The sequence below is a fragment of the Streptomyces sp. MAI_2237 genome (assembly GCF_054189285.1).
Genome location: NZ_JAJPGQ010000003.1, coordinates 2342903 through 2804275, shown reverse-complemented (window position 1 = coordinate 2804275; position 461373 = coordinate 2342903). Strand labels below are relative to the sequence as shown.

At 70.9% G+C, this 461373-nt stretch carries 389 protein-coding genes, 6 tRNA genes, 3 rRNA genes and 11 pseudogenes (2 of these 409 only partly in view); 137 read left to right on the top strand and 272 right to left on the bottom strand.

Annotated elements, in window-relative coordinates; all coding sequences use genetic code 11:
* Both LN251_RS23325 and LN251_RS23320 read right to left on the bottom strand, forming a co-directional pair.
* On the bottom strand, positions 1-319 hold the start of the coding sequence (locus LN251_RS23325) for a M16 family metallopeptidase (protein WP_458246080.1). 1070 nt of this gene lie to the left of the window's left edge; 319 of the gene's 1389 nt are visible here — the first part of the coding sequence; it begins with the start codon at positions 317-319; the stop codon falls past the left edge of the window.
* Positions 316-1710, bottom strand: coding sequence for a M16 family metallopeptidase (locus LN251_RS23320; protein WP_458246079.1), 1395 nt, complete (start codon positions 1708-1710; stop codon positions 316-318). Before LN251_RS23320 ends, LN251_RS23325 begins: the two co-directional genes overlap by 4 nt.
* A gap of 320 nt (positions 1711-2030) precedes the next feature.
* Between LN251_RS23320 and LN251_RS23315 the strand changes: the two genes are divergently transcribed.
* Positions 2031-4484, top strand: a complete 2454-nt coding sequence (locus LN251_RS23315; RefSeq protein WP_458246078.1) for a DNA gyrase/topoisomerase IV subunit A — start codon at positions 2031-2033, stop codon at positions 4482-4484.
* Positions 4485-4494: 10 nt separating this feature from the next.
* Here LN251_RS23315 and LN251_RS23310 read toward each other — a convergent pair whose 3' ends face one another.
* Positions 4495-5571 (bottom strand): CobW family GTP-binding protein, encoded by a 1077-nt coding sequence (locus tag LN251_RS23310; protein WP_458246077.1) that lies wholly within the window; start codon positions 5569-5571, stop codon positions 4495-4497.
* 321 nt (positions 5572-5892) lie between these two features.
* On the opposite strand from LN251_RS23310, the gene LN251_RS23305 reads away from it, so the two are divergent.
* Positions 5893-6441: a DUF6082 family protein gene (locus tag LN251_RS23305; RefSeq protein WP_458246076.1), complete on the top strand. Its 549-nt coding sequence runs from the start codon at positions 5893-5895 to the stop codon at positions 6439-6441.
* 143 nt (positions 6442-6584) lie between these two features.
* Positions 6585-6821: a hypothetical protein gene (locus tag LN251_RS23300; protein ID WP_107416069.1), complete on the top strand. Its 237-nt coding sequence runs from the start codon at positions 6585-6587 to the stop codon at positions 6819-6821.
* Between the two features lie 149 nt (positions 6822-6970).
* Here LN251_RS23300 and LN251_RS23295 read toward each other — a convergent pair whose 3' ends face one another.
* On the bottom strand, positions 6971-8137 hold the full coding sequence (locus LN251_RS23295) for a citrate synthase/methylcitrate synthase (protein WP_458246075.1): 1167 nt from the start codon (positions 8135-8137) through the stop codon (positions 6971-6973).
* Positions 8138-8247: 110 nt separating this feature from the next.
* Here LN251_RS23295 and LN251_RS23290 point away from each other — a divergent pair, with 110 nt between their 5' ends.
* A complete protein-coding gene (locus LN251_RS23290; RefSeq protein ID WP_458246074.1) occupies positions 8248-9504 on the top strand; it encodes a citrate/2-methylcitrate synthase in 1257 nt (418 codons plus the stop codon).
* Positions 9505-9589: 85 nt separating this feature from the next.
* Here the strand turns inward: LN251_RS23290 and LN251_RS23285 are convergent, their stop codons facing one another.
* Positions 9590-10054: a MarR family winged helix-turn-helix transcriptional regulator gene (locus tag LN251_RS23285; protein ID WP_458246073.1), complete on the bottom strand. Its 465-nt coding sequence runs from the start codon at positions 10052-10054 to the stop codon at positions 9590-9592.
* A gap of 35 nt (positions 10055-10089) precedes the next feature.
* Between LN251_RS23285 and LN251_RS23280 the strand changes: the two genes are divergently transcribed.
* The 4 genes from LN251_RS23280 to LN251_RS23265 all read left to right on the top strand — a co-directional run bounded on the left by LN251_RS23280 (position 10090) and on the right by LN251_RS23265 (position 14802).
* Positions 10090-11337, top strand: coding sequence for a multidrug effflux MFS transporter (locus tag LN251_RS23280; RefSeq protein WP_458246072.1), 1248 nt, complete (start codon positions 10090-10092; stop codon positions 11335-11337).
* Positions 11338-11391: 54 nt separating this feature from the next.
* The gene (locus tag LN251_RS23275) at positions 11392-12333 is read left to right on the top strand and encodes a sucrase ferredoxin (RefSeq protein WP_458246071.1); all 942 of its coding nucleotides are present in this window, start codon (positions 11392-11394) and stop codon (positions 12331-12333) included.
* A 115-nt stretch (positions 12334-12448) separates the two neighbouring features.
* A complete protein-coding gene (locus LN251_RS23270; RefSeq protein ID WP_458246070.1) occupies positions 12449-14122 on the top strand; it encodes an ATP-binding protein in 1674 nt (557 codons plus the stop codon).
* On the top strand, positions 14122-14802 hold the full coding sequence (locus tag LN251_RS23265) for a response regulator (protein ID WP_383674955.1): 681 nt from the start codon (positions 14122-14124) through the stop codon (positions 14800-14802). Before LN251_RS23270 ends, LN251_RS23265 begins: the two co-directional genes overlap by 1 nt.
* A 55-nt stretch (positions 14803-14857) precedes the next feature.
* Here the strand turns inward: LN251_RS23265 and LN251_RS23260 are convergent, their stop codons facing one another.
* The 3 genes from LN251_RS23260 to LN251_RS23250 all read right to left on the bottom strand — a co-directional run bounded on the left by LN251_RS23260 (position 14858) and on the right by LN251_RS23250 (position 17678).
* Positions 14858-15919: an ABC transporter substrate-binding protein gene (locus LN251_RS23260; protein WP_458246069.1), complete on the bottom strand. Its 1062-nt coding sequence runs from the start codon at positions 15917-15919 to the stop codon at positions 14858-14860.
* 96 nt (positions 15920-16015) lie between these two features.
* On the bottom strand, positions 16016-16873 hold the full coding sequence (locus LN251_RS23255; protein ID WP_458246068.1) for an ABC transporter permease: 858 nt from the start codon (positions 16871-16873) through the stop codon (positions 16016-16018).
* Positions 16863-17678 carry an ABC transporter ATP-binding protein gene (locus LN251_RS23250; protein ID WP_458246067.1) on the bottom strand — a complete coding sequence of 272 codons (816 nt, stop codon included), beginning with the start codon at positions 17676-17678 and terminating at the stop codon, positions 16863-16865. Before LN251_RS23250 ends, LN251_RS23255 begins: the two co-directional genes overlap by 11 nt.
* Positions 17679-17838: 160 nt before the next feature.
* Here LN251_RS23250 and LN251_RS23245 point away from each other — a divergent pair, with 160 nt between their 5' ends.
* A complete protein-coding gene (locus tag LN251_RS23245; protein WP_458246066.1) occupies positions 17839-18531 on the top strand; it encodes a response regulator in 693 nt (230 codons plus the stop codon).
* Positions 18532-18649: 118 nt separating this feature from the next.
* Here LN251_RS23245 and LN251_RS23240 read toward each other — a convergent pair whose 3' ends face one another.
* From LN251_RS23240 to LN251_RS23215, 6 genes are all read right to left on the bottom strand, one after another.
* Positions 18650-20242 carry a solute symporter family protein gene (locus LN251_RS23240; RefSeq protein WP_458246065.1) on the bottom strand — a complete coding sequence of 531 codons (1593 nt, stop codon included), beginning with the start codon at positions 20240-20242 and terminating at the stop codon, positions 18650-18652.
* Positions 20239-20793, bottom strand: a complete 555-nt coding sequence (locus tag LN251_RS23235) for a DUF485 domain-containing protein (RefSeq protein ID WP_458246064.1) — start codon at positions 20791-20793, stop codon at positions 20239-20241. The genes LN251_RS23240 and LN251_RS23235 overlap by 4 nt, the downstream gene beginning before the upstream one ends.
* A 69-nt stretch (positions 20794-20862) precedes the next feature.
* Positions 20863-21552 (bottom strand): response regulator transcription factor, encoded by a 690-nt coding sequence (locus LN251_RS23230; RefSeq protein ID WP_458246063.1) that lies wholly within the window; start codon positions 21550-21552, stop codon positions 20863-20865.
* Entirely contained in the window at positions 21549-22700 is a 1152-nt protein-coding gene (locus LN251_RS23225; protein WP_458246062.1) for a sensor histidine kinase, read from the bottom strand. Before LN251_RS23225 ends, LN251_RS23230 begins: the two co-directional genes overlap by 4 nt.
* On the bottom strand, positions 22697-23221 hold the full coding sequence (locus tag LN251_RS23220) for a DUF1453 domain-containing protein (RefSeq protein WP_458246061.1): 525 nt from the start codon (positions 23219-23221) through the stop codon (positions 22697-22699). Before LN251_RS23220 ends, LN251_RS23225 begins: the two co-directional genes overlap by 4 nt.
* A 221-nt stretch (positions 23222-23442) precedes the next feature.
* Positions 23443-25566, bottom strand: coding sequence for a DNA gyrase/topoisomerase IV subunit B (locus LN251_RS23215; RefSeq protein WP_458246060.1), 2124 nt, complete (start codon positions 25564-25566; stop codon positions 23443-23445).
* A 444-nt stretch (positions 25567-26010) separates the two neighbouring features.
* Between LN251_RS23215 and LN251_RS23210 the strand changes: the two genes are divergently transcribed.
* A complete protein-coding gene (locus LN251_RS23210) occupies positions 26011-26241 on the top strand; it encodes a DUF7455 domain-containing protein (protein ID WP_458246059.1) in 231 nt (76 codons plus the stop codon).
* Between the two features lie 116 nt (positions 26242-26357).
* Here LN251_RS23210 and LN251_RS23205 read toward each other — a convergent pair whose 3' ends face one another.
* The 7 genes and pseudogenes from LN251_RS23205 to LN251_RS23175 all read right to left on the bottom strand — a co-directional run bounded on the left by LN251_RS23205 (position 26358) and on the right by LN251_RS23175 (position 37892).
* Positions 26358-27221 (bottom strand): serine protease, encoded by an 864-nt coding sequence (locus tag LN251_RS23205; protein WP_458246058.1) that lies wholly within the window; start codon positions 27219-27221, stop codon positions 26358-26360.
* A gap of 132 nt (positions 27222-27353) precedes the next feature.
* Entirely contained in the window at positions 27354-28889 is a 1536-nt protein-coding gene (locus LN251_RS23200; RefSeq protein WP_458246057.1) for an RNA polymerase sigma factor, read from the bottom strand.
* A gap of 430 nt (positions 28890-29319) precedes the next feature.
* Positions 29320-30207 carry a FadR/GntR family transcriptional regulator gene (locus tag LN251_RS23195; protein ID WP_458246056.1) on the bottom strand — a complete coding sequence of 296 codons (888 nt, stop codon included), beginning with the start codon at positions 30205-30207 and terminating at the stop codon, positions 29320-29322.
* Between the two features lie 162 nt (positions 30208-30369).
* The gene (locus tag LN251_RS23190; RefSeq protein ID WP_458246055.1) at positions 30370-32325 is read right to left on the bottom strand and encodes an ATP-binding cassette domain-containing protein; all 1956 of its coding nucleotides are present in this window, start codon (positions 32323-32325) and stop codon (positions 30370-30372) included.
* A 160-nt stretch (positions 32326-32485) separates the two neighbouring features.
* On the bottom strand, positions 32486-33244 hold the full coding sequence (locus tag LN251_RS23185) for an NUDIX hydrolase (protein ID WP_030939512.1): 759 nt from the start codon (positions 33242-33244) through the stop codon (positions 32486-32488).
* Between the two features lie 139 nt (positions 33245-33383).
* Positions 33384-35253: pseudogene (locus LN251_RS23180) on the bottom strand (glycogen debranching N-terminal domain-containing protein).
* Between the two features lie 941 nt (positions 35254-36194).
* A complete protein-coding gene (locus LN251_RS23175) occupies positions 36195-37892 on the bottom strand; it encodes a DUF4192 family protein (RefSeq protein ID WP_458246054.1) in 1698 nt (565 codons plus the stop codon).
* A gap of 206 nt (positions 37893-38098) precedes the next feature.
* Here LN251_RS23175 and LN251_RS23170 point away from each other — a divergent pair, with 206 nt between their 5' ends.
* Both LN251_RS23170 and LN251_RS23165 read left to right on the top strand, forming a co-directional pair.
* A complete protein-coding gene (locus LN251_RS23170) occupies positions 38099-40264 on the top strand; it encodes a RecQ family ATP-dependent DNA helicase (RefSeq protein ID WP_458246053.1) in 2166 nt (721 codons plus the stop codon).
* 310 nt (positions 40265-40574) lie between these two features.
* Positions 40575-41210, top strand: coding sequence for a hypothetical protein (locus LN251_RS23165; protein ID WP_458246052.1), 636 nt, complete (start codon positions 40575-40577; stop codon positions 41208-41210).
* Between the two features lie 697 nt (positions 41211-41907).
* Here LN251_RS23165 and LN251_RS23160 read toward each other — a convergent pair.
* The 3 genes from LN251_RS23160 to LN251_RS23150 form a co-directional block, all read right to left on the bottom strand.
* Positions 41908-42540 carry a hypothetical protein gene (locus tag LN251_RS23160; protein WP_383675668.1) on the bottom strand — a complete coding sequence of 211 codons (633 nt, stop codon included), beginning with the start codon at positions 42538-42540 and terminating at the stop codon, positions 41908-41910.
* 68 nt (positions 42541-42608) lie between these two features.
* A complete protein-coding gene (locus tag LN251_RS23155; protein WP_458246051.1) occupies positions 42609-43310 on the bottom strand; it encodes a ribonuclease HII in 702 nt (233 codons plus the stop codon).
* 80 nt (positions 43311-43390) lie between these two features.
* Positions 43391-44014: a TetR/AcrR family transcriptional regulator gene (locus tag LN251_RS23150; RefSeq protein ID WP_458246781.1), complete on the bottom strand. Its 624-nt coding sequence runs from the start codon at positions 44012-44014 to the stop codon at positions 43391-43393.
* Between the two features lie 188 nt (positions 44015-44202).
* Between LN251_RS23150 and LN251_RS23145 the strand changes: the two genes are divergently transcribed.
* Complete coding sequence (locus LN251_RS23145) at positions 44203-45750, top strand: MFS transporter (protein WP_458246050.1); 1548 nt, start codon at positions 44203-44205, stop codon at positions 45748-45750.
* A gap of 319 nt (positions 45751-46069) precedes the next feature.
* On the opposite strand, the gene LN251_RS23140 is transcribed toward LN251_RS23145, so the two are convergent.
* The 3 genes from LN251_RS23140 to LN251_RS23130 form a co-directional block, all read right to left on the bottom strand.
* On the bottom strand, positions 46070-46987 hold the full coding sequence (locus tag LN251_RS23140; RefSeq protein WP_458246049.1) for an ADP-ribosylglycohydrolase family protein: 918 nt from the start codon (positions 46985-46987) through the stop codon (positions 46070-46072).
* 12 nt (positions 46988-46999) lie between these two features.
* A complete protein-coding gene (locus LN251_RS23135) occupies positions 47000-47659 on the bottom strand; it encodes a histidine phosphatase family protein (RefSeq protein WP_458246048.1) in 660 nt (219 codons plus the stop codon).
* A gap of 108 nt (positions 47660-47767) precedes the next feature.
* Positions 47768-48373, bottom strand: a complete 606-nt coding sequence (locus LN251_RS23130; RefSeq protein WP_249838064.1) for a YdbC family protein — start codon at positions 48371-48373, stop codon at positions 47768-47770.
* A 158-nt stretch (positions 48374-48531) separates the two neighbouring features.
* On the opposite strand from LN251_RS23130, the gene LN251_RS23125 reads away from it, so the two are divergent.
* Entirely contained in the window at positions 48532-49065 is a 534-nt protein-coding gene (locus LN251_RS23125; RefSeq protein ID WP_458246047.1) for a TerD family protein, read from the top strand.
* A 6-nt stretch (positions 49066-49071) separates the two neighbouring features.
* Here the strand turns inward: LN251_RS23125 and LN251_RS23120 are convergent, their stop codons facing one another.
* The 3 genes from LN251_RS23120 to nrdR all read right to left on the bottom strand — a co-directional run bounded on the left by LN251_RS23120 (position 49072) and on the right by nrdR (position 53591).
* The gene (locus LN251_RS23120) at positions 49072-49782 is read right to left on the bottom strand and encodes a DUF6215 domain-containing protein (RefSeq protein WP_458246780.1); all 711 of its coding nucleotides are present in this window, start codon (positions 49780-49782) and stop codon (positions 49072-49074) included.
* A gap of 175 nt (positions 49783-49957) precedes the next feature.
* Positions 49958-52864 (bottom strand): vitamin B12-dependent ribonucleotide reductase, encoded by a 2907-nt coding sequence (locus LN251_RS23115; RefSeq protein ID WP_458246046.1) that lies wholly within the window; start codon positions 52862-52864, stop codon positions 49958-49960.
* 163 nt (positions 52865-53027) lie between these two features.
* Positions 53028-53591, bottom strand: a complete 564-nt coding sequence (gene nrdR / locus LN251_RS23110; protein WP_458246045.1) for a transcriptional regulator NrdR — start codon at positions 53589-53591, stop codon at positions 53028-53030.
* A gap of 600 nt (positions 53592-54191) precedes the next feature.
* Between nrdR and lexA the strand changes: the two genes are divergently transcribed.
* Positions 54192-54971: a transcriptional repressor LexA gene (gene lexA / locus LN251_RS23105; RefSeq protein ID WP_058922549.1), complete on the top strand. Its 780-nt coding sequence runs from the start codon at positions 54192-54194 to the stop codon at positions 54969-54971.
* A gap of 130 nt (positions 54972-55101) precedes the next feature.
* Here lexA and LN251_RS23100 read toward each other — a convergent pair whose 3' ends face one another.
* The 4 genes from LN251_RS23100 to LN251_RS23085 all read right to left on the bottom strand — a co-directional run bounded on the left by LN251_RS23100 (position 55102) and on the right by LN251_RS23085 (position 61700).
* Positions 55102-57078, bottom strand: coding sequence for an ATP-dependent DNA helicase (locus LN251_RS23100; RefSeq protein ID WP_458246044.1), 1977 nt, complete (start codon positions 57076-57078; stop codon positions 55102-55104).
* Between the two features lie 214 nt (positions 57079-57292).
* Positions 57293-58255, bottom strand: coding sequence for a GNAT family N-acetyltransferase (locus LN251_RS23095; protein WP_458246043.1), 963 nt, complete (start codon positions 58253-58255; stop codon positions 57293-57295).
* Between the two features lie 13 nt (positions 58256-58268).
* Positions 58269-60290, bottom strand: coding sequence for an IucA/IucC family protein (locus LN251_RS23090; RefSeq protein WP_458246042.1), 2022 nt, complete (start codon positions 60288-60290; stop codon positions 58269-58271).
* Positions 60291-60353: 63 nt separating this feature from the next.
* Positions 60354-61700: an aminotransferase class III-fold pyridoxal phosphate-dependent enzyme gene (locus tag LN251_RS23085; RefSeq protein WP_458246779.1), complete on the bottom strand. Its 1347-nt coding sequence runs from the start codon at positions 61698-61700 to the stop codon at positions 60354-60356.
* A gap of 442 nt (positions 61701-62142) precedes the next feature.
* Here LN251_RS23085 and LN251_RS23080 point away from each other — a divergent pair, with 442 nt between their 5' ends.
* The gene (locus tag LN251_RS23080) at positions 62143-63375 is read left to right on the top strand and encodes a trypsin-like serine peptidase (protein ID WP_458246041.1); all 1233 of its coding nucleotides are present in this window, start codon (positions 62143-62145) and stop codon (positions 63373-63375) included.
* 80 nt (positions 63376-63455) lie between these two features.
* Here LN251_RS23080 and hflX read toward each other — a convergent pair whose 3' ends face one another.
* The 6 genes from hflX to miaA all read right to left on the bottom strand — a co-directional run bounded on the left by hflX (position 63456) and on the right by miaA (position 71648).
* On the bottom strand, positions 63456-64949 hold the full coding sequence (gene hflX / locus LN251_RS23075; RefSeq protein WP_249838070.1) for a GTPase HflX: 1494 nt from the start codon (positions 64947-64949) through the stop codon (positions 63456-63458).
* 142 nt (positions 64950-65091) lie between these two features.
* A complete protein-coding gene (locus tag LN251_RS23070) occupies positions 65092-66567 on the bottom strand; it encodes a M1 family metallopeptidase (RefSeq protein WP_458246040.1) in 1476 nt (491 codons plus the stop codon).
* A gap of 87 nt (positions 66568-66654) precedes the next feature.
* Positions 66655-68760, bottom strand: a complete 2106-nt coding sequence (locus LN251_RS23065) for a RelA/SpoT family protein (protein WP_458246039.1) — start codon at positions 68758-68760, stop codon at positions 66655-66657.
* Between the two features lie 296 nt (positions 68761-69056).
* Complete coding sequence (gene dapF, locus LN251_RS23060) at positions 69057-69932, bottom strand: diaminopimelate epimerase (protein WP_458246038.1); 876 nt, start codon at positions 69930-69932, stop codon at positions 69057-69059.
* A gap of 165 nt (positions 69933-70097) precedes the next feature.
* Entirely contained in the window at positions 70098-70601 is a 504-nt protein-coding gene (locus LN251_RS23055; protein ID WP_458246037.1) for a hypothetical protein, read from the bottom strand.
* Between the two features lie 108 nt (positions 70602-70709).
* The gene (gene miaA, locus LN251_RS23050; protein WP_458246036.1) at positions 70710-71648 is read right to left on the bottom strand and encodes a tRNA (adenosine(37)-N6)-dimethylallyltransferase MiaA; all 939 of its coding nucleotides are present in this window, start codon (positions 71646-71648) and stop codon (positions 70710-70712) included.
* 183 nt (positions 71649-71831) lie between these two features.
* Here miaA and LN251_RS23045 point away from each other — a divergent pair, with 183 nt between their 5' ends.
* Together LN251_RS23045 and LN251_RS23040 are read left to right on the top strand one after the other, a co-directional pair.
* Positions 71832-72119 (top strand): hypothetical protein, encoded by a 288-nt coding sequence (locus LN251_RS23045; protein WP_458246035.1) that lies wholly within the window; start codon positions 71832-71834, stop codon positions 72117-72119.
* Between the two features lie 62 nt (positions 72120-72181).
* A complete protein-coding gene (locus LN251_RS23040) occupies positions 72182-72451 on the top strand; it encodes an antitoxin (protein ID WP_458246034.1) in 270 nt (89 codons plus the stop codon).
* 99 nt (positions 72452-72550) lie between these two features.
* On the opposite strand, the gene LN251_RS23035 is transcribed toward LN251_RS23040, so the two are convergent.
* The 3 genes from LN251_RS23035 to LN251_RS23025 form a co-directional block, all read right to left on the bottom strand.
* Positions 72551-73264 carry a class III extradiol dioxygenase subunit B-like domain-containing protein gene (locus tag LN251_RS23035; RefSeq protein WP_458246033.1) on the bottom strand — a complete coding sequence of 238 codons (714 nt, stop codon included), beginning with the start codon at positions 73262-73264 and terminating at the stop codon, positions 72551-72553.
* Between the two features lie 90 nt (positions 73265-73354).
* The gene (gene miaB, locus LN251_RS23030; RefSeq protein ID WP_458246032.1) at positions 73355-74884 is read right to left on the bottom strand and encodes a tRNA (N6-isopentenyl adenosine(37)-C2)-methylthiotransferase MiaB; all 1530 of its coding nucleotides are present in this window, start codon (positions 74882-74884) and stop codon (positions 73355-73357) included.
* A gap of 68 nt (positions 74885-74952) precedes the next feature.
* Positions 74953-75378 carry a plastocyanin/azurin family copper-binding protein gene (locus LN251_RS23025; protein WP_458246031.1) on the bottom strand — a complete coding sequence of 142 codons (426 nt, stop codon included), beginning with the start codon at positions 75376-75378 and terminating at the stop codon, positions 74953-74955.
* A 211-nt stretch (positions 75379-75589) separates the two neighbouring features.
* On the opposite strand from LN251_RS23025, the gene LN251_RS23020 reads away from it, so the two are divergent.
* Complete coding sequence (locus tag LN251_RS23020) at positions 75590-78499, top strand: SpoIIE family protein phosphatase (protein ID WP_458246030.1); 2910 nt, start codon at positions 75590-75592, stop codon at positions 78497-78499.
* A 10-nt stretch (positions 78500-78509) separates the two neighbouring features.
* Here LN251_RS23020 and LN251_RS23015 read toward each other — a convergent pair whose 3' ends face one another.
* On the bottom strand, positions 78510-78914 hold the full coding sequence (locus tag LN251_RS23015; RefSeq protein ID WP_458246029.1) for a pyrophosphohydrolase domain-containing protein: 405 nt from the start codon (positions 78912-78914) through the stop codon (positions 78510-78512).
* A gap of 97 nt (positions 78915-79011) precedes the next feature.
* Between LN251_RS23015 and LN251_RS23010 the strand changes: the two genes are divergently transcribed.
* Entirely contained in the window at positions 79012-80010 is a 999-nt protein-coding gene (locus LN251_RS23010; RefSeq protein ID WP_458246028.1) for a TAXI family TRAP transporter solute-binding subunit, read from the top strand.
* Here the strand turns inward: LN251_RS23010 and LN251_RS23005 are convergent.
* Together LN251_RS23005 and LN251_RS23000 are read right to left on the bottom strand one after the other, a co-directional pair.
* On the bottom strand, positions 80000-81403 hold the full coding sequence (locus tag LN251_RS23005) for a sensor histidine kinase (RefSeq protein ID WP_458246027.1): 1404 nt from the start codon (positions 81401-81403) through the stop codon (positions 80000-80002). The genes LN251_RS23010 and LN251_RS23005 overlap by 11 nt on opposite strands.
* 9 nt (positions 81404-81412) lie before the next feature.
* Positions 81413-82099, bottom strand: coding sequence for a response regulator transcription factor (locus LN251_RS23000; protein WP_458246026.1), 687 nt, complete (start codon positions 82097-82099; stop codon positions 81413-81415).
* Positions 82100-82385: 286 nt separating this feature from the next.
* On the opposite strand from LN251_RS23000, the gene LN251_RS22995 reads away from it, so the two are divergent.
* From LN251_RS22995 to LN251_RS22960, 8 genes are all read left to right on the top strand, one after another.
* Positions 82386-83162 (top strand): amino acid ABC transporter ATP-binding protein, encoded by a 777-nt coding sequence (locus LN251_RS22995; RefSeq protein ID WP_249838086.1) that lies wholly within the window; start codon positions 82386-82388, stop codon positions 83160-83162.
* A 74-nt stretch (positions 83163-83236) separates the two neighbouring features.
* Positions 83237-84076, top strand: coding sequence for a glutamate ABC transporter substrate-binding protein (locus LN251_RS22990; protein WP_458246025.1), 840 nt, complete (start codon positions 83237-83239; stop codon positions 84074-84076).
* 131 nt (positions 84077-84207) lie between these two features.
* Complete coding sequence (locus tag LN251_RS22985; RefSeq protein WP_458246024.1) at positions 84208-84873, top strand: amino acid ABC transporter permease; 666 nt, start codon at positions 84208-84210, stop codon at positions 84871-84873.
* Positions 84870-85772, top strand: a complete 903-nt coding sequence (locus tag LN251_RS22980; protein WP_458246023.1) for an amino acid ABC transporter permease — start codon at positions 84870-84872, stop codon at positions 85770-85772. The genes LN251_RS22985 and LN251_RS22980 overlap by 4 nt, the downstream gene beginning before the upstream one ends.
* Before the next feature lie 180 nt (positions 85773-85952).
* Entirely contained in the window at positions 85953-87584 is a 1632-nt protein-coding gene (locus LN251_RS22975) for an FAD-dependent monooxygenase (protein WP_458246022.1), read from the top strand.
* Between the two features lie 141 nt (positions 87585-87725).
* Entirely contained in the window at positions 87726-87812 is an 87-nt protein-coding gene (locus LN251_RS22970) for a putative leader peptide (protein WP_313960178.1), read from the top strand.
* A gap of 92 nt (positions 87813-87904) precedes the next feature.
* Complete coding sequence (locus tag LN251_RS22965) at positions 87905-88453, top strand: cysteine dioxygenase (protein ID WP_458246021.1); 549 nt, start codon at positions 87905-87907, stop codon at positions 88451-88453.
* Positions 88444-88851 carry a rhodanese-like domain-containing protein gene (locus LN251_RS22960; RefSeq protein ID WP_458246778.1) on the top strand — a complete coding sequence of 136 codons (408 nt, stop codon included), beginning with the start codon at positions 88444-88446 and terminating at the stop codon, positions 88849-88851. The genes LN251_RS22965 and LN251_RS22960 overlap by 10 nt, the downstream gene beginning before the upstream one ends.
* Before the next feature lie 67 nt (positions 88852-88918).
* Here the strand turns inward: LN251_RS22960 and recX are convergent, their stop codons facing one another.
* From recX to LN251_RS22940, 4 genes are all read right to left on the bottom strand, one after another.
* Positions 88919-89920, bottom strand: a complete 1002-nt coding sequence (recX, locus tag LN251_RS22955) for a recombination regulator RecX (protein ID WP_458246020.1) — start codon at positions 89918-89920, stop codon at positions 88919-88921.
* 4 nt (positions 89921-89924) lie between these two features.
* On the bottom strand, positions 89925-91049 hold the full coding sequence (recA, locus tag LN251_RS22950; RefSeq protein WP_458246019.1) for a recombinase RecA: 1125 nt from the start codon (positions 91047-91049) through the stop codon (positions 89925-89927).
* 375 nt (positions 91050-91424) lie between these two features.
* Entirely contained in the window at positions 91425-92687 is a 1263-nt protein-coding gene (locus tag LN251_RS22945; protein WP_458246018.1) for an AI-2E family transporter, read from the bottom strand.
* 60 nt (positions 92688-92747) lie between these two features.
* Complete coding sequence (locus LN251_RS22940; protein ID WP_383676906.1) at positions 92748-92942, bottom strand: DUF3046 domain-containing protein; 195 nt, start codon at positions 92940-92942, stop codon at positions 92748-92750.
* 79 nt (positions 92943-93021) lie between these two features.
* On the opposite strand from LN251_RS22940, the gene LN251_RS22935 reads away from it, so the two are divergent.
* A complete protein-coding gene (locus LN251_RS22935) occupies positions 93022-93966 on the top strand; it encodes a hypothetical protein (RefSeq protein ID WP_458246017.1) in 945 nt (314 codons plus the stop codon).
* Positions 93967-93979: 13 nt separating this feature from the next.
* Here the strand turns inward: LN251_RS22935 and LN251_RS22930 are convergent, their stop codons facing one another.
* The 3 genes and pseudogenes from LN251_RS22930 to LN251_RS22920 all read right to left on the bottom strand — a co-directional run.
* A complete protein-coding gene (locus LN251_RS22930; RefSeq protein ID WP_058922581.1) occupies positions 93980-94288 on the bottom strand; it encodes an AzlD domain-containing protein in 309 nt (102 codons plus the stop codon).
* Positions 94285-95031, bottom strand: coding sequence for an AzlC family ABC transporter permease (locus LN251_RS22925; RefSeq protein WP_458246016.1), 747 nt, complete (start codon positions 95029-95031; stop codon positions 94285-94287). Before LN251_RS22925 ends, LN251_RS22930 begins: the two co-directional genes overlap by 4 nt.
* 28 nt (positions 95032-95059) lie before the next feature.
* Positions 95060-95896: pseudogene (locus tag LN251_RS22920) on the bottom strand (AraC family transcriptional regulator); the annotation flags it as partial.
* Positions 95897-96086: 190 nt separating this feature from the next.
* On the opposite strand from LN251_RS22920, the pseudogene LN251_RS22915 reads away from it, so the two are divergent.
* From LN251_RS22915 to LN251_RS22905, 3 genes and pseudogenes are all read left to right on the top strand, one after another.
* A pseudogene (locus LN251_RS22915) lies at positions 96087-100963 on the top strand (ATP-dependent helicase).
* A gap of 53 nt (positions 100964-101016) precedes the next feature.
* Positions 101017-101853, top strand: a complete 837-nt coding sequence (locus LN251_RS22910; protein WP_458246015.1) for an Fpg/Nei family DNA glycosylase — start codon at positions 101017-101019, stop codon at positions 101851-101853.
* Positions 101854-101885: 32 nt separating this feature from the next.
* The gene (locus tag LN251_RS22905) at positions 101886-102650 is read left to right on the top strand and encodes an SDR family NAD(P)-dependent oxidoreductase (RefSeq protein WP_458246014.1); all 765 of its coding nucleotides are present in this window, start codon (positions 101886-101888) and stop codon (positions 102648-102650) included.
* Here LN251_RS22905 and LN251_RS22900 read toward each other — a convergent pair.
* The 10 genes from LN251_RS22900 to LN251_RS22855 all read right to left on the bottom strand — a co-directional run bounded on the left by LN251_RS22900 (position 102598) and on the right by LN251_RS22855 (position 117223).
* On the bottom strand, positions 102598-102876 hold the full coding sequence (locus LN251_RS22900; protein ID WP_458246013.1) for a hypothetical protein: 279 nt from the start codon (positions 102874-102876) through the stop codon (positions 102598-102600). The two genes, LN251_RS22905 and LN251_RS22900, sit on opposite strands and share 53 nt — an antisense overlap.
* Before the next feature lie 91 nt (positions 102877-102967).
* Positions 102968-103438 (bottom strand): Dps family protein, encoded by a 471-nt coding sequence (locus LN251_RS22895; protein WP_458246012.1) that lies wholly within the window; start codon positions 103436-103438, stop codon positions 102968-102970.
* Positions 103439-103613: 175 nt separating this feature from the next.
* Positions 103614-103982, bottom strand: coding sequence for a helix-turn-helix domain-containing protein (locus LN251_RS22890; protein ID WP_058922588.1), 369 nt, complete (start codon positions 103980-103982; stop codon positions 103614-103616).
* 109 nt (positions 103983-104091) lie between these two features.
* Positions 104092-104637, bottom strand: a complete 546-nt coding sequence (locus LN251_RS22885) for a CinA family protein (protein ID WP_458246011.1) — start codon at positions 104635-104637, stop codon at positions 104092-104094.
* Positions 104634-105356 (bottom strand): CDP-diacylglycerol--glycerol-3-phosphate 3-phosphatidyltransferase, encoded by a 723-nt coding sequence (gene pgsA, locus LN251_RS22880; RefSeq protein ID WP_458246010.1) that lies wholly within the window; start codon positions 105354-105356, stop codon positions 104634-104636. Before pgsA ends, LN251_RS22885 begins: the two co-directional genes overlap by 4 nt.
* On the bottom strand, positions 105353-106822 hold the full coding sequence (gene rimO / locus LN251_RS22875; RefSeq protein ID WP_362996820.1) for a 30S ribosomal protein S12 methylthiotransferase RimO: 1470 nt from the start codon (positions 106820-106822) through the stop codon (positions 105353-105355). Before rimO ends, pgsA begins: the two co-directional genes overlap by 4 nt.
* 85 nt (positions 106823-106907) lie before the next feature.
* Positions 106908-107747 carry a helix-turn-helix domain-containing protein gene (locus tag LN251_RS22870; protein WP_458246009.1) on the bottom strand — a complete coding sequence of 280 codons (840 nt, stop codon included), beginning with the start codon at positions 107745-107747 and terminating at the stop codon, positions 106908-106910.
* Between the two features lie 244 nt (positions 107748-107991).
* Positions 107992-110703 (bottom strand): DNA translocase FtsK, encoded by a 2712-nt coding sequence (locus LN251_RS22865; protein ID WP_458246008.1) that lies wholly within the window; start codon positions 110701-110703, stop codon positions 107992-107994.
* Between the two features lie 123 nt (positions 110704-110826).
* Entirely contained in the window at positions 110827-111510 is a 684-nt protein-coding gene (locus tag LN251_RS22860) for a response regulator (RefSeq protein ID WP_058922594.1), read from the bottom strand.
* A gap of 244 nt (positions 111511-111754) precedes the next feature.
* Positions 111755-117223, bottom strand: coding sequence for a HAMP domain-containing protein (locus LN251_RS22855; protein ID WP_458246007.1), 5469 nt, complete (start codon positions 117221-117223; stop codon positions 111755-111757).
* A gap of 377 nt (positions 117224-117600) precedes the next feature.
* On the opposite strand from LN251_RS22855, the gene LN251_RS22850 reads away from it, so the two are divergent.
* The gene (locus tag LN251_RS22850; protein ID WP_458246006.1) at positions 117601-120354 is read left to right on the top strand and encodes a SpoIIE family protein phosphatase; all 2754 of its coding nucleotides are present in this window, start codon (positions 117601-117603) and stop codon (positions 120352-120354) included.
* A 50-nt stretch (positions 120355-120404) separates the two neighbouring features.
* Here the strand turns inward: LN251_RS22850 and LN251_RS22845 are convergent.
* The 7 genes from LN251_RS22845 to dapA all read right to left on the bottom strand — a co-directional run bounded on the left by LN251_RS22845 (position 120405) and on the right by dapA (position 129691).
* Positions 120405-120477, bottom strand: a tRNA-Thr gene (locus LN251_RS22845).
* Between the two features lie 76 nt (positions 120478-120553).
* Positions 120554-121216, bottom strand: a complete 663-nt coding sequence (locus LN251_RS22840) for a DegT/DnrJ/EryC1/StrS family aminotransferase (protein ID WP_458246777.1) — start codon at positions 121214-121216, stop codon at positions 120554-120556.
* 112 nt (positions 121217-121328) lie between these two features.
* Positions 121329-121445: ribosomal RNA gene (gene rrf / locus LN251_RS22835) — 5S ribosomal RNA — on the bottom strand.
* Positions 121446-121514: 69 nt separating this feature from the next.
* Positions 121515-124636: ribosomal RNA gene (locus tag LN251_RS22830) — 23S ribosomal RNA — on the bottom strand.
* Between the two features lie 302 nt (positions 124637-124938).
* Positions 124939-126464 (bottom strand): 16S ribosomal RNA (locus LN251_RS22825).
* The 16S, 23S and 5S rRNA genes sit together here, the layout of an rRNA operon.
* Before the next feature lie 496 nt (positions 126465-126960).
* Positions 126961-128646 (bottom strand): ribonuclease J, encoded by a 1686-nt coding sequence (locus LN251_RS22820; RefSeq protein WP_458246005.1) that lies wholly within the window; start codon positions 128644-128646, stop codon positions 126961-126963.
* Positions 128647-128791: 145 nt separating this feature from the next.
* Entirely contained in the window at positions 128792-129691 is a 900-nt protein-coding gene (dapA, locus tag LN251_RS22815; protein ID WP_362995240.1) for a 4-hydroxy-tetrahydrodipicolinate synthase, read from the bottom strand.
* A 333-nt stretch (positions 129692-130024) separates the two neighbouring features.
* On the opposite strand from dapA, the gene thyX reads away from it, so the two are divergent.
* From thyX to LN251_RS22800, 3 genes are all read left to right on the top strand, one after another.
* Positions 130025-130810, top strand: a complete 786-nt coding sequence (gene thyX / locus LN251_RS22810) for an FAD-dependent thymidylate synthase (protein WP_458246004.1) — start codon at positions 130025-130027, stop codon at positions 130808-130810.
* A 211-nt stretch (positions 130811-131021) separates the two neighbouring features.
* Positions 131022-131282, top strand: coding sequence for a hypothetical protein (locus tag LN251_RS22805; protein WP_458246003.1), 261 nt, complete (start codon positions 131022-131024; stop codon positions 131280-131282).
* A 91-nt stretch (positions 131283-131373) separates the two neighbouring features.
* Positions 131374-131928 carry a PH domain-containing protein gene (locus tag LN251_RS22800; RefSeq protein ID WP_458246002.1) on the top strand — a complete coding sequence of 185 codons (555 nt, stop codon included), beginning with the start codon at positions 131374-131376 and terminating at the stop codon, positions 131926-131928.
* Positions 131929-131995: 67 nt separating this feature from the next.
* On the opposite strand, the gene LN251_RS22795 is transcribed toward LN251_RS22800, so the two are convergent.
* The 7 genes from LN251_RS22795 to eccD all read right to left on the bottom strand — a co-directional run bounded on the left by LN251_RS22795 (position 131996) and on the right by eccD (position 141014).
* A complete protein-coding gene (locus LN251_RS22795) occupies positions 131996-132448 on the bottom strand; it encodes a tetratricopeptide repeat protein (protein ID WP_249839496.1) in 453 nt (150 codons plus the stop codon).
* 11 nt (positions 132449-132459) lie between these two features.
* Positions 132460-133212 carry a 4-hydroxy-tetrahydrodipicolinate reductase gene (dapB, locus tag LN251_RS22790; protein ID WP_458246001.1) on the bottom strand — a complete coding sequence of 251 codons (753 nt, stop codon included), beginning with the start codon at positions 133210-133212 and terminating at the stop codon, positions 132460-132462.
* A gap of 37 nt (positions 133213-133249) precedes the next feature.
* Entirely contained in the window at positions 133250-134629 is a 1380-nt protein-coding gene (locus LN251_RS22785) for a M16 family metallopeptidase (protein WP_458246000.1), read from the bottom strand.
* A complete protein-coding gene (locus tag LN251_RS22780) occupies positions 134626-136842 on the bottom strand; it encodes a polyribonucleotide nucleotidyltransferase (protein ID WP_458245999.1) in 2217 nt (738 codons plus the stop codon). Before LN251_RS22780 ends, LN251_RS22785 begins: the two co-directional genes overlap by 4 nt.
* Positions 136843-137168: 326 nt before the next feature.
* Positions 137169-137456, bottom strand: coding sequence for a 30S ribosomal protein S15 (rpsO, locus tag LN251_RS22775; protein WP_028802543.1), 288 nt, complete (start codon positions 137454-137456; stop codon positions 137169-137171).
* A 176-nt stretch (positions 137457-137632) separates the two neighbouring features.
* A complete protein-coding gene (locus LN251_RS22770) occupies positions 137633-139129 on the bottom strand; it encodes an outer membrane protein assembly factor BamB family protein (protein WP_458245998.1) in 1497 nt (498 codons plus the stop codon).
* Between the two features lie 427 nt (positions 139130-139556).
* Positions 139557-141014 carry a type VII secretion integral membrane protein EccD gene (gene eccD, locus LN251_RS22765; protein ID WP_362995225.1) on the bottom strand — a complete coding sequence of 486 codons (1458 nt, stop codon included), beginning with the start codon at positions 141012-141014 and terminating at the stop codon, positions 139557-139559.
* Between the two features lie 311 nt (positions 141015-141325).
* Between eccD and eccCa the strand changes: the two genes are divergently transcribed.
* The 6 genes from eccCa (at position 141326) to LN251_RS22735 (ending at position 149663) form a co-directional block, all read left to right on the top strand.
* Positions 141326-145270, top strand: a complete 3945-nt coding sequence (eccCa, locus tag LN251_RS22760; protein WP_458245997.1) for a type VII secretion protein EccCa — start codon at positions 141326-141328, stop codon at positions 145268-145270.
* Positions 145271-145408: 138 nt separating this feature from the next.
* Complete coding sequence (locus LN251_RS22755) at positions 145409-145795, top strand: hypothetical protein (RefSeq protein ID WP_142142951.1); 387 nt, start codon at positions 145409-145411, stop codon at positions 145793-145795.
* A gap of 79 nt (positions 145796-145874) precedes the next feature.
* The gene (locus LN251_RS22750; protein ID WP_458245996.1) at positions 145875-146168 is read left to right on the top strand and encodes a DUF397 domain-containing protein; all 294 of its coding nucleotides are present in this window, start codon (positions 145875-145877) and stop codon (positions 146166-146168) included.
* 276 nt (positions 146169-146444) lie between these two features.
* Positions 146445-148199 (top strand): ATP-binding protein, encoded by a 1755-nt coding sequence (locus LN251_RS22745; RefSeq protein WP_458245995.1) that lies wholly within the window; start codon positions 146445-146447, stop codon positions 148197-148199.
* 48 nt (positions 148200-148247) lie between these two features.
* The gene (locus LN251_RS22740; protein ID WP_458245994.1) at positions 148248-149312 is read left to right on the top strand and encodes an SUKH-4 family immunity protein; all 1065 of its coding nucleotides are present in this window, start codon (positions 148248-148250) and stop codon (positions 149310-149312) included.
* A 48-nt stretch (positions 149313-149360) separates the two neighbouring features.
* Entirely contained in the window at positions 149361-149663 is a 303-nt protein-coding gene (locus LN251_RS22735; RefSeq protein WP_458245993.1) for a hypothetical protein, read from the top strand.
* Positions 149664-149684: 21 nt separating this feature from the next.
* Here LN251_RS22735 and LN251_RS22730 read toward each other — a convergent pair whose 3' ends face one another.
* Positions 149685-150119 (bottom strand): hypothetical protein, encoded by a 435-nt coding sequence (locus LN251_RS22730; protein WP_458245992.1) that lies wholly within the window; start codon positions 150117-150119, stop codon positions 149685-149687.
* A 114-nt stretch (positions 150120-150233) separates the two neighbouring features.
* Here LN251_RS22730 and LN251_RS22725 point away from each other — a divergent pair, with 114 nt between their 5' ends.
* The 6 genes from LN251_RS22725 (at position 150234) to LN251_RS22700 (ending at position 161047) form a co-directional block, all read left to right on the top strand.
* On the top strand, positions 150234-150872 hold the full coding sequence (locus tag LN251_RS22725) for a hypothetical protein (RefSeq protein ID WP_458245991.1): 639 nt from the start codon (positions 150234-150236) through the stop codon (positions 150870-150872).
* Positions 150873-151298: 426 nt separating this feature from the next.
* Positions 151299-151499 carry an LppU/SCO3897 family protein gene (locus LN251_RS22720; RefSeq protein WP_458246776.1) on the top strand — a complete coding sequence of 67 codons (201 nt, stop codon included), beginning with the start codon at positions 151299-151301 and terminating at the stop codon, positions 151497-151499.
* A gap of 204 nt (positions 151500-151703) precedes the next feature.
* On the top strand, positions 151704-157136 hold the full coding sequence (locus LN251_RS22715; RefSeq protein ID WP_458246775.1) for a toxin glutamine deamidase domain-containing protein: 5433 nt from the start codon (positions 151704-151706) through the stop codon (positions 157134-157136).
* Positions 157137-157508: 372 nt separating this feature from the next.
* Entirely contained in the window at positions 157509-159503 is a 1995-nt protein-coding gene (locus tag LN251_RS22710; RefSeq protein WP_458245990.1) for an SUKH-4 family immunity protein, read from the top strand.
* Positions 159504-160024: 521 nt separating this feature from the next.
* A complete protein-coding gene (locus tag LN251_RS22705; protein WP_458245989.1) occupies positions 160025-160183 on the top strand; it encodes a hypothetical protein in 159 nt (52 codons plus the stop codon).
* Between the two features lie 120 nt (positions 160184-160303).
* Positions 160304-161047: a hypothetical protein gene (locus tag LN251_RS22700; protein ID WP_458245988.1), complete on the top strand. Its 744-nt coding sequence runs from the start codon at positions 160304-160306 to the stop codon at positions 161045-161047.
* 256 nt (positions 161048-161303) lie between these two features.
* On the opposite strand, the gene LN251_RS22695 is transcribed toward LN251_RS22700, so the two are convergent.
* The 3 genes from LN251_RS22695 to LN251_RS22685 form a co-directional block, all read right to left on the bottom strand.
* Positions 161304-161717, bottom strand: a complete 414-nt coding sequence (locus LN251_RS22695; protein WP_458245987.1) for a hypothetical protein — start codon at positions 161715-161717, stop codon at positions 161304-161306.
* Positions 161718-161787: 70 nt separating this feature from the next.
* On the bottom strand, positions 161788-162930 hold the full coding sequence (locus tag LN251_RS22690; RefSeq protein WP_458245986.1) for a WXG100-like domain-containing protein: 1143 nt from the start codon (positions 162928-162930) through the stop codon (positions 161788-161790).
* A 29-nt stretch (positions 162931-162959) separates the two neighbouring features.
* The gene (locus LN251_RS22685) at positions 162960-163295 is read right to left on the bottom strand and encodes a hypothetical protein (protein ID WP_458245985.1); all 336 of its coding nucleotides are present in this window, start codon (positions 163293-163295) and stop codon (positions 162960-162962) included.
* A 130-nt stretch (positions 163296-163425) separates the two neighbouring features.
* On the opposite strand from LN251_RS22685, the gene LN251_RS22680 reads away from it, so the two are divergent.
* Both LN251_RS22680 and LN251_RS22675 read left to right on the top strand, forming a co-directional pair.
* Positions 163426-164004: a hypothetical protein gene (locus LN251_RS22680; RefSeq protein ID WP_458245984.1), complete on the top strand. Its 579-nt coding sequence runs from the start codon at positions 163426-163428 to the stop codon at positions 164002-164004.
* A 94-nt stretch (positions 164005-164098) separates the two neighbouring features.
* Positions 164099-164680, top strand: coding sequence for a hypothetical protein (locus LN251_RS22675; RefSeq protein WP_458245983.1), 582 nt, complete (start codon positions 164099-164101; stop codon positions 164678-164680).
* An 18-nt stretch (positions 164681-164698) separates the two neighbouring features.
* Here the strand turns inward: LN251_RS22675 and LN251_RS22670 are convergent, their stop codons facing one another.
* From LN251_RS22670 to LN251_RS22655, 4 genes are all read right to left on the bottom strand, one after another.
* Positions 164699-164956 carry a hypothetical protein gene (locus LN251_RS22670; protein ID WP_458245982.1) on the bottom strand — a complete coding sequence of 86 codons (258 nt, stop codon included), beginning with the start codon at positions 164954-164956 and terminating at the stop codon, positions 164699-164701.
* A 2-nt stretch (positions 164957-164958) separates the two neighbouring features.
* Entirely contained in the window at positions 164959-166095 is a 1137-nt protein-coding gene (locus tag LN251_RS22665) for a WXG100-like domain-containing protein (protein ID WP_458245981.1), read from the bottom strand.
* Positions 166092-166427 carry a WXG100 family type VII secretion target gene (locus LN251_RS22660; RefSeq protein WP_458245980.1) on the bottom strand — a complete coding sequence of 112 codons (336 nt, stop codon included), beginning with the start codon at positions 166425-166427 and terminating at the stop codon, positions 166092-166094. Before LN251_RS22660 ends, LN251_RS22665 begins: the two co-directional genes overlap by 4 nt.
* Before the next feature lie 190 nt (positions 166428-166617).
* Positions 166618-167010 (bottom strand): hypothetical protein, encoded by a 393-nt coding sequence (locus LN251_RS22655; protein WP_458245979.1) that lies wholly within the window; start codon positions 167008-167010, stop codon positions 166618-166620.
* An 84-nt stretch (positions 167011-167094) separates the two neighbouring features.
* On the opposite strand from LN251_RS22655, the gene LN251_RS22650 reads away from it, so the two are divergent.
* On the top strand, positions 167095-167412 hold the full coding sequence (locus tag LN251_RS22650; RefSeq protein ID WP_458245978.1) for a hypothetical protein: 318 nt from the start codon (positions 167095-167097) through the stop codon (positions 167410-167412).
* Positions 167413-167435: 23 nt separating this feature from the next.
* The gene (locus tag LN251_RS22645) at positions 167436-168176 is read left to right on the top strand and encodes a hypothetical protein (protein WP_458245977.1); all 741 of its coding nucleotides are present in this window, start codon (positions 167436-167438) and stop codon (positions 168174-168176) included.
* 142 nt (positions 168177-168318) lie between these two features.
* Here the strand turns inward: LN251_RS22645 and LN251_RS22640 are convergent, their stop codons facing one another.
* Positions 168319-169509, bottom strand: coding sequence for a S8 family peptidase (locus LN251_RS22640; protein WP_458245976.1), 1191 nt, complete (start codon positions 169507-169509; stop codon positions 168319-168321).
* Complete coding sequence (locus tag LN251_RS22635; RefSeq protein ID WP_458245975.1) at positions 169509-170231, bottom strand: hypothetical protein; 723 nt, start codon at positions 170229-170231, stop codon at positions 169509-169511. The genes LN251_RS22640 and LN251_RS22635 overlap by 1 nt, the downstream gene beginning before the upstream one ends.
* 526 nt (positions 170232-170757) lie before the next feature.
* Between LN251_RS22635 and LN251_RS22630 the strand changes: the two genes are divergently transcribed.
* On the top strand, positions 170758-171198 hold the full coding sequence (locus tag LN251_RS22630; protein ID WP_458245974.1) for a hypothetical protein: 441 nt from the start codon (positions 170758-170760) through the stop codon (positions 171196-171198).
* Between the two features lie 211 nt (positions 171199-171409).
* The gene (locus LN251_RS22625; RefSeq protein ID WP_458245973.1) at positions 171410-171808 is read left to right on the top strand and encodes a hypothetical protein; all 399 of its coding nucleotides are present in this window, start codon (positions 171410-171412) and stop codon (positions 171806-171808) included.
* A 75-nt stretch (positions 171809-171883) separates the two neighbouring features.
* On the opposite strand, the gene LN251_RS22620 is transcribed toward LN251_RS22625, so the two are convergent.
* The 12 genes from LN251_RS22620 to eccB form a co-directional block, all read right to left on the bottom strand.
* The gene (locus LN251_RS22620) at positions 171884-173137 is read right to left on the bottom strand and encodes a YrhB domain-containing protein (protein WP_458245972.1); all 1254 of its coding nucleotides are present in this window, start codon (positions 173135-173137) and stop codon (positions 171884-171886) included.
* Positions 173138-173195: 58 nt separating this feature from the next.
* A complete protein-coding gene (locus LN251_RS22615) occupies positions 173196-173492 on the bottom strand; it encodes a YrhB domain-containing protein (RefSeq protein ID WP_458245971.1) in 297 nt (98 codons plus the stop codon).
* A gap of 47 nt (positions 173493-173539) precedes the next feature.
* Entirely contained in the window at positions 173540-175300 is a 1761-nt protein-coding gene (locus LN251_RS22610; protein ID WP_458245970.1) for a putative T7SS-secreted protein, read from the bottom strand.
* Between the two features lie 12 nt (positions 175301-175312).
* Positions 175313-175921, bottom strand: a complete 609-nt coding sequence (locus tag LN251_RS22605) for a hypothetical protein (protein ID WP_458245969.1) — start codon at positions 175919-175921, stop codon at positions 175313-175315.
* Complete coding sequence (locus LN251_RS22600; protein ID WP_458245968.1) at positions 175918-176307, bottom strand: SseB family protein; 390 nt, start codon at positions 176305-176307, stop codon at positions 175918-175920. Before LN251_RS22600 ends, LN251_RS22605 begins: the two co-directional genes overlap by 4 nt.
* A gap of 536 nt (positions 176308-176843) precedes the next feature.
* A complete protein-coding gene (gene mycP / locus LN251_RS22595; RefSeq protein WP_458245967.1) occupies positions 176844-178139 on the bottom strand; it encodes a type VII secretion-associated serine protease mycosin in 1296 nt (431 codons plus the stop codon).
* 126 nt (positions 178140-178265) lie between these two features.
* On the bottom strand, positions 178266-179699 hold the full coding sequence (locus tag LN251_RS22590; protein WP_458245966.1) for a WXG100 family type VII secretion target: 1434 nt from the start codon (positions 179697-179699) through the stop codon (positions 178266-178268).
* Positions 179700-179738: 39 nt separating this feature from the next.
* Positions 179739-180089 (bottom strand): hypothetical protein, encoded by a 351-nt coding sequence (locus LN251_RS22585; protein WP_458245965.1) that lies wholly within the window; start codon positions 180087-180089, stop codon positions 179739-179741.
* A gap of 63 nt (positions 180090-180152) precedes the next feature.
* Positions 180153-181475, bottom strand: a complete 1323-nt coding sequence (gene mycP, locus LN251_RS22580) for a type VII secretion-associated serine protease mycosin (RefSeq protein WP_458245964.1) — start codon at positions 181473-181475, stop codon at positions 180153-180155.
* Between the two features lie 237 nt (positions 181476-181712).
* Positions 181713-181997, bottom strand: a complete 285-nt coding sequence (locus LN251_RS22575) for a WXG100 family type VII secretion target (protein ID WP_058922645.1) — start codon at positions 181995-181997, stop codon at positions 181713-181715.
* A 101-nt stretch (positions 181998-182098) separates the two neighbouring features.
* The gene (locus LN251_RS22570; protein ID WP_058922646.1) at positions 182099-182410 is read right to left on the bottom strand and encodes a WXG100 family type VII secretion target; all 312 of its coding nucleotides are present in this window, start codon (positions 182408-182410) and stop codon (positions 182099-182101) included.
* A gap of 245 nt (positions 182411-182655) precedes the next feature.
* On the bottom strand, positions 182656-184233 hold the full coding sequence (gene eccB / locus LN251_RS22565) for a type VII secretion protein EccB (protein ID WP_458245963.1): 1578 nt from the start codon (positions 184231-184233) through the stop codon (positions 182656-182658).
* A 362-nt stretch (positions 184234-184595) separates the two neighbouring features.
* On the opposite strand from eccB, the gene eccE reads away from it, so the two are divergent.
* From eccE to LN251_RS22550, 3 genes are all read left to right on the top strand, one after another.
* Entirely contained in the window at positions 184596-185918 is a 1323-nt protein-coding gene (eccE, locus tag LN251_RS22560; RefSeq protein ID WP_458245962.1) for a type VII secretion protein EccE, read from the top strand.
* Positions 185918-186760: a hypothetical protein gene (locus tag LN251_RS22555; RefSeq protein ID WP_458245961.1), complete on the top strand. Its 843-nt coding sequence runs from the start codon at positions 185918-185920 to the stop codon at positions 186758-186760. Before eccE ends, LN251_RS22555 begins: the two co-directional genes overlap by 1 nt.
* Positions 186761-187111: 351 nt before the next feature.
* Positions 187112-190183: an SCO5717 family growth-regulating ATPase gene (locus LN251_RS22550; RefSeq protein WP_458245960.1), complete on the top strand. Its 3072-nt coding sequence runs from the start codon at positions 187112-187114 to the stop codon at positions 190181-190183.
* Positions 190184-190259: 76 nt separating this feature from the next.
* On the opposite strand, the gene LN251_RS22545 is transcribed toward LN251_RS22550, so the two are convergent.
* The 9 genes from LN251_RS22545 to rimP form a co-directional block, all read right to left on the bottom strand.
* Positions 190260-191207 (bottom strand): bifunctional riboflavin kinase/FAD synthetase, encoded by a 948-nt coding sequence (locus tag LN251_RS22545; protein ID WP_458245959.1) that lies wholly within the window; start codon positions 191205-191207, stop codon positions 190260-190262.
* 127 nt (positions 191208-191334) lie between these two features.
* Entirely contained in the window at positions 191335-194850 is a 3516-nt protein-coding gene (locus LN251_RS22540; RefSeq protein ID WP_458245958.1) for a trypsin-like peptidase domain-containing protein, read from the bottom strand.
* A gap of 252 nt (positions 194851-195102) precedes the next feature.
* Positions 195103-196008 (bottom strand): tRNA pseudouridine(55) synthase TruB, encoded by a 906-nt coding sequence (truB, locus tag LN251_RS22535; RefSeq protein WP_458245957.1) that lies wholly within the window; start codon positions 196006-196008, stop codon positions 195103-195105.
* Positions 196005-196451, bottom strand: a complete 447-nt coding sequence (gene rbfA, locus LN251_RS22530; RefSeq protein ID WP_058922653.1) for a 30S ribosome-binding factor RbfA — start codon at positions 196449-196451, stop codon at positions 196005-196007. Before rbfA ends, truB begins: the two co-directional genes overlap by 4 nt.
* A gap of 37 nt (positions 196452-196488) precedes the next feature.
* Positions 196489-196782, bottom strand: coding sequence for a DUF503 domain-containing protein (locus tag LN251_RS22525; RefSeq protein ID WP_058922654.1), 294 nt, complete (start codon positions 196780-196782; stop codon positions 196489-196491).
* 144 nt (positions 196783-196926) lie between these two features.
* On the bottom strand, positions 196927-200034 hold the full coding sequence (gene infB / locus LN251_RS22520) for a translation initiation factor IF-2 (RefSeq protein WP_458245956.1): 3108 nt from the start codon (positions 200032-200034) through the stop codon (positions 196927-196929).
* 162 nt (positions 200035-200196) lie between these two features.
* The gene (locus LN251_RS22515; protein ID WP_458245955.1) at positions 200197-200478 is read right to left on the bottom strand and encodes a YlxR family protein; all 282 of its coding nucleotides are present in this window, start codon (positions 200476-200478) and stop codon (positions 200197-200199) included.
* A 90-nt stretch (positions 200479-200568) separates the two neighbouring features.
* On the bottom strand, positions 200569-201555 hold the full coding sequence (gene nusA / locus LN251_RS22510; RefSeq protein ID WP_058922657.1) for a transcription termination factor NusA: 987 nt from the start codon (positions 201553-201555) through the stop codon (positions 200569-200571).
* Between the two features lie 2 nt (positions 201556-201557).
* On the bottom strand, positions 201558-202058 hold the full coding sequence (gene rimP / locus LN251_RS22505; protein ID WP_058922658.1) for a ribosome maturation factor RimP: 501 nt from the start codon (positions 202056-202058) through the stop codon (positions 201558-201560).
* 201 nt (positions 202059-202259) lie between these two features.
* Between rimP and LN251_RS22500 the strand changes: the two genes are divergently transcribed.
* The 3 genes from LN251_RS22500 to LN251_RS22490 are packed head-to-tail and all read left to right on the top strand — an operon-like array spanning position 202260 to position 204165.
* Positions 202260-202790 (top strand): hypothetical protein, encoded by a 531-nt coding sequence (locus tag LN251_RS22500; protein WP_458245954.1) that lies wholly within the window; start codon positions 202260-202262, stop codon positions 202788-202790.
* Entirely contained in the window at positions 202787-203245 is a 459-nt protein-coding gene (locus LN251_RS22495) for a ferritin-like domain-containing protein (protein ID WP_458245953.1), read from the top strand. The genes LN251_RS22500 and LN251_RS22495 overlap by 4 nt, the downstream gene beginning before the upstream one ends.
* A gap of 26 nt (positions 203246-203271) precedes the next feature.
* Positions 203272-204165 carry an aminoglycoside phosphotransferase family protein gene (locus LN251_RS22490; protein ID WP_458245952.1) on the top strand — a complete coding sequence of 298 codons (894 nt, stop codon included), beginning with the start codon at positions 203272-203274 and terminating at the stop codon, positions 204163-204165.
* A 6-nt stretch (positions 204166-204171) separates the two neighbouring features.
* Here LN251_RS22490 and LN251_RS22485 read toward each other — a convergent pair whose 3' ends face one another.
* The 12 genes from LN251_RS22485 to LN251_RS22430 all read right to left on the bottom strand — a co-directional run bounded on the left by LN251_RS22485 (position 204172) and on the right by LN251_RS22430 (position 217248).
* A complete protein-coding gene (locus LN251_RS22485) occupies positions 204172-204396 on the bottom strand; it encodes a ferredoxin (RefSeq protein WP_458245951.1) in 225 nt (74 codons plus the stop codon).
* Positions 204397-204489: 93 nt separating this feature from the next.
* A complete protein-coding gene (locus LN251_RS22480; protein WP_458245950.1) occupies positions 204490-205611 on the bottom strand; it encodes an NADH-ubiquinone oxidoreductase-F iron-sulfur binding region domain-containing protein in 1122 nt (373 codons plus the stop codon).
* A complete protein-coding gene (locus tag LN251_RS22475) occupies positions 205608-206189 on the bottom strand; it encodes a ferric reductase-like transmembrane domain-containing protein (RefSeq protein ID WP_458245949.1) in 582 nt (193 codons plus the stop codon). The genes LN251_RS22480 and LN251_RS22475 overlap by 4 nt, the downstream gene beginning before the upstream one ends.
* Positions 206186-207166, bottom strand: coding sequence for an FAD:protein FMN transferase (locus tag LN251_RS22470; protein ID WP_458245948.1), 981 nt, complete (start codon positions 207164-207166; stop codon positions 206186-206188). Before LN251_RS22470 ends, LN251_RS22475 begins: the two co-directional genes overlap by 4 nt.
* Positions 207166-207441, bottom strand: a complete 276-nt coding sequence (locus LN251_RS22465; RefSeq protein ID WP_458245947.1) for a hypothetical protein — start codon at positions 207439-207441, stop codon at positions 207166-207168. The genes LN251_RS22470 and LN251_RS22465 overlap by 1 nt, the downstream gene beginning before the upstream one ends.
* Positions 207442-207565: 124 nt before the next feature.
* Positions 207566-209269, bottom strand: a complete 1704-nt coding sequence (locus LN251_RS22460) for a proline--tRNA ligase (RefSeq protein WP_458245946.1) — start codon at positions 209267-209269, stop codon at positions 207566-207568.
* Between the two features lie 250 nt (positions 209270-209519).
* A complete protein-coding gene (locus LN251_RS22455) occupies positions 209520-210092 on the bottom strand; it encodes a GNAT family N-acetyltransferase (RefSeq protein ID WP_458245945.1) in 573 nt (190 codons plus the stop codon).
* Positions 210093-210146: 54 nt separating this feature from the next.
* A complete protein-coding gene (locus LN251_RS22450) occupies positions 210147-210995 on the bottom strand; it encodes a GNAT family N-acetyltransferase (protein ID WP_458245944.1) in 849 nt (282 codons plus the stop codon).
* A 239-nt stretch (positions 210996-211234) separates the two neighbouring features.
* Positions 211235-212392, bottom strand: coding sequence for a flavodoxin-dependent (E)-4-hydroxy-3-methylbut-2-enyl-diphosphate synthase (ispG, locus tag LN251_RS22445; protein ID WP_058922670.1), 1158 nt, complete (start codon positions 212390-212392; stop codon positions 211235-211237).
* Positions 212393-212594: 202 nt separating this feature from the next.
* Positions 212595-213887: a M50 family metallopeptidase gene (locus LN251_RS22440; protein ID WP_458246774.1), complete on the bottom strand. Its 1293-nt coding sequence runs from the start codon at positions 213885-213887 to the stop codon at positions 212595-212597.
* Between the two features lie 8 nt (positions 213888-213895).
* Complete coding sequence (dxr, locus tag LN251_RS22435; RefSeq protein ID WP_458245943.1) at positions 213896-215209, bottom strand: 1-deoxy-D-xylulose-5-phosphate reductoisomerase; 1314 nt, start codon at positions 215207-215209, stop codon at positions 213896-213898.
* A 95-nt stretch (positions 215210-215304) separates the two neighbouring features.
* On the bottom strand, positions 215305-217248 hold the full coding sequence (locus tag LN251_RS22430) for an acyl-CoA dehydrogenase family protein (RefSeq protein ID WP_458245942.1): 1944 nt from the start codon (positions 217246-217248) through the stop codon (positions 215305-215307).
* Positions 217249-217595: 347 nt separating this feature from the next.
* On the opposite strand from LN251_RS22430, the gene LN251_RS22425 reads away from it, so the two are divergent.
* Both LN251_RS22425 and LN251_RS22420 read left to right on the top strand, forming a co-directional pair.
* Entirely contained in the window at positions 217596-218612 is a 1017-nt protein-coding gene (locus LN251_RS22425) for a LacI family DNA-binding transcriptional regulator (protein ID WP_458245941.1), read from the top strand.
* A gap of 72 nt (positions 218613-218684) precedes the next feature.
* Positions 218685-220724 (top strand): glycoside hydrolase family 31 protein, encoded by a 2040-nt coding sequence (locus LN251_RS22420; protein WP_458245940.1) that lies wholly within the window; start codon positions 218685-218687, stop codon positions 220722-220724.
* Positions 220725-220771: 47 nt separating this feature from the next.
* Here LN251_RS22420 and LN251_RS22415 read toward each other — a convergent pair whose 3' ends face one another.
* From LN251_RS22415 to LN251_RS22385, 7 genes are all read right to left on the bottom strand, one after another.
* The gene (locus tag LN251_RS22415; RefSeq protein WP_458245939.1) at positions 220772-221374 is read right to left on the bottom strand and encodes a chorismate mutase; all 603 of its coding nucleotides are present in this window, start codon (positions 221372-221374) and stop codon (positions 220772-220774) included.
* Positions 221375-221409: 35 nt separating this feature from the next.
* Positions 221410-222126, bottom strand: coding sequence for a glycoside hydrolase family 12 protein (locus tag LN251_RS22410; RefSeq protein WP_458245938.1), 717 nt, complete (start codon positions 222124-222126; stop codon positions 221410-221412).
* A gap of 38 nt (positions 222127-222164) precedes the next feature.
* The gene (locus LN251_RS22405) at positions 222165-224360 is read right to left on the bottom strand and encodes a glycosyl hydrolase family 95 catalytic domain-containing protein (RefSeq protein WP_458245937.1); all 2196 of its coding nucleotides are present in this window, start codon (positions 224358-224360) and stop codon (positions 222165-222167) included.
* A complete protein-coding gene (locus LN251_RS22400) occupies positions 224357-226351 on the bottom strand; it encodes a beta-galactosidase (RefSeq protein ID WP_458245936.1) in 1995 nt (664 codons plus the stop codon). Before LN251_RS22400 ends, LN251_RS22405 begins: the two co-directional genes overlap by 4 nt.
* A gap of 81 nt (positions 226352-226432) precedes the next feature.
* The gene (locus LN251_RS22395) at positions 226433-227368 is read right to left on the bottom strand and encodes a carbohydrate ABC transporter permease (RefSeq protein ID WP_458245935.1); all 936 of its coding nucleotides are present in this window, start codon (positions 227366-227368) and stop codon (positions 226433-226435) included.
* Positions 227365-228396: an ABC transporter permease gene (locus LN251_RS22390; protein ID WP_458245934.1), complete on the bottom strand. Its 1032-nt coding sequence runs from the start codon at positions 228394-228396 to the stop codon at positions 227365-227367. Before LN251_RS22390 ends, LN251_RS22395 begins: the two co-directional genes overlap by 4 nt.
* A gap of 27 nt (positions 228397-228423) precedes the next feature.
* Positions 228424-230127, bottom strand: a complete 1704-nt coding sequence (locus LN251_RS22385) for an extracellular solute-binding protein (RefSeq protein WP_458245933.1) — start codon at positions 230125-230127, stop codon at positions 228424-228426.
* Positions 230128-230455: 328 nt separating this feature from the next.
* On the opposite strand from LN251_RS22385, the gene LN251_RS22380 reads away from it, so the two are divergent.
* Positions 230456-233314 carry a glycoside hydrolase family 3 C-terminal domain-containing protein gene (locus LN251_RS22380; RefSeq protein WP_458245932.1) on the top strand — a complete coding sequence of 953 codons (2859 nt, stop codon included), beginning with the start codon at positions 230456-230458 and terminating at the stop codon, positions 233312-233314.
* 82 nt (positions 233315-233396) lie between these two features.
* On the opposite strand, the gene LN251_RS22375 is transcribed toward LN251_RS22380, so the two are convergent.
* From LN251_RS22375 to LN251_RS22365, 3 genes are all read right to left on the bottom strand, one after another.
* A complete protein-coding gene (locus LN251_RS22375; RefSeq protein WP_458245931.1) occupies positions 233397-234857 on the bottom strand; it encodes an aldehyde dehydrogenase family protein in 1461 nt (486 codons plus the stop codon).
* A gap of 130 nt (positions 234858-234987) precedes the next feature.
* Complete coding sequence (locus tag LN251_RS22370) at positions 234988-236649, bottom strand: PucR family transcriptional regulator (RefSeq protein ID WP_458245930.1); 1662 nt, start codon at positions 236647-236649, stop codon at positions 234988-234990.
* A 143-nt stretch (positions 236650-236792) separates the two neighbouring features.
* Positions 236793-238910 (bottom strand): ATP-binding protein, encoded by a 2118-nt coding sequence (locus tag LN251_RS22365; RefSeq protein ID WP_458245929.1) that lies wholly within the window; start codon positions 238908-238910, stop codon positions 236793-236795.
* A gap of 296 nt (positions 238911-239206) precedes the next feature.
* On the opposite strand from LN251_RS22365, the gene gabT reads away from it, so the two are divergent.
* Positions 239207-240541 (top strand): 4-aminobutyrate--2-oxoglutarate transaminase, encoded by a 1335-nt coding sequence (gene gabT / locus LN251_RS22360; protein ID WP_458245928.1) that lies wholly within the window; start codon positions 239207-239209, stop codon positions 240539-240541.
* A 176-nt stretch (positions 240542-240717) separates the two neighbouring features.
* A pseudogene (locus tag LN251_RS22355) lies at positions 240718-241492 on the top strand (phosphatase PAP2 family protein); the annotation flags it as partial.
* Between the two features lie 23 nt (positions 241493-241515).
* Here the strand turns inward: LN251_RS22355 and LN251_RS22350 are convergent.
* The 8 genes from LN251_RS22350 to LN251_RS22315 all read right to left on the bottom strand — a co-directional run bounded on the left by LN251_RS22350 (position 241516) and on the right by LN251_RS22315 (position 251175).
* Positions 241516-243321, bottom strand: coding sequence for a chitinase (locus LN251_RS22350; RefSeq protein ID WP_458245927.1), 1806 nt, complete (start codon positions 243319-243321; stop codon positions 241516-241518).
* 82 nt (positions 243322-243403) lie between these two features.
* Positions 243404-243850 (bottom strand): hypothetical protein, encoded by a 447-nt coding sequence (locus LN251_RS22345; RefSeq protein ID WP_458245926.1) that lies wholly within the window; start codon positions 243848-243850, stop codon positions 243404-243406.
* Positions 243851-243973: 123 nt separating this feature from the next.
* Positions 243974-245392, bottom strand: a complete 1419-nt coding sequence (locus tag LN251_RS22340) for an NAD(P)/FAD-dependent oxidoreductase (protein WP_458245925.1) — start codon at positions 245390-245392, stop codon at positions 243974-243976.
* 51 nt (positions 245393-245443) lie between these two features.
* Positions 245444-246244, bottom strand: coding sequence for an ABC transporter permease (locus LN251_RS22335; RefSeq protein ID WP_249836139.1), 801 nt, complete (start codon positions 246242-246244; stop codon positions 245444-245446).
* Positions 246245-247174 (bottom strand): ABC transporter permease, encoded by a 930-nt coding sequence (locus tag LN251_RS22330; RefSeq protein WP_362987581.1) that lies wholly within the window; start codon positions 247172-247174, stop codon positions 246245-246247.
* Positions 247174-248331, bottom strand: coding sequence for an ABC transporter ATP-binding protein (locus tag LN251_RS22325; RefSeq protein WP_383664983.1), 1158 nt, complete (start codon positions 248329-248331; stop codon positions 247174-247176). Before LN251_RS22325 ends, LN251_RS22330 begins: the two co-directional genes overlap by 1 nt.
* Before the next feature lie 5 nt (positions 248332-248336).
* The gene (locus LN251_RS22320; protein WP_458245924.1) at positions 248337-249584 is read right to left on the bottom strand and encodes an ABC transporter substrate-binding protein; all 1248 of its coding nucleotides are present in this window, start codon (positions 249582-249584) and stop codon (positions 248337-248339) included.
* A 55-nt stretch (positions 249585-249639) separates the two neighbouring features.
* On the bottom strand, positions 249640-251175 hold the full coding sequence (locus LN251_RS22315) for a gamma-aminobutyraldehyde dehydrogenase (protein ID WP_458245923.1): 1536 nt from the start codon (positions 251173-251175) through the stop codon (positions 249640-249642).
* 211 nt (positions 251176-251386) lie between these two features.
* On the opposite strand from LN251_RS22315, the gene LN251_RS22310 reads away from it, so the two are divergent.
* Positions 251387-251956, top strand: a complete 570-nt coding sequence (locus LN251_RS22310; RefSeq protein WP_458245922.1) for an NADAR family protein — start codon at positions 251387-251389, stop codon at positions 251954-251956.
* A 51-nt stretch (positions 251957-252007) separates the two neighbouring features.
* On the opposite strand, the gene LN251_RS22305 is transcribed toward LN251_RS22310, so the two are convergent.
* The gene (locus tag LN251_RS22305) at positions 252008-252868 is read right to left on the bottom strand and encodes a DUF4190 domain-containing protein (RefSeq protein WP_458245921.1); all 861 of its coding nucleotides are present in this window, start codon (positions 252866-252868) and stop codon (positions 252008-252010) included.
* A 170-nt stretch (positions 252869-253038) separates the two neighbouring features.
* Between LN251_RS22305 and LN251_RS22300 the strand changes: the two genes are divergently transcribed.
* The 3 genes from LN251_RS22300 (at position 253039) to LN251_RS22290 (ending at position 256181) form a co-directional block, all read left to right on the top strand.
* Positions 253039-254133 (top strand): adenosine deaminase, encoded by a 1095-nt coding sequence (locus LN251_RS22300; RefSeq protein ID WP_458246773.1) that lies wholly within the window; start codon positions 253039-253041, stop codon positions 254131-254133.
* Positions 254134-254168: 35 nt separating this feature from the next.
* Positions 254169-254870: a glycerophosphodiester phosphodiesterase gene (locus LN251_RS22295; RefSeq protein ID WP_458245920.1), complete on the top strand. Its 702-nt coding sequence runs from the start codon at positions 254169-254171 to the stop codon at positions 254868-254870.
* Between the two features lie 180 nt (positions 254871-255050).
* Positions 255051-256181: a serine hydrolase domain-containing protein gene (locus tag LN251_RS22290; RefSeq protein WP_458245919.1), complete on the top strand. Its 1131-nt coding sequence runs from the start codon at positions 255051-255053 to the stop codon at positions 256179-256181.
* Positions 256182-256187: 6 nt separating this feature from the next.
* Here LN251_RS22290 and LN251_RS22285 read toward each other — a convergent pair.
* The 5 genes and pseudogenes from LN251_RS22285 to LN251_RS22265 form a co-directional block, all read right to left on the bottom strand.
* A pseudogene (locus tag LN251_RS22285) lies at positions 256188-256682 on the bottom strand (hypothetical protein); the annotation flags it as partial.
* 71 nt (positions 256683-256753) lie between these two features.
* Positions 256754-257257 carry a hypothetical protein gene (locus LN251_RS22280; protein WP_458245918.1) on the bottom strand — a complete coding sequence of 168 codons (504 nt, stop codon included), beginning with the start codon at positions 257255-257257 and terminating at the stop codon, positions 256754-256756.
* On the bottom strand, positions 257241-257732 hold the full coding sequence (locus LN251_RS22275; protein WP_458245917.1) for an RNA polymerase sigma factor: 492 nt from the start codon (positions 257730-257732) through the stop codon (positions 257241-257243). The genes LN251_RS22280 and LN251_RS22275 overlap by 17 nt, the downstream gene beginning before the upstream one ends.
* 94 nt (positions 257733-257826) lie before the next feature.
* Complete coding sequence (locus LN251_RS22270) at positions 257827-258453, bottom strand: class F sortase (RefSeq protein ID WP_458245916.1); 627 nt, start codon at positions 258451-258453, stop codon at positions 257827-257829.
* Entirely contained in the window at positions 258450-258827 is a 378-nt protein-coding gene (locus LN251_RS22265; RefSeq protein WP_458245915.1) for a sortase-dependent protein, read from the bottom strand. Before LN251_RS22265 ends, LN251_RS22270 begins: the two co-directional genes overlap by 4 nt.
* A 282-nt stretch (positions 258828-259109) precedes the next feature.
* On the opposite strand from LN251_RS22265, the gene LN251_RS22260 reads away from it, so the two are divergent.
* Complete coding sequence (locus tag LN251_RS22260; protein ID WP_458245914.1) at positions 259110-259790, top strand: YceI family protein; 681 nt, start codon at positions 259110-259112, stop codon at positions 259788-259790.
* 21 nt (positions 259791-259811) lie between these two features.
* Here the strand turns inward: LN251_RS22260 and LN251_RS22255 are convergent, their stop codons facing one another.
* On the bottom strand, positions 259812-261008 hold the full coding sequence (locus LN251_RS22255) for a polyamine ABC transporter substrate-binding protein (RefSeq protein WP_458245913.1): 1197 nt from the start codon (positions 261006-261008) through the stop codon (positions 259812-259814).
* A gap of 112 nt (positions 261009-261120) precedes the next feature.
* Entirely contained in the window at positions 261121-262560 is a 1440-nt protein-coding gene (locus LN251_RS22250; RefSeq protein WP_058922706.1) for a gamma-aminobutyraldehyde dehydrogenase, read from the bottom strand.
* 176 nt (positions 262561-262736) lie between these two features.
* Here LN251_RS22250 and LN251_RS22245 point away from each other — a divergent pair, with 176 nt between their 5' ends.
* The 5 genes and pseudogenes from LN251_RS22245 to LN251_RS22225 all read left to right on the top strand — a co-directional run bounded on the left by LN251_RS22245 (position 262737) and on the right by LN251_RS22225 (position 267644).
* Positions 262737-263255, top strand: coding sequence for an Lrp/AsnC family transcriptional regulator (locus tag LN251_RS22245; protein WP_058922707.1), 519 nt, complete (start codon positions 262737-262739; stop codon positions 263253-263255).
* On the top strand, positions 263240-264622 hold the full coding sequence (locus LN251_RS22240) for an aspartate aminotransferase family protein (RefSeq protein ID WP_458245912.1): 1383 nt from the start codon (positions 263240-263242) through the stop codon (positions 264620-264622). The genes LN251_RS22245 and LN251_RS22240 overlap by 16 nt, the downstream gene beginning before the upstream one ends.
* 190 nt (positions 264623-264812) lie before the next feature.
* Positions 264813-265532, top strand: a pseudogene (locus LN251_RS22235) (ABC transporter ATP-binding protein); the annotation flags it as partial.
* 215 nt (positions 265533-265747) lie between these two features.
* Positions 265748-267124 carry a hypothetical protein gene (locus tag LN251_RS22230; RefSeq protein ID WP_458245911.1) on the top strand — a complete coding sequence of 459 codons (1377 nt, stop codon included), beginning with the start codon at positions 265748-265750 and terminating at the stop codon, positions 267122-267124.
* 112 nt (positions 267125-267236) lie between these two features.
* On the top strand, positions 267237-267644 hold the full coding sequence (locus tag LN251_RS22225) for a VOC family protein (RefSeq protein ID WP_458246772.1): 408 nt from the start codon (positions 267237-267239) through the stop codon (positions 267642-267644).
* Positions 267645-267656: 12 nt separating this feature from the next.
* On the opposite strand, the gene LN251_RS22220 is transcribed toward LN251_RS22225, so the two are convergent.
* Positions 267657-267908 (bottom strand): hypothetical protein, encoded by a 252-nt coding sequence (locus tag LN251_RS22220; RefSeq protein ID WP_458245910.1) that lies wholly within the window; start codon positions 267906-267908, stop codon positions 267657-267659.
* Between the two features lie 65 nt (positions 267909-267973).
* On the opposite strand from LN251_RS22220, the gene LN251_RS22215 reads away from it, so the two are divergent.
* Together LN251_RS22215 and LN251_RS22210 are read left to right on the top strand one after the other, a co-directional pair.
* Positions 267974-269095, top strand: coding sequence for an LOG family protein (locus tag LN251_RS22215; RefSeq protein ID WP_458245909.1), 1122 nt, complete (start codon positions 267974-267976; stop codon positions 269093-269095).
* A 160-nt stretch (positions 269096-269255) separates the two neighbouring features.
* Entirely contained in the window at positions 269256-269948 is a 693-nt protein-coding gene (locus tag LN251_RS22210; RefSeq protein ID WP_458245908.1) for an LAETG motif-containing sortase-dependent surface protein, read from the top strand.
* A gap of 64 nt (positions 269949-270012) precedes the next feature.
* Here LN251_RS22210 and LN251_RS22205 read toward each other — a convergent pair whose 3' ends face one another.
* The 7 genes from LN251_RS22205 to LN251_RS22175 all read right to left on the bottom strand — a co-directional run bounded on the left by LN251_RS22205 (position 270013) and on the right by LN251_RS22175 (position 279197).
* Positions 270013-270801: a maleylpyruvate isomerase family mycothiol-dependent enzyme gene (locus LN251_RS22205; RefSeq protein ID WP_458245907.1), complete on the bottom strand. Its 789-nt coding sequence runs from the start codon at positions 270799-270801 to the stop codon at positions 270013-270015.
* 24 nt (positions 270802-270825) lie between these two features.
* Positions 270826-271845, bottom strand: a complete 1020-nt coding sequence (locus tag LN251_RS22200) for an ABC transporter ATP-binding protein (RefSeq protein WP_458245906.1) — start codon at positions 271843-271845, stop codon at positions 270826-270828.
* Positions 271846-273444: an ABC transporter permease gene (locus LN251_RS22195; protein ID WP_458245905.1), complete on the bottom strand. Its 1599-nt coding sequence runs from the start codon at positions 273442-273444 to the stop codon at positions 271846-271848. It lies immediately after the preceding gene.
* 44 nt (positions 273445-273488) lie between these two features.
* Positions 273489-274565, bottom strand: coding sequence for a thiamine ABC transporter substrate-binding protein (locus LN251_RS22190; RefSeq protein ID WP_458245904.1), 1077 nt, complete (start codon positions 274563-274565; stop codon positions 273489-273491).
* 199 nt (positions 274566-274764) lie between these two features.
* Positions 274765-275871: a 23S rRNA (adenine(2503)-C(2))-methyltransferase RlmN gene (gene rlmN / locus LN251_RS22185; RefSeq protein WP_458245903.1), complete on the bottom strand. Its 1107-nt coding sequence runs from the start codon at positions 275869-275871 to the stop codon at positions 274765-274767.
* Positions 275872-276040: 169 nt separating this feature from the next.
* Positions 276041-276667, bottom strand: coding sequence for a hypothetical protein (locus tag LN251_RS22180; protein WP_458245902.1), 627 nt, complete (start codon positions 276665-276667; stop codon positions 276041-276043).
* A gap of 406 nt (positions 276668-277073) precedes the next feature.
* Positions 277074-279197, bottom strand: coding sequence for a KAP family P-loop NTPase fold protein (locus LN251_RS22175; RefSeq protein ID WP_458245901.1), 2124 nt, complete (start codon positions 279195-279197; stop codon positions 277074-277076).
* 497 nt (positions 279198-279694) lie between these two features.
* Here LN251_RS22175 and LN251_RS22170 point away from each other — a divergent pair, with 497 nt between their 5' ends.
* Positions 279695-280255 (top strand): HD domain-containing protein, encoded by a 561-nt coding sequence (locus tag LN251_RS22170; protein ID WP_458245900.1) that lies wholly within the window; start codon positions 279695-279697, stop codon positions 280253-280255.
* Here LN251_RS22170 and LN251_RS22165 read toward each other — a convergent pair.
* Entirely contained in the window at positions 280243-280713 is a 471-nt protein-coding gene (locus tag LN251_RS22165; RefSeq protein ID WP_458245899.1) for an NUDIX hydrolase, read from the bottom strand. The genes LN251_RS22170 and LN251_RS22165 overlap by 13 nt on opposite strands.
* Before the next feature lie 28 nt (positions 280714-280741).
* Positions 280742-281473, bottom strand: a complete 732-nt coding sequence (locus LN251_RS22160; RefSeq protein ID WP_458245898.1) for an XRE family transcriptional regulator — start codon at positions 281471-281473, stop codon at positions 280742-280744.
* A gap of 156 nt (positions 281474-281629) precedes the next feature.
* On the opposite strand from LN251_RS22160, the gene LN251_RS22155 reads away from it, so the two are divergent.
* The 11 genes from LN251_RS22155 (at position 281630) to LN251_RS22105 (ending at position 288024) form a co-directional block, all read left to right on the top strand.
* Positions 281630-281986: an SCO3933 family regulatory protein gene (locus LN251_RS22155; RefSeq protein ID WP_458245897.1), complete on the top strand. Its 357-nt coding sequence runs from the start codon at positions 281630-281632 to the stop codon at positions 281984-281986.
* Between the two features lie 2 nt (positions 281987-281988).
* Positions 281989-283344: an FtsK/SpoIIIE domain-containing protein gene (locus LN251_RS22150; RefSeq protein WP_458245896.1), complete on the top strand. Its 1356-nt coding sequence runs from the start codon at positions 281989-281991 to the stop codon at positions 283342-283344.
* 63 nt (positions 283345-283407) lie between these two features.
* A complete protein-coding gene (locus tag LN251_RS22145; RefSeq protein WP_458245895.1) occupies positions 283408-283587 on the top strand; it encodes a hypothetical protein in 180 nt (59 codons plus the stop codon).
* Positions 283587-284237: a DUF2637 domain-containing protein gene (locus LN251_RS22140; RefSeq protein WP_458245894.1), complete on the top strand. Its 651-nt coding sequence runs from the start codon at positions 283587-283589 to the stop codon at positions 284235-284237. The genes LN251_RS22145 and LN251_RS22140 overlap by 1 nt, the downstream gene beginning before the upstream one ends.
* A gap of 19 nt (positions 284238-284256) precedes the next feature.
* Positions 284257-284448 (top strand): mobile element transfer protein, encoded by a 192-nt coding sequence (locus LN251_RS22135; RefSeq protein WP_458245893.1) that lies wholly within the window; start codon positions 284257-284259, stop codon positions 284446-284448.
* Positions 284449-284459: 11 nt separating this feature from the next.
* Positions 284460-284618 (top strand): hypothetical protein, encoded by a 159-nt coding sequence (locus tag LN251_RS22130; RefSeq protein ID WP_458245892.1) that lies wholly within the window; start codon positions 284460-284462, stop codon positions 284616-284618.
* 19 nt (positions 284619-284637) lie between these two features.
* A complete protein-coding gene (locus LN251_RS22125; protein ID WP_458245891.1) occupies positions 284638-284949 on the top strand; it encodes a SpdD-like protein in 312 nt (103 codons plus the stop codon).
* An 85-nt stretch (positions 284950-285034) separates the two neighbouring features.
* Positions 285035-285220: a hypothetical protein gene (locus LN251_RS22120; RefSeq protein ID WP_458245890.1), complete on the top strand. Its 186-nt coding sequence runs from the start codon at positions 285035-285037 to the stop codon at positions 285218-285220.
* A complete protein-coding gene (gene repSA, locus LN251_RS22115) occupies positions 285213-286592 on the top strand; it encodes a replication initiator protein RepSA (RefSeq protein ID WP_458245889.1) in 1380 nt (459 codons plus the stop codon). The genes LN251_RS22120 and repSA overlap by 8 nt, the downstream gene beginning before the upstream one ends.
* Positions 286589-286786, top strand: a complete 198-nt coding sequence (locus LN251_RS22110) for a helix-turn-helix domain-containing protein (RefSeq protein ID WP_458245888.1) — start codon at positions 286589-286591, stop codon at positions 286784-286786. The genes repSA and LN251_RS22110 overlap by 4 nt, the downstream gene beginning before the upstream one ends.
* Positions 286786-288024 (top strand): tyrosine-type recombinase/integrase, encoded by a 1239-nt coding sequence (locus LN251_RS22105; RefSeq protein ID WP_458245887.1) that lies wholly within the window; start codon positions 286786-286788, stop codon positions 288022-288024. The genes LN251_RS22110 and LN251_RS22105 overlap by 1 nt, the downstream gene beginning before the upstream one ends.
* A gap of 191 nt (positions 288025-288215) precedes the next feature.
* On the opposite strand, the gene LN251_RS22100 is transcribed toward LN251_RS22105, so the two are convergent.
* The 6 genes from LN251_RS22100 to rpsB form a co-directional block, all read right to left on the bottom strand.
* Positions 288216-288665: an SRPBCC family protein gene (locus LN251_RS22100; protein WP_458245886.1), complete on the bottom strand. Its 450-nt coding sequence runs from the start codon at positions 288663-288665 to the stop codon at positions 288216-288218.
* A 101-nt stretch (positions 288666-288766) separates the two neighbouring features.
* Entirely contained in the window at positions 288767-289933 is a 1167-nt protein-coding gene (locus tag LN251_RS22095) for a phosphatidate cytidylyltransferase (RefSeq protein ID WP_458245885.1), read from the bottom strand.
* On the bottom strand, positions 289933-290490 hold the full coding sequence (frr, locus tag LN251_RS22090) for a ribosome recycling factor (protein ID WP_030943211.1): 558 nt from the start codon (positions 290488-290490) through the stop codon (positions 289933-289935). Before frr ends, LN251_RS22095 begins: the two co-directional genes overlap by 1 nt.
* A gap of 144 nt (positions 290491-290634) precedes the next feature.
* On the bottom strand, positions 290635-291393 hold the full coding sequence (pyrH, locus tag LN251_RS22085; RefSeq protein WP_058922723.1) for a UMP kinase: 759 nt from the start codon (positions 291391-291393) through the stop codon (positions 290635-290637).
* A 171-nt stretch (positions 291394-291564) separates the two neighbouring features.
* Entirely contained in the window at positions 291565-292401 is an 837-nt protein-coding gene (tsf, locus tag LN251_RS22080; protein ID WP_458245884.1) for a translation elongation factor Ts, read from the bottom strand.
* Positions 292402-292583: 182 nt separating this feature from the next.
* The gene (gene rpsB, locus LN251_RS22075) at positions 292584-293501 is read right to left on the bottom strand and encodes a 30S ribosomal protein S2 (protein ID WP_458245883.1); all 918 of its coding nucleotides are present in this window, start codon (positions 293499-293501) and stop codon (positions 292584-292586) included.
* 271 nt (positions 293502-293772) lie between these two features.
* Between rpsB and LN251_RS22070 the strand changes: the two genes are divergently transcribed.
* A complete protein-coding gene (locus tag LN251_RS22070) occupies positions 293773-294369 on the top strand; it encodes a peptidoglycan DD-metalloendopeptidase family protein (protein ID WP_458245882.1) in 597 nt (198 codons plus the stop codon).
* On the opposite strand, the gene LN251_RS22065 is transcribed toward LN251_RS22070, so the two are convergent.
* From LN251_RS22065 to LN251_RS21985, 17 genes are all read right to left on the bottom strand, one after another.
* Positions 294349-294903 (bottom strand): TetR/AcrR family transcriptional regulator, encoded by a 555-nt coding sequence (locus LN251_RS22065; RefSeq protein ID WP_458246771.1) that lies wholly within the window; start codon positions 294901-294903, stop codon positions 294349-294351. The two genes, LN251_RS22070 and LN251_RS22065, sit on opposite strands and share 21 nt — an antisense overlap.
* Positions 294904-294988: 85 nt before the next feature.
* Positions 294989-295831, bottom strand: coding sequence for an RNA polymerase sigma factor WhiG (gene whiG, locus LN251_RS22060; protein WP_458245881.1), 843 nt, complete (start codon positions 295829-295831; stop codon positions 294989-294991).
* Positions 295832-296040: 209 nt separating this feature from the next.
* Complete coding sequence (dprA, locus tag LN251_RS22055) at positions 296041-297234, bottom strand: DNA-processing protein DprA (RefSeq protein WP_458245880.1); 1194 nt, start codon at positions 297232-297234, stop codon at positions 296041-296043.
* On the bottom strand, positions 297231-298850 hold the full coding sequence (locus LN251_RS22050; RefSeq protein WP_458245879.1) for a YifB family Mg chelatase-like AAA ATPase: 1620 nt from the start codon (positions 298848-298850) through the stop codon (positions 297231-297233). The genes dprA and LN251_RS22050 overlap by 4 nt, the downstream gene beginning before the upstream one ends.
* A gap of 1 nt (position 298851) precedes the next feature.
* Complete coding sequence (locus tag LN251_RS22045; protein ID WP_458245878.1) at positions 298852-299214, bottom strand: YraN family protein; 363 nt, start codon at positions 299212-299214, stop codon at positions 298852-298854.
* Between the two features lie 173 nt (positions 299215-299387).
* Positions 299388-299696 carry a DUF2469 domain-containing protein gene (locus LN251_RS22040; protein WP_055510545.1) on the bottom strand — a complete coding sequence of 103 codons (309 nt, stop codon included), beginning with the start codon at positions 299694-299696 and terminating at the stop codon, positions 299388-299390.
* Positions 299697-299768: 72 nt separating this feature from the next.
* Positions 299769-300287: an NUDIX hydrolase gene (locus LN251_RS22035; RefSeq protein ID WP_458245877.1), complete on the bottom strand. Its 519-nt coding sequence runs from the start codon at positions 300285-300287 to the stop codon at positions 299769-299771.
* Positions 300277-301053, bottom strand: a complete 777-nt coding sequence (gene lepB, locus LN251_RS22030; protein WP_458245876.1) for a signal peptidase I — start codon at positions 301051-301053, stop codon at positions 300277-300279. Before lepB (LN251_RS22030) ends, LN251_RS22035 begins: the two co-directional genes overlap by 11 nt.
* 114 nt (positions 301054-301167) lie before the next feature.
* Positions 301168-302148: a signal peptidase I gene (lepB, locus tag LN251_RS22025; RefSeq protein WP_458245875.1), complete on the bottom strand. Its 981-nt coding sequence runs from the start codon at positions 302146-302148 to the stop codon at positions 301168-301170.
* The gene (gene lepB / locus LN251_RS22020) at positions 302039-303169 is read right to left on the bottom strand and encodes a signal peptidase I (protein WP_458245874.1); all 1131 of its coding nucleotides are present in this window, start codon (positions 303167-303169) and stop codon (positions 302039-302041) included. The genes lepB (LN251_RS22025) and lepB (LN251_RS22020) overlap by 110 nt, the downstream gene beginning before the upstream one ends.
* Positions 303162-303869, bottom strand: a complete 708-nt coding sequence (lepB, locus tag LN251_RS22015; protein WP_458245873.1) for a signal peptidase I — start codon at positions 303867-303869, stop codon at positions 303162-303164. The genes lepB (LN251_RS22020) and lepB (LN251_RS22015) overlap by 8 nt, the downstream gene beginning before the upstream one ends.
* 45 nt (positions 303870-303914) lie before the next feature.
* Positions 303915-304265: a 50S ribosomal protein L19 gene (gene rplS, locus LN251_RS22010; RefSeq protein WP_458245872.1), complete on the bottom strand. Its 351-nt coding sequence runs from the start codon at positions 304263-304265 to the stop codon at positions 303915-303917.
* A 134-nt stretch (positions 304266-304399) separates the two neighbouring features.
* Positions 304400-305233 carry a tRNA (guanosine(37)-N1)-methyltransferase TrmD gene (gene trmD, locus LN251_RS22005; protein ID WP_458245871.1) on the bottom strand — a complete coding sequence of 278 codons (834 nt, stop codon included), beginning with the start codon at positions 305231-305233 and terminating at the stop codon, positions 304400-304402.
* Positions 305234-305236: 3 nt separating this feature from the next.
* Entirely contained in the window at positions 305237-305779 is a 543-nt protein-coding gene (rimM, locus tag LN251_RS22000; RefSeq protein WP_458245870.1) for a ribosome maturation factor RimM, read from the bottom strand.
* Between the two features lie 83 nt (positions 305780-305862).
* The gene (locus LN251_RS21995; protein WP_003973401.1) at positions 305863-306102 is read right to left on the bottom strand and encodes an RNA-binding protein; all 240 of its coding nucleotides are present in this window, start codon (positions 306100-306102) and stop codon (positions 305863-305865) included.
* Positions 306103-306104: 2 nt separating this feature from the next.
* The gene (rpsP, locus tag LN251_RS21990; protein ID WP_362987666.1) at positions 306105-306524 is read right to left on the bottom strand and encodes a 30S ribosomal protein S16; all 420 of its coding nucleotides are present in this window, start codon (positions 306522-306524) and stop codon (positions 306105-306107) included.
* Positions 306525-306899: 375 nt separating this feature from the next.
* Complete coding sequence (locus tag LN251_RS21985; RefSeq protein ID WP_058922931.1) at positions 306900-307496, bottom strand: hypothetical protein; 597 nt, start codon at positions 307494-307496, stop codon at positions 306900-306902.
* A gap of 533 nt (positions 307497-308029) precedes the next feature.
* Between LN251_RS21985 and LN251_RS21980 the strand changes: the two genes are divergently transcribed.
* Positions 308030-308893 carry a class I SAM-dependent methyltransferase gene (locus tag LN251_RS21980; protein ID WP_458245869.1) on the top strand — a complete coding sequence of 288 codons (864 nt, stop codon included), beginning with the start codon at positions 308030-308032 and terminating at the stop codon, positions 308891-308893.
* A gap of 105 nt (positions 308894-308998) precedes the next feature.
* On the opposite strand, the gene ffh is transcribed toward LN251_RS21980, so the two are convergent.
* The 5 genes from ffh to nsdA all read right to left on the bottom strand — a co-directional run bounded on the left by ffh (position 308999) and on the right by nsdA (position 316598).
* On the bottom strand, positions 308999-310549 hold the full coding sequence (gene ffh / locus LN251_RS21975; protein ID WP_458245868.1) for a signal recognition particle protein: 1551 nt from the start codon (positions 310547-310549) through the stop codon (positions 308999-309001).
* Between the two features lie 93 nt (positions 310550-310642).
* A complete protein-coding gene (locus LN251_RS21970) occupies positions 310643-313090 on the bottom strand; it encodes a [protein-PII] uridylyltransferase (protein WP_458245867.1) in 2448 nt (815 codons plus the stop codon).
* A 24-nt stretch (positions 313091-313114) separates the two neighbouring features.
* Positions 313115-313453: a P-II family nitrogen regulator gene (locus LN251_RS21965; protein ID WP_054235369.1), complete on the bottom strand. Its 339-nt coding sequence runs from the start codon at positions 313451-313453 to the stop codon at positions 313115-313117.
* Entirely contained in the window at positions 313450-314790 is a 1341-nt protein-coding gene (locus tag LN251_RS21960) for an ammonium transporter (protein ID WP_458245866.1), read from the bottom strand. Before LN251_RS21960 ends, LN251_RS21965 begins: the two co-directional genes overlap by 4 nt.
* A gap of 323 nt (positions 314791-315113) precedes the next feature.
* Complete coding sequence (gene nsdA, locus LN251_RS21955; protein ID WP_458245865.1) at positions 315114-316598, bottom strand: transcriptional repressor NsdA; 1485 nt, start codon at positions 316596-316598, stop codon at positions 315114-315116.
* 446 nt (positions 316599-317044) lie between these two features.
* Between nsdA and LN251_RS21950 the strand changes: the two genes are divergently transcribed.
* On the top strand, positions 317045-317704 hold the full coding sequence (locus LN251_RS21950) for a bifunctional DNA primase/polymerase (protein ID WP_458245864.1): 660 nt from the start codon (positions 317045-317047) through the stop codon (positions 317702-317704).
* Between the two features lie 104 nt (positions 317705-317808).
* On the opposite strand, the gene ftsY is transcribed toward LN251_RS21950, so the two are convergent.
* Positions 317809-319011, bottom strand: a complete 1203-nt coding sequence (gene ftsY, locus LN251_RS21945; protein WP_458245863.1) for a signal recognition particle-docking protein FtsY — start codon at positions 319009-319011, stop codon at positions 317809-317811.
* A gap of 174 nt (positions 319012-319185) precedes the next feature.
* Here ftsY and LN251_RS21940 point away from each other — a divergent pair, with 174 nt between their 5' ends.
* A complete protein-coding gene (locus LN251_RS21940) occupies positions 319186-320157 on the top strand; it encodes an LLM class flavin-dependent oxidoreductase (protein WP_458245862.1) in 972 nt (323 codons plus the stop codon).
* A 153-nt stretch (positions 320158-320310) separates the two neighbouring features.
* On the opposite strand, the gene LN251_RS21935 is transcribed toward LN251_RS21940, so the two are convergent.
* The 4 genes and pseudogenes from LN251_RS21935 to LN251_RS21920 all read right to left on the bottom strand — a co-directional run bounded on the left by LN251_RS21935 (position 320311) and on the right by LN251_RS21920 (position 326578).
* The gene (locus tag LN251_RS21935) at positions 320311-321636 is read right to left on the bottom strand and encodes a sugar porter family MFS transporter (protein ID WP_458246770.1); all 1326 of its coding nucleotides are present in this window, start codon (positions 321634-321636) and stop codon (positions 320311-320313) included.
* Positions 321637-321922: 286 nt separating this feature from the next.
* Positions 321923-325508 (bottom strand): annotated as a pseudogene (gene smc / locus LN251_RS21930) (chromosome segregation protein SMC).
* A 201-nt stretch (positions 325509-325709) separates the two neighbouring features.
* The gene (locus tag LN251_RS21925; RefSeq protein WP_058922942.1) at positions 325710-325913 is read right to left on the bottom strand and encodes a hypothetical protein; all 204 of its coding nucleotides are present in this window, start codon (positions 325911-325913) and stop codon (positions 325710-325712) included.
* A 383-nt stretch (positions 325914-326296) separates the two neighbouring features.
* Positions 326297-326578 (bottom strand): acylphosphatase, encoded by a 282-nt coding sequence (locus tag LN251_RS21920; RefSeq protein WP_458245861.1) that lies wholly within the window; start codon positions 326576-326578, stop codon positions 326297-326299.
* A gap of 168 nt (positions 326579-326746) precedes the next feature.
* Between LN251_RS21920 and LN251_RS21915 the strand changes: the two genes are divergently transcribed.
* Positions 326747-327934 (top strand): CAP domain-containing protein, encoded by a 1188-nt coding sequence (locus LN251_RS21915; RefSeq protein WP_458245860.1) that lies wholly within the window; start codon positions 326747-326749, stop codon positions 327932-327934.
* A 551-nt stretch (positions 327935-328485) separates the two neighbouring features.
* Here the strand turns inward: LN251_RS21915 and LN251_RS21910 are convergent.
* Positions 328486-328602: pseudogene (locus LN251_RS21910) on the bottom strand (ATP-binding protein); the annotation flags it as partial.
* A 464-nt stretch (positions 328603-329066) separates the two neighbouring features.
* Between LN251_RS21910 and LN251_RS21905 the strand changes: the two are divergent.
* Positions 329067-329267 carry a hypothetical protein gene (locus LN251_RS21905; protein WP_458245859.1) on the top strand — a complete coding sequence of 67 codons (201 nt, stop codon included), beginning with the start codon at positions 329067-329069 and terminating at the stop codon, positions 329265-329267.
* 60 nt (positions 329268-329327) lie between these two features.
* On the opposite strand, the gene LN251_RS21900 is transcribed toward LN251_RS21905, so the two are convergent.
* Together LN251_RS21900 and LN251_RS21895 are read right to left on the bottom strand one after the other, a co-directional pair.
* Positions 329328-329816, bottom strand: a complete 489-nt coding sequence (locus LN251_RS21900; protein WP_458245858.1) for a hypothetical protein — start codon at positions 329814-329816, stop codon at positions 329328-329330.
* A 50-nt stretch (positions 329817-329866) separates the two neighbouring features.
* Entirely contained in the window at positions 329867-330448 is a 582-nt protein-coding gene (locus LN251_RS21895; protein ID WP_383670582.1) for a flavodoxin family protein, read from the bottom strand.
* Positions 330449-330555: 107 nt separating this feature from the next.
* On the opposite strand from LN251_RS21895, the gene LN251_RS21890 reads away from it, so the two are divergent.
* The gene (locus tag LN251_RS21890; protein WP_458245857.1) at positions 330556-330957 is read left to right on the top strand and encodes a winged helix-turn-helix transcriptional regulator; all 402 of its coding nucleotides are present in this window, start codon (positions 330556-330558) and stop codon (positions 330955-330957) included.
* Here LN251_RS21890 and mutM read toward each other — a convergent pair.
* The 8 genes from mutM to LN251_RS21850 all read right to left on the bottom strand — a co-directional run bounded on the left by mutM (position 330930) and on the right by LN251_RS21850 (position 339247).
* The gene (gene mutM, locus LN251_RS21885) at positions 330930-331790 is read right to left on the bottom strand and encodes a bifunctional DNA-formamidopyrimidine glycosylase/DNA-(apurinic or apyrimidinic site) lyase (RefSeq protein WP_458245856.1); all 861 of its coding nucleotides are present in this window, start codon (positions 331788-331790) and stop codon (positions 330930-330932) included. The genes LN251_RS21890 and mutM overlap by 28 nt on opposite strands.
* 96 nt (positions 331791-331886) lie before the next feature.
* Positions 331887-332723: a ribonuclease III gene (gene rnc / locus LN251_RS21880; protein ID WP_058922949.1), complete on the bottom strand. Its 837-nt coding sequence runs from the start codon at positions 332721-332723 to the stop codon at positions 331887-331889.
* A gap of 7 nt (positions 332724-332730) precedes the next feature.
* Positions 332731-332904 (bottom strand): 50S ribosomal protein L32, encoded by a 174-nt coding sequence (rpmF, locus tag LN251_RS21875; protein WP_003951102.1) that lies wholly within the window; start codon positions 332902-332904, stop codon positions 332731-332733.
* A gap of 2 nt (positions 332905-332906) precedes the next feature.
* Positions 332907-333551, bottom strand: coding sequence for a YceD family protein (locus LN251_RS21870; RefSeq protein ID WP_458245855.1), 645 nt, complete (start codon positions 333549-333551; stop codon positions 332907-332909).
* Positions 333552-333684: 133 nt separating this feature from the next.
* Positions 333685-334770, bottom strand: a complete 1086-nt coding sequence (locus tag LN251_RS21865; protein ID WP_458245854.1) for an ATP synthase F0 subunit B — start codon at positions 334768-334770, stop codon at positions 333685-333687.
* A 58-nt stretch (positions 334771-334828) separates the two neighbouring features.
* On the bottom strand, positions 334829-335308 hold the full coding sequence (gene coaD, locus LN251_RS21860; protein WP_058922952.1) for a pantetheine-phosphate adenylyltransferase: 480 nt from the start codon (positions 335306-335308) through the stop codon (positions 334829-334831).
* 26 nt (positions 335309-335334) lie between these two features.
* Entirely contained in the window at positions 335335-335955 is a 621-nt protein-coding gene (rsmD, locus tag LN251_RS21855) for a 16S rRNA (guanine(966)-N(2))-methyltransferase RsmD (protein WP_458245853.1), read from the bottom strand.
* 70 nt (positions 335956-336025) lie between these two features.
* Complete coding sequence (locus tag LN251_RS21850) at positions 336026-339247, bottom strand: helicase-related protein (RefSeq protein WP_458245852.1); 3222 nt, start codon at positions 339245-339247, stop codon at positions 336026-336028.
* A gap of 165 nt (positions 339248-339412) precedes the next feature.
* On the opposite strand from LN251_RS21850, the gene LN251_RS21845 reads away from it, so the two are divergent.
* A complete protein-coding gene (locus LN251_RS21845; protein ID WP_458245851.1) occupies positions 339413-341293 on the top strand; it encodes an HSP90 family protein in 1881 nt (626 codons plus the stop codon).
* On the top strand, positions 341293-344259 hold the full coding sequence (locus LN251_RS21840) for a tetratricopeptide repeat protein (protein ID WP_458245850.1): 2967 nt from the start codon (positions 341293-341295) through the stop codon (positions 344257-344259). Before LN251_RS21845 ends, LN251_RS21840 begins: the two co-directional genes overlap by 1 nt.
* Positions 344260-344269: 10 nt before the next feature.
* Here the strand turns inward: LN251_RS21840 and LN251_RS21835 are convergent, their stop codons facing one another.
* On the bottom strand, positions 344270-345997 hold the full coding sequence (locus LN251_RS21835; protein WP_458245849.1) for a DAK2 domain-containing protein: 1728 nt from the start codon (positions 345995-345997) through the stop codon (positions 344270-344272).
* Between the two features lie 259 nt (positions 345998-346256).
* Here LN251_RS21835 and rpmB point away from each other — a divergent pair, with 259 nt between their 5' ends.
* From rpmB to LN251_RS21820, 3 genes are all read left to right on the top strand, one after another.
* Positions 346257-346442 (top strand): 50S ribosomal protein L28, encoded by a 186-nt coding sequence (rpmB, locus tag LN251_RS21830; RefSeq protein WP_003993230.1) that lies wholly within the window; start codon positions 346257-346259, stop codon positions 346440-346442.
* Between the two features lie 110 nt (positions 346443-346552).
* Positions 346553-349609, top strand: coding sequence for a BTAD domain-containing putative transcriptional regulator (locus LN251_RS21825; protein WP_458245848.1), 3057 nt, complete (start codon positions 346553-346555; stop codon positions 349607-349609).
* Positions 349606-350802: an FAD-dependent monooxygenase gene (locus tag LN251_RS21820; RefSeq protein WP_458245847.1), complete on the top strand. Its 1197-nt coding sequence runs from the start codon at positions 349606-349608 to the stop codon at positions 350800-350802. Before LN251_RS21825 ends, LN251_RS21820 begins: the two co-directional genes overlap by 4 nt.
* Here LN251_RS21820 and thiD read toward each other — a convergent pair.
* Together thiD and LN251_RS21810 are read right to left on the bottom strand one after the other, a co-directional pair.
* Entirely contained in the window at positions 350777-351577 is an 801-nt protein-coding gene (thiD, locus tag LN251_RS21815; RefSeq protein ID WP_458245846.1) for a bifunctional hydroxymethylpyrimidine kinase/phosphomethylpyrimidine kinase, read from the bottom strand. The genes LN251_RS21820 and thiD overlap by 26 nt on opposite strands.
* The gene (locus tag LN251_RS21810) at positions 351574-352539 is read right to left on the bottom strand and encodes a thiamine-phosphate kinase (protein WP_058922959.1); all 966 of its coding nucleotides are present in this window, start codon (positions 352537-352539) and stop codon (positions 351574-351576) included. The genes thiD and LN251_RS21810 overlap by 4 nt, the downstream gene beginning before the upstream one ends.
* Positions 352540-352745: 206 nt before the next feature.
* Between LN251_RS21810 and LN251_RS21805 the strand changes: the two genes are divergently transcribed.
* Together LN251_RS21805 and LN251_RS21800 are read left to right on the top strand one after the other, a co-directional pair.
* On the top strand, positions 352746-352979 hold the full coding sequence (locus tag LN251_RS21805) for an Lrp/AsnC family transcriptional regulator (protein WP_029384521.1): 234 nt from the start codon (positions 352746-352748) through the stop codon (positions 352977-352979).
* A 20-nt stretch (positions 352980-352999) separates the two neighbouring features.
* Positions 353000-353488, top strand: coding sequence for a DUF3515 domain-containing protein (locus tag LN251_RS21800; RefSeq protein ID WP_458245845.1), 489 nt, complete (start codon positions 353000-353002; stop codon positions 353486-353488).
* Positions 353489-353493: 5 nt separating this feature from the next.
* Here the strand turns inward: LN251_RS21800 and LN251_RS21795 are convergent, their stop codons facing one another.
* Genes LN251_RS21795 through LN251_RS21785 form a run of 3 tightly spaced genes read right to left on the bottom strand, consistent with a single transcriptional unit; the run spans position 353494 to position 356491 of the window.
* Positions 353494-354648 (bottom strand): D-alanine--D-alanine ligase family protein, encoded by a 1155-nt coding sequence (locus tag LN251_RS21795; protein ID WP_058922961.1) that lies wholly within the window; start codon positions 354646-354648, stop codon positions 353494-353496.
* A 59-nt stretch (positions 354649-354707) separates the two neighbouring features.
* Entirely contained in the window at positions 354708-355718 is a 1011-nt protein-coding gene (locus LN251_RS21790) for an NAD(P)H-dependent glycerol-3-phosphate dehydrogenase (protein WP_458245844.1), read from the bottom strand.
* Positions 355715-356491 carry a lysophospholipid acyltransferase family protein gene (locus LN251_RS21785; protein WP_458245843.1) on the bottom strand — a complete coding sequence of 259 codons (777 nt, stop codon included), beginning with the start codon at positions 356489-356491 and terminating at the stop codon, positions 355715-355717. Before LN251_RS21785 ends, LN251_RS21790 begins: the two co-directional genes overlap by 4 nt.
* Positions 356492-356673: 182 nt before the next feature.
* Between LN251_RS21785 and cofC the strand changes: the two genes are divergently transcribed.
* Both cofC and LN251_RS21775 read left to right on the top strand, forming a co-directional pair.
* Entirely contained in the window at positions 356674-357312 is a 639-nt protein-coding gene (gene cofC / locus LN251_RS21780) for a 2-phospho-L-lactate guanylyltransferase (protein ID WP_458245842.1), read from the top strand.
* 10 nt (positions 357313-357322) lie between these two features.
* On the top strand, positions 357323-357514 hold the full coding sequence (locus LN251_RS21775) for a hypothetical protein (protein WP_058922965.1): 192 nt from the start codon (positions 357323-357325) through the stop codon (positions 357512-357514).
* A gap of 62 nt (positions 357515-357576) precedes the next feature.
* Here LN251_RS21775 and LN251_RS21770 read toward each other — a convergent pair whose 3' ends face one another.
* From LN251_RS21770 to leuC, 4 genes are all read right to left on the bottom strand, one after another.
* The gene (locus tag LN251_RS21770) at positions 357577-358218 is read right to left on the bottom strand and encodes an HU family DNA-binding protein (RefSeq protein ID WP_458245841.1); all 642 of its coding nucleotides are present in this window, start codon (positions 358216-358218) and stop codon (positions 357577-357579) included.
* Between the two features lie 137 nt (positions 358219-358355).
* Positions 358356-358586, bottom strand: a complete 231-nt coding sequence (locus LN251_RS21765) for an SCO5555 family protein (RefSeq protein ID WP_058922967.1) — start codon at positions 358584-358586, stop codon at positions 358356-358358.
* 254 nt (positions 358587-358840) lie between these two features.
* A complete protein-coding gene (leuD, locus tag LN251_RS21760) occupies positions 358841-359434 on the bottom strand; it encodes a 3-isopropylmalate dehydratase small subunit (RefSeq protein ID WP_351574238.1) in 594 nt (197 codons plus the stop codon).
* Between the two features lie 6 nt (positions 359435-359440).
* Entirely contained in the window at positions 359441-360865 is a 1425-nt protein-coding gene (gene leuC, locus LN251_RS21755) for a 3-isopropylmalate dehydratase large subunit (protein ID WP_383678964.1), read from the bottom strand.
* Positions 360866-361055: 190 nt separating this feature from the next.
* On the opposite strand from leuC, the gene ndgR reads away from it, so the two are divergent.
* Complete coding sequence (gene ndgR, locus LN251_RS21750; RefSeq protein ID WP_026278050.1) at positions 361056-361772, top strand: IclR family transcriptional regulator NdgR; 717 nt, start codon at positions 361056-361058, stop codon at positions 361770-361772.
* Positions 361773-361859: 87 nt separating this feature from the next.
* On the opposite strand, the gene LN251_RS21745 is transcribed toward ndgR, so the two are convergent.
* Positions 361860-362381, bottom strand: coding sequence for a DUF4188 domain-containing protein (locus LN251_RS21745; protein ID WP_458245840.1), 522 nt, complete (start codon positions 362379-362381; stop codon positions 361860-361862).
* An 87-nt stretch (positions 362382-362468) separates the two neighbouring features.
* Here LN251_RS21745 and LN251_RS21740 point away from each other — a divergent pair, with 87 nt between their 5' ends.
* Complete coding sequence (locus LN251_RS21740) at positions 362469-363113, top strand: MerR family transcriptional regulator (protein WP_458245839.1); 645 nt, start codon at positions 362469-362471, stop codon at positions 363111-363113.
* Between the two features lie 51 nt (positions 363114-363164).
* Here LN251_RS21740 and LN251_RS21735 read toward each other — a convergent pair.
* The 10 genes from LN251_RS21735 to LN251_RS21690 form a co-directional block, all read right to left on the bottom strand.
* A tRNA-Glu gene (locus LN251_RS21735) sits at positions 363165-363237 on the bottom strand.
* A gap of 28 nt (positions 363238-363265) precedes the next feature.
* A tRNA-Gln gene (locus LN251_RS21730) sits at positions 363266-363337 on the bottom strand.
* 21 nt (positions 363338-363358) lie between these two features.
* Positions 363359-363431 (bottom strand) — tRNA-Glu (locus LN251_RS21725).
* A 29-nt stretch (positions 363432-363460) separates the two neighbouring features.
* Positions 363461-363533: transfer RNA gene (locus LN251_RS21720), tRNA-Glu, on the bottom strand.
* 21 nt (positions 363534-363554) lie between these two features.
* Positions 363555-363626: transfer RNA gene (locus LN251_RS21715), tRNA-Gln, on the bottom strand.
* A gap of 91 nt (positions 363627-363717) precedes the next feature.
* The gene (locus tag LN251_RS21710) at positions 363718-364449 is read right to left on the bottom strand and encodes an HAD family hydrolase (RefSeq protein ID WP_458245838.1); all 732 of its coding nucleotides are present in this window, start codon (positions 364447-364449) and stop codon (positions 363718-363720) included.
* A 54-nt stretch (positions 364450-364503) separates the two neighbouring features.
* Entirely contained in the window at positions 364504-365007 is a 504-nt protein-coding gene (locus LN251_RS21705) for a hypothetical protein (protein WP_458245837.1), read from the bottom strand.
* Between the two features lie 137 nt (positions 365008-365144).
* The gene (gene gltX, locus LN251_RS21700) at positions 365145-366629 is read right to left on the bottom strand and encodes a glutamate--tRNA ligase (RefSeq protein ID WP_458245836.1); all 1485 of its coding nucleotides are present in this window, start codon (positions 366627-366629) and stop codon (positions 365145-365147) included.
* Positions 366622-367407: a fumarylacetoacetate hydrolase family protein gene (locus tag LN251_RS21695; RefSeq protein ID WP_458245835.1), complete on the bottom strand. Its 786-nt coding sequence runs from the start codon at positions 367405-367407 to the stop codon at positions 366622-366624. Before LN251_RS21695 ends, gltX begins: the two co-directional genes overlap by 8 nt.
* Positions 367408-367590: 183 nt before the next feature.
* Positions 367591-367779, bottom strand: a complete 189-nt coding sequence (locus tag LN251_RS21690; protein ID WP_351574262.1) for a hypothetical protein — start codon at positions 367777-367779, stop codon at positions 367591-367593.
* Between the two features lie 568 nt (positions 367780-368347).
* On the opposite strand from LN251_RS21690, the gene LN251_RS21685 reads away from it, so the two are divergent.
* From LN251_RS21685 to LN251_RS21650, 8 genes are all read left to right on the top strand, one after another.
* Complete coding sequence (locus tag LN251_RS21685) at positions 368348-372226, top strand: nitrate- and nitrite sensing domain-containing protein (protein ID WP_458245834.1); 3879 nt, start codon at positions 368348-368350, stop codon at positions 372224-372226.
* Between the two features lie 9 nt (positions 372227-372235).
* Positions 372236-372649, top strand: coding sequence for a roadblock/LC7 domain-containing protein (locus LN251_RS21680; RefSeq protein ID WP_058928156.1), 414 nt, complete (start codon positions 372236-372238; stop codon positions 372647-372649).
* A gap of 111 nt (positions 372650-372760) precedes the next feature.
* Entirely contained in the window at positions 372761-373156 is a 396-nt protein-coding gene (locus tag LN251_RS21675; protein ID WP_016432454.1) for a DUF742 domain-containing protein, read from the top strand.
* Positions 373137-373712 carry a GTP-binding protein gene (locus tag LN251_RS21670; protein WP_058922977.1) on the top strand — a complete coding sequence of 192 codons (576 nt, stop codon included), beginning with the start codon at positions 373137-373139 and terminating at the stop codon, positions 373710-373712. The genes LN251_RS21675 and LN251_RS21670 overlap by 20 nt, the downstream gene beginning before the upstream one ends.
* A 387-nt stretch (positions 373713-374099) precedes the next feature.
* Complete coding sequence (locus LN251_RS21665) at positions 374100-377390, top strand: nitrate- and nitrite sensing domain-containing protein (RefSeq protein WP_458245833.1); 3291 nt, start codon at positions 374100-374102, stop codon at positions 377388-377390.
* A 10-nt stretch (positions 377391-377400) separates the two neighbouring features.
* On the top strand, positions 377401-377814 hold the full coding sequence (locus tag LN251_RS21660) for a roadblock/LC7 domain-containing protein (RefSeq protein ID WP_030948713.1): 414 nt from the start codon (positions 377401-377403) through the stop codon (positions 377812-377814).
* 97 nt (positions 377815-377911) lie between these two features.
* The gene (locus LN251_RS21655) at positions 377912-378505 is read left to right on the top strand and encodes a DUF742 domain-containing protein (RefSeq protein ID WP_362987745.1); all 594 of its coding nucleotides are present in this window, start codon (positions 377912-377914) and stop codon (positions 378503-378505) included.
* Complete coding sequence (locus tag LN251_RS21650; protein ID WP_026248371.1) at positions 378486-379067, top strand: GTP-binding protein; 582 nt, start codon at positions 378486-378488, stop codon at positions 379065-379067. The genes LN251_RS21655 and LN251_RS21650 overlap by 20 nt, the downstream gene beginning before the upstream one ends.
* A gap of 153 nt (positions 379068-379220) precedes the next feature.
* Here the strand turns inward: LN251_RS21650 and LN251_RS21645 are convergent, their stop codons facing one another.
* The 3 genes from LN251_RS21645 to LN251_RS21635 all read right to left on the bottom strand — a co-directional run bounded on the left by LN251_RS21645 (position 379221) and on the right by LN251_RS21635 (position 383526).
* Positions 379221-379412 (bottom strand): acyl-CoA carboxylase subunit epsilon, encoded by a 192-nt coding sequence (locus tag LN251_RS21645; protein WP_058922980.1) that lies wholly within the window; start codon positions 379410-379412, stop codon positions 379221-379223.
* A gap of 57 nt (positions 379413-379469) precedes the next feature.
* Positions 379470-381065, bottom strand: a complete 1596-nt coding sequence (locus tag LN251_RS21640) for an acyl-CoA carboxylase subunit beta (protein ID WP_458245832.1) — start codon at positions 381063-381065, stop codon at positions 379470-379472.
* 154 nt (positions 381066-381219) lie between these two features.
* Positions 381220-383526, bottom strand: coding sequence for a polysaccharide lyase 8 family protein (locus LN251_RS21635; RefSeq protein ID WP_458245831.1), 2307 nt, complete (start codon positions 383524-383526; stop codon positions 381220-381222).
* Between the two features lie 156 nt (positions 383527-383682).
* On the opposite strand from LN251_RS21635, the gene LN251_RS21630 reads away from it, so the two are divergent.
* Complete coding sequence (locus tag LN251_RS21630; RefSeq protein ID WP_458245830.1) at positions 383683-384234, top strand: YceI family protein; 552 nt, start codon at positions 383683-383685, stop codon at positions 384232-384234.
* Positions 384235-384327: 93 nt separating this feature from the next.
* Here the strand turns inward: LN251_RS21630 and LN251_RS21625 are convergent, their stop codons facing one another.
* Positions 384328-384912 (bottom strand): YdeI/OmpD-associated family protein, encoded by a 585-nt coding sequence (locus LN251_RS21625; protein ID WP_458245829.1) that lies wholly within the window; start codon positions 384910-384912, stop codon positions 384328-384330.
* An 87-nt stretch (positions 384913-384999) separates the two neighbouring features.
* On the bottom strand, positions 385000-386019 hold the full coding sequence (locus LN251_RS21620) for an FUSC family protein (RefSeq protein WP_458246769.1): 1020 nt from the start codon (positions 386017-386019) through the stop codon (positions 385000-385002).
* Between the two features lie 105 nt (positions 386020-386124).
* On the opposite strand from LN251_RS21620, the gene LN251_RS21615 reads away from it, so the two are divergent.
* Positions 386125-386604 carry a MarR family winged helix-turn-helix transcriptional regulator gene (locus LN251_RS21615; RefSeq protein WP_458245828.1) on the top strand — a complete coding sequence of 160 codons (480 nt, stop codon included), beginning with the start codon at positions 386125-386127 and terminating at the stop codon, positions 386602-386604.
* A gap of 10 nt (positions 386605-386614) precedes the next feature.
* On the opposite strand, the gene LN251_RS21610 is transcribed toward LN251_RS21615, so the two are convergent.
* Both LN251_RS21610 and LN251_RS21605 read right to left on the bottom strand, forming a co-directional pair.
* On the bottom strand, positions 386615-387961 hold the full coding sequence (locus LN251_RS21610; protein ID WP_458245827.1) for a hypothetical protein: 1347 nt from the start codon (positions 387959-387961) through the stop codon (positions 386615-386617).
* Between the two features lie 46 nt (positions 387962-388007).
* Positions 388008-391022: a glycoside hydrolase family 3 protein gene (locus LN251_RS21605; protein ID WP_458245826.1), complete on the bottom strand. Its 3015-nt coding sequence runs from the start codon at positions 391020-391022 to the stop codon at positions 388008-388010.
* A gap of 115 nt (positions 391023-391137) precedes the next feature.
* On the opposite strand from LN251_RS21605, the gene LN251_RS21600 reads away from it, so the two are divergent.
* Positions 391138-393003 (top strand): lectin, encoded by a 1866-nt coding sequence (locus LN251_RS21600; RefSeq protein WP_458245825.1) that lies wholly within the window; start codon positions 391138-391140, stop codon positions 393001-393003.
* Between the two features lie 67 nt (positions 393004-393070).
* The gene (locus LN251_RS21595; protein WP_458245824.1) at positions 393071-394438 is read left to right on the top strand and encodes an oxidoreductase; all 1368 of its coding nucleotides are present in this window, start codon (positions 393071-393073) and stop codon (positions 394436-394438) included.
* 31 nt (positions 394439-394469) lie between these two features.
* Here the strand turns inward: LN251_RS21595 and cimA are convergent, their stop codons facing one another.
* The 6 genes from cimA to ureA form a co-directional block, all read right to left on the bottom strand.
* A complete protein-coding gene (cimA, locus tag LN251_RS21590) occupies positions 394470-396074 on the bottom strand; it encodes a citramalate synthase (protein WP_458245823.1) in 1605 nt (534 codons plus the stop codon).
* Positions 396075-396552: 478 nt separating this feature from the next.
* Complete coding sequence (locus tag LN251_RS21585; RefSeq protein ID WP_458245822.1) at positions 396553-397638, bottom strand: protein TolB; 1086 nt, start codon at positions 397636-397638, stop codon at positions 396553-396555.
* Between the two features lie 123 nt (positions 397639-397761).
* Positions 397762-398370: a TetR/AcrR family transcriptional regulator gene (locus LN251_RS21580; RefSeq protein ID WP_458245821.1), complete on the bottom strand. Its 609-nt coding sequence runs from the start codon at positions 398368-398370 to the stop codon at positions 397762-397764.
* Positions 398371-398379: 9 nt separating this feature from the next.
* A complete protein-coding gene (locus LN251_RS21575) occupies positions 398380-399414 on the bottom strand; it encodes an agmatine deiminase family protein (protein ID WP_458245820.1) in 1035 nt (344 codons plus the stop codon).
* A gap of 12 nt (positions 399415-399426) precedes the next feature.
* Positions 399427-401136 (bottom strand): urease subunit alpha, encoded by a 1710-nt coding sequence (locus tag LN251_RS21570; RefSeq protein WP_458245819.1) that lies wholly within the window; start codon positions 401134-401136, stop codon positions 399427-399429.
* Entirely contained in the window at positions 401133-401828 is a 696-nt protein-coding gene (gene ureA / locus LN251_RS21565) for an urease subunit gamma (protein ID WP_458245818.1), read from the bottom strand. The genes LN251_RS21570 and ureA overlap by 4 nt, the downstream gene beginning before the upstream one ends.
* 116 nt (positions 401829-401944) lie before the next feature.
* Between ureA and LN251_RS21560 the strand changes: the two genes are divergently transcribed.
* Complete coding sequence (locus tag LN251_RS21560; RefSeq protein ID WP_458245817.1) at positions 401945-403387, top strand: cytosine permease; 1443 nt, start codon at positions 401945-401947, stop codon at positions 403385-403387.
* Positions 403388-403613: 226 nt separating this feature from the next.
* Here LN251_RS21560 and LN251_RS21555 read toward each other — a convergent pair whose 3' ends face one another.
* Both LN251_RS21555 and LN251_RS21550 read right to left on the bottom strand, forming a co-directional pair.
* Complete coding sequence (locus LN251_RS21555; protein ID WP_458245816.1) at positions 403614-404702, bottom strand: branched-chain amino acid aminotransferase; 1089 nt, start codon at positions 404700-404702, stop codon at positions 403614-403616.
* 254 nt (positions 404703-404956) lie between these two features.
* Positions 404957-406000: a 3-isopropylmalate dehydrogenase gene (locus LN251_RS21550; protein WP_362987782.1), complete on the bottom strand. Its 1044-nt coding sequence runs from the start codon at positions 405998-406000 to the stop codon at positions 404957-404959.
* Between the two features lie 140 nt (positions 406001-406140).
* Between LN251_RS21550 and LN251_RS21545 the strand changes: the two are divergent.
* A pseudogene (locus LN251_RS21545) lies at positions 406141-406947 on the top strand (fibronectin type III domain-containing protein).
* 52 nt (positions 406948-406999) lie between these two features.
* Here LN251_RS21545 and LN251_RS21540 read toward each other — a convergent pair.
* A complete protein-coding gene (locus LN251_RS21540; RefSeq protein ID WP_267955930.1) occupies positions 407000-407131 on the bottom strand; it encodes a hypothetical protein in 132 nt (43 codons plus the stop codon).
* Positions 407132-407491: 360 nt separating this feature from the next.
* Between LN251_RS21540 and LN251_RS21535 the strand changes: the two genes are divergently transcribed.
* Both LN251_RS21535 and LN251_RS21530 read left to right on the top strand, forming a co-directional pair.
* Positions 407492-408439: an NADP-dependent oxidoreductase gene (locus LN251_RS21535; RefSeq protein ID WP_458245815.1), complete on the top strand. Its 948-nt coding sequence runs from the start codon at positions 407492-407494 to the stop codon at positions 408437-408439.
* 48 nt (positions 408440-408487) lie between these two features.
* Entirely contained in the window at positions 408488-408694 is a 207-nt protein-coding gene (locus LN251_RS21530; protein WP_458245814.1) for a DUF5988 family protein, read from the top strand.
* A 54-nt stretch (positions 408695-408748) separates the two neighbouring features.
* Here the strand turns inward: LN251_RS21530 and pruA are convergent, their stop codons facing one another.
* Entirely contained in the window at positions 408749-410380 is a 1632-nt protein-coding gene (gene pruA / locus LN251_RS21525) for an L-glutamate gamma-semialdehyde dehydrogenase (protein WP_458245813.1), read from the bottom strand.
* Positions 410381-410439: 59 nt separating this feature from the next.
* Positions 410440-411420 (bottom strand): proline dehydrogenase family protein, encoded by a 981-nt coding sequence (locus tag LN251_RS21520; protein WP_458245812.1) that lies wholly within the window; start codon positions 411418-411420, stop codon positions 410440-410442.
* A gap of 128 nt (positions 411421-411548) precedes the next feature.
* Here LN251_RS21520 and LN251_RS21515 point away from each other — a divergent pair, with 128 nt between their 5' ends.
* Positions 411549-412748 (top strand): PucR family transcriptional regulator, encoded by a 1200-nt coding sequence (locus LN251_RS21515; protein ID WP_458245811.1) that lies wholly within the window; start codon positions 411549-411551, stop codon positions 412746-412748.
* A 10-nt stretch (positions 412749-412758) separates the two neighbouring features.
* Here the strand turns inward: LN251_RS21515 and pdxR are convergent, their stop codons facing one another.
* A complete protein-coding gene (pdxR, locus tag LN251_RS21510) occupies positions 412759-414165 on the bottom strand; it encodes a MocR-like pyridoxine biosynthesis transcription factor PdxR (protein ID WP_458245810.1) in 1407 nt (468 codons plus the stop codon).
* 47 nt (positions 414166-414212) lie between these two features.
* Here pdxR and LN251_RS21505 point away from each other — a divergent pair, with 47 nt between their 5' ends.
* Positions 414213-415412, top strand: a complete 1200-nt coding sequence (locus LN251_RS21505) for an MFS transporter (RefSeq protein WP_458245809.1) — start codon at positions 414213-414215, stop codon at positions 415410-415412.
* On the opposite strand, the gene LN251_RS21500 is transcribed toward LN251_RS21505, so the two are convergent.
* Entirely contained in the window at positions 415399-415983 is a 585-nt protein-coding gene (locus LN251_RS21500) for a TetR/AcrR family transcriptional regulator (RefSeq protein WP_458245808.1), read from the bottom strand. The two genes, LN251_RS21505 and LN251_RS21500, sit on opposite strands and share 14 nt — an antisense overlap.
* A gap of 98 nt (positions 415984-416081) precedes the next feature.
* On the opposite strand from LN251_RS21500, the pseudogene LN251_RS21495 reads away from it, so the two are divergent.
* Positions 416082-417615, top strand: a pseudogene (locus LN251_RS21495) (MFS transporter).
* 115 nt (positions 417616-417730) lie between these two features.
* Here LN251_RS21495 and serA read toward each other — a convergent pair.
* The 6 genes from serA to LN251_RS21465 all read right to left on the bottom strand — a co-directional run bounded on the left by serA (position 417731) and on the right by LN251_RS21465 (position 427698).
* Positions 417731-419320 carry a phosphoglycerate dehydrogenase gene (gene serA / locus LN251_RS21490; protein WP_458245807.1) on the bottom strand — a complete coding sequence of 530 codons (1590 nt, stop codon included), beginning with the start codon at positions 419318-419320 and terminating at the stop codon, positions 417731-417733.
* Between the two features lie 232 nt (positions 419321-419552).
* Entirely contained in the window at positions 419553-420551 is a 999-nt protein-coding gene (gene ilvC, locus LN251_RS21485; protein WP_058923009.1) for a ketol-acid reductoisomerase, read from the bottom strand.
* 107 nt (positions 420552-420658) lie between these two features.
* On the bottom strand, positions 420659-421183 hold the full coding sequence (ilvN, locus tag LN251_RS21480) for an acetolactate synthase small subunit (RefSeq protein WP_058923010.1): 525 nt from the start codon (positions 421181-421183) through the stop codon (positions 420659-420661).
* A 21-nt stretch (positions 421184-421204) separates the two neighbouring features.
* Positions 421205-423049 carry an acetolactate synthase large subunit gene (locus tag LN251_RS21475; RefSeq protein ID WP_458245806.1) on the bottom strand — a complete coding sequence of 615 codons (1845 nt, stop codon included), beginning with the start codon at positions 423047-423049 and terminating at the stop codon, positions 421205-421207.
* Between the two features lie 233 nt (positions 423050-423282).
* The gene (locus LN251_RS21470; RefSeq protein ID WP_458245805.1) at positions 423283-426306 is read right to left on the bottom strand and encodes a putative bifunctional diguanylate cyclase/phosphodiesterase; all 3024 of its coding nucleotides are present in this window, start codon (positions 426304-426306) and stop codon (positions 423283-423285) included.
* A 441-nt stretch (positions 426307-426747) separates the two neighbouring features.
* On the bottom strand, positions 426748-427698 hold the full coding sequence (locus tag LN251_RS21465; protein WP_458245804.1) for a 2-hydroxyacid dehydrogenase: 951 nt from the start codon (positions 427696-427698) through the stop codon (positions 426748-426750).
* A 248-nt stretch (positions 427699-427946) separates the two neighbouring features.
* On the opposite strand from LN251_RS21465, the gene LN251_RS21460 reads away from it, so the two are divergent.
* On the top strand, positions 427947-428945 hold the full coding sequence (locus tag LN251_RS21460; RefSeq protein WP_458245803.1) for an aldo/keto reductase: 999 nt from the start codon (positions 427947-427949) through the stop codon (positions 428943-428945).
* 158 nt (positions 428946-429103) lie between these two features.
* Positions 429104-430234, top strand: coding sequence for a PQQ-dependent sugar dehydrogenase (locus LN251_RS21455; RefSeq protein ID WP_458245802.1), 1131 nt, complete (start codon positions 429104-429106; stop codon positions 430232-430234).
* A gap of 10 nt (positions 430235-430244) precedes the next feature.
* Here the strand turns inward: LN251_RS21455 and LN251_RS21450 are convergent, their stop codons facing one another.
* From LN251_RS21450 to LN251_RS21420, 7 genes are all read right to left on the bottom strand, one after another.
* Positions 430245-430433 carry a DUF6191 domain-containing protein gene (locus tag LN251_RS21450; RefSeq protein ID WP_458245801.1) on the bottom strand — a complete coding sequence of 63 codons (189 nt, stop codon included), beginning with the start codon at positions 430431-430433 and terminating at the stop codon, positions 430245-430247.
* A 25-nt stretch (positions 430434-430458) separates the two neighbouring features.
* Positions 430459-433491, bottom strand: coding sequence for a helix-turn-helix transcriptional regulator (locus LN251_RS21445; protein ID WP_458245800.1), 3033 nt, complete (start codon positions 433489-433491; stop codon positions 430459-430461).
* A 197-nt stretch (positions 433492-433688) separates the two neighbouring features.
* The gene (locus LN251_RS21440; protein ID WP_458245799.1) at positions 433689-433865 is read right to left on the bottom strand and encodes a hypothetical protein; all 177 of its coding nucleotides are present in this window, start codon (positions 433863-433865) and stop codon (positions 433689-433691) included.
* Between the two features lie 197 nt (positions 433866-434062).
* Entirely contained in the window at positions 434063-434635 is a 573-nt protein-coding gene (locus tag LN251_RS21435) for a hypothetical protein (protein WP_458245798.1), read from the bottom strand.
* A 35-nt stretch (positions 434636-434670) separates the two neighbouring features.
* Entirely contained in the window at positions 434671-435243 is a 573-nt protein-coding gene (locus tag LN251_RS21430) for a GNAT family N-acetyltransferase (protein ID WP_458245797.1), read from the bottom strand.
* The gene (locus LN251_RS21425) at positions 435221-437464 is read right to left on the bottom strand and encodes an MMPL family transporter (RefSeq protein WP_458245796.1); all 2244 of its coding nucleotides are present in this window, start codon (positions 437462-437464) and stop codon (positions 435221-435223) included. The genes LN251_RS21430 and LN251_RS21425 overlap by 23 nt, the downstream gene beginning before the upstream one ends.
* A 201-nt stretch (positions 437465-437665) precedes the next feature.
* Complete coding sequence (locus tag LN251_RS21420; RefSeq protein ID WP_458245795.1) at positions 437666-437968, bottom strand: hypothetical protein; 303 nt, start codon at positions 437966-437968, stop codon at positions 437666-437668.
* A 186-nt stretch (positions 437969-438154) separates the two neighbouring features.
* On the opposite strand from LN251_RS21420, the gene LN251_RS21415 reads away from it, so the two are divergent.
* Entirely contained in the window at positions 438155-438964 is an 810-nt protein-coding gene (locus tag LN251_RS21415; protein ID WP_458245794.1) for an SAM-dependent methyltransferase, read from the top strand.
* Between the two features lie 59 nt (positions 438965-439023).
* Here the strand turns inward: LN251_RS21415 and gatB are convergent, their stop codons facing one another.
* The 6 genes from gatB to LN251_RS21385 form a co-directional block, all read right to left on the bottom strand.
* Entirely contained in the window at positions 439024-440538 is a 1515-nt protein-coding gene (gene gatB, locus LN251_RS21410) for an Asp-tRNA(Asn)/Glu-tRNA(Gln) amidotransferase subunit GatB (RefSeq protein ID WP_458245793.1), read from the bottom strand.
* Positions 440539-440553: 15 nt separating this feature from the next.
* Complete coding sequence (locus LN251_RS21405) at positions 440554-440793, bottom strand: hypothetical protein (protein WP_058923023.1); 240 nt, start codon at positions 440791-440793, stop codon at positions 440554-440556.
* The gene (gene gatA / locus LN251_RS21400) at positions 440790-442283 is read right to left on the bottom strand and encodes an Asp-tRNA(Asn)/Glu-tRNA(Gln) amidotransferase subunit GatA (RefSeq protein ID WP_458245792.1); all 1494 of its coding nucleotides are present in this window, start codon (positions 442281-442283) and stop codon (positions 440790-440792) included. Before gatA ends, LN251_RS21405 begins: the two co-directional genes overlap by 4 nt.
* A gap of 5 nt (positions 442284-442288) precedes the next feature.
* Positions 442289-442585 (bottom strand): Asp-tRNA(Asn)/Glu-tRNA(Gln) amidotransferase subunit GatC, encoded by a 297-nt coding sequence (gatC, locus tag LN251_RS21395; protein ID WP_030231941.1) that lies wholly within the window; start codon positions 442583-442585, stop codon positions 442289-442291.
* Between the two features lie 84 nt (positions 442586-442669).
* A complete protein-coding gene (locus tag LN251_RS21390) occupies positions 442670-443161 on the bottom strand; it encodes a cupin domain-containing protein (RefSeq protein ID WP_458245791.1) in 492 nt (163 codons plus the stop codon).
* Between the two features lie 37 nt (positions 443162-443198).
* A complete protein-coding gene (locus tag LN251_RS21385; RefSeq protein WP_058923026.1) occupies positions 443199-443570 on the bottom strand; it encodes a DUF4267 domain-containing protein in 372 nt (123 codons plus the stop codon).
* 89 nt (positions 443571-443659) lie between these two features.
* Between LN251_RS21385 and LN251_RS21380 the strand changes: the two genes are divergently transcribed.
* On the top strand, positions 443660-444241 hold the full coding sequence (locus LN251_RS21380) for a TetR/AcrR family transcriptional regulator (RefSeq protein ID WP_458245790.1): 582 nt from the start codon (positions 443660-443662) through the stop codon (positions 444239-444241).
* A 21-nt stretch (positions 444242-444262) separates the two neighbouring features.
* On the opposite strand, the gene LN251_RS21375 is transcribed toward LN251_RS21380, so the two are convergent.
* The 5 genes from LN251_RS21375 to LN251_RS21355 form a co-directional block, all read right to left on the bottom strand.
* Positions 444263-446503 carry a putative bifunctional diguanylate cyclase/phosphodiesterase gene (locus LN251_RS21375; RefSeq protein ID WP_458245789.1) on the bottom strand — a complete coding sequence of 747 codons (2241 nt, stop codon included), beginning with the start codon at positions 446501-446503 and terminating at the stop codon, positions 444263-444265.
* A gap of 258 nt (positions 446504-446761) precedes the next feature.
* Entirely contained in the window at positions 446762-448954 is a 2193-nt protein-coding gene (ligA, locus tag LN251_RS21370; protein ID WP_458245788.1) for an NAD-dependent DNA ligase LigA, read from the bottom strand.
* 15 nt (positions 448955-448969) lie between these two features.
* Positions 448970-449968 carry a methionine synthase gene (locus tag LN251_RS21365; protein ID WP_458245787.1) on the bottom strand — a complete coding sequence of 333 codons (999 nt, stop codon included), beginning with the start codon at positions 449966-449968 and terminating at the stop codon, positions 448970-448972.
* A complete protein-coding gene (locus LN251_RS21360) occupies positions 449965-450663 on the bottom strand; it encodes an SDR family oxidoreductase (RefSeq protein ID WP_404159335.1) in 699 nt (232 codons plus the stop codon). Before LN251_RS21360 ends, LN251_RS21365 begins: the two co-directional genes overlap by 4 nt.
* Positions 450664-450681: 18 nt before the next feature.
* Complete coding sequence (locus LN251_RS21355) at positions 450682-451221, bottom strand: LOG family protein (RefSeq protein ID WP_058923032.1); 540 nt, start codon at positions 451219-451221, stop codon at positions 450682-450684.
* A 51-nt stretch (positions 451222-451272) separates the two neighbouring features.
* Between LN251_RS21355 and LN251_RS21350 the strand changes: the two genes are divergently transcribed.
* Positions 451273-451596 carry a DUF427 domain-containing protein gene (locus tag LN251_RS21350; protein ID WP_458245786.1) on the top strand — a complete coding sequence of 108 codons (324 nt, stop codon included), beginning with the start codon at positions 451273-451275 and terminating at the stop codon, positions 451594-451596.
* A 47-nt stretch (positions 451597-451643) separates the two neighbouring features.
* A complete protein-coding gene (locus tag LN251_RS21345; RefSeq protein WP_458245785.1) occupies positions 451644-452417 on the top strand; it encodes an alpha/beta fold hydrolase in 774 nt (257 codons plus the stop codon).
* A gap of 4 nt (positions 452418-452421) precedes the next feature.
* On the opposite strand, the gene mnmA is transcribed toward LN251_RS21345, so the two are convergent.
* The gene (mnmA, locus tag LN251_RS21340) at positions 452422-453558 is read right to left on the bottom strand and encodes a tRNA 2-thiouridine(34) synthase MnmA (protein ID WP_458245784.1); all 1137 of its coding nucleotides are present in this window, start codon (positions 453556-453558) and stop codon (positions 452422-452424) included.
* 60 nt (positions 453559-453618) lie between these two features.
* Here mnmA and LN251_RS21335 point away from each other — a divergent pair, with 60 nt between their 5' ends.
* The 3 genes and pseudogenes from LN251_RS21335 (at position 453619) to LN251_RS21325 (ending at position 456052) form a co-directional block, all read left to right on the top strand.
* Positions 453619-454287 carry an N-acetylmuramoyl-L-alanine amidase gene (locus tag LN251_RS21335; protein WP_458245783.1) on the top strand — a complete coding sequence of 223 codons (669 nt, stop codon included), beginning with the start codon at positions 453619-453621 and terminating at the stop codon, positions 454285-454287.
* A gap of 204 nt (positions 454288-454491) precedes the next feature.
* Positions 454492-455079 (top strand): annotated as a pseudogene (locus LN251_RS21330) (multicopper oxidase domain-containing protein); the annotation flags it as partial.
* 472 nt (positions 455080-455551) lie between these two features.
* A complete protein-coding gene (locus LN251_RS21325) occupies positions 455552-456052 on the top strand; it encodes a multicopper oxidase domain-containing protein (RefSeq protein ID WP_458246768.1) in 501 nt (166 codons plus the stop codon).
* Between the two features lie 7 nt (positions 456053-456059).
* On the opposite strand, the gene LN251_RS21320 is transcribed toward LN251_RS21325, so the two are convergent.
* The 3 genes from LN251_RS21320 to LN251_RS21310 form a co-directional block, all read right to left on the bottom strand.
* Positions 456060-457223, bottom strand: a complete 1164-nt coding sequence (locus tag LN251_RS21320) for a cysteine desulfurase family protein (protein ID WP_458245782.1) — start codon at positions 457221-457223, stop codon at positions 456060-456062.
* Positions 457224-457295: 72 nt separating this feature from the next.
* Entirely contained in the window at positions 457296-457571 is a 276-nt protein-coding gene (locus tag LN251_RS21315) for a DUF4190 domain-containing protein (protein WP_362987850.1), read from the bottom strand.
* A 37-nt stretch (positions 457572-457608) separates the two neighbouring features.
* Entirely contained in the window at positions 457609-457764 is a 156-nt protein-coding gene (locus LN251_RS21310; RefSeq protein ID WP_174267089.1) for a hypothetical protein, read from the bottom strand.
* Between the two features lie 144 nt (positions 457765-457908).
* Between LN251_RS21310 and LN251_RS21305 the strand changes: the two genes are divergently transcribed.
* Positions 457909-458535, top strand: coding sequence for a TetR family transcriptional regulator (locus tag LN251_RS21305; protein WP_458245781.1), 627 nt, complete (start codon positions 457909-457911; stop codon positions 458533-458535).
* 80 nt (positions 458536-458615) lie between these two features.
* On the opposite strand, the gene LN251_RS21300 is transcribed toward LN251_RS21305, so the two are convergent.
* Both LN251_RS21300 and LN251_RS21295 read right to left on the bottom strand, forming a co-directional pair.
* A complete protein-coding gene (locus LN251_RS21300) occupies positions 458616-459008 on the bottom strand; it encodes a hypothetical protein (RefSeq protein ID WP_458245780.1) in 393 nt (130 codons plus the stop codon).
* Positions 459009-459148: 140 nt separating this feature from the next.
* Positions 459149-460126, bottom strand: a complete 978-nt coding sequence (locus LN251_RS21295; protein WP_458245779.1) for a helix-turn-helix transcriptional regulator — start codon at positions 460124-460126, stop codon at positions 459149-459151.
* 124 nt (positions 460127-460250) lie between these two features.
* Here LN251_RS21295 and LN251_RS21290 point away from each other — a divergent pair, with 124 nt between their 5' ends.
* Positions 460251-460838, top strand: a complete 588-nt coding sequence (locus LN251_RS21290; protein WP_458245778.1) for a TIGR03086 family metal-binding protein — start codon at positions 460251-460253, stop codon at positions 460836-460838.
* Here LN251_RS21290 and LN251_RS21285 read toward each other — a convergent pair.
* On the bottom strand, positions 460825-461373 hold the 3' portion of the coding sequence (locus LN251_RS21285; RefSeq protein ID WP_458245777.1) for a thioesterase family protein. Its footprint extends 315 nt past the window's final position; the window shows 549 of its 864 coding nt (coding positions 316-864); its start codon lies off the right edge, out of view; its stop codon occupies positions 460825-460827. The two genes, LN251_RS21290 and LN251_RS21285, sit on opposite strands and share 14 nt — an antisense overlap.

The window sequence follows — 461373 nt, the reverse complement described above, 5'->3', positions numbered from 1 at the left end:
CGGGGTGGTCGGCGTGCGCGTCGAGGGTGGCGCCGCAGCGCTCCAGCTCGGCGGCGAACTCCTCGGCGGAGTGCTTGTCGGTGCCCTCGGAGAAGGCGCGCGCCATGATCGTGGCGACACCTTCGAAGCCGGCCGGCTCGGCCTCCAGGGGCGCGTCCAGGAGGACCTCGACGGCGACGAGCTGCTGGCCGGGGCGGTGGCAGCGCAGCACGGTCAGGCCGTTGCCGAGCGCCCCGCGCGTGGGCGCCGGGAACGCCCACGGCCTGGCCTCGCCGGCCTGGGGCTGCGGGTGGAACTCCATCGTGGCGAGCTCGCTCACTTGGCCGCCTCCTGGTTCTTGTCGCCGGCTTCGACCGTGGCCTCGGCCTCGGGGTCTTCGGGGGGATCCGCGTCCTCGGCGACCCCTCCGGAGACGGGCTCGTAGACGAGCACCGCGCGGTTGTCGGGCCGCAGGCGGGCCTTGGCGATCTCCTGCACCTCCTGGGGAGTGATCTCCAGAACGCGCCGGACGGCGGTCAGGGCGAGCTGCGGGTCGCCGAACAGGACGGCGAAGCGGCACAGTTCGTCGGCGCGGCCCGCGACCGTGCCGAGCCGGTCCAGCCACTCGCGCTCCAACTGCGCCTGCGCGCGCTCCATCTCCTCGCTCGTGGGGCCCTCGGCGGCGAACCGGGCGAGCTCCTCGTCGATGGCGGCCTCGATGACCGGCACCTCGACGTCACCGGACGTCTTCACGTCCAGCCAGCCCAGCGAGGGCGCCCCGGCCAGGCGCAGCAGGCCGAAGCCGGCCGCGACGGCCGTACGGTCGCGCCGTACGAGCCGGTTGTAGAGGCGGGAGGACTCACCGCTGCCGAGGACCGTCAGCGCCAGGTCGGCGGCGTCGCACGCGCGCGTGCCGTCCTGCGGCAGCCGGTAGGCGGCCATCAGGGCGCGCGCCGGGACCTCCTCCTCGACAACCTCGCGCAGCTGCTCGCCGATGATGTCGGGGAGCGTGCCGTCGCGGGGCGCGGGCTTGCCGTCGTGCCCGGGGATGGAGCCGAAGTACTTCTCGACCCAGGCGAGCGTCTGCTCGGGGTCGATGTCGCCGACGACCGACAGGACGGCGTTGTTGGGCGCGTAGTACGTGCGGAAGAACGCGCGCGCGTCCTCCAGGGTCGCCGCGTCCAGGTCGGCCATCGAGCCGATCGGGGTGTGGTGGTAGGGGTGGCCCTCGGGGTAGGTGAGCGCGGTGAGCTTCTCGAACGCCGTGCCGTACGGCACGTTGTCGTAGCGCTGCCGGCGTTCGTTCTTGACGACGTCCCGCTGGTTGTCCATGGACTCCTCGTCCAGGGCGGCGAGCAGGGAGCCCATGCGGTCGGCCTCCAGCCAGAGGGCGAGCTCCAGCTGGTGGGTCGGCATGGTCTCGAAGTAGTTGGTCCGCTCGAAGCTCGTCGTGCCGTTGAGCGAGCCGCCGGCACCCTGCACCAGCTCGAAGTGGCCGTTGCCCTTGACCTGGCCCGAGCCCTGGAACATCAGATGCTCGAAAAGGTGAGCCAGGCCGGTACGGCCCTTGACTTCGTGGCGCGAGCCGACGTCGTACCAGAGGCACACCGCCGCGACCGGGGTCAGGTGGTCCTCGGAGAGCACCACGCGCAGGCCGTTGGCCAGGCGGTGCTCGGTCGCTGTCAGGCCCCCGGTGCCTGCCTGGTCTGTGGCCGTGTGACCCATGGGCATGTACGTCCCTTCGATCGCGGATGCGGTGCTGGAAACCGCTGTTTTCCTGCCGGTCCTGCCACTGTATGCAAGCGGGCGGACCGGCGGCGAAGTTCCCGGACGACGTACGCCCACAGCGGATCGCGTAGCCTGCGGGCAGCCGCGGCGAGGGCGACCCCGCCCGCGCCGGGCCGGACCGCCGACACCGGGTCCTGGCCCGGGTTGTCAGTGCCGCGGTCCACAATGGTCGCGTCAGATCCCGTTCATGCTTCAGCAAGCGTGAGCCGAAGGGGCCGTGAGCGACCCGTAGGCGAGCGACCAGAAAAGAGGAGCCGGCAGCGATGGCCCGCCGCAGCACGAAGACCCCGCCGCCCGACGACTCGTTCGAGGAGCGCATCCTCGACATCGACGTCGTCGACGAGATGCAGGGCTCCTTCCTCGAGTACGCGTACTCGGTCATCTACTCCCGCGCCCTGCCCGACGCCCGTGACGGCCTGAAGCCGGTGCACCGCCGCATCGTCTACCAGATGAACGAGATGGGCCTGCGCCCCGACCGCGGCTATGTGAAGTGCGCGCGCGTGGTCGGCGAGGTCATGGGCAAGCTGCACCCGCACGGCGACGCGTCGATCTACGACGCCCTGGTGCGCATGGCACAGCCCTTCTCCATGCGTGTGCCCCTGGTCGACGGCCACGGCAACTTCGGCTCGCTCGGCAACGACGACCCGCCGGCCGCCATGCGGTACACCGAGTGCCGCCAGGCGCAGGCGACGAGCCTGATGACGGAGTCGATCGACGAGGACACGGTCGACTTCGCGCCCAACTACGACGGCCAGGAGCAGGAGCCGGTCGCCCTCCCTGCCGCCTTCCCGAACCTGCTGGTCAACGGCGCGTCGGGCATCGCGGTCGGCATGGCGACCAACATGCCGCCGCACAACCTCGGCGAGGTGATCTCGGCCGCCCGCCATCTGATCCGCTACCCGAACGCGGATCTCGAGACCCTGATGAAGCACGTCCCCGGTCCCGACCTGCCCACCGGCGGCCGCATCGTCGGCCTCTCCGGCATCCGGGACGCGTACGAGACCGGCCGCGGCACCTTCAAGATCCGCGCCACGGTCGAGGTCGACACCGTCACCGCCCGCCGCAAGGGCCTGGTCGTCACCGAACTGCCCTTCACGGTCGGCCCCGAGAAGGTCATCGCCAAGATCAAGGATCTCGTCGGCTCGAAGAAGATCCAGGGCATCGCCGACGTCAAGGACCTCACCGACCGCCAGCACGGCCTGCGCCTGGTCATCGAGATCAAGAACGGCTTCGTGCCGGAGGCCGTACTGGAGCAGCTCTACAAGCTGACGCCGATGGAGGAGTCCTTCGGCATCAACAACGTCGCCCTGGTGGACGGCCAGCCCCTCACGCTCGGCCTCAAGGAGCTGCTCGAGGTCTACCTCGACCACCGCTTCGACGTGGTGCGCCGCCGCAGCGAGTTCCGCCGCACCAAGCGCCGCGACCGCCTGCACCTGGTGGAGGGCCTGCTCACCGCCCTGGTCGACATCGACGAGGTCATCCGCCTGATCCGCTCCAGCGAGAACAGCGCGCAGGCGAAGGAACGCCTGATGGAGCGGTTCTCGCTGTCGGAGACCCAGACCCAGTACATCCTCGACACCCCGCTGCGCCGCCTGACCAAGTACGACCGCATCGAGCTGGAGGCGGAGAAGGAGCGGCTCAACGCGGAGATCGCGGAGCTGACCCGGATCCTGGAGTCCGACAGCGAACTGCGCAAGCTGGTCTCCTCCGAACTGGCCGTGGTGGCCAAGAAGTTCGGCACCGACCGGCGCACGGTCCTGCTGGAGTCCTCGGGCGCCCCGGCGGCCGTGCCGTTGCAGGTCGCGGACGACCCCTGCCGGGTGCTGCTCTCCTCGACGGGCCTGCTGGCCCGTACGGCGAACGGCGAGCCGTTCCCGGCGGACGCCGAGGGCCGGCGGGTCAAGCACGACGTGATCGTCTCGGCGGTGCCCGCCACGGCCCGCGGCGAGATCGGCGCCGTCACCTCGGCCGGCCGGCTGCTGCGGATCAACGTCGTCGACCTGCCGCAGCTGCCGGAGACGGCATCGGCGCCGAACCTCTCCGGCGGGGCGCCGGTCACCGAGTTCGTGTCCCTGGAGGGCCACGAGACGGTGGTCTGCCTGACCACGCTCGACGAGTCCTCCCCCGGTCTCGCGCTCGGCACCGAGCAGGGCGTCGTCAAGCGTGTGGTGCCCGACTACCCGTCCAACAAGGAGGAGTTGGAGGTCATCACGCTCAAGGACGGCGACCGGATCGTCGGCGCGGTGGAGCTGCGCACCGGCGAGGAGGACCTGGTCTTCATCACGGACGACGCCCAGCTGCTGCGCTACCAGGCCTCCCAGGTCCGCCCGCAGGGCCGTCCGGCGGGCGGCATGACGGGCATCAAGCTGGCCGACGGCGCGAAGGTCATCTCCTTCACGGCCGTGGACCCGGCGGTGGACGCGATGGTCTTCACGGTCGCGGGCTCGCGCGGCACGCTCGACGACTCGGTCCAGACGACGGCCAAGCTCACGCCGTTCGACCAGTACCCGCGCAAGGGCCGCGCCACCGGCGGTGTGCGCTGCCAGCGGTTCCTGAAGGGCGAGGACTGCCTGTCCCTGGCCTGGGCGGGCGCCGTCCCGGCCAAGGCGGCGCAGAAGAACGGCACCCCGGCCGACCTCCCGGACGTCGACCCGCGCCGCGACGGCTCGGGCGTGTCCCTGCCGAAGACGGTGGCGGTGGTGGCGGGGCCGGCCTAGGACACACGCCCTAGACCGGCGGGTCCGCGAACTCGCCCTCCGGATCCTGTACGTAGCGCAGGACGCCCCACATGCCGTGCTCGTCGGCGGTGTGCGGGGCGTCGCTCTCGCACGCCTTCAGCTCCTTGCCGAGGGCGGGCGCGTCGATGCCCGAGCCGATGAGGACGAGCTGGGTGAGGCGGGGATTCCCGGGCTGCCACGGCTCGGGGTAGAAGCGCAGGAAACGCCCCACGGCGTGCACGGCGTACCGGTTGCGGACGTCGTGCGCGCCGAAGTCGACGTAGCCCTTGATGCGGTAGAGCCCTTCGGGTCTGCTGTCGAGGAACTGCATCAACAGCCGCGGGTCCATGGGCACTTCGGAGCTGAAGGCGAGGCTGTCGTAGGCGGCGTGCAGGTGCGTGCCGTGGTCGTCCCGTCGGTGGTCGTGCTGGTGGTCGTGCAGGTCGTCGAAGGAGAGCTGTCCGATGCGTTCCTCGGCGGGCCTGCAGTCGAAGAGGAACTCGGGGTCGATACGGCCGTAGGAGGCGGGCACGACGGCGGCGCGGTCGACGAGGGACCGCACCAGTCCGAGGACCCGGTCGCCGTCCGCGGCGCGGTCGAGCTTGTTGACGACGACGAGGTCGGCGAGGGCGAGATGCCGGTCGATCTCGGGGTGCCTGGCCCGGGTGTCGTCGAACTCTGTGGCGTCGACGACCTCGACGAGACCGCCGTAGACGATGTCCGGGTGCTCGCTGGCGAGCACCATCCGCACCAGCTCCTGCGGCTCGGCCAGCCCGCTGGCCTCGATGACGATGACGTCGATGCCGGTGGAGGGGGCGGCGAGCTTCGCCAGGTAACCGTCCAGCTCGCCGACGTCGACGGCGCAGCAGAGGCACCCGTTGCCGAGGGAGACGGTGGAGTCGCCGAGCGCACCGGCGACGGCCATCGCGTCGATCTCGATGGCGCCGAAGTCGTTGACGAGAGCGCCGATACGGCTGCCGCCGCTGCGGTGCAGGAGGTGGTTGAGGAGGGTGGTCTTGCCGGCTCCCAGGAATCCGGCGAGACCGACGACCGGGATCTGCCGGATGCCAGAGCTCGGCTGACTCAACGTGCGACCTCTTTCGCGCTGCTGTGCGCCGGAGCGTGATCTCGGCACACGTACGAGCTGTGACTGCCGGACCAGGATACGAGCCGGAATAATCACCGCGAAGTGAACGATTGTTAGCAGCGTCGGCGGGGCAGACGTCTGGCAAGGCGCCGGAGTGTGCGACCCTCGCTTCCTTCCTTGCGCCTCCTCTCCGCCTCCCTGCCGATCAGAGCCCGCTCGGCACCCTGGGAGACGGCAAGCGCCGCCCACCGCTCGCCGGTCCCCACCAGTCGACCCGCACCCCGACGACCGGCGGAACGGCCGCCTGAATCGGGGGTTGAGATGTCCGCACGGAAAACTGCAACAGGGAGGCTCGGCTTCGCCACGGTCGGCCTGCTCGCCACCGCCGGGTTGACCCTGGCCGCAGGCCGACGGCGACTCGAAACAGAGCAACTTCAGTTGAAACGACTGGAACTCGAGGAACTGGCCGCCCGCCGCAGGGCCTTGGCACACCAGCAGCGCATGCATTGGGAGCTCCTGTCCAGGGCGATCGACGATCCCTCCCTTGCCGCCGTCATCGACACTTACGACGCGAACATCCCCGAAGCCAAGCGGCGCCAGTACTTCTATGCCAATGCCTGGTACATCAACCTCTACCACCTCTATCGGGCGGGAATCCTTGACCAGAAGGAGTTCTACGGGCACGCGCGCGAGCTCTTCCAGAACCCCCTGATGCGCGAGTACTGGGAGGCCTCCAAGGGGCAGCGCGCGACTTTGAAGTCGTCGTCCGACGAAGCCAGGCTCGGACGGATGGTCGACGCTCTCGTCAAGGAGATCGAGGAGTCGGACGTCGACGCGTGGTGGGTGGTGGGCAACCCGCCCACCGACTGACCGTCTGAAGGGGGCACCGGTCAACGCAGGGTCTTCCACCAGGGCGGTTCGAGTGACTTTTGTGGATGCAGACGCACGTGCATCAGCAACCCCAGTAGCCTGCTCCACAGCACTCTGCCCACATCCTGTAAGGACCGGTACCGTTGAAAATCGTGCGCCGCATTGGTGTGCCTCCAAGTGCCCGTGGCAGTGCCTCAGGAGCGAACTGCCCGGACGTTTTCGAGTTGAGCGACGGCAACTTCGCCGTCATCGGCACTGAGGCCACCGAGGCGCTGGAGCGGGAACTGCCCGCGGATGCCTCCCGAGCCGACTACGAACGCATTGTCGTCGTGAGTCGGGAGACACTGATCCGGGCCAAGGCGGACATCCCCGACGCCTGAGCACCCCCAGCCCCGTCCCGTCCCGCACCCCGGCCCCGCACAACTACGGTCCAGCCGGGCATCTTTCGATGAGCAACCGGCACCCCGTTCCTGCTCGATCACCACCGATGAGGCCTGGCGTCAGAACGGCACCAGGCCGCACGCGTTCCTCACGCCGCCTTCGGCACCGCCACCGGCGCCCCCGGCCCCACATACCGCGCCACCGGCCTGATGATCTTCCGGTCCTCCGCCTGTTCCAGGATGTTGGCGCTCCAGCCGACCACCCGCGCTGCCGCGAAGGTCGGGGTGAACATCTCGCGGGGCAGGCCGCACAGTTCCATGACCACGCCCGCATAGAACTCGACGTTCGTGTGGAGTTCGCGACCGGGTTTCAGTTCCGCCAGGATCGCCTCCACCTGCCGCTCGACCTCCACGGCGAACTCGACCCGCGGGCCGCCGAAGCTCTGGGCGACCTCCCGGAGCATGCGGGAACGGGGGTCCTCCGTGCGGTAGATCGCGTGGCCGAAGCCCATGACGCGGTCGCCGGCCAGGACGCGTGCGCGGATCCAGGGGTCGATGCGGTCAGGGCTGCCGATGGCGTCCAGGGTGTCCAGGGCCCGGCTGGGCGCACCGCCGTGCAGAGGCCCGGACAGCGCCCCCACCGCCCCGACCAGACATGCGGCCACATCGGCTCCGGTCGATGCGATGACGCGCGCCGTGAAGGTTGACGCATTGAATCCGTGATCAATGGTTGAGATCAAGTATTGCTCGATCGCCCGGGCCCGGCGCGGTTCCGGTTCCGAACCCGTGACCATGTAGAGGTAGTTGGCCGCGTACGGAAGGTCTTCGCGCGGTTCCACCGGTTCGAGGCCCCGCCCCAGCCGGTGCAGTGCGGCGAGGAGAGTCGGTACGGCGGCGGCCGCGACGAGGGTGTCCCGGCGTCGTTCGTCCGCGCCGACGTCGTACACCGGCCGGAAGCCCTTGGCCGCGCCGAGCAACGAGAGCGCGGTGCGCATGCCGGCCACCGGCCCCGAGGCACCGCTCGCCGCCGCGATCGCGGGCAGCACCGCCCGTACCTCGTCGGGCAGCCGTCGCAGGGCCGCCGTCTCGCCGACGAAGTCCGCCCGCCGCGCCGCGTCCGGTAGTTCCCCGTGGACCATGAGGTGCCAGACGTCCTCGAAGCCGCGAGTCCGGGCGAGTTCCACGGCCGAGTACTGCCGGTAGTGATAGAAGCCCTCGAGCCCTCGTACGTCTCCGATCGAGGTGTCGGTGACGACGACACCGGCGAGTCCCCGCGGTACCTCGATGGGTGCGGCTACTGGCCTGTTGACGGACATGATTACCTCCATGGACTTGATTCAACTGTCCATGCTTGATTATATTGCTGTCAATATTGATTGAATCAACTCCACTCATCCATGTGTCGCTAGGCGGATACGGTGACCCCATGCGCGATCAAGACCCCTCCCCCGCCTCCACGGAACGGCGCCTGACCACCAAGGAAGCCGCCGAAGTTCTCGGCGTGAAGCCCGAGACCGTGTACGCGTACGTGAGCCGCGGCCAGCTCAGCAGCCGACGCGCGCCGGGCGGCCGGGGCAGCACCTTCGACGCCCGGGAAGTGGAGGCACTCGCCCGGCGCAACAGGCGGGAGAGCAGCGGGAATCCGGGCTCCGGCGGCGAGCTGTCCGTCCGGACCCGCATCACGCTCATCGAGGAGGACCGCTACTACTTCAGAGGCGTGAACGCTACCGAACTCGCCACGCGTCACTCCTACGAAGAGGTCGCGGAGTGGCTGTGGACCGGCAGCATGCGAACGGGAACGACCTTCACCGCGCCCGAGGCCGCCGTCGTCGTGGCTCGCCGCGCCGTCGACGGCCTGCCCGAACACACCAGCCCCACGGACCGGTTGAGGGTCGCCGCGATCGCCGCCGGCACGGCGGACCCGTTGCGTTTCGACCTGTCCGAGGAAGCCGTGCTCGGCACCGCGCGCACCCTGATCCCCACCCTGGTCGCCGCCCTGCCGCAGCGTGGGACCTACCGCCGCGACGAGGGCCCGCTGGCCCAGCGCCTGTGGTCACGGCTCAGCGGCCGGGACGCGGACGAAGCCTCGCTGCGCGCTCTCGACACCGCGCTCGCCCTCCTCGTCGACCACGACCTCGCCGCCTCGACCCTCGCCGTCCGTGTCGCCGCCTCGGCCCGCGCGCACGCCTACGCGGCCGTCTCCGCGGGGCTGGGCGTGCTGGAGGGCCCTCTGCACGGAGCGTCCAGCGGGCTGGCGCACCGGCTGCTGATGGACGTGCTCGACGAGGGCGACGCGGGTCCGGTGATCGCCGAGCAACTGCGGGCCGGCCGCCGCATCCCCGGCCTCGGCCACCGCCTCTACACCGGCGAGGACCCCCGCGCGCGTGTCCTGTTCGGCCTCCTGGAGGAGATCCCGAACGCCGCCCCCGCGCTCGCCGCAGCCAACGACATCGTCGCCACCACCGCCCGTCACACCCCGCTGCACGCCAACGTCGACCTGGCCCTCGCCGTACTGACGGCCTCCTGCGGCATGCCCGCCACCGCCGGCGAGACCATCTTCGCCGTGGCCCGTACGGCGGGCTGGATCGCCCACGCCCTGGAGGAGTACGGGGAGCGCCCGTTGCGCATGCGCCCGAGCGGGCACTACGTCGGCCCGAAGCCGCCCCAGCCCCTCCCGGAGTAATGATCACCTCGGCATGAGGTTCGCAGTCGTCGGAGACGGATGACGCACCGTGCCCCGGCTCCGCTCGGCGCCGGGGGCTCGATGGTCAGGTCTGGTCGTCGGCGGTCAGCCGTTGTTCCAGGCGGCTGAGCAGTTGGGTGCACTGCCTGACCGTGTCGAGGTCGTCGCCCAGGATGGCGGCGAGTTCCTGTGCCCAGGCGGCGTGCAGCACCCGGAGGTTGGCAGCCGCGCGCTCGGTCGCGCGCACGGCGACGCCGCGGCCCTCGGTGGCGGCGCGGGACACCATCCCCTTGCCCTCGAGGCTGCGCAGCGCCGTACTGACGTTGGTGCGCTGCAGCCGGGTGCGGCGGGCGATCTCGCTGGGCGCGGCCCCGGGGTACAGGTCGACGACGCGCATCACCTGCCGCTCGGTCTCGGTCAGCGGCACCACGTTCGGCCCTTCCGGAGTCCGGGCGCGCACCAGCCGGCCGACGTTGAGGATCAGGTCGGCGAGGTCGGCGAGCGGACCGCCGACGTCCGCGCCGTTGGCGTTTTCTGTGTCGCGGGGCATGGTGCCATCCTACTGAGTTATGCCATCATAATTATATGTCCATAATCAATGAAGGGGACCGGTTGACGGTCACCGCGGCGGAGGACTCCGGCGTTTTCGAGCCGGTGGCGGATCCGCCACGGCGCGCGCGACTGGCGCTGATCCTCGGCTCGTTGAGCGCCTTCGGTGCTCTCACGATCGACATGTACCTGCCCGCCATGCCCCGCATGGCCGACCAACTGCACACCAGCGCACCGCTGGTCCAGATGACCCTCACGGCGTTCGTCGTCGGCCTGGCCCTCTTCCAGGTGATCGTCGGTCCGCTGTCGGACGCGTGGGGGAGGCGCCGCCCACTGCTGGCCGGTATGGCGCTGTACCTGGCGGGATCGCTGTGGTGCGCGCTGGCGCCCTCCGTCGGCTGGCTGATCGCCGGCCGGATCCTGCAGTCGATCGGCGCTGCGGCGGGTACGGTCCTGGCCCGGGCCATCGTGCGGGACCTGTTCTCCGGCACCGCCATGACCCGGTTCTTCTCCACCCTCATGGTCGTCAACGGCGTCGCCCCGGTCGTGGCACCCGTCATCGGCGGCCAGCTCCTGACGCTCGCCACCTGGCGCGCGGTGTTCCTGGTGCTCGCCGCCGTCGGCGCCGTCCTCCTGCTCGCGGTCGTCTTCGCGCTTCCCGAGTCGCTGCCGGACGCGCACCGGGCGCCGGCCCATCTGTGCGCCACGCTGCGGACCTTCCGGACGCTGGCCACCGACCTTCAGTACATGCGGTACGTGCTCGCCGCGGCGCTGATGTTCGCCGCCGTGTTCGCCTACATCTCCGGATCGTCGTTCGTCCTGCAGGACGCCTACGGGCTGACGGCCCAGCAGTTCGGTCTCGTCTTCGGCCTCAACGGTCTGGGCATCGTGCTGCTCGGTCAGGTCGGGAGCATGCTCGTCGGCCGCGTCACCGAGGAGCACACCCTGCTGCGCGTCAGCCTGACCGTGGCGACCCTCGGCTCCGCGGGCGTGCTGGCCTGCGCCGCGCTGCGCCTCCCACTGCCGCTGCTGCTTGCGTGCCTCTTCCTGGTGGTGTCCGTGCTCGGCATCGTGCTGGCCAACGCCACATCCCTGGCCCTGGGCGGCCACGGTTCCGCCGCCGGAGCCGCCTCCTCCCTGCAGGGGCTGCTCCAGTTCCTCGTCGGCGGCCTCGCCGCTTCCGCCATGAGCCTGCCGGGCCAGGTCACGGCCGTGTCCATGGGCGCCACCATGCTCGTCTGCGCCACGGCCGCGCTGGCCGTCCTCGGCGCCCGCCCTGCGTGAGACACCGGCCCCTCGGGAAGCCACCCCGAGCCAAGTCAGGTTAGGCTCACCTCTGTGCGTACGTGCTCAACCGCTTCCCAGGAGCTCGACGAGCCCCTCGCGGGAACCGCGGCCACCGCCCGGACCTGGCTGCTGCTGGAGCAGCCGGGCCCTTGGGGCGCCAAGGCGCTCACGTCGAGCCACCTCGACCCGGCGCTCGGCCGCGCCCTGGAGGCGGCCGTCAAGGGCACGGGCGTACGTATCGCGCTGATCCGCCGCCCCGGGCGTCATGCGGACAGCGGGACGCCCGCGGCACGGCAGGTCTACGCGGCGCACACCCTGCCCGGCCGGGGCTGGGTGCACTCCGCCACGATCCGCGAGCCGAACGACCTGCTCGACCTCGACTTCGCGGCGCTCGGCAGGGGCGAGCACCGCACCTTCGACGCGGTTCTCGGCGCGCGACCGTACACCGGCGACCCGCTCGCTCTCGTCTGCACCAACGGCAAGCGCGACCGCTGCTGCGCGCTGCTCGGCCGTCCCCTCGCCGCCGAACTGGCCGCCTCGGGCGTCGAGGGCGTCTGGGAGGTCACTCATCTGGGTGGTCATCGCTTCTCGCCGACGCTGCTCGTCCTGCCCTACGGGTACGCGTACGGCCGCGCCGAGGCCCAAGCCGTCCGGCACGTCCTGCACAGCGTCCGGCAAGGGCGCGTCGTCGTCGAGGGCTGCCGCGGGAGCTCCGCCTGGGAGCGGCCCGGTCAGGCGGCTGAGCTGGCCGTGCGCACCGCGGTGGGCGAGTACGCGGCGGACGCCCTGGCCGTCGTGGCGACGCGCGGTGCGGCCCCGCGCTGGGAGGTGACCGTCGCTCACGGCGACGGACGCCGCTGGCGCGTCGTCGTGGCCCAGGGCGCCGCGGCGCCGCCCCGCCCGGAGAGCTGCGGAACGTCGATCCTGGGGTCGCCCGCACGCATGGACGTCGTCGAGGTGCGCGAGCTGATGGCGACGGCTCTCGCGAGTTGATCAGATGGTCGAGGCATCGACCTGCCCGGCTCAACGTTGATCATCCCGTGTTGATCACGAGACGCACACCACACCCCCTACGGCGGCTCCCGCCCTCCCACGTACCGTCATGGGTATGAGACCCACTCCCCCCGCTCGCCGCCTGCGCCTCGGCATGCCGAAGCGGATGTTCTCGCAGGTCCTGCTGATGCAGGTGGCGATCGCCGCGGGGGTCGCGGTGCTCGCGACCGGCCTGTTCCTCGCGCCGCTCAGCAAGCAGCTGGACCAGGAGGCGATGCGCAGGGCCCTGGCCATCGCCGAGACGACGGCGCAGGACCCGCAGATCGCCGAGGGTGTGCTCACCACCGCGCCGAGCAGGAACGGTCCGGTGCAGAGGGAGGCCGAGCGGATCCGGCTGGCCACGAACGCCGAGTACATCGTCGTGCTCAACACCGACTGGGTGCGCTGGTCGCATCCGACGGCTTCGGAGATCGGCCACGAGGTCTCGACGAGCCCCAAGGAGGCTCTGGCGGGCAAGGAGGTCATGGAAATAGACCGGGGCACGCTGGGGCGCTCGGCGCGTGGCAAGGTGCCGCTCTACGACGCCGACCACCGCATCATCGGCGCCGTCTCGGTCGGTATCGCGTACGACAGCGTGCGGGCCCGGCTGCTCAGCGCGATCCCGGGGCTGCTCGCCTACGCGGGCGGCGCGCTGGCCGTCGGAGCGCTGGCCGCCTGGCTCGTCTCCCGACGGGTCCAGCGGCAGACCCGCGACCTGGCCTTCTCCGACATCTCGGCGCTGCTGGCGGAGCGTGAGGCGATGCTGCACGGCATCCGGGAGGGTGTGGTCGCCCTGGACCGCAGCGGCCGCATACGCCTCCTCAACGACGAGGCGCACCGTTTGCTGAGCATCGACGAGGAGGCCGTCGGCCGTTCCCCGGACGAGGCTCTCGGCGAAGGACGGACGGCCGACATCCTGGCCGGGCGGGTGACCGGCACCGACCTGCTCACCGTCCGCGGCCAGCGTGTCCTGGTCGCCAACCGCATGCCCACCGACGACGACGGCGCCGTGGCCACCCTGCGCGACCGCACCGAACTGGAGCAACTCGGCCGGGAGCTCGACTCGACCCGCGGCCTGATCGACGCGCTGCGCGCCCAGGACCACGAGCACGCCAACCGCATGCACACACTCCTGGGCCTGCTCGAACTGGAGATGTACGACGACGCCGTGGACTTCGTCGGCGAGGTGGTCGGCGACCACCGGGCCACCGCGGAGCAGGTGACGGAGAAGATCCAGGATCCGCTGCTCGCGGCGCTGCTCGTCGGCAAGGCGACCGTGGCGGCCGAGCGGGGCGTCGCGCTGTGGATCTCGGACCGGACATGGCTGCCGGACCGGTTGGTCGATCCGAGGGGGCTCGTCACGGTCGTCGGCAACCTGGTCGACAACGCGCTCGACGCCGTCGCGGGGACGCTCCACGCGCGCGTGGAGGTCGAGTTGCGCACGGAGGGCCGTACCGTCGTCCTGACTGTGCGCGACACGGGACCCGGAATCCCGGCGGAACAACGCGAGCTGGTCTTCACCGACGGCTGGTCCACGAAGGAGGCGCCCGCGCACCGCGAACGCGGCATCGGGCTCTCCATGGTGCGCCGGCTCGCCGAGAGGCAGGGCGGCAGCGCCACGGTGGGCGAAGCACATGGCGGCGGCGCGGAGTTCACCGTCGTCCTCCCGGAGGCCCTCGGCGAGCCCGAGCCGGAGCCGGTGACGACCGTCGCCGCCCACCACACGGTCACCGTCGAGGAGGAGTCGTGATGATCGAGGTTCTGGTCGTGGACGACGACACCCGGGTGGCCCAGGTCAACGCCGCCTACGTCGAGAAGGTGCCCGGCTTCCACGTCGCCGGTGAGGCGCACAACGCGGCCGAGGCTCTGCGGCAGTTGGAGGCGCTGCCCCGGCTGGACCTGGTCCTCATGGACCACTATCTGCCCGACGAGACCGGCCTCGCGGTCGTCCAGGAGATGCGCCGACGCGGCCACCAGACCGACGTGATCATGGTGACGGCGGCCCGGGACGTGGCGACGGTGCAGGCCGCGATGCGGCACGGCGCGCTGCAGTACCTGGTCAAGCCGTTCGCCTTCGCGGGGCTGCGCGCCAAGCTGGAGGCGTACGCGGAGCTGCGGCGCAGGCTCGACGGCGGCGGCGAGGCCGAACAGGCGGAGGTCGACCGCATCTTCGGCGTCCTGTCGGCGCCCTCGGACCCAGGGCTGCCCAAGGGGCACTCCCCCACCACCGCCGAGCTGGTGCGCCAGGCCCTGATGAACGCCGAAGGGCCGCTGTCGGCCCAGGAGCTGGCCGACCGGACGGGACTCAGCCGCCAGACCGCCCAGCGCTACCTGAAGCTCCTGGAGCGCACCGGGCGCGCCCGGCTGACCCTGAAGTACGGCGACGCGGGCCGCCCTGAACACCGTTACGTGTGGGCGACCCGCGCCTGAGGCACGGCCCGGTTGGAGGCGGGGGAAGGGACCGTGCCCCTCCCCCCATACGGATTCAGCCCTTGGCCTTCTCCACGAACTCGGTGGTGAAGGTCTTGCTCAGATCGACCTTGGCGTTCTTGATGTTCGGGTTGAACGCCTTGAGCACCTTCTCGACGGTCTCGGGGCCGTTCTCCGGCATCACGCCGTCCTTGGTGAACATGGGCAGGGTGCTCTTGACGGCCTGCGCGTAGAGCGCCTTGTTCCCCTGGGAGTAGTCGGCGGGCATCTTGGCGGCGATCTCGGACGCACTGTGCGTGGACATCCAGTTGAGCGTCTTGACGAATGCGTTGACCAACTTCTGGACGGTGTCCTTGTGGCTGTTGACCCAGTCCGTCTGCATGTACAGGCTTGACGACGGGTACGGACCGCCGAGCGCCTCCTGGGACCCCTCCGGGGTCCGCATGTCCAGCAGGACCTTGCCGGCCTTCTTGTCCAGGATGTTGGCGACGGTCGGGTCGGTCGTCATACCGCCGTCGATGGCACCCTTCTGCAGCGCCGCGATGAAGGTCGGCCCGGCGCCGACGGCGACCGGCGTGAAGTCGCTGACCTTCACTCCGTTCTTGACCGCGAGGTACTTCGTGAGGAAGTCGGTCGAGGAGCCGAGTCCGGTGACGCCGAGCTTCTTGCCCTTGAAGTCCTTGGGCGAGGTGATGTCGCCCGCGGCCTTGTTCGAGACGATCTCCACCTCGCCGGGCGCCTGCGAGAACTGCACGACGGATTCGACGTACTTCTGCTTCGTCTGCAGGTCGAGCGTGTGGTCGTAGAAGCCGACGGCTCCCTGGACCTGCCCCGAGACGAGCGCGGTCTCGGCCTGCACACCGGCCGGCTCGCTCAGCAGTTCCACGTCGAGTCCCTCGGCGTCGAAGTAGCCGAGCCGCTGGGTGAGCATCGCGGGCAGGTAGATGACCTTGTCCAGGCCACCGACCATGATCTTGACCTTCGTCCCCTTGCCGTCGCCCTTGCTGCCGGCGTCGGCGGATGTGCTGCTCGCCGCGTCGTTGGCGCAGGCGGTGAGGGAGGACAGGGCGAGGACGCCGACGGCGGCGAGGGCGGTGAGTCTGGCGGACTTGCGCATGGTGGTTCACGTCCTTGTGGATGGCGGTGCGGGAGCGAAGCGGTCAGGGGCCTGCGGGGGGCGAAGGGGCCGGGGCGCCCAAGAGGGCGGTCGCGGCTAGGAGTTCGTCGGCTTCCAGCGGAAGACGCGGCGCTCGACGAAGGTGAGCAGTCCCTCGGCCGCCAGTGCGACGACGGCGAGGATCACCATGGCCGCGTACACACCGGCCGCGTTGAAGGTGTTCTGGGACTGCGAGACGAGCAGGCCGATGCCCTTGGTGGCACCGATGTACTCGCCGACGATGGCGCCGATGAGCGCGAAGCCGAAGCTGACGTGGAGGCTGGTGAAGATCCAGGAGGTGGCCGACGGGATGACGACCTGAAGAGTCACCCGACGGTCGCCGGCGCCCAGGATGCGGGCGTTGGCGACCAGGTTCCGGTCGACCTCGCGGGCGCCCTGGAAGGCGTTGAAGAACACCGGGAAGAAGACCAGGACGACCGCCGAGGCGACCTTGGACGCGGGGCCGAGGCCGAACCAGATGAGGAAGATCGGGGCCAGGATGATCCTCGGCATCGAGTTGAGCACCTTGATGTACGGACCAAGGACATCGGCGAGGAAACGGATCCGCCCGAGGGCGATACCGAGGACGACACCGGCGACCACGCCGAGCACCCAGCCGAGCAGCGCCTCGTAGAGCGTGTACCAGATCTGCTCGCCCAGGGAACCGAGCGCGGTCCCGTGCGTGAGCCAGGTCCAGATCTGGTCCCAGATCTTCGACGGCATCGAGAAGTTGAACGGATCGATGACCTTCGCGCGGGAGAACACCTCCCACAGACCGAGGACGGCGACCAGGAGCAGGATGCGGGTGGCCTGGACGACGATCCGACGTCTGCGGGCGGCACGCGCGCGTGAGTGCGCGCGATCCGGGGCCTTGACGGTGTCGACGACAGGCGTGCTGAGAACCTCAGGCGACATCGGCGGCACCCCTCTCGCGGGTGATGCGGACCTCTTCGCCGAGGGACTCCCAGATCTCGCGGTAGATCTCGATGAACCGCGGCTCCAGGCGCACCGACTCGACCTTGCGCGGCCGCGGCAGGTCGATGTCGAAGACGTGCTTCACGGTGGCGGGGCCGGCCGTCATGACGACGACCTTGTCGGCCAGCGCGATGGACTCCTCCAGGTCGTGGGTGACGAAGACGACGGAGGCGCCCGTGCCCTCCCACAGCTCCAGCAGTTCGTCCGACATCAGGGCCCTGGTCTGCACGTCGAGCGCCGAGAAGGGCTCGTCCATCAGCAGGATCTCGGGGTCGTTGACGAAGGTCGCGGCGAGCGCGACGCGCTTGCGCTGACCACCGGAGAGCTGGTGCGGGTAACGGTCCTCGAACGCGGCGAGTCCGACCCTGGCCAGCCACTCGCGCGCCCTCTGCTTGGCCTCCGCCTTGGGCACACCGCGGAAACGGGGGCCGGCCATGACGTTCGACAGGACGGTACGCCAGGGGAAGGTGGCGTCCTGCTGGAAGACGAAACCGACCTTGTCGCCGACGCCGCGCACCGGTTCCCCGGCGACCAGGACCTCGCCCTCGGTGGGCTCCTCCAACCCGCTGACCAGGGTCAGCGTGGTCGACTTGCCGCATCCGGTCGGTCCCACGACGGCCACGAACTCGCCGCGTCCGACCGTGAGATCGAGTTCCCTCACCGCCGTGTGCAGACCCCCCGACGGGGTCCTGAAGATCTTGCTCGCGCCCCGCAGCCGGATGGCGGGGCTGGTGTCTGCGCTCATGGCCGGGGACGGTAGATGTGGTCCGGGACACAGCAGCAGCCTTGTGAGCACATGCCGTTCTTTTGCTTGCAACAGCCTGTTGTGCTCATTTTGCTCGCGCTACAACAACGGAGCCGAACGTGGGCTCGATGCCCTCGAGGCCTTGACAGAAAGAGGCCCGATGATTGACGTCCTGGTCGTGGACGACGACTTCCGCGTCGCCGAGATCAACGCCAAGTACGTGGGAAAGGTTCCCGGTTTCCGGGTGGCCGCCCGCGCGCACAGCGCTGCGCAGGCGCTGGCCACCGTGCAGCGCGGCGGTGTCGACCTGGTGCTGCTCGACCACTATCTGCCCGACCAGACCGGCCTCGAACTCGTCCACCGCATGCGGGAACAGGGCCACGGCACCGACGTCATCATGATCACCGCGGCCGGCGACGTGACGACGGTCCAGACCGCGATGCGCCTGGGCGCCCTGCACTACCTGGTGAAACCGTTCACCTTCGCCGCCCTGCGGACCCGCCTCGACTCCTACGCCGCCCTGCGCCGCACGGTCGACCGCGTCGGCGGCCACGGCATCGCCGGCCAGGAGCAGGTCGACCGCATCTTCGGCGCCCTGCGCACCGCACCGGCGCCGTCCTCACCGGGGCTGCCCAGTGGCCAGTCGGAGCCGACGACCGACCTGATCTGCCACGTCCTGCACGACGCCGACCACCCGCTCTCCGCCCACGAGGTCGCCGCCGAGACCGGCCTGAGCCGCTCCACCGCCCAGCGCTACCTCCGCCACCTCGAACAGGCCGGCCGCCTGCGCCTCTCCCTCAAGTACGGCGACACGGGCCGCCCGGAACACCTGTACGCATGGGTGGCGCCCTAGCGGCCCGATCGTGGGCGGAACGACGTCGGTAGCGCCGTGAGCGGTACGACGTCAGGAGCTCCGTGGGCGGTATGAGGCCGGGAGCGCCGTGGGTGGTACGAGGCCGGGAGCGCCGTCGCTAGGCGGCCCCCGCCCCCGTCAGTGAGCGCACCTCGGTCTCCGCGTGCTTGGCCTCGTCGGGGAGTTCGGCCGAGGTGACCGTGCCGAGCCAGCCGGCGAGGAAGCCCAGCGGGATCGACACGATGCCGGGGTTCTGGAGGGGGAAGTACTGGAAGTCGGCGCCCGGGAAGAGTGAGTCCGGGCTGCCCGAGACCACCGGTGACAGCACGACGAGGGCCAGCGCGGGAATCAGGCCGCCGTACACGGCCCACACCGCGCCCCGGGTGGTGAAGCCGCGCCAGAGCAGCGAGTACAGCAGCACCGGCAGATTCGCGGACGCGGCGACCGCGAAGGCGAGGCCGACCAGGAAGGCGACGTTCATGTCACGCGCGAGGAGGCCGAGAGCGATCGCGAGCACGCCGATGCCGACCGAGGCGACGCGTGCCACCGCCACCTCGCTGCGCGGCTCGCCCCGGCCGCGCCGCAGAGACGTGTAGAGGTCGTGGGCCACGGACGCGGAGGACGCGAGGGTGATACCGGCGACCACCGCGAGGATCGTGGCGAAGGCGATGGCGCCGACGACCGCGAACAAGACCGTTCCGCCGGTCGAGTCCGCACCGCCGCCGAGATCGAGGGCGAGCAGCGGGACCGCCGTGTTGCCGGCCGCGTTCGACCCACGGATCGACCCCGGCCCCACGATCGCCGCCGCGCCGAAACCCAGGACGATCGTCATCAGGTAGAAACCGCCGATGAGCCCGATCGACCAGAGCACCGAACGCCTGGCCGCCCGCGCCGTGGGCACGGTGTAGAAGCGGGAGAGGATGTGCGGCAGCCCCGCCGTACCGAGGACCAAGGCGAGCCCGAGACTGATGAAGTCGAGGCGGTCGGTCCAGTCCGCCCCGTACTTCAGACCCGGAGCCAGGAACGCGTCACCGTGGCCGCTGCGCTCGGCCGCTGTCAGCAGCAGCCTGTCCACATCTCCGTGGAACCGCAGCAGGACGAGGACGGTCAGCGCGACCGTGCCGCCGAGCAGCATCACCGCCTTCACGATCTGGATCCAGGTGGTGGCCCGCATCCCGCCCATCGACACATAGATGACCATGAGCGCCCCGACGCCGACGATGGTCCACACCCGTGCCGCCTGGCTCGTCCCCCCGAGCAGCAGCGCCACCAGGCTCCCCGCGCCCACCATCTGGGCCACCAGGTAGAGAACGGACACGGTGACCGAGGACGTTCCCGCCGCGACCCGCACCGGCCGCTCGCTCATCCGTGCCACGATCACGTCCGCGAGGGTGAACCGCCCGCAGTTGCGGACCAGTTCGGCGACGAGGAACAGCACCAGCAGCCAGGCCACGAGGAAGCCGACCGCATACAGCAGCCCGTCGTAGCCGAACAGCGCGATGAGCCCGGTGACGCCGAGGAAGGACGCCGCCGACATGTAGTCCCCGGCGATGGCAAAACCATTCTCCATCGGGGAGAACAGCCGCCCACCGACGTAGAACTCCTCCGCCGAGCCACGGCGGTTGCGGCTCACCCACGTCGTGATGCCCAGCGTGACGGCGACGAACCCGCTGAACAGCAGTATTGCCAAAGTCTGGTGATGGCCCGTCACAGGGCACCGCCCTCGGCCGAGCGGGTCAGCTCCTGGGTGTCCCAGCGCAGATCGAGCGCGGCCCGGTCCCTGCGCAGCCGCGCATGCCGTGCATAGGCCCAGGCGAGCAGGAAAGTGGTGAGGAACTGTCCGAGTCCCGCGAGCATCGCGACGTTCACGGCGCCCACCACCGGCCGCGCCATCAGCCCCGGCGCGGACGTGGCGGTCACGACGTAGGTCACGTACCAGGCGAGGAAGACGAGGACTCCCGGCACCACGAACCTGCGGTAGCGGCGGCGCACTTCCTGGAACGCGGCACTGCGCTGCACCTCGAGGTAGACGTCGGCCGCCGCTGCCGCCCGCACCTCCCCCGCCCGGCGTGCGGGCTCGGCCGCGGGTACACCGGCTCCGGCCGGCTCGCCCCAGCCGGAGGCGAGCACATCGTACCACGGATCGTCGTAACTCATCCCCCCGGGCACCGCGGCGTGCGCCTGATCATGGTCGGCGCGGTGTTCGGCGGAACGTTCGGCGCCGGCCCCACTGCCGCGGGGGCGGCCGTTGCTTGACTGCATGCCCAAGGATGGACAGAACGGGAAGATCCCTGACTTCTCTTCCCTGTCCTCTTCACCCCATCAGGTGACTCAATCCGCTGGTGGGCGAGCGATTCCCTTCGCGTAGGCGTAACGCACCGCCTGCGCCCGGTCCTTGAGGCCCGTCTTGGTGAAGATGTTGTTGATGTGGGTCTTCACAGTCGCCGTGGACACATGCAACCTGCGCCCGATCTGGGTGTTGTTCAGCCCTTCCGAGATCAGCACCAGCACCTCGATCTCCCGTGCGGTCAGCCCGTCCGGCGGCTCGGCGGGGGCCGCCCGAGGCGGCTCGGGCTCCGACAGCCGCTCCAGCAGACGCCGTTGAATGCTCGGGGACAGCCCCGCGTCCCCGGAGAGGACACTGTGCACGGCCCGTACGATCTCGTCGCCTCCCGCGTCCTTGGTGAGATACCCCCGCGCTCCCGCGCGCAGGGCCGGGAACAGTGACTCGTCGTCGGCGAACGTCGTGAGCACCACGACCTGCGTACCGGGGTGCTCCTCGCGGATGCGGCGCGTAGCCTCCACGCCGTCGCACCGCGGCATGCGCAGATCCATCAGCACCACGTCGGGGGCGAGTTCGGCGACGAGCTTCACCGCTTCCTCCCCGTCCCCCGCCGAACCGACGACCTCGATGCCGGGCAGCAGGCCCAGCAACATCACGATGCCCTCACGGACCACGGTCTGGTCGTCCGCGACCACCACCCGCGCGGTCCTGGTCCGCGCCTCCTCCCCTTCCGTCATACGGGCACCTTCAGCGTCACCACGAACCCCTCCTCGTCCGGCCCGGCCTCCAGCGAGCCGCCCAGCAGCTCGGCCCGCTCGCGCATGCCCAGCAGACCGTACCCGGCGCCCGCCCCGGTCAGGTCGCCCGGCGGGCCGCCCGAATCCCGCACGTCCAGCGTCACTTGGTGGGCGTCGTACTCCAGCCGTATGCGCACCTTGGCCCCCGCCGCGTGTTTGCGCACATTCGTCAGGGCTTCCTGGGCGACCCTGCGCACGGCCTGCGACGCCTCCGCGGGCAGCGGCCTGTGCTCACCCGTAATGGTGATCTCGGCACCGGCCGACGAACCGACGAGCTGCGTCAGGAAGTCCTCCAGCGGGGTGAGCTCACCGCGCAGCGCGGACAGCGCCTGCCGGGTCTCGTCGAGCCCGTCGCGGGCCATGCCGCGCGCCGCCACCACCCGCTCCAGGATCTTCTCCCGGTCGGCTCCCCGTTCGATGAGCAGCCTGGCCGCCTCCAGGTGCACGAGCTGCGCCGAGAGGCTGTGGGCGAGCACGTCGTGGATCTCGCGTGCGATCCTCGCCCGTTCCGCGAGCGCCGCCGATTCCGCCTCGGCGGCCCGCGCGGCGCGCTCCTGGGCGAGCAGCCGCTGAGCGTTGCCCCGGGCCTCGGAGTCGAGGCGCAGGGTGTATCCGGCCAGTGCCAGCCCGGCCGTCGTCACCGCGGTGGTCAACCACACGTCGTTGTTCACGGCGGCGTAGGCCGCGAGGGAGACCGACATCACGGGCACGGCGGCGGCCAGGGGCAGCCGCTCCAGGGCGCTGACGGCACAGCCGCACCACAGGACGAGAGCCGCGGTCCTGAAGCCGGCTGCCTCTCCCGCGACGGCGAGCCCCATGAGGGCGGCCATGAGCGTGAGGGAGGGCAGCAGCCGGTGGGCGAGGGTGGTGCGCCAGAACCCCCAGGCGACGGCACCGGCCAGGAGGACGCCCGATACGGCTCCGACCGCGCCCCAGCCGTGGACGTGGGTGCTGTCGTAGGCGCCCCACAGCAGCATGCCGAGCACCAGCAGCCGTACGAGCCAGGCGAGCAGCCGCCGGGGCCGCGAGATTCCCTCGCGGCCCAGCGCCTCCCGGGAGGGCCAGTGTGTCCAGGCGTTCTCCGTCACACACGCTCCTTCGGGGCCGACCGGACCGTGTGGTCACCGTACGCCGGAGCCACGGCGGGCGCCGGGGAGGCGGACTGGGACCGCCACAGAAGGATTCCGGAACGGACCAGGAGCGTGGCGGCGAGGGCGAGGAGCAGGGCGGAGCTGTCCTGGTGCACACCGACTGCCGTGCCGAGCGCGAACAGTCCGACGCGCAAGGCTATGCCGACGATCCACACGGTCAAGCTCGCCTTGGTGCTCTTGCTCCACACCGTGCCGTCCGGCTCCGCCCATATACGGGTGGTCCAGGCCCAGCCGGCTCCGGTGGCGAGGCCGATCAGCAGCTCCGCGCCGAGCAGGACGACGGACGCGATGCGGTGGTGGGCGTCGACGATGCCGGGCTCGCGCAGGGCGACGAAGGCGAGGACCACAGGAACGAGCCACCAGCGCCGTCCGGTGCCTATCGGCTGGGCGCGGAACTGGCGGACGATCACCAGAACCGCCACAGCCGCGATCGCCAGCGCGTTGATCAGCCCGGACATTCTTGCCTCCGTGAGCGAAGAAGGGAGAGGCGACAGCGAGTGCTGTCGACGCCTTCGACGCTACGGAAATCCGCAGGCCGGCAGATCGGAGCAGGGGTGGATCGTGGGTGGATCGGCACCGTGCCGCGGACTCCACCCACGGGTGGAGAGCCCTGCCCACCACCCGAAACCGGGCGTAGGCAGGGACAGGGGGAAGGGCCAGGGGCCAGGGGCAGGTGTGCCTACGCGTCGATGCGCGAGCGGTCCAGCGTCGCCGCGGAGCTGGAGATGAACTCCTTGCGCGGCGCCACGTCGTTGCCCATCAGCAGGTCGAAGACCGTCTCGGCCGCGTCCAGGTCGGAGAGGTTGATCCGGCGCAGGGTGCGGTGGCGGGGGTCCATGGTCGTCTCGGCCAGCTGGTCGGCGTCCATCTCACCGAGGCCCTTGTAGCGCTGGATGGAGTCCTTGTACCGGACGCCCTTGCTCTCGAATTCGAGCAGCTTGTCGCGAAGCTCCCGGTCCGAGTAGGTGTAGACGTACTTGTCCTGGCCCTTCTTCGGCTGGACCAGCTCGATGCGGTGCAGCGGCGGCACCGCGGCGAACACCCGGCCCGCCTCGACCATGGGCCGCATGTAGCGGTGGAAGAGGGTCAGGAGCAGCGTGCGGATGTGCGAGCCGTCGACGTCGGCGTCGGTCATCATGATGATCTTGCCGTAACGGGCCGCGTCGATGTCGAAGGTACGACCGGAGCCGGCCCCTATGACCTGGATGATCGCGCCGCACTCGGCGTTCTTGAGCATGTCGGTCACGGACGACTTCTGGACGTTCAGGATCTTGCCGCGGATCGGCAGCAGCGCCTGGAACTCGGAGTTGCGGGCGAGCTTGGCGGTGCCGAGCGCGGAGTCGCCCTCGACGATGAAGAGCTCGCTGCGGTCCACGTCGTCGCTGCGGCAGTCGGCGAGCTTCGCCGGCAGCGAGGAGGACTCCAGGGCCGTCTTGCGGCGCTGGGCGTCCTTGTGCTGGCGGGCGGCGATGCGCGTACGGGCGGCGGCGACGGCCTTCTCCATGACGACACGGGCCTGGGCCGCGGCGTCACGCTTCGTGGAGGTCAGGAACGCCTTGAGTTCCTTGTTGATCACGTTGTTCACGATCCGGCGGGCCGCCGAGGTGCCGAGGACCTCCTTGGTCTGGCCCTCGAACTGCGGTTCGGCGAGCCGCACCGTGACGACGGCGGTCAGCCCTTCCAGGGCGTCGTCCTTGACGATGTCGTCCTCGGCCACGCGCAGCAGCTTCTTGGCGCGCAGGACCTCGTTGAGGGTGCTGGTGACGGCCGTCTCGAAGCCCGCGACATGGGTGCCGCCCTTGGGGGTGGCGATGATGTTCACGAACGACTTCAGGGTCGTGTCGTAGCCCGTGCCCCAGCGCATGGCGACGTCGACGTCGAGCTCGCGGGTGACCTGGGTGGGGGTCATCTGGCCGTGCTCGTCCAGGACCGGGACCGTCTCCCTGAAGGTGCCCTGGCCGGAGAGGCGGAGGACGTCGCAGACCGGCTTGTCGCTCGCCAGGTACTCGCAGAACTCGCTGATGCCGCCGTCGAAACGGAAGGACTCCTCGCCCTTGCTGCCGCCCTCGCCGAGACCCAACTCGTCACGGACGACGATGGTCAGGCCGGGCACCAGGAACGCCGTCTGGCGGGCCCGCTGGTGGAGGTTGTCCAGGGAGAGCTTGGCGTCCTTGAGGAAGATCTGACGGTCGGCCCAATACCGCACGCGCGTGCCGCTGCGGGTCTTGGGGATCTTTTTGGCCTTGCGCAGGCCGCTGGCGGCCTCGAACTTGGCGTCCGGACCGTTGCCCGCGAAGGCGCCGGGCACACCGCGGCGGAAGCTGATCGCGTGCGTGTGGCCGCCGCGGTCGACCTCGACGTCCAGGCGGGCCGACAGCGCGTTGACCACGGAGGCGCCCACGCCGTGCAGACCGCCGGAGGCGGCGTACGAGCCGCCGCCGAACTTGCCGCCGGCGTGCAGCTTGGTCATGACGACCTCGACGCCGGACAGGCCCGTCTTGGGCTCGACGTCGACCGGGATGCCCCGGCCGTTGTCCCGGACCTCCACCGAGCCGTCGTCGTGGAGGATCACCTCGATGTGGTCGCAGTAGCCCCCGAGGGCCTCGTCGACGGAGTTGTCGATGATCTCCCACAGGCAGTGCATCAGACCGCGGCTGTCGGTGGATCCGATGTACATACCGGGACGCTTGCGCACGGCCTCGAGCCCCTCGAGGACGAGCAGGTGCCGCGCGGTGTAGTTGGAACCGTCCCGCTCTGCTCCTGCCAGCAGCGCTGTGGACGACACGGACGTTTCGGCGGTCACGCGGTTCGCTCCTCGCTGAATTTCAGATGGGGCCCTTTTGGGTAAGGGCGCGGCCTTGGTTGCCGTCAAGAGGGTACCGATGCCTGGTAGAGCCGTTGTAACGCCACCCTCGTGGGGAATCACAGCCTAGTCCAGGGTCGCATGCATGTTCGATCCCTCGATGGGGTGAAGTACACATCACGTTCCCTTGGAGGCATGAACCATTTAGGCTCCGGGCACGTCCTCATGAACAAACCGGCAAGCCAGCCGGGAGGACTGACGTTGACAGCCAGAGCGAACCCGTAAGACACACAGACACGTAATACGGCACATTCGCCGCCAACCGGCAACAGACGGCCGGCCTCGAAAGATTTTTTTCGAGGAAAAGCCCCGGGCGGGAACAGTTCGGGGCTGGTTGGATGTTGACCCTGGTACGACAGCTCGTCGAGCTAGAGAAGAGGCGACGTGACTACTGTTCTGACCCCCGCGAGCCCGCTGACGGCCGCCGATCGCTGCGACCGTTGCGGCGCGCAGGCCTACGTACGCGTTGTCCTGCTCAGCGGCGGAGAGCTGCTCTTCTGCGCCCACCACGGTCGCAAGTTCGAGCCGGAACTCAAGAAGATCGCCGCCGAGATACAGGACGAGACGGAGCGGCTGACCTCCGTTCAGGCGTCCGCAGTCGACGAAGAGCGCTGACACTTCGCGTTGACGACGAGCCGACATCCGGCACAGGCCGGCAGACGGGCGGCGCGGCCCCTGATTTCAGGGGCCGCGCCGCCCGCGCTTGTGCGGGAGCCCCCGCAAGCGCTCCGTCAGCGGCTCTCCACGGCTCTTGGGGCGCCGCTCGCTCCCGGGGTCGCCCCCAGGGCCCGTACGACCTCGGACACGCGCGTGTAGACGCCCGGGCTGCCCGCCCGGCCGCAGCCGCTGCCCCAGGACACGAGCCCGATCAGCTTCCCCTGGGCCACCAGAGGGCCGCCGCTGTCTCCCTGGCAGGCGTCCCGGCCGCCCTGGGGCTCTCCGGCGCACAGCATGCTCCCGGCGACGTAGGTGCCCTCGGGGCGGCCCGGGTAGGCCTTCTCGCACTGTGCGTCGGGCAGTACGCGTACGCGTGCGGCGTGCAGAGTGCGCGCGTAGTCACCGCCTCCCGTGACGTCGCCCCAGCCGTAGACCACGGCGTCCGTGTCGGGCCGGTACGCCGGATCGCCGGCCGCCGCCATGGCGATGACCGTGCTTCCGGGCAGCGGCTCGGCGAGGGTGAGCAGGGCGAAGTCCCCCGCGTTCGTGGAGCTGTCGTAGCCCGGATTGACCTGTATGTCGCGAACCGCGATCTCCCGCCCCCGCTCCGCGAGCAGGTCCGTACGGCCCGTGATGACCTTCAGGTCCCGTGCGCGGTTCGGTGGCGTCCCCAGGACCTCTTCGCCCATGCAGTGCGCCGCGGTGAGCACGGTCGTGGGTGCGATCGCCACGCCCCCGCAGAACTGTCCCGCGCGCGTACCGCCGAACCGGTCACGGCTGGACAGTGCCACCGTCCACGGGCTCTGGGAGATGTCGACCGGGAAGCCGCCCACGACGACGTCGGCGGGCGCGGGAGCGGCGGACAGCAGCGGTATTGCGGTCGCGGCAGCCGCCAGGACCAGCGGCCGGGTCAGCGCCCGGACAGACGGACGACGCATACACGTACCTCACTCTCGGTTGCCTTGGGAGACCCAGAGTGATCGAGCGCGTGGCGCGCCGCACCCGCGCGCCGACGCGACAAGGCCCGGTTCCGGGTGAGGAACCGGGCCTGGGTGTCGTACGGCCGCGACCTAGTCGAGGTAGTCGCGCAGCACCTGGGAGCGCGACGGGTGACGCAGCTTCGACATGGTCTTGGACTCGATCTGGCGGATGCGCTCGCGCGTGACGCCGTAGACCTTGCCGATCTCGTCGAGGGTCTTCGGCTGACCGTCGGTGAGACCGAACCGCATGGAGACGACGCCCGCCTCGCGCTCGGAGAGGGTGTCGAGGACAGAGTGCAGCTGCTCCTGCAGGAGCGTGAAGCTGACCGCGTCGGCCGGGACGACGGCCTCGGAGTCCTCGATGAGGTCACCGAACTCGCTGTCGCCGTCCTCGCCCAGCGGGGTGTGCAGAGAGATGGGCTCGCGGCCGTACTTCTGGACCTCGATGACCTTCTCCGGGGTCATGTCGAGTTCCTTGGCCAGCTCCTCCGGGGTGGGCTCGCGGCCCAGGTCCTGGAGCATCTGGCGCTGCACACGCGCGAGCTTGTTGATGACCTCGACCATGTGCACCGGGATACGGATGGTGCGGGCCTGGTCGGCCATGGCGCGGGTGATCGCCTGACGGATCCACCAGGTGGCGTACGTGGAGAACTTGTAGCCCTTGGTGTAGTCGAACTTCTCGACCGCGCGGATCAGACCGAGGTTGCCCTCCTGGATGAGGTCCAGGAAGAGCATGCCGCGGCCGGTGTAGCGCTTGGCCAGGGAGACCACCAGACGGAGGTTGGCCTCCAGGAGGTGGTTCTTGGCGCGGCGGCCGTCCTCGGCGATGATCTCCAGCTCGCGCTTGAGCTTGGGCGCCAGCTTGTCGGCGTTGGACAGCTTGTCCTCGGCGAACAGACCCGCCTCGATGCGCTTGGCGAGCTCGACCTCCTGCTCGGCGTTGAGCAGGGGGACCTTGCCGATCTGCTTGAGGTAGTCCTTGACCGGGTCGGCGGTGGCACCGGCGGCGGCGACCTGCTGGGCAGGCGCGTCGTCCTCGTCCTCATCGGACAGCACGAAGCCCGCGCTCTCGGTGCCCTCGGGCTCGTCGCCGGCCTTCGGGGTCTCCTCGAGAACCTCTTCCTCGAGGACCTCGGCGTCGTCCTTCTTGGCGCTGGTCTTCTTGGCCGCCGTCTTCTTGGCGACCGTCTTCTTCGCGGCCGCCGTGGCCTTCTTGGCGGGCGCCTTCTTGGCCGCGGCGGCGGTCGGGGCGTCCTCCTCGACCGGCGTGTCGGCGGCGGGCGCCGTCGCGGGGGCGGTGGCGGTGGCCTTCTTGGTGGTCACCGTCTTCGCCGCGACCGTCTTGGTGGCGGTGCGCTTGGCCGGACTCTTCGCTGCGACGCTCTTTCGGGTGCGCTTGGGCTCTGCGGCACTGACCATCAGCGTCACACCCTCTTCCTCGAGGATCTGGTTGAGGCTGCGCAGTACGTTCTTCCACTGAGTGGCCGGAATCTGGTCAGCTTCGAAGGCCCGACGCACATCGTCGCCGGCGATCTGCCCCTCGGCCTTTCCCCGCTCGATGAGAGCCATGACAGAGACGGACTCGGCGATCTCCGGCGGGAGCGTACGGGATGTGCTGGCCGACACGAACAACCTCTCGGAACGTTGGAAAACGGCTTCCGGCCCCGTCCAGGACGGACAGGAGCCGACCGCCGGCTTGGGGGATTGGGCCGACGGCGCGGGCGGGGGCCGGGGAGCTGCACAGCGCCGTGAACGGCGTCCGTATTCCCTCCTCGGCTGTCACCTCTTAGGTCATCGCGCTGTTCCCACGAGCGTTACGCCCAATCTGCGTGGCCCGAGTCACACCCCGTAACTGCTCAAAAACGGTCAGACAAGGGCAGAGACGGCCACCCATGCCTACTACCCGGGGTCGTGCCCTGAAACACACGCCCCGTCGCACCGTCGGACCCCGCGGGATACCGCAGATCCCGCGGGGTCCGACGGGAGACGGTTCGCCGACCGGGCGACGCCCCGGGAGGGAGAGGCTTTCCGGGCCGTGCCGTCCGCGGGTCGGCGCTCAGTGTTCACGCGGTGCGGGAACCACTCGCTCCACCTCGGGGTGGACGGTGAGCAGTTGACGCATGGCCGTCTCGGCCGCCGTGCCGTCGCCGGCGGCAAGCGCGTCGGCGATCCTGCCGTGGTGCGCCAAGGACACGTCGTTCGGCCGGTCACAGCCCGTGACGGGGGCGCCGGAGACCTGGAGGGCGGCCGACACGATCCCGGAGAGGTGCTCCAGCATGCGGTTGCCCGCGAGCTGGATGAGCAGCGAGTGGAACTCGGCGTCGGCACGGGAGAACGTCAGGGCGTCGCCCTGCCCCATGGCGTGCCCCATGATCTCGACCATGTCCGAGAGCCGCTGCTGGACGTCCTCGCGTCCGTGCCCGGCGGCCAGGCGCGCGGCCAGCGGCTCGATGGTCCAGCGCAGCTCGCTCAGCTCGCGCCGCTGGTCGTCGCGCTGCGGCCCGAAGGCCCGCCACTCGATGATGTCCGGGTCGAGGAGATTCCAGTCACTGACCGGGCGCACCCGGGTGCCGACGTTCGGGCGGGCACTGACCAGTCCCTTGGCCTCCAGGACGCGGAGCGACTCGCGGACGACGGTGCGCGAGACCTCGAAACGCTGGCCGATCTCCTCGGGCACGAGCGGGCGGTCGGCACCCAGGTCGCCGGAGACGATCATTTGGCCGAGCTGCTGGACGAGTTGGCCGTGCAGCCCGCGCCCGCGGCTGCCCGCGGCACGCCGGCCCACGCGGCCGAGCTCCTGGTCCGCGCTCTCCCATACGGAAGCTCCGACGCGGTCGGCCAGCGAGGCCTCCGCGTAGGGGTAGCGGTCGAGTTCGCCCGGGCCGGCGAGACCGGAGTCTGCGGAGCGGGCGGCGGTCATCATGGTGTGCGCAAGGGTACTCACGGATCCTTTGTCGGCCTCGCCCTCAACTGCCTTGAGGTCTTTGGTGAAAAGCACACGAAAGGGTGATCGCTCACCCCGTCGCAATTGACGCCTTATCGGAAAGAAATGGGCTTTCCCTGGGGAGTTGTGCGCAGGGTGGGGCGAAAGCGTGCGAGACGGTCGTCATCGGACCTTGCTGCGCAGGGTCGTGAGCAGATAGGCGCAGAGCAGCGCGGTCAGCGACAACGTCAGCGCACCACCCACGGGTTGGACGAGTACCCGCGCCAGCACGGTCAGATAGCGCTCTCCGCCGAAGGGCCACTGCAGCCAGAGCGTCTCGCGCAGCCGCAGCGGAAACCCGGCCGCGGTCCGCACGGACGATCCCGCCCAGGCTTTTTGTACGAGAGGTACGACGACGACCGGTACGGCGACAACGGCCGCGAGCCCCGCCGTGGTGGACCGGAAGATGCCCGCCGCCAGTACCCCGGCCCAGGCGCAGCCCACGAGAAGGCCGATCCAACTCGTGCTCAGCGACGGCCAGTCCGCGGGAACCCGTGTGAGCTCCCGTCCGTATACGAGGTAGAGCACTTCGGCATCGCAGCCGACCGTGAGGAAGGCCAGAGTCAGCGCGGTGACGGCGGCGACCAGGAGTTTCGCGGTGAGCAGCCCCAGCCGGCGGGGCACGGTGCCGCGGTCCGCCGCCAGTGCGGGGTGGCGGAACTCGTCGCCGAAAGCCAGCGCGCCCAGCAGGCCGGCGCCGAGCGCGGCGGGCGGCAGCGGCAGCTCCCGGGGCCAGGCGGCCAGCAGGCGCGCCTGCGGCGTGTGCCCGATCCGGGCGAGCAGTACGGCGGTGACGGCGGACACGACGAGCACGGCGGCCGCGGTGAGCAACCCGGTGCCGATGCCGGTGGCGCGACGGAGCTCGTAGCGCAGGGGGCGGAGGGGGCTGGGGGCGGATCGGACGGAGATGGGGGGCGGGAGGGGGGTGAGGGCAAGGCTCCGGGGGTCGGCGGTACGCGGCCTCGGCGCGGGGTCGGCGTCGGCAGCCGAGTCGGTCCGCGCCGAGAGGTCCACTGCGGCTGCCGTTTCCTGAACTCGGTCGGGCGCGGCCGGGTCGTGCGGTGCGGTTGCGAGCTGACCGGTGACGGGGCGCGGAGCGGCCTTGTCGGTCCCGTTCCCGGGCCTGTCGTCGCCGCGTTGCGCGCGCGACCGCCCCGGCGCGTCCGCGGCATCCGGCTCCTTGGAGGTGGACGCCCCCGCTCCGGGGCCCATGTCACCGACCTCGTCGGCGAGTTGGTGGACGAGGATGCCGTGGCGGAACGCCGTCTCGCCGATGTCGGCGCAGGTACTGCCGTACACGGAAAGGCGGTTGCCGCTCTCGCGGACGACCTCGACGGAGCGCCGGGCGGAGCGGGCCTCCTTGGCCAGGAGGGCGGCGAGGCGCGGAGCGTGCGGGCTGCGGACGGCGACCCGGGGGCGCAGCCGCGTGCGGGCGAACTCGGTGACGTCCTGGTCGGCGACGATTCTGCCGCGCTCCAGGGTGACGACCCGGTCTGCGTTGCGGGCGGCTTCCTTGGGGTCGGACAGGGTGAGCAGGACAGTGCCGCCCTGGGCCGCGTGGGCGCGGAGCGTGCCGTGCAGCCAGCGGGCCTCGCGGGCGGAGAGGTCGGCGGTCGGGTCGTCGAGCACGAGCGTGTGCGGGTCGGCGAGGAGGGCGCAGGCCAGGCCGAGGCGGCGGTCCATGCCCCGGGAGAGGGTGCCGAGGCGCTCGTCGCGCAGGCTGACGAGGCCGACCGTCTCGAGGACTTCGTCGGCACGGCGGACCGGAACGCCCGCGGCCGCGCACAGCATGCGCAGATGACCGCGGACGGTGCGGGCCGGGTGGCCCGGTACGTCGCCGAGCAGCACACCGACCTCACGCGACGGGTGGGCGATGCGGTGCAGTGGGCGGCCCCTGAAGTAGGTGAAGCCACGGCCCTGTTGGAGTTCGAGCATCAGTCTGAGCACCGTCGTCCGGCCCGATCCCGGCGCGCCGAGAAGTGCGGTGACGTGGCCCGCGCACGCCTCGAAGGAGACGTCGTCGACGGCGGGCGGAAGGTCCTTGCGGGGGTTGCTGGTCAGTCCGAAGGCCTGGATCACCCGCAGCAAGATAGCGCGCTATGTCCGTTTTTCCGGGCAGCGCGCGCGGCGACCCCACCAGCCGCGATCGGTCCGCTCGGAACCGTGTTCGCCGCTCGCTCCTCAGCCCGGTACCACGACGGCCGCCCTGCAGGATGAACCTGCCGTCGGCGGGCCGGTCTCACACTTCGGGGCGCAGCATCGGCGGGTTGAGCAAGGTGGCACCGCCTGCCCGGAACAGCTGCGCCGGGCGGCCGCCCTGCCGCGTGGTGGTGCCGCCGGTGGGGACGAGGAAGCCCGGGGTTCCCGTCACCTTGCGGTGGAAGTTGCGCGGGTCGAGGGCCACGCCCCACACCGCCTCGTAGACCCTGCGCAGCTCGCCGACGGTGAACTCGGTGGGGCAGAACGCCGTGGCGAGGGACGAGTACTCGATCTTGGAGCGGGCGCGTTCCACCCCGTCGGAGAGAATCTGGGCGTGGTCGAAGGCGAGGGGTGCCACCGGTTCGCCGTCGCGGCCGTACCCGCCCTGCTGCAGCAGCTCCTCGACCGGCGCCCAGCGGGCGTTGCTGGCGTCGCCGCCGGCGCGGGGTGCCGGCAGGTCGGGGGCCAGGGCGAGATGAGCGACGCTGACCACCCGCATCCGGGGATCGCGCTTGGGGTCGCCGTAGGTCGCGAGCTGCTCGAGGTGGGCGCCGTTGTCCTGGGCGGGGACCGCGGGATCGTGGGCGCGCAGCCCGGTCTCCTCGGCCAACTCGCGTGCTGCCGCCTGCGCCAGGTCCTCGTCCGCCCTCACAAACCCTCCGGGCAGTGCCCAGCGCCCCTGAAAGGGTGGTTCGCCCCTGCGCACCGCCAGCGCGCACAAGGCGTGGCGGCGCACGGTGAGCACGACCAGGTCCACGGTGACGGCGAAGGGCGGAAAGGCTGACGGGTCGTAGGGCATGCGGCGATCATAGTCGTCTGCCTGACGATAAACACTCCCTTCGTCGGCCGCTTCGGTGACTGATCCACTTCGTTCCGGTATGCGTCTCACCGTCCGCTGCGGGCCGTGGCGCGGTGGCGCGATGACGTGTTCTTCGAGGTCATACCCCCAGTTGCAGTCCGTCGGCGGCTTCCTCGACCATCGCGAGGCCGAGCCGGCTGACCCTCACGGAGAAGGGGGCGCCGGTGATCCGCAGTCCTGTCAGGACGATCTCGCCGAGGGGCGCGCTGCGCACGGGCCGCAGCGTGACGGTGCCGGCGGGCGCGTCGGGGCGGATGCCCGCCAGCGTGGACAGCAGGAACACCCCGGCCGCGGCCGCGGTGGCCGCCGGGCGGCAGGCCGCAGGGTGCGGCACGGGGGCACTGTCCTCGGTGCGCCCCACCCCCGCGTACATCTCGGGCAGGCGGTGGCCGAAGGTCTCGGCCGCCGCGAGGACGCCCCGCAGCAGGGCGTTCGCCTCCTTCTCGTAGCCGGCGGCGGCGAGGCCGGCGACCGCCACCGCCGTGTCGTGGATCCGTACGGCGCCGCTCCGGTGGCCGAACGGGTTGTACCCGGCCTCCTTCGCGCCCAGTGCGCGCAGCCCCCAGCCCGAGTCCATGGCCGGGCCGCCCAGCAACCGGGCGAGCTGTTCAGTCTGCACCCGGTCCAGGAGACCGACGGCCAACTCGCCTCCGCCAAGCAGGCCCGGTGTCGAGGAGATGGGCGGCGCCCGACCCCAGGTAGGCCATCGGGGCTCCGTCGGAGGCACGGGCCGCCACCGGCCGGCCTCCACCCAGGTCGTCGAACCAGAACTCCTCCCGGAACGCCGTCCGTAGCTCCCGCGCCCACTGCCGCAGTCCGGCGCCGCCCGGTCTTGCGCAGGCGTCGAGCAGATCGGCACCGAGCAGGGCCGCACGATGGGCGTGGGCCTGCGTCTCGCAGCGGACGGGACCGCCGGGGTGGGGATCGCGCAGGTAGGTGCCGTCGCCGACGGTGTTCAGCAGCCAGGCCAGACAGCGCTCGGCCGCCGGCAGCAGTTCCGTGGTGTCCCGCTCGGGGAGACCCCAGCGGCGGGCCTCGGCCAGCAGTGCGGGGAAGAACAGCGTGGCTTCGGTACCCGTGCAGCCCGGGGGCAGATGCGGCCCGGCGTCTCTGCGCGGCCCGGGAATCATGCCCGACTGCGCTCCGGGACCGGGGAGTTGGGTGCGGGCAAGGGTACGCAGGGTGCCCGCTGCGAGCCGGGTGCCGAGGGACAGTGTCATCCTGGCCGAGGCCAGTGCCTCGGCGGGGGCGAGACCGCAGCGCCACGGGGCTCCGGCCGCGAGATACGTGTCGGAGGGATGCGCCGGATCGCGCAACAGCAGGGCCCGCAGATCCTCGATGCTCGTCCGCATGAACCGGCCGACCCTGGGGTCGTCGCCCGACGCGCTCGCCACAGCGAGCGGGCTTGTCGCCGCATATCCCGCGGCCCGGAGAGGTCCCGCCCCGTCGGGCCGCACCCGCAGCTCCACGCTTGTGCTGCCGCCCGGCGGCAGCTCGAACTCCCAGCACAGCAGCCCCGCGGAGGCCAGCGCGTCCGCGGGCGGCGGATCCGCGGTGACCGACGAGGTACCGGTGGGGCAGGACCAGCGCAGGCCCGAGTCGTGGACGGTGGCAGGCAGCTCGGGGCCTCCGATGCCGGACGCGATGGCGCCCAGGTCGGCCAGGTCCGTACCGAGGGCGACCTCCAGCGGGACGCGCAGGGGACGCGGAGCCGCGCTGTGCAGGGTGATCCGCTCCGTCCCGTCAGCTTGCCGGACGCGCTCGACGACGACGTCCGGGTCGGGACCGGAGTGCGGGGAGACCCGCAGCGTGCCCACGAAGAGGGCCCGGTCGGCCGCGGTCATCCGGGCCTGGACGGCGAGTGGTTCACGACCGGCCACACGGACCTGGCAACGGGAGAGCAGCCGCCGACCCGCACGGTAGAACCCGTCCAGACCCTCGCCGTTCAGCTGCCCCTGCGCCGTGGAGATGGCGAGGCCCGGCAGAGCGACGCAGACGAGCGCGGCATGGGTGGACGGCAGCTCGCCCGAGCGGCGGGGTGGTGGAGTCGCCGGTGCGGGGGCGCCTCGGTGCGCGGGGAGAGTCGCCGGTGGTGCTGAGGCAAGCGTGCGTCGGGGACGGCCGGTCGGGGGTGGCGGGTTCCGTTCCAGTCTTGAGGGTGCTCGTGCGGGGTGGCCTTGGCCCGGCGGGAGGGCGCTGGTGAGGCCGGAGGGCGGGAGCCGGTCGTGTCCTGTCGGCGCTCCCCCGGGGCGGTCCTGACCTGGCGGGAGGTCACTGGTGAGGCCGGAGGGCAGGGGCCGGTCCTGCCCTGACGGCGGCGGGGAGTGCAGGGTCTGTCCGGCGGAGGGTGAGGAGCGGCGGTCCTGTCCAGTGGATGGCGGGGCGGGCAGATTCTGTCCGGCCGAGGGTGACGAGCGCCGGTCCTGTCGAGCGGACGGCGCGGTGGGCTGGTCGTGTCGGGCATAGGGCGAGGCGTGCAGGTCCTCGCTCGTGAGCCGGGGCTCGTGCGGCCTGGGATGGTTCGAGGGCCTCGGCTGGTCGGCTGCGGTCCGGAGGACGGGCTCGGGCCCGCCGATGCGGGGACGATCGTCGGCAGTGGATGGGGGCGGCTGGTGCATACGGTGGCTTCTTCTGCGCTCTGTGCCCCTCGGCCTTGTGCGGCGCCGGGTCGGGGCTCCGGACGGACGTGGGGCATGCGGCGGCGCGCCCCTTCCGGGCGCTCCGCCACTCAGGTGAACGGGGCGGGACTCCTCCGGGTCACGGCCGCGTCGGGGCGACCCGGCCGAATGGCGGTGGCCGCGCGAGGCTCCGGCGCCTCCCCGGTGCCGGTTGTATTTTCGTGCGCAGCTGCCCTCGCATCGGCAACTCGCGCTGCGCGCCCGGCTGTTGCTCATGCCTCTGCCCCGCTGTCCCCATCCGCGGGGTGCGCGCTCCCCGGGCGGTCGTCGCACCCGCGTGCGGTCCCCCTTCCGGATGCACGCGGACGGGTGCCGCCGGTCCGTGCCGTGCCGGGGTGAGCACTGTCGGACGGCGCTGTGCGGGGGTGAGTGACGCCGGTCGGCGCTGTGCGGGGACGGGTGACGCCGGACGGCGCTGTGCGGGGGCGGGTGACGCCGGTCGGGGCCTTGCCGGTCCGGGTGTCGTCCGTGGCAGGCGTCCTGGGGCGTGGAACGGTCGTCCCGCTGCCCCGAGCGGCCGCCCTCGCCGAGCGCGGCCGGTTCACCGCCGTACGGCTGGACCGGGAGCGGCGCCGCGGAGAGGAGGCGTCCTCCTGGCCCCGAGCCGGTCCGGTGGTCTCGGACACCGGCTCTTCCGGGTCGTCGCCGTGCCCGTGCGGAGCGGTTTCACGGTCCCGGCGTTCCGCTCGCAGGCAGCGGCGGACCGACTCCGGGTCGAGTCCCTCGTTGCACGCCTGGTGCAGAAGGCGGGCGAAGAGATAGCCGGGGTCCGCGCCCAGGGCCATGGCGAGGGCTTCGCGGGCTTCCAGGTCGTCGCCGGTGGACCATGCGACCCAGCCGGCGAGGGTCAGCGGCGCGGCGGCGTGTTCGCCGTAGGGGCCGACGCAGCGGCGGGCCAGAGCTCGCCAGAGCCGTAGGGCGGGGGCGGCCTCCTCCCCCTCCATCCATTCGGCGGCACGGTCGCGGGTGGCGCGATCCTGCAGGCCGAGGATCAGCGCCGCGGCCTCGTCGTGGTCGAGCAGCCCGTCGTCGCGGAGGTCAGAGGTGAGCGCGCCGGTGACCGGTGGTGCCGCGGCCAGGCGGTGCATGATCCGCTCGGCCAGCCCGAGCGTCTCCTCGGCCACCGCGGCGCGGTCGGCGACGTCCAGGATCCTGGGCACCAGGCTCGTGCTCGCCGTGTCGAGTGCGATCTCCTGCGTCAGGGCGGCCCCTGTCTCCCAGGGCTGGAGCCTCGCGCGCAGTTCGCGCAGCGTGCCCCGGACCTGCAGGCCCGCGTAGGTGGCCGCGGCGGCGAGCACAGAGGTGCCGGGCAGGCCCATCGGCCGGCCCTCGCGCGGACAGCAGCCCTCGTCGACACAGCAGTAGGACCAGAAGCGACCGTCGGAGATGCACAGGGCCTCGATCACCGGCACGTCGAGCTGCCCGCATTCGACCCGCAGCTTCTGGGCCAGCGGGCGCAGCCGCTCCATGACCTGGCGGCCCGACTCGCCCTTCGCCGGTTCTTGGCACAGGTAGGCGACCATCTGTTCGGGGCGGGCTCCTCGGCGCTCGCTTCCCGTCACCAGTCCGTGCGCCAACTGCCGTGCGGCGGACGCCCAGTCGTCGACGCTGGTGGGAATGCCGAGCCGGGCGCGACCGCCGAACCGGCCCCGGCCCTCCCTGTCGTGCAGGGCGACCAGGACGATGCTGTCCTCGGGGCGGTAGCCGAGGAGGTACGGCAACGCGTCGGCCAGTTCCGCCGGGGTGCGCAGAGTGACCTGGTGCTCGGCGCCGTGGCTGTCGTAGGCGGTCGGTCCGATGTGCGTTTCTGGCGGCAGGGGCACACTTTGGGTGTCGTGCGGGGGGTGGTCCTCGTGTCCGGTCGCCTTGTCATTCTCGGATGATCCGGTGGTTTCGCCGTGGTTCGTCATGCGCAGACGATCTCGCGGATCACGAGGCTCCGCTTGGACCTGTGGATAAGTCCGACCAGGGACACGTCAACCCCGCTCCAGAAACCATCAACTCCACTGTCTGAACAACGAGTTGGCATCCCGCAGACAGTCATACCGGCCCTTCTCCACACAGCCCCGCACCCGCTCGCCCCCGCTTGTCAGTCCCGTCCTGTTTGATGGGACGCATGGAGCACACGAGCAACGCGGAACTCCGGGCCGCCGCCGACGCGGTCCTCGCCCGCCTGGTGGGGGACGCCGGTGGTACGGCCAGGCTGCGCGAGGATCAGTGGCGGGCGATCGAGGCGCTGGTCGCCGAGAAGCGCCGGGCGCTCGTCGTGCAGCGCACGGGGTGGGGCAAGTCGGCCGTCTATTTCGTGGCCACGTCGCTGCTGCGGGCCCAGGGCAGCGGTCCGACGGTGATCGTCTCCCCGCTGCTCGCGCTGATGCGCAACCAGGTCGAGGCCGCGGCCCGGGCGGGCATCCACGCCCGGACGATCAACTCCGCCAACACGGAGGAGTGGGGCACCGTCGAGGAGGAGATCGCCGCGGGCGAGGTCGACGTCCTGCTCGTGAGCCCGGAGCGGCTGAACAACCCGGACTTCCGGGACCAGGTGCTGCCCAAGCTGGCCGCCGCCACCGGACTGCTCGTGGTGGACGAGGCGCACTGCATCTCCGACTGGGGGCACGACTTCCGCCCCGACTACCGCCGACTGCGCACCATGCTCAGCGATCTCCCACCCGGCGTCCCCGTACTGGCGACGACCGCCACGGCCAACGCCCGGGTGACCGCCGACGTGGCGGAACAGCTCGGTACGGGCGGCACGTCGGACGCCCTGGTGCTGCGCGGTCCACTCGACCGGGAGAGCCTGAGCCTGAGCGTGCTGCGGCTGCCGGACGCAGCGCACCGGATGGCCTGGCTGGCCGACCACCTCGACGACCTGCCGGGCTCCGGGATCATCTACACGCTCACCGTGGCCGCCGCCGAGGAGGTCACCGCGTTCCTGCGGCACCGCGGGCACCCGGTGGCCTCGTACACTGGCAAGACGGAGAACGCGGACCGGCAGCAGGCCGAGGAGGACCTGCTGGCCAACAGGGTGAAGGCCCTCGTGGCCACGTCCGCGCTCGGCATGGGCTTCGACAAACCGGACCTCGGCTTCGTGGTCCATCTCGGTTCGCCCTCCTCCCCGATCGCCTACTACCAGCAGGTGGGGCGCGCCGGACGCGGGGTCGAGCACGCCGAGGTGCTTCTGCTTCCCGGGCAGGAGGACGAGGCGATCTGGGAGTACTTCGCCTCGCTCGCCTTCCCGCCGGAAGATCTCGTACGCCGCACCCTGGACGTCCTCGCGCAGGCGGACCGCCCGCTGTCCCTGCCGGCTCTGGAGCCCTTGGTGGAGCTGCGCCGTTCGCGGCTGGAGAGCATGCTCAAGGTGCTCGACGTCGACGGGGCGGTCAGGCGGGTCAAGGGCGGCTGGACCGCCACCGGACAGCCCTGGACGTACGAGGCGGAGCGGTACGCCTGGGTCGCGCGGCAGCGCAAGGCCGAGCAGCAGGCGATGCGCGAGTACGCGTCGACGACGGACTGCCGGATGGAGTTCCTGCAGCGTCAGCTGGACGACGAGGGCGCCAAGCCCTGCGGACGCTGTGACAACTGCGCGGGCGCGCGATTCACCGCGGACACGTCCACGACGGCGGTGGACGCGGCGCGCGCCGACCTCGGTAGGGCGGGCGTCGAGGTGGAGCCGCGCCGGATGTGGCCGACGGGGCTGCCCGCGATCGGCGTCGATCTCAAGGGACGCATCCCGGCCGGCGAACAGGCTGCCACCGGGCGGGCGTTGGGCCGTCTGTCGGACATCGGCTGGGGCAACCGCCTGCGCCCCATGTTCACGCCCCAGGCTGTGGACGAACCGGTGGCGGACGACGTGGCGAAGGCCGTCGTGGGAGTGCTGGCCGACTGGGCCAAGGGACCCGGCGGCTGGGCGCCGGGCGTGGCGGACGCACAGCCCCGCCCGGTCGGTGTGGTCAGCGTCGCCTCACGCACCAGGCCCCGGCTGATCGGCTCCGTGGCCGCGCGTATCGCGGAGGTGGGCCGGCTGCCGCTGCTGGGCTCGGTGGAGTACACGGACGACGCGCCCCGGCTCTCCCGCAGCAACAGTGCTCAGCGCCTCAAGGCCCTGGCCGGCGCGTTGACCGTGCCGCCCGCCCTGGCCGCCGCCCTCGCGGAGGCCGGCGGTCCGGTCCTCCTCGTCGACGACTACACCGAGACGGGCTGGACGCTCGCGGTCGCGGCGCGCGCGCTTCGCCGGGCCGGTGCGCAGGGGGTGCTGCCCCTGGTGCTGGCGGTGCAGGGGTGACCCGACAGGCACCGCGCATCGTGACGTACACCCTTCGCCCTCACTGCCTGTGCCCGAACGACGCACGAACGCGAGGTGAACGGTCGCCCCATGCGTCGCGGCCGTCAGCACGGGGTAGGGATATAAACCACGTACCGTCATCTTCCGGTCAGTGGCCCCAATTGCTCGTTGCCGCATCCAAGTTCGACAGGAAGAATTGAACTCCGCTCCCCGCACGGCTCGTCCGTGGTCCGGTAGGGCTCTGCTGCGGTGCGCGCTCCCCCGAATCCGACCTCGCCCGCAGTGTGGGCGCGTAGCCGAAGGGAGGACCGTGACCTTCGGATTCGCTCCGTCCTCCGCGGCGTCCACGTCGACGTCTGCCGACCTGTCCGCCGCATCCGCCAACCCTCTCGTCCGCATGCTCGAACCGGCCGAGTGGGCCGCCGCGGGCATCCCACTGCTGCGCAATCCCCGAGAGGTCGTCAGCGGACTGCACTCCCGGCATCGCCCCGGGCCGGCGACGGCGATCGTGGCCGTCCTCGACCAGGACGAACGGCTGTGCGCCAGCGCCTCGTTCACCCGTCGCCCGGCCCCGGCCGACGGCTGGGTGTTCCGCAACGCGCTGCTCGCCCAACTCCGCAGGGTCATCCCGCACGACCTGCGCCGCCGCACACCGGTGCGCACCGCCGTGCTGCTGTACTGCCGTGACGGCGACGCGCGTTGGACCGAGGAGGACGGCGCGTGGATGTGGGGCCTGCGTGACGCGTGCACACTGCACGGGCTGCGTTGCGGGGCGTACATCACGCTGACCCGGGACGGCTGGCAGGTGCTCGGGGAGGGCCGTGGCGGACGCCGCCCGAACGCCGATTCGACACCGGAGCCCTTCGGGTTGTCCGAGGCGCCACCTCCGCTGCCGCGCACCGGCGGCGTCGCCTCGGAGGTCCTGCGCCGCGCGGCGGCTCGCTGAAGCACGGGCCGGCCGGCCGCACCATCGGCCGGCCGGCTGTCAGCCGGCCCGCTCGGCGCGCTCGGCCACAGCACCGGCCAGCATGCTCGGCCCGCCGACACGCCGCCCTCTCCCTACGCTCCGACGGCGTCCGGACCCTCCGGGCGCCCCGGCGACAAGGACCCGTCCAGCCGTCCTACGAGCCCTGCCAACGCCGGGTCTCGGAGCACGACTTGACGGCGCGCCGTCTGTTCGGACGCCCTGACCGCGCCCGACGCAAGAACGCCCATCCGGCCGCAGCACCGAGGCACGCCAGGGCAGAAGCAGGCGCGGAACAGCCCACGCAGGCAACCACGGAAAGCGGCCGGCGCGACAACGGACGACGGCCCGCGCACCCGCGCACCCGCGCACCCGCGCACCCGCGCACCCGCGCACCCGCGCACCCGCGCACCCGCGCACCCGCGCACCCGCAAGCAATACCGCGGAGCACACGCTCACGCACCCACGCGCCCCCGAGCCCCGCGGCAGCAGCCCTCAAGCACGCACAGCAACAGCCCTCAAGCACCAACTGGACAAGCCCACAGGCATCCCGACCCCGCACCCGCCCACGCGCGCGCCGAAGCGCCCACCGTGCCGGTGCCGCCGTGGCGGCACAACCGTCGCTCGGGACGGCGTTGCCGACGCCCTCGGGACGGACCCGTGCGGGGCCCGAGCGGACTCAGACGCCCGCGCCGAGCACCGAGTTGATCTGCTGCGGGTCCCCGCAGACGATCAGCAGGGCACCTGCCCGGCCATGGGCCAGCGGCAGCGCCGTCGCGGCGGTCGAGGCGTCTCCGCCGTTGACGGCGACCACGACGACCGGGCGGGCGGCGGCACGGGAAGCGACGGCGGCGTCCGCATAGAAGACGTCGTCGCCAGCGTCGTGCTGGGCCCAGTAGGAGGCTTCACCGAAGGACAGTTCGTGGGCGGCCCACGGGTGCTGTTCGCCGGTGGTGATGACAAGGACGTCGCCGGGCGTCCGCCCCGAGTCCAGCAGCAGGTCCACGGCCTCTTCGGCGGCGTCGAGGGCGCCTTCGGGCGAGGCCGGGATCAGCTGGATCTGCGGGGACGCCGGAGCCGCGGCGGGGGCAGCCGGGGCCGAGGGCCCGGGCTTGGCCGCGGTCACGTCACGCGACGTACGCTGCGCCGGCGCGGTGGGCCGGAGCGGACCGGGGCGACCGGGCCGTGGCGGAGCCACGGGACGGGGACCGGGTACGGGACGAGGGGTCGGCGCGGTACGGCCACTGGCCGAAGTGGCGCGGGGACCCTGGGCACTCTCGTGAATCTGAGGCTCCTCGGGAATGAGAGGCATGAGCTGATGTTTATCAAACGTTGGTACGGCTCGCGTCGGCGGGTGGCACATGAGTGCGAGCGGAATCGTCAGAAGTCGAAGCCGAGCTGACCCTCGATCTCCGGAACGCTTCCGTCCGCCCAACTGCGGACCTTCTTGAGATGCCGCCACTGGGGCAGCGCATCAAGATACGCCCACGACAACCGGTGATACGGGGTGGGGCCCCGCACCTCCAGTGCGGCCTTGTGCACGGGCGACGGATACCCGGCGTTGTCCGCAAAACCGAAGTCTGCATGGTCGATACCCAGTTCGGCCATCATTTTGTCGCGCTGAACCTTGGCGATCACCGAGGCCGCCGCCACGGCGACGCACGACCGGTCGCCCTTGATCACCGTGCGGACCTTCCAGGGCACGCCCAGGTAGTCGTGCTTGCCGTCGAGGATCACCGCGTCCGGGCGGACCGGCAGAGCCTCCAGGGCACGCACCGCCGCCAGCCGCAGGGCTGCCGTCATCCCCCTGGCGTCGATCTCCTCGTGCGAGGCGTGACCGAGCGCGTAGGACGTCACCCACGTCCGCAGCTCCTCGGCGAGCGCGGTGCGCCGCTTCACGGTGAGGAGCTTGGAGTCGGTGAGGCCTTCGGGGGGTCGGCGCAGTCCGGTGACCGCCGCGCAGACGGTGACGGGGCCGGCCCACGCGCCGCGCCCCACCTCGTCGACACCGGCAATGATCTTCGCTCCGGTCGTTGCGCGAAGGGAGCGCTCGACGGTGTGAGTGGGTGGTTCGTACGGCATGGCGCCCTTAGCGTACGCCTCGCGGATCACCGGCGACACCCCGGCTCCCCGAGCCGCCTCCCGATCACCGCCCGCCCCGCTCAGCCGCTGTTGGGCCGGAGCAGCGGAAGCATCAACTGGTCGACCATCTCCTCGAGATCGTGGTCGCTCCATTCACTTCCGCGCATCTTGGAGCGGTACATCATCATGGCCGGGATGGCGTCGAAGACGTAACCGTTGGCCGCGTCGGAGCGCACCTCGTTCCGCGCTATGCCACGCGTGACGACCTCGCGGAGCAGCTTCAGCGTGGGCTCCACGATGCCGTCGAAGATCACGGTGTGGAACCGCTCCGCCTGAACTGGGTTGCACTCGTGAACCACGGAGCGGACGGCGTACCCGGGGCGCGAGAACATCGCGTCGCGCGCCTGGCGGCACAACTGGAGCAGATCCTCGCGCACGCTGCCCAGATCGGGCACCTCTTCGATACGCGGCAGGGCCGCCTGCAGGGCGTCCGCGACGAGGTCCTCCTTGGAGGGCCAACGGCGGTAGACCGCGGCCTTGCCGGTCTGGGCGCCGGCGGCGACGCCCTCCATGGTCAGGCCGTTCCAGCCGACCGTGCCGAGCTGATCCAGCGCGGCATCGAGGATGGCGCGTTCCAGCACGGCGCCGCGCCGACGGGGGGAGGCCGCCTGAGCGGGGGCGGCCGTCCAGCGCGAGGTAACCATCTGATCTGTCTCCAGCGAGCGGGTGAGCGGGGACGTACGGGACGGGGGATGCGTCATGCGACGACAGCGGGGGACGTGCCGCGCGACACACGATTTAAGTGAACGCTTGCGTTCACTATCGGGGACTCACTACCTTTGACGCGACAGTGAACGCGGGCGTTCACTAACGCTTCCGTGGGGGACCCATAGTGACAACCTCTCAGTTGATCAAAGATCAGAAGCCAGGTGCGGCTCGCCGGGGCGGCCGTCCCGGCGTCGCGCTCGCGGTCATCGCGGCCTGCCAACTCATGGTGGTACTCGACGCGACGATTGTGAACATCGCGCTCCCGCACATTCAAGACGCGCTCCAGTTCAGCACGACCGACCTCACCTGGGTCGTCAGCGCCTACACGCTCACCTTCGGCGGTCTGCTGCTCCTGGGCGGCCGGGCCGGCGACATCCTCGGCCGCCGCCGGGTCTTCATGACCGGCATCCTGCTGTTCACCCTCGCCTCGCTGCTCGGCGGCCTCGCCCAGGAGCCCTGGCAGCTGCTCGCCGCACGGGTCCTGCAAGGCATGGGAGGCGCGATCGCCTCGCCCACCGCGCTGGCGCTCATCACCACCACGTTTCCCGAGGGGCCCGAGCGCAACCGGGCGTTCGGCGTCTTCGCGGCGGTCTCCGCGGGCGGCGGCGCCATCGGCCTGCTCGCGGGCGGCATGCTCACCGAGTGGCTCGACTGGCGCTGGGTGTTCTTCGTCAACGTGCCGATCGGTCTGGTGATCATCCTTCTCGCACCGGTCTACATCAACGAGTCCGAACGCCACTCCGGCCGCTTCGACATCGCCGGTGCCGTGACCTCGACGGCGGGCATGGCCTCGCTCGTCTACGGCTTCATCCGCGCGGCGGACGACGGCTGGCGGGACAGCCTCACCATCGGGTCGTTCGCGGCCGCCGTGGTCCTGCTGGCGGCCTTCGCGCTGATCGAGTCCCGGGCGAGGGAGCCGATCACCCCGCTGCGGATGTTCGCCGACCGCAACCGCTCGGGCACGTACGTGATCATGCTGAGCCTGGCCGCGGCGATGTTCGGCATGTTCTTCTACATCGTGCTCTTCGTGCAGAACGTGCTGGGGTACAGCCCGATCCAGGCCGGCCTCGCCTTCCTGCCGGTGACGGTCGTGATCGCGCTCGGCGCGGGTCTGTCCCAGCGCTTCCTGCCCAGGTTCGGCCCCAAGCCGTTCATGCTCACCGGCTCCGCGCTCGCGGTGATCGGCCTGACCTGGCAGACCATGATCAGCTCCGACAGCTCCTACGCCGGCGGGGTGCTCGGTCCGATGCTGGTCTTCGGCTTCGGCATGGGCCTGAACTTCGTGACGCTGACGGTGACAGCCGTCTCCGGTGTCGCCCAGCACGAGGCGGGCGCGGCCTCCGGTCTGCTCAACGCCATGCAGCAGGTGGGCGGTTCGCTCGGGCTGTCCATCCTGACGACGGTGTTCGGCTCGGCCAGCAGGGACGAGGCGACGAAGCAGCTGCCGAAGTTCCTCGCGGACGGATCGCCGGAGCAGAAGGCAGAGTTCGCCAAGACGCACCAGCTGCCCGGTACGTGGGGGCACGAGGTGCTCGCCCAGGGCATCTCGGTGGGCTTCATCGCCGCGGCCGCCATGGCCGTGCTGGCGCTCGCGACCGCCTGGCTGGTGATCCGGGTGCGGAAAAGCGACCTGGAGGCCCTCGCCGGAACGGCGGGCCCGGGCATCGGCTGAGCCGAACCCGCCCGCACAGGGACGGCCGGACCGGGTCCAGGGGACCGACGGCGAGGACGCCGGTCCGGCCGTCCGCACACGTGCGGCGCCGCACGACACAGACACACGCACAGACACTGCCACTGCCACTGCCACTGCCACTGCCACTGCCACTGCCACTGCCACCACGAGAAGCATGGCCACTCACCCCCGGGACCCGCGTGTGCCACCCACCTGATCTCGCCCCGTCACCAGCGGGGCCGACACCGGCACAACGGACAGCCCGTCACGCAGAGTTCCCGACCAACACGGAGAGTTTTCAGCCTGCCGTGTCGGCCGCTCAGGCCGAGGCCGCTCGTGCCGCCGGTGTCCAGGCCGGCAGGGCCTCGGTCCGCGCCGTCCACTCCGCCGGAGGCAGCCCGGCCCTGGCCGAGGCGACCACGCCGCCCACGATCGCGCAGGTGGTGTCCACGTCGCCGCCGACCTGGGCGGTCGTCCAGAAGGCGCGCTCGTAGTCGCCGAGGGTCCGCGCGGCCGACCACAGCGCGAAGGGCACGGTGTCATGGGCCGTAGTACGCCGTCCGCAGCCCAGGACGGCCGCGACGGTGCCCGGATCGCCGTAGTCGAGCATGTCCCGGGCGCGCCGCAGGCCCGCGCCGACGGCGCTCTTGGGGACGAGGGCGACGACGCCGTCGAGGAGCGCCTCGGGGCTCGGCGGCCCGGCGGGCGCGGCGGCCAGCGCGGCGGCGGCCGCCACGGCCATGGCGCCGACGACGGCTTCGCGGTGCTGGTGCGTGGGGTAGGCGGAGATCTCCGCCTGGTGCGTCGCCTGCTCCGGGTCGTCCGCGTACCAGGCACCCAGTGGCGCGATGCGCATGGCCGCGCCGTTGCCCCAGGAGCCCTGGCCGTTGAAGAGCGCGGCGGCCAGTTCACGCCAGTCGCCGCCTTCGCGGACCAGGCGCAGCAGACGGTTCACGGCGGGGCCGTAACCCCGGTCGAAGTCGTGGTGGTGGGCGAAGGAGTGGGCGAGGGCGTCCTGGTCGATGCGGTCGTGGGCGGCGAGGACGGCGACCACGGAGCAGGCCATCTCCGTGTCGTCGGTCCACTGCCAGACGCCGGGCGGCAGCTCGCGGCGCTTGAGCAGCGGGTAGTTCGCCGGCACGAAGAACTGCGAGCCCAGGGCGTCTCCTACGGCCAGTCCGCGGAGGCTGGTCAGGGCGCGCTCCAGGCGCCCGGCGGAGGAGGAATCAGGGGTCATATGTGCGCCACTCTATCCGGTGATCCCGTACGGCTCCGGATCCCGCCAGCGTTCGAAGGGCCGGTCGAGCTGGTACCTGCCGTCGTCGCCGAGAACGAGCATCCGCATCTCCGCGTTCCCGGGGTTCGACAGCGACTCGAACTCCGCGACCGTCCAGTGGAACCAGCGCATGCAGAACAGCCGCATGGCGAGGCCGTGGGTCACCAGCAGCACGTTCGGCGGGTGGTCCGGGTCCTCGAAGCTGCGGAAGAGACTCTCCAGGAAGCCCCCGACGCGGTCGTAGACGTCGGCGCCGGACTCGCCCTGGGCGAAGCGGTAGAAGAAGTGGCCGTACGCGTCCCGGTAGGCCTTCTGGAGGCGTACGTCGTCGCAGTCCTGCCAGTTCCCCCAGTCCTGCTCGCGCAGCCGGGGCTCCTCGCGCACCCGGATGAGGTCGGGGTCGAGGTGGAAGGAGCGCAGGGTCTCGTGGGTGCGGCGGTACGGGGAGACGTACACGCTGACGCGCTCGCGGCCGAAGACCTCCCGCAGCCGTTTGCCGGTCTCCTCCGCCTGCTCCCGACCGCGCTCGGTGAGTGCGAGCGCGTGATCGGGTTCGCGCTCGTACACGGTGTCATCAACATTGCCCGTTGACTCGCCGTGCCGGACAAGGACGATGCGCCGTGGTCGTGCCATGCGGAAACCCTAGATCGAGTGACGGCCGATCGTTCACTCGTACGGGCTCCATACGGCGTAGGTCACACAGTTCCCGCGCCGCGAGCCGCGTCCGGACGTGCCCGCTTCTCACACCGTCCAGGTCGGTTCGAGCGCCACGATGTCCCCGCTGAGGGCCGCCACGTCCGCCTCGATCTGGGCCCGCAGGGCGAGCCGCTCGACGCGCTCGGCGCGGTACTTGCCGTGTTCCGCGGCCTGCCGCCACATCGAGAGCACCAGGAACTCGTGCCCGGGGGCCTCCCCGAACAGCCCGCGGATCATGCCCGGCGAACCGGCCATGGCGGGGTTCCAGACCTTCTCCTGCATCAGGGTGAAGTGCTCGGCACGCTCCTCGTGGACGCGGCACAGCGCCACGCGCACCAGGTCCGCGTCCGTGAAGCGCGGCTCGAAGCCGGTCTTCACGTCGAAGCGGTAGTCGAAAAGCTTGACCTGGGTGTCCTTGAACGTGCCGGACTGCGACGCGGCGAGCCGGTCGTGGGAACGCGCCATGAAGGAGTCGTAGAAGGAACGGCTCTCCCAGAAGGAGAAGATGTGCGCCACGCCCGGCCGCCCCCGGCTCCAGCCACCGCCCTGTCCCCGAAACCCCGGCTCCCCCAGAAGCCCCGCCCACTTTCGCTGCCCCCGCTCGAACCCGCGGCGGTCCACCACGGTGCAGCGAATCCACTTGACCAGCACCGCGCCATCGTAAGGCCAGGAGCGTGGCCTGGGTCACGCTCCGGCGGACTGCTCCGGGGCACGCCCGCCCGCTCGCGTGGCAGGATGGACAATCGGCCTTGTGCGCAAGGCAGTTCGGCCGGACTGGGTACACGCGGGAACGGGGAAGGGGAAACCTGGTGAACGCCCTCAACAAGGGGATCCGCAAGGTCGAGATCGCGATCAAGTGGGACCCGAGCCCGGCGGGGCAGCCGCCGACCGATCTGGACGTCGTCGCCGCCACCTACCCGTCGGGCGACCCGCACGGCGATCCCGCCTATGTGGTCCACTTCGACAGCCGTTCGCCCGACGGCACCATCTACCTCAACCGGGACAGCAGGGACGGCAAGGGTTTCGGCTGGGACGAGATCATGACGCTGGAGCTCGACCGGCTCAGCGAGCGGTACGCGCGCGTGGTGGTCGGCGTCGTCATCCAGCCGCAACCGGAGCAGCGGACCTTCGTCAGCGTGATCAACCCGGGCCTGCGTATCCGCGAGGGGTACACCGTCCTGGCCGAGGACGACTTCGGTGACGTACTGGGCGCGACGGCGGCGAGCGTGGCCGAGTTCGTCCGCGACGAGTCCGGCGCGTGGGACTTCCGTCCCGGAATCCACGGCCACGAGGACGACCCGGAGACCTTCACCCGGACCATGGGCCGCGCACACCAGCCCTGATCCGCCTCAGCCCTCCCGCCAGCCCGGAACCGTCGGCAGGACCTTCTCGGCGACGCGGAACAGCGCCGCGTCGTCGGGCGTCGCGAAGTCCTGGCGCCAGAGGGAGACTTCGTAGAAGCCGCCACCGTCCTTCGCGTCCCTGGCGACCAGCAGGCTCCTGGCGACGCCGCCGGGGCCGCTGCTGGCCTTGCCGCCGCCCAGGTTGAAGCTCAGGGCGATGGTCCGGTCCGAGTAGAGGACCGCGGGGTGTCCGAGGACGGTCCGCCGCTGCGCGGTGGTGCCGAGGAAGGCGGCCATGTCGGCCACGGGCACGTCGTCGTCGGACAGGGAGAGCCTCAGGGAGTACGTCTTCAGGTCGACGTCCGCCTCGGGGGTGCTGGTCTTGCCGCCGTCGGCGGAGGTCATGGTGCTCACGTTGCCGTTCGCGCTCTCCGCGTACTCGTCCGGGGTGCCGAGCAGCGCGGGCAGGTCCGGGCGGTTCAGGGCCGTGCACAGCCGGGCCCCGGTCACGCTCTTCGGCGTCTTGGCGTCGTGCGCGGCCTCGCAGGTGGCCGGCTCGCTCTTGCCGGGTCCCTGGTCCAAGGTCGCCCCGAGCGCCCACAGGGCCAGTGCCAGCCCTCCGACGACCACCACGGCGGCGACCGCCTGGGCCCCCGCGCTCATGCCCTTCTCGGGCTCGCTCACTGCTCTTTCGGAGTCGGCGAAACCGTCGACCATGTCCCCCACGTTCCCCACCCTGCCGTTCGCGCCGGTCGTGCGCCGGGGGAGCCTAACCTGTGCACGCTCCCCGGGGGAACAAGTTTTCGCCTGCCGACGAAAGAGGGCGGTGGAACCGGAAACCCGGCTCCACCGCCCTCTCACTCACGGCCGGATCAGCCGCGCTCGCTCTGCATCAGCTGCAACCGCTGGTCGAGCCGCAGCCCTCGCAGATGTAGCAGGAACCGGCGCGCTGCATCTTCGTACCGCAGGAGAAGCAGAGCGGGGCGTCGGCCTGGATGCCCAGCTGCATCTCCACCAGTTCGGCGCTGGTGTGGGCCTGCTTCGGGGCCGGCTTGGCCGCCTCGACCTCGGCACGCGGCGCGGCGACTGCCTTCAGCTCCTGGGCGCGCGGCGCCGACTGCGCCAGGCCCTCGACGTCGACCTCGTCCTCGTCGAGGGACTGCTCGTACGAGCCCGTCTCCAGGTGACGCTGGCGCTCCTCGGCGGAGTGGATACCGAGGGCGGAGCGCGTCTCGAAGGGCAGGAAGTCCAGCGCCAGACGGCGGAAGATGTAGTCGACGATCGACTGCGCCATCCGCACGTCCGGGTCGTCCGTCATGCCGGCCGGCTCGAAGCGCATGTTCGTGAACTTCGAGACGTACGTCTCCAGGGGCACGCCGTACTGGAGGCCGACGGAGACGGCGATGGAGAAGGCGTCCATCATGCCCGCGAGGGTGGAACCCTGCTTGGACATCTTCAGGAAGACCTCACCGAGACCGTCGTCCGGGTAGGAGTTGGCGGTCATGTAGCCCTCGGCACCGCCGACCGTGAACGACGTCGTGATGCCGGGACGACCCTTCGGGAGGCGCTTGCGGACCGGGCGGTACTCGATGACCTTCTCGACCGTCTCGCGGATGGCCGCCTCGGCCTTCTCCGTGACCTCGGCCTTCTCCTTCTCCTTGGTCTTGGCGGAGAGTGGCTGGCCGACCTTGCAGTTGTCGCGGTAGATGGCGAGAGCCTTGACGCCCATCTTCCAGGCCTCGAAGTAGACCTCCTCGACGTCCTCGACGGTCGCCGACTCCGGCAGGTTGACCGTCTTGGACAGGGCGCCGGAGATCCACGGCTGGATCGCGGCCATCATGCGGACGTGACCCATCGCGGAGATGGAACGCTCGCCCATGGCGCAGTCGAACACCTCGTAGTGCTCGTGCTTGAGGCCGGGGGCGTCGATCACATTGCCGTGCTCGGCGATGTGGGCGACGATCGCCTCGATCTGCTCCTCCTGGTAGCCCAGGCGGCGCAGGGCCTGCGGGACCGTGCCGTTGACGATCTGCATCGAGCCGCCGCCGACCAGCTTCTTGAACTTGACCAGCGCGAGGTCGGGCTCCAGGCCGGTGGTGTCGCAGGACATCGCCAGACCGATGGTGCCGGTCGGGGCGATGACGGACGCCTGGGAGTTACGGAAACCGTTCTTCTCGCCGAGGCGCAGCACGTCCTGCCAGGCCTCCGTGGCGGCGGCCCAGATCGGCGTGTCGAGGTCGTCCATGCGGACGGCCTCGGTGTTGGCGTCGGCGTGCTGCTTCATGACGCGGTTGTGGGCCGTCGCGTTGCGGGCGTAGCCGTCGTACGCGCCGACGACGGCGGCGAGTTCGGCGGAGCGCTTGTACGACGTGCCGGTCATCAGGGAGGTGATGGCGCCGGCGAGGGCGCGGCCGCCGTCGGAGTCGTAGGCGTGGCCGGTCGCCATCAGCAGGGCGCCCAGGTTGGCGTAGCCGATGCCGAGCTGGCGGAACGCGCGCGTGTTCTCGCCGATCTTCTGCGTAGGGAAGTCCGCGAAGCAGATGGAGATGTCCATCGCGGTGATGACGAGCTCGACGACCTTGGCGAAGCGCTCGACCTCGAAGGACTGGTGGCCCTTGCCGTCGTCCTTGAGGAACTTCATCAGGTTCAGCGAGGCGAGGTTGCAGGACGTGTTGTCCAGGTGCATGTACTCGCTGCAGGGGTTCGAGCCGTTGATCCGGCCGGACTCCGGGCAGGTGTGCCAGCGGTTGATCGTGTCGTCGTACTGGATGCCCGGGTCGGCGCAGGCCCAGGCGGCCTCGGCCATCTTGCGGAACAGGGCCTTGGCCTCGACCTCTTCGATGACCTCGCCGGTCATCCGGGCACGCAGGCCGAACTTGCCGCCCTGCTCGACGGCCTTCATGAACTCGTCGTTGACACGGACCGAGTTGTTGGCGTTCTGGTACTGGACGGACGTGATGTCGTCGCCGCCCAGGTCCATGTCGAAGCCCGCGTCGCGCAGCGCGCGGATCTTCTCCTCCTCCTTCACCTTGGTCTCGATGAAGTCCTCGATGTCGGGGTGGTCGACGTCGAGGATGACCATCTTGGCGGCGCGGCGGGTGGCACCACCGGACTTGATGGTGCCGGCGGAGGCGTCGGCGCCGCGCATGAAGGAGACCGGGCCGGAGGCGTTGCCGCCCGAGGACAGCAGCTCCTTGGAGGAGCGGATGCGGGAGAGGTTCAGGCCGGCGCCGGAGCCGCCCTTGAAGATCATGCCCTCTTCCTTGTACCAGTCGAGGATCGACTCCATGGAGTCGTCGACGGACAGGATGAAGCAGGCGGAGACCTGCTGCGGCTGGGGCGTGCCCACGTTGAACCAGACGGGGCTGTTGAAGCTGAAGACCTGGTGCAGGAGGGCGTACGCCAGCTCGTGCTCGAAGATCTCGGCGTCCGCGGGAGAGGCGAAGTACTTGTAGTCCTCGCCGGCCTTCCGGTACGTCTTCACGATGCGGTCGATCAGCTGCTTGAGGCCGGTCTCGCGCTGCGGGGTGCCGACCGCGCCGCGGAAGTACTTGCTGGTGACGATGTTGACCGCGTTCACCGACCAGAAGTCGGGGAACTCGACGCCGCGCTGCTCGAAGTTGACCGAGCCGTCGCGCCAGTTGGTCATGACGACGTCACGGCGCTCCCAGTTCACCTCGTCGTACGGGTGCACGCCGGGGGTGGTGTGGATGCGCTCGATACGCAGGCCCTTGTTCGCTGCCGCCTTGGTGCCCTTGGCGCGGGAACTCCGTGCCGGACCGCTCGCCGTCTCTGTCATGCCGCCTCCCTGTACGGGCGAAAACGCCCTGAAGTGCCACGATGTTCCCGAGGCACGGTGTTCTGTCTGGTGTTGCGGGCACCCACTCGCTACCGCCCGCAACAGGTCTTCATCGCCGCCGAACCGCCGGATCCGGGCTCCCTGACCCTCTCCGGCACGCCGTTCAGTCGGCGGCGTGGGCGGGCTCGGGGACCTGCGCGGTCCCTCCTCCTGGCCCGCCGTCGTCTTCCTGGCTCCCCGCGACAGCGTCCTGGCGGTCCTCGTCGTCCGCGGTCGCGCTGCGCGCCCCGTCCCTCAGTTCCGCGATGGCCGCCTCGAAGTCCTCGAGCGAGTCGAACGCCCGGTAGACGGAGGCGAACCGCAGATAAGCGACGAGATCGAGTTCCTGCAACGGGCCGAGTATGGCCAGCCCCACGTCGTGGGTGGTCAGCTCGGCGCTCCCGGTGGCCCGCACCGCCTCCTCGACCCGTTGGCCGAGCTGGGCGAGCGCGTCCTCGGTGACAGGCCGTCCCTGGCATGCCTTGCGCACGCCGTTGATGACCTTCGTACGGCTGAACGGCTCGGTGACTCCGGACCGCTTGACCACCATGAGCGAGCACGTCTCCACGGTCGTGAAACGACGGGAGCAGTCAGGGCACTGGCGGCGCCTGCGGATCGACGTGCCGTCGTCGGTCGTACGACTGTCGACGACACGGCTGTCGGGGTGCCTGCAGAAGGGGCAGTGCATGAACTCCAACCCTCCTCACGGCACAGCAGACTCAATAGCCTCGCCGGGCCTCACGGGCCCCTCGAAGCAGCCCCAAGCATAGGCGATCTCGGAGGTGCCGAAGTCACCGGGGATCGCAAAAAACACAACTTGTGGGCTGCTGTAGCTATCCAACCACTAGATGTAGGGCCCGATTCATAAACCCAGGCCATCCCGCGTGTCGCGTGCGAAGAGGCTGACACCGGGTACCCGGAAGCGTTCGGGACAACCCCGGAGGGTGGCGACACACAACCCGGCAGCACACAGGCGTACCGTTCCGGCACATGCGGAGATACCGTGGGCGCCGCAAGGAGAGGGCGTGGGACTCCCGCACAGATGGGGGGCCGTTCCCGGTCGACGGAATACCGGATGGCAGACTGGTCGACGACCCGCGAGGCCATCACCCCGGCGGTGAAGAGTACAACAATGCGCCTGTTTGTCCGCCAGGTGACGCGTTAGCCATACACCCAGACACATGATCAAGTCAGGCGATCCATACTTTTTCACTCGAACGTGTGTTTGGCGCAACCTTTCGAAAGCAACTACCGTTGTCTGGCAGGGAGACCATCGAGAGGGGCCGACGTGACCACCACCGCAGACAGTGCCACCATCACTGCCCAGGACCGCTCCCAGGGCCGACTCGAGCCGGTGCATGCGATGAACGAAGCCGCGAACCCAGAGGCGCACAAGCGGTCCCTGCCGGGCCGACCTCCAGGGATCCGGGCCGACAGCTCCGGGCTGACCGACCGGCAGCGCCGGGTGATCGAGGTCATCCGGGATTCGGTGCAGCGTCGCGGCTACCCGCCGTCGATGCGGGAGATCGGCCAGGCGGTCGGCCTGTCCAGCACCTCCTCCGTCGCACACCAGCTCATGGCACTGGAGCGCAAGGGCTTCCTGCGCCGTGACCCGCACCGCCCGCGCGCCTACGAGGTCCGCGGCTCCGACCAGGGCGCCACCGTGCAGCCCACCGACACCGCCGGCAAGCCGGCCGCGTCGTACGTCCCGCTGGTCGGCCGTATCGCCGCCGGTGGCCCCATCCTCGCCGAGGAGTCGGTCGAGGACGTCTTCCCTCTCCCCCGCCAGCTGGTCGGCGACGGCGAGTTGTTCGTCCTGAAGGTCGTCGGTGACTCGATGATCGAGGCGGCGATCTGCGACGGCGACTGGGTCACCGTCCGCCGTCAGCCCGTCGCGGAGAACGGCGACATCGTCGCCGCGATGCTCGACGGAGAGGCCACCGTGAAGCGCTTCAAGCGCGAGGACGGCCACGTGTGGCTGCTGCCGCACAACGCCGCCTACGAGCCGATCCCCGGCGACGACGCGACCATCCTCGGCAAGGTGGTGGCCGTGCTGCGGCGCGTCTGATCGCCGCGGCGGGCGGTTCCTCGTGGGTACCGCCCCCCTCAGACCGGGCCCCGGAACCCCTGCGCCGGTTCCGGGGCCCTGCACTGTCCGGAGCCGGTCCGTCAGGGCGTGACGACGGACCGGCCTTCGCTCATTCGGCTTCCGCCTGCTTCGCTACCGCGTCGATCGCCGCCAGTGACCTGCGGACCTGGTTGCGGTCCGTGGTGTACCAGAAGTCCGGCAGCGAGGCCTTCAGGTAGCTGCCGTATCGCGCGGTGGCCAGCCGCTGGTCCAGTACGGCGACCACGCCACGGTCACCCGACGCCCTTACGAGGCGGCCGGCGCCCTGGGCCATGAGCAGTGCGGCGTGGGTGGCGGCGACCGCCATGAAGCCGTTGCCTCCCGCGTCCTCCACCGCCTTCTGCCGGGCGCTCATCAGCGGGTCGTCGGGACGCGGGAACGGGATCTTGTCCATGACGACCAGCTGACAGCTGGCGCCGGGGACGTCGACGCCCTGCCAGAGGGACAGCGTGCCGAAGAGGCAGGTCTGCGGGTCGGCCGCGAAGTTCTTGATCAGCTCGCCCAGGGTCTCCTCCCCCTGGAGGAGGATCGGGAACTCCGGGATCCGGGAGCGCAGTTCCTCGGCCGCGAGCTGCGCGGCCCGCATCGACGAGAACAGCCCCAGCGTGCGGCCGCCGGCCGCCTGGATCAGCTCCGTCAGCTCGTCCAGCATGTCCGCGCGGTCACCGTCGCGCGCGGGGCGCGAGAGGTGCTTGGCGACATAGAGGATGCCCTGCTTCGGGTAGTCGAAGGGGGAACCGACGTCGACTCCCTTCCACTTCGGAAGGTCCTCACCCTCGGTGCCCTCCGGGGCGAGCCCCAGTGAGGCACCCACCCCGTTGAAGTCGCCGCCCAGCTTCAGCGTCGCGGAGGTCAGCACGACCGAGCGGTCCGCGAAGAGCTTCTCGCGCAGCAGACCCGAGACGGACATGGGGGCCACGCGCAGGGAGGCGCCGAAGCGGTCGTGGCGTTCGTACCAGACGACGTCCCACTCGGAGCCGTTCGTGATCCGCTCCGCCACGTCGTGCACCGACTCCACCGACGCCAGTGCCTGCTTGCGCACCGCGTCCTCGTCCTGCACCGACTTGTCGCGCGTCGCACCGATCGCGGAGATCACCGTACGGCAGGCGTCGCGCAGCGCCATGAGGGCGTAACCGAGGTCCTCCGGGATCTCCTCCAGGCGGCCCGGCAGGGCCAGCTCCATCAGCCGCTCGAAGCCCTCCGAGGCGGTCTGGAGCTGATCGGCGGCCTTCTCGTTGACCAGCTTGGCGGCGCGGCGCACCGCGCGGTTGACCTGCCCTGGGGTGAGCTCGCCGGTGGCGACACCCGTGACCCGGGAGACCAGTTCGTGCGCCTCGTCGACGATCAGCACCTCGTGCTGCGGCAGCACCGGGGCGCCCTCGATCGCGTCGATCGCGAGCAGCGCGTGGTTGGTGACGACGACCTCGGCGAGCTTGGCGCGCTCACGGGCCATCTCGGCGAAGCACTCGGCGCCGTACGCGCACTTCGTGGCGCCCAGGCACTCGCGGGAGGAGACGGACACCTGGGCCCAGGCCCGGTCCGAGACGCCCGGGGTGAGGTCGTCGCGGTCACCGGACTCGGTCTCGTCGGCCCAGTCGCGCATCCGCAGCAGGTCCTGGCCCAGCTTGCTGGTGGGCGCGGCGGCCTCGAACTGGTCGAAGAGCCCTTCCTCCTCGTCCTGCGGGACGCCCTCGTGCAGGCGGTGCAGGCACAGGTAGTTCGACCGGCCCTTGAGCATCGCGAACTCGGGGCGGCGACGCAGCAGGGGGTGCAACGCGTCCACCGTGCGCGGCAGGTCCCGCTCCACCAGCTGGCGCTGCAGGGCGAGCGTGGCCGTCGCCACGACGACGCGTTCCCCGTGCGCGAGCGCGGGCACCAGGTAGCCCAGCGACTTACCCGTGCCGGTGCCGGCCTGGACCAGCAGATGGGAACCGTCGTCGATCGCCTCCGCGACGGCTTCGGCCATGGTCACCTGGCCGGGGCGCTCCGTACCGCCGACGGCAGTGACGGCAGCATGCAGGAGTTCGGGGAGTGAGGGCTTCGTCATAGCGCGACCACCCTACGACCCGGCACTGACAAACGGGTGATCACGGCGGGGACGAGGGGCGGGATCAAGACCGGATACCTCCCGTCGCGGTTTCGCATCGGATCAGGCTGGATCGATGCGGCTCGGTCCCGACCGCTCCGGACCGCTCCGAATCGGTCGGGGCCTGTCGATCGAGGCGGCGGTGCGCCAAAAGCGATCAGGTCCCGGCACCGCGTCACAGCAGCTCGCGCAGGGCCCGGTCCCGGACCATCAGGGCGGCCCGCTTGTCGGGGAGGTCGATCTCGGCGGAGAACCGGAACCCGGCGGTCAGGAAGGCGGCGAAGGACGGGATGTTGCGCAGCGCGGGTTCCGCGACCACCCGCGCGCACGCGGGCCGCCTGTCCAGGGCGAGGTCGGCCACGGCTCGAAGCAGCGCGCTGCCCAGCCCTCGCCCTCGGTCGGCGACCTCGCCGACGAGCAGATGGATCCCGGTGTCGTGGGGCCGCGCGGGGTAGTGCCGGGCCAGTGGATCGAGGTCCGCCCGGTAGATCTCCCAGTAGCTCATCGGCGTGCCGTCCAGGACGCCGACGAACGGCACGCTGCGTCCGTCGCCGTCGAGCTGGGCCCGCAGGTGCGCGCCGGTCACGCTCTGGGCACCGGCCAGCTCCCAGAATGCGGCGACGGCGGGGTCGTTCATCCAGCGGCTGATCAGCGGCAGGTCCCGTTCGACGACCACCGGGACCAGATGGAAGGTACCGACCGGGGTGCCGACGGGTCCCCACTCGGCGACCCCGTCGAGAAGGCCGTGATCGATCGTGGCGGTGGAGAGGCGCGACGCCGCGGCACCGTTCGACCTCGGCCCCGACCCCGGCCCCGGCCTCGGCTCCTCGTCCGGGCCGGCCTGCTCCGCGAGGAGGGCGAGCAGTTCGTCGGGCAGGCGCAGGTCCAGCGTGTCCTCGCAGTCCGTGGCCGCCGCGTCCGCGGCCTCGCGGTCCGGGGCCACCGGCTGGGGAGTCGCGGGCTCCGGAGTCACGGGCTCCGGAGTCACGGGCTTCGGATTCGCGGGCTTCGGATTCGCGGGCTTCGAATTAGCGGGCTTAGGGGGCGCGTCGATACCGCTCTCGGCCGGGCACGTATCGGCGACCTCGCCTCTGTCGGTGGCGGGGGCTGCGTGGGCGCTGGCGTCGGTGGGAGGCACCGCGACGCTCCTCTCAGAAGGCGGGGTGGGGCAGGTTCCTCGGTGACGACGGGTGGAGGGGGTTGGCGAAGGTGACGTACACGGACTGTGTGTCGACCGGGCCGACGAGTTCGTCCAGGCCGTGCAGCCGGGTCAGCAGGTTGGCCTTGCAGCGCAGGACGGGCGAGTCCAGCAGGCGGGCCGGCAGCGGGGTGCGCAACCGGTCGGGACCGGAGGCGATCTCACCGAGGAAGCGGCGGAAGGCCGCGAGCAGCAACCGCTCGTCGGCCAGGCGCTGGGAGCCGAGGGCGCCGATGAGGCCGAAGACGTTGTTGATCGCGAGGTAGTAGGCGAAGCGCTCGTCGGTGACCTCGTCGGGGACGAAGGTGTCGCTGCGCGTCCCGATGCCGGGCAGCCGGGCGTCGAGTTCGGCGTGGCGGGATGCGCGGAAGTAGTAGCCCTGGTTGTCGCGGTAGCGGCCGCCCGCGGGCCAGCCGTCCGCGTCCAGCAGGAGCAGCGTGTTCTGCTGGTGCGCCTCCAGGGCGATCCCGGCCTCCGCGTCCAGCCACAGCACGGGACGGACGACCTGTTCCAGGTAGCGCAGGAACCACTCGGCGGCGACGGCACCGCGCGGGCGGCCCGTCCTGCCCGCGAGACGGGTGATCAGCAGGTCCAGCCGGGACCGCAGGGACGGATGGTCCGCCGGGGCACCCGGCCGCCCGTGCGGGCGGGGGGACACGAGCCCGGCGACGCAGGAGACGTCGTCCGAGGGGGCGAACGGGTTGTGCCGGATCACCACGTCGAGACCCGTCACAGGGTCGCCGTCCGGCAAGTCGACGGCGAGCCAGGCCGGGTCGCGGACGATGTCGAAGCCCGGGTGCGCGGCCCGCCACTGCCGGGCGAGGCCGGTGCGCAGCAGGCGGTGGACCTCGACGCCGCGGTGCAGTTCCTTGCGGAGGTTCTCGCGGCGGGAGTTGGTGATCTGCAGGCCCAGGGACAGCTTGAGCATGGCGGGCGCGCCGCTCCGGTGGACCGTGCGCACGGAGGAGGTGGGGCACCATGCGGCTCCGTGGGCGCCGAGGTCTCGGAGCAGCCCGGCGTCGAACAGGGCCGCGGTCTCCGGCCGTTGCCGGACCGCACGGGCCTGCCAGGGGTGCAGCGGAAGAGCGGCGAAGCCGTCCGGCAGCGGCAACTCGGCTTCGGCGAGGCGGGCGGTGAGCACCGGTGCGGGGACGGGACGGCCGCGCTCGGTCCAGGCCGAGTCCGTGGCGAGCAGGTCGGGGGCGACCGCCAGCCAGTGCAGGGGGAAGCGACCGCGCGACTCCGGTGAGTACCGGCCGGCCTCGGCCTCGGAGAGACCTTCACGGCTCTTGGGGGTGGGGTGGAACGGGTGCCCGAGGAGCAGTGCCTGCTCTGCCGCGAGGAAGAGGTCGGGGCCGTCGGCGGGGTCGTCCCTGCGCTCGCGGACGAAGGCGGTGGTACGGCGGACGGAGTCGGCGACTCGGGCCACCAGATCGCACCCGGCGGCTCCCTGCGCGCTCGCCGGCACGGCCCCGGCGGCGTCGGGGGCTGCCTCCCTGGCGAGGAGCGCGGCGACCGTGACGGCGTCGGCGGGCGGGACCCGGTCGGGGGCTCCGTCGAAGCGCGGGAGGCCGAAGCGATGCCATCCCGTCGGGGACCAGTGCCGGACCGGTACGCGCAACTCCGTGCCGCTGGCGGGCAGCGGCAGGCGCAGGACGCCGCCGTACGGAACCACCACGCCGGTCTCGCGCACCCAGCAGCGCAGCAGATTCTCGACGGCCGCGACGTCGGCCACGACCGAGGGGTCGCCGTGCTCCAGCGGGTCGTGATCGACTCCGGTCCGCTTCAGCGCGTCCACGGAATCGGCGTCGCCCCGGCCGCCCGCCTCCGGCGGCCTGCCGTCGGTGGGCGAGGCCCGCTGTTCGGGGACTCGTTCCGTCGTCGGGTCGTCGGAGGGGGCCGGGCCGGGGGTGTGCATGTCCGTGCCGGATGCGGGGGTGTGCATGTCCGTGCCGGATGCGGGGGTGGTGTTCACGTGGTCCTCTTCGGTGGTTCTGGCCCGCGCGGTGACGAGCCGGGTGCTGCCGCCCTGCCTGCCCTATCGGCTTGGTGGTACGAACGCGCGTCCGTGGGCGCGGGTCACTGCCTGCACCGCGTCGCCGAGCCGGTCGAGGACGGCGGCCGCCTGTTCGTCGCTGATCGTCAGCGGCGGCAGCAGGCGTACGACGTTCCGGTGCCGGCCGCCCAGGCCGACGATCAGGCCGCGCCGCAGGCACGCGCGCCGTACGGAGTCCGCCAGTTCGGAGTCCGCCAGTTCGGAGGCGGGCGGCGGTGTGCCCGGCGTGCGGGAGTCCGCGTCCGCCGACGGGCTCGACCCCGCCGATTCCGGGTCCGCGAACTCCACGCCGATCATCAGGCCCCGCCCCCGCACGTCCCGGACGCACGCGACCTCCCGTGCGAGATCGCGAAGCCGGTCGAGCATGCGGGCACCGAGGGTGGCCGCGCGGGGGGCGAGGGCGTTCTCGCGGACGTGGGCAAGGGTGGCCGTCCCCGCGGCCAGGGCGAGTTGGTTGCCGTGGAAGGTGCCCGGCGCGGTGCCGGGACCCCCGGCGCCGAGGTCGTCGCGGTGGACCACCACGGACAGCGGGAGGCTGCCGCCGACGGCCTTGGAGAGGACCATCACGTCCGGAGTGATGCCGCTGTGCTCCACCGCCCAGAAGGTCCCTGTGCGGCCCACGCCCGTCTGGGTCTCGTCCGCGATCAGGGGCACGGAACGGTCGGCGGTGATCCGGCGCATGCGTCGCGTCCAGGCGTCGCAGATCGGGACGACTCCGTCGGCGCCCCCGACGGGATCGAGGATCACTCCGGCCGGCCGTGGCGTACCCGGCTCGGGGCCGTCGAGGGCGGACCCGGCTCCGGGGACGGCGAGTTCGGCGTCACGCCAGACTCCTTCGGCTCCTGCCGGGGCCTCGGCGGACGTGCCGTCGTGGAAACCGGTCAGGTGCAACACCGCGGTACGGCCGGTCGCGGCACGCACGAGCCGCAGTGCGGCCTCCATCGCGTCCGTCTCGCCCGGCCCGCAGAAGCGCACGCGCGCGTGGCCGGCGAATTCCGGCGGCAGGGTGCCGAAGAGTTCGGCGACGAAGGCGTCCCGCACCGGTGTCGCGAGGTCGGGTGCGTGCAGGGGCGCGCCGGAGTCCAGGACTTTGCGGATCGCCTCCAGCACCACGGGATGGTTGTGCCCCAGGGCGAGTGCTCCCGCCCCGGAGAGGCAGTCCAGGTAGCGGCGGCCGTCGGCGCCCTCGATGGTCAGCCCCCGGGCGCGGACGGGCACGATCGGCAGGGCCCGCGCATAGGTGCGCGCGGCCGGCTCGCGCGCTGGCTGCCGCCTCAAAAGGCCCGGGCGCTCCTGGCGCTCGGGGTGCTCCGAGCGCTCCCGGCGCACTGGAAACGTCGGCTGCGCCGGATACGCCGGATACGCCGGATACGCGGAGTGCGCCGTCCGGACCGGCACCGGCACCGGCGGCCTCCCGGCGGCCGCCCGGCCACCGGCCGCGCCGCCCTCCGACGCACTCCCCTCGCACGCAGACTCGGCCACGACTCGCTGTCCTTCCGCCGCACAGGCACAGGGGACCGCCCATGAACAGCAGGACCCCCACCGCTACAACCCCCGCTCGCGCAACGGGTTACGGGTCGGTCCAAGATCCTTACCGTGACGGAACCGTTGCCGTACCGTCGGAAGTCCCCCACAGCGAGCGCATAGTGTGTGGTGCCGTTCCAAGGCACACGCCGAACCAGCCCACGGGCACACGCCGGACCAGTCCAAGGCGCCTGTCCGGCGGGGCGGTTCGGCACCCGTTCGTTCTTCTCAGGGGGAGTCTCCGACCATGCGATCCATACGGCCGTCGTTCCGCATCCGGCGAGACGGGGGTGCGCGTCGCGGAACCTCCCGCGTTCTCACCGCTGTCGCTCTCACCTCGGCGCTTGCGCTCACCGCGACCGCCTGCGACTCCGATGGCGACAAGGCCGACGGCCAGGCCTCGGCCTCCGCGACCTACACCGGCAGTGGCGGCGACGGCAAGATCAAGATCCCGGACGACATCAGGAACAGGCTCAAAGAGCACGGGATCGACATCGACAAGTGGAAGCACGGCGCCTGGAAGAACTGGAACAAGGACGAGTGGCTGCGCCAGGCCGACGAGTTCATCAACCCGATCATCAAGGGCCTGTGGGACGCGGACCGGATGCGCCGCGCCGACGACCCCGGCAAGAGCGTCGACAGCAACGACCTCTCGGGTGACCAGGGCGTGACCGACCCGACGCCCGCGCCGGTGACCGCGAGGGCCGTGGCGCCCAGGTACCACGCGAACGCGGCGACGGCCGGCAAGGTGTTCTTCGACTCCCCCGAGGGCACGATGGTCTGCTCGGCGACGGTGGTCGAGGACCCCGCCCACCCGGGCAAGTCCAACATGATCTGGACGGCCGGTCACTGCGTACACGCGGGCAAGAAGGGCGGCTGGTACCGCAACATCGCCTTCGTGCCGTCGTACAACGACTCGGGCCGGACGGCCGCCCAGCTGCGGGGCGCCACCCGGGACGAGGTCGCCCCCTACGGCGTGTGGTGGGCGGACTGGGTCAAGACCTCCCAGCAGTGGATCGAGCAGGGCGGCGAGACGGGCGGTGACGGCGCCTCGTACGACTACTCCGTGCTCCATGTGACCCCGGAGAAGGGCGGCAACGGCAAGTCGCTGGAGGAGACGGTCGGTTCGGCGCTGCCCGTCGACTTCAACGCCCCGGCCGTGCCGAAGGTCTCCGGCATCACCGCGACCGGCTACCCGGCCGCCGCGCCCTACGACGGCCAACTGCTGTACCAGTGCACGGACAAGCCGGGCCGGCTGTCGCTCAACTCCACGGACCCGACGATGTACCGCATCGGCTGCACCATGACCGGCGGCTCCTCCGGCGGCGGCTGGGTGGAGACGGGCTCGGACGGCAAGCCGGCGCTGGTCTCCAACACCTCGATCGGCCCGGTCAGTTCGGGCTGGCTGGCCGGTCCGCGGCTGGGCGACGTCGCCAAGGGCGTCTACGACTCGGTGAGCAAGAAGTTCGCCGGTCAGTAAGCCAAGGTCGGCACCGACACCGGAATGCCGAAGGCCCGCCCCCTGTGCAGGGGGCGGGCCTTCGGGCTTCGGGCCAGGCGTCAGACCGTGGGGACCGGGACGTACGGCTGCAGGTCCGCGGCCAGTTCCTCGTGCACCCGCGCCTTGAGCAGGGTGCCCTCCGGGGTGTGCTCCGCGGAGATCACCTCGCCTTCGTCATGGGCCCGGGCGACCAGCTTGCCGTGGGTGTAGGGCACCAGGGCCTCGATCTCCACGGACGGCCGGGGCAGCTCGTTGTCGATGAGCGCGAGCAGCTCCTGGATGCCCTGGCCGGTGCGGGCCGAGACGGCGATCGACCGCTTCTCGATCCGCATGAGCCGCTGCAGGGTCAGTGGGTCGGCCGCGTCCGCCTTGTTGATCACGACGATCTCGGGTACGTCGATGGCGCCGACGTCCCTGATCACCTCGCGCACGGCTGCCAGCTGCTCCTCCGGGTTCGGGTGCGAGCCGTCCACCACGTGCAGGATCAGGTCGGACTCGCCGACCTCCTCCATGGTGGAGCGGAACGCCTCGACCAGGTGGTGCGGCAGGTGCCGTACGAACCCGACGGTGTCGGCCAGCGTGTACAGGCGGCCGCTCGGTGTCTCCGCCCGGCGGACGGTCGGGTCCAGGGTCGCGAACAGGGCGTTCTCGACCAGGACACCGGCGCCGGTCAGGCGGTTGAGCAGCGAGGACTTGCCCGCGTTCGTGTAGCCGGCGATGGCGACCGAGGGCACCTTGTTGCGCTTGCGCTCCTGGCGCTTGATCTCGCGGCCGGTCTTCATGTCCGCGATCTCCCGGCGCATCTTCGCCATCTTCTCGCGGATCCGACGCCGGTCGGTCTCGATCTTGGTCTCACCGGGGCCACGGGTGGCGAGGCCGCCGCCCTTGCCGCCGCCCATCTGACGGGACAGGGACTGACCCCAGCCGCGCAGCCTGGGCAGCATGTACTGCATCTGCGCGAGCGCGACCTGCGCCTTGCCCTCGCGGGACTTGGCGTGCTGGGCGAAGATGTCGAGGATCAGGGCCGTACGGTCGATGACCTTGACCTTGACGACGTCTTCCAGGTGGATGAGCTGGCCCGGGCTGAGCTCACCGTCGCAGATGACGGTGTCGGCGCCGGTCTCCAGGACGATGTCCCTGAGTTCGACGGCCTTGCCGGAACCGATGTAGGTCGCCGCGTCGGGCTCGCTGCGGCGCTGGATCACGCCGTCGAGCACGAGCGCGCCGGCGGTCTCCGCGAGTGCGGCGAGCTCCGCGAGGGAGTTGTCCGCGTCCTGTGCGGTCCCCGAGGTCCAGACGCCGACGAGCACGACCCGCTCCAGGCGGAGCTGGCGGTACTCGACCTCGGTGACGTCCTCGAGCTCGGTGGAGAGGCCGGCCACGCGGCGCAGGGCCGCGCGCTCGGAGCGGTCGAACTGCTCGCCGTCCCGGTCTCCGTCGATCTCGTGGCTCCAGGCGACGTCCTCTTCCATCAGGGCATCGGCCCGAAGACCTTCGGCGTATGAGTGCGCGAATCGCTGCGTGTCCTGGGAAGGGGATGAAGAGGAGGTCATTGGATCCTTACGTCGATGGGGATGCCGATAGCGGCGGTCACAGTGGACAACGTTCTGGTACCCCGGGAGATTCCCGCGACCCGTGCCGCCGTCCCGGCCGTCCCGAAGATGGTCGCACGGTACGCCACGTCTCGTCACCGCCTTATTTCCCAGGCGTGGCCTTGACGGGCGGGGTGGCCCTCCAGTCCGGGTGACCCGGCATCGGCGGGGTCTTCGCGCCATACAGCCAGGCCTGGAAGAAGCCGCCGAGGTCGCGGCCGGAGATCCGGGAGGCGAGGTGCTCGAAGTCCGCGGTGCCGGCCGTGCCGTCGCGGTGCAGGCGCACCCAGTCGCGCTCCAGGCGCTCGAAGGCGGGCCGGCCGATCTCCTGGCGCAGCGCGTACAGGACGAGCGCGGCGCCGTCGTAGACGTTGGGGCGGAAGATGCTGATCTTCTGGCCGGGCGCGGGGGCCTTGGGGGCGCCCGGGGGCCCCCCGGCGGCGCGCCAGCGGTCGGAGGCGCCGTACGCGGCCTTCATGCGCGTGTCCATGGGCCGGTGCGCGGTCTCCTCGGCGTACAGCTCCTCGTACCAGGTCGCGTGTCCCTCGTTCAGCCACAGGTCGGACCAGGTGCGCGGGCTGACGCTGTCGCCGAACCACTGGTGGGACAGCTCGTGCACCATGATCGACTCGATGTACCACTTGGGGTAGGCGGGCTCGGTGAAGAGCTCCTTCTCGAAGAGGGAGAGCGTCTGCGTCTCGAGTTCGAAGCCGGTGGAGGCCTCGGCCATGAGCAGCCCGTAGGTCTCGAAGGGGTACGGCCCGACCTTCTTCTCCATCCAGGCGATCTGGTCGGGGGTTTTCGCGAGCCAGGGTTCGAGCGCCTTGACGTCCTTGGTGGGCACGACGTCGCGCACCGGCAGGCCGTGCGGGCCCCTGCGGCGCAGCACGGTGGAGCGCCCGATGGAGACCTGGGCGAGCTCGGTGGCCATGGGGTGCTGCGTGCGGTACGTCCAGGTGGTCTTCCTGCCGACGCGGTCGACGCCAGTCGGCACTCCGTTGGCGACGGCGGTGTAGCCGTCGGGGGCGGTGATCCGGATGGTGAACATCGCCTTGTCGGAGGGGTGGTCGTTGCACGGGAAGACCAGGTGGGCGGCGTCGGCCTGGTTGGCCATGGCCAGGCCGTCCGCGGTGCGCACCCAGCCGCCGTCCTCGCCGCCGGGTGCCGTGGGGTCGCTGCTGTGCCGCACGGTGATGCGGGTCCAGCTGCCCTGCTGCAGCGAGTCCTCGGGGGTGACGACGAGGTCCTCGCCGGCGGTGGCGAAGCCGGCGGGTTCGCCGTCGACCTCGACCGACTCGACCTTGCCGTGCGCGAAGTCGAGGTTGATCCGGTCCAGGTCCTCGGTCGTCCAGGCGTCGATCGTCGTGACGGCCTGCAGCGGCTTGTCGTGGGAGCCGGAATAGGTGAAGGACAGGTCGTACGACGCCACGTCGTAGCCGGGGTTGCCGAGGTACGGGAAGAGGCGGTCGCCGACGCCCAGGGGGGCCGGCGGGGCGCTCGCGGCGAGGAGGCAGACCGACACGGCCGAGGCGAGGAGCGCGGTCGCCTTCAGGCGACGCCTGCGGGGGGTGAGGAGCATGCATCACCGCTACCAGCGCACGCGCGCGTGGCGGCGACGGCGCGCGACCGGCCCACCCGAAGGGGTGGTCGGGGCGTCCTGCGGGTTTCAGGCGCCGGGCGTCTGCGGCTGCGCCCGGCTCACGTCGTACACGCCGGGTACGTTGCGCATGGCCCGCATGAGGCCCGGCAGGAGCGCCGCGTCCGGGAGGGTCACGGTGTACGAGTGCTTCACGCGCTGCCGGTCCGGCGGCTCGATGGTGGCCGACACGATCTCGGCGCCCTCCGAGGCCATGGCCTCGGTGAGGTCGGCGAGGAGATGGGGGCGGCCGAACGATTCGGCGAGCAGCGTGACCCGGCATTCGCTGGTCTCCCCCCAGCGCACGCCGACCTCGGCGCGCCCCCCGCTCTTCATGCGCGCCACCGCGGCGCACTCCACGCGGTGGACGGTGACCACGCCGCCGCGCACGGCGAAGCCGGTCACCTCGTCGGGCGGTACGGGGGTGCAGCAGCCGGCGAGACGCGCGGTGGCCCCGGGCTGGTCGACGACGACGTCGGGGGTGGGCGGGGCGACGGCCCCTTCGGGAGCCGGCCGGGGGGCCGCCGAGCGCCGGTCTCTCTCCTGGGGCGCGTCCGCCTCGGGGTGGGTCGCCAGCCAGCGCTGGATGGCGATCCGGGCGGCGGGCGTGTGGGCGTGCTCCAGCCATTCCCTGGAGGGCTCGGAGGCCGGGTCCTGACCCATGAGGAGCTGGACGGTGTCGCCGTCCTTCAGGACCGTGCTGAGGGTCGCCAGGCGGCCGTTGACGCGGGCGCCGATGCAGGCGTGGGCGTCCTCGCCGTACTGCGCGTAGGCGGCGTCGACGCAGGTGGCGCCCTCGGGCAGGCCCAGGGTGCCGCCGTCGGGGCGGAAGACGGTGATCTCGCGGTCCTGGGCGAGGTCCTCGCGGAGCGTGGACCAGAAGGTGTCGGGGTCGGGCGCGGCCTCCTGCCAGTCCAGGAGGCGGGAGAGCCAGCCGGGCTTGGTGGGGTCGACGCGCTCGCCGTCGGCCGGGTCGTCGGCGGCGGGCGCGTACGGGTTGCCGAGCGCGATGACGCCGGCCTCGGCGACCTTGTGCATCTGGTGGGTGCGGATGAGGACTTCGGCGACCTGCCCGTCCGCGCGGGTGACCGCCGTGTGCAGCGACTGGTAGAGGTTGAACTTCGGTACGGCGATGAAGTCCTTGAACTCCGAGACGACGGGGGTCATGCAGGTGTGCAGCTCGCCGAGGACGCCGTAGCAGTCCGCGTCCTCGTTGACCAGCACCAGCAGCCGGCCGAAGTCGGTGCCGCGCAGCTCGCCGCGCTTGCGGGCGACGCGGTGGACGGAGACGAAGTGCCGTGGCCGGATGAGGACTTCGGCCGGGATGTCGGCCTCGCGCAGATGGCCGCGGACCTCGTCGGCGATCTCGGCGAGCGGGTCGTCGGCGCGGGAGGCGTTGTCGACGATCAACTCGCGTGTGTGCTCGTACTCCTCGGGGTGGAGGATGGCGAAGACCAGGTCCTCCAGCTCGGTCTTGAGTGCCTGCACCCCGAGCCGTTCGGCGAGCGGGATCAGGACGTCCCGGGTGACCTTGGCGATGCGGGCCTGTTTCTCGGGGCGCATGACGCCGAGGGTGCGCATGTTGTGCAGACGGTCGGCGAGTTTGATCGACATCACGCGGACGTCGCTGCCGGTGGCGACCAGCATCTTGCGGAAGGTCTCGGGCTCGGCGGCGGCGCCGTAGTCGACCTTCTCCAGCTTCGTGACGCCGTCGACGAGGTAGCGCACCTCCTCGCCGAACTGCTCGCCCACCTGATCCAGCGTCACATCGGTGTCCTCGACGGTGTCGTGCAGCAGGGACGCCGTCAACGTGGTGGTCTCCGCGCCGAGTTCGGCGAGGATCAACGTCACCGCGAGGGGATGCGTGATGTACGGCTCGCCGCTCTTGCGCATCTGGCCGCGGTGCGAGGACTCGGCGAGGACGTAGGCGCGGCGCAGGGGGTCGAGGTCGGCGTTCGGGTGGTGGGCGCGGTGCGCGTCGACGACGTGGCCGATGGCGTCGGGCAGGCGGTCGCGGGCGGCGGGGCCGTACAGCGCGGCGCGGCCGAGGCGGCGCAGATCGATCCGCGCGCGCCAGCGGGCCGCCGGGCCTGCTACCGAACCTGGCGTCGCAGGGTTCGTGGCCTCCGCACTCATGGGCACCTCCGGCTGCGTGGACCGGCGGACGGGGTGCCCCAGGGCGGACACGGCTCAGGGGGCGGCAACGGTCCCCCGTCCGGGCCGGTGCTTGATGCTACCGAGCCCATCACGTGCGTCCGACCGCCTCTCGCCGAGCGTGAAACGGATCACCCATTCGAGCGACGGTTTCGAGGTTTACGGTTTCGCGCCACGGGACGGGCGGGCGTCCGTGCAAGTGAACGCCGGACAGCCGCCCCGGTAGTTGACTCCTGCACCACCAGGCGCGTCGGCCTACGATCCCAAGCCTCACCCGTTCAGGAGGCGAACGTTTCCAGCCAGTCGGAATCGATCTCCCCTTCGGCGACGATCACCGCCGGACCCGTCATCTCGATCTCGCCGTCGGGCCGTTCGGTGATCACGAGCGTCCCGCCGGGCACGTCGACGGTGTACGTGGCCGGCGTCCCGGTGACCGTCGGGTCGGCGCCGTCCCGGCGGGCGGCCGCCACGGCCACCGCGCACGCGCCGGTGCCGCAGGAGCGGGTCTCGCCGGAACCGCGCTCGTGCACGCGCAGGGCGACGTGGCCGGGGCCGCGATCGACCACGAACTCGACGTTCACCCCGTCCGGGTAGGCGGAGGCGGGACTGAACGGCGGCGGGGAGAACAGGGTGCCCGCGTGCGCGAGGTCCTCGACGAACGCGACCGCGTGCGGATTGCCCATGTTCACGTTCCGCGCGGGCCAACTGCGCTCGCCCACGCTGACCGTGACGTCTCCCTCGGGGAGCCGCGCCCTGCCCATGCCGACCGTGACGGCACCGTCCTTGGCGATGTGCACGCGCTTCACGCCCCCGCGCGTGGCCACCGTGAGGTCACCCTCGGCCACGTGGCCGGCGCGCTGCAGGTAGCGCGCGAACACGCGCACGCCGTTGCCGCACATCTCCGCGATCGAGCCGTCGCCGTTGCGGTAGTCCATGAACCACTCCGCCTCGGCCGCCATGTCCCGCGCCTCGGGGTGCGCGGCGGAGCGCACCACGTGCAGCAGGCCGTCACCGCCGATGCCCGCGCGGCGGTCGCACAGGGCGGCGACGGCGGCCGGGGGCAGGTCGAGGGCGTTCTCGGGGTCCGGGACGATCACGAAGTCGTTCTCCGTGCCGTGACCCTTGAGGAAGGCGATGGGCGTGCGCGTGCTCATGTCCCGATCGTACGGGAGGGCCGCGTGCAGACCGGGGCCGGTGACACGTGGGGGGGGCTGTGGTCCCGCGGATGTCCGCGGGCCGGGGAGGCGTGTTCGGACGCAGTCCCGCGGGCCCCGTGGGGGGCTGGTCGCGCAGTTCCCCCGCACCCCTGAAGGGGAGCTCTAGCGCAGCCGGGCCACGCGCCAGACCGCCAGGACGACCACCGCGGCGACCAGGACCACGTAGGCCAGGACGACCCGCCAGTCCGGTCTGCGGCCGGAGCCGCGCTGCGGGAACCCGGGCCACGTGTAACCCACGCGGCGCGCGGCCATCATGCCCCAGCCCGCCGCGCAGGAGCAGATCAGGAGCCCCAGCATGGCGATCACGGCCCCGCTGTCGCCGAAGTCGAAGGCGAGCGGGAAGGCGAACATCAGGGAGCCGACCGCGGCCAGGGCCACGATGGGCGCGAGCTGCCAGATGCGCAGCCGTCGCTGCGGACGCAGCTCGACCTCGACCTCCGGGCCGCCCGCGAACATCTCCTCGGGCTCGGGACCGTCTGCGGTCACACCGCCCTGGGTGTCGTCGGGCCCGTCGGGGCTCAGACGGTCCGCGTCCTGCTCCGGTGCACCGCTGACCGCAGTGCGGGGCTCGGTGCCTTGTGCGGTGTCGCGAGGGCCGGCCTCCATCGCCACGCGCCCTCCCAACTAGGACTCCACTTGGTCGATCGAAGCTCGATGATGGCACGGCGCCGGAGGCCCGGACGGCAGCCGGAGCGTCCCGATGCCATGACGTGATCAGGCTGTGACCGGTCGTTCGACCAACGCCAGTGCAAGGTCAGGAAGTTCTGTGAGATCCGCCGCACCCCCACTCAACCAGTGCACCCGCGGATCGCGCCTGAACCACGAATCCTGGCGGCGCGCGAAGCGTTTGGTGGCACGTACGGTCTCGGCCCGCGCCTCCTCCAGCGTGCACTCCCCCGCGAGCGCCGCGAGGACCTGCTGGTAGCCCAGCGCGCGGGAGGCCGTGCGCCCCTCGCGCAGACCCCGCGCCTCCAGCGCGCGCACCTCGTCCACGAGCCCCTCGTCCCACATGCGGTCCACCCGGCGGGCGATGCGCTCGTCGAGTTCGGGGCGGGCGACGTCCACGCCGATCTGGACGGTGTCGTAGACCGAGTCGTGACCGGGCAGGTTGGCGGTGAAGGGCTTGCCGGTGATCTCGATCACCTCCAGGGCCCGGACGATACGACGGCCGTTGCTCGGCAGGATCGCCTGCGCGGCCCCGGGGTCGGCGGCGGCCAGGCGGGCGTGCAGCGCGCCGGAGCCGCGCAGCGTCAACTCGTCCTCCAGCCGGGCCCTGACCTCGGGGTCGGTGCCGGGGAACTCCAGGTTGTCGACGGCGCCGCGGACGTAGAGGCCGGAGCCACCGACGAGGACCGGCCAGCGGCCCGCGGCGAGCAGGGCGTCGATGCGCTCGCGGGCGAGCCGCTGGTACTCGGCGACGGACGCCGTGACCGTCACGTCCCAGATGTCCAGGAGGTGGTGCGGAACGCCGCCGCGCTCCTCGGGCGTCAGCTTGGCGGTGCCGATGTCCATCCCTCGATACAACTGCATGGAGTCGGCGTTGACGACCTCGCCTCCCAGGCGCTGGGCGAGGAAGACGCCCAGATCGGACTTTCCGGCCGCGGTCGGTCCGACGACGGCGATGACCCGGGGGGCGGGGGGTGCGGTGCTCACCGGACCAGTCTCGCAAACCCTGAAGGGTCTCCTCGAACGAGTTGCGTGACGCTACGGGGCCGGGGTCGTTGCCCGTTGCGTGGTTCTCGCCGCCGGTCTCCGGGAGGCGGCGCTCCCGGTGGCGCAATCGGACGCACCGGGCACCGCGGGATTTCCCCCGCACGAGTAGCGTATGGAGTGGATATGGGCGTTTTCGCACGGCTACTTCGGAGGTCGAAGGTCACGGAGGAGGCGTCGTCCGTCGAGGTGTCGGCCGATGCACGGACGACCGGGCCCGAGGCGGAGGAGGCGGCAGAGGCGAAGGGGCCTGCCGGCACCGACGAGCGGACCGCGACGGAGTCCACGGAGCCCACGGCTGCCGAGGACGGCGAGGACGGCGAGGCCGGCTCGGACGTGGGTGTCGAGATCCCCCAGCAGCAGTCCGCCGAGGCGACGGCCGACAGCGAGGCCGGCGAGGGCGCCCGCACGTGACCGGGCCGCGCGCGAGTGTGCCGAGGGGCGCACCTGGCCCGGGCTGACGAGAAGGGCGGACCATGGGTCTCCTGCACCACCTGAAGGTCAGACTGTCCCCGGCGAAGGACAAGGTCTCGGGGCTCGCGCAGCAGCACGGGGGCACGATCGCGCACGGTCTCGACAAGGCCGCCAAGGCGGTCGACGAGAAGACCAAGGGCAAGTACAGCGACCGGATCCGGACCGGGACCGGCAAGGCCAAGGACGCCGTGGACCGACTCGCGCGCCAGGGCGACGCGGGCACGGGCGCCGGCACCACGCCGCCGGAGTCCCCCACCGAGCCGCCCTCCTGAACGACACGGCACACCGACGGACGGCCGCGGGCCCGAGGGGTCTTCGGCCGTCCGCCGTTTCCCGTCCGTGGCGCCGCCCTCACGACCAGGTGACCGCCCTCACGACCAGGTCGCCACCATGTACCCCACCCCGTACGGCGCGTCCTCGTACAGCAGCGCTCCGGCGAGGTCCGCGCCCTCGGCCGCGCCGGCGAGGACCTGCCAGGGGGCGCGGCCCGAAGCCTGCAACTCGTGGGCCAGGTCGGCGTCGAGCGCCTCGAGCGCCGCCACGTCGGCCGCGCCCAGCGCACGCGCCACGTCCGCGTCGAAGGGTGCCGCGCGCTCGTCGAGGTAGCCGGGCGCCTTCAGGGTGCGGCAGGCGCTGCCGTCGCCCATCACCAGTAGGGCGACCCGCCCGGCCCGGGCGGCGATCTCCCGTCCGGCCTCGACGCACCGGTCGGCCGCGAGCGGTTCTCCCACGCCGAGTCCCTCGATCGGGGCGTCGGACCACCCGGTCCGCTCCAGCAGCCAGGCGGCGACGGCGAGGGAGGGCGGAAGCTCACGCCCCGGCTCCCCGTCCCCGGCTCCGCCCAGCCGTACGTCGACCTCGACGCCGAAGCCGCGGAAGGACCCCGGCGTGCCCTCGGGGTGCGGGCCGCGCCCGCTGCGCCCCGCGGGCCCGATCACCACCAGCAGGTCGGGACGGGCGGCGGCGAGCACGCCGAGCGCGTCAGCGCACGCGGCACGCGCGCGGTCCAGTTCCGGAGCGGCGCCCGCGGCCACCTCCGGCACGAGGAGGGGCGGGCAGGGGCAGATGGCGGCGGCGACAAGCATGATCGGCAGGGTAACGCCGCGGCGGCGACGTCGGTCGCTCCCCGGCGCACCGCGTCACCCCGAGGCAGCGGCGTTCATCGGCGACCCCCGTCAGTCGCAGCCGCAGCCGCTGCCCGACGCCACCGGCAGCGGCTCGGGCGCGCCGATCCTCGGCAGGCCCAGCATCACGCCGGCGGGCTTGGCGGCCTCGGCGGCGTTGCGCTTCTCCCACGCGTCACCCGCGCGCGTGCGGCGCACGTCGAGGACGGCGCCCTCGGCGAGGAGGTGGTGCGGGGCGGCGTAGGTGATCTCGACGGTGACGACGTCGCCGGGGCGGACGTCCTGGTCGGGCTTGGTGAAGTGGACCAGGCGGTTGTCGGGGGCGCGGCCGGAGAGGCGGTGGGTGGCGCCGTCCTTGCGGCCCTCGCCCTCGGCGACCATCAGCTCCAGGGTGCGACCGACCTGCTTCTTGTTCTCCTCCCAGGAGATCTCCTCCTGGAGGGCGACGAGACGCTCGTAGCGCGCCTGGACGACCTCCTTGGGGATCTGGTTCTCCATGGTGGCGGCCGGGGTACCGGGACGCTTGGAGTACTGGAAGGTGAACGCCTGGGCGAAGCGGGCCTCGCGGACCGCGTGCAGGGTCTGCTCGAAGTCCTCCTCGGTCTCGCCGGGGAAGCCCACGATGATGTCGGTGGTGATCGCCGCGTGCGGGATCGCGGCCCGCACCTTCTCGATGATGCCGAGGTAGCGCTCCTGCCGGTACGAGCGGCGCATCGCCTTCAGGACCGTGTCCGAGCCGGACTGCAGGGGCATGTGCAGCTGCGGCATCACGTTCGGCGTCTCGGCCATGGCGGCGATGACGTCGTCCGTGAAGTCGCGCGGGTGCGGGGAGGTGAAGCGGACGCGCTCCAGGCCCTCGATCGTCCCGCAGGCCCGCAGCAGCTTGCTGAACGCCTCGCGGTCGCCGATGTCGGAGCCGTAGGCGTTGACGTTCTGCCCGAGCAGGGTGATCTCGGAGACGCCCTCGCCGACCAGGGCCTCGATCTCGGCCAGGATGTCGCCGGTGCGGCGGTCCTTCTCCTTGCCGCGCAGGGCCGGGACGATGCAGAAGGTGCAGGTGTTGTTGCAGCCGACGGAGATCGACACCCAGGCGGCGTACGCGCTCTCGCGCCGCGTCGGCAGGGTGGAGGGGAACGCCTCCAGCGACTCGGCGATCTCGACCTGCGCCTCTTCCTGCACGCGCGCGCGTTCCAGCAGCACCGGGAGCTTGCCGATGTTGTGCGTGCCGAAGACGACGTCCACCCAGGGCGCCTTCTTCACGATGGTGTCCCGGTCCTTCTGCGCCAGACAGCCGCCGACCGCGATCTGCATGCCGGGACGGGACGCCTTCCTGGGCGCTAGGCGGCCGAGGTTGCCGTACAGACGGTTGTCGGCGTTCTCCCGGACCGCGCAGGTGTTGAAGACGACGACGTCGGCGTCGCCGTCGGAGCCCTCGGGGGCGCGCACGTAGCCGGCGTCCTCCAGCAGCCCGGACAACCGCTCGGAGTCGTGGACGTTCATCTGGCACCCGTAGGTGCGCACTTCGTAGGTCTTGGGTGACTGAACGTCCACTGCCGGGCTCCGGTCGCTGCTGCTGGTCATGCGTCAAGGGTAGGCGGTCCCCGGAGGCGCCCGTCCGCCCCTTGCGCAGCTCGCCGGGCGGGGCGCGCTCAGCCGACCTTGAGGTCCGTCTTCATGCCCAGCTGCCGGTGTCCGTCCACGGGGCAGTAGAGCTCGTACGTTCCCTTCTTCAGAGTGACCGTCACGGACGTGTTCTGGCCGCTGGAGATGTTCTTGGTCCGCACGTCGGAGACACCGGGGCCGTCCACCTCCAGGGCGTGCGTGGTCGTGCCCGCGTTGTCGGCGGTGAAGGTGTAGGTGCCCGGGGTGAAGGAGTTGCGGGAGAGTTTGAGGGCGAACTCGGTCTCCGTCACCGTGACCTTCGTCCCCGAGCCGGCCTTGGCCGCGCCGGTGCTGTCCGAGGCCTTCCCGCCACCGCCACCGCCGCTGGAACAGGCGGCGACGAGGAGGGCGGCGGAGAACGCCAGCGCCGTCGTGCGGAATGCCGTTCGTGCGGTCTTCTTCGCGATCACCATGTGGCTCATCCCCTTCGGAGGCACCCGCCACCCGCCGGGCTTGTCCCGATCTGGAGCGAGAGGACCCCTATGAGGGATACGCACCGATGGGTCGTGATGTTCAGGCGGCGGCCGTTCCGGTGAGACCCGTCGGCGGCCCGGCGACGGGAACCTGGCGTCAGGAATCACCGAAAGAGGTTTCGGACGAAAACGGGAACGATAAGTTCCCCTCATGAACGCGCGGCTCGCTCTTCTCGGCACGGTGGCTCCCGGAGTCACGGAGAGCGAGGTGTTCCGGCTGGCGCTCCAGCACGCGGTGGGTGAGCTGGGCGCGCTCGGCGGGGTCGTCCATCTGCGCGGCCCGATGTCCGCGCTGCGCCTGGTGTCCTCCGTCGGCCTGCCGGCCGCCCTGATCCGCTCGTGGGAGATCGTCGACCAGGAGGGCCCCCTGGCCCCGGCTCGCGCACTGCGGCAGGGCGGCGGTGTCTGGGTACCGCTGGAGTCGGCGGCCTCCGGGCCGCCGCAGGAGTGGCCCGGTACCGGTCACGCCGCCCTCCCCTTGTTCAGCGGGAGCCGCGGCATCGGCGCCCTGACGGTCCTGATGGGTGAGCGGGGTGCTCCCAGACCGGAGCAGTGGGAGTTCCTGCGGGCCCTGGTCGCCTGGGCCGAGGACCGCATGGCCAAGGCTCCGCCGCCGAGCGGGCCCGAACGGTCGGAGCCGACCGGCGAGCGTCTGCGGGACGCCCTGAAGGAGGTGCGGGTCGGCTCCTGGGACTGGGACATCCGCACCGGTGCCCTGATCTGGGACGAGGCGGCGCTGGAGCTGTACGGCACCCGGCCGGCCGAGTTCACGGGCAGGATCGAGAACTGGATGCGGATCGTCCACCCCGACGACCTGGCCCCGACCCTGGCGGCCGCCCAGCGGGCCATCGCCGACGGCACGGTCTACGAGGCCGAGTACCGGGTACGCCGCCTGGACGGCACGTACGGCTGGACCCAGGCCCGCGGCCGGGCCACGTACGACGAACGCGGCGAGCCGCTGCGGATGGTCGGCGTGGGCTGGGAGAGCAACGAGTCGCGGCGGACCCGGGACGCGCTCAGCAGGGCCCTGCGGCACATGAGCGACGGCTTCCTCGCGGTGGACGACCAGTGGCGGATCACCTTCGCGAACCTGGAGGCCGAGCGGCTGCTGGGCTTCTCCGAGGAGCAGATGTTCGGCCGTCTGCTGTGGGCCCTGCCCTCCGTCCGCCGGATACCCGGCCTCAAGGCCCGCTGTCTGCGGGCCGCCGCCGAGGAGAGGCCGGCCGGCTTCGATGTGCACCTGCCGGAGACCGGGCAGCGGTTCCACCTGCGGGTGGTGCCCGGGCCGGACGGGCGCACGCTGTACTTCCAGGACGTCACCGAGAAGCGGCGGCTGGCGGAGGAGCGCCAGTCGGCCGAGCGGTCCGCAGCCGAACGCGCCCTGCGCATCGCCGAGTTGACGGCCGAGCTCGCCAAGGCGACGACCTCCCAGGACGTGGTGGACGCGGTGGCCACACGCGTGCTGCCGCCGTTCGCCGCGACCGGGCTCATGGTGCAGGTCATCGAGGGCGACCGGCTCCACCACGTCGGCGCCGTCGGCTACCCGGACGACTTCCTCGATTCCGTCGACGGCCGTCTCCGCTCGCCCATGGACCCCGGCTGGGACCCGGCCGAGTCCGACACCCCGCTGTTCCTGTCCTCCGTCGAGGAGTTCGCCGCGCGCTACCCGGATATGGCCGACCTGCCGGGGCGGGCCGGCAAGCAGTCCTGGGCGTTCCTGCCGCTGACGGCGTCCGGGAACACCTTCGGCGTGTGCATCCTGTCCTTCGACCGGCCGCGGCGGCTCACCGACGAGGAGCGCGCGCTGCTGACCACGATCAGCGCGCTGGTGGCGCAGTCCCTGGAGCGGGCCCGGCTCTACGACGCCGAGCACACCCGGTCCCGCGAACTCCAGCGCAGCCTGCTCCCCCAGGAGCTGCCCGACCTGCCCGCATGCACGGCCGCCGCCCGCTACCTCCCCGCCGGGCAGGGCGCCGACGTGGGCGGCGACTGGTACGACATCATCCCGCTGTCCGGCGGGCAGGTGGCGCTGGTCGTCGGCGACGTCATGGGCCACGGCCTGCCGGAGGCGGCCACCATGGGCCGGCTGCGCACCGCCGTGCACACCCTGGCCGACCTCGAACTGCCGCCGGGCGAGATCCTGGGCCACCTCAACGACATCGTCGCCGGGATGGGCGAGGCGTCGTACGCCACCTGCCTGTACGCGCTCTACGACTCCACCACCGGGCGCTGCTCGCTGGCCCGCGCCGGGCATCCGCCGCCCGCCCTGGTGCGTCCCGACGGCACCGTGCACTTCCCCGAGCCGGACGCCGATCCGCCGCTCGGGGCCGCGGAACCGCCCTTCGAGACGGTCGAGCTGGAGGTGCCCGAGGGCAGCCTTCTGGTGCTGTACACCGACGGCCTGGTCGAGTCGGCGAAGCGGGAGATCGACGAGGGCATGGCGGAACTGGCCCGGCTGCTGGGCACCGCCCACCGGGACGGCACGGCCACGGACCTGGAGCGGCTGTGCGACACGCTGACGGCCGGTCTGCTGCCGCCCTCGCAGCAGGCGGCCGACGACGCGGCGTTCCTCGTGGCCCGGCTGCACGCCCTGCCGGCGGACCGGATGGCCTCCTGGCCGCTGCCCCAGGACCCGCGGGCGGCCGGTCTGGCCCGCCGACACGTCCGCGAGCAGCTCGCCGCCTGGGAGCTGGACGACCTGGTCCCCACCACGGAACTCCTGGTCAGCGAGCTCGTCGGCAACGTCGTCCGGCACGCCAGGGGCCCGGTCCGGCTGCGGCTGCTGCACGGCGCCGAGCTGATCTGCGAGGTCTACGACGGCAGCCAGACGATGCCGCGCATCCGCCGGGCGTCGGAGACCGACGAAGGAGGCCGGGGACTGCAGCTGATCGCGGCGCTGACCGGCCGGTGGGGTGCGCGCTACACCCCGACCGGGAAGTGCATCTGGGCCGAGCAGCCGCTGTCCGCCCCCGCGGGACAGGGCGAGCAGTCACTCGACGCGACGGAGCTGCTCTTCCTGGACGCGGCCGGCCTCGACGGCGACTGGGACGCCTGGACCTGAACCCCGCGGCTCACTGCCCGCCCGGTATCCAGCCCTGCCGCCGCAGCACCCCGGACACGTCCGGCGCCCGGTAGTGCTCCCCTTTGAGGACCTTGCCGTCGGCGCGGCGGGCGATGCTGCCGTCGGGGCCCAGCTTGGTCATGTTGGAGCGGTGGATCTCGGCGATGACCGCGTCGAGGTCGATGCCGTGCACCAGGGCCGTGCCGTACGCCACGTAGACCACGTCGGCCAGTTCGTGGGCGAGCCGGTCGAGCGGTCCGGTCACCGCGACCTCGGCGACCTCCGCGGCCTCCTCGGCCAGCAGTTCGCCGCGGTGGGCGGCCAGCGCGGGCGACACCTCGGTGGGCGTGGTGCGGGCGTCCAGACCGAAGGCGAGGTGGAACCGGCGGACCAGGTCGGCGGGCGATGAGCTCATACGGCGACTGTAGCGATCGCCACTGACCGTCACGTCCGCTCCCTTCTGCCGGCTCCGCCCTGGTCAGCAGCGCGTCCCGGCTGGCAGGATCGCCCGCATGTCCCACGTCTTCCACCGCATCGGCAGGCACCGGGCCCTGCAGGGCGCGGCCGCCGGCCTCGTCGTCCTCGGGCTGCTGCTGTGGTGGCTGCTGCCGCTGGGCGAGGACCCGCCGAGCGGGACGATCAAGTTCAGCACCGGGGCGGAGGCCGGGGTCTACCAGCAGTACGGCGGGCTGCTGAGCAACGCGTTCGACCGGGACATGCCGCAGCTCAAGGTGCGGCTGCAGACCAGTGACGGCTCGCAGCAGAACGTCCGGCGGGTGGCGACCGGCACATCGGACTTCACGATCGCCCAGGCCGACGCGGTGGAGACCTACGAACTCGGCCACGGGCCGGGGGCGGCCCGGCTGCGCGGTGTCGCGAGGCTGTACGACGACTACGTCCAGCTCGTCGTGCCCCGCGACTCCCCCGTCAGGTCGGTCGCGGACCTGCGAGGCAGGAAGGTGGCGATAGGGCCGCCCCGCTCGGGCGTACGGCTGATCGCCGAACGCGTACTGAAGGCGGCGGGCATCGACGCGCGCAAGGACATCACCCCCTTCGCCGACGGCATCGACGAGGGACCCGAGAAGCTGAAGAAGAGGGACATCGACGCCTTCTTCTGGTCGGGCGGAGTGCCCACGAGGGGCCTGGCGAAGCTGGCCGACGGCCTCACCTTCCGGTTCGTGCCCATCAAGGCCGATCTCGTCGCCAAGCTGCACGCCCAGGGCGGCGCCGCCCACTACTACCGCGCCACCAACATGCCGGAGTCGGCCTATCCCAGCATCCAGAACGGGATCGCCGTGCCGACCATCGCGGTCGCCAACCTCCTCGTGACACGCGACGACGTGGACACCCGGCTCACCGAGTGGGTGACCCGCACCGTGATCAAGAGCCGGGACGTCATCGGCAAGGAGGTCCACTCCGCGCAGCTCGTGGACCTGCGCACCGCGATCTACACCGACCCGCTGCCGCTGCAGGAGGGCGCCCGGCGCTACTACCGCTCGGTCAAGCCGTAGGACCGTTCCTCGGCACCGACACCGTCACCGTCAGCCCGTGCGGCTCGTGGTGGTCGTAGGAGATCGAGCCGCCGCCCGCCTCGAGCAGGGCGCGCGAGATGGACAGGCCGAGGCCGGAGCCCTTGATGTTCTGGTGGCGGCCGCTGCGCCAGAAGCGGTCGCCGACGCGGGCGAGTTCCTCGTCGGTCAGGCCAGGGCCGTGGTCGCTGACGACGACGGTCGAAATGCTGCCGTTCGAGGCGACCTTCACCTCCACGCTCTGGTCCTCCGGCGTGAACTTCAGCGCGTTGTCGATCACCGCGTCCAGGGCGCTGGAGAGGGTGACGGGGTCGGCCCAGGCGGTGGTCGGCGGGCAGTCGCCCACCAGATGTACGCCCTTGGCGTCGGCGGTCGGGGTCCAGGCGGCGACGCGCTCGGCGGTCAGCGCGCCGATGTCGGTGACCCTCAGGTCGGCCTCGGTGTGCTCGGCCAGGGCCAGGTCGAGCAGGTCGTCGAGGACCTCGGCGAGGCGCTTGCCCTCGGTGCGGACCGACGCGATCTCCTCGTTGTCCTCCGGCAGTTCCAGCGCGAGCAGTTCGATGCGCAGCAGCAGCGCCGAGAGCGGGTTGCGCAACTGGTGCGAGGCGTCGGCGACGAAGGCGCGCTGCTGCTCCAGCACGTCCTCGACGTTGTCCGCCATCTCGTTGAACGCCCGGGCCAGCCGCCTGAGTTCCGGTGGCCCGCCGGCGGCCGCGACCCGGGACTTCAGCCGCCCGCTGGCGATCTCGTGCGCCGTGGCGTCGAGCACCCGCACGGGTTTGAGCACCCAGCCGGTCAGCCGCAGGGCGGCGCCGACGGCCAGCAGCATCGCGGCGATCTCGCCCGCACCGATGATCAGCCAGCCTTGCAGGATCCGCGAACGCAGCGGTCCCGTGGGCGAGTCGGTGACGACGACCGCGACGACGTCGCCGTCCCGGATGACCGGCGAGGCGACGACGAGGCGGTGGCGCTGCCAGGGCCACACCTGTTTCGGGTCATGGCTGCGGCGGCTGAGCTTCGCCTCGTCGAACGCGTCGCGCACCTCGCCGGAGCCGGGCAGGAAGAAGTCCGACGGCGCCTTTGCCATGGGGATGTCGGTGCGGCAGAACACCCCGGCTCGGATGCCGTAGACGCCGTAGTAGTTGGTGAGTTCGCTGCCGAGGGTCTGCAGGCGTTCGTCCGTGGAGGTCCGCGTCGAGCTGCAGGCGTCGGTGACGAACTGGGCGAGGGCCGCGAAACGCGCGGTGTCGTCGATCCGGTCGACGACCACCTTCTGCTGCTGGGCCGCGGCGACGCTCACGGCGAGCGGGATGCCGAGCGCGAGCAGCACGGCCGCCATCAGGACGATGAGCAGCGGGAGGAGTCGGGTACGCACCCGTGCACGCTACGGGGAGGGGGCGACGAGCCGGTAGCCGACGCCGCGTACGGTCTCGATCAGGGCCGGCATGCGCAGCTTGGCGCGCAGGGAGGCGACGTGCACCTCCAGGGTGCGTCCGGTCCCCTCCCAGCTGGTGCGCCACACCTCGCTGATGATCTGCTCACGGCGGAAGACCACCCCGGGGCGCTGCGCGAGCAGGGCGAGCAGGTCGAACTCCTTGCGGGTCAGCTGCACGACCGAACCGTCGACGGTGACCTGGCGCGTGGGCAGCTCGATGAGCACGGCACCGAGGCGCAGCGTGCTGTCCTCGCCGGAGCCGGCGTCCTCGTGGACGGTGCGCCGGCTGACGGCGTGGATCCGGGCGAGCAGCTCCCCGGTGTCGTACGGCTTGACCACGTAGTCGTCGGCGCCGAGGTTGAGGCCGTGGATGCGGGAACGGACGTCGGAGCGGGCGGTGACCATGATCACCGGGGTGCTGGTGCGCTTACGGATCTTGCCGCACACCTCGTAGCCGTCCTGGTCGGGCAGGCCGAGGTCGAGCAGGACGACACCGAAACCGTCACCCTCCGGGACCAGCGCCTGAAGGGCCTCCTCGCCGCTGCGCGCGTGCGTGACGTCGAAGCCATGCCGTGCCAGAACCGCCGAGAGTGCGGCGGCGACATGGTTGTCGTCCTCGACGAGGAGCAGTCTCATCCGGGCCCCCTTCGGTTCATCGGCCGTACGAACAGGATGGATAGGAACGCGCGCCCACACGCGTATGCGTCAAGGCAGTCACGCTGATGGACGAGGACGCAGTCAAGTGGGTTCCGGTTGCGCCAGGCTTTAGTTACCCGGCCGATATGCGCCCTGCTCCAAGTGCTACGACACGTGTCCGATTGCTATCGGATCGTGATGCTCAGATTCCCCTCAGATGTAATGACGCTGGTGGAACGGGGTCACTACTGTCCTCCGAAACCGAGGAGGACGGAGCCCGATAGCGATGACCGAAGTATCGGTGGCCAAGCAGGACGTGGCCGCGACCGGCGAACTGGTCGTCCTGAAGAGCGTCAACAAGCACTTCGGCGCGTTGCACGTACTCCAGGACATCGACCTGACGATCGCACGCGGCGAGGTCGTCGTGGTCATCGGGCCCTCGGGGTCCGGTAAGTCCACGCTGTGCCGCACCATCAACCGTCTGGAGACCATCGACTCGGGCACGATCGCCATCGACGGCAGGCCGCTGCCCCAGGAGGGCAAGGAGCTCGCCCGGCTGCGGGCGGACGTCGGCATGGTCTTCCAGTCCTTCAACCTCTTCGCGCACAAGACCGTGCTCGAGAACGTGATGCTCGGCCAGATCAAGGTCCGCAAGGCCGACAGGAAGAAGGCCGAGGAACGGGCCCGCACCCTGCTCGACCGGGTCGGCGTGGCAGCGCAGGCCGACAAGTACCCCGCGCAGCTCTCCGGCGGTCAGCAGCAGCGCGTCGCCATCGCACGCGCCCTGGCCATGGACCCGAAGGTGATGCTCTTCGACGAGCCGACCTCGGCCCTCGACCCCGAGATGATCAACGAGGTCCTCGAGGTCATGCAGCAGCTCGCCCGCGACGGCATGACCATGATCGTCGTCACGCACGAGATGGGCTTCGCACGATCGGCCGCGAACCGCGTGGTGTTCATGGCGGACGGCCGGATCGTCGAGGAGGCTGCGCCCGACCAGTTCTTCAGCAACCCGCGCAGCGACCGTGCCAAGGACTTCCTGTCGAAGATCCTGCACCACTGACGGCCCGCCCCTCCGCCCACGACGGCCCTTCTCTCCGACGGCCTTCTCTTTTCACCAGCCAAAGGATGTTCATCATGAAGCTCCGCAAGGTCACCGCCGCCTCGGCCGCCGTCCTCGCCCTCGCCGTGGCCGCCACGGCTTGTGGGTCCAGCGACAACAACGACGGCGGTTCCTCCGGGGGCGGCAAGAAGATCAAGATCGGCATCAAGTTCGACCAGCCCGGTCTCGGTCTGAAGGAGCCCAACGGCACCTACTCCGGCTTCGACGTGGACGTGGCGACGTACGTGGCGGGCAAGCTCGGCTACAAGCCCAGCCAGATCGAGTGGGTCGAGACCAAGAGCGCCGACCGTGAGAACGCGCTGCAGCGCGGCGACGTCAAGTTCATCGCGGCCACGTACTCGATCACCGACGAGCGCAAGCAGAAGGTCGACTTCGCCGGCCCGTACTTCCTGGCCCACCAGGACCTGCTGGTCAAGAAGGACTCCACGATCACCAAGGGCACGGACCTCAACGGCAAGAAGCTGTGCTCCGTGGTCGGCTCCACCTCGGCCCAGAACATCCAGAAGACGATCGCCCCCAAGGCGAACCTGAAGACGAACAGCGGCTACTCGGAGTGCGTCGCCAGCCTCCAGAGCGGGGCCGTGGACGCGCTGACCACCGACGACTCGATCCTCGCGGGCTACGCGGCGCAGGACAAGTACAAGGGCCAGTTCAAGCTCGCCGGGCTCAAGCTCAGCAACGAGAACTACGGCATCGGCGTGAAGAAGGGTGACACCGCCACCCTCAACAAGATCAACGACGCCCTCAAGAGCATGGTCAGCGACGGCACCTGGGAGAAGGACGTCAAGAAGAACTTCGGCCCGGCCCAGTACCAGTACGAGCCGGCGCCGAAGATCGGCCAGATCGTCAAGTAAGGCACGGGCCCGGACCCCCGGCCCCGCAGGGACCCTGGGCGCGCCGCCGCCCGCCGCGATCACGGCGGCGGCGCGCCCGGCACAGGGCCTCGCCCTCCTCGTACGCCACACACCCGGAAGCGCGGGAGATCGTGTTCGACTTTCTTCATGGTTATGACGTCCTGGGGGCGTTCTGGATGACGGTGAAACTGACCGTCGTCTCCGCCCTGGGCTCCCTGGTCTGGGGCACTCTCCTGGCGGCGATGCGGGTCAGTCCGGTCCCCCTGATGCGCGGATTCGGCACCGCCTACGTCAACATCGTCCGGAACATCCCCCTGACGGTCATCATCGTCTTCAACTCGCTGGGTCTCGCCGACATCTTCGGCGTGACCATGGGCGCGACCGACTTCAAGATCCAGGGCTTCCGGCTGGCGGTGCTCGGTTTCGTCGCCTACACCGCGGCGTTCGTCTGCGAGGCGGTGCGCTCGGGCATCAACACCGTGCCCCTCGGACAGGCGGAGGCGGCCCGTGCCATCGGGCTGAGCTTCAGCCAGACCCTGCGCCTCATCGTGCTGCCGCAGGCGTTCCGTTCGGTCATCGGCCCGCTGGCCAACGTCCTGATCGCGCTGACCAAGAACACCACGGTGGCGGCCGCGATCGGTGTCGCCGAGGCCGCGGCCCTGATGAAGACGATGATCGAGAACGAGGCCCAGACGCTGCTCATCGGCGCGGTCTTCGCCCTCGGCTTCGTCGTACTGACCCTTCCCACCGGCCTGATCCTCGGCTGGCTGGGCAAGCGACTGGCGGTGAAGCGATGAGCTCCGTTCTCTACGACACCCCCGGCCCCCGGGCCAAGCGGCGCAACGTCGTCCTCTCGGTGGTCTTCGTCCTCCTGCTCGGCCTGGTGCTGTGGTGGGTCTGGCAGAAGATGGACGACAAGGGCCAGCTGAAGTGGAGCCTGTGGGAGCCGTTCACCACGTCGGAGGCGTGGACGACGTATCTGCTGCCGGGCCTCGGCAACACCCTGAAGGCCGCCGCGCTGTCGATGGTCATCGCCCTTCCACTGGGCGCTTTCTTCGGCATCTCACGCCTGTCCGACCACCGGTGGGTGCGCGGACCGGCCGGCGTCGTGGTCGAGTTCTTCCGCTCGATCCCGGTTCTGCTGCTGATGCTGTTCGCGAACGAGTTCTTCGCCCGCTCCACGAACGTCACCACCGAGGATCGGCCGCTGTACGCGGTCGTCACCGGTCTGGTGCTCTACAACGCCTCCGTCCTCGCCGAGGTCGTCCGCGCGGGCATCCTCGCCCTGCCCAAGGGCCAGACCGAGGCCGCGTACGCCATCGGCCTGCGCAAGGGCCAGACGATGACCAGCATCCTGCTCCCGCAGGCGGTCACGGCCATGCTGCCCGCCATCGTCAGCCAGCTCGTCGTCATCGTGAAGGACACCGCGCTGGGCGGCGTGATGATCGGCTACACCGAACTGCTGAACGCCCGCAGCACGTTCGCGGCCAACTACGCCAACGTCATCCCCAGCTTCATCGGCGTGGCGATCATCTTCATCGTGGTGAACTTCATCCTCACCAGCTTCGCGAGCTGGCTTGAGGGCAGGCTGCGCCGCAGCAAGCGGAGCACGGGGGCGGTCCTGTCGGAGGACCAGGTGGAGATGAACCCCGCCGCGGTCGGCGGCGGTTTTGGGACCGGCGCGTCCTCCGTATGAGCTGATGATCACTCAATTGGCTTGACCCACATGGAGGCAGTGGCGTGATCGCCACTGCCTCCGTCACTTGACGCAAACAACGACAATGGGTTGCATACGTTCTGTGATCGTGCACCCTGCTCCGACTTCCTGTTCACATACGTCCCTCAGGACACCATCGCGGGCAGGGGGCGCCGCGCCGTGGACCCGGTGATCATCGTCGGAGCGGGGCCCGTCGGGCTCACGCTCGCCCTGGCGCTGGCGCGTCAGGAGGTGCCCTCCGTCGTATTGGACGAGGGCCCCGGCAAGGACGAACCGCGTCCGGCGCGCACGGTCGTGCTGCGCGAGGACACCGCCGCCCTGATGCAGCGGCTGACCGGTCTGCCGGTCGACGAGGCCGGCGCGCGCTGGACCGGATGGCGGTCGCTGCGGCGCAAGCAGGTGATGCGCGAGATCACCTTCGACGACGACACCGACCCCGCTCCCCTGCACATCGCCCAGCACGTCCTGACCGGCGCCCTGCGCGAGTCCCTGGCGGGCGAACCGCTGGTCGAGATCGCCACCGACAGCCGCGTCGACACCGTCGAGCAGGAACCCACGGGCGTCACGGCCCACACCCGCGGCCCGAAAGGCACATGGTGGCGCGGCAGTTACCTGGTCGGCTGCGACGGTGTCCGCTCCACCGTGCGCAAGCTCCAGGACATCCGCTTCCCCGGCCGTACCGCGGTGGAGCGACACGCCGTGGCGGCGTTGCGCGCGGACCTTCCCTTCGAGGGGGCGTTGCTCCATCGGATGCCGCCGTGGCGGACGTCCGGGCCGTCGGGCGGGGAGATCACCGGGCGCCCGTTGCCGGACGGGGTGTGGCGCCTGGACTGGCTGCTGCCACCGGGCAAGGACCTGGTCACGCCCGAGCTGCTGCTGGCCCGCATCCGGGAGACGCTGGCCGGCTGGACCGGGGGCTCCACACCGCCGTACGAACTCCTCGACACCGGCGTCCACACCGTCCACCACCGGCTCGCCCGCCGATGGCGGGCCGGCCGGGTCTTCCTCGCCGGGGACGCCGCGCACCTGCTGGGCGCGCTCGGCACCCAGGGGCTCGACGAAGGGCTCAGGGACGCCGACAACCTCGCCTGGAAGCTGGCCCTGGCCTGGCACCACGGTCCGCACGAGGCGCTGCTCGACAGCTACCAGGCGGAACGGCGCGGCGCTGTCGCCGCCCGGCTGCGCGCCGCCGACCAGGTGCTGCCGCTGCTGCGCGGCGCCGGAGCACTGCGCGCCTACGTCCCCGGCTCCGCCCGGGGCGCCGACGCACTGCTCACGGACGGTCACCTCGGGCGCGGGGCACTCGGCGCGCCGGGGGCATACGCCCTCTCGCCGCTGGCGCCCCGGCATCTGGAGGGCGAGGTGCCGGTCGACACGGAGCCCGGCGCGCCGGTCGCCGACGTGCGGGTGACCGCGGAGGACGGCACCTTCGTCCAGCTGCGCGACCGGCTCGGACGCGGAGCCCTGCTGGTCGTCCTCGTCGCGCCGGGCACGGGCGTGTGGGACCGCAAGCACTGGGTGACCGCCGGCGTCATGCCCCGCCTGGCGGCCGCCGTGGCCGCACTGCCGCACCCGGCCGAACTGCTGGTCGCCGAGAGCTACCCGGGTGCCGCCGCGCACTCCGTCCTCCTCGTACGCCCCGACGGCCACCTGGTCACCGCCTTCGGCGGGGTACGCCCGGCCGACCTGTACGCGGCGGCGGAGGCGACACTGGGCGACCCGGCGAAGACGGAGGCCGATGCGGGGTCCGAGGCGGGAGCGGGGGCGGGGGCGAGCGCGGGGGCGCGGTGAGGGACGCGGGCATGCGCTGAAGTGGGCGCGGGCGTGCACCGACGTCGAGCCGGTGGCGCGCCGCGGGGCTCGCCGTCACTGTGCGGTCCACATAGTGACGGTGAGTTGACCGGCCCGCACCGCCATGGTCTACTCCCGACCATGACCGACACCTGTGTGCGCCTGTGGCGGAGGGTCCATATGGACCTCGTCCGCTACGCGGGCTGCGTGTGTCGTCCGTCCTGCTGAATTCGCGTCCCTCTTCTTCTCGCGCGCGCCGCTTTCGAGCTGTTCCGGAGCCGCCGCGCGCTCTCCGCGAACACTTCTCAGGACGGTGCCCCGTGTCTGTCTCCCCTTCTGTCCCCGTGCCTACGACGGCTTCGGCGGCCTCGGTCTCCGCGCCGACGCAGGCCGACCTCCTCGACTTCGTGCGGCGCACGGCCGCCGACGCCGAGCTGATCGCCTCACTTCCGCTCGATCCCGAGGGCCGCACCTGGGTGCGCCTGGTGGGGCCCGGCGGCAGCGAGGCCTGGCTGATCGGCTGGCCGCCCGGGACGGGCACCGGCTGGCACGATCACGCCGAGTCCGTCGGCGCCTTCGTCACCGCGGCCGGTGAGCTCAAGGAGAACGCACTCGCCGCCCGACTGCCCGCCGACGGCTGGCGGACCCTTGAACTCGCCGACGACGTGGACCGGGAACGCCGGCTGCCGGCGGGCAAGGGACGCTCCTTCGGCCGCCACCATGTGCACGAGGTCCTCAACGAGTCCACCGACCGGCACGCGATCTCCGTCCACGCCTACTACCCGCCGCTCCCGCAGATCCGCCGCTACAGCCGCGTGGGCCAGGTCCTACGGCTGGAGCAGGTCGAGCGTCCGGAGGACTGGCAGTGAGCGGCGCGAACGAACGGCCCGTGGGCATCGACGAGTTGCTGGAGCGGGTCCGCGAGGGGTACGAGCGGATCGGGCCCGAGGAGGCGTACGCCGCCGCGCGGGCGGGCGAGGCCGTACTCGTGGACATCCGGTACGCGGCCCTGCGGGAGCGGGACGGCCTGATCCCCGGCGCGCTCGTCGTCGAGCGCAACGAGCTGGAGTGGCGGCTCGACCCCCAGGGCAGCCACCGCCTCCCCGAGGCCACCGGCCACGATCTGCGCGTCGTGGTGATCTGCAACGAGGGCTACGCGTCGAGCCTCGCCGCCGCATCGCTGCACACCCTGGGGCTGTCTCGCGCCACCGATCTGATCGGGGGCTTCCAGGCGTGGAGGGCGGCGGGGTTGCCGGTGACATCGTAGGGGCAGGGCCGGCCCGGAGCTCCGGGGGACGATCGGACGGCACCCGGGGCGAGGAGTCGCGCCCCTGTCAGTACCCCTCGTCTCCCAGGAACTCCGTGTCCTCCCCCTCCTCCTCCAGCGCCTGCCGGACGACGCGCAGGGCCATGCCCTGGGAGTAGCCCTTGCGGGCGAGCATGCCCGCAAGGCGGCGGAGGCGCTTGTCGCGGTCGAGCCCGCGAGTGGAGCGCAGCTTGCGGGCGACGAGTTCGCGCGCGGTCTCCTCCTCCTGCTCGGAGTCGAGCCGGGCGACGGCCACGTCGATCAGCTCGGAGTTCACGCCCTTGGTGCGCAGCTCCTGAGCGAGGGCCCGCCGGGCAAGCCCGCGGCCATGGTGCCGGGACTCCACCCAGGCGTCCGCGAACGCGCTGTCGTTGATCAGCCCGACCTCCTCGAATCGCGACAGCACTTCCTCGGCCGCCTCGTCCGGGATCTCCCGCTTGCGCAGGGCGTCCGCGAGCTGTTTGCGCGTGCGCGGAGTCCCGGTGAGCAGGCGCAGGCAGATCGCCCGTGCCCGCTCCACCGGGTCCGCGGGCGGCTCCTCCCGCTCGGCCCTCGACAAGGAGGAGGAACCCCCGTCCTCACCGAACGGCTCTCCGCCGCGTCGCCCGCGACGCCCTCGGGAGCCGCCCGCGCCACTGGTCCGGCCGCCTCGGCGGCGCGGACCTCCGTCGGCCGAGGCCACCTCGTGCCCAGCGTGCCCGGACCCCGCCGGGCCTTCACCCGGCCACTCCCCGCCGTACGAACCCTCGCCGTACCGACCGTCCCCGTACGAACCATCCGCGTACGGACCGTCCCCGTACGGGCTATCTCCGTCCGACGACTTCCCGCTGCCGTACGACGACTTCCCGCTGCCGTACGACGACCCCGTTCCGTACGCGCCGGCGCGGCCGTGTCCCCCGTCCGCGTCCTGCCACGTCCCTTCCCCGTCCGCCTCGCCGCCCGGACCGGCAAAACCCCCGTCGTCTCTCCCACCCCGACCGCGTGGTGCGTCGGGGTGGGTGTACTCCGCCCAGTCGGTTCGCCGTGTCACGGGATCAGCTCTTGACGGCCGGGGCCTTGGCCTTGGTCGCCTTGGCCGCCGGTGCGGGCACCGTCTTCGCGGCGTCGTCCGCGGCAGCGCCGGCCGCGGCGTCCACGCCCGGCTCCGCCGTCGGCTCCTCCGGCCGCACGCCCACGCCGAGCTTCTCCTTGATCTTCTTCTCGATCTCGTTGGCCAGGTCGGGGTTGTCCTTCAGGAAGTTGCGCGCGTTCTCCTTGCCCTGGCCGAGCTGGTCGCCCTCGTACGTGTACCAGGCGCCGGCCTTGCGGACGAAGCCGTGCTCCACGCCCATGTCGATCAGACCACCCTCGCGGCTGATGCCCTGGCCGTAGAGGATGTCGAACTCGGCCTGCTTGAAGGGCGGCGCGACCTTGTTCTTGACGACCTTGCAGCGGGTGCGGTTGCCGACCGCCTCCGTGCCGTCCTTCAGGGTCTCGATGCGACGGATGTCGATGCGCACCGAGGCGTAGAACTTCAGCGCCCGGCCACCGGTCGTGGTCTCCGGCGAGCCGAACATCACGCCGATCTTCTCGCGGAGCTGGTTGATGAAGATGGCGGTGGTCTTGGACTGGTTGAGCGCGCTGGTGATCTTCCGCAGTGCCTGGCTCATCAGACGGGCCTGCAGACCGACGTGGCTGTCGCCCATCTCGCCCTCGATCTCCGCGCGCGGGACGAGCGCGGCGACGGAGTCGATGACGATGAGGTCGAGGGCACCGGAGCGGACCAGCATGTCCACGATCTCCAGGGCCTGCTCGCCGTTGTCCGGCTGCGAGAGGATGAGGTTGTCGATGTCGACGCCGAGCTTCTTCGCGTACTCCGGGTCGAGGGCGTGCTCCGCATCGACGAAGGCCACCTGGCCGCCGGCCTTCTGCGCGTTGGCCACCGCGTGCAGGGTCAGCGTGGTCTTACCGGAGGACTCCGGTCCGTAGACCTCCACCACACGGCCACGCGGCAGGCCGCCGACGCCGAGGGCGACGTCGAGCGCGGTCGACCCGGTGGGGATGACCTCGATGGGCTCGTTCGGCCGCTCGCCGAGGCGCATCACGGCGCCCTTGCCGAACTGCCGTTCAATCTGTGCGAGCGCGGCATCCAGGGCCTTCTCGCGGTCGGTTCCTGCCATGGGTTCCACCCGATTTGCTTGAGTCGATCGCTTCACGTCAAAGACGCTAACGCCTGCCACTGACAATGGGCCCCGACGCCCGTCCGGCCTGTGGATAACTCGGGTTCTTATCCGTTGAAAACGGTTCGAATCACCCGTCGAGAGGCTTGCCGGAGCCTCCATAAGAATAGATGTTCGATTTTTGTGTCAAGCGCATCACGCGGCACCTCCGAGACTACGTCCACGGTCGCGTGGCGGGCCGGAGGTGAGCCGGGAACGAGGCAGACGTCCGCCCCAGCGCGGCGGGAAACGTGGACCCCGGCAGGGACGAACCGTCCTCGGGATCGTCAGAAAGGGCCGGTCTCGGCCCCTGGGCAAGAGCCGGCGTCGGACTCTTCAGGAAGAGCTGCCCTCGGGCTCTTCCTCCAGCGGCGTGTCCTCCGGCCGTCGCACCCGGAGCTGTCTGGCGCGCGTGAGGAGTCCGGGCCCCGGGCCTCCGCGCCGGTGCCCGTGCACCCGGGGGTCGTCCGTGACCGCGTACCGCTTCACGTACGCCCCCAGGAACGCCTGCAGCGTGGCGACCGCCGGAATGGCGATCAGCGCGCCGACCGCGCCGAGGAGCGCGGTGCCGGCGATGACCGAGCCGAAGGCGACGGCGGGATGGATGTCGACGGTCTTCGCGGTCAGCTTGGGCTGGAGCACGTAGTTCTCGAACTGCTGGTAGACCACGACGAAGACCAGCACCCACAGCGCGTACCAGGGATCGACGGTGAACGCGACCAGCATCGGCAGGGCGCCCGCGAGGTAGGTGCCGATGGTCGGGATGAACTGCGAGACCAGGCCCACCCAGACCCCGAGCACCGGCGCGTACGGCACGCCCAGGATCTGCAGCAAGATGTAGTGCGCGATGCCGGAGATGAGCGCCATCAGTCCGCGCGAGTACAGGTATCCGCCGGTCTTGTCGACGGCTATCTCCCAGGCGCGCAGCACCTCGGCCTGCCGGGCGGGCGGCAGTACCGAGCAGATCGTGCGGCGCAGGCGGGGCCCGTCGGCGGCGAAGTAGAACGAGAACAGCGTGATCGTCAGCAGCTGGAAGAGTCCGCCGAGGACCTGGGCGGACACGTCGAGGACGCCCGTGGCGCTGTGCTGCACGTAGTTGCGCAGCCAGTCGGAGCGGAGCAGCCCCTTCTGGACGTCCACCCGCTTCAGATGGGTGTGGAAGTGCGCGTTGACCCAGTTGATGACCGAGTCGAGGTAGTTGGGGAAGTCCTCGACGATCTTGATGATCTGGCCCGCCAGCATCGAGCCGAGCAGGGTGACGAAGCCCGCGGCCGCGATCATCACGGCCAGGAAGACGAGTGCGGTGGCCAGCCCTCTGCGCATCCCGCGCGCCGCCATCCAGCTCACCGCGGGCTCGATGGCGAGGGCCAGGAAGAACGCGATGAGGATGTTGATCAGCAGGCCGGTGAGCTGGTGGAACGCCCAAGTGCCCAGCTGGAAGGCGGCGTACAGGGAGAGCACCAGCACCACGGCCCGCGGCAGCCAGCGCGGCATGCGCGCGCCGGGGACGGCGCCGTCGGCCGGGGGACGGTCGGGCGGCGTCGTGCCGAACGGGGAGGCATGCCGGGCGGGCGGCTCGGTCTCGTCAGTGGGTGCCACGGCTCAAGTCTCGCCCACGGGTACGACAATCATCTCCCGCCCTGCGATCTTCGTGACCGATCAGTGCCTCTCGCGCGGAACGTTCATGACCGTGCAGACCACACGCCACACGTCCTTGGCGTCCCAGCCGGCGTCCAGCGCCTCGTGCACCGTGCGCCCGCCCAGCTCCGTCATCACGTGGTCGCGCGCGAAGGTGTCGGCGTACCCCGAGCCGAAGTGATCCGCCATCCGCTGCCAGAAGACCGTCAACCGCATGCCTCCAGTATCCCGCCCCTGGGGGTGGCCTGAGACGTGACCGCTTGTCGAGACCGCTTTCCGCCCTACGGTCTGTCGCATGTCCGAAACCGGAGCTTCCCCACTCCCCGTCACACCCCCGGCGCGCTCCCCGCTCTTCCGCGCCGAGCACTTCGTCTGGCTCACCGCGCGCGTGCTGGAACAGCGCCTCTTCGCCCACCACTTCCTGAACGGCGGCGCCGACCCGGTGGAGACCGCCCTGGACGCCTACCGCAACGAGGACGGCGGATACGGCCACGCCCTGGAGCCCGACCTGCGCGGCCCGGTCAGCCAGCCGCTGCACACCGGGCACGCACTGCGCGTCCTGGACTCCATCGGGCGCTGCGGCGGCCAGCGCGTGGAGCGGGTGTGCCGCTACCTGACCTCCGTCTCGACGGCGGACGGCGCACTGCCGGCGATCCACCCCAGCCAGCGGGGCTACCCCGCCGCCCCCTTCATGCCGATCGTGGACGACCCGCCGAGCGAACTGCTCGCCACCGGGCCGGTCGTCGGACTGCTGCACCGCAACGAGGTGTGGCACGCCTGGCTGTTCCGGGCCACCGACTTCTGCTGGCAGGCGATCGATTCGCTGGAGAAGTCCCACCCCTACGAGATCGAGGCCGCCGTGGCCTTCCTGGACTCCGCTCCCGACCGCCCGCGCGCGGAGGCGGCCGCCGACCGGCTCGGCCGTCTGGTGCGCGAGCACCGGCTGGCCGCACTGGACCCGGACAATCTCGCCGCCTACCCGGTGGCGCCCGGCTACGCCCCCGGTGAGCACCACTTCCCGCACGACTACGCGAGGACGCCGAGTTCGCTCGCGCGCGCGTGGTTCACCGACGACGAGATGGAGCGCTCCCTGGACTTTCTCGCGGCCGCTCAGCAGGAGGACGGCGGCTGGCCGATCAAGTGGCGTCAGTGGGCGCCGGGCATCGCCCTGGAGGCGCGCCCCCAGGTGACGATCGAGGCACTGCGCGCCCTCCGGGCGTACGGCCGCTCCATCGGCTGACGGCCCGCACCCCTCACCCGCCCATGGCCCGCACCCCGGCGGTCACCACCACTCCCGCGGCCACCACGAGCAGGAAGGGGGCGCGCAGAACCAGCACGACAGCGGCCGCGAGGACACCGGCCACGCGCGCGTCCAGTACCAGAGCGCGCCCGTCGGCGAAGGTCTGCTGGGCGGTGAGCGCGGCCAGCAGAGCCACCGGCAGCAAGGCCGCCAGCCGCCTGACGAACGGCCGCCGCAGGGCGCCTTCGGGGACGAACAGACCGGCGACCTTGACGGCGTAGCAGCCGAGAGCCGTCAGGCCTATGGCGATCCAGGTGCTCAACGGTCCTCCCCCGTGACGTCACCGGGCGCCCGGCCGTCGCGGCGTCCCTTCAGGAGCAGGACGGCGGGAGCGGCCAGCGCGGCCACCAGGACGGGCACACCGGCGGGCAGCACGGGCAGCAACCCGAGCCCCAGGACGACGGCGAGCCCGGCGACGGCGCGCTCGGTGGCGGACCTCAGCATCGGCGCGAGCAGGGCCAGGAAGACGGCGGGCCCGGCGGCGTCCAGGCCCCACGCGTCCGTGTCCCCGATGGCCTTGGCGCCCAGGGCGCCGAGCAGGGTGGTGAGGTTCCACAGCAGGTACAGGCTGAGCCCGGTCACGGTGAACCCGATCCGGGCACCACGCCGCGTGGGCTGCGCGAGCGCGACCGCCGTCGTCTCGTCGATGACCCACTGCGCGGCGAACGGCCGCAGAAGGCGCGGAAAGGCCAGCACCTGCGACAGGCGCAGCCCGTAAAAGGCGTTGCGCACACCCAGGAAGAACGCGCCGGCAGCCGCCGTGAAGGGGCTGCCTCCGGCCGCCAGCGCTCCGACGAGCGCGAACTGGGACGCGCCGGTGAACACCAGGAGGCTGAGCACGCAGGTCTGCCCCAGGGTGAGCCCGCCGCCGGCCGAGGTCACCCCGAAGGCGAACCCGGACAGTCCGACGGCGACGCCGACTCCGAGCGCGTCCCGGACCACGGCGGCGTCGGTCCTGCCTCCGTCATCGGCTCCTGTGTCTGCGAGAGCTGTCTGTTCTGCCACGTCCCGGACGCTACGGGGACGGCGGCCGGGCGTCTTGTACGTTCTTGCGCTCGCGCTGGTAGGCCCCCGGAGGGACGCCGACGATCCGTGCGAAGTGCCGGTTCAGATGCGGTTGGTCGGTGAAGCCCACGGCGACGGCCGCCTGGGCGGGCGCCGTCCCGGCGTCGAGCAGCCGCCGCGCCCGCCGCACCCGGGCGTCCGTCAGCCAGGCGTGGGGCGGCATCCCGTAGGCGTCCCGGAAGGCCCGCAGCAGCGCGAACGGACTGGTCCCGAGGTCACCCGCCAGCGTCTCCAGCGTCGGCGGCCCGGCCATCCGCTCCTCCAGCACGGCACGCGCGCGTGCGGCGACCCGAGCCCCCGCCGTCCGCACGGCCCGCTGCGGCAGCGGGCCGCCGTTGAGCCGCAGCAGCCGGGTGACGGCGATCCGCAGCAAGGTGTCGGCGGCCAGCGCGTTGCCCTCGTCGGCAGCACGCAGGACCTGGTGGACGAGCCGGACCGCGTACGGGTCGTCGAGTACGGGGCTGACGAACCCCGGCGCCCCGCGGAGGGAGGTCGTCTCGGCCGCGATCTCGGCAACGACGTCCGGCGACGGGTACACGGCCCCGTACCGCCACCCCTCGGGCACCCCGGCCCGGCCCGTGTGCGAGGTGTCGGGATTGACCAGCGCGAGAGCCCCCGCCCCCGCGTACTGGTCGGCGCCGCGGTGGTGGAAGACCTCGACCCCGTCGGCGATGGCCGCGATGACGAAGTGCTCGTGGGTGTGACGCACGAACGTCTTGCGGACGTACCGGGCCCGCAGCAGATCGACGCCGGGCAGGTCGGCGTACCGCCAGTGCCGAGCCGCCTCCTCACCGAAATCCGCCATACAGCCGATTCTCCGCCACGCACGCCGCCCACGCCGAGCCGCACCCCGGCTCACAGCTCAGCGCCCGGCTCCCAGCCCACCGCACCCGACCACGCCCCCGGTCCCGGTCCCGCCGCACCCGACCTCCCGCTCCCGCGCCGCGAACCCGCAGGCCAACCGTATTGTCAGTGGCCGGGTGCAGGATGGACGCATGGTCAGCGACGCACAACGAGCCCTCGACGGCTTCTCCCCCGCGACCCGCGGCTGGTTCACGGGGGCCTTCTCCGCGCCCACCGCGGCCCAGGCGGGCGCGTGGAACGCCATCAGGGAGGGCTCGGACGTGCTGGTGGTGGCCCCCACCGGCTCGGGCAAGACCCTGGCCGCCTTCCTCGCCGCCCTGGACCAGCTCGCCTCCACACCCCCGCCCGCCGACCCGAGGAAGCGCTGCCGGGTCTTGTACGTGTCGCCGCTGAAGGCCCTCGCGGTGGACGTGGAGCGCAACCTCCGCAGCCCCCTCACCGGCATCCGCCACGAGTCCGTCCGGCTCGGCCTGCCCGAGCCCGAGGTGAAGGTGGGCATCCGCTCCGGCGACACCCCCGCCGCCGAGCGCCGCGCCCTGGCCACCCGCCCCCCGGACATCCTGATCACCACGCCCGAGTCCCTCTTCCTGATGCTGACGTCGTCCACCCGTGACGCGCTGACCGGCGTGGAGACGGTGATCCTGGACGAGGTGCACGCGGTGGCCGGCACCAAGCGCGGCGCCCACCTCGCGCTCTCCCTGGAGCGCCTGGACGAGCTCCTGCCCAGGCCCGCCCGCCGCATCGGCCTGTCGGCGACCGTCCGCCCGGTGGACGAGGTGGCCCGCTACCTCTCACCGCGCCGCAAGGTCGAGATCGTCCAGCCGAAGTCGGGCAAGGAGTTCGACCTCTCGGTCGTCGTCCCGGTGGAGGACCTGGGCGAGCTGGGCGGCTCACCGGTGGCCGACGGCTCGGAGGGGGCGGAGCGCCCCTCGATCTGGCCGCATGTCGAGGAGCGGATCACCGACCTCGTCCAGGCCCACCGCTCCACGATCGTGTTCGCCAACTCCCGCCGCCTCGCGGAGCGCCTGTGCAACAGGCTCAACGAGATCGCGTACGAGCGCGCCACCGGCGAACCCCTGGACGAGCACCACGCCCCGGCCGAGCTCATGGGTGGCTCGGGAGCGGCCCAGGGCGCCCCGCCGGTCATCGCGCGCGCTCACCACGGCTCGGTCTCCAAGGAGCAGCGAGCACTGGTCGAGGAGGACCTCAAAGCGGGCCGCCTGCCCGCGGTGGTGGCGACGTCCAGCCTGGAACTGGGCATCGACATGGGCGCCGTCGACCTGGTCGTCCAGGTCGAGTCGCCCCCTTCGGTCGCCTCGGGCCTGCAGCGCGTGGGCCGCGCGGGCCACCAGGTCGGCGCGGTCAGCACCGGGGTGGTCTTCCCCAAGTACCGGGGTGACCTGGTCCAGGCGGCGGTGGTCACCGAGCGCATGCGCACCGGTTCCATCGAGTCCCTGCGGGTCCCCGCCAACCCGCTGGACGTCCTCGCCCAGCAGCTGGTCGCCATGACGGCCCTGGACACCTGGCAGGTCGACGACCTGCTGGCCACGGTCCGCCGCGCGGCTCCTTTCGCGTCCCTGCCCGAGTCGGCGTTCACGGCCGTCCTGGACATGCTCGCGGGCCGCTACCCGTCCGACGCGTTCGCCGAGCTGCGCCCACGCGTGGTGTGGGACCGCGTCGCGGGGACCATCACCGGCCGTCCGGGCGCCCAGCGCCTCGCCGTGACCTCGGGCGGCACCATCCCCGACCGCGGCCTCTTCGGGGTCTTCCTCGCCGGATCCGATCCCAAGAAGGGCGGCGGCCGGGTCGGCGAGCTCGACGAGGAGATGGTCTACGAGTCCCGGGTCGGCGACGTGTTCACGCTCGGCACCAGCTCCTGGCGGATCGAGGACATCACCCGCGACCGCGTCCTGGTCTCCCCCGCGCCGGGCGTCCCGGGCCGCCTGCCCTTCTGGAAGGGCGACCAGCTCGGCCGCCCGCTCGAACTGGGCCGCGCGCTGGGTCAGTTCCTGCGCGAGGTCGGCTCCCTGCCCAAGGACGACGCCCGGCTGCGCCTCCTCACGGCGGGGCTGGACGCCTGGGCGGCGGACAACGTCCTGTCCTACCTGGACGAGCAGCGCGAGGCCTGCGGTCACATCCCTGACGACCGCACGATCGTGGTCGAGCGCTTCCGGGACGAGCTGGGCGACTGGCGCGTGGTCGTCCACTCCCCGTTCGGCGCCCAGGTGCACGCCCCGTGGGCGCTCGCCCTCGGCACCAAGCTCTCCGAGCGCTACGGCATGGACGCGCAGGTCATGCACGCCGACGACGGCATCGTCCTGCGTCTGCCCGACGCCGACCTCATGGGCCTGGACCTGCTCGACCGGGAACCGACGAAGGCGGGCACCGAGTACGACGCCGACCAGGCCCCCGTGGGCGCGGCGGACGTCGTGTTCGACAAGGGCGAGGTCGACCAGATCGTCACCGACCAGGTCGGTGGCTCGGCCCTGTTCGCGTCCCGGTTCCGCGAGTGCGCCGCCCGCGCGCTGCTGCTCCCGCGCCGCAACCCCGGCAAGCGCACCCCGCTCTGGCAGCAGCGCCAGCGCGCCGCGCAACTGCTGGAGGTGGCCAGCGAGTTCGGCTCGTTCCCGATCGTCCTCGAAGCCGTCCGCGAGTGCCTCCAGGACGTCTTCGACGTGCCCGGACTCGTCGAGCTGATGGGCGACCTCGAGGCCCGCAAGGTGCGTCTGGTGGAGGTCACCACCCCGGAGCCGTCCCCCTTCGCCCGTTCCCTGCTCTTCGGGTACGTCGCCCAGTTCCTGTACGAGGGCGACTCACCGCTCGCCGAGCGCCGGGCCGCCGCCCTCTCCCTGGACTCGCGTCTGCTGGCCGAACTGCTGGGCCAGGCGGAGCTGCGCGAACTCCTCGACGCCGAGGTGCTGACCGAGCTGGAGCGTGAACTCCAGTGGCTCACCGAGGACCGGCGCGTCAAGGACGCCGAGGGCATCGCCGACATCCTGCGCCTGCTCGGCCCGCTGACCGACGCGGAGCTGGCCGAGCGGGGCGCCGAGCCGCACTGGGTCCAGGAGCTGGCCTCCGCCCGGCGCGCGATCCGGGTCCGGGTCGGCGGCAGCGAGCACTGGGCGGCCATCGAGGACGCCGGGCGCCTGCGCGACGCACTCGGCACCGCGCTGCCCGTCGGCGTCCCCGAGGCGTTCATGGAGCCGGTCAAGGACCCTCTCGGCGACCTGCTGGCCCGCTACGCCCGCACCCACGGCCCGTTCACGTCGGCCACGGCGGCGGCCCGTTTCGGCCTGGGCGTGGCGGTCACGGAGGGCGCGCTGCAGCGGCTCGCCGCGAACGGCCGTGTCGTACAGGGGGAGTTCCATCCCGCGGGCATCGGCCAGGAGTGGTGCGACGCGTCCGTGCTGCGCCGTCTGCGCCGCCGTTCCCTGGCCGCGCTGCGGCACGAACTGGAGCCGGTGCCACCGGCCGCGCTCGCCCAGTTCCTCCCGCAGTGGCAGCACATCGGCAAGGGTCACGCCCTGCGCGGCATCGACGGACTGGTCCGGGCGATCGAGCAGTTGCAGGGCGCGTCCGTCCCCGCCTCCGCCCTGGAGAAGCTGGTGCTGCCCTCCCGCGTCGCCGGCTACACCCCGGCGATGCTCGACGAGCTCACCGCCGCCGGAGAAATCGTCTGGGCCGGCGCGGGCGCGCTGCCCGGCAAGGACGGCTGGGTCTCCCTCTACACGACGGACGCGGCCCCGCTCCTCCTGCCCCCACCGCACCCCCTGGAGCTGACGGCTCTGCACCAATCCGTGCTGGACGCCCTCTCCGGGGGCTACGGCCTGTTCTTCCGGCAGATCGCCGACCAGGTCCGCGCCACCACCCACCCCGAGGCCACCGATCCCCAACTGGCCGACGCCGTCTGGGACCTGGCCTGGTCCGGGCGCCTGACGAACGACACGCTGACCCCGATGCGCTCCCTGCTCGGTTCGGGCCGTACCGCGGGCTCCACGGCCCATCGGGCCAAGCGCACGGTCCCGCGCGGCCGCTACGGCTCCCTGACCGCCGCCGCCCGCACCGCCTCCCGGACGGGCCCGCCCACGGTCGCCGGCCGCTGGTCGCTGCTCCCCTCCATGGAGCCCGACCCCACGGTCCGCGCCCACGCCCTCGCCCGCACTCTCCTCGACCGGCACGGCGTCGTCACCCGGGGCGCCGTCGCCGCGGAAGGCGTCGAGGGCGGCTTCTCGGCGACGTACCGCATCCTGTCGGTGTTCGAGGAGAGCGGCCAGGCCCGGCGTGGCTATGTGGTGGAGGGACTCGGCGCGGCACAGTTCGCGATGGACGGCGCGGTGGACCGCCTCCGCGCGGTGTCCAACGCGCGCGATCGGGGGAGGCCCTCCCCCACCCGCCCATGGACGACATGACCTGGCCCCCCGCCTCCTCCGAGATCACGGGCTTCACCGAGGACCCGGACGGCTTCCCGCCCGCTCCGCCTTCGCGCGACGAGTACGTCTCGCCCCGCGACTTCGCCGATCCCGGCGCGGGCGGCCCACGCGGCGGCGGCTCCGGCTACGTCCCGTACGCCTCGTACGGCTCCCCCGCCCCCAACCGCCGCCCGCGTCCGGCCCCCGACTCCCGAGCCGTGGTCCTGGCCGCCGCCGACCCGGCGAACGCCTACGGCGCGGCCCTGCCCTGGCCGGAACCCCCGACGGGCGCGGGCCACAAACCGGGCCGCAAGGCAGGCTCCCTGGTGGTCCTCGTCGACGGCGAGCTGACGCTGTACATGGAGCGCGGCGGCAAGTCCCTCCTCGCCTGGCCGGCCGACCCCGACGCCAAGGCCACGGACGACCCCCGCCTCCAGCCGGCCGCCGAAGCCCTGGCCGGCGCGGCCCGAGCAGGCTCCCTGGGGACCGTCACGGTGGAACGCATCAACAACGCCCAGGCCCTCACCTCCCCCATCGGCACCCTCCTGGAAGGAGCGGGCTTCATCGCGACCCCCAGAGGCCTACGCCTGCGGGCCTAGGGCGCGCTTCGGCCCGACCCCTCCGACGCCACCAGCCGTGCAACCCTGGATCCATGCCCGAAGGAGACACCGTCTGGCAGGCCGCGAAACGCCTGCACACCGCCCTCGCGGGCAAGCCGCTGACCCGCAGCGACCTCCGCGTGCCCAAGTACGCCACGGCCGACCTGACGGGCCGGACCGTCCTGGACGTGACCGCGCGCGGCAAGCACCTCCTGACCCGCATCGAGGGTGGCCTCACCCTCCACTCGCACCTGCGGATGGACGGCGCCTGGAAGGTGTACGCGAACGGCCGGCGCTGGACCGGCGGCCCTTCACACCAGATCCGGGTGATCCTGGGCACCGCGGACCAGACGGCCGTCGGCTACCGCCTCCCCGTGCTCGAGCTGCTGCGCACCGCCGACGAGGACCGCGCCGTGGGTCACCTCGGCCCCGACCTTCTGGGCCCGGACTGGGACCCCGAGCAGGCGCTCGCGAACGTCCTCGCCGATCCCGACCGCGCCCTGGGCGAGGCCCTGCTGGACCAGCGCAACCTCGCCGGCATCGGCAACGTGTACAAGTGCGAGCTGTGCTTCCTGCTCGGCGTCACCCCCTGGCTCCCGGTGGGCGCACTGCCCGCCGAGCGCGCCGCGAAGCTGCCGGAGCTGGCCAAGCGGCTCCTGGAGGCCAACCGGGACCGCCCGATCCGCATGACCACGGGGCGCGGCGGCCAGGCCCTGTTCGTGTACGGCCGCGCTCCCCGCCCCTGTCTGCGCTGCGGGACGTCCATCCGCCTGGCCGACCAGGGCGACGGCTCGCGCGAGCGCCCCACCTACTGGTGCCCCCACTGCCAGCCGGGCCCCGCCCCGAAACCCCGTACCCACCGCGGAAGCCGACCCCTGACGACTGATTGACGGACCGTCAGAAACGCTCGTACCGTCCTTGCATGCCCGTCAAGGCGTACGACCTCACCGGACGGACCGCGTTCGTCACCGGGGCGGCGGCCGGCATCGGCCGCGCCTCGGCCCTGCTGCTGGCCGAGGCGGGTGCCACGGTCCACTGCGCGGACCGGGACGCGCAGGGCCTGCACGAGACGGCGACCCTGATCAAGGACGCCGGCGGTACGGCCCGTACGCACCACGTCGACGTCACCGACCGCGAACAGCTCCACCAGGCCGTCGCGTCCTGCGAGCAGCTGCACGTGATGGCGGCCATCGCCGGCATCATGCACAGCAGCCCGGTGCTGGAGACTCGGGACGAGGACCTCGACCGTGTCCTGAACGTGAACTTCAAGGGCGTTCTCCACGCCTGCCAGGAGGCCGCCCGCGCGATGCTGGCCCGCCGGACCCCCGGCAGCATCGTCACCATGGCCTCCGGCGCCATCGACTCCGGCCGCCCCGGTCTGCTCTGCTACGGCGCCGCCAAGGCGGCCGTCGTCCAGCTGACGAAGACGCTGGCGAGCGAGGTCGGACAGCACGGCATCCGCGTCAACGCGGTCGCACCGGGCTGGACGCGTACGCCCATGACCGAGCGCCACGAGGCCGCGGAGCAGGCGCGGACCGAGGCGCTGATGGCGCGGCTGTCGCCGCTGGGCCGGGTGGGCGAGCCCCAGGACGTCGCCCACGCCGTGCTCTACCTCGCCTCGGACGCCTCGGCGTTCATGACGGGCCAGATCCTGCGTCCGAACGGCGGAGTGGCGATGCCGTGGTGACAGCGGCGGTCCGCCAGGCCGCCCGCCAGCGGCCCGCGCGCACGGCTCCGGCGGCCAGTCCCTTGGGCACACAGTGCACCGGCAGCAGGCTCACCCCCCACCCGCCGGCCACGACCGCCCCCTCCAGCACCCCGGCGCCGGGCGCCAGCGCCAGCCGCACCGCGGCACACCACCACAGCACTCCGAATCCGAGCGCCATCCCCCGGCGCACCGTCGGCCGTGCCATGGATCAACCTCCAGCCCGACGCCAGTACGACCCGCTCACCACCGGACAGGGCGCGCCGACCGCCCGTCCTCGGCGCCCCGCCCCCGTCTCTTCAGCCGTTCTCCGCCTGGAACATCCAGTGATGCTTCTCCAGATCCGCCGTGATCCCGATCAGGATGTCCTGGCTGACGGGATCGGCGTCCCCGGTGGCCGCCACCCGCTCCCGCATCCGCACGATCACCGCGCCCAGGGCGTCCACGAGGGTCCCCACCGCGTCCGTGTCCTTCATCCAGCCGTCGGACACCGCCGCGATCCCACTGCCGGCGGCCACCGTCGCGGCACGTCCGTCGGGCGGCACGCCCAGGGCCGAGGCCCGCTCCGCCACCGTGTCGGAGTGCGTCCGGGCGGAGTCCACGACCTCGTCGAGCTGGAGATGCACCGAGCGGAAGCGCGGCCCGACCACGTTCCAGTGGACCTGTTTCGCGACGAGGGAGAGGTCCAGGAGGTCGACGAGCGCCCCCTGGAGCGCCTCGGAGACGGTCTTCAGGTCCGGGTCGGACAACGGGCTCTTCACGACGTACATCCGCGTGCTCCGATTCTGTGTGCGGCCCCGAGTCCCGTCCCCCGCCTCCCCACCATGCACGAAAGCCCCGAACCGCGCCTCTCCGGATCACCCGGTGAGGCCCCGGCCGGGGCACTCGCACACTTCGTGGTGCGTCGTCAGGTCAAGCGCACATCCGCGTGAACGTCAGTGAACGTCACGCGGCGACCACGTCCACCGCCTCGGCGGGCGCCTTGATGGTCACCCTTTCCGGAGGCACACCGGTCACCGACACGGAACCCAGCATCGGGCGAACCGGTGCCGGCGAGGCGGCCGCAGCGGACTGGGCCAGCTCGGCGAGGGCGAGTTCGTCGCTCACTTCCCGCATGAGTTCGGACATCCGTACGTCCAGCGCGTCGCAGATGGCGGCGAGCAGCTCGGAGGAAGCCTCCTTCTGCCCCCGCTCCACCTCGGAGAGATAGCCGAGTGAGACTCGGGCGGACGAGGAGACTTCGCGCAGAGTACGGCCCTGGCGTTGGCGCTGCCGACGCAGCACGTCACCCAGCAGGCGACGGAGCAGAATCATCGGTGGCTCCCTCCTCGGACCGCGTAGCCGCATCCTTCACGCCCCACCGTACCGCCTTGCGCCGCGGCCGTGCGGGGAGCGATGTCGTGTTCACTCAGGGCTGCAAACATCAAAACCCCCCGTTCTGTTCCGTATCCTGTGCCCGCTCATTCCCACTGTGTTCGCCCGCAAGCTCCGTCAGGAGCAGTGCGAGTACGCTCCGTACACTCTCTCTACGAATTTCCGCACGGTCGCCGTTCAACCGCAGGGCCTCCACTTTTCCGCCAGAGGCAGAACCAGGGCCAGGGCCGAAGGGCCCGTCGACGGCCACGAAAACCGTGCCCACGGGCCGGCCGTCCTGCGGCTCCGGGCCCGCGACACCGGTCGTCGCGATGCCCCAGTCGGCGCCGAGCGCCTTGCGCACACCGGCCGCCATCTGGGCTGCGACCTGCGGGTCCACCGCTCCTCGCACGGCCAGCAGGTCGGCGTCGACCCCCAGCAGCTCGTGCTTGAGTTCGGTGGCGTACGCCGTCACCGAACCCCGGAACGCCTTGGACGCGCCGGGGACGCCTGTGACGTCCGCCGCAACCAACCCACCGGTGAGCGACTCCGCGACAGCGAGGGTCTCGCCCCTCACTGTCAGTAGTCTCACCACGTCGGCGGCCTGGGAACTCACGCTTCCGTCTCCTCCAACGCGGCCTTGCGCTCGGCGATTCCCTGCCTGCGCAGCACAATGGCCTGTCTCACATAGTCGAGTCCGGTCACCACCGTCAGGACGACCGCCGCACCCATGACCCAGAACCTCAGGGTGGCCAGCCATCCCGTCAGCGCCAGGATGTACATCCCGACGGCCACGCCCTGGATGAGCGTCTTGAGCTTGCCGCCGCGGCTCGCCGGGATCACGCCGTACCGGATGACCACGAAACGCAGCAGGGTGATCCCGAGTTCCCGGCCGAGGATGACGATCGTCACCCACCACGGCAGGTCGCCCAGGCCGGACAGGCAGATCAGTGCCGCGCCCATGATCGCCTTGTCGGCGATGGGGTCGGCGATCTTCCCGAAGTCGGTGACGAGGTTGTAGGTGCGCGCGAGGTGGCCGTCGAACAGGTCGGTGATCATGGCGACGGCGAACGCGGCCCAGGCGACCGAGCGCCAGGCCGGGTCGTAGCCGCCGTCGGCGAGCATCAGGACGACGAAGCCGGGGACGAGCAGCAGCCGGAGCATGGTGAGCAGGTTGGCGATGTTCCAGACGCTCGCCTGGTTGACGGCCGCGGCCGCGATCTTCGCTCCCCGCGGATGCTTCGTGCCGCCTTCCGCTTCGGAAGGAATGGCGTCGGTCTGCGAGGGACCCGTCTTGGAGGAACCGTTCGCCGCCGATGCCGGGACTCCGGTCATCTGCCCGCCTCCTCACTGGACCCGAGCGAGCCCGTGAGCGGCTCGGCCACCAGGTCGACACCCTCCGTACCGACCACCTTGGCCTCGACGATACGGCCGACGCTCAGACCCGCGCCGCTCGTGAGCAGCACCTGGCCGTCCGTCTCCGGTGCCTGGTGGGCGCCGCGGCCGTACACGCCCTCCTCGTCCACGGACTCCACGAGGACGTGCGCGGTCTCGCCCACGCGCTCCTCGGCCCGCTGCGAGACCAGTTCCTCGGCCAGCCGGGAGATGTGCGCGAGCCGCTCGGCGACGACGTCCTCGTCCAGCTTGTTCTCGTACGTCGCCGCTTCCGTGCCCTCCTCGTCGGAGTACCCGAAGACGCCGATGGCGTCCAGGCGCGCGCCGGTGAGGAACCGCTCCAGCTCCGCCAGGTCGGCCTCGCTCTCGCCGGGGAAGCCGACGATGAAGTTGGAGCGCACGCCCGCCTGGGGCGCCTTGCTCCGGATGGTGTCGAGCAGTTCGAGGAAGCGGTCGGTGTCGCCGAAGCGGCGCATGGCGCGCAGCACGCCGGGCGCGGAGTGCTGGAAGGACAGGTCGAAGTACGGGGCGACCTTGGGGGTGGAGGTCAGGACGTCGATCAGCCCGGGGCGCATCTCGGCCGGCTGGAGGTAGCTGACGCGCACGCGCTCGAGGCCGTCGACCTCGGCCAGCTCGGGCAGCAGGGACTCCAGCAGGCGGATGTCGCCCAGGTCCTTGCCGTAGGAGGTGTTGTTCTCGGAGACCAGCATGATCTCCTTGACGCCCTGCTCGGCCAGCCAGCGGGTCTCGTTCAGCACGTCGCTCGGGCGGCGGGAGATGAAGGAGCCGCGGAAGGACGGGATGGCGCAGAAGGTGCAGCGCCGGTCGCAGCCGGAGGCGAGCTTCACGGAGGCGACCGGGGAGCCGTCCAGCCGGCGGCGCAGGGGTGCCCGGGGGCCGGAGGCGGGCGCGAGGCCCTCGGGGAGGTCCGCGGGCGCGTGCCCGGGCAGGGCGACCTCGGCCGCGGAGTCCTGGCGCTCGGCGGGGCTGATCGGCAGCAGCTTGCGCCGGTCGCGCGGGGTGTGGGCGGCGTGGATGCCGCCGCTGAGGATGGTCTGCAGGCGGTCGGAGATGTCCGCGTAGTCGTCGAAGCCCAGCACGCCGTCGGCCTCGGGCAGGGCCTCGGCGAGGTCCTTGCCGTACCGCTCGGCCATGCAGCCCACCGCCACGACGGCCTGGGTTCTGCCGTGCCCCTTGAGGTCGTTGGCCTCCAGGAGGGCGTCGACGGAGTCCTTCTTGGCGGCTTCGACGAAGCCACAGGTGTTCACGACCGCGACGTCCGCGTCCGCGGCGTCCTCGACGAGGTCCCAGCCGTCCGCCTCCAAGCGGCCTGCGAGCTCCTCCGAGTCCACCTCGTTACGGGCGCAGCCAAGGGTGACGAGTGCGACGGTACGGCGTTCAGGCATGGGCTCAAGACTACTTTGTCCCGCTGACGGTCCACGTCGAAGGGCCCGGCCGATCCCGGCCGGGCCCTTCGGTGCGCGTGTGCGGTCAGCCGACCTGGGGGTCGCCCTTGGTGTACGTCAGGCGCTCCACCGCGCCCGGCTGGAACTGGTCCTCGATCTTCTTGCCGTTGACGTAGAGCTGGATGACTCCGGCGTCGCCGAGGACGAGGTTGATCTTCTGGCTGTCCTGGAAGGTCTTGGAGTCGCCCTGCGCGAGGAGCCCGTCGAAGAGCAGCCGGCCGTTGTGGTCCTTGGCGGAGATCCAGCTCTTACCGTCGGGGGCCGTGACGCGGACGGTGACCTTGTCCTGGGGGGCGGCGGCGATGGCGCTGTCCGAGGGGTCGGACTTCGGGGTGGCGGACTTCTTGCCGTGCGGTGTCGGCGAGGCGGACTTGCTCTGCGTGGGCGTCGACCCCTCGGCGACCTGGGCCTTGCCGCCGCCGTCGTCGCCGCCCTTGAACGCGGTGAACCCGACGAAGCCGACCACGGCGACGATCGCGGCGACCATCGCCGCGGTCCAGTTCGGGCCGCGGCGCTCGGGGCGGATGCGTTCCGCCTCGAACAGCGGGGCCGCCGGGGTCGGGGCCGGGCGGCCGCCATGATCGGCGTCGTACTGCGCGAGCAGCGGGGCCGGATCGAGGTGGACGGCCTTGGCCAGGGTCCGGATGTGCCCGCGCGCGTAGACGGCCCCACCACAGGGGTCGAAGTCGTCCGCCTCGATGGCGTGCACGATGGCGATGCGGACCCGGGTGGCGTTGCTGACGTCGTCGACGGTCAGCCCGGCGTCGATGCGCGCCTGTTTGAGGGCGCGGCCGACGGAGAGGCGGGCTTGCTCGCGATCGTCTTCGAACGGACGCTCGTCTTCAGGGGAGTTGCCGATGGACACGGGGGCGCCTTTCGAGCGTTTTAGCCACCTGTGCTGGGGGTTCAGTCTATGGGGGGTAAGAAAGGGTGGGGCAACCGGACGGTCGAGCTTGTTAGCCCATCGGTATGGCCGGACACGCCGATGGTCGGGCACGTGTTTGCCGCTTCCCTCAACTTGACGTACGCGAAAGGGAAACGGTTGCTCAATGATCGCTTACGGATGAGTCACGATCGGACATCGGTGGCGCACCCGATCGGGGCCTGTCTCAAGCCTCCCCGCGGATCACCGCGAGCACTCCGTCCAGTTCGTCAGCCTTCACAAGAACGTCACGAGCCTTGGACCCCTCGCTCGGCCCGACGATGCCCCTGGACTCCATGAGGTCCATGAGCCGGCCGGCCTTGGCGAAGCCGACGCGCAGCTTGCGCTGGAGCATGGACGTCGACCCGAACTGGGTGGACACCACCAGCTCGGCCGCCTGGCACAGCAGGTCGAGGTCGTCGCCGATCTCCTCGTCGATCTCCTTCTTCTGCTTGGTCCCGACGGTGACGTCGTCCCGGAAGACGGGCGCCATCTGGTCCTTGCAGTGCTGGACGATGGCCGCGACCTCCTCCTCGGTCACGAAGGCGCCCTGCATACGGGTCGGCTTGCTCGCGCCCATCGGCAGGAACAGGCCGTCGCCCTTGCCGATCAGCTTCTCGGCGCCGGGCTGGTCGAGGATGACGCGGGAGTCGGCGAGCGAGGAGGTGGCGAAGGCGAGCCGCGAGGGCACGTTCGCCTTGATCAGACCGGTGACGACGTCGACCGACGGCCGCTGCGTGGCGAGGACCAGGTGGATGCCGGCCGCGCGCGCGAGCTGCGTGATGCGCACGATCGCGTCCTCGACGTCGCGCGGGGCGACCATCATCAGGTCGGCGAGCTCGTCGACGATCACCAGCAGGTACGGGTAGGGCTGGAGCTCGCGCTCGCTGCCCTCCGGGGGCTTCACCTTGCCGTTGCGGACGGCCTCGTTGAAGTCGTCGATGTGCCGGTAGCCGTACGCCGCGAGGTCGTCGTAGCGCAGGTCCATCTCGCGTACGACCCACTGGAGCGCCTCGGCGGCCCGCTTGGGGTTGGTGATGATCGGCGTGATCAGGTGCGGGATGCCCTCGTAGGCGGTCAGCTCCACGCGCTTGGGGTCGACGAGGACCATGCGCACGTCCTCGGGGGTCGCGCGGACCATGACCGAGGTGATGAGGCAGTTGATGCACGACGACTTTCCGGAGCCGGTGGCTCCGGCGACCAGGACGTGCGGCATCTTCGCGAGGTTGGCCATCACGTAGCCGCCCTCGACGTCCTTGCCGAGCGCGACCAGCATCGGGTGGTCGTCCTCCGCTGCGGCCGCGAGGCGCAGCACGTCGCCGAGGTTGACCATCTCGCGGTCGGTGTTGGGGATCTCGATGCCGACGGCGGACTTGCCGGGGATCGGGCTGATGATCCGCACGTCCGGGCTGGCCACGGCGTACGCGATGTTCTTCGTCAGCGCGGTGATCCGCTCGACCTTCACGGCCGGGCCGAGCTCGACCTCGTAGCGGGTCACCGTCGGACCGCGCGTGAAGCCGGTGACGGCGGCGTCGACCTTGAACTCCGTGAAGACGTTCGTCAGGGAGGCGACGACCGCGTCGTTGGCGGCGCTGCGCGCCTTGCCGGGGCCGCCGCGGGTGAGGAGGTCGAGCGAGGGCAGCGCGTAGGTGATGTCGCCGGACAGCTGGAGCTGCTCCGCGCGCGCGGGCAGTTCGGCGGGCGCCTCCGGCGCGGGCTTGGTGAGGTCGGCGACCTCGACCTTGAGCTTCTCCTGCCTGAGCTTCTCCTGCTTGGGGCGCGCGGCCGGGACCGGCGTCGGCGTGGGCAGCGTCTCCTCGCGGTCGCCCACGCTCACCCCCTGGGTGAGGTCGGCGACGACCGGCGAGGGCGGCATCCCGTGCATGACGGCGCCGTCGAGCGCGGCCGCTGCGGCCGCCGCGACGTCCACAGCGTCCATCTGACGGCCCATGTCGGGCTGGGGCACCGCGGAGCGCCTGGGGCGGCTCCGGCGCTTGGAGAGGGCCTCCTGCTCCGCGCCGTCGGGGTCGTACGGCTCGGGGGCGGAGCCGCGGCGGCGGGTGCGGGCGGGGATCGCCTCGCGCCACTGCTCGTCGTAGCGCTCATCGTCCTCGGTGGGTTCGCCCACGTAGGGGTCGTGGACGATCCCGAGCCGCACCCCGAGCATCCGCAGCCGCTGCGGGATGGCGTTGACCGGGGTGGCGGTGACGACGAGCAGGCCGAAGACCGTGAGCAGCACGAGCAGCGGTACGGCGAGCACGTCGCCCATGGTGTACGTCAGCGGGGTGGCCGCCGCCCAGCCGATGAGGCCGCCCGCGTCCCTTATGGCCTGCATGCCGTCGCTGCGGGCGGGCGAGCCGCAGGCGATGTGGACCTGGCCGAGCACGCCGATGGCGAGCGCGGACAGGCCGATGACGATGCGGCCGTTGGCCTCGGGCTTCTCCGGGTGCCGGATGAAGCGCGCGGCGATGACCGCGAGCAGTATCGGCACGAGCAGGTCCAGTCGGCCGAAGGAGCCGGTCACCAGGATCTCGACGAGGTCGCCGACGGGACCGTGCAGGTCGGCCCAGGTGCCGGCGGCGACGATCAGGGCGATGCCGAGGAGAAGGAGAGCCACGCCGTCCTTGCGATGTGCGGGATCGAGGTTCTTGGCTCCCGTCCCTATACCCCGGAAAACGGCGCCCACGGCGTGCGCGACGCCGAGCCACAGCGCGCGCACCAGCCGGTAGATGCCGCCGGTCGGGCTCGGCGCCGGCCTCGGCGGCGGCGCGGCCTTCTTCGCGGCGGCCTTCCTGGCGGGCGCCTTCTTCGCCGGGGCCCTTTTCGCGGCGGCCTTCTTCGCCGGAGCCGCCGCCTTCTTCGCGGGCTGCTTCTTGGCAGCGGAGGGACGTGAGGCCATGAGTGTGAGGTTACCTGTGGAGACGTCGACCGACACGTGTGCCGCTGCTTCACCCGTTCGTGTCGCCCTTGACGGCTTGCGGAACTGACGCGTCCTCATGCGCAACTGCGCCTCGCGGGGGCGTCAGTTCTGCGAGGGCACCGAGGAGGTGTTTCCGGCGCCCGGCTCCAGCGCGTCCAGCGCCCGCCGCAAACCGGTGAGTTTGCGTTCGAGATGAGCCGCGGTGGCCACCGCGGCCGCGTCCGCCGAGTCGTCGTCCAGCTGCTTGGACAGCGCCTCGGCCTGCTCCTCGACGGCCGCGAGGCGCGCCGACAGCTCGGCGAGCAGGCCGGCCGGCTCCTTGGAGTCGCCGACCGCGGACTTGCCTCCGCCGCCCTCCAACTGCAGGCGCAGCAGTGCCGCCTGCTCCCGCAGTTGGCAGTTCTTCATGTACAGCTCGACGAACACCGAGACCTTCGCGCGCAGCACCCACGGGTCGAACGGCTTGGAGATGTAGTCCACCGCACCCGCCGCGTAGCCGCGGAACGTGTGGTGCGGGCCGTGGTTGATCGCGGTGAGGAAGATGATCGGGATGTCCCGGGTCCGCTCGCGCCGCTTGATGTGGGCGGCGGTCTCGAAACCGTCCATGCCCGGCATCTGGACGTCCAGCAGAATGACCGCGAAGTCGTCCGTGAGCAGTGCCTTGAGTGCTTCCTCCCCGGACGATGCCCGCACCAGTGTCTGATCGAGCGCGGAGAGGATGGCCTCCAGCGCCAGCAGATTCTCCGGCCGGTCATCGACCAGGAGGATCTTGGCCTTCTGCACCATGGCCCGCCCTCCTCGCCCCGGATGTGCACCGGGCGCCGCCCCTGGGGACGACTCCGTTTCGCCGCCCGTCCTTGTGCCGGTCATCGTAGCCGCACCCCGCCTGTCGCCACACCCTGTCACCGCGATGTCACTGTGCACGTAGCAGAAACGGACCGGGAGACCAGAAGGTTCCCCGAATCCCGTACTTCTACACGGCGCCGGCCACACTGAGTCAGCAACTCCGTGTGAACATCGATGATTCCCGTCACTCCCCCCGCATCCACTGCTCCATCACCGTCAGCAGGTGATCGGGGTCGACCGGCTTGGTCACGTAGTCGGAGGCGCCCGACTCGATCGCCTTCTCCCGGTCGCCCTTCATCGCCTTCGCCGTCAGCGCGATGATCGGCAGGCCCGCGAACTGGGGCATCCGGCGGATCGCGGTGGTCGTCGCGTATCCGTCCATCTCGGGCATCATGATGTCCATCAGGACGACCGCGACGTCGTCGTGCTGCTCCAGGACCTCGATGCCCTCACGGCCGTTCTCGGCGTAGAGCACCGACAGACCGTGCTGCTCCAGGACGCTGGTCAGCGCGAACACATTGCGGATGTCGTCGTCGACGATCAGGACCTTCTGCCCGCCGAAGCGGATGCCCCGGTGCACCTGCGGCTGCGCCGCCTGCTGCTCGGCCGGCCACTGCTCCGGCGACGCCGAACCCTGGCCGGCGTCCAGCGCGTGCCTGCGGCGGCGCCTGAAGAGGGCCGCGGCGCCGTTCTGGGCCTGCTGGTACGACTTCACCTCCGCCGGCGTCTCGATCTCCACGTCGGAGAGCTGGGAGAGGTCCGACGCGGCCACCAGATCGCTCGCCCCGAGGGCCGCCACGGGCTGCTGATAGCCCTGCGGCGGCAGTTCGCTGGGATGCAGGGGCAAATACAGCGTGAAGGTCGAACCGCGCCCCGGTTCGCTCTGCGCGTGGATCTCCCCGCCGAGCAGCTGGGCGATCTCCCGCGAGATCGACAGCCCCAGGCCCGTACCGCCGTACTTGCGGCTGGTGGTGCCGTCGGCCTGCTTGAACGCCTCGAAGATCACCCGCATCTTGCTGGCCGCGATGCCGATGCCGGTGTCGGTCACCGAGAAGGCGATCAGGCCGGCGTCCGGATCGCTGAGCGAGCCGGTCTCCAGCAGCTGCTCCCGGATGGCCACGGGCACGTCCGCTCCGGCCGGCCGGATCACGAGTTCCACGGAGCCGGAGTCGGTGAACTTCACGGCGTTCGACAGCAGGTTGCGCAGCACCTGCAGGAGACGCTGCTCGTCCGTGTGCAGGGTGGCGGGCAGCTCCGGCGAGACCCGAACCGACAGGTCCAGGCCCTTCTCCGCGGTCAGCGGCCGGAAGGTGGCCTCCACGTAGTCGACGAGCTGGACGAGCGCGATGCGCGTCGGGGAGACGTCCATCTTGCCCGCCTCGACCTTCGACAGGTCCAGGATGTCGTTGATCAGCTGCAGCAGGTCGGAGCCGGCCCCGTGGATGGTCTCGGCGAACTCGACCTGCTTCGGCGTGAGGTTGGCGTCGGCGTTGTCGGCGAGCAGCTTGGCGAGGATCAGCAGCGAGTTCAGCGGCGTGCGCAGCTCGTGCGACATGTTGGCCAGGAACTCGCTCTTGTAGCGCATCGAGACGGCGAGCTGCTCGGCGCGCTCCTCCAGGACCTGCCGCGCCTCCTCGATCTCGGTGTTCTTCACCTCGATGTCACGGTTCTGCTGGGCCAGCAGCTCGGCCTTCTCCTCCAGTTCGGCGTTGGACGCCTGAAGGGCCTTCTGCCGGTTCTCCAACTCCGCCGACCGCTCCCGCAGTTGCTCGGTCAGCTCCTGCGACTGCTTCAGCAGCTGCTCGGTCTTGGTGTTCACCGAGATGGTGTTGACGCTGGTCGCGATCATCTCGGCGATCTGGTTGAGGAAATCCTTCTGGATCTGCGTGAAGGGCGTGAAGGAGGCCAGCTCGATCACTCCGAGCACCTTCCCTTCGAACAGCACCGGCAGGACGATCACCTGCGCGGGCGGCGCCTCGCCGAGGCCGGAGGAGATCTTCAGGTAGCCACTGGGGGCGTTCTCCACCAGGATCGTGCGCTTCTCCTGGGCGGCCGTCCCGATCAGTGCCTCGCCCGGCCGGAACGACGTCGGCATGGAGCCCATCGAGTAGCCGTACGAGCCCAGCATCCGCAGCTCGTACTGCTCCTCGGCGTCGGCGCCGGGGTCCTGGTCCATGAGCGGCATCGTCAGGAAGAACGCGCCGTGCTGGGCGGAGACCACCGGCGTCAGCTCGCTCATGATCAGCGAGGCGACGTCCTGCAGGTCGCGTCGGCCCTGCATCAGGGCGGAGATACGGGCCAGGTTGCCCTTGAGCCAGTCCTGCTCCTTGTTGGCGATCGTGGTGTCGCGCAGGTTGGCGATCATCTTGTTGATGTAGTCCTGCAGTTCCTGGATCTCGCCGGACGCGTCGACGTCGATCTTCAGGTTCAGGTCGCCCCGGGTCACCGCGGTGGCCACGCGCGCGATGGCGCGCACCTGCCGGGTGAGGTTTCCGGCCATCTCGTTCACCGACTCGGTGAGGTCGCGCCAGGTGCCGTCGACGTCACGCACGCGTGCCTGACCGCCCAGCTGGCCCTCGGTGCCCACCTCGCGGGCGACTCGGGTGACCTCCTCCGCGAAGGACGACAGCTGGTCGACCATCGTGTTGATCGTCGTCTTCAGCTCCAGGATCTCGCCCCGGGCGTCGATGTCGATCTTCTTGGTCAGGTCGCCCTTGGCGATGGCCGTGGTGACCATGGCGATGTTGCGCACCTGACCGGTCAGGTTGGACGCCATCTGGTTCACGGACTCGGTCAGGTCCTTCCAGGTGCCGGCCACGCCCGGTACGTGCGCCTGGCCGCCGAGGATGCCGTCCGTGCCCACCTCGCGGGCCACCTTGGTGACCTGGTCGGCGAACGAGCTCAGCGTCTTCACCATGGTGTTGATGGTGTCGGCGAGCTGTGCGACCTCTCCGCGCGCCTCGATGGTCACCTGACGCGTCAGGTCGCCGTTGGCGACCGCGGCGGACACCTGGGAGATGTTGCGCACCTGGATGGTCAGGTTCTTGGCCATCAGGTTCACGTTGTCGCTGAGGTCCTTCCAGATGCCCGTGACCCCGGGCACGTGCGCCTGGCCGCCGAGGATGCCCTCCGTGCCCACCTCGCGGGCCACCCGGGTCACCTGCTCGGCGAACGACGACAGCTGGTCGACCATGGTGTTGACCGTCGTGACGAGTTCGAGGATCTCGCCCTTGGCGTCGACGGTGATCTTCTTCGACAGGTCGCCCTTGGCGACGGCGGTGGTGACGTCGGCGATGGAGCGCACCTGAAGGGTCAGGTTGTTCGCCATGCCGTTCACCGACTGCGTGAGGTCCTTCCAGGTGCCGGAGACGCCCTGCACCTCGGCCTGACCGCCGAGCTGGCCCTCCGTGCCCACCTCGCGGGCGACCCTGGTGACCTCCTCCGCGAACGACGACAGCTGGTCGACCATCGTGTTCAGGGTGTTCTTCAGCTCCAGGATCTCCCCGCGCGCGTCCACGGTGATCTTCTGGGACAGGTCACCGCGGGCCACCGCGGTGGCGACCTGCGCGATGTTGCGCACCTGGGCGGTGAGGTTGCCCGCCATGCCGTTCACGGAGTCGGTCAGGTCCCGCCACACGCCGGCCACGCCGGGCACCTGCGCCTGACCGCCGAGGCGGCCCTCGGTGCCCACCTCGCGGGCCACCCGGGTCACCTGGTCGGCGAACCCGGAGAGCTGGTCGACCATCGTGTTGATGGTGTTCTTCAGCTCCAGGATCTCCCCGCGCGCGTCCACGTCGATCTTCTGCGACAGGTCGCCCTGGGCCACCGCGGTGGTGACCTGGGCGATGTTGCGCACCTGGGCGGTGAGGTTGCCCGCCATCCCGTTGACGGAGTCGGTGAGCTCCTTCCACGTACCGGCCACGCCCGGCACGTCCGCCTGACCGCCCAGGCGGCCCTCGGTGCCCACGTCCCGGGCCATCCGGGTCACCTGGTCGGCGAAGGCCGACAACTGGTCCACCATCGTGTTCACGGTGTTCTTCAGCTGAAGCATCTCGCCGGAGACGTCCACGGTGACCTTCTGGGAGAGGTCGCCGTTGGCCACGGCAGTCGTCACCTGGGCGATGTTGCGCACCTGGCCGGTGAGGTTGCGGAACGCGGTGTTGACCGAGTCCGTCAGGTCCTTCCAGGTGCCGGCCGCGCCCGGCACCTGCGCCTGGCCGCCCAGCTCACCCTCGACACCGACCTCGCGGGCCACCCGCGTGACCTCGGAACCGAAGGACTGCAGCTGGTCCACCATGCCGTTGACGGTGTTCTTCAACTCCAGCATCTCGCCGGCCACATTGACGGTGACCTTCTGCGACAGGTCGCCGTTGGCCACCGCCGTCGTCACCGCGGCGATGTCCCGCACCTGAATGGTCAGGTTGCGGAAGACCGTGTTGACGGAGTCGGTGAGGTCCTTCCAGGTGCCGGCCGCGCCGGGAACGTTCGCCTGACCGCCCAGCTGCCCCGCCGCACCGACCTCGTTGGCCACACGCGTGACCTCGTCCGCGAAGATCCGCAGCGTCTCGGTCATCTGGTTGATCGTGTCCGCGAGCTGCGCGACCTCGCCGCGCGCCGAGACGGTCACCTTCTGCGACAGATCACCGTTGGCGACCGCGGTGGTGACCTGTGAGATACCGCGCACCTGGGCCGTGAGGTTGCCGGCCATGAGGTTCACCGAATCGGTGAGGTCCTTCCACACGCCGGCCACACCGGGCACCTGCGCCTGGCCGCCGAGCTCGCCCTCCGTGCCCACCTCGCGGGCGACGCGGGTCACCTCCGAGGAGAACGACGACAGCTGGTCCACCATCGTGTTGACGGTGTTCTTCAGCTCCAGCATCTCGCCGGCCACGTGAACGGTCACCTTGCGCGACAGATCGCCCTTGGCCACCGCGGTCGTCACCAGGGCGATGTCGCGCACCTGGGCCGTCAGCCGGTACGCCATCGTGTTGACGGAGTCCGTGAGGTCCTTCCACGAACCCGACATGCCCCGCACGCGTGCCTGGCCGCCCAACTTGCCCTCGGTGCCCACCTCGCTGGCCACGCGCGTGACCTCGTCGGTGAAGGTCGACAGCTGGTCGACGAGGTTGTTCACCGTCCGGCCGACCTTCAGGAACTCACCGCGCAGCGGATGCCCGGTCCCGTCCGGCGCCTGCGTCCGCAGCTCCATCCGGGGCGACAGATCGCCCTCGGCGACCGCGGAGAGCACCCGGCCGACCTCGGAGACGGGCCGTACGAGATCGTCCACGAGGGCGTTGGACGCCTCGATGGCGGCGGCCCAGGACCCTTCGTACGCACCCGTCTCCAGGCGCTCGGTCAGCTTGCCCTCGCGGCCCACCATGCGCCGTACCCGGGACAGCTCGCCCGTCAGATGCAGATTGCGGTCGGCCACCTCGTTGAAGACGGCGGCGATCTCCGACATCACGCCGTCGCCGGAGACGGTCAACCGTTTCCGGAAGTTGCCGTCCCGCATCGCCACAAGGGCCGCCAGCAGTCGGTTCATGGCCGCCGTGTCCACCGCGGTGGTGCCACCACGTGGTGGGCGCTGGTTGTCCAGGGACTGTCCGCCTTTCGCGCGCGTCTTAGTGCCCCGCGTCGCTGCGCCAGACTCCACTGTGTCCCTCCCGCAGGGGTCGACCGTTACTGCTGTACTCCGCCGCTACTGCTCGCGGTACCCGTTACTGCTGCGTATTCCTGCCGGATATACCAGGCCGCACCTCGGGCTGCTGCCCGCTGCATCCAGAAGTCACTCGGCCTGACCGGACCTTCACAAGAAGCTTGCCCAGTGTTTCACCCCGACTGAACCCGGCCATAACAGTTCGGCAGCTTCGCACATCGTCCGCACACCCTCTGGGCGGAAACACTGCAGACCGGCATCCGCACGGCCGTCGAAGGTAAGTAACCTTGCATGCGGCTGTCCAGCCGCGCCGGTCCGTTCCGGCCTGGGCGGTGGTACGAGATCGAGCGGGCATCGGAGGGACGGCCGGACACATGACCACCGGACTGATCCCCGGGGGACAGCCCCCGGACCGGCCGACGGGCACGCCCATGCCGCATCAGCGGGGCGAGCCGGTCGGCCACGGAGCCCTGCACGTCGACAACAGGCCGAGGAGTTCTGTGATCACCGCGCGCGCGGCCGCCAGCTTCGAGCCCGTCGGACGATCCGTAGCGACCGCCCGCTCGTTCGTCCGCGACACCCTGCAGGGCTGGGGCTTCGCCGACATCGTCGACGACGCCGTGGTCCTGACCAGCGAGCTGGTGACCAACGCGGTGGTGCACGCGGGCACCTCGGCCGACGTCCTGTGCCTGCGCACGGACGACGGCGTACGGGTCGAGGTGGCCGACCACTACCCGGAACGCGAGATCCCCCTCCAGGGCTCCCCGGTCAACATGGGCAGCCCCGACCGCGAGGGCGGCCGCGGACTCCAGCTGTGCGCGGCGCTCGCCGGCCGCTGGGGCGTGGAGTACACGCCCACCCACAAGCAGGTCTGGTTCCAGCTCGACCTCCCCCAGCGCGCCGTCGGCACCCGCGCCGCGGGCCCCTCGCTCCCCGCCGATCTCCTCCCGCTCGCCGACGGCAGAGTCCGGGTCGCGGTCGTCCAGATCGACCGCACCGGCTCCATCACGTCCTGGAACGAGGACGCGGAGGAGCTCTTCGGCTACCCCGCCGAACAGGTGATCGGAAAGCCTCTCACCGATCTCGCCGCCTGGCCGCACACCCCCGGCACCAGCACCGGCATCGCGGAGGCGCTCCAGCTCTCCCGCTGGGAGGGCAGCTACGGCATAAGGGGCGCCAACGGCCGCGTCACCCCGGTGTACGCCTCCCACCTCCGCGTCCGCGACACGGGCGGCGAGCCCTCCACGGTCTGCCTCCTCGTGCGCGACCACGAGCGGGCCGTCCTGCAGACGCCGCTGCGCGGTCCCGCCTCCGACTCCGGGTCAACCGCCGAGGGCCAGAACACCGACCCCTTCGAGGTGTTCATCGGCTCCCCCGCCCCGGACGACCTCGACGGCCTCCTGCAGCGCACGGTCGAGCGCGCCCGGGACATGCTCGACGCCGACTCGGCGTTCCTGCTCCTCGCGACCGACGACGAGACGGAGCTGGAGGTCCGCGCCTCGACCGGCCTGCCCTCCGCCCGGCAGCGCTTCGCGCGCGTGCCCGTCGAGGCGGGCCCCGGCCGCTACGGCTCGGCCCGCATGCCGGCCGTCCACGACGACCTGGCGGCCGTCCCGGGCGCCGTACCGCTGCTGAGCGGCACGGGCATGCGCTCGGTCGTCACGGTCCCCCTGAAGGTCGAGGGCCGCCTGACCGGCTCTCTGGGCATCGCCGCCGAGTCCCCGGGCAGATACTCCAACGAGGAGGCCCTGCGCCTGCAGTTCGCGGCCGACCGCATCGCGCTGGCCGTCGAGTCCGCACGCCTGGGCGAGCTGGAGCGGCTGCGCAGGGGCTCCCTCAGCTTCCTGGTCGAGGCCTCCGACCTGCTGGCCGGCACCCTGGACCGCGACCAGACCCTGGCCCTGATGGCCCAGATGACCGTCCCCACCCTCGCCACCTGGTGTGCGGTCTACACGATCGCCGACCAGGCCTCCGAGCCGTACCTCTCCTACGTCCTGCACGAGGACGAGGAACTCATCGACGGCATCAAGTCGTTGCTCTCCAAGGTCCCCCCGCCGGACCCGGTGCCGACCCCCGGCGCACGCGTCTGGTCCGCCCCCGGCGAGGTCGCCCACCAGGCGGCGCTGCGCAGCTCCATGCGCAGCCTCGGCCTGTCCGGCGGCCCGACCCGCCAGGTCGCCTCCGGAATCGGCCCCACGCTCGCCACGGCGTCCGCCGTGGGCGGCGAGACGGTCGTCCTGCCGCTGGTGGCCCGCAACCGCGTCATCGGCATGCTGACGCTCGGCAAGCCCACCGACGAACACTTCCGCCAGGAAATCCTGGAACTGGCCGAGGACTTGAGCCGACGGGCCGCTCTGGCGCTGGACAACGCCCGCCTGTACTCGGAGCGCACCGCGATCAGCCAGGCCCTCCAGCGCAGCCTCCTGCCGCCCGAACTCCCCGAGATCGACGGCGTCGAGGTCGAGGTCATCTACCGCGCGGCCGGCGAGGGCAACGAGGTCGGCGGCGACTTCTACGACCTCTTCCCGATCAGCGACGGCGCCTACGGCTTCGCCATCGGCGACGTCTGCGGTACGGGCCCTAACGCGGCGGCCGTGACGGGCCTGGCCCGGCACGCCCTGCGGCTGCTCGCCCGAGAGGGCCTGAGCGGCCCGGCGGTTCTGGAGCGCCTCAACTCCGCGATCCTCGACGAGGGAGCCCGCAGCCGCTTCCTGACCCTCCTCTACGGCGAGTTGCGCCCCCAGGAGGACGGCAGCGCGGAACTGAAGGTGGTCTGCGCCGGCCATCCCCTGCCGCTCCGCCTGCGCCAGGACGGCACGGTCGAACCGGCCGCCGAGCCCCAGCCGCTCCTGGGCGTCATGGAGGACCTCGACCTGTACGAGGAGACGGTCACCCTCGACCCCGGTGACGTCCTGCTGTGCGTCACGGACGGCGTCACGGAGCGCCGCGAGGGCACGCGCATGCTGGGCGACGACGGCCTCACCGACGTCCTGACGACCTGCACGGGTCTGACGGCGGGCGCGGTCGCCGCACGCATCATGCGCGCCGTGGAGCGATTCGCTTCGGACGCCCCGTCCGACGACATGGCGATCCTGGCGATGCGGGTCCCAGGCCTCCAGAAGGACTGAATACGAAAAGAACCCCCCGCCCGAAAGGGCGGAGGGTTCTTTTCTGTCGGAGCCCCCTAACGGAATCGAACCGTTGACCTTCTCCTTACCATGGAGACGCTCTGCCGACTGAGCTAAGGGGGCCTGTCGCCTTCTCGGGGTTTCCCCCGCGGCAACGGAATAGATCATACCCCGAACACTCGCGTGCTCCCAACCCCGCTCAGAAAGCCGGCTGAAGCAGCCCGCCCAGCGCATTGCACGCGCCCACGATGCGCTGCATGTCCCGCTTCGTCAGCGCGGCTTCCACGGGGAGCGCGAGTGTCTCGTCGGCGGCGCGTTCGGTCTCCGGCAAGGACAGACAGCGCCGGAATTCCGGCAGCCGGTGCACGGGCGTCTTCACCGGCACCCGGCACTCGACTCCGCGCGCCCGCAAAGCCCGCGCGAAGGCGTCCCGGTCCGGTCGCCCGTTTCCGGGCACCCGCACCACGTACTGCTGGTAGGTGTGCCCGTCACCGCCGTCGGGCGTGCGCACACCCCTCAACTTGGCGTCGAGATAGGCGGCCCGCTCCCGGCGCTGCGCGATCTCGTCGTACGGCGCCTCGGACTCCCCCTGTTCCAGCACCAGGAGTCCGTGCCGCTGCCCGACGTCGTGCAGCCGGGGAATGTCGGCCGGCCGCCCGAAGCGGTGTACGACAACGACGGCCGCGGTCCGCGGAGTTGTCGCCGCCTCGACGGCGGACGCGTCGAGGCAGTAGGTGACCGGATCTATGTCGGCGAACACCGGCAGCGCTCCGGCCATGGCAACGGCCTCGGCGACCTCGACGTTCCCGAAGGCCGGCACGACCACCTCGTCACCGAGTCCGACACCGGCGGCCCTGAGCATCGCAGCAGTACCCATGCTGTGGATGCTCGTTGCGCAACGTGAACTCCAAGTGACGTGAAACAAAAAAGGGTTGGTCCCGGAACCTAAGTTCCGGGACCAACCCTGAATAATTGTTCGGCGGCGTCCTACTCTCCCACAGGGTCCCCCCTGCAGTACCATCGGCGCTGTAAGGCTTAGCTTCCGGGTTCGGAATGTAACCGGGCGTTTCCCTCACGCTATAACCACCGAAACACTATGAAGTTAGACCGGAAAAAACACGGTCGTTGCCTCAGAACTAACACAGTGGACGCGAGCAACTGAGGACAAGCCCTCGGCCTATTAGTACCGGTCACCTCCACACGTTACCGTGCTTCCAGATCCGGCCTATCAACCCAGTCGTCTACTGGGAGCCTTACCCCATCAAGTGGGTGGGAATACTCATCTCGAAGCAGGCTTCCCGCTTAGATGCTTTCAGCGGTTATCCCTCCCGAACGTAGCCAACCAGCCATGCCCTTGGCAGAACAACTGGCACACCAGAGGTTCGTCCGTCCCGGTCCTCTCGTACTAGGGACAGCCCTTCTCAATATTCCTGCGCGCGCAGCGGATAGGGACCGAACTGTCTCACGACGTTCTAAACCCAGCTCGCGTACCGCTTTAATGGGCGAACAGCCCAACCCTTGGGACCGACTCCAGCCCCAGGATGCGACGAGCCGACATCGAGGTGCCAAACCATCCCGTCGATATGGACTCTTGGGGAAGATCAGCCTGTTATCCCCGGGGTACCTTTTATCCGTTGAGCGACGGCGCTTCCACAAGCCACCGCCGGATCACTAGTCCCGACTTTCGTCCCTGCTCGACCCGTCGGTCTCACAGTCAAGCTCCCTTGTGCACTTACACTCAACACCTGATTGCCAACCAGGCTGAGGGAACCTTTGGGCGCCTCCGTTACTCTTTAGGAGGCAACCGCCCCAGTTAAACTACCCATCAGACACTGTCCCTGATCCGGATCACGGACCCAGGTTAGACATCCAGCACGACCAGACTGGTATTTCAACGACGACTCCACCCATACTGGCGTATGGACTTCAAAGTCTCCCAGCTATCCTACACAAGCCGAACCGAACACCAATATCAAACTGTAGTAAAGGTCCCGGGGTCTTTCCGTCCTGCTGCGCGAAACGAGCATCTTTACTCGTAGTGCAATTTCACCGGGCCTATGGTTGAGACAGTCGAGAAGTCGTTACGCCATTCGTGCAGGTCGGAACTTACCCGACAAGGAATTTCGCTACCTTAGGATGGTTATAGTTACCACCGCCGTTTACTGGCGCTTAAGTTCTCAGCTTCGCCACACCGAAATGTGACTAACCGGTCCCCTTAACGTTCCAGCACCGGGCAGGCGTCAGTCCGTATACATCGCCTTACGGCTTCGCACGGACCTGTGTTTTTAGTAAACAGTCGCTTCTCGCTGGTCTCTGCGGCCACCCCCAGCTCACCGTGTAAAACGGATCACCGAGTGTGGCCCCCCTTCTCCCGAAGTTACGGGGGCATTTTGCCGAGTTCCTTAACCATAGTTCACCCGAACGCCTCGGTATTCTCTACCTGACCACCTGAGTCGGTTTAGGGTACGGGCCGCCATGAAACTCGCTAGAGGCTTTTCTCGACAGCATAGGATCATCCACTTCACCACAATCGGCTCGGCATCAGGTCTCAGCCTTAAGTGATCCGGATTTGCCTAGATCACGGCCTACACCCTTACCCCGGGACAACCACCGCCCGGGATGGACTACCTTCCTGCGTCACCCCATCACTCACCTACTACCAGCTCGGGTCACCGGCTCCACCACTCCGACCTCGTCCGAAGACTCAGCCGGCGGCTTCACGGGCTTAGCATCACTGGATTCAATGTTTGACGCTTCACAGCGGGTACCGGAATATCAACCGGTTATCCATCGACTACGCCTGTCGGCCTCGCCTTAGGTCCCGACTTACCCTGGGCAGATCAGCTTGACCCAGGAACCCTTAGTCAATCGGCGCACACGTTTCCCACGTGTGAATCGCTACTCATGCCTGCATTCTCACTCGTCAACCGTCCACAACTACCTTCCGGTGCTGCTTCACCCGGCAGACGACGCTCCCCTACCCATCACAGCGGGCGTTGGCCCTCATGCTGCAATGACACGACTTCGGCGGTACGCTTGAGCCCCGCTACATTGTCGGCGCGGAATCACTAGACCAGTGAGCTATTACGCACTCTTTCAAGGGTGGCTGCTTCTAAGCCAACCTCCTGGTTGTCTGTGCGACTCCACATCCTTTCCCACTTAGCGTACGCTTAGGGGCCTTAGTCGATGCTCTGGGCTGTTTCCCTCTCGACCATGGAGCTTATCCCCCACAGTCTCACTGCCGCGCTCTCACTTACCGGCATTCGGAGTTTGGCTAAGGTCAGTAACCCGGTAGGGCCCATCGCCTATCCAGTGCTCTACCTCCGGCAAGAAACACACGACGCTGCACCTAAATGCATTTCGGGGAGAACCAGCTATCACGGAGTTTGATTGGCCTTTCACCCCTAACCACAGGTCATCCCCCAGGTTTTCAACCCTGGTGGGTTCGGTCCTCCACGAAGTCTTACCTCCGCTTCAACCTGCCCATGGCTAGATCACTCCGCTTCGGGTCTTGAGCGTGCTACTGAATCGCCCTATTCGGACTCGCTTTCGCTACGGCTTCCCCACCCGGGTTAACCTCGCAACACACCGCAAACTCGCAGGCTCATTCTTCAAAAGGCACGCAGTCACGAGAACAAGGCAAGCCTTGTTCCGACGCTCCCACGGCTTGTAGGCACACGGTTTCAGGTACTATTTCACTCCGCTCCCGCGGTACTTTTCACCATTCCCTCACGGTACTATCCGCTATCGGTCACCAGGGAATATTTAGGCTTAGCGGGTGGTCCCGCCAGATTCACACGGGATTTCTCGGGCCCCGTGCTACTTGGGTGTCTCTCAAACGAGCCGCTGACGTTTCGACTACGGGGGTCTTACCCTCTACGCCGGACCTCTCGCATGTCCTTCGCCTACATCAACGGTTTCTGACTCGTCCTGTCGCCGGCAGACGACAGAAGAGAGATCCCACAACCCCGCATGCGCAACCCCTGCCGGGTCTCACACGCATACGGTTTGGCCTCATCCGGTTTCGCTCGCCACTACTCCCGGAATCACGGTTGTTTTCTCTTCCTGCGGGTACTGAGATGTTTCACTTCCCCGCGTTCCCTCCACTTGCCCTATGTGTTCAGGCAAGGGTGACAGCCCATGACGACTGCCGGGTTTCCCCATTCGGACACCCCCGGATCAAAGCCTGGTTGACGACTCCCCGGGGCCTATCGTGGCCTCCCACGTCCTTCATCGGTTCCTGGTGCCAAGGCATCCACCGTGCGCCCTTAAAAACTTGGCCACAGATGCTCGCGTCCACTGTGCAGTTCTCAAACAACGACCAGCCACCCATCACCCCACCGACAAGCGGTGAGTTCACTGGGGCCGGCGACTGAGGAAAACCATTCCCTCAGACACCCAACAGCGTGCCCGGCCAGCTCCCGCCCGGAGATCATGCGTTCCACGCTCTTACGAGCAGTACTAGCAGCCTCCGACCCAGAACCCGGCCGAATAGTCAACGTTCCACCCATGAGCAACCAGCATCAGACATTCGCTGACGTTCTGGCCTCTGACCGAGCGAACTCGGTAAGAAGTGCTCCTTAGAAAGGAGGTGATCCAGCCGCACCTTCCGGTACGGCTACCTTGTTACGACTTCGTCCCAATCGCCAGTCCCACCTTCGACAGCTCCCTCCCACAAGGGGTTGGGCCACCGGCTTCGGGTGTTACCGACTTTCGTGACGTGACGGGCGGTGTGTACAAGGCCCGGGAACGTATTCACCGCAGCAATGCTGATCTGCGATTACTAGCGACTCCGACTTCATGGGGTCGAGTTGCAGACCCCAATCCGAACTGAGACCGGCTTTTTGAGATTCGCTCCACCTCACGGTATCGCAGCTCATTGTACCGGCCATTGTAGCACGTGTGCAGCCCAAGACATAAGGGGCATGATGACTTGACGTCGTCCCCACCTTCCTCCGAGTTGACCCCGGCGGTCTCCTGTGAGTCCCCATCACCCCGAAGGGCATGCTGGCAACACAGAACAAGGGTTGCGCTCGTTGCGGGACTTAACCCAACATCTCACGACACGAGCTGACGACAGCCATGCACCACCTGTACACCGACCACAAGGGGGCGCCTGTCTCCAGACGTTTCCGGTGTATGTCAAGCCTTGGTAAGGTTCTTCGCGTTGCGTCGAATTAAGCCACATGCTCCGCCGCTTGTGCGGGCCCCCGTCAATTCCTTTGAGTTTTAGCCTTGCGGCCGTACTCCCCAGGCGGGGAACTTAATGCGTTAGCTGCGGCACCGACGACGTGGAATGTCGCCAACACCTAGTTCCCACCGTTTACGGCGTGGACTACCAGGGTATCTAATCCTGTTCGCTCCCCACGCTTTCGCTCCTCAGCGTCAGTAATGGCCCAGAGATCCGCCTTCGCCACCGGTGTTCCTCCTGATATCTGCGCATTTCACCGCTACACCAGGAATTCCGATCTCCCCTACCACACTCTAGCTAGCCCGTATCGACTGCAGACCCGAGGTTAAGCCTCGGGCTTTCACAATCGACGTGACAAGCCGCCTACGAGCTCTTTACGCCCAATAATTCCGGACAACGCTTGCGCCCTACGTATTACCGCGGCTGCTGGCACGTAGTTAGCCGGCGCTTCTTCTGCAGGTACCGTCACTTTCGCTTCTTCCCTGCTGAAAGAGGTTTACAACCCGAAGGCCGTCATCCCTCACGCGGCGTCGCTGCATCAGGCTTTCGCCCATTGTGCAATATTCCCCACTGCTGCCTCCCGTAGGAGTCTGGGCCGTGTCTCAGTCCCAGTGTGGCCGGTCGCCCTCTCAGGCCGGCTACCCGTCGTCGCCTTGGTGAGCCATTACCTCACCAACAAGCTGATAGGCCGCGGGCTCATCCTTCACCGCCGGAGCTTTCAACCCTCACAGATGCCTGCGAGAGTGTTATCCGGTATTAGACCCCGTTTCCAGGGCTTGTCCCAGAGTGAAGGGCAGATTGCCCACGTGTTACTCACCCGTTCGCCACTAATCCCCACCGAAGTGGTTCATCGTTCGACTTGCATGTGTTAAGCACGCCGCCAGCGTTCGTCCTGAGCCAGGATCAAACTCTCCGTGAATGTTTACCGGTAATCCGGTCGACACCACGAGAGCGGAACAGTCAGGCGGAATAGGCCCGACCGTTCACAGCGTCCTCGCTGTGTTTTCTTCAAAGGAACCTCGCCACCAGGAAATCCCGGTGTCGGGGTATCAACATATCTGGCGTTGACTTTTGGCACGCTGTTGAGTTCTCAAGGAACGGTCGCTTCCTTTGTACTCACCCTCTCGGGCTTTCCTCCGGGCTTCCCTTCGGTCTTGCGTTTCCGACTCTATCAGACCGTTTTCCGATCCGATTTCCTCGGTGCTTTCCAGGTTCCCGCTTTTGTTTCGCGGTTTCCTTTCCGGCGGATCCGACTTTATCAGAAGTTCTGAGTCGGTTTCCCCGCCCCTCCGGGTCTGCTCCCGACGCGTGAAGCGTCCGGGCCTTCCCTTGCTGGCGGAGCCGTAAACGTACTGGAGCGGGGCGCCCGGATGCAAATCGAGGCGCCCCGCTCCCAGTTCGGACCCGACGAGGTGTCAGACCTCCACCACGACCGGCAGGATCATCGGCCTGCGTCGATACGTGTCGGAGACCCACTTGCCGAGGGTCCGGCGGATGAGTTGCTGCAGCTGGTGCGGCTCCACGACGCCGTCCTGGGCCGAGCGTTCGAGGACCTCTGCGATCTTCGGGATCACGTCACCGAAGGCGGAGTCCTCGATGCCCGAGCCCCGGGCCTGGATGTGCGGGCCGCCCGTGATCTTGCCGGTGGAGGAGTCCACGACGACGAAGACCGAGATGATGCCCTCGTCGCCCAGGATCTTCCGGTCCTTCAGGGCCGGCTCGCCCACGTCACCGACCGACAGGCCGTCGACGTAGACGTACCCCGCCTGGACCTTGCCCGAGATCTTGGCCTTGCCTTCGACGAGGTCGACGACGACGCCGTCCTCGGCGATGACGATCCGGTCGTGCGGGACTCCGGTCAGCGCGCCCAGCTCGGCGTTGGCCCGCAGATGGCGCCATTCGCCGTGCACCGGCATCAGGTTCTTCGGGCGGCAGATGTTGTAGAAGTACAGGAGCTCGCCGGCGGACGCGTGGCCCGAGACGTGCACCTTGGCGTTGCCCTTGTGGATGACGTTGGCGCCCCAGCGGGTCAGTCCGTTGATCACGCGGTAGACCGCGTTCTCGTTGCCCGGGATCAGCGAGGAGGCGAGGATCACCGTGTCGCCGTCGACGATCCGGATCTGGTGGTCGCGGTTGGCCATCCTGGACAGCGCCGCCATCGGTTCGCCCTGCGAGCCCGTGCAGACCAGGACCACCTCGTGGTCCGGGAGGTCATCGAGCGTCTTGACGTCGACCACCAGGCCCGGCGGGACCTTCAGATAGCCGAGGTCGCGGGCGATGCCCATGTTGCGGACCATCGAGCGGCCGACGAAGGCGACCCGGCGGCCGTACTCGTGGGCCGCGTCCAGAATCTGCTGGATGCGGTGGACATGGCTGGCGAAGCTCGCCACGATGATCCGCTTGCGGGCGCTCGCGAAGACCTGGCGCAGGACGTTGGAGATGTCCCGCTCGTGCGGGGTGAAGCCCGGGACCTCGGCGTTCGTGGAGTCCGACAGGAGGAGGTCGATGCCCTCCTCGCTCAGGCGGGCGAACGCGTGCAGATCCGTGAGGCGGTTGTCCAGCGGGAGCTGGTCCATCTTGAAGTCGCCGGTGTGGACGACCATGCCGGCCGGGGTGCGGATGGCGACCGCGAGCGCGTCCGGGATGGAGTGGTTGACCGCGATGAACTCGCAGTCGAAGGGGCCGACGCGTTCGCGGTTCCCCTCCGCCACCTCGAGGGTGTACGGGCGGATGCGGTGCTCCTGGAGCTTGGCCTCGATCAGGGCGAGGGTCAGCTTGGAGCCGATCAGCGGGATGTCCGGCTTCTCCCGCAGGAGGAAGGGGACGCCGCCGATGTGGTCCTCGTGGCCGTGCGTCAGGACGATGCCCTCGATGTCGTCGAGGCGGTCCCTGACGGACGTGAAGTCCGGCAGGATCAGGTCGATTCCGGGCTGCTCCTCCTCGGGGAAGAGCACTCCGCAGTCGACGATCAGCAGGCGGCCGCCGTACTCGAAGACCGTCATGTTTCGGCCGATCTCACCGAGACCGCCGAGTGCGGTGACCCGGAGTCCGCCCTCGGGAAGCGCCGGGGGCCGGCCGAGTTCAGGATGCGGATGACTCAAAAGACTCTCCTCACCACGCACGCCACGTACCGATAGGCACGTGGCGCGCATGACGTTCGTGCGTGTAGCAGTTGTCGTTGTGGGGTGCAGGCGCGCGATGGCCCTGCCTGTTCAGTTGTGAAGCCCGGTGGTGCCAAGTCTGGTGTTAGAGCTGTACCCCGCCCGCGGCAAGATCGATCTTGAGCTGCTCGATCTCTTCCGGCGTGCACTCCACCATGGGGGCGCGCAGGGGGCCGGCCGGGAGACCCTGGAGGGCGAGGGCGGCCTTCGTCGTCATGACGCCCTGGGTGCGGAACATGCCCGTGTAGACCGGGAGCAGCTTCTGGTGGATCTCGGTGGCCTTGTGTACGTCGCCCGAGACGAAGGCGTCCACGAGGGCGCGCAGGTCGGGGGTGACGACATGGCCGACGACCGAGACGAAGCCGACCGCGCCGACGGACAGCAGCGGGAGGTTCAGCATGTCGTCGCCGGAGTACCAGGCGAGACCGGAGCGCGCGATGGCCCAGCTGGCGCGGCCCAGATCGCCCTTGGCGTCCTTGTTGGCGACGATGCGCGGGTGCTCGGCGAGCCGGACCAGCGTCTCGGTGTTGATCGGGACTCCGCTGCGGCCCGGGATGTCGTAGAGCATGACCGGCAGTTCGGCGGCGTCGGCGACGGCCGTGAAGTGCCGGTACAGGCCCTCCTGCGGGGGCTTGTTGTAGTAAGGGGTGACGACCAGGAGGCCGTGGGCTCCGACGCGCTGGGCCTCGCGGGCGAGTTCGATGCTGTGGTGGGTGTCGTTCGTGCCGACGCCGGCGACCACGTGGGCCCGGTCGCCGACGGCCTCGAGGACCGCCCGTACGAGGTCCGATTTCTCCGCGTCGCTGGTGGTGGGGGACTCGCCGGTGGTGCCGTTGATGATCAGGCCGTCGTTGCCTGCGTCCACCAGATGAGCGGCGAGCCGCTGCGCGCCGTCGAGGTCGAGTGCGCCGTCCGCCGTGAAGGGCGTGACCATGGCGGTGAGGACCCGCCCGAAGGGGGTCTGCGGAGTCGAGGTCGGAGCCATGGGGAACACGCTACTCGGTGCTCAATGCGAGGTCTGCCCTTGGGGTACGGGATAAGTCAGGACAAATGCGGAGCCCGGTACTGCCTGCTCGGGGGTTCAAGCAGTACCGGGTCCGTTTGATCAGGCTAGATGAACTTCTCCAAAAGCCGCAATACGGACACCTCTGAGCGTGATCCGTACAGATGTCCCGCTCGGAGGGGCGGCCTGTCCGTGTGCCTACGATGAGACCCCATCCCTGAGCGGCCCGGCCGCTGCCCGGCCCGCCGCCAGAAGCGGGGGTGCCAGCATGGGAGGATTACCCCCCTCTGCCCCGTTGTGAACTGGAGTGATCACATGCACGCGGTCGAACCACAGGTGCATCTCATTGGTCGCCCCGCCCTCGACTACGACGAGATCGCGGCGTACCTCAAGGATGTCGGTGGGGAGAAGTGGCTGGAGCGCATCGACCGCGGTGAGCTGGACGACGCACAGAACCTCGCGGAGTTCGCCGGCCGCATCTGCTACCGCTCCTGGGAGCCCGGACTCAACCCCAACGTGACGCGCATCCGCGCGGACCAGGAGAAGTACCTGCAGAACATCCTGGCCAGCGCCCACGGGTCGGTCCTGGAGCACGTCACCTTCAACTTCATCCTGCACAACGTCAGCCGCGTGGCCACCCACGAACTGGTGCGCCACCGCGCGGGCGTGGCCGTCTCCCAGGAGTCCCTGCGCTTCGTGCGGCTGGACGACCTGCCGTTCTGGTTCCCCGAGTGGGCGCAGCAGGACGTGGAGCTGATGTCCCGCGCCAACGGGCTGCTGAAGGAGATGGAGGCCTTCCAGCGCTGGATGGCCGACCACTTCGGACTGGACGAGGAGGGGGTGCCCTTCTCCGAGAAGAAGGCGAAGACCTCCTTCATGCGGCGGTTCGCGCCCGAGGGGCTGGGCACCGGGCTGGTCTGGAGCGCGAACGTGCGCACCCTGCGCCATGTGATCGAGAACCGTACGGCGGCGGGGGCGGAGGAGGAGATCCGCCTCATCTTCGGCAAGGTGGGCGAGCTGATGATGAAGGAGGCTCCGGCGCTCTTCGGCGACTACACCGTCGAGGACGGGGCCTGGGTCCCGGGCTGGCGGAAGGTCTGACCCTTCCCGCCCTCCTCCTTGAGCGGACCCGAGGTGGCCGGGTCGCTCCCCGCACGGTCGTGGGGAGCGACCCGGCCACCTTTTTCGCGACATCGTCGGCGAATTTCTGTGAATTCGGCGGAAGCGGGCACCTTTTGGGGCACTCGGCCGTCTGTGTAGACGACAGTCACCCGTTCGACACCGCAGCCGTGTCCAGAAGGAGGCGCACCCCATGTTCCTCCCCCAGCTACCACTGGGAGGTGCCCCCAGCGAACCCGTCCCGTTCGCCTTCGTCGCCGAGGCCGACAGGTTCCGCAGCAACGTCACTCCCCCGCCCCGTCAACGGGCGTCCGCAGGCCAGATGGCCGGGCGCTGGCTGCTGGGGCTGACCATCGTCGCCGGGCTGGTGGGCTCCCTGGTCCTCGGGATGCCGGCCCTGTCCACGCCCCCCTCCACTCCGGCTCAGCAGTCACAGGCGTCCCAGGGGCACTGACTCCATCCAGACCCCCGAAGGTGGTGAGCGGGGACACAGGCGGATAGCCTCACCGGGCACAGCCCACGCATGGAGCGAGTGAGGACCAGCCGTGCCCCTGCCCTTCCTGACGGCCGACCGTGCTTTCGAGACCGCCGAGGACATCGCACTGCCCTACGAGGACCGCGACCGTTGGCGGCGCCCGTACCGCCCCGGGCCGTGGCGCGTCGGCGCGGCGGCCCTGTGGCTGCTGCTCGCCTCGTTCGTGCTGTTCGCGGCGGTCCTCATCGGCCTCACGGGATCGGTGTCCGAGGCCGCGGTGATCCTCGGCGTCGCGCTGGTCGTCATCCTCGGCGCGCTGCGGCTGCTGCGTGTGGGCGTGTGGGTGAGCCCGCACGGTCTGCGCCACGTCCGCTACTTCGGTACGCGTACGACGCCCTGGGCGCAGATCGCCGACGTGCGGACGGTGCAGCAGCCGGTGCGCTGGCTGGGGCTGCCGCGCACGGTGCAGGGGCAGGCGCTGATCCTCGTCCGCTCGGACCGGGAGGCCCAGGACCTTCCGGTGCTGCTGACCACCCACAACGCCGACTTCCTGGCGCGGCCGGGGTCGTTCGACCGGGCGGCGGACACCGTCGAGGCCTGGGCGGCGGAGAACCGGCGGGACTGACCCGGCAGACGTACGCCGAAGGGGCCGGTCCGCTTGCTGCGGACCGGCCCCTTCGGCATGGACGGAGCTAGGGCTCGATGGTCCTGCCGTCGTGCAGCGCGATCGCGCGTTGCATCGCCTTGCGTGCCCGTGGGGTGTCGCGGGCGTCGTGGTAGGCGACGGCGAGGCGGAACCAGCTGCGCCAGTCGTCGGGGGCCGCCTCCGTCTCGGCCTTGCGCTTGGCGAAGACCTCGTCCGCCGAGTCACGGTCGATCCGCCCGCCGGGCGTCCGCCTCAACTCGTCGACGGGCAGGCCGCCTTCGGCGTCGAGTTCGGCGGCGAGGGCGTTGGCCCTGCGGACGAACCGGGTGTTCTTCCACAGGAACCACAGGCCGATCACCGGAAGGATCAGCACCGCGACGCCGAAGGTGACGGTCACGGCCGTGCCGGCCTGGATGAGCATGACGCCGCGGCTGCCGACCAGGACGAAGTAGAAGACCAGGACGGCGGCCGTTATGACGTAGGAGATCTTCGCGCGCATGACGTCGGGGCTCAGTTCAGATCGAGGAAGTGTTCCAGGCCGAAGGTGAGGCCGGGAGTGGTCACCACGCGGCGCACGCCGAGCAGGATGCCGGGCATGAAGCTGCTGTGGTGCAGGGAGTCGTGACGGATCGTCAGCGTCTCGCCCTCGCCGCCGAGCAGGACCTCCTGGTGGGCGAGCAGTCCGCGCAGGCGGATCGAGTGGACGGGGATGCCGTCGACGTCGGCGCCGCGCGCGCCCTCCAGGGCGGTCTGCGTGGCGTCCGGCGCCGGGGCCGTGCCGGCCTGCGCGCGGGCCTCGGCGATGAGCTGGGCGGTGCGGGTGGCGGTGCCCGACGGCGCGTCGACCTTCCTCGGGTGGTGCAGCTCGACGACCTCGACCGACTCGAAGTACGGCGCGGCGATCTGCGCGAACTTCATGTTGAGCACGGCACCGATGGAGAAGTTGGGCGCGATGAGGACGCCCGTCTCCGGGGAGGCGGCCAGCCAGGTCTTCAGCTGCGCGAGGCGCTCGTCGGTCCAGCCCGTCGTACCGACCACCGCGTGGATGCCGTGGCCCAGGCAGTACTCGAGGTTGGCCATGACCGAGTCCGGGGTGGTCAGTTCGACGGCGACCTGGGCGCCGGTCCCGGCGAGGGTCTCCAGCGTGTCGCCCCGGCCGAGGGCGGCGACCAGCTCCAGGTCCTCGGCGGCCTCGACGGCCCGAACCGCCTCCGAGCCGATGCGGCCCTTGGCACCGAGGACCGCCACGCGCAGCTTGCTCATCTCTTTCGCTTCCTCACGCAGTTACCGAAGACGGATGTCAGGCCACGGCTTCGTGCAGCCGGGACGCCTGCTTGTCCTTGAGCGGGCCGATGACCGACAGGGACGGCCGCTGTCCCAGGATGTCGCGGGCGACCGAGCGGACGTCGTCCGGGGTCACCGACGCTATCCGGGCGAGCATGTCGTCGACCGACATCTGCTCTCCCCAGCACAGCTCGCTCTTGCCGATGCGGTTCATCAGCGCGCCCGTGTCCTCCAGGCCCAGGACGGTCGAACCGCGCAGCTGGCCGATGGCCCGGCCGATCTCGTCGTCGGACAGACCGTGCTCGGCGACCTGGTCGAGCTCGTCGCGGCAGATCTTCAGCACGTCGTGGACCTGCGAGGGCCGGCAGCCGGCGTAGACGCCGAACAGGCCGCAGTCGGCGAAGCCCGAGGTGTACGAGTACACGCTGTAGGCCAGGCCGCGCTTCTCGCGGACCTCCTGGAACAGGCGGGAGGACATGCCGCCGCCCAGCGCCGTGTTCAGCACGCCGAGCGCCCAGCGGCGGTCGTCGGTGCGCGGCAGACCCGGCATGCCCAGGACCACGTGGGCCTGCTCCGTCTTGCGGCCGAGCAGTTCGACGCGGCCCGCGGTGCGCAGGGCACGCCGGCCCTCGCGCGGGGCGATGGGCGTGGCCTCCGCGTTCCTGAAGGCGCCGGCCTTCTCGAAGGCGACCCGGACCTGTCGTACGACCTTGTTGTGGTCGATGTTGCCGGCGGCCGCGACCACGAGGTGGGTCGGGTCGTAGTGCTTCTTGTAGAAGCGGCGGATGCGGTCGGCGGTGAGGGCGTTGACCGTGTCGACCGTGCCGAGGACCGGGCGGCCGAGGGGGTTGTCGCCGAACATCGTGTGCGCGAACAGGTCGTGCACGCAGTCGCCCGGGTCGTCCTCGGTCATGGCGATCTCTTCGAGGATCGCGCCGCGCTCGACGTTGACGTCCTCCTCGCGGATCAGGGAGCCGGTCAGCATGTCGCAGACGACGTCTATGGCGAGCGGCAGGTCGGCGTCGAGCACGCGCGCGTAGTAGCACGTGTACTCCTTCGCCGTGAACGCGTTCATCTCGCCGCCGACCGCGTCGAGGGCGGCGGAGATGTCCAGGGCCGACCGGCGCTGCGTCCCCTTGAAGAGGAGGTGCTCCAGGTAGTGCGTGGCGCCGTTCAGGGCCGGCGTCTCGTCGCGGGAGCCCACGTGCGCCCAGATGCCGAAGGTCGCGGAACGGACCGAGGGCAGGGTCTCGGTGACGATGCGCAGGCCACCGGGCAGGGTCGTCTTGCGGACGGTGCCGATGCCGTTCTCGCCCTTGATCAGGGTTTGGGTACGGGCGACGGCCCGCGCCTCCGAAGAGGTGCGGGCCGTCGCCGTGGCGCTGCTCGACGTCACTGGTCGGTGTCGTCCTTCTTCTCTTCGTCGCCTTCGCCCTCGATCACGGGGACGAGGGAGAGCTTGCCGCGGGAGTCGATCTCGGCGATCTCGACCTGGACCTTGGAGCCCACGCCGAGCACGTCCTCGACGTTCTCCACGCGCTTGCCGCCGGCGAGCTTGCGGATCTGCGAGATGTGCAGCAGACCGTCCTTGCCCGGGAGCAGCGACACGAACGCACCGAAGGTCGTCGTCTTCACGACGGTGCCCAGGTAGCGCTCGCCGACCTCCGGCATGGTCGGGTTGGCGATCGAGTTGATCGTCGCGCGGGCCGCCTCGGCCTGCGAGCCGACCTGGGCACCGATGTAGATGGTGCCGTCGTCCTCGATGGTGATCTCGGCGCCGGTGTCCTCCTGGATCTGGTTGATCATCTTGCCCTTGGGGCCGATGACCTCACCGATCTTGTCCACGGGGATCTTCACGGTGATGATCCGCGGGGCGTTGGGGGACATCTCGTCCGGCGTGTCGATCGCTTCCATCATCACGTCGAGGATGTGGAGGCGGGCGTCACGGGCCTGCTTCAGGGCCGCGGCCAGGACGGAGGCCGGGATGCCGTCCAGCTTGGTGTCGAGCTGGAGGGCGGTCACGAACTCCTTGGTGCCGGCGACCTTGAAGTCCATGTCGCCGAAGGCGTCCTCCGCACCGAGGATGTCGGTGAGGGTGACGTAGTGCGTCTCGCCCTCGATCTCCTGGGAGATCAGGCCCATGGCGATACCGGCGACGGGGGCCTTCAGCGGCACACCGGCGTTCAGCAGCGACATGGTGGAGGCGCAGACCGAGCCCATGGACGTCGAGCCGTTGGAGCTCAGCGCCTCGGAGACCTGGCGGATCGCGTAGGGGAACTCCTCGCGCGTCGGCAGGACCGGGACGAGGGCGCGCTCGGCGAGGGCGCCGTGGCCGATCTCGCGGCGCTTCGGGGAGCCGACGCGGCCGGTCTCGCCGGTGGAGTACGGCGGGAAGTTGTAGTTGTGCATGTAGCGCTTGCGGGTCACCGGCGAAAGGGTGTCCAGCTGCTGCTCCATACGGAGCATGTTCAGGGTGGTGACGCCCAGGATCTGGGTCTCGCCACGCTCGAACACCGCGGAGCCGTGCACGCGCGGGATGGCCTCGACCTCGGCGGCCAGGGTGCGGATGTCGGTGACACCGCGGCCGTCGATGCGCTTCTTCTCCTTGATGACGCGCTCACGGACCAGGGTCTTGGTCAGCGAGCGGTACGCGGCGGAGATCTCCTTCTCGCGACCTTCGAACTCCGGCAGGAGCTTCTCGGCGGCGAGCGCCTTGACGCGGTCCAGCTCGGCCTCGCGCTCCTGCTTGCCGGCGATGGTCAGCGCGGAGGCGAGCTCCGGCTTGACGGCGGCGGTGAGGGCCTCGAGGACGTCGTCCTGGTAGTCCAGGAAGATCGGGAACTCGCCGACCGGCTTGGCGGCCTTGGCGGCGAGGTCGGACTGCGCCTTGCACAGCACCTTGATGAAGGGCTTCGCGGCCTCGAGACCGGCGGCGACGACCTCCTCGGTCGGGGCCTCGGCGCCGCCCTTGACCAGCTGGATGGTCTTCTCGGTGGCCTCGGCCTCGACCATCATGATCGCGACGTCGCCGTCCTCCAGGGTGCGGCCCGCGACGACCATGTCGAAGACGGCGTCCTCGAGCTCGGTGTGCGTCGGGAAGGCCACCCACTGGCCGTTGATCAGCGCGACGCGGACGCCGCCGATCGGGCCGGAGAAGGGCAGACCGGCCAGCTGCGTGGACGCGGAGGCGGCGTTGATCGCCACGACGTCGTACAGGTGGTCGGGGTTGAGGGCCATGATCGTGCAGACGACCTGGATCTCGTTGCGCAGGCCCTTCTTGAAGGACGGGCGCAGCGGGCGGTCGATCAGACGGCAGGTGAGGATGGCGTCCTCGGAGGGACGGCCCTCACGGCGGAAGAAGCTGCCGGGGATCTTGCCGGCGGCGTACATCCGCTCCTCGACGTCCACCGTGAGGGGGAAGAAGTCGAGCTGGTCCTTGGGGTTCTTGGAGGCGGTGGTGGCCGACAGCACCATGGTGTCGTCGTCCAGGTAGGCCACGGCGGAGCCGGCGGCCTGCTTGGCCAGGCGGCCCGTCTCGAAGCGGATGGTGCGGGTGCCGAAGGAGCCGTTGTCGATGACGGCTTCGGCGTAGTGGGTCTCGTTCTCCACTAGCGTTTTCTCCGTTACTTTTCGTCTTTTGTCCCGTCCGCCCGTGTGGCGGGGGGACGTGAGCGGAGAAGCGCTCCTTCTGGTGCGGGCCGGTCTTCGATCGAAGCACCCGGGGTTCGCATCGCCCGGGGGCCACTACCGAGGACCGGCGGCGGCGAGGTGCACTTCTCCTCGTGCATACCGCGTGTGCGGCATTGCGCTGTGCTACCACACTACAAAGCGGGTGTGACACTGCGCACGTTTCCGTACGTACGGCAAAGGTTTCCGTACGTACGGCAAAGGGAGCGATCCCCGATCGTTTCGGGAACCGCTCCCTTCATGGCGTACTACTTGGCGCCCGCCGCACCGCGGCGGATGCCGAGGCGGTCGACCAGCGTACGGAAACGCTGGATGTCCTTCTTGGCCAGGTACTGCAGCAGGCGACGACGCTGACCGACCAGGATGAGCAGACCACGACGGGAGTGGTGGTCGTGCTTGTGGGTCTTGAGGTGCTCGGTCAGGTCGGAGATGCGGCGCGAGAGCATGGCGACCTGGACCTCGGGGGAGCCGGTGTCGCCCTCCTTCTGGCCGAACTCGCTGATGATCTGCTTCTTCGTAGCGGCGTCGAGCGACACTCGTACTCCTCGTGATCTGTGGTTGCCGCCGAGTGCCCCTGGTCTGCTTCTCAGGGGGGCTTCCGTGACTCGGGAGGCGGGATCCGTTGAGCGCAGTCTCCGGACGAACCGGGGACGCGTACACAAACGGCCGTCACACAGCGTACCAGGCGGCCGGGGCCGGTCCGGCCGGGGCCCTAGCGCACCGCCAGGCTCTCGACTCCGAGGACGAGGTAGACCCATCGTGGCTGCCCCTTGGCGGGTCCGTCGACCTTCTTGACGCCGAAGAAGATGCGGCCGTCCTGGACGACGATGTCGTTGTACTCCGTGGTCGTCATGAAGTCGGCCTCCTGGGGGAGGTCGAAGTAGAGGTAGGGGGTCTCCCCACCGGTCCTCGGGTTCAGGGCGACCAGTCCCGTGGGCATGACGTGCTGGTCGGTCACGCGGACGGCGAGGAGCCGGTCGCCGCTCATCCGTGCGGGGTACAGCAGCGAGCCGGGGCCGGAGTCGAACTTCCTGGTGGTCTTCCCGGTCGCCAGGTCGAAGCCGATGATCCAGTTGGAGTTGATCAGCTCGCCCGAGTCCTTGCTGCGCAGGAAGACCTGACCGGCGCCGACGGCGATGGTCGGGCAGTCCTCGGTGGACAGGTAGTCGTCGTACGAGCACTCGCCCACGTACGTGCCGTTCTGCAGGCGGATCACCGCCCGCGTCCTGCCGCGGCCGTCGAGGGAGAGGATCTCGGAGATGCCGATCTCGCCGGCCTGGACGGCGAGGACGGGCGGTTCGGCGGAGGGGATGTTCAGGTCGCGGACGCCCTTGGCGGCGGAGTACGTCCACAGGGTCTCGCCGGTCTTCGGATCGACCTTGCGCGCCTTGTAGGTGGTGGCGTCCGTGGAGTCGGCGGGCGCCTTGTCGTTCCAGCACTGCTCGCGCACCAGCAGCGCGCCTCCGCCGGCGGCGCCCATGTCCTGGCAGGCGCCGTTCACCGTCGTCCCCCACGCGCGCGTGCCGTCCTTCATGCGGTACGCGTCCGTGCCGCCGCCCCACGTCACGACGACCGTGCCGTGCACGAGGGTCACGCTCGGGGTGTCCTGCTCGTCGCCGCCGGTCGCCACGCCGTGGCCGTCACCGAGCTGGGAGACGGGGAAGTCGGCGTCCCAGATCTCCCGGCCGTCGTCGAGGTCGAAGAAGGCCACGTGGTTGCAGTAGGCGTTGCCGCGGTCGTTGGCCCGGAAGAGGACGGCCGTGCGGTGGTCGCCGGTGACGCGGCGGGTGTAGCCGCAGATCGGGCCGTCGAGGGGGAGCTTCCACTTCTCGTCGCCGGGAGAGGCGTCGTCGCCGATGCGCAGGCCGAGGACGGTCTTGTGGATGCCCTTGGCGAGGATCTTGTCGGTGGCCCACATGCCGGGCAGCTCGTAGTGCTCACCGGGGCTCATGTCGTCCACGGAGAAGCGGAAGGCCATCTTTCCGGTGGGGTTCGCGGGCTTCTTCTCGACGGTCTCCCGGAGGTCGAGGGGGCCCTGCGCGGCGGCCGGGGTGCCCGTGGACTTCGTAGCGCCCGTGCCTGAACCCCACAGGAACCAGCCGCCCGTGCCGAGGGCCGCGACCAGGACGAGCGCGAGCAGGGCCAGGGGCCACCTGACGCGGCGCTTGGGAGCGGGGGGCTGCGCGGGCGGCGCGGGGGACGTGGACATCGATGGCGGCGGGCCGAAGCTCACGCGGGGGTCCCTTCCTATGGCGGCCTTGTGGTGGCGGAGCGCTTCTGCGACGAGGGGCGGACTTGGGTGGAGGTGCGGTTCCGACGAGGGTGCGGATGCCGGTGGAAGCGCGGCTCCGACAGGGGTGCGGACTCCCACGGGGGCGCGGGCTCTGGCGGAGGCGCGGGAGCGCGGATTGCGGTGGAGGCACGGCTTCCGGCGGGGGGCACGGGCTCTGCTGGAGGTGTGGCTTACGACGAAGGTGCGGACTCCCGTAGAGGCGCGGCTTCCGACGCGGTGCGGCTTCCGGTGGCGGCGCGGCTCCAGTGGCGGCGTGCAGCTGGCGGAAGTGCGGATTCCGGTCCGGTGGGCATGGCAACGCCCCACCCTCCGGGTGCGGAGTGTGGGGCGGTACGGCTGTCGGCTAGACGCCGCCGCGGACCTTGCCGTAGACGTCGAGGACGGCCAGGCAGACCGGCACCAGCGACAGCAGGACCAACGAGTCCGCGAGGTCGAGCATGCGGCCCCAGAAGGGGGACAGGCCCTTCTGGGGGACGATCAGGGCGATCGCGATGAGCAGCAGCACACCGACCGCGACCGAGGCGCCGAGCCACAGGGTCCGCACGTTGACCGGGCCGGAGTTGCCCTGGAGCAGGTCCATGATGACGCCGGCCGGCGGCGAGATCGCGAGGCCGAGGACCAGCAGGGCGAGCGTGACGACACCGGCCACGAACAGGCAGGTGACCTGGGCGGTGTAGCGGAACAGACGGGCCCGCAGCATCGCGGCGAGGCCGGTGCACAGGGCGAGCAACTGGGCCCAGCCGCTGTCGCTGAAGCCGAGCACCGCGCCGCCCGCGCCGACGACGACCGCGGCGCAGCCGCCCACCAGGCCGAGCAGCAGCTCGTGGCCGCGGCTGGTCTGGGCGACGATGCGCTGGACGTCCACGGCCTCCAGGTCGCCCTCGCGGCCCTCGCGGCGGGCGCGGGCCAGGTCCTCGGGGTTGCGGAAGCCGATCGGCAGCTTGGCGAACCGGGCCGACCAGCCGGGCAGGAAGCCGACGACCGCCAGGGCGACGACGGCGGTGCCGGCGGCGATCTCGCGCGGCGCGGCGTCGGTGAGCACCCCGGCGAAGACGGCGAGCGTGCCGATCGCGGAGGCCAGCGCGGCGGCCACGAACGGGGCGTCGCCCTGCGGCAGCAGCATGATCAGCACGACGGAGAACAGCAGGACGGCGACGCAGCCGACGAGGAACTGGATCCGGCCCGGCCCCTCGTGCGCGTCCTGCGCGATGACACCGGAGCCCGCGATCAGCGCGTGCGGCAGCGCCGAGATGCCGAGCGCGACGGCCGAGCCCCGGTCGTCGTAGACCCGCGCGCGGACGCCGGCCATGGCGGTCAGGGCGAGCGCGGTGACGCCGGCGAGGATGCCCTGCAGGCCGTGCATGTCGTGCCGGACCGGGTCGGCGAACCAGAAGACGAAGCCGAGCATGACCAGCAGCAGCGATCCGGCGACCAGACCGGCGATCCGCATCAGGTTGTCGTTCCAGCTGCGGGTGTCCTGCTTGACCGCGGCGGCGATGGCGTCGACCACGTCGTCGTGCACGGCCGGCGGCAGCGAGTCGGCGAACGTGCGCAGCAGCAGCACCTCGCCGTCGCGGACGCGGTGCTCCAGCAACGAACGGCTCGCGTCGAGCACTTGGCCCTCGCGCGTCACCAGGTGGTAGCCGGCGAGACTCGTGTCCGACTGGACCAGACCGGAGAGCCGGATGATCTCAGGGAAGAGGTCCTGGATCGGAAGGTCCTCGGGCAGCGCCACATCGACCCGACTGTCCGGCGCTGCGATGGTGATTCGGCAGAAACCTGTCGAAGTCCCCGTGCTCACCTGGTGATCCCCCTGCTAGACAACTTCTCGACGACTGCCAGACGCGACGGCTGGACGACTGCCGAGGTCGCGTCCTCGCGTCGCTCGTACGACGCGGAGCGCCACCCTATCCGTTGTCGCACCCACGACAGGCCGGCCTCCCCCATTCCTCCCAGGACCTGCGCCGCATCTCCATGCGCCTGGCTCCCTCGCCCACCTCGGCCATCAGTAGGATCGTCGCCTACGCGAACGACGCCTACGCGAACAAGAACGTCGCGGTACACGGGGGCGTCGGTGCCAGGACGTATCAATCGCGAAGGATGAGTGCATCGGTGAGCGTCGTCATCATCAAACGACCACCGCGGACAGTGCCCCCGGCCGTACCCGAGGGCGAGGTGCGGCTCGAGACGCCGCCCGAGCTGCCCCGCGAGGGCGACGAGAGCATGCTGATGAACCTGCTGCCCATGATGGGCATGCTGGGTTCCGTCGGCTTCTTCTTCATGCCCAACCTGCCCTCGTACATGAGGGTGGTCGGCGGCCTGATGCTGGCCTCCACGCTGGCCATGGCCATCGCCCAGTACGCCAAGTCCCGCCAGGGCGGCGGCGCGGGGATGGCGCAGGACCGGCGTGACTACTTCCGCTATCTGGAGCAGGTCCGCAAGGACGTGCACAAGACCGCTGAACTCCAGCGGCGCAGCCAGTTGTTCCAGCACCCCGAGCCGGACCAGCTGTGGGCGGTGGCCGCCGACGGCAAGCGGCTGTGGGAACGGCGGCCGACCGACGCGGACTTCGCCTCCGTGCGGATCGGCCGCGGCGTGCAGCAGCTCAACACCCCGCTCGTCGCGCCGGACACGGCCCCCAAGGAGGAGCTGGAGCCGCTGACGGCGGCGGCCATGAAGGCGTTCCTCGACGCGCACGGCTCGCTCAACGACCTGCCCGTCTCCGTGTCGCTGCGCGCCTTCTACCACGTGACGGTCTGCGGCGAGACGGACACGGTGTACGCCAACGCCCGTGCCACGGTCGCTCAGTTGACGACGCTGCACTCCCCCGAGGACCTGATGGTCGCGGTCGTGGCGCACCCCTCCTCGGCGGCCGACTGGGACTGGATCAAGTGGCTGCCGCACACCCAGCACCCGAAGGCCAAGGACGGCGCGGGCTCGGCCCGGCTGCTCTTCGACGACCTCGGCGAGCTGGAGGAGGCGCTGGCCGACCAGCTCGACGACCGTCCGCGCTGGAACCGGGACGCCAACCCGGTCTACGACCAGCCGCACCTGATCGTGATCCTCGACGGCGGCACCGTGCCCCCGGACTCCGAACTCGCCAGCGTCGAGGGGCTGCAGGGCGTCACCTTCCTGGAGATCGCCCCGGGCGAGCTGGAGGAGGAGCTGCGGGCCGGCCTCACCATCTTCGTGAAGCCGGAGCGGATGCGCCTGTTCGTCGGCCACGAGTCGGCGTACACGGGCAGGCCGGACGTGCTCAGTCCCGAGCAGGCCGAGTCCCTGGCCCGCCAGCTCGCGCCCTTCCGGGTCGGTTCGGCCGAGGAGGGCGAACCGCTGCTGTCCAACCTGGACTTCACCGACCTGATGGGCATCGGCGACGCCGGTTCCGTCGACGTCTCGCGCACCTGGCGGCCGCGTACGCTGCACGAGCGGCTGCGCGTGCCGATCGGTGTCGGCGAGAACGGCGAGCCGGTCATGCTGGACCTGAAGGAGGCCTCCCAGGAGGGCATGGGCCCGCACGGCCTGTGCGTCGGCGCCACCGGTTCCGGCAAGTCGGAGCTGCTGCGCACGCTGGTGCTCGGCCTCGCCGTGACGCACTCCTCGGAGACGCTGAACTTCATCCTCGCGGACTTCAAGGGCGGTGCGACCTTCGCCGGTATGGCGGACATGCCGCACACCGCGGCGGTCATCACCAACCTGGCCGACGACCTCACCCTCGTCGACCGCATGCGGGACGCGATCACCGGTGAGATGCAGCGCCGTCAGGAACTGCTGCGCACCGCGGGCAACTACGCCAATCTGCACGACTACGAGAAGGCCCGGGCCGCCGGCGCCGCCCTCGAACCGATGGCGTCGCTGGTGATCGTGCTCGACGAGTTCTCCGAACTCCTCACCGCCAAGCCCGACTTCATCGACATGTTCATCCAGATCGGCCGGATCGGCCGTTCGCTGGGCGTGCACCTGCTGCTGGCCTCGCAGCGCCTGGAGGAGGGCAAGCTGCGCGGCCTGGACACCTATCTGTCGTACCGGATCGGTCTGCGCACCTTCTCCGCCGCCGAGTCCCGTACGGCGATCGGCGTCCCGGACGCCTACCACCTGCCGTCGATCCCCGGTTCCGGCTACCTGCGCTACGACACCGACACCATGGTCCGCTTCAAGGCGGCGTACGTGTCGGGCGCGTACCACGGCGAAGGACCCTCCCGGGTGCACCGCTCGACGCAGCTGCGGCCCGCGCTGTTCACGGCGGAGCACGTGGCGCTGCCGCCGCAGCCGGTGGTCGAGGAGCCGGAGGCCGACAACCGCGTCGACGACGCGCTCGCCGACACCGTCCTGGACGTCATCGTCGGCAAGATGGTCAACCAGGGTCCGCCCGCCCACCAGGTGTGGCTGCCGCCGCTGGACGAGGCGCCCTCGCTGGAGCAGCTGCTGCCGCAGCTCGCCGTCACCCAGGACCGCGGCCTGACCGCGCCCGACTACACGGCGCTGGGCCGGCTCAACGTACCGGTCGGCCTGGTGGACAAGCCGTTCGAGCAGCGGCGCGACGTGCTGTACCGGGACTTCTCCGGCGGCGCCGGCCACGGTCTGTTCGTCGGCGGCCCGCAGTCCGGCAAGTCGACGCTGCTGCGCTCGCTCATCGCGTCGTTCTCCCTCACCCACACACCGGCCGAAGTGCAGTTCTACTGCCTGGACTTCGGCGGTGGCGGTCTGATCGCGATGGAGGAGCTGGCCCACGTCGGCGGCGTCGCGAACCGGCTGGACGCCGAGAAGGTGCGCCGTACGGTCAGCGAGGTCGAGGGCATCCTCAACGCCCGCGAGGAGTACTTCCGCACCAACAACATCGACTCGGTGCAGACCTACCGTCAGCGGCGGGCCGCCGGACATCTGCCGGACCAGCCCTGGGGTGACGTCTTCCTCGTCATCGACGGCTGGGCGACCTTCAAGACGGACTACGAGCTGCTGGAGTCCACGGTCACCGAGATCGCCACGCGCGGCCTCGGCTTCGGTGTGCACGTCGTCCTGACCGCGTCCCGCTACACCGAGGTGCGGCCCGCGCTCAAGGACATGCTGCAGAACCGCATCGAGCTGCGGCTCGGCGACCCGACCGAGTCGGAGATCGACCGCAAGGTCGCGCAGAACGTGCCCGCCGGCATCCCGGGCCGCGGTCTGACCCAGGACAAGCTGCACTTCATGACGGCGCTCCCCCGCGTCGACGGCTCCTCCTCGACCGAGGACCTGTCCGAGGCGACGCAGATCCTCATCCGCGGCGTCAACGACAACTGGCAGGGCAACCAGGCCCCGGCCGTCCGGCTGCTGCCGACCATGCTGGCGGCGGACCGGCTGCCCAAGGGCTTCGAGCACCCGGACCGCGGTGTCGCCATCGGCATCGACGAGTCCTCGCTGTCGCCGGTGTTCGTGGACTTCGAGACCGACCCGCTGTTCATCGTCTTCGGTGAGAGCGAGTCCGGTAAGTCGGCGCTGCTGCGGATGCTGGTCAAGCAGATCACCGAGCGCTACACGCCGGACCGGGCGAAGATCGTCATGGGTGACTACCGGCGCGCCCACCTGGAGGGCGTGCCCGACTCGCACCTGTCGCGGTACTGCGCCTCGGCGCCCGCGCTGACGGAGACGCTGGAGGGTCTCGCCGGCTCGATGCACCGCCGTATGCCCGGCCCGGACGTCACGCCCGAGCAGCTGCGCAACCGCAGCTGGTACAGCAGCCCGGACGCGTTCGTCATCGTCGACGACTACGACCTGGTCGCGACCGGCGTGAACCCGCTGGCGCCGCTGCTGGAGTACCTGCCGTTCGCCCGTGACATCGGTCTGCGCATCATCATCGCGCGGTCCTCGGGCGGTGCGAGCCGGTCGCTGTACGAGCCGGTGATGCAGCGGATGCGCGAGCTCGGCGCCCAGGGCGTGGTGCTCTCCGGCGACCGCTCGGAGGGTCAGCTGCTCGGCAGCATCACGGCCTCGCAACTGCCGCCCGGGCGTGGGTACTTCCACACCCGGCGGCGCGGCGGGCAGCTCATCCAGACGGGCTGGCTGCCGGCCCGCTTCTGAGCCCCGGACCGGGTATGGGGGGCGGCGCCCGCACGGGTGGTGCCGCCCCCCTTGTGTCGGTGGGGGCCGCTATGGTGACGTTGCACGAGAAAAGACGAGCCGGACGAGCCACGGGGGGCAGTTGTGTCGTCGGACTCCATGGATTCCGATCCCCAGGTCCTCAAGACCGAGGGCTTCAACATGTTCACGGTCGGCCAGAACTTCTCGAAGGCCGTGACCGCCCTGCAGAACGGGCTGAGCGCGCAGGAGCAGGGCCAGAAGCCGCCGTGGGGCGACGACGACATCGGTGAGAAGTTCGGCGTCGTCTACGAGGGCCTGCGCGACGGCATGTACCAGTCGATGGGCAGCCTCGCGGAGCGTCTCGCGGGCATGGGCCTCGCCTTCACGAAGATGGGCGTCGCCCACGAACAGAACGAGGCCGATCAGGTCGACATCTGGCAGAAGACGACATCCGAGTACGACGGCCAGGTGAAGCTTCCGCCCGGTGCCGCGCAGGGCACGTTCACGAAGGTGGAAAACGCCTGATCCGCAGGCGGATGCGCGGCGCCCGCCACTAGGGTGAACCGCGTACGTCGTTCGCGCGTGAGGAAGAGGGCCCCGCAGCATGGCCGAGACGGAAGAGCAGATCAAGGCGCGCAAGGAGCGGGAGCGGGACGAGCTGTACGCACTCGACATCTCGGACGCCGAGTGGCACAGCGCGCCCGGCACCGAGGAGCACGAGGAGCGGGTCGAGATCGCCTACCTGCCCGGCGGCGCGGTGGCGATGCGGTCGTCCCTCGACCACGACACGGTCCTGCGGTACACCGAGGCGGAGTGGCGCGCGTTCGTGCTGGGCGCGCGGGACGGGGAGTTCGATCTGGAGTCGGCGCCGGGTGGCGGGGGCGCGGCGGCCGAGTAGGCCGCGCCCGTCCCCGCGCTCGGTGCCTAAGATCGACTCGCATGCCGTACGGACACGGCATGTCTGGTGAAGAGGCATCCGTGATGGCGGAGGACGGGGAAGCATGACCGGGGTGACCGAGGACTACGCACCGCACCCTCACATAGGCGGTCGGGTCGCCGCGCTGCGTGCGCTCGCCGCGTGGCGTGCGGCCGCGACCGGCGCTCCCCGGGTCGTCGTGCTGACCGGCCACTCCGGCAGCGGGCGTTCGCGGCTGATCACCGGGTTCCTGATGCTGTGCGACCCGGACTACCGCAAGCGGCTCCCGCTGGAGGACATGGACCCCTCGACGGTGCCGCCGGAACTACCGGCCCCGCGGTACCGGCCCCCGACGGGCTCACCGCGGCCCAGGTCCTCTGGCTGCTCGCCGAGCACTACGAACTGGCCGCCACCAGCACCGAGGGCGTCTACGCCGAGCTGGCCGCGCGCGCCGAGCCGGTGACCGTCGTCGTCCCGGACGTCGACCGGGCGGGCCCGGTGGGGGCCGCCGACGAGCACGCACGGCTCGTACGGGAGGTACTCGCGCCGCTGGCCGCCACCGAGACGGTCCGGCTGCTGGCCGAGGTACCGAGGCGGCTCGTCGCCGACCTCGCCGGGGGCCTGCCCCCCGACGCCGTGCAGGTCATCGATCTCGACGAGCCGGAGTGGGCCGACCCCGAAGGTCTCGTGCTGCACGCCCAGGCCGCGCTCGACCCGGAGTTCGGGGCGCCCGAGCTGCCCTTCACCGTCGATCCCGCCGTCCGGCTCGCCCTGGGAGCGGCCATCGGCAGTCGGGCCGGAACCAGCCACCTGGTCGTCCAACTCGCCGTCAACTGCGCCCTGATGGCACCCGAGGGTTACGACCCGGCCGACGAGCGTCACCTGCCGACCTCCGTGGGCGAGGCCCTCGACCTCCACGCCCGTCGGCTCGGCGCCGACCCGCAGACCTTGCGGCTGCTGCTGGCGCCGCTCGCGCTGGCCGAGGCGGACGGCATCCCGGTCCAGCTGTGGCCGCGGCTGGCGAGCGCGATCGCCGGGCAGGACATGAGCCAGGCCTTCGCCGACGGGATGCTGCTCGTCGGGCCGTTCGTGCAGCCGGAGGAAGCGGCGGAGGACGGCGGGCGCACCCTGCTGCGGCTGTTCCACCCCGCCGTCGGCGACGAGGTCCGCGCCGGTCTGCCCAGCGTCCGAGCCGCCCAGACCCAGGTCGCCATGGCGCTGCTGGAGGCCGTGCCGGAACAGGACTGGAGCAAGGCCGACCCGTACGTCCGCGACCACATCGCGGGGCACACTCTGGAGGCGGGCCTGCTGCCCCAACTCCTCACCGACCCAGGGCTGTTCGTCCATGCCGACCCGGTGTCGCTGCGCGCCGCCGTCGAGGCGGTCCCGACCGAGGAACTCGGCCCGCCGGCGCGCACCTACCTGCGCACGGCGCCCCTGCTCACCCGTACGCAGGCGGAGGTGGTGCTGCGCGCCGCCCTGCTGGAGACGGCGTTCATGGAGGACGGCCTGCCCGACTACGCCGACGCCGTCCACGGCCGGCTGGGCCTCGACCTGCCCTGGCGGACGCTGTGGAGCCTGCCGGTCGGCGGCGTCGACGCCGTCACGGTCGGCAGCGCGCCCCGGCCCGAGGGACCGCCCGTCCCGGTGGCCGTCCTGGTCGTGCCCGCAGGGACGGCGGGAGCACGACCGGTCGGCGAGGACGCGGGCGGGGCCGGTTCGGCGGTGCTGGTGCGGGATCTCGTGAGCGGCGAGGATCTCGGTGACGTCGATCCCGCGCATGTCCTGCGTCCCTCCGAGGAGGAGCGGGCCGCCGCACCGCTGGGCCTGAGCCGCGGCGCCGACTACCTGCGTGTCTGGGACCGGGCGAGCCAGGAGGTGGTGGCCGCGCTGATCTCCGACGCTCCCTTCACCGCCGCCGACCTCTCCCCCGACGGCATCCTGCTCGTCGCGACCGAGCGCGGGGCGAAGGCCCTGCGGATTCGCCCGGCAGGTCCGGCGATAGCCTCGTAGCGGCACACCGTTCCCGACATTCGACCAGTCACCCGAAGGAGCCTCCCCTTGAACAGCCAGGAGCAGGCGACGGCACAGGGCACGGCCGCGGCCCAGGGAGCCCGTCCGGTCACCGGCCCCGGCAACACCGCCGTCTTCACCTACGTCGACCCGGCGAACGGCGAGGAGACCACCCTCTTCCGCAACTCCGGCCCCGGCCTCCCCCCGGCCGAGTACCAGGCGTACGCGGAGCTGCGCCGGATGAACGTGCCCGCGGACAATGTCGTGGCCGTTCACACCGATCTGCGCCCCAGCCTGCTCCCCGGCGGTTACACCTCCGAGCTGCTGAACACCTTCCCGAACGCCCAGCTCTCCTGCTCGCAGACCTACGGGTCCCGCCCCGAGGAGCGCGCCGAGGGTGTCCAGGCGCTGATCCAGCAGGTCGAGATGCTGCACCAGGTGGCGGGCCAGACGCCGCCGCCCCGCCCGCACCGCCTCCCCGTCCCCACCCAGGTGACGCCCGCGGAACCGATGCGCGACGTGGCTCTCGGCCGGCACCTCGTCGACGTCTTCGGCGAGACCGGCGTACGGCGCTACGCCGCCGACGACATCGCCGACAGCCCGCTGCCGGAGACCACCAAGTCCACTCTCACCTGGGCCGGGCTCCCGGCGGACGTCCCGCTCTTCTTCACCGCGGACCGGGCCGACAACCCGCCGCTCGGCGGCCTGTTCACCGACGTCGCCACGAACCTGCGGGAACGGCAGAGCCCGGCCGGCGAGGAGAAGATCGGCGCCCTGGCGCACCTGTCCCGGATCGGCTTCGACGGGGTCGCGGTCATCGCCGTACAGTGCCTGCCCGGGACGACGGAGCCGGACGGCCTCGGCGCGCTGTGGGCCGTGGACCCGGTCACCGCGGAGTGCCGCTACGTCAATGTCTCGGCCGCCGCCTTCGCCCGCTCGCTCGCGCTGCTGGCGACGGTACGGCAGCGGATGCGGGGGCTGGATCCGGTCGCGGCGGGCGCGGAAGTGGCGGGGCTGCAGGAGCAGTTGGCGGCCCTGGACGGGTCCGCGCCGGCGAACGCCGAGACCTGGTGGTCGCTGATCGTCGAGCAGATGTGGCACGGGCTGTTCTGACCTGCCGCCAAATCCGCACCCAACGAGTCAGACTCAGGGAGATCTTCTGTGACCTCGGACCACCCGGCCCCGCCGACCACCCCCGAACAGGCCCTCGACATCGTCCGCAGCCGCTTCGCCGAGCCCAGGATGCCCGACGGCTCCCGCGCCGAACTGCGCGTCGAGGAGTTCGACATCGGCTACCTGGTGTACGCGGTCTTCCCGCCGGTCACGGACGCCGCCGGACGGCCTCAGCCGGCTCCGCCCGGCGGCAGCAAGATCGTGGTCTCCAAGGAGACCGGCGAGACCGTCACCGTGCCCAACTACCCGACGCAGGCGGCCATCGACCTGTACCGCAGGCAGCACGGCTGATCCGATCCGTTCGGCGGGTGCTCAGTACAGCGAGAATCCGCCGCTGTGCCGACCCTGGTTCTTCTTCGCGAAGCGCGAGGGACGCCCCTCGGTCTCCGGCTTCCCGGGCTCGGACGGATCGGCGGAGGGGTTGGCGCCGTCCAGCGGCTCGCCGTGCCTGACCTGGTCGCGCTCCTCCTCGGACAGCGACTCCCACTGACCGCGCAGGGACGCCATGCCGCTGCCCAGGGCGCGGGCGATACCGGGGTCGTCCATCGCGTCGCGCAGCGCGAGACGGCCGGAGAGCAGCTTCTTCGCCGCTTCCTGCAGGTCCTTGTCGACGCCGTCGTTCTTGGACAGTTGACGCAGGGCGGAGTTCAGCGAACGGATCTGCTCCGGTTCGAGCGCCTCGTCCAGCACACCCCGCTCCGGCGAAGTGCCCTCCGGACCGGGTGAGTTCTCGGGTCGCCTGGTCATGCCGCTTCTCCTCGCTGGCCCTCGTCTCTCGGACTCCAGCAGTATCTCCCGTCACGGCCGGGTGTCATGCTGGGCCCTGACTCGCGAGGGGGAGGGCGAAGGGACGTCGTCGTCATGGCTCAGGCGCAGGGTACGGGGAAGGGCGACGCGGGAGACGGTTCCGCGAGCGGCCTCCACGGTCTCGTGGGCCAGGCGCTGGGCCGTCTCGGGCGGTGGGGCGGGCTGGTGTTCCTGCTCGCCGGATTGGCGCTGAGCGGGTGGGGCGCGTACGAGGGGTCGTACCTGGCGGGCTGGGCGGGAACCCACGGCACCCTGACCGTGCAGCGGTGCGAGGTGAGTTACCCGAACAACGCGTCCCGCAGCAGCCGTAGGAACCGTCGGCCGGTGCGGTGCGAGGGTGTCTTCGTGGCCGACGGCGGCAAGGGCCGGGACGCGGGTGCCGCGGTGCGGGTCAGGCGGCGGTACGGGGCCGGCACCGAGTTGTCGGTGCGGCGAACGGGCGATGAGTACGTTCAGAGCGGCCTGGACCGGGCCTGGCGCTCCTTCGCGGCGTTCTTCGGGGGTTGGGTGCTGACGGGGCTCGGGCTGTTCTGCCTCGCGACCGGGTACGCGCCGTTCGGGCGGAGCCGGGTGTCGTACGACGCTGCCTGGGAGGCGGCGGGGCGCGGCCGGACGCGTGTGGTTGTTGTGGGGATGATCGGGGTGGGTTCGGTGGGTGGCGTCGTGTCCTTCCTGACCAGTTACCTGGTGTGAGCGGGTTCGATTGGGACCGGGCTGAACTGGGCGTATAGCCTGCGCAGGTCACCCTTCTTCTTCACCACTCTTGTCAACCACGGGGTTTTTCAGGCATGTCGACGCCTCCGCCGCAGTACCAGAACCAACCGCCTTACGGGCACCCGCAGCAGCCCTATGGGCAGCCGCAACAGCCGTACGGGTACCCGCAGCAACCGCAGGCGCCGTACGGTTACCCTCAGCAGCCGCAGATGCCGCAAGGGCCTCAGCGTCCGCGCTCGGGTGGGCCGTTGCGGGTCGTGAAGTCGGCGGCCATCGTGATCGCGGTCTTCGGCGCGCTGGCCTGGTACGTCTACGACTACAACACCGACCCCCACGGCGGAAAGGCGAAGGCCGAGGCCGCGGCGTCCGCGCAGGGCCTCCGAGGACGCGACGCACGACCCGAACATCGGCGACTGCGTCAAGGTCAAGGACCCGCAGGGCGAACCGCTGCCGACGATCGTCGACTGCGGCTCCCCCGAGGCCGAGTACAAGACGGCCGACAAGTTGCTCGGCCCCGACCAGAAGTGCGACTCCGAGTACGCCTACGGCATCCAGGTCCACCAGAGTCACCAGCTGGACTACACCCTGTGCTTCACGAAGGTCTGACCTGTCCACCGTGCGGGCACCGAGGGCGGTGTCTGCACCAGACCTGCACAGGACCTGCAACGGATTTGTGACGGCAACCCTCTGAAGTTGCTCGCGGGTGATTCCGTAAGCTTTGCGAACGGCTGTACTTCTGTGTGATTCCCCTTGACCGATGAGGGAGTTGTACGGCCGTATCGGCTGACGGGGGTGCTTTCTGCTGTGGCGATGATGCTGCCGAGCGAGCTCGAATGGGTTCTCGAGATGCTCGGCTACGACTGGCCGACGGCGAACGAGGACAAGCTCAAGGAGTGCGCCAACATCTGGCGGAAGTTCGGTGACGACGTCACGGAACTGCACACCGCGGCGAACACCAGCGCCCGCCAGGTCGTGGCCCACAACGCCGGTGAGTCGATCGACGCGTTCACCAAGACGTACGCGAAGTTCGACAGCGGGGGCGACGGTTACCTCGCGAACGCCGCGCAGGCCGCGTACATCATCGCGACCGTGCTGGAGGCCTGCGCCTACATCGTCGAGTTCGCGAAGTGGGCGGTCATCGCCCAGCTCATCGCCCTCGCCATCGAGATCGCCGCCGCACAGGCCGCCGCGCCGTTCACCTTCGGCCTGTCCGAGGTCGGCGCACTGGGTGCGACCCAGGCGGCCCGGCTGATCGTGCGCCGGCTCCTCAAGGAGCTGAAGGAGGCGTTGATCGAGGCGATCGTCGAGGCGATGAAGGAGCCGGCGATCTCGGCGATCGAGGCGATCATCACCGACCTGATCCGCCAGACGGTGAACGTCGGCTTCGGCGCCCAGGAGGGCTACGACCTCGCCACGACCGCCAAGCAGGGCGCCAACGCCGGCTGGGACGCCATCAAGCAGACCCCACAGACCCTCGCCGAGGGCGTCCGCGACAGCCTCGGCGAGAAGGCCGGGCATCGGGCGCACCACGCGATCGACAGCCGTATCGACGGGCACGGGAGTTCCGGGGACGGGGAGGGTGGTTCGCACTCGTCGGAGGGTTCCGAGGGGTCCAGCGGGTCCGAGGGGTCCAGCGGGTCTGAAGGGTCCAGCGGTTCCGAGGGGTCCAACGGCTCTGAAGGATCCAACGGCTCTGACGGTTCCGAGGGTTCGGGCAGCGACGGCGGCTCGGACTCCTCGTCCGGTTCCGGGTCGCATTCGGACGGCTCGGATTCCTCGGCGTCGACGCGTGGGGGCCACGACTCCGGTGCGAACATCGGCGGCGGGATATCCGCCGACACCGGCGGCAACACCATAGGCACGCCGGACGTCGGTTCGGGTCCGGGCTCCGACTCGGGATCGGGGTCGGACTCCGGGTCCGGTGCGGATGCGGGGTCCGGGGCGGCGGACTCCGGGGCCGGACGGCCGACGGTCTCCCACGCGGGGCCGACGCTGTCCGACTTCGACGATCCCTCGCCGAGCAGTTCCTCGTCCGGCGGTTCGGACTCCGGGGGCTCGTCCGACGGCCCGAGCGTCTCCGGCTCCTCCCACGCCGGCGGCGGCTCGTCCGTGTCCGGCCTGTCGTCGCCGACGCCGCACACCGTGGCCGCCTCCGCGTCGTCCGGGGGTACGTCCGCGACGCCGTCGACCGGTGGACACGGTGGCGGCATCAGCACCAACGTCGACAGCCTGGCCGCCAGCGCGCCCACGCACACGAACGCGGCGCCCACATCCACTCCGCCGTCGAGCGATCCGTCGGCCGGCGGCGGGCGACCCGACGGCGGCTCGTCGATGCCCACCTCTCCCGTGGCGCCGTCGACGGGCGGTGGAGTCGGTGGCGGCGGCTCGCCGCACAGCGGGAGTTCGTCCGGCGGCACGGCGTCGTCGGGTTCGAGCCCGAGCAGCCCGACGTCCAACTCTGGTGCGGCGAGGACCACTTCGGCGAGCGCGTCGGGTACGGCCACCGCGAGTGGGTCGGGGCCGGCTTCCACACCGAGTCCTACGTCGTCGACGGCACCGCGGAGCACGCCGACGCCGACGGCGTCCGCATCGGCATCCGCATCCGCATCCGCATCCGCATCCGCATCCGCATCCGCGACAGCTGACGGTCGGGCTTCCGGCGGAGGGGCCGGAGTGCGGGTTTCCGGTGCGGGGGACGGACGTACGCAGGGCAGCACGCCGGACGGACGTACGCAGGGCAGCACGCCGGACGGGCGAATACCGAGCCAGCGCACGCCGGGGACCACGACGCCGGGCGACGGCACGACACCGCGGAGCACCACGCCGGGGACCAGGCCAGGCGACGGAACGACGCCCCGTACGTCGACGCCGGGCGAGGGGACGACGTCCCGTACGTCGACGCCGGGCGACGGGACGACGACCCGTAACACCCCCGGCGACGGCACGACTTCTCGTACCAACCCGGCGAACTCGACAACGGGAGACCGCACCACCCCTCGCACCGGCACAGATCCGGCGGGCAGCACGCGTACCACGACGCCGAGCTCCAACTCCACGAACACGAACGCGAACACGAACACGTCGAACGCGGGCCCGTCGTCTTCTCCGCGGGGCACGTCGCCGTCCACCGGCAACTCCACGTCGACGCCGTCGCCCTCGACCGGATCCGGGTCGGACCGGACGTCACCGTCGAGCAACGGCACTCCGAACTCCTCGACGTCGCAAAGTTCGCCGAACTCCTCGACCCCGGGCGGCCGTGCCGACAGCCCCACGGCGCAGGGCGGCCCGGCCTCCACACCGGGCCGTCAGAACCAACCGGCTTCCGACACCGGTACGGGCACCACCCCCAACCGCCCCCAGCAGCCCGCGGGCAGCACCCCCAATACCCCCGCCTCCCCGCAGCAACCGGCGTCCCAGCCGAACAACCCCCAGCATCAACAGCACCAGAACCAGGTGACGCCGGTCCCGGTGCACACGCCGATCCGCACCCCGGGCACGTCGGCGACGCCGAACCACGCAGCCGGGCCGGCCACCCCGCACGCACCGGGTTCGCCGCAAGCCACGCCGGGCGACACCACGTCACCGAACCACCCCAGCCAGGACAGCCTGCAGGACATCCGCTCCGACCTGGACCATTACCCGGGCGGCCTGACCGACCCAGACCCGTCCGACCAGCAGGCCCTGGCGGACGCCGTACCGCGCAACGAGGACGGCACCCCGCAGCGCTACCCGGACCCCTTCGACGGCAACTGGTCGCAGCTCCAGAACGACGGCGGCGTCAACGTCCCCGGCCGAAGCAACAACTGCGCCGACTGCTCCCGTTCGTTCCTGGAGACCTGGTACGGCAACCCGCAGGTCTCGGCGCCGCGCACGCTCGACACCGACGCGAACGGCAAGCCGGACCTCTGGTCCCCCGAGGACAACGCCAACGACAACCAGATCCGCTGGACCGGCGCGGCGCACACCTACGCGGGCCCCGGCGGCGACCCCAACACGGCGAACAACATCGCCAACACGCTCCAGCAGGCGGGCCCCGGCTCGGCGGCCATCGTCCAGGTCGACTGGCCGGGCGGCGGCGGCCACGCCTTCAACGTCGTCAACCACGACGGCAAGATCGTCTGGATCGACACCCAGAGCGGCCAGGTCAGCACCCAACCCCTCCACATCGACCAGGCCACCCACGTCTGGCACATCCCCCTGGACCCCAACCGCAACCCGATCGACACCAGCCAGCCGCACGCGAATGCGTCAGAGGGCCACGACGCCTCGCAGAACCAGAACAACTCGGCCAGCCAGAACGACTCACAGAGTGCGAACGACTCGCAGAACCCGACTGACGAAACGTCTCAGCCGGAAAGCGCCGAAAACAACGGCGAGCCACAGAGCAGTCAGAACCCGCAGGAAGGTACTTCGACCGAGACGAAGCAGGCCGAGAGCACGGACACGGGATCGCACTCCCCCAATCCGCCGACTCCGGACACCGCAACGCCACCGCACGCTGCGGATTCCACCCACCAGTCGACGACTGACCCGAGCACGCAACCGGACGCCCCCCACTCCGGGGCTCACGCCGACGACGGTCGGCCGGGCAGCGACTCCGGGACACCACCCGGACCGGACTCCGATCACGACAGCCACGCGCTTTCTCAGGACACGCCGCAGAGCCAGCAGTCACACGAAGGTCGTCCGGAGGGGGACCACCCCTCACCGCAGGCAAGGCCGAACGCCTCGGACCCCCGGTTGCACCCTCAAGGGACGGCACGTGCTGACCAGCAGGGACAAACCCACCGTTCGGATTCCTCACCATCGAATGCGGTGACGGAGAGTCCGATGCGCTCCGATTCGCCTACCGAGCATCAGCCGCCTAAGCTCACCACGTCGGACAACGCGGACAACCCGAACTCCTTTGTCCCGCACCAGCAGAGTCCCACGCCAGAGGGCACCGACCGACATGTGTCGGCCCCCCATGGAGACGTCTCGCCCGGCCATGGCACACCGCTCGCCTCCAATCCCTCCACTCCTCAATCTCCCCACACACCAGCGGGTCCCGCCGATCACCACGGTGCCACGCCAGAGCGACCTCAGGGCAGCACCGCCTACGACGCGGTGCAGGATGCGGAGCACACGCACTACAACATGCTCCCGGAGCCGTCCCAAGCCACCCTCCGGGAGACGAACGACGTCGCCCAGACGGATCTGGCGCCTGTGTACGACCGCATCCGCCAATGGAGCAACGACGGTGAGCTCAGCTCTCTGCTGAACAACCAACTCGCCAATGAGCAGGGCGGTATCCGGAGGAGCACGCTCGAGGACGCACTGACAGGGTTCTCGGACCTTACGGAAGGACAGCAAGGCGCCGTAGTGGCCGCCTTGGCCCGCATGGACCTGCGTTTCCACGCCGCGAGCGCGGTCGGGGTTGCCCTTGACCCGCACGCGGACAACCCGAACTCACCTTCCAACTTCACTCCCCATTCGACAGATCCGGAAAAAATCGAGCGGTCCAACGCAGCTCGCGAAGTGATTGGCAAGCTGATGGACAAGGCGGGCATCAAATCTGCCGGCGTCCATTACCACGCAGGAAAAGCGATCCCAGGCAGGACCGGACTGGCCGAAGCGATCCACCAGCGCATCTCGGAGGGCGAGGGGCTTTCGGACAGCGAGATAGCTGAGGCAGTCGAGAATGAGCTCAAGTCGCTCGGCGAACACAGGGGAGACTGGTCACGTAAGAATTTCGCGGTGATCGAGGTTCGAGATCCCCAGAACAACAACGAGATTCGATACGTCGTGGACAGCTCGCTCCCGATGAGTGCCCCGTGGGGAGCAGGCGTTCACTCCGAACCCCATGCGATGGAGTGGATCAAGGCTGTCAACGCGAAACGGGAGGCCGCTGGCGAGGCTCCTTTCGAGCCGGTCAGCCTCTACACGGAACGGGAGCCGTGCGGCCACGCCTCTGGCAACGATTGTTCGGGCTACCTCTCCGAAGAAGTGGAAGACCCGAAGAGCGAAAGCGACCTGGGTGACGGAGAGAAGAAGAACAGTCTGCGAATTCATTACGGAGTAGGATTCCGCAGAGGGCAGATCGATCCCGACGCCGACCTTTCACGAGACGACGGTACCGTCGCCACTCCGGAGGAGGCGAAGGAAGAAGCCAGGAAGAAGTTCACGGGCGACTTCAACAACTACGTGAATCGCCTGAAAGGCATCTGGGAAGGCAACGCCAAGGATGGGCACATCAGTGGGTAGTGGCCGCATGCTGAGCGCGACTGTGCGTTGGCCGAGCCGACAGTCGACTTGATACGTTGCGTGCATCTGGTGTCCGCACCAACGGCAATACCCGCCACCGTCCACTGAAAGGTCCTCCTCTTGCCTGAGACTCTCGATCAGAATTGGGAGCGCATCGAGGCGTGGCGAACTCTTCCTGCTCGCACACGGCCGGTCTTCTCCGTCACCGGTCCCTCGGCGGCCGGCAAGACGGACTTCCTGCACCAAGTAGGACAGCGGATCCCCGAATCCATCTTGATCGACTGTCGGGGAATGACGGCGGACGCTGTCGCAGTGCGTATGCGTGAGGAGTGCGGGGCCCGCCCCACACCCAGCGAGGTAGTGATCCTTCTCGTGAATGTGCAGTACGCCGGGGAACTGTTGACCTCTGCCCAGCCGGCACGTATCGCCGGAGTGCTGGCTCCAGGCTTCAGACGGTTCGGCGGCCGAGACGTGTGGGTGATGGCCGAGCGGGACCCGGAGCTGATTCCGGTGCCCGTGAATCACGAGTACGACATCACGCTGTCCGACCGATCGCCGATCCGCCCAGACCGTGACCAGTCTCAGGTCGACGCCCGGGTAAAGGCTCTTGCCGCCACGGAACTTCGCAGAACCCCGCTTGCTGTATGGCAGTTGCTCTGCGCTTCCACCGACACACCGGCCGACGCCGAGGAATTGCTCGTCCTGGCTCGCCGCACGCCGGACGTTCTCGCGGTGACCGAAGACGATTCCGGCGCCAAGCAGGTGAAGTTCGTTTCAGACGCACTCGCGCATGCCTGGCGTCGTGTGTGGCCCGGCACGGCAGCTACTCAGGCAAGAGTGGTCGCGGCGTTGTCCGCCGCCGTCAGCGCCTCACACCAGAACAGGCCGGCGGCCCCAGACCCGGTGGCTAGGTACGCCAGCCGTGCGTTGCCCATGCATGCCGCTCTGGCAGGCTCCTTGCCCGATCTGCTGGACGACGGCCGGCTGCTCGCCCACTTCGCGCCGACAGGCCTGTACGAGGCACTCGCCGTCGCCTACCCGTACGGCGTCCCGTATGCGAGCACCGCCGCGCTCCTGCACTACCTGGAAGCCCAGGGCATCGTCCCCTCGGGGCAGGGCGAATGGGTCGCCTGGCTGCATCATGCGGCTCTGTGTGCCGGACGTACGGAGTTGGCCCGTCAACTGCTGAGCGCTGAGGCAGGACTCCCCTGGCGAACGGTCTGGACCCGATGGCGGCCTCCGGGCCACTTCGGGCTGCGTCCACAGGACGGGGGAAGGGTCGACGAGTTCGGGGTCACGAGCCTCGAACCCGATGCGCTGCTGGTCACCGCGCGAGACACTACGACGGGCAAGAACGCGTCTCCTCGCTACGCATATCTTCGGCAGGAGTGGAACCCCGCGACCGGCGACCGTGCCTCCGCGCCGGTTACGGTGCGCGGTGCTCTCGTCGAGGCTGACTGGGATTGGATCGATGCCCGCAGCCGCGCGGAGGATTCACCCATCGTCTTCTCACGTCACGGCGAACGCGGTTGGGAGCACAACCCACCAGCGGGTTCCCCTGCGCCGCCTCGGTGCCCGGCATCCGTCACCCAGGCCGTCCGTATGGCTGACACCTGGTGCCTGGCGGGCACGGAGGGACTCTTCGCCGTGACTACGTCGGTGGTGGACGATCACGTACAACCGCCCTACCCGGGCAAGCCTCTGGTCGCACCTCACTGCCGACCCTCCCCTTGGCCTCTGCCCGACCGTGCGGCAGCCGCCCTACGCGGAGACGCATTGCGGGAATGGCTGGAAGAGACGTTCGGTGCCTCTTCCAGCCACCAACTCGACCCTGGCCAAGTGCCCGCAGGCATCGCCGACATTGCAGCCCGCCGTTTCCTTACCGACATCGGCCTGCCCGAGATCCGAGACTTCCTGCACCTTGCCATCACTCCGCGGGGCGACAGCCCCCTGCCCGAGGTTGCATGGCCCGGCCGCGGAAGGGACGTCCCTCGTCATCTCCGGGCGCAGAGCGAGCCGCCCGGCAACGGCCCTTTCTACGAGCTCGGTTCATGGATGTACTCGAAGCTCTTGCTGGACGGCACGACCGGCCGAGTACTCCGAGACACGACCGGCGGCCTGCCGGAACCGCTGGCCGGCAGCAGCCTCGTCCAGTTCTTCGCCATGGTCAGGCTCTTCGACGAGTTCCGCAGGGCCCACCGTCCGGGTGCTTGCGACCACAAGGATGCGCGAAACAGTCTTGCCACATGGTGTCGGCACATCGACCCCGAGGCGGCCCAGGGCGAAGTCTGGACGCACATTCTTCAGGGCTATGACTTCGAGGACAGCACATGGGACCTTGCGACATACGGTGACGACTACGTCTGAGGCATGAACCGATGCCCCCAGCCCCTCCCCGTGGTGCGGCCGATCACGGAGTGGGAGCCCTGTGGAACTGGCGTCTGAGCAGGCTGCGGAGCAGATCGAAGCCTGCTGGCCGCGCCGCGCGGCCCGTACGAGACGCTGGCGATACGAGGATTGCCCGGGAGCGGTAAGACACGGCTCCTGCGTGTGCTGGCGGCTCGGAACCCTCGGGCCGTCTTCGTGGACTGCCAAGGCATGACCGCGGAGGAAGTCGCACACCGACTGCTGGCGGCCTGGGGTGTCACCGAAGACTACGGCTCGCTCGTGTCGGATGCCTGTCGCGTCGATCGAGGCGAACAAGATCACGCGCGCCCCACCTTGAATTTGTTGTCGAACGATCGGCAGACAGGCCACGGGTGCTGGCTCCGGCAAGAAACGATCTGTTCCTCACCTTCGCAGCCGGGGGGTGAGGACAGGGACGACAGTCGAGTGCCGGAACTGGCGAGAGGCTCGCGGACGAGGACGAGGACGAGGACGAAGTCGAGATGTACGCCGAGGGCGTGCCCGACGCCGACACGGCAGCCGACCAGCTCTCGGTGCAGCCCGGCCCCCAGTCGACGCGGCACACCCACGGCCACGGCTGGCTCGCCACCACCCATCCCGACGTATCCAACCCCCGCTTCAAGGGCGCCCTCCCCCTTTGAAGCCCACTCGGTCGGGTCCCACCCTTCACGCACCCCGCTCCGCGCCCGACACCCCCCTCCCGATCTCGCTGGTAATTTGCTGCTCCTACCAGCCAACTCGATCTGACACCACGGGGAACCATGAGCCAGCCGCCGTTCCAGCCGCCGCAACAACCCCCGCAGCCGCCGGAGGCTCCGCAGGTTCCGCCCTACCCCGGGAACCCGTACGCCCAGCCCGCCCCGGGCTTCGGACCGCCTGGCGCCCCGCAGCAACCCCCGATGCAGGCCGCGCCCCCGCCCGCCCCGGGCCAGCCCCCGATGTACAGCCCGGCGCAGCCCTTCCCGGCACAGCAGCCGTACCCCATGCAGGCCGGACAGCCGTTCCAGGCAGTGCCGTTCGGGCAGCAGCGGCCGGCGACGAGTGGGAATCCGGTGGGCGCGGTCCTGCTCGGGCTGCTGGTCTCCCTCATCGTCTCGCTGCTCTACAGCGGCCTGATCATGGCCACGTACAAGGACCAGTCGGACAGCACGGTGCGCGTTCTGTACGTCGCCCACGCCCTCGTCAACGGAGCCGTCGTCGGGGCTCTGGTCGGCAAGGTGGGGCACCGCAGCAACGGCGCCAAGGTCGGCGGTGCCGTCGTCGCCGCGCTGGGGGCCCTCTTCGGCTACGCCAACGCCATTCCGTACATCGTCGCCAGCAGCAGTTCGGTCCAGGCACTCCGGGACCTGCTGGAGTCCGATCCCTTCTTCCCGGCCAAGGCATGGTGGCACGGCAGCAGCCGGAACGGCGGGGCGGACTGGCTGCACCTCCTCGGCCTCCTGCTCGCCGCAGCCGCGGCCTGGGGCATCGCCCACCTCATGGGCGGCAGGCGCGGTACGGCATAGCGTCCCGTCGGGCGCCGGACGCGGCCGGCCTCAGCCGAAGTCGTTCGTGGCGGGCGCGGGACCGGTGGTGACGGTCTCGTCGTACGTCGGCATGTGGGTGCCGTAGGAGGCGCGGGGGTCCGGCGGCGTGGCGCCGCGTGGCTGACGGGATGGCTCTCACCCGCGCCGGGGCGCAGTACGGCGGGCATGACCCCGGGTGTGGCCTGGGCGCCGGTGTCCACTCCGGTCTTCTCCATCCGGCCTGCGGCCTCCTACCTCAGTGTCGAGCCGTCCGCCCGCTGCGGCTGTCGCTGCCGCCGCGGTCGTCGCCCGAGCCGTGCACGGGCGCGTCCCGCTCGGCGCGCTCGCGGTCCAGTTCAGCCTGCTGCCGCGCGTCCCACCCCCCGAACTGCGCCTTGGACTGCTGCTGTTCGGCGTACGTCTGGTTCTCGGCCGCGCGACGCATCTCGTGCAGGCGCTGGTACACGGCTTCGGTGTAACGAGGGTCCTGGAAGGCGTCCTTGACGTCGACGTTCCCGCTCAGCACCGACTGCGCCATGTCGCGCAGTGCCGGGTCGAGCGAGGTCGCGCCGGCGATGGTGCGCAGGGAACGGCGCAGCCGCAGAGCCTGTTCGGGGTCCTGAGCGACGCCCCTCAGTTCCTCGTCCTGGATCTCCCGGTCCGCGGTCATGAGCGGGCCACGTCCTCTCTGCTGCGTGCTGTTGGTGGTGACGGTGGGGGAAGGCGCTCGGCGCGGGAGGTCATCCGAACTCGTTGCGGGCCCAGTCCTGGGCACCGCCACCGTGGTGCGAGGAGCCGGAGCGCGTGGCGGAGGACGCCGCGGCGACCGGCCGTTCAGCGTCGGACGCCTGCGCGTCCGCGGTACCGGAGGAGGAGGCGGCCGACTCGGCCCCGTCGCTCGTCCCGCCGCCCTGGCCGCCGTGCCCGTTCAGCGCGTCGACGCCGTGCTGCACCCGGTTGCCGGCCGCACCGGTGACCTTCTCGGTGGCCGCGTCGACGGCCCCGTCCACATGGCCCTGTACGTCCGTGTAACCGGCGAGGGTCGAGCCCTCACCGCCCCTGACCTCGTTCTTGAGACCGTCGACGTACTCGCCGGCCGCGTCCTTGGCGACGCCCGCCGTCTCACCGAAGTCGACACCGGAACGCTCGTCGAAGTAGGTCTCGATGCCCTGCTGGCCGGTGTTCTGCGCCATGCCGATGGCGGCGTCCTTGGCCTTCTCCTTGGCGGCGTCGACGACCTTCTCCTGGACGAACTTCTTGGCCTCTTCCTTGATCTTGTCCTTGGCGAACTGCTTGACCTTCTCCTTGGTGACCTTCTCCAACTGCTCCTTGGCGATCTTCTTCAGGGCGTCCATGGTGGCGTGCTCCATGGCCTTCGTGATCGCCTGCATGACCTCCTGCTTGAGCTTGTTCAGCAGCTCGCGGACGATCACGCGGGTGGCCTGGGTGGCGCCGAGCGCGCCGACCTCGGAGAGACCGAAGGTGAAGGGGGCGGATGCCTGCGCCGCGATGATCTCCACGGCCAGCGCGATGAGTTGGGCGATCACGGCGAGTTTCGCGGTGAGCACCGCGATCGCCGCCGCGTCGAAGGCGAGGGCGATCACTTCGCACGCGAGCTGCGCGTCGGGGAGATACCTGTCGTCGCCGCCGGAGCCGGTGTAGGCGCCCCAGGCCTTGCTGAAGCCGTCGACGGCCGTTCCGGAGTTGCCGGCGACGACGGTGCGGGCGTACCCCTCGCCGGCCGCCTGGATCTCCTCGAGTGTCTTGCCGAAATCCCGCCAGGTCTCGGCGACCTGGTGCAGTGCGTCTTCGTCGGCCTCGGGCCATGAGTAGCCGAGGAGGTCGAGCACCCAGACGAGCTCGCTGGGGAGTGTGAGCGCCATACAAAAGCCCCGTTATTTACTTGGAATTCTTAGAGATTGCCGACTTCGCCGATGATCCCGTTCAGGTGACCACTGTTCGACGCGTCCGAGGCGTCGTAATTGACGGCCATGTCTTCCAGGTTGTGGCCGATCTGCGCGAGCCGCTTCGCGAGGGAATCCATCGACGTGAAGAGTCCGTCGCGGATCGGCGTGTAGACCTGGCCGAAGAGCTCTCCGAAGTCGGCGTCGTCCCACGGCTCGCCCAGGCCGTCGAGATCGTCCTGAAGCTTCTTGGAAGCCTTGGTGAAATCACTCCCGAGCTCTGCGAAATTGTGCCCTTGTTTCTTGAGCACCGTCGTGTCGACGTCAAAGGTGTCGAATCCCACGCTCTCCCCCGGACTCCCTTTGCTGCAGTTCATATTGGACGACAGACCGATACCTTAGACTCCTCGCGCATGACCCAGCGAGCCCGCTGGTCAAGAGATCGTCAAGTTTCCCCGGGGGACGTCAACAGTGGTGACCACACAGCAGAGTTACGGCAGTACAGGCGCCCTGTGGGCGGGAAGACTGCTCGGCCTGGGACTGGTCCTGTTGGCCGGGGTCATCGCGGCGGTGACCGTCCCGGAACTCCGCGGCGAACTCGCCGGGAAGGGCACGGACGGGACCCTCACCGTTTCTTCATGCGAAGTGCACACGAAACCCCACTACGGTACGCGTCGGCGGACGACGGAACTCAAGTTCGGTTGCACGGGGACCTGGAAGGCCAACAATGGCGGCGCCGCGTACGAAGGCGTGACGGTGGAAACCTCGTCCCGCCTGGAAAGCGGAACGAAAATCGACGTCGTACAGGCGGACGACACGTTTGAACTTCCCGAGGACCGGGCGCCCGCCAAGGACATCGCGATTCTCGCGTTCTGTCTCTCCTTGCTGGCCTTCGGCATCTTCTGCCTCCTCACCGGATTCGGCACCCGCAACGGCCCCGGCCTGACGGCTTCCTGGCAGCGACTCCCCGGCGGCAATACGACGGGCTACGCGCTGGGTGGCGTCTTCGCCGTCGGAGCGGTGACGGCACTCGCGTGCGCGCTGACAGTCTGATGCTCTGCATCCCTGAAAAAGAACCAAATTCCTGAGTTCTGATTTCCCAGTCCTGTTTTCTGAGCCCTGTTTTCTGAGTCCTGAGGACCTCTCGATGACCCAAGTACAAGGGAACACCGCGCCGGACACCGCTGCCCGGGGAGACCGAACCGGCCTCGCCCGCCTCATCGGCGCGGGCCTGATCCTCGTGGGCGTCGTCCTCCTGGGCCTGGGCGCCTACCTCGGCCCAGTCCGCTACGCGACGTCCACGCCGGGCAAGCTCACGGTCGAGACGTGCACCGTGGACTACAAGTACCGCAGTTCGTCGAGCAGTTCGCGGAAGAGGACCAAGACCAGGTGGTGCTACGGCACGTTCACCGCCGACGACGGCTCGACGAGGGACCTCAACGCCGAATTGAAGAGCGACGCGCTCTACCAGAAGGGCCACGTCCTCGACGCCCGCCGCAGCAGCGACACCGCCTACCAGCTGGACCGCGGCTGGGCCTACGCCATCGCACTGGGATGCGCATGGGGCTTCGGCGCCCTGATCGCCCTCGCGACTGGCGTCTTCGTCGCCGTCACGGGCTTCCCCTACGGGGAGGGCGAAAGCCAGAGGCTGTTCCGGGCCTGCGTGGTGCTGGTGGGGGTGGGCGTGGTCGGACTTGCCGTCAGCCTGCTGGTGACCTTCTTCGCGTAACAGCGGGTTCGCGGACGCCTAGAACAGCCACACCCCGAAGGCCACCAAGGCCGCACCGACGGCGACGAAGACACCGGCCGTCACGGTGAGCGGTCTCAACTGCTTGCGCCGGCGGGACGGATCGAGCCCCCGCCAGGTGCTGCGCGCCGCGTACACCCCGACGACCGCGATCACACAGCCGATCACCACGGCCAGCAGCCCGAAGAACTTGGCCCAGGTGTACGGCTGGTCGGGGTTCGGCGTCCACACGGCGGCGAGGTCGACGACACTCGGCACTCTCACTCGTCCTTCTCATCCTTCATCAGGTCCTGGAGATCGGACTCGATACCGGAACCGGCAGCGTAGACACCGGTGTTGAGGGCGGTGCCCACGGTGTTCTTGAACGAGCCGTCCGCGAGTTTCCCGCGGTCGCTCAGGTTCTCTCCGCCCAGGCTGCCGTGCTGTTCCAGGGCGTGGTTGACGCCGTGGTTCTGTGCGTTGCCGACGGCCCCCGTGGCAGCGTTGGTGAGCGCGTCCTCGCCGATCGTCGCCGGGTCCTGTCCGGCGACGACGTCGGCGGTGAGACCGCCCGCCACATTGCCGGCGGCGCCGTTGACCGTCGTACCGAGGAGGCCGTCGCCCCGCAGGATGTCGCCGGCCGTCCCGGTCAGGCGCGCCCCGGCGGTTCCGGCGACCGCGGTGAACGCCGCCGTGCCGGCCGCGGCACGGCTTCCGGCGGTGAGGTCGTCGCCGACGGTCACCGGCTGGCCGTGGGCGGCCTGGTTCAGCATGAGGCTGCCGGAGTCAGCGGCGAAGTTGGTGACGAAGCTTTCCATACCCGTCTTGGTGAAGTCCGCGGTGATCCGGGCGACGGTCGTGAGGACCCGTTCCAGGGTGGCGACGGTCTCCGCGCTCAGCCCGGTGAACCGTTCCAGCAGGGCGGCGACCTTCTCCGCAGCCGAGGTGAACACCTTGACCAGATCCACGATCTTCGCCACCCGTTCGGCCACGGCGGTGTTGGCGACCAGGTCGGAGAGGAAGCCTGTGAAGAAGGACAGTGCGGCGCCGGCGATCTCCATCTCGGCGATCTCGACGCAGATGTCGATGATCTCCTCGTTGATGCCGTCGATCTCCGTGGCGTATGCCCGCAACCCGTCGGCCACGTGATGGAAGTCGTCCGCAGTCCGCAGGATGATCCGCCGCTGCTCCTGCCAGTGCTTCTCGAAGGCGTCGCGTGCCTCGCCGTGCCACCCCTGCCTGTCGACGCCGGCGATCGCCGCGTCGACGGCCCGCACGAGGTCGCCCAGCTCGGTCCCCATGGTGTCCCACTGGTGGGCGACGGAGCGCAGAGTGGGGCCGTCACCGCCCGGCAGTTCCACACCGAACGCCTCCAGGATCTCCAGGACCTTGCCGTCGATCCAGCTGTTGACGCTCACGCCGGGCCCCCGGAGCGCCGCACGGCGGCGCTGAGATAGCCGACCGCGGTCTGGTCGGAGTCGGCGTAGTTGCCCGCGTTGAGCCTGAGCCGGTCTCCGTCGCTGTTGAGTACGTGGGGCAGGCAGCCCAGTGCCTTGACCGTGTGGCTCAGCAGCTGTCCGTACTTCTCCGCGGCGCCGTCGCAGACACCGAGCAGGCCGAATGCCTCACCGATCTCGGCCGCGCTCGCCGCGAACCCCTCGATCGGCTCGGCGAGTCCCGTCGCCTCCCGGTCGAACTTGCCCGCCAGCTCCCTCAGTGTGGCGGGGTCGACCCCGAACTGCCCGCTCATGCCGCTCCTCGGTCGATCGTCCGGACGACGCCAGCATGTCCGGGGGGCGTGCAGAAGGAGCGGATCTTTGAGTACTCGGAGTCAGGCGATGACTCACAATTTGCGGGCCTCTGGCCAAAACGATGCCTTGGTCTCATCGCCGGCGGCCCTTGGGGCCTCACTCATTTGGGCGACGCGCTTGCGCCCGCAGTCACCGGCCTCGCGACCGATCGGGTGCCGTCCGGCCCCTATGGCCCGTCGCGCGCTCGCCCTGCCGCTCGGCCCGCTCCCGGTCGATCTCCGCCTGGCACTGGTCCCGTTGGCGCCGCCCCTCGGCTTCGGCGGCCTTCCGTTCCGCAATGCTCATCTGCTCGTACCCGCGCATGCCCGCCCTGGCTCCTTCGCTCAGGGCTTCCCGGTACGCGCCGTTCCGCGCCGCCTGGCGCAGCCCGATCCGCCCGGCGAGCACGTCGCGGGCCATTTCCCGAAGAGTTTCGTCCCGGCTCTCCGCGAGCCGCTGCATCGCCTTGCGCAACGCCCTTGCCCGGGCGGGGTCCTTGGCGATGTCGAGGAAGTCCTCGTCTCCGACCTCGGGCCGTTCCATGCGTATTGCTCCTCGTCGCGGGGTTTCGGGGCGCGCTACAGTAGCCGATCGATTACGGACCGTACACACGACGTGGGGTGGAACATGGCGTTCCAAGTCAGGCCCGACGACCTCGACGGGTACAGCCGCCAGGTGGGCCGCGCAGCTGACGATGCGCATCAAGCGCAGGAGTACCTCAAGAGGCACGGCGGCATGGGTGCGCTCGACGGGCAGGGGTTGTTCCTGTACGCCATCGGCTTGCACGCTCAGGCGATGGAGGGGGCCAGGGAGGTCCTCACCCGCCTGCACACGCTTATGTCGGCCAGCGCGGAAGAGTTGGCGAAGTCCGCGGCGTACTACAGGACGACCGACCGGGCCCAGGCGTCTGGGCTGGACGCCACCTACCCGCCGAGCAAGCGCTAGCCCGCACGGAGAAACAGACCCCCATGAGTTTCACGGACCCCGTCGAACCCGTCGGTCACCTCAAAGCACCCAGCAGTCCCGAGGAGTTCTCCCAGGGGGTCATCGGCGACAGCGTCGAAACGGTGAGCGACTTTCTCAGTCCCAGTGAATGGGTGCTGGGCGTCATCGAGTTCGCCTTGGGGGTGAACCCGTTGGAGCAGGCGATCTCCTGGTTCACCGGTGAGTGGGAGTCGTACGTGAGATGCGCCGAGATGTGGCGCAACACGGGCCGCTTCACCCGGGATCTGGCGACGAACCTGCGGTCCGGCAACAGAGAGCTGGACGCCGGCTGGCACGGCAACGCCGCGGACTCCGCCTACGTGTACTTCGACGAGTTGGCGAAGAAGATCGACTCCCTTGACGGGCACTTTCAGGATCTTCAAACCTCGTACATGGATGTCGGCCGTGCGATCGCCAGAGGTGCGGAACTGATCAAGGGCGTACTGGAGCAACTGGCGGATCAGGCGCTCATCCTGGAGATCGAGTTGACGGCCGGCACAGCGCTGGCGGAGACGGGCGTGGGGCTCATCGCCGGCTATGGTGCCGCGGTTCTCGAGATCGCCGAGATGGTGAGGACGTGGGGGCGCGCGACCGAGGCGTACAGCGCCGTACAGGATGCGATCGATGAGGCGACCGTCGCCGGCGGACTGGCGGTCGGTGGGCTCGGCGTCGTACTGAAGGACTTTCCGGAACCGGGAAGGAGCTACGACAACCCTGCCGTGTAGCGGTCGTCAGCTCATGAGCCCTGAGCGGCGTGCCGCCCGTCGAGGGGGCGAAGCTCCCCACCGCAACCGTTGAGATGCATCCTCTCCGTGCGTGGGGAGCTTCATGTCGCCGATGAGGTCGACGAGCAGCCGCCCGCCTCCGTCAGACTCCGAAGGGCCCTGATGGTGGCGCCATGGCCGCCATGCCGCTCTTACCCTTGCGACGGCCGCCGAGTACCAGCAGCAGCCCGCCGACCGACAGCAGGAGCCCGACGCCCGCTGCTCCCAGACCAGTGAGCCACAGACTCTGCTCCATATTGGGATGGGTCGTCTTCGATGTGCCCACAGGCGTCGCGAAATGCTCCTTGCCCTGGTACTTCACAGGGACGGTTTTGTCGGCGGGCGGCGAGGCGGCACCCTTCACCGCGGCGGACGCATTGATCTGCCCGTACCCGACGAGAGCGTTCCACCCTCCCTGCGGATGGCCGGCCGTGCCGGTGAGGATCGCGCGTGTCTGGGCGGGTGTGAGCTTGGGATTGTGGGAGAGCATCAACGCCACCACACCCGACGCGAGGGCCGTCGCGGGAGACGTGCCGTCGACCTTTTCGTAGCCACCCGTGTTCTTCGCGCTGAGGATGTCCACGCCTGGCGCGGCCACCTCGTTGTAGGTGTGCACGGTGGAGAACGCAGCGCGTCCCCCACTCCGATTTGTCGCGGCTACGGCGATGACTCCGGCGTAACCGGACGGGAACGAGGTCTCGTTCAGCTTGCCGCCGCTGTTGCCTGCACTCGCGAGCACCGGCACCCCGTGGCTCAGCGCATAACCGACGGCTGCCACATCGTCCTCGTTGGCGTAGTTCCCGACCTCACCGGAGCCGAGAGACATCGAGATCACATCGGCACCGTGATCCACCGCGTAGAAGATGCCGTGGGCGACCGAACCGGCCCCACCCTTGATGACGTGTCCTTCGTTGATCTTTTCCTTGTCCTGGTCATTGAGCACCCGCACAGAAAGGATCTCGGCCTGGGGTGCGACCTTGAGAACGTCGGACGCCATCTCGGTGCCATGGATGCCCCACTTGGGGCTCTGCGGGTCGAGACCGTCCTTGCGGTAGTCGGGGCCTGTGGTCACTCTTCCCCTGAGTGCGGGGTGGTCAGCCACGACTCCGGTGTCCAGGACGGCCACGGTGATCCCTTCGCCCTGGCTGAGGCGGTGCGCCGAGGAGAGACCGAGAGCGCCGGCCTCCCATCCAGCGGGCGTGGTGGCAGCGTACGCGGGAGTCACCGGCAGCGTGCAGACGAGGCCGGTCAGCACAGCGCCGACGACGGACGCCCTCGTGCGTCGTCGGGTCATCACTTCGCACCCCCGAGCTGAAGGTCTTCGATGTGCAGCTCAAGCATCCTGGCGAAAATCTTCGCTTCCGCGTACCAGGACTCCTTGTCGGCCATCATGTCGCTGAAGTCCTTCCCCCAGTCGCCCGGCAGAGGACCCGCAAGCCGCCCGTCGACGGCACCCATGGTGGCAGCCACGGCGTACGGGAGGTGCTCGTCGGGTGCCGCTGTCAGCGCAGACCCGCAGCGACCGATCTTCTTCCACCCTGAAGCCGGAGTGCCCGGCACGGACAAGGGGGCAACGGCCCCCTCGTTCTCCATGGCCTCGAAGGCATCGGCCAGTTCCTGCTTCTTCGATGCGTCGCCGGGCATCACGATGAGGGCAACCGTTCCGACCATGTCCCCGGTGGGATCGACGTACGTTGCACGCAGCACGGCCCTGCAACCCAGTTCCTTCGCCTTCGCGAGCGTCCTCGCCGTCAGTCCCTCGCTGCAGGAGGTCTCCGGGGAGATGCCGAGTCGGTGCCAGTACGAGAACTTGGGGTTGGTGAGACCTCCCAGACGGCCGTCACGCCCACCGAGGGTGTCGGGAAAAATGCTGTCGACCGGCTCGTCACTCCAAACGGCCTCGCCGTACTCGGGATTCGCGATGGTCTGCCGGCTGTTGCTGTAGGCCTGCGCAGCGAGGGCTCCCCCTCCGACGAGAACGAGTACACCGAAGAGGCCGAGAAGGGAACCGATCACGGTACGAGCGGTGCGCCCTCCGCCGCCTGGAGTTCCGGTAGGTGAAGGTGGCGCGACTGTCGGCATCGCCGGAGGTGGGGGCGGTCCCTGGAACGATCCCTGCCACTGCGGTTGCTGCCAGTCGCCTTGCCGGGGCGGCTGCCCGTACGGGTTGGCGCTGCCCGGGCCTCCGGGCGGCGTCGGATAAGACATCGGTTTCCTCACATACGTTTCCTGCAAGTGAGGGGCATGATGTGCCGTTCGGAGCCGCGCGTCGAAGTCTCGGCAGCGGCATCACGTGTACATCGTCCCCCGTCAGTAACGGATCACCTTACGAGGTTCACCGACGCGGCCTCGCACACTCCTTGTGGGGCTTCGGTGCACACTTCGTGTCCACTGCCAGGCAGGATCCCCGGAGAACTTTTGCACAAGGGAAGCCCCCCGACCGATCACGGTTCACCCATGCGTATAACGTGTGACAAGCAGTGTTGACTGCAGCTTGACCGAACATTGACTGCTGCTTGCACGGCAGGGGGACACCGGCACCATGGGAGCGGGCTTCAAGGTCGAGATACCGGAGCTCGACCGCCTCGTCAGGGAGCTGCACCGCAGTCAGGAGGAGATGCGCTCGGCGCTGAACGCCCTGCGCGACACGGGGCCGAAGACGACTGGCAGCAAGGAACTCGACAACGCCTGCGACGAGTTCCACGACAGCTGGGACGACCTCGACCGAGAGTTCGCCCGCTTGGCCCTGGAGGCCGATCGAGGCAGGTTCAACCTGCACACGAAGATCGCTCACCGCGTCGGGCATGAGGTGCATCCCGACGGATACCGCCTCGGCGTACTACTGCATCCGCGCGAATACCGCGGCGTACCGCTCAGCGCGCTGCAACGCCTCGCATCGGCGCACTCCCTCGCTCTGGAGGCTTCAACGGACCTTCGTGACGGTGTAGTTCTCCGTCCCGTACACGCAAAGGACTCGTGGTGACGCGACCCATAGCCGACGAACTCGTGATGGGTACGGCATCGACGCCTTCCGCCGAAGCGATGCTGCACCTGGACATCCCCGGAGGGTTCCACTCCCTGGGGTCGATCTCAGCGGCGAGGAACGCCTGCGACAATTCTGGGCCGTCGCGGAGTAGATCTGGCCCACCGGAACCGACTTCCAGCGCGAAGTCGCCTTCCACGCCTACCGCGAGGTGGCGGACCATGCCCTCGCCGAGAACTCCTTCTATGCGGGGTTCTGCCTGGACGAGGCCCCCGACGGCCGTCTGACCACCGCCTCACTGCTCGCCCGCCTCGACCCGCTGGACGAACGGGACGCCGAACTCTCGGCGCGTGCTCTGTTCGAGGCGCTCTCCGCGAACGACAACAACACGGTCGAGGAGATACGGGTCGCGGCAGGACCGGGCGTTCTCGTGCTGTGCGGACTGCAGTTGCAGTCGGACCCGGCGGACGACACGGCCCGCTCCCTGCCACTGCCCCGAGCGGACGTCTACCTGCCCCTCCGCCGTATCCGGCGACTCCTGGTCAGTCCCGGCAACGGCGCCGCAGGCGGGAACACGATCGCCGACCAGGTCGCAGTCGACTTAGGTTAGAGGAACGTCCCCCATGCGCGATCGACACGGACAGTCGTACGGCGATGATCTCCAGGGCGATGTCGCCTGAGCCCTTCAGCGGTAGCGAAGGACGTGAAGCGAGCGCACTCCCGCGCTGTCCGGCTGGGCAGGGGCGTCACGAGCAGCGTCGATCAGCACGAGGCCTTGGGGGGTGTGGGCGGCGACGACGAGCAAGCCGACGGACTCACGGCCCCGGCGGTCCTCCCGGCGGATCCAGACCACTGCGCGCGTTCCCTCGGGTGACGTGGCAAGTTCGGCCAGGACGGTTGCCCATTCCGTGTGATCCGTGACGGAGACTACGGACCCAAGTCGGCCGAACGTCTGCGGCATCCACTTGGCCGGCCCCGGCTTCGGTGGCAGATCGAGGCCGTCGGTACCCGGTTCCGTTCCGCCGTCCCAGCGTGCCAGCCACTCCCACGGCTCGGAGTTGGGCAGCCCGAACGGCTCGCACTCGTCCTTGGGCACGACCAGGGCGGCGTCCAGCATGGCGTCGGCCGGACGTCCGTTGGCGAGGAACGCCTTGCTGTTGCAGGCGAACAGCCAGCCACGAGCGAGTTCGTCAGCGGGCGAGGGCTCCACCAGGACGACGTCACCCTTGTACGTGTCCAGCAGCCACTCCTCCGCCTTCCCGATCGCCGACGTGAGGTCGGGGGCATGACGCTGCCAGGCGGGAGCCACCGGGCCGGCTTCGTCGCCGCCGCCCCCCGCGAAACGAGCGAGTGTCAGGCCACGGATCCCGGTGGGCTCAAGACGTGCCAGCCGACCCGCCTGCGGATCGAGAAGTACCACCTGGCCGTTGTTGTTGTGTGCGTAGACCAGGTGTCCTGTCCCCTCGACACCGTAGGCCTCACGACGGATCCAGATCGCGCCACGGGTCCCCGGGCCCGGCTCCCGCACTGCGGCGATCACGTCGTCCCAGCTCGCGCACGCCGATACCTCTGCGGCGGGGAAGTGCCAGTGGATCATACGATCCCACCAGCCCGGCGCCTCGTGGAACGGCTGCCACGGCAACGGTGTCGCCTTGCCACCGTTCAAGGCCGCGTTCGCGGCCAGGAGACAGCCGCGGGCATGGGTGCGAAGGGCCTGCTCGGCAGGCTCACGCGGCCCGGGGGAACGGTCGAATGCCTCCAGATCCGCCCAGGGGTCGTCGGTGGCCGGGTGGAACGGACGGCTTCCGGACTTGGGGACGGCGAGCAGCGAGGTCAGCATGGGAGTCGTCGGGTAGCCGGGTACCGGCCGCGCGCGGCAACCGAAGATCCATGCCTGAGGTCTCTCGGCAACCGGGCCGGGGCCGGTCAGCTCCACCATGCCGCGGTACGTCAGCCGCAGCCAGTCCAGAGCCTGCGATACCGGATCACTCATGGGATCAGAACGGCTTCCTGGGCCGCTGCCCCGTCGCCAACCACGTCTTCGACTGCTCAGTGGTGTAGGCGGACGGCGGAAAGCCCACGAACGACCCGTCTTTGAATACGGCGATCACACGCACCATCGGCGCCTGGGTGATGTCCCCGGTGTCGATGTGCTCCTGGCTGTCGAAACGCACGGCCCACGCCGCATCGTGCTCGACCGAGAGTTCCGGCAGCATGACAATGGTCGGCGGACCGTCTCCGTAGACTTCCCGCAGATGGGCACGGGCCGCCTCGACGGCTTCGTCTCTCGTCATTCTCAGGACCCGATCCTCTTTTCACAGGACTCGACGCTTCGAGGAAACTACTTGTAGGGCAGATAACGAACTTCTGTGACGTCCTTCTCCAGGTTGCCCAGCATCCCTGTCTGCCCGTCCAGGAAAACGACTCCGTTGGCGTCGTGGATCACATTGAAGACGTGCGCGGTCCCGTCCGCTCTGGATATGTAGACGACGCCGCGGGAACCGACTCCCCGTTCGTCCATGTCCTCGATGATGGAATCGTAGCTGGTGCCGTTCTGCCATTCGGCGTCCGGGTTGCCGAGCTTCTCCTTGCTCGGCCAAGCCGGCTGGTGCAGCGGTTCCGCGACGGAGTCATGGCCGTCCAGACGCCCGTCGATCGCCTCCACGTTCTTCGAGCAGTTCTGGTTGTATCCGGGCACGTTGTCCCAATAGCCATTGCCGTTGACGTCCTTGAGCCACGGGTACTGATCGTCCAGGAACTTGCGCTGTGTCTCCAGGTCGGTGACGTCGTGATGGATGGCCTTCGCGGAGACATGGTCCGTCGACTGGGCCAGATGATCCCAGTTGTGAGCCGCCTCCTCGGGCTCGATGGTCCAGCCCTCGGGCAGCGCGCCACCGCTGTTCGCCGCCCCGTGTTCCGCCATGTTCTCGGCTTCACTCTTGGCCGCGTTCTCGGCCACCCCGACGGCCTCCCGCTCGGCCACCGACGCTTCGGCGCTGGCCCCGTCCGTGAGCACACCGGCGCCGACGTTGGCTATGAACTTGCCGAAGGCCTCGGCCGGGTCAGAGCCCCACCCAGAGCCGACCAGCGCCGATACCAACTCGGTCGGATGGTTGGAGGCGTGCAGGATTCCGGCTGCCGTGGTGCTGACTTGGTCCAGCCACGTCGCCGGATGCGTGATGTTGTACGGGTCCATGGGGTTCAGGCCACGAGCGAACCTCGCCAGATCCGCGACGCCTTTGACGAGACCGCCGGCAACGTGCGTCACGCCGAGGACATACCCGGCGGCCACGTCCTCGCCGTCCGCGAGCAGGCGGGAGGCGAAACTCGGTTCCTTCGGTGCGGAGCTCGTGGCCGCTTCCACCGCTTGGGAAGCTGTCCGTGCCGCGGAGTCACGCTGCTCGCGCGCTCGGCGCAGGTCCATCCGCGCCAGGTCCATCTCGGCCGCGTACTGGTCACCGTCGAACTTCCCCGGCTTGGTGGGTACGACACCCGGATCGCCCCCCGCTGCCACCACGACGTTGTACCAGTCGGCCTGGGCGTTGTAGGCGGCGACCTGCTGGTTGTACGCCGCCTCCGCGCGCTCGTAGGCCTCCCGGGCCTTCGTGTACGTGTCGAGGCACTGCTCGGCCTGGCCTTGCGCCCACTCCACCGCGTGCGCGTACGCCTCCAAGGCGTCGGCGGCCTTCTGGCAGGCGTCGGCGGCCGTCAACCACTGCTTGGCATGCGGGGTGAACTTCGCTCGGAACGCATCCGCCGCGTCGCCCTGCCAGTGGTCGTGATCCAGCCGCAGCAGCCCCGACCCGGTGGACTCGAACGCACCGTAGAAATGCCGCAGATGACCGGCGGACCGCCGGATTCCAGCCGGGTCACCATGGACCAGTTCCTTGGGATCGTCGGTTTCCCCCAACTGCTTCTCCGGAATGTCGACGCCGAGGCTGTCGGCCGCGCTGTCACCCCAGTCGTCGACGGACTTCGCCGCGTCGTGCAGTCCCACGAAGTCCAGCCCGGCTCCGGTCACATGGGCCGCGCCGTCGACCGTCTCGCCGACCACCTTCTTGCCCGTGTCCCAGGCCCCGTCAAGCCAGTCTCCGACACCCATTCCAGTCCCCGACTACTGGCTCTTCTGCTCAGGGCCGAACATCTCGTCCTGCGCCTGGCCGTACTGCGCGCCGTATCCTGCCGCGTCCGCGAGGTCCTTGCGCAAGCCCATCGGACCGTCCATCATGTCCCGGCCCTCGGCCTTCCACGTCTGAGCCGAGTGGTGGAGCGCATCCTGCAACGACGTCCCCGACAGGTCCGCGTGCCGGAAGTCGTTGAACGAGTTGTCCGACAGCGTCTTGCTCCAGGACTGGGCCTCCACCTGCTCCTGCGTGAGATGCGGGTTGCCCATGGACGCGTTGACCACGTCCTTGAGCGTGTTCTCCACGTACTGCTCCTGGTCGTGGTAGAGCCCGGCCGACAGCCCCAGCCGGGAGGCGATCTCGTTGCCGTCGTGGACGAGCGCGCGCACCCCCCACGACCATCGCTCGCAGAACCCGTCGAAGGCACCGCGGAGTCCGGCGTTGCCCAGTTGCATGCCCGTCAGCTCGACGTTCGAGAAGCCCCGGCCGACTTCACCGCTCTCGTCGATTCCCAGGGACTTCAGTTCGCCGATCGCCGCGTTGATGCCCTTCGCAACCGTTTGCAGAGCGTCCGGATCGACCTGGTAGCCGTTGCTCACCTCGCCACCGCCGCCACCGGCGGTACGATCCCGGCCGCAGGTGGCAGGAGCCCGGGCCACGGCCCGGCCACGTCCACCGCGATCCCGGCGGGGACGCCGGCCGCGGGCACCGCAACGCCCAGCAGCCGCGAGCCATACACCTTCATGTACGGCACTTCCGTGTCTGGCCCGCTACCTCGTGCGGCCAGGAACCGGCCCATCGAATCCTCACCGGTGAAGGCATACAGCCACCTCACGCCCCCGAAATCGGTCGACCACACCGCCTCACCGTCGAGCGGGACGAGCACCAATGCCCGCCGGAACGCACCGACCAGTGCAGCCCCGTCCAACCGCCCCTCATGCGATGCGGCCAGCCGGTCCACCAGCTCCCGCGTCGTCCCGTGCACCTCACCAGTATCAGTCAGCCACGCACCGCAAATGGGCCTGGGACTGGGGACTTTGCTGGCCCCTTGCTACACCTTTGCGGTTTGCGAACCTGAGCGGCATGCCCCTTCGCCTGCCTGAGGTGACGTCAGACGGTTGTCCGAAAGTTAACTCCGGAAGCACGGCCTTCGCCGACTACAGAGGCGAAGGAGAACCGACATGCCTCACTGCCCGTACGGGGGCTGCTGCGTGTAGGGATTCGGCTGGGTCGGAGGCTGCGCAGGCGGGGCGGGATACCCGTACCCCTGGTTTGGGGGCGGGCTTTGATACGGGGGCTGAGCAGGAGGCATCGCCTGCTGCGGCGCATAACCCACGCTCGGCGGATAAGCCCCGTTGACCGGACCACGGTTCCCCGCGTTACGGCGACTGCGGGTCACGGCGAAGACGACCACTGCCACCACTGCAGCGAGTCCGATCACGCCGATGAGAAGAACGATTGCACCCATCGAGAGAACCCCATCCCTTTCTCAGGCCGATTGCTGCACCGACGCAGCAGTGACTACTGCCCCTGGTAAGGGGGCTGTTGTCCATACGGATGGGGTTGCTGCGGGTGCTGCCCCTGGGGATGGGGATACCCCTGATCGGGAGTCGAGGCGTACGGCTGCTGGGCAGGCGGGTACGTGGGGTACTGGCCGGCCCCGCCGCCGGAGCTCCCGTTGCCGCCATTGCCGCCGTTACCGCGGCGCCGCATGACGACCACTACGACAGCGCCGATGATCAGGACGGCTGCGATTCCACCGACCAGCAGGAGGACGTTGCGGGAAGAGGACGTCTTCTTGTCAGCCTGATCAGCAGGCTTCGTCCCCGCGGACGATTCGGTGGAAGTAGAGGACGCGAGCTGCCCGAGCGGATTCGTCTTGGGGCCGGCGGGGATGTTCATCGTGAGGGCCGAGTACGGCCGAATGATCCCGTAACCGTACTGCCGATCAGGCGCCTTCAAACCTCCATGGTGGGCGAAGGTAGCCGATTTGATCAGCCGGTTGATGACTTGACCCGCACTGAGGTCGGGATACTTTGACCGAACCAGAGCCGCTGCGGCAGAAACGTAGGCCGTTGCCTCTGAGGTACCACTGGCCATGCCGTATCCGTTCGACTTTGTCGGATTTGCTCCGACAATGTCGACGCCTGGAGCCGTGAGCGCTAGCTGCTTACCAGTATTCGATTCGTCCCAGACATTGGCATCTTTGTCGACCGCCCCGACGGCCACGACGCCAGACAGAGCTGCAGGCTCATCTACAGCAGAAGATCCCTCGTTACCTGCCGCCGCTACAACGACAACATCATGAGCTTCAGCATAGGAAATAGCGTCCCGGCCCGCACTCGTAGTATTCGACCACTCATCGCTAAAGGAAAGATTAATTACCTTTGCTCCGTGATCTACGGCGTATCGAACCGCAGCACCCCAAGTCTCATCGAGGTTTTTGTCGGACCTCGTTTGTAGCGTACGCAGGGGCAACACTTTAGCCTTCGGCGCCAGTCCAATAACACCCGAAGAGTTCCCCGCACCGTGACCATGGCCAGCGATAATGCTAGCCATTTTCGTTCCGTGACCAATCTTGTCCTGCTCGGCGTTCCCACCGCCTGTGAAGTCTTTCCCCTGTAGGACTTGACCGGTCAGGTCTGGGTGAGCGCCGTCCACTCCCGAATCAACGACGGCGACAGTCACACCCTGGCCCTGAGATTCAGCCCAGACGTCCTTCGCTGAGAAGACATCCAGAGCCCATTGTCGATCTCTAACATAATCTGCTGACGCAGTCGGGGCCGTAGTGAGGAGCAAAGCTCCTGTCAGCGTCACGATTCCCGCCGTAGACAAGACTCGCTTAAAATCCACTATCTTGCTCCTCACTCAACTGCGACTGGTTGTGCCAGCCCTCATACATTGGCGAGCCGCGCGGTGCTCCCGCGCGGCTCGCCAATGCGCCTACTCGATCGTCCGCGGTACGTTCCGGTTACGATCTTCTTCCGAAATCCAGGTCTCTTCGTCTTCGACCAAGTAGTCGGGACGGTCGCCCTGACTGTTCTCTTTCTTGGACTTCCGGCCCTTGCCACCGGCTGCGCCGGCACCAGCCTGCGTTCCGCCCCTGCTTCCGTGCAAGCCGGCACCGCCGCTAGCGCCCTTGCCGACGCCCTTGGCCGCACCAACTACGCCGCCACGGGCCCTCGCGAGCGCTCCTCGACCTGTAGCGCCGGCACCACCTCGGCCGCCCGCGCCGAGGCCGCCCCCCATACCGCCCATACCGGCACGACCGCCAGCGCCACGTCCGGCGGCCGCACCACCACCAGCGAGCCCACCCCTGCTACCCACGGCTCCCAAGCCCCCGACGGAACCACCCGCAAGGCCAGCTGCCCCGCCGGACGCTCCAAGACCTGTGCCTGAAGCCCCACCAACACCGAGACCACCGCCGGCTCCGGCACTAGATCCGCCGATGCCAGCGCCGGACCCAGTGCCGGGGACGGCAGGCATGCTGTCTACATTTGTCTTCGTCGTCGGCACCTCAACCGTCGGCGTCGGCAGTTGTGAGCCTCCAGTAATGCCGGGAGTGCGGGGCACCGCAGGAGCTGGCTTGATAGTCGCGGTCGAGCCTGCGCTCCACGGCTTACTGCCGGGTCCCGAACCGCTAGGTCGAGATGCCGATACACCTCCCGGAGTGACCGGCGGCGGGTATTCCACGTTCCGATTTGGCTCGCCGACGTTTCCGTCGCCGCTGTCCTTGACCTGGTTGTTCTTCAAGTTGCGCGTAATTCTCGCGTACTGGGCGCCCAGGTTTTCCATGACGGCAACGCCGTTCAGCTGCGCTTCTCGGCTTGCGCCGATCTTTCCCTCATCTTTTTGCGCAATTTGAGCGGTGGTGAGCTTTCCGTCTCGGAGATCGCCAGCTACCGCTTGACCGTCATCCCACTGCCAGTCACTGAAAGCGTCACCGAGCTTGTCAAGTGTACTGGGCTCTTTGATGTCATCCAGTTGCGCTTTGTACGACCGCAGTTGCTGACCGGCGTCAGTCATCTGTGAGCGGTTGAGGTCTGCGTGCCACGCCGTGTTTCGAATGCTCTGCGCAATCTCGCGAGCCTTCTTCTCGAAGCTCCTGGCTGCGTCACCTTCCCAGTGTTCGAGCACATTGTCGACCGCTTTGTCCAGGACCGCGGCGATCCCTCCGTCTTCACCGCCGGCAAGTATTTCATTGACCTTGCCCCAGTGGCGCCCCACCTCCTCGATCGTCCCCGGGTTGGCGCTCTCGAGCATCTGCTTCAGCTCTTTGAGCGAGTAATCGATGAACTGGGTCTTGGTCTTAGGACGTCCCGCAGCGCACGTCTCTTGTTCAAGGACTGGCTTGGGCAGCTCTTTGTCACCGGCCATTTTGAACGCTTCCCCTCTGTAGGTGAACCTTCGAACGGTCTACTTGGCCCAATTGCCGTTCGACCCCCCGGAGTTACCACCCATTTGATGCTTGTTTGCGTACTCCTGCTCGGTGTACTTGTCCTTCACCTTCGACGTGCTCGTACTGAACTTGTCGATCAAACCGTGGAGCCCCTGGATGGCGCTCTCCAGCTGAGTCTTCGCGTCCTTGTGTGCAGAGTGGAGATCCCCTGCCTCCAGGAAGGTGCAAGTGTTCCCGAATGCGTCCATGGGGATCTCTGTGTTGTAACGAGACGTCTGCCCCGCTTTATCCATGTCGTCCAGCAACGTCCAGAGCTTCCGGATGACCTCATCCAGTGCGCTCAGATCGACCCGCATTCCGTTGCTCATACCCCGTTGTCCTCTCCCCTGTTATTCAAGATCTCAGCACCGGTCGGTGCTCGAGTCGGCCGGTCATCGTGCTGAGCGACCGGTCGACTGCCTGGCTCTGACGACGGCATCCCGCCGGCTCCGCCAATCCCGCACAGCCACCCCGCTCCCCGCCACCACCAGTACCAGGGCCAACCCGGTTCCCAGTACGTAAATAGCCGTTCGGCGTTCCTTTTCGGCCTCGCTCTCGCCCATGGTCACCGCCATGGGGACGACCCCGCCGGTGCCGGCCCTCACGGGCGGATCGGGGGTCGGGGACGTGGCCGGGGTGGAGGTGTCGGACAGGGCGGCCACCGGGTCGACGACGCCCCAGCCGGTGAACCGGTTGGGGCCCCGGCCCGGTCGCTGGGCCGTCTGCTCGATCCGGGTGGCGATCTGGGCCGCCTTCCAGGTCGGGTGCTTCTCCTTCAGCAGGGCCGCCACGCCCGCCACGTACGGCGCCGCGAAGCTCGTGCCGTCGGCCGTGCACTGGCCGCCCTTCGGGACCGTCGAGACCATGTCGACACCTGGGGCCGCCACGTCCACGAAGTCGCCGGACTGGGAGAAGTAGGCGCGTTCGTCGTTGCGGTCGGAGGCCGCGACGGCCAGGACGCCGTCGTACGAGGCCGGGTACGTGTCGGCGGACTTGCCGTCGGCCCCGTCGTTGCCGGCGGCCGCGATGATGAGGGCGCCCGCGTTCACGGCGGCCGTCACGGCGCTGCGCAGCGTCACGTCGTCCTTCTTGTTCGCCGTGTCCGACGAGATGTTGATGACGTCCGCGCCCTTGGCGACCGCGTACCGGATCGCCGCGGCCATCGTCCCCGAGTTGCCCTGCTTGTTCTCTCCGCCGGTGTAGCGGAGGGACAGGATCTTGGCGTCGGGCGCGATCCCCTCGAACCCGGTGCCCTGCAGCGGGCGGGCCGCGATGATGCCCGCGACGCGCGTGCCGTGGCCCTCCAGGTCCTGGGTGCCCGGGCCGCCGACCCAGGACTTGCTGCCGGAGGCCATCGCGTCGGTGAGCTGGCGGTTGTGGCTGTCGACGCCCGTGTCGATCACCGCGACCGTCACGTCCTTGCCCGTCGCCTGGGCCCACAGCTGGTCCAGCAGGACCCGCTGCAGGGACCACGGCGTGGACTTGATGACACCGCCCCCGAAGACGCACTCCCCGCTCGCCGCCAGACCGAAGTCCGTGTGACCGGGAGCCGGGCGGCCCTCGGAGGAGCCGTCGGCGGCCAGCGCCGGCGGCGCCGACGCCAGGCAGACGCCCACGGTCGCGAGCACGCCGAAGATCCGCCGCGCCGCGCGGCTCGCGGTGCTGCGGCCGTTGCGGCCGTTGCGGCTACGCGAACGGGCTTTGCGGCCCCTCACGTTCAAGCCCCTCATGTCCAGGCCCCCAGGGCTTCCTCGACGTCCGAGACGTACTGCCGAGACGTACTGCGAGACGTACTGCTGACGAGTGTGAAGATGTGCGGGATTTACTGTGTTTCGCCCCGCACAGGTTGTGCACGGACCCGGAGCAGAGCTCGGCCCAGCGGACGCTGTGGCGTCGGCTGGGCCGATTCTCTTCATCTCAGGTCCCTCAGGTCCCTCGGGTCGCCGACGGGCTCAGCCCCAGGTCGCGGCGTTGCTCTTCTCGGTGGCCTGGTAGTTGTCGGCCGCGTTCTGCAGGGCGGTGGCGATCTTCAGCAGGGTGGAGTGCAGGTCCTGCGCGGTCTGGTCCCACTCGCGCTGCTTGCGCTGGTAGCCCTCCTGCGCCTCGCCCTCCCAGGTGGCGGCGACGCGCTTGACCGAGGCCTCGAGGTCCTCGAGCTGCTGCTTGATCCGGCCGGCGGTGGTGCGGACGTCGGTGGACGCGTTGGTGATCGTCGCGTAATTGACGAGGATCGACATCGTCAGTTCCCTTTCAGGAAGAGTCAGGAATGTGGTGGAAGACAGTGAGGTCTGATCCGGCAGAGGAGATCGGAGGCGTGAGCCCCTGATGACCCGCTCGATCAGCCGAAGTCCGACATGATCTTGCTGATCTCGGAGTTCTGCTGCTCCTCCGACGCGGAGTAGTTGCTCCGCGTGGAGTCCACGGCTTCCTTGATGTCGTTGAGAATGTCGCTCATCTTCTTCGCGTCCGCGTTCCAGCGCTCCTGCAGCTGGTGGTAGGACGTGGCCGCCTGGCCCTTCCAGCCGCCGGCGATCTGCTCGATGACGCCGTTCAGGCGGCGGATCTCGCCCTGCAGCTGGCCATTGGCGGTGTTGATGTCGCCGGAGAGCTTGGTGAGTTCGTCCTCTGTTACCCGGAACTGGCCGGCCATGATGAACCTTCCCCCATGTCGTCGTTCATGTTGTCGGCTCCGGGAAACCTGCCAGGTGCCCGGAGAAGCTTCGCACCGTTGAGCGCTGCAAACACTCTATCGTCAGCCTGTCACTCGGCCACTGACAGGACCAATCAGTTACACGGCTCACACAGTTGAGCGACGCACTCGTGACCCATGTGCCGTCTTACCCTCAAGTGCGCTTTCTGATACGTCCGTTGGCCGCCGATGACTCGGCCCCCAGGTCACTGGCTCTGTTCCTGCTTCGCGCCGCCCGTGTCCAGCGTGGGCCCCTTGGGGATGAACGTCGCCCATGTCTGCGGCACGATCGCCGGCCTGGAGACGTCCTCGTAGCCGAGACGGGTCCGCGCCTTGTCGGTCTCGCTCGGCTCCCCGGCGGAGGTGGACGCCGAAGAGGCCGAAGTCCCCTTCGCGGTGGTGTCGTTGTTCGACGGCAGCGAATAGCGCAGACCCGTGTCGGTGAGCAGGTACCACGCGCCGCCTCCGCCCGCCGAGCCCGTGACCTCCTGGAACAGCAGGCCCGAGCCCGAGGAGACGTAGGCGCTCAGCGAGTCGGCGATGACCTTCTTCGGGTACGCCGTCCCGGCCCAGGCCGCCAGCCGCGGCTTCTTGTCCGCGCCGATCGTGCCGTCGTAGACGCTGCACGAGGTGGTGCGGGCCTCTCCCGTCGCCGTCGTCGCGGGGTTGGCCTGCCGCGGGACGGACTGGGGCCAGCCCTGGTCGCCGTAGAACGTGTCCGCCGGGCCGCCGTTGGCCTGGGTGATCACGTTGGAGGAGACCTTGGTGGCGTTGGTGTTCTGGGCCCGGGGCGACTGCATCAGCAGCTGCGCCACGAAGGGCGTGACGAGGGCGACCTTGTCCTTGAGGACGACGTAGTCCTGCATGCCCTGCGCGTCCGGCGCCTGGAGGACCTGGCCCACCGTGCTCGCGGTGCTCGGCAGTCCCTTGACCGAGGTCGTGTCGCCAGCGCCGGGGACCTTCGGGAAGGCGATGACCCCGCGCGGGTTGAGGGTGCGCAGCCACTCCTGGCTCACCGGCTGCGCCTCGGCCGTGCTGCCGATGACGGCGGCGCGCAGCTGCTGCATGGTGGCGGCGTCGCCGACCGTGGGGCCGCCGAGCCAGAAGAGGTTGCCCTTGCCGTCGACCAGGTACTCCCGGTCCGTCTTCGGGTCCTTGACGTACAGGGCCTGCCCGGGGCCGACCTTGCCCGTGCCGTTCAGGGTCTTGGCGTCGTCGGCGTCCATGACGAACACCGCGCGGTCGATGTTGCCGTCCTCCGTGCTGCCCGAGCCCTGGGCGGGGCGCTCGCACACCGCCCATGTCTTGGTCTTCTCCGCGTCGCTCGCGGAGGGCAGCCGGTCGGGGGCGTACGGGATGCCGAGGGTGGCGCCGTGCGCGATGTCGCTCTTGTCGATCTCCTTGCCGGAGACCTCCAGGACGCTGCCCTTGCCCTTGTCCAACAGGAGTTTGGCGGAGGCGTAGTTGAGGACGGGGTGCAGCGTGGGGACCTTCTTGCCGCTCGACGTCTCGTCGGGGAGCACCACGTAACGCGTCGTGGAGTCGCTGTCGACGATGATGTACTCGCCGGGCTTGTCCCAGCCCGCGGGCGCCGTCGGCTTGATCACGCCCCAGGCGATGAAGCCGACCACCAGGACGACGCCGAGCGCCAGGCTGGGCGTCACCGTGCGGACCGGGCGCGGGGCGCCTTCCTCCGAGCCGCCCGGCGACGGCGCGAGGAAGGCCGCGACGGTGCGCTTGCGCGCGAAGTTGTAGGCGGCGAGCTCGTCCTGACGCTTGGCCATGGTCCCCGTTTCTCCCGTTTCGTCCTGCTCGATCGTGTCCGAAGTGCCCGTACTCGCTGGATGGCGTCTGTGATGTCCGATCGCCAACGCGAAGCAGCGGGGGCACCTTCGGTCGCGCAGGCACCTACTATGCCCTGCGCCGCGCGAGGACGGCTCACCAGGTGTTCGGAGGCCCCCGCATCTTCACAGAGCTTCACCACAGCGCTCCACCGCACGACGCGCGTTCGTGACAGGGTGGCCACCTGGGGTTTCGGTGTCCCGTGTGTCGCCCGCCGTCGCGCAACGGGTACCGTGAGCCGCCCGCACGGTTGTCGTGGGCCCAGTGAGCGGCCACTGAATTCGCGAAAGGGATGTCCCGGGGGATGAGCAGCGCTACGAGCACTCGGCGCGGACGCCGCGCACAGCAGTCACAAGGGGGCCCGGGCGACAGACGTACGACGGCCGCTCCGCCCGCCGCCGTCGCCGCCTCTCCGCGCACGCTGCCCCGGCCGGGCGGCCTCGGTCCGGTACGGCTGCAGCAGCTCATCCTGGTGGAGCTCGCGGCGGCGCTCCTGCTCGCCGCATGGGCCGCCGACGTGTCCTGGCTGCTGGTCCCGGCCGGTGTCGTGGCCGTCCTGCTGCTGCTCCTGGCGGTCCTGCGCCGGGCCCGGCGCCCCCTGCCCGAGTGGTACGAGACCACGCGCGCCCTCCGGCAGCGCCGCCGCGACGCCAAGCTGCCCGTGCCACCCGGCACGGAGGCCATGCTGGCCCCGGTCGTGGAGTGCGACCCCGCCCTGCGGACGTACGCCTTCGTCTCCCGTGACAACCGCCAGATCGGCATGATCGGTGACGGCACCTTCCTGACGGCCGTCCTCTTCGTGCAGCCGGCCGACGAGCCGCTGCGCCCCGCGGCCGCCCACCGCCAACTGCCGCTGAAGCTCGTCCAGGACGCCCTGGAGGTCGACGGGATCCGGCTCGCCTCCGCGCAGGTCGTGCAGCACACCCAGCCGGCGCCCGCCCCGCACCTGCCCCAGCAGTCGCTCGCGGCGCGGTCGTACGGCCCCCTGCAGGCCCAGGTCGGTTCGCCCGCGCTGCGCCTGACCTGGGTGGCCCTCAAGCTCGATCCGGAACTGTGCCCGGAGGCGGTGCAGGCCCGCGGGGACGGTGTCCCCGGGGCGCAGAAGGCGCTGCTGCGGGTCGCCGACCAGCTCTCCAGCCGACTGGCCGGCGCCGGCTTCAAGGCGACCATCCTCGACGAGACCGAGCTGATGCAGGCGCTGGCGACGTCCAGCTGCCTCAACCCGCGCTCCAGCCAGCAGCACGCCGCCCAGGACGGCCGGAGCCAGCGCCGCACGGTCGAGGCGGTGAAGACCTGGCGGGTCGACGACCGCTGGCACACCACCTACTGGGTGTCCCGCTGGCCGCAGTTGGGCAACGGCGGGGTGTCGGTGCCGGAGCTGGTCACGCGCCTCACCTCGCTGCCGGTGCTCGCGACGACGTTCAGCATGACCCTGAGCAAGGCCGGCAACCGCGGTGTCTCGCTCGCCGGACACATTCGGGTGACGGCCCGCGGCGACGACGAACTCGGTCAGGTGGGACGGGAGTTGGAGCGGGCCGCGAGCGCCGCGAAGGTCGGTCTGGTCCGTCTCGACCGGGAGCAGGTGCCCGGGGCCCTCGCGACTCTGCCGCTCGGAGGTACCTACTGATGTCCCAGCCCAATCCGGCCATGACCCAGGGACAGCAGGGCCGCAACCCCGCCCGCACGCCCGCCCACGTCGCCTCGCCCACCGACACCGGCATGATCCCGATCATCCGGCAGCCGGAGCCGCAGACGCAGCAACGGCGCATCGCCAGCCCGGGGTTCGGGCTGCGCGGGCCGCGCCGCAACTGTCATGTCGTCACCGTCGAGGAACTCGCGGCGATCAGCATGCCGATCGGTGACGACGGTGTGCTCATCGGCAGCGACGCGGAAGGGCAGCCTGCCGTGCTCGGCCTGTCCCGGCCGACCCCCTTCGACGTCGTCCTCGTCGGCGGCCTCTGGCTCGCCCAGGTGCTGGCGCTCCGGGCCGCGGCGACGGGCGCGCGCGTGGGCGTCGAGACCGGACGCCCGCAGGCCTGGCAGCAGTTGGCGCAGGCGGCGGGCGGCGGCCAGCAGTGCGTGACGGTGTATCCGGTGGGCCGGGTGCCCGCGCAGGGTCCGTCGGTGTCCAGTCCGGTGGTGTTGATCCGGGACTGCGGCATTCGCCCGCCGCGCGGGCGGGTGACCTCCGTGCCGTGGCAGGCCGTCGTCACGGTGCTGCCCTTCGTCAGCGAGCACGCACCGCGCTGGCTGGCCCAGGCCCATCTCGTCGGCGTCCAGCGCATCTCGCCGTTCGAGACGGAGGTGGTGCGCGACACCCTGGGCATTCCCGAGGAGCAACTCCAGCACCTGCCGACCCTTCACGACGGCGTCGCCATGTGGTGCACTCGCAAGCATCAGAAGTTCGTCATGACCGAACCCACCGACGCGGAGACGGGGCTGCTCGGCGTGGCCCGCCGTATGGACTGACGTGTCGTCGTCCGTGGGCGCGGGGGCGGAGCCCGAACGAGCCGCGCCCACGGGGCATTTCGTACGGCCCCCGGGAACGGTTCGCCAGGATCTTCCGTTCGCGCCCCGCGCGGCTCGTCCGCCCCTGCGCGCGGAACGTCGCCGTCCGGGGTCGTCCGAGCCCGCGGGGCGCGGCCGTCCGGGCCCGAGAGGCTCGGCCGTCCGGGCCCATGGGGCTTTTCCGTCCCGCCAAGCGAGTGATTAGGCTTCTGGTGGTGCGGTGACGATCGCAGTCGCGTGGGACTCGCCACTCGGTCCGCCCGGCCGCGACGACGACCAGCTCAGCAGCAGTGGCTGACCAGGAGGCAAGCAGTGAACAGGGATCGGTCCGAGTACAACGGCGGGAGCCCTTCCTCGGACGGGGACGATCACGAGGTGGATCTGACCGGCGAGTTCGAAATCGTCTACACGCCTCCCGCCTGGTACGCACAGAGCACGGGTGGCACGGACGGTGGACAGCAGGACTCCGGCCAGAACTCACCACCACCGCCGACCGGTCCACCCATCGGATCGCCCACGGGACCTCCGGGCACCGTGCCCGAGGCCCCCGCCGCTCCGCAGGCTCCCGCCCCGACGCCGCCCGCACCGGCGCAGGGCGCGGCCCCGGACGGCTACGGCTACCCGCAGCAGGCCACTCCGGGCACCGCACCGGCGGCGCCCGGCGGTTACGGCTACCCGCAGCAGCCGGCGGCCGCCACACCCCAGCCCGGCCAGAACACCTCCGGCGGCTTCGGCGTACCCCAGGCGCAGCCTCCCGCACAGCCCGCCGCACCTGCAGCCGTACCCGCACCCGCGCCCGCACCCGCGCCCGCAACCGCGCCGCCCCAGCAGGCCCCGGTCCAGCAGCCCGCCGCGCCCCAGCAACAGGCCCCCGCCGCGCCGCCCGCGGTCCCGGCGCAGCAGGTGCCCGCCCAGCCGGCAGCCGCCCCCGGCTTCCCGGTGCTGCGCCCGGTCGACGAGGACACCCAGTCGGGCGAGCCCGCCACGGCGGCCCCGGCGTCCGGCGCTCCCGCGGCCGCCCCCGAGCAGCCGCAGGAACCCGCGCACCCGCAGGAGCCCGAGCGGCCCGAGGAGGAGCCGGAGTTCAACCACGCCGCCGCCGACGCCGAGGCGGCCCGTCTCTTCGGCGGAGACGACGACTCCGAGGAGCCGGAGGAGACCTCCGTCGACGAGAGCGAGACGGGTTCCCCCGCCACCGCCGAGGTCGAGGAGCCCGCACAGGACGTGTCCGGCACCGGCTCCCCCGCGCGGCCGGACGCCGAGCCCGAGCCCGAGCCGGCGCCCGCGCCGACGCCGGAACCCCCCGCGCCCTCCGCCCAGGCGCAGCCCGAGCCGCCGCTGGCCACCCCGGCCGGACAGCCCCCCGTACCGCCGCAGAGCGCCCCCGGACTGCCGCCGCTGCCCCAGGGCTTCGTCCCCGCGGACCCGGCACAGGCGCAGGCGGCCGCGGCCGCGGCCCAGCAGCCCGGCCACCCGGACCCGCAGGCGGGCCCGTACGGCTATCCGCAGCAGGCGCCCCAACCGGGACAGCCGTATCCGGGACAGCCGCAGGTCCAGCCCCAGCCGGGCCAGCCCCAGCCCCCGGCCGGATACGGCTACCCCCAGGCACCCGGTCAGTTCGGCCAGCCCGGTCAGTTCGGCCAGCCCGGCCAACAGCCGCCCGCGCAGGGCGGTTTCGGCCCGGCGGCCGTACACCCCGGCCAGCCCGCACCGGTCGACCCCCGGCAGGCACCCCAGCCCCAGCCCCCGCACCCGCAGCAGGCCGGCTACGGCTACCCCCAGGCGCCCCAGGCGCCCCAGGCCCCGCAGGCCCCCCAGCCTCACCCGGGCCAGCCCCAGCCCCAGCCCCAACCGCACCCGGGTCCGCCCCCGGCAGCCGGCTACGGCTACCCGCAGGCCCCCGGCCACCCCACACAGCCCCAGCCCCAGCCCCAGCAGCCCGGCTACGGCTACCCGCCCCACCAGCAGCCCCAGCCCCCGGTCGGCTACGGCTACCCCCAGCCCGACCAGGCCCAGCAGCCGCAGCCGCAGGCACAGCCGCAGCCGCAGCCGCAGGCACAGCCGCAGCAGCCCGCCCCGCAGCCCCCGGCCCAGCAGCAGCCCCCCGGCCCCTACGGCCAGGGCGCACCGGCCGGCCAGGGCGGCTGGAGCGCGCCTCCCGGTCCGCAGGCCGGTCCCGGTGCCGCTCCGCAGCAGCAGGCCGCCCCGGGCACGCCGCTCGGCTACAACGCCGCCGTCGAGCTCTCCTCGGACCGGCTGCTGCGCAACCAGCCGAAGGCTCGCAAGAACAACCAGGGCCCTTCGCGCTTCAAGCTCGGCGCCAAGAAGGAGCAGGCCGAGCGGGAGCGGAAGCTGGGGCTGATCCGTACGCCGGTGATGTCCTGCTACCGGATCGCGGTCATCAGCCTCAAGGGCGGTGTCGGCAAGACCACGACGACCATGTCGCTGGGCGCGACGCTGGCCACCGAGCGGCAGGACAAGATCCTGGCGATCGACGCCAACCCGGACGCCGGCACCCTCGGCCGCAGGGTGCGGCGCGAGACGGGTGCCACCATCCGTGACCTGGTGCAGGCGATCCCGCAGCTCAACAGCTACATGGACATCCGCCGCTTCACCTCGCAGGCGCCCTCCGGTCTGGAGATCATCGCCAACGACGTGGACCCCGCGGTCTCCACGACGTTCAACGACCAGGACTACCGCTCCGCGCTGGACGTGCTGGGCAAGCAGTACCCGATCATCCTCACCGACTCGGGTACCGGTCTGCTCTACAGCGCGATGCGCGGGGTCCTGGACCTGGCCGACCAGCTGATCATCATCTCCACCCCGTCGGTGGACGGCGCGAGCAGCGCCTCGACCACGCTCGACTGGCTGTCGGCGAACGGCTTCGCCGACCTCGTCCAGCGGTCGGTCACCGTGATCTCCGGTGTCCGCGAGACCGGCAAGATGATCAAGGTGGAGGACATCGTCGCCCACTTCGAGACCCGCTGCCGCGGTGTCGTCGTGATCCCCTTCGACGAGCATCTCGCGGCGGGCGCCGAGGTGGACCTGGACATGATGCGGCCCAAGACCCGCGAGGCCTACTTCGACCTCGCGGCGCTGATCGCCGAGGACATCGCCCGTACCCAGCAGGGCTTCGGCAACCCCAACATGCAGTACCAGCAGCCGCAGCAGGGCTACCCGGCCCCGCCGCAGCAGCCGCAGCACCCCCAGCAGGAGCTCTACGGCCAGCCCGGGCAGCCCCAGCCCGGCCAGGGCTGGGGTCAGCCTCAGCCCCCGCAGCAGCCCGCGCCGGGCCAGGGCTGGCAGCAGCAACAGCCGGCGCCGCCGCAGGACCCGCGGCAGGGTCAGCCCGGTGCCGTACCGCCGGGCTGGACGCAGCAGTAGCCCTCACGGCCGAAGGGCGGCCGGTGCCTTCAGGCACCGGCCGCCCTTCGGCGTCACGTCGTCCGAGGCGCCGCGGCTACTCGGCGGCGGCCACCAGTTCCCGGCAGCGCTTGACGTCCTCGGCCATCTGCTCCAGCAGGCCCTCCAAGGACTCGAACTTCGCCTGCCCGCGCACGAAGGCGAGGAAGTCCACCGCCACGTGCAGCCCGTACAGGTCGAGTCCGACGCGGTCGATCGCGTACGCCTCCACCGTGCGCTCCGTGCCGTCGAACTGCGGGTTCGTGCCGACGGAGATCGCGGCGGGCATCGCCTCGCCGTTCACGTGCAGCCAGCCGGCGTAGACGCCGTCGGCGGGGACGGCGGTGTGCGGCAGCGTCTCGACGTTGGCGGTCGGGAAGCCGAGCTCCCGGCCCCGCTGCGCGCCGCGGACGACGACGCCCTCCACGCGGTGCGGGCGGCCGAGGATCTCGGCGGCGCCCTGGACGTCGCCCTCGGCGATCAGGCGCCGGGTGAGGGTGGAGGAGAACGGCTCGCCGCCGCCCGCCTCGCCGGTGACGTACAGGTCGACGACCTCGACCTCGAAGTCGTACACCTTGCCCTGCTCGGCGAGGAACTCGACGTTCCCGGCGGCCTTGTGGCCGAAGCGGAAGTTGGGGCCCTCGACGACCGCCTTGGCGTGCAGCTTGTCGACCAGGACCTTGACGACGAAGTCGGCCGGCGACAGCTTCGAGAACTCCTTGGTGAAGGGGAGGATCAGGACCGCGTCCACACCCAGGTCCGCGCACAGCTCCGCGCGGCGGTGGTGCGGGGCGAGCAGGGGCGGGTGGCTGCCGGGGCGGACGACCTCGCTGGGATGCGGGTCGAAGGTGACGACGACGGAGGGGACGCCCAGCTCGCGGGCGCGGTCCACGGCATGCCGGACGATCAGCTGGTGCCCGCGGTGCACCCCGTCGTAGGAACCGATGGTGACGACGCTGCGCCCCCAGTCCTCGGGGATGTCCTCCAAGCCACGCCAGCGCTGCACTGTGACCGCTCCTCGAACCCGTGTCCGTGTGTACCGACCTGTTACGCAGGTCTAAGGGTGCCATGCCGGGCCCCTCTCGCCCGCATCGGCATGGGGGCTGTGACCCGACGCACGTGGGGGAAGCGGTTCAGGCGGGGACGCGGACGCCCGCGAGCTTCTCGATCATCCGGCGGGTGCCGGGGCCCACCACCGCCGACCAGGCCTGCGGGCTGTCGGTGAGCCAGCGGGCCATCCGGGCCGCGAAGCCGGGCACGTGGCGGCCCAGGTCCACCAGTCCGCGGTCGAAGCGGGCCGCGCCGTCGGGGGTGCGGACGAGCAGCAGGCCGGTGCGGTGGACGAGGTCGCGGACCTCCTCGCCGTCGGCGAGGGCGGTGGCGTGCAGCAGGGCGTCCAGGACGGCCGGGGCGTGTTCGTGGGCGAGGAGGAAGTCGAGGAGTTCGCGGCGCAGCGGCCGGGAGGCGGCGGCGCCCGGGACGGCGAGTACGGCGGCGAGGGCGGCGCGCACCTCCTCCGGGCCGCCGTCGAGGAGGCCGGTGACCAGCGGCACTAGGACGGCGCGCGCCTCGGGCCCCTGGTCCAGGCGCCGGTCGACGTACGCGGCCACGTCGCCTGCGGTCTCCGGGCGCCGCTCCACGGCCTCGCGCACCAGGACGGCGACCCGGCGGGCCAGCGGGGGCGTGGTGACGTCGGCGAGGGTGCGCAGCGCGTCCCCGGCGTCCGGCCCGAGCAGCCGCCCGCGGAATGCGTCCAGGACCTGTTCGGGGTGGGTGGTCAGGGCGGCGACCAGGGCGCTCGCCGGGAACCGCGGGTCCCCGGCCGCGAAGTGCCGCAGCGCCTGCGGGAGATGGCGGGCACGCGTGCGGGGGTCGCGTACGAGGAGGGCGAGCGCGGCGCCGTGCAGGGTGGCGTCGGTGGGGCGGGCGAGCAGGGCGAGGGCCGCGTAGCGCAGCAGTTCGCGGTCGCCCTCGGTACGGACGTGGGACGCGGCCCGCAGTCCGCACGCGGCGGCCGCCACCCACCGGGCCGGCCGCTCGTCGTGCGCCCACCGGTCGACGGCCCGGCAGACGGCCGAGGGTTCGTCCTCGGCGAGCACGGCGAGCAGTTCGTCGGCCCGCCGGTGCGCGCAGTCGACGAGGACCTCGGTCAGATCGTCCAGGGCGAGGTGCCGGTGGGTGTGCAGCAGCGCCTGCGCGGCCTCGGCCACGGTCGCGTGCGGGGTCGCCGGGAGCGGCCGGTCGTCGTCGAACCAGCGGGTGAGCAGGGGTTGTACGACGGTGGGGTCGGCGGCGAGGAGGCGGGAGGCGGCGTCGAGGAAGCGGGGGGAGGCGGCCGCCGCCGGGTCCTGAGGGGGGCCGTCGGCGGGCAGGAGGCGGCGCAGGAGGTCGAGGCGCTCGGGTTCCGGGAGGGGCAGGGCGGTCCAGAAGGCGGGGCCGAGCGGACCTCGCTCGGTGCGCGCCGATGCCGCGAGGTCGTCGGCCAGTCGCCGCAGTACGCCGAGGTACGGCGTCGCGTCCGGGACGCGCAGCAGGGTCTCGGTGAGCAGGCGGGCGGCCCACCACGAGTCGGGATCGCCGTGCAGGGCGCGGGCCAGCTCCTCCAGGCGGAGGGCGAGTCGGCCGGTGCCGTGGTCGCGGGCCAGCAGGAGCAGGGCCTGGACGACGGGGCCGATGCGGTGGTGCGGCACGGGGACGGGGTGTGCGGGAGCGGCCGGGCGGTGGACCAGGGCGCGCAGGGCCTCGTCCAGGTCGAGGTGCATGCCCTGGATCCAGTCGGCGAACTCCTCGTGGGCGAAGCGGTAGCCGGTGCCGGCGGGCACGAGGAGGCCCTCGGTGAGGACGGCGGAGGCCCAGCCGGTGCCGCCGCCGAGCCGTGCCGGGGCCTGCCCCCAGGGGAAGGTCGCCTCGAACGCCGCCCGGTCCAGCTCGCCCTGGCCGGGGCCCAGGCTGCGCCGGGCGGCCTCGTGGACCTGGCCGCAGACCCTGGCCGCGAGACGGCGTACGGCGGTGCCGCGCAGGCCGCTGTCGGCGGCCAGGCGCACGGCGATGCGCAGGCACAGGAGGTCGAGGTGGGCGGACAAGACGTCGTAGCGGTCCACCCGGGCATCGGGCGCGCCGGGGACGGCGGTGAGGACCTCGGAGAGAAGGCGCAGAGTGAGGGGATGGCGGGCATCCGGCCCGTCCAGGATGTCTTCGGGAACGCGGTAGCGTGCGCGGGCCGTGCGGGCCTCGTCCTCGCTGAGGTCACCGAGGCGCACACAGGGAGGCTCCCCCGCCGGGGAGGGCTTCGCGCCGGTGACGGCCGGCTCCCCGGGGTCGTACAGCAGCTCTCGCGGGAACTCCGCGCCGGCCCTCTCCCAGTGCTCCTCCCTGCACGCCACCACCAGGCGCGCCCCGGTCGTGCGCAGCCAGGCCGCCGTTCCCTCCGTCCACTCGGGCAGGCGGTGGGCCAGGACCGGCGGCATCTCCTCGGGGCCGTCCAGGAGGAGCAGCAGGGGGCGGCCGGCGGCGTCGGCGATCCGGGCCAGACGGTCCGGGCCGAGGTCGCCGAGGTCCGGCGCCGGGGCGGACCCGGACGCCGCGACGATGCGTGCGGCGCGGGTCAGCGCGCGGCGTGCCGCGTCCGCGACCGACGTGTCGTCGTCCCGCAGGTCGGCGCCGCGCAGCCACAGGGTGGGGGCCGGTGCGGCGCCGTGGTTGCGGCGGGCGGCGAGGGCGGCGAGTTCCGTCGTACGGCCGCTGCCCGGTGCGCCGACCAGGCCCAGGACGGCCGTCGGAGCGCCGGCTCGGGTGAAGGCTGTGAACTGCCCCGCGGTCTCGGTGCGTTCGACCGGCGGCACCGCTGCCGTCGGCTCGCCCTCGGTGCGGCCGACGTGCCCCGCCAGGGTGCCCGGCGGGCCGTCCTGCCCTACCGACGTGGCCGTCAGTTCCAGTACCCCGGCGAGGTTGAGGTCGGCTCCGTAGGCGGGGACCGTGGCCGCGTTCACGGCGAGGAGGTCGGCCAGGGGGCCGGCGGGTGCCGGGCGCAGGGGGACGGCGAAGCCGGTGTCGCGGTGGCCGTTGTGCAGGGCCGTGCCGAGGACGCCGACGACCGCGCCGGTGGCGGCGTCGAGCACCGGGCCGCCGGCCGCGCCGCCGCCGAGCCGCAGCGCGTCCTGCCCGGCGGTGCCGATGGCCAGTTCCAGGGCGTCGTCGAGGGCGTGGAAGCGGTCCGTCGCCGCGTAGGTCACGGCGGTGGCGGCCAGGACGCGCGCCTCGCGCCAGCGGCCGGCCGCCAGCCGCACGTAGGTGCCGGTCTCGACGCGCTCGCGGACGGTGACCGGCAGGGGCGGCACGCCGAGGCCCTCGGTGCGTACGAGGGCCAGGTCCAGCTCCGGCACTGCCGTCACCGCCTCCGCGGTCACCAGGCAGCTGCGGTCGCCGTCGGCGCGCAGCACCAGCCGGGGCAGTCCGTCGACCGCCTCGTGGCTGGTGATCACCGTGCCGTGGTGGTCGGCCACGAACCCGATGCCGCGGGGGCGCCCGGCGAGGTCGTGGATGCGGACCAGAGCGTCGTCGCCGGGCTCGTGCCGCGGTGTTCCGGGAGCCTCCGGCCCGGTCGCCGTCGCCCGGTGGCCGCCTCCGCCTCGCGGGTCCCGTGCCGCCATGGCGAACCTCCCGCCGTACACCCGTGCCGTACATCCGTGCCTTGTTTCTCGACGGTAGGCGTGCGGTGAGCGGTGGGACAGATCGCGTGGTGAACGCGCCCCCTTCCGCTCCCCCGGTTCACTCCGAGCGCCTGCCCGCACGGGTGAACAGTGGGGGGTCGGTGGATACACCCTAGGGGTGGGGGAACCGAGGGGGGTCCGTGGAGCGGCGGCGCAACCCCGTGATCGCCGCTCCACGGGCAGGCTCCCCGGTCAGCCGAAGACGGCCAGGCTCTTGGCCTTGCCCTTGTGCGCCTCCACGAGCGCGAGGAAGCGGCCTTCGGGGTCGAAGACGGCGACCGTTCCCGCCGAGGCGTACTCGTCGGGCATGTCGAGGCGTACGCCGTTCGTCAGCAGCCGGGCCCGCTTGGCGTCCACGTCCCAGCGGGGGAAGGCGGCCGCGGCCGCCTCGGCGACGGGCATGACGGTGAGCTCCTGCTGGAGCTGGTCCAGCGTGCGCGCCGCGTCCAGCTTGTACGGGCCGACGCGGGTGCGGCGCAGGGCCGTCAGGTGGCCGCCGACGCCGAGGTCGGCGCCCAGGTCGCGGGCGAGCGCCCGGATGTAGGTGCCGGAGGAGCAGACGACCGACACGACGAGGTCGAGGACGGGGGTGCCGTCCTCGGCGACCGCGTCCCGGACGTCGTACACCGCGAACGAGGAGACGGTGACCGGGCGGGCCGGGATCTCGAACTCCTCGCCCTCCCGGGCCCGCTTGTACGACCGCACGCCGTTGATCTTGATGGCGCTGACCTTGGACGGCACCTGCATGATGTCGCCGGTGAGCTTGCCGATCCCGGCGTCGATCGCGTCCCGGGTGACCTTCGAGGCGTCGTGCGACCCCGTGATCTCGCCCTCCGCGTCGTCCGTGACCGTCGTCTGCCCGAGGCGGATGGTGCCCAGGTACTCCTTCTCGGTGAGCGCCAGATGGCCCAGGAGCTTGGTCGCCTTCTCCACGCCCAGCACGAGCACGCCCGTGGCCATGGGGTCGAGGGTGCCCGCGTGTCCGACGCGGCGCGTCTTCGCGATGCCGCGCATCTTGGCGACGACGTCGTGCGAAGTGAAGCCCGACGGCTTGTCGACGATGACAAGCCCGTCGGGCGTGGTGGTCTTCTGCGTCATTCGGCGGTGTCGTCCTCGTCCTCACCGGGCTTCTTGTACGGGTCCGCCTCACCGGCGTAGGCCGCACCCGCCGAGACCTCGCGCACCTTCGCGTCGGACTCGCGCGCCTTGTCGAGGAGGTCCTCGATGGTGCGGGCGGTGTCCGGAAGGGCGTCGGCCACGAACGTCAGCGTCGGCGTGAACTTCACGCCGGCCGCCGCGCCGACCGCGGAGCGGAGCACGCCCTTGGCGCTCTCCAGACCGGCGGCCGCGGCGGCCCGCTCCTCGTCGTCGCCGTAGACGGTGTAGAAGACGGTCGCCTCCCGCAGGTCCCCGGTGACCCGGGTGTCCGTGATGGTGACGTGTGAGCCGAGCCGCGGGTCCTTGATCCCGCGCTGCAGCTTCTGGGCCACCACCTCTCGGATGAGGTCCGCCAGCCTCTTGGCGCGCGCGTTGTCGGCCACTGGTCCGTCTCCTTAGTAACTTCTCTTGCTGCTTGCTTCAGTCTTCGTCGCTGTGGAGCCTGCGTCGAACCGAGAGCAGTTCCACCTCGGGCCGGGCCGCGACCAGCCGCTCACAGCGGTCCAGTACGTCGGTGAGGTGTCCCGTGTCCCCGGATACCATCGCCAGCCCGATCTCGGCCCTGCGGTGGAGGTCCTGATTGCCCGTCTCCGCCGCGCTCACCGCGTACTTGCGCTGGAGCTCGGCCACGATCGGACGGACGAGAGAGCGTTTCTCCTTCAGCGAGCGGACGTCACCGAGGAGCAGGTCGAAGGACAGAGTCCCCACATACATGTGTGTCCGGATGTCCCGCCGGTTCGGGGTACGGGCGCCGCGCTTGGACGCCGATACGGGAACCGTACACGCAACGGCCGGGGCCGATCGACGGAAATTCCGTGAGGGAACTTCCCCGCCGACCGGCCCCGATCGCGTGCTGGATCAGACGCGCGGCTTCTCGCGCATCTCGTACGTCGCGATGACGTCGTCGACCTTGATGTCGTTGAAGTTGCCGAGGTTGATACCGCCCTCGAACCCTTCGCGGATCTCGGTGACGTCGTCCTTGAAGCGACGCAGACCCTCGATGTTGAGGTTCTCCGCGATGACCTTGCCGTCGCGGATGAGGCGCGCCTTGGTGTTGCGGCGGACCTCGCCGGAGCGGATGAGCACACCCGCGATGTTGCCCAGCTTGGACGAACGGAAGACCTCGCGGATCTCCGCCGTGCCGAGCTCGACCTCCTCGTACTCCGGCTTGAGCATGCCCTTCAGGGCCGCCTCGATCTCCTCGATCGCCTGGTAGATGACCGAGTAGTACCGGACGTCCACGCCCTCGCGCTCGGCCATCTGCGCCGCGCGGCCGGCCGCACGGACGTTGAAGCCGATCACGATGGCGTCGGAACCCATCGCCAGGTCGATGTCCGACTCCGTGACCGCACCGACGCCGCGGTGCAGGACGCGGATGTCGACCTCTTCGCCGACGTCCAGCTGGAGCAGGGACGACTCGAGCGCCTCGACGGAACCGGAAGCGTCACCCTTGATGATGAGGTTGAGCTGCTGGACCTCACCGGCCTTGAGCACCTTGTCCAGGTCCTCGAGGGAGACACGGCGCGTGCGCTTGGCGAACGCGGCGTTGCGCTCACGGGCGGCGCGCTTCTCGGCGATCTGACGGGCCGTACGGTCCTCGTCCACCACCAGGAAGTTGTCGCCCGCACCCGGGACGTTGGTCAGGCCCAGGACCTGGACCGGCGTCGCGGGTCCGGCCTCGGCGACGTTGTTGCCGTTGTCGTCGAGCATGGCGCGCACGCGGCCGTAGGCGTCGCCCACCACCATCGTGTCGCCGACCCGCAGCGTGCCTCGCTGGACGAGGACCGTCGCCACGGCACCGCGGCCGCGGTCGAGGCGGGACTCGATGCTGATGCCCTGCGCGTCCTGGTGCGGGTTGGCCCGCAGGTCGAGCGAGGCGTCGGCCGTCAGGATCACGGCCTCCAGCAGGGAGTCGATGTGCAGACCCTGCTTGGCGGAGATGTCGACGAACATCGTGTCGCCGCCGTACTCCTCGGCCACCAGCCCGTACTCGGTGAGCTGACCGCGCACCTTGGTCGGGTCGGCGCCCTCGACGTCGATCTTGTTGACCGCGACGACGATCGGGACGTCGGCCGCCTTGGCGTGGTTGAGCGCCTCGACCGTCTGCGGCATGACGCCGTCGTTGGCCGCGACGACCAGGATCGCGATGTCGGTCGACTTCGCACCGCGGGCACGCATGGCGGTGAACGCCTCGTGACCCGGGGTGTCGATGAAGGTGATCTTGCGCTCTTCGTCGTTGACCTGGGTCGCGACCTGGTAGGCACCGATGTGCTGGGTGATGCCGCCGGCCTCGCCCGCGATGACGTTCGTCTTGCGGATGGCGTCGAGGAGCCGGGTCTTACCGTGGTCGACGTGACCCATGACGGTGACGACCGGCGGGCGGACCACCAGGTCCTCCTCGTCGCCCTCGTCCTCGCCGAACTCGATGTCGAAGGACTCGAGCAGCTCGCGGTCCTCCTCCTCGGGGCTGACGATCTGAACCGTGTAGTTCATCTCGTCGGCGAGGAGCTGCAGGGTCTCGTCGGAGACGGACTGCGTGGCCGTGACCATCTCGCCGAGGTTCATCATGACCGCGACGAGCGACGCCGGGTTGGCGTTGATCTTCTCCGCGAAGTCGGTGAGCGAGGCACCGCGCGACAGGCGAATGGACTCGCCGTTGCCGCGAGGCAGCATCACGCCGCCGACCGACGGGGCCTGCATGGCCTCGTACTCCTGGCGCCTCTGCCGCTTCGACTTGCGGCCACGGCGCGCGGGACCGCCGGGACGGCCGAAGGCGCCCTGCGTGCCACCACGACCGCCCGGACCACCGGGACGACCGCCGAAGCCGGGACGGCCACCGCCACCCGCACCGGGACCACCGGGACGGCCGGCGAAACCGCCGCCACCCGCACCGGGACCGCCGGGACGACCGGCGAAGCCGCCGCCACCGCCACCCGGACGACCGGCGAAGCCGCCGCCACCCGGACGACCGCCGCCGCCACCACCGGGACGACCGCCGCCGCCGGGACCACGACCACCGGGACCGCCGCCACCGGGGCGGGGGCCGGCAGCGGGACGCTGCGGCATCATGCCGGGGTTGGGACGCGGGCCGCCGGGGCCGCCGCCGGGACGCGGACCGCCCTGCGGACGGGGCATGCCGCCCGGAGTGGGACGGGCGCCGCCCGGAGCCTGCGGACGGGGACCGCCCGCCGCGCCCTGGGGACGGGGACCGCCCTGGCCCTGCGGACGCGGAGCGCCGCCGGGAGCACCGGCGCCACCGGGGCCGCCGGGACGCGGGGCGCCGCCCGGACGGGGCGTCTGCGGACGCGCCATGCCGGTGGAGCCGCCGGAGGTGAAGGGGTTGTTGCCCGGACGGGGACCGGCCGGACGGGCGCCGGGACGCGGCGCCTGGCCACCCGGACGCGGGGCACCGGGACGGTCGCCGCGGTCACCGCGGCCCTGGCCGGGGCCACCCGGACGCGGGGCGCCCGGACGTGCGGCCTGACCGGCCGGACGGGGAGCACCCGGACGGGGGCCGGAACCGGAACCGGAACCCTGGGCCGGAGCGGCGGGAGCCGACGGCGGGGCCGTGAACTCGGGCGTCGTCGGAGCCGGGGACGCCGGGGCGGGCCGCGGCGCGGGCTTCGGGCCCGGGGTGGGACGGGGGCCGGGAGCGGCCGGCGCGGCGGGAGCCGTGGGCTTCTCGGCGGCGGCCGGCTTGGGGGCCGGCGGGCGCGGGGCGGCCGGACGGGCGGCCTGCGCGGGAGAGGGGGCCGCCGGACGAGCCGGGGCGGCCTTGCGTGCGGGGGCGGACTTGCCGCCTCCGTTGCCCTGCTGGAGGGCGTCCGTCAGTTTGCGGACTACGGGCGCTTCGATGGTCGAAGACGCCGAACGGACGAATTCACCGAGTTCCTGGAGCTTGGCCATGACGACCTTGCTCTCAACCCCGAACTCCTTGGCGAGTTCGTATACCCGGACCTTAGCCACTTCGCTCCTTTTAGGTCCGGGTGCGTCCGGACCGTCGCTACTTCATGGGCGTACTCATCGCGTGCTCATCGAGTGCTCATCGCAATCTCGACCTACTTCCAACTCGCGGGGTACCAGGGCCGCACGGGGGTTCCGTACGACTCTCCTTACGGTGTTGCCTGCTCAGCAACTCTCTGACTGTTCGACGTAGTGGCGCAACGCCTTTGTGTCGAGCGCTCCCGGGGCGCGCAACGCCCGCGTGAACGCCCGGCGGCGTACCGCCTGGTCGAGACAGACCAGCGCGGGGTGTACATACGCACCCCGGCCGGGCAGCGTACCGCGTGGATCAGGGACACACTCGTCCTTGATCGCCACGATCCGCAACAGGTCCGGCTTGACCGCTCGTTCCCTGCAGCCCACGCAGGTGCGTTCAGGGCATGCTCGGGCGGGCGTCCGGCCAGACACTGTTAAGTCTACCTCCCCGTACCGACCTCACCCCTCTGGGTGAGGAATCGAACGGTTGTTGTCGTGATCCAAGCGCCGTGCGGCTTGGATCTATTCCCCGGTCTGCTCCGTGTCGGGGCGGATGTCGATCCGCCAGCCGGTCAGGCGGGCGGCGAGGCGGGCGTTCTGGCCCTCCTTGCCGATCGCCAGCGACAGCTGGTAGTCCGGCACCGTCACGCGCGCGGAGCGGGCGGCGAGGTCGACGACCTCCACCTTGGAGACCCGGGCCGGCGAGAGCGCGTTCGCGACCATCTCGGCCGGGTCGTCCGACCAGTCGACGATATCGATCTTCTCGCCGTTCAGCTCGCCCATGACGTTGCGCACACGTCCGCCCATGGGGCCGATGCAGGCGCCCTTGGCGTTCAGGCCCGAACGGGTGGACCGTACGGCGATCTTGGTGCGGTGACCGGCCTCACGGGCGATCGCGGCGATCTCGACCGACCCGTCGGCGATCTCCGGCACTTCCAGAGCGAAGAGCTTCTTCACCAGGTTGGGGTGGGTGCGGGACAGGGTCACGGACGGGCCGCGGACGCCCTTCGCCACCCGGACGACGTACGAGCGCAGGCGCATGCCGTGCGGGTACGTCTCGCCCGGCACCTGCTCCTGCACCGGCAGGATGGCCTCCAGCTTGCCGATGTCCACGAGCACGTTCTTCGGGTCGCGGCCCTGCTGGACCACACCGGTGACGATGTCGCCCTCGCGGCCGGCGTACTCGCCGAGCGTCGCGTCGTCCTCGGCGTCGCGCAGCCGCTGCAGGATGACCTGCTTGGCGGTGGTGGCGGCGATACGGCCGAAGTCGGACGGGGTGTCGTCGAACTCGCGGGGCTCCTGCCCCTCCTCGAGGTCCTCGGGGTCTTCCTTCGCCCACACGACCACGTGACCGGTCTCACGGTCGAGCTTCACGCGCGCGTGGCGGTGGCTCCCCTCGGTGCGGTGGTAGGCGATGAGGAGGGCCGACTCGATCGCCTCGACCAACAGGTCGAAGGAGATCTCCTTCTCCCGAACCAAGCCCCGCAGGGCACTCATGTCGATGTCCACGGCTACGCCTCCTCTTCCTTCTTGTCGTCCTTGCGGCTGAACTCGACCTGCACGCGCGCCTTCTCGACGTCCTGGAAGGCGAGTCTGCGGGCGGTGGCCTTGCGGCCCTTGACCCCGGGCACCTCGACGTCGAGGCCCTCGTCGTCCACCGTCAGGATCCGGGCCACCACGTCGCCGCCCTCGGCGAGCTGGAACTTCACCAGGCGGCCGACGGCGCGCAGGTAGTGGCGGTGTTCCTTCAGCAGGCGCTCCGCGCCCGGGGTGCCGACCTCGAGGGTGTACTCCCCCTCGCCCATCGCGTCCGTCTCGTCGAGCTTCGCCGAGAGCGCGCGGCTCACATCGGCGATCTGGTCCAGGTCCGCCCCGGTGTCGGAGTCGACGACGACGCGCAGCACCCGCTTGCGTCCGACGGAGTCCACCGCGATCTCTTCGAGATCCAGGCCCTGGGAGGTGACGAGCGGTTCCAGGAGCTCTCGCAGCCTCTCGCTCTGGGTGGTGCTCATCCGGGTGACTCCTCGGCCGCGTGTGCTGTTGTGGGATGGGTCGCGTGTCTGGTCAAAGGGTATCCGGTCGCAAGGGGTGTTGCCGTCCAGTGCGTACGGGCGGTGCCGATGAGCGGCACCGGGCGGGGACGCGGGTACCGTGATCACGGCGGGCCGGTCTCCCGCCCGTGTGTTCGTACGAGCCCCCCGAGGACGTCAGCCGTGCCGTACCCCCCACCGTCGCGCATCCCCTCGGGGACGCGCAGAAGATCCCTGCTCGCCTCGGCCGCCGGCGCCGCCCTGCTGGCGGGCTGCTCGGGCGGCTCCCAGGACTCCGGAAGCACCGGCGGCAGCCCGTCGGTCGTCGAGAAGGCACGCGCGCGTGCGGCGCGGGACAGCGCGGGGCTGGTGGAGCGCTACGACGCCGCGCTCGCCGCGTTCCCGGGGCTGGCGGAGCACCTGGCGCCGTTGCGGGCGGAGGTGGTACGGCACACGGAGGCTTTCGGCGGAGTGCGCAAGGCCACGCGGAGTGCTTCCCCCACGGCGCCGCACTCCCCCTCCCCCTCCGCCTCGACTCCCGCGCCGGCCGACGAGAAGGACGCCCTCACCGGCCTCGCCGACGCCGAGCGGGCCCTCTCCGACCGGCGGACGGCCGCCCTGCTGGAGGTGCCCGGCGAACTGGCGCGGCTGATGGCCTCGGTCGCGGCGGCCGGCGCGGTGCACGCCTATCTGCTGACGGAGGGGGCCCGGTGAGCCAGCAGCAGACCCTGAAGGCCCTGCAGGCGGCGCTGGCCGCCGAGCACGCCGCCGTGTACGGCTACGGCGTCGTCGGCGGCCGGATCGGCGAGAGCCGTCGTACGGAGGCCAGGGCGGCGTACGACGCCCACCGCGCCCGGCGCGACGCGCTGGTGCGTGACATCCGGGACCTCGGCGGCACGCCGGTGGCCGCGGCGGCCGGGTACGCGCTGCCGTTCCCGGTGGCGGACCCGGCCGCGGCCGTGCGGCTGGCCGCCGAACTGGAGGACCGGGTGGCCGACGTGTACTCCGACGTCGTGCGGGCCACCGGCGGCTCGCGGCGCGACGCGGCGGCGCGGGCCCTGCGGGAGGCGGCGGTGCGGGCCGTGCGCTGGAGCGGGGAGAGCGTAGCCTTCCCTGGGCTCGCGGAGCGGGCGGCCACGCCGTCCGCCTCGCCGACGCCCTCGGCTTGACCGGCAGCGAAGGGAACGACTCGCGCATGGCATTCGAACCGCCGCAGCGCCTGGTGAGGGCGCTCGGCGAGACGGCACCGGACGGTGACGACTGGCTGGAGACGCTGCCCGCGGCGGCGCAACGGGCCGTCGCACTACGCGAGTTGACCGTGGAGCGGGTGCAGGTGCCCGGCGGCCGCAGCAGCCTGGTGGTGCTGGTGCGGCGCACCGACGGCAGTCCCGCCGTGCTCAAGCTGGCGCCGCCGCGGTTCCGGCCGGAGGCGGAGCGGGCGGCGTTGGCGCGCTGGGGCGGCTCGGGTGCCGTGCAGCTCGTCGAGGAGACCTCGCACGAGGGCGTGCTGCTGCTGGAACGGCTGCATCCCGATGTGTCGGTGCGGTCCCTGCCCGAGGCGAAGGCGCTGCTGGAGGCGGCGGGGACCTTGCGGCGGCTGTGGGTGGAGCCGCCGGCCGACCACGCCTTCGAGAGCGTCGCCGAGCGGACGGAGCGGCAGGCGGCGGCCATGCGGGCGAGTGCGGGCGCGGAGGTCGTGCCGCTGGTGGACGCGGCGCTGACGGCGCGCGCGGAGCTGCTGGCGGCGCCGCCCGAGCGGCGGCTGCTGCACGGGACGTTCCGGCAGAGCAAGGTGCTCGCGGGTGAGCGGATGCCGTGGCTGGCCGTCGGGCCCGATCCGGTGGTGGGCGAGTGCGCGTTCGACCTGGCGCGGCTCGTGCGGGACCGGGTCGAGGACCTGATCGCCTCGCCGTCGGGGGCGGCGACGACCCGGCGGCGGGTGAAGCGGCTCGCGGAGTCGCTGGAGGTGGACCAGGAGCGGTTGCGGGGGTGGACGCTGTTCCGGGCCGTGGAGTCGGGGGTGCGGGCCCTTCGGGTGGGGCGGCCGAAGGACGCGGAGCTGCTGCTCGAATTCGCCGGGTGGCTTTAGGCCGGATCAGCTCCGGGGGTGCGGTTTCCGTTTCGCGATCGTCACTTTCAACGCCAGGACCGGACAGTCCGCCGCTGCTCTGCGGGCCCGTTTCACGGTGCGGGCCGGGAGCGGGGTACCGGCGACGAGCGGGTAGCCCCACTCGTCCGGGGTGATGTGCTCGGGCAGGAGTTCCGCGCACAGGCCGTGGCCCCGGCAGGACGTCCAGTCGATGTCGATGCTCCGGTCCATCTCAGGCCTCCTGGGGGACGGGGAGGACGGGTGTGCGGTCGGTCGCGGTGCACAAGCCCCGTGCGTGAGCGTCGAGTTCGGCCGCGAACGTCGTCATCGCGCTGCGCACCAGGCGGATCGTGCCGTCCGGGTGGTGGCAGGCGCGCGGCCCTCGACCAGGCCGGCCCAGCGGGCGACGTCGGTGCGGGCGGTGCCGTGGCGGCCGGGCGCGGCCAGGGTCCGGAAGGCGCCGGCGATACGCGGCAGCCCGTTGAGGCAGGGGCCGCACTGACCGGCCGACTGCAGGGCCAGATAGCGCAGGACCCGGGCCGTTTCCACGAGGCCGCAGCGCTCGGCGGGCAGGGCCGCCAGGACGCCGGCGCCCATCGTCGAGGCGTCCAGCGGGAGTCCGGCCGCCTCGGCCGCCGGGACCCAGGTGCCGTGGTAGCCGCCGAGGAGGACGGCGGACATCCCGTCCACGGGTAGGAGGCGGTGCAGGGGCGTGCCGAACGGGGCCTCGACGACGTGCGGCCGGTGACCCGGCACGTGCACCGTGCACAGCGCGCTGCCCGGCTGGGCGGCGGTGCCGGCCGTGCGGAACCACCGCGCGCCGTAGCGGGCGACGAGGGCGAGGTGGGCCAGCGTCTCCACGTTCTGCACCAGGGTGGGGGCCCGGTGCACGCCCTCCACCCGGACCGGCGGGTTCTGGTACCCGGGCAGCGCCGGGCCCCCACCGACGAACCGGGCGAGCGCCGAGGTCTGCCCGGACAGGAACCGCCCGGGCAGCCGTACGACCGTGACGGGGACCGGGTCCGCGCGGTGGGCGACGGCCGCCTCCAGGAAGGACGCGCCCTCCTCGACCGCGAGGTACGCCTTCCCGGCGCCGACCGCCTGCGCCGCCACCTGGACGCCGTCCAGGACGAGGTGCGGCGACAGGGCGAGCAGCGTCCGGTCCTTGCGGCTGGCCGGCTCGCCCTCGGCGCCGTTGGCGACGATCACCGCGGCCCGTCCGGTGCGGCGCGCGGCCTCGGCGACCGCGGCGAGCTTGCGGTGCACGGGGAAGGCGGCTCCGCCGCGGCCGGTCAGCCCGGAAGCGGTGACGGTGGTCAGCAGCGCGGCCGGATCGCCGTACGGCAGGGGGCCGTACCGCTGCTCGTGCGCGGGCAGGTCGGCCGGGGTGCCGCCGGGGGCGAGCAGGCGCGGCGGCATGTACAGGTCGGCGTGGGTGGCGGTCACGGGCGGGCTCCTTCGGCCGTGCGGAGGACGGCTGCGGGGGTGCGGCGGGCGGCGCGGGCCCAGTGGGCCAGGCGGACGCCTCCGGCGGCGGCGACGGCGGCCACACAGGAGACCGTCAGCCAGGTCATCCAGTCGGTGCCGGTGTCCGTGCCGATGCCGATGCCGTGGACCAGGGCGACGGGCCAGGCGGCGTAGGCGAGCCAGTGCAGCGCCCGCCAGGTGCGGTGGCCGATGCGTTCCCGCAGCAGGCTGGTGAACAGGACGGCGAGCATCAGGTCGAGGGCCACCGTGCCGAGGCCGAGCCAGAGGGGCTGATAGGCGGAGACGAAGGGGACGAGGACGTCGGTGGGGGTGATGTCGACGTAGGTGTCCAGCACCGCGAGCGCGATGTGCAGGGCCAGGAAGGCCGTCGCGGACAGGGAGAGGGTGCGGTGGAGGGTGACGGTGCCGAAGCGGGGCAGGCCGGGGAGTCTGCCGCGCAGGCGGACGGCGATGCCGAGGAGTACGACGACCGTGAAGAGGATCAGGCAGACGGCGCCGGTGGCCCGGTTGGCGTACCAGAGCGTTGCGGAGGTCATGCCGCTTTCCCCTGCGGCCTCGCGCCCGTGGGGGTGATGGGCCAGCCCGGAGTGGTGACGACCAGCCCTTCCCGGCTCACCAGACGTGCCGGCAGGCCCCTCCCCGTCAGCCAGCGCTCCGCTCCCGCGCCCTTCACCAGGGCCGCCGTCGTCGCCGCGTTGGCCTCGGCGCAGGTGGGAGCGGCCACCGAGACCGTGCGCCACGGTGTGCGGGCCGGCAGGCCGGTGCCGGGGTCGACGATGTGGTGGAGGGTCCGACCGCCGCGGCGCCAGGTGCGGGCGGCCGTGCCCGACGTGGCGAGGCCGCCGCTGTGCAGGCCGACCGTGGCGTACGGGCCGTCGCCGGGGCTGTCGTCGACCGGGCCGGTGACGTCCTGGACGCGGATCTGCCAGCCGTCCGCCGGTGGCTTGCCGGCGACGGCCGTGTCGCCGCCGAGGCTCACGAGGACTCCGCAGCCGCCCGTCGCCGCGAGGATCGCCGCCGCCTTGTCGGCGGCCCAGGCCTTCGCCGTGGCTCCGAGGTCGAGGCGGACGCCCGTCGGGACGGTGACGGTGCCCGTCGCGCGGTCGAGGCGGACCGTGCGCCAGCCGGGGACGCGCCGCACGGTGAGCCGCACCGGGCGGTCGTCCTCCTGGACGAGGGTGAAGTCGCGGTCGTAGCCGATCGCGTCCATCGCGGAGCCGACCGTCGGGTCGACGGCGCTGTCGGTCGTCCGGGCCGCGCGCAGGGCGACCTCGACGGCTTCGGCGAGCAGCGGGCTCACCCGGACCGGGCGGCCCTCGCTCGTGTCGAGGGCGGCGAGTTCGGAGTCGGCGCGGAAGCGGCTGCAGGCGGCGTCGACGTCGGCGAGATGCCGGGCGAGGAGCAGGTTGCAGGAGTCCAGCAGGGCCGGGTCGGTGACGACCAGGCGGACCGTGGTGCCGAGGGCGCGCCATTCGGTGGCGGCCGTGGTGCGGGGGTGGCGGGCGCCGCTCATCACGACGCCCCCGAGGTGGAGTCGGCGGAGCCGCTGCCGTTGGGCGCGGTGAGGCCGCCTGAGGAGGAGGACGAGCCCGTGCCGCTGTTCCCGGACGCGCTCGATCCGGTGCTGCTGCTCGTCGTCGAGGACACGGCACTGCTGTCCGTGTGCAGGGTGCCGATCAGCGCGAACGTTCCGGCGACGGCCGCCAGTGTGACGGCCGTCGCTGTCGCCGCCGTGCGCCGGGCCCCTCTGCGGACCGCGGCGACGGCACCTCGTTCCCTGTTCGTCATGGCCGTTCCCTCCCTGGTGACGTGCTGTCACGCACCAAGGTCGGGCACGGACCTCAGAGAACCCTGTGAGGTGCCTTTAGGCGCCCCGAGACGTTTCTGAGGAGTTCCTTTACAAGGAGTTCCTTTACGCGCTGAGGCGGGCGATCGCCTCGTCCACCGTCAGCTCCTCGCGCTCGCCGGTCCTGCGGTCCTTCAGCTCCAGCACACCGTCGGCGGCCCGGCGTCCGGCGACCAGGATCTTCGGTACGCCGATCAGCTCCGAGTCGGTGAACTTCACGCCCGGCGAGACGCCGGCCCGGTCGTCGACCAGGACGCGCAGGCCCGCGGCCCGCAGCTTCTCCGAGACCTCCAGCGCCAGCTCGGTCTGCAGGGCCTTGCCGGCCGCGACGACGTGCACGTCGGCCGGGGCGACCTCGGCCGGCCAGCACAGGCCCTGCTCGTCGGCGGTCTGCTCGGCGAGGGCTGCGACGGCACGGGAGACGCCGATGCCGTAGGAGCCCATGGTGACGCGGACCGGCTTGCCGTTCTGGCCGAGGACGTCGAGCTTGAGGGCGTCGGCGTACTTGCGGCCGAGCTGGAAGATGTGGCCGATCTCGATGGCGCGGTCCAGCTTGAGGCCGGTGCCGCACTTGGGGCACGGGTCGCCGTCCTGCACGACCACGACGTCGACGTACTCGTCGACCTCGAAGTCACGGCCCGCGACGACGTTCTTCGCGTGCGTGTGCTCCTTGTTGGCGCCGGTGATCCAGGCGGTGCCGGGGGCCACGCGCGGGTCGGCGATGTACTTGACCTTCTCGCCCCGGCCCTGCGGGCCGACGTAGCCGCGCACCAGGTCCGGGCGGCCGGCGAAGTCGGCCTCGGTGACCATCTCGACGACGGCAGGGGCGAAGTGCGCCTCGACCTTGCCCAGGTCGACCTCGCGGTCGCCCGGCACGCCCACGGCGACGATCTCGCCGTCGACCTTCACCAGGAGGTTCTTGAGCGTGGCGGAGGCCTCGACGCCGAGGTGGGCGGCGAGGGTCTCGATGGTCGGGGTGTCCGGGGTCGGGATCTCCTCGAGCGCGGGCACGCCCGCGGCGTCCACCGGCTTGAGCTCGTACGTGATCGCCTCGGTGTTGGCCGCGAAGTCGCAGTGGGGGCAGTCGGCGAAGGTGTCCTCGCCGGCGCCGGCCGGGGCGAGGAACTCCTCGGACTTCGAGCCGCCCATCGCGCCGGCGGTGGCGGCGCAGATGCGGTAGTCGAGGCCGAGGCGGTCGAAGATCCGCTGGTAGGCCTCGCGGTGCAGGGCGTAGGACCGGCCGAGGCCCTCGTCGTCGAGGTCGAAGGAGTAGGAGTCCTTCATCAGGAACTCGCGGCCGCGCAGGATGCCGGCCCGCGGACGGGCCTCGTCACGGTACTTGTGCTGGATCTGGTAGAGGATGACCGGCAGGTCCTTGTAGGAGGACGCCTGGTCCTTCACCAGCAGGGTGAAGATCTCCTCGTGGGTCGGGCCGAGCAGGTAGTCGCCGCCCTTGCGGTCCTTCAGCCGGAACAGCTCCTGGCCGTACTCGTCCCAGCGGCCCGTGGCGTCGTACGGCTCCCGCGGCAGGAGGGCGGGCAGCAGCACCTCCTGGGCACCGATCGCGTCCATCTCCTCACGGACGATGCGCTCGACGTTGGCGAGGACCTTCTTGCCGAGGGGCAGCCACGACCAGATGCCGGCCGCCGTCCGTCGGACGTAGCCGGCGCGGACGAGAAGCTTGTGGCTGAGGACCTCGGCGTCCGCCGGGTCGTCGCGCAGCGTCTTCGCCATCAACTGGGACATGCGCTGGACCGGTGCGTTGGCCATGGTTCTCGTACTCCTGCCGGGAAAGGGTGATGGCTGGGGGTGCCTGACACATTCCCGTCGTCCGCCCGGAGGGCGGGCCGCGCAGCGTCTGGTGCGTGCGATCGCAAGGCGCCGGAGCGCCCGCGTGGCGGAGCCACGTGGACGATTCGGCAACGCCGCGAGCGTGCGTGCCAGACGCCGCGCGGCAGGCGGGAATGTGTCAGGCACCCCCTAGGAGGTTAGCCGGGCTTGCCGGGCGGGCGGAAATCGGTTAACGGCGGCGGAGGGGCAGGGGGGCGCCCATTACGGCGTACGGCTTGGGGGCGCTCGGGAAGAGGACCTGGCGGGCCAGGTCCTGGTAGCCGAGGGAGTGGTAGAGGCCGCGGGCCGGGCTGTCGGTGTCGATCGCGGAGAGGATCGAGCGGGGTTCGGCGGCGCCGTCGGTGATGGTCGTGATGAGCGAGCGGCCGACGCCACGGTTCTGGTGACCTGGGTGGACGTGCAGCTCGGTGATCACGAAGGAGTCGTCGAGCCACTCCTCGCGGCCGTGCGCGCGCAGGTACGGCTCCACGATCGTCGACCACCAGTGGGTGCGGTCGTTGGGCATGCCGTAGACGAAGCCGACCAGGCGGTCGTCGGGGAGGGTGGCGCCGAGCGCGCGGGCCCCCGGGTAGGTCATGTGCCGCAGCACGATCTGCCGGCGCACGGCGACCTCGTCGGCGCCCAGTCCGAAGGCCACGGCCTGCACGGCGAGCGCCTCGTCGACCCGCGCGGACAGATCGAGGGGGCCGATCACGACGTCCTCGGGCTGGTGGCGATGACCGTGACCGGGAAAGTGCAGCATGCCGGGGAGACTACAGGTCTCGTACGGGGGTCAGCGCGGCCCTGTGAACGGCGGCTAGAACAGGATGCTCATGAAAGCGCCGACCTCCTGGAAGCCCACCCTCCGGTAGGTTCTCCTGGCCGGTGTGTTGAAGTCGTTCACGTACAGGCTGACCACCGGGGCCACGTCCGCCAGCGCGTAGCGCAGGACCGCCGCCATGCCCGGTGCCGCTATGCCCCTCCCCCGGTACTCGGGGGCGACCCACACACCCTGGATCTGGCAGGCGTGGGGCGTCGCCGCGCCGATCTCCGCCTTGAAGACGACCTTGCCGTTCTCGTCGAGGCGGGCGAAGGAGCGGCCGGAGCCGACGAGTTCGGCGACCCGGGCCTGGTAGAGCAGGCCGCCGTCACCGGCCAGCGGGGAGACGCCGACCTCCTCGGTGAACATCGCCACGCAGGCCGGCATGATCGTCTCCATCTCGTCCTTGCGGATGCGACGGACGTACGGGTCCGGCGCGATGTCGTCGGGCATGCGGTCGGTGACCATGAGCGGCTGGTGGGAGCGGACCTCGCGGGCCGGGCCCCAGCTGGGTTCGAGCAGGCGCCAGAGCTGGGTGGTGGCCTCGGCGGGGCCGACGATGGAGGAGCAGCGGCGGCCCGCACGCCGGGCGCGGTCGGCGAAGGCGCGGACGGCCCGCGGGGTCGCGCAGATCGGGACCAGATTGGCTCCGGCGTAGCACAGGGACGTCAGCATGCCGTCCTCGTAGTAGCCCCACATCTCGCCGCCGAGCCGCCAGGGGTCGAGGCCCGCGACCTGGACCCGGGAGGTCACGAAGGCGTTCGCGACCGGCTCGCGGTCGAGGACGGCGAGCGCGGCGTCCAGGTCGCTCGGTTCGAGCACCCGTGAGGTGGTCTGCGTCAACACGTGCGGGCCCTCACCCTGAGGTTCTGCTGATCTACCGCACTGTACCTGCGGAAGCTGGGCGGTGCTGCCCTGCGGTGGTGGCCGTTGGCCTTGAGGCGTGCGGTGTTGAGGGTGCCGTGTCCGGGGGGCTGCCGCCCCCCGGGCCCCCGCTTCGGGCTGAACGGCCTCGTCCTCAAACGCCGGACGGGCTGAGACGGGCGGACCGGCGCTCGAAGAAGTCCCCTGGCCTACAGAATTCCTCAGCCCGCCACCGACACCGACGGCTCGCCCGAGGCGACGCCCTCGTCCTGCATCTGCTCGGCGATCTTCATCGCTTCCTCGATCAGCGTCTCCACGATCTTGGACTCGGGGACGGTCTTGATGACCTCGCCCTTGACGAAGATCTGGCCCTTGCCGTTGCCGGAGGCGACGCCGAGGTCGGCCTCGCGGGCCTCGCCGGGGCCGTTGACGACGCAGCCCATGACGGCGACGCGGAGGGGGACCTCCATGCCGGTGAGGCCGGCGGTGACCTCTTCGGCGAGCTTGTAGACGTCGACCTGGGCGCGGCCGCAGGACGGGCAGGAGACGATCTCCAGGCCGCGCTGCTTGAGGTTCAGCGACTCCAGGATCTGGTTGCCGACCTTGACCTCCTCCACCGGCGGGGCGGACAGCGAGACGCGGATCGTGTCGCCGATGCCCTGCGAGAGGAGCGCGCCGAAGGCGACGGCCGACTTGATCGTGCCCTGGAAGGCGGGACCGGCCTCGGTCACGCCCAGGTGCAGGGGGTAGTCGCACTGGGCGGCGAGCTGGCGGTAGGCCTCGATCATCACGACCGGGTCGTTGTGCTTGACCGAGATCTTGATGTCCCGGAAGTCGTGCTCCTCGAAGAGGGAGGCCTCCCACAGGGCGGACTCGACGAGGGCCTCGGGGGTGGCCTTGCCGTACTTCTGCAGCAGTCGCCGGTCGAGGGAGCCGGCGTTGACGCCGATGCGGATCGGGGTGCCGTGGTCCTTGGCGGCCTTGGCGATCTCCTTGACCTTGTCGTCGAACTGCTTGATGTTGCCCGGGTTGACCCGGACCGCGGCGCAGCCGGCCTCGATGGCCGCGAAGACGTACTTCGGCTGGAAGTGGATGTCGGCGATGACGGGGATCTGCGACTTGCGCGCGATGGTGGCCAGCGCGTCCGCGTCGTCCTGCGTGGGGCACGCCACGCGCACGATCTGGCAGCCGGACGCGGTCAGTTCGGCGATCTGCTGGAGGGTCGCGCCGATGTCGGACGTACGGGTCGTGGTCATCGACTGCACCGACACGGGGGCGTCTCCGCCCACCGCCACGGACCCGACCTGGATCTGCCGGCTCTTGCGCCGTTCGGCGATCTTGGTCGGAACGGACGGCATGCCGAGAGAAATCGCAGTCATCTGCTGTGCAACCCCAAGTCGTGGATCAGGATCCGGTCCCGGAACAACGGGCTCCAGGCTTCGAGATTACGGCACCGGAGCGGGGCCCGAGCACTCCCCCACCGCGAACACGCTCGGCGCGGTCACCTCCGTCCCCGCTCGCCCCGCCCCACGGCAGGCGGCCCGGAACCGAGGGTGCCGGGCCGCCGTGAACTGCGGGTGACTAGGTGATTTTCACCGGGTTGACGACGTCCGCCACCAGCACCAGGAGGGTGAAGCAGACGAAGATTCCCGCGACCACGTAGGCGACCGGCATCAGCTTCGCCACGTCGAAGGGGCCCGGGTCCGGGCGCCGCAGCACGCGGGCCAGGTTCCGCCGCAGCGACTCCCACAGGGCGCCCGCGATGTGCCCGCCGTCGAGGGGCAGCAGCGGGAGCATGTTGAACAGGAACAGGGAGAGGTTGAAGCCCGCGACCAGCATGACGAACATCGCCAGCTGCTGGGTGGCCGGGATGTCCAGGGTGAAGATCTCGCCGCCGACGCGGGCCGCGCCGACCACGCCCATCGGGGAGTCGGGGGCGCGCTTGCCGTCGCCGAAGGCGGCGTCCCACAGGCCGGGGATCTTGGCGGGCAGGGCCGCGATGGAGTCGACGGCCTCGCCGACGCGGTCGCCCATCCAGGTCACCGACTGGCCGAAGTCCTGCCTGACGATGCCGGTGGCGGCGCTGAAGCCGAGGAAGCCGGCGCTGACGTACTTGCCCTGGACGATCTGGCCGCTGGAGTCCTTCCTGGCGACCTGGTTGGTGGCGATGGTGGCGTGGAGGGTGACCTCCTGGCCCTTGCGGTCGACGACGATGGGCACGTTCTTGCCGGGGCTCCGCCGGATGAGGTCGGAGAGCTTGTTCCAGTCCGTGGTGCGCACCCCGCCGAAGGAGACGATCTTGTCGCCGGGCTTGAGGCCCGCGGCGGCGGCCGGGGAGGCCGGGTCGCCCTTCTTGCAGGTGTCGCGGTTCTCGCTCTGGGCGATCACGCACTGGGACACCGAGCTGACCGTGGTGGTCTGCTGGGAGATGCCGAAGCCCATCAGGACGGTCAGGAACAGCGCGACCGCGAGGATGAGGTTCATGAACGGGCCCGCGAACATCACGATGACCCGTTTCCAAGGGGCACGGGTGTAGAAGAGGCGGGTCTCGTCGCCGGGCTTGAGCTCCTCGAAGGCCGCGGAGCGGGCGTCCTCGATCATGCCGCGCCAGGGCGAGGTGGAGCGGGCCGTGAGCTGTCCGTCCGGGCCGGGCGGGAACATGCCGATCATGCGGATGTAGCCGCCGAACGGGACGGCCTTGATCCCGTACTCGGTCTCGCCCTTCTTGCGCGACCAGATGGTCGGGCCGAAGCCGACCATGTACTGGGGCACGCGGATACCGAAGAGCTTCGCGGTGGACAGGTGCCCCAGCTCGTGCCACGCGATCGAGACCAGCAGGCCGAACGCGAAGACGACTATGCCGAGGATCATCATCAAGCTCGTCATGCACGCGCCTCCGCGGTCGCCGTCTGCGCTGTCAGTTCCCGGGCCCGGGCCCGTGCCCAGGTCTCCGCTTCGAGGACGTCCGACACCGTGAGCGAGGTTCCCGTGACCGGCGTGCCGTGCTCCTCCACGACCCGGGTCACCGTCTCCATGATCCCGTTGAAGGGCAGCTCGCCGGTGCGGAACGCCTCCACGCACTCCTCGTTCGCCGCATTGAACACCGCCGGGGCGGTGCCCGCGAGCTCACCCACGTGCCGGGCGAGGTTCACCGAGGGGAACGCGTCGTTGTCGAGCGGGAAGAACTCCCACGTCGAGGCCTTGCTCCAGTCGAAGGCCGGCGCCGCGTCCGGGACGCGCTCGGGCCAGCCGAGCCCGATGGCGATGGGCCCGCGCATGTCGGGGGGCGTCGCCTGGGCGATCGTCGATCCGTCCGTGAACTCAATCATCGAGTGGACATACGACTGAGGGTGCACGACCACCTCAATGCGACTGAAGGGAATGTCGTAGAGGAGGTGTGCCTCGATGACCTCCAGCCCCTTGTTGACGAGGGTCGCGGAGTTGATCGTGATCACCGGGCCCATGGCCCAGGTGGGGTGCGCGAGGGCGTCCTCGACCGTCACGTCCGCCAGCTGGGTCTTCGTCCGGCCGCGGAAGGGGCCGCCGGAGGCGGTCACCACGAGCTTGCGCACATCGGCCCGGGTGCCCGCCGCGAGCGCCTGGAAGAGGGCCGCGTGCTCGGAGTCGACCGGGATGATCTGCCCGGGCTCGGCGAGCGCCTTGACCAACGGGCCGCCGACGATGAGCGACTCCTTGTTGGCGAGCGCGAGGGTGCGGCCCGCCTTCAGGGCGGCGAGGGTGGGCGCGAGGCCGATGGAGCCGGTGATGCCGTTCAGCACGGTGTGGCAGGCGGAGCCGGCGAGCTGGGTGGCCGCGTCCGGGCCGGCCAGGATCTCGGGGAGCGGCTCCCCTGCGCCGTAGCGGCTCGTCAGCGCCTCGCGCAGCTGCGGTACGACGTCCTCGCGGGCGACCGCCACGGTCCGGGCCCGCAGCCGGTGTGCCTGTTCGGCGAGGAGGGTGACGCGACCGCCGTTCGCGGAGAGGCCGGTGACCCGGAAGCGGTCGGGGTTGCGCAGCACGAGGTCGATGGCCTGGGTGCCGATCGATCCGGTGGAGCCGAGGATCACCACGTCCTTGGGACCGCTGCCGGTCACGGGGTCGTAGACGAGGTGCGGGTCGGCGAGGGCGCGTGCCGGGCGTCGCGGGGCGGACGGGTTCTCCGGGCCGCGCCCTCGGAGTGCTGGACTGTCGCTCATCCCTCCATTGTGGCCGTAAGGACGGTGTGTGAGGACAGCGCGTCCCCTTCGTCCCCCGCACGGGGGGTCCTGGGGGACGCGCTGTTCCCTGCCGGTCAGCGAATCGGCCGGTGGACGTTGTCCTTCTTCGACGGTCCGGGGGCCGCCTCGGCGATCCACGGGCCGTCGCCGGAGGGGTCGACGACGCCTTCCTCCAGCCATGCGTAGGTGCCGGACATGACGCCCTTGACCACGGTGCGGTCGACGTCGTCGGTGTTGGTCCACAGACGGTCGAAGAGTTCCTCGACGCGGATGCGGGCCTGACGGCAGAAGGCGTCGGCGAGCTGGTAGGCCTCGCGGCCGTGGTCGCCCTGGCTGCGCAGGAGTTCGGCGCGGACGCAGGCGGCGCTCATCGCGAACAGTTCGGCGCCGATGTCGACGATCCGGCCGAGGAAGCCCTGCTTGGTCTCCATCTTCCCCTGCCAGCGGGACATGGCGTAGAAGGTGGAGCGGGCGAGCTTGCGGGCGTGCCGCTCGACGTAGCGCAGATGCGGCGAGAGGTCGACCTCGTGCTTGAACTCGCCGTAGGAGACGGGGAGTTGTCCGGGTCCGGCGACGAGCTTGGGCAGCCACTTGGCGTAGAAGACGCCGGCGTTGGCGCCCGCCTTGGCCTTGTCCTGGAGGGACTTGTCGGGGTCGATCAGGTCGCCGGCGACGGAGAGGTGGGCGTCGACGGCCTCGCGGGCGATGAGGAGGTGCATGATCTCCGTCGAGCCCTCGAAGATGCGGTTGATGCGCAGGTCGCGCAGGACCTGTTCGGCGGGGACGGCGCGTTCGCCGCGCGCCGCGAGGGACTCGGCGGTCTCGAAACCGCGGCCGCCGCGGATCTGGACCAGCTCGTCCGCGATCCGCCAGCCCATCTCGGAGGCGAACAGCTTGGCGAGCGCGCCCTCGATGCGGATGTCGTTGCGGTTCTCGTCGGCCATCTGCGAGGAGAGGTCGAGCACGGCCTCCAGCGCGAAGGTGGTCGCCGCGATGAAGGAGATCTTCGCGCCGACGGCCTCGTGCTGGGCGATCGGCTTGCCCCACTGCTCGCGGGCCGCCGACCACTCGCGCGCGATCTTCAGGCACCACTTGCCTGCGCCGACGCAGGACGCGGGCAGGGAGAGGCGGCCGGTGTTGAGGGTGGTCAGCGCGATCTTGAGGCCTGCGCCCTCGGGGCCGATGCGGTTGGCGGCGGGGACGCGGACCTGGTGGAAGCGGGTGACGCCGTTCTCGATGCCGCGCAGGCCCATGAAGGCGTTGCGGTTCTCGACGGTGACGCCGGGCGAGTTGGTCTCGACGACGAAGGCGGTGATGCCGCCCTTGTGTCCCTCGCTCTTCGGCACGCGGGCCATGACGACCAGCAGGTCGGCGACGACGCCGTTGGTGGTCCACAGCTTCACCCCGTCGAGGACGTAGTCGTCCCCCTCGGGTACGGCGGACGTGGCGAGCCGGGCCGGGTCGGAGCCGACATCGGGCTCGGTGAGGAGGAAGGCGCTGATGTCGGTGCGGGCGCACCGCGGCAGGTACCGCTCCCGCTGCTCGTCGGTGCCGAACAGCTTGAGCGGCTGGGGTACGCCGATCGACTGATGGGCGGAGAGCAGGACGCCGATGGCCGGGCTGGCGGAACCGACCAGTGCCAGGGCCTTGTTGTAGTAGACCTGGGTCAGGCCGAGGCCGCCGTACTTGGTGTCGATCTTCATGCCGAGGGCGCCGAGCTCCTTGAGGCCGTTGATGACCTCGTCGGGGATGCGGCCCTCGCGCTCGATCAGCGCGCCGTCGACCTTCGTCTCGCAGAAGTCGCGGAGTTTGGCGAGGAACTCCTCGCCGCGCTGGGCTGCCTCGGTGGAGGGGGTGGGGTGGGGGTGGACCAGGTCGAGCCGGAAGCGGCCGAGGAACAGTTCCTTGGCGAAGCTGGGCTTGCGCCATTCCTGTTCCCTGGCGGCCTCCGCCACCTGACGGGCCTCACGTTCGGAGACGGTGGGGCGTCCAGCGGACTCGGAGGGACTGGCGGACATGAGGCTCACCTCGCCGCGAATCGGGATCTTGGGCCGTTATGGTTACCGACGGGTGCTACCCGATCGTATGTACCCGATCCCGGGCGCCCCCACCACCCCGCGTGCAGCCGTTCGGCCGAAGAGATGCCCGGCGGTGCGCTCCGCGGTGTTGCGCCGGAAGCCCTTACCGGGAGACGGTTCGTGCAGACCCCCACGGCACCGGCGTCCTCCGCGGAAGAAAAGCTGTCGAAGCGCTTCGACGGACTCTGGACACCTGCCCCTGCCAGAGCTAGTGTCGAACCACCCTCACACCCACCCCTGTACGTCATGCGCAGTGTCGAAGCGCTTCACACCGCTGGGAGAGCTGGATGGTCACCCTCGCCGAGGTCGCCCAGCACGCCGGAGTCTCGGCGAGCACGGTGAGCTATGTCCTCAGTGGCAAGCGGTCCATCTCCACGACCACCCGGCAGCGGGTCGAGCAGAGCATCCGCGAACTGGGCTACCACCCGAACGCGGGCGCGCGGGCGCTGGCCAGCAGCAGGTCGAACATCATCGCGCTGATGGTCCCGCTGCGCACCGACATGTACGTGCCGGTGATGATGGAGATCGCCATCGCGGTGGCCACGACGGCCCGCACGCACGGGTACGACGTCCTGCTGCTGACCGGCGAGGAGGGTCCGAACGCCGTGCGCCGGGTGACCGGCAGCGGGCTCGCCGACGCGATGATCCTGATGGACGTCGAACTCGACGACGAGCGGCTGCCGTTGCTGCGCGGCACCGACCAGCCGTCGGTCCTGATCGGGCTGCCCGCCGACACGTCCGGTCTCACCTGTGTGGACCTGGACTTCCGGGCGACGGGCGCCCTGTGCGTGGAACATCTCGCGATGCTCGGGCACCGCGACATCGCTGTCATCGGCGAGGCGCCCGCGGTCTACGAGCGGCACACCGGCTTCGCCGAGCGCACCCTCGACGGACTGCGGTCGCGCGCCCAGGAGCTGGGCGTACGGCTGCTGCACCGGCCGTGCGAGGGCGGGTACGACGCGACGGCCGTCACCCTCGCCCGCATCCTCGACGAACGCCCGGGCACGACGGGCTTCGTCGTGCAGAACGAGTCGGCGGTCGAGCCGATGCTCGCCCTGCTGCGCCAGCAGGGCCGGGCCGTCCCCGAGGACGTGTCCGTGGTGGCGGTCTGCCCGGAGCAGGTGGCCGTGCAGGCCTCGGTGCGGCTGACGTCCGTGGCCATCCCCGCGCAGGAGATGGGCCGGTACGCCGTGGAGTACCTGGTCGCCAAGCTCGACGGCCGCGGCACGGACGACGTCGTGCTGATCGCACCGGAGCTGACGGTACGGGCGAGCACGGGTCCGGCACCCTCCGGCTCCTCCTGAGACCCGCCTTCCATCGCCCTGCGGGGCACCACCGTGTCCCGGCCGGGACATGTCCTTTCGGGAGCACCCTTCGTGAATCAGCCTGCCGAAAACCAGACCCAGGTCTCGCTCGCGCAGTCGTCCCCCACCGTCGGCACCTTCCGCGAACGGGACGGCGCGCTGGAGTGGAGCGGCCGCCAGGAGACCCTCCGTATCGAGCCGTGGGGCCCGGACGCGGTCCGGGTCCGGGCGCGGCTCGGCGGCCCGATCCTGCACGGCCTGCCGGGCGCCCTCCTCGACGAGGCGCCGGCCACCGAGAGCAGCGTCAAGATCGCCGACGGCGAGGGGCGGTTGACGGTCGGCACGCTGACCGTGCAGGTCACCGCCGAGGGCCTGGTCCGGTTCCTGCGCACCGACGACCTCGGGGAGCTGCTGGCCGAGGAGCGCGCCCACTTCTGGTGGCCGGGCTCGCGGCTGTACACGGCCGTCGGCAACGGCCACCACCGGCTGGAGCAGCGGTTCGCCGCCTACGACGACGAGAAGCTGTTCGGCCTGGGCCAGCACCAGCACGGCCGCCTGGACCAGAAGGGCCTGGTCCTGGACCTGGTCCAGCGCAACGCCGAGGTCGGCATCCCGGTGCTGACCTCCAGCCGCGGCTACACCCTGCTGTGGAACAACCCGGCGATCGGCCGGGTGGAGCTGGCGGGCAACGGCACCCGGTGGGTGGCCGACTCCGCCCGGCAGATCGACTACTGGATCACGGCCGGCTCCCCGGCCGACGGCCAGCGCCGCTACAGCGCGGTGACCGGGCGTACGCCCATGCTGCCGGAGTGGGCCGCAGGCTTCTGGCAGTGCAAGCTGCGCTACCGCACCCAGGACGAACTCCTCACCGTGGCCCGGGAGTACAAGCGCCGGGGGCTGCCGATCTCGGCGATCGTCTGCGACTTCTTCCACTGGACGCACCTGGGCGAGTGGAAGTTCGACCCGGCCGAGTGGCCGGACCCTGCGGCGATGGTCCGCGAACTGGACGAGCTGGGAATCAAGTTGGTGGTGAGCGTGTGGCCGTCGGTGTCACCGCTGTCGGAGAACCACCCCGTGATGGAGCAGCGCGGCTACTTCGTCGGCACCCAGTACAGCCCGATGGCGCACGCCGACTGGCCGGACAAGGGCGTCGCCTCGACGGTGCAGGTCGCCTTCTACGACGCGACGAACCCGGACGCGCGCGCCTTCGTGTGGTCGAAGGTGCGGGACAACTACCTCGTGCCGTACGGCATCACGGCGTTCTGGCTGGACGCGTGCGAGCCGGAGCTGAAGCCGGGCTTCCAGGAGAACCTGCGGTACTGGGCGGGGCCGGGGCTGGAGGTCGGCAACCTCTACCCGGCCCAGAACTCCCGGACGTTCCACGAGGGCCTGCTTGCCGAGGGCGAGGAGGTCGTCACCCTGAACCGTTCGGCGTGGGCGGGCAGTCAGCGCTACGGCGCGGCCCTGTGGTCCGGTGACATCGGCACCGACTTCCCGACGCTGCGCCGGCAGATCGCGGCCGGGCTCAACACCGCGCTGTCCGGCATTCCTTGGTGGAACACGGACATCGGCGGCTTCCACGGCGGCGACCCGGACGACCCGGCGTACCGCGAGGTCATGGTCCGCTGGTTCCAGTTCGGGGCGTTGTCCCCGCTGATGCGGCTGCACGGCTTCCGCGACCCGGGCATGCCGCTCGGCCCGGAGATGACCGGCGGCCCGAACGAGGTGTGGTCCTACGGCGAGGAGGCGGGCGCCGTCCTGGAGCGCTACCTGCGCCTGCGCGAGCGCCTGAAGCCGTACGTGCTCCAGGTCATGCGGGAGGCGCACGAGGAGGGGCTGCCGGTGATGCGGCCGCTGTTCCTGGAGTTCCCGGGGGACTCGGCGGCCTGGTCGGTCGACGACGCGTATCTGTTCGGGCGGGACCTGCTGGTGGCGCCGGTGCTGACGGCGGGCGCCACAGCCCGTACGGCATATCTGCCGGCGGGCGCGACCTGGACGGACGCGTGGACGGGGCAGACGTACGAGGGCGGTGCCCGCGTCACCGTCGACGCCCCGCTGGACCGTATCCCGCTGTTCCTGCGGGACGGGGCGCGGCTGCCCGTGCGGGACTGAGCGGCGACGGGACCGGTCGCGCGGTTCGCCGCGCCCCTGAATGCGGGTCAGTCGCGGCAGACGTGGGCCAGGGAGCGGGCCAGGGCCGCCGTGTGGAGCAGGTCCGGGTGCTTGACGTGGTGGACCTCGATCGCGGCGGCCAGCAGGGCGGGGCGGCAGGTGACCGCCGTGCGCTCGGGCGTGGTGTCCGCCAGGGACCGGACCAGGTCGGTGTTGATGCGGTTGATGGTCGCGCGGACGACGCTCAGGTCGGGCTTGGTGGTCGGGGCCAGGTCCGGGTGGGCGGTCCACTCCGCGAACAGCGCGCGCTGGACGAGCTTGTTGGCCTCGATCTGGTCGCGGAAGACGCGCCGCATCTCGTCGGGGTCGGCGCCGATCTGCTGGGCCTGCGCGGCGACGGTGTCGAGGACCTGCTGTTCGCGCGCCGGGTCGTCGATAGGGCTGTCGGTGCCCCACTTGGCGGCCGCGACCAGGTCGGCGGTGGCGAGGCGGTCGGCGGCGAGGGCGGCGACCGGTTGGAGCAGGTCGGCCGGACGGACGACGTCGGCCGGGTGCCGGGGGGTCGCGGCGGCCGCCGCCGCGGTGCCCGGCACGGCGAGCAGTGCGGCGACGGCGGTCAGGACGGTGCGGTGGGGGGTGGAGATTCGCATGCGCTCATGAAACCCCACCCCCGACCGCAATCGGGTCAACTACTGCTGACACTTTCGCTGTTGACGGTGAAGTTCAGGCCACCGGACGAGGACGTGATCTCGAAGCCGAACTGGAGGTCGCCGATGGTGACGTTGCCGAACCAGCCCTTGGTGTCCTTGATCCACTTCAGGATCGGCAGGATGTTGACGGTGCCGGAGCTGGAGTTGGACGTGCGGACGAACGAGAACACCTCGTTGGAGCCGTTGTTGCCCTTGTAGACGGTCCAGGTGTGGCCGCCCAGCGTGACGTTGCCCTGCGAGGTGCCGAGCGGCCCGACGGCTCCGGTCTTGTTCATCCAGAGCATGATCTCGTACTGGTGGTTGGTGTCCCAGATGTCGTAGGCGGTCTCGTAGGCGCCGGACGACGGGACGGTGACGTTGTAGGCGCTGGAGAGGGAACCCAGCGACGTGATCGACTTGTTGATCGCCTTCGTGGCGTTGGGGTAGGACTTGATGCCGCCGGTGTTGGGGTGGTTGGCGTTGACGCCCCAGTTGGTGCCGGAGTTGGCCCAGATGCACTGGCTGCCGGCGCCGGAGCCCCAGATGTTGTTGTAGAGCGTGTAGCCGTTCAGCGTGGTGTTGGCCCACTGGTCGCAGGAGCTCCAGACGGCGGCCGAGGCGGGGGCGGAGGCGAGGCCGACGGTGGCGCCGAGCGCCAGGGCGGGGGCGACGGCCGCCATCGTGATCCGGCGGCGGAGGGTGTGTGCTGCCATGGTGTCCCTTCCATGGGTGGGGGGAGTTGCGCGGATGGTCACCACGCCCCCAGGGTGAGGACGTGGTCTTCCCCGGCGACGAGGTCGAGCGGGGTCGCGCCGGAGGAAGTCCGGAGTTCGACGCGGCGGGTCCGGGTGGGGCGGATCACCGCGGTCACCTCCCGCGGGCTCCAGGTCAGGTCGAGTTCGGCCGCGAACCTGGTGCGCAGGCCGGTGAGCCGGCCGGCCGGCCAGGTCGCCGGGAGCGCGGGCAGCAGCACCAGCCGGTCGGGCGTGGACTGCACGAGCGTCTCGACGACGAGGGCGGGCAGGGTGTGGGCGGCGTCCGCGTTGTAGACGTCGCGGTGCGGGTAGTGCGCGCTCATCAGGGAGGCGTGGAAGAAGTCGCCGTTCAGCACCTGGCCGAGGGCGTGCGCGACCCGCTCGCCGTCGCGCAGGCGGGCGGCCACGAGGGCGTGGTGCAGATGCCCGTGGGCGGAGTCGTTCTCGGCGCCGCGCAGTTCGAGGGCGCGGTGGGCGGCGTCCGCGAGATCCGGGGTGTCGTAGGGGTTGATCTCGTCGAGGGGCCAGACGCCGTAGAGGTGGCTGAGGTGGCGGTGGTCGTAGCTGTCGTCGAGGCCGGGCCAGGCCCATTCGGCGAGGGCGCCGTCGGCGTTGACCCGGTGCGGGGGCAGCCGCTCGGCGAGCGCGCGCCAGCGGTCGGCCTCGGGCGTTCCGGGGTGGTAGGCGGCGGCGGTGGTGAGGGCGTGCCGGGCGGCCGAGAGGTCCATGGCCGCGTTGATCGCGCCCCAGCCGAAGCCGGCCGGACGGTTCTCGGGCGAGTAGGAGGGGACGACGACCACCCGGCCGTCCTGGTCGGTGCGGCTGAAGAAGTCCTCGTAGAAAACGGCGACTTGGGCGAGCAGTCCGGCGGTGCGGGGGTCGCGCTCGCCGCGGGTCTCGTCGTGGTCGACGAGCGGCTTGAGCAGCCAGTCGGCGCCCGCGGTCCACAGGTGCAGCGGGTATTCGCGGCTGAAGTGGTACGACAGCCCGGACTCGCCGTCGGTGTGGGCGGGGGCGACGACGCCCCGGCAGCCGAGGACGGTACGGGCGTTCTCCGCCCAGTCCGTCTGCTGACGGGCAAACAGGTCGGCCAGTGCGGCGGTGACTTCGGGGAGGGCGGCGGTCGCGGCCGAGGCGGTCTGGAGGTTGAGGTTGGCGTCGTTGGTGAAGGCGCCGGACCAGGCGGTGTCCCAGTCGCCGGTCCACAGGCCGGTCAGGCGCGGCGGGTTCAGGCCGCTCGCGGAGAGCAGGTGGTAGCGGCCGGCGGCGAAGAGGCGTTCCAGCAGGGCGGGGCTGTCCGGGCGGGTCAGCAGCGCCGAGCCCGGCAGCGCGCGTTCGGCGGGGTCGGCGCCCAGGTCGAGGGTGACGCGCTCGTAGGCGGTGCGGTGCAGGGCGGTGTGGCGGGACAGCAGGGTGGTGTACGGGTCCGCACCGGCCGGCAGCAGATCCCGCAGGGCGCGGGCGTGCGGGGTGGTGTCCAGCTCGCCGGTGTGGCGCAGGACCCGGGTGAGCAGCAGGACGGACTCGGCGCCGGTGATCCGGACGCCGGGCGGCGTGAGGGTCGTGACCCCACCGGTGACGACGACGTGCGTCAGCCCGGTGTACGCGGTGTCGCCGCCGGGGTAGCGGACGCGCAGGGTGAGCAGCGCTCCGTCCGCGGTGAGGACGGCGCCGTCGCCGACGGCGAGCCGCGTGGGGGCGTTCGGCAGGCGGTGGTCCAGGGCGATGTGCAGGTCGTCGGCGGTGACCTGCTGCACGACGACGTCGTCGGCGCGTGAGACGAAGACGCGGCTGAGCCAGCCGTCGCAGGTCTCCTCGACGACGCCGGTGGGGAAGTCGACGCCGCGGCGGTAGCGGTGCGGCGGGTCGCCGGGCGCCCTGCGCAGCCGTACCTGGAAGGCGGGGTGGAAGGGCTGCACCCACTGCAGGTCGCGGCCGTCGGTGAAGGTCTCGGCGGCGTCGGGCTCACCGGCGAGCAACCGGTCCTGCAGCTGCGGGAGCCGGTCGGCGAGCCGGGGCGGACGGGCGCTCTCGCCGCCGTTGGGCCGAACCAGGGTGTGCTGGGTGACGACCACCCGCTCGTCGTTCGGATCACCGAACACGAGTGCGCCGTGTCGGCCGTTGCCGCTCAGGAAGCCGTCCTCCCAGCGCGCGGCGGGCCGTGCTTCCCAGGTGCCGTGCATGATGTTCATGGGCGCAACACCACCACGCCGTGGCGCTCCAGCGTGCACCGGCCCTGCACAACCGTCCCCGTGAGCAGGTCACGGTGGCTGCCGGGCAGGTCGACGGTCACCTGGTCGCGGCCGTGGTTGAGCAGGAACAGCAGCTCGCCCCGGCGTACCGCCTCGACCTGGTCGGGCAGTGCGGGCAGGGCGGCGTGGACGCCGGCCTCGGCCGCGATCCCGGCGAGCAGGGTGCGCAGGGCGTCCGGCTCGGGCAGCGTGGACAGGTAGTGCGCCCGCCCCTTGCGCAGCACGGCGGGCATCCCGTCGAGCTCGCCGCCCTTGTACGTGACCTCCGCCGAGGCGTCCTCGTCCTCCTCGATCTCCTCCGACCACAGGATGCCGGGGAAGGCGTCGGTCCCGACGCTCTCGCCCTCCTCCAGGGGCCACCACTCGTGCAGCGTGCGGATGCCGAACAGTGCGCGCAGCCGGGCGTCCATGCCGCCGGTGCGGACCCGGTCGTGCTCGTCGGCGATACCGGTCAGGAAGCCGCTGACAAGGGTGCCGCCGTCACGGACGTAGGCGAGGAGGTTGTCGATCGCCGTGTCCGTGAGGGCGTACGCCTGCGGGACGACGACGAGCTTGTAGGCGCTCAGGTCGTGTTCCGGACGGGCGAAGTCGGTGGCGAGGTGGGCCTGCCAGAGCGCGCGGTGCCAGGCGGTGAGGATCCGGGTGTGGTCGACGAGCGTGGACAGACGGCCCTCGTGGGCGCCGGCCCACCAGGAGTCCCAGTCGTGCAGGATCGCGATGTGGTTGCTCGTGTGAGTGCCCGTCACCGCAGCGCCGATCATGCTCAGTTCGGCACCCAGCCGCTTGATCTCCTGGTATGTCCGACCCTGCTCCCCCGCGTGGCCGACCATGCCGGAGTGGAACTTCTCGGCGCCCTGCCGGGACTGGCGCCACTGGAAGTAGCAGACGGCGTCGGCGCCGCGGGCGACGGCCTGCAGGGACCACAGGCGGTTGAGGCCCCGGGGCTTGGGATGGTTCACTCCGCGCCAGTTGACCGGCCCGGCCGCCTGCTCCATCAGCATCCAGGGGCCGCGGGCCTGGGAGCGGGTCAGGTCCTGCACGAGGGCACCGTGCTGAGCGCCGAACGGATCGCGCGGGTCGGGATAGAGGTCGACGGAGACGACGTCCTCCTCCTCGGCCCACCGCCAGGCGTCCTGCCCGGCCCACAGCGGCATGAAGTTGGTGGTGACCGGGACGTGGGACGGGGTGTGTCGGCGGACGATGTCGCGTTCGGCGACGTAGCACTCCAGGAGCATGTCGGAGGTGAATCGCTTGAAGTCCAGCACCTGGCCGGGGTTCTTCAGGTAGTGGGCGTGGCGGGGCGGCAGGATCTCCTCCCAGTCGCCGTAGCCCTGGCTCCAGAACGCCGTGCCCCAGGCCGAGTTGAGGGCGTCGAGGGTGCCGTACCGGGCCCGCAGCCAGCGGCGGAAGCGGGCGGCGGCCTCGTCGCCGTAGTCGTAGGTGCAGTACTCGTTGTTGATGTGCCACATGGTGAGGGCGGGGTGCCGGCCGTAGCGGGCGGCGAGGTCCTCGGTGATGGCGGCGGCGTGCCGGCGGTAGACGGCGCTGGAGTGCGAGAAGTGCTGGCGGCCGCCCCACCACTCGGTGCGGCCGTCCTCGTCGCGGGGCAGGGTCTCGGGGTGCAGGCGGCCGAGCCAGGGCGGCGGCGAGGAGGTGGGGGTGGCCAGGACGACGCCGATGCCGTTCTCGTGCATCAGGTCCATCAGCGTGTCCAGCCACCCGAAGTCCCGCTCCCCCGGCCGTGGTTCGAGCTTCGCCCAGGAGAAGACGCCCAGGGTGACGGAGTTGACGCGGGCGTCGTTCATCAGCCGGACGTCCTCGTGCCAGGTCTCCTCGGGCCACTGCTCCGGGTTGTAGTCGCCGCCGAAGAGGATGCGGCCGCGGGTGGCGTCGGCCAGGGCCGCCGGACGGCCGGGAGGGGACGCGAGCATGTCATACCTCGATCCGTGACGGGAGGGGGACTGTGGCACCCCGAGGGGTTCGGCCCTGGGGTGCCGCGGCACCCGAAGGCGTCAGCCCTTGATCGCGCCGGTCAGCATGCCCTTCTTGAAGTGCCGCTGCACGAACGGCGACAGCACGGCGACGGGCAGCAGCGCCATCACCATCACGGCCATCTGCACGGCCAGCCCCGACAGCTGCCCGGTCCTGATGGCCTGCCCCAGCCCCACCGGCGCCTGCTGCTTCTGCACCAGCTGGATCATCACGTTCTGCAACGGCATCATGTCCTGGTCGTTCAGGTACAGCGACGCGTTGAACCAGGCGCTCCAGTACCCGACGGCGTAGAACAGGGTGATCACCGCGAGCACCGCGCGGGACAGCGGCATCACGATCTGCCACAGGATCCGGAAGTCCCCGGCACCGTCGATCCGCGCACTGTCGATGAGTTCCTGCGAGATGCCCATGAAGAAGCCGCGCAGCACGAGGATGTTGAACACGCTGATCGCGCTGGGCAGGATCAGCGCCAGATAGCTGTCCGTCAGCCCGATGGACTGCACGAGCAGGTACGTCGGGATCAGACCGGCGCTGAAGAACATGGTCGCCAGCAGGATCATCAGGATCCAGCGGTGGCCCAGCGAGCCGGTCCGCGACAGTCCGTATGCGCACAGCACCGACACGGCCATGGAGAACAGCGTGCCGACGAGCGTGATGAGGACGCTGATGATCGCGGCCCGGGTGACCTGTCCCCCGCTCAGGAGCTCCTTGTAGGCGATGAAGGTGATCCCCTTGGGCACCATCACCAGGCCGCCGGCCTCGCTGATGGTCTTGCGCGAGGAGAGGCTGGTGACCACGACGATCCACAGCGGGAAGAGGATGCCCAGGCAGGCCAGGCCGAGGACGAGCCCCTTGCTCGCCAGCCCCGCCTTGCTGGGCTCCTCCTCCCAGGAGGGCCGGGGAGGAGCGGCCCAACGGGACTCCTCGCGTGCCGGTTTCCACATCACGGCGGTCACTTCTTGTACACCCCCTGCTCGCCCATGAGATGGGCCACCTTGTTCGCGGCGAGCACCAGTCCGATGCTGACGACGCCCTTGACCAGGCCGGCGGCGGCCGCGTAGCCGAAGTCCTGGTTGCGGACGCCGTTCCACCACACGAAGGTGTCGAGGACTTCTCCGGCCCCGGGACCGACGGCGTCGCGCTGCAGCAGGATCTGCTCGAAGCCGACGGTCAGCGCGTCGCCCACGCGCAGCACCAGCAGCAGGGCGATCACCGGCCGCAGCGCGGGCAGCGTCACGTGCCACATCCGCCGCCACCGTCCGGCGCCGTCCATCGCGGCGGCCTCGTAGAGGTCCGGCGGGACCGAGGCCAGCGCGGCGAGGAAGACGATGATCCCCCAGCCGGCGTCCTTCCACACGCTCTGCGCGGTGACCAGGAACTTGAACGTCGCCGGGTCGGTCATGATGTCCAGCCCGTCGAAGCCGTGCTGCCGCAGCAGCTGCGACAACAGGCCCGCGCCTCCGAAGAGTTGCTGGAAGACGGCGATGACCAGGACCCAGGAGAAGAAGTGCGGCAGGTAGAGGATCGCCTGGGAGATCGCCCGGACGCGGGGCCTGACGACGCTGTTGATGAGCAGCGCGAGCACGATCGGGATCGGGAAGTAGAGCAGGAGCTGGACGAAGAAGAGCACCAGGGTGTTCCGCACCGCGTTCCAGAAGCCGGAGTCCTGGAAGATCTGCTGGAAGTTCTCCAGACCCACCCAGGGGCTGTGCAGGATCGAGACGATGCCGTTGTCGCTGACGTAGGGGTCGTAGTCCTGGAAGGCGACCACGTTGCCCAGGATCGGCAGGTAGTTGAAGACCAGGACGAGCACGATCGCCGGCACCGTCATCAGGAGCAGGGTGCGGTCGCGCCGGAACCTGAGCCGCAGGCTCAGCCTGCCCGGCTCGTTCTTCTCCCGGGGACCGGTGGCGCCGCCGGACGCCACCGGGGTCTGGACCGGTGTGCTGGCCTCGGCCCTCCGAGGCACCGTGCTGTGGGACACGGCGGATCTCCTTGCCTCGGTACCGGGTCAGCTCGCCGCCGTGCCGTTCTCGTCGAGCAGCTTCTTGTACCAGTCGCGCAGCCTGTCGCCGCCCTTGCTCCGCCAGTCGGAGATGAACTGCTGCATGTCGCTCATCTTCTTGTGGCCCCGGATGATGTCGTCCTCCAACTGCTCCATGTCGTTGGTGAGGTTGGTGTAGCGGTTGGGCTCGACGACCTGCAGGCCCCAGAAGGACGACTTCTTGGTGAACGCGCCCATCCGCTGCTGCCAGCCGACCATGCCCTTCGTGTACTCGGGCAGGTCAGGGTGGGCGATGGTCGAGGCGGGGCTCGCGACCATGACGAACGCGTTGATGACCTCGTTGTTGCCCTTGTCGGTCTTGACGGGCACACCGTTCTTGAGGGTGTAGTGGGTGCCCTCGACGCCGTAGTTGGTCATCATCCACTCCTTGGTGCCGTACGGCGCCGCGGTGACGTTGGCGACGGCCAGCACGTCGCGGACGACGGACTCGGGGGCCTTCTTGTTGACGAAGGCGAAGATGCTCGCCGGGTTCGCCGCCCACAGCACGGGGTTGCCGCCGTCGTGGCCCCACAGGTCCATGCCCCAGATCTTGAAGTGGGGGTTCTGGGCGGCCTGGACGGCCTGCTGGGCGTACCAGTTGGAGATGTCGTTGTTCCAGATCAGGAACTCACCGGCGGCGAACTTGGCGCTCGGGTCGGTGGCCTGGCTCTTGCCCAGCTTGAAGTCGGGGTGGACGTACCCGGCGGCGAACAGCTTGCGCGTCCACTCCAGCGCCTCGAGGTACTCCGGGGTCTCCATGCGGTGGGTCATCTTGCCGTCGACCACGGTCCAGCTCAGCGCCTTCTCCCCACCGCTGATCACGCCGAAGGTGTTGAACGCGGTCCACTTCATGTCGCCGCAGGCCCACCGCTTGGCCCTGGGGCTGGTGATCTCCTTGGCCAGGGACATGAACTCGTCGGCGGACTTGGGCGCTTCGTAGCCCTGCTTGTCGAAGACGTCCTGCCGGTACAGCGGCACGATGTTCTGCACGTACGACGCCGGCATCGGCAGGCCCATCAGCTTGCCGCCGAAGATGGAGCGCTGCCAGGCGTCGGACGGGATCGCCGCCAGGTTCGGGTATTCCTTGACCTTGTCCCCGGACAGGTACGGGCCGAGGTCCGCGAACTTGCCGATGATGGCGCTGGGTATCTTGGCGGTCATGTTCCAGCCCGGGATGACGACCACGTCCGGGATGTCGCTGGAGGCCAGGACCGCGCCCAGCTTCTGGTCGTAGGTGTTGCCGTCCTGGTTCTGCCACCGGACGTCGACGCCGATCATGGAGTTCGCCGCCGTGTAGTAGGCGCAGTCGACCTTCGGCGGCGAGCCCCAGAACGGCGACATGATGGTGACCTTGCCGCCCTTGCCGAGCTTCTTCGGCACCGAGGTCTTGAGCGTGCCGACGTCGAGCTTGCCGGTGAAGCCCATGGACGAGCCGTTCTTGGACGGGATGTCCGGGCTCACCACGTTGCTGGCCACGTAGGCCGGCAGGATCTTCTTGGCGTTCTTGCCCGAGGTGGTCCCTCCGCGCGACCCGCCGTCCGAGCCGCCGCAGGCGGCGAGCAGGGGCATCCCGCCGGCCACCGCTGCGGTGGCGACCGCCGTGGAGGCGAGGAAGCTTCTGCGGCTGGGTCCGGAGGAGCCGGAAGAACCGGAAGCGGCGTTCGGCGTCATTGCGTCAACCCTTCATGGCGCACCAGGACACCCCGGCGGTGGCCGTCGGCTGCGGTGTCTCGAGTGGAACTGGCTGAGCTGAAGCGATCCTCCGACGACTGCGGCTCGCGGTGCTAGTCGAAGCGCTTCGATGTCGGTGTGAGGTTAGGTGAACACCCAGGGGTGCACAAGAGTCGCTCCCAACATTCCTCGGAGCTCTCACAGCCGACCTTTCCCTCAGACGCCGCTTGAAGTGTCGGTGAGCGACCCTTGACACCCGGCCATCGGTCGAATGAGCATCGAAGCGCTTCGAAAGCGCCCGGCCGCTCCATCGCAAGGGGATCCCCACGTGACCGAACAGACGCCGTCCACACCGCCGTTCCGCGATCCGCACCTGCCGTTCGCGAAGCGCATCGACGATCTGCTCCAGCGGCTGACGCTCGATGAGAAACTCGCGTTCCTGCACCAGTTCACGCCCCCCGTGGAGCGCCTGGGCATCGCCGCCTGGCGCACCGGCCAGGAGGCTCTGCACGGCGTGGCGTGGATGGGCCCGGCGACGGTCTTCCCGCAGGCGGTCGGCCTCGGCGCCACCTGGAACACCGACCTGGTGCGCCGGGTCGGCGAGGCGGTCTCCAAGGAGGTCCGCGCGATGCGCACCCACGACGACCGCGTGGGCCTCAACGTCTGGTCCCCGACGGTGAATCTGCTGCGCCATCCGCTGTGGGGCCGCAACGAGGAGGGCTACTCGGAGGACCCGCGACTGACCTCCGCCATCGCCACGGCCTACACCCGCGGCCTGCGCGGCGACCACCCGACGTACTGGCGCACCGCGCCGGTCCTGAAGCACTGGCTGGCCCACAACAACGAGACGGACCGGGCGACCTCGTCCAGCTCGGTCCGCCCGCGCGTGCTGCACGAGTACGACCTGCGGGCCTTCCGCGAGACGGTCGAGGCGGGCGCGGTCGCCGGGGTGATGCCGGCGTACAACCTGGTCAACGGCCGCCCCAACCACGTCTCCCCGTACCTGCGCGAGCACCTGCGGGCCTGGACGGACGAGGAACTGCTGGTCTGCTCGGACGCGGGCGCGCCGTCCAACCTGGTCGATCACGAGCACTACTTCGACACCCACGAGGAGGCGACGGCGGCCGCGCTGATCGCCGGCGTGGACAGCTTCACCGACCACGGCACGGACAGCTCCCAGATCGTGGGACGGGCAAAACGGGCTTATGGACAGGGCCTGTTGACGGAGGCCGACCTCGACACGGCCGTCCGCCGTCAGCTGTCCGTCCGCTTCCGGCTCGGCGAGTTCGACCCGCACGACGATCCGCACGCCGGCACCGGGGAGTTCGACACCCCGGCCCATCGCGCCCTGGCCCGGGAGGCGGCGGAGCAGGCGATCGTGCTGCTGTGCAACGACGGTCTGCTGCCGCTCGCACCGGGCACCCGGATCGCGGTGGTCGGACTGCTGGCCGACGAGTGCAAACTCGACTGGTACAGCGGGACGTTGATGCACCGCTCCACCCCGCTGGAGGGCTTGTACGAGCGGTTCGGCGCCGAGCGCGTGGAGTTCGCGGAGGGCGTGGACCGCATCCGCCTGAGGACCTCCGCCGGGACCTTCCTGCACGTGCCCGAGGCGCCCGAGGCGGCGGACGGGGTGCGCGGCGCCGAGGGCGCCCTCGATCCGGCCCTGCTGGCCGGCCGCACCGACCTGCCCCCGCTGACCACCGACTCCACGGGCACCGAACTGGCCCTGATCGACTGGGGCGAGGGCGTGCTGACCCTCCGCGCGCCCGACGGCCGCTACCTGTCGGTGGCCGACGACGGATACCTGCGGGCCGCCGCGGACCAGCCCGGCGGCTGGGTCGTCCAGGAGACGTTCCGCCTGGAACCCCACGAACACGGTCACCTCCTGCGGCATCTGGGCACGGGTCGTCACGTCTGCGTCGCCGCCGACGGGGTGAAGGTTGCCGACGTCGATCCCGAATCCGCCGGGCCGGAGCCGGAGGTGTGGGGGCAGGTCGTCGTCGAGCGCGGCGAGGAGGCCGTACGGCGGGTCGCCGAGCGGGCGGACGCGGTCCTGGTCCTCGCCGGGAACGACCCGCACATCAACGGCCGCGAGACCGAGGACCGTACGACGCTGCGGCTGCCCGCCCAGCAGGAGCGGCTGCTGCGCACGGCCCGCTCGGTGAACCCGCGCACGGCTCTGGTGCTGGTCTCGGCGTATCCGTACGCGGTGGACACGACGGCGCTGCCCGCCGCGCTCTGGACGGCGCACGGCGGGCAGGCGGCGGGGACCGCGCTCGCCCGCATCGTGGCCGGCGACGTCTCCCCCGCCGGCCGGCTGCCGCAGACCTGGTACGCGGACGACGCCGATCTGCCCGACCTGCTCGACTACGACGTGATCGGCTCCCGCCAGACCTACCTGTACTTCGAGGGCACGCCGCTGTTCCCGTTCGGGCACGGCCTGTCCTACGCCGCGTTCTCCTACGGCGATCTCGTGGCCCGCGTGGACGGCGGCTCGCTGCGGGTGACCTTCACCGTCACCAACACCGGGGACATGACCGCGGACGAGGTTCCCCAGCTGTACACCCGCGCCCTGGAACCCTCAGTGCCCCGTCCGCGCCGCGAGCTGCTCGCCCACGACCGCGTGACCCTCGCCCCGGGCGAGCGGAGGGAGCTCTCCTTCGAAATCCCGCTGTCCGCCTTCGAGTTCTGGGACGTCGCCCGGGGCGGCCGGCGCCTGGAGCCGGGCCGCTACGACCTGCTGGTCGGCGCCTCCAGCGAGGACGTCCGGCTGCGGACGACCCTGCGACTGGACGGCGAGCCCGGCGCCCCTCGCCTTGTGGCGCACCGCGGCCTGGAGGGGGCCGACTTCGACGAGCAGAGCGGGGTCGCGATCGTCGACCGGACGAGGACCGCGGGTGACGCGGTGACGCCGCAGGAGGGCCGGACGGCCGAACTGGTCTACCGGCGCTGCGACTTCGGGGACGGCGTCACGCGGGTGGACGTCACGGTCGCCGGTGCGGGTGTCGTGGAGCTGTCCCTGGACGGGGGCGCGCCGCTCGCCGTACTGACCCTCGACACGGCCACGGCCACGCCGTACGACTACACCTCGCTCGGCGCCGGTGTCGCCGTCGAGGGCGTGCACGACGTGCACCTGAGGCTGCGCGGCCCACTGCGGCTCGCGCACGTCGGCTTCTCCGGTTGAGGGTCCGGGGCAGGCCGACGACATGAAGGGGCCCGGCACCGGAAGGCAGCGGTGCCGGGCCCCCAGGGGTGTGCGGGGTGCCTCAGAGCGCGAGACCGGTCAGCACCAGCACCCGCTCGTATGTGTAGTCGTCCATCGCGAACTTCACGCCCTCGCGGCCCACGCCGGACTGCTTGGCACCGCCGTACGGCATCTGGTCGGCACGGTAGGAGGGCACGTCGCCGATGACGACACCGCCGACCTCCAGCGCCCGGTGGGCCCGGAAGGCGGCCTGCAGGTCGTGGGTGAACACCCCAGCCTGGAGGCCGTACTTGGAGGAGTTGACGGCGGCGAAGGCCGCGTCCGCGCCCTCCACCTTCTGCACGGTCAGCACCGGCCCGAAGACCTCCTCGCAGGAGATCGTCACCTCGGCCGGCACGTCGGTGAGGACGGTCGGCGCGTAGGAGGCGCCGTCGCGGTCACCGCCGGTGAGCAGGCTCGCGCCCGCCTCCACGGCCTCCTTCACCCAGGACTCGACGCGCCGGGCAGCGTCCTCGCTGACCAGCGGGCCGACGTCGGTCTTGTCGTCGGACGGGTCGCCGGTGACCTGGGCCTCGACGGCGGCGACGATGCGCGGCAGCAGGCGGTCGTAGACCGAGGCGTCCGCGATGACGCGCTGCACCGAGATGCAGGACTGGCCGCCCTGGTAGTTGGAGAAGGTCGCGATGCGGCCGGCGGCCCAGTCCAGGTCGGCGTCGGAGGCGTAGTCGCCGAGAACGACCGCGGCGCCGTTGCCGCCCAGCTCCAGCGTGCAGTGCTTGCGCGGCACCGAGTCCATGATCGCGTAGCCGACCTTCTCGGAACCGGTGAAGGAGATGACCGGCAGGCGCTCGTCCTGGACGAGGGCGGGCATCTTGTCGTTGGCGACCGGCAGGATGCTCCAGGAACCGGCCGGCAGGTCGGTCTCGGCGAGCAGGTCACCGAGGATCAGGCCGGACAGCGGGGTGGCGGGCGCCGGCTTGAGGATGATGGGCGCGCCGGCGGCGATCGCGGGGGCGACCTTGTGGGCGCACAGGTTGAGCGGGAAGTTGAACGGCGCGATGCCGAGCACGACGCCCTTGGGGAAGCGGCGGGTCAGCGCGAGCCGCCCCTGGCCGCCGAGGTCGGTGTCGAGGCGCTGGGCCTCACCGCTGTTGAAGCGGCGGGCCTCCTCGGCCGCGAACCGGAACACGGACACGGCACGGCCGACCTCGCCGCGCGCCCACTTGATCGGCTTGCCGTTCTCGGCGGAGATCAGCCGGGCGATGTCCTCGGTGCGCTCGGCCAGCCGCCGGCTGACGTGGTCCAGGGCGGCGGCGCGGACGTGCGCGGGGGTCGCGGCGAACTCGTCGCGTACGGCGTGGGCGGCGGCGACGGCCTCCTCGACCTGCGCGTCCGTCGGCACGCTCACCTTGCCGACCAGGTGGCCGTCCCAGGGAGAGGTGACGTCGAAGGTGTCCTCGCCGGTGACCTGGCGGCCGGCGAGCCAGAAGGCGGTGGTGGCTGCGACATCTTTTGCGGGCATTGTGCGAGTCCCGGCCCTTCCCGTTGGGGGTGCTGTGCGTGGCGTTCGGGTCCACGGTAGGGCGGGGCGTCCGGGGAGGCGTTTGTCCAGGGTGGAGCAGTGCCGGCCGGCGGCACTACGGTTTGGCACCTCAGCCGTTCTCCGCCGCCACCGCCTTCAGGGCCAGCCACAGCTCCATCCGCACGTCCGGGTCGTCCAGCGAGCGGCCCAGGATCTCCTCCACCCGCCGCATCCGGTAGCGCAGCGTGTGCCGGTGCACCCCGAGGTCGGCGGCGGCCGCGTCCCACTGGCCGTGCCGTGACAGCCAGGCCCGCAGCGAGGCCACCAGGTCGCCCCGCCCGGTCGCGTCGTGCTCGTACAGCGGCCGCAGCAGCCCGTCGGCGAACGCCTTCACCGCGTCGTCCGCCAGCAGCGGCACCACCGACCCGGCCGCCAGCTGCTCGTGCTCCACGTACGCCCGGCCCCGCCGCCGGGCCACCGACAGCGCCTGCTCGGCCTGCTTGTAGGCGGCGGCAGCGGCGACCGGCCCCACCGGCGCCGACACCCCCACCACCAGCTCGTCCTCGTCTGTGCCGCCGGTCTGCTCGCGCACGGCCGTCCCGGTCCGCGCGGCCTCCAGCGCCGCCGCGTACTGCGCGCAGGCCGCGAGCGCCGCGCCCCCGTCCGCCGCGAGCACGACCAGCCGCAGCCCGTCGCCGTCCCCCTCGGGCACCACCAGCACGGCCTCCCCGGCGCGTGCGGCGGCCGACTCCACGGCCTCGGTCAGCGCGGCGAACGGATCGCCGTGCGGGGCGTTGGCGGCCACTCCCGCCGGGGCGTGCGAGTCGACGGACATCCGCGGTGCCGACGGGGTCGCTTCGGCGACGATCATCCGGAAGGGCGCGTCGAGCAGCCCGCCGTACAGCCCGCCCGCCACGGCGCGCGCGTGGTCCGGCTCCCCGGCGAGCAGCATCCTGAGCACCGCGGCCCCGAGCCGCTGCTCGGCGGCGTGCAGGGACCGCGACCGTTCCGTGGTGAGGGTCAGCAGCGCGATCGCCGAGTGGACGGCGTAGCGCTCGGCGGTGCCGGGCGCCGCGGCCGTCCCGACGGCCAGCGCGGCACGCGGCCGCCGCCCGGTGCCGAGCGAGTGCAGCTCGACGCGGTCCTCGTTCTCCGGGCCGCCCACCACCGACGACGCCGGCGCCGGCCGCTCGCGCAGCCGCTCCACGTCCGCCGTCAGCCGCGCGGCCCGCCGTCCCGCCCACTCCGGCGCGGCGGCCACGACGGTGCCGGAGGCGTCGTAGAGCGCCGCCCAGCCGTCGACCTGCGAGGCGAGCGCGGCCAGCAGGCCCTCGGGTCCCTCGGCGATGGCCTGCTTGGTCAGCTCGCGCTGGGCGGCGAAGCCCGCCGTCACCGCCCGGTACTGGTCCGCCGCGTTCGCCGCGGACACCGCCTTGCTGATGGCCAGGAAGGGGGTGCGGCGTGGCACCTCCAGGAGCGGCAGCCCCTCCTCCTCGGCCGCGTCGACGAGCGCCTTGGGTGTCTCCTCGTAGTTGACGCCGACGGCGAAGCCGAGCCCGACGACCCCGGCCCCCACCAGCCGCTTCACATAGCGGCGCATCGCCTCCGGGTCCTCCGCGTCCAGCTTCAGCGCGGTGATCAGCAGCAGCTCCCCGCCCTCCATGTAGGGCACGGGGTCGGCGAGCTCGCTGACGTGGGCCCAGCGGACGGGCACGTCCAGACGGTCCCCGCCCGCCCGCACGGCCAGCTTGAGCGCGGAGTGGTGGACGAGCGCGGCGAGGGTCAGGGGCATGGGGCCTTCAGGTCTGCGAGGCTCGGACGGGCTGCGGGGATCGGGCGAACCTTGTGATCATTTGGCCGTCACGTATGAACGCCCTATGGCGATTCTGCCTCACCGTACGGTCCCCCGGTCACCCGAAAGCGCGGACCCGAAGGTCACTGCCCCCGCAGGTCCACCAGCAGCGGAGGCGCGTGCTCGCCCTTCACGTCGGTCAGTGACAGCACCGCGTGCCCCGGCGGCACCCCGTGCGCCAGCTCGGACGCCGACCAGCGCTCACGCTCGACCTGGCGGACGGTGACGGCGCGCTGGGTCGGCGCCTTGCCGGTGATCACGCGGCGCAGCATGTGCAGGGCCTTCCCGGCGGGCGTCTCGGCGATGATCTGCCGGTCGGTGACGTCCCGCGCCTCGATCCACTCCTTGCCCCACACCTCGGCGAAGTCCTGCCCGTCCCACGGGGTCAGACCGGACAGCGCCATACGGCACCCGGCGGCGCCGAGCAGCGGACCGCGCAGCGGCCTCGGCACGTCGTCCAGCGTGCGCAGGGTGAGCACGGCGCCCGCGTTCGCCGACCGCAGCCGCTGGATGCCGCGCACCGCCTCCGGGGTGACGACCCCGGTCGCGTCGTCCAGCACCAGACAGGCGAACAGCGACCGGTCATCGCGCACCACCACGCTCGCCGTGAACTGCGCGAGCACCAGCCGGGCCAACATCCGCGAGGCGTCCGCGTGGCCGCGCTCGGGGAGGTCGACCCGGACCCGCACCGGGTGGTCGAGGGCTTTCAGCGAGAACGGCTTCGTCTGCCCCGAGGTGTCGAAGAACCCGGCGAAGGCGGGCCTGTCGAGCAGGGCGATGCGGTCCGCGAGGACCGACGCGACATCCCCGGGGTGCGCCGACTGCCGCTCCCGGGCGTCCAGTTCACGCACCAGCGACTCCTGCCCGGAGCCCTCCAGCGCGGTCCGCAGCGCGGCCAGCGGACCGGGCGCCCCGTCCAGCAGCTGCCGCAGCTCCGGTACGGACGGGAAGCGGCCGTGGACCGCCCGGAACGGCCCGAGGAGCTGGGCGAGCACGGTCGTGGAGCGCCGGCTGTCGCTGCCGGGGTGCGGATCGGCGAGGTCCCCGACGAGCGCCTCGGCGAGCACGGCGGCGGCCTCGTCGGGGTCGCCCGTCCCGCCGTACAGGTCGAGGTCGTACACCGATTCCGGATGGCCGATGCGTACGACCACGTCGTAGGCGTCGGCCGGTCCGAGCCCGGCGCCCGCAGCGCCGACCACGACGACCGCGGCGCGCCCGGCGAGGGCGTGCAGGCACAGCGACTCGGCGAGCGGCCGGATCACCGTGCCGGTCTTGCCGGAGCCGGCCGGACCGACCGCCAGCAGGGAGGTGCCGAGCAGGTCGGGGCCGAGGGCGAGCCCGGCCCCGCGGTAGGCGTAGGGGTTGCGCGGGTCGTCGGCGGCGGTGCCGAGCCGCACCTGACCGGTGAGCAGGTCGTGGCGGGCGATCCGGGCGGGCAGGTCCCGCTCGCCGGAGGGGTGCAGGCAGGCGGCGGAGCCGCTCTCGAGCACGGCGCCGGTGAAGGCGGCGAGGTCGTGGCGGCCGCTGCGCACGCCCTGCCAGGCGCGGGAGATACGGGCGTGGTCGACGTCCCGCATCAGACCGGCGCGGGCATCGGCGGCGAGCCGCTCGGCGGCCTCGACGGCGCCGACGGCGCGCAGCTGGGGCCACTCGGCGGGATCCTGTTCGGGGGCGGGCGGCCGTTCGGTGCGGGCGGCGGAGGTCTTTCCGCTCCAGGCCGGCGGGCCGTAGCGGCGCCAGATCTCCGACCAGCGGCCGAGCCGGCCCACCCCGATCATGATGACGACGGCGATGAGCACGTAATAGGCGTAGACGACCACGACGGAGGCGAAGCTGTGCGGCGAGGCCCAGGAGTCGGGGATCATCGCGTAGAGCGGGAGCAGCCACCAGCCGCCGAGGTAGCCGTTCCACAGCAGCGACCAGATCAGCCAGCCGACGAGGAAGGCGATCAGCGCGCCGCTGATCAGCTGGCGGGCGGGGATGAGCTCCGGTTCCTCCGCCGCCCGGGGCCGGTGCCCGAACCGCCACACACCGGGCAGCGCCTCGGGCCGCGGCGTCCGCAGCCAGGCCAGGAACGCCGAGCCGTCGGGCCGCGGCGGCACGCCCGGGGCCTCCGTGGGCATCGGTGGTACACCGGAGCGTGCCCGTGGCACAGGATTTGCCTGCCTACCCCGCGCGTCCTGCGTCCCGTCGCTGTCCATCGCCCTCGCTCCCCGACCAGCCGCTTCCGTCGACCCTCAGCGGTCAATCTAACGCCCTCACCAAGGGAGTTCAGCGATTACGGGGCCGGGCGGCCACGTCCGTTCCGGACGGGGTCCGGCGGCGGTGCCGTACGGTCGTCCCGGGGCGGCGACGGCCGGACGGACGGCGCGCTATGTCCACCGCGGACAACCGGAATCGCCGACAACGCCCACATGGAGCATGCCCACTCCCCTCCCCCCGCCCTAGCCTGCGAGAAAAGAAGGCAAGAAACCGCAATTCCCCCCAGGAGCCCCTCATGAGCGCACTTCCGCAGGAGCGCCGCGTCGTCACCGCCATCCCCGGCCCGAAGTCGCAGGAGCTGCAGGCCCGCCGTACCGCCGCGGTCGCGCAGGGCGTGGGCTCCGTGCTGCCCGTCTTCACCGCGCGCGCGGGCGGCGGGATCATCGAGGACGTCGACGGCAACCGCCTGATCGACTTCGGTTCCGGCATCGCCGTGACGAGCGTGGGCGCCTCCGCCGAGGCCGTCGTACGCCGGGCGTCCGCGCAGCTCGCGGACTTCACCCACACCTGTTTCATGGTCACCCCGTACGAGGGCTACGTAGCGGTCGCCGAGGCGCTCGCCGAGCTCACGCCGGGTGACCACGCGAAGAAGTCGGCGCTGTTCAACTCCGGCGCCGAGGCCGTCGAGAACGCCGTCAAGATCGCCCGCGCGTACACCAAGCGGCAGGCCGTCGTCGTGTTCGACCACGGCTACCACGGCCGCACCAACCTCACGATGGCGCTGACCGCGAAGAACATGCCGTACAAGCACGGCTTCGGTCCGTTCGCGCCCGAGGTGTACCGCGTCCCCGTGGCCTACGGCTACCGCTGGCCCACCGGCCCGGAGAACGCCGGCCCCGAGGCCGCCGCGCAGGCCATCGACCAGATCACCAAGCAGGTCGGCCCGGAGAACGTGGCCGCGATCATCATCGAGCCGGTGCTCGGTGAGGGCGGCTTCATCGAGCCCGCCAAGGGCTTCCTGCCGGCGATCAGCAAGTTCGCCTCGGACAACGGCATCGTCTTCGTCGCCGACGAGATCCAGTCCGGCTTCTGCCGCACCGGCCAGTGGTTCGCGTGCGAGGACGAGGGCATCGTCCCCGACCTGATCACCACCGCCAAGGGCATCGCGGGCGGCCTGCCGCTCGCCGCCGTCACCGGCCGCGCCGAGATCATGGACGCCGCGCACGCGGGCGGCCTGGGCGGCACCTACGGCGGCAACCCGGTGGCCTGCGCCGGTGCGCTCGGCGCCATCGAGACCATGAAGGAGCTCGACCTCAACGCCCGGGCGAAGGACATCGAGGCGGTCATGAAGTCGCGTCTGACCGCGATGGCCGAGAAGTTCGACGTCATCGGCGACGTCCGCGGTCGCGGCGCGATGATCGCCATCGAGCTGGTCAAGGACCGCGCCACCAAGGAGCCGAACCCGGAGGCGACCGCCGCGCTGGCGAAGGCCTGCCACCAGGAGGGCCTGCTGGTCCTGACCTGTGGCACCTACGGCAACGTGCTCCGCTTCCTGCCCCCGCTGGTCATCGGCGAGGACCTCCTCAACGAGGGCCTCGACATCATCGAGCAGGCGTTCGCGCGTATCTGAGCCGAGCGGAATCCGCAGCTCGTCCCCAGGGTGCGCCCATGCGGATTCCGCCGAGCGGCAGGCCGTGTGAAGAACGTGTGCGGGGTGGATGGCGGGACGGGTTTGTGCCTGTCTTCGGCCACCGAGCTGCCGTAGGTTCTACCCAGATGAGAGATACACCCCGCCCACAGGGGACTGTGGGCGAACTCAGGCCGTGGCCTCCCCAGCTACGACCTGGTCGTGCCCTCGCGCACACTCCCGGAGCTTCCGGCTCCGGATCTCCTCACCGATCGGACAGTCGCCCGCCCCAAACCCCCCGGGGTGGGCGTCGATCCGGTCTGGACGGCCGCCTCGGAATCACCCCCCCTGTTCCGGGGCGGCCGACCCTCCTCTTCCTCCTTCTCGGGCTTCCCGCCCTCTGCTTCGCGCTCATCACCTGGCAGGTCGTCTCCGGCGGCCTGCTTCTGCGCGTGGACGCACGGATCAGCCACGCCCTCGTCGACCCCGTGCGCCTCTACGGCGCCCTCGCCGATCTGGGCAACGTCACCGTCGCGGTCCCGGTTCTCGCCGCCACCGTCGGGTACGTCGCCTGGCGGGGCCGGACCGCCGGTCTGCACCGGTGGTGGCTGCCGCCCCTCGCGGCGGCCGTCCTGATGGCCCTGGTCCCGGCGCTGGTGGTCCCGCTCAAGGTGCTGGTGGACCGGCCGGGCCCGCCGGTCACGGGCCCCGGCACCGGCTACTACCCCTCCGGCCACACGGCCACCGCGTCCGTCGCCTACGGCGCGGCGACCCTGCTCCTCCTCCCCTGGCTGCGCGGCGCCCGCGTGCGCCGCGCGCTCGTCGCCGTCTGCGCCGTCGTCAACCTCGCCGTCGGCTGGGGCCCTGGTCCGGCGCGGCTACCACTGGCCACTGGACGTCGTGGCCAGCTGGTGCCTGTGCGCGGTGCTGCTGACGGGCCTGTGGGTGTTTCTGGGTGGGAGCGGCCGAGACGGCCGTCAGCCGAAGTAGCCGTCGAAGGTCTTCTGGAACTCCCAGTTGGCGTAGCGGTCCCAGTTGACCGACCAGGTCATCAGGCCGCGCAGGGCCGGCCAGGTGCCGTGGGTGGGGTACGAGCCGCAGCCGGACCTCTTCGTCAGGCAGTCGAGGGTCTTCACCACCTCGGCCGGCGCCACGTAGCCGTTGCCCGCGTTCGTGGACGCCGGCATGCCGATGGCCACCTGGTCGGGGCGCAGCGGCGGGAAGACGTTGTTCGCGTCGCCCGCGACGGGGAAGCCCGTGAGCAGCATGTCGGTCATGGCGATGTGGAAGTCGGCGCCGCCCATGGAGTGGTACTGGTTGTCGAGGCCCATGATCGGGCCGGAGTTGTAGTCCTGGACGTGCAGCAGGGTCAGGTCGTCGCGCAGGGCGTGGATGACCGGCAGATAGGCCCCGCACCGCGGGTCCTGGCCGCCCCACTTGCCGGTGCCGTAGTACTGGTGGCCCATCTGCACGAAGAAGGTCTCCGGGGCCATCGTCAGCACGAACTTCGAGCCGTATCTGGCCTTCAGGGTCTTGAGCGCCGAGATGAGGTTCACGATCACCGGGGTCTTGGGGTTCCTGAAGTCGGTGTCGTCGGCGTTCAGGGACAGCGAGTGGCCCTCGAAGTCGATGTCCAGGCCGTCGAGGCCGTAGGTGTCGATGATGTTCGAGACGGAGGAGACGAAGGCGTCCCGGGCGGCGGTGGTGGTGAGCTGGACCTGGCCGTTCTGGCCGCCGATCGAGATCAGCACCTTCTTGCCCGCCGCCTGCTTGGCCTTGATCGCCGCCTTGAAGTCGGCGTCGGACTCGGCGTTCGGGCATTCGGTGACGGGACAGCGGGTGAAGCGGATGTCGCCGGAGGTGGCGGAGGTCGGCTCGCCGAAGGCCAGGTCGATGACGTCCCAGCTGTCGGGGACGTCGGCCAGGCGCGTGTAGCCGGAGCCGTTGGCGAAGCTCGCGTGCAGGTAGCCGACCAGGGCGTGGGCGGGCAGGTCCGGGGTGCCGCCCGAGGAGCCGGCCGTGGTGGTGGCGGTGACGGTCGCCGACCGCGCGGACTCGCCCGCGGCGTTCACGGCGGCGACCTGGAATCCGTACGCGGTGGACGGGGGCAGACCGGTCACGGTGGCCGAAGTGCCGCTCGCCGTCTGGACCTTGGTGCCGTCGCGGTAGATCGCGTAGCTGGTCGCGCCGGTGACCGCCGACCAGGACAGGGTTACGGAGGAGGAGGTGACGGCGGTGACCGCGAGACCGGTGGGGGCGGCCGGCGGCTGTCCGGCGCTCGCGCCCGGGCCGGTGAGGGAGATGTCGTCGGCGTAGTACGCGCCGGTGCCGTACCAGCCGTGGGTGTAGAGCGTGACCCGGGTGGTGGCCGGGCCGGTGCGGAAGCTCGTCGTCAGCGGTTGCCAGTCGGGGGCGGACTGGGTCCAGGTGGAGACGTCGGTGGTGCCGGTGCCGGACGCGCCGAGGTAGACGTAGGAGCCGCGGACGTAGCCGGACAGCGTGTACTGCGCGTCCGGCTGAACGGTCACCGTCTGCGCGCACTGCGCGTTGTCGCTGCCGGCCGGGGTCGCCTGCAGGGCCGCGTCGCCGCTGTGCACGGGTGAGCCGACCGTCGTTCCCGCCGTGCAGTTCCAGCCGTCCAGGCCGGACTCGAAGCCTCCGTTGAGGGCGAGGTCCGCGTCGGCCGCACGGGCGGCCGACGAGAGCGCGGTGATGCCGGGCAGGGCCAGCAGGGCGGCCGTGAGCGCGGCGAGGACGGGCCTGGTGCGTCTGGGGCGATCCACGAGAACCTCCGGACAGGGGAAGGGGAGGGTGGAGCGCGCCCAACTTGGTCCAGACCAATCCGGTTGTCAAGACCTCCCGTCGTCAGCCGCCGTCGGCCAGACCGGCCGCCGCCTCGTGCATCGCCAGTTCGAGCAGGGCCGGGTCGGTGAGGGTCCCTGAGCCGTCCGGGGGCACCAGCCAGCGGACACCGCCGGTGGCGCGGCCCGGGTAGGGCACCACGATCCAGGTGCCGGCCCCGGCCGTGCGGATGCCGGTGCCCAGCCAGCGGGCGGCCGTGCCGGGCGGCACGAAGAAGCCCATCCGGTTGTCGCCGAAGTCCACGAGGACCGGGCCGAGCTGGTCCAGCACCCGGGTGAGCACGTCGAGCGTGGGATAGCCGAGCTCGCCCGGCAGGATCAGCACGTCCCACGCCTTGCCGGCGGGCAGCAACGCGACCCCGAGGGGATTGCGCTCCCACTCCCAGCGGCAGACCTGCGGATCGGGCGCCACCGATGCCAGCCACTCGACCGCCGTCTTCGCCCCGGTCATGGAAAGACCTCCCTCTGCCTCGCGGACGCGGGTTGCGTCACGAGGGAGAGGGAGGTCCACGGCCGGCATTACGCGACTTCGGGCGACTTCCTCGCGGTGAACCGGATCACGCGCCGGCACCCGTCAGCTGTCGAAGCCGAGCCCCAGTCTGTCCATCGTCCGCAGCCAGAGGTTGCGGCGGCCGCCGTGGGAGTCGGCGCGCGCGAGGGACCACTTGGTCAGGGCGATGCCCGTCCAGGCGAAGGGCTCGGGCGGGAAGGGCAGCGGTTTCCTGCGGACCATCTCCAGGGACGTGCGCTCGGTGGGCTCGCCCGCCAGCAGGTCCAGCATCACCTCGGCGCCGAAGCGGGTGGCGCCCACGCCGAGGCCCGTGTAGCCGGCCGCGTACGACACCCTGCCCTGGTGGGCGGTGCCGAAGAACGCCGAGAAGCGCGAGCAGGTGTCGATCGCGCCGCCCCAGGCGTGCGTGAAGCGGACGCCTTCCAGCTGCGGGAAGCAGGTGAAGAAGTGCCCGGCGAGCTTGGCGTAGGTCTCCGGACGGTCGTCGTACTCGCGGCGCACCCGGCCGCCGTAGTGGTGGATCGCGTCGTAGCCGCCCCACAGGATGCGGTTGTCGGCGGACAACCGGAAGTAGTGGAACTGGTTGGCGCTGTCGCCGAGTCCCTGGCGGTTCTTCCAGCCGATCGACGCCAGCTGCTCGGGGCTGAGCGGCTCGGTCATCAGCGCGTAGTCGTAGACCGGGACCGTGTAGGCCCGCACGCGCTTGACCAGGTTCGGGAAGATGTTGGTGCCGAGCGCGACCTTGCGGGCGCGCACCGAGCCGTAGGGGGTGCGTACGGTCATGCCCGCGCCGTACGGCTTCAGGTCGAGGGCGGGGGTGTGCTCGTGGACGCGGACGCCGAGGCGCAGACAGGCCCGCTTCAGACCCCACGCGAGCTTGGCGGGGTTGACCATGGCCACTCCCCTGCGGTCCCACAGGCCCGCCTGGAACGTCGGCGAGTCGACCTGCTCGCGCACCGCGTCGGCGTCCAGGAAGTCGACGCCGTCGGCGAGGCCCTCGCGTTCCATCTGCTCGTACCAGTCGCGCAGTTCCCACGCCTGGTACGTCTCGGTCGCCACGTCGATCTCGCCGGTGCGCTCGAACTCGCAGTCCAGGTCGTGCCGGGCGACCGCCTTCTCGATCTCGTCGAGATTGCGGGCGCCCAGCTCCTCGAGCTTGTGGATCTCCTCGGGCCAGCGGGCCAGGCCGTTGGGCAGCCCGTGGGTGAGGGAGGCGGCGCAGAAGCCGCCGTTGCGGCCGGAGGCGGCCCAGCCCGCCTCCCGGCCTTCCAGCAGGACGACATCCCGGCCGGGGTCGCGCTCCTTGGCGATGAGCGCGGTCCACAGTCCGCTGTAGCCGCCGCCGACGACCAGCAGGTCGCAGGTCTCGGCGCCGGTCAGCGCGGGCTCGGGGTGGGGCTTGCCGGGGTCTTCCAGCCAGTACGGGACCGGCTGGGCTTCGGAGAGTGCCTTCGTCCAACGGCTCATGGCGCTCGGGGCCATGATTTCAACTCCCTACAGAGGGTTTTTCCGGAGCGTTTTTCCGGGAAAGGGCTATGCCTTTTGCTTGTTGCGGCGGTTGCCGATGACCATGGAGGTCAGGACCAGCAGGACGGCGACCAGGAACATGGTCGTACCGATGACGTTGATCTGGACGGGTGTGCCGCGCTGTGCCGAACCCCAGACGAACATGGGGAAGGTGACGGTCGAGCCGGCGTTGAAGTTGGTGATGATGAAGTCGTCGAAGGACAGCGCGAAGGCGAGCAGCGCGCCGGCCGCGATGCCGGGGGCGGCGATGGGCAGGGTGACCCGCAGGAAGGTCTGCGCGGGGCCCGCGTAGAGGTCCTGCGCGGCCTGCTCCAGGCGCGGGTCCATCGACATCACGCGGGCCTTGACCGCGGTGACGACGAAGCTCAGGCAGAACATGATGTGGGCGATGAGGATCGTGTAGAAGCCCAGCTGGGCGCCCATGTTGAGGAACAGGGTGAGCAGCGAGGCGGCCATGACGACCTCGGGCATCGCCATCGGCAGGAAGATCAGCGAGTTCACTGCGCCGCGGGCCCGGAAGCGGTAGCGGACGAGCGCGAAGGCGATCATCGTGCCGAGGACGGTGGCGCCGATCGTCGCCCAGATCGCGATCTGCAGGCTGAGCGACAGCGAGCCGCACATGCCGGCGACCCCGCACGGCTGTTTCCAGGCGTCCAGCGAGAACTGCTGCCACTCGTAGTTGAAGCGGCCCTTCGGTTTGTTGAAGGAGAACACCGTGACGATGACGTTCGGCAGCAGGAGATATCCGAGCGTCAGCAGTCCCGCGATGACGACGAGATTGCGCTTGAGCCATTTGACGAAGGCCATTTAAACCAGATCCTCCGTCCCCGACCTGCGGATGTAGAAGGTGACCATGATGAGGATCGCGGCCATGAGGATGAAGGACAGGGCCGCGGCCGTCGGGTAGTCGAGAATTCTCAGGAACTGCGTCTGGATGACGTTTCCGACCATGCGCGTGTCCGTGGAGCCGAGGAGGTCCGCGTTGACGTAGTCGCCGGCCGCCGGGATGAAGGTCAGCAGCGTGCCGGAGACCACGCCCGGCATCGACAGCGGGAAGGTGACCTTGCGGAAGGTGGTGAACGGCTTGGCGTACAGGTCGCCCGCGGCCTCGTGCAGCCTGCCGTCGATGCGCTCCAGCGAGGTGTACAGCGGCAGGATCATGAACGGCAGGAAGTTGTACGTCAGACCGCAGACGACCGCGAGCGGTGTCGCGAGGACGCGGTCGCCGGCCGTCCAGCCGATCCAGTTGGTCAGGTCCAGGATGTGCAGCGAGTTGAGGGTGTGCACGACCGGGCCGTTGTCGGCGAGGATCGTCTTCCAGGCCAGGGTGCGGATCAGGAAGCTGGTGAAGAACGGCGCTATCACCAGGATCATGATCAGGTTGCGCCAGCGTCCCGCGCGGAAGGCGATCAGGTAGGCCAGCGGATAGCCCAGCAGCAGGCACAGCACGGTCGCGGCGCCCGCGTAGAGCACCGAGCGCAGGAACTGCGGCCAGTACTCGGACAGCGCGTCCCAGTAGGTCGCGAAGTGCCAGGTGACCTTGTAGCCCTGCTCCAGGGAGCCCGTCTGCACGGACGTGGAGGCCTGGTAGATCATCGGCAGCGCGAAGAAGACGATCAGCCAGAGGATGCCGGGCAGCAGGAGCCAGTACGGCACCATGCGGCCGCGTTTGCGCGGCGGCTTCTTCTCCGGCGCGGTGGGGGCGAGAGGCGGCGGGGCCTCGGTGACGGCGGCCATCAGGCGGCGTCCTCCTCGACCTCGGCGACACCGGCGTCGATGTCCTGTGCCGCGTCCAGGCCGAAGGTGTGCGCCGGGTTCCAGTGCAGGACCACCTCGGCGCCGGGCACGAGCCGGGCGTCGCGGTCTATGTTCTGGGCGTAGACCTCGAACTCGGGGCAGACCGGGCTGTCGATGACGTACTGCGTGGAGACGCCGATGAAGGAGGAGTCGGCGATCCGGCCGGTGATGCGGTTGCGGCCCTCGGCGATCTCGCCGGCGTCGTCGGCGTGGGTGAGGGATATCTTCTCCGGCCGCACCCCGACCAGCACCTTGCCGCCGGCCGTCGTGGGCGCGGAGCAGCGCGCCTCGGGCAGCACCAGCTTGCCGCCGCCCGCCCGCAGCACGATGTCGTCGCCGCTCTTGGTGTCGACCTCGGCCTCGATCAGGTTGGAGGTGCCGAGGAAGTTGGCGACGAACGTCGTCTGCGGGTTCTCGTACAGGTCGGCGGGCGAGCCGAGCTGCTCGACGGTGCCCGCGTTCATCACGGCGACCGTGTCGGCCATGGTCATGGCCTCCTCCTGGTCGTGCGTGACGTGGATGAAGGTGATGCCGACCTCGGTCTGGATGCGCTTGAGCTCCAGCTGCATCTGGCGGCGCAGCTTCAGGTCGAGGGCGCCGAGGGGCTCGTCGAGCAGGAGCACCTTGGGGTGGTTGATCAGGGCGCGGGCCACGGCCACGCGCTGCTGCTGGCCACCGGAGAGCTGGTGCGGTTTCTTGCGCGCCTGCTCGCCGAGCTGGACCAGCTCCAGCATCTCCTCGACCTGTTTCTTCACGCTCTTGATGCCGCGCCGGCGCAGACCGAAGGCGACGTTCTCGAAGATGTCGAGGTGCGGGAAGAGGGCGTAGGACTGGAAGACGGTGTTCACCGGGCGCTTGTACGGCGGCAGGTTGGTGACCTCCTGGTCGCCGAGGTGGACGGCGCCCGTGGTGGGCTCCTCCAGGCCGGCGATCATGCGCAGGGTGGTCGTCTTGCCGCAGCCGGAGGCGCCGAGCAGGGCGAAGAAGGAGCCCTGGGGGACGGTCAGGTCGAGCGGCCGGACCGCGGTGAAGCCGTTGTCGTACGTCTTGCTGATACCGGAGAGGCGGACGTCGCCGCTGTTGTCTGTCGTCGTCATCTTCGTCACGCCCCTGTGAGCTTCGCGAACTTCTGCTGGAAAGCCGTCTCTTCCTTCGCGCTCAGCGAGCGGAAGGCGTGGGACTTCGCCTGCATGGCCTTGTCGGGAACGATCAGCGGGTTCTTCGCCGCCGACTTGTCGATCTTGGCGAGGTAGGGCACCACGCCCGCGACCGGGCTCACGTAGTTGATGTAGGCGGCGAGTTCGGCGGCCGGTTCGAGCTCGTAGTAGTAGTCGATGAGCCGTTCGGCGTTCGTCTTGTGCCGGGCCTTGTTGGGGATCAGCATGTTGTCGGTCGACGTCATGTAGCCGCTGTCGGGGATGACATAGCCGACGTCCGGGTTGTCCGCCTGCAACTGCACGATGTCGCCGCCCCAGGCGACGCACGCGGCGAAGTCGCCCTTGGTGAGGTCGGACGTGTAGTCGTTGCCGGTGAAGCGGCGGATCTGGCCCTTGTCGACGGCCTTCTGGAGGCGGGCGATGACCGCGTCGTAGTCGTCGGCGGTGAACTTCCCCGGGTCCTTGCCCATGTCCAGCATGGTCATGCCGACGGAGTCGCGCATCTCGGTCAGGAACCCGACCCGGCCCTTGAGCTTGGGGTTGTCCAGCAGGTCGGAGATCGACTTCACCTCGACGCCGTCGAGGGCCTTCTTGTTGTACGCGATGACGGTGGAGATGCCCTGCCAGACGTACGAGTAGGCGCGGCCCGGGTCCCAGTCGGGGCTGCGGAACTGCTCCGAGAGGTTGGCGTAGGCGTGCGGCAGGTTCGAGGAGTCCAGCTTCTGCACGTAGCCGAGCCGGATCATGCGGGCGGCCAGCCAGTCGGTGAGGACGATCAGGTCCCGGCCGGTGTCCTGGCCGGCGGCGAGCTGCGGCTGGATCTTGCCGAAGAACTCGTCGTTGTCGTTGATGTCCTCGGTGTACTTGACCGAGATGCCCGTCCGTTTGCGGAACGCGTCCAGCGTCGGGTGGTGTTTCTCGCTGTCGTCCACGTCGATGTACTCGGGCCAGTTGGAGAAGTTCACCACCTTCTCCTTGGCCGAGTGGTCGTCGGCGGACACTCCGCCGCTGGTCTTGCCGGCGGCGGGGATGCCGCAGCCGCTCAGCGTCGCGAGACCGCCGAGGGCGAGCGCGCCGCCGGCGGAGGCACGCATCAGGGACCGGCGGGTCATCGCCGCCCGGCCGTTGCGAAGGCTGCGCCGCATCGCGGCCGCCACGACCGGCGACAGGCGGTCGGGCTCGTACTGCTCCATGCGCGTGGTGCCCTTTCGGGAGTGGCGGCCGCGGGTCGGGCGGCCTGTTCTGCTGCTATCGGTCCCCGAAGATCGTGCGGTGCCAGTCCTTGCGGGCCACCGCCGTATTGTCGAACATGACGTGCTTGATCTGCGTGTATTCCTCGAACGAATACGAGGACATGTCCTTGCCGAAGCCGGACGCCTTGTACCCGCCGTGGGGCATCTCGCTGATGATCGGAATGTGGTCGTTGACCCAGACGCAACCCGCCTTGATCTCGCGGGTGGCGCGGTTGGCCCGGTAGACGTCCCGGCTCCAGGCGGAGGCGGCGAGGCCGTACGGGGTGTCGTTGGCGAGGGCGATGCCCTCGTCGTCGCTGTCGAACGGCAGGACCACCAGCACCGGGCCGAACAGCTCGGACTGGACGATCTCGCTGTCCTGGGCGACGTCCGCGACCAGGGTAGGCCGGTAGTAGGCGCCCTTGGCGAGTTCGCCGTCGGGCGCCTCGCCGCCGGTGACCACGCGCGCGTAGGAACGCGCCCGCTCGACGAAGCCGGCGACCCGGTCGCGCTGCACATGGGAGATGAGCGGGCCGAGGTCGGTGCCGGGGGCGAACGGGTCGCCCAGCCGGACGGTCTCCATCAGGGCGGCCGTCCGCTCGACGAAGGCGTCGTACAGGGGCCGCTGCACGTACGCGCGCGTGGCGGCCGTGCAGTCCTGCCCGGTGTTGATGAGGGCGCCCGCGACGGCGCCGTGCACGGCCGCCTCCAGGTCGGCGTCGTCGAAGACGACGAAGGGGGCCTTGCCGCCGAGCTCCAGGTGCAGGCGCTTGACGGTCGCGGTGGCGATCTCGGCGACGCGCTTGCCGACGGCGGTGGAGCCGGTGAAGGAGGTCATCGCGACGTCGGGGTGCCCGACGAGGTGCTCGCCGGCCTCCCTGCCGGTGCCGGTGACGATGTTGACGACACCGTCCGGGATGCCGGCGTCGGTGGCGGCCTGCGCGAACATCAGCGAGGTGAGCGGGGTGAGCTCGGCGGGCTTGAGCACGATCGTGTTGCCCGCGGCGATCGCCGGGAGGATCTTCCAGGCGGCCATCTGGAGGGGGTAGTTCCAGGGCGCGATGGAGCCGACCACGCCGATGGGCTCGCGCCGGACGTACGAGGTGTGGTCGCCGGAGTACTCGCCGGCGGACTGTCCCTGCAGGTGCCGGGCGGCGCCCGCGAAGAACGCGGTGTTGTCGATGGTGCCCGGCACGTCGAACTCGCGGGTCAGCTTCAAGGGCTTTCCGCACTGCAGGGACTCGGCGCGGGCGAAGTCCTCGGCGCGGTCGGCGAGCACGGCGGCGAACCGGTGCAGGGCGTCCGAGCGCTCGCCCGGGGTCAGGCCCGCCCAGCCGGGAAACGCCGCGCGGGCGGCGGCGACGGCGGCGTCCACGTCGTCGGTGCCGGCCAGTTCGTAGGTGAAGACCTCCTCGCCGGTCGCCGGGTCGACGACGGCGTGCGTGCGGCCGGACGTGCCCTTGGTGAGGCGGCCCGCGATGAACTGCGCGCCGTCCGCGAAGCGGTCCTGCGCGGGGAATCGTTCCGGGGTGGGCGTGCCCGGGTTCTGCATGTCGCTCTCCTCCGCCGTCGCCCCGCGTCCAAAGGGGGCGGGTGGCGTAGCTCCAGCTCGATTTGAGTGCCGATCCTGACAGAGCAATAGCGGTCCTACAAGTGATTCCGTTGTTGCCTTTCGGTTACGCGACGGAATCTGTCGACCAGGTGTCGAGTGAGCGCGGAAAAGGGGGGACGGAGTGTCAGTGGTGGCTGCGAGACTCGCGTGCATGGAAAGGATCACGGGGAAGATCGATTCGCGGGAAGCCCTGGTCAGGGAGGTTCACGCGGGGTCGAGGGTGAAGTACCTGCATTTCTGGGGGCACCGTCCGCTGCCGGACGGACGGATCGGCGCGAGCTGCCTGAGTCAGTGGTGGCGGGCGCCGTTCACCGTGGACGGAGTGACCTATGGGACCGCTGAGCACTGGATGATGGCGTGCAAGGCGCGGCTGTTCGCCGACGCGGAGGCCGAGCGCCGCATTCTGGCCGCCGGGCACCCCTCGCAGGCCAAGAAGGAGGGGCGGCTGGTACGCGGCTTCGACGAGGAGACATGGCGGCGCGAGCGGTTCGCCGTCGTCGTCGAGGGCAGCGTCCACAAGTTCGCCGCGCATCCGGAGCTGCGGGCGTTCCTGCTGAACACCGGGGACCGGGTGCTGGTGGAGGCGAGCCCGGTCGACCGGGTGTGGGGCATCGGCCTCGCGGCCGACGACGAGGCGGCGACGGACCCGGAGCGCTGGCGCGGACCGAACCTGCTGGGCTTCGCCCTGATGGAGGCCCGCGAGCGGCTGCGGCGGGGGTGAGCCCACCCCGGTCTCCGTGAGTCCGGGGCGGCGGCCGCCGCCGTGGCCGCGTCAGTCCTGGACGAGCAGCGGCGCCGAGACGCTGGGGGCGGAGTTGTACGCGGGGCCGTCGTCCACGGTGTTGTTCCGCTCGTCGTTGACGGCGGCCACGATCGCGAAGACGATCAGGGCGATCGTGGCGAGGCCGAGCACGATACCGACGATGCCGGTGACGAAGCCGGCCTGCGCCTGGCCGCGGTTGTCGGCCTCACCGCGGTCCGCCCGCCGCTTGCCCTTGACGCCGAGGATCACGGCGAGGATGCCGAGGACGAGGGAGACGATGCCGTAGAGGCAGAACAGGCAGCACGACAGGATGCCCAGGATCATCGCCGACGTGCCCAGGCCGTTCTGCGGGGGCGCCTGCATACCGGGCCAGCCGTAGCCCTGCGGGTAGGCGGGATAGCCGTACCCGCCGGGCCCCCCGGGGCCGTGCTGTCCCGGGCCGGTGGGCGCTATGGGGGGCGGCGGCACGGCGGACTCGGACCAACCCTCGGGGGCGGCGCCCGCGCCGGGCGGGGCGTAGCCGGGGGCTCCGTAGGCGGGCGTACCGGGACCGGGGTAGCCGTAGCCGGGGGATCCCGGAGCAGGTGTTCCGACCCCGGGGGTTCCAGGGCCCGGCGTTCCGACTCCGGGCGTTCCGGGGCCCGGCGTTCCGACTCCGGGGGTTCCGGGGGCGGGCGTGCCCGCTCCGGGCGGGGCGAATCCGTCGGAGGGCACGGACGTCATCGTCGCCTGGTCGTGCACGGAGGGCGGCTGCGGCGAGCCGGGCGTCTGGGCCCGCGGCCCCTTGTCCAGCGACGTCTTGCGCTCGGGCGGCGCCCACGGATCATCCTCCGGCGCCGCGCCCCCACCCGGCTGTGTCTGATCCGCCACGTCCCTGTCCCCCTCAGTCGATCGTCCGGCCATGGTAAAGCCTCGACCTGCCGGTACGACGGGCCGGTGCCCCACCCGCGCGACCCCGGCCCATCCAGGGCGGCGGCCGCCGCCGGGGCCCGGCCCCGCGAGGGCCCTGTCTACGATGACCACGATTCACCGATCAGCCGATCACTCGCGTCCCGGACCCGCAGGGCACCGGACGCCGTTCCCGGGGAGGAACCTTGACCGACCACCGCGACCTGCACCCCTTCATCGCCGGACTGCCGAAGGCCGAACTCCACGTCCATCACGTCGGCTCCGCCTCCCCCCGGATCGTCTCCGAACTGGCCGCCCGCCACCCCGACTCCAAGGTCCCCACCGACCCCGAGGCCCTGGTCGACTACTTCACCTTCACCGACTTCGCCCACTTCATCGACGTGTACCTGTCGGTCGTCGACCTCATCCGCACCCCCGAGGACGTACGTCTGCTGACGTACGAGGTGGCCCGGGACCTGGCCCGGCAGCAGGTGCGCTATGCCGAGCTGACCATCACGCCGTTCTCCTCCACCCGCCGGGGCATCGACGAGCGGGCCTTCATGGACGCGATCGAGGACGCCCGCAAGGCGGCCGAGGCCGAGTTCGGCACGGTGCTGCGCTGGTGCTTCGACATCCCCGGCGAGGCGGGCCTGGAGTCGGCCGAGGAGACGGCCCGGCTCGCCACCGACGACCGGCTGCGCCCCGAGGGACTGGTCTCCTTCGGGCTCGGCGGGCCCGAGATCGGCGTGCCGAGGCCCCAGTTCAAGCCGTACTTCGACCGGGCCATCGCCGCCGGACTGCACTCCGTGCCGCACGCCGGTGAGACCACCGGCCCGGAAACGGTGTGGGACGCGCTCACCCATCTGCGCGCCGAGCGCATCGGGCACGGCACGCACTCCTTCCAGGACCCGAAGCTCCTCGCCCACCTCGCCGAGCACCGCATCCCGCTGGAGGTCTGCCCGACCTCCAACATCGCCACCCGTGCGGTCCGCACCCTCGACGAGCACCCGGTCAAGGAGTTCGTGAAGGCCGGGATCGTGGTGACGATCAACTCCGACGACCCGCCGATGTTCGGCACAGACCTGAACAACGAGTACGCGGTCGCGGCCCGTCTGCTGGACCTCGACGAGCGGGGCGTCGCCGCCCTCGCGAAGAACGCGGTCGACGTCTCCTTCCTGGACGAGCCCGGCAAGACCCGCATCCGCGAGGAGATCGACGCCTACACCTCGGCGTGGCTGGCCCCCTGACGCGTCCCGCCGTCGCGGGCCACCACAATGGGCCCATGCAGAAGCTGACCGCCGTGGCCCACCGGGGCGACCCGTACCGCGTCCGCGAGAACACGATCGACTCGCTGCGTTCCGCGCTCGACCTGGGCGCGGACGCCGTCGAGATCGACGTACGCCTGACCAGGGACGGCGTCCCCGTGCTGCTGCACGACGCGACGCTCAAGCGGCTGTGGGAGCACGACCGGCCGCTGCGGTCGCTGTCCGCGGACGAGGTCCGCGGGCTGACCGGCGGCCGGATCCCGACGCTCGCCGAGGCCCTGGCCGCCACCGAGGGCAGCCGGGTGATGATCGACCTGCCCGGCACCCGGGACGTGCGGGAGGCCCGCCGGGTCGTGGACGCCGTGCGGGAGGCCGGAGCGGGAGAGCGGGTGTACTACTGCGCGGGCGCCCAGGAGATGCTCGCCGTGCGGGCGGCCGACCCGTCCGCGGAGATCGCGCTGACCCGCAGCACGCTCGCGCCCGCCCGCCCCGTGCTGCTGGAGGCGGTGCGCCCGCGCTGGCTCAACTACCGCTTCTCGCTGGTCGACCGCGCCCTGGCGGCCCGGGTGCACCGCGACGGTCTGCTGCTCTCCGTCTGGACCCCGGACACCCGCCGCTCGATGCGCCGCCTGATCGACCTGGGCGTCGACTCCATCACCACCAACCGCGTCGACGTCCTGTGCGCGCTGCGGGAAGCGCCCTCCACCCGCGAACGCTGAGGCACCGCCGCGACGCGAAGCTGCTTCCCGTAGGGGCCATCCCCCACAACTCCACTGCTGCGTAAGGGACTTGCTCCGGGAGTCCTCGGGGGTCCACCCCCTCCTCGCCGACGATCCCCGTCGGCCCGCACCGGCTGAGGATGATCTCGTCACCCACCGCCGAAACCTCCGGAGCAGCCCATGCGTGCCCGCGTCTCGACCGCTCTCGCCGCCTCCCTCACCCTCGCCCTGGCGGCCGGCCCCCTGGCCGCCCCCGCGTTCGCCGCCCCCGCGGCGGCGCCCGCGCACCACAGCTCCGGACCCGACGCCGACGCCCTGCGCGCCGCGATCGCCGGCCTTCCCGACGCGGACGCGACCGCCGCGCTCCTCCGGGTCGGCGGCGACGGGACATGGAAGGGGACGGCGGGCGTCCGGGACGTCCGCACCGGGGCGCCGGCCCTGGAGAACGGCCGCTTCCGGGCCGGTTCGGTGACGAAGGTGGTCACCGCGGCGATCGTGCTCCAGCTGGCCGCCGAGGGCCGCATCGACCTCGACGGCACCGTGCAGCACTACCTGCCCGGCCTGCTCACCGCGGACTTCAAACCCATCACCGTACGGCAGTTGCTGAACTACACCAGCGGCCTCGGGCCGGGCGCCTCCCTCGGCGACACCGTCGAGGAGGGCTACCCGCACCGGTTCGAGACGCTGACCCCGCGGCAGGTCGTGGCGGCCTCCGTCGCCGAGGGACCGGCGCACGACCCCGGCACGCGCCAGGACTACGGCAACATCCACTACACCGTGCTCGGCCTGCTCATCGAGAAGGTGACCGGCGACTCGTACGCCCACCAGGCCGCGGTGCGGATCTTCCGGCCGCTCGGCATGCGCGCCAGCTCGTTCCCCGTCGGCGCCGACCCCCGTATCCACGGACCGCACAACCGCGGATACGACTGGATCGGCGGCGAGTTGACGGACGTGACCGACTGGAACATGTCCGACCGCTGGGCGGCCGGCGACCTGATCTCCACGACCGCCGACCTCCAGAGGCTGCTGGTGGGGCTCTTCCGCGGCCGGGTGGTGCCCGAGCCGCAGCTGCGGGAGATGTTCACGCTCCCCGACGTGCCCGGCGCGCGGTACGCGGCGGCGCTGGAGCGGTTCGAGCTCCACGGCAGGGTGATCTGGGGCAAGACCGGCTCACGCCCCGGCTACGCCACGGTGATCGCCGCCACCCGCGACCTCTCCCGCACCCTCGTCTACTCCGTCGACTCCACCGATGCCAAGGGCGACGGCCAGGCCACCGCCGAGCGTTTCGCCTACCCCGCCTTCAACCGCTGAGGTGTACGGGGCGAGTTGCTCCAGCCGCTTGATCTTCTTGCGGACGACGTAGAGCGGGATCACTCCGAACACCCCGAACGACATGTCGATCACCGACCACCAGAAGGGGATGCCGCGGATCGGCCCGCAGACCAGCGCGAGCGGGATGATCCCGGCGCAGGCGATCATCGCGAACTCGACGACCCAGATGTTGCGGACCGGGTCGCGGTACGGCCCGTAGAAAGCGACCGCGATGACGAGGTGGGCGAAGGCCAGCCAGTCCGTGCCGTAGAGGAGGAAGGGGTAGTCGGAGTCGGCGGTGTCGAGCCCGCGCCGGACGTGCTCGATCCAGTCCGTGAGCGCGGGCAGGTACCGCGGCACGGACAGCGACCGCAACAGGTCCTCGGTCCAGTGCAGTTCGTGCACCAGCGGGAAGGCCGTGGCGCCGCTGAGCACCAGGCAGACGACGAAGAGGACCAACCAGACGCGGATGCCCTTCAGCAGGGCGGCTCTGTCGCTCATGGGGGCAGCGTACGCCGTTGTTGAACACGTTCAAAAAGCGGGTCCCGCCTCTCGATGCCCGCTCTGCCGGGCTATCGCCTCCCGCTCTGCCCGGGTGACGCCACCGGTGCGCTGCGGGCCGCGGACGGTTCGATCGAGGGAACGCTCGTCGGCGTACGGGTGGACCGGGTCGGGGAGGAGGTGCGGGGAACGGCCCGGGACGGCTCGGTGGGGCGCGTGGGCTGCCTTCCGGTGCGGGCGTCCGGGGTGGTGCTGGGGCTGGACGGGCGGGGAGAGGGCGAGTCGGTCGGCCGCGTCGAGGGACTGCTCGCCGGCGGCGGGGCCAGGGGAGCCACCGGGGAGGACGGGCGGGTGTCCGACGCCGACAGCCGCAGGGGCAGGAGAGCCAGGGCGGCCACACCGCAGGTCAGGGCCGCGCCGGCGGCGGCCTTGAGGAGGCGGCGGCGGGCCGCGCCGCGGCGGATGGCCCGGTAGCGGCCGGGGGGCGCGCCGAGGTGCCCGGCGGGCGGCCGGAGCAGGATCGTGAGCGGGTCCTCGGGGTCGATGTCCGGGCCCTCGTCAGAGTGTGTGATCAACGCTTCTCCTCAGGTGGGCGCGGAGCAGTTCGCGGGCCGCGTGGAGGTCCGCCTTGACGGTCCCCTCCCGGCGTCCGGTGAGCGCGGCCACCTCCCGGATCGGCATGTCAGCGTAGTAGTGGAGCAGGATCGGCACGCGCAGGCGTTCGGGGAGGGACTGCACGAGCAGGCGCACCGAGGGGTCCGTCTGCTCGGGGTGCGGGGTCACCGCCGCCTCGGTCTTCGCGCGGCGTACGGCCCGGCGTTCGCGCTCCAGCTTGCGCCAGTGGTCGCGGACGATGTTGGCCGCGGTGACGTAGAGGAAGCCGTTCGGCTCCGCCACGGTGGTCCAGCGGGCCCACAGGCGGGTGAAGGCCTCCGAGGCGATCTCGTGCGCGGTCTCGTCGTCGTCGACCAGCCGGCGGACCCAGCCGGCGAGGCGCGGATAGAGGGCGGCGAACAGCTCGGACGCGGCCTTCTCGCGGGAGCGTTTCAACGTTCTCCATGGTCGTGGGGGTTCGGGGCGGCTCGGTGGGGAAGAGCCCGGGCCGGTGCGGAACGTTGCCCCGGCCCGGGTTCTGTGACGCGGTTCAGCGGCGCGCGGAGGTCAGCGACGCGAAGACGATCACGTTGTCGCGGTAGCCGTCTCCGGTACGGGCTCCCCCGCACGTGATCAGCCGCAACTCGGGCCGGTCCACGTCGCCGTACACCTGCTTGGTGGGGAAGTCGGCCTTGGCGACCGTACGGACGTCAGTGACGGCGAACACCGCATCGGTGCCGTTCTCCAGGCGCACCTCGATCCGCTCGCCCCAGCGCAGATCCTTCAGGTGCCGGAAGACGCCGTCCCCGTAGGCGCCGACCGTGACATGTCCGAGGATCACGGACGGGCCCTTCTGGCCCGGCGTCGGCGAGTGGCGGTACCAGCCCGCCCGGTCGTGTGCCTGCACCGGTGGGACCTGCACGGTGCCGTCCGCGGCCAGGCCCAGCCGCAGCACCGGGGTGTCGACCCCGATGGCCGGTATCCGCAGCCCCACCGGGACCGATCGCCCCACCGCGGCCACCGACTTCGCCGGCGGCGGGGCGGAGGACGGTGGCGGGGCGGAGGGCGACGGGGTGCTCGCGAGGTGCCCGGCGGAGTTCCCCCCACCGCCGCCGCAGCCCACGAGCAGGGCGGCCAGCGCCGTGGCGGCGAGAACGCGCCCGGCGAGCGGCCTCATGCCCCGTGCGCCCGCCGGCGGCGCACGAGGAGGACGGCGCCGCCGCCCACGACGACGGCCGCGGCGGCACCGCCGCCGATCAGCGCGCCCCCGGAGCCCGAAGAGGTGTCGGCGACACCGGTGTCGGGGGCTCCGCTGGGCACGACGGAGACCTGGTCGCGGGACGGTGCCCGGGTCGGCTCGGCGCTCGCGCCGCGGCCGGAGGTGCTCGGGACCGTGGAGGGCGGGGTGCTGGAGGCGGGCCGCTCGGTCGGCCTGGCGGCGCTCGGCACGGGAGAGGGGGTCCGGGACGCCCCGTCGGCGAACGCGGGGACCGCGCCCGCCAGTACGGCGGTGCAGGCGAGTGCCAGGGCACTGAGGCCGGTTCGGCGCATGAGTGGGTCTCACTTTCGTCGGTCCGCCCGGCCGGTGGTCGGCCGGCGGGCTGTGTGGTGGATCGAGCGGAGAGACGAGGCGAAGACCGGGCAGGTTGTAAAGAGATGGCAAAGCCGATGAGGTGGTGGTCCGTGCGTCACGCCCCAACCTCCGTGCGGCCGAGGCCTCTTGGCGGAGGGGCGGAGAACTTCTCCACGTCCGGGGGCAATTCGTGACGACCGTGTGTGCGGGTTGCCAAGGAGACTTGCGGCCGTAGTTGACATGACGTAAGTACGTGAATCATGAACCTGTTCACCCGTGCGTCGTCCCAGCGCCGCCCGGCTCCCCCCACCGCCCCCGCCCCCACGGCCGCGCCGCTCCCCCAACGCAGGCCCGGTCAGCAGCAGTCGGCACCGGCCGGAGTGCCGGACCCGTCCCTCGCGTCCCTGACCGGGGAGTGGGTCGTCGACCCCGCGCACAGCCGGATCGGCTTCTCCGTCCGGCACGCCCTGGTGACCACCGTGCGCGGGTCGTTCGCGGAGTTCGACAGCCGTCTGTACTTCGACGGCAACGACCCCTCGCGCTCACGGGCCGAGATCGTCCTGAACACCGCGTCCGTCGACACCGGTGTGGAGCAGCGCGACGCCCACCTCGTCGGCCGCGACTTCCTGGACGCCCGCTCCTACCCGCAGATGCGGTTCGTCAGCACGGCCGTACGCCTGGTGGGAAACGATGTCTACCGCATGACGGGCGACCTCACCATCAAGAAGGTCACCCGCCCGGTCGACCTGGAGCTCACCTACATCGGCCATGTCACCGACGCGTTCGGGGACGAGCGGGTCGGCTTCGACGGCACGACCACCATCAACCGCTCCGAATGGGGCCTGACCTACAACCAGCGGCTGGCCGAGGGCGGTGCCATGGTGAGCGAGAAGGTGCGCCTGCAGTTCGACATCGCGGCGATCCGCATGACCCGCGCCTGACGGGGACGCGCGGCCGTCCGCTCACAGCCCCACGATCGCGTTCCACCGCTTCGCGAACTCCACCCGCTCCCTCGACGTGATGTCCCGTGCGATCACGAGCCGCTTGCGCATCGCGGCGTCCGGGAAGATCAGCGCGTTCTCGGCGAGGGCCGCGGTGTCCTTGTACCGGGCGGCGGCGAGGACGTCCCGGGCGGCGGGTACGGGGCAGACGTAGTTGACCCAGGCGGCGAGTTCGGCGGCGACCTCGGGGTCGTAGTAGTGGTCGACGAGCCGCTCGGCGTTGCGCTTGTGCAGCGCCCGGTCCGGGATCATCAGGGAGTCCGACCACAGCTCGCCGCCCTCCTCGGGCACCACGAACCGGATGTCGGGGTTGTCGGCCCGCAGCTGGATGACGTCACCGGAGTACGCCTGGCAGGCCAGGACGTCTCCGGTGACCAGGTCCTTGGTGTAGTCGTTGCCGGTGAAGCGGCGGATGTGACCGGTCGCGACGTACTTCTCCACCTGGTCGCAGACCTTGTGGAAGTCCGCGGCCGTCCATCGGGTGATGTCGACCCCGTTGCCCTGCATCAGCAGCGCGAACGCCTCGTCCAGCCCGGACAGCAGCGTCACCCGCCCCTTGAGGTCGCCCGCCCACAGGTCGGAGACGTTGCGTATCTCGCGGCCGAGCTTCCTGCGGTTGTACGCGATGCCGGTGATGCCCGACTGCCACGGCACCGTGTACCGGCGGCCCGGGTCGAAGGCGGGCGAGCGCAGCAGCGGGTCGAGGTGCGCGGCGACGTTCGGCTGCTTCGCCCGGTCCATCCGCTGGACCCAGCCCAGCCGGACGAACCGCGCGCACATCCAGTCGCTCATGACGATCAGGTCGCGGCCGGTCTGCTGGTGGTTCATCAGCGCCGGGCTGATCTTGCCGAAGAACTCGTCGTTGTCGTTGATCTCCTCGGTGTACGTCACCGAGATCCCGGTGCGCTTCTCGAACGCCTCGAGCGTCGGGCGCCGGTCGGGGTGGTCGTCGTCGGTGTCGATGTACAACGGCCAGTTCGCCCAGGTCAGTTTCCGCTGACGGGCCGACAGGTCCGGGACGGCACGCTCGCCGGGCCGCACGTAGGCGGCGGGCACCCCGCAGCCGGCCACCCCGCCGAGGAGCGCGAGCAGCAGCGAACGGCGGGCGAGCGCACGGTTGTTGCGGGGAAGCGCACGGTTCTTCGGTGTGAGGGGCATGGCCGCAGCATGGCGCTCTCGTCCGTGCACCGACAATCGACGCTGCGTCGAGGAGAACGGCGAAGGGACCGGACACCTTGTCGATGTCCGGTCCCCCGCCCAGCGATACCGCTCAGGCGTCCAGCGACGTCATGACGTGCTTGATCCGCGTGTAGTCGTCGAAGCCGTAGGCCGAGAGGTCCTTGCCGTAACCGGACTTCTTGAACCCGCCGTGCGGCATCTCCGCCACCAGCGGGATGTGCGTGTTGATCCACACGCAGCCGAAGTCCAGCTTCTTCGACATCCGCATGGCCCGGCCGTGGTCGCGGGTCCACACCGACGACGCCAGCGCGTACTCCACGCCGTTGGCCCACTCCACCGCCTGGTCCTCGTCCGAGAAGGACTGCACGGTGATGACGGGGCCGAAGACCTCCTTCTGGATGATCTCGTCGTCCTGCTTCAGTCCGGAGACGACGGTCGGGGCGTAGAAGTAGCCCTTCTCGCCGACCTGGTGGCCGCCGGCCTCGACCTTGGCGTGCGCGGGCAGCCGCTCGATGAACCCGGAGACCTGCTTGAGCTGGTTGGGGTTGTTGAGCGGCCCGAACAGCACGTCCTCGTCGTCCGGCTGCCCGGTCTTGGTCTCGGCGGCGGCCTTCGCCAGCGCCGCCACGAACTCGTCGTGGATGCCCTCCTGCACGAGCACGCGCGTGGCCGCCGTGCAGTCCTGCCCGGCATTGAAGAAGCCCGCCACGGAGATGTCCTCGACGGCCTTGGCGATGTCGGTGTCCTCGAAGACGACGACCGGCGCCTTGCCACCGAGCTCCAGGTGGACCCGCTTGAGGTCCTTCGACGCCGACTCCGCGACCTGCATGCCCGCGCGCACCGAACCGGTGATGGAGGCCATCGCCGGGGTCGGGTGCTCGACCATCAGCCGACCCGTCTCCCGGTCGCCCGTGATGACGTTGAAGACACCCTTGGGGAGGATGCCGCCGATGATGTCCGCGATCAGCACGGTCGACGCCGGCGTGGTGTCCGAGGGCTTCAGTACGACCGTGTTGCCGGCCGCGATCGCCGGCGCGAACTTCCACACCGCCATCATCATCGGGTAGTTCCACGGCGCGACCTGCGCGCAGACGCCGACCGGCTCGCGGCGGACGATGGAGGTCAGGCCCTCCATGTACTCGCCGGCCGACCGGCCCTCCAGCATCCGCGCCGCGCCCGCGAAGAAGCGGATCTGGTCGACCATCGGCGGGATCTCCTCGGACCGCGTCAGGCCGATGGGCTTGCCCGTGTTCTCGACCTCCGCCGCGATCAGTTCCTCGGCGCGCTCCTCGAAGGCGTCCGCGATCTTCAGCAGGGCCTTCTGGCGCTCGGCCGGGGTCGTGTCGCGCCAGCCCGGGAAGGCCGCGGCGGCGGCCGCCATCGCGGCGTCCACGTCCGCCGGCCCGGACAGCGGCGCGGTCGCGTACGCCTCGCCGGTCGCGGGGTTGACCACCTCGGTGGTCCGTCCGTCGGCGGCGTCCCGGAACTCACCGTCGATGTAGTTGCGCAGACGACGCAGCTCGGTGCTCACTGCCGGCCCTCCAAGTTCGAGTGGATCCAACGTGTCCATTGGCTGAGACACCCACCCTAATCCGCAAGCCCACGTTTTCAACACCCCCGTTCCCACCAAGGCTGCGAAATCCGCAGGTCTCGGTCTCGTAAACAACGAATTTCATAGGTCCACCCTTGCGGAACTATCGAGACGTCGTGCAGAGTGAGGGCGTGGCCAGTCGAAGCGCAGAGCACAGGGACTCGACCCGCGAGTCCAGGAACGGCACTCCTCACCTGGATGCCGTCTCCCTCGCCATCATCGAACAGCTCCAGGAGGACGGCAGGCGTCCGTACGCCGCGATCGGCAAGGCCGTGGGCCTGTCCGAGGCGGCCGTGCGCCAGCGCGTCCAGAAGCTGCTCGACCAGGGCGTGATGCAGATCGTCGCCGTCACGGACCCGCTCACCGTGGGCTTCCGCCGGCAGGCGATGGTCGGTGTCAACGTCGAGGGCGATGTCGAGTCCATCGCGGACGCGCTGACGGACATGTCGGAAGTCGAGTACGTGGTGATGACCGCGGGCTCGTTCGACATCCTCGCCGAGATCGTCTGCGAGGACGACGACCACCTGCTGGACGTCATCAACAAACGCATCCGGGCGCTGCCCGGCGTGCGCTCCACCGAGAGCTTCGTCTACCTCAAGCTCAAGAAGCAGACCTACATGTGGGGAACCCGATAACCGTGAGCCAGAAGGACCTCAGCAAGACCGCGTACGACCACTTGTGGATGCACTTCACCCGCATGTCCTCGTACGAGAACTCCCCCGTCCCCACCATCGTGCGGGGCGAAGGCACCTACATCTACGACGACAAGGGCAAGCGCTACCTGGACGGTCTCGCCGGTCTGTTCGTGGTCCAGGCCGGTCACGGCCGTACCGAGCTCGCCGAGACCGCCTTCAAGCAGGCCCAGGAGCTGGCGTTCTTCCCGGTCTGGTCCTACGCCCACCCCAAGGCCATAGAGCTCGCCGAGCGCCTGGCCGACCACGCCCCCGGCGACCTGAACAAGGTCTTCTTCACCACCGGCGGCGGCGAGGCGGTGGAGACCGCCTGGAAGCTCGCCAAGCAGTACTTCAAGCTGGTCGGCAAGCCCACCAAGCACAAGGTCATCTCCCGCGCGGTCGCCTACCACGGCACCCCGCAGGGCGCCCTGTCCATCACCGGCCTGCCGGCCCTGAAGGCCCCCTTCGAGCCGCTGGTCCCCGGCGCGCACAAGGTCCCCAACACCAACATCTACCGCGCCCCGATATTCGGCGACGACCCCGAGGCCTTCGGCCGCTGGGCCGCCGACCAGATCGAGCAGCAGATCCTCTTCGAGGGCCCGGACACCGTCGCCGCGGTCTTCCTGGAGCCCGTGCAGAACGCCGGCGGCTGCTTCCCGCCCCCGCCCGGCTACTTCCAGCGGGTGCGCGAGATCTGCGACCAGTACGACGTGCTGCTCGTCTCCGACGAGGTCATCTGCGCCTTCGGCCGCCTCGGCACGATGTTCGCCTGCGACAAGTTCGACTACGTGCCGGACATGATCACCTGCGCCAAGGGCATGACCTCGGGCTACTCCCCGATCGGCGCCTGCATCATCTCCGACCGCCTGGCCGAGCCGTTCTACAAGGGCGACAACACCTTCCTGCACGGCTACACCTTCGGCGGCCACCCGGTCTCCGCCGCGGTGGGCCTGGCCAACCTCGACCTGTTCGAGCGCGAGGGTCTGAACCAGCACGTCCTGGACAACGAGGGCGCGTTCCGCTCGACCCTGGAGAAGCTGCACGACCTGCCGATCGTCGGCGACGTCCGCGGCAACGGCTTCTTCTACGGCATCGAGCTGGTGAAGGACAAGCACACCAAGGAGTCCTTCAACGACGAGGAGACCGAGCGCGTCCTGTACGGCTTCCTCTCCAAGGCGCTCTACGACAACGGCCTGTACTGCCGTGCCGACGACCGCGGCGACCCGGTGGTCCAGCTCGCCCCGCCGCTGATCTCCAACCAGGAGACGTTCGACGAGATCGAGCAGATCCTGCGCGCGACGCTGACGGAGGCGTGGACGAAGCTCTGATGAGCTGACTCTGTGATCAACAACGGCCCCGGTGCCGCCCGTTCGAGTGAGAACGGGCGCCCGGGGCCGTGTGCTGTCCGGCCTCCGGCCCACGGCTGCCTAGCGTGCGAGTGACCGATCGGCCCTGTCTTCGTTCCCCCGCACGGGGGATTGGCACGGCAAAAACGGATCTGAACCGAGGTGTACGCCCATGGTGGCCCCGCCGGACAACGACGTGCTCTGGGCACGCGCCCTGCACTTCCAGCACAGCGACGGCTCGCCCGCGCTCCTCGGCGTCTCGCTCGGCGTCCAGGAGGGCGAGATCCTCGCCGTCAGCGGCCCGCGCGGCAGCGGCAAGACCACCCTGCTGCGCTGTCTGTCCGGGCTCGCACCGGCCCAGCGCGGCGAGGTCTGGTTCAACAGCGTGCCCGTCCACACGATGCGCCCGCTCACCCGTGAGCGCCTGCGCCGGGACCGCTTCGGCTGGATCGACCCGGCACCGGCCCTCGTCCCCGAACTCAACGTGTGGGAGAACGCCGCCCTCCCCCTCATGCTGCGCGGCACCGGCCGCCGCCGGGCCAAGACGGCCGCCCTGGAGTGGCTGGAGCGCCTGGACGTCGGCGACCGCTCACGCCACCGCCCGCACGAACTCACCCAGGCCGAACGCCAGCGCGTCTCCATCGCCCGGGCCCTGGCGCCCGCGCCTACGGTCCTCTTCGCCGACGAGCCGACGGCCCCGCTGCACCGCGCGGACCGCGCGCACGTGCTGCGGACGCTGACGGCCGCGGCCCGCTCGCACGGCATCACCGTCGTCCTGGCCACCCACGACCCCGAGACGGCGGCCCTCGCCGACCGCACCGTGTCCCTCCTGGACGGCCGCCGGGTCAACACCCTCCACCTCCCGGCGTTCCCGGCCCCGGAGTCGAGAGCGACGGAGCCACAGGCCCGAACGGCGGCCTCGCGGGGCCGAGGACGGCGACAGGACGACCGCCGAACGGCGACCGAGGGCCAGGGGGCGCGGGCCGCGGGCCGCGGGCCGGAACCGGAGAGCGCGAGCGGCCGGCCGGAGGGCCAGGGGCCCGAGCCGGAAGGACAAGCGGCGAAGCCCGCGGGGCAAGGGGTCGAGACGGAAGGTCAGGGGGCCGCGTGCTCGCTCTCCGTCTGACCCTCGGCGCCCACCCCGCCGTACACCTGCGCCGCCTGATGGTGGTCATGGCCTCGGCGGGCACGGGCTTCCTCCTGCTGTGCACCCTCGGCTACGCCATGGGCCACCCCGACCACCCCTCCGCGTCCGCGTTCCGCCTGGCCTGGTGCCTGACCCCGCTGGCCGCCACGGTCCACCTCGCGGTGGCGGTGGCCCGCACGGACCCCGCCACCCGGCCCCGCCCGGGCCTGTCCGCCATCGGCCTCGGACCGGGCCGCCTGATGACCATCTCCGCCACCACCACGGCCCTTTCCTGCACGCTGGGCTCGATGACCGCCCTGCTGTTCTTCCTGCACCTGCGGGGCGACCGGACGGGCATGCCCTTCGACGGGGCGGCGGCCCGGTCGCTGGCGGCGGACCAGCCGCTGCCGCTGCCGGCCGCCCTGACGCTGCTGGCACTGGTGCCGGTGATCGCCTCGGCGGCGGTGATGCTGGTGCTCAGGCCGCGGGAGACCCGCACGAAACCGGCACCGGGCGCGGCTCGCTCCTTCGGCCGCTTCGGCGCCTACGGCAGGTCGACGACCCGGGAGACCTTCGGCGCGTACGGCCGTTTCGGCGCGCGCCTGCGACCGCTGTCGGCGGCACCGTCCGCGGGCGGGGCGGCCGACGCTCACCCGGAGCGAGCGGGTGACGCGCCGTCCCCGGAGCCGGACACCGCACAGCCGGCACCCGGCACCGACGGCCACGACGGTCCCCAGGCACCCCGCCAGCCCCCGGCCGGCCTGCCCTGGGGCGTCGCCACCCTCACCGCGGGCCTCGCGGTGGAGGCGTACGCCGCCGCGGCCGCGTCCAACCGCACCCTCGCCCTGCCCGGCAACCTGGCGTCCACCACGCCGGCCGTCCTCGCCGGTCTCCTCCTCACCGCCGTGGGCCTCTCCCTCGCCGCCCCGGCCCTGACCCACCTCACCGGCCGCCTCCTGCAGTCCGCCCGGCCCGGCGCGCTGCGTCTCCTCGCGGGCCGCGTGCTCATGGAGGAGGCCGACCGCATCGGCCGCCCCCTCGGCATCGTCTGCGCGGTGGCCTCCGCCGCCTACGCCATGACCGCCCTGTACATCCCGGAACCGGACGAGCCCGCCTTCGGCCCGCTCACCCTCCTCGGCACCCTCCTCGTCACCGGCTGCACGATCGCCACCCTCCTCACCGCCGCCGTCGAGGCCCGACAGGCCAGGGCCGACACCACGGCCGCCCTCCTGCGCCTGGGCGCCCCCGCCACCGTGCTGCGCAGCGCGGCCGCCCTCCGCGCCGCCGCCCTGCTGGCCCTCTTCGGCCCGCTCACCCTGCTCGTGGCCGAACTGGCGGCCCTGCCCCTCACCCGCTGAAAACCCGTGGGCACAAATCTCCCTTGAAAAATCTCCCGACCGCCGATGAGTCGCGCGCGGCACCGCGGTCTACCCACCGAACAGCACGCAACGCCCGATGGGAGAGACCCCGATGTACCAGCAGATGATCTTCGTGAACCTGGCGACCGCCGACGTCGACGCGTCGAAGAAGTTCTTCACGGAGCTCGGCTACGCGATCAACCCGCAGTTCAGCACCGACGACTGCGCCTGCGTCATGATCAGCGACACCATCGTCGCGATGCTGCTGAGCAAGCAGCGGTACGCGGACTTCACCAAGAAGGAGATCGCGGACTCGACGAAGACGAGCGAGACGCTGATCTGCCTGAGCGCCGAGAGCCGCGAGAAGGTCGACGAGCTCGTAGACAAGGCCCTCGCCGCGGGCGGCACGGCGACCGGCGAGACCCAGGACCACGGCTTCATGTACGGCCGCGCCTTCGACGACCTCGACGGCCACACCTGGGAGGTCATGTGGATGGACCCGGCGGCGGTCCAGGGCTGAACACCTCCGGCCTCACGACAGGTCGGGGTGCTCCGGGTTCCACCTGTACCGGTCGTCCTCCTCGTCCTTGAGGAGAACGCCGGCCTGAGCCATCCGGTCGAGGAAGTCCACCAGCATGTCGCCGAGCGGATATCCGTCCGTCCAGAACATCCGCTTCACCCCGGAGAATTGCTGGTCGGGCGGGAAGACGCCCAGGAACACGCCCAGTCGAAAGGCCGCGACGTCGTAGTCCTGCCAGTCGGCCAGGATGTCCTTGAGCTCCATACCGGCCCCTCCCTCCTCAGGACTCCTCGTCCCGCCGGTGCCGTTCCCCTCCTTAGCATGGCCGGGTGCAGACCAGCCCGGCCCATGCGGCCCCTCACGACGAACGCGAGATCGAGACGCTCGAGGACTTCGACGCGACCGTCTCGGCCCGCGGCACCCTCGCCGGCTACCGAGTGCAGGCCGTCGATCTGACGGACCGTACACGGGAGTTGCTCACCACCGACACCTCGGGTGCGGTCTTCCTCGGCTGCCCGATGCGGGAGGACGCTGCGCAGAAGATCCGGACCGACGGCGCCCTCGTCTTCCCGCCGGTTCCGGCCCTGCCCTTCGATCCCTACCGCGGGCACCTCTACACGGCGGACGAGCTGTTCGCCTCGCTGGAGAAGGGGTACGAGCAGACGCCGGACGCCCTGGCCTACGCCTGGTTCCAGGCCACCAAGGCCGACGGCGACATCTTCGCGTCGATGCTGCGGGCCGTGCACGACGACTCCATCTCCGACGCCCTGGACGAACTCCTGCGCGGGGCGAGGGTGGTGGGCGTCATGGGCGGCCACGCGATGGCACGCGGCACGGAGGCGTACGCGGGCGCCGCGCGCCTGGGCCGCGAACTGAGCCGCGACGGGCTGACCGTGGCCACCGGCGGCGGACCGGGCGCGATGGAGGCGGCGAACCTGGGCGCGTACGCGGCGCCCTACGAGGACGAGATGCTGGAGGAGGCCTGCCGGCTCCTCGCCCGAGCGCCGTCGTTCACGCCGTCGATCACCGACTGGGCGCAGGCGGCCTTCGAGGTGCGCGGCCGCTGGCCGAAGGGCAACCACTCGGTCGGCATCCCCACCTGGTTCTACGGCCACGAGCCGCCGAACCCCTTCGCCGCGTACATAGCCAAGTACTTCGCCAACGCCACCCGCGAGGACGGCCTGCTGGCCCGGTGCAACGCGGGGGTGATCTTCCTGCCGGGCGCGGCCGGTACCGTACAGGAGATATTCGACAACGCGACGCCCAACTACTACCAGTCGCGGGGCGAGCCGACGCCCATGGTGCTGGTCGACCGGGAGCACTGGACGGAACGGCTGCCGACCTGGCCCCTCTTGCAGGCACTCGCCCGGGAACGCTCGATGGAGTCCCGTATCGCCCTCGTTGACCGGATCGAGGAGGCGCCGGCGGCGTTGAAACGCCTGGGTGGTTAATAAGAGAGTAAAGCCAACCCGCCTTGCCCGGCTTCGGATTGACACTCCTTATGGAACGCTTATAGACCTGTGAGCCTCATGGGGATGGTGGAGCCTCACCTCACCGTCGCCCCACCTCCCCTGCAACCCCCCGCAGTTGTGCCTCCCGTGAAGGGCAAACGTGTCCATAACTCGCCGCACCGCGCGTCGTTCAGCGCAGATCCTGGGCGTCGCCGCCGCTTCCACCGCGCTCGCCGTGAGCGCCGCGGGCTCCGCGCTCGCCTGCAACATCAGTGAGTTCTCCGCCGAAGCCAAGTGCGACGGCGGCAAGGGCGTCATCGTCGTCACCGACAAGGACGCCTCCGGCACCCCGGCCACGATCACCGTGTTCCTCGAGAGCAACGGCGCCGACGCGAAGCAGATCGGTGAGCAGGACGTCACCGGTTCGCGCGAGGGTGTCACCGTCACGTTCAACGAGGACTGGCAGCCCAAGGCCGAGTACCGCGTCCACGTCACGGCCGGGAAGGACAAGGACCACCCGATCGTCGACAAGGACATCACGCCGAACCTGACGACCCCCGCCGAGGGCTGCTCCAAGGGCGAGTCGACCCCGCCGGCCAGCCCGTCGCCGTCGGAGTCCGCCTCCACCCCGGCGTCCGAGTCCCCGACCCCGTCGGCCTCGGAGAGCAGCACCGCTCCGGCCGGCAGCACCGACAACGAGCCGTCCCCGGCGGCCGGTGACTCCAACCTCGCCGAGACCGGTGCGAACTCCAACACCGGTCTGATCGCCGGTATCGCGGGCGGCCTGGTCGTCGTGGGCGGCGGCGCCGTCTACTTCGGCATGCGCCGTCGCGGGGCGAACAGCTCGCGCTGACGCCGCACTTCGCAACAGGCTGCGGCCCGTCCCCGTATCCCCGGGGGACGGGCCGCGGTCGTGTTCAGCCGAAGGTCGCCCGGTCCAGCCAGAACTCCAGCACGTCCCGGTCCCCCACGACCTCCAACCCCGGCCCGTCCAGGGGCAGTCGGCGGTAGAGGGCGAGCAGGATCGAGGTGAGCGGGCCGCGCAGGGCGACGGTCGCCTTCTCGTGGCCGCGGCGCCAGACGATGCCTTCACCGGTGCCCTCGACGAGCCACTCGGCGTTCGCGTCCGGCGCGGCGTCGGTGGCGTGCAGGTGCATGCTGCCGCCGGCCCGCAGCGGCTGCTCCGCCTCCCCGCGCCGGCCCATCAACTGCACGATCTCCAGCCACTCGTCGATCGCGTCGGCGGCGACCTCGGGGGCCACGTCGTACGGCAGTCCCGCCGCGAGCGTGGCGTCGGCGCGGTGGACGGTGATCTCGTGGGCCATGCGGCGGGCCCAGAAGGCGGAGGTCTGATCCCCGGCCCAGCTCCACACCTTCTCGTCGGGTCCGGCCTCGCGCAGCGCGCCCACGACCAGTTCGCCGGCCTCGGCCAGCCAGGCGTCGAGGGCGGCCGCGTCGCCCGAGGTCTCGGGGCCGTCGCCGCGCGGCACCAGTTCGTCGGCGATGTTCTCCTGTGCCCGCGTCCGCACCAGTGTCCCCGACCAGCGCAGGACGCCGCCCATGTGCAGCACGAGCTGTTCCAGGGTCCAGTCGGGGCAGGTGGGGACGGTGGCCGACAGATCGGCCCCGGAGGTCACCACCGCCCTCAGCTGTGCGACCTGGTGGGCGATCTCGGCGCAGTAGCGATCATGCGGAAGGAGTGTCATGCCCGCACCATACGGAGGGAGTGATCAGTTCAGCACCACGATTTCGGCGGCGTCGAATTCCACCCCGACCGTGTCGCCGACCTCGGGCGCCTCCCGCAGCGCGCACGCCGCCTCCAGCCGGGGCGCCTCCGGCGGCTGGAGGTGTACGGCGACGTGGGTGCCCCTGAAGGTGCGGGCGGCGACCGTGCAGCGCAGCCCCTCGTCCGCCGGGACGAGCCGGACGCCCGCGGGGCGCACCAGGAGGGCGTGCGTGCCCTGGGGGGCGTCCTCGGGCACCGGCACCTTGCCCCAGGGGGTGTCGGCCGCCGCTCCCGCGATCGTGCCCTCCACCACGTTGTCGAAGCCGAGGAAGCGGGCCACGAACTCGTTGGCCGGCCGCTGCCACACCTCAAGCGGCGTACCGGACTGGGCGATCCGCCCGTCCCGCATCACCACGACCCGGTCGGCCAGCGCGAAGGCCTCGCCCTGGTCGTGCGTGACGGCCAGCACGGTCGTGCCCAACCGGCCGAACAGCTCCCGGAGTTCGACGACCAGCCGCTCCCGCAGCGAGCGGTCGAGCTGGCCGAGCGGCTCGTCCAGCATCAGCAGCCGGGGCCGGGGCGCCAGGGCGCGCGCCAGCGCCACCCGCTGCTGCTCGCCGCCGGACAGCGAGACGACGGCCCGGCCTGCGGCCCCCGGCAGGCCGACGAGCTCCAGCAACTCCCGTACCCGAGCGCCCTGTTCGGTCTTCGACGCCCCGTGCATGCGCAGCCCGAAGGCGACGTTGCCGCCCACGTCCCGCTGCGGGAACAGCTGGTGGTCCTGGAACATCAGCCCCACGCCCCGCCGGTGCGCGGGCACCCCCGACTGATCCCGCCCGTCGAGCAGCACCCGTCCGGCGCCCAGCTCCTGCAGTCCCGCCACCACCCGCAGCAGTGTCGACTTGCCGCTGCCGCTCGGCCCGAGCACGCACACGACCTCGTGCTCGGCGACGTCGAGGCCGACGGTGTCGAGCACGGCCCGCCCACCGAAGCGGACGGTGGCGTCTTCAAGGCTCAGCAGCATTCAGAACTCCCCGCTCCGGTCGGTGCGCAGCCGCTCCAGCACCAGCAGCGCCACCGCGCACACCACCATCAGAATCGTCGAAAGAGCCATCGCCTGGCCGTAGTTGAGATCGCCGGGCCGCCCCAGCAGCCGTGCCACGGCGACCGGCAGGGTCGGGTTGTCCGGCCGCGCGATGAACACGGTGGCCCCGAACTCCCCGAGCGACACGGCGAACGCGAACCCGGCGGCGACCAGCAGCGCCCGCCGCACCAGGGGCAGATCGACCTCGCGCCACACCCGCCACGGCGAGGCCCCCAGCACGGCCGCCGCCTCCCGCAGCCGTGCGTCCACGGCCCGCAGCACGGGCAGCATGGTCCGCACGACGAAGGGGGCGCCCACGAGCGCCTGGGCGAGCGGCACCAGGATCCACGAGGACCTGAGGTCCAGCGGCGGCCGGTCCAGGGCGATCAGGAAGCCGAAGCCGACGGTCACCGCGGAGACGCCCAGCGGCAGCATCAGCAGTGCGTCGAAGCCGCGCACCAGCCGGCCGGCGTCCCTGCGGGCCAGGGCCGCGGCGGCCAGGGCGCCGATCACGACGGCGATGGCGGTGGCGGCGAGGGCGTACTGCAGTGAGTTGCCGATCGCCTCGATCGGCGGCACGAGGAAGGTGTCGTCGTCCCGCGTCAGCGCCCGGTAGTAGCCGAAGTCCGATCCGCCGAGGGAGCGTTGCACCAGCACGGCGAGCGGGAGGAGCAGCAGGACGGCGACGGTGGCGAGGACCCCGGCCAGCAGCGCCCACTGCCCCACGCCGCGCGGCCGCCGGGCGGTGCCACCCGCGTCCACCAGCCGCAGGGCGCTCTCCCGGCGCCGTACCGTCCACGCGTGCACGGCGAGGATCGCGCCCACCGCCACGAACTGCACGATCGTCAGGACGGCGGCGGTGGACAGGTCGAAGATCTCGGAGGTCTGCCGGTAGATCTCGACCTCCAGCGTGGAGAAGGTCGGCCCGCCGAGGATCTGCACCACGCCGAACGAGGTGAAGGTGAACAGGAAGACCATCAGCGCGGCGGCCGCCACGGCGGGCCCGAGCGCCGGCAGGGTGACCGTGCGCCAGGCCCGGAAGCGGGACGCGCCGAGCATGCGCGCCGCCTCCTCCTGCCGCGGGTCCAGCTGCCCCCACAGCCCGCCGACGGTCCGTACGACCACGGCGTAGTTGAAGAAGACGTGCGCCAGCAGGATCGCCCACACGGTCGTGTCCAGCCGTACGCCCCACAACTCGTCCAGCAGTCCCCCGCGTCCGACGAGCGCCAGGAACGCCGTACCGACGACGACCGTCGGCAGCACGAACGGGACGGTGACGACGGCCCGCAGGACCTGTCTGCCGGGGAAGTCGAAGCGGGCGAAGACGTACGCGCCGGGGAGTGCGATCAGCAGCGTGAGCGCGGTGGAGGCGAGCGCCTGCCAGGTGGTGAACCACAGGACGTGCCGGATGTCGGACTGCGTGACGACGTCCACGATCCGGCCGAGGTGCCAGCGCCCGTCCGTCCTCAGCCCGCGCGCCACGATCGCGGCGACGGGCCAGGCGAAGAACACGGCGAAGAACGCGACGGGCAGGGCCATGAGGCCGAGCCGCGCCGCGGTCCCCCGCCGCGCCGGACGCGGGGCTACTTCAGTACGAGTGACGTCCACGACTTGACCCACTGGTCACGGTTGGCGGCGATCTTCGTCGGGGCCATGGTCTGCGGGTCCTTGGCGGCGGGACCGTACTCGGTGAACTCCTTGGGCACCTTCGCGCCCTCGACCACCGGGTAGACGAACATGTTCAGCGGCATGTCCTGCTGGAACTCCTTGCCGAGCAGGAAGTCGATGAACGCCTTGCCGCCCTTGGCGTTCTTCGCGTTGTCGAGCAGACCGGCGTACTCGATCTGCCGGAAGCAGGTGCCGTACGACGTCCCGGTCGGCGCGGTCTTGGGCCGCGGGTCGGCGAAGACGACCTCGGCGGGCGGCGAGGAGGCGTAGGAGACGACGAGCGGCCGGTCGGCCTTGGCCTTCTTGCCGCCGGCCGAGCCGGAGAACTCCTGGTTGTAGGCCTGCTCCCAGCCGTCGACGACCTTCACGCCGTTGGCCTTGAGCTTCTTCCAGTAGCCCTGCCAGCCGCCGTCGCCGTACTGCGCGGCGGTGCCGAGCAGGAAGCCGAGGCCGGGCGAGGAGGTGGAGGCGTTCTCGGTGACGAGGAGGTTCTTGTAGGCGGGCTTGACCAGGTCGTCGAAGGACTGCGGCGGGGTCAGCTTGTGCTTGCTGAAGTAGGCCTTGTCGTAGTTGACGCAGATGTCGCCGTAGTCGATCGGGGTGACCCGGTGCTTGCCGGGGTCGACGCGGAACTGCGGCTGGACGGTGTCGGCGCCCTTGGCCTCGTAGGACTGGAAGAGCCCGTTGTCGAGGGCCCGCGACAGCAGGGTGTTGTCGACGCCGAAGAAGACGTCGCCCTGCGGGTTGTCCTTGGTGAGGAGGGCCTTGTTGACGGCCTGGCCGGCGTCGCCGCTCTTGAGGACCCTGACCTTGTAGCCGGACTGCCTCTCGAAGTCGGCGAGGACGCTCTTGGAGACCGCCCACGAGTCGTGGCTGACGAGCGTGACCGTCTTGGAGTCGCCGGACGCCTGGGCGCCGGACGACGATCCGCACGCGGACAACGTGATCAGGCCGAGGCCGACGGCCGCGGCGACGAACGTCTTGGTGTGCACTGAGTTCCTCCTGGGTGACCAGGAAGAGACGCGGCCCTGCCCGGACGGATCCGGGCAGGGCGCAACAGCTTGAGTGATGACCGAACTTCCTACCCAGAATGACCTGGGCAAGGTTCAGAGGGTCTGCGGCCCGGTTGCCGCACTCTCAGCGCTGTGGCGCTCCCCTGTCGGAATATGAATATGTGTGTACGGGCTCAGGCTACCGCTCGGTGGCCGCGAGCTGACCACAGGCACCGTCGATCTCCTGCCCCCGGGTGTCCCGGACGGTCACCGGTACCCCATGGGCCGCGATGGCCTCGACGAACGCCTTCTCGTCCTCGGGCCGGGAGGCGGTCCACTTCGAACCGGGCGTCGGGTTGAGCGGGATGAGGTTGACGTGCACGGGCTTGCCCCGCAGCAGCCGCCCGAGCCTGTCACCGCGCCAGGCCTGGTCGTTGATGTCGCGGATGAGCGCGTACTCGATGCTCAGGCGCCGTCCGCTCTTCTCGACGTACTCGAACCCGGCGTCGAGCACCTCGCGCACCTTCCACCGCGTGTTCACGGGGACGAGGGTGTCGCGCAGCTCGTCGTCGGGGGCGTGCAGGGAGATCGCCAGCCGGCACTTGAAGCCCTCGTCGGCGAACCGGTGGATGGCGGGCACGAGCCCCACGGTCGAGACGGTTATCCCGCGCTGGGAGAGCCCGAGCCCGTCCGGGGCGGGGTCGGTCAGCGCGCGGACGGCCCCGACGACCCGCTTGTAGTTGGCGAGCGGCTCGCCCATCCCCATGAAGACGATGTTGGACAGCCGCGCAGGTCCCCCGGGCACCTCTCCGTCCCTGAGCGCCCGCATCCCGTCGACGATCTGATGCACGATCTCGGCGGTGGACAGGTTCCGGTCCAGACCCGCCTGCCCGGTGGCACAGAACGGGCAGTTCATCCCGCATCCGGCCTGCGAGCTGATGCACATGGTCACCCGGTCCGGGTACCGCATCAGCACCGACTCGACGAGCGTGCCGTCGAACAGCCGCCACAGCGTCTTGCGGGTGGTGCCCTGGTCGGTCGACAGATGCCGTACGACGGTCATCAGCTCGGGCAGCAGCGCCTCCTGCAGCTTCGCGCGCGAGCCGGCCGGGATGTCCGTCCACTCCGCCGGGTCGTGCGCGTACCGCGCGAAGTAGTGCTGCGAGAGCTGCTTGGCACGAAACGGCTTCTCCCCGATCTCGGCCACCGCGTCCTTGCGCTCGGCGGGCGTGAGATCGGCAAGATGCCGCGGCGGCTTCTTGGCTCCACGGGGGGCGACGAAAGTGAGTTCTCCGGGTGCAGGCATAACCCTTCCAGTGTGGCAGATCAACTCTGGGGGCCCAGGCCAGAGCGGGGTGGGGGCGGTCACCCCTGGGTGCCGTCTGTCATCGTCGGTCAACCTCGCACGGCCCAGGGACGGCCCAGGACCCAGTCAGCCGTCGCCACAGGTGCCCAGGTGGCGGCGCCACGGCCCGTCATTCCAGCTGCGCCGGAGCGACCGGCAACTGCTCCCTGTACGGCCATGTAAAGGTGCGGTCGGGTTCGAGATGGGCGTCGCCCCAGTGAATGGCATGGATGCCGTTCTCGGCGTCGGCCGTGAAGAACACACAGACGAGCCTGGTGGAAGCTCCCAACTCCTCGAACGCTTCGTGCAGCCCCAGATACTCCTGGGTCACCAGATCCTCGTCGACGTCGAAGAGCCCCTCCGGAGGCTGCGGCCCGTGTGCCCGGAACAACCGCTGCCGTGTAGGAGACGCATTGGCCGGCAACCGGGCTCGATCCAGCGGCCTGGGCCGGTCCGCGTACCGGAAGGGGAAGAGGGCGTGATCGTTGATCACCGCGTACTCGTACCCACGCACGTCTCGCACGGCTTCCCCCAGCTCCCGAGCCGTCTCAGCCAGGTGCTCGCGCACGAGGCCGGCCAAGGCGACCCCGTACGGACTCCGCTTCTTGAGCCCCGCAGCAAGGTGCGCGGCATGAGCCTTCGCGTGCGCCTTGGCGAGCTGCACAGGAACCGCAGCAGCAAGCGCGCCGGCATGCCGCCCAAACCGCTCGACGGCCCAGGCCGACGGCCCCGCCGTATAGCCACCCAACACCGACATGCAGTGCCCCCTCCCCCAGGTCCCCGCCTCTGAACTGTGTGACACGCACACGAAGGGCACACAAGGGGGCGATCCGGCCAGACCCGGCCGTCGGCGCACGCCTTTCACAACAGCCACTACGGATCATCGGCGGCCAGCAGCTGCCGCCGCCTTGCGATCAACGTCCTGACCTTGTTCATCGAGAGCGCCCTCCCAGACCCAAGGAAGTCTCGGGAGGGCACTCATATGCGACCGCCGCTTCAAGAGTTCGATCTCGGTCTGACCCTGCGGAGGCTCCCCTCGCCATCCGGTGCCGTGTAGCTGTTGGGGGCCGTCACCGTCCATGGCCGTTGATGTCAGCGATGGATGTCAACGGAACAGGCCAGCACTGCACAGGAATCCAGACGGATTCGGCTCGTCTGCAACGTCAGAATTCGTTCGGTCTCCAACCGGCCGAATAGAGATCGAAAGCAGCAATAGCTCGCTGAAGGCGCGGCCTAATTTCTTGACCTTCGAGGGATTCTTTGAGCCGTTCGATCGCAGAAGAAAGTCGACTCTCGCCGCCATAAACAGAAACTAGCGACTCCCAAGCGAGTCTATCCTCAGAGTTTACTACTACACTTCCAAGGGTGTTGTTTCTGCTGGGAGAAAGCGCCGTTTCGAGGAGTCTGGCTGTTACATCCGAAGAATCGGCTGACGCGATAGCAAGCTCACCTGACTCGGCGTCGCAGTCGATCGCTTGAACCACAGTCCGGAGCAACTCTCTCTCTGTACGCAGAGCATCCGCAGGTGCCGACTTCAAGTATTCCCGTAGGTTGGCTCGAAGTTCCGCCTCAAGGTCCGGGGTGATGATTTGCCCCTCCGAATGTTGCTGCTTCCCCACCAAAGAAAGGAACCTGAGACGGGCGTACGGACTTTGAGTGGCTTGATAGATGGTCCGTGCCACCAGATCCGCATTCGCGGGTTCGACGCGCTGCATTAGTTTTTTCGACGGCCGAAGTGCGGTGTAATCGCGGCCAACATCCAGCATGCCAGATGGCTCCTCACTGAACCGGGGGAGCAAGTCCAGTAGCGCCACCACGACTGGCGGAATGCGGCTACTCTCGATCGTGTCTACATGGGATAGCAAGCGGTCCAGAGCGTCTTCGAGATGGTGATCTGGGACTGCCGCAAGGGCATTTCTGAACGCCTCGTCATCTCCGGCTGCGTAAACGATCGAGTCCACCTGGCTGCTTGGGGCAGCGCCCGATGGCAGCTCGCGATGGAGGTAATATTTCAGAACGGTGGCGTGAGCTACTCGACGATCGCGACGCCAGGCTTGCAGGGAATCATTTCCGTGCCACATGTTTTCTGTGTGAACCTGGGCTGCCGGAAAGACGTACCGAATTAGGGCCTTCCCAGTGTCATCTGGCAGCTCTGCTTGGAGAGCTGTCACGACTTCGGCGTCGGCAGCCAAGATTGCTTGGTTGCGCGTTTCCGTTTGCCAGCCGTAGACCGCCGTGAGCGCGCGAACGTTCTGAGCGATTAGGTCGTGTGCGGAGGGCCGCATTACTCGGATTGCTTCGAGGGCCACGAGATCCGTAAGAGCCACCTCGTCAGCCGCAGAGCGAACCGTAAGCGTGAGAGACGACAAGAATCTCTTGACATCCCTAACTGTGCGGAAAAGTGGTCTCACCACTTGCCAGAACACGTCGGGGAAGCGGTTCTCATCTGAGGCCGTTAGCGGTACGTCGGAAAGAGCTGTAAGCATTCCTGTACGAAGGACAGAAGCCAATGCCTCATCTGCGGCCGGCGGCACCTCAACGGATGTCTTTACAATCTTCTCAAGGTAGGCAGCGCCGTTAAGCCCTTCTTCACCTAGAGCGCTTTCCACCACGCTCCTGTCGAAGCACAGAAGGTAAACGACGTTAGGAAAGGATCCATTGAGTCGAACGAGACGAAAGAGGTCGCGGATCTCTTGACGTGTAAGGCGGTCAATATCGTCGATTAGGACGACGATTCTTCCGTCCAGCTTGGTCAAGGCTTCAGATATTTCGATTCTTTGTTCATGGATACTCGCAGTGAGAGCCTGAGATACCCCTTCCGCGGTCTTCTGCGCTACGTCAAGTATTTGTCCAGCCACTGGTATGAATTTGACGGGCGATAGGGATGTCGAATACTTGCTGAACTTCTCTGCAATATTTGCGGTAGCGTCCTTGAGTCGCTTCTTTCCGCTCCGTTCGCTTCTTAGCTGCCTGGTCATTTCGTCGAAAAAGAAGCGGATTAGCTGGTCGGTTCCCGAGAAGAACCAAGGGTTGAACTCGATGACTTGTATGGTTTCCTGTTCCTGCAGGATATTCGCAGTCAGATTTAGTAGCGATGTCTTTCCGGTGCCCCACTTGCCGGTAATTGCCACTACGGCGCCGCGATCGGCATTCATCTCCTGCACTTCGCTGGCTATGGCAACCGCCAGGCGTGACCGGTTCAGAAGATCGTCGTCGGAGTTGAGAATTGGGTCATCGCCTGCAAAGAGGGCTGATTGGCTACTGTCGCCGTGGACTGAATCAGTCATGACATCACCTGACTTAAGGGACACCTTTGAGTCGCAGCTTATGCTGCGGTAGCCGGTGCTGTCCGGACTTTGCGGTCTTCCGTCGGAAGAGCGCACAACTAGGTCGGCGGAGCGGCTTTGGGCTGGAGCTGCTTTGGGGCGAGTGATCATGGCCCCGTAAGCTTCCGGCGCGTCGGGCAGTCTGTGGACCTGCCCGTTAAAGCACGACGTTGGGGCCATGATCTTAGAGGCTCGCCCCAAAGTGGCTGCCTAAAGCCGTGGAGCCGACCGCCCCAGCCACAGAGGGTGTCTCCCACTTCATGCCCGCAGCCGCCGAGCGCGCCGCCGGGCGCGGCCAGCCGGGGCGCAGACAGGAGGCAGGCCGCGCCGCAGAGGCGGCGCGCGCCCGCGCCGTGCGCGGGCCTTGATGAAGTAGGGAAGGTTGTACCGCGCTCATGATCGAACCCACTCGATCGTGGCCTGTCGGCTCTCCGCCCGTCTCGGCTACCGTTCCATGCATGCCTTCTGCACTGGACACGCCCCAGGGAGCGGCCGAACTCGCCGAGTCTCTGCTTCCCCAGCTTGGGAACCGCTGGCTGCACACTCAGGCTGTGGCCGCTCGGGCTCGTGAGGCTGCCGCGGCCGTGTCGGAGGCTGACCGGGATCTCCTCGTCGCCGCAGCGTGGTTGCACGACATCGGTTACGCCCCCGAGCTGCGTGACACCGGCTTCCATCCCCTCGACGGTGCCCGCTATCTGGAGACGCTGGAGGCGCCGGCGCGTCTCGTGCGGCTAGTCGCCCACCACTCCGGGGCCGTGTACGAGGCGGAGCAGCGCGGCCTCTCCGCAGAGCTGGCCGTCTACGAACGGGAGGACTCCCCCGTCCTCGACGCACTGATCTTCGCCGACATGACGACCGGCCCTGCCGGGCAGTCCTTCGCCTTCGACACGCGGATCGACGAGATCCTGGTGCGCTACGAGCCGGGCAGCGAGGTGCACAACGCGATCAGTAAGGCGCGTCCGTACCTCCAGGCCGCCGTCGAGCGGACCCTCAGCCGCATGGCCGCTCAGCCGATGTAGGGCTCGGTCCGGTCGGCCAGCCCGTGGTCGATCCGCATGCGCATCGATGGGTGGATGGTCAGCTCGTCCAGCCTGCTCGGATCGACGAAGGCGACTTCCTTGCTCTCGCTGCTCGTCCGCAGCTCGCCGCCGACGATGCGCGCGTGGAAGCAGATGGAGAACTGCTGGCGGACCTCACCGTCGTCGTAGGCCATGACGTGCCCGGGGTTCGTGTAGATCCCGACCAGGCCGGTCACCTCGACGTCGAAGCCGGTCTCTTCCTTGGTCTCGCGTACGGCCGCATCGGGGGCTGACTCGCCCAGGTCGATACCGCCGCCAGGCAGAGCCCACAGGTCGTTGTCGGTCTTGTGGATCAGCAGCACTTCCCCGGCCTCGTTGCGGGCCACGGCGGTCACGGAGGGGACGAGACTGTTCGCCTTCGGGGCGTTCGGATCGTTGAAGTAGTCGACGCGTGCCATGCGTTCAGCCTTGCACGCCGGATGCGGTTCACGCCTTCCGGGCCTGATCCCAGGCGTAGTCGAAGCTCCGCATGTAGTGGCGGAACGTCCGTGCGCCCGGCAGGTACTTGAAGTGCATCACCGGGTTTTGCCCTGCGGGAGCTCCGAGCACGTGAGGGTTGACCAGCACGTCGTCATCGAAGCGGTAGATCGAGTTGTAGAGGATCGTGTCGTGCAGCCGGGTCTCAACTCCGGGCGTCGACATGGCGGGCTGCAAGTACCGGCGGGTGATCCGCGCTCGCGCGGCCAGGTCGTCGCCGATGCCCTCCTCCTCGCCGCGCTGGCGAACAGCCGCGGACTCCGGGTCGCCGAGCAGGATGCGGACCTGAGCGCCGGCCTTCGCCTTCTCGGCCAACTGGTCCGGCAGATCCGGGTGACTGTCGAAGAGGAACAGCCCCGCGTACACGAGGATGTCAACCTGGTCCGTCGCCCTTTCGATGAGCGACGACCACAGCGGTGCAGGGACGGCCCCGCGATGCGGGTAGTACGTGATCAGCTCGGACGCGCTCGCCTTCTCGGCCTGCTTCGCTACTGACGGCCAGACGTAGACCTCGTCGACGTCGAGGAAACTCGCCGCCTTCCAGCGGTGCCCACGGTGCGGGGTTCGGTCGGCGGTGATCCAACGCTCGACGCTCTTCGGGTCGACCCCGACGTGCTCGGCAACGGACTGGATCGTCTCGCCCTTCGCCGAAATAGCCGCGCGCAGACGCTCGTTCGCCATGACGCTCCCTCGCTCGGGACCTTAGGGACGTTTTGACGGTACATCAGACGTCCCTAAAGTTCCATACGGGCCGTGATGCGTCCACCCCCTCTCGGGGTCTCCTGAACTCACCGACGGGATGTCGGTCAAGAAACCACTACAGCAGGAGACAAGACGATGCGTCAGATCCCCGTGGACACCTCCGCCGCGACCGTGATGGTCGCCAAGACCCCGCAGCCCAAGGTGAAGGACCGCCGTACCGGCGAGATCGCCATGGACACCGAGACCGGCGCGAAGCTGATGACCGTGGACGTGATGTTCGCGGCCAACGACGAGGTGGAGATCCTGTCCGTCACCGTCCCGGAGCCGGGCATCTCCGGTGAGCTGGCCATGGGCACCCCGGTCGCGCTTACGGGCCTGATCGCCCGGCCGTGGGAGAACGACTTCAACGGCCAGAAGCGGCACGGCATCGCCTTCCGCGCCGTCGCGGTCACGTCCCTGGTCGCCGCTGCCGCGAACTCCAAGGCTGCCTGATCATGACCACCCTCACGGTCGCTCTGGTGCTGGTCGTCGCTACTGCGGGTCTCCTGCGGTGGCGGCGCCCCGCCTGGTACTGGATGACCTTCGGCGTCACCCTCGCGAGCCTGCGGGTCCTGGTCCGCTACGCCTCCGTCATGGACGCCTGCGGCCTGACGGTCCCGCCCTCGCGCTGGCGCCTGGCCCTGGCCCGGGTCACCAACCGGCCCGTCCCGGGCCCTCGCCCGCCGCGCATCCTGCGCTTTCGTCCGACCCGGACCGGCTTGGTCCTGCGGCTGGGCCTGCGCCCCGGTCAGGACGCCTTCGACGTCGCCGCCGCCTCCGACCGGCTGCGCCACTCCTTCTCGATGTACGGCGTCACCTCGCGTGAGGTGCGCTCCGGGGTCGTGGAAGTGCGGATGACCGGCTACGACGTCCTCAAGCGGGTGCAGATGCCCGCCAAGGTCGACACCCGCCCCATGCGGGTTCCCGTCGCCCTGCGCGAGGACGGCTCGGTGCACTACCGCGACTACCGCGCGATCCCGCACGCCCTCACCCTCGGCGCCACCGAGTCGGGCAAGTCCGTCTACCAGCGCAACCTGGTCGCCGGGCTCGCCCCGATGGACGTCGCCCTGGTCGGCATCGACTGCAAGCAGGGGGTGGAGCTGTTCCCGCTGGCCCGCCGGTTCTCCGCACTGGCCGACAACCCCGACACCGCCGCCGACCTCCTCGACGCACTCGTGTCCCGCATGGAGAGCGTCTACCAGCTCATCCGGGCTGAGCAGCGCATCACGTCCGCCGTTGCGGACGCCGAGATAGCCGCCGACATCTGGGACCTGCCCGACCACCTGCGGCCGGTGCCGGTCGTGGTTCTGGTCGATGAGGTCGCCGAACTCGCCCTGTTCGCCAGCAAGGACGAGGAGAAGCGGCGCGACCGCATCATCACCGCCCTGGTCCGCCTCGCCCAGCTCGGCCGCGCGGCCGGCATCTACCTGGAGATCTGCGGGCAGCGCTTCGGCTCCGAACTCGGCAAGGGCATCACCATGCTCCGCGCCCAGCTCACCGGCCGCACCGCCCACCGCGTCAACGACGAGACATCCGCGAACATGGCCTTCGGCGACATCTCGCCGGACGCCGTCCTGGCCGCCATCCAGATCCCTGCCGAACTGCGCGGCCTGGCCATCGCCGGGGACTCCACCGGCGGCTGGCACCGCATCCGCGCCCCGCACACCTCCCTGCGCCAGGCCGTGAACACCTGCAACCGGCACGCCGACCGCACCCCGGCCCTGCCCGAACTCGCCGCCTTCCGGCCCGAGCTGACCGTCACCACTGAGGCCCCGGTGCGCCTGTCCAAGACGGCTCCCGTCACGGCCTGACCCTCCCCGCCCCACGGTCGGCGCGACCACCCTCCGCGCCAGGTCCCTACCCCCGCCTGCCTGATGAAGGGAGAACCCCTCGCCATGTGCCCCGACTGCGAGGACTTCGCCCGCACCGTCCTGCTCTTGGGCCAGCTCGCCCTCTACGCCGACACCACCGATGCCGACCTCGACTTCGTCGAGATCGTCAGTCCCTGTCTGGCCGCCTCGCTCCCGCAGCCGCCGACCGGGGAGGAGGCCTGATGGCCGCCCGCCACGGCCTGCGCGTCGACGCCGTCCTGGTCCAGGCCGTCATCGCCGGAGCTCTGTCCTTCGCCCACCTGCACGACCTGGCCGCCGCTGCCGGGCAGGACGGTTGGAAGGCATGGGCCTACCCGGTCAGCGTCGACCTGCTCCTGGTAGCTGCTTGGCGACGACTGCGCTCCGAGGGCCCGTCCCGGCTGGCTTGGTGCTGGTTCCTCATCGCCCTGTTCGCCTCCCTCGGCGCGAACATCGCCACCGCCGGATTCCTCGACCTGGCCGACCCGCCCGCCCTGCTCCGACTCGGCATCGCCGGATGGCCCGCCCTCGCCTTCCTCGGCGGCACCCTCCTCGCCCACTCCGTCGAACACCGGCCCCCGGCCGTCCAGGAACCGACCCCGGAGTCCGAGGTCGTGGACGACCGCGAACCGGTCCCTGCCCCCGCGCCCAACCCGGAACCGGTCGAGGAACCGCCGGCACTTCCGCCCGCCGACCCGGCGCCCGCGGTTCCTGCCGTCCTCGTCGACCACGCCCGCAAGGTCGCCGCCGACTACCGCGACCGCACCGGCGCCCCGATCGACACCGACACCCTCCGCGCCCGCCTCGGCGTCCCGCCCCACCTCGCCGACGCCATCGCCGCCCAACTCGCATGACCTGGAAGGAGAACCCCTCATGCCCGCCCGCGACCACTTCCACTCCGTGATGCGGATCGGCCCCGTGCAGATCGGCACCCACCGCGACCGCCACGGCCACACCACGCACGCCGCCGTGTGCACCGCCGACCGCTGCGGCTGGTCCGCCGACTACTCCAGCCAGTCCGCCGCCCAGCTCGCCGCCCGCACCCACCGCTGCCGCGTCCGCTAGGAGACACCGCCATGCAGGTCCCGCTCTGGTTCGCGCTCGCCGTCGTCGGCTACCTCGGCGTCAAGTTCCTCCGCCCGCCCTGGTGGCTCGTCGCCGTCCTCCTCCTGGGCGGCTACCTCCTCGCCGACAGCTTCCTGGCCCCCGCCATCGACACCGCCCTGACCAAGTAACCGCGAAGGGAGAACCGCCATGCTCCGCCCGAAGATCCCCACCATGCCCAACCCGACCGGACTCATCACCCCGCCCGCCGTCGTCGAGCCGACCACCGTGGTCCAGCACCACCCGACGCCCGCCCCGGCCCCCCAGGTCCCCTCCCGGCCCACCGTCCAGCTCACCCCGGCCTCGGTGCTGGCCCTCGTCGGCGGCGGAACGGCCGTGGTCCTGGTCGTCGGCGCCGTCCTGGTCTCGATGCTCCTGGCCGTCGCCATCACCGGCGCATCCGTCGCCGTCTGCGCCCTGGTCATCCGCTCACTGATCACCGCCGACGCCAAGCGCCGCTGAAGGGCCGCCGGGTGGCGCACAAGCCGCCAAGCACGCCGCCACCCGGGGCCGTTCCTTCCAACCGCAATCGAAAGGAACCACCATCATGGCCCACCGCACTTCGCTCCCGCCGAGGATCTGCCCGGCCTGCGACGGCTTCGCCTGCGTCGCCGTCACCCTCGGCGGCCGCGACCGGAACGGTCACCTGCGCACCATCACCGCGCACTGCCCGGCCTGCAACGGCCTCGGCCTCACCCGTACCCGCTCCCACCGGGAGGGTGCCCGTGCCTGAGCAGCTGCTCGACCGTGCCACCCTCGGCGACCTGCTGAGGGTGGCTTCGGCCGATGACTTCGACCGCTGGCACGAGCAGATCCGCCGCACCGGAGGCTGCTCCGACCCCATCCACCTCACCGGCTGGACCCTCACCAAGGACAAGACGACCGGCGAGACACTGCACCACTACTCCACCGAGAACGAACCCGGCGGACGGCTCCGCCTCGCCTGCGGCAACCGCCGCGCCTCCCGCTGCCCCTCCTGCGCCTGGACCTACGCGGGCGACACCTACCACCTCATCCGCGCAGGACTCGCCGGAGACGACCGCCGCGACATCCCTGCCACCGTCCGCGACCACCCCCGCGTCTTCGCCACCCTCACCGCCCCCTCCTTCGGCCGCGTCCACAACCGGCCCGACCGGGGCCTCTGCCGCTGCGGCACCCACCACCCCGCCGACGACCCCGTCCTCGGCACCGCCCTCGACCCGGAGACTTATGACTACGCGGGCGCGGTGCTGTTCAACAACCACGCCGGGCAGCTGTGGCAGCGCTTCACCAACCGGCTCCGCCGGGAGGTCGCCGCCCGCGCCGGCATCACTCAGCGGGAGTTGAAGGACTCCGCCCGCCTCTCCTACGGCAAGGTCGCCGAGTTCCAAAAGCGCGGCGCTCTGCACTTCCACGCCGTCATCCGCCTCGACGGCCCGGACGGACCCGACGCCCCGCCCCCGGCCTGGGCCACCGTCGATCTGCTCGACGACGCCATCCAGGCCGCCGCCGCGCACTCCTACACCTCGGTCTCCGTCCCGGCCGCCGACGACCAGCCCGCCCGGACCTTCCGCTGGGGCACCCAGCTCGACGTCCGCCCGGTCAAGGCCTTCGGTGACGGCTCCGACATCACCGAACAGGCCGTCGCCTCCTACGTCGCCAAGTACGCCACCAAAGCCGCCGAGAACACCGGCACCCTCGACCGCCGTGTCGGCGAACTCTCCGAACTCGACCGCCACGGCGTGCCCGACCACACCCGCCGCCTGATCGAAGCCTGCAAGCTGCTCGACCCGCTGTACCCCGACCGGCGCCTGTGGGCCTGGGCGCACATGCTCGGCTTCCGGGGCCACTTCTCCTCCAAGTCCCGCCGCTACTCCACCACCCTCGGCGCTCTCCGCCAGGCCCGCGCCGACTACCGCGCCGCCCAGGAGCACGCCGCCCTCGGCCTCGAGGACCAGGAGCCGGACACCGTCCTGGTCCTCGCCGACTGGCACTACGCCGGACACGGCCACACCCCCGGCGAATCCGTCCTGGCCGCCACCATCGCCCGCGACCTCCAACTCAACCGCGAAACCGCCCGCGAAGCCCTACAAGATCAACTCGCCCTGGAAGGAGCTGCCGCATGAACGTCCGCACGCTTCCCGAGCGGTACTTGACTCCGGACGATGTCGCCGAGCTCCTCCGCGTCCCGGTCGAGACGCTGTACCAGTGGCGGCGGAAGCGCACAGGTCCTCCGGCCTTCCGCGTCGGCCGGCACCTTCGCTACGACCCCGCCCGGCTTCGCGAGTGGGTCGACGGTCTGACCGAGGTGGCCGCCTGATGCCCGGCCACGTGCAGGATCGCTGGTACAAGACCGAGACGGGTCCGGACGGCAAGCCGGTGAAGGTGAAGACCGACCGCTACGGCAGCGGGCTGCGCTACCGGGCCCGTTACGTCGGTCCGGATGGCACCGAGAAGAGCCGGTCCTTCCCCGACCGCCAGAAACGCAAGGCGGAGGAGTGGCTGGCCGAGACAGCGGCCGACATGTCCCGTGGTCAGTACGTCGACCCCAAGGCCGCCCAGGTCACCTTCCAGCAGTACGCGGAGCGCTGGATCACCGGACAGACGACCGACCTGAACACCCGTATCGGAGTGGAGACCCGGCTCCGGCGGCACGCCTTCCCCCGCATCGGGACTCGTCCCCTCGGGTCCTTCCGGCCGGTCCACATCCGCGAGTTCGTGCGTGACCTGGAAACCGACTCGACGATAGGCGACAGCTACGCCCGCAACATCTACGCCAACGTCCGCGCGGTGCTGTCGGCCGCCGTGGATGACGGCCATCTCGCCCGCAACCCGTGCTCAGCGGCATCGGTCCGCCCGCCGTCCGTCTCGGCCGCCCGGGTCGTGCCCTGGCTCCCGTCCCAGGTGCGGGCGGTCCGCGACGCGCTGCCCGAGCGCTACCGGGCCATGGTCGACGTGGGGAGCGGCTGTGGTCTCCGCCAGGGCGAGATCATCGGCCTGTCCGAGGACGCCGTGCGGTTCGACGGCGACACGCTGCGGGTCACCACTCAGGTCAAGCTGATCCGGGGCACAGCCGTCTTCGCTCCGCCCAAGGGCAACAAGGAGCGGGACGTGCCGCTGCCCTCCTCGGTGGCCTGCGCCCTGCGCCGGCACATGGAGCGTTACCCGCCTGTGGGCATCAAGCTGCCGTGGGGTCGGCCGGACGGCCCGCTCACCGAGCGGCGTCTGATCTTCACCAATACGGTCGGCGGCATCGTCTGGCGGAGCAACTTCAACTTCCACGAGTGGAAGCGCGCCCTCGCCGCGGCCGGTCTCATCCCGACGCCGGAGTCCGGCAAGCCGCACGCCTCTGCCCGGCGGCACGGAATGCACGCCCTTCGCCACTTCTACGCCTCGGTCCTCCTGGACGCGGGCGAGAGCATCAAGGCCGTGAGCGAGTACCTGGGCCACGCCGATCCGGCGATGACGCTACGGGTGTACGCCCACCTGATGCCCAGCAGCAGCGAGCGTGCCCGCCGGGCCCTGGACGACGTCTTCGGCACGGCCCGGGAGCCCTGACGGCCCAGGGACGGCCCACCGGGTACGAGACGGCCCCCTACTGGCGACAAAGCCGCTGCTAGGGGGCTTCTTCATGCCCGTGGAAGATCAGTTCTCCGGGCTTTGGCATGGCTGTACCAGTGTCGCAGATCAATCCGGTGTGCCGGTCTGCCCCGCGACGGGAGCCCGGGGAGGGCGGAGTGGCGGGCGCGCTAGGCGGCCGTCTGTTCCAGTTTGTTCTTCAGCAGGCGCTCGTTGCGCGGCATCTCCTTGCGGGCCTGGGGGCGGACGACGAGGGGCAGCAGGAGCTTGCCGATGCCGTGGCCCTCGAAGTCGAGATCCATCGTGACGTGGGTGCGTCGGCCGTCGTCGATGGGGGTGAGCTCGGCGTGGAACCTGCCTCGGACGGGGCCGTCGATTCCGTGCACGGACCAGGAGTGCTGCGGGTCGTACTCGGTGCACTCCATGGTCATCGGCATCTCGCGCCGGCCCATGTGCCGGGTGACGCGGACGCGGGAGCCGAGGCCGAAGGGGCTGTCGTCGAGCTGTTCGGCGGAGATCGCGCTCAGCTGCCATTCCGGCAGATGGGAGGGGTCGGTGACGTACGCCCAGACATCCTCCGGACGGCGGTCCACGTCGAACTCTTCATGGATGGCGGACATGGCGCCTCCTCTTCAGGGACATTCCCTTTGAGGGCTTACACCGGGATCGTCCCACTCGCCCGACGGCCGCGCCATCGAGCGAGCGGGACTTCAGAGGCCTGTCAGCCCGATCCGACGAACAGCACCAGCAGCAGCCACACCACCGGAGCCGTCGGCAGCAGCGAGTCCAGGCGGTCCATGATGCCGCCGTGGCCGGGCAGGAGCGTGCCCATGTCCTTGATGCCCAGGTCCCGCTTGATCATCGACTCGCCGAGGTCGCCCAGCGTGGCGCTGGCCGCGACCGCGAAGCCGAGGACGAGGCCCTGCCACCAGGCGCCGTCGTCGATCAGGAACTGCATGCACAGCGCACCCGCCACCATCGCGAACGACACCGCGCCGAGCAGGCCCTCGCGGGTCTTGCCCGGGCTGATGCGCGGCGCCAGCTTGTGCCGGCCGAAGCGCCAGCCGACGGCGTACGCGCCCGTGTCGCTGACGACCGTCAGGAGCAGGAAGGTCAGCACCCGCCACGGGCCGTCGTCGGCCGTCAGCATCATGGCGACGAAGGTCGCGAGGAACGGGACGTAGAAGGCGGCGAAGACACCCGCCGTGACGTCCTTGAGGTAGCCCTCCGGCGGCTCCGTCATGCGCCAGACGAGGACCGCGAGGGCCGTCAGCGCCATCGCCACCCACGCGCCCTCGGCACCCCGGACGTACCCGGCGACGACCATCGCCGCGCCACCGAGCGCCAGCGGGACGAGGGGCGCCTTGATGCCCTTGCGCTCCTGCAGCCGGCTGGTCAGCTCCCACAGGCCGACGACGACGGCGACCGCGACGACGCCGACGAAGACGGCCTTGACGACGAACAGCGACGCGATGATCACCACGCCGAGCCCGACGCCGACCCCTATGGCCGCGCCCAGGTCGCGCCCCGCGCTCTTCTTCTGCGGCGGCGGCGCCGGCTGAGGGGCGTCGGGCATGGGCTCCGGATTCTGCTGCGCCGCCGGGTGGGGCGGTGCCTGCGGCATGTCGTAGGTCTGCGCCTGCGGCGATTCGTCGCGGAACAAGGGGCCGCTCAGCCGAGCGGCCCCCCGGTCGTCATCCTGGTCGTCGCCGTATCGAGGTACGGGTCCGTCGGGCACGATGGGCATGGGGCGAGTCTGCTGCGCCTTGGGCGCATCGTACGCGGGACCCGCCGGGGCAGCCCCCTGGACAGGCCCCTGGTCATGGGGCCCCCAGTAGCCGGCCTGCGACCCGGTGTGTGGCGGCGCTCCCCAGGAAGAGTCGTTCATCAGACCTCGAGCAGCTCCGCTTCCTTGTGCTTCAGGAGCTCGTCGACCTGTGCCACGTACTTGTGGGTGGAGTCGTCGAGCTCCTTCTCGGCGCGGCGGCCCTCGTCCTCGCCGACCTCGCCGTCCTTGATCAGCTTGTCGATGGCGTCCTTGGCCTTGCGGCGCACGGAACGGATGGACACGCGCGCGTCCTCGGCCTTGCCCTTGGCGACCTTGATGTAGTCGCGGCGGCGCTCCTCGGTGAGCTCGGGGAAGACCACCCGGATGATGTTGCCGTCGTTGCTCGGGTTGACACCCAGGTCGGAGTCGCGGATGGCCTGCTCGATGTTGCGCAGGGCCGTCTTGTCGAACGGGGTCACGACCGCCATGCGCGGCTCCGGCACGGAGAACGAAGCCAGCTGGTTGATCGGCGTCGGCGCGCCGTAGTAGTCGGCCACGATCTTGTTGAACATCGCCGGGTGCGCACGACCGGTGCGAATCGCGGCGAAGTCCTCCTTGGCGACCACGACGGCCTTCTCCATCTTCTCCTCGGCCTCGAGGAGGGTCTCTTCGATCACCACTTGCTCCTGCGTGTCTTGAGTGAGGCCCGGCTGCGGTTCCTAGGTGGGGCGGCGGCCGGCTGCGTCGCGTCTTCTTCCTGCACGGTTCCCGACCTGCGGGACATTGTCCATCCCCCGGTCAGGGTCCGTAGGTGTTGCCTGTCAGTCCCGGCTGTCCTGGTCACCCACCAGCGTGCCGATCTTCTCACCCTTGACGGCGCGGGCGATATTGCCCTCGGCCAGAAGCTCGAAGACGAGGATCGGAAGCTTGTTGTCGCGGCACAGCGTGATGGCGGTGGCGTCGGCGACCTTCAGGTCGCGGGTGATGACCTCGCCGTAGCCCAGGGAGTCGAACTTGACGGCGTCGGGGTTGCGCTTGGGGTCGGAGTCGTAGACCCCGTCGACGCCGTTCTTGCCCATCAGCAGCGCCTCGGCGTCGATCTCCAGGGCACGCTGGGCGGCGGTGGTGTCGGTGGAGAAGTAGGGCATGCCCATTCCGGCGCCGAAGATGACCACGCGGCCCTTCTCCAGGTGCCGGATGGCGCGCAGCGGGATGTACGGCTCGGCGACCTGCCCCATGGTGATCGCGGTCTGCACCCGGGACTGGATGCCCTCCTTCTCCAGGAAGTCCTGGAGGGCGAGGCAGTTCATGACGGTGCCGAGCATGCCCATGTAGTCCGAGCGGGCCCGGTCCATGCCGCGCTGCTGGAGCTCGGCGCCGCGGAAGAAGTTGCCGCCGCCGATGACGACCGCGATCTCCGCGCCGTCGCGGACGACGGCCGCGATCTCGCGGGCGATCTTGTGCACCACGTCGGGGTCGACCCCCAGGCCCCCACCACCGGAGAAGGCCTCACCGGACAGCTTCAGCAGAAACCGGCCGCGTACTTTGCCGTCGTCGCTCTTCTGGGGCTTGGTGGTCATGGAGATCCCGCCTCTTTCACGTGTTGCACATACGAAGAAGGCCATTGCCGCTGGGGTGGCGTTTCGCTCCCATGCTCGGCAATGGCCTCCTCGTCAGATCCGCTGTCGTCCGTCACCCGCTGACAACTGCGTACGACCCTATCGGGGTCGTGCGCCGATCGCGGTACGGACTCAGATGCCGACCTTGATGCGCGCGAAGCGCTTCAGGGTGACACCGGCCTCGTCCAGGACCTTCTGGACGGACTTCTTGTTGTCGAGCGCGTACGGCTGGCCGAGCAGCGTGGCGTCCTTGAAGAAGCCGTTGAGGCGACCCTCGACGATCTTCGGCAGGGCGGCCTCGGGCTTGCCCTCGGCGCGGGTGGTCTCCTCGGCGATGCGACGCTCGGACTCGACGACCTCGGCCGGCACGTCCTCCTTGGAGAGGTACTTCGGCGCGAAGGCGGCGATGTGCTGGGCGATGCCCTTGGCGACCTCGGCGTTCGGCTTGTCCAGCTCGACGAGGACACCGATCTGCGGGGGCAGGTCGGGCATCGTGCGGTGCATGTACGCGAGGACGTAGCCGTCGGAGTACTGCGCGAAGCGGTCCAGGACGATCTTCTCGCCCAGGTTGGCGTTGGCCTCGTCCACGAACGCCTGGACGGTCTTGCCGGCCTCGATCTCGGAGGCGAGCAGGGCGTCGAGGTCGGCCGGGGAGGTCTTCGCGATGTGCTCGGCGATCGCGGTGGCGACGGCCTGGAACTTCTCGCCCTTGGCGACGAAGTCCGTCTCGCACTTCAGCTCGACGAGGACGCCGGAGGAGTTGTCGTCGGCGATGATGGAGACCACGGCGCCGTTCTCGGCGGAGCGGCCCTCGCGCTTGGCGACGCCCTTCTGGCCCTTGATGCGCAGCGCCTCGACGGCCTTGTCGACGTTGCCCTCGGCCTCGTCCAGCGCCTTCTTGCAGTCCATCATGCCGGCGCCGGTGAGCTCACGAAGCTTCTTGACGTCGGCGGCGGTGTAGTTCGCCATGAGTCTGTGAATCTTTCTCGAAGTCTGGAAGATCGAAGATCTACGGGGTCTGTGGCCCCCATGGGGTCGGGGGCCGTTGACTCACCGCCGACCTACGGGTGAACGGCGGGAGCGGGTTTCCCCGCGCCGGAGGCGCTGATGGATACCGTCCGCTCCCGCCGTCAACTCCTGACGCTGACGGGTCAGGCCTGCTCGGCGTCCGCGGCCGGAGCGGCCTCGGCGGCCGGAGCCTCGGCCTCGGGGGCCTCGGCGGCAGGGGCCTCGGCGGCGGGAGCCTCAGCAGCCTCGGCCGGCTTCTCGGCCTCGGCGGCGGGGGCCTCGTCGGCCTTCTTCTCGCCCTCGAGCAGGTCGCGCTCCCACTCGGCGAGCGGCTCGCCCGCGGCCTTCTCCTTGCCCTCGGTGGCCACACCGCTGCGGGAGATGAGGCCCTCGGCGACGGCGTCGGCGATCACGCGGGTGAGCAGGGTGACGGAGCGGATCGCGTCGTCGTTGCCCGGGATCTTGTAGTCGACCTCGTCGGGGTCGCAGTTGGTGTCGAGGATGGCGACGACCGGGATGTTGAGCTTGCGGGCCTCGCCGACCGCGATGTGCTCCTTCTTGGTGTCCACGATCCAGACGGCGCTGGGAACCTTGGACATCTCGCGGATACCACCGAGGGTCTTCTCCAGCTTGGCCTTCTCGCGCGAGAGCACGAGAAGCTCCTTCTTGGTCAGACCGGACGCGGCGACGTCCTCGAAGTCGATCTGCTCGAGCTCCTTGAGGCGCTGCAGACGCTTGTAGACGGTGGAGAAGTTGGTGAGCATGCCGCCCAGCCAGCGCTGGTTGACGTAGGGCATGCCGACGCGGGTGGCCTGCTCGGCGATGGCCTCCTGCGCCTGCTTCTTCGTGCCGACGAACATGACCGTGCCGCCGTGGGCGACGGTCTCCTTGACGAACTCGTAGGCGCGGTCGATGTACGACAGCGACTGGAGCAGGTCGATGATGTAGATGCCGTTGCGCTCGGTGAAGATGAAGCGCTTCATCTTCGGGTTCCAGCGACGGGTCTGGTGACCGAAGTGGACGCCGCTCTCCAGCAGCTCCCGCATCGTGACGACGGCCATGGCCGTTTCTCCTTGGTTTTCTCGGTTGTGCCGCGGGTACCGGACGGCTCCCGCGCCTGACGCCCGCGTGCGCCTTGCCGCGAAGGACCGAGAGGCGCTGACACCGGCGGGTGACCACCTGATGTCGGGGCGTGCGAAGTCGACCCGGTGACCCGGATCGCCAGAAGAAGTGTACGGGACCGGCGGGGCACCGGGTGACGCCGCTGTCCACAACCCGGGAGTTGTCCACAGATCCCGGCCATGATCGACGGGGATGCGGGACGGTTTCCGCATGCGAGCGATGCGATACGGACGCCTGACGGCGGCGGCTCTGCCGGTCCTGGCGTGGGCGGCCGTGACCCCTTGGGCGTGGGCGGAGCCCCCGCCCTCCCCGGCGGCCCCCTCCCCCGGCGCCCCCGCGATCGGCCGCGCCTGGCCGGTGGGCACCCACCCCATGGTCCTACGGGGCTGGGAGCCCCCGGCGACGGTCTACGGCCCCGGTCACCGCGGCGTGGACCTGGCGGCGCCGGCCGGGACACCGGTGCGCGCGGTGGCGGCCGGCCGCGTCTCCTTCGCGGGCCGGGTGGCGGGCCGGGGCGTGGTCTCGGTGGAGCTGGGCGGAACGGATCTGCGCACGACGTACGAGCCGGTGCGGCCGTCCGTGCACAAGGGTGCCGAGGTGGCGGCGGGCGAGGTGGTGGGCGTGGTGGAGCCGACGGGTGCGCACTGCGCGGTGACCTGCGTGCACTGGGGCCTGCGCAGGGGGCGGACCTATCTGGATCCCCTGTCGCTGCTCCCGCCGTGGCTGCTGCACGGAGGGCCGTCGAGACTGCTGCCGGTGCTCGGAGTGCCTCTGCCCCGGCCGGTCTCAGCCGCGAACGCCCCGTAGCGCCATGCCCACCGCCGCGTCCGCGACCACCGCGGGCTCCTCGGCGCCCAGCTCGATGCGCCGCACGGCCGCGTCCACCACGCCCTGCACCAGCATCGCGGCCAGCCGGGGCTCCGCGTGCCCCATCTCCGCCAGCGCCTCGACGATCATCGTCACGAGCCCGCCGTGCGCGGCCCGGATCCGCTCCCGCGCCCCGGCGTCCAGCTCGCTCGCGGAGATCGCGACCACGGCCCGGTGCCGCCGGTCCCCCACCAGCTCCAGCTGCCGCCGTACGTACGCCTCGATCCGGTCCTCGGCCGCGTCCTCCCGCTCCATGGCCGCCGCGACCTCGGCCGCCCACACGGGGAAGTCGACCTGGCACAGCTCCTCGACCACCGCGGCCCGCGACCGGAAGTACTCGTACACGGACGACCGCGCCAGCCCCGTCCGCTCGGCGAGGGCCGGGAACGTCAGCGCCTCCGTCCCGCCCTCGGACAGCAGGGACCGAGCCGCGTCCAGCAGGGCGGCTCGCTGCATCGACCGGTGTTCGGCCACGGAGGCCGCTCGAATCCTTGGCACGTCAACCACTTTACGGACGCGCCACCCCCGACGGGAGGGAGTCACGCGCTCCGGCGGGCCGTCACCGCCCGAAGCCGGCCAGCTTCGCCCGCAGCTGCAGCACGGACTTGGTGTGGATCTGACTCACCCGGCTCTCGGTCACACCGAGCACGTTGCCGATCTCGGCGAGCGTGAGGCCCTCGTAGTAGTACAGCGTGACGACGGTCTTCTCCCGCTCGGGCAGGGTGTTGACGGCCCGCGCCAGGAACCGCCGCAGCTCCCGGTCCTCGGCCACCTCCACGGGATTGTCCGCGGCGGTGTCCTCCAGGGTGTCCATCAGACTCAGCCGGTCGCCGCCCTCACCGCCCACGTGCAGCAGTTCCTCCAGCGCCACCACGTTGGCCAGCGACAACTGACTGAACACCGCGTGGAGGTCGTCCACCGCGATGCCCATCTCGGCGGCCACCTCCCCCTCCGACGGCGTCCGTCTGAGCCGCGCCTCCAGCGTGGCGTACGCCCGCTCCACGTTGCGCGCCTTCTGCCGCACCGAGCGCGGGATCCAGTCCAGCGCCCGCAGCTCGTCGATCATCGCGCCCCGGATCCGGGTGATCGCGTAGGTCTCGAACTTGATCTCCCGGTCGACGTCGAACTTCTCGATCGCGTCGATCAGCCCGAAGACGCCCGACGAGACGAAGTCGGCCTGCTCCACATTGGGCGGCAGACCGACGCTCACCCGCCCCGCCACGTATTTGACCAGCGGCGAGTAGTGCAGGATCAGCTGCTCCCGCAGCCGCTCGTCCCCCGTCGCCTTGTACGACCGCCACAGCTCGTCGAGCGTCGAGGGAGCGGGCGGCCGCACGCTGCCACCGTCACGGGCGGCTGGGGGGATCGCCGCCCGGTCGGACCCGGAGGTGTGCTGGGGCATTCGTCGCCTTGTGCCGTTCTGCCGTGAAGTACGCGTTCTACGTGAAGTGCGTCGGAATCCCCGTGAGCGTAGCGTGACTGGAGCGTCGCTTTGCGCGAGAAAGAGCGGGGAACGGGTACGCAGAACGTTCCGACGGGCGCCCCGCGCACTCAGGGCGATTGCCCAGCGTGACCGGCCGACACCGTCCTGCGGAGGCGTTTGCCCAGGTGTCAGGCGTTCCCCCGGACGGCCGAACACGCTCCGTCGACCTCCACCACCCCCTCCCGTCCGGAGGTCACGGCCTGGCGCGTCAACTTCCAGCCGTCGCCGTGTCGTTCGACGTAACCAAGTGATCGAAGTTCGTACAGGCGCGCGACCGCGTCCTCCGGAGAGGTCTGCGCGCCCCGCGCGACGGCGGCGGCCGACGCCGTGCCACGCCCGGGCAGCGCGGCGAGCACCCGCCGGGCGGCGGCCTCCAGCAGATCCCTGGGCAGCACGGGTCCGCGTCGCTCCGGTGCCAGCTGGCCCATGTCGCCGACCAGTTCGACGACTTCCGCGGGGTCGGTGACGAGCACGGCGTCGCCCCGCAGCAGTTCGTGCACTCCGGCCGACAGGCTGCTGGTGGCGGGGCCCGGCACGCCCATCGTGTGCCGGCCGAGCCGCTGCGCCGCCCTGGCCGTGACCAGCGAGCCGCTGCGGTGGGCGGCCTCCACGACGACGGTTCCCCTGGTCAGGGCGGCGATGACGCGATTGCGGACGACGAAACGGCCGGCCGTCGGGTGCTCGCCGGGCGGCAGCTCCCCGACGACGAGTCCCTGCTCCGCGATCCGGTTGATCAGCTCGGTGTGTCCGCGGGGGTAGGGCCGGTCGACCCCGCAGGCCAGTACGGCGACGGTGGCGCCGCCCGCGCCGAGCGCGCCCCGGTGCGCGGCGCCGTCGACTCCGTAGGCGCCGCCGGAGACGACCACCCAGCCGTGTTCGGCGAGGCCGGCGCCGAGCGTGGCCGCCATGTGGGCGCCGTACTCGGTGCAGGCGCGGGCGCCGACGACGGCGACGGATCTCAGCGCCCACATCCGCAGGCTGGGCCGACCGCGCACCCACAGCCCCAGCGGGCGGGTGTCCCCGAGGTCGTCGAGCTGGCCGGGCCACTCCGGGCCGCCCGGCACCACGAACCGCACACCGGCGTCCCGCGCGGCCCGCAGATCCCGGCCGGCGTCGGCCTCCCGGGCCCGCCCCAGCATCCCGGCCCACCGCCGGTCGCTGACCCCGGCCGGCTGCGGCCCCCCGACCCGCAGCACCCGCGCCACCTTCACGGCACCCCACTCCCGAACCCACCGACCCCCGACCGGGTCCCCGGGTTCGAGAACCCGGCTGAGAAGCACCCGCGCGAGCAGTTCGTCGTCCAGGTCCTCGGCGGCGCTCACGTCATCGCCCCGATCGCCATGGGAACGCCCCTCGGCACTCCCGTACGCAGCTGCAGCGCGAGGGCGACGTCCGTCGCGTCCGGCCTGTCGTGGCCGACGAGATCGGCGACCGTCCAGGCGACCCGCAGGACCCGGTCGAGTCCGCGGGCCGTCAGCACGCCCCGTTCCAGACTGCGCTCGGCTTCGTCCATCGCGCCGCTCGCCGCGTGCCAGCGGTTGCGCAGTTCCCGGCCCGGGATCTCGCTGTTGGTCCGCCACGGTGTGCCGGCGAGCCGTGCCGACGCCCGTTGCCGGGCCGCCCGCACCCGATCGGCGACCGTCGCCGTCGACTCGCCGTGCGCACCCCGCAACGTCAGCTCGGCGCGCGTGACCCGGTCCACCTCGACGCGAAGGTCGACGCGGTCGAGCAGCGGTCCGGACAGTCGTGCCTGGTAGCGGCGGACGGCCGAGGGCGGGCACTCGCAGAAGTCGTCGGTCTGCGAGAAGCGGCCGCAGGGGCAGGGGTTGGCGGCGAGCACCATCAGGAACCTCGCCGGGAACCGCACCACCCCGGCACTGCGGGCGATCACCACATGGCCGGCTTCCAGGGGCTGCCGCAACGCGTCGAGGGCCCGGCTGCTGAACTCGGGGGTCTCGTCCAGGAAGAGAACACCGCGATGCGACAGGGACACGGCTCCGGGCCGCGCGACCCCCTGTCCACCGCCCACGAGCGCCTGCATGGTCGCCGAGTGGTGCGGGGCGCAGTAGGGCGCGATGTCGATCAGCGGTTTACCCGGTGGCAGCAGGCCGGCCACCGAGTGGACGGCCGTGACCTCCAGCGACTCCTCGCGGGTGAGCCGGGGCAGGATGGCAGGCAGCCGTTCCGCGAGCATCGTCTTGCCGGCACCGGGCGGGCATTCCAGGAACAGGTGGTGGCCGCCCGCCGCGGCGACCTCCACCGCCGTGCGCGCCGAGATCTGGCCGACGACGTCGGCGAGGTCGTGTTCGTGCTGGGCGGCGCCGAAGCTGGGCATACCCGTGGCCGCGCCGGTGCCGGGCACCCGCAGACCGGCGAGGAGGGGGTCCGGGCGGCCCTCCTCGTCCGGTTCCTCCTCGGGTACCGGCTCGTCCGCCAGGACCGCGATCAGCTGGCGCAGGCTGCGCACCCCGAGGACGGAGACGCCGGGTACCAGCGAGGCCTCGGCGGCAGCGCACTCGGGCACGACCACCTGCTCGTATCCGGCGTCCGCGGCGGCGAGCACCGCCGGCAGGATGCCGCGGACCGGGCGCACCCGGCCGTCCAGTCCCAGCTCCCCGATCATGACGATGTCCGCGAGGACGCGCGGATCGATGCGTTCGGAGGCACCGAGCACGGCGCAGGCGACGGCGAGGTCGAACCCGCTGCCGGCCTTCGGCACCGAGGCGGGACTGAGTCCTACCGTGAGTTTCTTCTGCGGCCACTCGCCGCCGGAGTTGACGACCGCGGCCCGGACCCGGTCCCTGCTCTCCGTCAGGCTCTTGTCCGGCAGTCCCACCAGGGTGAACGCGGCCACTCCCGGTTCCAGGTCGGCCTGGACCTCGACGACGACGCCCTCGACGCCCACCAGTGCCACCGAACAGGTACGCGCGAAGCCCATCTCAGGCCACCCCCCGCGCATGCTCGAGGCGGGCGGCCCCGCGCCTCGGCAGGACGACGCCGACGAGGTCGATGCGGACCCCTCCCGGCGGTGCGCCACCGTGTGCGTGGATCCAGTGCTCGGCGAGACTCCGCAATCGCCGGGCCTTCTCGGGCGGGACCGCGGCCATGGGGTGCTGGAAGGAACCCGCCCGCCGCGTCTTCACCTCGCAGACGACCAACACCTCGCCGTCCCGCGCCACGATGTCGATCTCCCCGGACCTGCCGCAGCGCCAGTTGCGCTCCAGCACCGTCATCCCGGTCTCGGTCAGCCGGCGGGCGGCGAGGTCTTCTCCGTACTTGCCGAGTGCGCTCCGTGCGTTCATGTCGGCACCACCTCCGGTGCCAACCGTCACGCATCCACCCGGGTCAAGTGGATCTTGGTGGACTACTCACCGGTTGTGGAAAACTCCGCCACTCACACGGGTGAAAAGGCACACCGGAACACCAGTACACAGGCACACCGGTGAACAGGCACACGGGTGCGCATGGGAACGGCTCAGCTGCTCGGCAGCTCGAGGTCGCTCTTGTTGAGCTCCTCGATGTTCACGTCCTTGAACGTCAGCACCCGGACCTGCTTCACGAAGCGCGCCGGCCGGTACATGTCCCACACCCAGGCATCCGCCATCGACACCTCGAAGAACACCTCGCCCTGGACCGAGTGCACCTGCATCTCGTAGTCGTTGGTCAGGTAGAAGCGCCGCTCGGTCTCGATCACGTATTTGAACAGACCGACGACATCGCGGTACTCCCGGTAGAGCTTCAGCTCCATCTCGGTCTCGTACTTCTCGAGGTCCTCGGCGCTCATGGCATGTTCCCCTTCAGCCGTGCGATCCCCCCATTGTGCGCCAGTCCCGCGCGCCCCCAGTCGATTTCCGGGTCACTGGACGACTTCCGGTTCGAGGGTCACGGGCCTGGCCGGGGGACCTTCGTCGAGCAGCAGCCTCAGCAGCTCGGCGAGTCTGGTCGGATACACCGTCTCATGTGCCCGGGTCAGTTCCGCACACGTCCACCACCGGGCACCGGCCACGCTGCGCCGCTCCAGCTCCGTCAAGGCCGTCGCCCGCGTCGCCGTCTGCGCCGTACGGGCCAGGTAGTACCACTCGTCCTGGTCCCAGCGACGGCCGGCGAACGGGAACGAGCACCTCCGCCGCCACAGCACCGGTCCGAGCTCGACCTCGGTGATCCCGGTCTCCTCGGCGAGTTCCCGCAGGGCGGCCTCTTCACGAGTCTCCTCGCCCTCCAGTCCACCGCCGGGCGTGAACCACCAGTCGTCGGCCGGATCGTCCGGTTCATGACCGTGCAGGAGGAGGATGCGGTCGTCGGGGTCGAGCAGGACGACCCGGGCGACCTTGCGCAGCCCCTGCGGGGAGACATCGTGGGTCGCCTCAGCGGGCACCCACGGGCTCCGTCCGGGTGCGGGCGCGGCGGTTGCCCAGCCGCTTGGCGATCGGGCCGTAGGCCCCGCCGCCGAGGACCAGGACGCCGCCCACGACGATGAGGGTGACGATGAGCTTCAGCGGTCCCGGCGTGGACAGTGCGCCGAGCGCCGAGAAGCCGGTCGGGCGCTGCAGCATGCCCTTCGCGGGCCAGACGACGGCGTCCACGCGGGCGGTCACGGCGGAGCGCGCCACGGTGCCCTGGGCGGCGTCGCTGAGGTGGGCGGAGGAGTCCAGGGAGCCGGAGCGCTCGTCGCCGAGCAGGAACAGGCGGCCCTGGGGGACCTTCACGGTCGGGATCTTCTTGTCCTCGGCGGCGGCGCCCTTGAGGTAGCCCTCGTCGATCTGCTTGCCGTTGACGGTCAGCTTGCCGTCGGTGCAGCAGGAGACGGTGTCACCGCCGACGGCCACCACACGCTTGACGACGGAGGCGTTGGTGACCCAGGTCTTGTCGTTGAAGACGACGACGTCGCCCCGGCGTATCTCGCTGCCGTCGACGCGCTCGGCCAGCACCCGGTCACCGGCGTCGATGGTCGGAGTCATCGAGGTGGTCGGCACCGTGTACGGCCGGTACACCACCGCTCCCCAGCCGAATCCGCCGAGGAACAGCACGATGCCCAGTGCGACGGCCAGTCCGGACAGTCGCTGTCCGGCCTTGCTGCCCACCGGGCCCGTGCTCTTGCCACCGCTGCGCGGTGCCGTACGTGTCGTGCTCTCGCCACCCATGGACCCGCACCCTACCCGGCGGTACCTGACCCGGTCAGCCCCTGTGGGGCGCACCCTGGTCACAACTGCACCAGGGCTTCACCAAGCCGCCGCGGCGCGGGTCCACGGAGGGATTCAGCGGGTCTCGGCCACCGAGGTCTTCCTGCGGCGCCACAGGGCGACCGGCAGGACGCCGACGAGGGCGACGGCGTTCGGCGCGACCGTGAGGGCGGCGGAGGCCGAGGACTTGTCGTTGATGCCGGTCTGGTCGAAGGTGTCCGGGATCGGCAGGGTGTCCCAGCGGTTGATCGGCCAGGCGATGACGATGGCGCGGCCCACGACGTCCTTCACCGGGACCATGCCGTGATGCTTGTCGTTCTGGTTGTAGCGGGAGTCGCGCGAGTTCTGGCGGTGGTCGCCCATGACCCAGATGTAGCCCTTGGGGACCTTCACCGAGAACTGGCCGCCCTGGTCGTCGACGCTGCACGGGGTGTTGCCGGCGTAGACGAAGGACTTGTCGTTCAGCGCCTTGCCGTTGACCTTCAGCGGGCCGGTGCCCTTGCAGGAGACCGTGTCGCCGCCGACGCCGATGACGCGCTTGATGAGGTCCTTCTCCTCGGCGGACGGCATCAGGCCGATCCAGCTGAGGACCTTCTGCACCGGGTTCGGGTTGGGCGTCGGCTCGCCGGCCAGCCAGTTGTCCGGGTCGTGGAAGACGACGACCTCGCCGCGCTGGGGCTTGGAGCCGAACCAGGGCGTGAGCTTGTCGACCAGGACCCGGTCACCCTGCTGGAGGGTGTTCTGCATCGAGTCCGAGGGGATCGAGAACGCCTGCACCAGGAAGGTCTTGATCAGCAGCGCCAGGACGAGCGCGATGCCGATCAGGATGGGCAGCTCCTTCCAGAAGGAGCGCTGCTTCTTCGGCGCGGGCGCCGAGTCGCCGGGGCCCTGGCCGTCCGTCCTGGTCTGCTCGCCGGGCATGGTGCCGTCCTCGCCGGTACCGGAGTCACTCCCGGAGGTCACGGCGCTGTCCGCGGCCGGGACGGCTTCCGCGGGGCGTCCGCGATGCTCCTCGCCGTCGTGTCCGGACCGTGCGCCAACCGCCACATCCCCCACGCCAACTCCTCACTCTGTGCCGCCGCCTGCCCCATGCGCGGCGCAGGCCCACCACTCCCATAACGAGCGGGAGTTCCGCAGGGCTCGGGAGCTGGATCGCTGTCTTCAGATCGTCTGGGGCAACCCTATGCGACAGCTCGGGCGCCGCGGTCGTCCCCGACACGGAGTTGGAAACGGAGGCGAAAGTTTTAGGTTCGTCGAGCGAGGTCCAGTGGCCGAGGGGCCAGGCGATGACCTTGGCCCGGCCCACCACGGAGTCCACGGAGACGGTGCCGCCGTAGGCGGTGTTCATGTGGGCGCGGGAGTCCGCGGAGTTGCCGCGGTGGTCGCCCATCACCCACAGCCGCCCCTGGGGAACGGTGATGTCGAACTGCTGGGTCGACGGCGCGTTCCCGGGATACAGGTAGTCGCCCTCGGTCAACGGCACCCCGTTGACGGTCACCCGACCTTGCGCGTCGCAGCACTTGACGTGGTCGCCGCCGACCCCGATGACCCGCTTGATCAGATCCTTGTCGTTGGCCGACGGCAGCAGGCCGATGAAGGTGAGCCCTTCCTTGATCTGCTTGACGACGACGGGGTCGTCCTTCGTCGTGGTGGTCTGCTCGCCCGCGAGCCAGCCGCCGGGGTCCTTGAAGACGACGACGTCCCCGCGCTCGGGCTTGGAGCCGAACCATGGCGTGAACTTGTCCACCAGGACCCGGTCGCCGATGCGGATCGTCTGCTCCATGGACCCGGAGGGGATGACGAACGCCTGCACCAGGAACGTCTTGAGGACGAGCGCTATCAGGACGGCCACGCCGACGAGAAGGGGTATCTCCTTGACCGCGCTGCGCCGGCGCTTGCGTTTGACCTTGCGCTGCAGCTTGCGCCGCTCGGCGCGGGTGCGGCCGCCGCTGGGCGCGGAGCCCGACGCCGGGCCGGAGGTACGGCGGGAGCCGGTGGGCAGCAGGTTCTCGGTGCCGAAGGTGCCGTGGCCGCCGCCGCTCGGCTCGGGACGGCGCGGTTTGCCGCGGTTACCCATGGCCACCGCCGGCCGTCGGGGACGCGGCGGGCACGCGCGCGTAGGCGCCCGGCCGCTGCAGGCGGCTCCAGTGGGCGGTGGGCCAGACGATCCAGTCGGCCCGTCCGATGACGTCGGAGACCGGGATCATGCCGCCGCCGGGCGAGCCCAGGTGGTCGCGGGAGTCGCGGGAGTTGCTGCGGTGGTCGCCGAGGACGAAGAGGGTGCCGTCGGGCACGACGACGTGGAAGGGAACCGTCGAGGGGCTGTCCCCGGGGTACAGGAACGCCGACTCGTCGACCGACCGGCCGTTCACCTCGATCCTCCCCTCCTTGTCACAGCAGACCACCCGGTCTCCCCCTACTCCCACGACGCGCTTGATGTAGTCGGCGTTCCCGAAATACCCACTTCCGTCGAACACCACAACATCGCCGCGCCGCGGCTCGGCACCGAAACGGTACGCCAACTTATTTACGAGAACGCGGTCCCCGATCCTCAATCCGTCTTCCATGGATCCGCTGGGAATCTGGAAGGGCCGGACCACGAAAGCGTTGAGGATCAGCAGGAACACCAGACAGACCAGCAGGGTCAGGGAGATCCGCCCGCCGGGCAGCCACTGGGTGATCCGCGCCACCAACGCGAAACGCGACCGTTCCTCCGCGGCCTCTGGTGCAGGGCGGGAGGAGCGGTCGCGCTCCGTGTGCTGTGCTTCGGTGTCCATCGGGGCGGAATGCTATCCGGCCCCGATGTGAACACCCGCGCGAGCTCAGCTGTCGCGCTTCTCCTTGATCTTCGCCGCCTTGCCGCGCAGCTCGCGCAGGTAGTACAGCTTGGCGCGACGCACGTCACCGCGGGTGACGAGCTCGATCTTCTCCACGATCGGGGTGTGCACCGGGAAGGTGCGCTCGACGCCGACGGAGAAGGAGACCTTGCGGACCGTGAAGGTCTCGCGGACACCGGCGCCCTGGCGGCGGATCACCACGCCCTTGAACTGCTGCACACGGGAGCGGTTGCCCTCGATGACGCGGACGTGGACGTTGACGGTGTCACCCGGGCGGAAGGCCGGGATGTCGCTGCGCAGCGACGCGGAGTCGACGATGTCGAGCAGGTGAGACATTTCGTCTGCTTTCTTCGCTGATGCCACAGGTCATCAACGGGAGCTAGGTGCTACAGGAGGATGCTGTCCGTGTCGGGGCGGGCGTCGTGTCCCCCTGTGGCAGGGGCGCGCGCCGGACGACGCACAACAGCGGCCTATTCTTCCACGCCCTCGGTCCTGCGCCAAAATCGCCCGTACGGCTCCCCCTCCGGGTCGGGCGTCCAGCCCAGGATGGAGAGCATCTCGCGGTCCTTCTTGTCGAAGGCCTTGGGGTCGCAGCGCTCGATCAGGTCGGGCCGGTTGGCCGTCGTACGCCTGAGGGCCTCGTCGCGGCGCCAGCGGGCGATCTTCCCGTGGTGGCCGCTGAGCAGCACCTCCGGGATACCGCGGCCGCGCCACTCGGGCGGCTTGGTGTAGACGGGGCCCTCCAGGAGGTTGGCCATGGCGCCGGGCGCGAAGGAGTCGTCGCGGTGCGACTCGGCGTTGCCGAGGACGCCGGGCAGCAGCCGGGCCACGGCCTCCGTGATCACCAGGACGGCCGCCTCGCCGCCGGCGAGGACGTAGTCGCCGATGGACACCTCGTACACGGGCATCCGGGTCGCGTACTCGTCGATCACCCGCCGGTCGATGCCCTCGTAGCGGGCCGGCGTGAACACGAGCCAGGGCCGCTCGGAGAGTTCGACGGCCAGCTCCTGGGTGAAGGGGCGGCCGCTGGGAGTGGGGACGATCAGCGCGGGCGCGCGGGAGCCCGTCTCGTAGCCGTCGGCGAGGACGGCGTCCAGGGCGTCGCCCCAAGGGTCGGTCTTCATGACCATGCCGGGGCCGCCGCCGTAGGGGGTGTCGTCGACGGTGTTGTGGCGGTCGTGGGTCCACTCGCGCAGGTCGTGCACCTGGACGTTCAGCTGTCCACGCGCGCGTGCCTTGCCGACGAGGGAGACGTTCAGGGGTTCGAGGTACTCGGGGAAGATCGTGACGACGTCGAGGCGCATCGCTTACGACTCTTCCCGCGAGGAGACGACCTCGGCCCTGTCGTCGATCAGGCCGGGCGGCGGCGTGATGACGGCCTTCTGCTCGGCGAGGTCGACCTCGGTGACGATCTCCTCGACGAAGGGGATCATCACCTCGCTGCCGTCCGGGCGCTCGACGATGAAGAGGTCCTGGGAGGGCAGGTGCGAGATCTCGGTGATCCGGCCGACCTCGACCCCGTCGGCCGTGACCACGTCGAGGTCGATGAGCTGGTGGTCGTAGTACTCGTCCTCGTCCTCGGGCAGCTCGTCCGGGTCGATCTCGGCGATCAGGAGGGTGTTGCGCAGGGCCTCGGCGCCGGTGCGGTCGTTCACTCCCTCGAACCGCAGCAGGAGCCGGCCGCTGTGGACGCGACCGGTCTCGATGGTGAGGGGACCCGTGGAGGCCGGGTCGGTGGCCAGGACGGCGCCGGGGGCGAGCCGCAGTTCGGGCTCGTCGGTACGGACCTCGACGGTGACCTCGCCCTTGATGCCGTGGGCGCGGCCGATCCGCGCGACTACGAGCTGCACTTCTCAGGATCTCCTGTCATACGACTACGGGCCGGGGACGGCCCAGTGGCCCTCCCCGGCCCGAGCCGGTGCTGCGTTCGGCGTCAGCGGACGTGGTCGACGTCGACGAGGTCGACGCGGACACCACGGCCGCCGATGGCGCCCACGACGGTGCGCAGAGCGCGCGCGGTGCGGCCGTTGCGGCCGATCACCTTGCCGAGGTCGTCGGGGTGGACCCGGACCTCCAGGACGCGTCCGCGGCGCAGGTTGCGGGAAGCGACCTGCACATCGTCGGGGTTGTCGACGATGCCCTTCACGAGGTGCTCGAGAGCCTCCTCGAGCATGCTCAGGCCTCGGCCGACGCGGACTCGGCGGCGGCCTCGTCCTTCTTCTCCGCCTTCTTCTTCTGGGTGATGGCCTCACCCTTGCCCTCGTCGTCCCCACCCAGGGCCTCGAACGACGGGCGCGCCTTCTTGGGCTCGGCGACGAGCAGCGGAGCCGGGGCGGGCTCGCCCTTGAACTTCTGCCAGTCGCCGGTCTTCTTCAGGATGGCGAGAACCGGCTCGGTCGGCTGCGCGCCGACACCCAGCCAGTACGCCACGCGCTCGGCGTCCACCTCGATGACCGACGGGTGGTAGGTCGGGTGGTACTTGCCGATCTCCTCGATCGCACGGCCGTCACGACGGGTGCGGGAGTCGGCGACGACGATGCGGTAGTGAGGCGAACGGATCTTGCCCAGACGCTTCAGCTTGATCTTGACTGCCACGGGAGTGGGTTCTCCTGGAATTGACGTGGTTGGGCACGGCGAGATTGCCGCGTGGGGTTGCGGTACCCGAGTGCCCGATGGACGCGTCAGCCGGAGGAGAGAGGGGTCCTGTGCGACTGTCGAGTACAGCTAGCCATTGTGCCACACCCCGCGGCTCGCTTCGGACCGGCGGCCGCCGTCGCCGGGCATGCCGAAGCGGCGCCCGGCCCCGCACCCACCGTCACGGCGTCCGCGCAGCCCGGCGCTGCCCGGGTGCCGCCCGCGTCCACCCATGCCGCTGAATGCGGCGCGCGTGCTCGCGGGCGGCGGTCGGCTCCCCTGCCCACGGTGCCCGGATCCCGGCAGCCACGAGTTGCCGGCGCTCCAGGCGCGCGGTCACGCCGCCCCGACGACCTCCGGGATCCGGAACGGCTTGCCGCAGCCGCCGCAGACGATCGGGGCCTGGGCCAGGACGGAGGGAACGACCCGGACGTTGCGGCCGCAGTCGCAGACGGCCTTCACCCGCACGCCACCCCCGGAGGAGCCGTGGCGGGCGGCGGGGCCGCGGAAACTCTTCGGGGTGTCCGCCGCCGTCGCCACCGTGTGGGCCTTCAGCGCGCGCTGGAGGCGGTCGATGGTCGGGCGGTAGCGGCGCTTGGCCTCGGGGTTGAGCGTGACCAGTGAGAAGCCGCTGCTGGGATGCGGCTCCTCGGGGTGGTCCAGGCCCAGCTCCTCGGCGATGGCGAGGAATCGGCGGTTGTGGTACCGGCCGGCGCGGGAGGTGTCGCGCACGCCGCGCGCGGCGGCGATGCCGTGGACTGCCTCATGGAGCAGTCGCTCGAAGGAGAGTTCGTGCCCGCACGCGGACGACGACTCTCCGATCAGGGACTCTGGCGCGGCGAGATCGGGCAGCTCGGGGTGGTACCGCTGAATGTCGGCCCACGCCTGTGCCAGCTCCGCGGCGAGAACAGGTGGTGTCTGTGTCGTGCTCACGTAATGACAACGAGCGGGGGTGCCGCTGTGTTCCTATTCCGGGGCATCCCAAATAATTTGCACGTACCCGTCAGTTGCCGCTGATGCGTGGAGACGAGGGCGGGTGCGCTGATCTGCGGAGAAGCCTCACAGCTCGTACCAAGCCGGTACGTAGGGTGACGTACGCACCGGCACGTAGATCGTGTCCAGGCGTCGGTGCGGCTGTGCTCCGCAGGTGCGCAAGAGGCGTTTCGGTCGCTCTCGACCCGGAACGGCTCTGCCTCAGTAAGCGCCCGCGAGGGCAGCGACGTTACCGGGCGCGCGAGCACCCCCCGCCATCGGCCCGTCGGCGCAGAGCAGACACCCTACGGGCCCAGGTTGCCGGCATGTGAAATCTCGCCACTCGGGCGCCGAACCCTCAAGCAGGGACCCACGAGCACTGGACGAGCGGTCGAGTGCGGAGTTACCTGGCATACGGGGGGAGTGCGAGCGCACGTCACGGGGGCCAGGAAAACGGGCACAGCTGCAACTCTCGGCGGATTGGGGCGCTTTACATGACACCTACGCTCGTGCGGCAGCACCGGACCTACGCGGGCACGACACCCCGTGTGGACCTGTGTGCACGCGCGCGTGACTGGTCCGAGATCCAGGAGCGGATGCTGGTGCCGCTCTACGAGGCCGTCTACGAGCGACTCGAGGTCGGGACCGGCACGCGCCTTCTGGCCCTCGGCTGCGGCAGCGGGCTCTCCCTGCTGATGGCCGCTTCCAGAGGCGCGGCCGTCACCGGTGTCGAGCGCTCCTCCCCCGAACGGCTCGCGCTGGCGCGGGAGCGGCTGCAGCCGGAGGCGTGGGGGGCACGCGCGCGTGCGGATGTCCGGATCGTCGACGGTTCACCCGGGGACCTGGCGGCCGCGGGCGACGCGGAGACGCCCGCGTTCACCCTGGTGACCGCCTTCGAGCCCCTCGGCTGGGCGGGCGACTCGGAGGGGGTCGGCGGCCTGCTGCGGGCGGCGATACCGCTCGCCGAGCGCGGAGCGCCCGTGGTGCTCGCCGGCTGGGGCCCGCCGGAGCGCTGCGCCTCGGCGTCCGTGCTGCGGGTGGCCCGCAAGCTGGCTGACCCGCTGCGCAGCGCGGGCAGTTGGCGTCCCGCCCTGCGCGACGACCTGGAGGAGGTGGCCCAGCGGTCCGGTCTGCGGCCGGACGGGTCCGGGCGGGTCGCCTGCCCCTTCGGGTACGCCGACACCGACAGCGCGCTCAAGGGGCTGCTGTCGACCGGTCTGTTCGACGCGGCGATCACGGCGACGGATCGCACGCAGGTCAACAAGGAGTTGACGGAGGCGCTGCACCCGTACGTGCGCGGGGACGGGACGGTGTGGATGCACAACGTCTTCCGGTACCTGATAGCGCGCGTCCCCTAGGCGACACGACGTCCCCTGGGCGACACGATTGGCCGAAAGCAGCGGGGCCGGTCGCCGTCGCGACGTTGCGTCGCGACGACGACCGGCCCCGGTGGGCCGCAGCGGTCAGCCCATGAACTTCTTGAACTCGTCGGGCAGCTCGAAGTCCTGCGGGGCTTGCTGGCCCGGCACGCCGAAGGCGCCGCCCTGAGCGGCGGCCGCGCGCCGGGCGGCCTCCTCTTGCTCCTGCTGCTTGCGCTTCATCGGGTTGCCGGAGCGCTGCTTGCCCTTGGCCTTCTTCGGCTGCTTCTTGGAGCGGCCGGGGCCGCCGCCCATGCCCGGGATCCCCGGCATACCGGGCATCCCGCCGCCCTGGGCCATGCGGGACATCATCTTGCGGGCCTCGAAGAACCGCTCCACCAGGTTCTTCACCGCGCTGACCTCGACGCCGGAGCCCTTGGCGATACGGGCGCGGCGGGAGCCGTTGATGATCGTCGGGTCCTGGCGCTCGCCCGGCGTCATCGACTTGATGATGGCGGCCGTGCGGTCGACGTCCCGCTCGTCGATGTTGTTGATCTGGTCCTTGATCTGGCCCATGCCGGGCAGCATCCCGAGCAGCTTCGAGATGGAGCCCATCTTCCTGACCTGCTCCATCTGGGCCAGGAAGTCGTCCAGGGTGAAGTCCTGGCCCTTCTTGGAGGCCAGCTTCTCGGCCATCTTCTGGGCTTCGGCCTGGTCGAAGGTCTTCTCCGCCTGCTCGATCAGGGTGAGCAGGTCACCCATGTCGAGGATGCGAGAGGCCATCCGGTCCGGGTGGAAGGCGTCGAAGTCCTCGAGCTTCTCGCCGTTCGACGCGAACATGATCGGCTTACCGGTGATCTGCCGGATGGACAGCGCGGCACCACCGCGGGCGTCGCCGTCGAGCTTGGAGAGCACCACGCCGTCGAAGCCGACGCCGTCGCGGAAGGCCTCGGCGGTGTTGACCGCGTCCTGGCCGATCATCGCGTCGACGACGAAGAGGATCTCGTCGGGCGAGACCGCGTCCCGGATGTCCGCGGCCTGCTGCATCATGTCCTGGTCGATGCCGAGGCGGCCGGCGGTGTCCACGATCACGATGTCGTGGACCTTGGACTTCGCGAACTCGATGGAGTCCTTGGCGACCTTGACCGGGTCGCCGACGCCGTTGCCCGGCTCGGGCGCGTACACCGCGACGCCCGCGCGCTCGGCGACCACGCTCAGCTGGTTCACGGCGTTCGGGCGCTGGAGGTCGGCGGCGACCAGCAGCGGCGAGTGGCCCTGCTCCTTCAGCCAGCGGCCGAGCTTGCCCGCGAGGGTGGTCTTACCGGCACCCTGCAGACCCGCCAGCATGATCACGGTGGGCGGCTGCTTGGCGAAGCGCAGGCGCCGGGTCTCGCCGCCGAGGATCGTGACGAGCTCGTCGTTGACGATCTTCAGGACCTGCTGGGCCGGGTTCAGCGCGCGGGAGACCTCGGCGCCGAGGGCGCGCTCCTTGACGTTCTTGATGAACGTGCGCACGACGGGCAGGGCCACGTCCGCCTCGAGCAGCGCGATGCGGATCTCGCGCGCGGTGGCGTCGATGTCCGCCTCGCTCAGACGCCCCTTGCCGCGCAGATTCTTGAAGGTCGCTGAGAGGCGATCGGAGAGAGTGTCGAACACGGCGGCGTCGGTCCTCGGAGTCGGGGGCAGTGTGAGCGTCTTCCAGGGTATCCGGACGCGCAAGACAATCGTCCCCGCCCGGCACCTTCGCCGTCACCCGCGCAGGGTCTCCTCCAGCTTGCGCGCCACGGAGGCCGCCTCCTCACCGGGCAGCGGCGCCCCCTCGGGTCCGGTGACGTAGAAGGCGTCCACGGCGTTCGCGCCCAGGGTGGACACGTGCATGCTGCGCACACGCACCTTCGCGTCGTCCAGGGCCCGCCCGATGCGATGCAGCAGGCCGGGCGCGTCCTGCGCCCGCACCTCGATGACCGTGGCGTGCCGCGAGGCCGCCGAGGCGACCGTCACGCGGGCCGGCGGGGCGACCACCCCCCGCCGGCGCGGGTAGGCGGCGTCGCGCTCGGCGAGGCGTCCGGCGATGTCCAGGGAGCCGTCCAGGGCCCGTACGAGATCGGCCCGCAGCCGGGCGGCCTGCGGCAGGGAGCCGTACTCGGCGGCCACCCGCCAGTCCAGCAGCAGGACCGCGCCCTCGACGCCGTCCGGCAGGTCCAGGGCCCGCAGCTCCGCGGTGCGGACGGTCAGCCGGTGCACGGCGAGGACGCCGGCGACCGCGGGCAGCACGCCCGGCTGGTCCGGTACGGCGATCAGCAGCTCCACGCCGAGCGGCTCGGGGTCGGCGGGCGGCTGGTCCTCGGCCGGCGGCTCGGTCTGCGCACGCAGGGACAGCACGGGGCTGCCGGTGGCGAGCGCCTCGATGGCGAGCCGTTCCTGCTCGGCCGTGGGCGCGGCGGCCTCGGGCTCCTCGGGCGCGTCCCCTGCGAGGACCGCGGAGACGCGCTTGACGAGGTCCGCGACGAGCGAACCGCGCCAGGACGACCAGGCCGCCGGGCCGGTGGCCAGCGCGTCCGCCTCCGTGAGCGCGTGCAGCAGCTCCAGCGTCCCCTGCGAGCCGACCGCGTCGGCGACCGACCGCACGGTGGCCGGGTCCTCCAGGTCGCGCCGGGTGGCGGTGTCGACGAGCAGCAGGTGGTGGCGCACCAGGGTGGCGAGTACGGCGACGTCCTCGCGGTCGAAGCCGACGCGGGCGGCGACGTCGCGGGCGATGATCTCGCCGGCCACCGAGTGGTCGCCGGGCCAGCCCTTGCCGATGTCGTGCAGCAGCGCGGCGACCAGAAGGAGGTCGGGGCGGTGGACACGGCGGGTGAACTCGGAGGCGCGCACGGCCGTCTCGATCAGGTGCCGGTCGACGGTCCAGATGTGCACGGCGTTGCGCTGCGGGCGGCAGCGCACCCGCTCCCAGTCGGGCAGCAGCCGGGTGATCACTCCCTCCGCCTCCAGCGCCTCCCACACCTCGACGGTCGGGCGGCCCGAGCCGAGCAGGGTCACCAGCTGTTCGCGCGCCTCGGCGGGCCAGGGCGTGGGCAGGGGGCGCGCGACGGACGCCATGCGCCGTACGGCGTGCAGGGAGAGCGGGAGGCCGGCCTGCGCGGCGGCCGCGGCGGCGCGCAGCGGCAGGACGGGATCGCGCTCGGGGCGCGCGGCACGGGCGAGCACCACCTCGCCGTCCTGCTCGACCACGCCCTCGGCCAGCGGAGAGCGCTCGGCGACCGGCTTCGCGCCGCCCAGCATGGCGCGCAGCCGGGGCCGCACGGCGCGCGATCGCAGCACGCGCCCCACCTCGCGCCAGGTGACGTCACTGGCGTAGGAGATGGTCCGCGCCGCCTCGTAGACCTGGCGCAGCAAGGTGTCGGCGTCCAGGAGTCCCAGCTCGGCGGCGACCTGGTCCTGTTCCTGCAGCGCGAGCCGGTCGGTGGCGCGCCCGGTGGCGAGGTGCAGCGCGTCGCGTACGTCCAGGAGCCGGCGCCGGGCGTCGTCGAGGCCCTCGCGGGGGGCGTCGGCCAGCCAGGAGGCGGCGACGGCGCGCAGGGCGGTGGCGTCGCGCAGGCCGCCGCGGGCCTCCTTCAGGTCGGGTTCGAGGAGGTACTGCAGCTCGCCCTGGCGTTCGGCGCGCTCGGAGCACAGCTCCTGGAGTTCGGGGAGGCGTTTGGGCGCCTGGTTGCGCCAGTCGGCGAGGACGGCCGTGCGCAGGCCCGCCGTCAGGCCGAGGTCTCCGGCGATGTGCCGGGCGTCCAGCAGGCCGAGCTGGACCTTCAGATCCTCTCCGGCCGTCTTGCGGGCCTCCCCCGGCGTGCGCACGGAGTGGTCCAGGGAGAGGCCGAGGTCCCAGACCGGGTACCAGATGCGGTCGGCCAGGGCGGCGACCGCCTTGGGGTCGCCGCCGTCGTGGAGGAGGAGCAGGTCCAGGTCGCTGCGCGGGGACAGCTCGCCGCGGCCGTAGCCGCCGACGGCGATCAGCGAGGCGCCGCGCAGTCCCTCGGAGCCGGCGGCGAACAGGCCGGTGAGCCATTCGTCGGTCAGCTGGGAGAGGGCCGCACGGCGCGGCGGCCCGGACTGCGCCTCCTCCGTGAGGAGACGCAGCCGGGCCGCCGCGTAGCCGCTGGGTCCCGAGTCCTCTGCTTCGTTGTGCACGTTCGTACTCGACACCCAGCAGCTCCTGTTCTTCTTCCGTCAGAGCGCGTCGGGGCCGCGCTCGCCGGTCCGGACCCGGACGGCCGTCTCGACCGGGATCGACCAGACCTTGCCGTCACCGATCTTGCCGGTCCGGGCCGCCTTGACGACCACGTCGATCAGCTGCTCGGCGTCGTCGTCCTCGGCGAGGACCTCGATACGGATCTTGGGCACGAGGTCGACGGTGTACTCGGCACCGCGGTAGACCTCGGTGTGGCCCCGCTGACGACCGTATCCGCTCGCCTCGGTGACCGTCAGGCCGTGGACTCCGAAGGCCTGGAGGGCCTCCTTGATCTCGTCGAGCCGGTGGGGCTTGACGACGGCGGTGATGAGCTTCATGCGTCCACCTTCTTGCTCGCGGCACCGACACCGGCCGGAACCGTGCTCTTGACCGCGCCGCCACCGGCGCCGCTGAAGTCGTATGCGGTCTCGGCGTGCTCGGCCTGGTCGATGCCGGAGACCTCCTCGTCCTCACTGACCCGCATGCCGATGGTCTTGTCGAGGAGGAAGGCGAGGAGCGCGGAGGCGATCAGCGAGTAGGCGAGGACACCGAAGACACCGGCGCACTGGATCCAGAACTGGTGCATGCCGCCGCCGTAGAACAGGCCCTTGACGTCGGACTGGCCCTTGCCGCTGGCGAACAGGCCGATCAGCAGGGAGCCCGCGATACCGCCGACCATGTGGACACCGACGACGTCGAGCGAGTCGTCGAAACCGAACTTGAACTTCAGGCCCACGGCCGCGGCGCACAGGACACCGGCGATGGCACCGACGGCGATCGCGCCGAGCGGGGAGACGGCACCACCCGAGGGGGTGATGGCGACGAGGCCCGCGACCGCGCCGGAGGCGGCGCCCAGCGTGGTGAACGCGCCGTGGCGGATCTTCTCGTAGGCGAGCCAGGCGAGCATGGCGGCGCCGGTGGCGATCTGGGTGTTGACGAACATCAGCGGGCCGACGCCGTCGTCGTTGCCGAGCCAGGAGCCGGCGTTGAAGCCGAACCAGCCGAACCACAGCAGACCGGCACCGAGCATGACCAGCGGGAGGCTGTGCGGGCGCATCGGGTCCTTCTTGAAGCCGACGCGCTTGCCGATGACGAGGATGACGCCGAGCGCCGCGGCACCGGCGTTGATGTGGACCGCGGTACCACCGGCGAAGTCGATCACACCGAGTTCGAAGGCCCAGCCGCCGGTGCCCCAGACCCAGTGCGCGACCGGGAAGTACACGATCGTGGCCCACAGGACGAGGAAGATCGTCCAGGCGCTGAACTTCACGCGGTCCGCCAGGGCGCCGCTTATCAGGGCGGGCGTGATGATCGCGAACATCATCTGGAAGACGGCGAAGACGAAGACCGGGATGGTGTAGCCCGGCCAGAGGTCCATCTTGTCGATGCCGGCCCAGCCGACGAAGTCGCCGGTCCAGCCGATCAGTGAGCCGTGGTCGGTGCCGAAGCTCATGGAGAAGCCGTAGAGCACCCACAGGATGGTCACGACACCCATGCTGATGAAGCTCATCATCAGCATGTTCAGGGTGCTCTTGACGCGGACCATGCCTCCGTAGAAGAAGGCAAGACCGGGGGTCATGATCAGCACGAGCGCGGATGCGATGAGCATGAAGCCCGTGTTCGCGGAGGACAGCTTGGGTGCCTCCGCGGCAAGCGTGATGGCGGCTGATGCCATCGGCGTCTCCTCGTCGGTTGGTACGGCCCCGTGCGGGTCGGAGCGTGTGAGCGGTCCGGTCGTGAGGGGTGGGCCGGTTATGCGCCATGAGATTGGCGCAGCGCGGTTTCGGTGGAAGCCCCTGGTTGTTTCACCGGAGTGACGAAGACGCCCTGCGTGTTACGGATCGATGAATCGCGAGATGCCCGGCTGGGCGATCGTTATCGTGGCGCAACCTTCGAGGAAGACGAAAACCGGCCGCGGCGGGCCTTCCGATGACCTGGCACGGGGGAGCCGAGTCGGGCAGTTCGGGAGGGCCGGCCGCGGCCGGGGTTCAGGGGATGTCAGACCGCTTCGGCGGTCTCGGGAAGCTCGATGGAGAGCTTCTCCGTGAGATCGACGACCTCGGCGAGGTCACCGAAGTCGCGTACAGCCGTGTCGACGGTCTTTCGGATACGGGTGTTGACGCGCTCGGAGCGGACCTTCTTGGCGATGTGCATGGCCTGCCCGGCCAGCACGGCGCTCTGCGCGGGCTCGCGCCGCAGCAGGTGCACGGTGGCCATGCCGATCAGGTTTAGCGCGTACGACCGCTGGTGCTCGGAGTCCTCGGCGAACAGCTCGACGGCCCGCTGCATGAGGGGCTCGGACAGGGACGCGTACGTGGGGCTGCGGCCGGCGACATAGGCGAGGTCGCGGAAGGAGTGGCTGTTCTCGCCGTACAGTTCGGCCTCGGAGAAGAAGCGGATCCAGTCCGGGTCCGGCTCGTCCCATTCGTCGACCTCGCCGAAGGTGTCCTCGGCCATCCGCACCGCCCGCTTGCACTTGCCGGGCTGCCCCATGTTGGCGTAGGCGCGGGCCTCCATCGCATACAGCATCGACTGGGTGCGCGGACTCGCGCAGTCCCGGCTGCCGTACTGCGCGAGGTGGATCAGCTCCAGGGCGTCGTCGGGCCGGCCGAGGTGGATCATCTGGCGGCTCATGCTGGAGAGGATGTACGAGCCGAGCGGCCGGTCGCCGGCCTCCTTGGCGGCGTGCAGGGCGAGGACGAAGTACTTCTGCGCGGTGGGCTGGAGTCCGACGTCGTACGACATCCAGCCCGCGAGCTCCGCCAGTTCCGCGGCGACCTTGAACAGCCGGCGGGTGGTGCTCTCGGGCTGGGGCTCCTGGAGAAGGTCGGTGACCTCGTGCAGCTGGCCGACGACCGCCTTGCGGCGCAGGCCGCCGCCGCACTGGGCGTCCCACTGGCGGAACATCACCGTGGTGGACTCCAGGAGGTCCAGCTCGGGCTTGGACAGCCGGCCGGGGCGGCGGCTCGCCGCGGACTGCTCGGCCTCCGGCGGCGCGGCCTGCGGGCCGGGCACCAGCCAGCGCTGCATCGGCTCGATGAGGGACGGGCCCGCGGACAGCACCAGCGAGGTCCCGAGGAAGCCGCGCCGCGCCAGCATGAGGTCGCTGCGCGAGAACTCGCTGAGCTGGGCGACCGTCTGAGGGCCCGTCCAGGGCAGGTCGACGCCGGTCGCCGAGGGCGACTGGCGTGCGGCGCGCAGCCCCAGGTCCTCGACGGAGACCACGCAGCCGAAACGCTCGGAGAACAGGTCGGACAGGATCCTGGGGATGGGCTCGCGGGGGTTCTCGCCGTCCAGCCAGCGGCGCACCCGGGAGGTGTCGGTGGAGATGTGGTTGGCGCCCAACTGGCGTGCCCGGCGGTTGACTTGGCGGGCGAGCTCACCCTTGGACCAGCCGCTGCGCACGAACCAGGACGTGAGCAGCTCGTTCGGGCGCTTGTCCGTGCTGGTCGCGGTTGTCCCGCTTCCGCCGTTGCCGCTCACTGGAACGCCCCCATCCCTGAGACCACTTGTCGCTGAGTGCGCCAAGCCCTATCAGAATGCCGGTAAATGGGGCCTCCCGTCCGCCGGTTCTCACCCTCCGAACGGAAAGCCGACTTGCCTCCGGCATACCCACGAGTGCATGTGCCCCCAGGCCTCGCACACTCAACGTAATCCCACGATCACGCGTCCGGCCACGGCGAACCCGGAAACGCCACCATTCGCCACCCCATCGAATGAACTCACGGTGGCCTTCACGCGATTCACTTGACATAGGACGGCCGGGAGTAGGCGGAGCGATGCACTCAGGGGCGCGCACCGCCGAGTTCACCACCCGGGGCACTTCGGAGCGCCGCCTGGACCGAGCGGATCCGGTGACCCGGAACACGCAGGGTCACGTTCCGCATCCGTGTCGTAACCACCGACGCGTCGGACACGTTGGAGGGGGCATGGGCTTCACGATCGGCGGCATCCGGGAAATCCGCTCCGGCACGCGCAGGCGCGGTCGTTCCTCGGAGTGCACCACCGCGGTCGCCGAGTTCACCGGCCTGTGGGGCTGGGACGTCGTGGCGGGAGCACGGGCCGCCGCGGGCGCCTGCTCCTGCGGCCGGGCGGACTGTGGCGCGCCGGGGGCGCACCCGCTCGAGTTCGCGCCCCCGGTCCCGGCCGGCGCCACCCTCGACGAGGTCACCAAGACCTGGGGCGAGTTCCCCGGTGCGGCGGTGATGCTCCCCGTCGGCCGGGCCTTCGACGTCATCGAGGTCGCCGAGGCCGCCGGCCGCAACGCCCTGGTCCGCCTGGAGCGCATGGGTCTCCCCCTCGGTCCGGTCACCGTCACCCCCGACGGCCGCGCGCACTTCTTCGTCGCGCCCGGCGCCGCCGCCGAACTCACCGACCTGCTCTACCGCATGGGCTGGGACGACCCCACCGCCCTCGACCTGCGCGGCCTCGGCCCCGGCACGTTCATCACGGCCCCGCCGTCGGACCGGGGCGGGCTGGGTCCGGTGCGCTGGTTGCGGCCCCCGGCCCTGGACTCGGCGACCAGGCCACCGGCGGCCCGGCTGCTGCTGGGCACGCTGGCCTACGTGGCACACCGGTCACGGGCGTAGCCGTACCTTTCGGGTCCGCACACGCCGAAGCGCCCGTCTCCCGGACCGCACCTCGGGAGACGGGCGCTTCTCGGCCCACGTACCGCACTCGGCAGGTGGTGGGGTCACTCCCCGATGAGGGCGTCGACGAACGCCTCCGGTTCGAACGGCGCCAGATCGTCGGCGCCCTCGCCCAGTCCGATCAGCTTGACGGGCACGCCCAGCTCGCGCTGCACGGCGATCACGATGCCGCCCTTGGCCGTGCCGTCCAGCTTGGTCAGGACGATGCCGGTGATGTCGACGACCTCGGCGAACACGCGTGCCTGGACGAGACCGTTCTGCCCGGTGGTCGCGTCGAGGACGAGCAGCACCTCGTCGAGCGGCGCGTGCTTCTCCACGACCCGCTTGACCTTGCCGAGCTCATCCATGAGGCCGGTCTTGGTGTGCAGGCGGCCGGCGGTGTCGATGAGCACGACGTCCGAGCCCATCTCCTTGCCCTCCTTCACCGCGTCGAAGGCCACGGAGGCGGGGTCGCCGCCCTCGGGCCCGCGCACGGTGTAGGCGCCGACCCGCTCGCCCCAGGTCTGCAGCTGGTCGGCGGCGGCGGCACGGAAGGTGTCGGCGGCGCCGAGCACGACGGAGCGCCCGTCGGCCACCAGAACGCGGGCGAGCTTGCCGGTGGTGGTGGTCTTGCCGGTGCCGTTGACGCCGACGACCATCACGATGCCGGGCTTGCTGGACTCCGGCTCGGTCCTGACCACACGGTCCATGTCGGGGTCGACCAGCTTCAGCAGCTCCGCGCGCAGCAGGGCGCGCAGTTCCACGGGGGTGCGGGTGCCGAGCACCTTCACGCGCTCGCGCAGGCCCTCGACCAGCTCCTGGGTGGGCTGCACACCGACGTCGGCGGTGAGCAGGATGTCCTCGATCTCCTCCCAGGTGTCCTCGTCGAGGTGCTCGCGCGACAGGAGCGTGAGCAGGCCTTTGCCGAGCGCGTTCTGGGAGCGGGAGAGTCGGGCACGGAGGCGGACGAGCCGGCCGGCGGTCGGCTCGGGCACCTCGATCTCGGGGACTTCCAGAGCCGGCGGCTCCTCGACGACGACCGGCGCCGAGCCGTCGGGTAGATCCACCTCCTCTATCGTCCGGCGCGGTTCGTCGCGCGGCGTCTCGGCCTCGTCGCCGACGTGCGGCTCGGCGGGCGGGGCGGTGATGTCGGGCGCGGCGGGCGGTGGCGGGGGCAGCGACTTCTTGCGCCGGCTGCCGACGATGAGCCCGCCGAGCGCGCCGAGCACGACCACGGCGATGACTACAGCAAGGATGACGGTTTCCATAACCCGTCCAGTATCGGCCATGGCCCTGGCCGGGCCCAGTGCGGAGGGCGCGCCGGTCTCGTGGGTTCCTCCGAAGGGCCGCCCACCGGGACGGCCGCGGCTTCCGCGCCCATGGCGATCTGACGCTGCGTCAGCTACCGTCCCCCGCACATCCGCCCGGCGAAGGGGACCCCCATGCCCGTCACGGTCGTACGCTTCAACCTCGTCGCGCCCGGCGCCACCCCCGCCGACCTGGGCGCCCGCTACCGGGCCGCCCTGGAGATGGCGGCGTACGCCGACCGGCACGGGATCACCACCGTGCAGACGGAGGAGCACCACGGCGTCGCGAACAACTGGCTGCCGTCGCCGTTCGCCTTCGCGGCCGCCGTGTTCGGGGCGACCAGCCGGATCGCGGTGACCGTCTCGGCGGTGATCGGCCCGCTGCACGACCCGCTCAGGATGGCGGAGGAGATGGCCGTACTGGACCTGCTGAGCGGCGGACGGCTGGTCACGGTCGCCGGGATCGGCTACCGGCCCGAGGAGTACGCGCTGTTCGACGTCGACTGGAAGCGCCGCGGAAAGCTGCAGGACGAGCTGCTGGAGACGCTGCTGATGGCGTGGACCGGCGAGGAGTTCGAGTACCGGGGCCGTACGGTACGGGTCACCCCGCGCCCCTTCACCGAGCCGCACCCCCTGCTGCTGGTCGGGGGCTCCTCCAAGGCCGCCGCCCGCCGCGCCGCCCGTCTGGGCCTGCCCTTCTTCCCCAGCGCCCACCTGCCCGAGCTGGAGGCGTACTACAAGGAACGGCTCGTGGAGTACGGCACCGAGGGCTGGACCATGATGCCGACCGCCGAGACCCCGCTGCTGCACATCGCCGAGGACCCGGACCGGGCCTGGGGCACCTACGGCGAGCACTTCCTGCACGAGGCGCGGACCTATGCCTCCTGGCAGTCCGGGGACATCCGCTCGGCGGTGAAGTCGGCGGCGACGACGGTGGACGAGCTGCGCGCGGAGGGCGTGTACCGGATCTTGACACCGGAGGAGTGCGGGGAGCAGGGGTTCGACAACCTCGTCCTGCATCCCCTGGTGGGCGGCATGCCGCTGGAGGAGGGGTGGCGCAGCCTGCGGCTGTTCGCGGAGCGGGTGCTGCCGGGGCTGGAGGGCTGAAACGGGCGACGCCGCGTGAGCCCGGGCCGGGCGGCATCCGGCGTCTCACGCACCGCCGCCCCCGTCCGGACGGTGAGTCCGGACGGGGGCGGCGACGATACGAGGAGAGGGGCAGCGGGGATTGGGCCCTTCCCCCCGAGTGGGTGGGGGCGGTCAGCCCATCTCCTCCAGCGTCTTGCCCTTGGTCTCCTTGACGAACTTCAGGACGAAGGGGATGGAGAGGGCGGCGAAGACCGTGTAGATCACGTAGGTCGCGGAGAGGTTCCAGTCGGACAGCGACGGGAAGCTCGCGGTGATGGCCCAGTTGGCGATCCACTGCGCGGAGGCGGCCACGCCCAGTGCGGCGGCGCGGATCTTGTTGGGGAACATCTCGCCGAGCATGACCCAGACGACGACGCCCCAGGACAGGGCGAAGAAGAGGACGAAGACGTGGGCGGCGATCAGGGCGGTCCAGCCCTGCGCGGCGGGCAGCTTGCCGTCGACGAGGTCGAAGGAGAACGCCCAGGCCTCCAGCGCGAGGCCGATCACCATGCCGATGGAGCCGATGATGGCGAGCGGGCGGCGGCCGACGCGGTCCACGAAGATCATCGCGATCACGGTGCCGATGATGTTGATGATCGACGTGGTGAAGGAGTAGAGGAACGAGTCCGTCGGGTCGACGCCGACCGACTGCCACAGCGTGGAGGAGTAGTAGAACGCGACGTTGATGCCGACGAACTGCTGGAAGACCGACAGGCCGATGCCGATCCAGACGATCGGCTTGAAGAAGAAGCCGCCGCCGAGCAGGTCCTTGAAGGTGGACTTGTGCTCGCTCTTCATGGCGTGCTCGATCTCGGCGACCCGGGCGGTCAGGTCGACGCTCTCACCCTCGACCTCGGCGAGGATCTCGCGGGCCTTCTCCCGCTTGCCCACGGAGATGAGGAAGCGGGGGGACTCGGGGATGGCCAGGGAGAGCAGGCCGTACAGGACGGCCGGGACCACCATGACGCCGAGCATGACCTGCCAGGCCTCGAGACCCATCAGCTTGCCGCGCTGGTCGCCGTCGGCGGCGTTGAGCAGACCCCAGTTGACCAGCTGGGAGATCGCGATGCCGATGACGATCGCCGCCTGCTGGAAGGAGCCGAGCCGGCCGCGGTAGGCCGGCGGGGCGACCTCGGCGATGTAGGCGGGGCCGATGACCGAGGCCATACCGATGGCGAAACCGCCGACCACCCGCCACAGGGCGAAGTCCCACAGCGCGAACGGCAGCGCCGAGCCGACCGCGCTGACGGTGAACAGCACCGCGGCGATCTGCATGACCCGGATGCGGCCGATCCGGTCGGCTATGCGGCCGGCGGTGGCGGCGCCGATGGCGCAGCCGATCAGGGCGATGGCGATGACCTGCGCGAGCGCCGCGGAGCCGATGTCGTAGCGGTCCCGGATGGCCTCGACGGCGCCGTTGATCACGGAGCTGTCGTAGCCGAAGAGGAAACCGCCCATCGCGGCCGCCGCCGCGATGAAGATGACATGCCCGAGATGATCGGGATGAGCCGTTCCGGCTCCGGACTTCTGTGCCTGCGCTGTGGTCACGCGTTCAACTCCTCGGGCCACCGGCAACGCTGCCGGGTGGGGGACCCTTCCAGGTCGGTGCTACCTGAAGGTAAAAACGACATTGCCGAGACTATGTCTTCAAGTTTCGAAGTCAAGAGGGCCCAGGTGTGAGTTTTTAGCGCAGGGGTAACGGGAAGGTGTTCAAGTATTGAAGAGATGTGGGGGAAGACGGCGCTCAGCGCAGACGCTGGCTGATGACCTTCGACACGCCGTCGCCCTGCATGGAGACGCCGTACAGCGCGTCGGCGACCTCCATCGTGCGCTTCTGGTGGGTGATCACGATGAGCTGGGACGCCTCCTGCAGCTCCTGCATGATCCGGATCAGCCGCTGCAGGTTGGTGTCGTCGAGCGCGGCCTCGACCTCGTCCATCACGTAGAACGGGCTCGGCCGGGCCTTGAAGATCGACACGAGCAACGCCACGGCGGTGAGTGAGCGCTCGCCACCGGAGAGCAGGCTCAGCCGCTTGACCTTCTTGCCCGGCGGACGCGCCTCCACGTCGACGCCCGTGGTGAGCATGTTGTCCGGGTCGGTCAGGATGAGCCGGCCCTCGCCGCCGGGAAAGAGCCGGCTGAAGACGCCCTCGAACTCCCGGGCGGTGTCCCGGTAGGCCTCGGTGAAGACCTGCTCGACGCGCTCGTCGACCTCTTTGACCACCTGCAGCAGGTCGGCGCGGGTCTTCTTCAGGTCCTCCAGCTGCTCGCTGAGGAACTTGTGGCGCTCCTCCAGCGCGGCGAACTCCTCCAGGGCGAGCGGATTGACCTTGCCGAGCTGCTGGTAGGCGCGCTCGGCCGCCTTGAGCCGCCGCTCCTGCTCGGCCCGGTGGAAGGGCTTCGGCCGGTTGCGCGGGTGCTCGGGGTCCTCCGGCAGCTCCTCGCCCTCGGCGGGCGGGGAGGGCGGTACGAGCTGGTGGGGGCCGTACTCGGAGACGAGCCCGGCCGGCTCCACGCCCAGCTCCTCCAGCGCCTTGGTCTCCAGCTGCTCGATCCGCATCCGCTTCTCGGCACCGAGGACCTCGCCGCGGTGGACGGAGTCGGTGAGCTTGTCCAGCTCGGACTTGAGGTCGCGGCCGGCGGTGCGGGCGGCGACCAGCTCCTGTTCCCGGCGGGCCTTGGCGGCCTCGGCGGCCGCGCGCTCCTCCTCGGCGCGGCGCAGGGACACCTCGACGTGCGCGAGGAGCTGGCGCGCGCCGGAGGCGACGGCCTCGGCGACCGCCGCCTCGTGCCGCAGCCGCGCCCGCCGCTGCTCGGCCCGCGCGCGTGCGTCGCGCTCCGCGCGGGCGGCCCGGTCGAGCGAGTCGGCCCGTCCGGCCAGGCCCTTGACCCGCTCTTCGTGCGTACGGACCTGGAGGCGGGCCTCCATCTCGGTCTGGCGGGCGTTGGCGCCGTCGGCGGCGAGGCGGTCGCGGACGGAGGTGTCGGGCTCCTCCTCGACCGGCATCTCCTCGGCGACGGCGAGGCGCTCGGCGAGTTCCTCGACCTCCTGCATGGCCTTGTCGAGGGCCTCCTGGGCGCGGGCCGCCGCCGCGACGGAGCGCTCGGCCTCTCCCGCGGCTCCCCTGGCCTGCCCGGCGAGGCGGCCGAGCTGCTGGGCCACGGCCGACTTCTCCCGGTCGGCGGCACGGCGGCGCTCGCCAAGCTCCTCGACGAGGGTGGTGCACGCCCCGCGGCGCTCCTGTGCCGTGTGCTGGGCCTCGGTCAGCTCCTCGCAGCGGACGGCCAGCTCTTCGAGTTCGGCGGCGGCCTCGTCGACGGACGCCTGTACTTCGAGCAGGCTCGGGGCGCCCGCGGAGCCGCCGTGGGCGAAGTGGGCGCCGAGGAGGTCGCCTTCGGCGGTGACGGCGGTGAGGTGGGGGTGGGCGTAGACGAGGTCTTGGGCGTCTTCGAGGGTGGGGACGACGACGATCCCGTCGAGGAGGCGTTTGACGGCCGGCATGAGGTCCGAAGGACCGCGGACGAATGCTGCCGCATCGGGTCGCGCGGCGTCCGCGGGTTCGTGGGGGCTGGTCGCGCAGTTCCCCGCGCCCCTTGGGGGCGTCTCCGGGGACCCGGCCAGGATGAGTGACGCACGTCCGGCGTCCTGTTTGCGGAGCAGGCGGATCGCGTCCGCCGCCGCCGCGGGGGAGGTGACCGCCAGTGCGTCCGCCGCGGCGCCGAACGCCGCCGCCAGTGCCACCTCGTACCCCGGTGTGACCGTCAGCAGCTCCGCCGCGGGGCCCAGCAGGCCGGAGAGGCGGTCCTTCGCTCCCAGCAGCGCGCCCGTGCCGTCCTTGCGGCGCAGACCCATCGCGAGCGCCTCGTGGCGGGCCTGGGTCGCCGCGCGCCTGCGTTCCGCCGCCGTGGCCGCTTCGCGGGCGGTGCTCAGCTGGGCCTCGGCCTCGGCCAGCGCGGCCTTCGCCGCCTCGTGCCGCTCGGCCAGTTCCGTGTCGCCGGCGTCGAGTTCGTCGACCTCGGCCTTGAGGGCCTCGTACTCCTCCTGCGCGGCGACGGCACGCTCCTGGGCCTCGTCCCTCGCCGCGGCCAGGCGGTCGATCTCGGCCTGGGCGGAGGCGGCGCGCGACCGTGCCGCGTTGACCTGGCCGCCGAGCCGGGCGAGGCCCTCGCGGCGGTCGGCGATGGCGCGGGCGACGTCCTTCAGGCGCCGCTCCTCCTGCGCGAGTTCGCGCTCCAGCTCGGCGCGGTGCGCGACCGTGTCCTCCAGGGCGCGCTCGGCCGCCTCCAGGGCGGCCTCCAGTTCGGCCTCCTGCTCCCGGATGCGCGCCGCCTCGCGTTCCATGTCCTCGGGGTCGCGTCCGCGCCGCTCCTCCGGCGGCGCCGAGGTCGCGCTCTTCACGCGCGCGTCGGCCAGCGAGATCGTGCCGCGGACGCGTTCGGCGAGCTGGGAGAGCTCGTACCAGGTCTGCTGGGCCCGCTGCAGGCGGGGCGTGAGCTGCCGTACCTCGTCCTCCAGCAGCCCCTCGCGCTGGAGGGCCTTCCTGAGCTCCTGCTCGGCGGCCTCCTTGCGTTGCTTCAGCGCGGCCTCGTCCGCGACCTCGGTCTGCAGCGCCTGACGCAGTCGTACGAGATCGTCGGCAAGCAGGCGCAGCCGGGCGTCGCGGAGGTCGGCCTGGATGACGGCGGCCCTGCGGGCGACGGCGGCCCTGGCGGCCCAGGGGCTTGAGCTGGCGGCGGAGTTCGTCGGTCAGGTCCTGCACGCGCGCGAGGTTGGCCTGCATCGCGTCCAGTTTGCGCAGGGCCTTCTCCTTGCGCTTGCGGTGCTTGAGGACGCCGGCCGCCTCCTCGATGAAGGCGCGGCGGCCCATGGGGTCGGCGTGCAGGACGGAGTCGAGCTGGCCCTGGCCGACGATGACGTGCATCTCGCGGCCGATGCCGGAGTCGGAGAGCAGTTCCTGGATGTCCAGCAGGCGACAGGTGTCGCCGTTGATCTGGTACTCGCTGCCGCCGTTGCGGAACATGATCCGCGTGATGGTGACCTCGGCGTACTCGATGGGCAGGGCGCCGTCGGAGTTGTCGATGGTCAGGGACACCTCGGCGCGGCCCAGCGGCGGGCGGCCGGTGGTGCCGGCGAAGATGACGTCCTCCATCTTGCCGCCGCGCAGCGACTTGGCGCCCTGCTCGCCCATCACCCAGCTGAGGGCGTCGACGACGTTGGACTTGCCCGAGCCGTTCGGCCCCACGACGCATGTGATGCCGGGCTCGAACCGGAGCGTGGTCGCCGAGGCGAACGACTTGAACCCTCGGAGGGTCAGGGCCTTGAGGTGCACGCCGCCGGACTCTACCTTCCGCCCGTGTCTCACTCCATGAACCCGCGGTTTCACCCTTGAACGTGCAGGGCACACCAAACGTTAAAGAGAGTGAAAGGGTGCGGGGGAAAGAAAGAAGGGACGCCGAAGCGTCCCTTGCACATCTGACTCAGCGGTTGATACGGGCAGCCCAACCCCTGCTGTCATGGTGTGAGGCAGTGATCAGGTGAGCGCAGGCTCCGCCTGGTGTGCGTCGATGCTCTCCATGATCCTGTCGTGAGAAGCGGCAGCCGTCAGGGCGTCGTTCTCGGCCTGGATGCGTACGAGCTCGGATTCCAGGTCCTGGACGCGCTGCTGGAGCCGTCGCATCTCGGCGAGGAGTCGAGGGTCGGAGCCGCCGACGTAACCGAGAAGCGCCTTTGCCATGATGGATGGTCCTCCACACTGAGTGACCGACCGAAGCGGTGTGGGTCGTGAGGGATTCGCACCCGCGGTGCTTGACACTGTTGAGTTCGTGCTGCTGTTCATCCATGCCAAACAGCGAAGGTGCGCGGGGTGCTTTCAGCGTCTCACCAAAAAGTTTGACGGTCAACACGATCACACCCCGTATTGGCGGGCATCCGGGGGGCACGCGGCCTGGAACGGCGGCGATGCGACTCCCGCGGGCCTGTCGGGGCGTGACGATCATCCTTGCGTGCGGAGCCTGCCAGAACAAGTCTCTTCTTGGCAACCACCAGGCAATTTCTGCTCGGGACGGGCGCCGGAGGGGGCCTCCACCGCTTCCGTACGGTCGGCTCGGTGCCGTCGGGTCAGCGGATGGCGAACCCGTCGTAACCCCCGCGCGGTGTGTCCCAGATCTCGGTGACGCCGTCCACGTGGCCGGGCGTGTCGTCACCCTGGAGCCAGTCCAAGAGTCCTTCGCACCGCTCCCGCGCACCCTCCGCGACCACTTGGACCCGTCCGTCGCCCAAATTGAGAGCAAAACCACTCAGTCCCCCGAGCTCCAGGGCCTTGGCCCGTGTGAACCAGCGGAAACCCACACCTTGGACCCGTCCGCGCACCCAGGCGACCAGTCGCACATCCTCGCTCATGGCTGCAACCTAACCGGCCAATGTCCCTCCGGACACTTCCTCCCCTGGCGCCATGCGGTACCGTCCCCTGCCAAGCAATCTCACACGAAACTCACTCGAAGGTGTGAGTTTTGTGATCATGGTTGACCGGGGGGACGTGTCGACCGCCAGGACGAGGAAGGCCAGGACATGGGACGCCACCGACGCTCCGCCGCCGGCCGCGCCGCCACGGGCCGCGCCACGACAGTCACGGGAACGGACGGTTCGTACGCGAGCGGGTTCGACCCCCAGCAGTACTCGTACAGCTACGACCCGCCCGAGTCGTACGGTCACGACGCGGCGTTCGGCCACGACGCGGCGTTCGGCCACGAGGCGCCCTACGGTCACGACACGCGGGAGTCGTTCACGGAGGGCTCCACGCCCGCCATGGGCACCGCGCCGTATCTGAACACCGAGGAGTACGCCGAGACCTCCGCGCGCAGCGCCGCCTACCTGTTCGCCACGGAGGACGACTACCGCACGGTCTTCCCCGAGCACGGGCCTGGCTCCGGCCAGGACTCCCGACGGGGCGGATCGCGCCGGCGCAAGAAGCGTGCCGCCACTCCGGTGAAGACCGGGCTGCTCGGCGTCTCGGCGGCCGTGGCCATCGGCACGGTCGCGATGGCCACGGGTGCGATGCCCGGGCTCGACAACTACAAGCTGGGCGGCGGCACCGGCGGCGACAAGGTGCAGGCCGCGAGCTCGCCGACCAACTCGGCCAGCGAGCAGGGCGGTGCCTCGGGCGACGCCGGCAGCCGTGAGGAGGGCTCCTCCACCAGCCGCGGCGCCGGCCGTGCGGCCTCCCCCGCGCCGAGCGTGTCCGCCTCCACGTCCGCGCCCACCCAGGCACCGACGAAGAAGCCGAAGGCCACCCCGAGCAAGAAGCCGAAGGCGACCACGCCGCCGAAGAAGGAGAAGACCTCCGCGCCGGCCGCCTCCGCGGCGGTGACGGTGTCCACGCAGGCCGCCGCCGAGGCGGAGGTGCTGCGCCTGGTGAACGAGGAGCGGAACAAGGTCGGCTGCAGCCCGGTCTCCGCCAACAGCGCGCTCACGGACCTCGCCGAGAACTTCTCCGAGGCCATGGCCGCCCAGGACTTCTTCGACCACACCGACCCCAGCGGCGCCACGCCGTGGGACCGGGCGGCGAAGGCCGGCATATCCAACCTGGGCGGGGAGAACATAGCCCGCGGCCAGGCGGACGCGGCGGCCGTGATGGACGCCTGGATGCACAGCCCCGGCCACCGCGCCAACATCCTGAACTGCGACTTCAAGACCCTGGGAGTCGGCGTCCACTTCGGCGCCGGCGGCCCTTGGTGGACGCAGGACTTCGGCTACTGAGCCGACCGCAGGTCAGACACCTAAGGACTCCCCTGGGCCGTCTCGGGGCCGTCGTCCGCAGGTTCGTCGTCTTCGTGGGATGACGGGGCGAGACTCGAACATTAGCGCCAAGCGTTTCGACCGAAACGCTTGTGGGCGGACCGGATTCACCCTGAAATCGTCCTTAACATGCGCACCTGGGGAAGAACGGGTAGTTCTACTCATACCAACCCGTCCCCATCTCTCCAGGGAGCTTGAAATGCTGACCAATGTCCTCGGTTCTGTTGGCAGTTTTCTGGAAATCGTCATCGGCGCTCTCTTCTGAGCGGGAGCCCCGAAGGGGTGTCCCGACCAGGGCTGTTGCAAGGTCGAGATGATCTTGTGAGGGCCGGGTCAGAGTGTGCGTGACCAGAAAGACCGTAGCTCCGTTGGGGCGAGTGACCTGTGGGGTCGCTTACCCCTAACGGAGCTTCGGTGTTTCGTGAGTCCGCCATGCCCGCGTCAACGCTCCACGAAAATTACCCCCTGCCGCTCCCGGAAAATTGACCCCCTGGGGTTTGTTCAGTCGCGGAGTGGCCGGCCTGGGTGGCTTTGACGCCGAGGCCGATGGCCAGGTGCGTCTTGCCGATCCCGGGCGGGCCGAGGAGGATCACGTTCTCCGCCTTTGCGACGAACGTAATGCTGGCCAGGTGGGCCGCACATCACCTGTCTCTCCCGCCCTGGTCACGGGGACGTTATCGGTTCGGGGCGGTGGATCACGGAAGGCGAGGACACCGTGCGGGGATTGAGGAAGCTCTACAGCACGTTCAAGGCAACGCACCATGCGTCCGAGGACGAGACGTTCGCCAGGACAGCGCCTTGTACGTGCTCGCCGAGTTGGCCTGCCCTGGAGACGACCGCCAACGGCTACCTGGTCCGGGCGCTGCCGTCGTCGCACTACAGCATCATGACGAACCCGGAGGTCGGGACATTCGTCGCACGGTGCACCGGATGCCACGCCCGCTACCCCGAACCGTGGGTCATCGACACCACCGACCAAATGCCGTACGCCTGGGCACGCGAGTCCGACTGAGGCACCCGGGCACGGGTTCTTCCATGCTGGGGCTCTCACCAACGTCGTTCTGCTGCACCCGCCCGGGGTACCTTGAGTCGCATGGACGCTGGACAGGATCAGACCGGCCCGCTGACAGACGAAGAGTTTCAGCAGTTCACCGGCCTGCTGCGGCGTTACCTGCACCACGAATTGGATCAGTGGGAGTGCCTCGTCACCGAGTCCGCTCACGGGCCGAACTACGCGTTCTTCACGAACAAGCTGCCCATCGGCTGGACGCACGAGGCGTTCCGGCCGTTCTAGCTTCGCCCGCCGGTCCGAGGCCGTCGTAGGGCGCTCAACGTGGCAGGCCCAGGGAGCTGATCAGGCCAGGGATGAGCGGATGCGGTCGAGGGCGTGCAGGATCTCGTCTCTGTTCTTCGCGACCTTGATCCACGTCGGCAGCCGTGCGACGAGCGTCATCTTCTTGACCTGCGCGTCCCACGGGGCCCGCTCACGCAGCGGTGCCTGGACGAAGGTCCGGATCAGCTCCAGGTGTTCCGGGTTGTAGGCCCACAGCCGGCCGTGTCGGACCTCCGTCTGCACATACAACGGCAGACCGAAGTAGGGGTCTGTCGCCTCGCCCCGCCCTCGGAAGAGGCGGAACCCTCCCCCTGCGGCGTCTCGCGCCAGACCGCACGCCCTGCACACGAGACGGCGGCGCGCGAACACCGAGGGGGCCGCGTCCTCGGCCGCGGAGGTCACCGGGGCGACGTGGGCGATCCCGGCGCACTTCGGGCACCGCACCAGCACATGATCGAGGAAGTGGTACTTCGTGTGCTGGGCGTCGCGGAACCGCCGGGGCGAGGGCATGACGCCAGTATGTGAGCCCTGGCTGATCATGCCCATGCCCGCAGGACCGATCAGGCCGCGCGGCCCAGCAGGAACTGCCGGGTCGTCTGCGTCACCCGACGGCCGAGGTGTTCGGCGGTCTGGATGTCGGCCTTGTGGACGGCGTCCGGGCCCTCGTCGACGTTGGTCTGGGCGGCCGCGCCGGCGAAGACGCCGAGGCGGTTGAGGTCGTGCTCGCTGCCCTCGCTGTTGTTCCAGCCGGGGTGCAGGCCGAGGTTGACCCAGTGCATGCCGTGCTGCCCGGCGAGGATCTGGAAGAACTGCAGAGTGTGCAGCTTGTCGCCGCTCTTGGAGCCGGAGTTGGTGAAGCCGGCGGCCAGCTTGTCCTTCCAGTCCTGGCCGAACCAGCGCTTCGAGGACGCCTCGGCGAAGACGTGGAAGGCGCCCGACGCGGTGCCCATATAGGTGGGTGAGCCGAAGACGATCGCGTCGGAGCGGTCCAGCGTCGCCCACTGCTCGTCGGTGATCTCGTCCACGTTGATCAGGTGGACCTCGGCACCCGCCTCGGCGGCACCGGCTCGGACGGCCTCCGCGAGCACGGCGGTGTGGCCGTAGCCCGAGTGGTAGGCGATGGAGACAACAGGGGTGGTCACGATGGGAACTCCTGGATCGGCAGGTCAGTAGCGATGAAGAAAGGAAAGCACTAACTACGAGTTAGTGCAACCTGCCGGTTAGCGCTGCTTTCGAGTACGCTTGCGGTATGGACATCACGCAGGAGCGCGCGGAGGCGCGGGACCTCCCCTTCAACGTGTTCGCCAAGGCGTGCCCCTCGCGCGGCACGCTGGAGCACGTCACGGGCCGCTGGGGCGCGCTCACGCTGGGCGCCCTGCACGAGGGATCGCTGCGCTTCAACGAGCTGCGCCGCCGCGTCGACGGCGTGAGCGAGAAGATGCTGTCCCAGACGCTGCACGCGCTGGAGCGGGACGGGCTGGTGCACCGCGAGGCGCAGCCGACGAACCCGCCACGCGTGGACTACGAGCTCACCCCCCTCGGCCGGGACGTCGCCGAGCGGCTGCTCGGCCTCATCCACCTGGTGGAGGGCCGCATGGACGAGGTCCTGGCCGCCCGGACGCGTTACGACGAGACGCGCGGCGCCCTCTGACACTTCGGGCAGAAGTAGCTGGACCGGTTCATCCACGGCCGCCGGCGCATCGGCGTACCGCACCTCTTGCACGGCAGGCCCTCACGGCCGTACGCGTCGAGGGACCGGTCGAAGTAGCCCGACTGCCCGTTGACGTTGACGTAGAGGCTGTCGAAGCTGGTGCCGCCGACGGCGAGGGCGGCGTTCATCACGTCCCTGATGTGGCCCACGAGTTCGGCCGTGCGCGGGCGGGTAAAGCCGGCCGTCGGGCGTTCGTAGTGGACGCGGGAGCGCCAAAGGGCCTCGTCCGCGTAGATGTTGCCGACTCCGCTGATCAACGACTGGTCCAGCAGGGCCCGTTTGATCGTCGTACGCTTGCGGCGCAGGGCCTGGTGGAAGGCGTTCTCGTCGAACAGCGGGTCGAGGGGGTCGCGGGCGATGTGCGCGATGACGTCGGGCAGCCCGTCGGGGGTGTTGTCGTGCAACGACAGTCCGCCGAAGGTGCGCTGGTCGACGAACCGGAGTTCGGTGCGCAGCTCGTCGGCGAAACGGACGCGGATGCGCAGGTGCTTCTCGTCGGCGGCCGACTCCGGCTGGACCAGCAGCTGGCCGCTCATGCCGAGGTGGGCCAGGACCGACTGGTGGGTGTCCTCCAAGGGCAGCCACAGGTACTTGCCGCGGCGGCTGGGGACACCGACGCGATGGCCCTTGAGGCGGTGCGCGAAGTCGTCCGCCCCGGCGATGTGCCGGCGCACGGCGCGCGGGTGCAGCACCTCGGCGTCGGCGACCACACGGTGGGCGACCCACCGCTCCAGACCTCGCCGGACGACCTCGACCTCGGGCAACTCGGGCATGCGCTCCCCCGTGACTACCGGTGAACGGTCCGAGCGCCCGCCCCACGGCGGGGACGGGCGCTCGGGACGCGCTGTACTTCGGACAAGACTCTTCTGTCAGGCAGAGACGGAGCTGGGGCCTTCGCCGTCCTGGGCGGCCTTCTCGGCCGCCACTTGCTTGGCGCGCTCGTCCGCCGCGGCCCGGATGGACCGCCATGCGGACTCGGCAGCCTGCTGCTCCGCCTCCTTCTTGCTGCGGCCGGTGCCGGTGCCGTACGAGACGCCTCCGACGCGGGCGGCAGCAGTGAAGGTCTTCTCGTGGTCGGGGCCGGTCTCCGTCACGAGGTACTCGGGCACGCCGAGGCTCTCGGTCGCGGTGAGCTCCTGGAGACTGGTCTTCCAGTCCAGGCCGGCTCCGAGGTTGGAGGACTTCTCGATCAGCGGGTCGAAGAGCCGGTGGACGAGCTCGCCCGCCGCATCGAGACCCTGGTCGAGATAGACCGCGCCGATCACCGCTTCCAGGGTGTCGGCGAGGATGGACGCCTTGTCCCGCCCGCCCGTGCCCTCTTCACCGCGGCCCAGCCGGATGAAGGAGCCCAGTTCCAGGCCGCGACCGACCTCCGCCAGCGCACGAGAGTTGACCACCGCGGCCCGCAGCTTGGCCAGTTGGCCTTCGGGCAGGTCGGGGTGGGTGCGGTACAGCGTGTCCGTCACGACCAGGCCGAGCACGGAGTCCCCGAGGAACTCCAGCCGCTCGTTGGTCGGCAGACCGCCGTTCTCGTACGCGTAGGAACGGTGGGTCAGCGCTCGCACCAGAAGGGCGGACTCGAGCTTGTACCCGAGCCGCCCTTCCAGAAGCGTGTGGGACGAGGCCGTGTTGTCCGCTTTCTTCTTGGCGGGTGCGTCCGCCTTGGCGTCATCCGCCTTCTTGGCAGTGGACACGGTGCCTCTCACCAGCCGCTCAGACCTCGAGGACCTGGCGCTTGTTGTAGGTGCCGCAAGACGGGCACGCGATGTGCTGCTGCTTGGGCTCGTGGCAGCGCTCGCACGCAACCAGGGTGGGGACCGCAGCCTTCCACTGCGACCGGCGGTGGCGCGTGTTGCTGCGCGACATCTTCCGCTTCGGAACAGCCACGGCTACTTCTCCTGCTTCTCGTCGACGCCCGGTTCGGCGCCGCTCATCTCGTCCTTCTCGCCGTCCTGCATGGTGCCGGCGAGTCCCTGCAAAGCCGCCCAACGGATGTCGACGGCGTCGTGATGGTGGTCCGGGTCGTCCGCGAGACGTGCTCCGCACTCGGCGCACAGTCCCGGGCAGTCTTCCTGGCACACCGGCTGCATCGGCAGTGCGAGCACCACCGCATCGCGCAGCAGAGGTTCGAGGTCGAAAAGTCCGTCCTCGAGGAAGAACCTGTCCTCGTCGTCCTCGGCGTCGTCGCCCGGTTCCGCGATCACACGGCCCCGGTCGTCGGCGTCAGGGTACGTGAACAGCTCCTGGAAGTCCGCTTCCACGTCCAGCTGAAGCGGCTCCAGACACCTTACGCACTCCCCCTCGGCCTGTGCACGGGCGGTGCCTGTGACAAGCACCCCTTCCATGACCGACTCGAGCCGGAGTTCGAGCTCCACCGGGGCGCCTTCCGGCACTCCGACGACTCCCTGGATCCCGAGATCCTTGGGAGCCTCGATCGAGCGGGTCAGCCGCAGCAGCGCACCAGGACGCCGACCCAGCTCGTGTGTGTCGAACACGAGAGGGTTCCGATGGTCGAGGTGAGCGTTGGGAGCCATTCCTGCTTTCGATCTTCGAGCTCAGAGGGACACTGCCCTCGGGTTGCCCCCGGGCAGCGTTGATCGCGGACGTACACGCGACCGAAGAGCCAGGATACTGGACCTTTCGCTCACGGCCCAATCCGGTGGTTCCTTACTGGCCGCGACCCTGCTCGTAGGCCCTCAGCTGCTCCGGCGTGATCATGCCGGTGTCGAAGAGGCTGGTCTCGTCGAGGGCGTACGACTGCTGCGGCTGCTGCGGCTGCTGGGCCTGGTTCGGGTCGTACTGCTGGTTGTCGTAGCCCTGGAAGGGGGCACCTCCCGCCGGAGCGTAGCCGGAGGTGGAGGAGTAGGGGTCGGCCTGCTGGTAGCCGTAGGCGTCCTGCTGGCCGTAGCCCTGTTGCTGCTGGTACTGGCCCGAGTACGGGTCCGTCTGCTGCTGGTATCCGTACGCCGGCTGCGGCTCGGCGTAGTCCTGCTGCGGGACCGGCTGCTGCTGTTGCTCGGCCTGGGCCTCCTGCTGCGTCAGGGCGGCGAGGTCGGCGAGGTAGTCGGCGTCGCTGGAGTGCTGGAAGGACGTGGTGTCGTCGGCGAGAGCACCGAGGTCGTCGGTGGCGATCCGGCCGTGCAGCTTGGCGCGGCCCTTGCCGACCGCCTCCAGCGTCTTGGCCAGGACCGCCTCGAAGGCGCCCAGCTTGGCGTCGACGTAGGCGTCGGCGTCCTTGCGCAGGATCTCCGGGTCGTGGCTGCGCTCGGGGGCGTCCTCGTCCTCGTAGCCCTGCTCGTCGAGGCCGGGGCCCGTGCCGAGCAGCTTCTCGCGGCCGCGGCCGACGGAGCCGAGGGTCTTGGTGAGGACGACCTCGAAGTTGGCGAGCTTGGAGTCGACGTAGTCGTCGGCCTCGGCGCGGACCTCCTCGGCCTCCTGACGGGCCTCGGCGAGGATCCGGTCGGCCTCGGCCTGCGAGCGGCGGGCGATCTCGGTGTCGGAGATCAGGGAGCCGCGCTCGGCGTGCGCGCCCTGGATGATCCGCTCGGCCTCCTGACGGGCCTGCTCCACCATCTGCGCACGGTCGCCGATCAGCTCCTGGGCCTGGGCGAGGGAGTCGGGCAGCGCCGCGCGCACCTCTTCCAGCATCGAGAGCAGTTCGGCGCGGTTGACCACGCACGAGGCCGACATGGGCATCGACCGGGCGCCGGAGACCGCGGCCACGATCTCGTCGAGCTTCTTCTGCACGTCCACCGTGTGCTCGCCACTCTCTACCGATGTGTTGGAGACGGACGGGACGACTGTAGTCCCCTCAGTCCTGGCGGAGGCGCGCGTTCAGGGCTTCGAGAACGGTCGGCGGTACGAGGTGGGAGACGTCGCCTCCCCAGGTGGCGACCTCCTTGACGAGCGAGGAGGACAGGAAGCTGTAGGTGGGGTTCGTCGGCACGAAGAGGGTCTCCACACCGGACAGGCCGTTGTTCATCTGGGCCATCTGCAGCTCGTAGTCGAAGTCGCTGACCGCGCGCAGGCCCTTGACGATGGCCGGGATGTCGCGTTCCTTGCAGTAGTCGACGAGCAGGCCGTGGAAGGCCTCGACGATCACGTTGCCGTACTCGGCGGTGACCTGGCGGATCAGATCGATCCGCTCGTCGATCTCGAACAGGCCCTTCTTGGACTTGTTGATCATCACCGCGACGTAGACCTCGTCGTAGAGGCGGGAGGCGCGGGAGATGATGTCGAGGTGTCCGTTGGTGATCGGGTCGAACGACCCGGGACAGACGGCGCGGCGCACTAGTGATCCCTCGCTCTCCGGTCCGGTCATCGTGCGTCTTCGCACGTAGAGGCGGCGCGACCGTACCAAAACGTTCCCTCGCCGTAGCGACGGGCCTTGACCGCGTCGAAACCCTCGGGCCACCGGAATTCTCCGCCTCTGGTGCTGCGCTCCACGGTGACGATCGCCTCCGGTGCGAGCCAGTGTTCAGTGCGGAGTGTGAGCAGAATCTCGCGAAGATCGTGATCTGTCACACGGTACGGGGGGTCCAGGAAGACGAGGTCGTACGGGGCCGTCGGCGCCGACTGGATGATCTGCTCGGCCTTGCCCGCCCTGACCTCGGCGCCGGGCAGACCGAGGCTCCTGACGTTCTCCCGGACGACGCGGGCCGCCCTCGCGTCGGCCTCGACCAGGAGGGCGTGGCTCGCGCCGCGGGAGAGGGCTTCCAGGCCGACGGCTCCCGAGCCGGCGTACAGGTCGAGGACCCGTTCGCCGTCGAGGGGGCCGCCGAGGAGGGACTGCCAGGTGGACAGGAGGCCCTCGCGTGCCCGGTCGGAGGTGGGGCGGGTGCCATTGCCGGGCGGCACGGCCAGGCGGCGTCCGCCGGCTGCGCCGGCGATCACGCGGGTCATCTTCGGTCCTTGGTGTCTGGGCGGCTTCAGGTTCATTGTGGCTGGTCGCGCGCGCGGCGGTGGCCGCCTGTTCCATGCTGCCCCGCGCCCCCTCGGTCGGCGAGCGTCAGCCCTTTTCCAGGTACTGCTCCCTCTCCTCGTCCAGGAGGGCGTCCAGGGCGACCCGCAGGCCGGGGAACTCCGTCAGCTCGGGATCTGCGGTCACCACCCGCGTCGCCTCCTCCCGCGCCTCCGCGATGACCTCCTCGTCCTCGATCACCGCGAGGACCCGCAGGCTGGTGCGGGCGCCGGACTGGGCCTGGCCCAGGACGTCGCCCTCTCGGCGCTGCTCCAGGTCGATGCGGGAGAGTTCGAAGCCGTCGAGGGTGGAGGCGACCGCGTTCAGCCGCTGGCGGGCCGCGCTGGCCTCCGGCATCTCGGTGACCAGCAGGCACAGGCCGGGGGCCGAGCCGCGGCCCACGCGGCCGCGCAGCTGGTGGAGCTGGGAGACGCCGAAGCGGTCGGCGTCCATGATCACCATGGCGGTGGCGTTCGGGACGTTGACGCCGACCTCGATGACCGTCGTGGCGACCAGGACGTCGGTGTCGCCGGCGGCGAAGCGGCGCATCACCGCGTCCTTGTCGTCGGGGTGCATGCGGCCGTGCAGGACCTCCACCCGAAGGCCCTGGAGCGGGCCCTTGGCGAGCTGGTCGGCCACGTCGAGGACGGCGAGCGGCGGGCGCTTCTCCGCCTCGTCCTCCGGGGACTTCTTCTTTCCGGACTTCTTGGGGTCGTCCTCCTCGTCGCCGATGCGGGGGCAGACGACGTACGCCTGATGGCCGTTCTCCACCTCCTCGCGCACCCGCTCCCAGGCGCGGGACAGGAAGTGGGGTTTGTCGGCGGCCGGCACCACGTGCGAGGCGATGGGCGAGCGGCCCGCGGGGAGCTGGTCGAGGACGGAGGTCTCCAGGTCGCCGAAGACGGTCATGGCGACCGTGCGCGGGATGGGGGTCGCCGTCATGACGAGCAGGTGCGGGGGCTGCTTGCCCTTGCCGCGCAGGGCGTCGCGCTGCTCGACGCCGAAGCGGTGCTGTTCGTCGACGACGACCAGGCCGAGGTCGTGGAACTGCACTTTGTCCTCGATGAGCGCGTGCGTGCCGATCACGATGCCGGCCTCGCCGGTGGCCAGGTCCAGCATCGCCTGCCGGCGTCCGGCCATGCCCATCGATCCGGTGAGCAGCACGACCTTCGTGGCGTGCTCCGCACCGCCGAGCATGCCGCCCTCGGCCAGCTCGCCCATCATCTCCACGACGGAACGGTGGTGCTGCTGCGCGAGCACCTCGGTGGGCGCGAGCATGGCCGCCTGCCCCCCGGCGTCGACGGTGGCGAGCATGGCCCGCAGGGCCACCATGGTGTTGTGGGTGACCGTGAAGTTGTCGGTGACATACGCGTGACTGCGATGAGCCACGCTGATGCACTGGACCGGCTTCCGTCCCACGTACTCGACCGCCCTGACCCCGCGCCGGAAGGTGTTGTACGTGGGCCGGGGGTGGACCCGTTCCGCTTTGCGTGTCAGCCGGAACGGGGCGTACTCGTCGGGCAGAGCCGCCGAGACGGTGAAGGCGGCCTTCTTCTGCAGGACCCGCGCCCGGCCGCCGAGTGACCGCACGAGCCAGGCGACGTCGTCCGCGAGTCGACGTGAGGCCGAGCAGAGCGAGATGCTCATACCGTCCGCGTCGACAGTGCCGTCGGTGTCCAGAAGGCCTTGCAGCAGAGCGAGTCGGTTCTTGACCGTCGTGTTCTTGAACTGGTCGGGGATGAATTTGGCGTGCGACGTCACGCCCCACAGGTTCAAGTCCCGCAGAGTCTGGATCACCGGGTTGCGAACTCCTCCGGTTCGCTGCGCCAACTGGATCGTGAAGTCGCACTTCGAACCCTTGACCGGAACGAGGTGGCAGTCGGGTGCCACGGCCGCCGCGACGGCGTCACGGATCTCGTCGTCGATCGTGGACAGACGCAGATTGTGCCGGAAGGAACCGTCGCCCAGAAGGAGGCCGAAGAGGTAGGGATCGAGCGGCAGCCCCGAGTCGTCCCCGAGATCGACAGGAGTGGCCGCGGGGATGTACCACTTCGAGGATCCGTTGGCCTTGAACGTGTCGAGACGGATCTCCCGGGTCGTCATGACCTTGGGCGCCTGGCCCCGATGCCACCCGCAACTCGTGCCGACGATCCAGAGATGTTCGTCGTCGCACTCCACGGAACTTCCGTCGGAGAGCACCAGCCGCCAGACATCGCGTTCTCCCTGCGGGAAGACACCGTCGACCAGAGCGATCTCCCCCTCCGGGACCACGATCTCGTCTCCTACCCGCATGTCCCCTATCCGACGGAATCCGGCGGGCGTGAGCACAAGCGAGTCCAAGGGCTGGGCTTTGCCCGAACCGACCTCCCCCTGCAGCAGTCGGTGCATCGGGTGTTCGGTGGCGAGGTCGTCGAAGATCTCCTTCGAGACCTTCTGCTGGCCCTCGGTGAGGGTGAAGGGGAGGCGGGCGTCGAAGGCGGTGAGGAGGCCGTCGGAGCGGGGGCGGCGGGCCACCGCCGGGAGTTGGGCGTCGGCGTGCCGGCGGCGGGCGAGGGCGACCTGGAGGACGAAGGCCTCGTCCCACTTCAGGCGGGAGCGGGCGTCCTCGACGTCGGCCTTGGTGTGCGGCCGGTGGATCTTGAGCAGGGCCTCGGGGAGGGTGACCAGGCCGCGGCCCTCGCGCAGGCCGGGCGGGAGGGGGTCCACGGCTTCCTGGGCGCGGGGCAGGACCGTCTGGATCGCCTTGCCGATCTTCCAGGACTCCAGCTTGGCGGTGGCGGGGTACAGGGGGATCAGCGCGCCGGCCCAGCTCTCGACCGTCTCCTCGCTGTCGCCCCGGAGCAATTCGTAGGCGGGGTGGGCGAGTTGCAGGCGGCGGTTGAAGACGGAGACCTTGCCGGAGAACATCGCGCGGGTGCCCGGCAGGAGTTCCTTGTGGGGCTTGTGCACGCCGTTGCCGAAGAAGACCAGTTGGAGTCGGCCGCTGCCGTCGGTGATCGTGACCTCCAGCCGCTGGCCCTTGCCCCGGGGGGCCTTGGCGGAGGCGAAGGTGTGCAGACGGGCGTCGGCGACCATGGCGACCACCGTGACGTGCTCGTCCATGGGCAGGTCGGCGAGGTGCGTGAGCTGGCCGCGCTCCTCGTATCTGCGCGGGTAGTGGTGCAGCAGGTCGCCGACGGTGTGCAGGCCGAGATGCTCGGCCATCACCTTCGCGGTGGCGGGGCCGAGCACCTTTTTCAGTGGTTCTTCCAGTGCGGGCACGAGATCCATTGCACACCACGCCACTGACATTGCCGTATACGTCTCGGGAAACCCCTGGTCAGCCGGGCTGGCGGGGCTCTAGGATGGCGCGCTCCGGCCATCCCCGCGGTCACCTCCCCACCAGGGACCGCCCGACCCCGCGCCGTCCGAAGTCCCCCCACCGGCGCTGCGACGATGGACTCCCAGACCTCGAAGTCATCCCAGCCGTCCCAGTCACCCCAGCCGTCCCACACCTTCCAGGTCGATCTGCGCGGCCTGGTGGACCTGCTCTCGCACCATCTCTACTCCAGTCCGAGGGTCTACCTGCGCGAGCTGCTGCAGAACGCCGTGGACGCCATCACCGCCCGGCGCGCCGAGCAGCCGGACGCCCCGGCCCGGGTGCGGCTGTACGCCGAGGCCGGGTCGCTGCGGGTCGAGGACACCGGCATCGGGCTCACCGAGGCGGACGTGCACAGCCTGCTGGCGACGATCGGCCGCAGCTCCAAGCGCGCCGAGGGGCTGGAGGCTGCTCGTTCCGACTTCCTCGGGCAGTTCGGCATCGGTCTGCTGGCCTGTTTCGTCGTGGCCGAGCGGATCCGGGTGGTCAGCCGCAGCGCCCGTACGCCGGACGCGTTGCCCGTGGAGTGGACGGCGAGCGACGACGGTTCGTACACCGTGCGGACGCTGGCTCCCGAGGCGCGCCCGGAACCGGGCACCACCGTGCACCTGGTCGCGCGGGCCGGTGCCGGGGAGTGGCTGGCGCCGGAGCGGGTGCTGACGCTGGCGCGGGACTTCGGTTCTCTGCTGCCGTACGACGTGCGGGTCGGCGAGGAGGCGGTCACCGACCTGCCGGCGCCCTGGGACCGCTCGTACGTCTCCCCCGCGGGCCGGCGTGTGGCGCTGGCCCGGCACTGCCACGAGCTCTTCGGCTTCACCCCGCTGGACTCGATCGAGCTGGACGTGCCGCTCGCCGGTATCCGGGGTGTCGCGTACGTCCTGCCCTCGGCGGTCAGCCCCGCCCAGCGGGCGACGCATCGCGTGCACCTCAAGGGCATGCTGCTGACGGAGCGGGCCGAACAGCTGCTGCCCGACTGGGCGTTCTTCGTGCGGTGCGTGCTGGACACGGACAGCCTGCGGCCGACGGCCTCGCGCGAGTCGCTGTACGAGGACGAGACGCTGGCCGCCGTGCGGGAGGCGCTCGGGGAACGGATACGTTCCTGGCTGACCGGGCTCGCGGCCGGGGACCCGGAGCGGCTGGCGGCCTTCCTGTCGGTGCACCACCTGGGCGTGAAGTCGCTGGCGCGGCACGACAAGGACATGCTGCGGACGATGCTGCCGTGGCTGCCCTTCGAGACGACCGACGGGCGGCTGTCCCTGGAGGAGTTCGCGCAGCGGCACGCGGTGGTGCACTTCACGCGGACCGTCGAGGAGTACCGGCAGGTCGCGCCGATCGCGTCCGCGCAGGGCGTCGGGGTGATCAACGGCGGCTACACGTACGACAGCGATCTCGTCGAGGCGCTGCCCTCGGTGCGGCCGGGGACGGTGGTCGCCGAGCTGGACGCGGACACCGTGACGGCTCATCTGGACGCGGTGGACCCGGTGGAGGAGCTGGCGCTGTCGGGGTTCTTGGCGGCGGCGCGGGCGAAGCTGGACTCCGTGCAGTGCGACATCGTGCTGCGCGCCTTCCATCCCCTGTCCGTTCCCGCCCTCCACCTCGACGACCGCTCGGCCCGGCACGAACAGGCCCGTGCCGAGGCCGAGGAGCAGGCCGACGACCTGTGGGCGGGGATCCTCGGCTCGCTGCGCGGCAGCGCCCCTCGCGCGCGTCTGGTGCTCAACCACTTGAACCCGCTGGTCCGCAGGATCGCTTCGCTGGGGGACCCGGAGCTGATCGGCACCGCCGTGGAGTCCCTGTACGGGCAGGCGCTGCTGATGGCGCAGCGGCCGCTCAGGCCCGCGGACACCGCCCTGCTGAACCGGGCGTTCATCGGCCTTCTGGAATGGGCCACCCACGGAGAGTCCCCGCACGGAGACTCCTCGCACGGAGAGTCCGCACACGGGGAGGACGGCCGCTGATGGCTGAGATCACGGACTTCGACTCCCTGCGCCGGGAGATGGCGGCCAACTCCGGACGGCCGGAGGGTCCCGCCCGCAACGCGCGCGCGGAGCAGCTGCTCGCGGAGGCCGAGAAGCTGGGCATCCCGCTCGCCGTGATCGAGGCGCTCGGACACCAGCTGAAGGTCTACAACTACAGCTCCGAGAAGGACAAGATGTTCGTCCCCTTCGCGCGTCTGCTGCGCATGTGGGACGAGCGTCCGGAGGACTTCGACGAGTACGAGACGCACTCGCTGCACTGGGTGTTCAAGTGGGTGTCGTCCGGCATGCTCGACCAGCCGCACGTGCCGCTCGCCTCGATCGAGAAGTGGCTCGGCGAGATGGAGCACCGCTACCGGCTCGCGGGGCACTCGGAGCGGGCCGTGCGCAGCGCCGAGTTCAGTGTCGCCGCGCATGTCGGTGACGTCCCGCGCGCGGAGCGGGCGTACGCCGCCTGGCTGGCGGCGGACCGGGACAGCATGGCCGACTGCCACGCCTGCGAGCTGCACGGGCAGGGCTGGTGGCAGGCGGAGCGGGGGCGGGACGCGGAGGCACTGCTGCTGTGGCGGCCGGTCCTGGAGGGCGAGTTCACCTGTGCGCACGAGCCGCACACGGTGCTCGCCTCGTCCCTGGTGCCGCTGCTGCGGCTGGGCCGCGCGGACGAGGCGCGCGCCCACCACCTGCGGGGCTTCCGGCTCGTGCGGCCCATGGAGAGCATGCGGGCCGCGTACGCGGACCATGTGGAGTTCTGCGCGCTGACCGGCAACGAGGCGCGTGGCCTGGAGCTGCTCGCGGAGCGGCCGGCGTACTTCACCGACTCCGGGCATCCGCGCAGCCGGCTGGACTTCCTGGCGGTGGTGGCGCTGCTCATGGACCGGCTGATCGAGCTGGGGCTCGGCGACCGCGAGGTGCCCGGGCCGGCGGGCCGGGCGTGGCGCGCGGGCGAGCTGGCCACGCACGCGCGTGCGGAGGCCCTGGCGTTGGCGGCCCGGTTCGACGAGCGCAACGGCACGGCGCATGTGAGTGAGCGGGCACGCGCGCGTATGGGGCAGCGTCCGCTGGCGGACCGGCTGCCGCTCGGTGTGCGCGCGGTGCGCCCGGTCTCCGCGCCGGTGCCGCAGGCGCCGGTGCCTCCGGCGTCGGCCCCGGTGGCAGCGGCGGACGCGCCGGATCTGCCCGCGCTGCTGGCCGAGGCCCGGCGTCTGTCGGACAGCCTGCAGCCGCGCGCCGTGGAGGCGTGGGCGGCGGTCGCCCGGGCTGCCGAAGGCGTCGAACTGGACGACGTCCGCGACCGGGCCGAGATGGTCGATCACGAGGCGATGGACCGGGGTCCCGAGGGCGCCGAGCTCTTCGAGCGGGCCGCCGAGCTGTACGCGGCGGCGGGCGACCCCGGTGAGGCACTGGCGGCACGCACGCGTGCGGCGTACGTACGCGCCCTGACGGGGCAGGTGGACGAGGCCCTGGCGGCCGTCGCCGAGCCGTACGACGAGATCCTCGCCCTGTACGCCGACGACGCCACCGGCGTGCGCCAGACGGCGTCGGTCCTGATGGGGCGGGCTCGGATCCTGATGCGCCGGGTGGTCGAGGCGGGCGACACGCCGGAGAGCCCCACGCCGGGCGGCGGTGAAACGGTTCTGGGCGAGGCCGAGACGGCCGTCCGTGAGGTGCTCGCGTTCGTCGGGGGGTACGACGGCGACGACGTGCGGATCGCCTCGCGCGACGCGGAGGCGCGGGCCATGCTCGCGGAGCTGGCTGTGCGGCGCGGGGAGCTCGAGGAGGCCGTCGCGTTGTTCGGGCGGGCCTCGGCGGGGTTCGTGGGCGCGGGACTGCCGTGGTTCGCGGTGGAGTACGAGGCACGGCTGGCCGGGCTGGCGCACCACCTGGGCGACATCGCCGAGGCGGAGCGGGCGCTGCGGGCGGCCCTCGCTCACGGCGGGCCGCATCTGGAGGCGGTCGGGCGGGCGCAGTTGCATCTGCAGCTGGCCGAGGTACTGGGCGGCCGCGGACAGGCCGTGGAGGCAGCCGAGCACGCCCTGGAGGCCGCGCACTGGGCCGACGAGGCCGGTGAGGGCCCGACGCTGGGCGCATGGGCGCGCCACCAGCTGGGCGGGCTGCTGCTGCGGCAGGGCAGGTGGGCCGAGGCCGCGGAGGTGCTGGAGTCGGCGCTGCCCGACCTGAGCGTGGAGACGCACGGCGACGGGGCGGTCGTCCAGGCGCAGTGGTGGCTGGGCGACTGCCTGAGCGAGCTGGGCGAGCACCGGGAGGCGGCCGACCGGCGGCTGCGGGCCGCAGAGATCGCCCGGCACTGGCCCGAGCAGCACGACCACGCCACGCTCGCCCACCTCGCCGCCGAGTCGCTGGGAGCGGCGGGGCTGTCGGCCGAGGCGGAGCAGGCGTATGCGCGCGCGGGCGAGCTGTGGCGCGTGGTGGGCAACGTCCACGGTCTGGTGCGCTCTCTGCGGGCCCGCGCGTGGCTGGCGCTGCGGGCGGACGGCGGGGCGGACGCGGCGCGCGAGTTCATGGCGGGCGCGGTCGGCGAGTGCGAGGCGGCGGCGGGCGCCGCGGACGACGAGGAGGCGCGGGAGCGGCTGGTCGCCGAACTCGGGCACACCCACCGTCAGTTCGGCGACCTGCTGGCCCGCTCGGCCGCCGAGGACGCCGACGACGACGCGATCCGGGCCACGCTCGAAGAGGCTCTGACCCATGTCGTCGAGGCCGCCGCGGTGTTCGCCTCCCTCGGGGAGGGCGCCCTCGACAGCCGTACCGGCGCCGAACTCGCCGCGGGCTGGCTGGAGACCGACCTCGGCCGCTCCGCGCGGGCGGCGGCACGCGCGCGTGCGGTGCTCGCCGCCTACGACGGCGCGGACGGCACCGACGAGACGGCGCAGGCGCGGCGGGCGGAGGCGGAGCAGATGCTGCAGGTGGCCGAGGAGCAGGAGGCGCGGTAGCGAGCGGGCGTCACTCCACGCCGATCAGCAGCAGGGCTCCCTGCCCGCCCCGGTAGACCACCGTGTCCACGGCGAGGTGCGTCTCCCGCACGCGTGCCTCCAGGTGGTCGGCGATGGACTCGGGCGCGTCGTCGCCGAGGACCAGGGTGACCAGCTCGCCGCCGGCCTGGAGCATGCGGTCCAGGACGGTCTCGGCGGCGGCGGTGACGTCCGAGCCGATCACGGCCACGTCCCCCTCGATGAGGCCGAGCACGTCACCGGCCTGGCAGATGCCCGCCATCGTCCAGGACTGGCGCTCGGCGACACAGACCTCGGCGTAGCGGGTGGCGCCGGCCGCCGAGGTCATCGACACGACGTCCTCGTCGAAGCGGCGCTCCGGCTCGTGCACGGCGAGCGCGGCGATGCCCTGGACCGCGGAGCGGGTCGGGATCAGGGCCACCCGGACGCCCTCGGTCCGGGCCTGCTCGGCCGCCGCGGCCGCGGTGTGCCGCAGTTCGGCGTCGTTGGGCAGCAGCACGACCTCGCGCGCGTGGGCCCGTCGTACGGCCTGGACGAGTTCACCGCTCGCGGGCGGCTCGCCGGGTCGGGCGAGGACGGTGGTGGCCCCGGCCTCGCCGTACAGCCCGGCCAGGCCCTCGCCGGGCACGACGGCCACCACCGCGCGCTGGGCCCTGGGGCGCGGCGGCCGCTCGCCGCGGGCCGTGTGGACGTCCCCGGCGCCGAAGTGGGTGATCCGGATGCGGTACGGCCGCCCGGCCTCGACGCCCGCCTCCACGGCGGCGCCCGCGTCGTCCACGTGGACGTGCACGTTCCACAGTCCGTCGCCGCCGACGACGACCAGGGAGTCCCCGAGCGCGTCCAGCCGCTCCCGCAGCCGCGCGACGGCCGTGTCCTCGGCCTCCAGAAGGTAGATCACCTCGAAGGCGGGACCGTCCTCGTCCGTGGCGGGGGTGCCCGCCGCGCAGGCGCCGACGGCGTCCGGGCCGCCCTCCACGCGCGCGTGGGGACTCAGGGCACCGTCGTCGGGCTCGTCCACGGTGTCGGTCGGGTCCGCGGCGGCCGCGACCGGCCTCGGCGTCTCCCCCGTGAACGTCTCCACCAGCGCCCCGAGCACCGCCACCAGCCCCCGGCCGCCGGCGTCCACCACCCCGGCGCGCCTGAGCACGGCCAGCTGCCCCGGCGTCGCGGCGAGGGCGGCGCGCGCCCCTTCGTAGGCGGCCCGCGCCACCGCCCCGCAGTCGCCCTCGGCCGCGTGGGCCGCGTCCGCGGCGGCCGCGGCGACCGACAGGACCGTGCCCTCGACGGGATGGGCGACGGCCTGGCGGGCGGAGTCGGCGGCGTGCCGCAGGGCGAGCCGCAGGCCGGCGCCGTCGGTGTGAGGCGTCTCACCGTCGACGGCGAGGACCTGGGTCATGCCGCGCAGCAACTGGGCGAGGATCGTCCCGGAGTTGCCCTGGGCGCCGATCAGGGCACCGTGCGCCATCGCGCGCACGGCGTCGGCCAGCGCCGGCTTCCCGGGGGCCCGGGAGTCCACCTCGTGGGCGGCGAAGACGGCCTCGACCGCCGCGACGGCGGACTCCACGGTCAGATACAGGTTGGTGCCGGTGTCCCCGTCGGCCACGGGGTACACGTTGATCGCGTCGATCTCCTCGCGGGCCCTGCCGAGCGCCTCCAGCGCGAGGCCGCACCAGGTGCGCACCGCGAGAGCATCGAGGAATGTCTGCGGCACCTGGGCCACCTGCGCCTCCTTGAACTGCTGGACTGGACGCAGCGTAGACCGCGGACCGGTGTCCGCCGGAAGAGGGCCGGGGCCGGGCCCCTGAGCAGCCATGGTAGTTTCGTTGTACTGGCGCAGTCGTTGTATGCTGCTCCGGTTGCCCGATGCAGATCGGGCTTTCTCACCCCTGGCAACGCCACTCAGATCACTGATCCTGCGATCTCGATCCCGGCCTGCCGGGACCCAACCGTAAGTGCATCTGAAGTCTTTGGAGTGACCCGTGGCTGCCAACTGCGACGTCTGCGGCAAGGGGCCGGGCTTCGGCAACAACATCTCGCACTCGCACCGCCGTACGTCCCGTCGCTGGAACCCGAACATCCAGCGCGTCCGTACCGTGGTCGGCGGGACGCCGAAGCGCGTGAACGCTTGCACCTCGTGCATCAAGGCCGGCAAGGTCTCGCGCTGACGCCCACAGCTGAGCGCGCGGCCACTGCTGGTTCGCTGCACTGAGCCGGTCCACCGAGAGGTGGGCCGGCTTTTTGCCGTGCCCGGCGGTGGACCTGACAAGCTGGGCGCATGCGCTTCGGGATCCTGGGCCCGCTGGAGGTTCGCACCGACGACGGCACCCCCGTCGACCCCGGCGGCCCCCGCCCCCGCGCCCTGCTGACGCTCCTGCTCCTCGACGCGGGCCGCACGGTCTCCGCCCAGCGCCTCGTGGACGGCGTGTACGGCACCCGGCCGCCCGCCGGAGCGGCGAACGCGCTCCAGTCGCAGATCTCCCGCCTGCGCCGCCGGCTCGCCCCGCACACCGCGATCGAGGCGACCGCGGCCGGCTATCGCATCGTCACGGACCCGGACACCGTCGACGCCCACCGGTTCGAGGAGCTGTCCGCGCGGGGGCGTGCCGTCGCCGCGGATCCCCGGCAGGCCGCGGCGCTCTTCACGCAGGCCCTCGCCCTGTGGCGGGGGCCTGCGCTGGCCGACCTCCCGGACGCCCGGGCCGACGCCGCGCGGCTGGAGGAGCTGAGGCTCTTCGCCGCGCAGGACCGGATCGAGGCCGAACTCGCGCTCGGGGGCGGCCCCGGGCTCGTACCGGAGCTGCGGGCGCTGCTCGCCGCCCACCCGCTGAGCGAGCGGCTGTACGGGCAGCTGATGCGGGCCCTGCGGGCCGACGGACGCCCTGCGGAGGCGCTGACGGTGTACGAGCAGGCCCGGCGGACGCTCGCCGACGAGCTGGGCGCCGACCCCTCGTCCGAGCTGGCGGCGCTGCACCTGGAGCTGCTCCACGGGGCCGAGCCCCGGCGCCTGCGCCTGCCGGTCCAGCTCACCCGGTTCGTCGGCCGCGAGCCCGAACTCGCCCGCATCGGCGCCCTGCTCACCGCCCACCGCCTGGTCACCCTCACCGGCCCGGGCGGAGCGGGAAAGACCCGCCTGGCCATCGAGGCGGCCGCCGCGAAGACACGACCGGCGATCGAGACGGGCGCCGCACAGGACCGGTCCCCCGCCCCCTGCTTCGTCGAGCTCGTACCCCTCGCGGACGGCGGGCGGATCGCGTACGCCGTGCTGGCCGCGCTCGGGACGCGTGACGGGTTCCGGTCGCCGGCCACCGACGTCACCGACCGTCTGCTCGCCGCCCTGGAGGACCGTGAGCTGCTGCTGGTCCTCGACAACTGCGAGCATCTCGTCGAGGACGCGGCCCGGCTGGCCTCGCTGCTCCTGTCCGCCTGCCCGGGCGTGCGGATCCTCGCCACCAGCCGTGAGTCCCTCGGGCTCACCGGTGAGGTGCTGGTCCCCGTACCGCCGCTGCCGCGCGAGCCGGCCGTCCGGCTCTTCCTGGACCGGGCCCGGGCCGTACGCGCGGATTTCGACGGCCACGCGCGCGTGGCCGACATCTGCGCCGCCCTCGACGGGCTGCCCCTCGCCATCGAACTCGCGGCGGCCCGGCTGCGCACGCTGACCCCTGACGAGCTGGCCGACCGCCTCGGCGACCGGTTCCGGCTGCTCTCGCGGGGCGACCGCTCCAAGGCGCCACGGCACCGCACCCTGCGCGCGGTCGTCGAGTGGAGCTGGGACCTGCTGGACGAGGAGGAGCGGGAGCTGGCGCGGCGGCTGACCGTGTTCTCCGGGGGCGCGACCCTGGAGGCCGTCGAGGCGGTGTGCGGGCTGCCGTATCCGGAGGACGTGCTGGCGTCGCTGGTCGAGAAGTCGTTCCTGGAGGTGTCCGAGGGGCGGTACCGGATGCTGGAGACGATCCGGGCGTTCGCGAGCGAGGGTGCGCCGGACCTCGGGGACGCCCACGCCGCCTGGTTCCTGCGGCTGGCCGAGCAGGCGGAACCGCACCTGCGCGGCGCCGAGCAGCTGCCCTGGCTGGCCCGGCTGGCCGCCGAGCGCGCCGATCTCGACGCGGCGCTGCGCCACCTCGTGCACCACGACCCCGCCGGCGCCCTGCGCCTGATGGGGCCCCTGTCCTGGTTCTGGCGGTTGCGCGGGGTGCACGGCGAACGGGTCGCGACCGCACGGGAGTTGCTGGCCGCCGTCGGGCAGGAGCCGCCGCCCGGCCTGGAGGAGGAGTACGTCCTGTGCGCGATCAACGCGCTGTCGGGGGCGGGCCAGGAACCGGACCTCATCGCGCGCGTGGACGACGTCCTCATGGCCTACCGGGCGCCGTTGCGGCTGCCGTACGTCCTCGTGCTGTGGGCGGTCGCGGCCGGTCCGCGGCCGTCCACCGACACGCAGGCCCTGACCCTGGCCGGCGGCTCCCCCTGGGCGCACGCCCTGCTCGACGTCGGCTTCGGCTTCCGGGCGCAGTTCGCGGGGCGGCCGCGGGAGGCCGAGGAGTGCTTCACGCGGGCGCTCCGCAGTTACCGGGCCACCGGTGACCGCTGGGGCATGGCCAACTGCCTGGACCCGATCGGCATGTACGCCCACGCGCGCGGCGAGACCGAGCGCGCCCTGGAACTGCTCGACGAGGGACTGGCCCACGTGCGGGAGCTGGCCGCGCCGGAGGAGACCGCCGATCTGCTGCGCAGCCGGGCCACCGTCCTGCTGCACCGGGGCGACACGGCCGGTGCCGTGGGCCATTTCGAGGAGGCGCTGGCGCTCGCGCGCGGCGCCGGGCTGCCCGACAAGGTGGCGGCCGCCCGGCGCGGCCTGGGCAACGCGGCCCGGTTCTCCGGGGACGCGGCACGCGCGCGCGTGCACTACGAGGACGCCCTCGGGCAGTGCGCCGCCAACTGGTTCAGCGTCGGCGAGACCGTCCGCGCCCTCGTCGGACTCGGGCGCACGGCCGCCGCCGAGGGGCACACCGAGGAGGCCGTCGACTGGTTCCGGCAGGCCGCCGATCTCGCCGGTGAGGGGCCGGGCGACCTGGAACTCGCCGACGCGGCCGAGGCCCTGGCGTCCCTCGCCGGCGTCCCGGAGCGGGCCGCCGAGCTGCTCGGCGCGGCGGCGGCCCTGCGGGGCGCGGGCAACGCCGTCGACCCCGACGTCGTACGCACCGAGCGGGACACGCGCGCACGCCTGTCCGCGCGGGCCCTACGACGAGGCCTTCGACCGGGGGCGCGCCCTGCGGTCGGCTGCGGTCAGCGAACGGTAGGGAGACGGTCAGCGCCCCCGCCGAGGCTCCTCGCATGACGAAGAACCTCAGCGACCTCACTGTCCTGATCTCCGGCGCGAGCGTCGCCGGCCCCGCCCTCGCGCTGAACCTGGCCCGGTTCGGCGCCCGGGTGACCGTCGTGGAGAAGGCCCCGGAACTGCGCGGCGGCGGCTTCGCGGTCGACTTCCGCGGCCACGTCCACCGCCGGGTCCTGACCTCCATGGGCATCTGGGACGAGATCCACGTCCGCCAGACCCACATGGGCCGCCAGATCGTGGTCGACGCGGACGGCAGACCGCGCGTGGACCTGCCCGCGGAGTTGATGAGCGGCGACGTGGAGATCTTCCGCGGCGACCTCGCGCGGATCATGTACGAGCGGACCAGGGACGACGTCGAGTACGTCTTCGGCGACTCGATCGCCACCCTCGACGAGGGCCCCCGGGGCGTCGACGTCACCTTCGAGCGGGGCGCGCCGCGCCGCTTCGACCTGGTCGTCGGCGCGGACGGACTGCACTCCCGCACCCGCCGGCTGATCTTCGGCGACGAGTCCCGTCACCTGCGCTTCCTCGACCACTACGTGGCCGGCTTCGACGCACCCAACCACCTGGGCCTGGACCGCACCGGCCGCGTCTACAGCGAGCCCGGCCGCGCGCTCGTCCTGGCCAACTACGACGACGACCCGGACCGCTGCCACGCGCTGCTGGTCTTCCGGTCGGGGGAACTGCGCTACGACCGCCGGGACGTCACGGCGGTCAAGCGGATCCTCGGGGAACGCTTCTCCGGGATGGGCTGGGAGGCCCCGGCCGCCCTCGAGGCCCTGGAACAGTCCGACGACCTGTACTTCGACGCCATCGCCCAGATCCACGTCGACCGCCTCACCAAGGGGCGCGTGGCGCTGCTCGGGGACGCCGGGTACGGGGCGACCATGGGCGGCATGGGGACGGGCGTGGCGATCGTCGGGGCGTATGTCCTCGCCGGTGAACTCGCCCTCGCGGACGGCGACTTCCGCACCGCCTTCGCCGAGTACGAGAGCCGGGTCCGGGACTTCGCCAAGGGCTGCCAGAAGATCTCCGGCAACGCGGGCCCGTTCTTCGCCCCGCCGACCGAGCGGCGCATCCGCAGCCGGGACCGGATGTACCGGATCCTCGCCTCCCGCCCGCTGGCCGGCTTCTTCAAGCGGATGACCGAGAAGGCGGCGACGGGCATCACGCTCCGGGACTACCCGTACTGAGGGCCCAGCCGTGGTCGACGGGCCCGATCCCGCCGCCGAGCGCGAAGCCGGCCGCGATCGCGCCGGTGACGTACTCCTTGGCGGCGTGCACCGCCTCCGGCACGGACCGCCCCTTCGCGAGCTGCGAGGCGATCGCGGAGGCGAGGGTGCAGCCCGTGCCGTGCGTGTGCCGGTTGTCGTACCGCGGGGCGCGCAGCCAATGCTCCTGCGAGCCGTCGGTGAGCAGGTCCACGGCGTCGCCGGGCAGATGGCCGCCCTTGATCAGCACCCACTGCGGTCCGTACGCCAGGACGGCCGCTGCCGCCTGCCGCAGCCCGTCCTCCGACTCGACGCGGACGCCGGTGAGTTGGGCGACCTCGTCGAGGTTCGGGGTGGCGACGGTGGCGACCGGGAGCAGCCGCTCGCGCATCGAGTCCAGGGCGGAGTCGGCGAGCAGCGGGTCCCCGTGCTTGGAGACGCCCACCGGGTCCACCACCGCCGGCGCGTCCGTCCCGGCGATCAACTCGGCTACCAGGGACACCATTTCGGCCGAGGCGAGCATCCCGGTCTTCACCGCCTGGACACCGATGTCGTCGACGACGCTGCGGTACTGCGCCCGCACCGCCTCCTCGGGCAGCTCCCAAGCCCCCTGCACGCCAAGGGAGTTCTGGGCGGTGACGGCGGTGACGACGCTCATGCCGTGCACCCCGAGCGCGAGCATCGTCTTCAGGTCGGCCTGGATCCCGGCCCCTCCGCCGGAGTCGGAGCCGGCGACCGTCAGCACCCGCGGCCTCACGACTCGATGTCCCCGAAGTGGTCCCAGCCGCCCTTGCTGGTCCACGGCGCCCCGTCGACCGTGACCTGGGGCAGCGCCGAGGGGTTGAGGACCTCGCCGATCACCTTCCAGCGGGCGGGCAGCTTCACGTCCGGCGGGAAGGTCGCCACGATCGCGTGGTCCTCTCCCCCGCTGAGCACCCACTGCATGGGGTCGACGCCGACGGCCTGCCCGATGTCGTTCATCTGGGACGGGATGTCGATCGCGCCGGAGCGGATGTCGATGCGGACCTTGCTGGCCTCCGCGATGTGCCCGAGGTCGGCGATCAGACCGTCGCTGACGTCGCACATCGCGGTCGCGCCGAGCCCGGCCGCGGCCGGTCCCGCGTGGTACGGCGGCTCCGGGCGCCGGTGCGCCTCCACGAAGGCGCGCGGCGAGCGGAACCCCCGGGACAGCACGGCGTACCCGGCGGCCGACCAGCCCAGCCAGCCGGTGACCGCGACGAGGTCGCCGGGCTGGGCGCCGGCCCGGGTGACGGGCTCCTGGTTGCGCAGATCGCCGAGCGCGGTGATCGACACCACGATCGTGTCGCCCCGTACGACGTCCCCGCCCACCACCGAGGCGCCCGCGACCTGGCACTCGTCGCGCAGGCCGTCCATCAGCTCGCTGGGCCAGGTCACCGGGAGTTCGGCCGGCACGACCAGGCCGAGCAGCAGCGCGGTCGGGACGGCGCCCATCGCGGCGATGTCCGCGAGGTTCTGCGCGGCGGCCTTGCGGCCCACGTCGTAGGCCGTGGACCAGTCGCGGCGGAAGTGCCGGCCCTCCAGCAGGATGTCGGTCGAGGCCACGACCCGACGGTCGGGCGCGGCGACCACCGCGGCGTCGTCGCCGGGGCCGACCCGGACCGCCGGGGTGGTGGTGAGACGGGAGGTGAGCTCCCTGATGAGCCCGAACTCCCCGAGCTCACCAACAGTGCCCTTCATTGCCGCTGGTCCCCTTCTGTCCCTTGCCGTTCCCGGTCGCGCGTCATCAGTGTCCTCGATACGGTCGAGTTGTCCGTCAACCTGTGTCCTGTCCGCACCCCGGCGCGGGGACCGCGGTCGCCGTAGGTCTCCCCCTGACGAGCGGCGACGCGATACCGTGGCGTTCCTTTTCCCCACATGATCCTCGTGGCCGCCCTGGAGGTTCCGTGGTACAGGCGTACATCCTGATCCAGACGGAGGTCGGCAAGGCGTCGACCGTCGCCGAGACGATCGGCAAGATTCCTGGGGTGATCCAGGCCGAGGACGTGACAGGACCCTATGACGTGATCGTGCGGGCGCAGGCCGACACCGTGGACGACCTCGGCCGCATGGTGGTCGCGAAGGTCCAGCAGGTGGACGGCATCACCCGCACCCTGACCTGTCCGGTCGTCCATCTGTAGCCCCCGTCTACCCTTGGCCGGTGAACTTCTCTCGTCACCGGCGCCGCGCCCTTGCCGGGCTGCCCGCACTCGCCCTGTTCACTGCCGTGGGCTGCTCATCAGCAGACGACGGCGCGTCGGCGACGGTTCCCTCGCCGGGCACGAAGATCACCGGGTGGTGCGAGAAGCTGGGCAAGGGGCTGCCGTCCGAGGTCGACGGCCAGGATCGCCGGGATCCCACGCCCGCGTCCGCGCTGACCGCGGGCTGGGGGAACCCGGCGATCATACTGCGCTGCGGCGTCGACCGGCCCGCGAAGATGGGTGATCCGGAGGCCGACGGGGTCGAGGTGAACGGCGTGGGGTGGCTGCTGGAGAAGCGGGACGACGGCTCGTTCCGCTTCACGACGACGCTGCGCAAGGCGTACGTCGAGGTCACCATCCCCAAGGCCCGCACCGGGGACGGCATGTCCCCGCTCGTCGACCTGGCGCCGGCGGTGAAGAAGGCGATCCCCGAGGGGATCGCCGACTAGATCGGTCAGCGCAGGCCCGTGGACCTGCGCAGGGCCGCCTGGATCAGGCGGTCGACGAGTTCCGGGTAGGCCACTCCGGTCGCCTGCCACATCTGCGGGTACATCGAGATGGGCGTGAAGCCGGGCAGCGTGTTGATCTCGTTGATCACGAAGCCCTCGTCGGTGAGGAAGAAGTCCGCGCGGACCAGTCCCTCGCACGAGGCCGCCTCGAAGGCCTGCACCGCCAGGCGCTGGACCTCGGCCGTCTCCTCGCCGGTCAGGGGCGCGGGCACGATCCCCGGGGTGGAGTCGATGTACTTCGCCTCGAAGTCGTAGTACGCGTGCTCCTGCGGCGGCGGGATCTCGGCCGGGACGCTGGCCCGCGGGCCGTCCTCGAACTCCAGCACCCCGCACTCGATCTCGCGGCCCCGCAGCGCCGCCTCGACGAGGATCTTCGGGTCGTGACGCTGCGCCTCGGCGATCGCGTCGCCGAGACCGGAGATGTCGTCGACCTTGGTGATGCCGATCGAGGAGCCGGCGCGGGCGGGCTTCACGAACAGCGGCCAGCCGTGCTCGCCCGCGAAGTCGACGATCTTCTTGCGGGCGGCGGCCTCGTCCCGCTCCCACTCACGCGGCCGGATCACCACGTACGGGCCCACCTTGAGCCCGAAGGAGGTGAACACCCGCTTCATGTACTCCTTGTCCTGGCCCACGGCCGAGGCGAGCACACCCGAGCCCACGTACGGCACACCGGAGAGCTCCAGCAGGCCCTGCAGGGTGCCGTCCTCGCCGTAGGGGCCGTGCAGGACGGGGAAGACGACGTCGACCTCGCCGAGCGCCTTGGGCACCGATCCGGGCTCGCTGACGACGACTTCGCGGTTGCCGGGGTCCAGCGGGAGCACCACGCCGCCCTCACCCGACTCGGCCACGTCCTCGACCTCGGGCGTACGGCGGTCGGTGATCGCCATGCGGTCGGGCTCGTCGGCGGTCAGGGCCCAGCGTCCTTCCCGCGTGATGCCGATCGGCAGGACGTCGTACTTGGTCCGGTCGATGGCCTTGAGGACGGCGCCCGCGGTGACCACGGAGATCCCGTGTTCGGAGCTGCGCCCGCCGAACACGACGGCCACGCGCGGCTTGCGAGGCGGCTGCTCAGGGCTCTGGGGAAGGTTCTCGGTGCTCATATCGGGTTGAGAGTACCCGGTGGTAGTGCCCTGAGACAGCGTCCCACCGGCGGCGTCGCTCAGCGTCGTTCGGGCTTCGCGCTGCGCGACATCAGCTCCTTGACGGCGACCACCGGCGGCTTGCCCTCGTGCACGATGGCGACGACCGTCTCGGTGATCGGCATGTCGACGCCGTGCCGGCGGGCCAGATCCAGCACGGACTCGCAGGACTTGACGCCCTCGGCGGTCTGCTTGGTGACCGCGATGGTCTCCTGCAGGGTCATGCCCTTGCCGAGGTTGGTGCCGAAGGTGTGGTTGCGCGACAGCGGCGAGGAGCAGGTCGCCACCAGGTCGCCGAGGCCGGCGAGTCCGGCGAACGTCAGCGGGTCGGCGCCCAGCGCGACACCGAGCCGCGTGGTCTCGGCGAGTCCGCGCGTGATGAGCGAGCCCTTGGCGTTGTCGCCGAGCCCCATGCCGTCGGCGATGCCGACGGCCAGGCCGATGACGTTCTTCACGGCGCCGCCGAGTTCGCAGCCGACGACGTCGGTGTTGGTGTACGGCCTGAAGTACGGGGTGTGGCAGACGGCCTGCAGCCGCCGGGCGACGGCCTCGTCGGTGCAGGCGACGACGGCGGCGGCCGGCATCCGGGCGGCGATCTCCCGGGCGAGGTTGGGCCCGGTGACGACGGCGATGCGGTCGGCGCCGACCTTGGCGACGTCGTCGATCACCTCGCTCATCCGCATGGTGGAGCCGAGTTCGACACCCTTCATGAGCGACACCAGGACCGTGTCGGGCGCGAGCAGCGGCACCCATTCGGCGAGGTTGGCACGCAGGGTCTGGGAGGGCACGGACAGGACCGTGAAGTCGGCGCCCGCGGCGGCCTCGGCGGGGTCGCTGGTGGCCCGCACGTTCTCCGGGAGCTCCACGCCGGGGAAGTAGTCGGGGTTCGTACGGCGGGAGTTGATGGCCTCGGCCACCTCCGGACGCCGGGCCCACAGGGTGACCTCGCACCCCGCGTCGGCCAGCACCATCCCGAACGCGGTGCCCCACGAACCGGCGCTGAAGACGGCCGCCTTGACGGGCTTGCTCACGTACCCTGCCCCTCTTCCTGCTCTGCCTTGGCCTGCGTCTGCGCCTGCGTCCTGCGCCGCTGCTCGATCCGCTCCCGGCGCGGGTCGTAAGGGGTGTCGGGCGCCTTCTCGCCGCGGATCTCCTCCAGCTGGCGGGTGATGGCGGCCATGATGACCTCGGTGGCCTCCTTGAGGACCTCCGCGGTCATCTCCTGGTCGTAGAAGCGCGAGAGGTCCACGGGCGGGCCCGCGAGCACATGGTGGGTCTTGCGCGGCAGGACGTACGCCTTCTTGCTGTACGGCGGCAGCAGTTCGTTGGCTCCCCACTGGGCGACGGGGATCACCGGGCACTTGGTCTGCAGGGCGACCCGGGCGGCACCCGTCTTGGCCGTCATGGGCCAGCCGTTCGGGTCCCGGGTGATCGTTCCCTCGGGGTAGAACACGACGCACTCACCGCGCTCGACGGCGGCGACGGCGGCACGGAAGGCGCTGAGGGCGTCGGTGGACTCGCGGTAGACGGGGATCTGGCCGGTGCCGCGCATCGCGGCTCCGACGAATCCCTTCTTGAAAAGGCCGCTCTTCGCCAGGAATCGCGGAACCCGTCCGGTGTTGTACTGATAGTGCGCGTACGCGAAGGGGTCCACATGGGAATTGTGGTTCACCGCGGTGATAAATCCGCCCTCGGCCGGAATGTGCTCCATTCCGCGCCAGTCCCGCTTGATCAGAACCACCAGCGGCGGTTTGCAGAGCACCGCGGCGAAGCGGTACCAGAAGCCGATTCTGCGGCGGGGCACGCGCGCACCTTCCTCTAGGGGCCAAGGACGTCGGCCCGGTACATCGGACCTGGGGGCCGCACAAGTGTCGCCCCAGGCCGCCGGTCTGTCGAGAACACCGTACGCCCCGACGGCGCGACCGCCGGATGGGCCGGGTGACGGCTGAGTGACAATGACCGCGACAGGAGAGGGGCGAAACGCTCGTGCAGTGGACGTTGGTCATACCCCTGAAACCCTTGGCGCGGGCCAAGAGCAGGCTCGCGGACACCGCCCACGACGCGGTCCGCCCGAGTCTGGCCCTCGCGTTCGCGCAGGACACCGTGGCGGCGGCGCTGGCCTGCCCGGTGGTGAAGGATGTGGCGGTCGTCACGGACGACGCCCTGGCAGGCAGGGAACTGGCCGTGCTCGGCGCCCGCATCGTCGCCGACGAGCCGCGGGGCGGGCTCAACGCGGCCCTGGCGCACGGCGCGGCCGCGGTCCGCGCCGACCGGCCCGACGGCGCCGTGGCCGCCCTGAACGCCGATCTGCCGGCGCTGCGCCCCCTGGAATTGGGCCGGGTCCTGGACGCGGCCGCGGAATTCCCGCGCGCATTCCTCGCCGATGCGGCCGCAATCGGCACCACCCTGCTGGCCGCGTCACCGGCCGAGGAATTGCGTCCGGCTTTCGGCCCGGATTCCCGCGCCCGGCACCGCGCGTCCGGCGCCGTGGAACTGGCGCTGACGGAGGTGGATTCCGTACGCCAGGACGTGGACACCGGCGACGACCTGCGCGCGGCGCTGGCCCTCGGAGTGGGGCGCCGGACGGCCGCGGTGGCCGCGCGGTTGCTGATCCCCGGGCAGTAGGCTGCGCATCATGCAGGCCACCGCATACACGTACGACCCCGAGACCCGCAGCGGGCAGGTCCTCCTGGACGACGGCACCCCGATGCCCTTCGACCGGGAGGCGTTCGACGCGGGCGGTCTGCGGCTGCTGCGCCCGGGGCAGCGGGTCCGCGTCGAGACCAGCGGCCCGCGCATCACGCTGATCACGCTGCAGACGTTCTGAGAACGCCGCGGGCCGGACTCCGTCACGGAGTCCGGCCCGGCGCGTGAGTGCCCCTGTGCCCGTTACCTCTTGCGGGCCGTGGCCTTCTTGGCGGTGGTGGTGCGAGCCGTCGACTTCTTGGCGGGGGCCTTCTTGGCCGTCGCCTTCTTCGCGGGGGCGCTCTTGGCCGTGGCCTTCTTGGCGGTGGTCTTCTTGGCCGCGGTGGTCTTGGCGGCGCCCGCGGTCTTCTTCGCCGTCGTCTTCTTGGCGGTGGTCTTCTTCGCGGCGGCGGCCGTGGTCTTCTTGGCCGTCGTCTTCTTCGCGGTGGTCTTCTTCGCGGCGCCCGTGGTCTTCTTCGCCGCGGCCTTCTTCACGGTCGCGGTCGCGCCGCCGGTCAGGCTGCCCTTGGGGGCCTTCTTGACGGCGACCTCGCCGCCGCGCGGGAGCTTCTTCGAGCCGCTGACCAGGTCCTTGAAGCCCTGGCCGGCACGGAAGCGCGGGACGGAGGTCTTCTTGACCCGAACCCGCTCGCCCGTCTGGGGGTTGCGAGCGTAGCGGGCCGGACGGTCGACCTTCTCGAACGAGCCGAAGCCGGTGACCGAGACCCGGTCTCCGGCGACGGTCGCGCGGACGATGGCGTCCAGGACCGCGTCGACAGCGTCGGCGGCCTGCTGGCGGCCGCCCAACTTGTCGGCAATCGCTTCTACGAGCTGCGCCTTGTTCACGTCTTCCCCTTCGGAGACATCGCCAGAACGAAAGTGTTCAAGCTTTTTCGCACGTTAGGCAGATATATACCGCAAATCAAACACGAAACGGGCTTATCACCCATGCGCCGCAACGAACTCGGCTGTACCGGCTGCGATCAGCGGTCCTCTTCGGGGATTCGCCCCTCGTCGAGGTCCGCGGTGAACGCCTCCAGTCGCCTTGCCGCGTCGGCGAGATCGTGCTTGGCCGCGGCCGTAATGACCAGCAGCTTCCGGGTCAGCGCCATCCGTACGCCCTCCGGGACTTGCAGTGCGCGCACCCTTGAGTGCGCTTCTTTGAGTCGGTCCGCGACTGCCGCATAGAGCTCGAGTTGGCCGTCGTGTTCCATGCACAGATTGTGCCATCTGGGGCGAGTTGTCGCCTGCCCAGGGGGCAACTGCCACCTCAAACGGCCGTCCGGACGTCTGCGAAAGTCACGTCTCGAGACCTCGCGTACCCCGGCAACAACCGTTTTAACGTGGGAAGTTGAACAAAGGCCAGCCTTCGTACGGGACCGATCGGGTGCCGACACAGCAGTACCCCCGATCGGAGCCGATCGGGGGTACTGAGTGGCTGAAACTGGTCTTGCCCGGCTGCCGGGGATCAGACCTGGAGCGTCTGCGGCTTGTACGACGGCCGCTTCGCCTCGTAGGCGGCGATGTCGGCCTCGTTCTGGAGGGTGATGGAGATGTCGTCCAGCCCGTTCAGCAGCCGCCAGCGGGAGTTCTCGTCGAGCTCGAAGGAGGCGGTGATGCCCTCCGCCCGCACCTCACGGGCCTCAAGGTCCACAGTGACCTCAGCAGTGGGGTCCTTCTCGGTGAGGTCCCACAGCGCGTCCACGATCTTCTGCTCCAGAACCACCGTGAGCAGGCCGTTCTTGAGCGAGTTGCCGCGGAAGATGTCCGCGAACCGGGAGGAGATCACGGTCTTGAAGCCGTAGTTCTGCAGCGCCCACACCGCGTGCTCGCGGGAGGAGCCGGTGCCGAAGTCGGGGCCGGCGACCAAGACCGTGGCGCCCTGCCGCTCGGGGCGGTTGAGGATGAAGTCCGCGTCCTTGCGCCAGGCCTCGAACAGACCGTCCTCGAAACCGTCCCGGGTCACCTTCTTGAGCCAGTGAGCAGGGATGATCTGGTCGGTGTCGACGTTGGAGCGGCGCAGCGGGACGGCCCGGCCGGTGTGCTTGGTGAATGCTTCCATGACTGATCAGACTCCAGCGGGCGCGGGGGCTGCGGACAGGTCGGCGGGCGAGGCCAGGTGACCCAGCACGGCGGTCGCGGCGGCGACCTGCGGCGAGACCAGGTGCGTACGGCCGCCCTTGCCCTGCCTGCCCTCGAAGTTGCGGTTGGAGGTGGACGCGGAGCGCTCGCCGGGGGCCAGCTGGTCGGGGTTCATGCCCAGGCACATGGAGCAGCCGGCGTGCCGCCACTCGGCGCCGGCCTCCTTGAAGACGACGTCCAGACCCTCGGAGACGGCCTGCAGACCGACGCGGGCGGAGCCGGGGACGACCAGCATCCGTACGCCGTCGGCGACTTTGCGGCCCTTGAGGAGCTCGGCGGCGGCGCGCAGGTCCTCGATGCGGCCGTTCGTGCAGGAACCTACGAAGACGGTGTCCACGTTGATGGAGCGCAGCGGCTGTCCCGCCTCCAACCCCATGTACTCCAGGGCCTTTTCGGCGGCGAGGCGCTCCGATGCGTCTTCGTATGAAGCGGGATCGGGGACGGACGCCGAAAGCGGCGCGCCCTGGCCGGGGTTGGTGCCCCAGGTGACGAACGGCGACAGCGAGGCGGCGTCGATGACGACCTCGGCGTCGAACTCGGCGTCGTCGTCCGTCCGCAGCGTCTTCCAGTACGCGACCGCGGCGTCCCAGTCGGCGCCCTCGGGGGCGTGCGGGCGGCCCTTGAGATACGCGAAGGTGGTCTCGTCGGGGGCGATCATGCCCGCGCGGGCGCCGGCCTCGATCGACATGTTGCAGATGGTCATGCGGGCCTCCATCGAGAGCTTCTCGATGGCGGAGCCGCGGTACTCCAGGATGTAGCCCTGGCCGCCGCCCGTACCGATCTTGGCGATGATCGCCAGGATCAGGTCCTTGGCGGTGACGCCGTCGGGCAGTTCGCCGTCGACCGTGATGGCCATGGTCTTCGGGCGGGCCAGCGGCAGCGTCTGGGTGGCCAGCACGTGCTCGACCTGCGAGGTGCCGATGCCGAACGCCAGCGCGCCGAAGGCGCCGTGGGTGGAGGTGTGCGAGTCGCCGCAGACGACGGTCGTGCCCGGCTGGGTCAGGCCCAGCTGGGGCCCCACCACGTGCACGACGCCCTGCTCGACGTCGCCCAGCGGGTGCAGCCGCACCCCGAACTCGGCGCAGTTCTTGCGCAGCGTCTCCAGCTGGGCCCGGGAGACCGGGTCCGCGATCGGCTTGTCGATGTCGAGGGTCGGGGTGTTGTGGTCCTCGGTGGCGATGGTGAGGTCGAGACGGCGCACCGGGCGGCCGTTCTGACGCAGGCCGTCGAAGGCCTGCGGGCTGGTCACCTCGTGCAGGAGGTGGAGATCGATGAAGAGGAGGTCGGGCTCGCCCTCGGCGCGCCGGACGACGTGGTCGTCCCAGACCTTCTCCGCGAGTGTCCTACCCATCGCTTTCCCTCCGGCCGGCGAACGTCCACCGGCCCAACTAGAGATCTTGAGGAGACGGTGCGCCCGGCCCCAGTTCACGGGCATCCGTCATCCGGCCCGTTCGGTCAGCGGGCCGCTGTGGATACAAGGGTTGCGCGTCTCACGAAAAAAGGAACTTGCGTTTCACAGAGTGAGACGTGAGTATCGTTGCATGGACAACAGTAGCGGCGTCGGCGTCCTGGACAAGGCAGCCCTTGTCCTGAGCGCCCTGGAGTCCGGCCCGGCCACCCTCGCAGGACTGGTGGCGGCCACCGGACTGGCACGACCAACGGCCCACCGACTGGCCGTGGCCCTGGAGCACCACCGCATGGTGGCACGCGACATGCAGGGCCGTTTCATTCTCGGCCCCCGGCTTGCCGAACTCGCGGCGGCGGCCGGCGAGGACCGGCTGCTCGCGACGGCCGGCCCGGTGCTCACGCACCTGCGGGACGTCACCGGCGAGAGCGCCCAGCTCTACCGCCGCCAGGGCGACATGCGCATCTGCGTGGCCGCGGCGGAACGCCTGTCCGGTCTTCGGGACACGGTCCCGGTCGGCTCGACGCTCACCATGAAGGCCGGTTCCTCCGCGCAGATCCTGATGGCCTGGGAGGAGCCCGAGCGCCTCCACCGCGGCCTGCAGGGCGCCCGCTTCACGGCCACGGCCCTGTCGGGCGTACGGCGCCGCGGCTGGGCCCAGTCCATCGGCGAGCGCGAGCCGGGCGTCGCGTCCGTCTCGGCGCCCGTACGCGGCCCGTCCAACCGCGTGGTGGCCGCCGTCTCGGTCTCCGGCCCCATCGAGCGCCTGACCCGTCACCCGGGCCGGATGCACGCCCAGGCGGTCATCGACGCCGCCGCCCGCCTCTCGGAGGCCCTGCGCCGCTCGGGCTGACCCCCGGCGCCTCTCCTCGGGAACGTCATCGGGGAGGGCCCGCCCCAACGCCGCGGCAGGCCCTCCCCGATCCCCCGTTCCCCCCGTTCATTCGGCTCGCTCGGCCGCCTTCGGCCCCGACCGGTGCGCGAACCGGTCCTTCGCGGAGCGGCCCCGCCGCTCCACCGGCACCTGCCCGTGCGCCCGGGCCAGTCCGAAGGCCGGCATGTCGAGGTAGATCGCCTCGTACGACCCCTCGGGCACCACGTACGCCTCGTGCCACAGCCCCACGTGCCCGCGCGTCTTTCCGGCGCGCTCCTTGCGGTTGACGATCGCCCACGCCCGGTGGTGGAACATCTCGGGCGAGTGCGCGTAGGCGTACAGCTTCTCCTTGGACTCCCAGTACTGGACCACGTAGTAGGTCCGCGGCGAGGCCGTCAGCATCACGTGCCCCAGCAGCCCCCGGTCATGGTTCCGCGCAAGCTCCCCCAGCATGCGGAACATCGCCATCATGACCGGCGGCCACTGGTGCACCGCCCAGAAGTGATTGATCCGCATCCCGATGAGCAGGACCACCACGTCCCCCTCGGTGTCCGCGGTCGTACGACCCAGCACCTGTTTCGTGAACACGGCAGCCCCCTGCACTCCATCGGATAGCGGCACTATCCTTCTGGTCGATGCTTGGATAGTGACACTTCCCAAGGAGAGGCGCAAGAGATGCGGCTGGCGGAGCTCAGCGAACGCAGTGGGGTGTCCACCGCGACGATCAAGTACTACCTGCGCGAGGGCCTGTTGCCGCCCGGCCGCCAGCTCAACGCGACGACCGCCGAGTACGAGGAGGAACACCTGCGCCGGCTGCGCCTGGTGCGCGCGATGATCCAGGTCGGCCGCATCCCGGTGGCGACGGTCCGCGAGGTGCTCGGACACATCGACGACGATTCCCTGGGCCGCACGATCCGCCTCGGCGCCGCCCTGTGGGCGCTGCCGCGGGTACCGGAGCCGGACGAGGAGGACGAGTACATACGGACGGCGCACCGGGAGACCACCGCGCTCCTGGACCGGCTGGGCTGGCGGAACGCCGAGCAGGTGTCGACCATCTCCCCCGCCTACCGCTCGCTGGTCGTGGCGGTGGCCGCCCTGCACCGACTCGGCTACGAGTGGGGGGCCGAACAGCTCGCGCCCTACGCCGAGTTGATGCACCGGACGGCCGTCCTCGACCTGGACAACATGGAGGCGTACCCCTCGGAGCCCGAGCAGGTCGAGTTCGCCGTGCTGGGCGCGATCCTCAACGAGCCGGTGCTGCGCGCGCTGCACCGGCTGGCCCAGGAGGAGGAGTCGGCGCGGCGGTACGGCTTCGAGTGAACCCGGACACGAGAAAGGCCCTCCACCGAAGTGGAGGGCCTTTTCCGTCTGTACCCCCGACCGGATTCGAACCGGCGCTACCGCCTTGAGAGGGCGGCGTGCTAGGCCGCTACACAACGGGGGCGTGGAGCCTGCGTTTCCGCAGGTCCGAGCTGGTCTACCTGGACTCGAACCAAGACTAACTGAACCAGAATCAGTCGTGCTGCCAATTACACCATAGACCAATGATGGTTTAGACCAGTCAGTACCCCCGACCGGATTCGAACCGGCGCTACCGCCTTGAGAGGGCGGCGTGCTAGGCCGCTACACAACGGGGGCCCTAGCGATCCCGAGTTGATCGGAACCAGTACCCCCGACCGGATTCGAACCGGCGCTACCGCCTTGAGAGGGCGGCGTGCTAGGCCGCTACACAACGGGGGCTTTGCAGATGAGCTCTGCGAGCTGGCCTACCTGGACTCGAACCAAGACTAACTGAACCAGAATCAGTCGTGCTGCCAATTACACCATAGGCCACTGGAACGCAAGCCCCTGAGGGGATCTTGTTCTAGTTTGCTCCCCCGGTTCCCGGCCTTTCGGCCCGCTCCCCGGCGGCGCAGGAAGAACATTACCCGAAGGTGGACGGGGCTCCAAAACGGGTATCCGCGCCGAGGATCGCGGGGAGTTCGGCGAGGGAGGCGATCCGGTGCGGTCCGAAGGGGGCGGTACCGGCGGTGTACACGCCGCCGCGGTCGATCCACACCGACAGCAGCCCCGCGTCGGCGGCGCCCCGCCCGTCGATCTCCGGGTGGTCGCCGACGTACGCCACCTCGTGCGGGGCGAGGCCCAAGGCTTCGCAGGCGGCCAGGAAGGCGCCGGCCTGGGGCTTGGAGACGCCGAGTTCCGCGGCGCACAGGATGGTCTCGAAGCGGTCGTGCACGCCGAGGGTGCGCAGCTTGCGGTCCTGGACGGTGAGGCTGGAGTTGGACAGCACGGCGTGCCGGTGGCTGGCGGCGAGGGCGTCCAGGACGGGCAGGACGTCCGGGAAGAGGGCCCAGGCGGCCTCGTAGTGCGTCATGTACCGGCTGAACCAGGCGTCGGCCTCGGCGGCGGCCAGGGGTGTGCCCAGGAACACCCGGATGCGCTCACGGCGCTGCTCCTCGAAGGACAGCTCCCCCGCGGAGAAGCGCGCCCACTGCCGGTCGGTGATCTCCCGCCAGCGCGCGAGGGCCTGCTCCGGGGTCTCCTCCACGATCAGCAGGCCCTCGGCGGCGAGATGGGACCGCATGCCCTCGCGGTCCGCGGTGGTGTAGTCGAAGAGGGTGTCGTCGACGTCCCAGACCACGGCACGGATGCTCATGATCCGACGGTAACGCGGGCCGTGCCGGCACGTCCCCGCACCCCGGAAAAACCGTCAGTCGTGGGCGCCGTACCAGTCGAAGCGCGCCGGCGGGATCTGGTCCGTGACCTCGGCCGTGCTGCTGTAGACGGCGTCGCCGTTGTCCGAGGTGCGCAGTTGGTGTCCCCAGGTGTTCATGATGCGGTGGCCGTCGGCGTTCCAGAACTGCTGGCCGCTGCCGCCGCAGGGGCTCGTCCACACGGCGTTGTTCTGGCTCTTCCAGTCCGTGGTGAGGCAGTCGCCGTTGGCGTTGCTCACCAGCCGGCGGAAGGTGTATCCGAAGGCGGTGGTGGTCGTCGCGCCCCAGTGCCAGTTGCGGGTGACGAGCGAGTCGTTGCAGGTGCCCGACCAGACGTTGCCGGTCGTGGGCGACGCCACCAGGCAGTTGCCCTCGTAGTCGTTCGTGTACGTCCAGTTGGTCTGGGCGGACGCCGGGGTCAGGGTGCCCGCGGCCGCGAGAAGCACGGCGGCCAGCCCCACCGGGGTGCTCAGTCTCAGTGACGTTCTCCAGGATGACATGATCATGAGCATCGGGACGGCCCGCGACGCCCGGACCAACCGATCATGAACACGCGCTGTCGATCAGGACAAGCGGGCCTGGACGAAAGCGGAAGGGCGGCAGCCGCAACGGCCGCCGCCCTTTACATCCGGGTGCGCTACGCGGTCAGCTTCGCCAGTGCCGCGTCGATGCGGGCCAGCGTGCGGTCCTTGCCCAGGATCTCCAGGGACTCGAAGAGGGGCAGGCCGACCGTGCGGCCGGTGACGGCGACGCGGACCGGGGCCTGGGCCTTGCCGAGCTTGAGGCCATGGGCCTCACCGGCGGCCAGGACGGCCTCCTTCAGGGACTCCGCGGAGGTCCAGTCGGCCGCCTCCAGCTTCTCGCGGGCCGTGCGCAGCAGCGCGTCGCTGCCCTCCTTCATGGCCTTGGCCCAGGACGCCTCGTCGAAGACCGGCTCCGGCAGGAACAGGAAGTCGACGTTGTCCGTGATCTCCGACAGGACCTTCAGACGGGTCTGCGCGTGCGGGGCGACGGCCTGCCACTTCGCCTCGTCGAAGTCCTCCGGCGCCCAGGGGGCGAAGGGGGCCTTCAGCCAGGGGGCGCAGCGCTCGGTGAAGTCCTTCACGTCGAGCAGGCGGATGTGGTCGGCGTTGATCGCCTCGCACTTCTTCAGGTCGAAGCGCGCCGGGTTGGGGTTGACGTCGGCGATGTCGAAGGCCGCGACCATCTCCTCGATGGAGAAGATGTCCTGGTCCGCGGAGAGCGACCAGCCGAGCAGCGAAAGGTAGTTGAGCAGGCCCTCGGACAGGAAGCCGCGCTCGCGGTAGAGGTTCAGCGACGACTGCGGGTCGCGCTTCGACAGCTTCTTGTTGCCCTCGCCCATGACGTAGGGCAGGTGGCCGAAGTGCGGGGTCTGCTTGGCGATGCCCAGCTCGGTCAGCGCCTTGTACAGGGCGACCTGGCGGGGGGTGGAGGAGAGCAGGTCCTCGCCGCGCAGGACGTGGGTGATCTCCATCAGCGCGTCGTCGACCGGGTTGACCAGCGTGTACAGCGGGGCTCCGTTGGCGCGGACGATGCCGTAGTCCGGGACGTTCTCGGGGGTGAACGTCAGCTCGCCGCGGACCAGGTCCGTGAAGGTGATCGTCTCGTCGGGCATGCGGAAGCGGACGATCGGGGCGCGGCCCTGGGCCTTGTACTCCTCGACCTGCGCCTCGGTGAGGTCGCGGCAGTGGCCGTCGTAGCCGGACGGCTTGCCGGCGGCGCGGGCGGCCTCGCGGCGGGTGTCCAGCTCCTCCTGGGAGCAGTAGCAGTGGTAGGCGTGGCCGGCGTCCAGGAGCTTCCGCGCGACGTCCTGGTAGATGTCCATGCGCTGCGACTGGCGGTACGGCGCGTGCGGGCCGCCGATCTCGGGGCCCTCGTCCCAGTCGAAGCCCAGCCAGCGCATCGCCTCGAGGAGCTGGTGGTAGGACTCCTCGGAGTCGCGGGCCGCGTCGGTGTCCTCGATGCGGAAGACCAGGGTGCCCTGGTGGTGCCGGGCGAAGGCCCAGTTGAACAGGGCGGTCCGGACCAGGCCCACGTGCGGGTTACCGGTGGGCGAGGGACAGAAACGGACGCGTACGGGGGAGCCGGGTGCGCTAGCCACGCTTGACAACCTTGTTGGTGAGAGTGCCGATGCCTTCGATGGTGACGGCGACCTCGTCGCCGACGGTGAGCGGTCCGACGCCTGCCGGGGTGCCCGTGAGGATCACGTCGCCGGGGAGCAGCGTCATGGCCTCGGTGATGTTGACGATCAGGTCCTCGATCGAGTGGATCATCTCGCTGGTGCGGCCGAGCTGGCGTTGTTCGCCGTTGACGGTGAGCTGGACGGTCAGGTCCGAGGCCGCCTTCAGGTCCAGGCCGGTCTCCACCCAGGGACCGAGCGGGCACGAGTTGTCGAAGCCCTTGGCCCGGGCCCACTGCTTCTCGCGCTTCTGCACGTCACGGGCGGTGACGTCGTTGGCGCAGGTGTAGCCGAAGATCACGTCGGCGACGCGCTCGCGCGGGACCTCGCGGCACATGCGGCCGATGACCACGGCGAGTTCGGCCTCGTGGTGCAGGTCCTCGGTGAAGGACGGGTAGCGGATCTCGTCGCCCGGGCCGATCACGGAGGTGGACGGCTTGAAGAAGGCGAACGGCGCGTCGGGCACCTCGTTGCCCAGCTCGCGGGCGTGCTCCGCGTAGTTGCGGCCGAAGGCCACGACCTTGTTGGGGAGCACCGGCGGCAGCAGCCTGACCTTGCTCAGCGGGACCTTCGTACCGGAGAGCTCGAAGTCGGCGAACGGGATGCCCTTGATGATGTCCAGGACGAGCTCGTCCGGCTTGTCGCCCTCGACCGCGCCGAAGGCGACGTTCCCGTCGATGGAGAATCTGGCGATGCGCACGGGATCCTTGCGCCCCTCACTTGGCCGGCTGGAGTCTGACGCTCCAGGCTAACGCGGCAGGGGGTGCCCCGAGGCCCAGAGCCTCGGGGCACCCCCAAGGGCGCCGACTCGCGCATCACCGCGCGGGGCGCCTGGAAGGATCTTCCGCCGGGCGGGCTGAATGATCAGCCCGCGACATGCGTACTACTCGGCGACGGAGGCCGCGACGGGGACCTCCACGAGGACGGTGCGCTTGGGGTTGGCGGTCTGGGTGGGAAGATCGAGGGAGTGCTCCGGCTGCTCCGGGGTCTGCAGTTCGCCGGAGTCCTCGAGGTGGGCCAGCGTCGTGCGCCGCGGGTTGGCTATGTTGCGGAACATCATCGTCGTCTTCACGGTTGTACTCGACCCTGTCGTCCGTCGGGGGTTGGCAGTTGCCTACGTCTTGTAAAGCGCCAGGCTAAACATCGGATTCCCCGCCGAAGTCGTGAAGACCCCATGATCAGCATGTGAGTTTGCTCACCACGCCATGGACAAACCGGTCAATTCCGAGCCCCGATCCATACCGGTGAAACGGACATTGACCCCCTGAAGCCCTCATTCCGCTCCTGATCATGGCGACTGGGACAGGGTCCGATCCCGTCGAACTCGCAGGCATATGCCCCTTATGCGGGAGTTATCTTTCTACGGCAGGTGACCCGGCACTCACATGCTGTCACGTAGGTCACGGCATGGCCCATGAGCCTTGTTGGAGATCCTGCACTGTGCTGGAATGCCACGGACCGCCGCAGGATCGAGCCGGCGCACAGGGGGCGCTACGAGCGCCGGGTGGCGGCGAGATAGGGGGAGCCAGCGCCGGTCACTCACGACCACCAGGGGGCGCGTTCAGGGCGCCTTCGAAAACGCCGACACCGTGTCTTTCCGTTCACGCGGAGAGGCGCCTGGTCCAGAGGTTGCGACGCTAGTGCAGGGACGTTTCAAGAGGGATGGCAGTGCTTCGGCGGAGCCGGAGCCGCACGGCGGGACTGGCCCCAATGCCGGCAGTCCCTCCCCCCAGCACGCCCAGAGCCCGGGCCCGGCATCGTCCGGCGACGGCGGTGAGCGCTCCGGGCGCCCCGGCGCGTCGGCACCCGCCGGGTCGCCGAGCCCCGCGGCTCCCCCGATCAAGCCGGTCCAGGGTCCGAGCGGCCCGGGGTCGCGAATAGCGCTGCGCAACTGGCGTATCTCCACGCGCCTTGTCTCGCTGCTCGCCCTCCCCGTGGTCGCGGCCACCTCGCTGGGCGCCCTGCGCATCAGCGACAACATGGACGACATCCAGCAGCTCGACAACATGCGGCTGCTGACGGAGATGACCAAGCAGGCCACCGAGCTCGCGGCCGCGCTGCAGGACGAGCGCGACCAGTCCGCCGGTCCGCTGGCGCACGGCTCGAAGGCCAGCGACTACACGGTCAAGGGCTACCGGGACAAGACGGACCGGGCCAGGCAGAACTTCATCGACGCCGCCGAGGAGATCGACACCTCCAACAAGGACGGCTCGCTCCTCGGTGTGCGCGAGAGCCTCGTCGGTGTGGTCGGCGACCTCGAGACGCTGTCGAAGATCCGCTCCACGGCGTACGAGGCCCGGCTCAACTCCTCGCAGACGGTCGAGGCCTACCACCGTCTGATCACGCACCTGCTGGACCTCTCCCAGGACATGGCGGAGGCCACCAGCAACCCCGAGATGATCCAGCGCACGCGCTCCCTGGCCGCCTTCTCCTCGGCCAAGGAGTACGCGTCGATGCAGCGCGCCGTCCTCGCGGCGGCCCTGCCCGCGAACAACACCACGGTCGGCCAGCTCTCCGAGAACGACCGGCTCTACGCCCAGTCGGCGCTGGAGAGCCAGAAGTCCGACCTGCGCAGCTTCCGGAGCATCTACGGCTCCGACAGCGCGACCGCACTCCTCAAGCCCATCGAGGAGAACAACGCCACCATCAAGGCGTCCGACACCTACGCCGGCCGTGCCCTGGCCGCGCAGAACGGCCTGGACGACCTGCAGAAGCGGTCCTACCAGGACTGGGTGGACGACAGCTCGACCAAGATCGAGCAGATGAAGAAGATCGAGCACTCGCTGCTCGAGGACATGGAGCAGAAGGCCCGCGAGCTGCGCAACTCCTCCGAGCAGGAAGCGATCATCTCCGGTGCGCTGATCCTGCTCGTGCTCGGTGTCTCGCTCGTCGGCGCCTTCGTCATCGCCCGGTCCATGATCCGCTCGCTGCGCCGCCTGCAGGAGACCGCCAACAAGGTCGCCCAGGACCGTCTGCCCGAGCTGGTCGCCCAGCTGTCGGAGTCGGACCCGCAGGACGTCGACACCTCCGTCGAGTCGGTCGGTGTGCACTCCCGGGACGAGATCGGCCAGGTGGCCGCGGCCTTCGACGACGTGCACCGCGAGGCGGTCCGCCTGGCCGCCGAGCAGGCCCTGCTGCGGGGCAACGTCAACGCGATGTTCACCAACCTCTCGCGCCGCTCCCAGGGCCTCATCCAGCGTCAGCTCTCGCTCATCTCCGAGCTGGAGTCCCGCGAGGCCGACCCGGACCAGCTGTCCTCCCTCTTCAAGCTCGACCACCTCGCGACGCGTATGCGCCGTAACGGTGAGAACCTCCTCGTCCTCGCCGGTGAGGAGCCCGGCCGCCGCTGGACCCGCCCGGTCCCGCTGGTCGACGTGCTCCGCGCCGCCGCCTCCGAGGTGGAGCAGTACGAGCGCATCGAGCTGGCCGCCGTGCCGACCACCGAAGTGGCCGGCCGCGTGGTCAACGACCTCGTGCACCTGCTCGCCGAGCTGCTGGAGAACGCGACCTCCTTCTCCTCGCCGCAGACCAAGGTCAAGGTCACCGGTCACGCGCTGCCCGACGGCCGCGTGCTGATCGAGATCCACGACACCGGTATCGGCCTCTCCCCCGAGGACCTCGCGGCGATCAACGAGCGGCTCGCCTCGCCGCCCACCGTGGACGTCTCCGTCTCCCGCCGCATGGGTCTGTTCGTGGTCGGCCGGCTGTCCCAGCGGCACGGCATCCGCATCCAGCTGCGCCCGTCCGACTCCGGTGGTACGACCGCGCTGGTCATGCTGCCCGTGGACGTCGCCCAGGGCGGCAAGAAGCCGCAGGGCAAGCCCGGACAGGGCGTCGGTGCCGTCGGCGGTCCCGCCGCCGCGCAGGCCGCCGCCGGTGCGGCCGCGGCCCGCCGTCAGGCGGCCGGTGCGGGCGCCCAGGGCGGTCCCGCCCTCGGCGGCGGTGCCGGTGCCGCGGGCGGTGCGCTCGGTGCCGGCGCGTCCGGTGGCGGTCGGCTCGGGGCCGGTCAGGGGCCGCGGGCCGCACTGCCGGGCGCCGGCCAGGGCGGCAACGGCCGTCCCGGCGCTCCGGGTGGCGCGCGTGGACCGCAGGCCCCGAACGCTCCGCAGCAGGGCCGCCCGGCCCCCGCGGGCGCCGGTGCCGGGTTCGGCCAGGCGCCGGGTGCGCCGCAGGGTCTGCAGGCCTCGGGCACGGGTCAGGACAGCTTCGGCGGCGCTCGTGGCGCCGTACCGCCGCAGTCCCAGCCCCAGCCCCCCGCCGAGAACGAGGGCCGCGGCCGCCGTGGCCGCCGGCCGCAGCTGCCGGGCCGTGGCGGCCCGCGGGCCGAGCTGCCCGGTGGCGACACGCAGCCGCGCACGCCGAGCTGGAGCGACGACAACGCCCAGCCGCCGGTGCCGCGCGCCTCGCTGGACACCCCGCGCGGGCACGACGACACCTCGCGGATGCCGCGCTTCGACGACCACCAGGGTCCGGGCGCCACGACGGAGATGCCGGCCATCGGGCGCGGCGACGACCGTCAGGGCCTCGGCGCGGCCGCCGACTTCGAGCGGCCCGCCTACGGAAACGACCCGCACAACACGGGCCAGTTCGCCCGTCCCGGCATGGACGCGCCGCACAACACCGGCGAGTTCGCCCGTCCGGGCATGGACTCCCCGCAGAACACCGGCCAGTACGGCCGTCCCGGCGCGAACGGCTCGCAGAACACGGGCGAGTTCCCGCGTCAGGACTACGGCGTCCCGCAGAACGGCACGCAGGGCCAGCAGGGCTCCTTCGTCCGGCCCGACGTCTTCGGCAGCGGGAACGGCCAGGGCGGCAACCCGCAGAACAACGGCCAGTACCCGAGCCCGTCGTCCTTCGACGCCGGCTCCACGGGCCAGTTCGCGGTGCCGGGCTACGACGGCTCCTCGACCGGGCAGCACTCCCTGCCTGGGCGTCAGAACCCGTCCGGCAACGGGCAGTTCGAGCGCCCGCAGAACGGCGGCGACTTCGGTGGCCCGCGCCAGCCCGTCCCGCCGCGTCCGCAGCGGCCGGTCCGGCAGGAGCCCGAGGCCCTGCCGCCGGCCACCGGCCCGGGCGACGGCCGTACCCCGCTGTACGACACGCTGGAGACCAACTGGTTCCACGGCGGTCCGGGCGGCGAAGGCCGGCCGGGCGAGGGCAACGGTTCCGTCCCCGCCCAGCAGCAGCCTCAGGCCGCTGCACCTCAACGTCCCACGGCCTCGTCGTGGCGCACCTCCCCGAACGACGACCTCGTCCGGCAGGCGGAGCGCGTACGACAACCGGCCGCGGGCGGCGTCACCACCTCCGGCCTGCCGCGCCGGGTGCCCCGGGCGAACCTCGTCCCGGGCACGGCTCAGCAGCAACAGCACCAAGCAGGTCCGCAGGTCTCGCGTGCGCCTGACGACGTACGCGGCCGGCTGACCAATCTCCGTCGGGGCATCGCACAGGGTCGACAGGCCGGTACGGGTACCGGCCAGACCGGCAGTTTCCCCAGCCCCACTCACCAGCAGGAGCGATAGTTGAGCCAGATGAGCCAGGCGGCACAGAACCTCAACTGGTTGATCACCAACTTCGTGGACAACACCCCAGGGGTGTCCCACACCGTCGTCGTATCCGCCGACGGACTCCTTCTGGCGATGTCCGAAGGCTTCCCGCGTGACCGCGCCGACCAGCTGGCGGCCGTCGCGTCCGGACTCACCTCGCTGACGGCCGGGGCCTCCCGGATCTTCGAGGGCGGCGCCGTGGCGCAGACGGTCGTCGAGATGGAGCGGGGTTTTCTCTTCCTCATGTCCGTCTCGGACGGCTCGTCCCTGGCCGTGCTCGCGCACCCCGAGTGCGACATCGGCCTGGTCGGCTACGAGATGGCGCTGCTGGTCGACCGCGCGGGCGCGGTCCTCACGCCCGATCTGCGCGCCGAACTCCAAGGCAGTCTGCTCCACTGACCCGCACCGGCACCACCCGTCTCACCAAACCACCGTCCGGCCGCCACAATCCCCCCACCGGCCCCGTCAGACGGCTTGCCCGACCGACTTGCTGTCCCGCCCGGAGGATTCATGACCCCGCCCACCGCCTCTCATGATCCGTACGCGGAGCCGTACGAGGATGAGGGCGACCAGCCGCTGGTACGTCCTTATGCGATGACCGGTGGCCGGACCCGGCCGCGCTATCAGCTCGCCATAGAGGCGCTGATCAGCACCACGGCCGACCCGGCAGCACTCATGGGGCTGCTCCCGGAGCACCAGCGCATCTGCCACCTGTGCCGTGAGGTCAAGTCGGTGGCCGAGGTGTCGGCACTCCTCGCCATGCCCCTGGGTGTGGCCCGGATTCTCGTCGCGGACCTGGCCGAGGCCGGGCTCGTCGCCATTCACCAGCCGGGTGGCGACGAGACGACCGGTGCACCGGACGTGACCCTGCTCGAAAGGGTGCTCAGTGGACTTCGCAAGCTCTGACGGAGGGAGGGCGACCACCTCCGCGAAGATCGTCGTGGCGGGAGGGTTCGGCGTCGGCAAGACCACGTTCGTGGGTGCCGTCTCCGAGATCAACCCGCTGCGCACCGAGGCCGTCATGACGTCCGCGTCCGCGGGCATCGACGACCTCACGCACACCGGGGACAAGACCACCACCACGGTGGCCATGGACTTCGGACGTATCACGCTCGACCAGGACCTGATCCTGTATCTGTTCGGCACGCCCGGTCAGGACCGCTTCTGGTTCATGTGGGACGACCTGGTGCGCGGTGCGATCGGCGCGGTGGTGCTCGTGGACACCCGGCGCCTGGCCGACTGCTTCCCCGCGGTCGACTACTTCGAGAACAGCGGTCTGCCCTTCGTCGTCGCCCTCAACGGCTTCGACGGGCACCAGCCGTACGCCCCCGAGGAGGTTCGGGAAGCGCTGCAGATCGGCCCGGACACGCCGATCATCACGACGGACGCCCGCCACCGTGCGGATGCCAAGAGTGCGCTGATCACGCTGGTCGAGCACGCGCTCATGGCACGGCTGCGATAGCACTCAAATCAGCCATGTCGTACGGCAGTTGTCGTAGACGCATCGGAGCCGGCTGTGGCCTTTGACACGGTCGGCCCCGGTGTTCATAACGTTTCGGCAGAGGAATCGGGTGGTACGGCCACGGGTCGTTGCCAACTGGTGTCGCTGCGCACACGAAAGCCCCGTCTTTTGACGGGGCTCGCTCTTTATGACCGTTTTATCTGGGGCTTACATCACACGCAATCAGCGCTTTCCACTGTTTGGAAGAGCGCAGGCCGTCGTGCTGGAATGCCTGAACTGCCTATTAGTCAAAGACGTACTCCGTAGTACCGCGTACGCGATGACGTGATGGGCTCTGAGACACTGCGGCACGACGTTGGTGCCCGCCGCCGAGAGGTTGTTGGTCGAGTGAGGCGAAGCAAGAACGGTCCCGAGCCGTCGGCCCGGGGCAACTTCACCCCGCCGCCGCGCGGAGCGGCGCCCGCCCCTGTGCCCGTATCCGAGACCCCGGCCGCGTCCGCATCGAGCGGTGGCCGTTTCTCCCCCCGCAACTGGCGCGTGCCCACCCGGCTGAACGCGATCCTGCTCATACCTGTGGCCGTCGGCCTGGTCATGGGCGGCTTCCAGGTGAAGAACTCGATCGACACCTGGCAGGACGCCCGGGACGCGGAGAACACCGCCCGTCTGGTGGCGGCCGCCCTCACCTACAGCAACGCGCTGCTCGTCGAGCGTGACGCCACCGCCGCGCCGCTGCTGAAGGGCAAGAGCCAGACCGCCGCCGACAAGGCCCTGGTCGCCAAGCTCCGCAAGCAGACCGACCAGACCGCCGACGAGTTCGACGCCGCCGCCCGCAACATGCCGGACCGGCCCAACCTGGTCCGCCGCCTGGAGCGCTTCCGCAAGGTGGAGCCGGAGCTCGCGACGATCCGGCAGAAGGCGTACACCTCCAAGTACAAGGGGGTGGAGACCGAAGAGACCTACGTCGACATCGAGCACCCGCTCCTGGAGTTCTCCAACGAGCTCGGCCTCGGCACCGGCAACATCACCAGCTACGGCCGCTCGGTCTACGCCATCGCCCTGGCCAAGGGCGCCCTCTCGCTCGAGCGCTCCATCGGCATGCACCTGCTGGTCAACCCGGGTCCCAAGGACACCGATCTGACCCGTCAGCGCACCGCCCTGACCTCGTACGCCTACCTGGAGGGCATCGCCCTGCAGGAGTACCAGGCCGGCGGCACCGACGAGGACCTCGCCAAGCTCAAGACGGCCGAGAACCAGATCAAGGTCGACGGTGCGGCGATGGCCAAGCAGGCCGCCGCGCAGGCCGCCGCCCAGAACCAGAAGTACGTGCCGCCGCCCGCCGACCCCACGGCCATGATCGCGGGGATGTCCCAGCTGCAGACGACGGCTCCGGCCGCTCGTGAGGCGCTGGCCGGGGAGGGCATCAGCGCGCAGAACTGGTGGGGCTTCACCACCCTCAAGTTCGACGCGTACCGCAAGCTGGAGAAGGAGAAGGCCGACACCGCGGTGAGCGAGGCGTCGACCATCGCCGACAACGCCAAGCGGGACGCCCTGATCACCGGCGCCATCGTCATCGTCGCGCTGCTGCTCGCGTTCATCCTGGCCGGCGCCGTCGCGCGGCAGATGTCCCGCTCGATGCGCCAGCTGCGCAACGCCGCCTTCGGCATCGCCGAGCAGCGCCTGCCGATGCTCGTCGACCAGCTCTCGCGCACCGACCCGGGCCGCGTGGACACCCGCGTACAGCCCATCCCGATCAACACCCGCGACGAGATCGGCGAGGTCGCCCGCGCCTTCGACCAGGTCCACCGCGAGGCCGTCCGGCTCGCCTCCGAGCAGGCCCTGCTCCGCGGCAACATCAACGCGATCTTCACCAACCTCTCCCGGCGCAACCAGTCGCTGATCGAGGGCCAGCTGACGCTGATCACCGAGCTGGAGAACAACGAGGCCGACCCGGACCAGCTGGAGAACCTCTTCCGCCTGGACCACCTCGCGACCCGTATGCGCCGCAACGGCGAGAACCTCCTGGTCCTCGCGGGCGAGGAGCCCGGCCGCCGCTGGGACCAGCCGGTCCCGCTGGTCGACGTCCTGCGCGCCGCCTCCTCCGAGGTGGAGCAGTACGAGCGCATCGAGCTGCAGGGCGTCCCGGAGGCCGAGATCCACGGCCGCGCCGTGACCGACCTCGTGCACCTGCTCGCCGAGCTGCTGGAGAACGCCACCACGTTCTCCTCCCCGCAGACCAAGGTCCGTGTCACCGCGACCCGTCTGCCCGACGGCCGCGTCATGATCGAGATCCACGACAAGGGCATCGGCCTGACGGCCGAGGACTTCGCGGACATCAACCACAAGCTGGCGAACCCGCCGACCGTGGACGCCGCGATCTCCCAGCGCATGGGCCTGTTCGTGGTCGGCCGGCTGTCCGACCGGCACGGCATCCGCGTCCAGCTGCGCCCCTCCGGCGAGCAGGCGGGCACCACCTCGCTGGTCATGCTGCCGGACGCGATCACCCACGGCGGTGGCGGCGAGCAGCAGATGAACCGCGACGAGTTCACCGTCTCGCAGATCATCCCGGAGCAGAACTTCCAGGGTGAGGACTTCAGCCAGCCGATGCGTACGGCGGCGGAGCTCGGCTTCGACGACACCCGCTACGTGGACGTCCCGGACGACATCCGCGAGCTGGACCCCGTCGGCCGCTCGCTGATGCGCGAGGAGCGCCGGGCGGCCCTGGAGGCCCAGCAGTCGCAGGACCCGCAGCAGCAGGACCCGGCCGCCGAGACCTCGTCGTACGCGGACGCCTTCGACGCGCAGCCGGCCTACGACAACGGCTTCCCCGAGCAGCAGACCGGTTCGTTCGACCCCCGCCCGGCGTACGAGGAGCAGCAGCAGAGCCCGTACGAGGAGCAGGCGCGTCCGGCGTACGAGGAGACGGCCCAGCAGCCGGCGTACCAGGACCCGTACTTCCCGCAGAACGGCTCCCTGCCGCAGAACGACACCTTCTCGTCGAACGGCGGCTACCCCGAGCCCGGCTATGCGGAGCCGGCGCAGCAGGAGCCCTCGGTCGCCCACGCCGCCGCCCCGGAGACCTACTCGGCCTTCGAGCAGCGCCGCTACCAGGACGACTGGCCGCAGCAGGACGGCTACCAGAACGGCTACCCGGACCAGTACGCTCCGGAAGCGGAACCTGCCCAGGCCGCTGACGCGAGTGAGGCGGACCGCGTAGGCTTCGACCGTCCGGGACCGGCTTCCTCCGTCGCCCACCAGCTGACCGACGCCGGGCTGCCCCGCCGCGGATCCCTCGCGGGCGGTACGAACGGCTCGAACGGCACGCGGCACGCGCACCAGGAGACGTCGGCCCCGGCATCGGCTCCGGCTTCGGAAGGCAACGGCTCCGGCGACTGGCGCTCGGCGAACGACCAGCGCTGGCAGCAGGCCTCGCAGCTGAAGAAGCCCAAGGCGGGCGGGGTCACCTCCTCCGGCCTGCCGCGGCGGATACCGAAGGCCAACCTGGTCGACGGGGCCGCCGAGCCCACCCCCCAGGGGGGCCCACAGGTCTCCCGAGCCCCGGAGGACGTCCGGGGACGATTGAGCAACCTGCGGCGCGGTGTCCAGCGGGCCCGCACCGCAGGCGGAGAAACGAACGGTCAGGGCTTCGGTCCTGACAGCACCTACAACCAGGAGCGTTAGTGTGAGCCCGATGAGCCAGGCGGCACAGAACCTGAACTGGTTGATCACCAACTTCGTGGACAACACCCCGGGGGTGTCCCACACGGTGGTGGTCTCCGCCGACGGACTCCTTCTGGCGATGTCCGAAGGGTTTCCGCGCGACCGCGCCGACCAGCTGGCGGCCGTCGCCTCCGGTCTGACCTCGCTGACCGCCGGAGCCTCACGGATCTTCGAGGGCGGCAGCGTGAACCAGACGGTTGTGGAGATGGAGCGGGGATTCCTGTTCCTCATGTCCATCTCCGACGGTTCCTCGCTCGCGGTACTCGCACATCCGGAGGCGGACATCGGCCTCATCGGGTACGAGATGGCGCTTCTGGTGGACCGTGCCGGTACGGTCCTGACGCCCGATCTGCGGGCCGAGCTCCAGGGCAGCCTGCTCAACTGACAGACGGACGGTGCGTTTTGCCGTCCCGGGGCCGTAAGGTTTCGGGACGCGGCTCCACAGGGATGGGTGCCCGGCACGGTCGGAGGAGGAGAAGAGAGTGGCAACACCACCAGGCGGTTCGAATACGGGCAACTGGTCGTACGGCCCTGCCCAGGGCCAGGGCGACGGTTCCCAGAACCCGAACCGTTACAACTTCCCCTCCGCACCGAACCAGCGGCGTCACCAGCCGTACGCCCCCCAGGGCCCCCAGGGTCCCGGTCCGTCGCCGTACGACCAGCCGCCCGCTCCCCGCATCCAGCCCGTGCAGCCGCATCGACGCGCCCCCGAGCCGGCGCCCGCGGGGGCGTCGAACAACCCCTTGGTGCGTCCGTACGCCATGACCGGCGGCCGGACGCGCCCGCGCTACCAGCTCGCCATCGAGGCGCTGGTGCACACCACCGCGCAGCCGCATCAGATGCAGGGCCAGTTGCCCGAGCATCAGCGGATCTGCAACCTCTGCCGGGAAATCAAGTCGGTAGCCGAGATCTCGGCCCTGCTCACGATTCCTCTCGGCGTGGCCAGGATCCTCGTCGCCGACTTGGCGGAGGCAGGACTGGTCGCCATTCATCAGCCCGGCGGCGACGAGAACGCCGGCGGCCAGCCAGACGTGACACTGCTCGAAAGGGTGCTCAGTGGACTTCGCAAGCTCTAGCGGCGGTCCTTCCCGCTCCACCACCTCGGCGAAGATCGTGGTGGCGGGTGGCTTCGGCGTGGGCAAGACCACGTTCGTCGGGGCCGTTTCGGAGATCAACCCGCTGCGCACAGAGGCCGTCATGACGTCCGCTTCGGCAGGCATCGACGACCTCACCCACACCGGAGACAAGACGACCACCACGGTCGCCATGGACTTCGGCCGTATCACTCTGGACCAGGACCTGATCCTGTACCTCTTCGGTACGCCGGGCCAGGACCGCTTCTGGTTCATGTGGGACGACCTGGTGCGCGGCGCGATCGGCGCGATCGTGCTGGTCGACACCCGGCGCCTGGCCGACTGCTTCCCGGCGGTCGACTACTTCGAGAACTCGGGTCTGCCGTTCGTCATCGCCCTGAACGGCTTCGACGGCAACCAGCCGTACAACCCCGACGAGGTCCGCGAGGCCCTGCAGATCGGTCCCGACACCCCGATCATCACGACGGACGCCCGCCACCGCGCGGACGCGAAGTCGGCGCTCATCACGCTCGTCGAGCACGCGCTGATGGCTCGCCTGCGGTAGGCGGACGGTTCGGGCGGCCACTGGGCTGCCTCGGACGGTTCGATGCCGTCTGCGGGTGGCCCAGTGGCTTGTCGCGCAGTTCCCCGCGCCCCCGCACATGACTGAGGGCCCCTCCGGATGGAGGGGCCCTCAGTCATGTGTACCGAACTGCGCTCAGCGCCAGCTGTGCGGCGCCCGGAAGCCGTTCTCGCGCTCCAGGCGGCGCCAGCCGGCCTTCGGGCGGCCGCGGTGGGCCGGCTCGGTGGCGGGCTGGGCGGCCGCGCGGGCCAGGAGGACGGCCGTGATGGCGGCGACTTCCTCGGGGTCGGCGTGGCCCTTCTCGACGCGGATGTCAGGAGTGCTCATAGGTCTCAGTCTCCGTGAGAGAGGTTTCCGCGAGGGTGTCGCGGAGGGTCCGCTGGGTTACTGCGGGGGGTTGCCGTGCTTGCGGGAGGGCAGGTCGGCGTGCTTGGTCTGCAGCATCGCGAGGGAGCGGACGAGGATCTCGCGGGTCTCGGTCGGGTCGATGACGTCGTCGACCAGGCCGCGCTCGGCCGCGTAGTACGGGTGCATCAGCTCGGACTTGTACTCCTTGACCATGCGGGCCCGCATGGCCTCGGGGTCCTCGGCCTCGGCGATCTGGCGGCGGAAGATGACGTTGGCGGCGCCTTCCGCTCCCATCACGGCGATCTCGTTCGTCGGCCAGGCGTAGGTGAGGTCGGCGCCGATGGACTGGCTGTCCATCACGATGTAGGCACCGCCGTAGGCCTTGCGCAGGATCAGGGAAATGCGCGGGACGGTCGCGTTGCAGTAGGCGTACAGCAGCTTGGCGCCGTGGCGGATGATTCCGCCGTGCTCCTGGTCGACACCGGGCAGGAACCCGGGGACGTCCAGGAACGTGACGATCGGGATGTTGAAAGCGTCACACATCTGGACAAAGCGCGCAGCTTTTTCCGATGCCTCGATGTCCAGGACGCCCGCGAGGACCTGCGGCTGGTTGGCGACGATGCCGACGACCTGGCCGTCGAGCCGACCCAGCGCGCAGATGATGTTGCGCGCCCAGCGCTCGTGGACCTCCAGGTACTCGCCGTCGTCGACGATCTCCTCGATGACCTTGGCCATGTCGTACGGGCGGTTGCCGTCCGCCGGGACCAGGTCCAGGAGCACGTCGCTGCGGCGGTCCACCGCGTCCGCGCTCTCCACCCGCGGCGGGTTCTCCCGGTTGTTCTGCGGGAGGAGCGAGAGCAGGTAACGGACCTCCGCGATGCAGGTCTCCTCGTCGTCGTACGCGAAGTGGCACACGCCGGAGGTCTCGGCGTGGACGTCGGCGCCGCCGAGGCCGTTCTGGGTGATCTCCTCGCCGGTCACCGCCTTGACCACGTCGGGTCCGGTGATGAACATCTGCGAGGTCTCGCGGACCATGAAGACGAAGTCCGTCAGGGCGGGGCTGTAGGCCGCGCCGCCCGCGCACGGGCCGAGCATCACCGAGATCTGCGGGATGACGCCGGATGCCTTGGTGTTGCGCTGGAAGATGCCGCCGTAGCCGGCGAGGGCGGAGACGCCCTCCTGGATGCGGGCGCCGGCGCCGTCGTTGAGGGAGACCAGCGGGGCACCGGCCGCGATGGCCATGTCCATGATCTTGTGGATCTTCGTGGCGTGGGCCTCGCCCAGCGCGCCGCCGAAGATGCGGAAGTCGTGGGCGTAGACGAAGACGGTACGGCCCTCGACCGTGCCCCAGCCGGTGATGACACCGTCGGTGTGCGGCTTCTTGGCCTCCAGGCCGAAGCCGGTGGCCCGGTGCCGGCGCAGCTGCTCGACCTCCTGGAAGGAACCGGCGTCCAGCAGCAGCTCGATGCGCTCCCGGGCGGTCAGCTTGCCCTTGGCGTGCTGCGCCTCGGTCGCCTTCTCGCTCGGCCCGGCCAGCGCCCGCGCACGGATCTCGTGCAGCTCGGCCACCCGTCCACGCGCGTCCGTCGGCTCACCCGTCGACTCACCCGGCGCCTCATCCAAAACGGTCATGTAGTGACCTTACGAAGGACACGGGGGAAAGCGAGCCGTCGACTCCGTACAGTCTCCGGCCCGTTTTCCTGGTAGCACTGAACAGAACCAGGGCCGCATGCAGCCGTTCCGACTGCTCAGAGGGCGTCCGTGTTGTAGGGGGCCGACAAAGTCGTCAGCCGAGAGTCAGCTCACATCCGTGCGTCGCACATGACACGCCTGGGGTAATGCGCAGGGTCGTACGGCGGCCCGTCGACACTACCCGGACCGCATCGTCGGCGCGGATCACCCCGCGCACCGGATGGTGCCAGGTGATCTCCAGCGGCTCCCCCGTTCGGGGCGGCTCGCTCACCCGGAGGGTGGCGGTGCGGCCGTGCCGGCGCAGCAGGACGCTCGCGGGGGCGGAGGAGGTCAGGGGGCCCGCCGTGCCGGGCTGCCAGAAGTTGGCGGCCGTCACGCCGAGGGAGGGGACGTGGACGGCCTGGCGGCCGGCGTCGTTGGCGAGGAGGGTCAGCCAGTGCCGGTCCGCGGCGCGGGCCGCGACCGCCCGCCGGGAGGCGCCGGGCATGAGGACGTACAGGCAGGAGGCGTCCTCGGGGTCGTTGCCGTGGTCCAGCCAGAGGGTCTGCCAGCGGCGGGTGGCCCGCTCGTCGGTGCTGGTGGTGTTGATGTCGGACCAGGCGCCGGTGCGGTCCTCGCGCAGGGTGCGCAGGTCGCCGCGCGGCACCACCCAGCCGCCGTGTCCCTCCAGGTGGGCCCAGCCAGGCCCCCGTACGAACTCCTGCGTGCCGCCCTCCCCGAGGTTCCGGTTGTCCACCACCGTCTCCACCGGGACGCCGTCGGTGCAGCTGATGCCGGCGCCCAGGCAGATCACCGCGTCCGCCAGGCAGAACCAGGACTTGCGGGCTTGAAGCGTGGAGCCGAGGCCTTTGAGGTGCTGGCCGACGGCCGCGTACTCGCCGTCGGTGGTGCCGCCCACCCAGCGGACGTCCGGCTTGGGGGCGCCCCACTCGCCGCCGGCGCGGTCGGGCAGGCGGAGCGTGGAGACGGTGGTGCCGGGCAGGCGGTAGGGGTCGACGGTGGGCCAGTACCAGTCGGTGTACTGGTCGGTGGGCCGTCGGGCGGCCCACCACGAGAGCATCCCGGCGCCGGTGTGCCAGCCGCGCGGGTTCTCGCCGTTGCCGCACTCGTAGTACGTGATGCGGTCGCTGCACATGGCGATGCTCGCGGTGAACGCGGGGCGGCGGTGGACGGCGCGGTCCATGGCCGGGAAGAGGCGGTGCCCCACGGGTTCCGGAGCGGCGGGGACCGGTGCGTCGGCGACCGCGTGCAGCCGCGCCAGGTCGGCCACTCCGAACTGAGGGGCCGTCAGGATCGGTGTCACCGTGTCCCGTTCGATCCAGCCCTTGACGTACGACGTCCAGCGGGCGCTCTGCGCCGGGCTCGCGCCGCCCGCCAGCAGGGCGATGGCGGCGATGACGCCCTGCCCGTGGAAGTGGTCGCTGCGCATCACGTGCAGGTCGTCGCTCCTGAGGTAGCCGCGGCTGACGGCGCGGCCGTTGACGCTGTCCATCACCAGCCCGTCGTGGAGGAGCGGCGCGTAGGCGTGCTCCACGCTGTCGAGGACGATCCGCCGGTTCGGGTCGGTGACCTCCCAGGGGGACCCTGCCAGCAGGGTGAACAGCCGGCCCAGGCCGTCGAGCATGACCTGGCCGTAGGTCCCCGAGTAGGCGACCCAGGTGTGCTGGACGAAGGACCCGTCGGCGTAGAGCCCGTCGCCGTGGGTGACGTACGGGAAGACCGGGGAGAGGGCGTCCCGGGCGAGGGCGATCTTCGCGTCCGCGCGTCCGAGGATGCCGCGCAGGGCGACCGAGCGGCACAGGTCGACGCGGTTGGCGCCGGTGGAGGTGCCGGAGTAGTCGGTCAGCATCGTGTCGGGGACGAAGTGGTCCACGGCCGCGCAGGCCGCCTGCCGCCGGTCGTCGGTGAGGTGGCCGTACAGGGCGGCGGTGATGTCCATCAGCAGCCGCGGGCTGCCGATCTGCCACTCCCACCAGTTGCCGTAGCGGGTGGTGGAGGGGTTGTAGACGGTGGCGGAGAGGTGGTCGAGGCCGCGCAGCACGTCCGCGAGGAGCGCCGGGTCGCCGGTGGAGCCGGTGCCCGGCTGGACGTACGCCTGGGTCATCGTCCACAGGCGGCTGTAGCTCTGGGTGATGCCGGCGGGCGGGTCGAAGGGGTAGCCGGGCCAGAGGGAGGTGGGGGTGGGGGCCATGGCGGCCCTGAAGGCGCGGGCCAGCTCGCCGGTCCGGGCGAGGCGGGAGGCGTACGGCTCGGCGGCGGGGTCGTAGCCGGTGCCGAGGGCGAGGTCGAGCCAGCGAAGACGGAGGGTCTCGTAGGGGTCGGGGACGGTGGCGTGGGCGGGGGGCGCGGTCGTGGCGAGGAGGGCGGCGGCCAGCAGGACGGCGCGACGGGTGGGTCTCATGAGGCCTCTACGACGAGAGTTCATGCCCTGGGCGTCTACCACCTTCCGGTCGCCTCGCCAACACTTCCCGAATGATGTTGAAACTTGAAGGGAATAGGTCTAACGTCGTCGGTGTTGAGTAGTTCAACGTTCAACATCCTCCCTAAGGAGCACCTCATGAGCACCGACCTCACCACCCTGACCGGCGACTACACGATCGACGCGGCCCACTCCACGATCGGCTTCACCGTCCGGCACGCCATGGTCACCAACGTCAAGGGCAAGTTCAACGACTTCAGCGGCTCGCTGCACCTGGACGGCGGCAACCCGTCCGCCTCGACCGCCTCCATCGACGTCAAGATGGAGAGCATCGACACCGGGTCGGCCGACCGTGACGGGCACCTGCGGAGCGCGGACTTCTTCAAGACCGAGGAGTTCCCGACCATGACCTTCCGCTCCACCAAGGCGGAATCCCTGGGCGGCGACGACTACCGCATCACCGGCGACCTCGAGATCCTCGGCACGACCCGCCCGGTCACCATCGACCTGGAGTTCAACGGTGCCGCGAAGGACCCCTTCGGCAACGAGCGCGTCGGCTTCGAGGGCAAGGCCGAGATCAAGCGCTCCGAGTGGGGCCTGACCTGGAACGCCGCGCTGGAGACGGGCGGTGTGCTGGTCTCCGACAAGATCAAGCTGAACTTCGACATCTCGGCGATCCGCAACGCCTGACGCGTCGCCGCACCGTGCGGGGCTGCCCGCACGCGCACCCGAGAGCGCCCGCCGACCCGCACCAGGGTGGCGGGCGCTCGGTCCGTCCCCGGGTCAGCCGCGCGCGGACGGAGCCTCCTTGGTGAGCCGGGCGACGGCGGCCGCCAGCCTGGCCGCCCGTCCCGTCGGGGTACGGGCCGTGAGCAGCGCGAAGATCACCTGGTACCGGTCGGTCCGGCCGAGGCCGTCGAAGGCCGCCCGCGCCCGCGGGTCCCCTGCCAGCGCCGCCTCGAGGTCCGCGGGCACCTCGGCCTCCCGCTGCGGGGCGTACGCCGCCGCCCACCGCCCGTCGGCCCGGGCGGCCGCCACCTCGGCGAGCCCCGCCGGCCGCATCCGGCCGGCCTCGGTCAGCTCCGCCACGCGCCGCACGTTGACCATCGACCACAGGCTCCCCGGCCTGCGAGGCGTGATCCTCTGCAGGAAGTACACGGCGTCGAGCGCCTTGCGCTGCCCGGTGATCCAGCCGTGGCACAGGGCGACGTCGTTCACCTCCGCCCAGTTCACGGAGACGATCCCCGAGCCCTTCTTGGCGACCTTCACCCACACCTCGGCCGGCGGGGCGGGAGGGGCGGCCAGCCAGGCGTCGAGGGCTTCGGCGGAGGCGAAGGCACGGGGTTCGGCGTCGTCGCGGGGGCTCATGGCCCCACCGTAGGAACGAAGTAGGTCGGTCCCTGTCCGCCATGCGCGCGGTCGCAGGCCACCCTCGACCTCCTGAAAGACGCCCGCTCAACCCTCGCTCGGTCGTACGACGGCTCGCGCGGTGCGCGTCCGTCCGCGGGGTACCGGGAGCAGCCACCAGGCGGACGCCACCGAGAGGGCGGCGCCGACGGCGATGCCCTCCAGCCGGGTCGGCAGCAGGCTCTGGGCGTCCTGGCCGAAGTAGCCGAGGAGGAGGGAGAGGGCGCAGGTCATGCCGGCGGCCCAGTAGGCGTAGCTGAGGGGGCGCAGCCACAGCGCGACGGTGAGCACGATGAACATCAGCGCCACGCAGGTGTGGCCGGTGACGCCGGCCGCCGCCACGGCCACCGCGAGCAGCGTACCGGCACAGGCCCCGGCGAGCCGTTCGATCCCCTTGCGCAGGACGTCGTCGCGGCCCCGGTTGCCGCTCGCGGCGACGTACGCGGTGAGGACGACCCACGGCCAGTGGTGGTCGAAGAGCAGGCTGCCCAGAGCGAAAGCCGCGGCGATCCCGGCCGCCATCTGCAGGGCCATGCGGGTGCTCGGGCGGGGGTGGAGGCGGGAAGGGCGGCGCGGCGGTTCGGGGGCCGGTTCGGCGCGCCACGGCCCGAACCGGTCGCCCAGCGCCTGCACCAGCCAGACGGACCCGCAGGCCAGCGCCCCGATCAGCGCCGACCAGCACCAGGTCACCAGCCCGCTCTGCGCCTCGGGCGGCAGCGCGGGGCCGGGGACGACCAGAAGGGCGATCAGCGGCAGGGCCAGCAGCGTGCCGATCCTGGTGGCGGTGGGCCCGTAGCGGCGGATCCAGATGGCCAGCGCCATCCACACCGTGTAGACGGCGGCGCCGGCCGCGTAGTGGGAGGCGACCAGCCGTCCGAGGAAGATCGAGGCGCCGGCCATGGCGGGCAGCAGGACCAGCGAGGTGAGGCGGCGGCGGGTGTCGGCGGTGCGCTGGGTCGCGGAGAGGGTGAGGGTCAGACAGACCGCGAGCACGAGCACGTCGGTGTGCAGTCCGTAGGCGTCCTCCAGCGCCAGGGCGGCCGCCCAGCAGAGCAGCACGGCGGTCATCGTCAACACCGCTTCATACGCATTGCGTACTAATATGGCCGTCATGTGCCCAAGATAGCGGCCAATCGACCATCGAGATAGTAACTATCTGCGTACCATCTCCTCATGGAACACCTTCCCGAAGCCGCCCGGGTCCGGCACGGCGTCCTCCGGTTCAATCGTCGGCTGCGCCAGGAGCGCGGCGCCGGAAGCCTCAGCCCCAACCAGCTGACGGTCCTCGGGCATCTGCGCCGGCGCGGGCCGTCCACGCCCGGCGAGGTGGCGGACGCCGAGCGGCAGCGGCCGCAGTCGCTCACCCGGGTCTTCGCGGAGCTGGAGGCGGAGGGCCTGATCGTGCGCGAGCCCGGCACGACGGACCGGCGGCGGTCCGTGCTCTCCCTGACCGAGGCGGGACGCCGGGCCCTGGAGCGGGACATGGCCGAGCGGGACGCGTGGCTGGCGCGGGCCCTGGAGACGCTCAGCGCGACGGAACGGGGCGTGCTGACGCTGGCGGCGGACGTGATGGAGCGCCTCGCGGACGCCGAGGTCCCGGTGCCGGACGAAGGCGGAGCCGGGGCGTCGGGGACCTCCGCCGGGAACGGCTGAGCCCGCGGGGTCAGAACCCCCCGCCGAAGTCCCCGCCGCCCCCGAAGTCCCCTCCCCCGCCGTCGCCGAAGCCGCCGCCGAAGTCGCCGGGGTCGAAGTCCGCGCCGGAGACGTCGCCGCCGTCGTAGCCGCCGGTGCCGAAGTCGCCGTAGCCGGTGCCGTAGTCGGCCGCGTAGGACGGGGTCGCCATCATGCTGCCGAGGAGGGTGCCGACGAGGAGGCCGGGGAGCAGTCCGCCGCCGAAGTAGCCGCCCGCCCAGGGGCCGTAGGCGGGGCCGGCGTCCCAGTACGGGCGGCGGCCGTAGTCGGTGTCGACCTCGCGGACGACCGGGTCCCGGCCGTCGGCGAGGCGGGTGGCGTCGGCGGCGCAGACGGGCACCTCGCGCGGGGCGCCGCCGGGCGGCGTCCAGGTGGCGTCCGCGACGGACGGGCCGTGGCGCGGGTCGAAGAAGCAGGGCGGCCGGCGCTCGGGCAGCGGGCGGCCCTCACGGCGGGCGGCGAGCTGGGCGAGGCTGAAGCGGCCGTCCTCCAGGGCCTGGGTGACGGACCGGACGTCCTCGGGTTTCGCGGCGGCGGCCATGGACGACTTCGCCTGCTCGTAGGAGTCCAGCGCGCGTTCGTAGTCGGCGCGCATGGCGTCGTCGGCGCCGGCCTCCGCCGGGTGGAAGTCGAGCCGGTCCAGTTCCTCGCCGAAGGCCGTGATGTCCTCGTCGACGACGACCCTCAGCCGCTCCAGCGCGGCCCGCTGCTCCTCGGCCCGGCGGCGCCGGTTGCGGCGTACGAGCGCGTAGGCGCCGCCGCCCCCGGCGACCAGCACCACGCCGACAGTGATCAGCGCGGTGGACGACAGCCCGCCTCCGCCGCCGGAGGAGCCCCAACTGCTCGGCGCGGAACCGCCCATGTTGGCGAGGGCCCGGTCGGCGAAGTCGTTCAGCTGGGCCTTGGCGTCCTCCCCCTGCACGCTGCCGACCAGGTTCCGCACGGCGGTGCGCGGCAGGACCGTGGCGTCGGCGCGGGCGTCGAAGCGGTCGCCGAGGCGGATGCCGTACAGGCCGGTGATGCCGGTGGCGGTGCGCAGGTTCGTGAACAGGTTCCGGGTCGGGTAGTCGGCGGGCAGGACGGCGATGAACAGGGGTTTGTCGGCGTCCCTGATCTTCTTGGCGAGGGCGTCGGCGTCGCCGGCGGACAGCTGGGCGGAGGCCGCCGGATCGACGTAGACCGGGCTTCTGCGCAGGGCGTCGGCGATCGTCGAGACGCCGGTCGTGGCCTGGGCCCGGGGGGCGGTCACGGTCAGCAGGACGATCACCAGGGCCAGCAGCAGCCCGGGGAGGCTTCGGGTCCGTACGACGGCCTTCATGGTTCGAAGCTACCCGAAGCCCCCCAAAACCGGTCAGCGGCGCAGGTCAGTCCACCGCCTTCCAGGCCGTCTCCAGGCGCTGGACGGCCGCCCCGTAGCGCCCGGTGAGCGCGAGGTGGTCGGCGTCGGCGAAGGGCTTGGCGAGCGCCGGCGTGATGTTCCGGCCCGCCTTGTGCTGGACGATCAGCCGGGCCTTGGCCACCAGTGCGCGGCCCGCCTTGTCCGCGCCGGCCCGCTCGGCGACGCCCGCGGCCACCGCGAGGGCCTTGAGGGTGCCCGCGCCGCCCTGCGGCACCTTGGTCAGGGTGGTCAGGCCCCAGCCGTAGGGGAACTGCGGATCGTAGGAGGCGTCACCGACGTTGATCGGCAGCTGGGCCTCCGACTTCGGCCAGGTGACGGGCAGTTGCCCGGTGAAGGGCCGCTTGCCGTAGAGCACGTCGGCGACACCGTCGCCCTCGGTGCCGGGGAGCCAGGACGCCACCAGCGCGTCGACGGAGCCGAGCCGGTCGCCGATGAGCTGCGGCCGCCCGGAGACGATCAGCACCGCGCACTTCATCGCGGCGCACACCGTGTCGACGGCCGCCTTGTCGGCGGCGGAGAGCTGGAGGTCGTGGCCGTTGCCGACGTCGCCGACTCCCTCGGCGTAGGGCGTCTCGCCGACGACGACCACGCCGACGTCGTAGTCGGACGTGGGCGCGGAGGCGTCCTTGGAATAGGTGACGTCCCCGTCCTTGCGCATCGCGTCGAGGATGGTGGTGCCCTGGGTGTGGGTGCCGGAGGCGCCCTGCCAGGTGATGGTCCAGCCGCCGGTCTGGTTGCCGAGGTCGTCGGCGTTGGACCCGGCGACGTAGACCTTCTGGTTCTTCCTCAGCGGCAGCACGCCGTGCGCGTTCTTCAGCAGCACCTGCGACTCGGCGGCCGCCTGCCGGGCCACGGCCCGGTGCGCGGCGGAGCCGATCCGGGAGGCGTTCGCGGTGTCGGCGTAGGGGTGCTCGAAGAGCCCGAGGCGGAACTTCTGGGTGAGGACGCGCGCCACGGCGTCGTCGATCCGCTTGCCGCTGACCCGGCCGGCCTTCACCTCGTCGACGAGGGTGGCGGTGAAGTCCTTGTAGGAGTACGGCACCATCATCATGTCGACGCCCGCGTTCACGGCGGTGCGCACGTGGGCGGGGTAGTCCCCCGGGAGCTGGTCGATGGCGTTCCAGTCGCTGATGACGAACCCGTCGAAGCCCATGCGGCCCTTGAGCACACCGTTGATCATGTCGGCGCGGGCGTGCATCTTCACCGGGCCCTGTCCGTCGCCGAGGACGTCCAGCGAGGAGTAGGACGGCATGACCGTGCCGACCCCGCGGTCGACGGCCGTGCGGAACGGCGCCAGGTGCACGGCCTCCAGCTCCTGCCGGGTGACCTTGGTGACGCCCTGGTCGATGGTGTAGCTGCCGGTGGTGGAGGAGCCGTAGGCGGTGCCGCCGTCGCCGACGAAGTGCTTCGCGGTGGCCAGCACCTTGTCGCCGTGACTCAGGTCCCTGCCGTCGGCTCGCCCCTGGAGGCCCTGGATGATCGTCTCCATGGACTCCACGAGGGCCGGGTCCTCGCCGAAGGACTCGTAGGCGCGGCCCCAGCGTTCGTCGCGGGAGACGCAGAGGCAGGGCGCGAAGTCCCAGGGGACGCCGGTGGCACGGACCTCACTGGCCGTCACTGCCCCCGTCCGCTCGGCGAGTTGGGGGTCGCGGGTGGCTCCGATGCCGATGTTGTGCGGCATGATCGTGGCGCCGGCCAGGTTGTTGTGGCCGTGCACGGCGTCGACGCCGTAGACGAGGGGGATCTGCAGGCGGGTCGCCTGCGCCCGGAGCTGGAAGGCGTCGATCATCTTCGCCCAGGCGGCCGGGGTGTTGGGCGTGGGGGTCGAGCCGCCGCCGGAGAGCAGTGAGCCGAGGTCGTAGGCGGTGACGTCGGCGCCCTCCCCGACCGCACCGCGCTCGGCCTGGGTCATCTGCCCGGCCTTCTCGGTCAGGGACATGCGGGACAGGAGGTCGGCGACGCGCTTCTTGACGGGCAACTTGGCGTCGAGATACGGCAGTCCGTGCGCGTCGATGACGATCTGCGGGTTCTCCGCCGGGGCCTTGGCGCCGGTGACCGTCAGTTTCAGCGGGATCGTCTCGGCGGTCTCGGCGGACTTGTCGCGCAGGGTCGCCACCTTCACGGTCCGGGTCGCGCCGGAGGCGGTGCCCGCGGGGAAGGTGAGGGTGCCGGAGACCGGGGTGTAGTCCTTGCCGGGTTGGGCGGTGCCGGTCGCGGCCGTCTCGTAGGCGACGGTGACGGGTTCGTCCAGCGGGGCGGAGCCCGTGGTGGCGACGGTGAGCCGGACGGTGGCCGTGCCGCCTTCGCGCACCGGGTGGACGGCCGCGTCGGCGGTGACCGAGGCGCGCAGGGACTGGTCGGCCTTGCCGTACAACTCCACGTCGTCCATGGCGAACCGGCCCTTGACTCCGACGGGCAGGGTGAGGGCGTAGCCCCACATCTGCGTCAGCCCGAGGACGTGGTCGATGCCGCCGACCGGCTGGTAGTCCGTGCGGTACTGGAAGTCGGTGAACGGGATCTCGATCTGCTTCCAGCCGGTGAAGTCGTCGGCGAAGGACGTCGTCCACAGTTCGGAGGCCTCGCCGTTCGTGCCGCCGTCCTTGATCTCGAAGGCGACTTTCTTGCCGTTGTCCTGGCCGTCCCACCAGAAGCGGATGCCCTTGTGGGCGGACCAGTCGTGGGCGGGGGCGTCGGCCGCGTAGTCGTGGGTGAAGCCGCCGTAGCCGCTGATGTCGTAGGTGCCGGTGAGAACCTTCGCGCCCTCGGGGGCGTCGGGTCTGGCGGTCAGCTGCAGGGCGGGCGGGTCGTCGCCGTCGCCGCCCCAGGTGAAGATGCCCTCGGCCGGCTGGGCGGCGAAGGGGACCTCGCCCTCGAAGCGGTCCACCGGGACGGGCGGCGGATCACCGGCCGCGCCGGCCGACGACAGCGGCAGCGCGGCGGCCAGCAAGGCGGTGGAGACCAGCAGAGCGGTTCTTGGCATAGACCATCCCTCGGCTCTCATGGTTCACTCAGGACTTAGCTCACGCCGTGAGTTAACTAACGGCCCCCTGGCCCGTCAAGACACCACGTCAGACATTCCGGAAGGGCGACACAGCATGAGGAGAACCCCCCGCACGGTCCGGCTCCTGCTGGCCGGACTCCTCACCACGGCCGGTCTGACCGCGGTCGGCGCTCCGGCGCACGCGGCAGGCGAACAGGTCACCGCCTGGCTCACCACCACCGACGACGCCGCCGGACGCCATGTCACGCGCGGCCTGCAGCAGCAGACCCCGTTCGCCTTCACCGCCGGGACCGGCGGGGGCGGCGAGAACATCACCGTCGACGAGAACACCCGGTACCAGACCTTCACCGGAGGCGGCGCGTCCTTCACGGACACCGCGGCCTGGCTGATGAACAGCAGCGGAGCGCTCTCGCAGGCCACGCGGGACGCGACCATGCGGAAGCTGTTCTCGCCCACGGACGGGATCGGGCTGTCGTTCCTGCGCAATCCCATGGGGGCGTCGGACCTGGCGCGGTACGGGTACACGTACGACGACGTCCCGGCCGGGCAGAGCGACCCGAACCTGAACAGCTTCTCCCTCGCGCACGACCTCGTGGACGTCGTGCCGCTGACGAAGCAGGCACTTCAGCTGAATCCCGCCTTGACTGTCATGGCCTCGCCATGGACGGCTCCGGCGTGGATGAAGGACAGCGGCTCGCTCAACGGCGGCTGGCTGAAGGCGGAGGACTACGGCGCCTACGCGAACTACTTCGTGAAGTACCTCCAGGCGTACAGGAACCAGGGGGTCGACGTCTCCTACGTCACCCCGCAGAACGAGCCGACCTGCTGCTCCGGCTATCCGTCGATGAGCTGGAACGCCTCCGGTCTGCAGTACTTCCTCAAGAGCGAGTTGCTGCCGAAGCTGCAGTCCGCGGGCCTGTCCACCAAGGTCCTGGCGCACGACTGGAACTGGGACGTCTACGACTCCTACGCGGCCGCGTCCGTGGACGACGCGGCGATCCGCACCCACCCCAACTTCGGTGGCATCGCCTGGCACGGCTACGGCGGGGACGTCGCCGAGCAGACCGCCGTGCACGACCAGTACCCGAACCTGGACGCCTTCGGCACCGAGCACTCCGGCGGCACCTGGATCGCCAACCAGCAGCGCGAGGACATGAACAACATCATCGACTACACCCGCAACTGGGCGAAGTCGGTGACCAAGTGGTCCCTCGCCGTGGACCAGAACATGGGCCCGCACAACGGCGGCTGCGGCACCTGCACCGGCCTGATCACGGTGCACGACGGCGACGGGGCGAGCGGGACCGTCGACTACACGGTCGAGTACTACACGATGGGCCAGCTGACGAAGTTCGTCCGGCCCGGCGCCCAGCGCATCGCCTCCACGGCCTCCTCGGCGGTGCCGAACGTGGCCTGGCGCAACCCCGACGGCTCCAAGGCGCTGATCGCCTACAACGACGCCTCGACCGCCAAGACGGTCACCATCAACTGGGGTTCGCAGCACGCCACTTACTCGCTGCCGGGCAAGACCTCGGCCACCTTCACCTGGAACGGCACGCAGTCCGGCGGCGGTGGCACGAGCGGATCGTTCGTGGGCCTCGCGGGCAAGTGCCTGGACGTGGCGGGCGGTTCGAGCGCGAACGGCACGGCCGTCCAGCTCTACGACTGCAACGGCTCCGCCGCCCAGCGGTGGACCGTGCAGGGCGACGGGTCGATCCGCGCCCTGGGCAAGTGCCTCGACGTCACCTCCGCCTCCACCGCGGACGGCGCCAAGGTGCAGTTGTACGACTGCAACGGCACCGGCGCCCAGCAGTGGTCGTACTCCTCCGCCACCGGGGACGTCGTGAACACCGCGGCGAACAAGTGCCTGGACGTGACCGACAACTCCTCGGCGAACGGCGCTCGCGCGCAGATCTGGAGCTGCACGGGCGCCGCGAACCAGAAGTGGCGGCTTCAGTAGGAACCCGGCCCGCGTCCACGTCCCCGGCATAGTCTGAAGGCCCGTCCGCCCCGCCGCGAGGAGAGCCGTGAGCAGCGCAGTCGACGCCGACCGCGTCCGGCGGGAGATCCTCGACGAGGACGCGGGCGGGCGTCCGTACCTGCTGCGCGACGCCCGTGTCACCGGGGAACTCCGGCTCGACGGGGCCGGGATACGGCGGGCCGTGCGGTTCGAGGGCTGCCGGTTCGACGGGCCGGTGACCCTGGAGGGGGCGAGCACGCTCGCCTTCGAGCTGGTGGACTGCGTGCTGCCGGGGCTGCGGGCCTCCACCGCCCATGTCGGCGGACGGCTCGACCTGCGCCGGTCGACCGTCGGCGAGAGCGACGGCTCCGGCAGTGCCGTCGACCTGGTGCACGCCGACATCGCCGGCGGACTGCGGCTCGACGGGGCGCACCTGGTCGCACCGGGGCGGGTCGCGCTCGAAGGCGGCGGTCTGGTCATGCGGGGCGGGGTGTTCTGCGAGGACGGTTTCGTCGCCGACGGCGAAGTGAGCTTTCCCGGCGCCGAGTTGGCGGGTGGGGTGTGGATGCGCGGGGCCCGGATCACGGTCGGGGACCCGGAGCGGTTCGCGTTCCACGGCGACGCTCTCAAGGCGTCCACCGTCCGGCTGTCCCACGGCTTCCGGGCCGACGGCAGGGTGCGGCTGCGCGGGGTGCGGGTCGAGGACCTGGTGTCGTTCAACGACGCCGAACTCCTCGGCTCCGGCTCGTCGTTGATGTGCGTGGGGATGCAGGTGGGGGCGCTCGACCTGCGGTTCGCGCGCCGGCCGGCGGGGAGCGTGAACCTGCGGACCGCGCACGCGGCCCGCGTCCAGGACGACCCGTCGACCTGGCCGCTGTCGCTGGGGCTGGACGGGCTGACGTACGAGTGGCTCGGCGAGACCGCCGGCACCCGGCGCGAGGACGTCGCCAACCGCCTCGCCTGGCTGCGCCGCCAGCCGGTCTACGCACCCCAGCCCTACGAGCAGCTCGCCTCGCGCTACCGCCGCTCCGGGCACGAGGACGAGGCGCGGCGGGTGCTGCTCGTACGGGAGCGGTGCCGGCGGGCGACGCTGGGACCGGCGGGGCGGCTGTGGGGCTGGCTGCTGGACGGCGTGGTCGCCTACGGCTACCGACCGTGGCTCGCGGGGCTGTGGCTGGCGCTGCTCACCCTGCTCGGCTCGCTCGTCTTCGACGCCCACAGGCCCGTGCCGAACAAGCCCGGAGAGGGAGGGCCGTTCAACCCGGTCGTGTACACCCTCGACCTGCTGGTCCCGGTCGGCGGCCTGGGGATGCGCGGCGACTGGCACTGGGCCCAGGCGGGCGTGCAGGCGCTCGCCTACGGCCTGGTGGGCGTCGGCTGGATCCTGACGACGGCGGTGGTGGCGGGGGTGACGCGCACGCTCAGCCGCGGCTGACGTCCGGCGCCGCGCCCGCCACCGGGGGCCGTCACTCGGCGGGCTGGACCCCGGCCCGCAGCAGACCGTAGGTGTACGCGTCCTCCAGCGCCTGCCAGGAGGCCGCGATGACGTTCTCGGCCACGCCCACCGTGGACCACTCGCCGCTTCCGTCGGACGTGGCGATCAGCACGCGCGTGGTGGACTCGGTGCCGTGGACGCCCTCCAGGATGCGGACCTTGTAGTCGACGAGGTCGAGCTTGGCCAGCTGCGGGTAGATCTTCTCCAGTGCCACGCGCAGAGCGCGGTCGAGGGCGTTGACCGGGCCGTTGCCCTCCGCGGTGGCGACGATCCGCTCGCCCTTGGCGTAGAGCTTGACCGTGGCCTCGTTGGCGTGGGTGCCGTCGGGGCGGTCCTCGACGATGGCACGCCAGGACTCGACCTCGAAGTACTTCAGCGGCCTGCCCTCGACCTCGCCGCGCAGCAGCAGTTCGAAGGAGGCGTCGGCGGCCTCGTACGTGTAGCCCTTGAGCTCGCGCTCCTTGACGCGCTCCACGACCCGGCCGACCAGTTCGCGGTCGCCGCCGAGGTCGACGCCGAGCTCCTTGCCCTTGAGCTCGATGGAGGCACGGCCGGCCATGTCGGAGACGAGCATCCGCATGGTGTTGCCGACCAGTTCGGGGTCGATGTGCTGGTAGAGGTCCGGGTCGACCTTGATCGCGGAGGCGTGCAGGCCGGCCTTGTGGGCGAAGGCGGAGACGCCGACGTAGGGCTGGTGGGTGGAGGGGGTGAGGTTGACGACCTCGGCGATGGCGTGCGAGATGCGGGTCATCTCGCGCAGCTTGCCGTCGGGCAGGACCTTCTTGCCGTACTTCAGCTCCAGGGCGGCGACGACCGGGAAGAGGTTGGCGTTGCCCACCCGCTCGCCGTAGCCGTTCGCGGTGCACTGGACGTGGGTCGCGCCCGCGTCCACGGCGGCGAGGGTGTTGGCGACCGCGCAGCCGGTGTCGTCCTGGGCGTGGATGCCGAGCCGGGCGCCGGTGTCGGCGAGGACCGTGGAGACCACGGCCTGCACCTGCGCCGGCAGCATGCCGCCGTTGGTGTCGCACAGGATCACCACGGAGGCGCCGGCCTCCGAGGCGGCCCGTACCACGGCCTTCGCGTACTCGGGGTTGGCCCGGTAGCCGTCGAAGAAGTGCTCGCAGTCGACGAAGACGCGGCGGCCCTCGGAGACCAGGTGGGAGACGGTGTCGCGGACCATCTCCAGGTTCTCCTCCAGCGTCGTCCTGAGCGCCAGCTCGACATGGCGGTCGTGGGACTTGGCGACCAGCGTGATCACTTCGGTGCCCGAGTCCAGGAGCGCCTTGACCTGCGGGTCGTCGCTCGCCTTGGCTCCGGCCCGGCGGGTGGCGCCGAAGGCGACGAGCTGGGCGTGCCGGAAGTCGATCTCCTGTCGGGCGCGGGCGAAGAACTCGGTGTCCCGCGGGTTGGCGCCGGGCCAGCCGCCCTCGATGAAGCCCACGCCGAAGTCGTCCAGGTGCCGTGCGATCGCGAGCTTGTCGGCGACGGTGAGGTTGATGCCCTCACGCTGCGCGCCGTCGCGCAGGGTCGTGTCGAAGACGTGGAACGAATCGTCGAGCTCGCTGGTTTCGGTCATGGTGTCAAGGCTCCTGTGTTGGATCTCGGTCGTACCGGAATGACCGGCTCCACCGTCCTCCAATGATCCCTCGCGCTGTGCCTCCGGCTGCAGGTGGGCCAGAAATGCGAAAAACCCCTCGCGGGTGCGAGAGGTCTGCGCGCGGGTCGAGGACGACGGTGTCCGCCCGTACCTGGTCGTACGTGGCGGTCACTGCGGACCGGCGCGCCTGCTGCCAATAATCATGGCGAACGAGAGCACGGGGGCAGTCTGGCACAGACCGCCCCCGCGCTCACCGGTTGTCTCAGTATGCGAACCCCCCGTGGTCAGCGCGGGTCCCCCACGAAGACGTCGGCGACGCCGTTCGTGTCGCCAAGGACGAGGTTCGAGGCGGTGGAGGGGAAGGCGGCGCGGTGACCGTGGGCGCCCCGACCACCAGGGCCGCGCCGAGAGCCGTACGACGTGCGGGTGCGAGATGCATGGAGGCCCCCTGCGGTGTTCAGCGGCGGACGAAGACGTCGGCGACGCCGTTCGTGTCGCCGGGGACGAGGTCGTCGGCGGCGGAGGAGAAGACCAGGCTCCGCTCGCTCAGCGCGCCGGCACCGGCGCCCGCCGCGTCCGACGCGGCGACGACGACGTGGTCGGCGCCCGTGCGCAGGTCCCGTATGCGCAGGGCCGCCTGCCCGTCCGCGTAGAGGAGCCTTCGCCCGTCCGGCGAGACGGCCCGCGCGGTCACCCCGGGGAACCGCTGGACGCGCCCGGTGCGCAGATCCCGCACGTACGCGCCGTCCGCCGAACGCATCGCCACCGTGCGGCCGTCGGCACTCAGCTGGACCAGTCCGGAAGGGGTGCCGTCGTCCACCCTGGTGTGCCGGCCCGTGCGCCGGTCGGCGACCCACACCTCGCCCGCGCCGTCGTCCTGGTAGGCGACGAGGCGGCCGTCCGCGCTGATCGACGGGTGGGACATGTCCCGGCCAGGGGCGTCCTGCGGGCCGTCGCTGACGGTCTGGTGGCCGCCGGTGATCCGGTCGTAGACGTCGACGCGGGTGGGGATCGACGGGTGATAGGGCACGAACTGGAAGGCCACGAACCGGCCGTCGGCGCTGATCGACGGCTGGTAGGCGCTTTCCCTGAACCCGGCGCCGTCGATCTTGGTCCGGGTGCCGGTGGCACGGTCGGTGAGGAAGACGCCGATGTCGTGGCCGCCCCAGCCGATGGTTGCCGCCCAGCGGCCGCCGGCGCTCAGGGACGGCACGCTCAGCGCCTCGTCGACCCTGCTGACGGCGCCGGTGCGCAGATCACGGACGTAGGACTGGCTCTCGGCGCCGTGTCCGGGCTCGGGGACGAGGTTGGTGGCGGTCGAACGGAAGGCGACGAAGCGGCCGTTCGCGGTGAGAGCGGCGGGGCCGGACGCCTTGTCGGCCTGTGTGCCGTCGGCGGCGGTGCTGACGCGCTGGACGTGGTGCGGGCGGGCGGCCGCGGCGGCCGTCGGGGCCGCGAGCCCCGTGACGGCGAGCAGAAGGGCGCCCGCCAGGGCGCCGGTCACCAAGGACCCGGATGCGGAAGTGGAAGTGGAAGTGGACATGATTACCCCCCGGAATCGTGTCTTTCGCCAAGCCTCCCGGTCTCGCGCCGGGGACTCAACGGATGCCACCGCACCGCGTATCTCGGGTCAATCCGCCCTCTTGCGTACAACCCGGGCGGCTGATCAGTCGTCCGCGGGGCCCGCCGTCACCGCGTCGTCCAGGAACTCCCGCACATGACCGAGAACCTGCTCCCGGTCGGTGCCCCGCAGGCCGATGGCCACATGGATGGAGAAGCCGTCCAGCAGCGCCCGCAGCCGGGAGGCGAAGCGGTCGGGGTCGACCCGGCGGAACTCGCCCCGCGAGACGCCCTCCGCGACCAGCGCCACCAGGTCACGGTGCCAGGCGCCCTCGATGGCGGCCTGGCGGTCACGGGCGTCCTCGTCGGCGCCCCGCGACCGGTTCCAGACCTCCAGCCACAGGGTCCAGTGCGGGTCGCGGTGGCCGTCGGGGACGTAGAGGTCGACGTAGGCGTCGAGCCGTTCGCGGACCGCGCCCGGGCGGGCCAGCAGCCGGCTGCGCTCGGCGCCCAGCCGGCCCTCGCTCCACTCCAGGGTCCGCAGCAGGAGTTCGTCCTTGGAGTGGAAGTAGTAGAGCAGGTGGCCGCTGCTCATCCCCACCTCGCGGCCGAGCGCCGCCATGGTCAGCTGCTCCAGACCGCCCTCGGCGATCATGGCCATGGCGGCGGCGAGGACGTCCTCCCGGGGCGGGGCCTGTCTGCGCCCACCGGCCATGCGCTGCTCCTAGATCCTCGGCTGCTGCTGGGTGATGCAGTGGATGCCACCGCCACCGGAGAAGATCGTACGGGCGTCGACGAGCGTCACCGTCCGCTCGGGGAACAGCCGGCGGAAGATCCCGGCGGCGATCTCGTCGCGCGGGTCGTCGAAGCCGCACAGGACGACGCCGCCGTTGCAGAGGTAGTGGTTGATGTAGGAGTAGTCGGCCCAGTGGCCGTCGGCCTCCAGGACGGTCGGAGCCGGTACCTCGACGACCTCCAGCCGGCGGCCCCGGGCGTCGGTCTGCGACCGCAGCAGGCCGATGACCTCCTGGGTCACCTCGTGGTCGGGGTGGGCGGGGTCGGGCTGGGAGTGCGCGACCACGACTCCGGGGCGAGCGAAGGCGGCGACGATGTCGACGTGGCCGAGGGTGCCGAAGCCGTGCGGGGGGTAGTCGCCGGTGAGTCCGCGCGGCAGCCAGATCGCCTTGCGGGTGCCGAGCATCCCGTGGATCTCCGCCTCGACCTGCTCGCGCGTCCAGCCGGGGTTGCGTTCGGGACCGAGCTGGACGGTCTCCGTGAGCAGCACCGTCCCCTCGCCGTCGACATGGATCGCCCCGCCCTCGTTGACGAGCTTCGAGGCGTACGTGCGCGCGCCCGCGAGGTCCGCCACATGCGCGGCGATCTTCGCGTCGTGCTCCCAGCGCGCCCAGTGCTGGGCGCCCCAGCCGTTGAACGTCCAGTCCACGGCGGCCAGTTCGCGCCCGTCGGTCAGGAAGGTCGGGCCGATGTCGCGCATCCAGGCGTCGTCGAGGTCGCGCTCGACGGTCTCGACGCCCGGGCCGAGCAGGGCGCGCGCGTCCGCCGACTGCCCCGGCCCGCACACCACCGTCACCGGCTCGAAGCGGCGGACGGCACGGGCGACGGACGCCCAGGCGATCCGGGCGGCAGCGAGGTCCTCCGGGTCGTCGAAGGTGGGGTTGGGGCCGGGCCAGGCCATCCAGGTGCGCTCGTGCGGGGCCCATTCGGCGGGCATGCGGAAACCGTCGGCGGCAGCGGACATGGTGGGTCCTTGTCAGAGGAAGTAGAGGCGGTTGAGGGGGACGGAGTCTGCGGCCGGCGAGCTGATCGGCTCTCCGTCGAGGGTGACCAGGCCGGTGCGCCCGTCGACGTCCACGGCTCCGGTACGGGAGTTGAGCCGCAGGTCGGCGGGCCCGATGCCGCGCGTGCCGCGCACGGCGACCCGCCGGCGCCGGGTCGGCATGCGGTCGTCGCCCTGTTCCAGGGCGGCGCGGGCGACGAACGCGACGGAGATGTCCGCCGGGGTCGCGCCGTGCGCCCCGAACTGCGGTCCCAGGACAAGGGGTTCGCAGGTGTCGGTGGCCGCGTTCGGGTCGCCGACCACGCCGTACGCCGGGAAGCCGGCCTTCAGCACCAGCTGCGGCTTGGCCCCGAAGTACTCCGGCCGCCACAGCACGATGTCGGCGAGCTTGCCGACCTCGATCGAGCCGACCTCGTGCGAAAGCCCGTGCGCGATGGCCGGGTTGATCGTGAGCTTGGCGATGTAGCGCAGGACGCGCTCGTTGTCGTGCTCGTCCGGGGCGCCGAACTGGGCCTTCATCTTGGCGGCCATGGCGAGGGTGCGGCGCACGGTCTCGCCGGCCCGCCCCATGCCCTGCGCGTCGGAGGAGGTGATGCCGATCGCGCCCAGGTCGTGCAGGACGTCCTCGGCGCCCATGGTCCCGGCGCGGATGCGGTCGCGGGCCATGGCGGCGTCGCCGGGCAGGTCGGTCTTCAGGTCGTGGACGGAGACGATCATGCCGTAGTGCTCGGCGACGGCGTCCCGGCCGAAGGGCAGGGTGGGGTTGGTGGAGGAGCCGATGACGTTCGGGACGCCGGCCATCTTCAGGACGTTGGGGACGTGCCCGCCGCCGCAGCCCTCGATGTGGAAGGCGTGGATGGTGCGCCCCTCGAGGACGCGCAGGGTGTCCTCCACCGACAGGCACTCGTTCAGCCCATCGCTGTGCAGGGCGACCTGGACGTCGTGCTCCTCGGCGACCCGCAGCGCCGTGTCCAGCGCCCGGGTGTGGGCGCCCATGTCCTCGTGCACCTTGAATCCGCAGGCACCCCCTTCCGCCAGCGCCTCGACCAGCGGCGCCTCGTGCGAGGACGAACCCCGGCCCAGGAAGCCGATGTTGACGGGCCAGGCGTCGAAGGCGTTGAACGCGTGCCGCAGCGCCCACGGCGAGTTGACGCCGACACCCCACACCGGCCCGAACTCCTGGCCGATGACCGTGGTCACGCCGGAGGCCAGCGAGGCCTCCATGATCCGCGGCGACAGCAGATGGACGTGCGTGTCCACGGCACCGGCGGTGGCGATCAGCCCCTCGCCGGACACGATGGACGTCCCGGTCCCCACGACGACGTCGACCCCGTCGAGCGTGTCCGGGTTCCCGGCCCGTCCGACGGCACAGATCCGCCCCTCCCGGATGCCGATCGACACCTTGCGGATCCCCAGCACGGCGTCGATGACGACGACGTTGGAGACGACGACGTCGCAGGTCTCGCGCACGGCGGCGGCCTTCAGATGCAGTCCGTCGCGCGCGGTCTTGCCGAACCCGGCCAGGAACTCGTCGCCGTACGCCTGGGAGTCCGACTCGATCCGGACCGTGAGCCCCGAGTCGCCGAGCCGGACCCGGTCGCCGGCGCGCGGGCCGTGTGCGGCCGCGTACTCGTGGGGGGTGAGGCGGCGGGCCTCGGCGGGGTGGCCTCCGGGGCGGCTCATCGCTCGGCCCCCTCGGCGGGGACGCCCAGGTAGCCGCAGGCCGCGGCGCGGCGCAGCGCCTCCTCGCGGGCGCCGGGCGCGTCCAGCGGCCCGTCGACGAGGCCGGCGAAGCCGATGGCGATCCGGGCACCGCCGATCGGCACCAGGCCGACCTCGAGCGACTCCCCCGGCCCGAACCGCACCGACGACCCCGCGGGCACGGCGAGCCGCATCCCGTAGGCCTTCTCCCGTACGAAGTCCAGGCGCGGGTTGGCCTCGAAGAAGTGGAAGTGGGAGGTGACGGAGACGGGCACGGTCGCGGTGTTGGTGACCGTGAGCCGGACGGCCGCGTCCGGGTCGGCGTGCAGGGGCCCCGGCAGCAGGGCGCCCGGTGCCTGCTCCCCCAGCCCGCCGCCGATCGGGTCGGTGACGACCGCGAGCCGGGAGCCGTCGTCGAAGACCGCCTCGACGTGCACCTCGGTGACGACGTCCGCGACGCCGGGCAGCACGTCGGCCGGGCCGAGGACCGACCGGGCGCGCTCGACGGCCTCGGCGAGACGGGCGCCGTCCCGGGCGGCCTCGCACACGGTGTCCGCGATGAGCGCGCTGGCCTCCGGCACATTGAGCCGGAGGCCGCGGGCCCGCCTGGCGCGGGCCAGCTCGGCGGCCCCGAAGAGCAGCAGGCGGTCGCGTTCCGTGGGGGTGAGTCGCATCTCGCATCCCTCCTTTAGAGCGACACTCTAAACCGAGAATCCCCGATACGAAACGCTTGACGCGACGATGCGCTCAGGTTCACATTGAGCGGCACTCAAAACGAGGGAGACCCACCATGCCGATCTCGATGGAACAGCGCGGAGTCGACACGATCCCCGACGAGGAACGCACCAGCGGGCCGCGAGACCTCGTCTCGATCCTGCTCGGCTCCAACCTCTGCCTGGGGGTGATCATCTTCGGCTGGCTGCCGCCGTCGTTCGGCCTGGACTGGTGGTCCTCGCTGAGCTCGATCGTGGTGGGCACGCTGGCCGGCACGGTCCTGACCGCGCCGCTCGCCCTGATCTCCCTGCGTACCGCCACGAACCTGTCCACCTCCTCCGGCGCCCAGTTCGGTGTGCGGGGGCGCCTGGTCGGCTCGGTCGTGGGCCTGCTCCTCGCCCTCGGCTACACCGCGCTGACCGTGTGGATCGGCGGGGACGTGATGGTGAGCGTCCTGCGGCGGATGTTCGGGCTGCCGGTGGACGGGGTGGCGTACGCCCTGGTCTACGCGCTGCTCGCCGGGGCGACCGTCGCGGGCGCGGTGTACGGCTACCGCGTGCTGCTGGCGATGTCCCGGTTCCTGGCGATCGGCATGACCGCCCTGCTGGCGCTCGGGGTCGTCGCCTACGCCCCGCACTTCACCACCGCCGCGCTCCCGGAGGCCGGCGGCTATCTGCTGGGCGGTTTCTGGCCGACGTGGTTCCTCGCGACGGTGGCCGCCGGCCTGTCCGGTCCGATCGCCTTCATCACCCTGCTCGGCGACTACACCCGCTACATCTCACCGGCCCGCCACTCCTCCCGCCGGGTGCTGCACGCCACCTGGCTCGGCCTGATCCTCGGACTGCTGGTCCCCCAGCTCTTCGGCACCTTCACCGCGTACGCGGCGCGGGCGACGGCGGACTACGCGGGCCCGCTGGTGTCGGCGTCCCCCGCCTGGTACCTGCCGCCGCTGCTGCTCGCGGCCTCGGCGGGCTCGGTGGGCAACGCGGGTCTGATGCTGTACTCCATGGGCCTCGACCTGGACGCGATCCTGCCGCGCGCGTCCCGGGCCCGGGCCACCTGCGCGGTCGCCGCCGTCGCGACGGTCTGTGTCTTCGTCGGCCACTACTACTCGACCGCCCAGGACGCCATGACGTCCTTCGTGCTGCTGCTGACCGCCATCGGCACCCCGTGGGCGGTCATCACCCTGATCGGCTTCGTGCGCTGCCGCGGGGTGTACGACGCGGACGCGCTGCAGGTCTTCAACCGCCGTGCGCGGGGCGGCGTCTACTGGTACCGGTCCGGCTGGAACATCCCGGCGACGCTCTCCTGGGCGGTGGGCGCCGCGGTCGGCCTGCTGGCGGTGTCCCTCCCGTCGTACGAGGGTCCGCTGCTGTCGCTGACGGGCGGGGTCGACTGCAGCTTCGTCCTGTCGGGCCTGGTGGGCGGCGCGGTGTACCTGCTGCTGCAGCGCGGGGCACCTTCCGAGCAGAGGGCGGCACCCGCAGCCCGTCCGGCGTTCGAGGACGAGGCCGTCTAGGTAGGGCCTGGCGTTCGGATCAGGTCGGCGTCGCGGGCCCTGGCACGCACTCCCCCAGAGGGGGCACCCACTCCCTCCTCTGCCTTGCAGCTGCACGCACCGGACCCCGCTCGGGTCGGCCACGACGCACCGTCCCCTGCGGCCGACCTGATCCAAACGACAGGCCCTGGGCCGAAGCGGGGGTCTGGGGGCGGTAGCCCCCAGACGGCCACGACTACGCCGGCGGCTAGGCGAGCGGGTGCATCCAGCCGTGCTTGTCCTCCGTCGTGCCGCGCTGGATGTTCAGCAGGGCCTCGCGGAGCCTCATCGTGACCTCGCCGGGCTCGCCGCCCGCCTGCTGCCACTCGGCGCTCTCGCGCTTGACCGTGCCGACGGGGGTGATGACGGCCGCAGTGCCGCAGGCGAAGACCTCGGTGAGGGTGCCGTTCTCGGCGTCGCGCTGCCACTGGTCGATGGAGACGCGGCCCTCCTCGGACGCGTAGCCGAGGTCGCGGGCGACGGCGAGGAGGCTGTCGCGGGTGACGCCCTCCAGGATGGAGCCGGTCAGGGTCGGCGTGACGATCCTGTCCCCGTACACGAAGTACAGGTTCATGCCGCCGAGTTCCTCGACCCACTTGTGCTCGACCGCGTCGAGGTAGCAGACCTGGTCGCAGCCCTTGGCGGCGGCCTCGGCCTGGGCGAGCAGGGAGGCCGCGTAGTTGCCGCCGGTCTTGGCGTCGCCGGTGCCGCCGGGGACGGCGCGGACGCGGTTCTCGGAGAGCCAGATGGTGACCGGCTTGACGCCGCCGGGGAAGTAGGCGCCGGCCGGGGAGGCGATGACCAGGAAGAGGTACTCGTTGGCGGGCTTGACGCCCAGGCCGACCTCGGTCGCGATCATGAACGGACGCAGGTAGAGCGATTCCTCGCCGCCGTGCGCGGGCACCCACGCCTTGTCCTGCTGGACCAGCGCGTCGCAGGCCTCGATGAACGTCTCGACGGGAAGCTCGGGCATGCCGAGGCGGTGCGCGGAACGCTGGAAGCGCTCGGCGTTCTTCTCGGGGCGGAAGGTGGCGACGGAGCCGTCGGGCTGCCGGTAGGCCTTCAGGCCCTCGAAGATCTCCTGCGCGTAGTGCAGGACCATGGTGGCGGGGTCGAGGGAGAGCGGGGCGTACGGGACGAGCTGGCCGTCGTGCCAGCCGCGGCCCTCGGTCCACTTGATCGTCACCATGTGGTCGGTGAAGTGGCGGCCGAACCCGGGGTTCGCCAGGATCGCGGTGCGCTCGGCGTCGGAGAGCGGGCTGGCGGAGGGCTTGAGCTCGATCGTGGGCGTCGTCATGAGTGGTTGTCCTTCACCGGTTGTGTAGTGACGGGCCGCGCCACGCCCTTCGCTGCCAGTGGCCAGTACCAGGACGTCCGAGCATTCCCTCACTCCGCGGCTCCGCGTTCGATTATCGCAAGCGGGGAGCCGGGGAAGAAAACGGCGTGAATGCGACCCAGGGGATGATGGTGGCACCCGGCGGGGGACATGCGAAAGCCGCCGGGTGCGAGTGACCCGGCGGCTTCGAATACTTCCTCGAGTAAACCGCCCGGTCAGCCGGCTACTCGTACGGCCAGCGCGTCGCCGATCTCCGACGTGCTGCGGGCGGGCTTGCCGGTGCGCTCGGCCAGGTCGGCGGAGACCGCCTCGTCGATGCGGGCGGCCTCGGCCTCGTAGCCGAGGTGGCGCAGGAGCAGGGCGACGGACAGGACCGTGGCGGTGGGGTCGGCCTTGCCCTGGCCGGCGATGTCGGGCGCGGAACCGTGGACCGGCTCGAACATCGAGGGGAACTCGCCGGAGGGGTTGATGTTGCCGCTCGCGGCGACGCCGATGCCGCCGGAGACGGCCGCGGCGAGGTCGGTGATGATGTCGCCGAAGAGGTTGTCGGTGACGATCACGTCGAAGCGCTCGGGCTGGGTGACCAGGTAGATGGTCGCCGCGTCCACGTGCATGTACTCGGTGGTGACCTCGGGGAACTCCGCGGCGACCTTGTTGAAGACGTTCGTCCACAGGTGGCCCGCGAAGGTCAGCACGTTGTTCTTGTGGATCAGCGCGAGCTTCTTGCGGGGGCGGGCCTGGGCGCGGGCGAAGGCGTCACGGACCACGCGCTCGACACCGAAGGCGGTGTTGACGGAGACCTCGGTGGCGACCTCGTGCTCGGTGCCCTTGCGGATGGTGCCGCCGTTGCCGGTGTACGGGCCCTCGGTGCCCTCACGCACGACGACGAAGTCGATGCTCGGCTCACCGGCGAGGGGGGTGGCCACACCCGGGAGCAGCTTGCTCGGCCGCAGGTTGACGTGGTGGTCGAAGGCGAAGCGGAGCTTGAGCAGGAAGCCGCGCTCCAGGACGCCGGAGGGGACCGACGGGTCGCCGATCGCGCCGAGCAGGATGGCGTCGTGCCCCTTGAGGGAGTCGAGGTCGGCGTCGGTGAGGGTCTCACCGGTGGCGTGGTAGCGCTTGGCGCCGAAGTCGTACTCCTTGGTCTCCAGCTTCACATCCTGCGGGAGGACGGCGGAGAGGACCTTGAGGCCTTCGGCCACGACTTCCTGCCCGATGCCGTCACCGGGGATCACTGCGAGATCGATGCTGCGAGACATGTCGGCACCCTACTCCTCGTCCCATGGGATGACATGCGTTGTCCGCGATACGGACATCGGGTGCGTGTCGCGTCAACGCGTCACCCCAGGTTCACCCTGCCGTATGGCGAGCGTCGGCCACCGCGGGGAACGTCACCGTCATGGACCTCCCCGACGTCGGCATTCCGCCCCGGCTCGCGCAGCGGATGAGCATGGCCCAGCAGCACGCGTACCTGCGGACGAACCTCGTGCCGCGACGCACGCTGGTGACGGCGGGCGCGGTGGCGACGGGCGCGGTGGCGGCGGGCGGGCTGCTGGGGCTGAGGCAGCGGCGGCGGAGCGCCGGGGACGGCGACCCGGTCGCCGCGGGCCTCGTCCACGGCCTCCGCGGTCGACGGCTCGGCCCTCTCCCCCTTCGGCCGCCACCTCGCCTCCGGCGCCGACCCGAAGACGCAGATGCGGGTGTCGTGGCAAGTCCCGCCGGCGGTACGCGGGCCGTACGTGCGCCTCGGCGTGCGCCCGGACGACCTGGGCCGGCGCGTCCCGGCCGAGGTCCGCGGCCTGCACACCCCGGGCCTGAGCGGTGTGCGCCCGGCCCTGCAGCAGCACTACCTGCACGCCGCCCTCGACGGCCTGCTGCCGGGCACGACCTACTACTACGGCGTCGGCCACGAGGGCTTCGACCCGTCACCGCGGGTGGCGGGGGCCGCGACCTGTACGGCTTCCCCTCCGGGGTGCGGGAGAGCTACGAGGGGCAGGTCACGCGCCACGAACCCGTCGACACCTTCCGGTGGACGAGGTCGCGCGCGGCCGCCAGGGAGACGGTGGAGTGGTCGAGGGTGCGCTACCGCGGCTTCTCGCTGCTGTCGGTGGAGGCGGTGAGCGGTCCGCGGCCGGGGCTGAAGGTGTCGGCGCCGGCGCAGAGCGGCGAGCGCATCGACCACTTCGAGGTGCGGCGCGGGGCATGAGCCCGCGCCGCACCCCTGACGGGCGGCTCCCGGCTGGTGGATGATGCCCGGCTCAGTGGCCGGTCGAACCGCCGTTGTCCCTGCGGTCCAGGGCGCGCTGGAGGGCGGCCGCGGCGTTCTTGCGGTCGGAATCGCTCGTGCGGGAGGTGTGACGGACTCGGCGGCGGGCGGTCGTCTCGGCCATGGGAAGTCGACTCCTTCGACATCGGGGAGTGCCATAAGAGGGGTTGCGAGACGCCGGAAGGGGCGGGGAGCGGTGCCGCAGGGGTGACCTGCTCGGGGCCCGGCTCCGGACCGCCATTCGCTTGTCGAGCGAGACGTTCGGCTCCTACAAAGCTAAGGGAGCCGGCCGTGTCTGTCTCCACAATTACTCGGACTTCCTACTATCTGAGACGGCGGATCGGGTCACACGGCTCTGAGCTGCGCTTTCGAGGCGGCACGGGCCGGGGAAGTCTGGGACGATGTACGGGTCGGAGCCCGGAGGCCACGATGGACGGAGGCGGTCGTGGACCGGCCGCAGGTCCGTACTCGGGAGGGAGACCCGATGGCCACGGAACAACCCCGCGCAACTGTGATCACGCAGCACCGCTTCGGCGGTCCTGAGGTCCTGACGGCCGAGGACCGCCCCCGCCCCGCGCCGGCCGCGGACGAGGTGCTCGTGCGGGTACGGGCCGCGGCGGTCGACCCCGTCGACCTGCTGGTGCGCTCGGGCACCGCCCCGCTCCTCGGGGAGCCCCCGTTCACCCTCGGCCGGGACGTCTCCGGCACCGTGGAGGCCGTCGGCGGGTCCGTCACCGGCTTCCGCCCCGGCGACGAGGTCTTCGGCATGATCGACGCGGGCGGGTACGCCAGCCATGTCACCGCTCCCGCCGACCGTTTCGCCGCGAAGCCCGCCGGCGTCGACCACGTCCACGCGGCGGCCGCGCCGACGGCCGCCCTCACCGCCTGGTACGCCCTGATCGACGTCGCCCGGATCGGTCCCGGCACCCGGGTGCTGATCCACGCCGCGGCCGGTTCCATCGGTCACCTGGCCGTCCAGCTCGCCAAGGCGGAGGGGGCGTACGTCGTCGCGACGGAACGGCCCGACTGCCACGGCTTCCTGTACGACCTGGGCGCCGACGAACTCGTCGACCACACGAGCGTCGACTTCTCCGACACCGTCCACGACATCGACGCGGCCCTCGACCTGGTCGGCGGCGACTTCGGCCCCCGCACCCTGAACACCCTCCGCCCGAACGGGCTGCTGCTGGCGGCGGTCCCCGGCGACCTGGGGCTGTCCCCGGAAGACGTGGAGGCCCGCGGGATGCGCTTCGCGGTCGTCCAGGCACAGCCGTCGGGCGAACGCCTCGCCAAGGTCGCCGCCCTTCTCGCGGACGGCCGCGTCCGCGTCCACGTCGAGGCGGCCCTGCCGTTCGCCGAGGCGGCCAAGGCACACGAACTGGGCGAGGCCGGCCGGCTCAAGGGCGGCCTCGTACTCGTCCTGCCGGACTGAGTCCCGGCCGGCAGACGCATCCGATCCGACACAGGAAACGGTGAGGTCATGAACGACACGGTCAAGGCACTTCTCGAAGGCGGCCCGCAGGATCTGCCCGCGCGCATCGTCGCGGTCTCCGCGCCCGGCGCCGACCTGAAGATCGAACTCCGCAACGGCTACGAGCACTTCCGTCCCACTCCGCGCCAGGCGGACACCGCCGAGGGCACGCTGCCGGTGTACGAGTGGTGGGAGCGGACGGAGATGCCCGGCTGAGCACGCGGACGGGCCGGGTCGTCGCGACCCGGCCCGTCCATGCGTCCGCGGGCGTCAGCCCATGTGCGGGTAGCTGTAGTCGGTCGGCGGGACCAGGGTCTCCTTGATGGCGCGGGTCAGCGTCCAGCGCAGCAGGTTCTGCGGGGCGCCGGCCTTGTCGTTGGTGCCGGAGGCGCGGCCGCCGCCGAAGGGCTGCTGGCCGACGACGGCGCCGGTCGACTTGTCGTTGATGTAGAAGTTGCCGGCCGCGTAGCGCAGCTTCTCCATCGTGTACGCCGCCGCCGCGCGGTCGTTGGAGACGACCGAGCCGGTCAGCGCGTAGTCGGAGACCGACTCCACCTGCGTCAGCATCTCGTCGTACTTGTCGTCCTCGTAGACGTGCACGGCGAGGAACGGGCCGAAGTACTCGGTGCGGAACACCTCGTTCTCCGGGTCGGTGCACTCCACGACGGTCGGGCGGACGAAATAGCCGACCGAGTCGTCGTAGGTGCCGCCCGCGACGATCGTGCAGGCCGGGTCGGACTTTGCGCGGTCGATGGCGGCCTTGTTCTTGGCGAAGGCGCGCTCGTCGATGACGGCGCCGATGAAGTTGGCCAGGTCGGTGACGTCACCCATGGTCAGGTAGTCGACCTCGGCCGCGAACTCCTCCTTGAAGCCGGAGTTCCAGATGGACGCCGGGATGTAGGCACGGGAGGTGGCCGAGCACTTCTGGCCCTGGTACTCGAAGGCGCCGCGCGTGAGGGCGGTCTTCAGCACCGCGCGGTCGGCGCTCGGGTGGGCGACGAGGAAGTCCTTGCCGCCGGTCTCGCCGACCAGGCGCGGGTAGGAACGGTACTTCTCGATGTTGTTGCCGACCGTCTTCCACAGGTACTGGAAGGTCTTGGTCGAGCCGGTGAAGTGGATGCCGGCGAGGTCGCGGTGCTCCAGGGCGACCTCGGAGACCGCGATGCCGTCGCCGGTGACGAGGTTGATGACGCCCTTGGGCAGACCCGCCTCCTCCAGCAGCTCCATCAGCAGCACGGCGGCGTGGGTCTGCGTCGGGGACGGCTTCCACACCACGACGTTGCCCATGAGGGCGGGGGCGGTGGGCAGGTTGGCCGCAATCGCCGAGAAGTTGAAGGGCGTGATCGCGTAGACGAAACCCTCCAGCGGGCGGTGGTCGAGGCGGTTCCACACGCCCGGGGAGTTGGCCGGAGGCTGCTCGGCCAGGATCTGGCGGGCGTAGTGGACGTTGAAGCGCCAGAAGTCGACGAGTTCGCAGGGGCTGTCGATCTCCGCCTGCTGGACGGTCTTCGACTGGCCGAGCATGGTGGAGGCGGCGATGGTCTCGCGCCACGGGCCGGCCAGCAGCTCGGCGGCGCGCAGGATGATCGCGGCACGGTCGTCGAAGGCCATCGCGCGCCAGGCCGGCGCGGCGGCGAGGGCCGCGTCGATGGCGTCACGGGCGTCCTGCTGGGTGGCGTGGCGCAGGGTGCCGAGGACGGCCTTGTGGTTGTGCGGCTGGACGACCTGGAAGGGCTCACCGCCGCCCATCCGCTTCTCGCCGCCGATGGTCATCGGCAGGTCCATCGGGTTCTCGGCCAGCTCCTTGAGCTTGGCCTCCAGCCGGGCGCGCTCGGGCGAGCCGGGGGCGTAGCCGTGCACCGGCTCGTTGACGGGGGCGGGGACCTGGGTCACAGCGTCCATGGGTTCCGTAACTCCTTGTACGTGAGCGGGTGTCGCGGGGAGAGGGGAGGGTGGCCGGCTCAGCCCTTGCTGATCATGCTGCGCGCGAAGAACCGCAGGTTGGCGGGCTTCTCCGCGAGCCTCCGCATGAAGTAGCCGTACCAGTCGGTGCCGTAGGCGGTGTAGACGCGCATGCGGTGGCCCTCGGCGGCGAGCCGGAGGTGCTCGTCGCCGCGGATGCCGTAGAGCATCTGGAACTCGTACTCGTCGGGCTTGCGGCCGGCCCGGCGGGCCAGTTCCTGGCCGATGGAGATCAGGCGCGGGTCGTGGGAGCCGATCATCGGGTACCCGTCGCCCTCCATGAGGACGCGCAGGATCCGCACGTAGGCCTTGTCGATCTCGTGCTTCTGCTGGTAGGCGACCTCGGCGGGCTCCTTGTACGCGCCCTTGACCAGCCGCACCCGGCTGCCGGCCGCGGCGAGGCGGCGGGCGTCGGCCTCGGTACGGAAGAGGTAGGCCTGGATGACGCAGCCGGTCTGCGGGAAGTCCTTCCGCAGCTCCTCGTGGATGGCGAACATCGAGTCGAGGGTGGTGTGGTCCTCGGCGTCGAGGGTGACGGTCGTGCCGATGGCGGCGGCCGCCTCGACGACCGGACGGACGTTGGCGAGGGCGAGGTCGTGGCCGCCGTTGAATACGGGGGCGGGCCCGGAGGGCCCTTCGAGCAGGGCGGTGGTGGGCGACGGGAGGGACTGGCCGAACATCGACAGCTTCACCGACATCTCGGCGCGGTCGCCCAGCTCCAGCTCGCCCAGCCGTTCGACGAGCTCCAGGTAGGCGTCGCGGGCCGCGGCGGCCTGCTCCGGGCGGGTGATGTCCTCGCCCACGACGTCCATGGTCAGCTCCAGGCCCCTGCCCGTGAGCTCGCGGACGATCGGCACGATGTCGTCGACCGTCTCGCCCGGGATGAAGCGCTCGACGACCTGCCTGGTCACCGGGGCCGCCGAGATCAGGCGTCGCATCCGGTCGCTGCGCGACGCGGCAAGAATCACGGGACCCAGCACGGGGCACCTCCACAAACCAGCAGATAGAACCACCGTGAAACCTAAGGATCCCTCCGATCGTCAGCCATCGACAGCTGTCACGCATCCGTGCCGCAGATCTCAGACAGATGTATGAAGCGGCGCCGGTCGTGCGGGAGAATGCCCGTGTGACGGCCGACAGCAGAGGTGACTACCAGGAACTGGTCGACGAGATCTCGGAGCTCCTCGGCGCCCCCGCGACGCTGGAGAACCGCGACTTCGAGCTGATCGCCTTCGGGGCGTACGACAGCGAGGACGAGCTGGACGCGTCGGCGCTGGACCCCGTGCGCACCCGCTCGATCCTCACCCGGCGCTCCACCACGGCCGTCCGCACCTGGTTCGAGGGCTTCGGCATCACCCGGGCGACGGGCCCGGTCCGTATCCCGCCGACGCCCGAGGCGGGCGTGTACCGGGGGCGGATCTGTCTGCCGGTACGCCACCGCGGCGTCGTCCTCGGCTACGTCTGGCTGCTGGACTTCGACCCCGGCCCGACGGACCGGCAGCTGACGGCCGCCATGGAGGTCACGGTCCGCATCGGCGCCCTGCTCGCCGACGAGGCCCAGCACGGCGCCGACCTCACCCGGGAACTGCGGGCGGTGCTGACCGCCGAGCGGGACTGGCGGCTGGACATGGCGGTGGCCGAGCTGCGCACCGCCCTCGGTTCCCGCGCCGACGGCCCGCACACGATGGTGTGCGTGGCGCCCTGGCCCTCCGCCGACCCGGACGACGCGCCGTCGGTGCGCACGGTGCCGGGTGCGACGGCGCTGTGCACGGTGCCGTGGGGGGCCGACGCCCAGTGCCTCGCCCTGCTGGTGCGGCTGCGCTCGGCGGACGTGCTGACCCCGGCGACCTCGGCGGCGGGACGGCTGCTGGAGCGGGCGGGGCGGCTGGGCCCGGCCCGGACGGCCGCGGGGCTCGCCACCGCGCGCACCGGCCTGGCGGACCTGGGCACGTCCTGGCGGGAGGCGTCGGCCGCGGCACGGGCGGCGCTGGCGGAGCCCCGGCTCGGCCCGGTCGCCGAGTGGGCGGGCATCGGCCCGTTCCGGCTGCTGACCGCACTGCCCCCGGAGACGGCGCACGACGCCGCCGTACGGGCGCTGCTCTCCCCCGCCCACCGCGAACTGGCCCGCACGGCCGAGGTGTACCTCGACCGCGCCGGGCAGGCCGGCCGCACGGCGGCGGAGCTGGGCATCCACCGCCAGACCCTCTACTACCGCCTCTCCCGCGTCGAGAAGCTCACCGGCCTCGACCTGGACGACGGCGAGGACCGGCTGCTGCTGCACATGGCGCTCAAGGGGGCGCGGCTGTAAGGGCGCCCACTCACGCCCCGCTGAGCAGATCCGCCACGGCCGCCACGCCCTCGGTGATCGCACGGTCCGTCACCTGGCCGAATCCGAGGACGAGTTGAGGGGGAAGCGCGGTGCCGGAGGTCCGGCAGGCACTCATGCCGTACAGGCCCACCCCCCGGTCGCGGGCCCGCGTCACGACCGTCTCCTCCTCGGCGCCGTCGGGCAGGTGCGCCACCGCGTGGAACCCGGCCGCCAGCCCCGACAGCCGTACCGCGGGGGCGTGCCGGGCGAGGGCGGAGACGAGGGTGGTGCGGCGGGCGGCGTACACCGTGCGCATGCGGCGCAGATGACGGTCGTAGCGGCCGGACTCGATCAGGCGGGCGAGGGCCAGCTGGTCGAGGGTGGGTGAGCCGCGGTCGGCGACCCGCTTGTGGTCGGCGACGGCCTCCAGGAGGGCGGGCGGGCACAGCAGCCAGCCCAGCCGGAGCGCGGGCGCGAGGGACTTGCTCACCGTGCCGATGGAGATCACCCGATCGGCGGCCAGCCCCTGGAGCGCGCCCACGGGCTCGCGGTCGTAGCGGAACTCGGCGTCGTAGTCGTCCTCGACGACGTACGCGTCCCGGCGCGCCGCCCACGCGATCAGCGCATGGCGGCGCGAGGGCGCCAGGACCACGCCCGTCGGCCACTGGTGGGCCGGGGTGACGATCACCGCCCGGGCGCCGGTGGCGTCCAACTCCCCCACGTCGATGCCCTCTTCGTCGACCGGGACCGGGACGGCCGTCAGCCCCGCCGCCTCCGCGGCCGCCGCCGTGGCCGGACCGCCCGGGTCCTCGTAGGCCACGGACCGCACCCCGGCGCGGGCCAGGGCGCGCAGGGCGAGGCTCAGCCCCTGCGCGTAGCCGGAGCAGACGACGGTACGGGCGGGGTCGGCCGCGGCGCCCCGCACCCGGCCCAGATACCCGGCGACGACCTCGCGCAGTGCCGAACTGCCCCGCGGATCGCCGTAGTCGAGGTCGGCGGTCGGCATGCGCCGGGTCGCCTCCCTCGTCGCCCAGAGCCAGTCCGAGACCGGGAAGGAGGCCAGGTCCGGTACGCCGTGGCGGAAGTCGGCGATCATGCGGGGCCCGGTGTCGGGCGGGGACGGCACGGGGGCCTCGGGCACCTGCGCGCAGGCCGCCACGCGGGTGGCCGAGCCGACCCGGGTGACGAGGTAGCCCTCCGCCTGGAGTTGGGCGTAGCAGTCCTGGACGAGTCCCCGGGACAGGCCGAGCATCCGCGCGAGCTCCCGGGAGGACGGCAGGCGCTCGCCCGCCCGCAGCCGGCCCGAGCGGATGGCGTCCCGCACCTGGCCCTCGAGCTGGGCGGACAGCCGCTGCCCGCTCTCCCGGTCGAGCGTCACCAGCAGTTCGGGTGACAAACCGGCCCACTGCACTGGCATGGAATTGGAGCTTAGCGGAGGGCCGGTAGGTCTCTAGCGTCGACGGTATGACGACTTCGGCGAACTGCCCTCCCCGGACGGCCCCCGCACGGCCGTCGCTGCTGACCCGGCCCCTGCTGCTGCGCTTCGTCAGCCTGGTCGGCGCGAGCGTCAGCTTCTTCCTGCTGCTGTCGGTCGTGCCCGCGTACGCGGCCCTGTCGGGCGGCGGGAACGCGGCGGGCCTCGCCACCGGCTCCCTGATGCTCGCCACCGTCCTCGGCGAGCTGGTCACCCCCCGCCTGGTCGCCCGCCACGGCTACCGTCCGACCCTGATGGCCGGCCTGGTCCTGCTGGGCGCCCCGGCCCTGGTGCTGACGGTCTCGTCGGACATCGCGTGGATCGTCACCGTGTGCCTGCTGCGCGGTCTGGGCTTCGCGCTGACGATCGTGGCGGGCGGCGCGCTGACCGCGACCCTGATTCCCGCCGAGCGCCGGGGCGAGGGGCTGGCCCTGGTGGGCGTGGTCTCCGGGGTGCCGTCCCTGGTCGCGCTGCCACTGGGCCTGTGGCTGGTCACGCACGCGGGATACGGGACGGTGGCCGTGATCGGGGGGACGGCCGCGCTCGCCGCGACGGTCTCGGTGCTGGGCCTGCCGACCGCGGACGCGCGGAAGGCGGAGGCGGCGCCCGGTGGGGACCGGCCCGTCGGCGTGCTGCGCGGTCTGCGCACCGGTGCCCTGCTGCGCCCCGTCCTCGTCTTCGCCACCACCGCGACGGCCGCCGGGATCATCGTCACCTTCCTGCCGCTGGCCGTGCCGAGGGCGCACTCCGGTGTGGTCACGGTGGCCCTGTTCGTGCAGCCCGCGGCCGCGACGGCGACCCGCTGGCTGGCGGGCCGGCACGGCGACCGGCACGGCAGTGCCCGGCTCGTGCTGCCGGGACTGCTGCTGTCGGCGGCGGGTGTGGCCGTGACCGCGACGACCGGCACGCCGGCCGCCGTGATCGCCGGAACGGCCCTGTTCGGTGCCGGGTTCGGCATCGCCCAGAACTCCACCCTCGCGCTCATGTACGCCCGGGTCTCGCCGTCCTCGTACGGCACGGTCAGCGCGCTGTGGAACCTGGCCTACGACGGCGGGATGGGCGTCGGTGCGGCGGGCTTCGGCGTGCTGGCGGGGGCGACCGGCTACCCGTGGGCCTTCGCGATGACGGCCGGGGCGATGCTGACCGCCCTGATGCCGGTGGTGCGCGACCGGCGGATCAGTCGTTCCTGACGCCCTCGATCACCCGTCGCAGCCCCTCGGTGAGCTGGTCGGCGTCGGTGGCCGAGCCCGGGTCGAAGAGCCACTGGACCATCAGGCCGTTGAGCAGGGTCTGGTAGAAGCGGCCTTCGGTGTCCACCGCGCTCTCCTCCAGCCGGTCCTCGGGGACGCCGTTGAACATCGTCAGGATGCCCTTGCGGCCCTCCACCTGCGCCTCGGCCAGGAGTTTGCGCACCTCGGGAAGCCTGTCGCCCTGGAACAGCAGCTCGAAGCTGAGCAGCCAGATCGCCTGCGAGGCGGGCACGGACCGGATGATGCCCGCCCACACCTCCTGGAACCGCTCCAGCGACCCGGCCGGCGGAGCCGGCTGCGCGCCCCAGCCGGGCTCGAAGGTGTCGCCGACGCCCTCGATCAGCTCGACGTACGCCTGCACCAGCAGCGCGTCCTTGGAGCCGTAGTGGTAGCCGATCGACGCCAGGTTGGTCCCCGACTCCTTGACGATGTCCCGCGCGGTCGTCCGCAGGAACCCCTTCTGAAGCAGGCAGCGCTTGGCGCCCTCGAGCAGATCCTCACGGTGTCCCATGCCGGCCACCCTACCGCCGGATCCATACAGCCGTCCTAGACGAGCGATTTATACAAGCGTCATAGACAAGCGTTTAATACGCGCGTACATTCCTCCGCATGATGAACTCGACGAGCACCACCGCGACCGCGGCCGGCACCGCCCGCGCGGGCCGCCGCGAATGGACCGCCCTGGGCGTGCTGATGCTCCCGCTGCTGCTGGTCTCGATGGACGTGTCGGTCCTCTACTTCGCGATCCCCGCGATCAGCGCCGACCTGGAGCCGAGCGGCACCCAGCAGCTGTGGATCTTCGACATCTACGCCTTCGTGCTGGCGGGCCTGCTGATGACGATGGGCTCGCTGGGCGACCGCATCGGCCGCCGCCGGCTCCTGCTGCTGGGCGCGCCGCCGGCTCCTGCTGCTGGGCGCGGCCGCCTTCGGCACGGCCTCCCTGATCGCCGCCTACGCCGACAGCGCCGAGACCCTGATCGCGGCCCGCGCGGTGCTCGGTGTCGGCGGCGCCACCCTGATGCCCTCGACGATGGCGCTGATCCGCACGATGTTCACCGACCCCGCGCAGCGCGCGAAGGCGATCGGCCTGTGGTCCGGTGTGATGACGGCGGGCATCGCGCTCGGCTCGGTGCTGAGCGGCGTGCTGGTCCAGTACTTCTGGTGGGGCTCGGTCTTCCTGGTCAACCTGCCCGCGATGGCGCTGCTGCTGGTCCTGGGCCCGTTCCTGCTCCCGGAGTCCAGGGACCCGCACCCCGGCCGCTTCGACTGGCCGAGCGTCCCGCTGTCCATGGCGGGCGTGCTCCCGGTGATCTACGGCCTGAAGGAGATCACCTCCGAGGGCCTGCACCCGCAGTACGTCGTCTCGATCACCGTCGGCCTGCTCTTCGCGGCCGCCTTCGTCCACCGCCAGCGCACCACGGCCTCACCGATGATCGACCCGGCCCTCTTCCGCGGCCGCGGCTTCGCCCCCTCGGTCGTGCTGAACCTCGTCGGCTCGTTCGCGATGCTGGGCTCGGCGTACTTCACCACGCAGTACCTGCAGTCGGTGCTCGGCAAGAGCGCGATGGAGGCCGCCCTGTGGGCGCTGCTCCCCTCGGTGCCGATCGGCATGGCGGCCCCCCTGGCGACCACCCTGGTCCAGAAGGGGGTCGACCGCGCCCATGTCGTCACCGCCGGTTTCGCCGTCGGCGCCTGCGGCTACGCCCTGCTCTCCCTCGCGGACACCGACTCCCTCTGGCTGGTCCTCGCCGCCTGCGGCGTCCTCGCCTCCGGCATCGTCATGGTCATCGCCCAGATCACGGACCTGGCACTCGGCAGCGCCCCGGTGGAGCGCGCCGGCTCGGCGTCCTCCCTGATGGAGACCGGTGGCGAGTTCGGCGGCGCCCTGGGCATGGCGGTGCTCGGCTCGATCGGCACGGCGATCTACCGCCACGACATCCCGGCCACGGCACCGGACGCGGCCCGCGAGACCCTGGGCGGCGCGCTGGCGGTCGCCGACCGCGTACCGGGCCTGGCCACGACGGCACGGGAGGCCTTCACCCACGGAATGCAGGGCGCGGCGATCGCGGGGGTGCTGCTGCTGGCGGGCGCGGCGGTGCTCGCGGCGAGGACGCTGCGGGGAATCCGCGTCGGCGACGAGTAGCGGAACACACGAACGCCGGACGGGCACACTTCAGCCCGTCCGGCGTTTGAGGACGAGGCCCCTTCAGGGCCGAAGCGGGGGCCTGGGGGCGGCAGCCCCCAGACCGACCGCGACCTCAGACGAGGTTCACGGATCGAGCGAACGTCGCCCCGATCTCCGTCTCCACCTCACCCAGCACCCCGGAGGGCACCGTGTCGTCGACGGTCAGCACGGCCAGCGCCTCGCCGCCGGCGACCGCGCGGGAGACCTGCATACCGGCGATGTTGATGCCCGACTCGCCGAAGATGCGGCCCACGGTGCCGACGACACCGGGACGGTCCTCGTACCGCAGCACCACCATGTGGTCGGCGAGGGCGAGGTCGACGTCGTAGTCACCGACGGCGACGATCTTCTGCAGGTGCTTGGGGCCGGCCAGAGTGCCGGAGACCGACACCTCCTCGCCGTCGGAGAGCGTGCCCCGCACGGTGACGACGTTGCGGTGGTCGGCCGACTCCGAGCTGGTCGTCAGCCGCACCTCGACGCCGCGCTCCTGCGCGAACAGCGGGGCGTTGACGTACGAGACGGTCTCGTCGACGACGTCCTCGAAGACACCCTTGAGGGCGGACAGCTCCAGCACCTTCACGTCGTGCTGGGTGATCTCGCCGTAGACCTCGACGTCGAGGCGGACGGCGACCTCGCCCGCGAGCGCGGTGAAGATGCGGCCGAGGCGCTCCGCGAGGGGCAGGCCCGGCTTGACGTCCTCGGCGATGACGCCGCCCTGGACGTTCACCGCGTCGGGCACGAGCTCACCGGCGAGGGCGAGGCGCACCGAGCGGGCGACGGCGATACCGGCCTTCTCCTGCGCCTCGTCCGTCGACGCGCCGAGGTGCGGGGTGCACACGACCTGGTCGAACTCGAAGAGCGGGGAGTCGGTGCAGGGCTCCTTGGCGTACACGTCGAGGCCGGCGCCGGCGACCCGGCCCTCCTTCAGCGCCGAGTACAGCGCCTCCTCGTCGACGATCCCGCCGCGCGCGGCGTTGACGATGCGCACGCTCGGCTTGACCTTGCGCAGCGCCTCGTCGCCGATGAGGCCGAGGGTCTCGGGGGTCTTGGGGAGGTGGACGGTGATGAAGTCGGAGACCTCGAGCAGCTCGTCCAGCGACAGCACCTTCACGCCCATCTGCGCGGCGCGGGCGGGCTGGATGTAGGGGTCGTAGGCGACGACCTTCATGCCGAAGGCGGACATGCGCTGCGCGACGAGGGCACCGATGCGGCCCAGGCCCACGACACCCAGCGTCTTCTCCGCGAGCTCCACGCCCGTGTACTTGCTGCGCTTCCACTCGCCGTTCTTCAGCGCGGCGTTGGCCTGCGGGATGTGGCGGGCGGTGGCGACGAGCAGACCGCAGGCCAGCTCGGCGGCGGTCACGATGTTCGAGGTGGGGGCGTTGACGACCATCACGCCGGCCTTGGTGGCGGCGGAGACGTCGACGTTGTCCAGGCCGACGCCGGCTCGTGCGACGACCTTCAGCTTGTGCGCGGCGGCGATGGCCTCGGCGTCCACCTTGGTGGCGGAGCGGATCAGGATCGCGTCGACGTCGGCGATGGCCGGGAGCAGTTCGGCTCGGTCCGCTCCGTTGCAGTGCCGGATCTCGAAGTCCGGGCCAAGCGCGTCCACAGTCGCGGGCGACAGCTCTTCAGCGATGAGTACGACGGGTTTCGAGCTCACGTGAGTCCTCACAAGTCCAATGCGGACGGCCGTCCCGACGGCCGCAGGCGGTGGAGGTTGGCTAGCCGCGTGGAAGACGCACGACGCTGTGGGCCTGACGCGTATGTAGTACGGCAGTGTAGTGGCGCGGCGGAGGTCGTCTTGCGCCTCTGCGGAAGGATCACCCGTCCGTGATGCGACGGGTTGGACAACGGGGCCGGAGCGGTCCGCTCCGGCCCCGTGGCCATGAGGCTTACGCCTCCTCGTCGACCCAGCTCATCAGCTTGCGCAGCTGCTTGCCCGTGGTCTCCAGCAGGTGGTCGGCGTCCTGCTGCTTGTACTCGTTGTACTTCTTCAGACCGCCGTGGTACTCGGCCATCCACTCACGCGCGAAGGTGCCGTCCTGGATCTCGGCGAGGACCTTCTTCATCTCGGCCTTGGTGGCGTCGGTGATGATCCGCGGGCCGGTGACGTAGTCGCCCCACTCGGCGGTCTCCGACACGCTCCAGCGCATCTTCTCCAGGCCGCCCTCGTACATGAGGTCCACGATCAGCTTCAGCTCGTGCAGGCACTCGAAGTAGGCGATCTCCGGCTGGTAGCCGGCCTCGACCAGGGTCTCGAAACCGGCCTTGACCAGGGCGGAGGTGCCACCGCACAGGACGGCCTGCTCGCCGAACAGGTCGGTCTCGGTCTCCTCGGTGAAGGTCGTCTTGATGACGCCGGCGCGGGTGCCGCCGATGCCCTTCGCGTACGACAGCGCCAGCGCGAAGCCGTTGCCCGTGGCGTCCTGCTCGACGGCCACGATGCAGGGGACGCCGCGGCCCTCCTCGTACTGGCGGCGCACCAGGTGACCCGGGCCCTTGGGGGCGACCATGCACACGTCGACGTTCGCCGGGGGCTTGATGAAGTCGAAGCGGATGTTCAGGCCGTGGCCGAAGAACAGCGCGTCGCCGTCCTTCAGGTTCGGGGCGATGGACTCCTCGTAGACCTGGGCCTGGATCGGGTCCGGGACGAGGATCATGATGACGTCGGCCTCGGCGGCGGCCTCCGACGGCGTCACCACGCGCAGGCCCTGCTCCTCGGCCTTCGCCTTGGACTTGGAGCCCTCGTGCAGACCGACACGGACGTCGACACCCGAGTCACGGAGCGACAGCGCGTGGGCGTGGCCCTGGCTGCCGTAACCGATGACCGCGACCTTGCGGCCCTGGATGATGGACAGGTCGGCGTCGGCGTCGTAGAACAGCTCGGCCACTTTGGGTTCTCTCCTTGTGTGCAGGTGTTGCGTCCCACCGTATGACGGTGGGCGGAAGGGAAGTCTCGGGGTCTCGGTATACGGGCGGCCGAAACCGCCCGTACGCCTCATGCGCTGCGGTCGAGGGCCCGCAGCGAGCGGTCCGTGATGGAGCGGGCGCCGCGGCCGATCGCGATCGTGCCGGACTGCACGAGCTCCTTGATGCCGAACGGCTCCAGCATCTTGAGCATGGCGGACAGCTTGTCGCTGCTGCCGGTGGCCTCGATCGTCACGGCCTCCGGGGAGACGTCGACGGTCTTGGCACGGAAGAGCTGGACGATCTCCACGATCTGCGAGCGCGTCTCGTTGTCGGCCTTGACCTTCACCAGAACGAGTTCGCGCTGAACCGCCTGCGCGGGCTCCAGCTCGACGATCTTCAGCACGTTGACGAGCTTGTTGAGCTGCTTCGTCACCTGCTCCAGCGGGAGGTCGTCCACGCTGACGACGATGGTGATGCGGGAGATGTCGGGGTGCTCGGTGACACCCACGGCGAGCGAGTCGATGTTGAAGCCGCGGCGGGAGAAGAGGGCGGCGATCCGGGCCAGGATGCCCGGGGTGTTCTCCACCAGGACGGAGAGCGTGTGCTTGGACATGGTCTTTTACGTCTCTCTCGCTCAGTCGTCTTCGTTGTCGCCGAAGTCGGGGCGCACGTCCCGGGCGGCCATGATCTCGTCGTTGGAGGTGCCGGCGGCGACCATCGGCCACACCATCGCGTCCTCGTGGACGATGAAGTCGACGACGACGGGCCGGTCGTTGATGGAGTTCGCCTCTTCGATGACCTTGTCGAGGTCGTCCGGGGACTCGCAGCGGATCGCGTAGCAGCCCATGGCCTCCGACAGCTTCACGAAGTCGGGGACGCGGGTGCCCCTGGCCTCCGGGTTGACGTCGTCGGGGCCGGAGTGCAGCACGGTGTTGGAGTACCGCTGGTTGTAGAAGAGGGTCTGCCACTGGCGGACCATCCCGAGGGCGCCGTTGTTGATGACGGCGACCTTGATCGGGATGTTGTTCAGGGCGCAGGTGGTGAGCTCCTGGTTGGTCATCTGGAAGCAGCCGTCGCCGTCGATCGCCCAGACCGTCCGGTCCGGCACGCCGGCCTTGGCGCCCATGGCGGCCGGGACCGCGTAGCCCATCGTCCCGGCGCCGCCGGAGTTCAGCCAGGTCGCGGGCTTCTCGTACTGGATGAAGTGCGCGGACCACATCTGGTGCTGGCCGACACCCGCCGCGAAGATCGTGCCCTCCGGGGCGAGCTGTCCGATGCGCTCGATGACCTGCTGCGGGGAGAGCGAGCCGTCGTCGGGCAGGTCGTAGCCCAGCGGGTAGGTGTCCCGCCACCGGGACAGGTCCTTCCACCAGGCGCTGTAGTCGCCCTGATGGCCCTCGCTGTGCTCCTTCTGCACGGCCTGGATGAGGTCGGCGATGACCTCGCGCGCGTCCCCGACGATCGGCACGTCGGCGGCGCGGTTCTTGCCGATCTCCGCGGGGTCGATGTCGGCGTGGACGATCTTGGCGTGCGGGGCGAAGCTGTCCAGCTTGCCGGTGACGCGGTCGTCGAAACGGGTTCCGAGGGCGACGATCAGGTCGGCCTTCTGCAGCGCGGTGACGGCGGTGACCGCACCGTGCATGCCCGGCATTCCCACGTGCAGCGGGTGGCTGTCGGGGAATGCGCCGAGCCCCATCAGGGTGGTGGTGACGGGGGCTCCGGTGAGTTCGGCGAGGACCTTCAGCTCGGCCGTGGCACCGGCCTTGATGACGCCGCCGCCGACGTACAGGACGGGCCGCTTGGCCTGGGTGATCAGCTTGGCGCCCTCGCGGATCTGCTTGGCGTGCGGCTTGGTCACCGGGCGGTAGCCGGGCAGGTCCATCACCGGCGGCCAGGAGAAGGTCGTCTTCGCCTGGAGGGCGTCCTTGGCGATGTCGACCAGCACCGGGCCGGGGCGGCCGGTGGAGGCGATGTGGAAGGCCTGCGCGATGACCCGCGGGATGTCCTCGGCCTTGGTGACGAGGAAGTTGTGCTTGGTGATCGGCATCGTGATGCCGACGATGTCCGCCTCCTGGAAGGCGTCCGTGCCGATCGCCTTGGAGGCCACCTGCCCGGTGATCGCCACGAGCGGCACCGAGTCCATGTGGGCGTCCGCGATCGGGGTGACCAGGTTGGTGGCGCCGGGGCCCGAAGTGGCCATGCAGACACCGACCTTGCCGGTGGCCTGCGCGTAGCCGGTGGCCGCGTGGCCGGCGCCCTGCTCGTGACGGACCAGGACGTGGCGCACCCGGGTCGAGTCCATCAGGGGGTCGTACGCGGGAAGGATGGCACCGCCGGGAATGCCGAATACCGTGTCGGCCCCGACCTCCTCGAGAGAGCGGATGAGGGACTGCGCACCCGTGACGTGCTCGGGGGCGGACTGGTGTCCTCCGGATCGGGGCCGCGGCTGCGGATGGGCCCCGGTGGCCTGCTCGGTCATCGTCAGTCTCTTCTCGATGCTGAGGGTTTTTTGCGAGGTTTGTACGGTGTTCGGCTGCTGCACGAAAAGCGCCTGGTGCAACAAAAAACCCCTCGTGCCGTAAGGCAAGCGAGGGGAGCGCGCCGGGTGGAGGTCGCTGAGCGGTGGTGGGCTCAGCGTCAGCCGACGCGCTTTCCAAGTACGAGAATTCGGGTGCGCATGGCACTGACCCTCCCCCCGACGCGCACCACGTGTCAAGTGGGTGGGACGGGAGTCTCATCATGTGAACGCAGGGCGGTTCCACCTCCGAGCACGACCGGTACCCCACTGGTGTACACCCCCGCGCTCCTCTCCGTGGTCCGTTCGCCTCCGCCGCCGCCCGCGAACGCCGGCTCGACGGGGCCGTGCGGCACCGGATAATGGCCGGTTCCCAGCGCCCGGCGCAGCCGGTACTCGTCCAGCGGGCCGGAGAAGGCCATGCCCTGGCCGTGGGTGCAGCCCATGGCGCGCAGCGCGACGACCTGCTCCGGCAGGTCCACGCCGTCGGCCACGGACTGCAGCCCGAGGTCGGTCGCGATCCGCAGCAGCCCGCTGGTGATCTTGTGCAGCCGCGCGGACTCGACGACGCCCTCGACCAGGGTGCGGTCGAGCTTGAGCACGTCGACGGGGAGTCTGCGCAGGGCCGTGATCGCCGCGTGGCCGCTGCCGAAGCCGTCCAGGGCGATCCGGACGCCGAGCCGGCGCAGGGCGGACAGCCGGCGCTCCAGCTCGTCCAGGGACACCTTGGGGTCGGTGTCGGACAGCTCGATCACCAGGGCGCCGGACGGCAGGCCGTGCCGGGTCAGCAGGGCCTCGATCGAGCCGAGCGGCATCGACCGGTCCAGCAGGCGGTGGGCGCTCATCCGTACCGCGACGGGCACGGCGAGCCCCGTGGCGGTGCGCTCGGCGGCCTGCTCGACGGCCTCCTCCAGGATCCAGCGGCCCAGTTCCTGCGTCCTGTCGCCCTCGTCCGCGACCCGCAGGAACTCGGCCGGCGTGAACAGCACCCCCTGGGACGATCGCCAGCGCGCCAGTGCCTCGACCGATGTGATCCGGCCGTTCTCCAGACAGACCACGGGCTGGTGCAGCAGGGCGAACTCGCCGTCGTGCAGTGCGGCCCGCAGGCGCGTGGCCAGTTCCGCCTTGCGTACGACGTCCTGCTGCATCTGGGGTGCGTACAGCTCGACGCGGCCCTTGCCGCCGGCCTTGGCGCGGTACATGGCGAGGTCGGCGTTGCGCAGCAACTCGCCCGCCCCGAGGCCGGGTTCGGCGAAGGCGACGCCGATGGACGCGGCCACCCGGACATCGTTGCCGTCGATGAGGTAGGGCTGGGAGAGGGTGATCCTGAGGCGGTCGGCGAGCTCCATGATGTGCCGTTCGCGTGCGGCCCGGTCCCGGGTGCCGTCCCCGACGATCAGGGCCGCGAACTCGTCGCCGCCGAGCCGCGAGGCGGTGTCCCCCTGCCGGACCGCGTCCTGGAGTCTGCGGGCGGCCTGGACGAGGAGCTCGTCCCCGGCCTGGTGCCCGATCGTGTCGTTGACGGCCTTGAAGCCGTCGAGGTCGATGAAGAGGACGGCCGTGCCGCGCAGGGACGCCCGGTCGGCGGCCCGGCGGCCGGACAGCGCCTGCTGGACGCGCTGGGTGAACAGGGCGCGGTTGGGCAGGTCGGTGAGCGGGTCGTGCTCGGCGTTGTGCTGCAACTGCGCCTGCAGGCGCACCCTTTCGGTCACGTCCCGGCTGTTGAAGAGCAGGCCGCCGTGGTGGCGGTTGACGGTGGACTCGACGTTGAGCCAGCCCCCGCCGCCCGCCCGGAAGCGGCACTCGATGCGGGTGGTGGGCTCGTCCTGAGGGCTGGCGGCGAGGAAGCGGCGCACCTCGTGCACCACGCAGCCCAGGTCCTCCGGGTGGATGAGACTGGCCAGTTCGGTGCCCACCAGGTCCTCGGCGGGCCGTCCGTAGACCCCGGCGGCGGCCGGGGAGACGTACCTGAGGACGCCGCTGGGCGCGGCGATCATGATGACGTCGCTGGAGCCCTGCACCAGGGAGCGGAAGTGGTTCTCCTTCTGCGCGAGTTCCTGGGTGAGGGTGATGTTGTCGAGCAGCATGATGCCCTGGCGCACCACGAGGGCGAGCACCACGGTGCCGCCGGTGATGAGCACGGTCGGGTCGGGCTTCCTGCCGTTGAGGACGTTGTAGAGGATGCCCAGGGTGCAGACGGCCGCGGCGAGATACGGCGTGAGCGCGGCCAGGGAGCCGGCGATGGGCCGGGCGGCCGGGTACCGGGTGCGATCACCTCCCTGCGGGGGCGCGTGATGCTGGTGGGTGCCGCCGTGCGGGCCCGGCAGGTGCTCGTGCACCACGCGCGTGTGGCCGTCGCCCTCCGCGGAGTCCTGGCCGCCGCGGGGAGCGGTCCAGGGGGCGTACGCCAAGAGCAGGGAGCCGGCGAACCAGCCCGCGTCGAGCAACTGGCCCGACTGGTAGTTGTTCTGCAGCAGCGGGGAGCTGAACAGGGCGTCGCACATGACCGTCAGCGCGAGCGCGCCGATGGCGGTGTTGATCGCCGCCCGGTTGGCGGCCGTGCGCCGGAAGTGCAGCGCGAGCACCACGCTGACCAGGGCGATGTCCAGCAGGGGGTAGGCCAGCAGCAGCGCGCTGCGCGCGAGGTGCGGCCCGTCGGCCTCGGCGGTCTTGGCGAGCGCGAGGCTCCAGGAGAGCGTGAGCAGCGAGCCGCCGATCAGCCAGGCGTCCAGCCCGAGGCACATCCAGCCGGCCTTGGTCACCGGCCGTTTGGCGAGCACGAGCAGGCCCACGATGGCGGGCGGCGCGAAGCCCACGAAGAAGATGTTGGCGTAGCTGACGGTGGGCACGGCCTCGCCGAGGACGACCTCGTACCACCCCCAGACGGCGTTGCCCAGGGCCGCCATCGCCGAGGAGAGGGCGAACAGCAGCCAGGCGGAACGGAAGCGCGCGCAGTGCCCGTACGCGTACAGGAAGCAGGACACGGCGGCGGTGGCCGCGGCCGCGCTGAGCCCGAAGTCACCCATGATGTCTGCCAGTTCCTGCGAACCCCAGCCGAAAGCGGAACCGACGGCGTATCCCGCGCAGACCAAGGCCAGGACGAGCTGGTGAACGGGGCCCGTCCGGCCGCCGCCGGACCGCGGACGCGTCGGCCGTGCCCCCGGGGCGGACTGGGCTCGCAGCATTCCGTCGAGGGTGGTGGCGACAGGCGGCGAGTTCACCGGGCCCTCCCGGTCCGCGCAGCTCCGGGGTCCCGCGGGTCCCGGTGCGCTGGGTGCGCATGCCTTCTGCGGGTGCTGTGCCTGCGGTGGTGGTGGCTGTGACGGCAGCCGTGACCGCCGTGGTGACCGTGTCTGCGCGCGGCCGTGCGCCAGGGTCGCCGCCGGCGGCTCCGCCGCGTCGGATCGCTCGTCCATAGGCCGTGCATCGCCCGTCGCCCCCCTCACAGTCTGCAATGTCCATCCCCAGCGCCGAACGGTGCGCGGCGCAGCCCCTGTCGGGGACGATACACCAGTCTCGTCACTCAGGGACATAGTTCCTCTACGCTCCGTGACGACCAGCGGCGTTGTGAGTACGGACCGCTTCCTAGGGGTTGCGGAGGGTACCGGAAATGGGTGACACGCCTGTTGCGCCCCGCGCGCGGGACGCTCAAGTCGTCGGGGTCATGCGCCGGTTGTTCCCGTCGTAAGGATCACGTTGCGCAGTGGTTCTCGGTTCAAGAAACGCGTCAACTGGTCCACGAGAAGCCGTTCGGCGCGGGGCCGGAAGGCGGAGGTGGGGCCGCCGACGTGGGGGCTGATGAGCACGCCGGGCGCGCGCCACAGGGGGTGCTCGGCGGGCAGCGGCTCGGGGTCGGTGACGTCGAGGGCCGCGGCGATCCGGCCGGTCTCGAGTTCCGCGAGCAGCGCCTTGGTGTCGACGACGGGGCCGCGCGCGACGTTGACGAGGAGGGCGCCGTCCTTCATGCGGGCGAGGAACTCGGCGCCGGCCAGGCCCCGGGTGGAGTCGGTGAGGGGTGTGATGAGGACGACGACGTCCGCCTCGGGGAGCAGGCGGGGCAGATCGGTGAGCGGGTGCACCGGCCCGCGCTCCGTCGTGCGCGCGGAGCGCGCAACGCGCACCACCCGCGCGACCTCGAACGGAACGAGCCGGTCCTCGATCGCGGATCCGATCGAGCCGTAGCCCACGATGAGCACGCTCTTGTCGGCGAGCGCCGGCCGGAACCCGCCGAGCCACTCGCCGCGCTCCTGCGCGCGCACGAAGTCCGGGACGCCCCGCAGGGAGGCCAGGATCAGGGTGAGCGCGAGTTCGGCGGTGCTCGCCTCGTGCACCCCGCGTGCGTTGCACACCTGCACGCCCGGCCGCAGCCGGGGCAGCCCCGGCTGCACGTTGTCGATCCCGGCGGACAGCGTCTGCACCACCTGGACGGAGCTCAGTTCGGACAGGGGCCGCACGGCGACCTCTGCGGACTTCATGTAGGGGACGACGTAGAAGAGGCAGTCGGCCGGGTCCGCGGGGTAGGCCTGCTCACCGTTCCAGAAAAGGTAGTTCGGCCCCGCGGGAAGGTTCTCGATCTCCTCAGGCGGGAGGGGAAGCCACACGTCAGCAGTCATGACAGGAGGCTAGGGCCTTCCCGGCGGGTCGGGTCGGACAATACGGACAGCGAGTGATCAACGCCGGTGAGCGGGGTCCGGTGCGTTCAGCTGCAAGGCGGAGGAGGGAGTCGGCGAGTGACGACAACGCCGCAGATGTGCGTGCCAGACCCCGCGCCCCGGGCCGGCCCGCTGGGAAGGCCCTATGTCAGGGCCATGGGGAGTCAGAGGTTAGGTTGGGGGCTCGGCACAGGGAGGGTCACGGGCAGGTGGAGCGCAGGACGATCGGCGCGAGGGCACTCGCGGTGGGGGCCGTCGGCCTTGGGTGCATGCCGATGAGCTGGGCGTACAGCGCCTCGCGGCGGCGGGGCGACGAGTCGCTCAGGGCGGTGCACCGGGCGCTGGATTCCGGCTCGACGCTCCTGGACACCGCCGACATGTACGGCCCGTTCACCAACGAACTGCTGCTGGGGCGGGTGCTCAAGGAGCGGCGCGCGGACGCGTTCGTGTCGACGAAGGTGGGCCTGCTCGTCGGCGAGCAGCACATCGTGGCCAACGGCCGCCCCGGCTATGTGAAGCGCGCCTGCGACGCCTCGCTGCGGCGGTTGCAGACGGACGTCATCGACCTCTACCAGCTGCACCGGGCGGACCCCGAGGTGCCCGTGGAGGAGACATGGGGCGCGATGGCGGAACTCGTCCGGGCGGGCAAGGTACGGGCGTTGGGGCTGTGCGCGGTCGGTGCCCGCGGCGGCCGTCGCTCCGGGGGCCGGCTGCACGACGCAACGATTCTGCAGCTCCAGCGGGTGCAGCAGGTCTTCCCGGTCAGCGCGGTGGAGGCCGAGCTGTCGGTGTGGTCGCCGGACGCCCTCGACGCGCTGCTGCCGTGGTGCGAGGCGCGTGACATCGGCTTCCTGGCCGCGATGCCGCTGGGCAACGGCTTCCTCACCGGGACCCTGGTCCCCGGCGTGGGTTTCGAGGCGGACGACGTGCGCGCCCGCCACCCGCGCTTCACGGCGGAGATGATGGCCGCCAACCAGCCGATCGTGGCGGGTCTGCGCCGCGTCGCGGCCCGGCACGGCGAGGACGTCACCGCGGCCCAGGTGGCACTGGCGTGGGTGCTGGCGCAGGGCCGGCACGTGGTCGCCGTCCCGGGCACCAAGCGGGAGCGGTGGGCGGCGGAGAACGCGGCGGCCGCCGGTCTGCGGCTGACGCCCCAGGACCTGGCCGAGGTGGCCCGGCTACCGCGGGCGCGGGGCTCCTGGGACTGAGCGACGTAGGGTCCGCGGCCGTACTCCTGCCGGACGGAGGTTCGACGCCGCCCGGCCGGGAACCTGGAGGGCGCGAACGGTCGTAGGACAAGGAGAGCCCGCCGCCCGACCGCCGCACCGAAGGGACCAGGACCGTGCTACGACGAGCTGTTCCGGCCTTGCTCGCCACGACCGCCCTCCTGCTGACAGCCGCCTGCTCCTCCGGCGGAGGGGGCGGCGGCTCCGCGGGCGGCAGCGGAGACACGACGAGCGCCTCCCCCTCGAAGCAGGCGGCCGGGCAGGCCCCGCCGGCCAAGGGCTCCGTCGAGGTGGTGCGCACCGTGGCCACCGGTCTGAACACCCCCTGGGGGCTGGCCGCGCTTCCCGGCGACGGCGGCCTCCTCGTCGCCTCCCGCGACAAGGGCACGATCACCAGGGTCGACGAGAGGACGGGCGCGAAGACGGAGCTGGGCACGGTGTCCGGGGTCTCCCCGTCCGGCGAGGGCGGCCTCCTCGGCATCGCCCTCGCCCCCGGCTACGCGTCGGACCACATGGTCTACGCGTACTTCACCTCCGCCTCGGACAACCGCATCGTCCGCGTGCTGTACGACCCGAAGAAACCCGCCGGCGAGCAGCTGGGCGCCCCGGACACGATCTTCAAGGGCATCCCCAAGGGCGCCATCCACAACGGCGGACGGATCGCCTTCGGCCCGGACGGCATGCTGTACGCGGGCACGGGCGAGACCGGCGACCGCGGGCTGGCGCAGGACACCAAGTCCCTGGGCGGCAAGATCCTCCGCCTGACCCCCGAGGGCGACCCGGCCCCCGGCAACCCCTTCCCCGACTCGCCGGTGTACTCCTACGGCCACCGCAATGTGCAGGGCCTGGCCTGGGACCCCCAACAGCGGCTGTTCGCCTCGGAGTTCGGCCAGGACACCTGGGACGAGCTGAACGCGATCAAGCCGGGCGGCAACTACGGCTGGCCGAATGCCGAGGGCAGGTCGTCCGACGGCACGTACCAGAACCCCGTCGCCCAGTGGCACACCGACGACGCCTCCCCCAGCGGCATCGCCTACGCCGAGGGCTCGGTGTGGATGGCCGGCCTGAAGGGACAGCGCCTGTGGCGCATCCCCCTGAAGGGCACCGAGGCGTCGGCCGACCCGCAGTCCTTCCTCAGCGGCACCTACGGCCGTCTGCGCACGGTGGCCGCGGCGGGCGGCGACAGGCTGTGGCTGACCACCAGCAACACGGACGGTCGGGGCAGCCCGAAGAGCGGCGACGACCGGATCCTGGAGCTGCGGGTGCGGTAGGGGCCCCGCGTCACTCCCCGGGGTCCTCCTCGTCGGCGCTCCCGGACGGCCGTATGACGACCTTGCCGGAGTCGAGGTCGATCGGGCCGCGTCCGGGGTCGTTGTCCCCGACGTCCTCGCGGCTCAGCTCCAGCCGCTTGCGTTCGTCGTCGGTGTGCTTGCGACTGGGTGCGAACACTTCGTCGAATGCGTTGAACACGGTCCCTGCCTCCTCGTCGGTGTCCTCACCGGGCCGGGTCGAGCGCGTCGGCCGCGAACAGCCCGAGCCGGTGGGCCGTCGCCGCCGCCTCCCCTCTACCTGAGACGCCGAGCTTGCCCAGAATGTTCGACACATGGACGCTGGCCGTCTTCGGCGAGATGAAGAGCTCCTCGGCGATCTGGCGGTTGGTGCGCCCTGCGGCGACCAGCCGCAGCACGTCCCGTTCGCGGCTGGTCAGCCCGAGAGCCTCGGCCGGGTCGGCGGGCCGCTGCTCCGGGACGCGGGTGAGGGGCAGGCGGGCCCGCTGGGCGAGGAGGGCGACGGCGTCGCCGAGCGGGCGGGCGCCCAGGTGACCGGCCACCGCGTGGGCCAGGCGCAGCAGCTCCGTGGCCCGGTCGCGTTCGTCGTCGCCGCCCGCACCGAGCAGGGCCGCGGCCAGGCGGTGGCGGACGCGGGCGAGGTCGTAGGGGCGCTCCACGCTCTCGAAGGCGGTGACCACCTCCGACCAGGTGTCCGCGGTGTCCCGGCCTTCGGCGCGGGCGAGTTCGGCCCGGACCCACCGTTCATGGGCGAGCCACACGGGGGCCACGGTGGTGAGCCGCTTGGCGGCCTCGAAGAGCACACCGAGGGCCTCGCTACGGCCCTGCTCGGGCGCGGGCAGCGCGCGGGCCTCGGCCTCGGCGATCGCGGCGCCGAGCAGCAGCGGCCAGACGTAGCGCTGGGTGCCCGGTGGGACGCCGCCGTCGAGGCTGCGCCGCACCTCGGCGCGGACGTCGAGGAGACGGCCCTCGGCCGCGGCGACGCCGACGGTGAGGGCGGCGAGAGGCAGCGACTGCTGGGGCATGGGGTCGTGGGTGCCGAAGTACCGTTCGGCGGCGTCTCGTTGGCGGGCGGCCTCCGCCACGTCGCCCCTGCCCAGGGCGACCTGGGCGAGTTTCATCGCGGCCGCGCCCTGCGGTTTGGCGCTCTGTCCGCGCCGCAGCGCCTTCTCCGCCGTCTCGACCGCCTCGTCCCAACGGCCGAGTGAGTAGAGGGAGTCGGAGAGGTTGGACCACACCCACGCCTCGGTGTTCAGCAGGCCGTAGCGGCGCGCGTAGGCGGTGCCCTCCTCGAGGACGCCGACGGCCTCGCGCGAGCGTCCCACCGCCTCCAGCTCGGAGGGCAGGTTGACGTGGGCGCGGCCGGCGACGGAGGCGATGCCGTCCTGCCGGGCCTGGTCCTTGACCTCGCTCATCACGGCGAGGCCCGCCTCGACGTCCCCCGCGTCGACCATCAGGGTGCCGAGGGTGAGGCGGGCGTTCATCTCCGTCTCCCGGGCGCCCACCATGCGCGCGTACTCCACGGCGCGTTCGGCGTCGGACAGGGCCTCCGGGCCGGGGGCGCGCAGCATCGACCAGCCGGCGACCTGGGTGAGCACCTCGGCGTGCACCTCGGAGGGCGGCAGGCCGCGCACCAGCTCCTGGGCGGTGGCCAGTTCCTTCCAGCCGTCGCCGCGGGCGAGGTTCTGCACCATGACCGCGCGCTGGGTCCAGAACCAGGCGGCGCGCAGCGGATCGTCCTCTTCTTCCAGCAGGTGCAGGGCGCGTTTGGTGATCTTCAGGGCGCGTTCGCGTTCCCCGGACAGCCGGCCGGCGACGGCGGCCTCGGCCATCAGGTCGAGGTAGCGCAGCGGGGTGGTGGCGGGGTCGCAGCCGCAGGGAGGATAGACCTCGGTGTAGTCGATGGGGCGCAGTTCGTCCCGGACCGCCTCGGGGGTGGTGTCCCACAGCTCCATCGCCCGTTCCAGCAGCCGCAGTTGCTCGCTGTAGGCGTGGCGGCGCCGGGCCTCGACGGAGGCGTCCAGGACGGCGGGGAGGGCCTTGGCCGGGGCGTGCGCGTGGTACCAGTAGCTGGCCAGGCGCATGACGCGTTCGTCGGCGGGGACGAGTGTCGGGTCGGCCTCCAGGGCCTCGGCGTAGCGGCGGTTGAGGCGGGAGCGCTCACCGGGCAGCAGGTCGTCGCCGACGGCCTCGCGGACCAGGGAGTGGCGGAAGCGGTAGCCGTCGCCCGCGGGGGTGGCGATGAGGATGTTGGCGTTCACCGCGGCCCGCAGCGCCTCGATGAGGTCGTCCTCGGCGAGCCCGGCGACGGCCGCGAGCAGCCGGTACTCCACGGTCGAGCCGCCCTCGGCGACGATCCGGGCGATGCGCTGGGCGCTCTCGGGCATGCCCTCGACACGGACCAGGAGCAGGTCGCGCAGGGAGTCGGTGAGGCCGGTGCCGCAGCCCTCGGTGGCACAGACGGCGAGTTCCTCGACGAAGAAGGCGTTGCCGTCGGAGCGTTCGAAGATCTCCTCGACCTGGCCGGGGTCCGGTTCGGCGGCGAGGATGCCGGCGAGCTGGCGGCCGACCTCGGTGCGGGTGAAGCGGGCCAGTTCGATGCGGCGGACCGTGCGCAGGCGGTCGAGTTCGGCGAGCAGGGGGCGCAGCGGGTGGCGGCGGTGGATGTCGTCGGCGCGGTAGGTGGCGAGGACGACCAGGCGGCCGGAGCGCAGGGTGCGCAGGAGGTAGGCGAGGAGGTGGCGGGTGGAGGCGTCCGCCCAGTGCAGGTCCTCCAGGGCGACGACGACCGTGCGGTCGGCGGCGACGCGTTCCAGGAGGCGGGCGGTGAGTTCGAAGAGGCGGGCCATGCCCTCCTCGTCGTGGCGTCCGGAGCCGGTCTCGCCGAGTTCGGGCAGCAGCCTGGTGAGCTCGTCCTCCTGGCCGGCGGCCGCGGCTGCGACTTCGGCGGGCAGTTCGCGGCGCAGGGCGCGCAGGGCGGTGGAGAACGGGGCGAAGGGCAGTCCGTCGGCGCCGATCTCGACGCAGCCGCCGAGGGCGACGACGGCGCCGCGGCGGCAGGCCGCGGTGGCGAACTCCTCGACGAGCCTGGTCTTGCCGACGCCGGCCTCGCCGCCGATCAGCAACGCCTGCGGCTCGCCTGCGGCGGCTCGGGCGAGGGCGTCGTTCAGTGTGTCCAGCTCTTCGGCTCGGCCGACGAAGACGGGACTGACGGACCTGGTCTCCACGGACGCGAGCATGTCATGCGGGGCGGATGCGGGGGGAACGGTTTTCGGGGGGTCGTGCCGGGGGGTGTTCCGGGGTCTGCCGCCCCCGGACCCCCGCTTCGGCCCTGAAGGGGCCTCGTCCTCAAACGCCGGACGGGCTGATGGTGCGGGCCCGGCGTCAACGCGGTGCGCCGGACGGGCTGGCTGCTCCCGTCCGGCGTCCCCCGTGTTCACGCCGCCCTGGCGAACCTGGGGCGGCGGTGGCGGGAGGTATGGGACTCGTTCTCCGCGGAGCGTCGCGCGGCTTCGCGGCGGGCTCCGCGGACGGCCTCGCGGGCGAGGCGCTCTTCATCGGCGCGGCGGATCAGTTCGGCGGAACGGAACTGCGCGATCTCGTACTCGTACATGGTGTGTTCCCTCGGGAGAGTCGGTTTCCGGCTTCGCTTGCTGCGATGCCTCAACTTTCGTCTCCCAGGGGGGTCCGTCACATCGGGAGAGTTCCGCATCTTGCGGGGTGCCCGGGGCCTTAGACGCGCGTAAGGGGCCTCAGGAAGTCCATAAGGTACTTACGGACTCCCTAAGACCCCTGCGGACCTGCGGTGACTCAGCCCGTGGAGACCGAGCCGAGCAGGGCGTCGGTGTACTTGAGGACGGCCAGGAGCAGGCCGAGGACGGCGAGGGCGACGCCGCCCCAGGCGACGGACTTGATCCAGGCGGCCTGCGGCTTGCCGGGGGCGCCGAAGGCGGGACGGACCAGGACGACGACGCCGGCGATCAGGCCGAGCAGCGCGAACAGGCCGGCCCACAGGGCGGTGGCGTGCCATGCCTGGTAGTACCCCGTGTCGAGCAGCTTGGCGACGCTGGCGGACGACGACGTCTGCGACTCGAGCTGGCCTTTCAGCTCCTGGCGTGCGGACGCGATGGTGCCGACCCAGCTGCCGCTGAGCGAGACGAACCCGAGCGCGGCGGAGACGACGGCACCCGCGCCCTGGCCGACACCCGAGGGGCCTTCCTCGCCGGTCTCGGAGGCGCTCTCGACAAGGTCGGCCTCGGCGGTCGCCTCCTCGGTCTCCTCGGCGGCTCCGGCCCCGGCCTCGGCGGCGGCCGCCGCCTCGTCCTCGGGCCTCACTTCGGTGGCCTCGGTCGTACCGGCCTCGTCAACTGTCTTGGTTCCCATGTCTGGCACCGTACGGACGCTCTCTGAGAGGGATCTTAATGATCGTCGTATGCGGCACGCGCGCGTGCTTGACGCCACTCCGGGGCGAGGATCGACCACACCTCCAGGTCGTGCCGCACCCCACGATAGGGGTGCGCTTCGCGCCGTACCCCATCGCGGGTCATCCCCAGGCGCCGGGCGACGTTCAGGCTGGGGGTGTTCCCGGAGGCGGCGACCCATTCGACGCGGTGGATGCCGCGCTCCTCGACCGCCCAGTCGATCAGGAGCCGCATCGCCCGGGTGACCAGGCCGCGCCCGGTGGCCGCGGGCTCCAGCCAGCAGCCGACCTCGGTGTTGCCGGTCGAGGCGTCGAAGTTCAGGGTGAGGACCCCGCCGACGAGCTTTCCGTCCAGCCAGATGCCGTGGTACGAGCCGGTGTCGGCGGCGCGCATGTCGGCGTACCGCTGGAGCGTCGCGCGGACCGAGGGCAGGTCGACGGCCTGCGAGCCGAACGGGATGAACCGCCCGATGAACTCCCGGCCGCGCTCCAGGTGTGCCAGGAACTCCTCCGCGTGCCACGGCTCCAGCGGCCGCAGCTCGGCGCCGTCACCCAGTGATATCGCGTACATCGCGCTGATCCCCCTCCGCCAGAACGTCCGCCACCTCGGCGTCCGTCGCCTCGGCCAGCCTTTCATGGGCGGCACGGCACTCGGGCGGCTCGATGCTGATGCGGGGCAGCCGGGCGTCCAGCCAGCGGGGCAGCCACCAGTTGGCGCCGCCGAGCAGGTGCATGAGGGCGGGCACCAGCAGGGTGCGCAGCACGAAGGCGTCCAGGGCGACGGCGGAGGCGAGCGCGATGCCGAACATGGCGATCACCCGGTCGCCGCTGAGGACGAAGGCCAGGAAGACCGAGATCATGATGACCGCGGCGGAGTTGATCACGCGGCTGGTCTCGGCGAGGCCGACGCGCACGGCCCGCCGGTTGTCGCCCGTCTCCAGCCACTCCTCGTACATCCGGCTGACCAGGAAGACCTGGTAGTCCATGGAGAGCCCGAAGAGCACGGACACCATGATCACGGGGAGGAAGGGCTCGATGGGGCCCGCGCGGCCGAGGCCGAGCAGTTCGCTGCCCCAGCCCCACTGGAAGATCGCCACGACGATGCCGAAGGCGGCGGCGACCGCGGCGACGTTCATGGCCGCGGCCTTCAGCGGTATCCCGAGGGACCGGAAGGCGAGCAGCAGGAGCAGGCAGCCGAGGCCGATGACCACGCCGACGAACAGGGGCAGCTTGCCGACGATGACGCCCGCGAAATCGTCGTACGACGCCGTCACGCCACCGACGTGCAGGTCGAGCGCGGTGCCGGTCTCGGCGCGCGGCAGCACCTCGGTGCGCAGCCGGTCGACGAGGTCGCTGGTCTTCTGCGACTGCGGCTCCGACGTCGGCACGATCGTGAAGAAGGCCGTGTCCCCGGCGCCGTCGTACGTCACCGGCGTCACCGAGGCGACGCCCTTGGTGTCGCGGACGGTGGCGTCGAGGTTGTCGAGGGCGAGCCGGTCCTCGGCGCCGCCCACCTTGGTGACGACGGTGAGGGGGCCGTTGACGCCCGGTCCGAAGCCCTCGGCGAGCAGGTCGTAGGCCTGCCTGGTGGTGGCGGACTTCGGGTTGTTGCCCTGGTCGGAGGTGCCCAGGTGCAGGGAGAGGGTGGGCAGCGCGAGGACCGTCATCACGGCCAGGGCCACCACGCCGAGGAGCTTGGGATGGCGCTCGACGAACGCCGACCAGCGGTGGGCGAGTCCGGTCGGCAGCTCCGGCTGCGGTCCCTGCTCTGCCAGCCGCCGCCGCTCGCGACGGCTCAGGGCGCGCATGCCGATGAGGGACAGCAGCGCGGGCAGCAGGGTGACGGAGGCGGCGACCGTGAGGACGACGGTCAGCGAGGCGGCGATCGCGACGCCGTTGAGGAAGCCGAGCCGCAGAATCAGCATCCCCAGCAGGGCGATGCAAACGGTGGCACCCGCGAAGACGACGGCCCGTCCGGTGGTCGTCACGGCGTTGGTGACGGCCTCGGTGACCGACAGTCCGCGTTTGAGTCCGCGCCGGTGTCTGGTGACGATGAAGAGCGCGTAGTCGATGCCGACGCCGAGTCCGATCAGCATGCCGAGCATGGGCGCGAAGTCGGCGACGGTCATGGCGTGCCCGAGCAGCACGATCGAGGCGTACGCGGTGCCGACGCCGACCAGGGCGGTGGCGATGGGCAGCACCGACGCGGCGAGCGAGCCGAAGGCGAGGAACAGCACGACCGCCGCCACGACCACGCCGACCACCTCGGCGACGTGCCCGCCGGACGGTTCGGTGAGGGCGACGGCGCTGCCGCCCAGCTCCACCTGCAGTCCGTCGGCCCGGGCGGCCTCGGCCGTGCGGACCACGGCCTCCGCCTCGGACTTCTTGATGTCCTCGGCGCGCTGGTCGAAGGTGACCGTCGCGTACGCGGTGTGCCCGTCGGAGCTGATCCGGCCGGCGCCCTGGCCGTCGTAGGGGCTGCTCACGGAGGCCACGCCGGGCAGGTCCGCGATCCTGTCCAGGGTCTGGTTCATGGTCTGCTCGACGTCGGCGGCCCGGACGGTGCCGTCCTTCACGTGCCACACGACGGTGTCGCTGTCACCGCCGAGTCCGGGGAAGCCTCGCTGCAGCAGCTTGGTGGCGGCGCCCGACTCGGTGCCGGGGGCCTCGTAGTCGTTCGAGTACGCCGAGCCGGCGACGGCGGCGGCCGCGCTCACCCCGCCGAAGGCGAGGAGCCAGAGCAGCACCGCGACAAGGCGGTGCCTGACACACCAGCGTGCAAGGGCTGCCACGAACGAGCTCCCGGAGGCGATTTGTTGATCTTTGACCGGGAACAGTCGTGAAACAGTCGTTCACCACATGAACAGCCCGCAAAGAACACATGAGCAATGCGACTTCCATATTTGCAGGCAGATGTGATCGTTTACGTGTTTGGTGGCCTTGTTCACAAGAGTGGGAGGCAGATCACAGGACAGTAACGAACACTCTGTCACCTAGTCGAATTGATCCCCCACGGCCATCACCATCACACCGGCGACCAGCAGCCACAGCGCCCGCCGGGTGTGCCCCCGGGAGCCCAGCACCGAGGCGAGCGCGCACACGGCGGCGCCGAAGCCGTAGGCGCCGGGCACCAGGGCGGGGGCGGAACCGGTGAGCCGCAGCAGTGACGCGGCCAGCCCGGCGAGGGTCAGCAGCGTGCCGGTGCCGGCCGCCGTCCAGCGGGCCCGGCGGGCGTCGTAGGCCGTGTCCATGTCGTCCTCGACGTCCCGTATCTCGGAATCATCTCGTCCGCTCATGGCGGGCGAGCGTAGCGCGTCCGCCCGGGAAACCGGCTGCGAGGGGAACGTCACACCTGCTAGCTTCCGCGGGTCAGCCGTCCCCGGCCCCTCGCCGACGACCGAAGCGGGTGCTTTGTTTGAAGGTCCGACCGAGCTCCTACGCATCGACTTCCCGTACGAAGATCCCAAGGAGCCCGTTCACCGATGTCCGACATCAGGACCCCGAACGACGACCTGAACGACGACCTGTCTGACCGTCTGACCCACCCCCGCTACCCGCGCAGCAACGGCTACGACGCCCGCTGGGTCGTCGACAACCAGATGGGCCCGAACGCCCTGTGGCTGCTGGAGTGGCTGGCCCCCGCCCTCGGCCTGGACGCCCTGCGCCCCTGCGCGCGCGTCCTCGACCTCGGCTGCGGCCGGGCGATGACCTCGATCTTCCTGGCCAGGGAGTTCCACGCCCAGGTCACCGCCGCCGATCTGTGGGTGAAGCCCGACGACAACGCCCGCCGCATCACCGAGGCGGGTTTCGCCGACCGGGTGCTGCCCGTGCACACCGAGGCACACGATCTGCCCTTCGCCGAAGGCGGCTTCGACGCGATCGTGTCCGTCGACGCCTACCAGTACTTCGGCACCGACGACCTCTATCTGCCCACCCTCACCCGGCTGTTGAAGCCCGGCGGGCGGATCGGCGTCGTGGTACCGGCACTTCGCGAGGAGATCGCCGGGACCGAGCCGCCGGAGCATCTGCGGCCGTGGTGGGAGCCCGACTTCTGGTGCTTCCACACCGCCGGCTGGTGGCGCCGCCACTGGACCCGCAGCGGCGCCGTCGAGGTGGAGACGGCCGACTGGCTCGAGGACGGCTGGAAGGACTGGCTGCTGTGGTGCGAGGTGGTCGCCGAGGAGAGCCCGGAGGAGTTCCACCGCACCATGGCCCGCCGGGTCGGCGAGATGGTGCGCGCCGACGAGGGCCGCGCGCTGGGCTTCGTACGGGTCGTGGGACGCCGTAGGTAGAACGCCGTACGGCCCCGGAGACCAGGTCTCCGGGGCCGTACCGCCTAGCTGACTGTCGCTCAGCCCTCGCTGACGCCCAGCTTCTCCAGGATCAGCTCCTTGACGCGGGCCGCGTCGGCCTGTCCGCGGGTCGCCTTCATGACCGCGCCGACCAGAGCGCCGGCCGCGGCCACCTTGCCGCCGCGGATCTTGTCGGCGATGCCCGGGTTGCCGGCGATGGCCTCCTCGACGGCGGCGGTCAGGGCGCCCTCGTCGGAGACGACCTTCAGACCGCGCTTGTCGACGACCTCGTCCGGGGTGCCCTCGCCCGCGAGGACGCCCTCGATGACCTGGCGCGCGAGCTTGTCGTTCAGGTCGCCCTTGGCGACCAGCTCGGTGACCCGGGCGACCTGCGCCGGGGTGATCGCCAGCTCGTCGAGCGAGGTGCCCGACTCGTTGGCGCTGCGCGCCAGTTCGCCCATCCACCACTTGCGGGCGGACGCGGCGTCGGCACCGGCGTCGATCGTGGCGACGATCGGGTCCAGCGCACCGGCGTTGAGGATCGCCTGCATGTCGGTGGCCGAGATGCCCCACTCTGCGAGCAGCCGGTTGCGGCGGGCCAGCGGCAGCTCCGGCAGCCCGGCGCGGATCTCCTCGACCCACTCGCGGGACGGCGCGACCGGTACCAGGTCCGGCTCCGGGAAGTACCGGTAGTCCTCGGCCTCCTCCTTCACGCGGCCCGAGGTCGTGGACCCCGTGTCCTCGTGGAAGTGCCGGGTCTCCTGCACGATCGTGCCGCCGGACGACAGCACGGCCGCGTGCCGCTGGATCTCGAAGCGGGCGGCGCGCTCCACCGACCGCAGCGAGTTGACGTTCTTGGTCTCCGAGCGGGTGCCGAACTTGTCGGTGCCGTTCGGGCGCAGCGACAGGTTCACGTCGCAGCGCATCTGGCCCATCTCCATGCGGGCCTCGGAGACGCCGAGCGCCCGGATGAGCTCGCGGAGCTCACGCACGTACGCCCGGGCGACCTCGGGAGCACGCTCGCCCGCGCCCTCGATCGGCTTGGTGACGATCTCGATGAGCGGGATGCCGGCGCGGTTGTAGTCCAGCAGCGAGTGCGAGGCGCCGTGGATTCGGCCCGTCGCGCCGCCCACGTGGGTCGACTTGCCGGTGTCCTCCTCCATGTGGGCGCGCTCGATCTCCACACGGAAGGTCTCGCCGTCCTCCAGCTGCACGTCGAGGTAGCCGTTGAAGGCGATCGGCTCGTCGTACTGGGAGGTCTGGAAGTTCTTCGGCATGTCCGGATAGAAGTAGTTCTTCCGGGCGAAGCGGCACCACTCGGCGATCTCGCAGTTCAGCGCGAGACCGATCTTGATGGCCGACTCGATGCCGATCGCGTTGACGACCGGGAGCGCGCCGGGCAGGCCGAGGCAGGTGGGGCAGGTCTGCGAGTTGGGCTCGGCGCCCAGTTCGGTGGAACACCCGCAGAACATCTTGGTCTTGGTGCCGAGTTCGACATGGACCTCGAGGCCCATGACGGGGTCGTACGACGCCAGCGCGTCCTCGTACGACACCAGGTCGGTCGTGGTGGTCACGGTGAAAGTTCCCTCTCAGCCCAGCAGGACGTCGTCGTCGCCCAGCCGCTTCAGCTCGCGGTACAGGATGGCGAGGCCGGTGACGATCGCGGCGGCGGAGACGGTGGCGTCGATCAGCCGCAGCGTGTCGTTCTCCAGTCGGGCCTTCTTGATCTGCTTGACCACGGCCACGGCGCCGAAGGCGGTGGTGGCCATGGACAGGTACGTGCCGGACTTGGACTTCTTGAAGTCCTTGGCCTTGGACAGCTTGCTCACAGCGACGGAGCCTCCTCCAGGAGCGGGTGCCCCCACCTTTCCACGAAGGCGGCCTCGACGGCGGCGCCGACCTTGTAGAGACGGTCGTCCTTCAGGGCCGGGGCGATGATCTGCAGACCGACGGGGAGGTTGTCCTCCGGGGCGAGACCGCACGGCAGCGACATCGCCGCGTTGCCCGCGAGGTTCGTCGGGATGGTGCACAGGTCGGCCAGGTACATCGCCATCGGGTCGTCGGCGCGCTCGCCGATCGCGAAGGCGGTGGTCGGCGTGGTCGGCGACACGATGACGTCGACCTGCTCGAAGGCCTTCTCGAAGTCGCGCGTGATGAGCGTGCGGACCTTCTGCGCGGAGCCGTAGTAGGCGTCGTAGTAGCCGGAGCTCAGCGCGTACGTGCCGAGCATGATGCGGCGCTTGACCTCGGGGCCGAAGCCCTCCTCACGGGTGAGGGAGGTGACCTCCTCGGCGGAGTGCGTGCCGTCGTCGCCGGTCCGCAGGCCGTAGCGCAGGCCGTCGAAGCGGGCGAGGTTGGAGGAGCACTCGGAGGGCGCGATCAGGTAGTACGCCGACAGCGCGAGGTCGAAGGACGGGCAGTCCAGCTCGACGATCTCGGCGCCCAGCTCCTTCAGCAGCTCGACGGACTCGTCGAAGCGCTGGACGACACCGGCCTGGTAGCCCTCGCCGCGGAACTGCTTGACGACGCCCACGCGCATGCCCTCGACGCTGCCGTTGCGGGCGGCCTCGACGACCGGCGGGACCGGGGCGTCGATGGAGGTGGAGTCCAGCGGGTCGTGCCCGGCGATGACCTCGTGCAGCAGGGCCGCGTCCAGGACCGTGCGGGCGCAGGGGCCGCCCTGGTCGAGGGAGGACGAGAAGGCGACCATGCCGAAGCGGGAGACGGCGCCGTACGTCGGCTTCACGCCGACGGTGCCGGTGACGGCGGCCGGCTGGCGGATGGAGCCGCCGGTGTCGGTGCCGATGGCCAGCGGCGCCATGTGCGCGGCCAGCGCGGCGGAGGAGCCGCCGCCCGAACCGCCCGGGATCTTGGTGAGGTCCCACGGGTTGCCGGTCGGGCCGTACGCGCTGTTCTCCGTCGAGGACCCCATGGCGAACTCGTCCATGTTGGTCTTGCCGAGGATGACGACGTCGGCGGCCTTGAGGCGCTGGGTGAGGGTGGCGTCGTACGGCGGGATCCAGCCCTCGAGGATCTTCGAACCGACGGTCGTCGGCACGCCCTCGGTGGTGAAGATGTCCTTCAGCGCCAGCGGGACGCCGGCGAGGGGGCCGAGCTTCTCGCCCCGCTCGCGCTTGGCGTCCACGGCGCGCGCCTGGGCGAGGGCGCCCTCGCGGTCGACGTGCAGGAAGGCGTGCACCTTCTCGTCGACGGCCTCGATACGGGCCAGGTGGGCCTCGGCGACCTGGACGGCCGTCAGCTCGCCGGAGGCGATCTTCTCGGCGGTCTCGGCGGCGGTGAGCTTGATGATGTCCGTCATCGTGATCAGTCCTCCCCCAGGATCTGCGGCACCTTGAAACGCTGCTGCTCCTGGGCCGGGGCGCCGGAGAGCGCCTGCTCGGGGGTGAGCGAGGGACGGACCTCGTCCGGCCGCATGACGTTCGTCAGCGGGAGCGGGTGCGAGGTCGGCGGTACGTCTTGGTCGGCGACCTCACTGACGCGGGCGACCGCGCCGATGATGTCGTCCAGCTGTCCCGCGAAGTGTTCGAGCTCTTCGGGCTTCAGCTCCAGACGCGCCAGCCGGGCGAGGTGGGCGACCTCCTCGCGCGTGATGCCAGGCATGCAGCGTTCCTCTGGGGTGAGAGTGTGTGGTTTGGGGCCAATCCTAGGGGGCTTGGGCCCCGGGCCGTTAAACGGTTTCGGCGGTCACCGTCGGGCGTCCCACGCCTCGCTCCTCAGGAAGTGGTTGTCGTAGAGCTCCTGGACCTCCAGGAGGCTCTCCACCGTGGCCTCGCCGAGGCGGATGCGCTGGAGGTGGCGGAAGTACTCGAAGCGCTCGACGCCCGGCGTGATGACGATGAGCAGGTCGGCCGTGGCGCCGGGAGCGGCGGCGAAGGCATGCGGCCGGTCCGGCGGGACGATGATCAGGTCGCCGCGCTCGGCGGTGACGACGTCCTCGCCGGAGAGGACCTCGGCGGCGCCGTCGAGCAGGTAGAACATCTCGGCGGAGTGGTGGTGCGTGTGCGGGCGGGCTCCGTCGGCGCCCTCGGCGAGGGTGACGCGCACGGTGGACAGCGCGCCGCCGCTGGCACTGCTGTCGGCCAGCAGCCTCACGGCGACGGGGTCTCCCCCGATCACTTCGGCCTCCGCGTCGCGGACCAGCACGGTTTCGTCGAACTTCGGCACGAACAGCGACATGTCTCGATTCCCCCTGTTGTCTCGTTCGCGGACGCGGTCAGACCGCGAAGAGCAGTCCGGCGCTGATCAGTACAACGAGCGCGGTGGCGAAGTGGATCCCGAACGCCACGGCCTTCGCGCCGCCGTTGCGCAGGACTATCAGGGTGTCGCCGAACGGGATGAGGGCGACGCCGACCATGAACCAGGCCTCGGCGTGCGCGCCGGCGAAGGCGAGGACGAGGAGGCCGACGACACCGAGGGCGCCGTCCCTGGACCCCTTGATCGTGAGGTAGGCGCCGGCGTCGCCCGCGGGGTCGGCCGGGACGCCGTAACCGGCGGCGGCCGGGCCCGGCTGGAACAGGAAGCGGTAGCCGAGGAACAGGCAGAACAGGTCGAGCAGGACGGCCAGGGTGTAGGCGGCCACGGTCATGACGGTTCTCCTTTTTCTAGCAGCGCTAGGAACACGATCGACGCTAGCAGAGCATCGACAGAACCGCTAGCACTGCTAGAATTTCAGGCATGTCGATTCAGACGCGCCGGGAGCGCGAACGAGCGGAACGCGAGCGGCTGATCGTCACGGCCGCGCGGGAGCTGGCGGAGGCCGAGGGCTGGGACGCGGTGACCACCCGGCGCCTGGCGGCGGAGATCGAGTACAGCCAGCCCGTCCTCTACAGCCACTTCAAGGGCAAAGACGCGATCATGGCGGCGGTCGCGGTGCAGGGCTGCGCCGACCTCGCGGTGGAGCTGCGGGCGGCGCGCACATCGGCCGACGGCCCGCGCGAGGCGCTGGCGGCGGTGGGCGAGGCGTACGCGTCCTTCGGGCGGCGGCGGCCGGCCCTGTACGACGCGATGTTCACCCACGCGGTGGACCTGCCGTTCGCCACCCCCGAGGCCCCGGCGCCGCTGCAGGAGGCGTTCGCGGAGCTGGTCGCGGTGGTGGAGCCGATCGCGGCGGAGGGCGAGGACATCGGCCTGCTGACGGAGACGTACTGGGCCGGACTGCACGGCCTGGTCACGCTGATGCGCAGCGGCCGCCTCCCGGAGCGGGACCACGACCAGCGCCTGGCCCTGCTGATCGGCCACTTCACGGCCGCGCTCTGACGCGCGGGCCGGCCGGTGGGGCTACTCGGCCGCCGGCAGGGCGGCCCGGGGGCGCTGCCAGCCGCGGGAGCCCCGGGCCCGCAGCCACGCCGTGGTCTCCTCGGGCGGCATCGCCGCGGCCACCAGCCAGCCCTGTACGGCGTCACAGCCGAGGTCGCGCAGCCGCTCCCAGGTCTCGTCGTCCTCCACACCCTCCGCGACGACCAGCAGGCCGAGCGAATGGGCGAGGTCGACCGTGCAGCGCACTATCTCGGCGTCCTCGGTGTCGACGGCCAGCCGCGCCACGAACGACCGGTCGATCTTCAGCTCGCTGACCGGGAGCCGGCGCAGGTGGACCAGGGACGAGTAGCCCGTGCCGAAGTCGTCCAGGGACATCTTCACGCCGTGCGCGGTCAGGCCGGCCAGTGTGTCGGCGGCCCGCTGCGGGTCCTCCAGCAGCACGTGTTCCGTGATCTCCAGCTGCAGCGCTCCCGCGGGCACCCCGTGCCGGGCGAGCCGCGCCGCCACCGAGCCCGCGAACCCGGGCGTGTGCACGTCGCGCGGGGAGACGTTGACCGCCACCGGCACGTACAGGCCCTGCGAGCGCCACGCGGCCACCTGCCCGAGCGCCGTCTCCAGCACGTACTCGGTGAGATGGGGCATCAGCCCCGAGGACTCGGCTATCGCTATGAACTCGTCCGGCGGCACCTTCCCCCGCTCGGGGTGCACCCACCGGACCAGGGCCTCGAGCCCCGCGACCTGCCCGTCGAAGCGGACCTTGGGCTGGTAGTGCAGCTGCACCTCGTGCGCGTCCAGCGCGCGCCGCAGATCGCCCAGCAGTCCCAGCCGGTCCGGCGTGTTCGAGTCCCGCTTGGACTCGTACACCTCGACGCCGGTGCGGTCCCGCTTCGCCTGGTACATCGCCACGTCCGCCCGCCGCAGCAGCCCCTCCGCGTCCAGGGCGTGGTCGGGGAAGACGGCAACGCCCGCACTGGCCTCCAGGACGAGGGTGAGTCCGTCGAGGTCGAGCGGGGAGCTGAGCGCGGTGACCAGGCCGCGGGCGACGCGGGTCGCGGACGTCGTGGAGTCGGCGACGGGCAGTAAAACGGCGAACTCGTCGCCGCCGAGCCGCGCGGCCTCCGCCCCGCGCGGCAGGGCCACCCGCAGCCGGTCGGCGATCTGCAGCAGCAGCCGGTCACCGGCGAGGTGGCCCAGGGTGTCGTTGACGGACCGGAAGCGGTCGAGGTCGATGAGCATCAGGGCCGAGCGGGCGCCTATGCGTTCGGCGTCGTCGAGCGCGGTCCAGATCCGCTCCAGCAGCCACTGCCGGTTGGGCAGTCCGGTCAGCGGGTCGCGCAGCTGCTCCTCGGCCCGGGCGCGGGCGATCCACAGGGTGGAGTCGAGGGCGATCAGCGGGATGGCGAACAGCGGCAGCAGCACCGGCTGGGCGACGGCGACGACGCACACCAGCGGGGCGATGCCGAGCAGGGCGATCGCGACCAGGCCCTGTCTGACCAGGGCGGTACGGGCGACGGTGGGCAATCCGCCGCGCGGTGCGTGCAGGTACCACAGCAGGGTGCGGGTGACCAGGAGGTAGGCGATGGCGACCAGGACGACCTCGGGGGCGGTGTAGACCGTCCAGGTGTCCGGGTTCCACGGCTTCTCGACCGACGGCACCCGGCCGAAGACACCGAGCACGAGGGCGCCGGCGCCGATGCCCAGGATGTCGACCGAGCCGTGCAGTACGCCGGCCCTCCAGCGTCCCCGCCTGGCTATGCCGACCAGCACGACGACGGTGAGGCTGACCATGCCGGCCGCGACCCAGCCGTAGAGCATCAGGACGGCGAGGGTGAGGGCGGCGCCGGAGCCCGTGCCGCCCCACCAGCGGGAGCGGCCGAGCATCACCAGGTGGCCGACGATGATGCCGGTCAGCAGGGCCAGCGACCAGCCGACCGTGCCGGACGGGAAGAGCGCCTGGGTGCCGGTGAACGCCCGGTAGAAACCGGCGCCCAGGACGAACGCGGCGGCCGAGACGACCGCCGCGGGCAGCGCCGGCCAGGACAGGTGCCGTTCGGGGTCGGTGCCGTCCGGCTGCGCGGGCGGCCGGCCGGCGGTGAGCGGGGGCACACCACGGACGTCCGTCACGGTGTACTGTCCGGTGCCGCGCCCCTCCGCGCCCGGACGCTCCGACGGCCGCCCGGTCCACCGGCTCGGCAGCCAGGCACCGGTGACCCGGCGCCGGCGCAGCCGTGAGTCCGGGGCGGCGCTCTCGGTCGGTTCCATTCCCGTCCCTCTCACAGCCGGCGGTGCCCACGCCACGCGGCCCGATGCCCGACATCCGTCCACGGCGCCGCGTTGGAAAACCCTTCCCCGTGCCCACGAGGAGCACGGGGATGCCCCGACCGCAGCTGGGCACGGCAGGCGCACATCTCAACAGTAGGCCGCAGAAGGCTTCCACGGGCAGCGGTCGCAGACGGTTGCCCGAATGACCCCAGCCACCCGTATGCATCTGGTATGCGCCGAACGGGTGTCCTTCAACCGCTACTCCTCTGTCGGAAGCGCAACTTCGGCCGCCGCCTCCGGTCCCTGTTCCAGCAGGACGGTGAAGCCGTCCTCGTCGAGCACAGGCACCTTGAGCTGCATCGCCTTGTCGTACTTCGAACCAGGATTGTCACCCACGACGACGAAGGACGTCTTCTTCGAGACGGAACCGGTGACTTTCGCTCCGCGGCTCTGCAGCGCCTCCTTGGCGCCGTCGCGGGTGAAGCGCTCCAGGGTGCCGGTGACGACGACGGTGAGACCCTCCAGGGGGCGGGGGCCCTCGTCCTCGGTGGACGAGGCGTCCTCCAGCGGGACTCCGGCGGCCTTCCACTTGCGGACGATCTCCCGGTGCCAGGCCTCGGCGAACCACTCCTTGAGCGCGGCGGCGATGATCGGGCCGACGCCGTCGGTGCTCGCCAGCTCCTGTTCGGAGGCCTGCTCGATCCGGTCGATGGAGCGGAACTCGCGGGCGAGGGCCTGCGCGGCGACCGGGCCGACGTGGCGGATGGAGAGGCCGTTGAGGAACCGGGCGAAGGGACGGCTCTTGGCCGCCTCGATGTTCTCCAACAGCGCCAGGGTGTTCTTCTTCGGCTCGCCCTTCTGGTTGGCGAAGACCGTGACGACCTTCTCCTCACCGGTCTTGGGGTCCCGCTTGGGCAGGCCGCTGTCCGGGTCAAGGACGTAGGCCTTGATGGGCAGCAGCTTCTCGACGGTGAGGTCGAAGAGGTCGCCCTCGTCGACGAGCGGCGGCTCGGCCGGCTCCAGCGGCCGGGTGAGCGCGGCGGCGGCCACGTCGCCGAAGTGCTCGATGTCCAGGCACTCGCGGCCCGCGAGGTAGGAGACCCGCTCCCGCAACTGGGCCGGACAGGTACGCCCGTTGGGGCAGCGGAGGTCGATGTCGCCCTCCTTCATGGGCCTGAGCGGCGTGCCGCACTCCGGGCACTCGCCCGGCATCACGAACTCCCGCTCGCTGCCGTCCCGCAGGTCGACGACCGGCCCGAGGATCTCCGGGATGACGTCACCGGCCTTGCGGATGACCACGGTGTCGCCGATGAGCACCCCCTTGGCCTTGACGACGTCCTGGTTGTGCAGCGTGGCGAACTCGACCTCGCTGCCCGCGACGGTGACCGGCTCCACCTGGGCGTAGGGCGTGACGCGACCGGTGCGGCCGACGCCCACCTTGATGTCGATGAGCTTGGTGTTGACCTCTTCCGGCGCGTACTTGTAGGCGATCGCCCAGCGCGGGGCGCGGGCCGTGGAGCCCAGGCGGCCCTGGAGGCGGATCTCGTCGAGCTTGACGACGACGCCGTCGATCTCGTGCTCCACGGAGTGCCGGTTCTCGCCGTAGTAGGCGATGAACTCCCGTACGCCGTCGAGGCCGTCGACGACCCGGTTGTGCCGGGAGGTCGGCAGGCCCCAGGTCTTGAGCAGGTCGTACGCCTCGGAGAGGCGGTTCATGCCCTTGAAGCCCTCCAGGGCGCCGATGCCGTGGACGACCATGTGCAGCGGCCGGCCGGCGGTGACCCGCGGGTCCTTCTGGCGCAGCGAACCGGCCGCCGCGTTGCGGGGGTTGGCGAACGGCTTGTCACCGGCGGCGACAAGCCGTTCGTTGAGTTCGAGGAACTTCTCCATCGGGAAGTAGACCTCGCCGCGGATCTCCACGAGGTCGGGGACCTCGTCGCCGTCGAGACGGTCCGGGATCTCCGCGATCGTGCGGACGTTGGGCGTGATGTCCTCGCCGGTCCGGCCGTCGCCGCGGGTCGCCGCGCGGGTGAGGCGGCCGTGCTCGTAGGTGAGGTTGACGGCGAGTCCGTCGACCTTCAACTCGCACAGCAGGTGGTAGACGGAGCCGCCGACGTCCTTGGCGACGCGGTCGGCCCAGGCGGCGAGTTCCTCGTCGTTGAAGGCGTTGTCCAGGGAGAGCATGCGCGAGCGGTGCTCGACGGAGGTGAACTCGGTCGCGTACGCGCCCGCGACCTTCTGCGTCGGCGAGTCCGGCGTGCGCAGCTCCGGGTACTCGTCCTCCAGGGCCTCCAGGGAACGCAGGAGCTTGTCGAAGTCCGCGTCGCTGACGACCGGAGCGTCCTTCACGTAGTACCGGAAGCGGTGCTCCTCGATCTGCTCAGCGAGCTGCGCGTGCTTCTCCCGTGCCTCGGCGGGCACCGTCGTCTCCGCTTGCTTGTCGCCGGCCACCGTGTTGTCCTCCCGTTACTCTGGGTTGTCCGCGAGGGATCTCGCCGCCCGGACGCAGTGGGCGAGCGCCCGGCGCGCATAGGCGGGGGAAGCGCCCGCGAGCCCGCACGACGGCGTGATGGTGACCGCCTCCGCGAGAAGCTCCGGCCGCAGCCCCAGCCTGCGCCACAACGTCCTGACACCCATGACGCTACCGGCAGGGTCCGACAATGGGCCGTCCGTGCCCGGCACGACACCGGCGAAGAGCCGGGTACCCCCTTCCACCGCCTCGCCGATCACGTCGTCGTCACGCTCGGTGAGAAGCGAGAAGTCGAAGGAGACCGCCGTCGCGCCGGACCTGCGCAGCAGGGCGAAGGGGACGTCGGGCGCGCAGGAGTGGACCACGGTGGGGCCCTCGCCGTGCACCGCGAGGACGTCGCGGAGGGTCGCCTCGACGACCTGCCGGTCCGGGGCCCGGTGGGTGCGGTAGCCGCTGGCGGTGCGCACCTGGCCGCGCAGCACGGCGATGAGGGAGGGTTCGTCGAGCTGGAGGACGAGTCGTGCGCCGGGGATGCGCCGGCCGACCTCGGCCAGGTGCTGGCGCAGGCCCTCGGCGAGCGACGCCGCGAGGTCGCGGCAGGCGCCGGGGTCGCCGAGGGCCGCCTCGCCGTTCCTCAGCTCCAGGTTGGCCGCGAGCGTCCAGGGGCCCACCGCCTGCACCTTCAGCGGGCCCTCGTAGCCCTGGGTGAACTCCTCCAGGGCGTCGAGGTCCTCGCCGAGCCAGGACCACGCCCGCTTGGTGTCGCGTCCGGGCCGGTCGCCGAGCCGCCAGCCGCTGGGCTCCACGCGCGCGTACAGCTCGACGAGCATCCCGGCGGTGCGGCCGATCATGTCCGCGCCGGGGCCGCGGGCGGGCAGCTCGGGCAGGTGCGGGAAGTCCTCGAAGGTGCCGGTGACGGCCTTGGCGGCCTCCCGGGCGTCGCCGCCGGGCAGGGAGCCGATGCCGGTGGCCGGACCGAAGTCGGACGCGGTCATCGCCCCGGCCTCACCGTCAGGTCGTTGACCTCGGCGTCCGCGGGCAGGTCGACCGCCATCAGGATCGCCGTGGCGACCGACTCGGGGTCGATCCACCGGGCGGGGTCGTACTCCTTGCCCTCCTGCTGGTGGACCTTGGCCTGCATGGGGCTCGCGGTGCGGCCCGGGTAGACCGAGGTGACGCGGACGCCGTTGGCGTGCTCCTCGTGGCGCAGCGAGTCGGCGAGGGCTTTGAGGCCGTGCTTGGAGGCGGCGTACGCGGACCAGTCGGCGTGGGCGGCCAGGCCCGCGCCGGAGTTGACGAACACCACGTGCCCGCGGGCCGCCCGCAGCTGGGGCAGGAAGTGCCGCGTCAGTTCGGCCGGGGCGATCAGGTTGACGTTGAGCTGGTGCCGCCAGGACTTGGGGGTGAGGTCGCCGACCGGGCCGAGGTCGACCACGCCGGCGATGTGCAGCAGCGAGTCCACGCGGTCCGGGAGCGACTGGTGGGAGAACGCCCAGGATAGCTTGTCCGGATCGGCGAGGTCCCCCACGAGCGTCCGCGCGCCGGGGAACAGGGCCGCCAGCTCCTTCGCGCGTCCCGCGTCGCGCGCGTGCAGCACGAGTTCGTCCCCGCGTGCGTGGAGGCGGCGGGCGACGGCGGCGCCGATGCCGGAGCCCGCCCCGGTGATCACATGTGTAGCCATGCCCGCCATGCTCGCACCCGCGGGCGGCTACTCGATCCCCTGGCTCTCCTCCAGGTACGCCAGCGCCCCCACCGGCTCCTCGGCGAAGAACACCAGCTCGGTCAGCGGGCGCGGCAGGAAGCCCTCGTCGTCCATGCGGCGGAACTGCTCCTTGAGGCCGTCGTAGAAACCCGCGGTGTTCAGCAGCACCACCGGCTTCTCGGTGTGGCCGTGCTTCTTCAGCTCCAGGATCTCGGTGGCCTCGTCGAGGGTGCCGGTACCGCCGACCATGATCACCACCGCGTCGGACTTCTCCAGCAGCAGCCGCTTGCGCTCGGCGAGGTCGCGGGCGATCACCATCTCGTCCGCACCCTGGCGCGCCTTGGCCGCGAGGAAGTCCACGGAGACCCCGCACAGCCGCCCTCCCGCGGCGTGCACGCCGTCGGCGACCACCTTCATCAGGCCCACGTCCGAGCCGCCCCACACGAGCGTGTGGCCGCCCTTGCCGAGCAGTTCCGCGAACTCGCGCGCGGGTCCGGTGTAGCGGTCGTCGAGGTCGGCGGCGGAGAGGAAGACACAGATACGCATGAGGTCACGGTACGCGGGAAGAACCGGGGGCCCGCGAGCGCTTCTCTCTCCATGGCCCAAGGACACACGATCACCATCGAGCAGGGCGAGCGGCGCGTGCGCGTGGTGCACGGCGATCAGATACTGGCGGAGAGCGAACGGCCCCTGGTGCTCAGGGAGACGGGCTGTCCGGTGCGGTACTACCTACCCCCCGAGGACGTTCGGCTGGACCTGCTGAAGCCCTCCGAGCACCACACCTACTGCCCGTTCAAGGGCACCGCGTCCTACTGGTCGCTGCCGGACGCGCCCGATCTGGTGTGGTCGTACCCCGATCCCAAGCCGGCGGTCGCGCGGATCAAGGATCACCTCTGCTTCTACGAAGTCGAGGTGTCGTGAGCGTCTGAGGGCGATTATTCCGCCCCGGTGGGGCAGTCTCCACAGACATGGACAACAACACTATTTCGCGCGACGGCACCTCCCTCGCGTACCAGCGCGCCGGCGAGGGCCCGGCGGTCGTCCTCGTGAGCGGGGCGATGTCGACGGGCGCCACCGTGGCGCCCCTCGCCGGGCTTCTCGCGAAGCGCTTCACCACCGTCTGGTACGACCGCCGCGGGCGCGGGCAGAGCGGCGACACGCCGCCCTACGAGGTCGCCCGGGAGGTCGAGGACCTCGCGGCGCTGATCGACACGGTGGGCGGCGAGGCGTCGCTGTACGGCATCTCCTCCGGCGGCGCGCTGGTGCTCCACGCGGCGGCGAGCGGGCTGCCGGTGCGCCGGGCCGCCGTGTACGAGGTGCCGTACGCCGTCGACGAGGGCGGCGCGAAGGAGCGCGCGGAGTACACCCGGAACCTCGACGAGGCGCTCGGCGCGGGCCGGCGCGGTGACGCCGTGGAGCTGTTCCTGCGGCTGACCGGGCTGGCCGAGCAGATGATCCAGGGTGCCCGGAACTCCCCCATGTGGCCCGGCATGGAGGCGATCGCGCCGACCCTCGCGTACGACGACGCCGTGCTGGGCGGCGGTCTGGTGCCCGAGGCCCTGCTGGCCGGGATCGAGGTGCCGGTGCTGTCGCTGGCGGGCGGCGCGAGCCCCGCCTGGATGCGCGAGGCCGCCCGGTCGGTGGCCGAAGCCGTGCCCCAGGGGACGTATGCGGTGCTGGAGGGTCAGACCCACATGGTGGATCCGAACGTCCTCGCGCCGGCGCTGGCGGAGTTCCTGTGAGGGATCAGGCGACCGGCGTCGTCGTCCTCGCGCGCGTGGTCGTCGCGATCGTCGCCGAGCCGACGACGCGCGTGCCGTCGTAGAGGACGATCGCCTGGCCGGGGGCGACGCCGCGGACCGGCTCGGTGAAGGTCACCCGCAGTTCGCCGTCCACAGGCTCGGCGGTGACCTCGGTCTCGCCGCCGTGGGCGCGCAGCTGGGAGGTGTAGGTGCCGGGGCCGGACGGGGCGGTGCCGCACCAGCGGGGCCTGATCGCGGTCAGGGCGGTGACGTCCAGGGCGGCGGCCGGGCCGACCGTCACCGTGTTGTCGACCGGCGAGATGTCGAGGACGTAGCGCGGCTTGCCGTCGGGGGCGGGGGTGCCGATGCGCAGGCCCTTGCGCTGGCCGATGGTGAAGCCGTACGCGCCCTCGTGGGTGCCGACCTTGGCGCCGGACTCGTCGACGATGTCGCCCTCGGCCTTGCCGAGCCGGTTCGCGAGGAAGCCCTGGGTGTCGCCGTCGGCGATGAAGCAGATGTCGTGCGAGTCGGGCTTCTTGGCGACGGCGAGGCCCCGGCGCTCGGCCTCGGCGCGGATCTCGTCCTTGGTCGTCACCGTGTCGCCCAGCGGGAAGAGCGCGTGGGCGAGCTGCTTCTCGTCGAGCACGCCGAGGACGTACGACTGGTCCTTGGCCATGTCGGAGGCGCGGTGCAGTTCGCGGGAGCCGTCCGGCAGTTCGACGACCTTGGCGTAGTGGCCGGTGCAGACCGCGTCGAAGCCCAGGGCCAGCGCCTTGTCCAGCAGGGCGGCGAACTTGATCTTCTCGTTGCAGCGCAGGCACGGGTTCGGGGTGCGGCCGGCCTCGTACTCGGCGACGAAGTCCTCGACGACGTCCTCGCGGAAGCGGTCGGCGAGGTCCCAGACGTAGAACGGGATGCCGATGACGTCGGCGGCGCGGCGGGCGTCGCGGGAGTCCTCGATGGTGCAGCAGCCACGCGCGCCCGTGCGGAACGACTGCGGGTTCGCGGAGAGCGCCAGGTGGACGCCGGTTACGTCGTGGCCGGCCTCGGCGGCGCGGGCGGCGGCGACGGCGGAGTCCACGCCGCCGGACATGGCGGCGAGGACGCGGAGGGGGCGGGTGGGCTGCGGGATGTCAGTCATAGCCCTTCAAGGGTACGGGGGTCCGGGAACCGGAGCCCGCGAGTATCCGTTGACGATCACATGGGGGCGGAGAAGAGGTCCGGGGACGCCGACCGGCGGCTGGGGCGGCGCGCATTGATCGTCGGCGGGGCGGCCGCAGCCGTCGGCACGGCCGCGCTGGCCCGCGAGGAGCTGTCGCACCTGTGGTGGCGGCTGCCGGGCGTGGAGAAGCCGCGGGTGGCGGGCGCGGTGGACTTCCGGGGGGCGCGGTGGATCGCGGCCTCGCCGGGCAACTACCGGCGGGCGGACCGGCCCGACGACTATCCGATAGACCGGGTGGTCGTCCATGTCACCCAGGGCGGTTACGCGAGCGCGGTGAAGGTCTTCCAGGACCCCGCGCACCAGGCCGCCGCCCACTACATCGTCCGCCGGGACGGCCGGATCACGCAGATGATCCGCGAGCTGGACGTTGCGTACCACGCGGGCAACAGGCAGTACAACGAACGGAGCGTCGGCATCGAGCACGAGGGCTTCGTGGAGCGGAAGTCCTCCTTCACCGACGCGATGTACGCCTCCTCGGCGCGGCTGACGGCGGGGATCTGCGGGCGGTACGGCATACCCGTGGACCGGCAGCACATCATCGGGCACGTGGAGGTGCCGGGGACGGACCACACCGACCCGGGGCCGTACTGGGACTGGGACCGGTACATAGGACTTGTACGGCGGGCCGGACAGGCGCGGGGCCGGTGATGAAATCGTGATGCTGTGGGTAGCGGACGTACGCCGCGTGTCCGTTGCGTCCCGCCCGGCGGTGGTGACCTGCGAGACCCCAACTCGACAGTTTCCACTGGCGAGTTGAGCGGCCTCACGCTCACGGCGCGTTCACAGCGCGCGCGGCCGGCTCCCAACTTCGGCCCAGTCCGCGCACAGACCCCGGGTCGAGCATCCCGGGCCATGGCTGACATCACCGAGCCCGAGGGCCGCACGAGCGGCACGGGCGGCACGAGCGCGAAGAAGACCAGGCACACCAAGGCAGGCCGGGCCTCCGGCGGCAAGGGCATGCACCGGCGCGGGTTCCTCGGCGGCATGGCCGGCGTGGGACTCGGGGCGGTCGCGGGGGCGGGCGGCGCCTTCTCCCTGCTGACCGAGGCGGGGAAGAACAGGGCGAGCGCGGCGACCGCCACCACCACCCTCACCGTCCCGGACCTCCTGGAGGGCACCGCCTCCGGTGGCACCACCACGTTCACCCTGGAGGCGAGGACCGGCACCGCCGAGGTCCTCTCCGGGGTCACCAGCGACACGATGGGCTACAACCAGTCCTTCCTCGGCCCCACCATGAAGTGGACCAAGGGCGACACGGTCCTGCTGGACATCACCAACAGCCTGGGCGAGGACACCACCGTCCACTTCCACGGCGCGCACGTCCCGGCCAAGACGGACGGCGGCCCCCAGGTCGCCTTCGCCGACGGGGAGACCTGGTCCCCGACGTTCACGGTCAAGGACGACGCCAAGACCCTCTGGTACCACCCGCACGCCCTGGGCACCACGGCCAAGCAGGCGGTGCACGGCCTGGCCGGCATGATCATCGTGGAGGACGACTCCACCGCCTCCTCGAACCTGCCCAGCACCTACGGCACCGACGACATCCCGCTCATCTTCCAGAGCCTGGCCAGCGACAGCGGTGGCGACCTGAAGTACAACCTCACCGGCTACCTGAGCAGCGGTCTGAGCTTCCCGCTGCTGCTGAACGGCACGAACGTAGACGACACCACCCTGACGTTCACGGCGACGAAGACCCGCACCCGCTTCCGGTGCCTCAACGCCTCGCCGTCGGACATCATCACCATCCAGCGCGGCGACGGCGGCACGCTGCAGCAGATCGCCACCGACCAGGGCTATCTCACCGCGGCCACCGAGGTGGACAGCATCCGGCTGGTGGCCGGCGCCCGCGCGGAGTTCCTGCTGGACCTCTCGGACGCGGTCACGCTCCAGGGCCGTCGTCACCACCGGCTGGGTGCGCGGCGGCAGCGGCACCTACGACGTGCTGGCGATCACCGCGTCGGGCACCGACACCCCGGACGACCTGCCGAGCTCCCTCAACACCATCGACCGGTACGACACCGGCGACTTCACCGCCCGGACCATCACACTCGGCCAGAGCGGCACCACCATGACGATCAACGGGTCGGCGGGGACGAGCATGTCGTCCATGGCGATGATCAGCACCACGCTGGGCGCCAAGGAGATCTGGACGATCAAGAACAGCACCCAGCTGGAGCACTCGTTCCATCTCCACGACGTGCCCTACCAGTTGATCTCCGTCAACGGCGAGGACCCGACCGGCGTGGACCTCGGCTGGTTCGACACCTACGAGGTGGTCGGCGGCGGCTCCATCGAGATCGCCATGGAGTTCACGGACTTCGCGGACGACACCTACATGTACATGCTCCACTGCCATCTGCTGCAGCACGAGGACGAGGGCATGATGGCGTCCCTGATGATCACGGAAAGCTAGACGGGCTCTAGGTCAGCCCCGCGGCGCGCGCACGCTCCACCGCGGGGCCGATCACCTTGGCGACCGCCTCCACGTCCGCCTCCGTGGAGGTGTGGCCGAGGGAGAAGCGCAGGGTGCCGCGGGCCAGGTCCGGGTCGGTGCCGGTGGCCAGCAGGACATGGCTGGGCTGGGCGACGCCCGCGGTGCACGCGGAGCCGGTGGAGCACTCGATGCCCTGGGCGTCGAGGAGCAGCAGCAGGGAGTCGCCCTCGCAGCCGGGGAAGGTGAAGTGGGCGTTGGCGGGGAGCCGGTCGACCGGGTCGCCGCCGTAGAGCGCGTCCGGCACCGCCGTGCGCACCGCCTCGACCAGGCTGTCGCGCAGGGCGCCGACCTCGGTGGCGAACCACTCGCGCTGCTCGGCGGCGAGGCGGCCGGCGACGGCGAACGAGGCGATCGCGGGGACGTCGAGGGTGCCGGAGCGGACATGGCGCTCCTGGCCACCGCCGTGCAGGACCGGTACGGGCGTGTGCTCGCGGCCCAGGACCAGGGCGCCGATGCCGTACGGGCCGCCGATCTTGTGGCCGGAGACGGTCATCGCGGCGAGGCCGGAGGCGGCGAAGTCGACCGGGACCTGGCCGAAGGCCTGGACGGCGTCGGAGTGCAGCGGGACGCCGAACTCGTTCGCGACGTCGGCGAGTTCGCGGACCGGCAGGACCGTGCCGATCTCGTTGTTGGCCCACATCACGGTGGCCAGGGCGACGTCGTCGGGGTTGCGGGCGAGGGCCTCGCGCAGGGCGTCGGGGTGGACGCGGCCGTAGGAGTCGACGGGGAGGTACTCGACGGTGGCGCCCTCGTGTTCGCCGAGCCAGTGCACGGCGTCGAGGACGGCGTGGTGCTCGACGGGGCTGGCGAGGACACGGGTGCGGGCCGGGTCCGCGTCGCGGCGGGACCAGTACAGGCCCTTCACCGCGAGGTTGTCGGCCTCGGTGCCGCCGGAGGTGAAGACGATCTCGCTCGGTCGGGCGCCGAGCGCTTCGGCGAGGGTCTCGCGGGATTCCTCGACCGTGCGGCGGGCCTGCCGGCCGGAGGCGTGCAGGGAGGACGCGTTGCCGGTGATGCTCAGCTGGGCGGTCAGTGCCTCCGCCGCCTCCGGGAGCATCGGGGTCGTGGCGGCGTGGTCGAGGTAAGCCATGGTGGGCCCGATTCTACGGGGCCGGTGCCGCCGGCCTCGGGTCCAGGCTCCCCGGGAGGTGCCCGCCGCGGCTCACAGGCTCCAGGAGACGGTGTTGGACATCTCCATCGCGACCGCCAGGACCACGAGGTCGGCCACGCCCAGGGTCATGCCGAGGAAGGCCCGACCGCGGCGCTTGGTGCCGCGCCACAGGGCCGCACCGGCGAGGGCGATGGCGATCGGGCCCAGGAAGACGTTCAGGACGAGCAGGCCGACGAGGCCGAGGATGAAGGACGCGACGGCCATGCCGTCGGCGTCGCGGCGGGTCGGGGTGGCGGTGGTGCCGTTGGCAGGGGCGGTGAGTTGCATGACGGTCAGCTCCCGGCAGGACGTAGGGGCGGCGGGGTCAGTGGGTGCGGCGGCCGTGGCGCTCGCGGAGCGCGAAGATGCCGAGCCAGGCGGCGATCAGGGCGGCCGCGACCAGGGTGAAGGTGAACGGCGCGTGGGCGACGGTGCCCAGCACGGCGCCGAAGAGCATCAGTGCGGCGACCAGGAACAGCATGGGATCGATCCCCCTTCGACACGTCCCGAGGGACGCTCTCGTTACGTTTCGGTGAACAGTTGTAGTTACAGTTGTTCACTGACTCCAGAGTCTAGCGTGTTCCCCCGCTTTCCAAATCCAGAGAACAGTTGTTAACTGGATGACATGAGTCACACCCTCGGCATCCGGCAGGCCCAGAAGCAGAAGACCAGGCAGGCGCTCCTCGACGCCGCGCTCGGCCTGCTGGAGGGGCAGAGCCTGAGCAGCCTCGGCCTGCGCGAGGTCACCCGCGCCGTCGGCGTCGCGCCGACCGCCTTCTACCGGCACTTCCGCTCCATTGCGGATCTGGGCGTGGCCCTGGTCGAGGAGGCCCTGGGCAGCCTTCATCCCATGATCCGCACGACGGTGACCGCGGCGGACAGCAGTGACGAACGCATCGCACGCGCCATTGAGTTGATTGCCGGTCATGTGGACGCGTACCCCGCACATGTCCGCTTTATCGCCCGCGAACGACATGGCGGAGTTCAATCGGTGCGCGAGGCCATCCGGGACCAACTCGCCCGGTTCGCCGAGGAGGTGAGCGCCGAGCTCGCCAAGGACCGCGCGGCCGAGGGCTGGAGCGAGGAGGACCTGCTGATGCTCGCCCACCTGTACGTGGACCAGATGCTGATCACCGCCTCGCTGTTCCTGGAGGCCCTGGACGGCACCGGCGCGGACCGGGAACGGATCGCGCAGGTCGCGACCCGGCAGATGCGGCTGATCAGCATCGGGCGGCAGCACTGGCTGGACTGAACGGCCCGGGCGCGGGACGACACGCAGCGGCGGCACCCCCGTGCACCGGGAGTGCCGCCTCTGTCCTGCGCCCCGCGGGGTCAGCTCTTGGTCGCCGCCGCCGTCGGCTGCCCGGTGGGGGCACCGCTCGGCAGGGCGCCGCCCCGGCCCCCGCCGCCCGGACCCCCGCAGCCGCCCATGCCGCCGCCGGGACCGCCCTGACCACCCCCCTGGCCCCCGCCGGGCGCACCGCTGGGAGCGCCGCTGGGCATGCCCGTGGGGGCGCCGCTCGGCCTTGCCGTGCCCGTCGGGGCGCCGGAGGGGGCACCGCTCGGCCTGCCGGAGGCGTTCCCGGTGGGCGCCGAACAGGTCTGCCGCCGACCGGAGTCACCGCTGTTCGAGGTCGACGAGGAGTCGCCCGAGCCGCAGGCCACCAGAGCCAGGGGCGCGAGCGCCAGCAGCGCCACCGCGGGAACGAGACGCACACGCTTCATGAGAGACAACTCCAAGGAGGATGAGGGAGTCCTGAGGCGGGCACTCAATCAACGGCGCTTAGGGCTTCCTTGAGGGCTGTCTGTCCCCGGCCTGTGGTTCGGGTAAAGCGGACGTCAACAAACCCCGTCCAGCTGCGACTTCACGAATCGGCGTCCTCGGCCCGCTGGTACAGGGCCGTGACGGAGGCGGCCGCCGCGGCCAGTTCCGCGCGCGCCTCCGGCGGGGTGAGGACCTCCACGTGGTCGGCGAACGGCAGCAGCTGCCGCACCCCGCCCACCACGCCGTACCGCAGCCCGACGGTCACCCACTCCCCCTCGCCGTCGGTGTCCGGGAGCCGCGCGAGCTGTGCGGCGCTCAGGCGCAGGAACATGTCGAGGCGCTCGCGCCGGACCCGGGCGGTGACGTCGAGCCCGCCGGGGCGCTCCTCGACCTGGCGGCGCAACACCTCCCAGACGTCGGCGAGTTCGACGCCGGGCCGGCGCCGCACGGGATCGTCGAGGACGGTCGCCGACCGCACCCGGTCGGCCCGGAACAGCCGCGGTCTCGTCCGCCGGTCGGCGACCAGGTACCAGACGCCCGCCTTCGAGACGAGCCCGTACGGGTCGACGGTGTACGTCCGCGGCTCCCGGTCCCCGCTGTGCCGGTAGCGCAGCCGCAGCCGCCGGTCGGCGAAGACGGCGTCCTGCAGCACGTCGAGGTCGACGGCCTTCTGCGGACCGCCCTTCCAGCGCGTGGCGTCGACGAGGATGCGGCGGCTGGTCACCTCGGCGGCCGGGCGGTACGGCGCCGGCAGCGCGGCCATCACCTTGCGCAGCGCCGAGCCGAGGGCGACGTCGAGACCGAGGGCCGCGTGCGCGCCCTGGGCGGCCAGGATGAACAGGGCGCGGGACTCGTCGGCGGTCAGCCCCGTGACGTCCGTACGGAAACCGGCGAGCAGTTCGATGCCGCCGTGCCGCCCGCGCTCTGCGTAGACCGGCACCCCGGAGGCGGACAGGGCCTCGACGTCCCGGTAGATGGTGCGCACCGACACCTCCAGCCGCTCGGCCAGTTCGTGCGCGGGGACGCGGCCCCGGGTCTGCAGGAGCAGCAGGATCGACAGCAGGCGGTCGGCTTTCACGGCACCAGAATCCATCGCCGCGAACCCCGCGGCAAATGTTGACGGAAACTGTCAGGTTATGCCGGGACTCTTCGGGTGTCGGCCCACCGATTCTCCGGGCCGGCCCACCACAGAGAGGCAGCACATGAACGCCATCGACCCCCGCCCCCTGTACACCCGCGCCACCGACCAGGTGGTCGCGCTGATCAGGACCGTCCGCCCCGAGCAGCTCGGCGGCCCCACCCCGTGCGCGGAGTTCGACGTCCGCACGCTGCTGTCCCACATGGTCGGCGGCAGCCTGCGCATCGCGGTCGTCGGTGAGGGCGGCGACGGCATGGCCGTCCATCCCTTCGCCGAGGGCGTGGCCGACGAGGAGTGGACGGCGGCGTACGAGGAGGTCCGTACCCGCGTGATCAAGGCGTGGGAGAGCGACGACCGCATGGAGGCGCCGGTGCGGGTGCCGTGGGGCGAGGTCCCGGGCCGGGCGGCCCTGTCGGGCTACCACATGGAGCTGGTGACCCACACCTGGGACCTGTCCGAGTCCCTCGGCCATCCCCTCGCACTCGACCCGGAACTGGCCGATTTCGCGCTCGCCACGGCCCGCCGGGTGCTGGCCGAGCCGGAACGGGACGCGGACACCCCCTTCGCGTCGGCCGTGCCGGCCCCCGAAGGGGCCGACGTCTACGGCGAACTGGCGGCCTGGCTGGGGCGTGAGCCGCTCAGCCGAGCCTGACGCGGGCGAGCTGGCGGGACTGGGCGACCAGGCGGTCGGCGCTGTCCCAGACCTCGGCGTCCTCCTCCAGGAAGCCGCCGGCGAGGTTGCGGGTGGTGATGGCGACACGCAGCGGGCCCGGGGCGGGACGGGAGCGGACGTGGACCGTCAGCTCGACCGTGGGGACCCAGCCCTTCAGGCCGATCTCGAAGGCGGTGGGCGGGAGGGCGTCCACCGCGAGCAGGAGGGAGAGCGGGTCGGCGTCGCGGCCGTCGGCGAGACCGAACCAGGCCCGCATCTCGCCCTTGCCGGAGGGGGCGCCGAGCGCCCAGCCGAGGGTGGCGGGGTCCAGCTTGATCATCAGGCGGTCGGTGATGGCCGAGCTGCCGGGGACCGGCGAGGGGCCGTCCTGGGGGCCGAAGCACTCCTGCGGCGGCGGCATGGCAGGCGGCGCGGCGGTCGTGCGGACGTCGTCGGGGAGGGCGTCCAGGTCGCCGTAGGAGGCGAGGACGCGGATGCGTTCCACCTCGCGGCCCTCCTCGTCGTACTGCAGGAG

Excerpts from the sequence above, each read along its gene's own strand:
- LN251_RS23320 (WP_458246079.1), bottom strand. The coding sequence starts at position 1,710 with ATGCCCATGGGTCACACGGCCACAGACCAGGCAGGCACCGGGGGCCTG.
- LN251_RS23315 (WP_458246078.1), top strand. The coding sequence starts at position 2,031 with ATGGCCCGCCGCAGCACGAAGACCCCGCCGCCCGACGACTCGTTCGAG.
- LN251_RS23305 (WP_458246076.1), top strand. The coding sequence starts at position 5,893 with ATGTCCGCACGGAAAACTGCAACAGGGAGGCTCGGCTTCGCCACGGTC.
- LN251_RS23295 (WP_458246075.1), bottom strand. The coding sequence starts at position 8,137 with ATGTCCGTCAACAGGCCAGTAGCCGCACCCATCGAGGTACCGCGGGGA.
- LN251_RS23290 (WP_458246074.1), top strand. The coding sequence starts at position 8,248 with ATGCGCGATCAAGACCCCTCCCCCGCCTCCACGGAACGGCGCCTGACC.
- LN251_RS23285 (WP_458246073.1), bottom strand. The coding sequence starts at position 10,054 with ATGCCCCGCGACACAGAAAACGCCAACGGCGCGGACGTCGGCGGTCCG.
- LN251_RS23280 (WP_458246072.1), top strand. The coding sequence starts at position 10,090 with ATGTCCATAATCAATGAAGGGGACCGGTTGACGGTCACCGCGGCGGAG.
- LN251_RS23270 (WP_458246070.1), top strand. The coding sequence starts at position 12,449 with ATGAGACCCACTCCCCCCGCTCGCCGCCTGCGCCTCGGCATGCCGAAG.
- LN251_RS23265 (WP_383674955.1), top strand. The coding sequence starts at position 14,122 with ATGATCGAGGTTCTGGTCGTGGACGACGACACCCGGGTGGCCCAGGTC.
- LN251_RS23260 (WP_458246069.1), bottom strand. The coding sequence starts at position 15,919 with ATGCGCAAGTCCGCCAGACTCACCGCCCTCGCCGCCGTCGGCGTCCTC.
- LN251_RS23255 (WP_458246068.1), bottom strand. The coding sequence starts at position 16,873 with ATGTCGCCTGAGGTTCTCAGCACGCCTGTCGTCGACACCGTCAAGGCC.
- LN251_RS23250 (WP_458246067.1), bottom strand. The coding sequence starts at position 17,678 with ATGAGCGCAGACACCAGCCCCGCCATCCGGCTGCGGGGCGCGAGCAAG.
- LN251_RS23245 (WP_458246066.1), top strand. The coding sequence starts at position 17,839 with ATGATTGACGTCCTGGTCGTGGACGACGACTTCCGCGTCGCCGAGATC.
- LN251_RS23235 (WP_458246064.1), bottom strand. The coding sequence starts at position 20,793 with ATGCAGTCAAGCAACGGCCGCCCCCGCGGCAGTGGGGCCGGCGCCGAA.
- LN251_RS23230 (WP_458246063.1), bottom strand. The coding sequence starts at position 21,552 with ATGACGGAAGGGGAGGAGGCGCGGACCAGGACCGCGCGGGTGGTGGTC.
- LN251_RS23220 (WP_458246061.1), bottom strand. The coding sequence starts at position 23,221 with ATGTCCGGGCTGATCAACGCGCTGGCGATCGCGGCTGTGGCGGTTCTG.
- LN251_RS23205 (WP_458246058.1), bottom strand. The coding sequence starts at position 27,221 with ATGCGTCGTCCGTCTGTCCGGGCGCTGACCCGGCCGCTGGTCCTGGCG.
- LN251_RS23185 (WP_030939512.1), bottom strand. The coding sequence starts at position 33,244 with ATGCCCTACGACCCGTCAGCCTTTCCGCCCTTCGCCGTCACCGTGGAC.
- LN251_RS23175 (WP_458246054.1), bottom strand. The coding sequence starts at position 37,892 with ATGACGAACCACGGCGAAACCACCGGATCATCCGAGAATGACAAGGCG.
- LN251_RS23170 (WP_458246053.1), top strand. The coding sequence starts at position 38,099 with ATGGAGCACACGAGCAACGCGGAACTCCGGGCCGCCGCCGACGCGGTC.
- LN251_RS23160 (WP_383675668.1), bottom strand. The coding sequence starts at position 42,540 with ATGCCTCTCATTCCCGAGGAGCCTCAGATTCACGAGAGTGCCCAGGGT.
- LN251_RS23155 (WP_458246051.1), bottom strand. The coding sequence starts at position 43,310 with ATGCCGTACGAACCACCCACTCACACCGTCGAGCGCTCCCTTCGCGCA.
- LN251_RS23150 (WP_458246781.1), bottom strand. The coding sequence starts at position 44,014 with ATGGTTACCTCGCGCTGGACGGCCGCCCCCGCTCAGGCGGCCTCCCCC.
- LN251_RS23140 (WP_458246049.1), bottom strand. The coding sequence starts at position 46,987 with ATGACCCCTGATTCCTCCTCCGCCGGGCGCCTGGAGCGCGCCCTGACC.
- LN251_RS23135 (WP_458246048.1), bottom strand. The coding sequence starts at position 47,659 with ATGGCACGACCACGGCGCATCGTCCTTGTCCGGCACGGCGAGTCAACG.
- LN251_RS23120 (WP_458246780.1), bottom strand. The coding sequence starts at position 49,782 with ATGGTCGACGGTTTCGCCGACTCCGAAAGAGCAGTGAGCGAGCCCGAG.
- LN251_RS23115 (WP_458246046.1), bottom strand. The coding sequence starts at position 52,864 with ATGACAGAGACGGCGAGCGGTCCGGCACGGAGTTCCCGCGCCAAGGGC.
- nrdR (WP_458246045.1), bottom strand. The coding sequence starts at position 53,591 with ATGCACTGCCCCTTCTGCAGGCACCCCGACAGCCGTGTCGTCGACAGT.
- LN251_RS23100 (WP_458246044.1), bottom strand. The coding sequence starts at position 57,078 with ATGACGAAGCCCTCACTCCCCGAACTCCTGCATGCTGCCGTCACTGCC.
- LN251_RS23080 (WP_458246041.1), top strand. The coding sequence starts at position 62,143 with ATGCGATCCATACGGCCGTCGTTCCGCATCCGGCGAGACGGGGGTGCG.
- hflX (WP_249838070.1), bottom strand. The coding sequence starts at position 64,949 with ATGACCTCCTCTTCATCCCCTTCCCAGGACACGCAGCGATTCGCGCAC.
- LN251_RS23070 (WP_458246040.1), bottom strand. The coding sequence starts at position 66,567 with ATGCTCCTCACCCCCCGCAGGCGTCGCCTGAAGGCGACCGCGCTCCTC.
- LN251_RS23065 (WP_458246039.1), bottom strand. The coding sequence starts at position 68,760 with ATGAGTGCGGAGGCCACGAACCCTGCGACGCCAGGTTCGGTAGCAGGC.
- dapF (WP_458246038.1), bottom strand. The coding sequence starts at position 69,932 with ATGAGCACGCGCACGCCCATCGCCTTCCTCAAGGGTCACGGCACGGAG.
- LN251_RS23055 (WP_458246037.1), bottom strand. The coding sequence starts at position 70,601 with ATGGAGGCCGGCCCTCGCGACACCGCACAAGGCACCGAGCCCCGCACT.
- LN251_RS23045 (WP_458246035.1), top strand. The coding sequence starts at position 71,832 with ATGGGCGTTTTCGCACGGCTACTTCGGAGGTCGAAGGTCACGGAGGAG.
- LN251_RS23040 (WP_458246034.1), top strand. The coding sequence starts at position 72,182 with ATGGGTCTCCTGCACCACCTGAAGGTCAGACTGTCCCCGGCGAAGGAC.
- LN251_RS23035 (WP_458246033.1), bottom strand. The coding sequence starts at position 73,264 with ATGCTTGTCGCCGCCGCCATCTGCCCCTGCCCGCCCCTCCTCGTGCCG.
- miaB (WP_458246032.1), bottom strand. The coding sequence starts at position 74,884 with ATGACCAGCAGCAGCGACCGGAGCCCGGCAGTGGACGTTCAGTCACCC.
- LN251_RS23025 (WP_458246031.1), bottom strand. The coding sequence starts at position 75,378 with ATGGTGATCGCGAAGAAGACCGCACGAACGGCATTCCGCACGACGGCG.
- LN251_RS23020 (WP_458246030.1), top strand. The coding sequence starts at position 75,590 with ATGAACGCGCGGCTCGCTCTTCTCGGCACGGTGGCTCCCGGAGTCACG.
- LN251_RS23015 (WP_458246029.1), bottom strand. The coding sequence starts at position 78,914 with ATGAGCTCATCGCCCGCCGACCTGGTCCGCCGGTTCCACCTCGCCTTC.
- LN251_RS23010 (WP_458246028.1), top strand. The coding sequence starts at position 79,012 with ATGTCCCACGTCTTCCACCGCATCGGCAGGCACCGGGCCCTGCAGGGC.
- LN251_RS23000 (WP_458246026.1), bottom strand. The coding sequence starts at position 82,099 with ATGAGACTGCTCCTCGTCGAGGACGACAACCATGTCGCCGCCGCACTC.
- LN251_RS22995 (WP_249838086.1), top strand. The coding sequence starts at position 82,386 with ATGACCGAAGTATCGGTGGCCAAGCAGGACGTGGCCGCGACCGGCGAA.
- LN251_RS22990 (WP_458246025.1), top strand. The coding sequence starts at position 83,237 with ATGAAGCTCCGCAAGGTCACCGCCGCCTCGGCCGCCGTCCTCGCCCTC.
- LN251_RS22980 (WP_458246023.1), top strand. The coding sequence starts at position 84,870 with ATGAGCTCCGTTCTCTACGACACCCCCGGCCCCCGGGCCAAGCGGCGC.
- LN251_RS22970 (WP_313960178.1), top strand. The coding sequence starts at position 87,726 with ATGACCGACACCTGTGTGCGCCTGTGGCGGAGGGTCCATATGGACCTC.
- recA (WP_458246019.1), bottom strand. The coding sequence starts at position 91,049 with ATGGCAGGAACCGACCGCGAGAAGGCCCTGGATGCCGCGCTCGCACAG.
- LN251_RS22940 (WP_383676906.1), bottom strand. The coding sequence starts at position 92,942 with ATGCGGTTGACGGTCTTCTGGCAGCGGATGGCGGATCACTTCGGCTCG.
- LN251_RS22935 (WP_458246017.1), top strand. The coding sequence starts at position 93,022 with ATGTCCGAAACCGGAGCTTCCCCACTCCCCGTCACACCCCCGGCGCGC.
- LN251_RS22910 (WP_458246015.1), top strand. The coding sequence starts at position 101,017 with ATGCCCGAAGGAGACACCGTCTGGCAGGCCGCGAAACGCCTGCACACC.
- LN251_RS22905 (WP_458246014.1), top strand. The coding sequence starts at position 101,886 with ATGCCCGTCAAGGCGTACGACCTCACCGGACGGACCGCGTTCGTCACC.
- LN251_RS22900 (WP_458246013.1), bottom strand. The coding sequence starts at position 102,876 with ATGGCACGGCCGACGGTGCGCCGGGGGATGGCGCTCGGATTCGGAGTG.
- LN251_RS22895 (WP_458246012.1), bottom strand. The coding sequence starts at position 103,438 with ATGTACGTCGTGAAGAGCCCGTTGTCCGACCCGGACCTGAAGACCGTC.
- LN251_RS22890 (WP_058922588.1), bottom strand. The coding sequence starts at position 103,982 with ATGATTCTGCTCCGTCGCCTGCTGGGTGACGTGCTGCGTCGGCAGCGC.
- pgsA (WP_458246010.1), bottom strand. The coding sequence starts at position 105,356 with ATGACCGGAGTCCCGGCATCGGCGGCGAACGGTTCCTCCAAGACGGGT.
- rimO (WP_362996820.1), bottom strand. The coding sequence starts at position 106,822 with ATGCCTGAACGCCGTACCGTCGCACTCGTCACCCTTGGCTGCGCCCGT.
- LN251_RS22865 (WP_458246008.1), bottom strand. The coding sequence starts at position 110,703 with ATGGCCTCACGTCCCTCCGCTGCCAAGAAGCAGCCCGCGAAGAAGGCG.
- LN251_RS22860 (WP_058922594.1), bottom strand. The coding sequence starts at position 111,510 with ATGGTGCAGAAGGCCAAGATCCTCCTGGTCGATGACCGGCCGGAGAAT.
- LN251_RS22850 (WP_458246006.1), top strand. The coding sequence starts at position 117,601 with ATGACCACCGGACTGATCCCCGGGGGACAGCCCCCGGACCGGCCGACG.
- LN251_RS22840 (WP_458246777.1), bottom strand. The coding sequence starts at position 121,216 with ATGCTCAGGGCCGCCGGTGTCGGACTCGGTGACGAGGTGGTCGTGCCG.
- dapA (WP_362995240.1), bottom strand. The coding sequence starts at position 129,691 with ATGGCTCCGACCTCGACTCCGCAGACCCCCTTCGGGCGGGTCCTCACC.
- thyX (WP_458246004.1), top strand. The coding sequence starts at position 130,025 with ATGCACGCGGTCGAACCACAGGTGCATCTCATTGGTCGCCCCGCCCTC.
- LN251_RS22805 (WP_458246003.1), top strand. The coding sequence starts at position 131,022 with ATGTTCCTCCCCCAGCTACCACTGGGAGGTGCCCCCAGCGAACCCGTC.
- LN251_RS22795 (WP_249839496.1), bottom strand. The coding sequence starts at position 132,448 with ATGCGCGCGAAGATCTCCTACGTCATAACGGCCGCCGTCCTGGTCTTC.
- dapB (WP_458246001.1), bottom strand. The coding sequence starts at position 133,212 with ATGAGCAAGCTGCGCGTGGCGGTCCTCGGTGCCAAGGGCCGCATCGGC.
- LN251_RS22770 (WP_458245998.1), bottom strand. The coding sequence starts at position 139,129 with ATGTCCACGTCCCCCGCGCCGCCCGCGCAGCCCCCCGCTCCCAAGCGC.
- LN251_RS22755 (WP_142142951.1), top strand. The coding sequence starts at position 145,409 with ATGGATTCCGATCCCCAGGTCCTCAAGACCGAGGGCTTCAACATGTTC.
- LN251_RS22750 (WP_458245996.1), top strand. The coding sequence starts at position 145,875 with ATGGCCGAGACGGAAGAGCAGATCAAGGCGCGCAAGGAGCGGGAGCGG.
- LN251_RS22730 (WP_458245992.1), bottom strand. The coding sequence starts at position 150,119 with ATGACCAGGCGACCCGAGAACTCACCCGGTCCGGAGGGCACTTCGCCG.
- LN251_RS22725 (WP_458245991.1), top strand. The coding sequence starts at position 150,234 with ATGGCTCAGGCGCAGGGTACGGGGAAGGGCGACGCGGGAGACGGTTCC.
- LN251_RS22715 (WP_458246775.1), top strand. The coding sequence starts at position 151,704 with ATGATGCTGCCGAGCGAGCTCGAATGGGTTCTCGAGATGCTCGGCTAC.
- LN251_RS22705 (WP_458245989.1), top strand. The coding sequence starts at position 160,025 with ATGTACGCCGAGGGCGTGCCCGACGCCGACACGGCAGCCGACCAGCTC.
- LN251_RS22700 (WP_458245988.1), top strand. The coding sequence starts at position 160,304 with ATGAGCCAGCCGCCGTTCCAGCCGCCGCAACAACCCCCGCAGCCGCCG.
- LN251_RS22695 (WP_458245987.1), bottom strand. The coding sequence starts at position 161,717 with ATGACCGCGGACCGGGAGATCCAGGACGAGGAACTGAGGGGCGTCGCT.
- LN251_RS22690 (WP_458245986.1), bottom strand. The coding sequence starts at position 162,930 with ATGGCGCTCACACTCCCCAGCGAGCTCGTCTGGGTGCTCGACCTCCTC.
- LN251_RS22675 (WP_458245983.1), top strand. The coding sequence starts at position 164,099 with ATGACCCAAGTACAAGGGAACACCGCGCCGGACACCGCTGCCCGGGGA.
- LN251_RS22660 (WP_458245980.1), bottom strand. The coding sequence starts at position 166,427 with ATGAGCGGGCAGTTCGGGGTCGACCCCGCCACACTGAGGGAGCTGGCG.
- LN251_RS22655 (WP_458245979.1), bottom strand. The coding sequence starts at position 167,010 with ATGGAACGGCCCGAGGTCGGAGACGAGGACTTCCTCGACATCGCCAAG.
- LN251_RS22650 (WP_458245978.1), top strand. The coding sequence starts at position 167,095 with ATGGCGTTCCAAGTCAGGCCCGACGACCTCGACGGGTACAGCCGCCAG.
- LN251_RS22645 (WP_458245977.1), top strand. The coding sequence starts at position 167,436 with ATGAGTTTCACGGACCCCGTCGAACCCGTCGGTCACCTCAAAGCACCC.
- LN251_RS22640 (WP_458245976.1), bottom strand. The coding sequence starts at position 169,509 with ATGACCCGACGACGCACGAGGGCGTCCGTCGTCGGCGCTGTGCTGACC.
- LN251_RS22630 (WP_458245974.1), top strand. The coding sequence starts at position 170,758 with ATGGGAGCGGGCTTCAAGGTCGAGATACCGGAGCTCGACCGCCTCGTC.
- LN251_RS22620 (WP_458245972.1), bottom strand. The coding sequence starts at position 173,137 with ATGGTGGAGCTGACCGGCCCCGGCCCGGTTGCCGAGAGACCTCAGGCA.
- LN251_RS22615 (WP_458245971.1), bottom strand. The coding sequence starts at position 173,492 with ATGACGAGAGACGAAGCCGTCGAGGCGGCCCGTGCCCATCTGCGGGAA.
- LN251_RS22610 (WP_458245970.1), bottom strand. The coding sequence starts at position 175,300 with ATGGGTGTCGGAGACTGGCTTGACGGGGCCTGGGACACGGGCAAGAAG.
- LN251_RS22590 (WP_458245966.1), bottom strand. The coding sequence starts at position 179,699 with ATGGCCGGTGACAAAGAGCTGCCCAAGCCAGTCCTTGAACAAGAGACG.
- LN251_RS22585 (WP_458245965.1), bottom strand. The coding sequence starts at position 180,089 with ATGAGCAACGGAATGCGGGTCGATCTGAGCGCACTGGATGAGGTCATC.
- LN251_RS22575 (WP_058922645.1), bottom strand. The coding sequence starts at position 181,997 with ATGTCGATCCTCGTCAATTACGCGACGATCACCAACGCGTCCACCGAC.
- LN251_RS22570 (WP_058922646.1), bottom strand. The coding sequence starts at position 182,410 with ATGGCCGGCCAGTTCCGGGTAACAGAGGACGAACTCACCAAGCTCTCC.
- eccB (WP_458245963.1), bottom strand. The coding sequence starts at position 184,233 with ATGGCCAAGCGTCAGGACGAGCTCGCCGCCTACAACTTCGCGCGCAAG.
- eccE (WP_458245962.1), top strand. The coding sequence starts at position 184,596 with ATGAGCAGCGCTACGAGCACTCGGCGCGGACGCCGCGCACAGCAGTCA.
- LN251_RS22555 (WP_458245961.1), top strand. The coding sequence starts at position 185,918 with ATGTCCCAGCCCAATCCGGCCATGACCCAGGGACAGCAGGGCCGCAAC.
- LN251_RS22540 (WP_458245958.1), bottom strand. The coding sequence starts at position 194,850 with ATGGCGGCACGGGACCCGCGAGGCGGAGGCGGCCACCGGGCGACGGCG.
- truB (WP_458245957.1), bottom strand. The coding sequence starts at position 196,008 with ATGACGCAGAAGACCACCACGCCCGACGGGCTTGTCATCGTCGACAAG.
- LN251_RS22525 (WP_058922654.1), bottom strand. The coding sequence starts at position 196,782 with ATGTATGTGGGGACTCTGTCCTTCGACCTGCTCCTCGGTGACGTCCGC.
- rimP (WP_058922658.1), bottom strand. The coding sequence starts at position 202,058 with ATGAGCACCACCCAGAGCGAGAGGCTGCGAGAGCTCCTGGAACCGCTC.
- LN251_RS22490 (WP_458245952.1), top strand. The coding sequence starts at position 203,272 with ATGGCATTCGAACCGCCGCAGCGCCTGGTGAGGGCGCTCGGCGAGACG.
- LN251_RS22485 (WP_458245951.1), bottom strand. The coding sequence starts at position 204,396 with ATGGACCGGAGCATCGACATCGACTGGACGTCCTGCCGGGGCCACGGC.
- LN251_RS22475 (WP_458245949.1), bottom strand. The coding sequence starts at position 206,189 with ATGACCTCCGCAACGCTCTGGTACGCCAACCGGGCCACCGGCGCCGTC.
- LN251_RS22470 (WP_458245948.1), bottom strand. The coding sequence starts at position 207,166 with ATGAGCGGCGCCCGCCACCCCCGCACCACGGCCGCCACCGAATGGCGC.
- LN251_RS22465 (WP_458245947.1), bottom strand. The coding sequence starts at position 207,441 with ATGACGAACAGGGAACGAGGTGCCGTCGCCGCGGTCCGCAGAGGGGCC.
- LN251_RS22460 (WP_458245946.1), bottom strand. The coding sequence starts at position 209,269 with ATGGCCAACGCACCGGTCCAGCGCATGTCCCAGTTGATGGCGAAGACG.
- LN251_RS22455 (WP_458245945.1), bottom strand. The coding sequence starts at position 210,092 with ATGCTGCACTTTCCCGGTCACGGTCATCGCCACCAGCCCGAGGACGTC.
- ispG (WP_058922670.1), bottom strand. The coding sequence starts at position 212,392 with ATGACTGCGATTTCTCTCGGCATGCCGTCCGTTCCGACCAAGATCGCC.
- LN251_RS22440 (WP_458246774.1), bottom strand. The coding sequence starts at position 213,887 with ATGATGATCCTCGGCATAGTCGTCTTCGCGTTCGGCCTGCTGGTCTCG.
- dxr (WP_458245943.1), bottom strand. The coding sequence starts at position 215,209 with ATGAGCGACAGTCCAGCACTCCGAGGGCGCGGCCCGGAGAACCCGTCC.
- LN251_RS22430 (WP_458245942.1), bottom strand. The coding sequence starts at position 217,248 with ATGTCCGCCAGTCCCTCCGAGTCCGCTGGACGCCCCACCGTCTCCGAA.
- LN251_RS22425 (WP_458245941.1), top strand. The coding sequence starts at position 217,596 with ATGGTCACCCTCGCCGAGGTCGCCCAGCACGCCGGAGTCTCGGCGAGC.
- LN251_RS22415 (WP_458245939.1), bottom strand. The coding sequence starts at position 221,374 with ATGCGAATCTCCACCCCCCACCGCACCGTCCTGACCGCCGTCGCCGCA.
- LN251_RS22410 (WP_458245938.1), bottom strand. The coding sequence starts at position 222,126 with ATGGCAGCACACACCCTCCGCCGCCGGATCACGATGGCGGCCGTCGCC.
- LN251_RS22405 (WP_458245937.1), bottom strand. The coding sequence starts at position 224,360 with ATGAACATCATGCACGGCACCTGGGAAGCACGGCCCGCCGCGCGCTGG.
- LN251_RS22400 (WP_458245936.1), bottom strand. The coding sequence starts at position 226,351 with ATGCTCGCGTCCCCTCCCGGCCGTCCGGCGGCCCTGGCCGACGCCACC.
- LN251_RS22385 (WP_458245933.1), bottom strand. The coding sequence starts at position 230,127 with ATGACGCCGAACGCCGCTTCCGGTTCTTCCGGCTCCTCCGGACCCAGC.
- LN251_RS22375 (WP_458245931.1), bottom strand. The coding sequence starts at position 234,857 with ATGCCCGCAAAAGATGTCGCAGCCACCACCGCCTTCTGGCTCGCCGGC.
- LN251_RS22370 (WP_458245930.1), bottom strand. The coding sequence starts at position 236,649 with ATGCCCCTGACCCTCGCCGCGCTCGTCCACCACTCCGCGCTCAAGCTG.
- LN251_RS22365 (WP_458245929.1), bottom strand. The coding sequence starts at position 238,910 with ATGGACAGCGACGGGACGCAGGACGCGCGGGGTAGGCAGGCAAATCCT.
- gabT (WP_458245928.1), top strand. The coding sequence starts at position 239,207 with ATGAGCGCACTTCCGCAGGAGCGCCGCGTCGTCACCGCCATCCCCGGC.
- LN251_RS22345 (WP_458245926.1), bottom strand. The coding sequence starts at position 243,850 with ATGACCGGGGCGAAGACGGCGGTCGAGTGGCTGGCATCGGTGGCGCCC.
- LN251_RS22340 (WP_458245925.1), bottom strand. The coding sequence starts at position 245,392 with ATGGCCCCGAGCGCCATGAGCCGTTGGACGAAGGCACTCTCCGAAGCC.
- LN251_RS22335 (WP_249836139.1), bottom strand. The coding sequence starts at position 246,244 with ATGGCCTTCGTCAAATGGCTCAAGCGCAATCTCGTCGTCATCGCGGGA.
- LN251_RS22330 (WP_362987581.1), bottom strand. The coding sequence starts at position 247,174 with ATGGCCGCCGTCACCGAGGCCCCGCCGCCTCTCGCCCCCACCGCGCCG.
- LN251_RS22325 (WP_383664983.1), bottom strand. The coding sequence starts at position 248,331 with ATGACGACGACAGACAACAGCGGCGACGTCCGCCTCTCCGGTATCAGC.
- LN251_RS22320 (WP_458245924.1), bottom strand. The coding sequence starts at position 249,584 with ATGGAGCAGTACGAGCCCGACCGCCTGTCGCCGGTCGTGGCGGCCGCG.
- LN251_RS22315 (WP_458245923.1), bottom strand. The coding sequence starts at position 251,175 with ATGCAGAACCCGGGCACGCCCACCCCGGAACGATTCCCCGCGCAGGAC.
- LN251_RS22310 (WP_458245922.1), top strand. The coding sequence starts at position 251,387 with ATGGAAAGGATCACGGGGAAGATCGATTCGCGGGAAGCCCTGGTCAGG.
- LN251_RS22295 (WP_458245920.1), top strand. The coding sequence starts at position 254,169 with ATGCAGAAGCTGACCGCCGTGGCCCACCGGGGCGACCCGTACCGCGTC.
- LN251_RS22290 (WP_458245919.1), top strand. The coding sequence starts at position 255,051 with ATGCGTGCCCGCGTCTCGACCGCTCTCGCCGCCTCCCTCACCCTCGCC.
- LN251_RS22270 (WP_458245916.1), bottom strand. The coding sequence starts at position 258,453 with ATGAGGCCGCTCGCCGGGCGCGTTCTCGCCGCCACGGCGCTGGCCGCC.
- LN251_RS22265 (WP_458245915.1), bottom strand. The coding sequence starts at position 258,827 with ATGCGCCGAACCGGCCTCAGTGCCCTGGCACTCGCCTGCACCGCCGTA.
- LN251_RS22260 (WP_458245914.1), top strand. The coding sequence starts at position 259,110 with ATGAACCTGTTCACCCGTGCGTCGTCCCAGCGCCGCCCGGCTCCCCCC.
- LN251_RS22255 (WP_458245913.1), bottom strand. The coding sequence starts at position 261,008 with ATGCCCCTCACACCGAAGAACCGTGCGCTTCCCCGCAACAACCGTGCG.
- LN251_RS22225 (WP_458246772.1), top strand. The coding sequence starts at position 267,237 with ATGTACCAGCAGATGATCTTCGTGAACCTGGCGACCGCCGACGTCGAC.
- LN251_RS22220 (WP_458245910.1), bottom strand. The coding sequence starts at position 267,908 with ATGGAGCTCAAGGACATCCTGGCCGACTGGCAGGACTACGACGTCGCG.
- LN251_RS22205 (WP_458245907.1), bottom strand. The coding sequence starts at position 270,801 with ATGACACTCCTTCCGCATGATCGCTACTGCGCCGAGATCGCCCACCAG.
- LN251_RS22200 (WP_458245906.1), bottom strand. The coding sequence starts at position 271,845 with ATGCTGCTGAGCCTTGAAGACGCCACCGTCCGCTTCGGTGGGCGGGCC.
- LN251_RS22195 (WP_458245905.1), bottom strand. The coding sequence starts at position 273,444 with ATGGCCCTGCCCGTCGCGTTCTTCGCCGTGTTCTTCGCCTGGCCCGTC.
- rlmN (WP_458245903.1), bottom strand. The coding sequence starts at position 275,871 with ATGCCTGCACCCGGAGAACTCACTTTCGTCGCCCCCCGTGGAGCCAAG.
- LN251_RS22180 (WP_458245902.1), bottom strand. The coding sequence starts at position 276,667 with ATGTCGGTGTTGGGTGGCTATACGGCGGGGCCGTCGGCCTGGGCCGTC.
- LN251_RS22175 (WP_458245901.1), bottom strand. The coding sequence starts at position 279,197 with ATGACTGATTCAGTCCACGGCGACAGTAGCCAATCAGCCCTCTTTGCA.
- LN251_RS22170 (WP_458245900.1), top strand. The coding sequence starts at position 279,695 with ATGCCTTCTGCACTGGACACGCCCCAGGGAGCGGCCGAACTCGCCGAG.
- LN251_RS22165 (WP_458245899.1), bottom strand. The coding sequence starts at position 280,713 with ATGGCACGCGTCGACTACTTCAACGATCCGAACGCCCCGAAGGCGAAC.
- LN251_RS22160 (WP_458245898.1), bottom strand. The coding sequence starts at position 281,473 with ATGGCGAACGAGCGTCTGCGCGCGGCTATTTCGGCGAAGGGCGAGACG.
- LN251_RS22155 (WP_458245897.1), top strand. The coding sequence starts at position 281,630 with ATGCGTCAGATCCCCGTGGACACCTCCGCCGCGACCGTGATGGTCGCC.
- LN251_RS22150 (WP_458245896.1), top strand. The coding sequence starts at position 281,989 with ATGACCACCCTCACGGTCGCTCTGGTGCTGGTCGTCGCTACTGCGGGT.
- LN251_RS22145 (WP_458245895.1), top strand. The coding sequence starts at position 283,408 with ATGAAGGGAGAACCCCTCGCCATGTGCCCCGACTGCGAGGACTTCGCC.
- LN251_RS22140 (WP_458245894.1), top strand. The coding sequence starts at position 283,587 with ATGGCCGCCCGCCACGGCCTGCGCGTCGACGCCGTCCTGGTCCAGGCC.
- LN251_RS22135 (WP_458245893.1), top strand. The coding sequence starts at position 284,257 with ATGCCCGCCCGCGACCACTTCCACTCCGTGATGCGGATCGGCCCCGTG.
- LN251_RS22130 (WP_458245892.1), top strand. The coding sequence starts at position 284,460 with ATGCAGGTCCCGCTCTGGTTCGCGCTCGCCGTCGTCGGCTACCTCGGC.
- LN251_RS22125 (WP_458245891.1), top strand. The coding sequence starts at position 284,638 with ATGCTCCGCCCGAAGATCCCCACCATGCCCAACCCGACCGGACTCATC.
- LN251_RS22120 (WP_458245890.1), top strand. The coding sequence starts at position 285,035 with ATGGCCCACCGCACTTCGCTCCCGCCGAGGATCTGCCCGGCCTGCGAC.
- LN251_RS22110 (WP_458245888.1), top strand. The coding sequence starts at position 286,589 with ATGAACGTCCGCACGCTTCCCGAGCGGTACTTGACTCCGGACGATGTC.
- LN251_RS22105 (WP_458245887.1), top strand. The coding sequence starts at position 286,786 with ATGCCCGGCCACGTGCAGGATCGCTGGTACAAGACCGAGACGGGTCCG.
- LN251_RS22100 (WP_458245886.1), bottom strand. The coding sequence starts at position 288,665 with ATGTCCGCCATCCATGAAGAGTTCGACGTGGACCGCCGTCCGGAGGAT.
- LN251_RS22095 (WP_458245885.1), bottom strand. The coding sequence starts at position 289,933 with ATGAACGACTCTTCCTGGGGAGCGCCGCCACACACCGGGTCGCAGGCC.
- pyrH (WP_058922723.1), bottom strand. The coding sequence starts at position 291,393 with ATGACCACCAAGCCCCAGAAGAGCGACGACGGCAAAGTACGCGGCCGG.
- tsf (WP_458245884.1), bottom strand. The coding sequence starts at position 292,401 with ATGGCGAACTACACCGCCGCCGACGTCAAGAAGCTTCGTGAGCTCACC.
- rpsB (WP_458245883.1), bottom strand. The coding sequence starts at position 293,501 with ATGGCCGTCGTCACGATGCGGGAGCTGCTGGAGAGCGGCGTCCACTTC.
- LN251_RS22070 (WP_458245882.1), top strand. The coding sequence starts at position 293,773 with ATGCGAGCGATGCGATACGGACGCCTGACGGCGGCGGCTCTGCCGGTC.
- whiG (WP_458245881.1), bottom strand. The coding sequence starts at position 295,831 with ATGCCCCAGCACACCTCCGGGTCCGACCGGGCGGCGATCCCCCCAGCC.
- LN251_RS22050 (WP_458245879.1), bottom strand. The coding sequence starts at position 298,850 with ATGGGCTTCGCGCGTACCTGTTCGGTGGCACTGGTGGGCGTCGAGGGC.
- LN251_RS22045 (WP_458245878.1), bottom strand. The coding sequence starts at position 299,214 with ATGAACGCACGGAGCGCACTCGGCAAGTACGGAGAAGACCTCGCCGCC.
- LN251_RS22040 (WP_055510545.1), bottom strand. The coding sequence starts at position 299,696 with ATGAGCGCCGAGGACCTCGAGAAGTACGAGACCGAGATGGAGCTGAAG.
- lepB (WP_458245876.1), bottom strand. The coding sequence starts at position 301,053 with ATGGGTGGCGAGAGCACGACACGTACGGCACCGCGCAGCGGTGGCAAG.
- lepB (WP_458245874.1), bottom strand. The coding sequence starts at position 303,169 with ATGGGTAACCGCGGCAAACCGCGCCGTCCCGAGCCGAGCGGCGGCGGC.
- lepB (WP_458245873.1), bottom strand. The coding sequence starts at position 303,869 with ATGGACACCGAAGCACAGCACACGGAGCGCGACCGCTCCTCCCGCCCT.
- rplS (WP_458245872.1), bottom strand. The coding sequence starts at position 304,265 with ATGTCTCACCTGCTCGACATCGTCGACTCCGCGTCGCTGCGCAGCGAC.
- trmD (WP_458245871.1), bottom strand. The coding sequence starts at position 305,233 with ATGCGCCTCGACGTCGTCACGATCTTCCCCGAGTACCTCGAACCCCTG.
- LN251_RS21995 (WP_003973401.1), bottom strand. The coding sequence starts at position 306,102 with ATGCTCGAGGAGGCTCTCGAGCACCTCGTGAAGGGCATCGTCGACAAC.
- LN251_RS21980 (WP_458245869.1), top strand. The coding sequence starts at position 308,030 with ATGACACCTACGCTCGTGCGGCAGCACCGGACCTACGCGGGCACGACA.
- LN251_RS21965 (WP_054235369.1), bottom strand. The coding sequence starts at position 313,453 with ATGAAGCTCATCACCGCCGTCGTCAAGCCCCACCGGCTCGACGAGATC.
- LN251_RS21960 (WP_458245866.1), bottom strand. The coding sequence starts at position 314,790 with ATGGCATCAGCCGCCATCACGCTTGCCGCGGAGGCACCCAAGCTGTCC.
- LN251_RS21950 (WP_458245864.1), top strand. The coding sequence starts at position 317,045 with ATGGGCTTCACGATCGGCGGCATCCGGGAAATCCGCTCCGGCACGCGC.
- ftsY (WP_458245863.1), bottom strand. The coding sequence starts at position 319,011 with ATGGAAACCGTCATCCTTGCTGTAGTCATCGCCGTGGTCGTGCTCGGC.
- LN251_RS21940 (WP_458245862.1), top strand. The coding sequence starts at position 319,186 with ATGCCCGTCACGGTCGTACGCTTCAACCTCGTCGCGCCCGGCGCCACC.
- LN251_RS21935 (WP_458246770.1), bottom strand. The coding sequence starts at position 321,636 with ATGGGCGGTTTCCTCTTCGGCTACGACAGCTCCGTGATCAACGGCGCC.
- LN251_RS21925 (WP_058922942.1), bottom strand. The coding sequence starts at position 325,913 with ATGGCAAAGGCGCTTCTCGGTTACGTCGGCGGCTCCGACCCTCGACTC.
- LN251_RS21920 (WP_458245861.1), bottom strand. The coding sequence starts at position 326,578 with ATGAGCGAGGATGTGCGACTGGTCGCCTGGGTGCGCGGACGGGTCCAA.
- LN251_RS21915 (WP_458245860.1), top strand. The coding sequence starts at position 326,747 with ATGGGACGCCACCGACGCTCCGCCGCCGGCCGCGCCGCCACGGGCCGC.
- LN251_RS21905 (WP_458245859.1), top strand. The coding sequence starts at position 329,067 with ATGGACGCTGGACAGGATCAGACCGGCCCGCTGACAGACGAAGAGTTT.
- LN251_RS21900 (WP_458245858.1), bottom strand. The coding sequence starts at position 329,816 with ATGCCCTCGCCCCGGCGGTTCCGCGACGCCCAGCACACGAAGTACCAC.
- LN251_RS21890 (WP_458245857.1), top strand. The coding sequence starts at position 330,556 with ATGGACATCACGCAGGAGCGCGCGGAGGCGCGGGACCTCCCCTTCAAC.
- mutM (WP_458245856.1), bottom strand. The coding sequence starts at position 331,790 with ATGCCCGAGTTGCCCGAGGTCGAGGTCGTCCGGCGAGGTCTGGAGCGG.
- LN251_RS21870 (WP_458245855.1), bottom strand. The coding sequence starts at position 333,551 with ATGGCTCCCAACGCTCACCTCGACCATCGGAACCCTCTCGTGTTCGAC.
- rsmD (WP_458245853.1), bottom strand. The coding sequence starts at position 335,955 with ATGAACCTGAAGCCGCCCAGACACCAAGGACCGAAGATGACCCGCGTG.
- LN251_RS21850 (WP_458245852.1), bottom strand. The coding sequence starts at position 339,247 with ATGGATCTCGTGCCCGCACTGGAAGAACCACTGAAAAAGGTGCTCGGC.
- LN251_RS21845 (WP_458245851.1), top strand. The coding sequence starts at position 339,413 with ATGGACTCCCAGACCTCGAAGTCATCCCAGCCGTCCCAGTCACCCCAG.
- LN251_RS21840 (WP_458245850.1), top strand. The coding sequence starts at position 341,293 with ATGGCTGAGATCACGGACTTCGACTCCCTGCGCCGGGAGATGGCGGCC.
- LN251_RS21825 (WP_458245848.1), top strand. The coding sequence starts at position 346,553 with ATGCGCTTCGGGATCCTGGGCCCGCTGGAGGTTCGCACCGACGACGGC.
- LN251_RS21820 (WP_458245847.1), top strand. The coding sequence starts at position 349,606 with ATGACGAAGAACCTCAGCGACCTCACTGTCCTGATCTCCGGCGCGAGC.
- LN251_RS21810 (WP_058922959.1), bottom strand. The coding sequence starts at position 352,539 with ATGAAGGGCACTGTTGGTGAGCTCGGGGAGTTCGGGCTCATCAGGGAG.
- LN251_RS21795 (WP_058922961.1), bottom strand. The coding sequence starts at position 354,648 with ATGAGCACCGAGAACCTTCCCCAGAGCCCTGAGCAGCCGCCTCGCAAG.
- LN251_RS21775 (WP_058922965.1), top strand. The coding sequence starts at position 357,323 with ATGCAGGCCACCGCATACACGTACGACCCCGAGACCCGCAGCGGGCAG.
- LN251_RS21765 (WP_058922967.1), bottom strand. The coding sequence starts at position 358,586 with ATGGAACACGACGGCCAACTCGAGCTCTATGCGGCAGTCGCGGACCGA.
- leuD (WP_351574238.1), bottom strand. The coding sequence starts at position 359,434 with ATGGAAGCATTCACCAAGCACACCGGCCGGGCCGTCCCGCTGCGCCGC.
- leuC (WP_383678964.1), bottom strand. The coding sequence starts at position 360,865 with ATGGGTAGGACACTCGCGGAGAAGGTCTGGGACGACCACGTCGTCCGG.
- ndgR (WP_026278050.1), top strand. The coding sequence starts at position 361,056 with ATGGACAACAGTAGCGGCGTCGGCGTCCTGGACAAGGCAGCCCTTGTC.
- LN251_RS21740 (WP_458245839.1), top strand. The coding sequence starts at position 362,469 with ATGCGGCTGGCGGAGCTCAGCGAACGCAGTGGGGTGTCCACCGCGACG.
- LN251_RS21710 (WP_458245838.1), bottom strand. The coding sequence starts at position 364,449 with ATGAGCATCCGTGCCGTGGTCTGGGACGTCGACGACACCCTCTTCGAC.
- LN251_RS21705 (WP_458245837.1), bottom strand. The coding sequence starts at position 365,007 with ATGTCATCCTGGAGAACGTCACTGAGACTGAGCACCCCGGTGGGGCTG.
- LN251_RS21680 (WP_058928156.1), top strand. The coding sequence starts at position 372,236 with ATGAGCCAGGCGGCACAGAACCTCAACTGGTTGATCACCAACTTCGTG.
- LN251_RS21675 (WP_016432454.1), top strand. The coding sequence starts at position 372,761 with ATGACCCCGCCCACCGCCTCTCATGATCCGTACGCGGAGCCGTACGAG.
- LN251_RS21660 (WP_030948713.1), top strand. The coding sequence starts at position 377,401 with ATGAGCCAGGCGGCACAGAACCTGAACTGGTTGATCACCAACTTCGTG.
- LN251_RS21645 (WP_058922980.1), bottom strand. The coding sequence starts at position 379,412 with ATGAGCACTCCTGACATCCGCGTCGAGAAGGGCCACGCCGACCCCGAG.
- LN251_RS21640 (WP_458245832.1), bottom strand. The coding sequence starts at position 381,065 with ATGACCGTTTTGGATGAGGCGCCGGGTGAGTCGACGGGTGAGCCGACG.
- LN251_RS21635 (WP_458245831.1), bottom strand. The coding sequence starts at position 383,526 with ATGAGACCCACCCGTCGCGCCGTCCTGCTGGCCGCCGCCCTCCTCGCC.
- LN251_RS21630 (WP_458245830.1), top strand. The coding sequence starts at position 383,683 with ATGAGCACCGACCTCACCACCCTGACCGGCGACTACACGATCGACGCG.
- LN251_RS21625 (WP_458245829.1), bottom strand. The coding sequence starts at position 384,912 with ATGAGCCCCCGCGACGACGCCGAACCCCGTGCCTTCGCCTCCGCCGAA.
- LN251_RS21620 (WP_458246769.1), bottom strand. The coding sequence starts at position 386,019 with ATGACCGCCGTGCTGCTCTGCTGGGCGGCCGCCCTGGCGCTGGAGGAC.
- LN251_RS21615 (WP_458245828.1), top strand. The coding sequence starts at position 386,125 with ATGGAACACCTTCCCGAAGCCGCCCGGGTCCGGCACGGCGTCCTCCGG.
- LN251_RS21610 (WP_458245827.1), bottom strand. The coding sequence starts at position 387,961 with ATGAAGGCCGTCGTACGGACCCGAAGCCTCCCCGGGCTGCTGCTGGCC.
- LN251_RS21605 (WP_458245826.1), bottom strand. The coding sequence starts at position 391,022 with ATGCCAAGAACCGCTCTGCTGGTCTCCACCGCCTTGCTGGCCGCCGCG.
- LN251_RS21600 (WP_458245825.1), top strand. The coding sequence starts at position 391,138 with ATGAGGAGAACCCCCCGCACGGTCCGGCTCCTGCTGGCCGGACTCCTC.
- cimA (WP_458245823.1), bottom strand. The coding sequence starts at position 396,074 with ATGACCGAAACCAGCGAGCTCGACGATTCGTTCCACGTCTTCGACACG.
- LN251_RS21585 (WP_458245822.1), bottom strand. The coding sequence starts at position 397,638 with ATGTCCACTTCCACTTCCACTTCCGCATCCGGGTCCTTGGTGACCGGC.
- LN251_RS21580 (WP_458245821.1), bottom strand. The coding sequence starts at position 398,370 with ATGGCCGGTGGGCGCAGACAGGCCCCGCCCCGGGAGGACGTCCTCGCC.
- LN251_RS21575 (WP_458245820.1), bottom strand. The coding sequence starts at position 399,414 with ATGTCCGCTGCCGCCGACGGTTTCCGCATGCCCGCCGAATGGGCCCCG.
- LN251_RS21570 (WP_458245819.1), bottom strand. The coding sequence starts at position 401,136 with ATGAGCCGCCCCGGAGGCCACCCCGCCGAGGCCCGCCGCCTCACCCCC.
- ureA (WP_458245818.1), bottom strand. The coding sequence starts at position 401,828 with ATGCGACTCACCCCCACGGAACGCGACCGCCTGCTGCTCTTCGGGGCC.
- LN251_RS21560 (WP_458245817.1), top strand. The coding sequence starts at position 401,945 with ATGCCGATCTCGATGGAACAGCGCGGAGTCGACACGATCCCCGACGAG.
- LN251_RS21555 (WP_458245816.1), bottom strand. The coding sequence starts at position 404,702 with ATGACGACGCCCACGATCGAGCTCAAGCCCTCCGCCAGCCCGCTCTCC.
- LN251_RS21550 (WP_362987782.1), bottom strand. The coding sequence starts at position 406,000 with ATGTCTCGCAGCATCGATCTCGCAGTGATCCCCGGTGACGGCATCGGG.
- LN251_RS21540 (WP_267955930.1), bottom strand. The coding sequence starts at position 407,131 with ATGGCCGAGACGACCGCCCGCCGCCGAGTCCGTCACACCTCCCGCACG.
- LN251_RS21535 (WP_458245815.1), top strand. The coding sequence starts at position 407,492 with ATGGCCACGGAACAACCCCGCGCAACTGTGATCACGCAGCACCGCTTC.
- LN251_RS21530 (WP_458245814.1), top strand. The coding sequence starts at position 408,488 with ATGAACGACACGGTCAAGGCACTTCTCGAAGGCGGCCCGCAGGATCTG.
- pruA (WP_458245813.1), bottom strand. The coding sequence starts at position 410,380 with ATGGACGCTGTGACCCAGGTCCCCGCCCCCGTCAACGAGCCGGTGCAC.
- pdxR (WP_458245810.1), bottom strand. The coding sequence starts at position 414,165 with ATGCCAGTGCAGTGGGCCGGTTTGTCACCCGAACTGCTGGTGACGCTC.
- LN251_RS21505 (WP_458245809.1), top strand. The coding sequence starts at position 414,213 with ATGACGACTTCGGCGAACTGCCCTCCCCGGACGGCCCCCGCACGGCCG.
- LN251_RS21500 (WP_458245808.1), bottom strand. The coding sequence starts at position 415,983 with ATGGGACACCGTGAGGATCTGCTCGAGGGCGCCAAGCGCTGCCTGCTT.
- ilvN (WP_058923010.1), bottom strand. The coding sequence starts at position 421,183 with ATGTCCAAGCACACGCTCTCCGTCCTGGTGGAGAACACCCCGGGCATC.
- LN251_RS21475 (WP_458245806.1), bottom strand. The coding sequence starts at position 423,049 with ATGACCGAGCAGGCCACCGGGGCCCATCCGCAGCCGCGGCCCCGATCC.
- LN251_RS21465 (WP_458245804.1), bottom strand. The coding sequence starts at position 427,698 with ATGACTGCTGACGTGTGGCTTCCCCTCCCGCCTGAGGAGATCGAGAAC.
- LN251_RS21445 (WP_458245800.1), bottom strand. The coding sequence starts at position 433,491 with ATGCTCGCGTCCGTGGAGACCAGGTCCGTCAGTCCCGTCTTCGTCGGC.
- LN251_RS21440 (WP_458245799.1), bottom strand. The coding sequence starts at position 433,865 with ATGTACGAGTACGAGATCGCGCAGTTCCGTTCCGCCGAACTGATCCGC.
- LN251_RS21435 (WP_458245798.1), bottom strand. The coding sequence starts at position 434,635 with ATGGGAACCAAGACAGTTGACGAGGCCGGTACGACCGAGGCCACCGAA.
- LN251_RS21430 (WP_458245797.1), bottom strand. The coding sequence starts at position 435,243 with ATGTACGCGATATCACTGGGTGACGGCGCCGAGCTGCGGCCGCTGGAG.
- LN251_RS21420 (WP_458245795.1), bottom strand. The coding sequence starts at position 437,968 with ATGAGCGGACGAGATGATTCCGAGATACGGGACGTCGAGGACGACATG.
- LN251_RS21415 (WP_458245794.1), top strand. The coding sequence starts at position 438,155 with ATGTCCGACATCAGGACCCCGAACGACGACCTGAACGACGACCTGTCT.
- gatA (WP_458245792.1), bottom strand. The coding sequence starts at position 442,283 with ATGACGGACATCATCAAGCTCACCGCCGCCGAGACCGCCGAGAAGATC.
- gatC (WP_030231941.1), bottom strand. The coding sequence starts at position 442,585 with ATGCCTGGCATCACGCGCGAGGAGGTCGCCCACCTCGCCCGGCTGGCG.
- LN251_RS21390 (WP_458245791.1), bottom strand. The coding sequence starts at position 443,161 with ATGTCGCTGTTCGTGCCGAAGTTCGACGAAACCGTGCTGGTCCGCGAC.
- LN251_RS21385 (WP_058923026.1), bottom strand. The coding sequence starts at position 443,570 with ATGACCGTGGCCGCCTACACCCTGGCCGTCCTGCTCGACCTGTTCTGC.
- LN251_RS21380 (WP_458245790.1), top strand. The coding sequence starts at position 443,660 with ATGTCGATTCAGACGCGCCGGGAGCGCGAACGAGCGGAACGCGAGCGG.
- LN251_RS21375 (WP_458245789.1), bottom strand. The coding sequence starts at position 446,503 with ATGGAACCGACCGAGAGCGCCGCCCCGGACTCACGGCTGCGCCGGCGC.
- LN251_RS21365 (WP_458245787.1), bottom strand. The coding sequence starts at position 449,968 with ATGACCGCGTCCGACTTCGGTCCGGCCACCGGCATCGGCTCCCTGCCC.
- LN251_RS21360 (WP_404159335.1), bottom strand. The coding sequence starts at position 450,663 with ATGGCGGGCATGGCTACACATGTGATCACCGGGGCGGGCTCCGGCATC.
- LN251_RS21355 (WP_058923032.1), bottom strand. The coding sequence starts at position 451,221 with ATGCGTATCTGTGTCTTCCTCTCCGCCGCCGACCTCGACGACCGCTAC.
- LN251_RS21350 (WP_458245786.1), top strand. The coding sequence starts at position 451,273 with ATGGCCCAAGGACACACGATCACCATCGAGCAGGGCGAGCGGCGCGTG.
- LN251_RS21345 (WP_458245785.1), top strand. The coding sequence starts at position 451,644 with ATGGACAACAACACTATTTCGCGCGACGGCACCTCCCTCGCGTACCAG.
- mnmA (WP_458245784.1), bottom strand. The coding sequence starts at position 453,558 with ATGACTGACATCCCGCAGCCCACCCGCCCCCTCCGCGTCCTCGCCGCC.
- LN251_RS21335 (WP_458245783.1), top strand. The coding sequence starts at position 453,619 with ATGGGGGCGGAGAAGAGGTCCGGGGACGCCGACCGGCGGCTGGGGCGG.
- LN251_RS21320 (WP_458245782.1), bottom strand. The coding sequence starts at position 457,223 with ATGGCTTACCTCGACCACGCCGCCACGACCCCGATGCTCCCGGAGGCG.
- LN251_RS21315 (WP_362987850.1), bottom strand. The coding sequence starts at position 457,571 with ATGCAACTCACCGCCCCTGCCAACGGCACCACCGCCACCCCGACCCGC.
- LN251_RS21310 (WP_174267089.1), bottom strand. The coding sequence starts at position 457,764 with ATGCTGTTCCTGGTCGCCGCACTGATGCTCTTCGGCGCCGTGCTGGGC.
- LN251_RS21305 (WP_458245781.1), top strand. The coding sequence starts at position 457,909 with ATGAGTCACACCCTCGGCATCCGGCAGGCCCAGAAGCAGAAGACCAGG.
- LN251_RS21300 (WP_458245780.1), bottom strand. The coding sequence starts at position 459,008 with ATGAAGCGTGTGCGTCTCGTTCCCGCGGTGGCGCTGCTGGCGCTCGCG.
- LN251_RS21290 (WP_458245778.1), top strand. The coding sequence starts at position 460,251 with ATGAACGCCATCGACCCCCGCCCCCTGTACACCCGCGCCACCGACCAG.